The organism is Meridianimaribacter flavus (genome assembly GCF_004366715.1).
Classification (GTDB): Bacteria; Bacteroidota; Bacteroidia; order Flavobacteriales; family Flavobacteriaceae; genus Gaetbulibacter_B; species Gaetbulibacter_B jejuensis.
The window spans coordinates 634,384-1,049,587 of sequence record NZ_SOQZ01000001.1; the positions used below are offsets into that span (position 1 = coordinate 634,384).

389 protein-coding genes, 9 tRNA genes and 1 other RNA gene (1 of these 399 cut by a window edge) are annotated in these 415,204 nt (G+C 32.8%); 212 read left to right on the plus strand and 187 right to left on the minus strand.

Annotated elements, in window-relative coordinates; translation table 11 throughout:
- From murG to bglX, 10 genes are all read left to right on the plus strand, one after another.
- Positions 1-372: the end of an undecaprenyldiphospho-muramoylpentapeptide beta-N-acetylglucosaminyltransferase gene (gene murG, locus A8975_RS02835; RefSeq protein WP_134198601.1), read on the plus strand. The gene continues 726 nt to the left of window position 1, outside the view; only the last 372 of its 1,098 coding nucleotides appear in the window; its start codon lies beyond the left edge, outside the window; the stop codon is at positions 370-372.
- Entirely contained in the window at positions 369-1,721 is a 1,353-nt protein-coding gene (murC, locus tag A8975_RS02840) for a UDP-N-acetylmuramate--L-alanine ligase (RefSeq protein WP_134198602.1), read from the plus strand. The genes murG and murC overlap by 4 nt, the downstream gene beginning before the upstream one ends.
- On the plus strand, positions 1,708-2,433 hold the full coding sequence (locus A8975_RS02845) for a cell division protein FtsQ/DivIB (protein WP_134198603.1): 726 nt from the start codon (positions 1,708-1,710) through the stop codon (positions 2,431-2,433). The genes murC and A8975_RS02845 overlap by 14 nt, the downstream gene beginning before the upstream one ends.
- Before the next feature lie 3 nt (positions 2,434-2,436).
- Positions 2,437-3,768 carry a cell division protein FtsA gene (gene ftsA, locus A8975_RS02850; protein WP_134198604.1) on the plus strand — a complete coding sequence of 444 codons (1,332 nt, stop codon included), beginning with the start codon at positions 2,437-2,439 and terminating at the stop codon, positions 3,766-3,768.
- Between the two features lie 29 nt (positions 3,769-3,797).
- Positions 3,798-5,726: a cell division protein FtsZ gene (gene ftsZ / locus A8975_RS02855; protein WP_134198605.1), complete on the plus strand. Its 1,929-nt coding sequence runs from the start codon at positions 3,798-3,800 to the stop codon at positions 5,724-5,726.
- Between the two features lie 120 nt (positions 5,727-5,846).
- Positions 5,847-6,296: a GatB/YqeY domain-containing protein gene (locus A8975_RS02860; RefSeq protein ID WP_134198606.1), complete on the plus strand. Its 450-nt coding sequence runs from the start codon at positions 5,847-5,849 to the stop codon at positions 6,294-6,296.
- A gap of 7 nt (positions 6,297-6,303) precedes the next feature.
- A tRNA-Arg gene (locus tag A8975_RS02865) sits at positions 6,304-6,377 on the plus strand.
- 200 nt (positions 6,378-6,577) lie between these two features.
- Complete coding sequence (locus tag A8975_RS02870; RefSeq protein WP_134198607.1) at positions 6,578-7,639, plus strand: SGNH/GDSL hydrolase family protein; 1,062 nt, start codon at positions 6,578-6,580, stop codon at positions 7,637-7,639.
- 12 nt (positions 7,640-7,651) lie between these two features.
- Positions 7,652-9,037 carry a sialate O-acetylesterase gene (locus A8975_RS02875; protein WP_134198608.1) on the plus strand — a complete coding sequence of 462 codons (1,386 nt, stop codon included), beginning with the start codon at positions 7,652-7,654 and terminating at the stop codon, positions 9,035-9,037.
- A gap of 5 nt (positions 9,038-9,042) precedes the next feature.
- A complete protein-coding gene (gene bglX / locus A8975_RS02880; RefSeq protein ID WP_134198609.1) occupies positions 9,043-11,328 on the plus strand; it encodes a beta-glucosidase BglX in 2,286 nt (761 codons plus the stop codon).
- Position 11,329: 1 nt separating this feature from the next.
- Here the strand turns inward: bglX and A8975_RS02885 are convergent, their stop codons facing one another.
- Genes A8975_RS02885 through A8975_RS02915 form a run of 7 tightly spaced genes read right to left on the minus strand, consistent with a single transcriptional unit; the run spans position 11,330 to position 21,717 of the window.
- Positions 11,330-13,483, minus strand: a complete 2,154-nt coding sequence (locus A8975_RS02885; protein WP_134198610.1) for a glycoside hydrolase family 9 protein — start codon at positions 13,481-13,483, stop codon at positions 11,330-11,332.
- 6 nt (positions 13,484-13,489) lie between these two features.
- Positions 13,490-14,842 (minus strand): glycoside hydrolase 5 family protein, encoded by a 1,353-nt coding sequence (locus A8975_RS02890; protein ID WP_134198611.1) that lies wholly within the window; start codon positions 14,840-14,842, stop codon positions 13,490-13,492.
- A gap of 2 nt (positions 14,843-14,844) precedes the next feature.
- Positions 14,845-16,383, minus strand: coding sequence for a glycosyl hydrolase (locus tag A8975_RS02895; protein WP_134198612.1), 1,539 nt, complete (start codon positions 16,381-16,383; stop codon positions 14,845-14,847).
- A gap of 10 nt (positions 16,384-16,393) precedes the next feature.
- Positions 16,394-17,554 (minus strand): AGE family epimerase/isomerase, encoded by a 1,161-nt coding sequence (locus A8975_RS02900; protein ID WP_243832938.1) that lies wholly within the window; start codon positions 17,552-17,554, stop codon positions 16,394-16,396.
- A gap of 24 nt (positions 17,555-17,578) precedes the next feature.
- Positions 17,579-18,763, minus strand: coding sequence for a glycosidase (locus A8975_RS02905; protein ID WP_134198865.1), 1,185 nt, complete (start codon positions 18,761-18,763; stop codon positions 17,579-17,581).
- A 5-nt stretch (positions 18,764-18,768) separates the two neighbouring features.
- Positions 18,769-20,607, minus strand: coding sequence for a sodium:solute symporter family protein (locus A8975_RS02910; protein ID WP_134198614.1), 1,839 nt, complete (start codon positions 20,605-20,607; stop codon positions 18,769-18,771).
- Positions 20,608-20,610: 3 nt separating this feature from the next.
- A complete protein-coding gene (locus tag A8975_RS02915) occupies positions 20,611-21,717 on the minus strand; it encodes a glycoside hydrolase family 26 protein (RefSeq protein ID WP_166667436.1) in 1,107 nt (368 codons plus the stop codon).
- Between the two features lie 203 nt (positions 21,718-21,920).
- On the opposite strand from A8975_RS02915, the gene A8975_RS02920 reads away from it, so the two are divergent.
- From A8975_RS02920 to A8975_RS02945, 6 genes are all read left to right on the plus strand, one after another.
- Entirely contained in the window at positions 21,921-22,799 is an 879-nt protein-coding gene (locus A8975_RS02920; RefSeq protein WP_129759309.1) for an AraC family transcriptional regulator, read from the plus strand.
- 286 nt (positions 22,800-23,085) lie between these two features.
- A complete protein-coding gene (locus A8975_RS02925; protein WP_134198616.1) occupies positions 23,086-26,241 on the plus strand; it encodes a SusC/RagA family TonB-linked outer membrane protein in 3,156 nt (1,051 codons plus the stop codon).
- Positions 26,242-26,252: 11 nt separating this feature from the next.
- Complete coding sequence (locus tag A8975_RS02930; protein ID WP_134198617.1) at positions 26,253-27,833, plus strand: RagB/SusD family nutrient uptake outer membrane protein; 1,581 nt, start codon at positions 26,253-26,255, stop codon at positions 27,831-27,833.
- 8 nt (positions 27,834-27,841) lie between these two features.
- Entirely contained in the window at positions 27,842-28,927 is a 1,086-nt protein-coding gene (locus A8975_RS02935; protein ID WP_129759306.1) for a hypothetical protein, read from the plus strand.
- 28 nt (positions 28,928-28,955) lie between these two features.
- Complete coding sequence (locus A8975_RS02940; RefSeq protein WP_134198618.1) at positions 28,956-31,424, plus strand: glycan-binding surface protein; 2,469 nt, start codon at positions 28,956-28,958, stop codon at positions 31,422-31,424.
- 96 nt (positions 31,425-31,520) lie between these two features.
- A complete protein-coding gene (locus A8975_RS02945; protein WP_134198619.1) occupies positions 31,521-32,732 on the plus strand; it encodes a glycoside hydrolase family 27 protein in 1,212 nt (403 codons plus the stop codon).
- On the opposite strand, the gene A8975_RS02950 is transcribed toward A8975_RS02945, so the two are convergent.
- From A8975_RS02950 to A8975_RS14620, 4 genes are all read right to left on the minus strand, one after another.
- On the minus strand, positions 32,729-33,724 hold the full coding sequence (locus tag A8975_RS02950; protein WP_134198620.1) for a glycoside hydrolase family 5 protein: 996 nt from the start codon (positions 33,722-33,724) through the stop codon (positions 32,729-32,731). The genes A8975_RS02945 and A8975_RS02950 overlap by 4 nt on opposite strands.
- A 75-nt stretch (positions 33,725-33,799) precedes the next feature.
- Positions 33,800-36,583, minus strand: a complete 2,784-nt coding sequence (locus tag A8975_RS02955; RefSeq protein WP_134198621.1) for a sugar-binding domain-containing protein — start codon at positions 36,581-36,583, stop codon at positions 33,800-33,802.
- Positions 36,584-36,678: 95 nt separating this feature from the next.
- On the minus strand, positions 36,679-38,742 hold the full coding sequence (locus A8975_RS02960) for a glycosyltransferase family 9 protein (RefSeq protein ID WP_134198622.1): 2,064 nt from the start codon (positions 38,740-38,742) through the stop codon (positions 36,679-36,681).
- A gap of 48 nt (positions 38,743-38,790) precedes the next feature.
- The gene (locus tag A8975_RS14620; protein ID WP_187347833.1) at positions 38,791-38,988 is read right to left on the minus strand and encodes a hypothetical protein; all 198 of its coding nucleotides are present in this window, start codon (positions 38,986-38,988) and stop codon (positions 38,791-38,793) included.
- A 207-nt stretch (positions 38,989-39,195) separates the two neighbouring features.
- On the opposite strand from A8975_RS14620, the gene A8975_RS02970 reads away from it, so the two are divergent.
- Together A8975_RS02970 and A8975_RS02975 are read left to right on the plus strand one after the other, a co-directional pair.
- Positions 39,196-40,047: a zinc-dependent peptidase gene (locus A8975_RS02970; protein ID WP_243832939.1), complete on the plus strand. Its 852-nt coding sequence runs from the start codon at positions 39,196-39,198 to the stop codon at positions 40,045-40,047.
- Between the two features lie 77 nt (positions 40,048-40,124).
- Entirely contained in the window at positions 40,125-40,544 is a 420-nt protein-coding gene (locus A8975_RS02975) for a CBS domain-containing protein (RefSeq protein ID WP_134198623.1), read from the plus strand.
- 56 nt (positions 40,545-40,600) lie between these two features.
- Here A8975_RS02975 and rpe read toward each other — a convergent pair whose 3' ends face one another.
- The 11 genes from rpe to A8975_RS03030 all read right to left on the minus strand — a co-directional run bounded on the left by rpe (position 40,601) and on the right by A8975_RS03030 (position 49,653).
- A complete protein-coding gene (gene rpe, locus A8975_RS02980; RefSeq protein WP_131505978.1) occupies positions 40,601-41,263 on the minus strand; it encodes a ribulose-phosphate 3-epimerase in 663 nt (220 codons plus the stop codon).
- A 196-nt stretch (positions 41,264-41,459) separates the two neighbouring features.
- Positions 41,460-42,323 carry an RNA polymerase sigma factor RpoD/SigA gene (locus A8975_RS02985; protein WP_053976055.1) on the minus strand — a complete coding sequence of 288 codons (864 nt, stop codon included), beginning with the start codon at positions 42,321-42,323 and terminating at the stop codon, positions 41,460-41,462.
- Positions 42,324-42,407: 84 nt separating this feature from the next.
- Positions 42,408-42,782 (minus strand): hypothetical protein, encoded by a 375-nt coding sequence (locus A8975_RS02990; RefSeq protein WP_129759297.1) that lies wholly within the window; start codon positions 42,780-42,782, stop codon positions 42,408-42,410.
- Positions 42,783-42,863: 81 nt separating this feature from the next.
- Positions 42,864-44,063: a glutamate-5-semialdehyde dehydrogenase gene (locus A8975_RS02995; protein WP_134198624.1), complete on the minus strand. Its 1,200-nt coding sequence runs from the start codon at positions 44,061-44,063 to the stop codon at positions 42,864-42,866.
- A gap of 12 nt (positions 44,064-44,075) precedes the next feature.
- Complete coding sequence (gene proB, locus A8975_RS03000; RefSeq protein ID WP_134198625.1) at positions 44,076-44,855, minus strand: glutamate 5-kinase; 780 nt, start codon at positions 44,853-44,855, stop codon at positions 44,076-44,078.
- Between the two features lies 1 nt (position 44,856).
- Entirely contained in the window at positions 44,857-45,663 is an 807-nt protein-coding gene (proC, locus tag A8975_RS03005; protein WP_134198626.1) for a pyrroline-5-carboxylate reductase, read from the minus strand.
- 379 nt (positions 45,664-46,042) lie between these two features.
- Complete coding sequence (locus A8975_RS03010; protein ID WP_134198627.1) at positions 46,043-47,263, minus strand: outer membrane beta-barrel protein; 1,221 nt, start codon at positions 47,261-47,263, stop codon at positions 46,043-46,045.
- Positions 47,253-47,810, minus strand: a complete 558-nt coding sequence (locus tag A8975_RS03015) for an RNA polymerase sigma factor (RefSeq protein ID WP_134198628.1) — start codon at positions 47,808-47,810, stop codon at positions 47,253-47,255. The genes A8975_RS03010 and A8975_RS03015 overlap by 11 nt, the downstream gene beginning before the upstream one ends.
- Before the next feature lie 45 nt (positions 47,811-47,855).
- Positions 47,856-48,380 (minus strand): hypothetical protein, encoded by a 525-nt coding sequence (locus A8975_RS03020; protein WP_134198629.1) that lies wholly within the window; start codon positions 48,378-48,380, stop codon positions 47,856-47,858.
- Positions 48,374-48,571, minus strand: coding sequence for a hypothetical protein (locus A8975_RS03025; protein ID WP_134198630.1), 198 nt, complete (start codon positions 48,569-48,571; stop codon positions 48,374-48,376). Before A8975_RS03025 ends, A8975_RS03020 begins: the two co-directional genes overlap by 7 nt.
- Positions 48,572-48,684: 113 nt before the next feature.
- Positions 48,685-49,653 (minus strand): hypothetical protein, encoded by a 969-nt coding sequence (locus tag A8975_RS03030; protein ID WP_134198631.1) that lies wholly within the window; start codon positions 49,651-49,653, stop codon positions 48,685-48,687.
- Positions 49,654-49,770: 117 nt separating this feature from the next.
- On the opposite strand from A8975_RS03030, the gene A8975_RS03035 reads away from it, so the two are divergent.
- Positions 49,771-50,478, plus strand: a complete 708-nt coding sequence (locus A8975_RS03035) for an LA_2272 family surface repeat-containing protein (protein ID WP_134198632.1) — start codon at positions 49,771-49,773, stop codon at positions 50,476-50,478.
- Positions 50,479-50,537: 59 nt separating this feature from the next.
- On the opposite strand, the gene A8975_RS03040 is transcribed toward A8975_RS03035, so the two are convergent.
- From A8975_RS03040 to A8975_RS03060, 5 genes are all read right to left on the minus strand, one after another.
- On the minus strand, positions 50,538-52,790 hold the full coding sequence (locus tag A8975_RS03040) for a polyribonucleotide nucleotidyltransferase (protein ID WP_131505970.1): 2,253 nt from the start codon (positions 52,788-52,790) through the stop codon (positions 50,538-50,540).
- Positions 52,791-53,003: 213 nt separating this feature from the next.
- The gene (gene rpsO / locus A8975_RS03045; RefSeq protein WP_129759290.1) at positions 53,004-53,273 is read right to left on the minus strand and encodes a 30S ribosomal protein S15; all 270 of its coding nucleotides are present in this window, start codon (positions 53,271-53,273) and stop codon (positions 53,004-53,006) included.
- 124 nt (positions 53,274-53,397) lie between these two features.
- Positions 53,398-54,255: an acetyl-CoA carboxylase, carboxyltransferase subunit beta gene (accD, locus tag A8975_RS03050; RefSeq protein ID WP_129759289.1), complete on the minus strand. Its 858-nt coding sequence runs from the start codon at positions 54,253-54,255 to the stop codon at positions 53,398-53,400.
- A gap of 39 nt (positions 54,256-54,294) precedes the next feature.
- Positions 54,295-55,362: a class II fructose-bisphosphate aldolase gene (gene fbaA / locus A8975_RS03055; protein ID WP_129759288.1), complete on the minus strand. Its 1,068-nt coding sequence runs from the start codon at positions 55,360-55,362 to the stop codon at positions 54,295-54,297.
- 127 nt (positions 55,363-55,489) lie between these two features.
- On the minus strand, positions 55,490-57,970 hold the full coding sequence (locus A8975_RS03060) for a BamA/TamA family outer membrane protein (protein ID WP_134198633.1): 2,481 nt from the start codon (positions 57,968-57,970) through the stop codon (positions 55,490-55,492).
- 200 nt (positions 57,971-58,170) lie between these two features.
- Here A8975_RS03060 and A8975_RS03065 point away from each other — a divergent pair, with 200 nt between their 5' ends.
- Entirely contained in the window at positions 58,171-58,890 is a 720-nt protein-coding gene (locus A8975_RS03065) for a TrmH family RNA methyltransferase (protein WP_134198634.1), read from the plus strand.
- Position 58,891: 1 nt separating this feature from the next.
- On the opposite strand, the gene A8975_RS03070 is transcribed toward A8975_RS03065, so the two are convergent.
- Together A8975_RS03070 and ubiE are read right to left on the minus strand one after the other, a co-directional pair.
- Positions 58,892-59,605, minus strand: a complete 714-nt coding sequence (locus A8975_RS03070) for a porin family protein (protein ID WP_131505966.1) — start codon at positions 59,603-59,605, stop codon at positions 58,892-58,894.
- Position 59,606: 1 nt separating this feature from the next.
- Positions 59,607-60,338 (minus strand): bifunctional demethylmenaquinone methyltransferase/2-methoxy-6-polyprenyl-1,4-benzoquinol methylase UbiE, encoded by a 732-nt coding sequence (ubiE, locus tag A8975_RS03075; protein ID WP_134198635.1) that lies wholly within the window; start codon positions 60,336-60,338, stop codon positions 59,607-59,609.
- A 177-nt stretch (positions 60,339-60,515) separates the two neighbouring features.
- On the opposite strand from ubiE, the gene trkA reads away from it, so the two are divergent.
- The 4 genes from trkA (at position 60,516) to A8975_RS03095 (ending at position 64,175) form a co-directional block, all read left to right on the plus strand.
- Positions 60,516-61,865: a Trk system potassium transporter TrkA gene (trkA, locus tag A8975_RS03080; protein WP_134198636.1), complete on the plus strand. Its 1,350-nt coding sequence runs from the start codon at positions 60,516-60,518 to the stop codon at positions 61,863-61,865.
- 20 nt (positions 61,866-61,885) lie between these two features.
- Complete coding sequence (locus A8975_RS03085; protein WP_131505963.1) at positions 61,886-63,379, plus strand: TrkH family potassium uptake protein; 1,494 nt, start codon at positions 61,886-61,888, stop codon at positions 63,377-63,379.
- A gap of 151 nt (positions 63,380-63,530) precedes the next feature.
- Positions 63,531-63,773, plus strand: coding sequence for a hypothetical protein (locus tag A8975_RS03090; protein ID WP_129759281.1), 243 nt, complete (start codon positions 63,531-63,533; stop codon positions 63,771-63,773).
- A 138-nt stretch (positions 63,774-63,911) separates the two neighbouring features.
- Positions 63,912-64,175, plus strand: a complete 264-nt coding sequence (locus tag A8975_RS03095; RefSeq protein WP_134198637.1) for a hypothetical protein — start codon at positions 63,912-63,914, stop codon at positions 64,173-64,175.
- A 57-nt stretch (positions 64,176-64,232) separates the two neighbouring features.
- On the opposite strand, the gene A8975_RS03100 is transcribed toward A8975_RS03095, so the two are convergent.
- Positions 64,233-65,420 (minus strand): pyridoxal phosphate-dependent aminotransferase, encoded by a 1,188-nt coding sequence (locus tag A8975_RS03100; RefSeq protein WP_208325350.1) that lies wholly within the window; start codon positions 65,418-65,420, stop codon positions 64,233-64,235.
- 13 nt (positions 65,421-65,433) lie between these two features.
- The gene (locus A8975_RS03105; RefSeq protein ID WP_129759279.1) at positions 65,434-66,540 is read right to left on the minus strand and encodes a fatty acid desaturase family protein; all 1,107 of its coding nucleotides are present in this window, start codon (positions 66,538-66,540) and stop codon (positions 65,434-65,436) included.
- Positions 66,541-66,683: 143 nt separating this feature from the next.
- Here A8975_RS03105 and rsmG point away from each other — a divergent pair, with 143 nt between their 5' ends.
- On the plus strand, positions 66,684-67,313 hold the full coding sequence (gene rsmG / locus A8975_RS03110; protein ID WP_131505960.1) for a 16S rRNA (guanine(527)-N(7))-methyltransferase RsmG: 630 nt from the start codon (positions 66,684-66,686) through the stop codon (positions 67,311-67,313).
- Between the two features lie 55 nt (positions 67,314-67,368).
- On the opposite strand, the gene A8975_RS03115 is transcribed toward rsmG, so the two are convergent.
- Together A8975_RS03115 and pruA are read right to left on the minus strand one after the other, a co-directional pair.
- Positions 67,369-69,162: a T9SS type A sorting domain-containing protein gene (locus tag A8975_RS03115; protein ID WP_134198638.1), complete on the minus strand. Its 1,794-nt coding sequence runs from the start codon at positions 69,160-69,162 to the stop codon at positions 67,369-67,371.
- 143 nt (positions 69,163-69,305) lie between these two features.
- Positions 69,306-70,931 carry an L-glutamate gamma-semialdehyde dehydrogenase gene (gene pruA, locus A8975_RS03120; RefSeq protein ID WP_134198639.1) on the minus strand — a complete coding sequence of 542 codons (1,626 nt, stop codon included), beginning with the start codon at positions 70,929-70,931 and terminating at the stop codon, positions 69,306-69,308.
- A 174-nt stretch (positions 70,932-71,105) separates the two neighbouring features.
- Here pruA and A8975_RS03125 point away from each other — a divergent pair, with 174 nt between their 5' ends.
- Positions 71,106-72,104 carry a DUF6695 family protein gene (locus A8975_RS03125; protein ID WP_134198640.1) on the plus strand — a complete coding sequence of 333 codons (999 nt, stop codon included), beginning with the start codon at positions 71,106-71,108 and terminating at the stop codon, positions 72,102-72,104.
- On the opposite strand, the gene apaG is transcribed toward A8975_RS03125, so the two are convergent.
- Both apaG and A8975_RS03135 read right to left on the minus strand, forming a co-directional pair.
- Positions 72,101-72,487, minus strand: coding sequence for a Co2+/Mg2+ efflux protein ApaG (gene apaG / locus A8975_RS03130; protein ID WP_129759274.1), 387 nt, complete (start codon positions 72,485-72,487; stop codon positions 72,101-72,103). The two genes, A8975_RS03125 and apaG, sit on opposite strands and share 4 nt — an antisense overlap.
- Before the next feature lie 111 nt (positions 72,488-72,598).
- On the minus strand, positions 72,599-73,963 hold the full coding sequence (locus A8975_RS03135; RefSeq protein ID WP_134198641.1) for a pyridoxal phosphate-dependent decarboxylase family protein: 1,365 nt from the start codon (positions 73,961-73,963) through the stop codon (positions 72,599-72,601).
- A 68-nt stretch (positions 73,964-74,031) separates the two neighbouring features.
- On the opposite strand from A8975_RS03135, the gene A8975_RS03140 reads away from it, so the two are divergent.
- On the plus strand, positions 74,032-74,580 hold the full coding sequence (locus A8975_RS03140) for a cysteine dioxygenase (RefSeq protein ID WP_134198642.1): 549 nt from the start codon (positions 74,032-74,034) through the stop codon (positions 74,578-74,580).
- Here A8975_RS03140 and A8975_RS03145 read toward each other — a convergent pair.
- Positions 74,577-75,827 carry a DUF5103 domain-containing protein gene (locus A8975_RS03145; protein WP_134198643.1) on the minus strand — a complete coding sequence of 417 codons (1,251 nt, stop codon included), beginning with the start codon at positions 75,825-75,827 and terminating at the stop codon, positions 74,577-74,579. The genes A8975_RS03140 and A8975_RS03145 overlap by 4 nt on opposite strands.
- Positions 75,828-75,996: 169 nt before the next feature.
- Here A8975_RS03145 and A8975_RS03150 point away from each other — a divergent pair, with 169 nt between their 5' ends.
- Genes A8975_RS03150 through nqrF form a run of 6 tightly spaced genes read left to right on the plus strand, consistent with a single transcriptional unit; the run spans position 75,997 to position 82,046 of the window.
- Positions 75,997-77,352 (plus strand): Na(+)-translocating NADH-quinone reductase subunit A, encoded by a 1,356-nt coding sequence (locus A8975_RS03150; protein WP_134198644.1) that lies wholly within the window; start codon positions 75,997-75,999, stop codon positions 77,350-77,352.
- On the plus strand, positions 77,352-78,575 hold the full coding sequence (locus tag A8975_RS03155; RefSeq protein WP_131505954.1) for an NADH:ubiquinone reductase (Na(+)-transporting) subunit B: 1,224 nt from the start codon (positions 77,352-77,354) through the stop codon (positions 78,573-78,575). Before A8975_RS03150 ends, A8975_RS03155 begins: the two co-directional genes overlap by 1 nt.
- 1 nt (position 78,576) lies before the next feature.
- The gene (locus A8975_RS03160) at positions 78,577-79,320 is read left to right on the plus strand and encodes a Na(+)-translocating NADH-quinone reductase subunit C (RefSeq protein ID WP_129759268.1); all 744 of its coding nucleotides are present in this window, start codon (positions 78,577-78,579) and stop codon (positions 79,318-79,320) included.
- 4 nt (positions 79,321-79,324) lie between these two features.
- Positions 79,325-79,969 carry an NADH:ubiquinone reductase (Na(+)-transporting) subunit D gene (locus A8975_RS03165; RefSeq protein ID WP_129759267.1) on the plus strand — a complete coding sequence of 215 codons (645 nt, stop codon included), beginning with the start codon at positions 79,325-79,327 and terminating at the stop codon, positions 79,967-79,969.
- A gap of 51 nt (positions 79,970-80,020) precedes the next feature.
- On the plus strand, positions 80,021-80,737 hold the full coding sequence (gene nqrE / locus A8975_RS03170) for an NADH:ubiquinone reductase (Na(+)-transporting) subunit E (protein WP_129759266.1): 717 nt from the start codon (positions 80,021-80,023) through the stop codon (positions 80,735-80,737).
- Between the two features lies 1 nt (position 80,738).
- Positions 80,739-82,046, plus strand: coding sequence for an NADH:ubiquinone reductase (Na(+)-transporting) subunit F (gene nqrF, locus A8975_RS03175; protein ID WP_131505953.1), 1,308 nt, complete (start codon positions 80,739-80,741; stop codon positions 82,044-82,046).
- A 49-nt stretch (positions 82,047-82,095) separates the two neighbouring features.
- Here nqrF and A8975_RS03180 read toward each other — a convergent pair whose 3' ends face one another.
- The gene (locus A8975_RS03180; protein ID WP_134198645.1) at positions 82,096-82,470 is read right to left on the minus strand and encodes a cupin domain-containing protein; all 375 of its coding nucleotides are present in this window, start codon (positions 82,468-82,470) and stop codon (positions 82,096-82,098) included.
- A gap of 67 nt (positions 82,471-82,537) precedes the next feature.
- On the opposite strand from A8975_RS03180, the gene A8975_RS03185 reads away from it, so the two are divergent.
- From A8975_RS03185 to A8975_RS03210, 6 genes are all read left to right on the plus strand, one after another.
- Positions 82,538-83,407 carry a DUF4846 domain-containing protein gene (locus tag A8975_RS03185; protein ID WP_134198646.1) on the plus strand — a complete coding sequence of 290 codons (870 nt, stop codon included), beginning with the start codon at positions 82,538-82,540 and terminating at the stop codon, positions 83,405-83,407.
- A gap of 20 nt (positions 83,408-83,427) precedes the next feature.
- Positions 83,428-83,805 carry a Na(+)-translocating NADH-quinone reductase subunit F gene (locus A8975_RS03190; RefSeq protein ID WP_131505950.1) on the plus strand — a complete coding sequence of 126 codons (378 nt, stop codon included), beginning with the start codon at positions 83,428-83,430 and terminating at the stop codon, positions 83,803-83,805.
- Positions 83,805-84,779 carry an FAD:protein FMN transferase gene (locus A8975_RS03195; protein ID WP_134198647.1) on the plus strand — a complete coding sequence of 325 codons (975 nt, stop codon included), beginning with the start codon at positions 83,805-83,807 and terminating at the stop codon, positions 84,777-84,779. The genes A8975_RS03190 and A8975_RS03195 overlap by 1 nt, the downstream gene beginning before the upstream one ends.
- A 187-nt stretch (positions 84,780-84,966) precedes the next feature.
- Positions 84,967-86,838, plus strand: coding sequence for a tetratricopeptide repeat protein (locus A8975_RS03200; protein WP_134198648.1), 1,872 nt, complete (start codon positions 84,967-84,969; stop codon positions 86,836-86,838).
- Positions 86,839-86,840: 2 nt separating this feature from the next.
- The gene (locus tag A8975_RS03205; RefSeq protein ID WP_134198649.1) at positions 86,841-87,590 is read left to right on the plus strand and encodes a LytR/AlgR family response regulator transcription factor; all 750 of its coding nucleotides are present in this window, start codon (positions 86,841-86,843) and stop codon (positions 87,588-87,590) included.
- 100 nt (positions 87,591-87,690) lie between these two features.
- Positions 87,691-90,228, plus strand: a complete 2,538-nt coding sequence (locus A8975_RS03210) for a T9SS type A sorting domain-containing protein (RefSeq protein WP_134198650.1) — start codon at positions 87,691-87,693, stop codon at positions 90,226-90,228.
- 57 nt (positions 90,229-90,285) lie between these two features.
- On the opposite strand, the gene A8975_RS03215 is transcribed toward A8975_RS03210, so the two are convergent.
- From A8975_RS03215 to gpmI, 6 genes are read right to left on the minus strand one after another with little or no spacing between them, the layout of a single operon-like run.
- On the minus strand, positions 90,286-90,654 hold the full coding sequence (locus tag A8975_RS03215) for a DUF423 domain-containing protein (protein ID WP_134198651.1): 369 nt from the start codon (positions 90,652-90,654) through the stop codon (positions 90,286-90,288).
- 8 nt (positions 90,655-90,662) lie between these two features.
- On the minus strand, positions 90,663-91,427 hold the full coding sequence (locus tag A8975_RS03220) for a class I SAM-dependent methyltransferase (RefSeq protein ID WP_134198652.1): 765 nt from the start codon (positions 91,425-91,427) through the stop codon (positions 90,663-90,665).
- 5 nt (positions 91,428-91,432) lie between these two features.
- Entirely contained in the window at positions 91,433-92,215 is a 783-nt protein-coding gene (locus A8975_RS03225) for a DUF3050 domain-containing protein (protein WP_134198653.1), read from the minus strand.
- A 9-nt stretch (positions 92,216-92,224) separates the two neighbouring features.
- A complete protein-coding gene (map, locus tag A8975_RS03230) occupies positions 92,225-93,043 on the minus strand; it encodes a type I methionyl aminopeptidase (protein ID WP_134198654.1) in 819 nt (272 codons plus the stop codon).
- Between the two features lies 1 nt (position 93,044).
- A complete protein-coding gene (locus tag A8975_RS03235) occupies positions 93,045-93,458 on the minus strand; it encodes a BT0820 family HAD-type phosphatase (protein WP_134198655.1) in 414 nt (137 codons plus the stop codon).
- Between the two features lie 51 nt (positions 93,459-93,509).
- Entirely contained in the window at positions 93,510-95,027 is a 1,518-nt protein-coding gene (gene gpmI / locus A8975_RS03240; RefSeq protein ID WP_134198656.1) for a 2,3-bisphosphoglycerate-independent phosphoglycerate mutase, read from the minus strand.
- A 261-nt stretch (positions 95,028-95,288) separates the two neighbouring features.
- Between gpmI and A8975_RS03245 the strand changes: the two genes are divergently transcribed.
- Positions 95,289-95,684 carry an ankyrin repeat domain-containing protein gene (locus tag A8975_RS03245; RefSeq protein WP_131505942.1) on the plus strand — a complete coding sequence of 132 codons (396 nt, stop codon included), beginning with the start codon at positions 95,289-95,291 and terminating at the stop codon, positions 95,682-95,684.
- Between the two features lie 51 nt (positions 95,685-95,735).
- Here A8975_RS03245 and A8975_RS03250 read toward each other — a convergent pair whose 3' ends face one another.
- Complete coding sequence (locus tag A8975_RS03250; protein ID WP_129759252.1) at positions 95,736-96,506, minus strand: M48 family metalloprotease; 771 nt, start codon at positions 96,504-96,506, stop codon at positions 95,736-95,738.
- Positions 96,507-96,600: 94 nt separating this feature from the next.
- Positions 96,601-97,059 (minus strand): GNAT family N-acetyltransferase, encoded by a 459-nt coding sequence (locus tag A8975_RS03255; RefSeq protein ID WP_134198657.1) that lies wholly within the window; start codon positions 97,057-97,059, stop codon positions 96,601-96,603.
- 57 nt (positions 97,060-97,116) lie between these two features.
- Here A8975_RS03255 and A8975_RS03260 point away from each other — a divergent pair, with 57 nt between their 5' ends.
- Together A8975_RS03260 and A8975_RS03265 are read left to right on the plus strand one after the other, a co-directional pair.
- Positions 97,117-97,542, plus strand: coding sequence for a GNAT family N-acetyltransferase (locus A8975_RS03260; protein ID WP_134198658.1), 426 nt, complete (start codon positions 97,117-97,119; stop codon positions 97,540-97,542).
- A 49-nt stretch (positions 97,543-97,591) separates the two neighbouring features.
- Positions 97,592-97,664, plus strand: a tRNA-Gly gene (locus tag A8975_RS03265).
- 30 nt (positions 97,665-97,694) lie between these two features.
- On the opposite strand, the gene pepE is transcribed toward A8975_RS03265, so the two are convergent.
- Entirely contained in the window at positions 97,695-98,402 is a 708-nt protein-coding gene (gene pepE, locus A8975_RS03270) for a dipeptidase PepE (RefSeq protein WP_134198659.1), read from the minus strand.
- Between the two features lie 150 nt (positions 98,403-98,552).
- Here pepE and A8975_RS03275 point away from each other — a divergent pair, with 150 nt between their 5' ends.
- From A8975_RS03275 to A8975_RS03290, 4 genes are all read left to right on the plus strand, one after another.
- A complete protein-coding gene (locus tag A8975_RS03275) occupies positions 98,553-99,368 on the plus strand; it encodes a carboxypeptidase-like regulatory domain-containing protein (protein WP_166667437.1) in 816 nt (271 codons plus the stop codon).
- On the plus strand, positions 99,346-100,218 hold the full coding sequence (locus A8975_RS03280) for a carboxypeptidase-like regulatory domain-containing protein (protein ID WP_134198661.1): 873 nt from the start codon (positions 99,346-99,348) through the stop codon (positions 100,216-100,218). The genes A8975_RS03275 and A8975_RS03280 overlap by 23 nt, the downstream gene beginning before the upstream one ends.
- Positions 100,219-100,270: 52 nt before the next feature.
- A complete protein-coding gene (locus tag A8975_RS03285; RefSeq protein WP_129759246.1) occupies positions 100,271-100,558 on the plus strand; it encodes a twin-arginine translocase TatA/TatE family subunit in 288 nt (95 codons plus the stop codon).
- 117 nt (positions 100,559-100,675) lie between these two features.
- Positions 100,676-102,181, plus strand: a complete 1,506-nt coding sequence (locus tag A8975_RS03290) for a S8 family peptidase (RefSeq protein WP_134198662.1) — start codon at positions 100,676-100,678, stop codon at positions 102,179-102,181.
- 64 nt (positions 102,182-102,245) lie between these two features.
- Here A8975_RS03290 and A8975_RS03295 read toward each other — a convergent pair whose 3' ends face one another.
- From A8975_RS03295 to kynU, 11 genes are all read right to left on the minus strand, one after another.
- Entirely contained in the window at positions 102,246-102,629 is a 384-nt protein-coding gene (locus A8975_RS03295) for a DUF3037 domain-containing protein (RefSeq protein ID WP_134198663.1), read from the minus strand.
- On the minus strand, positions 102,619-103,398 hold the full coding sequence (locus A8975_RS03300) for a HipA family kinase (RefSeq protein ID WP_129759243.1): 780 nt from the start codon (positions 103,396-103,398) through the stop codon (positions 102,619-102,621). Before A8975_RS03300 ends, A8975_RS03295 begins: the two co-directional genes overlap by 11 nt.
- A gap of 5 nt (positions 103,399-103,403) precedes the next feature.
- Positions 103,404-104,051 carry an O-methyltransferase gene (locus A8975_RS03305; RefSeq protein ID WP_134198664.1) on the minus strand — a complete coding sequence of 216 codons (648 nt, stop codon included), beginning with the start codon at positions 104,049-104,051 and terminating at the stop codon, positions 103,404-103,406.
- An 80-nt stretch (positions 104,052-104,131) separates the two neighbouring features.
- Positions 104,132-105,214: an amidohydrolase family protein gene (locus tag A8975_RS03310; RefSeq protein WP_134198665.1), complete on the minus strand. Its 1,083-nt coding sequence runs from the start codon at positions 105,212-105,214 to the stop codon at positions 104,132-104,134.
- Positions 105,215-105,217: 3 nt separating this feature from the next.
- Positions 105,218-105,754 (minus strand): 3-hydroxyanthranilate 3,4-dioxygenase, encoded by a 537-nt coding sequence (locus tag A8975_RS03315; RefSeq protein WP_134198666.1) that lies wholly within the window; start codon positions 105,752-105,754, stop codon positions 105,218-105,220.
- Positions 105,755-105,778: 24 nt separating this feature from the next.
- Entirely contained in the window at positions 105,779-106,561 is a 783-nt protein-coding gene (locus A8975_RS03320; protein ID WP_134198667.1) for an SDR family oxidoreductase, read from the minus strand.
- Between the two features lie 75 nt (positions 106,562-106,636).
- Positions 106,637-108,076 carry an aldehyde dehydrogenase gene (locus A8975_RS03325; RefSeq protein WP_134198668.1) on the minus strand — a complete coding sequence of 480 codons (1,440 nt, stop codon included), beginning with the start codon at positions 108,074-108,076 and terminating at the stop codon, positions 106,637-106,639.
- Between the two features lie 71 nt (positions 108,077-108,147).
- Positions 108,148-108,558, minus strand: a complete 411-nt coding sequence (locus A8975_RS03330) for a RidA family protein (protein ID WP_134198669.1) — start codon at positions 108,556-108,558, stop codon at positions 108,148-108,150.
- A 98-nt stretch (positions 108,559-108,656) separates the two neighbouring features.
- Complete coding sequence (locus A8975_RS03335; RefSeq protein WP_134198670.1) at positions 108,657-110,054, minus strand: FAD-dependent oxidoreductase; 1,398 nt, start codon at positions 110,052-110,054, stop codon at positions 108,657-108,659.
- A gap of 33 nt (positions 110,055-110,087) precedes the next feature.
- Positions 110,088-110,429 carry a hypothetical protein gene (locus A8975_RS03340; protein ID WP_134198671.1) on the minus strand — a complete coding sequence of 114 codons (342 nt, stop codon included), beginning with the start codon at positions 110,427-110,429 and terminating at the stop codon, positions 110,088-110,090.
- Positions 110,422-111,693: a kynureninase gene (gene kynU / locus A8975_RS03345; protein WP_134198672.1), complete on the minus strand. Its 1,272-nt coding sequence runs from the start codon at positions 111,691-111,693 to the stop codon at positions 110,422-110,424. The genes A8975_RS03340 and kynU overlap by 8 nt, the downstream gene beginning before the upstream one ends.
- A 138-nt stretch (positions 111,694-111,831) precedes the next feature.
- Here kynU and A8975_RS03350 point away from each other — a divergent pair, with 138 nt between their 5' ends.
- Both A8975_RS03350 and A8975_RS03355 read left to right on the plus strand, forming a co-directional pair.
- A complete protein-coding gene (locus A8975_RS03350; RefSeq protein ID WP_134198673.1) occupies positions 111,832-113,220 on the plus strand; it encodes a sensor histidine kinase in 1,389 nt (462 codons plus the stop codon).
- 103 nt (positions 113,221-113,323) lie between these two features.
- Positions 113,324-114,124, plus strand: a complete 801-nt coding sequence (locus tag A8975_RS03355; protein WP_134198674.1) for a class I SAM-dependent methyltransferase — start codon at positions 113,324-113,326, stop codon at positions 114,122-114,124.
- On the opposite strand, the gene msrA is transcribed toward A8975_RS03355, so the two are convergent.
- The 3 genes from msrA to A8975_RS03370 all read right to left on the minus strand — a co-directional run bounded on the left by msrA (position 114,121) and on the right by A8975_RS03370 (position 116,800).
- Positions 114,121-114,801: a peptide-methionine (S)-S-oxide reductase MsrA gene (gene msrA / locus A8975_RS03360; protein WP_134198675.1), complete on the minus strand. Its 681-nt coding sequence runs from the start codon at positions 114,799-114,801 to the stop codon at positions 114,121-114,123. The genes A8975_RS03355 and msrA overlap by 4 nt on opposite strands.
- Before the next feature lie 122 nt (positions 114,802-114,923).
- Positions 114,924-115,703 (minus strand): zinc ribbon domain-containing protein, encoded by a 780-nt coding sequence (locus tag A8975_RS03365; RefSeq protein WP_134198676.1) that lies wholly within the window; start codon positions 115,701-115,703, stop codon positions 114,924-114,926.
- A gap of 2 nt (positions 115,704-115,705) precedes the next feature.
- Positions 115,706-116,800, minus strand: a complete 1,095-nt coding sequence (locus A8975_RS03370; RefSeq protein WP_134198677.1) for a Nif3-like dinuclear metal center hexameric protein — start codon at positions 116,798-116,800, stop codon at positions 115,706-115,708.
- Positions 116,801-116,849: 49 nt separating this feature from the next.
- Between A8975_RS03370 and lpxK the strand changes: the two genes are divergently transcribed.
- Entirely contained in the window at positions 116,850-117,860 is a 1,011-nt protein-coding gene (lpxK, locus tag A8975_RS03375; protein WP_134198678.1) for a tetraacyldisaccharide 4'-kinase, read from the plus strand.
- Here lpxK and A8975_RS03380 read toward each other — a convergent pair.
- From A8975_RS03380 to A8975_RS03410, 7 genes are read right to left on the minus strand one after another with little or no spacing between them, the layout of a single operon-like run.
- Positions 117,857-120,082: an ATP-binding protein gene (locus A8975_RS03380; RefSeq protein WP_131505918.1), complete on the minus strand. Its 2,226-nt coding sequence runs from the start codon at positions 120,080-120,082 to the stop codon at positions 117,857-117,859. The two genes, lpxK and A8975_RS03380, sit on opposite strands and share 4 nt — an antisense overlap.
- Positions 120,083-120,130: 48 nt before the next feature.
- Positions 120,131-121,129 carry a type I glyceraldehyde-3-phosphate dehydrogenase gene (gene gap / locus A8975_RS03385; RefSeq protein ID WP_134198679.1) on the minus strand — a complete coding sequence of 333 codons (999 nt, stop codon included), beginning with the start codon at positions 121,127-121,129 and terminating at the stop codon, positions 120,131-120,133.
- 1 nt (position 121,130) lies between these two features.
- Entirely contained in the window at positions 121,131-122,009 is an 879-nt protein-coding gene (lipA, locus tag A8975_RS03390; RefSeq protein ID WP_129759223.1) for a lipoyl synthase, read from the minus strand.
- Positions 122,010-122,059: 50 nt separating this feature from the next.
- Complete coding sequence (locus A8975_RS03395; protein ID WP_134198680.1) at positions 122,060-123,274, minus strand: Nramp family divalent metal transporter; 1,215 nt, start codon at positions 123,272-123,274, stop codon at positions 122,060-122,062.
- Complete coding sequence (locus A8975_RS03400) at positions 123,274-123,822, minus strand: RNA polymerase sigma factor (protein WP_131505915.1); 549 nt, start codon at positions 123,820-123,822, stop codon at positions 123,274-123,276. Before A8975_RS03400 ends, A8975_RS03395 begins: the two co-directional genes overlap by 1 nt.
- Positions 123,813-124,925, minus strand: a complete 1,113-nt coding sequence (locus tag A8975_RS03405; protein WP_208325351.1) for a glycosyltransferase — start codon at positions 124,923-124,925, stop codon at positions 123,813-123,815. Before A8975_RS03405 ends, A8975_RS03400 begins: the two co-directional genes overlap by 10 nt.
- A gap of 6 nt (positions 124,926-124,931) precedes the next feature.
- Positions 124,932-125,135 carry a membrane or secreted protein gene (locus A8975_RS03410; RefSeq protein ID WP_131505914.1) on the minus strand — a complete coding sequence of 68 codons (204 nt, stop codon included), beginning with the start codon at positions 125,133-125,135 and terminating at the stop codon, positions 124,932-124,934.
- Positions 125,136-125,301: 166 nt separating this feature from the next.
- On the opposite strand from A8975_RS03410, the gene aqpZ reads away from it, so the two are divergent.
- Complete coding sequence (aqpZ, locus tag A8975_RS03415) at positions 125,302-125,988, plus strand: aquaporin Z (protein WP_208325352.1); 687 nt, start codon at positions 125,302-125,304, stop codon at positions 125,986-125,988.
- Between the two features lie 73 nt (positions 125,989-126,061).
- On the opposite strand, the gene A8975_RS03420 is transcribed toward aqpZ, so the two are convergent.
- The 4 genes from A8975_RS03420 to A8975_RS03435 all read right to left on the minus strand — a co-directional run bounded on the left by A8975_RS03420 (position 126,062) and on the right by A8975_RS03435 (position 129,846).
- On the minus strand, positions 126,062-126,862 hold the full coding sequence (locus tag A8975_RS03420; protein WP_129759219.1) for an anti-sigma factor: 801 nt from the start codon (positions 126,860-126,862) through the stop codon (positions 126,062-126,064).
- An 11-nt stretch (positions 126,863-126,873) separates the two neighbouring features.
- Positions 126,874-127,404 (minus strand): RNA polymerase sigma factor, encoded by a 531-nt coding sequence (locus A8975_RS03425; RefSeq protein ID WP_129759218.1) that lies wholly within the window; start codon positions 127,402-127,404, stop codon positions 126,874-126,876.
- Positions 127,405-127,641: 237 nt separating this feature from the next.
- Positions 127,642-128,655 (minus strand): UDP-N-acetylmuramate dehydrogenase, encoded by a 1,014-nt coding sequence (murB, locus tag A8975_RS03430; protein ID WP_134198682.1) that lies wholly within the window; start codon positions 128,653-128,655, stop codon positions 127,642-127,644.
- Positions 128,656-129,846, minus strand: a complete 1,191-nt coding sequence (locus A8975_RS03435) for a pyridoxal phosphate-dependent aminotransferase (RefSeq protein ID WP_131505911.1) — start codon at positions 129,844-129,846, stop codon at positions 128,656-128,658.
- 116 nt (positions 129,847-129,962) lie between these two features.
- On the opposite strand from A8975_RS03435, the gene A8975_RS03440 reads away from it, so the two are divergent.
- Entirely contained in the window at positions 129,963-131,294 is a 1,332-nt protein-coding gene (locus tag A8975_RS03440) for an aspartyl protease family protein (protein WP_243832940.1), read from the plus strand.
- Positions 131,295-131,343: 49 nt separating this feature from the next.
- Here A8975_RS03440 and A8975_RS03445 read toward each other — a convergent pair whose 3' ends face one another.
- Positions 131,344-131,769 carry a DUF1573 domain-containing protein gene (locus tag A8975_RS03445; RefSeq protein WP_129759215.1) on the minus strand — a complete coding sequence of 142 codons (426 nt, stop codon included), beginning with the start codon at positions 131,767-131,769 and terminating at the stop codon, positions 131,344-131,346.
- A gap of 184 nt (positions 131,770-131,953) precedes the next feature.
- Here A8975_RS03445 and A8975_RS03450 point away from each other — a divergent pair, with 184 nt between their 5' ends.
- Positions 131,954-134,587: a valine--tRNA ligase gene (locus A8975_RS03450; protein WP_134198683.1), complete on the plus strand. Its 2,634-nt coding sequence runs from the start codon at positions 131,954-131,956 to the stop codon at positions 134,585-134,587.
- Positions 134,588-134,668: 81 nt separating this feature from the next.
- Here A8975_RS03450 and rodA read toward each other — a convergent pair whose 3' ends face one another.
- The 6 genes from rodA to purH all read right to left on the minus strand — a co-directional run bounded on the left by rodA (position 134,669) and on the right by purH (position 141,921).
- On the minus strand, positions 134,669-135,946 hold the full coding sequence (gene rodA / locus A8975_RS03455) for a rod shape-determining protein RodA (RefSeq protein ID WP_134198684.1): 1,278 nt from the start codon (positions 135,944-135,946) through the stop codon (positions 134,669-134,671).
- A 9-nt stretch (positions 135,947-135,955) separates the two neighbouring features.
- Entirely contained in the window at positions 135,956-137,890 is a 1,935-nt protein-coding gene (mrdA, locus tag A8975_RS03460) for a penicillin-binding protein 2 (protein ID WP_134198685.1), read from the minus strand.
- Positions 137,887-138,393 carry a rod shape-determining protein MreD gene (mreD, locus tag A8975_RS03465; protein ID WP_129759211.1) on the minus strand — a complete coding sequence of 169 codons (507 nt, stop codon included), beginning with the start codon at positions 138,391-138,393 and terminating at the stop codon, positions 137,887-137,889. Before mreD ends, mrdA begins: the two co-directional genes overlap by 4 nt.
- Positions 138,386-139,210 carry a rod shape-determining protein MreC gene (gene mreC, locus A8975_RS03470; RefSeq protein ID WP_129759210.1) on the minus strand — a complete coding sequence of 275 codons (825 nt, stop codon included), beginning with the start codon at positions 139,208-139,210 and terminating at the stop codon, positions 138,386-138,388. The genes mreD and mreC overlap by 8 nt, the downstream gene beginning before the upstream one ends.
- A gap of 10 nt (positions 139,211-139,220) precedes the next feature.
- Complete coding sequence (locus A8975_RS03475) at positions 139,221-140,249, minus strand: rod shape-determining protein (protein WP_129759209.1); 1,029 nt, start codon at positions 140,247-140,249, stop codon at positions 139,221-139,223.
- A 139-nt stretch (positions 140,250-140,388) separates the two neighbouring features.
- A complete protein-coding gene (gene purH, locus A8975_RS03480) occupies positions 140,389-141,921 on the minus strand; it encodes a bifunctional phosphoribosylaminoimidazolecarboxamide formyltransferase/IMP cyclohydrolase (protein WP_134198686.1) in 1,533 nt (510 codons plus the stop codon).
- A gap of 216 nt (positions 141,922-142,137) precedes the next feature.
- On the opposite strand from purH, the gene A8975_RS03485 reads away from it, so the two are divergent.
- Together A8975_RS03485 and A8975_RS14625 are read left to right on the plus strand one after the other, a co-directional pair.
- The gene (locus tag A8975_RS03485; protein WP_131505905.1) at positions 142,138-143,391 is read left to right on the plus strand and encodes an ABC transporter permease; all 1,254 of its coding nucleotides are present in this window, start codon (positions 142,138-142,140) and stop codon (positions 143,389-143,391) included.
- A gap of 3 nt (positions 143,392-143,394) precedes the next feature.
- Positions 143,395-143,607: a hypothetical protein gene (locus A8975_RS14625; RefSeq protein ID WP_134198687.1), complete on the plus strand. Its 213-nt coding sequence runs from the start codon at positions 143,395-143,397 to the stop codon at positions 143,605-143,607.
- Here the strand turns inward: A8975_RS14625 and A8975_RS03495 are convergent.
- Complete coding sequence (locus tag A8975_RS03495; protein WP_134198688.1) at positions 143,597-144,055, minus strand: GAF domain-containing protein; 459 nt, start codon at positions 144,053-144,055, stop codon at positions 143,597-143,599. The two genes, A8975_RS14625 and A8975_RS03495, sit on opposite strands and share 11 nt — an antisense overlap.
- Positions 144,056-144,147: 92 nt before the next feature.
- Between A8975_RS03495 and xrtF the strand changes: the two genes are divergently transcribed.
- The 6 genes from xrtF to A8975_RS03525 all read left to right on the plus strand — a co-directional run bounded on the left by xrtF (position 144,148) and on the right by A8975_RS03525 (position 149,048).
- Positions 144,148-144,699 (plus strand): exosortase family protein XrtF, encoded by a 552-nt coding sequence (xrtF, locus tag A8975_RS03500; protein WP_134198689.1) that lies wholly within the window; start codon positions 144,148-144,150, stop codon positions 144,697-144,699.
- On the plus strand, positions 144,692-145,120 hold the full coding sequence (locus tag A8975_RS03505; protein WP_129759203.1) for an exosortase F system-associated membrane protein: 429 nt from the start codon (positions 144,692-144,694) through the stop codon (positions 145,118-145,120). The genes xrtF and A8975_RS03505 overlap by 8 nt, the downstream gene beginning before the upstream one ends.
- Before the next feature lie 60 nt (positions 145,121-145,180).
- Positions 145,181-145,594: an HYC_CC_PP family protein gene (locus A8975_RS03510; protein ID WP_129759202.1), complete on the plus strand. Its 414-nt coding sequence runs from the start codon at positions 145,181-145,183 to the stop codon at positions 145,592-145,594.
- A 67-nt stretch (positions 145,595-145,661) separates the two neighbouring features.
- Positions 145,662-146,390: a heavy metal translocating P-type ATPase gene (locus tag A8975_RS03515; protein ID WP_134198690.1), complete on the plus strand. Its 729-nt coding sequence runs from the start codon at positions 145,662-145,664 to the stop codon at positions 146,388-146,390.
- 14 nt (positions 146,391-146,404) lie between these two features.
- Entirely contained in the window at positions 146,405-148,645 is a 2,241-nt protein-coding gene (locus A8975_RS03520; RefSeq protein ID WP_134198691.1) for a TonB-dependent receptor plug domain-containing protein, read from the plus strand.
- A gap of 22 nt (positions 148,646-148,667) precedes the next feature.
- Positions 148,668-149,048, plus strand: a complete 381-nt coding sequence (locus tag A8975_RS03525) for a heavy-metal-associated domain-containing protein (protein ID WP_134198692.1) — start codon at positions 148,668-148,670, stop codon at positions 149,046-149,048.
- Between the two features lie 308 nt (positions 149,049-149,356).
- Here A8975_RS03525 and A8975_RS03530 read toward each other — a convergent pair whose 3' ends face one another.
- The 9 genes from A8975_RS03530 to miaB all read right to left on the minus strand — a co-directional run bounded on the left by A8975_RS03530 (position 149,357) and on the right by miaB (position 161,050).
- On the minus strand, positions 149,357-151,771 hold the full coding sequence (locus A8975_RS03530; protein ID WP_134198693.1) for a hypothetical protein: 2,415 nt from the start codon (positions 151,769-151,771) through the stop codon (positions 149,357-149,359).
- Positions 151,772-151,785: 14 nt separating this feature from the next.
- Complete coding sequence (locus A8975_RS03535; protein ID WP_134198694.1) at positions 151,786-154,233, minus strand: hypothetical protein; 2,448 nt, start codon at positions 154,231-154,233, stop codon at positions 151,786-151,788.
- A gap of 111 nt (positions 154,234-154,344) precedes the next feature.
- The gene (gene groL / locus A8975_RS03540) at positions 154,345-155,976 is read right to left on the minus strand and encodes a chaperonin GroEL (protein WP_131505895.1); all 1,632 of its coding nucleotides are present in this window, start codon (positions 155,974-155,976) and stop codon (positions 154,345-154,347) included.
- Positions 155,977-155,999: 23 nt separating this feature from the next.
- Positions 156,000-156,275, minus strand: coding sequence for a co-chaperone GroES (gene groES, locus A8975_RS03545; protein ID WP_129759194.1), 276 nt, complete (start codon positions 156,273-156,275; stop codon positions 156,000-156,002).
- A 151-nt stretch (positions 156,276-156,426) separates the two neighbouring features.
- Positions 156,427-156,783, minus strand: a complete 357-nt coding sequence (secG, locus tag A8975_RS03550; RefSeq protein ID WP_134198695.1) for a preprotein translocase subunit SecG — start codon at positions 156,781-156,783, stop codon at positions 156,427-156,429.
- Positions 156,784-156,786: 3 nt separating this feature from the next.
- Positions 156,787-157,737, minus strand: coding sequence for a hypothetical protein (locus tag A8975_RS03555; RefSeq protein ID WP_134198696.1), 951 nt, complete (start codon positions 157,735-157,737; stop codon positions 156,787-156,789).
- 7 nt (positions 157,738-157,744) lie between these two features.
- Positions 157,745-158,251 (minus strand): LptE family protein, encoded by a 507-nt coding sequence (locus tag A8975_RS03560; RefSeq protein WP_134198697.1) that lies wholly within the window; start codon positions 158,249-158,251, stop codon positions 157,745-157,747.
- On the minus strand, positions 158,252-159,523 hold the full coding sequence (locus A8975_RS03565) for a sigma-54 interaction domain-containing protein (RefSeq protein ID WP_134198698.1): 1,272 nt from the start codon (positions 159,521-159,523) through the stop codon (positions 158,252-158,254).
- 78 nt (positions 159,524-159,601) lie between these two features.
- On the minus strand, positions 159,602-161,050 hold the full coding sequence (miaB, locus tag A8975_RS03570) for a tRNA (N6-isopentenyl adenosine(37)-C2)-methylthiotransferase MiaB (protein WP_134198699.1): 1,449 nt from the start codon (positions 161,048-161,050) through the stop codon (positions 159,602-159,604).
- A gap of 143 nt (positions 161,051-161,193) precedes the next feature.
- Between miaB and A8975_RS03575 the strand changes: the two genes are divergently transcribed.
- The 10 genes from A8975_RS03575 to A8975_RS03620 all read left to right on the plus strand — a co-directional run bounded on the left by A8975_RS03575 (position 161,194) and on the right by A8975_RS03620 (position 173,443).
- On the plus strand, positions 161,194-161,955 hold the full coding sequence (locus A8975_RS03575) for a hypothetical protein (RefSeq protein ID WP_134198700.1): 762 nt from the start codon (positions 161,194-161,196) through the stop codon (positions 161,953-161,955).
- A gap of 58 nt (positions 161,956-162,013) precedes the next feature.
- Complete coding sequence (locus A8975_RS03580; RefSeq protein ID WP_134198701.1) at positions 162,014-163,231, plus strand: LVIVD repeat-containing protein; 1,218 nt, start codon at positions 162,014-162,016, stop codon at positions 163,229-163,231.
- 13 nt (positions 163,232-163,244) lie between these two features.
- The gene (locus A8975_RS03585; protein WP_134198702.1) at positions 163,245-163,670 is read left to right on the plus strand and encodes a hypothetical protein; all 426 of its coding nucleotides are present in this window, start codon (positions 163,245-163,247) and stop codon (positions 163,668-163,670) included.
- A 116-nt stretch (positions 163,671-163,786) separates the two neighbouring features.
- Positions 163,787-166,276 (plus strand): type I DNA topoisomerase, encoded by a 2,490-nt coding sequence (gene topA, locus A8975_RS03590; RefSeq protein WP_134198703.1) that lies wholly within the window; start codon positions 163,787-163,789, stop codon positions 166,274-166,276.
- Between the two features lie 3 nt (positions 166,277-166,279).
- Positions 166,280-167,446 carry a formimidoylglutamase gene (locus tag A8975_RS03595; RefSeq protein WP_129759185.1) on the plus strand — a complete coding sequence of 389 codons (1,167 nt, stop codon included), beginning with the start codon at positions 166,280-166,282 and terminating at the stop codon, positions 167,444-167,446.
- A 206-nt stretch (positions 167,447-167,652) separates the two neighbouring features.
- The gene (gldK, locus tag A8975_RS03600; protein ID WP_129759184.1) at positions 167,653-169,020 is read left to right on the plus strand and encodes a gliding motility lipoprotein GldK; all 1,368 of its coding nucleotides are present in this window, start codon (positions 167,653-167,655) and stop codon (positions 169,018-169,020) included.
- A gap of 78 nt (positions 169,021-169,098) precedes the next feature.
- Complete coding sequence (gene gldL, locus A8975_RS03605; RefSeq protein ID WP_129759183.1) at positions 169,099-169,749, plus strand: gliding motility protein GldL; 651 nt, start codon at positions 169,099-169,101, stop codon at positions 169,747-169,749.
- Positions 169,750-169,807: 58 nt separating this feature from the next.
- Positions 169,808-171,349, plus strand: a complete 1,542-nt coding sequence (gene gldM / locus A8975_RS03610; protein WP_134198704.1) for a gliding motility protein GldM — start codon at positions 169,808-169,810, stop codon at positions 171,347-171,349.
- A gap of 53 nt (positions 171,350-171,402) precedes the next feature.
- Complete coding sequence (gldN, locus tag A8975_RS03615; RefSeq protein ID WP_131505886.1) at positions 171,403-172,302, plus strand: gliding motility protein GldN; 900 nt, start codon at positions 171,403-171,405, stop codon at positions 172,300-172,302.
- 100 nt (positions 172,303-172,402) lie between these two features.
- Complete coding sequence (locus tag A8975_RS03620) at positions 172,403-173,443, plus strand: NAD(P)/FAD-dependent oxidoreductase (protein WP_134198705.1); 1,041 nt, start codon at positions 172,403-172,405, stop codon at positions 173,441-173,443.
- A gap of 35 nt (positions 173,444-173,478) precedes the next feature.
- On the opposite strand, the gene A8975_RS03625 is transcribed toward A8975_RS03620, so the two are convergent.
- Positions 173,479-173,862, minus strand: a complete 384-nt coding sequence (locus A8975_RS03625) for a DUF983 domain-containing protein (protein ID WP_129759179.1) — start codon at positions 173,860-173,862, stop codon at positions 173,479-173,481.
- Positions 173,863-173,943: 81 nt separating this feature from the next.
- On the opposite strand from A8975_RS03625, the gene A8975_RS03630 reads away from it, so the two are divergent.
- The 18 genes from A8975_RS03630 (at position 173,944) to A8975_RS03715 (ending at position 197,167) form a co-directional block, all read left to right on the plus strand.
- Complete coding sequence (locus tag A8975_RS03630; RefSeq protein WP_134198706.1) at positions 173,944-175,857, plus strand: ABC-F family ATP-binding cassette domain-containing protein; 1,914 nt, start codon at positions 173,944-173,946, stop codon at positions 175,855-175,857.
- 84 nt (positions 175,858-175,941) lie between these two features.
- Complete coding sequence (locus A8975_RS03635) at positions 175,942-177,075, plus strand: efflux RND transporter periplasmic adaptor subunit (protein WP_134198707.1); 1,134 nt, start codon at positions 175,942-175,944, stop codon at positions 177,073-177,075.
- Positions 177,076-177,077: 2 nt separating this feature from the next.
- Complete coding sequence (locus A8975_RS03640; RefSeq protein ID WP_131505881.1) at positions 177,078-180,272, plus strand: efflux RND transporter permease subunit; 3,195 nt, start codon at positions 177,078-177,080, stop codon at positions 180,270-180,272.
- Positions 180,262-181,578 (plus strand): TolC family protein, encoded by a 1,317-nt coding sequence (locus A8975_RS03645; RefSeq protein ID WP_134198708.1) that lies wholly within the window; start codon positions 180,262-180,264, stop codon positions 181,576-181,578. Before A8975_RS03640 ends, A8975_RS03645 begins: the two co-directional genes overlap by 11 nt.
- 11 nt (positions 181,579-181,589) lie before the next feature.
- Positions 181,590-181,772, plus strand: coding sequence for a CPXCG motif-containing cysteine-rich protein (locus tag A8975_RS03650; protein ID WP_134198709.1), 183 nt, complete (start codon positions 181,590-181,592; stop codon positions 181,770-181,772).
- 143 nt (positions 181,773-181,915) lie between these two features.
- Positions 181,916-182,821 carry a Two component regulator three Y domain protein gene (locus tag A8975_RS03655; RefSeq protein ID WP_134198710.1) on the plus strand — a complete coding sequence of 302 codons (906 nt, stop codon included), beginning with the start codon at positions 181,916-181,918 and terminating at the stop codon, positions 182,819-182,821.
- Between the two features lie 113 nt (positions 182,822-182,934).
- Positions 182,935-183,007 (plus strand) — tRNA-Met (locus tag A8975_RS03660).
- Between the two features lie 112 nt (positions 183,008-183,119).
- Entirely contained in the window at positions 183,120-184,400 is a 1,281-nt protein-coding gene (locus A8975_RS03665) for a tyrosine-type recombinase/integrase (RefSeq protein WP_243832941.1), read from the plus strand.
- Positions 184,401-184,405: 5 nt separating this feature from the next.
- Positions 184,406-185,197, plus strand: coding sequence for a hypothetical protein (locus A8975_RS03670; RefSeq protein WP_134198712.1), 792 nt, complete (start codon positions 184,406-184,408; stop codon positions 185,195-185,197).
- A gap of 99 nt (positions 185,198-185,296) precedes the next feature.
- Entirely contained in the window at positions 185,297-185,806 is a 510-nt protein-coding gene (locus A8975_RS03675; RefSeq protein WP_134198713.1) for a hypothetical protein, read from the plus strand.
- The gene (locus A8975_RS03680) at positions 185,799-186,836 is read left to right on the plus strand and encodes an AAA family ATPase (RefSeq protein ID WP_243832942.1); all 1,038 of its coding nucleotides are present in this window, start codon (positions 185,799-185,801) and stop codon (positions 186,834-186,836) included. The genes A8975_RS03675 and A8975_RS03680 overlap by 8 nt, the downstream gene beginning before the upstream one ends.
- 8 nt (positions 186,837-186,844) lie before the next feature.
- Positions 186,845-187,075 (plus strand): hypothetical protein, encoded by a 231-nt coding sequence (locus A8975_RS03685; RefSeq protein WP_134198714.1) that lies wholly within the window; start codon positions 186,845-186,847, stop codon positions 187,073-187,075.
- A gap of 46 nt (positions 187,076-187,121) precedes the next feature.
- Complete coding sequence (locus tag A8975_RS03690; protein WP_134198715.1) at positions 187,122-187,976, plus strand: DUF6371 domain-containing protein; 855 nt, start codon at positions 187,122-187,124, stop codon at positions 187,974-187,976.
- Between the two features lie 111 nt (positions 187,977-188,087).
- The gene (locus A8975_RS03695) at positions 188,088-191,156 is read left to right on the plus strand and encodes a type I restriction endonuclease subunit R (protein ID WP_134198716.1); all 3,069 of its coding nucleotides are present in this window, start codon (positions 188,088-188,090) and stop codon (positions 191,154-191,156) included.
- Between the two features lie 3 nt (positions 191,157-191,159).
- Positions 191,160-192,785 (plus strand): class I SAM-dependent DNA methyltransferase, encoded by a 1,626-nt coding sequence (locus A8975_RS03700; protein ID WP_134198717.1) that lies wholly within the window; start codon positions 191,160-191,162, stop codon positions 192,783-192,785.
- Positions 192,782-194,014, plus strand: coding sequence for a restriction endonuclease subunit S (locus tag A8975_RS03705; RefSeq protein ID WP_134198718.1), 1,233 nt, complete (start codon positions 192,782-192,784; stop codon positions 194,012-194,014). The genes A8975_RS03700 and A8975_RS03705 overlap by 4 nt, the downstream gene beginning before the upstream one ends.
- Positions 194,011-196,290 carry an ATP-binding protein gene (locus A8975_RS14505; protein WP_166667438.1) on the plus strand — a complete coding sequence of 760 codons (2,280 nt, stop codon included), beginning with the start codon at positions 194,011-194,013 and terminating at the stop codon, positions 196,288-196,290. The genes A8975_RS03705 and A8975_RS14505 overlap by 4 nt, the downstream gene beginning before the upstream one ends.
- Positions 196,277-197,167: a hypothetical protein gene (locus tag A8975_RS03715; RefSeq protein ID WP_134198719.1), complete on the plus strand. Its 891-nt coding sequence runs from the start codon at positions 196,277-196,279 to the stop codon at positions 197,165-197,167. Before A8975_RS14505 ends, A8975_RS03715 begins: the two co-directional genes overlap by 14 nt.
- 236 nt (positions 197,168-197,403) lie before the next feature.
- On the opposite strand, the gene A8975_RS03720 is transcribed toward A8975_RS03715, so the two are convergent.
- Positions 197,404-198,183: an XRE family transcriptional regulator gene (locus A8975_RS03720; protein ID WP_134198720.1), complete on the minus strand. Its 780-nt coding sequence runs from the start codon at positions 198,181-198,183 to the stop codon at positions 197,404-197,406.
- A 52-nt stretch (positions 198,184-198,235) separates the two neighbouring features.
- Here A8975_RS03720 and dinB point away from each other — a divergent pair, with 52 nt between their 5' ends.
- The 6 genes from dinB to der all read left to right on the plus strand — a co-directional run bounded on the left by dinB (position 198,236) and on the right by der (position 207,531).
- A complete protein-coding gene (gene dinB, locus A8975_RS03725; protein ID WP_134198721.1) occupies positions 198,236-199,450 on the plus strand; it encodes a DNA polymerase IV in 1,215 nt (404 codons plus the stop codon).
- On the plus strand, positions 199,450-202,434 hold the full coding sequence (locus A8975_RS03730) for a DNA polymerase III subunit alpha (RefSeq protein WP_134198722.1): 2,985 nt from the start codon (positions 199,450-199,452) through the stop codon (positions 202,432-202,434). The genes dinB and A8975_RS03730 overlap by 1 nt, the downstream gene beginning before the upstream one ends.
- A 52-nt stretch (positions 202,435-202,486) precedes the next feature.
- Positions 202,487-203,230 (plus strand): SOS response-associated peptidase, encoded by a 744-nt coding sequence (locus A8975_RS03735; RefSeq protein WP_134198723.1) that lies wholly within the window; start codon positions 202,487-202,489, stop codon positions 203,228-203,230.
- Positions 203,231-203,531: 301 nt separating this feature from the next.
- Positions 203,532-205,184 (plus strand): solute:sodium symporter family transporter, encoded by a 1,653-nt coding sequence (locus A8975_RS03740; protein WP_134198724.1) that lies wholly within the window; start codon positions 203,532-203,534, stop codon positions 205,182-205,184.
- 94 nt (positions 205,185-205,278) lie between these two features.
- Complete coding sequence (era, locus tag A8975_RS03745; protein ID WP_131506517.1) at positions 205,279-206,160, plus strand: GTPase Era; 882 nt, start codon at positions 205,279-205,281, stop codon at positions 206,158-206,160.
- Between the two features lie 66 nt (positions 206,161-206,226).
- Positions 206,227-207,531, plus strand: coding sequence for a ribosome biogenesis GTPase Der (gene der / locus A8975_RS03750; protein WP_131505876.1), 1,305 nt, complete (start codon positions 206,227-206,229; stop codon positions 207,529-207,531).
- Positions 207,532-207,542: 11 nt separating this feature from the next.
- On the opposite strand, the gene A8975_RS03755 is transcribed toward der, so the two are convergent.
- From A8975_RS03755 to A8975_RS03780, 6 genes are read right to left on the minus strand one after another with little or no spacing between them, the layout of a single operon-like run.
- A complete protein-coding gene (locus A8975_RS03755; RefSeq protein WP_134198725.1) occupies positions 207,543-208,043 on the minus strand; it encodes a TPM domain-containing protein in 501 nt (166 codons plus the stop codon).
- Between the two features lie 2 nt (positions 208,044-208,045).
- Entirely contained in the window at positions 208,046-208,879 is an 834-nt protein-coding gene (locus A8975_RS03760; protein ID WP_131505874.1) for a TPM domain-containing protein, read from the minus strand.
- The gene (locus tag A8975_RS03765; RefSeq protein WP_134198726.1) at positions 208,879-209,316 is read right to left on the minus strand and encodes a TPM domain-containing protein; all 438 of its coding nucleotides are present in this window, start codon (positions 209,314-209,316) and stop codon (positions 208,879-208,881) included. The genes A8975_RS03760 and A8975_RS03765 overlap by 1 nt, the downstream gene beginning before the upstream one ends.
- Entirely contained in the window at positions 209,316-209,918 is a 603-nt protein-coding gene (locus A8975_RS03770) for a LemA family protein (protein WP_129759167.1), read from the minus strand. Before A8975_RS03770 ends, A8975_RS03765 begins: the two co-directional genes overlap by 1 nt.
- Positions 209,919-209,930: 12 nt before the next feature.
- Positions 209,931-210,260, minus strand: coding sequence for a MerR family transcriptional regulator (locus tag A8975_RS03775; RefSeq protein WP_131505871.1), 330 nt, complete (start codon positions 210,258-210,260; stop codon positions 209,931-209,933).
- A 4-nt stretch (positions 210,261-210,264) separates the two neighbouring features.
- On the minus strand, positions 210,265-211,236 hold the full coding sequence (locus A8975_RS03780) for a M23 family metallopeptidase (protein WP_129759165.1): 972 nt from the start codon (positions 211,234-211,236) through the stop codon (positions 210,265-210,267).
- Between the two features lie 129 nt (positions 211,237-211,365).
- Here A8975_RS03780 and alaS point away from each other — a divergent pair, with 129 nt between their 5' ends.
- The 7 genes from alaS to A8975_RS03815 all read left to right on the plus strand — a co-directional run bounded on the left by alaS (position 211,366) and on the right by A8975_RS03815 (position 222,270).
- The gene (alaS, locus tag A8975_RS03785) at positions 211,366-213,978 is read left to right on the plus strand and encodes an alanine--tRNA ligase (protein WP_131505870.1); all 2,613 of its coding nucleotides are present in this window, start codon (positions 211,366-211,368) and stop codon (positions 213,976-213,978) included.
- Between the two features lie 31 nt (positions 213,979-214,009).
- Positions 214,010-214,960 (plus strand): GSCFA domain-containing protein, encoded by a 951-nt coding sequence (locus tag A8975_RS03790; protein ID WP_134198727.1) that lies wholly within the window; start codon positions 214,010-214,012, stop codon positions 214,958-214,960.
- A gap of 79 nt (positions 214,961-215,039) precedes the next feature.
- The gene (locus tag A8975_RS03795; RefSeq protein ID WP_134198728.1) at positions 215,040-215,573 is read left to right on the plus strand and encodes a DUF6252 family protein; all 534 of its coding nucleotides are present in this window, start codon (positions 215,040-215,042) and stop codon (positions 215,571-215,573) included.
- Between the two features lie 11 nt (positions 215,574-215,584).
- The gene (locus A8975_RS03800; RefSeq protein ID WP_134198729.1) at positions 215,585-217,495 is read left to right on the plus strand and encodes a PQQ-binding-like beta-propeller repeat protein; all 1,911 of its coding nucleotides are present in this window, start codon (positions 215,585-215,587) and stop codon (positions 217,493-217,495) included.
- A gap of 203 nt (positions 217,496-217,698) precedes the next feature.
- Positions 217,699-219,642, plus strand: a complete 1,944-nt coding sequence (locus tag A8975_RS03805; protein ID WP_166667439.1) for a sensor histidine kinase — start codon at positions 217,699-217,701, stop codon at positions 219,640-219,642.
- A 38-nt stretch (positions 219,643-219,680) separates the two neighbouring features.
- Positions 219,681-221,555, plus strand: a complete 1,875-nt coding sequence (locus A8975_RS03810; RefSeq protein WP_134198731.1) for a sensor histidine kinase — start codon at positions 219,681-219,683, stop codon at positions 221,553-221,555.
- 64 nt (positions 221,556-221,619) lie between these two features.
- A complete protein-coding gene (locus A8975_RS03815; protein WP_134198732.1) occupies positions 221,620-222,270 on the plus strand; it encodes a response regulator in 651 nt (216 codons plus the stop codon).
- On the opposite strand, the gene coaD is transcribed toward A8975_RS03815, so the two are convergent.
- Both coaD and A8975_RS03825 read right to left on the minus strand, forming a co-directional pair.
- On the minus strand, positions 222,263-222,718 hold the full coding sequence (gene coaD, locus A8975_RS03820; protein ID WP_129759157.1) for a pantetheine-phosphate adenylyltransferase: 456 nt from the start codon (positions 222,716-222,718) through the stop codon (positions 222,263-222,265). The two genes, A8975_RS03815 and coaD, sit on opposite strands and share 8 nt — an antisense overlap.
- An 18-nt stretch (positions 222,719-222,736) precedes the next feature.
- Positions 222,737-223,711 carry a D-alanine--D-alanine ligase gene (locus A8975_RS03825; protein WP_134198733.1) on the minus strand — a complete coding sequence of 325 codons (975 nt, stop codon included), beginning with the start codon at positions 223,709-223,711 and terminating at the stop codon, positions 222,737-222,739.
- Positions 223,712-223,874: 163 nt separating this feature from the next.
- Here A8975_RS03825 and A8975_RS03830 point away from each other — a divergent pair, with 163 nt between their 5' ends.
- The 4 genes from A8975_RS03830 (at position 223,875) to yaaA (ending at position 226,741) form a co-directional block, all read left to right on the plus strand.
- Positions 223,875-224,432: a PASTA domain-containing protein gene (locus A8975_RS03830; protein ID WP_129759155.1), complete on the plus strand. Its 558-nt coding sequence runs from the start codon at positions 223,875-223,877 to the stop codon at positions 224,430-224,432.
- A gap of 2 nt (positions 224,433-224,434) precedes the next feature.
- Entirely contained in the window at positions 224,435-225,472 is a 1,038-nt protein-coding gene (locus A8975_RS03835; RefSeq protein WP_134198734.1) for an RluA family pseudouridine synthase, read from the plus strand.
- A gap of 21 nt (positions 225,473-225,493) precedes the next feature.
- Positions 225,494-225,856 carry a VOC family protein gene (locus A8975_RS03840; protein ID WP_134198735.1) on the plus strand — a complete coding sequence of 121 codons (363 nt, stop codon included), beginning with the start codon at positions 225,494-225,496 and terminating at the stop codon, positions 225,854-225,856.
- 126 nt (positions 225,857-225,982) lie between these two features.
- Entirely contained in the window at positions 225,983-226,741 is a 759-nt protein-coding gene (gene yaaA / locus A8975_RS03845; RefSeq protein ID WP_134198736.1) for a peroxide stress protein YaaA, read from the plus strand.
- On the opposite strand, the gene A8975_RS03850 is transcribed toward yaaA, so the two are convergent.
- Positions 226,742-226,873, minus strand: a complete 132-nt coding sequence (locus A8975_RS03850; protein WP_129759151.1) for a 30S ribosomal protein THX — start codon at positions 226,871-226,873, stop codon at positions 226,742-226,744.
- Between the two features lie 119 nt (positions 226,874-226,992).
- On the opposite strand from A8975_RS03850, the gene A8975_RS03855 reads away from it, so the two are divergent.
- Positions 226,993-227,676: a hypothetical protein gene (locus A8975_RS03855; RefSeq protein WP_134198737.1), complete on the plus strand. Its 684-nt coding sequence runs from the start codon at positions 226,993-226,995 to the stop codon at positions 227,674-227,676.
- Positions 227,677-228,357: a uracil-DNA glycosylase family protein gene (locus A8975_RS03860; protein ID WP_134198738.1), complete on the plus strand. Its 681-nt coding sequence runs from the start codon at positions 227,677-227,679 to the stop codon at positions 228,355-228,357.
- Between the two features lie 35 nt (positions 228,358-228,392).
- Here A8975_RS03860 and A8975_RS03865 read toward each other — a convergent pair whose 3' ends face one another.
- The 18 genes from A8975_RS03865 to A8975_RS03940 form a co-directional block, all read right to left on the minus strand.
- Positions 228,393-229,085, minus strand: coding sequence for a phospholipase D family protein (locus A8975_RS03865; RefSeq protein WP_134198739.1), 693 nt, complete (start codon positions 229,083-229,085; stop codon positions 228,393-228,395).
- Between the two features lie 114 nt (positions 229,086-229,199).
- Positions 229,200-229,784 (minus strand): hypothetical protein, encoded by a 585-nt coding sequence (locus A8975_RS03870; protein WP_134198740.1) that lies wholly within the window; start codon positions 229,782-229,784, stop codon positions 229,200-229,202.
- A 166-nt stretch (positions 229,785-229,950) separates the two neighbouring features.
- Positions 229,951-230,892: a toll/interleukin-1 receptor domain-containing protein gene (locus A8975_RS03875; RefSeq protein WP_134198741.1), complete on the minus strand. Its 942-nt coding sequence runs from the start codon at positions 230,890-230,892 to the stop codon at positions 229,951-229,953.
- A 139-nt stretch (positions 230,893-231,031) separates the two neighbouring features.
- Entirely contained in the window at positions 231,032-232,861 is a 1,830-nt protein-coding gene (locus tag A8975_RS03880; protein WP_134198742.1) for a hypothetical protein, read from the minus strand.
- 299 nt (positions 232,862-233,160) lie between these two features.
- Positions 233,161-233,322: a hypothetical protein gene (locus A8975_RS14510; protein WP_166667440.1), complete on the minus strand. Its 162-nt coding sequence runs from the start codon at positions 233,320-233,322 to the stop codon at positions 233,161-233,163.
- A gap of 124 nt (positions 233,323-233,446) precedes the next feature.
- Positions 233,447-233,836 carry a VOC family protein gene (locus tag A8975_RS03885; protein WP_131505854.1) on the minus strand — a complete coding sequence of 130 codons (390 nt, stop codon included), beginning with the start codon at positions 233,834-233,836 and terminating at the stop codon, positions 233,447-233,449.
- A gap of 40 nt (positions 233,837-233,876) precedes the next feature.
- Positions 233,877-234,314, minus strand: a complete 438-nt coding sequence (locus A8975_RS03890) for a hypothetical protein (protein WP_129759146.1) — start codon at positions 234,312-234,314, stop codon at positions 233,877-233,879.
- A 172-nt stretch (positions 234,315-234,486) separates the two neighbouring features.
- Positions 234,487-235,044 (minus strand): hypothetical protein, encoded by a 558-nt coding sequence (locus A8975_RS03895; RefSeq protein WP_134198743.1) that lies wholly within the window; start codon positions 235,042-235,044, stop codon positions 234,487-234,489.
- 220 nt (positions 235,045-235,264) lie between these two features.
- A complete protein-coding gene (locus A8975_RS03900) occupies positions 235,265-236,521 on the minus strand; it encodes an alpha/beta hydrolase-fold protein (RefSeq protein WP_134198744.1) in 1,257 nt (418 codons plus the stop codon).
- Positions 236,522-236,830: 309 nt separating this feature from the next.
- Positions 236,831-237,289 carry a tRNA (cytidine(34)-2'-O)-methyltransferase gene (locus A8975_RS03905; RefSeq protein ID WP_134198745.1) on the minus strand — a complete coding sequence of 153 codons (459 nt, stop codon included), beginning with the start codon at positions 237,287-237,289 and terminating at the stop codon, positions 236,831-236,833.
- A 90-nt stretch (positions 237,290-237,379) separates the two neighbouring features.
- Complete coding sequence (locus A8975_RS14515; RefSeq protein WP_165353649.1) at positions 237,380-237,523, minus strand: hypothetical protein; 144 nt, start codon at positions 237,521-237,523, stop codon at positions 237,380-237,382.
- A 76-nt stretch (positions 237,524-237,599) separates the two neighbouring features.
- The gene (gene trpA / locus A8975_RS03910; protein ID WP_134198746.1) at positions 237,600-238,364 is read right to left on the minus strand and encodes a tryptophan synthase subunit alpha; all 765 of its coding nucleotides are present in this window, start codon (positions 238,362-238,364) and stop codon (positions 237,600-237,602) included.
- Between the two features lie 2 nt (positions 238,365-238,366).
- Entirely contained in the window at positions 238,367-239,548 is a 1,182-nt protein-coding gene (gene trpB, locus A8975_RS03915; RefSeq protein WP_134198747.1) for a tryptophan synthase subunit beta, read from the minus strand.
- A gap of 32 nt (positions 239,549-239,580) precedes the next feature.
- Positions 239,581-240,231 (minus strand): phosphoribosylanthranilate isomerase, encoded by a 651-nt coding sequence (locus tag A8975_RS03920; protein ID WP_134198748.1) that lies wholly within the window; start codon positions 240,229-240,231, stop codon positions 239,581-239,583.
- 138 nt (positions 240,232-240,369) lie between these two features.
- Entirely contained in the window at positions 240,370-241,152 is a 783-nt protein-coding gene (gene trpC, locus A8975_RS03925; RefSeq protein ID WP_134198749.1) for an indole-3-glycerol phosphate synthase TrpC, read from the minus strand.
- Complete coding sequence (gene trpD / locus A8975_RS03930) at positions 241,152-242,144, minus strand: anthranilate phosphoribosyltransferase (protein ID WP_134198750.1); 993 nt, start codon at positions 242,142-242,144, stop codon at positions 241,152-241,154. Before trpD ends, trpC begins: the two co-directional genes overlap by 1 nt.
- 90 nt (positions 242,145-242,234) lie before the next feature.
- Positions 242,235-242,801 (minus strand): anthranilate synthase component II, encoded by a 567-nt coding sequence (locus A8975_RS03935; RefSeq protein ID WP_129759137.1) that lies wholly within the window; start codon positions 242,799-242,801, stop codon positions 242,235-242,237.
- A gap of 2 nt (positions 242,802-242,803) precedes the next feature.
- Complete coding sequence (locus A8975_RS03940; protein WP_131505846.1) at positions 242,804-244,207, minus strand: anthranilate synthase component I family protein; 1,404 nt, start codon at positions 244,205-244,207, stop codon at positions 242,804-242,806.
- Between the two features lie 292 nt (positions 244,208-244,499).
- Between A8975_RS03940 and A8975_RS03945 the strand changes: the two genes are divergently transcribed.
- The 5 genes from A8975_RS03945 (at position 244,500) to A8975_RS03965 (ending at position 248,691) form a co-directional block, all read left to right on the plus strand.
- Positions 244,500-245,021 (plus strand): TlpA family protein disulfide reductase, encoded by a 522-nt coding sequence (locus A8975_RS03945; RefSeq protein WP_134198751.1) that lies wholly within the window; start codon positions 244,500-244,502, stop codon positions 245,019-245,021.
- Positions 245,022-245,032: 11 nt separating this feature from the next.
- Positions 245,033-245,644, plus strand: a complete 612-nt coding sequence (locus A8975_RS03950) for a thioredoxin family protein (protein ID WP_131505844.1) — start codon at positions 245,033-245,035, stop codon at positions 245,642-245,644.
- 107 nt (positions 245,645-245,751) lie between these two features.
- Positions 245,752-246,060, plus strand: coding sequence for a rhodanese-like domain-containing protein (locus tag A8975_RS03955; protein WP_134198752.1), 309 nt, complete (start codon positions 245,752-245,754; stop codon positions 246,058-246,060).
- Positions 246,061-246,078: 18 nt separating this feature from the next.
- Entirely contained in the window at positions 246,079-246,477 is a 399-nt protein-coding gene (locus A8975_RS03960; RefSeq protein WP_129759132.1) for a rhodanese-like domain-containing protein, read from the plus strand.
- Between the two features lie 195 nt (positions 246,478-246,672).
- Positions 246,673-248,691, plus strand: coding sequence for a protein-disulfide reductase DsbD family protein (locus A8975_RS03965; RefSeq protein WP_134198753.1), 2,019 nt, complete (start codon positions 246,673-246,675; stop codon positions 248,689-248,691).
- Positions 248,692-248,721: 30 nt separating this feature from the next.
- Here A8975_RS03965 and ssrA read toward each other — a convergent pair.
- Positions 248,722-249,117: a transfer-messenger RNA gene (gene ssrA, locus A8975_RS03970) on the minus strand.
- A gap of 140 nt (positions 249,118-249,257) precedes the next feature.
- On the opposite strand from ssrA, the gene A8975_RS03975 reads away from it, so the two are divergent.
- Positions 249,258-250,463: an NAD(P)-dependent oxidoreductase gene (locus tag A8975_RS03975; protein WP_134198754.1), complete on the plus strand. Its 1,206-nt coding sequence runs from the start codon at positions 249,258-249,260 to the stop codon at positions 250,461-250,463.
- Here A8975_RS03975 and A8975_RS03980 read toward each other — a convergent pair whose 3' ends face one another.
- From A8975_RS03980 to A8975_RS04005, 6 genes are all read right to left on the minus strand, one after another.
- On the minus strand, positions 250,464-251,126 hold the full coding sequence (locus A8975_RS03980; RefSeq protein WP_134198755.1) for a DUF1361 domain-containing protein: 663 nt from the start codon (positions 251,124-251,126) through the stop codon (positions 250,464-250,466). It lies immediately after the preceding gene.
- The gene (locus A8975_RS03985) at positions 251,123-251,500 is read right to left on the minus strand and encodes a DUF2809 domain-containing protein (protein ID WP_134198756.1); all 378 of its coding nucleotides are present in this window, start codon (positions 251,498-251,500) and stop codon (positions 251,123-251,125) included. The genes A8975_RS03980 and A8975_RS03985 overlap by 4 nt, the downstream gene beginning before the upstream one ends.
- A 4-nt stretch (positions 251,501-251,504) precedes the next feature.
- On the minus strand, positions 251,505-251,810 hold the full coding sequence (locus A8975_RS03990) for a hypothetical protein (RefSeq protein ID WP_134198757.1): 306 nt from the start codon (positions 251,808-251,810) through the stop codon (positions 251,505-251,507).
- 80 nt (positions 251,811-251,890) lie between these two features.
- Complete coding sequence (creD, locus tag A8975_RS03995; protein ID WP_134198758.1) at positions 251,891-253,264, minus strand: cell envelope integrity protein CreD; 1,374 nt, start codon at positions 253,262-253,264, stop codon at positions 251,891-251,893.
- 54 nt (positions 253,265-253,318) lie between these two features.
- Complete coding sequence (locus A8975_RS04000) at positions 253,319-253,612, minus strand: winged helix-turn-helix domain-containing protein (RefSeq protein WP_134198759.1); 294 nt, start codon at positions 253,610-253,612, stop codon at positions 253,319-253,321.
- 265 nt (positions 253,613-253,877) lie between these two features.
- Positions 253,878-254,486 carry a hypothetical protein gene (locus A8975_RS04005; protein ID WP_131505809.1) on the minus strand — a complete coding sequence of 203 codons (609 nt, stop codon included), beginning with the start codon at positions 254,484-254,486 and terminating at the stop codon, positions 253,878-253,880.
- Positions 254,487-254,575: 89 nt separating this feature from the next.
- Between A8975_RS04005 and A8975_RS04010 the strand changes: the two genes are divergently transcribed.
- Entirely contained in the window at positions 254,576-254,935 is a 360-nt protein-coding gene (locus tag A8975_RS04010) for a DUF1801 domain-containing protein (RefSeq protein ID WP_134198760.1), read from the plus strand.
- On the opposite strand, the gene A8975_RS04015 is transcribed toward A8975_RS04010, so the two are convergent.
- The 3 genes from A8975_RS04015 to A8975_RS04025 are packed head-to-tail and all read right to left on the minus strand — an operon-like array spanning position 254,936 to position 256,624.
- A complete protein-coding gene (locus A8975_RS04015; protein ID WP_166667441.1) occupies positions 254,936-255,403 on the minus strand; it encodes a GNAT family N-acetyltransferase in 468 nt (155 codons plus the stop codon).
- 2 nt (positions 255,404-255,405) lie between these two features.
- A complete protein-coding gene (kdsA, locus tag A8975_RS04020) occupies positions 255,406-256,224 on the minus strand; it encodes a 3-deoxy-8-phosphooctulonate synthase (protein WP_134198762.1) in 819 nt (272 codons plus the stop codon).
- Positions 256,225-256,264: 40 nt separating this feature from the next.
- Positions 256,265-256,624, minus strand: a complete 360-nt coding sequence (locus tag A8975_RS04025) for a hypothetical protein (RefSeq protein WP_134198763.1) — start codon at positions 256,622-256,624, stop codon at positions 256,265-256,267.
- Positions 256,625-256,957: 333 nt separating this feature from the next.
- Between A8975_RS04025 and typA the strand changes: the two genes are divergently transcribed.
- Complete coding sequence (gene typA, locus A8975_RS04030; RefSeq protein WP_208325353.1) at positions 256,958-258,757, plus strand: translational GTPase TypA; 1,800 nt, start codon at positions 256,958-256,960, stop codon at positions 258,755-258,757.
- A gap of 125 nt (positions 258,758-258,882) precedes the next feature.
- A complete protein-coding gene (locus A8975_RS04035) occupies positions 258,883-259,437 on the plus strand; it encodes a class I SAM-dependent methyltransferase (protein WP_134198764.1) in 555 nt (184 codons plus the stop codon).
- Here A8975_RS04035 and A8975_RS04040 read toward each other — a convergent pair.
- Both A8975_RS04040 and A8975_RS04045 read right to left on the minus strand, forming a co-directional pair.
- Positions 259,429-260,604 carry a glycosyltransferase family 2 protein gene (locus A8975_RS04040; RefSeq protein WP_134198765.1) on the minus strand — a complete coding sequence of 392 codons (1,176 nt, stop codon included), beginning with the start codon at positions 260,602-260,604 and terminating at the stop codon, positions 259,429-259,431. The genes A8975_RS04035 and A8975_RS04040 overlap by 9 nt on opposite strands.
- The gene (locus A8975_RS04045; RefSeq protein WP_134198766.1) at positions 260,588-261,886 is read right to left on the minus strand and encodes a hypothetical protein; all 1,299 of its coding nucleotides are present in this window, start codon (positions 261,884-261,886) and stop codon (positions 260,588-260,590) included. Before A8975_RS04045 ends, A8975_RS04040 begins: the two co-directional genes overlap by 17 nt.
- A 119-nt stretch (positions 261,887-262,005) precedes the next feature.
- Here A8975_RS04045 and A8975_RS04050 point away from each other — a divergent pair, with 119 nt between their 5' ends.
- The 5 genes from A8975_RS04050 to A8975_RS04070 are packed head-to-tail and all read left to right on the plus strand — an operon-like array spanning position 262,006 to position 267,639.
- On the plus strand, positions 262,006-262,983 hold the full coding sequence (locus tag A8975_RS04050; RefSeq protein WP_134198767.1) for a GNAT family N-acetyltransferase: 978 nt from the start codon (positions 262,006-262,008) through the stop codon (positions 262,981-262,983).
- Positions 262,980-264,083 (plus strand): DegT/DnrJ/EryC1/StrS family aminotransferase, encoded by a 1,104-nt coding sequence (locus tag A8975_RS04055; RefSeq protein WP_317128035.1) that lies wholly within the window; start codon positions 262,980-262,982, stop codon positions 264,081-264,083. Before A8975_RS04050 ends, A8975_RS04055 begins: the two co-directional genes overlap by 4 nt.
- Positions 264,084-265,388 (plus strand): O-antigen translocase, encoded by a 1,305-nt coding sequence (locus A8975_RS04060; protein ID WP_131505800.1) that lies wholly within the window; start codon positions 264,084-264,086, stop codon positions 265,386-265,388.
- A 9-nt stretch (positions 265,389-265,397) separates the two neighbouring features.
- Complete coding sequence (locus A8975_RS04065; RefSeq protein ID WP_134198768.1) at positions 265,398-266,885, plus strand: oligosaccharide flippase family protein; 1,488 nt, start codon at positions 265,398-265,400, stop codon at positions 266,883-266,885.
- Positions 266,878-267,639 (plus strand): acyltransferase, encoded by a 762-nt coding sequence (locus A8975_RS04070; RefSeq protein ID WP_243832943.1) that lies wholly within the window; start codon positions 266,878-266,880, stop codon positions 267,637-267,639. Before A8975_RS04065 ends, A8975_RS04070 begins: the two co-directional genes overlap by 8 nt.
- 3 nt (positions 267,640-267,642) lie before the next feature.
- Here the strand turns inward: A8975_RS04070 and A8975_RS04075 are convergent, their stop codons facing one another.
- On the minus strand, positions 267,643-268,131 hold the full coding sequence (locus A8975_RS04075; RefSeq protein ID WP_161566715.1) for a DapH/DapD/GlmU-related protein: 489 nt from the start codon (positions 268,129-268,131) through the stop codon (positions 267,643-267,645).
- Between the two features lie 46 nt (positions 268,132-268,177).
- Complete coding sequence (locus A8975_RS04080) at positions 268,178-269,314, minus strand: glycosyltransferase (protein WP_134198770.1); 1,137 nt, start codon at positions 269,312-269,314, stop codon at positions 268,178-268,180.
- Between the two features lie 65 nt (positions 269,315-269,379).
- Here A8975_RS04080 and A8975_RS04085 point away from each other — a divergent pair, with 65 nt between their 5' ends.
- Both A8975_RS04085 and A8975_RS04090 read left to right on the plus strand, forming a co-directional pair.
- On the plus strand, positions 269,380-270,207 hold the full coding sequence (locus tag A8975_RS04085; protein ID WP_131505796.1) for a glycosyltransferase family A protein: 828 nt from the start codon (positions 269,380-269,382) through the stop codon (positions 270,205-270,207).
- Positions 270,197-270,592, plus strand: a complete 396-nt coding sequence (locus A8975_RS04090) for a sugar 3,4-ketoisomerase (protein ID WP_129759092.1) — start codon at positions 270,197-270,199, stop codon at positions 270,590-270,592. The genes A8975_RS04085 and A8975_RS04090 overlap by 11 nt, the downstream gene beginning before the upstream one ends.
- On the opposite strand, the gene A8975_RS04095 is transcribed toward A8975_RS04090, so the two are convergent.
- Together A8975_RS04095 and A8975_RS04100 are read right to left on the minus strand one after the other, a co-directional pair.
- Positions 270,575-271,513, minus strand: a complete 939-nt coding sequence (locus A8975_RS04095; RefSeq protein WP_134198771.1) for a glycosyltransferase family 2 protein — start codon at positions 271,511-271,513, stop codon at positions 270,575-270,577. The two genes, A8975_RS04090 and A8975_RS04095, sit on opposite strands and share 18 nt — an antisense overlap.
- 3 nt (positions 271,514-271,516) lie before the next feature.
- A complete protein-coding gene (locus A8975_RS04100; protein WP_134198772.1) occupies positions 271,517-272,404 on the minus strand; it encodes a glycosyltransferase family 2 protein in 888 nt (295 codons plus the stop codon).
- Between the two features lie 96 nt (positions 272,405-272,500).
- On the opposite strand from A8975_RS04100, the gene A8975_RS04105 reads away from it, so the two are divergent.
- Entirely contained in the window at positions 272,501-273,328 is an 828-nt protein-coding gene (locus A8975_RS04105) for a 2OG-Fe(II) oxygenase (protein WP_134198773.1), read from the plus strand.
- On the opposite strand, the gene A8975_RS04110 is transcribed toward A8975_RS04105, so the two are convergent.
- The 3 genes from A8975_RS04110 to A8975_RS04120 form a co-directional block, all read right to left on the minus strand.
- On the minus strand, positions 273,325-274,218 hold the full coding sequence (locus A8975_RS04110; protein ID WP_134198774.1) for a hypothetical protein: 894 nt from the start codon (positions 274,216-274,218) through the stop codon (positions 273,325-273,327). The two genes, A8975_RS04105 and A8975_RS04110, sit on opposite strands and share 4 nt — an antisense overlap.
- A 135-nt stretch (positions 274,219-274,353) precedes the next feature.
- Positions 274,354-275,040, minus strand: a complete 687-nt coding sequence (locus tag A8975_RS04115) for a class I SAM-dependent methyltransferase (protein WP_243832944.1) — start codon at positions 275,038-275,040, stop codon at positions 274,354-274,356.
- A 43-nt stretch (positions 275,041-275,083) separates the two neighbouring features.
- Complete coding sequence (locus tag A8975_RS04120; RefSeq protein WP_129759087.1) at positions 275,084-275,767, minus strand: cell division ATP-binding protein FtsE; 684 nt, start codon at positions 275,765-275,767, stop codon at positions 275,084-275,086.
- 185 nt (positions 275,768-275,952) lie between these two features.
- Here A8975_RS04120 and A8975_RS04125 point away from each other — a divergent pair, with 185 nt between their 5' ends.
- The 7 genes from A8975_RS04125 (at position 275,953) to A8975_RS04155 (ending at position 284,846) form a co-directional block, all read left to right on the plus strand.
- A complete protein-coding gene (locus A8975_RS04125; RefSeq protein WP_134198776.1) occupies positions 275,953-278,973 on the plus strand; it encodes a tetratricopeptide repeat protein in 3,021 nt (1,006 codons plus the stop codon).
- 32 nt (positions 278,974-279,005) lie between these two features.
- Complete coding sequence (locus A8975_RS04130) at positions 279,006-280,736, plus strand: TonB-dependent receptor (protein WP_134198777.1); 1,731 nt, start codon at positions 279,006-279,008, stop codon at positions 280,734-280,736.
- Between the two features lie 79 nt (positions 280,737-280,815).
- A complete protein-coding gene (locus A8975_RS04135; protein ID WP_134198778.1) occupies positions 280,816-282,432 on the plus strand; it encodes an amidohydrolase in 1,617 nt (538 codons plus the stop codon).
- Between the two features lie 42 nt (positions 282,433-282,474).
- Entirely contained in the window at positions 282,475-282,942 is a 468-nt protein-coding gene (locus A8975_RS04140) for a hypothetical protein (RefSeq protein WP_131505787.1), read from the plus strand.
- 112 nt (positions 282,943-283,054) lie between these two features.
- The gene (locus tag A8975_RS04145) at positions 283,055-283,654 is read left to right on the plus strand and encodes a hypothetical protein (protein ID WP_131505786.1); all 600 of its coding nucleotides are present in this window, start codon (positions 283,055-283,057) and stop codon (positions 283,652-283,654) included.
- Positions 283,655-283,698: 44 nt separating this feature from the next.
- Positions 283,699-284,223: a hypothetical protein gene (locus tag A8975_RS04150; protein ID WP_131505785.1), complete on the plus strand. Its 525-nt coding sequence runs from the start codon at positions 283,699-283,701 to the stop codon at positions 284,221-284,223.
- 155 nt (positions 284,224-284,378) lie between these two features.
- Positions 284,379-284,846, plus strand: a complete 468-nt coding sequence (locus A8975_RS04155) for a hypothetical protein (protein WP_131505784.1) — start codon at positions 284,379-284,381, stop codon at positions 284,844-284,846.
- A 46-nt stretch (positions 284,847-284,892) separates the two neighbouring features.
- Here A8975_RS04155 and A8975_RS04160 read toward each other — a convergent pair whose 3' ends face one another.
- Positions 284,893-285,588 (minus strand): class I SAM-dependent methyltransferase, encoded by a 696-nt coding sequence (locus A8975_RS04160; RefSeq protein WP_134198779.1) that lies wholly within the window; start codon positions 285,586-285,588, stop codon positions 284,893-284,895.
- Between the two features lie 126 nt (positions 285,589-285,714).
- On the opposite strand from A8975_RS04160, the gene A8975_RS04165 reads away from it, so the two are divergent.
- From A8975_RS04165 to A8975_RS04180, 4 genes are all read left to right on the plus strand, one after another.
- Positions 285,715-286,209, plus strand: a complete 495-nt coding sequence (locus tag A8975_RS04165; RefSeq protein WP_131505782.1) for a YkgJ family cysteine cluster protein — start codon at positions 285,715-285,717, stop codon at positions 286,207-286,209.
- Between the two features lie 14 nt (positions 286,210-286,223).
- Entirely contained in the window at positions 286,224-287,069 is an 846-nt protein-coding gene (locus tag A8975_RS04170) for a sterol desaturase family protein (RefSeq protein ID WP_131505781.1), read from the plus strand.
- Between the two features lie 34 nt (positions 287,070-287,103).
- A complete protein-coding gene (locus A8975_RS04175; RefSeq protein ID WP_134198780.1) occupies positions 287,104-287,931 on the plus strand; it encodes a glycerophosphodiester phosphodiesterase family protein in 828 nt (275 codons plus the stop codon).
- Between the two features lie 173 nt (positions 287,932-288,104).
- Positions 288,105-288,509 (plus strand): hypothetical protein, encoded by a 405-nt coding sequence (locus tag A8975_RS04180; protein ID WP_134198781.1) that lies wholly within the window; start codon positions 288,105-288,107, stop codon positions 288,507-288,509.
- On the opposite strand, the gene A8975_RS04185 is transcribed toward A8975_RS04180, so the two are convergent.
- A complete protein-coding gene (locus tag A8975_RS04185; protein ID WP_134198782.1) occupies positions 288,506-289,753 on the minus strand; it encodes an exo-beta-N-acetylmuramidase NamZ domain-containing protein in 1,248 nt (415 codons plus the stop codon). The genes A8975_RS04180 and A8975_RS04185 overlap by 4 nt on opposite strands.
- Positions 289,754-289,762: 9 nt before the next feature.
- On the opposite strand from A8975_RS04185, the gene A8975_RS04190 reads away from it, so the two are divergent.
- The 27 genes from A8975_RS04190 (at position 289,763) to A8975_RS04320 (ending at position 315,272) form a co-directional block, all read left to right on the plus strand.
- On the plus strand, positions 289,763-291,001 hold the full coding sequence (locus tag A8975_RS04190) for an ABC transporter permease (protein ID WP_134198783.1): 1,239 nt from the start codon (positions 289,763-289,765) through the stop codon (positions 290,999-291,001).
- Between the two features lie 105 nt (positions 291,002-291,106).
- Positions 291,107-292,087 carry a PLP-dependent cysteine synthase family protein gene (locus tag A8975_RS04195; RefSeq protein WP_134198784.1) on the plus strand — a complete coding sequence of 327 codons (981 nt, stop codon included), beginning with the start codon at positions 291,107-291,109 and terminating at the stop codon, positions 292,085-292,087.
- A 52-nt stretch (positions 292,088-292,139) separates the two neighbouring features.
- Complete coding sequence (locus A8975_RS04200) at positions 292,140-293,411, plus strand: DUF2851 family protein (RefSeq protein WP_134198785.1); 1,272 nt, start codon at positions 292,140-292,142, stop codon at positions 293,409-293,411.
- Between the two features lie 17 nt (positions 293,412-293,428).
- Complete coding sequence (locus A8975_RS04205; RefSeq protein ID WP_129759067.1) at positions 293,429-293,656, plus strand: PspC domain-containing protein; 228 nt, start codon at positions 293,429-293,431, stop codon at positions 293,654-293,656.
- A 6-nt stretch (positions 293,657-293,662) separates the two neighbouring features.
- Positions 293,663-294,682 (plus strand): potassium channel family protein, encoded by a 1,020-nt coding sequence (locus tag A8975_RS04210; RefSeq protein WP_129759066.1) that lies wholly within the window; start codon positions 293,663-293,665, stop codon positions 294,680-294,682.
- A gap of 109 nt (positions 294,683-294,791) precedes the next feature.
- Positions 294,792-296,462, plus strand: a complete 1,671-nt coding sequence (locus A8975_RS04215) for an alanine/glycine:cation symporter family protein (RefSeq protein ID WP_134198786.1) — start codon at positions 294,792-294,794, stop codon at positions 296,460-296,462.
- A 9-nt stretch (positions 296,463-296,471) separates the two neighbouring features.
- Positions 296,472-297,350, plus strand: coding sequence for a ComEA family DNA-binding protein (locus A8975_RS04220; RefSeq protein WP_134198787.1), 879 nt, complete (start codon positions 296,472-296,474; stop codon positions 297,348-297,350).
- Positions 297,351-297,369: 19 nt separating this feature from the next.
- Positions 297,370-298,536 (plus strand): acyl-CoA dehydrogenase family protein, encoded by a 1,167-nt coding sequence (locus A8975_RS04225; protein WP_131505772.1) that lies wholly within the window; start codon positions 297,370-297,372, stop codon positions 298,534-298,536.
- A 12-nt stretch (positions 298,537-298,548) separates the two neighbouring features.
- Positions 298,549-299,976, plus strand: coding sequence for a carboxypeptidase-like regulatory domain-containing protein (locus tag A8975_RS04230; RefSeq protein ID WP_134198788.1), 1,428 nt, complete (start codon positions 298,549-298,551; stop codon positions 299,974-299,976).
- A gap of 107 nt (positions 299,977-300,083) precedes the next feature.
- Positions 300,084-300,278, plus strand: a complete 195-nt coding sequence (rpsU, locus tag A8975_RS04235) for a 30S ribosomal protein S21 (protein ID WP_129759061.1) — start codon at positions 300,084-300,086, stop codon at positions 300,276-300,278.
- A gap of 98 nt (positions 300,279-300,376) precedes the next feature.
- Positions 300,377-301,267 (plus strand): tyrosine-type recombinase/integrase, encoded by an 891-nt coding sequence (locus tag A8975_RS04240; RefSeq protein ID WP_134198789.1) that lies wholly within the window; start codon positions 300,377-300,379, stop codon positions 301,265-301,267.
- A 39-nt stretch (positions 301,268-301,306) separates the two neighbouring features.
- Positions 301,307-301,609 carry a ribosome hibernation-promoting factor, HPF/YfiA family gene (gene hpf, locus A8975_RS04245; RefSeq protein ID WP_129759059.1) on the plus strand — a complete coding sequence of 101 codons (303 nt, stop codon included), beginning with the start codon at positions 301,307-301,309 and terminating at the stop codon, positions 301,607-301,609.
- A 101-nt stretch (positions 301,610-301,710) separates the two neighbouring features.
- A tRNA-Thr gene (locus A8975_RS04250) sits at positions 301,711-301,784 on the plus strand.
- 33 nt (positions 301,785-301,817) lie between these two features.
- Positions 301,818-301,900: transfer RNA gene (locus A8975_RS04255), tRNA-Tyr, on the plus strand.
- Positions 301,901-301,931: 31 nt separating this feature from the next.
- A tRNA-Gly gene (locus tag A8975_RS04260) sits at positions 301,932-302,004 on the plus strand.
- A gap of 9 nt (positions 302,005-302,013) precedes the next feature.
- Positions 302,014-302,085 (plus strand) — tRNA-Thr (locus A8975_RS04265).
- 60 nt (positions 302,086-302,145) lie between these two features.
- Complete coding sequence (tuf, locus tag A8975_RS04270) at positions 302,146-303,333, plus strand: elongation factor Tu (protein WP_129759058.1); 1,188 nt, start codon at positions 302,146-302,148, stop codon at positions 303,331-303,333.
- Between the two features lie 64 nt (positions 303,334-303,397).
- Positions 303,398-303,470: transfer RNA gene (locus A8975_RS04275), tRNA-Trp, on the plus strand.
- Positions 303,471-303,486: 16 nt separating this feature from the next.
- A complete protein-coding gene (gene secE / locus A8975_RS04280; protein ID WP_129759057.1) occupies positions 303,487-303,681 on the plus strand; it encodes a preprotein translocase subunit SecE in 195 nt (64 codons plus the stop codon).
- A 10-nt stretch (positions 303,682-303,691) separates the two neighbouring features.
- A complete protein-coding gene (gene nusG, locus A8975_RS04285; protein ID WP_129759056.1) occupies positions 303,692-304,249 on the plus strand; it encodes a transcription termination/antitermination protein NusG in 558 nt (185 codons plus the stop codon).
- 70 nt (positions 304,250-304,319) lie between these two features.
- Positions 304,320-304,760 carry a 50S ribosomal protein L11 gene (rplK, locus tag A8975_RS04290; RefSeq protein WP_129759055.1) on the plus strand — a complete coding sequence of 147 codons (441 nt, stop codon included), beginning with the start codon at positions 304,320-304,322 and terminating at the stop codon, positions 304,758-304,760.
- A 12-nt stretch (positions 304,761-304,772) separates the two neighbouring features.
- A complete protein-coding gene (gene rplA, locus A8975_RS04295; protein ID WP_129759054.1) occupies positions 304,773-305,462 on the plus strand; it encodes a 50S ribosomal protein L1 in 690 nt (229 codons plus the stop codon).
- Between the two features lie 18 nt (positions 305,463-305,480).
- Complete coding sequence (gene rplJ, locus A8975_RS04300) at positions 305,481-306,002, plus strand: 50S ribosomal protein L10 (RefSeq protein WP_134198790.1); 522 nt, start codon at positions 305,481-305,483, stop codon at positions 306,000-306,002.
- Between the two features lie 63 nt (positions 306,003-306,065).
- A complete protein-coding gene (rplL, locus tag A8975_RS04305) occupies positions 306,066-306,443 on the plus strand; it encodes a 50S ribosomal protein L7/L12 (RefSeq protein WP_129759052.1) in 378 nt (125 codons plus the stop codon).
- Between the two features lie 124 nt (positions 306,444-306,567).
- A complete protein-coding gene (rpoB, locus tag A8975_RS04310) occupies positions 306,568-310,380 on the plus strand; it encodes a DNA-directed RNA polymerase subunit beta (protein WP_134198791.1) in 3,813 nt (1,270 codons plus the stop codon).
- 72 nt (positions 310,381-310,452) lie between these two features.
- The gene (gene rpoC, locus A8975_RS04315) at positions 310,453-314,754 is read left to right on the plus strand and encodes a DNA-directed RNA polymerase subunit beta' (RefSeq protein ID WP_134198792.1); all 4,302 of its coding nucleotides are present in this window, start codon (positions 310,453-310,455) and stop codon (positions 314,752-314,754) included.
- Between the two features lie 200 nt (positions 314,755-314,954).
- Positions 314,955-315,272, plus strand: a complete 318-nt coding sequence (locus tag A8975_RS04320; protein ID WP_131505768.1) for a DUF3467 domain-containing protein — start codon at positions 314,955-314,957, stop codon at positions 315,270-315,272.
- A gap of 220 nt (positions 315,273-315,492) precedes the next feature.
- Here A8975_RS04320 and A8975_RS04325 read toward each other — a convergent pair whose 3' ends face one another.
- Positions 315,493-315,720, minus strand: coding sequence for a (4Fe-4S)-binding protein (locus tag A8975_RS04325; protein ID WP_129759048.1), 228 nt, complete (start codon positions 315,718-315,720; stop codon positions 315,493-315,495).
- Positions 315,721-315,862: 142 nt separating this feature from the next.
- The gene (locus A8975_RS04330) at positions 315,863-317,449 is read right to left on the minus strand and encodes a peptide chain release factor 3 (RefSeq protein ID WP_134198793.1); all 1,587 of its coding nucleotides are present in this window, start codon (positions 317,447-317,449) and stop codon (positions 315,863-315,865) included.
- Between the two features lie 111 nt (positions 317,450-317,560).
- On the opposite strand from A8975_RS04330, the gene idi reads away from it, so the two are divergent.
- From idi to A8975_RS04355, 5 genes are all read left to right on the plus strand, one after another.
- A complete protein-coding gene (idi, locus tag A8975_RS04335; RefSeq protein ID WP_134198794.1) occupies positions 317,561-318,085 on the plus strand; it encodes an isopentenyl-diphosphate Delta-isomerase in 525 nt (174 codons plus the stop codon).
- Positions 318,082-318,492 carry a 6-pyruvoyl trahydropterin synthase family protein gene (locus A8975_RS04340; RefSeq protein WP_134198795.1) on the plus strand — a complete coding sequence of 137 codons (411 nt, stop codon included), beginning with the start codon at positions 318,082-318,084 and terminating at the stop codon, positions 318,490-318,492. Before idi ends, A8975_RS04340 begins: the two co-directional genes overlap by 4 nt.
- A 3-nt stretch (positions 318,493-318,495) precedes the next feature.
- Complete coding sequence (locus A8975_RS04345; RefSeq protein WP_134198796.1) at positions 318,496-319,467, plus strand: type I phosphomannose isomerase catalytic subunit; 972 nt, start codon at positions 318,496-318,498, stop codon at positions 319,465-319,467.
- Between the two features lie 26 nt (positions 319,468-319,493).
- Complete coding sequence (locus tag A8975_RS04350) at positions 319,494-319,763, plus strand: hypothetical protein (RefSeq protein ID WP_129759043.1); 270 nt, start codon at positions 319,494-319,496, stop codon at positions 319,761-319,763.
- Between the two features lie 56 nt (positions 319,764-319,819).
- Positions 319,820-319,893 (plus strand) — tRNA-Thr (locus A8975_RS04355).
- A gap of 147 nt (positions 319,894-320,040) precedes the next feature.
- On the opposite strand, the gene A8975_RS04360 is transcribed toward A8975_RS04355, so the two are convergent.
- From A8975_RS04360 to A8975_RS04395, 8 genes are all read right to left on the minus strand, one after another.
- Positions 320,041-320,763 carry a DUF4369 domain-containing protein gene (locus A8975_RS04360; protein ID WP_134198797.1) on the minus strand — a complete coding sequence of 241 codons (723 nt, stop codon included), beginning with the start codon at positions 320,761-320,763 and terminating at the stop codon, positions 320,041-320,043.
- Between the two features lie 23 nt (positions 320,764-320,786).
- The gene (locus A8975_RS04365; protein WP_134198798.1) at positions 320,787-322,118 is read right to left on the minus strand and encodes a DUF819 domain-containing protein; all 1,332 of its coding nucleotides are present in this window, start codon (positions 322,116-322,118) and stop codon (positions 320,787-320,789) included.
- 58 nt (positions 322,119-322,176) lie between these two features.
- Entirely contained in the window at positions 322,177-322,356 is a 180-nt protein-coding gene (locus A8975_RS04370; RefSeq protein WP_129759040.1) for an Arc family DNA binding domain-containing protein, read from the minus strand.
- Entirely contained in the window at positions 322,349-322,858 is a 510-nt protein-coding gene (locus tag A8975_RS14630; protein WP_208325354.1) for a hypothetical protein, read from the minus strand. The genes A8975_RS04370 and A8975_RS14630 overlap by 8 nt, the downstream gene beginning before the upstream one ends.
- Positions 322,858-323,025: a DUF4177 domain-containing protein gene (locus A8975_RS04380; protein ID WP_129759039.1), complete on the minus strand. Its 168-nt coding sequence runs from the start codon at positions 323,023-323,025 to the stop codon at positions 322,858-322,860. Before A8975_RS04380 ends, A8975_RS14630 begins: the two co-directional genes overlap by 1 nt.
- Positions 323,026-323,029: 4 nt before the next feature.
- A complete protein-coding gene (locus A8975_RS04385; protein ID WP_131505761.1) occupies positions 323,030-323,890 on the minus strand; it encodes an SPFH domain-containing protein in 861 nt (286 codons plus the stop codon).
- 241 nt (positions 323,891-324,131) lie between these two features.
- Positions 324,132-325,058 (minus strand): alpha/beta hydrolase, encoded by a 927-nt coding sequence (locus A8975_RS04390; protein WP_134198799.1) that lies wholly within the window; start codon positions 325,056-325,058, stop codon positions 324,132-324,134.
- Positions 325,059-325,432: 374 nt separating this feature from the next.
- The gene (locus A8975_RS04395) at positions 325,433-326,032 is read right to left on the minus strand and encodes an alpha-ketoglutarate-dependent dioxygenase AlkB family protein (protein ID WP_134198800.1); all 600 of its coding nucleotides are present in this window, start codon (positions 326,030-326,032) and stop codon (positions 325,433-325,435) included.
- 33 nt (positions 326,033-326,065) lie between these two features.
- Here A8975_RS04395 and A8975_RS04400 point away from each other — a divergent pair, with 33 nt between their 5' ends.
- The gene (locus tag A8975_RS04400; protein ID WP_129759035.1) at positions 326,066-326,746 is read left to right on the plus strand and encodes a M15 family metallopeptidase; all 681 of its coding nucleotides are present in this window, start codon (positions 326,066-326,068) and stop codon (positions 326,744-326,746) included.
- Between the two features lie 12 nt (positions 326,747-326,758).
- Here the strand turns inward: A8975_RS04400 and A8975_RS04405 are convergent, their stop codons facing one another.
- From A8975_RS04405 to A8975_RS04435, 7 genes are all read right to left on the minus strand, one after another.
- Positions 326,759-327,307, minus strand: a complete 549-nt coding sequence (locus tag A8975_RS04405) for a DUF7010 family protein (protein ID WP_134198801.1) — start codon at positions 327,305-327,307, stop codon at positions 326,759-326,761.
- Between the two features lie 80 nt (positions 327,308-327,387).
- Positions 327,388-327,801, minus strand: coding sequence for a hypothetical protein (locus A8975_RS04410; RefSeq protein WP_129759033.1), 414 nt, complete (start codon positions 327,799-327,801; stop codon positions 327,388-327,390).
- A gap of 135 nt (positions 327,802-327,936) precedes the next feature.
- Positions 327,937-328,380, minus strand: coding sequence for a hypothetical protein (locus A8975_RS04415; protein ID WP_134198803.1), 444 nt, complete (start codon positions 328,378-328,380; stop codon positions 327,937-327,939).
- A gap of 64 nt (positions 328,381-328,444) precedes the next feature.
- A complete protein-coding gene (locus tag A8975_RS04420; RefSeq protein WP_134198804.1) occupies positions 328,445-328,798 on the minus strand; it encodes a DoxX family protein in 354 nt (117 codons plus the stop codon).
- Complete coding sequence (locus A8975_RS04425) at positions 328,791-329,777, minus strand: hypothetical protein (RefSeq protein ID WP_134198805.1); 987 nt, start codon at positions 329,775-329,777, stop codon at positions 328,791-328,793. Before A8975_RS04425 ends, A8975_RS04420 begins: the two co-directional genes overlap by 8 nt.
- Position 329,778: 1 nt before the next feature.
- Positions 329,779-331,572: a DUF885 domain-containing protein gene (locus tag A8975_RS04430; protein WP_134198806.1), complete on the minus strand. Its 1,794-nt coding sequence runs from the start codon at positions 331,570-331,572 to the stop codon at positions 329,779-329,781.
- Positions 331,573-331,687: 115 nt separating this feature from the next.
- The gene (locus A8975_RS04435; protein ID WP_131505753.1) at positions 331,688-332,035 is read right to left on the minus strand and encodes a DUF6249 domain-containing protein; all 348 of its coding nucleotides are present in this window, start codon (positions 332,033-332,035) and stop codon (positions 331,688-331,690) included.
- Positions 332,036-332,098: 63 nt separating this feature from the next.
- Between A8975_RS04435 and A8975_RS04440 the strand changes: the two genes are divergently transcribed.
- Together A8975_RS04440 and A8975_RS04445 are read left to right on the plus strand one after the other, a co-directional pair.
- Positions 332,099-332,764: an RNA polymerase sigma factor gene (locus A8975_RS04440; RefSeq protein WP_317128037.1), complete on the plus strand. Its 666-nt coding sequence runs from the start codon at positions 332,099-332,101 to the stop codon at positions 332,762-332,764.
- Positions 332,745-333,161, plus strand: coding sequence for a hypothetical protein (locus A8975_RS04445; protein WP_134198807.1), 417 nt, complete (start codon positions 332,745-332,747; stop codon positions 333,159-333,161). The genes A8975_RS04440 and A8975_RS04445 overlap by 20 nt, the downstream gene beginning before the upstream one ends.
- Here the strand turns inward: A8975_RS04445 and A8975_RS04450 are convergent.
- The 6 genes from A8975_RS04450 to htpG all read right to left on the minus strand — a co-directional run bounded on the left by A8975_RS04450 (position 333,158) and on the right by htpG (position 340,121).
- Positions 333,158-333,634, minus strand: a complete 477-nt coding sequence (locus A8975_RS04450) for a nucleoside deaminase (protein WP_134198808.1) — start codon at positions 333,632-333,634, stop codon at positions 333,158-333,160. The genes A8975_RS04445 and A8975_RS04450 overlap by 4 nt on opposite strands.
- A gap of 2 nt (positions 333,635-333,636) precedes the next feature.
- Entirely contained in the window at positions 333,637-334,551 is a 915-nt protein-coding gene (locus A8975_RS04455; RefSeq protein ID WP_131505750.1) for a bestrophin family protein, read from the minus strand.
- Positions 334,552-334,621: 70 nt separating this feature from the next.
- Positions 334,622-336,286: a serine hydrolase gene (locus tag A8975_RS04460; protein ID WP_243832945.1), complete on the minus strand. Its 1,665-nt coding sequence runs from the start codon at positions 336,284-336,286 to the stop codon at positions 334,622-334,624.
- A 70-nt stretch (positions 336,287-336,356) separates the two neighbouring features.
- A complete protein-coding gene (locus A8975_RS04465; RefSeq protein ID WP_134198809.1) occupies positions 336,357-337,358 on the minus strand; it encodes a transglutaminase domain-containing protein in 1,002 nt (333 codons plus the stop codon).
- A gap of 8 nt (positions 337,359-337,366) precedes the next feature.
- Positions 337,367-338,044, minus strand: coding sequence for a carboxypeptidase-like regulatory domain-containing protein (locus tag A8975_RS04470; RefSeq protein ID WP_243832946.1), 678 nt, complete (start codon positions 338,042-338,044; stop codon positions 337,367-337,369).
- 190 nt (positions 338,045-338,234) lie between these two features.
- Positions 338,235-340,121 carry a molecular chaperone HtpG gene (gene htpG, locus A8975_RS04475; RefSeq protein ID WP_131505748.1) on the minus strand — a complete coding sequence of 629 codons (1,887 nt, stop codon included), beginning with the start codon at positions 340,119-340,121 and terminating at the stop codon, positions 338,235-338,237.
- 178 nt (positions 340,122-340,299) lie between these two features.
- Here htpG and A8975_RS04480 point away from each other — a divergent pair, with 178 nt between their 5' ends.
- Positions 340,300-341,310, plus strand: coding sequence for a 3-oxoacyl-ACP synthase III family protein (locus A8975_RS04480; RefSeq protein ID WP_134198810.1), 1,011 nt, complete (start codon positions 340,300-340,302; stop codon positions 341,308-341,310).
- A 670-nt stretch (positions 341,311-341,980) separates the two neighbouring features.
- Here the strand turns inward: A8975_RS04480 and A8975_RS04485 are convergent.
- Complete coding sequence (locus A8975_RS04485) at positions 341,981-344,362, minus strand: outer membrane beta-barrel family protein (RefSeq protein WP_134198811.1); 2,382 nt, start codon at positions 344,360-344,362, stop codon at positions 341,981-341,983.
- A gap of 105 nt (positions 344,363-344,467) precedes the next feature.
- Between A8975_RS04485 and A8975_RS04490 the strand changes: the two genes are divergently transcribed.
- A complete protein-coding gene (locus A8975_RS04490; RefSeq protein WP_134198812.1) occupies positions 344,468-344,830 on the plus strand; it encodes a CoA-binding protein in 363 nt (120 codons plus the stop codon).
- Here the strand turns inward: A8975_RS04490 and A8975_RS04495 are convergent.
- Positions 344,801-346,249: a sodium:solute symporter gene (locus A8975_RS04495; RefSeq protein ID WP_134198813.1), complete on the minus strand. Its 1,449-nt coding sequence runs from the start codon at positions 346,247-346,249 to the stop codon at positions 344,801-344,803. The two genes, A8975_RS04490 and A8975_RS04495, sit on opposite strands and share 30 nt — an antisense overlap.
- 83 nt (positions 346,250-346,332) lie before the next feature.
- Here A8975_RS04495 and A8975_RS04500 point away from each other — a divergent pair, with 83 nt between their 5' ends.
- From A8975_RS04500 to A8975_RS04515, 4 genes are all read left to right on the plus strand, one after another.
- The gene (locus A8975_RS04500; protein WP_134198814.1) at positions 346,333-348,855 is read left to right on the plus strand and encodes a T9SS type A sorting domain-containing protein; all 2,523 of its coding nucleotides are present in this window, start codon (positions 346,333-346,335) and stop codon (positions 348,853-348,855) included.
- 94 nt (positions 348,856-348,949) lie between these two features.
- On the plus strand, positions 348,950-349,567 hold the full coding sequence (gene recR, locus A8975_RS04505) for a recombination mediator RecR (RefSeq protein ID WP_134198815.1): 618 nt from the start codon (positions 348,950-348,952) through the stop codon (positions 349,565-349,567).
- A 7-nt stretch (positions 349,568-349,574) separates the two neighbouring features.
- Entirely contained in the window at positions 349,575-350,681 is a 1,107-nt protein-coding gene (locus tag A8975_RS04510; RefSeq protein WP_134198816.1) for a glycosyltransferase family 2 protein, read from the plus strand.
- A gap of 80 nt (positions 350,682-350,761) precedes the next feature.
- Positions 350,762-352,084 (plus strand): dihydrolipoamide acetyltransferase family protein, encoded by a 1,323-nt coding sequence (locus A8975_RS04515; protein ID WP_134198817.1) that lies wholly within the window; start codon positions 350,762-350,764, stop codon positions 352,082-352,084.
- 54 nt (positions 352,085-352,138) lie between these two features.
- Here the strand turns inward: A8975_RS04515 and A8975_RS04520 are convergent, their stop codons facing one another.
- A complete protein-coding gene (locus A8975_RS04520; protein ID WP_410504192.1) occupies positions 352,139-353,449 on the minus strand; it encodes a cryptochrome/photolyase family protein in 1,311 nt (436 codons plus the stop codon).
- Between the two features lie 132 nt (positions 353,450-353,581).
- On the opposite strand from A8975_RS04520, the gene A8975_RS04525 reads away from it, so the two are divergent.
- From A8975_RS04525 to A8975_RS04575, 11 genes are all read left to right on the plus strand, one after another.
- Positions 353,582-354,358, plus strand: a complete 777-nt coding sequence (locus A8975_RS04525) for a 3'-5' exonuclease (RefSeq protein ID WP_131505739.1) — start codon at positions 353,582-353,584, stop codon at positions 354,356-354,358.
- A gap of 35 nt (positions 354,359-354,393) precedes the next feature.
- Positions 354,394-355,296, plus strand: coding sequence for a carboxypeptidase-like regulatory domain-containing protein (locus A8975_RS04530; protein WP_131505738.1), 903 nt, complete (start codon positions 354,394-354,396; stop codon positions 355,294-355,296).
- Between the two features lie 45 nt (positions 355,297-355,341).
- Positions 355,342-355,953, plus strand: coding sequence for a fumarylacetoacetate hydrolase family protein (locus tag A8975_RS04535; protein ID WP_129759015.1), 612 nt, complete (start codon positions 355,342-355,344; stop codon positions 355,951-355,953).
- Positions 355,954-356,295 carry an Hpt domain-containing protein gene (locus A8975_RS04540; RefSeq protein WP_131505737.1) on the plus strand — a complete coding sequence of 114 codons (342 nt, stop codon included), beginning with the start codon at positions 355,954-355,956 and terminating at the stop codon, positions 356,293-356,295.
- Positions 356,295-357,533, plus strand: a complete 1,239-nt coding sequence (locus A8975_RS04545) for a competence/damage-inducible protein A (RefSeq protein ID WP_134198819.1) — start codon at positions 356,295-356,297, stop codon at positions 357,531-357,533. The genes A8975_RS04540 and A8975_RS04545 overlap by 1 nt, the downstream gene beginning before the upstream one ends.
- 89 nt (positions 357,534-357,622) lie before the next feature.
- Complete coding sequence (gene rpmB / locus A8975_RS04550) at positions 357,623-357,859, plus strand: 50S ribosomal protein L28 (protein ID WP_129759012.1); 237 nt, start codon at positions 357,623-357,625, stop codon at positions 357,857-357,859.
- Positions 357,860-357,886: 27 nt separating this feature from the next.
- A complete protein-coding gene (rpmG, locus tag A8975_RS04555; protein WP_091426518.1) occupies positions 357,887-358,069 on the plus strand; it encodes a 50S ribosomal protein L33 in 183 nt (60 codons plus the stop codon).
- A gap of 7 nt (positions 358,070-358,076) precedes the next feature.
- A complete protein-coding gene (locus A8975_RS04560) occupies positions 358,077-358,229 on the plus strand; it encodes a DUF4295 domain-containing protein (protein WP_134198820.1) in 153 nt (50 codons plus the stop codon).
- Between the two features lie 139 nt (positions 358,230-358,368).
- Entirely contained in the window at positions 358,369-359,322 is a 954-nt protein-coding gene (gene ftsY, locus A8975_RS04565) for a signal recognition particle-docking protein FtsY (RefSeq protein ID WP_129759010.1), read from the plus strand.
- A gap of 31 nt (positions 359,323-359,353) precedes the next feature.
- Complete coding sequence (locus tag A8975_RS04570; RefSeq protein ID WP_134198821.1) at positions 359,354-359,707, plus strand: hypothetical protein; 354 nt, start codon at positions 359,354-359,356, stop codon at positions 359,705-359,707.
- A 44-nt stretch (positions 359,708-359,751) separates the two neighbouring features.
- Positions 359,752-361,407: an amidase family protein gene (locus A8975_RS04575; protein WP_134198822.1), complete on the plus strand. Its 1,656-nt coding sequence runs from the start codon at positions 359,752-359,754 to the stop codon at positions 361,405-361,407.
- Here A8975_RS04575 and A8975_RS04580 read toward each other — a convergent pair.
- Positions 361,404-362,492, minus strand: a complete 1,089-nt coding sequence (locus A8975_RS04580) for a serine hydrolase domain-containing protein (protein WP_134198823.1) — start codon at positions 362,490-362,492, stop codon at positions 361,404-361,406. The two genes, A8975_RS04575 and A8975_RS04580, sit on opposite strands and share 4 nt — an antisense overlap.
- 116 nt (positions 362,493-362,608) lie before the next feature.
- Between A8975_RS04580 and rimO the strand changes: the two genes are divergently transcribed.
- Positions 362,609-363,913, plus strand: coding sequence for a 30S ribosomal protein S12 methylthiotransferase RimO (gene rimO / locus A8975_RS04585; RefSeq protein ID WP_131505731.1), 1,305 nt, complete (start codon positions 362,609-362,611; stop codon positions 363,911-363,913).
- Between the two features lie 75 nt (positions 363,914-363,988).
- Here the strand turns inward: rimO and A8975_RS04590 are convergent, their stop codons facing one another.
- The 3 genes from A8975_RS04590 to A8975_RS04600 form a co-directional block, all read right to left on the minus strand.
- Complete coding sequence (locus tag A8975_RS04590) at positions 363,989-364,327, minus strand: hypothetical protein (protein WP_129759004.1); 339 nt, start codon at positions 364,325-364,327, stop codon at positions 363,989-363,991.
- Positions 364,328-364,479: 152 nt separating this feature from the next.
- Positions 364,480-365,418, minus strand: coding sequence for a cadherin repeat domain-containing protein (locus A8975_RS04595; protein WP_131505730.1), 939 nt, complete (start codon positions 365,416-365,418; stop codon positions 364,480-364,482).
- A 228-nt stretch (positions 365,419-365,646) separates the two neighbouring features.
- On the minus strand, positions 365,647-367,575 hold the full coding sequence (locus tag A8975_RS04600; protein WP_131505729.1) for a tetratricopeptide repeat protein: 1,929 nt from the start codon (positions 367,573-367,575) through the stop codon (positions 365,647-365,649).
- A 230-nt stretch (positions 367,576-367,805) separates the two neighbouring features.
- Here A8975_RS04600 and A8975_RS04605 point away from each other — a divergent pair, with 230 nt between their 5' ends.
- The 8 genes from A8975_RS04605 (at position 367,806) to A8975_RS04640 (ending at position 377,162) form a co-directional block, all read left to right on the plus strand.
- On the plus strand, positions 367,806-368,303 hold the full coding sequence (locus A8975_RS04605) for a T9SS type A sorting domain-containing protein (protein WP_131505728.1): 498 nt from the start codon (positions 367,806-367,808) through the stop codon (positions 368,301-368,303).
- 4 nt (positions 368,304-368,307) lie between these two features.
- Positions 368,308-368,955 carry an outer membrane beta-barrel protein gene (locus A8975_RS04610; protein WP_131505727.1) on the plus strand — a complete coding sequence of 216 codons (648 nt, stop codon included), beginning with the start codon at positions 368,308-368,310 and terminating at the stop codon, positions 368,953-368,955.
- 17 nt (positions 368,956-368,972) lie between these two features.
- A complete protein-coding gene (locus A8975_RS04615) occupies positions 368,973-371,096 on the plus strand; it encodes a hypothetical protein (protein WP_134198824.1) in 2,124 nt (707 codons plus the stop codon).
- A 78-nt stretch (positions 371,097-371,174) separates the two neighbouring features.
- Positions 371,175-372,776, plus strand: coding sequence for a bacillithiol biosynthesis cysteine-adding enzyme BshC (bshC, locus tag A8975_RS04620; RefSeq protein WP_134198825.1), 1,602 nt, complete (start codon positions 371,175-371,177; stop codon positions 372,774-372,776).
- Positions 372,777-372,833: 57 nt separating this feature from the next.
- Complete coding sequence (gene guaA, locus A8975_RS04625) at positions 372,834-374,369, plus strand: glutamine-hydrolyzing GMP synthase (protein WP_129759002.1); 1,536 nt, start codon at positions 372,834-372,836, stop codon at positions 374,367-374,369.
- Positions 374,370-374,429: 60 nt separating this feature from the next.
- The gene (locus tag A8975_RS04630) at positions 374,430-376,340 is read left to right on the plus strand and encodes a LysM peptidoglycan-binding domain-containing protein (RefSeq protein WP_134198826.1); all 1,911 of its coding nucleotides are present in this window, start codon (positions 374,430-374,432) and stop codon (positions 376,338-376,340) included.
- Between the two features lie 42 nt (positions 376,341-376,382).
- Complete coding sequence (locus A8975_RS04635) at positions 376,383-376,931, plus strand: DUF922 domain-containing protein (protein ID WP_134198827.1); 549 nt, start codon at positions 376,383-376,385, stop codon at positions 376,929-376,931.
- A 3-nt stretch (positions 376,932-376,934) separates the two neighbouring features.
- Positions 376,935-377,162 carry a DUF3820 family protein gene (locus A8975_RS04640; RefSeq protein ID WP_129759937.1) on the plus strand — a complete coding sequence of 76 codons (228 nt, stop codon included), beginning with the start codon at positions 376,935-376,937 and terminating at the stop codon, positions 377,160-377,162.
- 7 nt (positions 377,163-377,169) lie between these two features.
- On the opposite strand, the gene A8975_RS04645 is transcribed toward A8975_RS04640, so the two are convergent.
- From A8975_RS04645 to A8975_RS04670, 6 genes are all read right to left on the minus strand, one after another.
- Positions 377,170-377,715: a YfiT family bacillithiol transferase gene (locus A8975_RS04645; RefSeq protein ID WP_134198828.1), complete on the minus strand. Its 546-nt coding sequence runs from the start codon at positions 377,713-377,715 to the stop codon at positions 377,170-377,172.
- Between the two features lie 11 nt (positions 377,716-377,726).
- The gene (locus A8975_RS04650) at positions 377,727-378,290 is read right to left on the minus strand and encodes a hypothetical protein (RefSeq protein WP_134198829.1); all 564 of its coding nucleotides are present in this window, start codon (positions 378,288-378,290) and stop codon (positions 377,727-377,729) included.
- A 19-nt stretch (positions 378,291-378,309) separates the two neighbouring features.
- A complete protein-coding gene (locus tag A8975_RS04655) occupies positions 378,310-378,732 on the minus strand; it encodes a DoxX family membrane protein (protein ID WP_134198830.1) in 423 nt (140 codons plus the stop codon).
- A gap of 73 nt (positions 378,733-378,805) precedes the next feature.
- Entirely contained in the window at positions 378,806-381,073 is a 2,268-nt protein-coding gene (locus tag A8975_RS04660) for a TonB-dependent receptor plug domain-containing protein (RefSeq protein ID WP_134198831.1), read from the minus strand.
- A 37-nt stretch (positions 381,074-381,110) separates the two neighbouring features.
- Entirely contained in the window at positions 381,111-382,010 is a 900-nt protein-coding gene (locus A8975_RS04665) for a FecR family protein (RefSeq protein ID WP_134198832.1), read from the minus strand.
- Positions 382,011-382,062: 52 nt separating this feature from the next.
- Entirely contained in the window at positions 382,063-382,578 is a 516-nt protein-coding gene (locus A8975_RS04670; protein WP_131505717.1) for an RNA polymerase sigma factor, read from the minus strand.
- Positions 382,579-382,674: 96 nt separating this feature from the next.
- On the opposite strand from A8975_RS04670, the gene A8975_RS04675 reads away from it, so the two are divergent.
- From A8975_RS04675 to A8975_RS04685, 3 genes are all read left to right on the plus strand, one after another.
- Positions 382,675-384,669 carry a hypothetical protein gene (locus A8975_RS04675; RefSeq protein ID WP_134198833.1) on the plus strand — a complete coding sequence of 665 codons (1,995 nt, stop codon included), beginning with the start codon at positions 382,675-382,677 and terminating at the stop codon, positions 384,667-384,669.
- Positions 384,670-384,866: 197 nt separating this feature from the next.
- Positions 384,867-386,195, plus strand: a complete 1,329-nt coding sequence (gene ffh, locus A8975_RS04680) for a signal recognition particle protein (RefSeq protein ID WP_129758993.1) — start codon at positions 384,867-384,869, stop codon at positions 386,193-386,195.
- Positions 386,196-386,255: 60 nt separating this feature from the next.
- Complete coding sequence (locus A8975_RS04685; RefSeq protein ID WP_131505715.1) at positions 386,256-387,134, plus strand: bifunctional 5,10-methylenetetrahydrofolate dehydrogenase/5,10-methenyltetrahydrofolate cyclohydrolase; 879 nt, start codon at positions 386,256-386,258, stop codon at positions 387,132-387,134.
- Here the strand turns inward: A8975_RS04685 and rluF are convergent.
- From rluF to A8975_RS04715, 6 genes are all read right to left on the minus strand, one after another.
- Complete coding sequence (gene rluF, locus A8975_RS04690; RefSeq protein WP_134198834.1) at positions 387,131-387,877, minus strand: 23S rRNA pseudouridine(2604) synthase RluF; 747 nt, start codon at positions 387,875-387,877, stop codon at positions 387,131-387,133. The genes A8975_RS04685 and rluF overlap by 4 nt on opposite strands.
- Positions 387,878-387,897: 20 nt before the next feature.
- Positions 387,898-388,725, minus strand: coding sequence for an alpha/beta hydrolase (locus tag A8975_RS04695; protein ID WP_134198835.1), 828 nt, complete (start codon positions 388,723-388,725; stop codon positions 387,898-387,900).
- Entirely contained in the window at positions 388,726-389,085 is a 360-nt protein-coding gene (locus A8975_RS04700) for a cupin domain-containing protein (protein WP_131505711.1), read from the minus strand.
- A 68-nt stretch (positions 389,086-389,153) separates the two neighbouring features.
- The gene (locus A8975_RS04705) at positions 389,154-390,128 is read right to left on the minus strand and encodes a YitT family protein (protein ID WP_134198836.1); all 975 of its coding nucleotides are present in this window, start codon (positions 390,126-390,128) and stop codon (positions 389,154-389,156) included.
- A 26-nt stretch (positions 390,129-390,154) separates the two neighbouring features.
- Complete coding sequence (locus tag A8975_RS04710; RefSeq protein WP_134198837.1) at positions 390,155-390,709, minus strand: hypothetical protein; 555 nt, start codon at positions 390,707-390,709, stop codon at positions 390,155-390,157.
- 49 nt (positions 390,710-390,758) lie between these two features.
- Positions 390,759-392,294: a helicase HerA-like domain-containing protein gene (locus A8975_RS04715; protein WP_134198838.1), complete on the minus strand. Its 1,536-nt coding sequence runs from the start codon at positions 392,292-392,294 to the stop codon at positions 390,759-390,761.
- A gap of 104 nt (positions 392,295-392,398) precedes the next feature.
- Between A8975_RS04715 and A8975_RS04720 the strand changes: the two genes are divergently transcribed.
- Complete coding sequence (locus A8975_RS04720; RefSeq protein WP_134198839.1) at positions 392,399-393,028, plus strand: 7-carboxy-7-deazaguanine synthase QueE; 630 nt, start codon at positions 392,399-392,401, stop codon at positions 393,026-393,028.
- A gap of 49 nt (positions 393,029-393,077) precedes the next feature.
- On the opposite strand, the gene A8975_RS04725 is transcribed toward A8975_RS04720, so the two are convergent.
- A complete protein-coding gene (locus A8975_RS04725; RefSeq protein ID WP_134198840.1) occupies positions 393,078-393,611 on the minus strand; it encodes a DUF2911 domain-containing protein in 534 nt (177 codons plus the stop codon).
- A gap of 93 nt (positions 393,612-393,704) precedes the next feature.
- On the minus strand, positions 393,705-394,973 hold the full coding sequence (locus A8975_RS04730) for a YCF48-related protein (protein WP_134198841.1): 1,269 nt from the start codon (positions 394,971-394,973) through the stop codon (positions 393,705-393,707).
- A 168-nt stretch (positions 394,974-395,141) separates the two neighbouring features.
- On the opposite strand from A8975_RS04730, the gene asnB reads away from it, so the two are divergent.
- From asnB to secDF, 10 genes are all read left to right on the plus strand, one after another.
- Positions 395,142-396,803, plus strand: coding sequence for an asparagine synthase B (gene asnB / locus A8975_RS04735; RefSeq protein WP_131505705.1), 1,662 nt, complete (start codon positions 395,142-395,144; stop codon positions 396,801-396,803).
- A 233-nt stretch (positions 396,804-397,036) separates the two neighbouring features.
- On the plus strand, positions 397,037-397,606 hold the full coding sequence (locus A8975_RS04740; protein WP_134198842.1) for a helix-turn-helix domain-containing protein: 570 nt from the start codon (positions 397,037-397,039) through the stop codon (positions 397,604-397,606).
- A gap of 23 nt (positions 397,607-397,629) precedes the next feature.
- Positions 397,630-398,340 carry a CPBP family intramembrane glutamic endopeptidase gene (locus A8975_RS04745; RefSeq protein WP_134198843.1) on the plus strand — a complete coding sequence of 237 codons (711 nt, stop codon included), beginning with the start codon at positions 397,630-397,632 and terminating at the stop codon, positions 398,338-398,340.
- Positions 398,337-399,146 carry a type II CAAX endopeptidase family protein gene (locus tag A8975_RS04750; protein ID WP_134198844.1) on the plus strand — a complete coding sequence of 270 codons (810 nt, stop codon included), beginning with the start codon at positions 398,337-398,339 and terminating at the stop codon, positions 399,144-399,146. The genes A8975_RS04745 and A8975_RS04750 overlap by 4 nt, the downstream gene beginning before the upstream one ends.
- Before the next feature lie 300 nt (positions 399,147-399,446).
- On the plus strand, positions 399,447-401,384 hold the full coding sequence (gene gyrB, locus A8975_RS04755; protein ID WP_131505702.1) for a DNA topoisomerase (ATP-hydrolyzing) subunit B: 1,938 nt from the start codon (positions 399,447-399,449) through the stop codon (positions 401,382-401,384).
- A gap of 160 nt (positions 401,385-401,544) precedes the next feature.
- Entirely contained in the window at positions 401,545-402,558 is a 1,014-nt protein-coding gene (locus tag A8975_RS04760) for a DUF6588 family protein (RefSeq protein WP_134198845.1), read from the plus strand.
- A gap of 122 nt (positions 402,559-402,680) precedes the next feature.
- Positions 402,681-403,607 (plus strand): malate dehydrogenase, encoded by a 927-nt coding sequence (gene mdh / locus A8975_RS04765; RefSeq protein ID WP_129758979.1) that lies wholly within the window; start codon positions 402,681-402,683, stop codon positions 403,605-403,607.
- Between the two features lie 98 nt (positions 403,608-403,705).
- Positions 403,706-404,632, plus strand: coding sequence for a SecDF P1 head subdomain-containing protein (locus A8975_RS04770; protein ID WP_134198846.1), 927 nt, complete (start codon positions 403,706-403,708; stop codon positions 404,630-404,632).
- A 31-nt stretch (positions 404,633-404,663) separates the two neighbouring features.
- Entirely contained in the window at positions 404,664-405,281 is a 618-nt protein-coding gene (locus A8975_RS04775) for a hypothetical protein (RefSeq protein ID WP_134198847.1), read from the plus strand.
- A gap of 180 nt (positions 405,282-405,461) precedes the next feature.
- Complete coding sequence (secDF, locus tag A8975_RS04780; RefSeq protein WP_131505698.1) at positions 405,462-408,458, plus strand: protein translocase subunit SecDF; 2,997 nt, start codon at positions 405,462-405,464, stop codon at positions 408,456-408,458.
- Between the two features lie 98 nt (positions 408,459-408,556).
- On the opposite strand, the gene A8975_RS04785 is transcribed toward secDF, so the two are convergent.
- The 5 genes from A8975_RS04785 to folE form a co-directional block, all read right to left on the minus strand.
- Positions 408,557-409,051, minus strand: coding sequence for a DUF192 domain-containing protein (locus A8975_RS04785; protein WP_134198848.1), 495 nt, complete (start codon positions 409,049-409,051; stop codon positions 408,557-408,559).
- Entirely contained in the window at positions 409,051-409,875 is an 825-nt protein-coding gene (gene lgt / locus A8975_RS04790; RefSeq protein ID WP_131505696.1) for a prolipoprotein diacylglyceryl transferase, read from the minus strand. The genes A8975_RS04785 and lgt overlap by 1 nt, the downstream gene beginning before the upstream one ends.
- A gap of 66 nt (positions 409,876-409,941) precedes the next feature.
- Positions 409,942-410,175 (minus strand): membrane protein insertion efficiency factor YidD, encoded by a 234-nt coding sequence (gene yidD, locus A8975_RS04795; RefSeq protein ID WP_131505695.1) that lies wholly within the window; start codon positions 410,173-410,175, stop codon positions 409,942-409,944.
- 2 nt (positions 410,176-410,177) lie between these two features.
- On the minus strand, positions 410,178-411,659 hold the full coding sequence (gene cysS, locus A8975_RS04800) for a cysteine--tRNA ligase (RefSeq protein ID WP_134198849.1): 1,482 nt from the start codon (positions 411,657-411,659) through the stop codon (positions 410,178-410,180).
- Positions 411,660-411,682: 23 nt separating this feature from the next.
- Complete coding sequence (folE, locus tag A8975_RS04805; protein ID WP_129758972.1) at positions 411,683-412,360, minus strand: GTP cyclohydrolase I FolE; 678 nt, start codon at positions 412,358-412,360, stop codon at positions 411,683-411,685.
- Positions 412,361-412,554: 194 nt separating this feature from the next.
- Here folE and A8975_RS04810 point away from each other — a divergent pair, with 194 nt between their 5' ends.
- Complete coding sequence (locus A8975_RS04810; RefSeq protein WP_129758971.1) at positions 412,555-413,022, plus strand: hypothetical protein; 468 nt, start codon at positions 412,555-412,557, stop codon at positions 413,020-413,022.
- Positions 413,023-413,031: 9 nt separating this feature from the next.
- Positions 413,032-415,204 (plus strand): PKD domain-containing protein (locus A8975_RS04815; RefSeq protein WP_134198850.1); only part of this gene is annotated, 2,173 nt, incomplete at its 3' end.

Below are 415,204 nucleotides of genomic sequence, written 5' to 3' on the forward strand. Positions count from 1 at the left end.
GAAGATGTACAAGTATATCCCTTTTTAAACAATATGGATATGGCTTATGCAGCTTCAGATGTTATTATTTCAAGAGCTGGAGCAAGTTCGGTTTCTGAGTTGTGTGTTGTGGGTAAACCTGTAATTTTTATTCCATCGCCTAATGTAGCTGAGGACCATCAAACAAAAAATGCAATGGCAGTTGTTGAAAAAGATGCTGCAATTTTAATTAAGGAATCCGATTTAGATGTTGATTTTGAAAACAAGTTTTCGCAATTAGTGAATTCGGTTGAAAGACAAAACGAACTCGGAACTAATATAAAAAAGCTAGCTTTAGTGAATGCAACTAAAGATATAGCTAATGAGGTTGAAAAATTATTGAATCATAAATGAATTATAACAACATACATAACGTCTATTTTATAGGTATTGGTGGTATTGGTATGAGTGCTTTAGCACGATATTTTAAAGCCAACAATAAGCAAGTTATGGGTTATGATAAAACCAAAACTGAGATTACTGACGGTTTGGAAAATCTTGGTGTTAAAGTGCATTTCAATGATTCTATTGATAATATTCCTACTCATTTTTTAGATATTGAATCTACGTTGGTAGTTTATACGCCAGCAATACCAAAAGCGCATCAAGAGCTTAATTATTTTATTGATAATGGTTATAAGGTGTTAAAACGCTCAGTGGTTTTGGGTGAGATTACAAAGCACACGTTTTGTCTTGCTGTTGCAGGCACTCACGGAAAAACTACTACGACCAGTATTTTAGGTCATTTACTTAATGAGTGTGGTGTGGAAGTCACTGCTTTCTTGGGAGGAATTAGTGAGAATTATAATTCTAATTTAATCCTTAACGGAACAAAGGTAACAGTTGTTGAGGCGGATGAGTTTGATCGTTCGTTTTTAACCCTGTCTCCAGATTTAGCATGTATCACTTCAATGGATGCCGATCATTTGGATATTTATGGAGAAGCCGAAGCGCTTAAAGACTCGTTTGTCGATTTTTCTAAAAAACTAAAGCCTAACGGAAAACTCTTCGTAAAAAACGGACTGCCATTAAAAGGAATTACCTACGGAATAGAAGATAATTCAGACTATTCAGTAAAAAATATAAAAATTATAGATGGTACTTATGTGTTTGATGTAACAACACCAAGTACTACCCTTGACAATTTCAAATTTAACCTACCTGGTAGACATAACCTGTCGAATGCATTAATAGCCTTGGCGATGGCTGTGGAGTATGGTTGCCCTCCCAAACAGCTCGCCAAAGCTTTAGCATCTTACAAAGGTGTTAAACGCAGGTTTAGTTATTCTATTAAAACCGAAAATTTAGTGCTAATTGATGATTATGCACATCATCCGCAAGAAATAAATGCAGTACATCAAGCAGTGCGAGAAATGTATCCAAATCAAAAGGTTATGGCCGTTTTTCAGCCACATTTATTCAGTAGAACAAGAGATTTTGCTGATGAATTTGCTGAAGCCTTGTCGCAATTTGATGAGGTCTTATTGCTTGATATTTACCCAGCTAGAGAATTGCCAATTGAAGGTATAACTTCTAATTGGTTATTGGGTAAGATGAAACATAACCACAAAAAACTGGTTGAAAAGCCTGAAATTATTTCAGAAATAAAGAAAAGTAATGCTCAAGTTATTTTAATGATTGGAGCAGGAGATATAGGAGAAGAAGTTAAACATGTAAAAGAAGCGTTAAGTGTCGCGAGCTAGTAAAATAAATTACATAAAAGTCGTGTTGCTGCTGGTGTTAGTGGTGTTTCTTTATGCGTTTTCGTCAGCAAGAAATTCAGGTCGAAAAGTTGCAGCTCCTGATGTGAAATTTATTGGTAGTCAAGATTTGTTTATAACCCAAGAGACTGTTAGTAAATTGTTAATACAAAATCAAGAGGGAGTTACGAACAAGCCTAAAGAAATTATAGATTTGAATGTTTTAGAAACTGCCCTAAATTCTAATGCCATGATCAAAGAGGCTCAGGTGTATATGAGTATTGATGGCTCAATTACAGCTGAGATAGAGCAAAAGCAACCTATAGCAAGAGTTAGTACAAATGCATCTTATTATATTGATAGTCAAGGGTTGTTTATGCCTTTGTCCGACAATTATACAGCAAGAGTACCACTGGTTACAGGAACTGTTTTAAAAAATGACTTGGACAATGTATACAAAATTGCAAAAAAAGTCAGCGAAGATAAATTCTTAAAGCAACACGTCATTGAGATTCATCAAAATGAAGATAAATCAATTGATTTAAAATTTAGATTGAACGATTTCAAAATACAATTAGGCGCTTTAAAAATGTTAGACAAGAAAATAAACAATCTTAAAGCGTTTTACCAAAAAGCGTTTAAAGATAAAACATTGGATAGCTATAGCATAGTGAACTTAAAATTTGATAATCAAGTCATTTGCACCAAAAAGTAAGTAATGGAGAATAATAAAATTTCTGTAGGATTAGATATAGGTACCACAAAAATTGTGGCTATGATTGGTCGTAAAAATGAATATGGGAAAGCTGAAATTCTTGGTATTGGTAAATCCAAGAGTTTAGGTGTGCATAGAGGTGTGGTAAATAATATTACACAAACTATTCAGTCTATTCAGCAAGCTGTTCAAGAAGCTGAAGCTGAAGCAGGTTTAAAAATTAAAGAAGTAACTGTAGGTATCGCTGGACAACACATAAGAAGTTTACAACACAGCGATTACATTACAAGACCAAATTCTGAATTGGTAATCGATGAAGAAGATATAGATAAACTTATCAATCAAGTTCACAAATTGGTAATGTTACCAGGTGAAGAAATTATTCATGTATTACCACAAGAATATAAAGTTGATGGACAAGGAGAAATAAAAGAACCAATTGGGATGTATGGAGGACGCTTAGAGGCTAATTTCCATGTTGTAGTTGGTCAAGTGTCATCAATACGAAATATAGGAAGATGCGTAAAAAGTTCTGGTTTAGGACTTGAAGGTATCACTTTGGAGCCATTAGCTTCAGCAAATGCTGTTTTGAGTCAAGAAGAGAAAGAAGCAGGAGTTGCGCTTATTGATATAGGTGGTGGTACAACAGATTTAGCAGTCTTTAAAGATGGTATTATTCGTCATACAGCAGTAATACCATTTGGTGGAAATGTTATTACCGAAGACATAAAAGAAGGTTGCTCGATCATTGAAAAGCAAGCTGAACTTTTAAAAATAAAATTTGGTTCTGCATGGCCTGGAGAAAATAAGGATAACGAAATTGTATCAATTCCTGGACTGAGAGGAAGAGAGCCAAAAGAGATTACGCTTAAAAACCTTTCAAAAATTATACATGCTCGTGTAGTAGAAATTATTGAGCAAGTTTATGTTGAGATAAAAAACTATGGACACGAAGAGCAAAAGAAAAAGCTAATTGCAGGTATTGTTTTAACAGGAGGTGGAGCTCAGTTAAAACACTTAAAGCAGTTGGTTGAATATATCACAGGAATGGATACCAGAATTGGCTATCCTAACGAGCATCTTGCAGGAGATAGTGATGATGATATTGCAAGTCCTTTATTTGCTACAGCTGTAGGTTTGGTGATGGACGGACTAAAACGTCAAGAAAGAAAACGAATAGAAAAAGAACCAGAAGTAGAGGAAAGTTTAAATGAAGTAAGTGAGGAAGCACAAAGTGCTGATGAAGAGGTTGTAAGTCAACCTAAAAAAGAACGTAAATCGTTCTTAGATAAATTAACAGAAAGAGTAAAAGATTTTTTAGATAACGCAGAATAATTAATTATAAATCCAGTAAAACTAATTATATGAGTAATAATAGTGAATTAGGAAACATTGCTTTCGATTTGCCAAAAAACCAATCTAACGTCATTAAAGTGATTGGAGTTGGAGGAGGAGGTAGCAACGCCATTAACCACATGTTCCAGCAAGGTATTAAAGGTGTTGACTTTGTAATATGCAATACAGATTCCCAAGCACTACAAAACAGTGGTGTCCCAAACAAGATTCAATTAGGAGTTAACTTAACCGAAGGTTTAGGTGCAGGAGCAAATCCAGATGTTGGTGAGCAAGCAGCACTTGAAAGTTTAGAAGACATTCGTAGAATGTTGGATACCAACACTAAAATGATATTCATTACCGCTGGAATGGGTGGAGGAACAGGTACTGGAGCTGCTCCTATAATTGCTAAAATGGCAAAAGAAATGGATATCCTTACTGTAGGTATTGTAACAATGCCATTTCAGTTTGAAGGAAAAACAAGAAACGAACAAGCACAAAAAGGAATTGAAAACCTTCGTGGTCATGTAGATTCTTTAGTGGTAATCAATAATAATAAACTTCGTGAAGTTTATGGAAACCTTGGGTTTAAAGCTGGATTCTCCAAAGCTGATGAGGTTTTATCAACAGCCTCAAGAGGAATTGCTGAAGTTATTACACATCACTATACACAAAACATCGATTTACGTGATGCTAAAACAGTATTAAGTAATAGTGGAACTGCAATAATGGGTTCTGCTACTGCTTCAGGAAAAACCAGAGCGCAAGAAGCGATCATGAAAGCGTTAGATTCTCCGCTATTAAACGATAACAAAATTACAGGAGCTAAAAATGTATTATTGCTTATCGTGTCTGGTTCACATGAAATCACAATTGATGAAATTGGTGAAATCAACGACCATATTCAAAATGAAGCAGGTCATGGAGCAAACATTATTATGGGTGTTGGTGAAGACGAATCTTTAGAAGAATCAATCTCTGTTACAATTATAGCAACGGGTTTCGATATTGATCAACAGCATGAAATTTCTAATACCGAAGTTAAAAAAGTAGTACACGCTCTTGAAGATGATGCTGATGATATGAATGTAAAAGAGCAAGATCCTGCTATCATAACTCCAGATATTGTATTAGAAAAGGAAGAAAAGAAAGCACCTGAAGTAGTTCGTCATACATTATTAGATGAAGAAGATGATAATGAAATTCAAGCTCAGGATGAAAAGATGGATTTAATTCCAACTACAGATTTTCTTAAAGGAATAAACGTTGTTTACGACGAGGTTTTAGACCATAAAGTACCTAGTGAAGAAGATTTCATTATTACTCCTGTTCAAGAAGTAAAAGAAGAAAAAATTCAAGTAGAAGAAGAGGAGCAGTTTACATTAACGTTTGATTTGCCACTTCCTAATCAAAAAATTGAAGAAGAAGAAATTCAAGAAAAAGAAGAAAAGATTCTTTTCGATTTAGATGATGAAGTTAAAGACCTTAACGTTAACGATCATGTTGAGATTATTCCTGTTACAGAAGCCAATGAAACAGGAGAAGTTAGATATGCATTAGATGAATATTCAACGTTTGAATCTTCAATAAATACTACAAAAGCAAAAGAGCCTGAAGTAGAAGAGGAAATTGTTTTTGAGAAAAAAGTAATTACATCTGAAGAGGTTGAAGAAGTTGAAAACGAAGAAGTCGACCCAATGAACAGTCCAATTTCTGCTTTAATCAAAGAAAGAGCAGATGAAAGAAGACGTAAAATGAAAGACTTCAATTACAAATTCAACAATGCTAAAATAGATGAAATTGAAAAAGAACCTGCATATAAAAGACAAGGTGTGAATTTAGAAGAATCGCAACATTCTTCTGATACGAATGCTTCAAGAATGTCTGTTGGCACTGACGACAACGACGATATTCAATTAAGAAGTAACAATTCATTTTTACACGACAACGTAGATTAATAGCAAATTTAGTTTAGTGTTTCACACTTGTGTCAAACCCGGAAGCTTTATGGTAGTTTCCGGGTTTACTTTTTGTGTTTTTTCTTAGTATCTTCGCAATTCTAATTAATTCAAACTAGTATGAGCTTACAACAAGACGTAATGGCTGCTATGAAAACAGCAATGAAAGAAAAAGACCAATTGGCTTTAGCAGCATTAAGAGCAGTCAAATCTGAAATATTATTAGCACAAACCCAAACAGGTACAAAAGAAGAATTAACAAGTGAAGAAGAGATAAAAATTCTTTCAAAACTAGTTAAGCAACGTAAAGATAGTGCAGCAATTTTTGCTGAACAAAATAGAGCTGATTTAGCAGAACCTGAATTGGCACAAGCAAAAGTTATAAGTCAATTTTTACCTGAACAGTTAACTGAAGAAGAAATAACCAATGTTGTAAAAGAGGTAATTGCTAAAGTTGGTGCAGAAGGGATGAAAGACATGGGAAAAGTAATGGGAGTAGTAACACAACAATTGGCAGGAAAAGCTGATGGTAAAACCATTTCTACAATTGTAAGACAACAATTGGCGTAAGGCTTTTGGCCTCGTAGTTCAACTGGATAGAATATCAGATTTCGGCTCTGAGGGTTGGAGGTTCGAATCCTCTCGAGGTCACAAATAGATACAAAGCCCTAAAGTGAGTTCATAAAATGGATTCGATTTAGGGCTTGTTTTTTTAGAGGAGCACTTTAAAAATAGTACAAGTTTTTGAAATTTTTTAATAATTAAAATCAAACACTTTTTGCTAGTTTTATTCTGTAATAAACTTTAGCGTGCGCATTAAAACTACATACCTCTTATTAACGCTTGCTGTTATGTGTTGTAAGAATCCCGAAAGTAAACAATTAGATGTTTTTCAGTCTAATAATGAGGCTTTTAAATATTCAGGAAGAACTATAACAAAAGAGCATTCAGTTGGGTTGATAAGTTCTGCTTCATCGGTTGAATTCAATGTGACAGGAGATTCGTTAACAATCAATATCCAATCAGAATACAAACCAAGAAATTACTTTGTACTTACAATAAATGATGAGTATCAAAAACGATATACAATTTCTGGAGACACCATCAATTCCATTAAAATAGCTTTACCTAAAACAGAAACGCAAAATAAGGTTGGAATTTTTAAGGCAACTGAAGCGGCAAGTGGTATGGTGCTTTTTCATGGTGTAGAAGCTGAAGCTATTTCTAAAGTTGAAAGAGATACTGCATTTACTATAGAGTTTATTGGCGATTCTATAACCTGTGGTGCTTTAATGGATCCTACTGATGTTCCTTGTGATGCCAAAGGTGAATACATAGACCAGCATAATGCCTATTTAGCATATGGATCAATAGTAGCAAGAGCTTTAAACGCTGATTATATTTTGAGTTCGGTTTCTGGTATGGGAATCTATCGTAATTGGAACGATGAGCATAAAGACGAACCTATTATGCCTGAAGTTTATGAAAATTTATTCCTAAATACTAATGATGATGTACTATACGATTTTAAGGTGAAGCCAAATCTAGTGAGCATCTGTTTAGGAACCAATGATATGTCTGAAGGTGATGGAATAAAAGATCGTTTACCTTTCAATCCTGAAGCTTATATAACACGTTATATAGAATTAGTTGGTAAAGTATATAAACACTACCCAAATACTCAAGTTGTGCTTTTAAATAGTCCAATGATTCAGGGAGACAAAAACGACGTGCTTATTGATTGCCTAACGCAAGTGAAAACACATTTTGAAAAGGACTCTAATAGAACAATTCCTATATTTCAATTCAATGATGTGTATGCTAATGGTTGCAGTTACCATCCAAGTATACCAGATAATAAAGTAATGGCCGAAAAACTAATTCCGTTCTTCAAAAAGGCATTGGCTAACTAAACATTTAATTTAATGAAGATTTACAATAAATATATTTTGTGTTGTATAGGTAGCTTGTCTTTTATAATGAGCTCCTTTGCTAATGTCACTATCCCATCTTTTTTTAGTGATCATATGGTGTTGCAACAGCAAGATAATGTTAAAATTTGGGGATGGAGTAATCCTCACGAACCCATAACCGTTACAACAAGTTGGAGTAATGATACTATTACAACCAAAGGCACTAATTATGCAAAATGGGAAGCAGTTTTAAAAACTCCAAAAGCAGGTGGTCCATATACAATAACAATCAAAGGTTATAATGAAATTAAACTGAATAATGTTTTAATTGGTGAGGTTTGGGTGTGCTCTGGTCAGTCCAATATGGAGTGGACTGCCTCAGCAGGAATTGATGATGCTGAAACAGCAATAGCTGCTGCAAATTTCCCTAATATTAGATTGTTTACAGTGTCAAAACATTCTTCCGAAACACCTCAAGATAATCTGGATGGTCAGTGGCAAACGTGTTCACCAGAAACCATGCAGTATTTTAGTGCAGTTGCTTATTTCTTCGGAAAAAAACTATATCAAGAACTCGACATTCCAATAGGATTGATTAATTCTAGTTGGGGAGGAAGCTATGCCGAAACTTGGATGCCTGAATCAGTTTTTAAAACGAATGATGAATTGAAAAAAGCATCTGAAAAAATTAACCCTGTTGAATGGGCTCCTTATGAACCTGGTCGTATATATAATGCTATGATTCATCCATTAACTAAGCTTAATATTTCAGGAGTGATTTGGTATCAAGGTGAAAATAATACAGCAAATTCAAAGTTTTATCATTTAATTTTTTCTGAATTGATTAAATCTTGGAGACAAGCATTTAATAAAGAAATGCCTTTTTACTTTGCTCAAATAGCGCCTTTTTCTTACCATGAGTTTGCAGGTGTAGAAGTTAGGGATGCGCAAAGACGCACATTAGAATTGCCAAATACTGCAATGGTTGTCACTTCAGATATAGGAGACCTTAAAGACATTCATCCACGTAATAAAAAGGATGTAGGGCTCAGGTTTGCTCAATTGGCACTTAAGAAGCATTATTATACAATAGAAACTGTTGTTGAAAGTCCGTTGTATGCATCTGCTGAAGTAAAAAACAACAAGCTTTTAGTAACGTTTAATCATGCTGACGGATTATATGCAACGTCAAAGACCAGTCAGTTTGAAGTAGCAGGAGCTGATGAGGTATTTCATTCGGCGAAATTCAAAATAAAAGGAAATCAAATAGAAGTGTTTTCAAAACAAGTAAAGGAACCTATGTATGTGAGGTATGCTTGGGGAAATACTATAGAAGCCAATATATTCAATAAAGTAGGATTGCCAATGTCTAGCTTTACCACACAACTAATTAAATAACAATCATGAAAACAATAAAAATCACAAGAGTTTGTGCAGTAGCAGTTATTTTGCTTTGTCTTGTGAACACAAAAACACATGCTCAAATGGAAGAAACAAAGGTTGATATAAATCAGAAAGTAGAGTCGTTATTATCACAAATGACCATTGAAGAGAAAGTAGGACAAATGAATCTTTATAACGGGTTTTGGGACGTTACAGGACCAGCGCCTGAAGAAGGAAATGCTGCCTTAAAATACGATCATCTTAAAAAAGGATGGGTTGGAGCGATGTTAACTGTAAGAGGAGCTGAAGAGGTAAGAAAGGTTCAAAGAATTGCAGTTGAAGAATCTAGACTAGGTATTCCGTTACTAATTGGGTTTGATGTGATTCATGGTTATAAAACTTTAAGTCCAATTCCGTTGGCTGAATCGGCTAGTTGGGATTTGCAAGCTATTGAAAAATCAGCACGAGTTGCAGCTACTGAGGCTTCTGCTTCTGGAATTAACTGGACTTTTGCTCCAATGGTTGATATCTCAAGAGATGCGCGTTGGGGACGTGTTATGGAAGGTGCTGGTGAAGATCCTTATTTGGGAAGTTTAATAGCCAAAGCACGAGTAAACGGATTTCAAGGTGATGATCTTTCTGCTCATAATACTATTGCTGCTTGTGCTAAGCATTTTGCAGCTTATGGTTTTGCTGAAGCAGGTAGAGACTATAATGTTGCTGATATAGGAAATGGTACACTTTACAACACAGTGTTGCCTCCTTTTAAAGCAGCTTCAGAGGCTGGTGTAAAAACATTTATGAACTCCTTTAATACCTTAAATGGTGTTCCTGTTACTGGAAGTTCGTTTTTGCAAAGAGACATTCTTAAAAGAGATTGGAATTTTGATGGTTTCGTGGTTTCAGATTGGGCTTCTATTAATGAAATGATTCCTTGGGGACATGCAAAAGATAAACGTCAAGCGGCTCAAATTGCTGCAAATGCTGGTTCTGATATGGATATGGAAGGTTATGTTTATATTCAGGAATTAGCGCAATTGGTTAAAGATGGTGTGGTAAAAGAATCGATTTTAGATGATGCTGTTAGACGTATTTTAAAGGTGAAGTTTGAGTTAGGACTTTTTGAAGACCCTTACAGGTATTGTGATGACGATAGAGAAAAAGAATGGACTTACCATGAAAGCTATAGAGAAGCTGTTTTGGATATGGCAAAAAAGTCTATCGTGCTTTTAAAGAACGATAACAACTTGCTTCCGCTTAAAAAGAATGGTCAAACCATCGCTTTAATTGGCGATTTGGCTGATGACAAATCAAGTCCTTTAGGCAGCTGGAGAATCGCTTCAGATGATGACACTGCGGTTTCTGTATTGGAAGGTATGTCGTCTTACAAAGGCAACACACTTAACTTCTCTAGAGGTCCTGAAGTTTTTGAAGGCACTTCAACCTTTTTACAAGAAGTAAAGATTAACACTACTGATACCTCTGGTTTTGATGAAGCTATCGCAACAGCTAAGGCAGCTGATGTTGTGGTTATGGTGTTAGGCGAACATGGTTTTCAAAGTGGTGAAGGTAGGAGTCGTACCAATTTAGATTTACCTGGTCTTCAGCAAGAACTTTTAGAGGAAGTTTATAAAGTAAACCCTAATGTGGTGTTGGTTTTAAACAACGGAAGACCACTAGCCATTGAATGGGCAAGTGAGCATATTCCTGCCATAGTTGAAGCGTGGCATTTAGGAACTGAATCTGGAAATGCGATTGCTAACGTATTATATGGAGACTATAACCCAAGTGGTAAACTGCCAATGTCTTTTCCTAGAAATGTAGGTCAAGCACCAATTTATTACAATAATTACCCAACAGGAAGACCAACCGATAAAGATGGAAACGTATTTTGGTCACATTATACTGATGTTGAGAAAACGCCTTTGTATCCATTTGGGCATGGTTTAAGTTATACCACTTTTGAATATTCAAATTTAAAAGTAACTAATACTTACAAAGAAAATCAGGAAGTAAAAGTGTCTTTTACACTTAAAAACACTGGAGCTTTAAAAGGTAAGGAAGTAGCGCAATTATATATAAGAGATTTGGTTGGAAGTGTTATACGACCGCTTAAAGAATTAAAAGGATTTGAGTTAATCGAGTTAGAGGCAGGTGCATCTAAAACGGTTGAATTTGTACTTACCAAAAAGGAGCTTGGTTTCTATACGAACCAAGGAGAATTTGTGGTAGAATCAGGTGATTTTAAAGTGTTTGTTGGTGGTGATTCTAATGCTGAATTAGAGCAAGGCTTTACTTTGGAGTAAACTACTTTTTAATCAGCTTTATAGTTTTAATGTTTTGATTGTTAAATAGTTTAGCTAAATAAATACCTGATGTTTTAATCGTTTTACCAATACTACAATTTTGTTCGCAATGCCCTTTTTCAATTACTACACCTTTTAAATCATAAATGATATAGTTGAATGGTTTTGAAGCTTGAACAGTCAAACTATCTGTAAAAGGGTTTGGTGAAAACGAAACGTCGTTAAAAACATTATCTTTTATAGAAAGCGAACTTGAACCACTCACAAAGTGTGATAACAATCTAATGTAAGCCACTTGATAGCCATTACTGTTTTCGGTGACTTCCCAAGAGTTCATTGGCCAACTTGTATTAAAATCGTCATAGGCTTTTTGTTTAGGCTGACCTTGAATTCTTGCAACTCGAGCTGCATCGCATGTTAAACCAGAACAATCAGAAGGACAGCATCCATCCCAATTATAGGAAGGGTTTGGTCCACCTGTTAAAAATCCAGGAGCAGGTCCATAAGGGTCGTTTAGTACGTTATCCCAATCAGTTCCGTCTCCAAACCATGTATGGTAAAATTCATTAACGCCATGGTCAGCACCATAATCGTACATGTTAGATAAGTAACAAAAGTTTAATGGATTTACACCGTGTAAATAATGAATGTAACGTTCAGCAGCTCGTATCGCATCAGTATTGTTAGAGCTGTTAATATCATGTAGTGCATAGTTAGTAAACATCAATCCTTTTCTAGATTTGATACCATTACTTCCCCAAACATAATCTTCAAGATGTGCTAAATATGGATCGGTTTCATTAGTTAATGCTTCAAAATTACTAGCAGAATTCATACTGTTTTGATACACTGTTTTTATTTCATTTGCTACCGTAGCGCCAACATTTTCAAGACTGGAATAGTATAACAAGTTATCCTGATTGCCTTGTTCAAAAGGAAAAGCATAATTCCAAAGAATGAGATGAATATCTTGATAGTTGTTTTCTACAAAAGTTTTCATGGTAGAATTGATGCTAGCATCTTCAGGTAAATTTGTATTAGTTAAATCATAAAGATGAATAGCTGCTCTCATTTTTAAGGCAAATCTGCCATAATCATCCGTTTCTTGCTGTCCTGCTCCAATACCAACTGAACTATAAGAAGAACTGTTGTTTTCCCAAATAACATTTGGATTAGTATCTGCCCAATTCCAAGCGTTTAAAGCACTTTGTCTTAAAGTGTTTGCATAAGCCGACATGCCTAATCCTTCAAAAACTTTAGATCCTAATGCAAATGCTCCTGCAGAAGATAGTGTAGCAGTTGTGTTGACGCCTCCATAAAGACTTTGTCCTGTTGCTGATGAAGGTGGAGACGCATGGTCCAAATCCACTATACTAATCATGGAACCATTGGTTTCTTGTAGTCTTAGCAAGTGATCCATTCCCCAAATAATTTCATCGATAATATCAGGAGTTCCGTTGTTGGAATATGGTAAATCATAATCATCGCTCCAAGCATTTGGATTTTCGATATAGGCTTTTAGCAAATCAAACACATAGTTTGCAGTCCAATGTGTGTATTTGTTGTAATCGCCTGCATCATACCATCCACCACTCAAATCTTTTTCAGTTGAAGCATCATTTGGTGAATCCCATTTTCTACACTCAGTATCTTGCAAATTTCCTAAATGACTTGCACTATCAGCCCAATCATTTCCTGCGTAAGTCGCATTTTTTTCATAACCTGCACGCTGATAGAAAAATGTTCTAACTGCATGTTTTAAAACTTCTTCATAGACATCATCTGCTATACTGAATTCGTATGATCTTAAATTTTGATTAATGTCTAATACATAATAGGTTCCCGGAGTTTGATAGCTTGAAAAATCAAACCACCAAGCTCTATCTCCAGAAGAATCATCTTCGTTGCCTGAGTTCCAGGGAACAACATTTCCAGTGAATACTTGAGTATCTGTTGTTGCGTCTACTAAAGCGTAATTAAAACCAGGAGCAAAGGATTCTGAAGCATCAAAACCAGTTAAAGGATCTCTAACTACAGCTATTTTTTCTGAATTTGTGCGATATCCAAATTGATCAACAATAATGTATTTTGATACTGTTTGACCATTGGTAATGACTGTCATCAATAAAAAAATAAGTGTCGCTAGAACTCTCATGATATATTAGTTTTTTAAGGCATTGTTATGACTTTTTATAATCTCTAAAGTTGAGGTGTCACTGGCAAAAACCGAATTTAGACCTTGAGGTTCTTGAGGAGGGTCAGCAGTGAAATCGTCTCCATGTTGCCATTTTCCATCACCATCAATATTAGCTTTTCCGTAACCTGCAAATCCCCAAAAGTTCAATCCAGCTAAATAGCCTCCTTTTGCTTTGCTTTCAGTCACTTTTTCACAAACAGCCTGATAAAACGTGTTACGATTGTCAATATTCGCATCTAAGGATAAGCTTTCTTTTTCTCTAGGGAAACCAAACTCACTCATGACAATTGGTTTGTTTTGTTTTTTTGCAATTTCTAAATGCTCGTTCATATAAGCATTAGCATTTTCAATGGAAAGTTGAGTGGTTTCAACTTCATTATTAATGTCATACCAACCCCAATTTTTTGGCCACATGTGCATGGTTAAATAATCGATGTTTGGATTGTTATGTAAACGATCATACATATCTATATCCTGTAAATAGCTTGCTTTACCTTCAGCACCTGTTGAAATTAGATGTGTAGAGTCTAACGATTCTATTAAATCAACAGTTGTATTTAACCATTCGGTAAAAGGCTTCTCATATTCTGTTCCAACCATCACTCGTGGTTCATTAGCTACTTGCCATGACATTATGGTGTTATCTTCAGTGTATTTTAAACCAGTATAAGTATTGGTTCGTCCCATTAAAAATCGAACATGATTATAAAATGCTTCTTTACAAGGTTCGCATGAATGGAATTGCATAGTATATTTCATATAATCATCCCAAGTGTATTTGTCGGTAAAAAACGGATTAGGAACTTCACCATAACCATTCCACTCTAAATATTCGCTCATACCACCAGACCAAATCCAGTTGTTGTTCATGTATAAAATAGCATACATATTTCTCTTGCGCATTTCAGCCAATAAAAAATCCAAGCCATCAAGGAGGTCTTCGTTGTATTTTCCTTGTTCGGGCTGTAAAGCAGGATGTACAGTAGAGTCGCTACCATCTCCTTCAGCTCCAGCTAGAATACGTAAGTTGTCGATGCCGACAGATTTCATTAAATCCAATTCTTTAATGAGTCGCTCTCTATCTCCAATGTTTTTAGCTCCAATTAAAGGACCATACCAATAGTTGGCTCCAATGAAATAATAAGGCTTATCTCCTTTATAGAATTTTCCGTCTTTGACACTCACTAATTCAACAGGATTTAAAGTGTCTTTTGCGGTTGTGGTTTCTTCTTGAGTTGTTGCTTTTTTATCGTCTTTACAAGAAGATAGTGCTAGTAAAGCAGCAAACGCAAGTGTTATTGTTTTTAGTTTTATCATAATTAAGGGAGTTGGTACATGTTAGGTAATTCGTTTTCTAATAAAGACTTTGGTTTGTTTGTAAACTCAATAAAGTCGTTAGCATCTGTCATTCCTGGTACTGGAGTGCAGTATGTGTTTTCATTGTTTGACCAAAACATCATAAAAGCAATATGATTGTTGTTATTGGTAATGGCATTGTAAAGGTTGTTTGAGTAGAAGTTTGAAATAGGATTGTTATCACCAGGAGTAACGAAGTAACCTGTTTCAGATAAAGCTGCAATTTTAACCCGTTGCTTTGCTAAATCTGATACTATTTTAAGCTTATTGTTTGCGGCAGTAACTCCACTTTGTCCTTGATTGTTGAAGTCACCATAGTTGTCCATGGCTAAAATATCTACATAAGCATCACCAGGATAACGCTGTAAGTATAAAGCTTCGGTTGTATAACTATTGTCAGGAGCATAAGCATAAAGCATATTATTTACACCAAGAGTATCTCTTAGGTAAGTAACCGTAAATTGCCAGCACTCTATGAATTGTTGTGGAGAACAGTAATCGTCTCCCCACCAAAACCAGTTTCCGTCAAACTCATGAAATGGTCTGAAAATAATTGGAACTTTTTTACCGTCACTTCCTATTAGGTTATTGGCAACATCTGCTACTTTTTGTAGTTTTTGTTTGTAATACTCATGATTTGCACCTCCAGGTAAAATGCTAGCAAAAGCATTTTCAGCTTGAAACTGTGTCATTTCACTTACGTAGAAATGATCACCATCATAAGGTTCTCTTAAATGCCAAGTGAACATGTTTACCATGCCTTTGTTGTATGCTTCAACAGCATCAGCCATAATAATTTGTTCTTGTTGATAAAACCAGTTTGAAGCTGTGCCATCATTATTATCATCAGTAATAAACATAAAATCTGAACCTAAAAGTCCAGGGTCGCTTCCTGTAAGTTTTTTAATATCAGAATCACCAACTGCATTATTGTAGAATGAATTAAACGCGTCTTGTTGGCCTATAATAAAACTGTCTGGAGACATTGTTTTTAGGTTGTAAAATAAAGCTATGGTTTCGTCTGTTGAATTTGGGTTAACCATATAGTTAGCTGTATCTTCGGGTTGTAATACAAATGCTTCTGGTTCTTCCGAAAGTGTCATGGTTGCACTGTCTGGAGTTCCTATTTCGGCATTGTTACTTACTGACACTATCTCAATAATAATAGTTTCATCTCCTTCGGTATCACTGTCATCAATTACTGTTACTGGAATTGAATGTGAAGTGGTATTTGCAGGAATAGTTACTTGACTATTTATCGTTTGAAAATCTTCACTATTGGTTGCTGTTCCGCTTATGTTAAGGTTAACAGTTGTAGCAGTGGTTGAAGATCCTGTTAAGGATATATTAAAAGCACCATTAGTAGTTGGTTCAGAAGCTGAACTACCAACTGAAATGGATACTTTTGGATTTACGGTTTCTCCTCCGTTATTAGAATTGTTATCGTCTTTTGAGCAACTAAAGGCTAAAAAGCTTAGTGTTATTAAAAGTAACTTTTTCATCGTTCAATTTTTAAATATTCATCATTATACATGCTCTTGAAGTATGATAAGGAGCTTTCCACATGCTCACTTTATCTTCTTCATGATAGACATTTCCATTTTTATCAACTCTAAAAAACCATTCTCCATTAACAGTGTCTATAAGATGAGTTTTAGTGAATTCCCAAATTTTTAATGCAGTGTCTATGTAAGTTGAATCATTTTTTATTTGGTAAGCATATTTTAAGCCAACTAAGGCTTCAACTTGTGGCCACCAATGTCTATCAGTGTCTATGTGGTTGGAGGTTAGGTTTTTTTCATTTATAACTGCACCATCAGTATCAATCGCTTCGTTAATAAATGTGTTTGCAACTCTAGTTGCTATTGTGTAAGCTTGTTGTGATAAGTCGTTGTTCTTTAGTGTTTTTGCAGCTTCAATAACAAGCCATATCGTTTCTATGTCATGACCATAAGATACGGAATTGCTGAGTAATTTCCAGTCTTCGTCAAAGAACAAATGGTAGTGATTATTACTATTTAAAAATTTGGTTAAGAATAATTCAACCAACATTGTTAGAGATTTTTTAAGCGACTCATTAGGATAGATTTCTAGGAGTGTTGTGTAGGCTTCTAAAACATGAAGATGGGTATTCATAGTTTTTGCAGCGTTCATATCCTTTTCACTTAAACGCATATCATCAATAGGTGACCAATCTTGATTAAGCGCTTCGATATAACCTAGTTTTTTAGAGTCTTTAGCGTGTTTTTCTAATAATTCAAAAAGTTGAATGGCTAGAGTTTTTGCTTCTTCATCTTTTGAAAACTTGTAATATTCTGACAATGCATAAATGCCAAATGCCTGTGCGTATACTTGTTTACGCTTATTAATTGGTTGTCCTTTGTAGTCGAGTTCCCAGTAAAAGCCTCCATATTCATTGTCTTTAAAATAATCTTTTAAATACTGAAAAGAACGTTCGCAAATAGACTGATAAGATTTTGAGTTTAAATAATTTGATGCAGCAGAAAACGACCAAAGAATTCGAGTGTTAAGGATAATGCCTTTATTGGCTTTATCTACAATTTTATTGTCGTTGGTTATTTTACCAACAAAACCACCATAGTTTTGGTCTATGGTGTTGTTGGTCCAATAGGTTAATATGTTGAGCAATTCTGAATGGAGTTCAGATTGCATCGTTTTATAGGCATTATTCATCTATTATAGCCTTTTGTTTTTTTCTATTAAATCTATAATGGTTTGTACTGAACCTGCTGATGTATAGGTGTCTTTAGGTGTGTTAATGCAATAGTCAATTAACTTCTCAATAGTTGTTGTTGCTACATGCATACGTGTGTCAGATGATGCGTAATAAATGTAAACTGTGCCATCACTGTCTTCAATCCAACCATTTACAAATAAAACATTAGAAACATCACCAACACGTTCTTCATCTTGAGGACCCATAAAATGACCAGCTGGTTGATGAATCACTTTTGAAATATCATTTAAATCGGTCATAAACATATACAGTGTGTATCTCAATCCTGCAGCAGTGTTTCTTACACCATGAGCAATATGTAACCAACCTTTCTCGGTTTTTATAGGGGCTGGACCTTGCCCATTTTTAAGTTCAAAAATGGTGTGGTAAACTTTATTGTTTATAATTTTTTCGTTTTCAACAACAGGATTTAGCATATCTACAACATAACCTAATCCTATTCCTCCACCATTACCAATATCTATAAACCCATCTTGAGGTCTGGTATAAAGCGCATATTTTCCATCTACAAATTCAGGGTGTAAAACAACATTACGTTGTTGGCCAGTGTTAGAAATTAAATCAGGTAAGCGCTCCCAATTGATAAGGTCTTTGGTTCTAACAATGCCAGCATTAGCAATGGCAGAGCTAGTGTCTCCAGCTTTTGCGTTTGGGTCTTTACGCTCAGTGCAAAAAATACCATAAATCCAACCGTCTTCATGTTTAGTTAATCGCATGTCATAAACATTTGTGTCTGGATTTCCTTCTATTTGAGGGATAACACAAGGTTTGTCCCAAAATTCAAACTGATCTATTCCGTTAGGACTTTCAGCCATTGCAAAAAATGATTTTCGGTCATTACCTTCAACGCGAACACAAAGCACATATTTATCATTCCATTTTATAGCTCCTGCATTAAAAGTGGCATTAAAACCTATGCGTTCTAAAACATTAGGATTGGTTTCTTCGTTTAAATCGTATCTCCAATGTACAGGAATATGGTCGGCTGTTATTATTGGGTTTTTATAACGATTATAAACTCCGTTTTTGCTATGTAAAGGTTCATTTTTTTTGTTTATCACTGCTTCGTAATCCTGAAAAACCTTTTCAAGTTTATAGCTTCTTACATATAGATCTTTTCGCATCATAACTAATCTAATTTTTCATCTAATTTATTCCACCAGAATTTTTTCAATAAGAATACACAAATCACAAGTATGGCTACTGAAATGTATATTGGTGTTTGTTGTCTAAATATTATATACATTGGAAGTATTACAAGAGTAGTTTGAGCAATAATTCCAATAACTATGTTGAACATATCTCGTCCAAAATCTTTATTTCTTTTAAGGCTTGGGTCTTCGGCTAAGAGTTTGTCGTGTACTGGTTTCCAAAAACCCCAAGGACGTACGTTTTTGTAAAATGATTTTAACACTGCATCTTCAGTTGGAGGAGCAGAGTAGGTACCAATTATGCTTCCTAGTATTGAAACAACTAGAAGTATTGGGAATAGATATAAGCTAAGAATATTAGGGAATAACTCAGGAACTATTGCTGCTGATAATAAACCTGCAACCATTCCCCAGAAAAACCCTTCTCCATTAAATCGCCACCAATGCCATTTTAAAATATTAGCACCAACGTAACTACCATAAAGTACTGAGACGATCCATTGTAATACAGAGTTTACATCTTTTGCGAAAAACCCTAAAACGATGCTAATAATAACCACTATGATACCTGTGAGGTAATTCATGTTTCTGGTTTGATTTGCATTGGCGTTAGGTTTTACATATTTAAGGTAAATGTCATTTACAAGATATGCTTGAGCCGCATTTAATGTGCCTGCAAATGTAGACATGAATGCTGCTATTAAACCTGCTAGTAAAAGTCCTAAAAGTCCAATAGGGACAAACTCTTTTATGGCAGTAGGAAGTATAAGCTCAAAATCTATAGTTCCTGTGGCATCCATTAGGTTTAATTTTTCATAGTAAATGAGAGCTAACGCAGCAAAACCAGCTATCATTAAATAACGAATTGGCATTAAAATAACTGAAACAAAACCACTCATTTTTGAGGCTTCAGCTGAGTTTTTTGTAGATAGTATTTTTTGCATGTCGTATGTTGGTGCAGGACCAGCAACACTTACTAAAACCCCTTTAAAAACCATCATCATAAAGAAAACAGTGAACAAGCTAAAACCATCTTCTTTTATTTTTTGATTGACTTCTGGGATGATTTCGCTCCAATCCATATTGAGTTCCCAACCAAAGAATGGGGTTTTCCAACCTTCAGGAACATTAAGTACATGTTCGCCTACAGCTTGAAAACCAAGGTAGCCTATCACTAAAGCTGCAATAGTCATGATTGCAAACTGAACAACATCTGCCCAAACAATACCAGACATTCCACCAAGAAGTGAGTAGAAAACTGCAAACAGTGTAAAAATAACACCATAAAAATGTGGTACATATTCTAAAGGAATAGTGAAAGGCACATAGTTGCTTACTAATTCCCAAGGAATAAAAATTTCAATAAATTTTCCAAGCCCAATAAACCCATAAGCTAGGTAGCCTAAACACATAATGAGTGCAAATACAACAACAATGATGTGGGAAAGTTTAGCGCCTTTTTCAAAACCAAAACGTGTACCTATCCATTCAGCACCAGTTGTTGCGTTAGAGCGCCTTAACCACTTGGATAGATAAACCATAAGGAATATTTGGTTAAATACTGGCCATAGCCAAGGTATCCATGCGCTTTTAATGCCATAAACAAACATGAGTGTTACCAACCAGATGGTTCCTGAAATATCAAACATACCTGATGCGTTGGAAAGTCCAAGCATATACCATGGTATGGATTTTCCACCAAGTAAATAATCGTCTTTGCTGCGTTGAGCTCTTTTTCTTAGAACCAAACCAATTGCAACTATAATTACTAGGTATAGTAAGATTATGGCAATATCAATAGGGTGTATTAAATTCATTTTTTAGTTAGTTAGGTCTTCTAAAAATAAGGTTTTTGGTAATGCTTCAAAAGCTTTAAAGTCATCAACAATTGGATGTCCTTTGTATGGCATATAATGATGATCTGGTCTTGCGTTTCTCCAAAATAAAACCCAAGAAATACCAGTGTTTTCTAGGTTAGGATAAAGCACTTCGGTAAACCAGTTTGGTGTTGAAAGTGTTTCTAAACCTGTTTCGGTAAATGCATATGGTTTTTGTTTTTGCTCAGCAATTTCTTTTACAATTGCTAAATCGTGTTGTAGAGAATTTATAAAACCTTCAGAGTCTTTAAAATCATAAATATCAATCCCAAAAATATCTACATACTCATCACCAGGATAATATTTCATGTAGTCGTCTGTAGGGTTTAATTTATTAGGAGAGTAAGCATATAATAAATTGTTGAGTTGATGCGTGTCTCTTAACAAGTTAACTGTTTCTATCCATAGAGTTTTATAATCTTCAACAGAACAGTTGCCTTCTCCCCACCAAAACCAGCTTCCGTTCATTTCGTGAAATGGCCTAAATACAACAGGAATGGGTTGATTATTAATTTCTACAGATTTTAAAAAGTCCGCTACTCGTTTTACCCATAGTTGGTATTTGTCATGATGTTTTCCGCCTTTAATAATGTCTGAAACAGTTGAGGTTTTATCCCAAGAATCTCCATTAGATGTAGGGTTGTCAGCATGCCAACTTACAGTAATGATTCCGCCTTTTTTGTAAGCGTCAATCATTAATTGACGCATAGTTGTAAAAGAAACTGAGTCTAAGTTGTGAGTGTTGTTGAGCTCAATATGTCCAATGTCAAAACCATAAACTGCAGGAAGTTTACCTGAAACTTCTTTGACATCACTTTTTATAACTTCAGGAGAATCTTCGTGTTTCCAATTTAATCCATAAGAAGTGGCATCTTGATGACCAATTGCAAATCCTTTTTTTGAAATTGTATAAAGTTTAGAAATTAGATCTTCAGTATCAATTGAACGTTTTGTTTTGATGTCATCTTTTTCAACAGAAATGTCCTTTTTTAAATCTTCTTTTTTGTCATTTTTACAAGAAAGTGGCAAAAAAAGAAAAAATAGTATCATTACTTTAATGCAAATTGTTTTATTTAAATAAAATGGATGGTTTTTTATCATTTTTTATTTTATTAATAATTTTATGCAATATAAAATGAAGATTTTATAATTTAGCACGCTGACAATTATTTATTGTTCAAAATTAACTATACAAAATTCAATTTGATGATATTATTTTATCAAATTGTTAAAATATTATTACATCATTATATATGGATATTTTAAAAAAAGTGCATAGGGAGATCACTCCTTTGTCTCCAGAAGATAGTTTTTTGGTTTTTGATAGGGTAAAAGATGATTTTGATTTCCCTATTCATTTTCATCCAGAATATGAACTGAATTTTATTAGTAATGGTAAAGGAGTAAAAAGGGTTGTGGGTGATAGTATTGAAGAGATTGAAGAGGTTGAACTTGTTTTGGTTGGTCCTAATCTTCATCATGGATGGTTGACGCATAATTGTAAGAATGACGATATACATGAGATTACAATTCAGTTTCATCAGCATTTGTTTGCAGACGAGTTTTTGTCAAGAAAAATCATGAAGCCTATAAAAGAGATGTTTGATAGGTCGGTTCATGGTATTTTGTTTTCTAAAAAAGTGGCTTTAGATTTAAAGGAGCGTATTTCTAGGCTTTCTAGAATTGATGGGATTGACTATTTTCTTGAAATTATATCTATACTTCATGATTTAGCTAACTCAAGAAATCAAAGACTTTTATCGACCTATACAGTGAATAGGGAAAACTTTGAGAACAGTGATAAAATTAAAACGGTTTATGAGTATGTTCAGGAGAATTTCGATAAAAAAATAACCTTGTCTGAAGTCTCTGAGTTGGTAAATATGAGCAATGTGTCTTTTAATAGATTTATGAAAAAGCGTACCGGAAAAACATTTGTTGACTATGTAAATGACGTTAGAATAGGGTATGCTTCTATGTGGTTGTTAGAAAGAGATAATAGTATTTCTGAGATAGCCTTTAATTGTGGGTTTAATAATATTGCTAATTTTAATAGAGTCTTCAAAAAATTGAAAAACTGTACTCCAAGCCAGTATAAAACGGAGTTTTCGGGTATAAAACGTATACTCTAATAGTATTAGCTACAAAAGACTGTACTATTTTGTTATTCTGCACATATATATAGATGATATTGGTGTCTATATTTGTTTTTTTAGCTCTATTTAGTGTTGTTTGTTGATTGTTTGAAAGTTTTTGTAAAAAATTATATAAATAATTGACAAAATAATATTAACACTAACTTAACATTTCCTTTAATTTTGATATTGACAAAAAACACCCTTTATAATTACGCATATTATAATTATTGAGGTATAAATATTCAAAATGTACAATTTACTGTACTAACACTAAAAAAACATGCAAAAAATCAATTTAAAAAACATTTATAGTAGTAGGTACTACTATACTTTTTTACTGTTTTGTTTAGTTGGTCAACTAGCTTTTGCCCAAACACAGGTAAAAGGTGTGGTTACTGATGAAAATGGTATGGCACTTCCAGGTGTAAACATTCTTGAAAAAGGAACAAGCAATGGAGTGTACACAGATTTTGACGGAAACTATGTAATAACCGTTAAAGACAATGCCACTTTAGTTTTTAGCTATTTAGGTTTTGTAACTCAAGAAACAGCTGTTTCTGGTCGAGTGTCTATTAACGTAACACTTGTGGAGAGTCTGGAGAGCTTAGATGAGGTAGTGGTGATTGGTTACGGATCACAATTAAAAGAAGATTTAAGTGGTTCGGTATCAACTATTGACACTGAAGCGTTAAACAATTTGCCACAAGTAAGTGTGGATCAATTAATGCAAGGTAGAGCATCGGGAGTTAGTATTACTCAAAACTCTGGGCAACCAGGTAGTGCTGTTTCTGTGAGAATTCGTGGTGTAAATACTATTTCTGGTTCAGCTGAACCGCTTTATATTATTGATGGAGTTCCTATTTCGGGAGATTCTAATAATATTTCTACAAGTGGTAGATCTATAGCTGATAACGACTTAGGTCAAGGAGATGGAGCAACAGGTGTTAGCCCATTGGCTGCGTTAAACCCAAGTGATATTGAATCTATTAATATTCTTAAAGATGCATCAGCAACTGCAATTTATGGATCTAGAGGAGCTAATGGAGTTGTAATTATCACAACTAAAAGTGGTAAGAATAAAAAAGGGACACTTAGATATAACACTTACCTAGCAATTCAAAGACCAACTAATTTCTATGAGGTAATGGATTTGAGTCAATATGCGAGACTTCAAAATGAAATGGCTGAAATTTATGGGTTGAATCCGCAAATTGAATTTTTAAATCCTAGTCTCTTAGGACCAGGTACTAACTGGCAACAAGAGATTTTTGATGATGCAGTAATGCAAAGTCATGAAGTTTCATTTTCAGGTGGAAGTGAAGATGTAAATTACTTTTTGTCTGCAGGATATTTAGACCAAGATGGAACTGTAATTGGTTCTGGTTTTGATCGTATTAATGTACGAGCTAATGTTGGTGCAAATATTACCGATAAAATTAAAGTAGGTGCTAATTTAACTGCAAGTAGAACAAATGATAAATTAACATTGAATAATGCTACAAACGGTATCATTTATTTATCTTTATTAAATAACCCAGCCACAGCAGTTTATAATCCTGATGGGTCTTTTGCTGGACCAGATTTGGATGATGATTTTAAATTTGAAAACCCAATAGCAAGAGCACTTAGCTTAAGCAATAGATTAGAACGTAATAGGTTTTTTGGAAATATTTTTGCTGAACTTAAACTAGGTAAAAACCTTACTTACAGAACTGAGTTTGGTGGAGACTTTGGAAATAATGTAAGTGATAGATTTCAACCTACATTCTCTTATGGAGAAATTACTGGAGGCGAAAGTGCATTGAGTGTAAGAAGAGAGAATAACGATTTCTGGATTCTGAAAAACATATTAACCTTCCAAAAGAAATTTAATAATAAACACGATGTAACTGTTATGTTAGGTCAAGAAGCTCAAGAGTCTAAATGGCAAGGAGTAATTGCTTCAGATGGTGAGTTTGTTAGTAACGATGTGCCAATTTTAGGGACAGGAAACGCAATTGACAATACAGATCAGTACAAAGGTAGTACAGCATTATCTTCATACTTTGGTAGAGCTATTTACTCGTTCGACAACAAGTATAACATCACAGCTTCAATTAGAGCTGATGGTTCTTCAAAATTTGCAGAAGGTAATAAATGGGGATACTTCCCTTCGGTTTCAGCTTCTTGGAGACTGTCTAACGAAAGTTTCATGGATGATTTTGACGCGATTCAAAACATAAAAATTTACGGTGGTTATGGTGAAGTAGGTAACCAAGCTATACCAAACTTTGCTTATGGAGCAAGATTAAATACTGTGTCAACTGGTTTAGGAACTGGTTTTGAGTTTGCAAACTTTGCAAATGAAGACTTAAAATGGGAATCGTCAACACAAACCAATTTAGGACTTGACTTCTCGGTGTTCGATTCTAGGCTTAACGCTACTGTAGAAGTGTACAATAAAGTATCTAAAGACTTCTTGTATCAATTAGCAGTTACTGATTTTATTACAGGAGGGAATTCTCCAGGAGCAATTGCAGCACCTTGGGTAAACCTTGGTGAAATGGTAAACAAAGGAATTGATGTTACACTTAATTATAAAACAAAAGGTTCACAAGATTTCTCATGGAATTCGTCGTTAACATTCTCACATTATAAAAATGAAGTGAAAGAATTGTTAGGAGATTTAACCATTTTTGGTGAAATGACAATGAATACTTCTAACCAAAACGTAACCATTACTCAAGTAGGTCAGCCTATAGGTTTATTCTACGGTTACAAGGTAGAAGGTATTTTTAGAACACTAGACGATATTAATGGTGCTCCAGTTCAGTTTGGAAGACCTTTTGAAGATGCATTGTTCTCCACTACTTGGTTAGGTGATATTAAGTTTAAAGATATCAATGGTGATGGAGTAGTAAACACAGATGATAGAACAGTTATTGGAAACCCTCATCCAGATTTTACATTTGGTTTCCAAAACTCTTTCAACTATAAGAATTTTGATTTATCGATTTTTATGCAAGGATCTTATGGAAACGATGTGTTTAATGCAGTAAACAGAAGTCTTACTGCAGGAAATCAAACTTACACCAATCAATTACCATCAGTGTTAGATTACTGGTCGGTTGATAATCCAAATGCTAGCAACCCAAGATTAGCAAGAAACGATACGCCAAATATTAATATTTCAGACAGATATATTGAAGATGGTTCTTATTTAAGAATTCAAAATGTAACATTAGGATATACATTACCATCTGATGCAACCAGCACTTTCGGTATCAATAGACTTAGAGTGTATGGTATGATTCAAAATCTTTACACATTTACTAAATATTCAGGATACGATCCAGAGATTGGAGTGTATAATCAAAATGCACTATTAATGGGAGTTGATAATGGTCGTTACCCTACGCCAAGGATTTTCACTCTTGGATTAAATGTAGAATTTTAAAAACATTAGCTATGAATAATATGAACAATTTATTTAAAACTAAACTCATTGTGATATTGGCAGTTGTGTTATGCATGCCATCTTGTAGTGACGACTTTTTAGACAGACCACCAGAAGATTCGTATAACGTTGCCGAGTTTTACGAAACTACTGAGCAGGTAAATGCTGCAACAAATGCACTTTATGTTAGACCTTGGTACAATTTTGTGACTAACGTGTCATGGTGTATTGGTGAATTAAGCTCAGGTAACGGAAGAACTTGGGATCCAAGAAATGCCGATTTTGTGAATTTTGCCATTACTGGTGAACATGGAACATTAACTCAAGCTTGGGAATCTCTGTACGCAGTTGTTGCGCAAGCCAATGCAGTTATTAATACGCTACCAGATGCAGCAGGACCAAGTGTGCCTCAAGATGTTGTTGATAATGCTGTTGGTGAAGCAAGGTTTATTAGAGCATCAGCGTACTTCTATTTAGTTAGAATTTTTGGACCAATTCCAATTATTGCTGATAATAACGAATACGTATTAGAACCTGTTGTACCTCGTAACCCAGAGTCTGATGTGTATGAATTTATAAAAAGAGATTTACAATTTGCCGTAGATAATTGCTACGAAAAAATTAGAGGAGCTAATTATGATGCCAATGCTAAGGTGTCTAGTGGTTCAGCTAAAGCGATGTTAGCAAAAGTATATTTATATGAGCAAAATTATCCTATGGCTTATCAGCTAGCTAGTGAGGTTATCAACTCTGGAGAGTTTAAGCTTTATGGAGGCGATGCTGAAGATGGAGACCCATCAGGTAGTTATTACGATTTGTTTTTAACAGCAAACGATAACAACCCTGAATCTATTTTCGCTTTACAATGGACTAATACAGGTATTTATGCAGAAGGTAATGGAGTGCAGTCACTTTTTGCTCCTGCAGGAGTTACAGGTTTTTCTGATGGTTGGTCAGCAATTGGGCCTTCAATAGATTTACAAGAAGCTTATGAAGATACTGAGCAAGATTTAAGATACTACGCAACAATTATGGCTCCTGGTGCTTTTTATCCAGACCTTAATGGAGGTTACACAGTATCTGAGACTATCGACCATCAAGGATGTAATGTAGGAGTAAAAAAATATGTAATCGGTTCTGCAGCTAGTAATGGTGGTGGAGCTTCTCAAAGTTATCCAAATAACACTTATGTATTAAGATATGGAGAGTTACTATTAATTCATGCTGAAGCTGCTCTTAATGGTGGAGGTTCAGTAGCTGAAGGTATTAACTCTTTCAATAAAATTAGAAGAAGAGCAGGCTTAGATGAAATTGCTAACCCAACCCTTGAAGATGTATTTAAAGAAAGACGTATAGAATTGGCTTTTGAAATGGAGTTTTGGTATGATGTTGTAAGACAAGGACCAGACTTCGCATTAAATTTCTTAAGCAATACTGAAAGAGGAACTTTTAATGACGATACATCTCCTCCAACAATCAATTCTGAAACCTTTCCAGCATCAATGGACGATTTATTGTTCCCTTATCCTAGTAATGAGATTCAAAACAATCCAGCGCTATTGGAAGCACCAGTTCCTTATGAATTTGAATAAAAAAGATTATGAAAAAAATAAATTTTAAAATACAGCAAACAGGATGGTTCATTTTACTGATTTTCTCATTAGTTCAATTGACATCTTGTGAAAACGATTTTAGAGATCCTTCTTCTCCAGATGCGTCGAAGCCTCCTGTAATACACAGTGTAAGCGAAGCTACTGAAGATGTTGCGGTTACTCAAGGTGTGCTTCAAGGCACTTATATTATAAGAGGAGAATATTTAGGAACACTTTCAAAAGTATATTTTAATGGGTACCAAGCAGGTTTTAATCCTGCATTCGTTACTGATAATATTGCTTTTGTGACGGTTCCAGTCAATGCACCTTATGTTGGTCAAGCAAATATTTTAAGACTAGAAACCTTGGGAGGAGCAGTAGAGTACGATTTCTCTCTTTTAACAATAGAAGAATTTACAGAAGAAACTGTTGATGGTGTAAAATTAGTACATCTTTTTGGTGGAGATTTTACTGATACGTCTACAGTAACTTTTGTAAGTGGATCAGAAGAAAACGGAAACTTAGTAGAGTTACCTGCTGAAATAGTTTTTGTTTCTGAAACTATGGTAACAGTTGAAGTTCCTGATGGAGTAGAGCAAGCCTTTATTTACTTAGCAACAAGTAGAGGAGCTATAGCGCAATCAGACTCTTATGGATTTTCGTATTCAATTTATATAGATGAATTACATCCAGAATGGACTACAAGTGAATGGGGAGGAACACATGATTTAGCCTCTACCGAAGTTGCTCTTGGTCAATATTCAATTAAGAGTATTAGAGAAGGTTGGTCTGGTTTAACGTTTTTAGCACCTAATATTCCTTTTGATGAATATGATGCTATAACAGTTTCAGTTTATGGAACAGGAGCTGCTGGAGATTCAGTAACCCTTGCAATTAATGATTTTGATGGAGCTGCATCTCATCAACCAATAGAACTAATTCCAGGAGAGTGGAACAAAGTTGTAATTCCATTATCAGATTTTTATCCAAATGGAGGTGAGCCAAGTACAATTTTTAGATTGGATTTTCAAGAATCATCAAATACAGGATTGTCTCAATACATATTTTATGTAGATGATTTTGGATTCCTATAATAACTAAACAAAATTAAAATTTACCGTAATGAGAGTTTTTAAAATATATTACTTGGTTATGATTGCTGTTTTGGCGAGTATAACATCATGTAAAGAAGATGATGATTTATACCCACAATTAGGCGACGATCCTAGAAACCTTACCGAAATAATTTCTGAAACATCTGATCTTTCAACTTTGTCAGGTCTTTTAGTTCAAGCAGGATTAGACGAAACCTTAAGAACCACCACAACATATACAGTATTTGCGCCTAATAATGCGGCAATGTCTGATGCTGAAGCAGGTTCTTTAACTGATGAAGAATTGCAAAACGCATTGTTAAACCATGTTCTTAGTACTGTGACTGCCGATTTTGCATCGACTTTTACAACAGGATATTTAACAACTTTAGCAACAGGACCAGATGGTAATAACTTAAGCTTGTATGTAAATACAAATGCTGATTTGACACTTAATGGAGTTGCTTCTTTAGTAGATAACGCTTACGATTGGGGAGCAACAAATGGAGTATTGCATACTGTTGATAATGCTTTATTACCACCAACAGTTACGGATCATGCAATGGCAAACCCTGATTATTCAATGTTTGCAGCAGCTCTTGAAGCTTCTGGTTTAGATGCAACTTTAGCAGGAGCAGACGTATATACAGTTTTTGCACCAAATAATAGTGCTTTTGAAATGTTCATGACAGAAGTAAATGGTGCTTTTGGTTGGGCTACTTTAGATGATATTCCTACTGATGTGCTTCAGCAAGTATTAACTTACCACGTAGTTGCTGGAGAAAATGTTGTTGCCGAAGAAGTAGATGGTACTGTTCAAACATCTGTTCAAGGAGAATCGTTTTCAATTACTGGTACTGTTATAGATGACGCTAGTTATACCAATGCAAATATTGTACTTACTGATGTGCAAGCCGTAAATGGTATTATCCATGGTGTTGATAAAGTATTATTGCCAGAAGGTGTTTTTCAAGATGTTTTAAGTGCAACACTTAACATAGTAGAAAGATGTAACGACAGAGGGTTTACTAAGTTTTTACAAGCTGTTGATATGGTTGGTTTAACAAGTAGTTTGTCTAGTGATGAATTAACAGCGCTTGCACCAAACAACGATGCTTTTGTTGCGTTATTTGCTACTGTAAATAATTTTGAAAGTTTAGACGAGTTTGATACTCCAGAAGAATTAGCTGTATTAACCGATTTGGTAAACTATCACCTTCATTCAGGAACATTACTATCTAGTAATTTAACTGATGGCGGAACAATCTCAACCTTATATGGTGACGATATTACTGTTGATTTAAGTGGTGACAACCCTAAGTTATTACCAACATTTTCTGAAGCAATCCCTTCTCAAATTATTACATCAAATATTGGAGCTACAAATGGAGTCATCCACGAAATAAATAGAGTTTTAGTGCCAGATGCATTAGTAGGTGCACTTGGTATAGAAACAGGAGAAAGTGGATTGTGTCCTGTGAGTGACCCTTCATTGGTATTCTTTGATTGGGATGCAAATGGTCCTTGGTGGGGAAATGTAAATGCTGAAAATGATGCATCTTTGTCTATAGATGGTTCTAGTTATGGTAGAGCAAACTTCCAAACAGGTGGAACTGGATGGCAAGATTTATTCTGGAGGAATGATGCAAGCACGTTTAATGGAGCTGCTACAGTTGGTTCTAACTTAAGCGAGTATTCTTTAAAATTCGATATTAATGTTATTGAACCACTTACTGCTGGTCAATTTAGAATAAGATTCCACAGTGATGCAGTTGACGCATTTTACGATTGGGCACCTTGGAACGATACAGGAGAACCTTTTACAACTGATGGATGGGAAACTGTTGAAATTCCACTATCTGTATTAGGAGTACCTGATTTCAGCTTAGTAAACCAAGAGTTTGGTATGGCATTCGAAGGCGCTGATGTATTGTTGAACTTTGCTATTGATAATGTTCGATTTGATTCTCCAGGATGTGGAGGTCCAGATCCTGTTGATGATCCATCTTTAGTATTCTTTGATTGGGACGCTAATGGTCCTTGGTGGGGAAATGTAAATGCTGAAAACGATGCAGCTATAAGCTTAGACGGAACTAATTATGGTAGAGCAAACTTTCAAACAGGAGGAACTGGATGGCAAGATTTATTCTGGAGAAATGATCCAAGTACCTTTAATGGAGCTAGTACTGTTGGTTCTAACCTTGGAGCTTATGTGCTTAAGTTTGACATTTATACAATTGAACCTTTATCTGCAGGTCAATTTAGAATTAGATTTAATGATTCTGATGGAGTAGACGCTTTTTACGATTGGGCACCTTGGAATGATACAGGTGAACCATTAGATACTGAAGGAGGCTGGACAACAATATCCATTCCTTGCTCTGTGCTTGGAGTTCCTGATTTTAGCTTAGTTGATGCTGAATTTGGAATGGCTTTCGAAGGCGCAGATGTGTTACTGAACTTTGCTATAGATAACGTACGATTTGAAGAATTATAGATTTCATATTTGATTATTAGTAATAAACTTAATTATGCCAATTAGTCTAAATTCCCTGTAAAGTTTTTACAGGGAATTTTTTAAAAAACAAAACCAATGATAAAGAACACTTTACTTGCACTTTTATTTTTAATCTCAATAACAAGCAATGCGCAAAAATTTGAAGGATTAGCAGAAACACCTCCTCTAGGTTGGAATAGCTGGAATACTTTTGGGACAGATATCAATGAGAAACTGGTTATGGAAATTGCTGATAAGTTTGAAGAATTAGGTTTTAAAGATGCAGGATACGAATACATTGTTTTAGATGATGGTTGGATGGCTAAAGAGCGTGATGCTAATGGTAATCTTGTTGCTGACCCAGTAAAATTCCCAAGTGGAATGAAAGCTCTTGCAGATTATATACATTCAAAAGGATTAAAGTTTGGACTTTATAATTGTGCAGGTTATACTACATGTGCTGGTTATCCAGGGAGTAGAGGATATGAATATCAAGATGCGAGAAGTTATGCGTCTTGGGATGTGGATTATTTAAAATATGATTGGTGCAACACGCCTAAATTAAATGCTGAAGGTGCTTATATGACAATGCGAGATGCACTTAAAACAGCTGGTAGACCAATAGTGTTCAGTATATGCGAATGGGGAGACAATAAGCCATGGGAATGGGCAGAAGATGTTGGGCATTTATGGAGAGTAACAGGTGATATTATTAATTGTTGGGATTGCGAAGTTGGCCATGGTTCATGGTCGTCTTCTGGAGTTTGGAAAATTATCAATATGAGAAAGAATATTAGAAAAGCAGCTGGTCCTGGTCACTGGAATGATTTAGATATGATGGAAGTTGGTAATGGAATGACTGATGCAGAGGATAGAACCCATTTTGCTATGTGGAGCATGTTAGCTTCTCCGCTTATTATGGGTAATGATTTAAGAACAGCTTCTAAAGAAACTATAAAAACACTAACGAATAAAGAAGTTATAGCTGTTAATCAAGATGAGTTGGGTATTCAAGGATTTAGGTTTTCAAACGAAAATAATATTGAAATTTGGATAAAACCACTAGATAACGATGCTTGGGCTTTAACCTTTGTAAACATGAGTGATCAACCAATTCAATTAGATTATGATTGGGAAAAACATAATATTGGTGATGATTTAAATGGCAAATACGTTGATATGAAAAAGACCAAGTTTACAATAAGAGACTTATTCAATCATAAAGATTTAGGAGATACTTCTAAACATTTAAAATCTGTTATAGAATCTCACGATGTACTAATGGTTAAACTTGATAAAAAGAACTAGTACTTATAGCTTTTTAGTTTCTTTTTAAAGTATTTACCATGTCTTGATGGTGTGTAATCATCATCAATAAAAAGACGAGGAGCCCATTCTTTATCAAACACCCAAATCATATAAGAAATACCTTTTTGGTCGCAATAATTTGTGATGGCATCTCCATAAGATTCATCGCTAATTACTGGTGAGTGTGCTCCTGGGTCTTCAGGACCACAAAATCCGATTTCGGTTAAAATTAAAGGATGAGTTTCTTTAATAAAACCCCAATCATTGTCCCATTTGGCTTCCCAAGGTTTTTCTCTCTTTTGAGGATATGGATGACTCACAAAAGCAATACCTTCAATAGTAAGTGGATTTGTTTTTAATGGTGTTAAATCATAAGCCCAATTAAATCCAGCTACTAATGGAACTCCTTTTCCGCCATTAGCTCTAATAATAGTCATTATTTCTTTATTGATATCAACCCATTGCTCCCAATTAATTGTCCCAAGTGTATGGTTGTAAGTTGTAGGCTCATTAAAAATTTCATAAAAGGCAACAGTAGTGTTGTTACCATACCTAACAGCAATTTTTCTCCAGAAATCAAAAGTTTCTTTTTGAGTAGTATCATAAATATCAGATTGATACATCTCTGTTCTTAAATTACCTATACTGTGCCAATCTATAATGACATGCATTTCTAGTTCTTCAGCCCATTTAATTCCTTTGTCTAAAAGCTCAAAATAAGCATCGTGTCCTCTTTCTCTCCAATTTGGAGGATGTATAGGAAACCTCACTAAGTTAGCTCCCCAATTTTTCATCTCTTTAAAATAATCTAAGGTCCAATAGCCTTGGTTATCTAGTTTATGAGGATCACTTGTGTTGAGCCCTCTAAAAACAACAGTATTTCCTTTGTCGTCCACAAAATTGTTGCCTTTAACGTGTATTCTACTTAAAGTGTTTTGAGCAAATAGAGTAGAAGTGATTAAAAATGCAATTATAAAGATGTTTCTAGTCATTTTATTTTTTTTGTTTAAAGTACTCAATTTACAAGGCTTTTAGTAGTATTATTTTGTCAAAAAAACGTACAACTTTTAATTGTTGAATAAGGTTTCAAGATCAGAATATTTTAAAGCTTGTTTAGGATGAAAATTATCAGAACTCATATAATTTAAAATAGATTGATAAAGTTGAACTGCCTCAGGAGTTTTAATGGTATTCAAAGGAGACATGCATACAAGTAAATTGCCTTTTCCAACATTGAACTCAAAAATTAAACCTAGTTTATGGTTTCGTTCTAAATTGTCAATAACTTGAACTGTTGGTAAAAATGCTTTGTTGAGCTCATCTAAAATTAGTGGTCTGCTTTCTTTTAGTATTGAAAACCATTGCCAGTTGGTATGATAATCTGTAGGGAAATTATTGAAAATTGGATGCTTTGGGTTTGTGAGAATGCCCAAAGTTCCCGGAGAAATGGGTTTTTTAACAGATTCACTTATACTTTTAAACATTCCATAATTCCAGAAATCTGGAGGAAAATGTCCAGCGACACTTTTAGTTTCAATACTATCGAAGTCTGGAAAAAGCAATACGTTTTTTCCGTTTTTTAAACTAGAAAGAGTTGTTGAATTAAACGTGTTGGTTACTAAAACAGTTTTAGGAATAACAATTTTTTGGTTTGAAGGGTAAACCCAAATAGGATACGAGTTACTATATGATGTATTTGGAATAGTAACATTAAGCGTTAATTTTTTTGCAGTATCAATACCATCTAATTTTAAGGTTAATGTGCCAACATCTAATAGTTCTCCATTAATAAAAGATTGTTTGTCAAAACTGCCTTGTTTAAAAGTGTTTCCGTTTTCATCTTTAATTATCCAGTCAATAACTGTATCAACTATAGTATCAGAATAGTTTGCAATCTTAATTTGTGCCTGAAAACTTTCAGTATTGGTCCAACAGTATTTTGAAAACTCAGCCAGCAAAGTAATATCGTTACAAGATTGTTTCCATGATTCAGTAGTTATAACATTTTTACTTTCCATAAATGCATCTAAAACACCTACAAGAGCAGTACCTTGACCAGGAAAATCTTGTAAGTCCAATAACTGAAATCCAGCCATTCCTTTAGTGCGTAATGCAGCTTCCATCTCAGCTTTATAGCAAATAGCAGACCACGCACCAGATGCTTTTTGAAAACTACTATCCAAATGCTCCATTCCAGATTTTTCTAAGCGTTTTTGAAATACTTGTAAATTACGAGGTTTTAAAACACCAGTGTATTTATCAATTTCATCATAATTGGGATAAATTTGATACTGACCAATCTCATGACTTACTAAAGGAAGTGGCATGTTGTTTACAGCATAATCAAAATTTACCTGCGTTGATGGTGTTGAGGTATTTAATATTCCGCCTTGTTCAGCATCAGCAAAAGCGTGTGTTAATCTTGTGTGTCCTTTAGTAGAATGACCATTTGTAGGAATTCGAGCTCCAACAAAAAATTGCGAATAAGCTCTGGGTTCAAGATATCCAATATTGTTGTTAGAGCCCATAGCATAAAGAGGCCTGCTGTCGTAATTTTTTAAAGCAAGCATTACATTTTCAACCTTGTCGTGACCTCCCCAAATTTCGTTGCCAGGAGAAAACATTACAAACGAAGGATGATTTGCATAAGCTTTTAACATTGCTATGCCTTCTTCTTTTAAATTGTTAGCTATAGTATCAGATTCTAATCCACCCCAAAAAGGTAATTCAACTTGAAGGTACATTCCTGTTTTGTCGGCAGCTATAAATGCAGCTTCAGGAGGACAATAGGTGTGAAATCTATAGTGGTTGATGCTATATTGTTTTGCGATTTTATAAATACGTTCCCAATCCTCAACACTAGTAGGCGTATAACCAGTAAGAGGAAAAACAGCAGCTTCATGTTTACCTCTTAAAAATGTTTTAGTGTTGTTTATGGTGAATTGCGTACCATTTACTGAGAAATTTCGCATACCAAAGCTAACGGTTTTTACATCGTTGCTTTCAGGGTTTAGAATAGTTGCTGTTAATTCATATAAAGGTTGTTCAAACTCACTCCATAGGCTGATGGAATCTTTAAAGACGTATTCTAAAATAGCTTTGTTGTCTTTAATGTTGAATGTTTTAGGTGTTAATTGAGTTGTTTTTCCATCGTGTGATTTCTTAATGTCAAATTGGATATTTAAGTCAGAAAGGTTAAGAGCATTTCCAATTTCAATAGAGACGTCAATTTTCTTTTTATTTATATTAGGATGTACTTGCAAATTGCTAATAAAAGTTTTTGGAGAAGCCTCTAAATACATTTTTCCAATAATGCCATTCCAGTTTGTTTGGGTATCGTCAGAATAGATATGTACATTTCCGTAAGGTGTTAATTTTAAACTGTTGTCTACTTGTATTGTAATAAAATGCTCACCAGGAGTTAGGACTTTAGATACATTGAACTGTTGAGGAGATTGTAGTAGTTTAGAAGAACCAATTAATGTTGAGTCAATCCATACTTTTGAAAATTTTGAGCGTTCTAATACTAACTCTATATGTTTGTTTTTGAAGTGCTCAGGAACGACTATTTTTTTTCTATACCAAGCAATACCTTCATATTTGTAAGGTCTGCTCAAGTGTAAGGTTGTACTGTCATTATTAATAAAACCTTTTTGGTTTGTATCTGTTGTTCCAGGTAAATTGATGGAATCGTTAAGGGTTTTTAAAAACCATTTTTCATTAACACCTAGATTAGATGAGTCGGTTGCGAATTGCCATTGACCTTGAAGGTCCATTAGAGTTCTGGGAGTCTTTTTTTCGCTACAGCTTATAAAAAGTATTGCTACTAAAAGTAAGTAAAGGTTTTTCATTAAATGCGTAATGGTTCGTAATTCAGAAAATGATAGTAAAGTCCTAAATTACTAAATAATACTGCGTTTTGAAACGAAATGGAACCCTTTTTGAATTAAGAAAAACTAGGTATATTGAAGATGATATGTTGTTGTTTCAAAACTTCTAAAACCATATTAAAAGACATGTCATTTTTAGTGGCAACAGATTCTTTTTGTAATAAATCCTCAATTTGGTTTTTCATTGAATCGTTATGATATTCCAATAAAAATTCATTGTCGTATAACTTAATCAAGCAATCTTTATCACTAAAATCAATAACTGTTTGAGGATTAACTTTTAGAGTATTAGGAAGTTCGGGATATGTTTTTTGAAGAAGTTTATAAATAGCTTCCACAACTCTGTTGACTGTTATTGAGTTTAAACAAACTTTATGGTCGCAATTTAAAATCACATCATAGTTACAACGAATATTACAAACGCCTTTTTTACCCCAAATAATTTCATTGTTCTCAGAAAAACTTCCCCAGCTTCCAGGTCCAGTAGGTCCATAAATGCCAACGGTAGGTACATTGTAAGCACCAGCAACATGAGTGATTCCTGCATCATTTCCTATATGAAAAAGAGCTCCAGCCATTGCATTGCCAACATCAATCATTCCGCCTGTTATATATTCTATATGTGGCATTGGTTTGGTAAAATAAGCTTCAATGTCTGGATCGTTTGGGCCTTTTATAATCTTGCAGTTTAGTGTTGGAAAAAGCTCAGAAAGGGTTTCGATAAGTTGAGCATATTTTTCTGTAGGCCATATTTTTAATAAAAAACCAGCTCCATGGTGTAGTACATAATATTTAGGGTTTTCTTTTGAAGTTTTAAAATAAGGAAACCCATCATAGCTATTGTTTATGTCTTTGTGAAGCTTTGAAACTGTATCAATATAATGTGCAATTGAATGCTGTTTTACTTTTTTATGTGTTGGATATTTAAGCGCATGAGGTAAATCGTATCCTCTAAAAGCAGGATAATTACCTAATTCGTAAATATTATCATAGTTGTCTTCTTGTTGTCTTGCGGCTTCTTCATTAACAACTGTAATGCCTTCAAGGTGGTTTGTGAAAAAATCAACCAAACGAGGAGCTACTGCAAAATGTAAACTGTCAGATACTTTAGCTAGTTTTTTAATTGCAGGAATTGAAAAAAAGATATCGCCTAAGCCTCCATAGCTTTTGTAAATTAATACCTTTCCTAAGGTGTTGGTTTTTGTTTTAGGTTTTTTCTTGATATTTTGTTCTGCTCTATTCCAAAATTCATCCAAAATAGTTTTCATTTCGTAAATGGCTTTATCTTTGTTATTTGGATAAAAATCAAATGAAAATGTGCCTATTCTGTCATTTGAAATAATATTACATCCTGATAAAAAGGCTTCTGCAGCCAAACGACCAGAAGGTTCTGGCCATACAGGTTGGCAGATAAACGTTTTGGTTTTCCCTAGTATTTTTAAAACCTCTTTGTTGGGTATTGGCTCATGGAAGCTTATATTATCGGGTAGCTCAGTACGTAACTTGTTTTCACCGTAAACTGTAAAATTAATGTTGGGATGTTCTTTAGCATATTCTACATAGGCGTATCCGCCTTTTAAATAATTGAGGTCTCCAAAAAACGGAATCGTGTCTTCAATTTTTTCTTCACTAATTTGTAAATCTTCAACATGTACAGTAGGAGGTTTGATCATGTGGTTTGAAACTGCATCTCCAAAAAAATCAACATGTGCTTTGTAGTGGCTAGGTGATTGAAATGCATTAAACTTTGCATTTGCATATAAATTTCTGTAATGATGAAATTTATCAGGGTTGCAGCAGTTGGTTACTTTTCTGTCAACTGTACATAAAATGTTCCTTCTCACGCAAAAATTATAATCGTATTCAATTTTTATATACAGTGCTTTTGAAGAAATTAAATAATTGATTAATTCTAGTTCATACTGACAACGTGTAATGCTACAAACAATAATTAAATCTGAATTTTGAATATTTCTTTTGGTTGTATCAAAATTTCTAAGGTAGTCTAACGTTACAGAATATTGTCGTTGCTCACCTAAACGGATTAATTGTTTAATAGTCAATTCTGCTCCTCTAGGCGTAGCTAAAGAAGTATCATGTAAAAACAGTACTGAATTCAAATTAGAGGAAAATAAATAAGAAACACTTAAAAGATGTCTATGGAAATATTAGTCATCATAGTACCCATCGTCATAATATCCATCGTCGTAATACCCATCATCATAATAACCGTCACCATAATATCCATCATCAAAACTATCATCATCAGACTCGCTACACGATGATGCTACAGAGGCTGTTATAGAAATAGCAGAAAGAGCTAAAATTGCTTTACCAGATTTTTTAATAAAATGTCTTCTTTTCATAGTAAATGGAGTTTACATTTCTAAATTTAACAAAAAAAATTAAAATGCTTGTTAGTTATATATATAACAACTCATAATTCAATAATCCTTAAAAAAAAGTAATTTGATTTTAAGGGTACTAAAATAGCTGTCATTTTTTTATATTTATAAAACCTAATATTATAGACTCCCTCACAATCTATTCTTATTAACAACGTTATTTTTGAAGTGAATTTACTATTACTTATCGAACAACTAACAACAGGTGGCAAAGTAGTCATTGGTGTTTTCTTTGCTATTTTATTGGGAATGCTTTTTTACTTTGCTTTAAAAATGGCAGAGTTAAGTTATGTGATGAAGCGTAAAAAACCTTTTTATGTTCATTCTCCTTTCTTTTTAAAACAACTTAATGAACCTCAAAAGTTAATACTGCAAAATCAATTTAAGTTTTACAATAAATTAAATTCTAAGTACAAAAAGTATTTTGAGCATCGTGTTGCTTCGTTTATAGCAGATAAAGAGTTTGTTGGAAGAAGCGGGTTGCAAATTACTGAAGAAATGAAAGTCCTTATTTCAGCAACAGCAGTAATGCTTACTTTTGGTTTTAGAGACTTTTATATAGCTTTGGTAAATAATATTTTTATTTATCCAGAAGAGTTTTACTCAACTATTAATGACGATTATCATAAAGGGGAGTTTAATCCTAAATTGCAAACTTTGGTGCTCTCTTGGAAAGATTTTAAAAAAGGCTTTGCTATTGATAATGATAACTTAAACCTTGGTATACATGAGTTTGCTCACGCTATTCATTTAAATAGTATAAAAGAACGTGATGTTAGCTCTACTATTTTTTCTGATTCGTTTAAAGAGCTTACCACATTATTATCTAATGAAGAAACACTTAGAAAAGATTTAATAGCGTCTAAATACTTTAGAGACTATGCTTATACCAACCAGTTTGAGTTTATAGCTGTTATTATTGAAACCTTTATTGAAACTCCTGATGAGTTTAAATCGCTCTTCCCTGAAATTTACGACAAAACCAAACAGATGCTTAATTTTAATTTTGCAGGATATTAGTGGGTTCCAATGACTTTTGTCATGCTTTTTTTGAATAATGGGTTTTATCTTTAATAGTGAATTTAAAACCTAAAAAGATGAAAAAAAGAGCATTAATATCTGAAATAATGACAAAGGATGTCATTACCTTAAACCATAAAGATGATTTAGAAACTGCAGAAAGGTTATTTAAAAGTAATCGTATTAGACATATTCCTGTAGTTAGTGGAGAGCAGATAATAGGAATGTTAAGTTACACAGATTTGTTACGAATTAGTTTTGCCGATGCTGTTGAAGATGATGAGACTTCTGTTGATACAGTAGTTTATAATATGTTTACGATTGAGCAGGTTATGGCTAAAAAGTTAACTAGTGTGTCATCAAACACAACTATTAAAGAAGTTGCTGAAATACTAGCTGAAAAAGAGTTTCATGCATTACCAGTTGTTGATAATGATAAATTAGTAGGAATTGTTACAACTACCGATTTAATAAACTATTTAATTAATCAGTATTAGAGAATAAGTTGTTAATAAAAAAGCTCCTAAATTCAGGAGCTTTTTTTATGTTAAGATTATGAGTTAGCCAACGCTTTCAAATCTTTAATAGTTTCAATTTGATTTTCGCTTTTAAATACATAACTACCTGCGACTAATACGTCAGCTCCAGCGTCAACCAATTGTTTTGCATTTTTATTGGTAACGCCTCCATCAATTTCAATTTTTGTTGAAGCACCTTTTTTGGTAATTAATTCTTTAAGCTGTTTTACTTTATTGTATGTGTTTTCAATAAAACTTTGACCACCAAAACCTGGGTTTACACTCATTAAGCATACTAGGTCAATATCGATTATAGTGTCTTCAAGTACGTTAATATTAGTGTGAGGATTTAATGCTACTCCTGCTTTCATGCCATGTGCTTTTATAGCTTGTAAAGTCCTGTGTAGATGTGTGCAAGCTTCATAATGAACCGTTAGAATATTGCTTCCTAAATCGGCAAAGGTTTTTATGTAGCGATCTGGGTCAACAATCATTAAATGTACATCAATGGTTTTTTTAGCATGTTTTGAAATAGCGTCTAAAACTGGCATTCCAAAAGATATGTTTGGTACAAAAACACCATCCATTATATCTATGTGAAACCAATCGGCATCACTAGTATTAACCATTTCTATATCTCGTTGAAGGTTGGCAAAATCTGCTGCTAAAACAGAAGGAGCAATTAATTTAGAATTCATTGTTGTTGTGTTGTTGAAAGTTTTTGCAAAGATAGAAAAGTCTTTTCATAGTCTCTTCCCTTTGGGAAGGGATTTAGGGATGGACTTAAAAAAATGAACCCAGAGTAATCAGCTCTGGGTTCTTTCATCAATCAAAAAACGAACAGTTATGTGTAACTGTTTGTTACGGTAATTTAGTCGTAATTATCGAGAATTACTAACCTAAATATGTTTTTAATATTTTACTTCTAGAAGTATGTTTAAGTCTTCTAATAGCTTTTTCTTTAATTTGACGTACACGCTCACGAGTAAGATCAAAAGTTTCTCCTATTTCTTCTAAGGTCATTGGGTGTTGATCACCTAAACCAAAGTATAAACGAATAACGTCAGCCTCACGAGGTGTTAAGGTTTCAAGCGCTCTTTCAATCTCAGTGCGTAAAGACTCGTGTAATAAATCTTTGTCAGGATTTGGAGACTCTCCACTTCGTAATACATCATAAAGGTTAGAATCTTCACCTTCAACTAAAGGTGCATCCATACTTACATGACGACCAGAGTTTTTCATAGACTCTTTTACGTCGTTAATAGTCATATCCAATTCCTTTGCGATTTCCTCAGCACTTGGTGGACGTTCATGACTTTGCTCTAAGAATGCAAATGTTTTATTGATTTTATTGATAGATCCAATCTTGTTCAACGGTAAACGAACAATACGAGATTGCTCAGCTAATGCTTGAAGAATAGATTGACGAATCCACCAAACCGCATACGAAATGAATTTGAAACCACGAGTTTCATCAAAACGTTGTGCAGCTTTTATAAGACCTAAATTACCTTCATTAATTAAATCTGGTAATGTTAATCCTTGGTTTTGATATTGCTTTGCTACCGATACAACGAAACGTAAATTAGCTTTAGTTAATTTTTCTAAAGCCACTTGATCTCCTGCTTTAATACGTTGTGCTAATTCTACTTCTTCGTCTGCGGTAATTAAGTCAACTTTTCCAATTTCTTGCAAATATTTGTCTAGCGAAGCTGTTTCTCTGTTAGTAACCTGCTTCGTAATTTTAAGTTGTCTCATCTAATGATCTCCTTTTATTTTTAAGGGTGAATTTTAATGTTGCATATAGTTATACGTACGAAGTGCTTAAAATGTTACAAAAAATTAAATTTTAATTAATTTTTTATCATTTAAGTTAATATCGTCCAACATTTCATTAGTAAACTTGTAGTGACCTCTAGTGGTTATAAGTCTAAATCTGTGCGATTTAAGATTGCTTAAAGTATTTAGAAATAACCATTTTGACTTAAGTAAGTTTGGTTTAGAAGATTTTAAACCAATATCAAAAATGTGCTTTCTGCCTTCTTTTTCAGCAACAATATCAGGAGTTACAACAATGTCACTTCCTTTTTTTGCATAAGATTTTGGCGTCTCATAACCATCAATATCGGCTTTTATGTTTTCAAAACCGTGTTGTTTGAGATAAGTAACTGAGTCGTTTAAAAAGTCTGAATATTTATCTTTATCTGTGTAAATCATAACTAATAATATAATTTTTTTTGCGACAAATGCAAAATTTCAAACCATTTTAACTTTTAAGAAACGCTTGGAGTGCACGATTTATACCCTTACTTGCCCATCACCAAACACATAATATTTATTAGTTACTAACTGCTTTAAGCCTAGTGGTCCTCTATGGTGTAGCTTATCTGTGCTAATTGCTAATTCAGCACCAACTCCCATTTGTCCACCATCTGTAAATCGAGTAGAGGCATTATGGTAAACTGCAGCACTATCAATAGTATTCATAAAATTTAATGCTTCAGTTTTATCTTCGGTAATAATAGCAGCTGAATGTTTTCCTGAATATTTATTAATCATTCTTGTAGCTTCATCAATAGTATCAACTGAAGCAATTAAAAGTTTTAATGCCAAAAATTCTTCATACCATATAGTGTCTTGTGAAACTTCATCTACATTTTTAAGGATATTAGAAACGCTTTTATCTGCAATGATTTCAACCTTATGTTGCTCTAATTTTTGTTTTAGCATCATTAATTTAGTTTCATACTCAGGAAGGTTTTTATTAATAAGTACTTTATCTAAAGCATTGCACCCTGAAATTTTATTGGTTTTGGCATTGATAATTACATTTACCGCTTTACTCCAATCAGCTTTTTCAGAAACATATAAGAAATTATTTCCTCTACCGCTAACCAAAACTGCACAAGTGGCATGAGTTTTTACAAATTCAATTAGTCGTTCTCCACCTCTAGGAACAATTAAGTCTAAAGGTTCTCTTGGGTTTCTTAAAAACTCTTGTGTTTCTTCACGTTTTAGGTGTAGTAGCTTAATCCAATCTTTAGATAAACCGTTTTCAGTTAATGCTTCGTGCCAACACTCTTCTAAAATAATATTACTATTATAGGCTTCTTTACCGCCTTTTAATAAAATTTTATTATTGGCTTTAAAGGCTAATACTGCAGCTTCAATAGTAACATCAGGTCGAGATTCATATATAATAAGAATGGTACCAAATGGAGCAGTGGTGTTAACAATGTTTAGTCCATTCTTTAAGGTTCTATTTGAAATTTCTTGTCCAACAGGATCATCTTGAAGCCTTACTGAATTTACGGCTTCAATCATTTCATCAACTTTTTTGTTATTTACAATTAGACGTTCAAAAAGTGCTTGATCTTCTTTTTGAAAAGCGTCTAAGTCTTTTTTATTGGCTTCAATAATGGCATCGCGTTTACGGTCCAGAATTTTTGCCATCGATTTTAATACCTTGTTTTTAATATTTGTGTTTAAAAGTTTCATTTTTTTGTTTTTTTAGGCACTAATAAATTTAGTTCCTACTTGTTTGTTATTAATTATATCTACAATTACATTTTCGCGCTTACCATTAGCTATGTAAGTTGGTATATCTTTTTTTGCTGTGCCTTTGGCTATTTTTAATTTTGAAGCCATACCACCACGACCTTCACCTTCTTTTTTGTTTGATGCGCAGACGTATTTTTCTACGTTTTGGTTTGTTGTTACTAGGTTTAATTTTCGAGATTCATCGTCATCTGGATGACCAGTATATAAACCATCAGTATCAGATAAAATGATTAATCGATCTGCATCTAACAATTCAGCAACTAAACTAGCTAACTCATCATTATCTGAGAACATTGACATGGTTAAGGATACTGCATCATCTTCATTAGCAATAGGAATAACGCCTTCTGCCAATAAACCTTCGTAACAATTAATCATGTTTTGTCTGTGTTTTCCTGGGTCAAAGTCTCGTTTTGTGGCCAATATTTGAGCGCAACGCATTCCGTAATCATGAAAAATACTGTAGTAATGACGCATCATCCTTGGTTGTCCAACAGCAGAATACACTTGTCGTCTTATTGATTTGTCTTTAATGTTAGTGTCTCCTAAAACCTCCATTCCTGCAATCGCAGAACCTGAAGACACAAGGATTACCATGATATTTTTTTCATATAGTACTGAAATTTGACGTACTAATTCTCTTAGTACTGGTCCTAAAATTCTATTGTCTTTATTTGTTAAAACGTTGGTTCCTACTTTTACAACCACACGTTTAATATCATCGTTCATTTTATTTGTTTTTTCCTAATTCAACTGCTCTGTCAAAGGCTGCATATGCTGCGTCTTGAATAAGCTGTTTTACATTATTATCTTCCATAGAGTCTATTGCTGCTTGTGTTGTTCCTCCTTTAGAGGCCACTTTATCAATCCAGCGTTCTGGTGAAATATCAGATTGATTAAACAATTCAATAGCACCTTCAAAAGTGTTGCTTACTAGAATTTTTGAATCATAATCTGAAAAGCCCATTTTTTGAGCAGCTTCTAACATTGATTGCATAAAATAAAATACGTAAGCTGGTCCACTACCAGAAATACCAGTTGAGGCATCAATGAATTTTTCAGTATCTACATGTATGGATGTTCCTGTAGTATCTAAAAGGTGTCTTACCATGAGAAGTTCTACTCGCGATATAGCTTTAGAACCTGTATATGAGGTTACACCTTTACCAACTTTTGCTGGTAGGTTAGGCATAGTACGTATTACTTTTTTTACACCTAAACCATTTTGGATGGTTTCAATGCTTACACCTGCCATTAGTGATACAAATATTTGTTCACTATTAATTAAGGGTTTCATGTCTTTAAAGAGATCTTCGCAGTGATAAGGTTTTACTGCTAAAAACACAATATCCGATTTTGGTAAACCATCTTCTAAAGAAGTGTATACGTCAAAGTTTGGGTTTTGTCTTAGTGTTTCAATTTTGTTCGGGTCGGTATCGTAGATTCTTAATTTTTGTTTTCCTAATAAAGAAGAATCTACCATTCCTTCTGAATAGGTTAAGCCCATGTTTCCGGCACCTATTACTAATACTTTCATAATTTTGTTTTAGTTAAACTTTACTTGTCAGTGCTTATTAAGCCACAAACACTATGCGATAGTGCCAAACTAAAAACTTGATTTTGAGAATTTTGAAGTTTAAAAAGATTTCCGGGTTTTATTAACAGATGTATAATGTATTAGAAAGATGCTTGAGAATATGTGAATTTCAATAAACAGAAAAAACTATAAAAACTGACACCTTGTCGGTGACAAATAGTGTATTTGCAGGAAGAGAATAATTTAGTAAGGCTTAAAATTGTTTTCTTTTTAAGAAGAAATAGGAATTATCAAGCAAAGAACAAGAGTAATATAAATGGCTGAAATATTTATTAGGAGATACATTTCAGCCATTGTCTTAATTGAGATTTGATTTTTATTAAAACTTATATTCTATTCCTCCAAGTATAGAAATTGTATATGGATAAAAATCAACAGATTCTGAATATGGTTTTAAATGATATTTAAATAAACCTTCTGCATTAAAATAAAAGTTCTTGTATAGTTTGGTTTGAACTCCAAGGCCTGCATTTATAGATATTGTTAAATTAGAAAAATCATTCTTGTTTGAGGTGCTTGAGGTTATATTGTTTTCGGTTATAGATAGTTCAGCATCGCTAATAGCTAAATAACTAGTGCCTCCAATAAAATAGGGAGATATGTTGTTTTGAGTGAATGAATATTTTACTTCAAAAGGAATTTCTAAATACTCAACAGCTTGTTTTGTTAAAGTATTGTTTTCGGTGAAAGTTTGTTGCAATGATAGTTTGTTTATTCCTAGCCTGAGACTTATTTTATTTGAAGGTAAGTAATTAAAGTAAATACCATAACTTAATTGAGTTTGGTCTTGAAATGATTGTTTAAATGCATCATAATAAACTATTGAAACATTAGGGTAAATACTCCATTTAGATTCTTTAGGCTCGTCTGTGATAGAGTCTTTATTAGTTGTTTTATCAGTATTTTCTTTTTTGTGATTTTTTACTAGTTCTTTTTTAGTGTTAGTTGAATCTTTCAAACTACTAGCTAAAGTCTTGTCTTTTTGAATTTTTATTGAATCATTTGTATTGAAATTATAAACTTCGTTTTTATGATTATTAAAAAACTCACTTTTTTTATTGTTTGAAGAGTTTATTGTTGTGTAATTTTGATTTTGTTTAAAGTGTGGGTTTATAGTCTTAGCTGGTTTGTTGTTTTGAGTTTTATTTAATTTAGATTGAGTAGTTGAAGCAGAATGAGTAGAATCTTTATAGTTACTTAAAATGATTTCTTCACTTGCTTGATTGCTATTACTTACATTGGATTGGTTTGTATTTGGTGTACTAGAAAAGTTGGAGTTTTGTTCGTTTTTTTCAATAGTTTTATTATTAATTTCACTATTGTTTTCAAAACCTGATATGTAATCTCTGTTTAAAAATAAAAGAAGAAAAAGAGCAAGCATAATAGTTCCATACCTTAACCAAATTACAATAGGCTTATCTTTTTCTTTGTCTTTTTTTAACTCTACTTCAATTTGTTCCCAAACAGCATTGTTAGGTGAATCATTGAATTCTGATAAGCGTTCTTTAAAAGCTTGACCTATATCTTTTTTAATTCCCATGATGCTTTATTTTATTTTGAGAGCTGTTAATATTGTTTAGTTTTTCTTTCAAAATCAGTTTTGCTCTATGTAAATTCGACTTCGATGTGCTTTCAGTTATAGACAATAATTTTGCGATCTCTTTATGTGAATAATTATCTAATTCATAAAGGTTAAAAACTAACCTATATCTACTAGGAAGCTCTTGAATTAGGCTTAAAATAAAATGTAAAGAGATGTTTAATTCGTCAGTATCTATATGTGTGTCAGGTAAAATTTCTTCTTTAATAACAATATTTATAGCGGTCTCCTTTTTGTACTTGTCAATTGCTTTGTTTATGGTTATACGTTTCATCCATCCTTCAAAAGAACCTTTATTATTAAACTTTTTTATGTTCTTGAAAATTTCTAAAAATGAATCTTGAAGATTGTCTTGTGCTTCTTCTTTATTTCTACAGTACTTTAAACTTAAAATGTATAGATCATCCTTGTAAAGCTCATAGAGTTTACTTTGAGCTTTAATGTCATTTTTTTTACAGGACTTTATAAGTTTATCTAGTTGATTCAATTTAGACTTAAATAGATTTTATTTAAATACCTAACGTAGGTATTTCTATTCATAAAAATAAACTCTTTCTTTGGTAAATCCTCCACAGTCATTGTAAGTGGAGCTCACAGGTAAGTTTTGGTTATTATAATCATAAACTGTGATTCGGTTACAATCTTCTCTATAAGTCATATTATTATTTGATATCCTTTTAATTTTGTTATAGGAAGAAGGAAATAACAAGCTAAAAGGATTTATCAAATTGTCATAGTCGTAGCTTTCAAATATTTCAGAGGTAGCATCATCTATTAAAGTTTTAATATTACCATTAGAATCATAAGTTAATGATATTGAGCTGTTGTTTTGAGGGTTGTTAGGATAGTTGAAGAGCATTTGAGACACTAAATTGTTTGTGTAAACAAATTCTATATAACTATCATCTTCATAGGTTTCCATAGTAATTAATCCATTTTCATACATATAGTTAATTGTATAAGAAACGCCATTTTCATTATTATAAGTTTCACTAATAACTTGATTGTTTGAGTTATACGTGAATTCTTTTATGTAACCTCCTGAAGCTGTTAGCACTGAAACAAAGTTGTTGGAATTATATGATATGTAACATTACTTTCAGGACCAAAATCGGTTAATTCACCATTTTGTGTAATTAATTCTGTTACCATTATCAACTTTGGTTGGTTATCATTTTCATTGCTTTCGCTATTAGAGCAAGAAAAAATGACAGTGACTAATAGTAATAAAATTAAATTATTTTGCATGATTAATGTTTTTGTTGTTTACCTATAGTCTTGATATTAATACAAAGGTTGCGTCAAAAACACAATTTATTTATTAAGCTTTGAGAATGGTAAGTCTCTAAAAAAAGTATAATTTATTCAAAACCTAATAATTCTGTAGCCACAATAAGTTGTTTTAATGCGTCAATTTTAGCAAACAGCTTATTAAAAAATGTGTTTCTCTCTTTTTCTCCAGCAGTGTTTAATAATTTAGAATTCTGTAATTGCTTGTTTAGAAAAATTTCAGCTTCAGTACAAGTATGCTTATCACTAGTTTTATAATAAGAAAGTAAGGTAAATGGTACGTAGAGCATTTGGGTATTAGGTGTGTTGACTAAAACATGGTTATTCATTAAATGCAGCTCGTTGTAGTATAATTTAAACTGGTTTGGGTTTGCAATTAATTTATCTAGTATACGCTGTATCACATCTTTTAATAAATCGCATAATAATATAGCAGTTTTAGTATTGACTTGTCCTGCTTGATGATAAAAATGAATTTGTTTTAAAGTACTATTTATTGAGGTGATATCCCAAATTTCATGAGTGTTTAAGTTGTTGTAAAGGTTGCCTAGTTTTTTACCAGCTTCGATTAAGTTGGGTTTAGGCGCAAAGTTGTTAAAGCTTTTAGTGGCAAATTTTGGGTTTAATAATTTTAACCACACATAGTATTTAAAACAGCTTAACGTATCACCATTTAAATTATAAAATAGCGGAATGTCTTTAGCGGAATATAAAATACTGTTCTCTTTTTGAGTGAGTAACGGTAAAAGCGAATCGTAGGAATCTTTAAAGTAGTTTTCAAGGTCTAGTTCACTTTCAATATGTTTTGTTTTTTCAATACTTACAAATTCTGAAGAAGTAGTTTCAAACAATCTGTCTAAAGACAAATTATAATATCTAGCTAACGCAACACTTTCATCTAACGATAGTTTGCTTTTTAAACTTACTCGCCTGTGAGCAGCATCATAACTAATATCTAATGCAGTAGCAACAGCTTCAATAGTTGAAGTGTTTTTTGGCAATTCGTTTTTTAAATACTCTAAAAAAGTAGTTTGAAACATACTCAAAGCTAATTATATTTTGTGATTATCGCAAAAATAAATTTAATACTTCGTGATTTCATTAATTGTAAATGTGATTATAGCAATAATTTTGACTTGAATTTTAAAACGATAATTATGAAAAACTACATTTTAATTGCTTTTACTTTTTTGGTTTCATTTCAAGGTTTTTGTCAAAATGAAATAGAAGAAAAACGAAACTTACGTTTTCCTGTTTGGATAACACATAGTAAGAATACAGATATTGTAGGATTGTCTTTAGGAGCGTTTCCTACTGATTATGGAAATGATAACAGATTAACAAGAACTTTTGGAGTGCGTTTGGAGGTTTTTCCATTATCTTTTTTTTATTTTTTAGCGCCAAAAACACCCATTTCAAATAATGAAGAGACATATCAATCTTTTATGAATGGACATACAACTCAGCAAATTTATGGGTTAAACCTTTCTACAGGTACATTTGAAGGTATTGATGCTTATGGAGTATCTGTAACTGGTTTTATGCATTATAGTAGAAAAAATAACGGAATCTCTATTGCAGGAATGAGTAATTCTATTGAGAGGGCAAATGGCATAATTATAGGATTTGGTGGAAATGAAGTTTTTCAAGGTAATGGGATTATGCTAGCTAGTGTATGGGGAAATGGAGCAATGCGATTCAATGGTGTGCAAATTAGTGTTGAAAATGTAATTTTTGAAAAAGGTAGAGGTGTTCAAATAGGTTTTTTCAATAGAGCAAAAAACTTTAGAGGAATACAACTTGGTTTATGGAATAAAAATGATAAACGCTCTTTTCCTATTATTAATTGGCAGTTCAAATCATAGAAAAATAAAAAAAGCCTATCATGATTGATAGGCTTTTGTTTTATTAAGAGATTGAAGAATTAATCTTCTTTCTTATCATTTCTAGGTTTTCTGTCATCACGACGGTTGTCACGATTACGATTATCGCGTCCGCGATTATCTCTGTTTCCACCTTTGTTATTATCTCTTGGAGCTCTTTCTTTATAACCTTCAGGTTTTGGTAAAATAGCTTTACGAGATACTTTTTCTTTACGAGTTCTAGGGTCTATACCAAAGTACTTCACATCAAAAATGTCTCCCATGTTAACAACATCGCTAACATTTTCTGTACGTTCCCAAGCCAACTCGCTTACGTGTAATAATACTTCGTTTCCAGGAGCTTCAGTGTATTCTACAACAGCACCAAAGTCAAGCATTTTAATTACTTTTACTTCGTAAATGCTACCAACTTCTGGTTTGAAAAGCATTGCATCGATACGAGCTAAAACAGCATCAATACCTTCTGAACCTACACCTAAAATTTCAACAATACCTTCTTCTGTAACTGGGTCTTCGTTAATAACGATAGTAGTTTCAGTTTCCTTTTGAAGTTCTTGAATGTTTTTTCCACCTGGTCCAATAAGCGCTCCAATAAATTCATTTGGAATACGTCTTGTTACCATTTTTGGTGCATGACCTTTAACATCTGCATTTGGAGTAGCGATAGTGTCAGTAAGTTTTTCTAAGATGTGTAAACGACCATCACGAGCTTGCTTTAATGCTTTAACTAAAATCTCGTATGATAATCCTTTTACTTTAATATCCATTTGGCAAGCAGTGATACCATCAGCAGTTCCTGTAACTTTAAAGTCCATATCACCTAAGTGATCTTCATCTCCTAAAATATCAGATAAAACTGCGTAGTTTCCTGTTTCAGCATCAGAAATTAATCCCATTGCAATACCAGAAACTGGTTTTTTCATTTGAACTCCAGCATCCATAAGTGCCATTGTACCTGCACAAACAGTTGCCATAGAAGACGAACCGTTAGATTCTAATACTTCAGAAACTACACGCACTGTGTATGGGCAATCTTCTGGTACCATTTTCTTAAGTGCACGTTGTGCTAAGTTACCATGTCCTACTTCACGTCGCGATGTACCTCTAATTGGTCTTGCTTCTCCTGTTGAAAAAGGAGGGAAGTTATAGTGTAGGTAAAAACGCTCTTCGCCTTCAAAAGATGGCATGTCTATCATGTTTGCTTCTCTAGATGTTCCTAGAGTAACGGTTGCTAATGCTTGAGTTTCTCCACGAGTAAATATTGAAGAACCATGTGTTGATGGTAAGTAATCTACTTCACACCAAATTGGTCTGATGTCAGTAGTTTTACGACCATCTAAACGTAAACCTTCGTTTAAAGTTAAGTCTCTTACAGCTGCTTTTTCAGCTTTGCTGTAATATTTAGAAACTAAGTCACCAAAGTCTTCAAGTTCTTCTTCAGTAAACGTAGCTACAATTTCTTCTTTAATTTCAGCAAACGCAGCACCTCTTTCATGTTTTGAAGATCCTCCTTTTGCTACAGCATATACTTTGTCGTATGCCATATCATGGATTTTCTTAGCTAAATCTTCATCTTCTCTTTCAGGCTCATATTCGCGAGTTTCTTTTTTGCCAAAAGCTTCAGCTAATCTAATTTGAGCATCACATTGAACTTTAATAGCTTCGTGTGCAGCTTTTATAGCTTCAGTCATTTCTTCTTCAGAAATTTCTTCCATCTCACCTTCAACCATCATTACAGAATCTGCAGAGGCTCCAATTACCATATCGATATCAGACTCGGCTAATTGTGATAAAGAAGGGTTGATAATGAATTCACCATTGATACGTCCTACACGAACTTCAGAAATTGGTGCTTCAAAAGGAATGTCAGATAATTGAATAGCAGCAGAAGCAGCTAAACCTGCCATTGCATCTGGCATTACCTCTGGGTCGTGAGACATTAACTGTATCATTACCTGAGTTTCGCTGTGGTAATCTTTTGGGAACAATGGACGTAACACACGGTCAACTAAACGCATTGTTAATACTTCGCCATCACTTGGTCTTGCTTCTCTTTTAAAGAATCCACCAGGATAACGACCAGCAGCTGCAAATTTTTCGCGATAATCTACCGTAAGTGGTAAAAAATCAACATCGGCAGACTTGTAGTTGGAAACAACTGTACATAATAACATACATTTTCCAGATTGCACCACAACACTACCATGAGCTTGTTTTGCTAATTTTCCGGTTTCGATAGAAATTTCTCTACCATCACCTAGGTCTATGACCTCTTTGTAAGTTTTTGGAATCATAAAATTTTTAATTCTAATACTAATAATACTTGCGCATATTAGTACAATGTTAAACAATGGTCGTTGTGTTGTTGTAGTTGTTGTGTGACCAATGAAAAACCTTTTGCCCCAAACTTTATTTTTGGGATTTAGCTTCTTATTTTACGAATGTTATACTCTTTCGTAAGAGTTGTTTATAAAACAAAAAAGAGGCGCGAAGCCTCTTAATTGTGATTATTTTCTTAATCCTAATTCCTTTACAATAGCACGATATCTCATGATATCCTTTTTAGTTAAGTAGTCTAGTAAAGCACGACGCTTTCCTACTAATTTTACTAACGATCGCTCAGTATTAAAATCTTTACGATTTTGTTTTAAGTGCTCTGTTAAGTGATTAATTCTGTACGTAAATAACGCAATTTGTCCTTCAGCAGAACCAGTATCGTTCTTTCCTTTACCGTGTTTTGCGAAGATTTCTTCTTTTGCTTCTTTTGATAAATACATGCTAATATTATTATAAATGATTGTTATGTATATGAAAGATTTTCTTTCAAGCGGCAAATATAGTGTTTTTTTGTGATTTGCAAGAGAATTAATTAAAAAAGCGAGCCATATGACTCGCTTTTTTTTATGCTCTTAGAGGTTGATTTGTAATCAAATCTATGTAGAGATTTATTTTATTCTTTAAATCTTTTCTATGCGATATAAAATCTAAGAAACCATGTTCTAATAAAAACTCTGAGGTTTGAAAGCCTTCAGGAAGTTCTTGTCCTGTGGTATCTCTTACTACTCTAGGTCCTGCAAAACCAATTAAAGCTCCTGGTTCGCTAATATTAATATCTCCCAACATTGCAAAAGACGCTGTTGTTCCTCCTGTGGTTGGATCGGTACATAATGAGATGTAAGGAATTCCAGCATCGGCTAATTGTGCTAATTTTACTGATGTTTTAGCTAATTGCATTAAAGATAATGCAGCTTCCATCATACGAGCACCACCAGATTTTGAAATAATCATGAATGGTATGTTGTTTTTTAAAGCATAATCAGCAGCACGTGCTATTTTTTCACCCACAACACTTCCCATTGAACCACCAATAAAACTAAAATCCATACAGGCGATAACCAAATCTTTTCCTTTAGATTTTCCTACAGCTGTACGTACTGCATCTTTTAGTTTTGTTTTTTCCTGAGCTGCTTTTAATCGGTCAGGGTATTTTTTGGTATCCTCAAATTTTAAAGGGTCTTTAGACTCTAATTTAGTATCTAATTCTTTGAATTTGTTATCGTCAAAAAGAATTTCAAAATATTCTTTACTACCAATTCTTACATGGTAATCATCTTCAGGACTTACGTAGAAATTCCTTTCTAATTCTTCGGTATCAACAATTTTTCCAGTAGGAGACTTGTACCACAACCCTCTGGGAGTGTCTTTTTTCTCTTCGGTAGTTGTTGTTATACCTTTTGTTTTTCTCTTAAACCAAGACATTAAAATTAATTTTAATTAGAAGTTAGTTAGAGTGCAAAGTTATAAAGTATTTACATTATTTAGGTCTTCAAACGCTTTTTTTAGACGTTCAACAAAAGTGTTTTCTCCTTTTCTTAACCAAACCCTTGGGTCATAGTACTTTTTATTAGGTACATCATCACCTTCAGGATTTCCAATTTGAGATTTTAAATACTCAGCTTTTTCATCCATGTAATCTCTCACTCCACTCATAAATGCATACTGCATATCAGTATCAATGTTCATTTTAATTACTCCATAACCAATAGCTTCTCTAATTTCTTCTACTGTAGAACCTGAACCACCATGGAATACAAAATCAATGTGATTGTGTTCAACACCATATTTTTCAGAAATATATTCTTGAGAGTTTTTTAAGATTTTTGGAGTTAATTTTACGTTTCCAGGTTTGTAAACACCATGAACGTTACCAAAAGCTGCAGCTACTGTAAATTGGCTACTTACTTTGCTTAACTCTTCATAAGCATAAGCAACTTCTTCTGGTTGTGTGTATAATTTTGAATCGTCAACATCAGTATTGTCAACACCATCTTCTTCACCACCTGTAATACCAAGCTCAATTTCTAATGTCATTCCCATTTTGCTCATTCTAGCAAGGTATTGCTTACATATTTCTATGTTTTCTTCTAGAGGTTCTTCACTTAAATCAATCATGTGAGAACTGTAAAGCGGTTTTCCTGTTTCAGCAAAATGTTTTTCACTAGCATCTAGAAGACCATCAATCCAAGGCAATAGTTTTTTTGCACAGTGGTCAGTATGTAAAATTACAGGAACACCATAGGCTTCTGCCATTTGATGAACGTGTTTAGCTCCTGCTATAGATCCAGCAATTGCAGCTTTTTGGTCTTCGTTGCTTAACCCTTTTCCTGCGTTAAATTGTGCGCCTCCATTTGAAAACTGAATGATTACTGGTGCGTTTAATGCAGCAGCAGTTTCCAATACTCCATTTATAGTATTAGAGCCAATAACGTTTACTGCTGGTAGTGCAAAACCTTTTTCTTTGGCTAGTTTAAAAATTTCTTGAACTTCTTTTCCTGTTGCTACTCCAGGTTTGATATTGTGACTCATTTTTTAGTTTTTAAATTGAAATTGTTATTTCAAAAGTAATCAATTTTTGAATAAACAGAGGCTAATTTATAATTAGTTATTCAAAGAAATCAACTAAAACGTTGTAGATTTTAAGGCTTGTGTTTTTTTAGAAAGGATAGTTAATTCCTATGTTGTATACTGCGTTTCCAAAGTTGTAATCGTTAAACCAACGATTGCCTAAACTGTATGAAGGATCGTAAGTTTTAAAGCCAATATCTCCTCTAAGGATAAAGAATTTGAAATCATATCTTAATCCAAAACCAGAACCAATAGCTATGTCTTTTAAAGAGCTAAACCCACTAAATATAGCATCTTCGTCTTCAACATTATCAAATACATTCCAAATATTACCAGCATCAACAAATAAAGCACCATTTAAATTTCCTAAAATATTGAAACGTTGCTCCATACTTAGGTTTATTTTAAAGTTGGCTTCATTAAACTCATTGGTGGTTTTTGAACTTCCAGGTCCTAAGTTGTAGGCTGTCCAAGCTCTATTGTCATTAGGTCCACCAGCAAAGAAACTCTTTGAAAAAGGTATACTGTTTGAGTTTCCGTAAGGAACAGCAATACCAAAGTAACTTCTTACAGCAAATATGTTTTTTTTGCCTAAATCCCAATGTTTTACATAGTCGAACTCACCTTTGATGTATTGAGAAAAGGCAACTCCAAAAATCTCATATTGGTCATTTTCATTTTTATCTGCTCCAGCAAGTTTAGAAAGATTTGACAGTAGGTTTCCCGCAAATTCTAACTTGAATCTTAAAATTGAAAAATCATTGTCAAAAATGTTTTCTCTTCGGTCTTTAGTATAGTTAAAGCTTGAAGAAAAAATAAGGTTGTCCTCAGTTAAACGTTGCTCTCGTTGTGAAATGTTACTTACATCAATATAGTTGTCATCATCAGGAGTTAATGCTGTGTTGTTGTTTAATACGTCTGAAATAAAACCATCAGTTCCTTCAGGATAGGTTAAATTTCCATCTTCATCTAAATAAGAAACATTTGAGTTGTAAGTTTGAGCAATTGTATTTAATCTATTGTATGAGTTTTGATATACACCAAAGTAGTTGGCAGTGTTTAGGTTTTTTACAAATTGAATATTAAAAAGGTCTAGGTTATTGGTAACTTTGGTTGAAGGATACCAATTGTAGTTAAATATTCCATTTAATGTTTGTTTGTCTAAACCTATATTACGCTGACTGGTTGCTCCAAAACTGATACGTGTACTTGGAGTCATGTATTTAGGGATTATTTTTTCGGTATTTGTTGGGAAAAATAATCTTGGTATGGTTAGTCTTAAATTTGCTCCAACCTCATTTATGTCAAAAAACTGGTCTTTTGAATTTCCTGCATCTTTTGAAGCTCCTATCGAACCAAGAGCAGAAATTTCTAGCGTTTCGGCGCCTCTAAATACATTTTTAATATTAAGTCCTGTACTGAAAGAAAACCCAATGGTTTGAATATTACTTTGTGTAACATCAAACCTAAACCCAAGTTTGTATTTTTTTTCAGGCGACAACATTATGTTTACCGTTAATGTTGTGTCATTAGCGTTTTCAATGTAGTCAATGGTTGGATACCTAAATGTGTTAAGGTTACTTAAGTACCTATAGGTTCTTGTTCTGTCAATATCTTTAAAAACATCGCCTTTTGTTATAAAAATAGCGTCAGTTAGTGTTTTGGGTCTGTATTTTAACTTGTCAAAACTGTAAAGGTTAAACCCGTTGTAGTCTGTAGAATCTTTTAAAGTTAAATCTTTGTTTTCAAATTTGTAGTCAGTAAATACATTAACTTCTTTTATCTTGTAAACTTTAAAAGGAACTCTGCTGGTAGAGTCTTCATTTCTTATAGATCTGTTTTTTATAACTAAATCGGTGTTTACTTTTTTATTTGTACCAATTGTATCAATGTCATAAGAAATGTAGTCTTGTCCAAAATGATAAAAGCCTGAGTTTCTTAAAGCGGTTGTCAATCGTTCTCGTTCACCACTAAAGTTGTCTTCAATGTAACGTTCGCCTTTTTTGATTAAAGATCCTTTTTTTAGTTTTTGTTGATAAAGAGAATCTATAATTGGAGTGCTAATTTTAGCATTTAAAGAGTCGATAATGTAAGGGTCTCCAGTTTCTACATTATACGTTACTTTAGCGCGTTGGTCTTCGCCTTTTGCAATTTCATAAGATGTTTTTACATCAAACCAACCATTTCTAAAGTAGTAGTTTTTTAGGTTTGTAGCAGTTTTTTGAGTTTTAACTTCATCAACTATCACAGGAGCTTCACCAGTTTCTTTAAGCCATCGGTTTAAGTTTTTGCGCGACTCGATGTCTTTTTCAAGTTGCTTTCTGGATAGTAATTTAGTTTTCCAAGCTACTTTTCTTGGGTTGTTGTATATTTTTTCCTGTAAAATAGAATCAATATTAGGTCTTGCTAAGTTGTAAATATGAAGTCTTAAAGGAGTTCCCAGTAAAGGCAGTTTCCCGTTAGGTTTTTGGTAGTAAAGGTTGCTAATGTCTTCGGTATTGTTTTTTTTGCCATTAACAATTGTAGAGTTTTCTGTTAAAAGATAATCACTTTTTTTAACCCGTTTCATAACATTACATGACGTTACCAAGCAGGATAAACCTATATAAATAAATATATTTTTAAGTGTTTTATTCAATCAGAAACAATTAAGATTTATTACTTAACCAAATTTACAGTTTTTAATGTTGTGATAGCATAACAAAAATTAGTCCAAAAAAGTATTACTTTGTAATGCTTTAACAATAAAACAAAAGTAAATACATTTTAATGTTAACAAAGAGCCAAATAAAATTAATTACGAGTTTAGGTCAAAAAAAGTTTAGAATACAGCATCAACTTTTTATTGTAGAAGGTGTAAAAGGCATAAAAGAGTTTCTTAATTCTAGTTTAGAACTTCATACCTTATTTACTACCGAAGCTGTTTTTGATACACCAACGCAACAAACAGTTTTAGTAACTGATGCTGAATTGAAAAAACTAAGTGCCTTAAAAACACCTAATACTGCATTGGCTGTTTTTAAAATTCCTAAATCTAACCCTGTAAATGAAAATGCTTTAATAGTGGCTTTAGATGATGTTAGAGATCCTGGTAATTTAGGAACTATCATTAGGCTTTGCGATTGGTTTGGAATTAAAGATCTTTTGTGTAGTAAAGCTACAGTAGATTGTTTTAATACTAAAGTAGTACAGGCAACTATGGGTTCGTTAACGCGTGTTAATGTGAGTTATCTTGATTTGGAAACGTTTTTAGCAAATTCTAAAATGCCAAAATTTGGAACCTTTATGGACGGAAAGAATGTTTATGAAATGGAGTTGCCAAAACAAGGCATTATTGTAATGGGAAATGAGGCTAACGGAATTTCAAAAGCTATTGAACAACTTATCGATCAAAAAATAAGCATTCCAAGGTTTGGAAATCTACAAGCAACCGAAAGCTTAAATGTAGCTACAGCAACTTCAATTTTTTTAAGCGAATTTAAAAGGTAATTTATTGAAATGTAAAGTTAATAAACACACCTCTTGTTTTCATGGTGTGTACATTACTTGTCCAAGGACTATTTGGGTCAGTGTCTCTTACAATTTCATCATTAAAAGCAAAAACACCACGAATTGAAGGTGTGAATTTAAACCAGAATAAGTAAAAATCAATCCCAAAACCAAGCTCATAAAAAGCCATATTTTTTTTGGTTCTAAACTGTCCTACACTATTATCGTCAGGATTTTCTTCGTTACTAGATAGGTTTATTGCAGTGGATACTCCAGCCAATACAAAAGGCTTAAAATTATTAATACGTTTTGTGGATACTTTAAGGAGTAAAGGAAAATGAACGTAGGTAGATTTAACTTCTCTTAATAAATCAGAAGAATTGTACTCTAACCCTTGAAAAGCACTTGGGCTATATTGCAAATTACGTTGCGTAATAAATAAACCTGGTTCAAACCTAAGGTTTAAGTGTTCATTTAATCTTAAGTCAGAAATTAAGCCAACATTAAACCCAGTAGTAGATTCTACAAGAATATCATCCATATCCTGCTCATAGTTGAACTGAAAATCATAACTGTTCAACCCAAGAAAAAATCCCCAACTTAACCGTTGCTTATCAAAGTTCTCGTTGTTTTTTATTTTTTCTTTTGAAAAAAGCTGCGCAGAAGCCGTTTGGCTTACTATTAATAGTACTAAAATTAAAAGCGTTTTTTTCATATTAAGATTTAGATGCTATATAAATTGAAGCAACACCAAGTGTTTGAGGTTTATTACTGACATCTATAAACCCATTTTTGCGTAAAATATTGTTTAAAGCTTCACCATGTGGAAAAATAGAAGCCGATTCGCTCAAATATGAATAAGCTGAACGGTCTTTTGAAAATATTTTTCCAATAGTAGGTAAAATATATTTAGTGTAAAATTTATAGCCTTGTTTAAAAGGCGTTTTAGTAGGAACTGATGTTTCAAGAATTACAAATGTTCCGTTAGGTTTTAAAACTCGTAAAATCTCAGAAAGTCCTTTATCGAGGTTTTCAAAGTTTCTCACACCAAAGGCAACTGTAATGGCATCAAAAGTATTATCGTCAAATGGTAAGTTTTCAGAGTCACCAATAATCATTTTAATAGTGTCATCAAGTTGCTTGTTAGCTATTTTTTGCTTTCCAACTTCAAGCATACCTTCGCTAATGTCTAATCCTATAATTTCTTTAGCATTAGTTTTGGTTAGGCTAATAGCCAAATCTCCAGTACCTGTTGCAATATCAAGAATAGTGTTAGGTTTAGATTTTGATACAATATCAACTACTTTATTTCGCCATTTTATATCAATACCAAAAGAAATAATTCTATTAAGTCCATCATAATCTTTAGAGATAGTATCAAACATTTTAGTAACCTGTTGCTTTTTGTTCAGGTCACTATCTTTATATGGCTTAATTTTTACAGTCATTATTTTTTTTGGCAAATATATGACAATACATTAGTATTAAATAATATGATTATTTGAGATTTTAATTATGCCTCAAATATCCGTACCTTTAAAGGGTAACACAATTATAAACTACAAACAAACATTGCTAATGCAAATTTATACTATATTTGCTTGTTTTTTTGAATATTCAAACCAATGAAAATAATTATTGCTGGAGCAGGTGAGGTAGGGTTTCATTTGGCAAAATTATTATCCTATGAGTCGCAAGAAATTACACTTATAGATTCTGATAAGGAGAGTTTAACCTACGCCAATAATCACTTAGACATAAGAGTAATAAAAGGAGATGCCACTTCAATTGCTGTTTTAAAAGATGCTAGAATCAATACTGCAGAGCTTTTTATAGCTGTAACATCTTCTGAAACTACAAATATTACTGCGAGCGTACTCGCTAAACAATTAGGTGCAAAACGTACTATTGCAAGAATTTCTAATGCTGAATTTATAGACCAAAAAGAAGAAGTTGGGTTCTCTAAATTTGGTATTGACGAGTTGATTTCTCCAGAGTCGTTAGCGGCTTCTGAAATTGAGCTTTTGCTTAATCAGTATGCATTTAATGACAGTTATGAGTTTGAAGATGGAGCGCTAACAATGCTAAGTTTAAGGCTTTCAAGAACTGCTGCTTTTGTTGATAAAACAGTAAAAGAAGCTGCCGAAGCGTTTTCAGAATTACACTTTGTACCAATAGCAATTCAGCGCTTTGGAACACAATACACAATTATTCCAAGAGGAGATACTCAATTTAAAGAAGGTGATAAAGTAGTATTTATTACTTCAAAAGGAGGAGATCAAGAACTTTTTGAACTTTCGGGTAAGGTGAAAACCGAAGTAAAAAATGTAATGATACTTGGTGGTGGAAAAATTGGATTTCAAACTACAAAAAGTTTATGTGTAGGTAAGTTTAAAGTAAAACTTATTGAAAAGGATAAGAAAAATGCTTTTGATTTAGCTGATGAGCTTCCTAATGCATTAATTATAAATGGAGATGGTAGAAATGTTGAGCTTCTTGAAGAAGAAAACATTGATAGTATGGATGCATTTATTTCTGTAACAGGAAATTCTGAAACCAACATCATGTCGTGTTTGGTTGCAAAATCAAGAGGCGTGAAAAAAACTATAGCTTTGGTTGAGAACATGGATTATTTTCAGCTTTCGCAATCTATAGGTATTGATACACTTATCAATAAAAAGCTTCTTGCTGCAAACAATATTTTTAGATACATACGTAAAGGCGAGGTTGTTGCTATGACTAAGCTCAACAACATGAATGCTGAAATGTTGGAGTTTGTTGTAAACTCTAATTCTAAAATTTGCAATAAGTTAATTAAGGATTTAGATTTTCCTAGAGCTGCAATTATTGGTGGAGTTATTAGAAATGGTGAAGGACTGATACCTCTTGGTAGTTTTAAAATTTCAGAAGGAGATAGAGTTGTAGTGTGCTTTTTGCCAAGAGTAATTGCTGAGGTTGAAAAATTCTTTTATTAAGCCAAAACAAAAAACTACTGATGAAACTTAACTATAAAATCATTTTTCACTTTTTTGGATTATTACTGTTATGTAATGGTGGTTTTATGCTGTTGGCTGCATTGGTAAGTTTAATTTGTAAAGATGGCGTTACAGTAAAGCTATTGTTATCTGGTGCTTTAGTGCTTTTAGTAGGTGTTTTTTTAATGGTTGGCACCAAGAATCACCGAAAGGAAATGAACAAACGAGAGGGTTACATTGTTGTAGCTTTTGGTTGGATAGTAATGGCACTTTCAGGGTCGTTACCTTATTTGTTAACCAGTACCATCCCACAGTTTACAAGTGCTTTTTTTGAAACCATGTCTGGTTATACCACTACAGGAGCCACAATTTTAAATGATATTGAAGTTGTGCCTAAAGGTGTGTTGTTCTGGAGAAGTACAACGCACTGGATTGGAGGTATGGGAATTATAGTTTTGGCAATTGCTATTTTACCTTTATTAGGAATAGGAGGTATGCAAATGTTTGCTGCTGAAGCTCCAGGACCAAGTGCAGATAAGCTACACCCAAGAATTACTGATACAGCTAAGCGTTTATGGTTAATTTATTTTGGATATACAGCTGCTGAAACTATTTTACTTAAAGTAGCTGGAATGTCGTTTTTTGATGCGTTAAATCATTCTATGTGTACGTTGTCAACAGGTGGATTTTCTACTAAAAATGCTAGTGTTGCTTACTGGAATGGACAACCTATTATTCAATACATTATTATTGTGTTTATGTTTTTGGCAGGGACAAACTTTGTGTTGAGCTACTTTGCATTTAAGGGTAAAGTACAAAAGGCAATTCAAGATGAAGAGTTTAAATTGTACTTTAAATTCATTGCTATTTTTACAATCATCGCAGCAGTAATCATCTATTTTAATGCTGATGCATCATTGTCTTCTATCGAGCATCCAATGGTTTGGGGAAAAGCTGAAAGCAGTTTTAGGCATGCGTTGTTTCAGGTGTTGAGTGTTGTGACTACTACAGGTTTTATTACAGCCGATTATACACTTTGGTCGCCATTTTTGGTAGTCTTCTTTTTTGGGTTAATGTTTTTAGGTGGTTCAGCAGGTAGTACATCTGGTGGTGTTAAAGTGGTTAGACATCTTATCTTGATTAAAAATGGTTTTTTAGAGTTTAAACGCGCTTTGCATCCTAATGCGATTCTTCCTGTTAGATATAATAAAAGATCAATACAAGGTGAGATTGTATTCAACATACTTGGTTTTTTCATTTTGTATATGTTGTCTTTTATTGTTGGTGCTTTGGTCTTTTCAATGTTTCAAATAGATTTTGAATCTTCCATTGGTTTGGCAGCTTCTAGTTTAGGTAATGTTGGACCAGCTTTAGGAAATTTTGGTCCAGTAAATAATTATGCAGCTTTACCACTTTTAGCACAATGGTGGGCATCCTTTTTAATGCTTATTGGACGTTTAGAACTGTTTACGGTTTTAATATTACTAACACCTTTTTTCTGGAGAAACAGATAAATTTCATAAAAAAATAAAATTCTCAAAACATAAGATTTTACAAGGCTTTTAATGAGTTTTATGTATTGAATTTTAAGGTTTTAAGGTTTTGTAGTGTAACAAAATATTTTGTCATGCGTCATATATGTGTAACCAATTAAACCAAAAAATTATGGAATTAGTTTTAACAGTACAAGATTTAGAACCTCATCCCAAACAGGGTTTTGAGAAACAAGAAGGATTACTTAATTCTAACTACAAACAAATAGTAAAGAGAAATTTAAAAGCGCTAAACTCTAATACTATTTTCGGAAACAAACATCGTATCAAAACACGACAGTTTATAAAAACTTCTAGCGTAGCGACACTATTAAAACTTTCTGTTTTTGTTGTTCTTCTAACAGCGATTCTGTAGGCTTAAGCAGAATATGAACTTTACAGCTTTTGTAAGCTAAACACAAAACTGACTTTTTACCCTTTATATATTCAATAGTATAAAACTATTGAAGAGGGATTGTACACTTTAGTATTAACATTTTAAAACCTAGAAATTATGGGCTTTGGAGGATCTGCGCAATCAATGATTACTATTCTCAAGAATAATGAGAAAATGCGCAACAAGCGTGACAAGTTTAAGAAAACCTTAGGAGGTTATGATAATAAACGCAAAACCGAATATGATTTTCCTGAAGCTACACCTGAGGTTTTAAAAGAGATAAAAGAACGGTTAATAAAAGAACGTAAACAGCGTTTTATTAAGATAGCAATACTTTTTACTATACTGTTGAGTTTGTTTATATACTTTATAGTAAGATGAAAAAAAATCCGCTTAACAAGCGGATTTTTTATTAATTGTATATTTTGTCAGCTATTATTAGCTTAATGCAGTTTTAATGCGTTTTATAGCTTCTTTTATTTGTTCTTGTGATGCAGCATAAGATATTCTAATACAATCAGAATTCCCAAAGGCTTCTCCAGTAACGGTTGCAACATGAGCTTCTTCTAATAGGAATAAAGAAAAATCTGTTGCATTGTTAATTGTCTTTCCTTTTAAAGTCTTCCCGAAGTAGTAAGACACATTAGGAAATACGTAAAAAGCGCCTTCTGGTACATTGGTTTTAAAGCCTTCAATGTCATTTAATAAATCTAGCATTAGGCCTCTTCTGGTTTTAAATTCATCAACCATATACTGTACTCTTTCAGGAGACTCTGTAAGCGCAGTAATTACAGCACGTTGAGCTATACAGTTAGCGCCTGATGTAATTTGACCTTGCATTTTGTTACAAGCTTTAGCAATCCATTCAGGAGCTCCAATATATCCTATTCTCCAACCTGTCATTGCAAATGCCTTAGCAACACCATTTACGGTAATTGTTCTATCGTACATGCTTGGTATGGCAGCAAAACTAAAGTTTTTTGCGCCATAGCTTATATGCTCATAAATTTCATCAGAAAGGATGAAAATATTTGGGTACTTTTCAAGAACTTCAGCTAAAGCTCTATATTCTTCTTCAGAATAAATGCTACCACTTGGGTTATTAGGAGAGTTGAAAAACACCATTTTGGTTTTTGGTGTAATTGCGTCTTCTAACTGTTGAGGAGTGATTTTAAAATCGTTTTCAATAGTAGAAGGAATCTCTTTATAAGTTGCTTCACAAAGTGTGGCAATTGCAGAGTAGCTTACCCAATAAGGAGCTGGTAAAAGTATCTCGTCACCAGGATTTAAAAGTACTTGAGCTACATTAGCAATTGATTGTTTTGCACCAGTAGAAACTACCACTTGGTTAGGTGAGTAGTTTAAGTTATTATCTCTTTTGAATTTTAAGCAAATAGCCTCTTTTAACTCTACATAACCGTCTACAGGAGTGTAGGAATTGTAGTTGTCGTTTATGGCTTGTATTGCTGCTTCTTTGATGAAATCTGGAGTGTTAAAATCTGGTTCTCCAAGACTTAGTCCAATAACATCAATACCTTTAGTTTTTAGTTCTCTTGCTTTTGCAGCCATTGCCAACGTTGCAGAAGTTGGTAGGCTGTTAATTCTGTCGGATAGTTGGTTGTTCATTTACGTTTTTTAATTAAGCTTGCTGTAATGAAGGCTTCATTCCCATTTCTTTTAAAAATTTAAAATGAGCAATGATCGCTTTTCTTGTTGTCTTATATTCTTTGTATGGTAAATTGAATTCTTTTGCTGTTTCCTTTACAATCTTAGAGATTTTGGTGTAATGCACATGGCTAATGTGAGGAAAAATATGATGCTCAACTTGATGGTTTAATCCACCTGTAAACCAGTTTACAATTCTGTTTTTTGTTCCAAAATTAACTGTGGTTTTAAGTTGATGGATTGCCCAAGTATTTTTCATGGTTCCGTTTTCTTCAGGAAGAGGCATTTCAGCTTCATCCATAACATGAGCTAATTGAAATACTACACTTAAAATTAATCCTGCAACATAGTGCATTACAAAAAATCCGATAAGTATTTTCCACCAAGCAATATCCAAAATCAACATAGGTAATACAATCCAAATGCTAACATAAATGATTTTTGAAATTACCAGTTTGCTCCAGTTTACTACAGGATTTGGAAATTTACCATAAGACAGTTTACGTTTCATATAACGTTTCATCTGTTGCCAATCGGTAGTAATTGCCCAATTTATAGTAAGTAATCCATATAGTAAAATAGAATAATAATGCTGAAATTTATGGTGCTTGTACCACTTTGCGTGTTTAGAAAATCTTAAAATACGTCCAGCTTCTAAGTCTTCGTCATGCCCATGAATATTAGTATATGTGTGGTGTAATACGTTGTGTTGAACTTTCCAGTTATACACATTACCTGCTAAAATGTAAATACTACTTCCCATTAAGCGATTTACCCACTCTTTGTTTGAGAATGAACCATGGTTACCGTCGTGCATTACGTTCATTCCAACTCCTGCCATACCAATTCCCATAACTACAGTTAATAGTAATTGTGCCCAACCAGGAATGCTACTTATTGTGAGAATTAAAAAATAAGGCAGTAAAAATAGAGTGAACATCACCACAGTTTTAACCCAAATTTTCCAGTTACCAGTACGTTTTATATCGTTCTCTTTAAAGTAGTCGTTTACACGCTTGTTTAGGGTTCTAAAAAATTTTGCGGGATCTTTTCTTGAAAATGATAATGTTTGATTTGTCATGCTATTAGTTTTTTTTGAATATGCAAAGTTTAGGGCCAACGCATATCAAGGAGCAAATATAAATAATAAAAGCTGCGACATAGTTATATAAATGCTAAAAATATCCACACAAAAATGTATACTTTTGTTGAAAATTGAATAAAATGCAGTTAATACTGAAATATTTTCCAGATCTATCTGAAGATCAGATTCAGCAATTCCAAAAACTAGAATCATTGTATCAAGATTGGAACCTTAAAATAAATGTAGTTTCAAGAAAAGATATTGATGAGTTGTATTTAAGGCATGTGCTTCATTCTTTAGCTATTGCAAAAGTGATAGAGTTTAAAGCAGGATCAAAAGTTATGGATGTTGGAACAGGAGGTGGATTTCCTGGAATTCCTTTGGCAATTATGTTTCCTGAAACTCAATTTCATTTGGTAGACAGTATTGCTAAAAAACTTAAAGTGGTTGATGAAGTAGTGGAAGGATTGGGATTAACTAATGTGAAAACCACTCATACTCGCGTTGAAGAAATTAATGATACCTATGATTTTATTGTAAGTAGAGCTGTAGCTGCTATGCCTACTTTTGTACATTGGGTAAAAGGTAAAATTGCTAAAACACAGAATCACAATTTGAAGAATGGAATCTTATATCTTAAAGGAGGTGATTTATCAGAAGAATTAAAAGATTACCGAACGGCAACCTTGTATGATTTAACTGAATTTTATTCTGAACCTTTTTTTGAAACCAAAAAAGTGGTGCATTTGCCAATGAAGTTTAAAGGATAAAAAAAAAAGCCGAACGCAACGTTCGGCTTTTTTTTTATTTCTATAAGTTTTGAAGTTATTTAACTGCAATTTTTGTTTTGTAACTGATACCTTCTTTATTTTCAATATTTAAAACATACACTCCAGAGTCTAAATTTAAAGGAATAGTAGTTCTGCTATTTAACGTTGTGTTTGTGGTATTATAAACTAATTTTCCAGTAATATCAATTAAAGATATAGTAGCGTCATTAACGGTTGAATTGCTTAAAATTAATAACTCGTGGTCAATTGGGTTTTTTCCAATTTTTAATGTAGCTACATTATCAAACTCAGAGTTAGATAATGTTTCAGGCATAATTTCATCTAATGCAAAAAGTACATTTGCTTCAGTTAATTGAACATGATTTTCATTATCTGTTGGCATGTACCAGTTAACAAATGGTGTGCTGTTTGTAGTGTCTTCTGTACTGTCGTTGCTTAGATTAATGTTGTGATACCAGTTAATTTCGTTGTTGGTTGACTCTAAAGCCATCGCACTTACAGATGGTATAAAGTTGAATTTATCAATTTGTAATGCAGCAATAAAATCGCCAACTAAACCTTCGGAGCCTAAACCATCAGTAAAGCCACCTAAGTCAAAAAGCCCACCAGAAGCAGCATCAACACCATCAGAAAAGCTAGGAGCTTGTGCATTCACTTCGATATCAAAAATTGTTATGGTTCCAAAGAAATTAGCTTCAACTAATATTTTACTAATTAATTGACTTCCATCAGCTGTTGCTGGAGTTAAGTTAACTCCAATTTGTGCTGTCGTAGGAAGAGGTGCGTCAGGAACATTAAAAGTATCGTCAATTACCGTAAACCCAGGAGTAACATTAGTAACACCATCTTTTGCTTTGTAAGGAGATCCTATTCCGCTACCATTTATAATAGATACATTTCTAGTGTTTTGAGGAAATCCTGTTGGAGTTAAGCTGTTTATATTGGCATCAAATATTATTTTAAAAGGATGTGGCTCTGGAAGAAGCTTTGTTGGGTCAAACTCCACATCGCTACCCGATGCTAAATGCGGTTCTAAATGATCAACCAATAATTGTCTTGCGGCTGATGATTTTAATAGACCATTTACTACTGGTTGTAATTCAGCAACGTTTAAATCTTCACCAAGACCAAAAGCTAAAAAGTTAAACTGGTGTTGAAACCCTAAAGGGACATTAGCTCCATGGTGTGGAGCGTCAAAAGAAATCCAAAGTCTTGTTTCGTGGTCAATAGTTTGGTTTTCCATGTAGTTTAATGCGTATCTTGAAATTAATCCTCCCATACTTGGGCCAATAATAACCAGTTCTTCTTCGCCTACTTTATTAGCGTTAAGTGTATTGATTAATTCCACTAGAAGCATAGCGTTACGTTCCATAAAATCAGCTCCACCATCAATTAATGTGCTTCCAGGGTAATCTAACTCATCAATAACCATATCAGCATTGGTATCGGTAGCATCATCAACATTTAGCAATGTATTATCAGATAATCTCAAATATTGTGGAAAGTTTAAAACTACAACATCAAAACCTTCAGCTCTAACAAGATCAGCAAGATTTTGAGCACCACTTGTTCCTGTGAAATCTAATAAGCTGTAAAGACCATTAATATCTCTTGTGTCTCCTGGATCAAATCCATCTACAAGAATAATGGGTTTATCAAGTATTCCGTCAACAAAATCAGGAAATATTTCATATTCACCTAATCCAGCAAAACTTGCAGTTCCTGAATAGGCTGATAAATCGGCAGTAATTGAAGATTCAAACTCTACAGTTTGAGCTTGAACAAAGAGAGGAAATACTAATAATAGCAAAAAGTAATTTTTCATCATGGATAATTAATTTGAATTAATGCCTTCAAGATACAAAGTTACATTTGGTTAAAGAGGTGTTATTTAATGTTTTAGGATGAAGTGCAAAAAAAATCCTCAAACGGTAAGGTTTGAGGATTTATGGTCTTGAAAAATAGTATTTCTTATCCTAAAAATGGATACCTGTAATCTGTAGGAGTTACAAAAGTTTCTTTTACCATTCTTGGTGATACCCAACGTAATAAGTTTTGAGCAGAACCAGCTTTGTCATTGGTTCCTGATGCTCTTGCGCCACCAAAAGGTTGTTGACCAACAACAGCTCCTGTAGGTTTGTCATTGATATAGAAGTTACCAGCACTATTTTGTAATGCTTTTGTAGCTTCATCAATAGCATATCTGTCTGTTGACAGGATAGCTCCCGTTAATGCATATTCGCTAGTTTCGTCAACTAATTTTAAAGTTTCAGAATATTGGTTTTCATCATATACATAAATTGTAATTACAGGACCAAATAATTCTGTACACATAGTTGTGTATTTTGGGTTTGTAGTCACAATAACTGTTGGCTCAATAAAATACCCTTTAGATTTATCATAGTTTCCACCTACAATAATTTCAGCGTCTGCATCAGCTTTTGCACCATCAATATACTTTGCTAATTTATCAAAAGAGCCTTCGTGAATAACAGCTGTAATAAAGTTGCTCATATCATCTGGAGAACCCATTTTAAATGATTTAACATCTTCTATTACAAAGTTTTTAACATCTTCCCAAAGGTTTGAAGGAATATAAGCTCTAGATGCTGCACTACATTTTTGTCCTTGAAATTCAAAAGCACCACGAACAATAGCAGTTGCTACTTGTTTAGCATTTGCAGATTTGTGAGCAACGATGAAATCTTTTCCTCCAGTTTCACCTACAATTCTTGGATAGGTTTTGTAGTTGTGAATGTTGTTTCCTATTTGTTTCCAAAGGTCTTTAAAAACGTGTGTAGAACCTGTAAAGTGTAATCCAGAAAAATCAGGACTAGCCATTACTGTATCAGTAATCATAACTGGATCTCCAAACACAACGTTGATAACGCCATCAGGAACACCAGCTTCTCTAAATACATCCATGATAACTTTTGCAGAGTAAATTTGGCTATCACTTGGTTTCCAAACAACAACATTTCCCATTAACGCCATACAAGCTGGTAAGTTTCCAGCAATAGCTGTAAAGTTAAATGGTGTAACTGCGTAAGTGAATCCTTCTAACGGACGATATTCAATACGGTTCCAAGCATCGCTTGTGCTTTCTGGTTGGTCCATATAAATGTCAGTCATAAACTGAACATTAAAACGTAAGAAATCTATCAGTTCACAAGCCGAATCAATTTCTGCTTGATGAATTGTTTTAGATTGCGCTATCATTGTAGCAGCATTTATTTTAGCTCTGTAAGGACCTGCGATTAATTCGGCAGCTTTTAAAAAGATACCAGCACGATGTTCCCAAGGTAATTGAGACCATGTTTTTCTTGCTTCAAGTGCAGTTGCTATAGCTTCTTCTACGTGAGATTTTTCAGCTAAATGATACGTTCCTACAATATGTTGATGATCATGAGGAGGCGACATAGTTCTGGTGTTACCTGTTTCAACATCTTTTCCGTTGATATATAAAGGTACATCCACTTTGCTATTGAACATTTCTTTGTATGCTTTTAAAACAGCTTCCCTTTCAGGAGATCCTGGAGCATACGATTTTACAGGTTCATTTACAGCTATTGGTACGTTAAAGAATCCTTTTCCCATGATTTTATTTTAATGATTTATGGTATAAATTTTTGATGTGCAAAGTTACAATTTTTTAAGGACTTAAATGAAGATGCTTTTTTAAATCGAAGTTAAAGTATTGGTTATTTTTTTGTAAGTTGTTTGCTTTATTTTTGACAAATGTGTTCATGTTTCAACAGAAATCCCTTATGAATGATTAATAGCGGAATAATTTTAACGCTTGCTTATCCTGAAACCATTGTATCTCATGCAGAAGAGTGGTATTCACCTCTTTTAAAATATATAGGAATAGGAAGTAAAACACATGTGCGTGCTGGTCATGCAGCCTTGGTACTTATTGACAAAGCTACTGGAGTATTGGAGTATCATGATTTTGGTAGATATATTACTTCTGAACCTAATGGTAGGGTTAGAGGGATGGATACTGATCACGAACTAAGATTTCCTTTAAAGGCTATAATAGAAAATGGTACAATAGTTAACCTAGATGAGATTCTTCAGTTTTTAGGAACACATCCTAAGCTAACTCATGGTGATGGAACATTGTATGCTTCGGTTTGTGATGAAGTGAATTATGATTTGGCGCGAACACATATTACTAAAATGCAAAACAAACATTTTATACGTTATGCTGCTTTTATTAAAGAAGCTTGTAATTGTGCGCGTTTTGTGACCGATGCACTAATTGCGAGTGTCACTAATAAGTCAATTAAAAAGAAATTGATAAGTTCTAAATGGTTTACACCAAGTACAATAGGAAATGTTGTGCTTGCTAAAACTGTTGGAGATGTGTTTTTGGTTTCAGAAACTGGAGCGATTTCAAAGTTTAATTCTACAGTAGGTAAAGAAAATAGACGTTTGTTTTTAGATAGACTGAAAGGTTATAATCCTAGTGTAATAGGAACTTTAGAACCTAAACACAATGCTGAAAAAGAAGATCATGCGCAATGGTTAAGTGGTATTGCAGCTGGAGCTTGGTTTGAATTACACGATTTTACAAATGAGATGGAATATCGTTTTAGAAGAATTTCGCCTTATGGAACTATTGATGTTGATGGTATTTATGTTATCAATCAAAAAGGATTTGATTCTACCTTAGAATATGAATTTATACATTACTCAAACTGTAAGTTTTTTCATGTTGTACAAAACGAAGTCGTTTATAAATTTGATTTTCTTAAAAAGTACTAATTAAGAGCAAAAGGAGCGCTTAGCTTAAAAGAAGGAATAATAACTTTAAACTTATTGGTGTTGGTAAAGTTTACCATGTTGTAGTAGCCTTGCATTGCGCCAAAAGGAGAGGTTAGTAAACATCCAGAATTGTATGTGTGCGATTCTCCTGGTTTTAAAACAGGTTTCTTGCCAATAACACCTTCACCTTCTATAATTTCGGTATTGTTTAATGCGTCCATTATTTTCCAGTATCTGGAATTAAGCTGAACTGAATCTTTACTTTGGTTTTCAATAGTTACTTTGTACCCAAAAGCAAAGTGCACTTTATAATTTTTATAAAAAGTGCCCTCAAAGGTTGTCTCTACTGAAATTTTTATTCCGCTTGTAACTTGTTGTACCATGTGGGGATTAGAACAATGATAGTTGTTAAATATAATAATATTTTCTTTTAGTCGCTATTATTTCACAACAAATAGACTAATTTTTAACAACTTAACACTATTTTTTCTTTGTTATGCTAAATTTTCAGTTTTAACGAACGTTTCTAAGGATTTGAAAAAGTTTGAGATATCGTTTTTATCAATAGAACTGTTTATAGTAACGAGCCTAATAAAGTCAGTGTCGTTAAAAGAACCATAGCCTACCATTAATTCTGCACTTTCATAAAGTTTGGTACAAAGTGTTTTGGCATCAATAGTTTTGTAATTGAAACAAACTGATATGGAGTCGTCAAAACTATAAAGTGTATAGTCAGGATGCGCTTTTATATAATCTCTAGCATAATCGGCTATTTCAAATTGCTTATCAACTATTTTTTCTAAACCAGTAGTGCCAACCGATTTCCATAGTGTCCAAAATTTTAAAGCATCATTTCTTCTTCCACATTGCAATGATGTTTTTCCTAAATTGAAATCATCACCATCGGTTTGGTATAAATATTCTGCATCGTTAGAAAATGACTGATTTAAATATTTTTTATCCTGAACAACAATTATCGAACAGCTTAGAGGTGTTCCTAGCATTTTATGAGCATTGATGCTAAACGAATCTGTTTTTTCAATACTTCTCACTAAGTGTTTGTACTTTTTACTAAAAATAACCGATCCACCATAAGCACCATCAAGGTGTAACCATAAATTATAAGCGTTGCAAATAGGGCTTATTTCATCAACGTTATCAAAAGCTCCTAAAACCGTTGTGCCTGCTGTAGCATTGACAAAAAAGGGTTGGTTGTTGTTTGCTAAATCTTCTTTGATTTTAAGTTCAAGGTCGCTAGCAAGCATTTGTCCTTCAGCATTAACCTTAACTTGTCTTACTTGGTCTCTTCCAATTCCCATTAATGCAGCATTTTTATTAATGGAGTAATGTGAAACTTCTGAAGTGTAAACAATCATTTTACTGTTTACGCCAGCAGTTCTTACAGTACTGTTATGTTTGTCTCTAGCCATTACCATAGCCATAAAATTACTCATAGAGCCACCAGGTGCAAAAGTGCCATCGCTGTACTTGTCATATCCAATTATATCGCAAATGTTATGTAATATGGTTTTTTCAATACCAACTTGCGGTCCTGCAACTTTATAAGTATACATGCTATTGTTTAGCATGACAGCTAACAAATCACCTAATGTAGCTTTACTCATTCGGCCGCCAAAAAGCTGATTGAAAAACGATGTTGAAGCAGTTTTAGGAGTACTTTTTATAATTTCTAGTAATGTTTTTTTTAAGTCTTCGTCTAAACTTGGGTGTTCATTGAGCGAAAGGTCTAAAGTTTTATAGAGCTTATCAGTGTCTATAGGTTTTGCTACAGGTTGTTGTTTTTCTTCTTTAAGAAGGATTTCTGCTAACTCATTAAACAATTTTAAATCTTTATTCATAAATTGGGCTAATTGGCTTTAAGGACTTCAAGAAACATTAAAAATATTAAAATTTAAATTTATAGCTATTGAAACCTATATTTACTTTAAATGAATTAATAAGTGCTTTGTCTCAATCTTCAAAGGATAATTACAAAACCATTTTTAAAAATTTAGTTTTAGAAAAAAATGTGTTAGATGAATACCTAAACTGGTCAACTAAAAAGTATGTAAGAAATGGTATTTATAAAAGCGACAATTTTGAACTGATTTTATTGTGTTGGGAAGCTGGTCAAGAAACACCAATACATTGTCATAGTGGTGAAGAGTGCTGGATGTATTTAATAGAAGGCGAAATAGAAGAAGTGCAGTACCAGAAGCATGAAAATGGCGACGTTGAACCTAAAGGAATTCGAAAAATAGCTAATCAACAACAAGCTTATATTAATGATGCAATTGGTTTGCATAAGTTAAAAAACAATTCAAAAGGAAGAACAATTAGCTTGCATCTCTATGCAAAACCTATAGAATCTTGCAGTTATTTTGATGAACAGTCAAAGACCTTTATCAAAAAAAATCTAAGCTACGATACTTACAAAGGAGAAATCCTTTCTAGCAAAAGAGTGTCTTCTATTTAATTGGAAATATTCACCGAAGTACCTTCTCCTAAACCAATCAATCTATCAAAACGCGCACCCAAATCTCTGTAATACACTAGTACTTTGTAGTTGTTTTCGGTTTGGTAAAAGTTTCCACTTATTGCGCCTTCATCTAGAGTTCCATTGTCGTCAACTACAACATATTTATAGTTGTAGAATCCTTGTTTAAGCTTAAATGAGGTTTGATAAACTTCAGCTTCAGGATTGTAAACCATTTTATTCATGTTGTCTAACGCGTAGTTGTTGAAATTACCATAAACGTATATGGATTTTCCGTCTAAAAGCTCAGGGTAAAGTAATGAAAAATGCATCATAGTGTAATCTGCTTCAATAGCAACATTGTCAGTATTTACAGCTGTTATAAGAAAATTACCGTTAATATCAGGATTGTAAGTGTATGGTCTGCTTGCTCTCTCTTCATTTGTAAACAGGTAGTTATGGTAAATCTCCTTGAGGTCAATAAACTGTACGCCTACGTTGGCAACCCTAACATCTTTGTTTTCAAAAAACAAATATTCATTTCCAGCCCAAAAACTTGACTCTGTATTGTATCTATACATGAGTTCGTTTCCTAAAACATATTGTGGTTTTAGGCTAGAGATAGCTGTATTTAAATTATTATTCTGAATAACTAGTGTTTTGATGGTTTCCATTGGGTTGTTGAAATTGACATTGTTAGTTGCAATTACAAAATCAACCGATTGTTTTTCGTTAATGAATTTTACATCTCTTGAGCGTTTTATGGTTACACCAACGTTTACAATATCTTCATAAACCATAAATTTTCTTGAAAACATCAACTCATCATAATCATCATATATAAAAATCATGTAGTTGCCGCTTTTTAAAATACCACGAGTTTGCGAGTTTGGTATTTGAAGCTTGTAATGCGAATAAATTTGATACGTATTAAAAGAGTTTTCATAATCGCGAATGCGCTGGTTGTCAAAACCACTTAGGTATTCAGACTTTACCAGTTGAGAAGGAGTCCAATCAAAATTATAGTGCACTATTTCATAATAAAAATCGGCCTCATCACCATTTAAAGCATCAAACTCTAGTATTAAAGGCTCGCCTAAACGGAGTATAGGCAGTTGACTTTCAGAGGTGTTTCCTTTAAAAGTTATAGTGCTAATATACTCAGGAGGATTGGTTTCTTCAATTTGCCCAAAAGTTAAAAGAGGTAGGCAAATTAAAAATATTAAAAGCTGTATGGTCTTTGTCATCAAAATTATACGGTTGTCTCTGTAAAGATACACAAATTTTATGCCTAATTAATTTTTGTTATTTAGAATTGATATAAATAAATAACTTGAGGTGTTTTCAAATTATTTTTAGCTATTAATTCGTAAATTTGCAGCGATTTTTTAGACAATTAATTTCAATATCAAACATATGTCAAACGACATTAAGATTAAAAAAGGTCTGAACATAAACCTTAAAGGTGACGCTGAGAAAACGACAGAAAATGCCATTATCAGCAATTACTGCACTATCAGACCAGAAGATTTCCATAGCATAATTCCTAAACTTGTAGCAAAAGAAGGCACAAAAGTTAAAGCAGGTGAAACTGTATTTTACAACAAAGATGCCGAAGACATGAAGTTTGTGTCTCCTGTTTCAGGTGAAGTTGTTGAAGTTGCTCGTGGAGAGAGAAGACGAATTATGGCAATTAAAATTCAAGCAGACAAAGAGCAAACGTATGTTGACTTTGGTAAGTTTAATTTAGATGCTGCCGATGCTGATAAAGTTAAAGCGCACTTGTTAGCTTCTGGTTGTTGGCCATTTATTAAACAACGTCCTTACGATGTTATTGCAAACCCAAACAAGTCGCCTAAAGCGATATTTGTATCAGGTTACGCATCAGCGCCTTTAGCAGCAGACTACGATTATGTACTTCAAGGTAAAGAAGCTGAAATGCAAGCAGCCATAATAGCTTTAGGGAAATTAACTGAAGGGCAAGTACATGTGTCGGTTGGTAAAAATTCCAATTCCCCACTTGCAGGATTATCAGGTATTACACTACATAAAGTGTCAGGACCACATCCTTCAGGAAACGTTGGTACTCAAATCAATAAAATTGACCCAATAAACAAAGGTGAAGTAGTTTGGACGATTAATCCACAAGATTTAGTTGTTATTGGTGAATTGTTATTAACTGGTAAATTCAATGCAGAGCGTATTGTTGCTTTGGTTGGATCATCGGTTAAAAAACCAAGATATTTTAAAACAAAAATAGGAAGCGAAATAGCAACTATGGTTTATGACAATGGTGTTGATAAAGATGGTAACGACCGTATTATATCAGGAAACGTATTGTCAGGAAAACAAATTAAACCAGATGGTGCTCTAGACTATTACAGTAATACAGTAACGGTTATTCCTGAAGGTGATGACTATGAGTTTTTTGGATGGAATAAACCTGTATTTAATAAGATTTCTACTTCAAGAGCGATGACGTTTTCTTGGTTAAACCCTAAGAAAAAGTACGATTTAAATACCAATACAAATGGTGAACATCGTGCGTTTGTAGTAACAGGAAGTTACGAAGAGGTTTTTCCTTTAGATATATATCCAATGCAAATTCTTAAAGCATGTATGTATCAAGATTTAGACGAAATGGAAGCTTTAGGAATGTATGAAGTTGCACCTGAAGATTTTGCCTTAACAGAGTTTATTTGTGTGTCTAAACAACCACACCAAAAAATAATTAGACAAGGTTTAGACTTAATGCTTAAAGAGATAGGATAATGAGCTTAAAAAGTAATTTACATAACTTAAAAGAAAAGTATAAAGGCACCAAAATGGCGCCTGCGTTTAACGCATTACATACGTTTTTATACTTACCTAACGAGACTACTCATGGTGGTACTCATATAAAAGTAGCTGACGATTTAAAGCGTACCATGAACACGGTTATCATGTCATTGATTCCATGTTTAATTTTTGGTATGTTCAATGCTGGTTACCAGCACTATTTAGCTTTAGGTGAAATTAGTCAAGCGACAGGTTTTTTTGATTCTGTATTTTGGAGTTGGGATAACTTAGTAATAGGACTTTGGAAAGTATTACCACTGGTAATTGTGTCTTACGGAGTTGGTCTAGCAATCGAGTTTGTTTTTGCAGTAATTAAAGGTCACGAAGTAGAAGAAGGTTACTTAGTTACAGGTATGCTTGTGCCACTAATTGTACCAGTAGATACACCATTATGGATGTTAGCAGTTGCTGTAGCTTTTGGTGTTGTAATTGGTAAAGAAGTGTTTGGAGGAACAGGAATGAATATTCTTAATCCTGCATTAACTATTCGTGCCTTTTTATTCTTTGCATATCCTACTTGGATGTCTGGAGATAAAGTATGGGTTCATGGTGCTGTAGCAAGAGATAAAGCTATTGCTGCAGGTGAGAATCTTGATGCTATTTCGGGTGAAACTATTTTAGGAAGTTTAGCACAAGGAAAAGAAATAACCTATTCTGTTTGGGATATGTTTACAGGATTAATTCCTGGTTCAGTTGGTGAAACTTCAGCAGTATTAATTCTTTTAGGAGGTTTATTCTTAATCTTTACTAAAATAGGAAGCTGGAGAATTATGTTGTCATCTGTACTTGGTGCATTGGCAATGGGATTAATTTTCAATGGTGTTGTAGATGCAGGATGGATAGGTGAAGGAAGCAAGTTTTATGGATTAATGAGTACTGAATTCTGGCATCACTTACTAATTGGTGGATTTGCGTTTGGTACTGTGTTTATGGCAACCGATCCTGTAACGGCTTCACAAACCAACAAAGGAAAATGGATTTACGGATTCTTAATCGGATTCATTTCAATATTAATTAGAGTATTCAACCCAGCATATCCAGAAGGTGTAATGCTTGCAATTCTGTTAATGAATGTGTTTGCACCAACAATTGATCACTACGTGGTTCAAGGAAATGTGAAAAGAAGAATGAAACGTTTAAAAGCAAAAACAGCTTAAAATGAGTAATAAAACAGATAGCAACGTATATACAGTATTGTTTGCCATAGGAATGGTAGTAGTAGTAGGTGCTTTGTTAGCTTTTACAGCAGCATCACTTAAACCTACAATTACAAAAAATGTTGAGTTGGAAATGCAGCAAAACATCCTATATGCAATGGGTGTAAATGAAAATGACGAGAGTAGTGCAAACTTTGTATCTACTGATGTAGCACCAGAATTATTTAACAAATACATCACAAAACAATATGTTATTTTAAATGGTGATGTAACCGAAAATGATGAAGCTTACTTAATTGATATCAAAAAAGAAAAAGCTAAAGGAGATGCTTCTAAAAGAAGATTGCCATTATTTGTAGGAGAAAAAGACGGTAAAACGTACTACATCGCTCCAATAAGAGGTAAAGGACTTTGGGATGCTGTTTGGGCATATATAGCTATGGATGAAAACATGGTGATACAAGGTGCTTATTTTGACCATAAAGGAGAAACTCCAGGTTTAGGTGCAAACATTAAAGAACGTTATTTTATGGACGATTTTATTGGTGAGCATTTATTAGATAGCCAAGGAAACTTTAAAGGTGTTGCAGTGTCAAAAAGTAATGCTGACCCAACTAACCAAGATAAGACAGATAATGAAGTAGACGCTATTGCTGGAGCAACAATAACTGGTGATGGTGTAGCAGCAATGATTAAAGGAGACTTGTCGTTGTATGTACCTTATTTTAAAAACTTAAACAAATAATCTTATGGGATTACTTTCAAAAAAAGACGCAAAATTAATAACAGATCCGTTAGCAGATAACAACCCAATTACTATTCAAGTATTAGGTATTTGTTCTGCTCTGGCTATTACAGCACAATTAAAGGCATCTATAGTAATGTCATTGTCTGTATTATTTGTAATGGGAGTAGGTAACGTGGTTATTTCATTAATCCGTAATATTATTCCATCAAAGATTAGAATTATTGTTCAGCTTACAGTTGTAGCAGCATTGGTAATTATTGTTGACCAAGTGTTGAAAGCATATGCGTATTCGTTAAGTAAAGAGCTTTCAGTATTTATTGGATTAATCATTACCAACTGTATCATTATGGGACGTTTTGAGGCTTTCGCTTTAGGTAATGGACCATGGAAATCGTTTTTAGATGGTATTGGTAACGCTTTAGGATATGCTGTAATTCTTGTTATTGTAGGTTTCTTTAGAGAACTGTTAGGTTCTGGTACTTTATTAGGATTTAAAGTATTAGGAGACCCAATTGAAAAAACAGGATTATACGCTATTGGTTATGAAAACAACGGTTTTATGCTATTATCACCAATGGCATTGATAGTTGTAGGTATCATTATTTGGGTACAACGTAGTAGAAACAAAGATTTAATAGAAGACTAAAATTGACTTGTCATTCTGAACTTGATTCAGAATTTCATCAAAATATAGAATATGGAACATTTAGAATTATTTTTCAAATCAATTTTTATAGATAACATGGTATTTGCCACGTTCTTAGGAATGTGTTCTTACCTAGCAGTATCTAAAAAGGTAAGTACTGCAGTTGGTCTTGGAGCAGCTGTAATATTCGTATTAGCAGTAACTGTGCCTGTAAACTGGTTATTGGACCAATACATTTTACAACCAGGAGCATTAACGTGGTTAGGAGCAGAGTATGCTGATTACGATTTAAGCTTCCTGTCATTTATCATGTTCATCGCTACCATTGCAACTATGGTACAATTAGTAGAGATTGTGGTAGAGAAGTTTTCTCCATCATTATATAACTCTCTTGGTATTTTCTTACCACTTATTGCTGTAAACTGTGCAATTCTTGGTGGATCATTATTTATGCAATCAAGAGAAATTGAAAGTATTGGATTAGCGTTTAACTATGGAATTTCCTCAGGAATTGGTTGGTTTTTAGCAATTCTTGCTATTGCAGCTATTCGTGAAAAAATACGTTATTCAAATGTTCCTGCTCCTTTAAGAGGATTAGGAATTACATTCATTATTACTGGTTTAATGGCAATTGGGTTTATGAGTTTTGGAGGAATGTTAACTGGTGGAGATGATGAAGCAACAAAAGAGCCTGAAACTGCACAAGTTGAACAGGTAAAAGAAAAAGAACAAAAATTAGCTGAAAACACGACTACAATAAACGAGTAATATGATATTAGCAGCAGGTACATTAGGAACAATTTTAGCAACCGTAGCGGCCTTTTTAATAGTAACACTACTATTGGTAGGTTTGTTATTATTCGTAAAACAAAAATTATCACCATCAGGTCCAGTGACCATTAAAATTAATGGTGAAAAAGAAATAGAGGTTGCCTCAGGAGGAAGCTTACTTACAACTTTAGGAAGCCAAAAAATATTTTTACCATCAGCTTGTGGTGGAGGTGGTACATGCATTCAATGTGAGTGTCATGTATTATCAGGTGGAGGTGAAGCACTTCCAACTGAAACACCTCACTTTACTCGTAAAGAGTTACAGCATGGAGCACGTTTATCTTGTCAGGTAAAAGTGAAGCAAGACATGGAAATTACAATTCCAGAAGAAGTATTTGGTATCAAGAAATGGGAAGCAGAAGTTGTACGTAACTATAACGTAGCATCTTTTATTAAAGAGTTTGTAGTTCGTATTCCAGAAGATATGAACTATAAAGCAGGTGGATATATTCAAATTGAAATTCCACCATGTGAAGTAAAATATGCAGATATTGATATTACTGCACATCCTGAAGAGCACGAAACACCAGATAAGTTTCAAGCAGAATGGGATAAATTTGGTCTTTGGCCATTAGTAATGAAAAATGACGAAACAGTTGAAAGAGCTTATTCTATGGCTTCTTACCCAGCTGAAGGACGAGATATCATGCTTAACGTTCGTATTGCTACTCCACCATGGGATCGTAATAAAAACGGTTGGATGGATGTAAACCCTGGAGTTGCTTCGTCTTATATCTTTAATCAAAAACCAGGAGATAAAGTAACTATTTCAGGACCTTATGGAGAATTCTTCATCAATGAGTCAGAATCTGAAATGTTATATGTTGGTGGTGGAGCAGGTATGGCACCAATGCGTTCACACTTATATCACTTATTTAAAACCTTAAAGACTGGACGTAAAGTTACGTATTGGTATGGTGGACGTTCTAAACGCGAGTTGTTCTACTTAGAGCACTTTAGAGCTTTAGAAAGAGATTTCCCTAACTTTAAGTTTTACTTAGCTTTATCTGAACCATTAGAAGAAGATAACTGGAAAGTAAAAGAAAATATTGATGCACCAGGAGACGGATTTGTAGGATTCATTCACAACTGTGTTATTGATAACTACTTAAGTCATCACGATGCACCAGAAGATATAGAGTTATATTTCTGTGGACCTCCATTAATGAACAAAGCAGTTCAAAAAATGGGAGAGGATTTTGGTATCCCAGATGAGCACATTAGATTTGATGACTTTGGAGGTTAATAAACCTTCTGAATTAAATAAAAAAAACCAGCATCAATTGCTGGTTTTTTTATTTGTATTCCATTATTAAAAATACAGCTGTACTGTCACCAATATTTAAAACTTCGTGAGTAGTTATGCTGTCTTTTTTAAAGCTATATCCTGAGGGTACATTCACTTCGCGAGTACCTTTGTAATCGGTAATTCTAAATTTACTGCCTTTTAAGGTATAACCAAAATGAGGATTATGATAATGTTTTTCATGTCCAACTCCTGGAGCAAAAGTACATTTTAATACTCTTAGCTTTGGGTTGTTTTCAATAACTTCACAAACAGCTTTTCCTTTCCAACCAGCTTCCAAAGGATCAGGTAAGTTTTGTTGTTTTTCTTTACAAGAAAGAATCAATACTTGAGACAGTAATAAAATTTGAGTTAATCGTTTCATCTGTTAAGAAAGATGCACAATTTAAAGTTTTACATACCAAAATAAAGATAAACAGCGTTATTTCAATATGAAAAAAATACTACTTGTCATTTTAGCTTTAGTGGTTGTTGGAGCTTTTGCGTATCAGTTTAAGCCAGTGAAAAAATCAGTAGAGATTATTTCATCAGCTATAAAAACTCCAGATTTAGTCAATAAGGATAGTTTAACAATTCAATCTAGAGTAAATATACCTAAAGGTTTTAAGCGTGTTGAGTATGCCAAAGGGAGTTTTCAAGAGTATTTGAGAAATTATGAATTGAAACCTTTTGGTAGTAAGATTATTAATTATGACGATTCTCAATATTTTTGGCAAAGTGGACATGTTGGAGTGCTAGAAATACCTGTTCCAAAAAACGGATTGCAACAATGTGCTGATGCTTTAATTAGAGTAAGAAGTGAGTATCTTTGGGACAATAACCGAAAAGATGAAATTGGGTTTAATTTTACTTCTGGGCATTATTGCTCATGGTTAAAATACGCTGAAGGTTATAGACCAAAGATAAATGGTAACAAAGTAAGTTTTCATAAAACAGCTGCTAAAGACCATTCTAAAACAAATTTTTATAAGTACTTAAATCTTATTTATACCTATTCAGGAACTTTATCGCTTTACAATGAGCTTCCAAAGATTAATGACGTAAGTAAGCTTCAAATTGGAGATATGCTCATTAAAGGTGGTGCGCCAGGACATATAGCTATTATCTGTGATGAAATAGTAAACGAAACAGGAGACAAGTTGTTTTTGCTTTTTCAAGGAAATACACCAGCGCAAAGCGTTCATTTGGTAAAAAACTTAGAAGATAGTACTATTTCACCTTGGTATAAACTGGAAAAAGACGCTGTGATTCCTGTCTCTAACTATACATTTTACGATTCAAAATTTGTGAGGTTTAAATAGCAAGTTCGTATCTTTGTGTTATGAGTAAACCACTTACCAAACAAGAACTTCATAATTTGGCAATGAACCATGTTGGCAAAGATTTAGAGCAACGTGGCTTTGAGTTTGTTGCTATAAATAGCAAATTAAAAAAGCATCCACAGTTTGTGTGTATTGATAAAAACAGTCAATACTATTTTGTGATTGTAAGAGCTGTAATGTTGCCAGAAAACCCGAATAACTATGACATTGTTTGGATGGAAACTTTTAAAAAACACGCAGCAGATAAGGATGCCAAAGTACTTTATGCTGGAGTTGGTTTAGGAAATCCAAATGGTGAAGATTTACCAATATATTTTAACGAAGAATATCTTATAGAGTATAATGGTATTCAGGTGATTGAAACACATCTTAACTAATGAAACAAGTTTTAATTTTTTTACTGATTGCATCAGTTTTTTTTACATGTAAAAAAGGACCTTCAAACACTAAATTATCAGGTGATGTATTTGGTACTAGTTACTCAGTTATTTATGATAAAGACGTTGACTATACCAAGTCATTTGATAGTCTTTTTGCGGTAATTAATACCTCATTATCCACCTATATTCCAGATTCTGATATTTCTAAAATAAACCGAAACGAGAGCAATTCTATTGACGACCATTTTATAACCGTTTTTAATGCATCTAAAGTTATTTTTAACAATACTCAAGGCGCTTTTGACCCAACCATAGGAGTTGTTGTAAACGCATGGGATTTTGGCCCGCAAGGAAAAATAGTTGCTCTAGATAGTTTAAAAATTGATAGCCTTATGCAATATGTTGGTTTTGATAAAGTGAATAGAGTTGATAATAAGATTTTGAAACTGAAAGGTGCATTTATAGATTTTAATGCTATAGCAAAAGGTTATGGAGTAGATGTTATTGCTAATTTTTTAGAACAGAAAAAAGTTGATAATTATCTAGTTGAAATAGGAGGTGAGATAAGGAGTAAGGGTGTAAATGCTGAAAAGGATAGCAATTGGAAAGTTGGCTTAGATCAACCCAGATTTGATGGTGAACAGTCTATTCTAAAGGCGATAAGTATTAAAGATGAAGCTATGGCAACTTCTGGTACCTATAGAAAATTTAAAGTTGATGAAAATGGTAATAGATATGCTCATATTATTGATACAAAAACAGGTTATCCATCTAAAACTAATGTGTTAAGTGTGTCAGTTATTGCAAAAGATTGTATGACAGCTGATGCTTATGCAACAGCTTTTCAAGCTATGGGAATTGAGGGTGTAAAAGACTTTCTTCAATCACATCCTGAATTAAAAGCATTTTTAATTTTTGAAAATGATAAAAACGAGTTTGAAACTTTAAATCTAAATGGTTTTCCTGAATAATGTGTGATCAAAGAAAAATACTTGTGTCTTATAATTGCTATTAACAACTATTAATATAGTTAAGCCTTACCTTTTGTTCGTTTTTAGGTACGGCTTTTTTGGTTCCAGAAATCCAAAAAGGCTTTTTAGAAATATTTTACATCTGTTTAAATAGAAATTACCATCTTGCATATATTAGAGCCTAATTATGCAAAAACAACTTTTCTTTTTATTAAGTCTGCTATTTTTTTCGACAATAACTGCTCAAGAAAAAAATTACCAATTAGATAGTTTATTACAAAAACTAGAAACAACTAAACAAAAAGATACTTTAAGAATTAACAACCTTTTAGCGTTATCAAATTACCATTTTTTAAAAGATATTGAAAAATCTGAACCTTACATAAAAGAAGCAATAAACATATCTAAATCATTAAATGATTTATTAAGAACAAGTAGTTTAAAAACAGAATTAGCCAGAGTTTATGTTACTCGAGGTTTGTTTAAAGAAGCGCTTACTCATAGTTTAGAAGCTGTTGCCATTCTTGATAGTATCAATGCTAATCCAAAACAAAAAATACAAGCCCAAAATATACTTTCTACGGTTTATAGAGGCTATGGTAATAACGAAAAGTCTTTAGAAACAGCCTTGAAAGTAGTTGAATTATCTAAGCAACTTCCTTTAGATGATAAAACGGTACGATATTATTACAATTTAGGGCAAACTTACACGCAATTAAAAGATTTTAAAAACGCTGAAAAAAGCACACTAAAAGCTCTTGAAATTGCTAAACAAATAAAAAATAATCACCTAGAAATGATAATGACATCTGTTTTGGGTGACTATTATAAAAATGTAGGTGAATATGATAAAGCAATAACAATTTTAAAATCATCAATACCATATTACGAGAGTAAAAAACAAGACCGAAATTTAGCGTCATCATATAGAATTTTAGGAGAATCCGAATCATTAAAAGGAAATTATAAAGCCGCTATACCTTATTATGAAAAGGCATTAGAAATTTTTGACCGTACAGGTAATTTGCACTATGCTAAAATTACAAATCAAAATTTGTTTATTGCATACAGTATTGCAAATAATAGAGAAAAAGCAAAATTAGCGCAACAACGTTATAATGTTTTAAAAGATTCTTTAGATTCAAAAGAGCGAAAAGAGTTATTAGTAGATATGCAAACCAAATACGAAACCGATAAGATTAAATCTGAAAAAGATATAGCTGAAAAACAACTTCAAATCTCTAATTTAGAAAGTAGTAAAAATCGAAATTTATTTATTGGCTCTTCTATTATTGCTGCTTTAATTTTACTATCATCATTAATTTATTACAGCCGATTTAAGGCTAAAAAACAAGCCGAAATAATCACCTTAGAATTAAAAGAAACACAAAAGCGATTAGCGTTAGAAAAACAATATAAAGATAGTGAATTAAAAGCGTTAAAAGCACAAATGAATCCGCATTTTATATTCAATGCATTAAACTCTATTCAAGATTATATTGTGTTAAATCAAAAGAATTTAGCAAGCGATTATTTAGGGAAATTTGCCGATTTAATTCGTAATTATCTTCATTTTAGTGATACAGGATTTATCTCAATTCCAGAAGAAGTTCATAACCTAAAACTGTATTTAGAGTTAGAAAAACTTCGGTTTGAAGATGCTTTAGACTATCAAGTTACTGTTGATGATAACGCAAATTCCGAAGTTATTAAAATACCAACAATGCTTGTTCAGCCTTATGTTGAAAATGCCTTAAAACACGGATTGTTACATAAAAAGGATAACCGAGAATTAAGTATTTCTATTTCTAAACCTTCAGAAAACATAATACAATGTATTGTAGAAGATAATGGCATTGGAAGAGAAAAATCCAAAGCTATAAATCAAAAGCGTCAACATCAGCATAAATCATTTGCATTAAAAGCAACTACTGAGCGTTTAGATTTGCTCAACTACGGTAAAGAACAAAAAATAGGTGTAGAGATTTTAGATTTAAAACAAGGTGATGAAGCTACAGGAACCAAAGTGATTTTAAACATACCAATAGTAAATAAATAATTATGAAAGCTTTAATTATAGACGACGAAAAAAAAGCAAGACAAGTACTGCAAATATTGGTAGAAGAAAATTGCCCAAAAATAACCACAATTTTACAAGCCGATAATTTAATGTTTGGCGTAGAATTAATAAAGCAAGAAGCACCAAATATTGTGTTTTTAGATATAGAAATGCCTGAGCATTCTGGACTAGAAATTTTAAATTTTATAGAAAAGGAAGTTCATAATTTCGAGATTATTTTTACCACAGCTTATAGTGAATATGCTATACAAGCCTTCCAGTTATCTGCAATAGATTATTTATTAAAACCTGTAAGACCAAGTCAGGTAAAGGATGCAGTAGACAAGGCCATTAAATTTTTAGGCAATTCGCAAATCAATAAACGCTTAACAGAATTAAAGAGTAGTTTAGAAGATGCTAATTTTAAAAAGATAGGACTGCCAAACAGTAACGGTATAAAGTTTGTAAACTTTACAGACATTATTATGCTAGAAGCAGATGGCATGTATACCAATGTTACCACACTCTCAGATGGTGATATTTTAGTAAGTAAGCCGTTAAAGTTCTTTGTAGACTTACTTCAAAATATAAAAATGTTTTATCGTCCGCATCGTTCATTTTTAATCAATCTAGCATTCATAAAAGAGTATATTAAAAAAGATGGCGGTTATATTATTATGGAAAATGATAAATCAGTCTCAATTTCTAACGATAAAAAAGAAGAGTTTTTAACCATAGTACAAAGTATCTAAGCTTTAAAAGTCGAAAAGCCCGTTTCAGAAACTTGTCTTTAAATTTATATACATTTAAGGGCATTTTTGTTTTCATAATAACCTTAAAAACCAAACTATTATGAAAACCAAATTACTTGTATTATTCTTTCTTACTGGCTATTTTTTTGCGAATGCACAATGGAGCCAGGTAGGAAGCCCACAGTTTACAAATTTTACAGATAATGTTGCTTTATCATTTCATCCAATAGATGGAAGCCCATATGTTATTTACAATGATGTAACAGATGGTAATAAACCAAAAGTGATGAGATATAATGGTGTGTCTTGGGTTGCTGTTGGAGCTACATTATCCAATATGGCATCTGCTAACCATGCTATTAAATTCAATCCAGTAACAAACGAACCTTGGGTAGCTTACAGAAGAACAGCAGACGACCAGATGGATGTCTATAGTTTTGATGGTGTAAGCTGGGTTGCTAGAGGTGTTAATCTTAATTATGGCTTTACAGATAACCCATTTCAAATTCAATTTAACTCGAGTGGAGATGTAAGAGTAGCAGGAAAAATAACCAGCAAAAAGTTAAGAATTATTCAATTTCCTGGTGGTACATTATCTGGTTCTGCATTAGAAGAAGTTTTAATTAATTCACCTCAATATGTTTTAGACCACAGCTACGATTACGTTAATTATAACGATTACTTTGTTGCTTATGCAGGTACAGATAACTCTAGTGTTGTTGGAAGAAAACCTGTAGGTAGTAGCAGTAATGTTACTAGTTTTGATATGTATGCATATATAGGTGGAAGAACATTACGTAACATTTCAGGAATCAATAATAAGACATTAGCAGCAGCTTATAGAATGAATGGAACTGTTGAAGAGATTTTGATATTTCAAAACACGTCATTAGTTAGTTATTACAATACCACCAAAAATGTGCTTAAGTTTAGAGAGAATTTAACTAACAATAAAAATTATTTAATGTACTCTGACGTTTCAGAAAATTTATCTTTTAGTATCATAAATGATAATGGTACAATTAGTAACTCGTTACCAACACCAGGTGTTTCTGCCTCAAGCGCAAGTTTTTTTGCAGAGATGGAAATGAATCCTGTTACAGGTAACATGTTTATAGCATATATGGACTCTGGAAAGTTATCAGTACAAGAATTTACACCTGCACCAACCTTATCAAGAATATATGTAAATGCTAATGCTGCTGGAGGAAATGGTAATGGTGATTCTTGGGCAAATGCAACAACAGATTTACAAACAGCAATTCAATCTGCTGGAACAACTACTTCAGAAATTTGGGTAGCTTCTGGAACTTATAAACCAGGAAGCAGTAGAAACGATTCATTTGATATCGATATAGATGGACTTCATATTTATGGTGGTTTTAATGGTACAGAATCTTCAATTTCAGAACGCGATATATTAGCAAATCCAACCATATTATCTGGCGATTTAAATGGAGATGATGCTGGGCATGGTACAGGAACAAGAGGAGACAATTCGTATCACGTAATGCAAGTGTTAAATGCCGATAATGCTGTGATTGATGGATTTAAAATTATGTATGGTCATGCCAATGGATCTGGTACAAATGGTTACGGTGGTGCTATTAATATTGGAGGTCAAACATCCAATTTAAAAATTTACAATTGTGAGTTTGATGAAAACTTTGGATTAACTGGAGGCGCAGTACGCTCATATTTGAATAATGATACTAGTATGACATTTCAAAACTGTATATTTAATAACAATTTGAGTCGCTACGGTTCTGGTTTGTATTTTCTTGTAAATGCAAATAGAACAGTTACATTAGATATGGTTAATTGCTTGTTTACTAATAATGCTTCTTATAATGTTAGTGGTTCAGCTTTAGGTTATACGGGAAGTTCAGCTTGGATAAGAGCAAATGATACAGGAGCTAACCTAACAACCACTATCACCAATTGTACTTTCGCAAATAATGAAGATATTGGAACATACTCGAGTTCTCTTAAAGGTACTTTAGCATTAAGTAGAAGGTTAGACGGAAATAGTACACACAATGCAACTATAAACAATTCAGTATTTTATTTCAATGATCAAGGTTCATCAGGAGTTGTTGGACTTTCAGTAAATCCAGGACATGTTTCTTATCCAAATACGGTTTTTGTAAATAATTCTATTAGTGAAGATAATTTTAACAACTTATCATTCTTGACCAATACATCAAATGCAGACCCATTATTTACTAACGCTATTAACAACGATTTTACTTTACAAGCTAGTTCGCCTGGAATAGATTCAGGAGATAACAGTTTAGTGCCATCTGGTATTACAGCAGATTTATTATTTAATCAACGTATACATAATACAACTGTAGATATGGGAGCTTATGAATTTGGCGCTAGTTCTACGTTATCTGTGGAAGATTTCCGTTTATCAAATGATTTAATTAAAGTATATCCAAATCCAACAAATGGTATTTTAAATATAAAAACCAATTCAACTATTAAATCTATACAAGTTTATAATGTTTTAGGAACGAAAGTAAAAACAACTAAATTATCAAGTGTAAACCTTTCTGGTTTGTCTAATGGATTCTATTTAGTAAAAGTTAATACGGAAACAGGAAGCGCAACAAAACGCATTATTAAAAGATAGCAACAAATAACACTGAAAGATTAAAAGAGGAAAGTCTATTTAAAGGCTTTCCTTTTTTTATAGAGCTTGTATAATAATCATCAACCAACCAGCAACAAAAAGTAAACCTCCAATAGGCGTAATTGGTCCTAGAAAACGTAATTTCTTTCCTTTGGCATCACTTAAAATTAAGCCATAGATACTAAAAGAAAAAAGGACAATACCTAAAGTAAAACACCAATACATTGCTGATGTAGAGAACTCTTGATTAAAACCAAGTATTAACAAAACAATAGCATGATACATTTGATATTTTACGCCAGTTTCAAAACTTTTAAGTTGATCTTCAGATAGTGTTTTCTTTAAAGCATGTGCACCAAACGCACCAAATATTATGGCTAATATTCCGAATAATGCACCTGTAATTATAAATGCTTGTTGTGTCATATTAAGAGTTATTTGTAAACAACCGGAATAATTTCACCTTTTGCTAAACAGTATTTATGTATGTCAGCATCAGATAACGATGCGGTGTAATCTACTTCTTCAACTTTAAAACCAATACGTCTTAATTTGTCAAAATAATCACGACCATAAATACGCACATGATCATATTGACCAAAAATTTTAGCACGTTCTTTTTTATCAGTGATGCTATCGTCTTCAAACGTAGTTTCACGGTTTAAATCCTGCGGAATTTGAAAAACACCAAAACCACCAGGTTTCATAACGCGATACAATTCCTGCATTGCTTTAGTATCATCAGGAATATGCTCTAAAACATGATTGCAAAAAATAACATCATAGCTGTTATCTGCAAACGGAAGGTTGCAAATATCAGCTTTCACATCAGCAATAGGTGATAGTAAATCTGTGGTTGTATAATCTATATTTTTTAATGCTTTAAAACGTTTTAAAAAACACTGTTCTGGAGCAAAATGGAGCACTTTGTTTTTTGCTGAAAAGAAATCAGTTTCATTTTTTAAATACAACCACAACAACCTGTGACGCTCTAAACTTAAGGTTGAAGGTGACAAAACATTGTTGCGTTGTGTGCCATAACCATAAGGTAAAAAGGTTTTAAAGCTTTTACCATCAATAGGATCAGTGTGGTTTTCTCCTTTTAAAAATGTTGCTATAACAGGACGTACTAAATAACTAAACCTGATTAATAACGGTCTAGGTATGAGGTTTAGTAGTATTTTAAAAAGCTTTTTCAAACAGTTTAAGCTAATATGGTTTTGTTAGAAAGTATATTTTCATAAATGCCATCCCAAAGCGCAATACGTTGTTTTAATGCATCTTTAGCCACTTGTAATACATCTTGCCATTTTTGGTCGTCATTACCACAAAGTTCTTCTATCATTTTTAATGATAAAGGTCCGTGCTCGTCTCCATCAAGCTCTATATGTCTGTTAAGATAATAGGTTAACTTGCTGTAAGAATTATCATTGGTTTGTGACTGATTGATAATTTGAAAAAACATATCAGGAATCACATCTTCACGACCAAATGTAAATGCCGAAGCTATTTTGTGAGGTTCATTTGTGCTGATAATTTCAAACGTATAGTTGATAAAATTTTCGGTAGCAGTATCTAAATTACAGTTTTTAATAGCATCTTCAAGCGAATCGCCATTATTTAAAAACTGTACTAATTGATGCATTTGAGATGTGTTAGCACCTATTTGATTCATGGCGTCTAGATACATTTCGTAATGACTTTTAGGAGCTCCTAGTTCGTTAACATCACTTTCTTCTCCTAAAACAATTTCATTGATAAAACGTGCAGTTGCAGGGTTTTTTGCAGGTAACCAAGGTAACGATGTTGTTGTTAAATGGTTTTGTAGCGCTTTTAAAAGTGACATAAAATCCCAAACAGCAAATACGTGCTGTTCCATGAAAATTTTAATATCATCAGGTGTTGAAAGTGCTTTGTATAGGTCGTGATTATTTAAGGAGTCTCTTAATGATTTAAGTTCCTTTTCAATAAACTCAATGGTGTTCATAATGAGAAATTAAAGAATTAAAGCTTGTTGTCTAAACTCATTTTCTTCGTCAGACGTAATGCCTAATGCTTCATAAACATAAGCAAAGGTTGACAGTATTTCTGGTTTGCCATCAACTAGAGCTACGTCGTGTTCAAAATGTACACTAGGCTTTCCGTCAAGCGTTACAATTGTCCAACCATCTTTAAGTTGTTTTACACGATGTGTGCCACCATTAATCATTGGTTCAATGGCTACAACCATACCTTCTATAAACTTTTTTCCTCTACCACGTCTACCGTAATTTGGCATTTCAGGGTCTTCGTGCATTTTACGTCCAAGTCCATGCCCTACCAATTCACGCACTACACCATAACCTTGAGCTTCGCAATGGTTTTGAATGGCATAACCTACATCGCCAACACGGTTTCCAGATTTGAATTCTCTAATACCAACGTAAAGCGATTCTTTTGTAACTTCTATAAGTTTTTTAGTTTCAGGGTCAACTTCGCCAACTTCAAAAGTGTAAGCATGGTCACCATAAAACTCGTTCATTAATGCACCACAGTCTATAGAAACTATATCGCCATCTTCTAGTGGTCTGTCTGTAGGTAAACCATGAACAACAGCTTCGTTTACACTACAAAGTAATGTAGATGGGCAGTCGTAAAGACCTTTAAAACCAGGTAATGCACCTTGAGCTCTTATAAAATCTTCTGCAAGTTTGTCTAATTGATTTGTGGTAACACCTGCTTTTACTTCTTTAGCAAGCATACCAAGTGTTTTTGATACCACCAAAGCACTTTGGCGCATCAATTCTATTTCTTCTTTTGTTTTTACTATAATCATCTTATTTTCTTAAAAATGAAAACAAACCTTTTTTCTTTTGGTTTGATTTCATGTTTGGAGTTTCGTTGGTTATCAACTGATATACTTCTCCCCAACCTAAAACACCTCCAATGTTTCTGTCGTCAATAAAAATGTCAGCATATATTTTTCGACTCTTTGAATAGTCAAATTTTTCTTCAGGAAAGCTCTTGTTTACAGCATAAAACTGTATGCCTTTATCTTCACAAAATTTTACTGCTTCGTTTAATTTTGATCCACTTCTATAGGTCCATAATATTAAGCGATGACCATCATCTTGAAGTCGTTTTAAGGTTTCAAACGCAAAAATTCTAGGTTTTCCTATTTTAGGATAACCGTCTTCAACGATTGTACCATCAAAATCTACAGCTATAATTAACTTATCCTGAAAATTCATCTTTCATTTTTTAACGTTGCAAAAATACATAAAATAATGGCATTGACTTAATTATACCAATGGATGTTGTGTCATGGCTTTTGGCTGCTCAACACCCATTAATTTTAATATTGTTGGAGCAATATCTCCTAAAATACCATCTTTAATTTTTGTTTTATCGTTGTCAATTAAAATTACTGGAACAGGGTTTGTAGTATGTGACGTGTTTGGTGAACCATCAGGATTTATCATGGTTTCACAATTACCATGGTCTGCAATTAATAATGTAGTATAATTGTTTTTTAATGCAGATGTAATCACATCTTCCACGCATTTATCTACAGCTTCACAGGCTTGTATTGCAGCTTCCATAACTCCAGTATGTCCTACCATATCACCATTTGCAAAATTGAGACATACAAAATCTACTTCGCCTTTATCAAGTTCTGGTATTAAAGCATCTCTTAGTTCGTAGGCACTCATTTCAGGTTTTAAATCGTAAGTCGCTACTTTAGGAGAGTTGCGAAGTATTCTAGTTTCACCTTCAAAAGGAGTTTCTCTTCCGCCTGAAAAGAAGAATGTTACATGAGGATACTTTTCGGTTTCAGCCATTCTAATTTGAGTTTTATGGTTCTTTTCAAGAATTTCTCCCAAGGTTTCAGTAAGGTTGTCTTTGTCAAAAACAACATTAATTCCTTTAAATGAATCGTCATAATTGGTCATTGTTACATAATGTAAATCCAATTTATGCATGTTTTGTTCATGAAAATCCTTTTGAGATAAGGCTTCAGTAAGTTGACGTCCTCTATCTGTTCTAAAATTGAAGAAGACAACCACATCACCTTCTTTAATTTTTGCTACTGGCTCATTATTAGTATCAAGATTAATAATTGGTTTTATAAATTCGTCAGTAACATTATTGTCATAACTGTTATCGATAGATTTTAAAATATTTGTTGATGTTTCTCCTATACCATTAACTAAAGCATCATAAGCTAGTTTAACGCGTTCCCAGCGTTTGTCTCTATCCATAGCATAGTAACGACCAGTAACTGTTGCAAGTTGGGTGTTTGTGTTTTTTATATGTGACAGTAACGATGTGATAAATCCGTAACCAGATTTTGGATCAACGTCTCTACCATCAGTAAATGCATGGACATAAGATTGCTGAACACCAAATTCTTGGGCTGCATCAATTAACCCAAACAAGTGATTAATGTGTGAGTGAACACCACCATCGCTTACCAAGCCTAAAAAATGAACAGGCTTGTTATTGCTTTTAGCATAATTAAAGGCATTAACCAAAGCAGCTTCTTTACCTAATGTTTTATCTTTAACAGCAAGATTTATTTTAACCAAGTCTTGGTAAACAATTCGTCCTGCACCAAGATTCATGTGTCCAACTTCGCTATTTCCCATTTGACCTTCTGGTAAACCTACATGTAAACCGTCAGTTCTAAGGCTAGCATGAGAGTAATTGTGGTATAGTGAATCTATATAAGGCGTTTTTGCATTGTCAATTGCTGAAACTTTAGGGTCAGGAGATGTTCCCCAACCATCAAGAATCATAAGAATAACTTTTTTGTTCATAGTGGAATGGCTTTAAGCTTCAAAGATAAAAGTTTAAAGTAGTAACCTTAAATTTTAAGTACCAAAAAAATGAATTTAAAGATTTATTATATGATTAACGACTTATTGTTAACCATTTTTTTCAATTTAATAAAGCCTTAACATATTTGTTTGTAAAGCGTTAAATAAATGTTATTTATAATTTTTATGTGTAACAGAACGAGAAATATGTCGTCTCTTTAGTATAATCAAAAAACAATCAATTAATTTAAATCTTTCATCATGAAAAAAACAGTAATTATTTTAGCAATTGCATTAGGCTTTTCGTTTAGCACTTTTGCAACAACTACGACATCTAACAATTTTAAAATTGTAAAAGCAGAAAACTCAGTTAGCCCATTTTGTGCATCAATTGCTAAAGGAGATTTTGAAACCGTAAAAAAACTTATTGAATTAGGTGCTGATGTAAATCAAAAATCTAATGGAATGACACCGCTTATGTATGCGGCAAAATTTAATAGAGTTGAAATTTTAAAGCTTTTAGTTGAAAATGGAGCAGATTTAAAAAAGAAATCTGATAAAGGGTATACTGCTGAAAAGTATGCTGAATTATCTAATGCTCAAGACGCAATAAAAGCTATTAATCATTTCGAATCTCAAAAGAAAAGAAAAGCTTAACTTATGTACTAATAAGTTGGTTGGTTAGTTAGTTGTAAAAAGACTCCTTGTTTAGGGAGTCTTTTTATATTTAGTGATAGCTTCTCTAATTTTTTCTATTCTATTGTCTGGGTCAGGATGTGTGCTTTGAAACTCAGGGACTCTATTAGGTCCAGCAGCAGCTTTTAATATTTCCATTACACCTATCATTTCTTCAGGATTGTATCCTGCTTTAATCATAAATTTTACGCCTAAATCATCACTTTCTAGTTCGTCTCCACGACCGTTGGTTAGTAAAGTTTGTTGACCAATTCCACTTACTAATCCACCCATATCAGCACCAACCGAAGCTCCAGTTGTAACAGTGCTCCAAAATTCTGATTCTGCAATACGCTCTGCTGAATGTCTACCTAAAACATGACCAATTTCATGACCCAATACACCAGCCAGCTGGTCTTCATTTTCTAATTTTGAAAATAAAGCATAGGTGATAAAAATTTGACCTCCTGGTAATGCAAATGCATTTATAGTATTTGGGTCTGCCAATAAATGAAATTCATACTGGTAAGGTGTTTGGTTGGCAATACTATTACTTACCAATTTATTTCCAACATTATCAACTAAGGCTTGATAACTTTCATTAGGGTGTAAACCTCCATGTTGCTGTGCCATTTGTGGAGCACTCTGTAAACCAATTGCGATTTCTTGGTCAGAAGTCATATTTATAGTTTGAACCCTTCCTGTGAATGGATTGGTTTCTTTACTACTACATCTTTTAATAAATGCAAAAGCAACTATAGCTATGCCTATTAAAAGTCTTATTTTAAATTTGTTGCTTCTCATGTTAGTTAGGTATTAGTTGTAATAAATTTACAAAAAAAATAGCTTAATAATTCTAGGGGATTTTTAATATGTTTTTAAAATAAGCGCATGAAATTTATTGAATATCTTTTTGCATTGTAAAGTGTAACCCTATTTTTTCAATATTAAAAGGTTTACCAATAATTGAAAATCCATTTTTTTCATAAAATGGAACAGCAATTTCTCTTGCGTTACACCAAATAGTAGTAATGCCTTTTTCTTTAAGTAGGTTTTCTCCATAATGTATTAAAGCATTGCCATATTTTAAACCTTGACATTCTTTCAATACAGCCATTCCTCTTAATTGATATTGTTTTTTAGTTTCAAGTAAAGGTGTGTTGTTTTTCATATAGGTCACTACGCCTACAAGCTTGTTTTGAGAATATAACCCTACGTGGTAAGTGGTTTCTAAATCGTCATTTTCAAAAATACAATCTTCAATAGGTCGTCCCTCTCTTAAAACAGGGTGCCTTACACTATAAGTGTCTTTAGGTGCGATAAGCTTTATGGAGTAATTAGTTGTGTTTTTAGACATAAATTATTGGTAAAGTGTAGCGGCAAATTAATTATCTTCACGAAATATTTCAAGAAGATGTCTCCAGTATTTAAAATTATTAAAAAATCTGAAATAAACACGATTATTCCTTTAGTTAAAAAGTTGAATAATAACACTGTTTCAGATGCTGTTTTAAAAGAACGATTTGCTGAAATGATAACGCAAAACTATGAGTGTGCTGTAATTTATGATGGTGAAAAGCTAATAGGAATGTCGGGACTGTGGTTTTGTACACGACATTATGCTGGTAGAAGTGTGGAAATTGACCATGTTTATATTGATGATGCCTATAGAGGCAAAGGTTTGGGAAAACAATTTTTAAGTTGGATATACAAATATGCCGAAAGTAAAGGTTGTAAAGCTGTGGAACTCAATACTTATGTTCAAAATTATCCTTCGCATAAGTTTTACTACAACGAAGGGTTTGAAATACTAGGATATCATTTTTTTAAAAAGCTTTAATTTTTTTCTTTATTAAGAAAAAGAGTTTACATATATTTGCATCCGCATTGCGGGAGTAGCTCAGTTGGTAGAGCGTCAGCCTTCCAAGCTGAATGTCGCCGGTTCGAACCCGGTCTCCCGCTCAAAAGACTTTACTTAAAGTAAAGTCTTTTTTATTTTAAGGTGTTTAGTTCTGTGCCAGTTTCTACTTCAAAAGGAGCTTTGTCATATTCAAAAACACGAGCATTCAATTCTCCTTTTAAAATAATAGAATTGCCTTTTACTTCAAGCCAACTACCTTCTCTTAGTCCTACAACAGGTTGTGTGTTGAATTTATGAAATTCTTTTATTCGTGTCTCTCTGGTTTCTCCCATGTGAGTACTGCTTGGATCAGGATCTAAATAATGCGGATTGATATTAAAAGGTACAAAACCAAAGGTTTTAAAACTTGGTGGATATACAATAGGCATATCGTTGGTAGTATTAACTGTAAGACCGCAAATATTACTTCCTGCACTTGTTCCTAAATAAGGCGTGCCATTATTTACAGCAGCTTTTACTGTTTCAATTAAATCATTTTTATAAAGCTGATTAACCAAAACAAAAGTGTTTCCGCCTCCTGTAAAAATCCCTTTAGCATTTTGCAATGCTTCTTTAGGATTTTCAAATTCATGAATACCTTTAACAGATTTCCCAATCTTTGAAAAAGCATCATTTACTTTAGCTGTATATTCATCATGCGTTATGCCTCCAGGTCTTGCATAAGGAATAAAGAGTATTTCATTAGCATCCTCAAAAAAAAGTTTCAATTCTGGTAAAATATATTCTAAAGTGCCACTACCATGTACAGTAGATGTGCTGGCTATAATTATGTTTTTCATTAATGTTGTGTTTATACCAATTTTATTTTTTTTGGTATTGATTATTTTGTTGTAAATTTAAGTAAACATAGCTTTTAACAAAAGTTTATGTGTGTTTTGGAATTAAATTAAGATATGAAAACTTTTCTTTATAACATAAAACCAACCCTTATGCAAAAGTACCTATTTGTTATATTCATGTTAGTGTCTGTATTTCAGATGAACGCCCAAGATCTCAAACGTGTTGAGGTTAAAGGTAAAGTTGTGGTAGATAGTGATGATGTCATAGGAATTACGGTTTTTAATTCATCTTCTAACAGAGGAACGACTACTGATGAAAATGGAGAGTTTACCATTGCTGTGGCTTTAAACGATAGAGTTGAATTTGGAGCACTACAGTTTAAAGATTTTGAAATTGTAATTGACGAATATGTTATAGCATCAAAAAAGCTAACAGTTTTTTTGGTTGAAGAAGTAAACAAACTAGACGAAGTTGTTATTCTGCCTTATGACCTTACTGGAAATTTAACTTTAGATGTTGAAAGTGTAAGAACTTTTAACCCAAATATGGATCCAATTTATTTTGGTATTGACAATGTACACGAATATGAGTTTTCTGATGATATAAGATCACAATCAGATAATATAGCAATGCATTCGCAGTCTCAAACGATGCAAAACGGACTTAACGTTATAAATGTGGTAGGGTTTTTATTAAAACCACTTTTTAAATCTAAAGGAGAGAAGGCTTCGACTCGTTCCAATGTTCCTAACATTCCAACAAGTACGTTTAAAGACCATTACACCGAAGAATTCTTATATCAAAATTTCAAGATTCCAAAGGATAGAATCAATGAATTTATAATTTATGTTGAAGACCATGGTTTAGACTATAGTTTGTTAGATAAAGGTAATGAACTTGAGTTTTTAGAATTTATAAGCCAAAAAAGTAAGCAGTTTTTAAATGAAACACCTCAAAAAGATTAAATTTAGTCTGTTTGAAAACTATTTATATGCTCCAAATTTTGCTGTGAAATCAAACTTGTTTTCAGACAGAGCATTTGTAAATGTATTCAAAAGAAGCTTACTCGTTTTTTCTCTTTTAACCGCTTTTGTAATGCAGTCGCAAACTGTTACACTTTCAGGTAGAGTGATAGCAAATGATGACGTTGAAGGTATTCATATTATAAATAAAACAGCAAGTAAATATACTACTACAGGTGAAAAAGGCGAGTTTGAAATTCCTGCAACGCTCAACGACACCATTATTGTTTCAGGTGTTAAATATTTAAGAGAAGAAATTGTCATTTCCCAAAACCATATTAATTCCAAGTCGCTTGAAGTGAATCTTACTGAAAACGTTAATGAGTTAAACGAAGTTGTGGTTGGTAAAATCTTGTCTGGTGATTTAACTTCAGATATAAAAAACTCAGGTGTTGAGCGAGATATAAACTTTTATGATGTAGGGATTCCTGGTTACACAGGAAAGCCAAAAACGCAAAGCGAACGAAGACTTTACGAAGCCCAAACAGGTAGTGGGTTAATTCCTTTAAATCCAATTTTAAACTGGATTTCTGGTAGAACAAAACGTTTAAAACACTTAATTAAATTGGAAAAACAAGATATTCAAATGAATAGAGCTATATCAGAGTTTTCTGAAATGCTTTTTGAAATAGATGATTTGGATGAAGCTCAAAGAATGGAGTTTTTCTATTTCAGTTCAGAAGATCCAGAGTTTATGCAAATTGCAAAAGAAAAAAATGATATTAAACTACTAGAGTTTTTACAAATTAAGCTTAAAGCTTACAAAGCAAACGTTAATTCTTCCCAAGATTAAAATTCAATGTTAAATAGTACGTTCTAATCTAACAACTCATTATATTTGCAAAGTGATACAAGCAGCTACATTTTTATTCATTGGTACTACAGAAGTTATGTTTATACTTGTTGTAGTGGTTTTGGTTTTTGGAGCCGACAAAATTCCTGAGATTGCCAAAGGCTTAGGAAAAGGTATGCGAGTACTTCGCGATGCGTCAAACGATATTAAATCTGAAATTACTAAAAGCGCTGAACAAAATGGTATTGATACCAGTATTACTAAAGATGTTCAAGACGAAATAAACAAGGTGAAAGACGATCTTGAAGATTTCACAGGTTCAGTAAGACGTAAATTGTAAATATTATATTCGTAAAATTGTATTTAGTTTTTTCTCGAAAACTAAGTTATTCAATTAATTTTTTTAAGATTATTTAATATATTTAGAAAATCATTAACCATCTAAATATATATTTACATGAGAAGACTCTACGTTAAAGTCATTTTACTTTTGGCTATTACTGTGGTTTCCTGTTCTAAGGAAGATGCCACATTTCAAGAAGAAGACATTCAACAAGCATTTCCTGAAAACCCTTTAACCATTGAAGAAATTAATGCAACCATTAATGCAACTATTACCAATACAGGTGATTTTGATTGGAATGCTGCTGATACCCATTTTTTATGGAGTGCAGTAAAGCATGGGCAAAATTTACTTACTATTGGTTATGGAAGTGAAGGAGAATATTTTTCAGAAATTAGAACAAGAGACATTGAAAATAAAAAGGAAGCAGTATTAAATATTGTTTTGGAGCAAGAAGGTGTTGCTAAGGAAGATTTAAAACTTGTAGAACACGAAATTATTAATGTTATTGATGTGTATGTTGACAATATTAATACAATTGTAGCCCTTAAAAAGAGTCCTTATGTACGCTATTTAGAACCAAATGGTTACAATCAATTTGGAATGAGTGCAACTGCAAGATCAAGTTCAGGATGTAGCAAAAACGGAGAGTCAATAAACACCTCGCATTACACTACAGTTAGTCCTAACAATGCACAAGTGTCATGGCATTTTAGTGAGCATAACATTCCGCAAGCATGGAATTTAAGTACAGGCTCAGGAGTAACTATTGGATTAATTGATACAGGAGTATCACAATCGCAATCGTTGTTGAATTCTAGCGGATTTAACGATGGAGTTTCCAATGGACGCTTCGTTCAAAAGTATGGTACGTTTATAGATTCTGCTTGGTGGTGGAGTAGTAATTATGATGGGCCACATGACAAGTGTGGTCATGGAACAGCAATGGCGTCTACTATGGCTGCTCCAAGAAACGATAACGGAATGCCAGTAGGTGTTGCTTATAACTCAAATTTGGTAGCTTATAGAGCAACTGAAGATGTGCTTTTAAATGATTACCATGAACGTAAAGGTGTTTCAGCTGCGTTAACCCAATTGGGAAATAGAAGTGATGTTAAAATCATTTCAATGTCTATTGGTTATGTATGGTCAATAGGAAATATTAAAGATGCTGTAAAATATGCTTACAGTAAAGGCAAACTTATTTTTGCAGCAGGAGGAACGTCAACCAGTTTTACTAATGGCTTTGGTGTAATTTTTCCAGCAACAATGAGCGAAACTGTTGCTGTAACAGGAGTTGATGATGGGAGTAATTACGAACGTTGTGACACTTGCCATAGCGGAAGTAAAATAGATTTTACTATTATTATGGAAGGTGATAACAATACTAGTAAAGCACCACCAGTTTTAGGGTTTTACAATGGTGAGCGTCGTTATACAGGAGGTTCATCGGTTGCTACTGCTACAACTGCAGGTATTGCTGCTTTAGTATGGTCAAGATATCCTAATTGGAGTAGAACACAAGTACTAAACCGTTTAAAGACTTCATCAGATTTTTACCCAAATAAAAACGGAAGTTTTGGTTATGGTAATATTGATGCTTTACAAGCTGTACAATAATAAAAACACTTTATAAATTAAAAAAACCTCTCAGTATTGAGAGGTTTTTTGTTTGTATTGTTAGCTATAATACGTGCTTTTCAAAAATTTTATTTAATTCTTCTCCTGGATTATCGGTTAAACCAGAATGTGTTTTAGAACTTTGTATTACTGTGCTTCTTGAGGCTGCTAACCAACGAAATCTATCAGAAAGTTCAAATTGTCCAATTGCTCCAGATGAAGGTGAGCCTTTACAAATTAGTTCCCAAGATTTTAAGTGATTATTGATGTCTTCTTTGTCAAGTTCGCAAGAAAAAGCCTTTAACTTCTCATTGTCGACATGATATTTAACATTAAGAAATTTTTTTCGTTTAGAGTATAAAATGACTCCAACATTAAAAAACTCTTCACGTTCAACCTTTGGAACGAGTCTAATTATGGCATATTCAAAAGTGACTTTATCTTGCATTTTCGATTTCGTTTATTAGAGCATCAATGTTTGATAGTCTAGAAATTAAATAGCTCAAATAGGCTGTTCTTATTTGACTTGGGTTTAACGCATCAGATTCATTTAGTAGCCAATTTTCGGGTATTGTATTAATAATGGTTTCTAACGTGTCTTTATTTAAAGCTTCAATGATTGTTTTTGAAGCTTCATCAAGACGTGTTGCCTGTTTAACTAGTACATGGTCTTTTATAAGAGGAAATGTTCTTGTTAAATGACTTTCCCAAGTAGCCCAATTATGATGAAAATAGAAGCTAGCTCCATTATCAATAACCCATAATTCTTTATTCCAGTTAAGCAGATTTGTGTTTTTGGCTGTTCTGTCTATATTGCTAATAATACTATCTAATAATACAATTTTTGAAGCTGTTAAACTATCAACGTCAAACGCTAAAGGGTCGTAAGTAATAGAACTACTTAAATAATGTAATCCTAGATTTAAGCCTACACTAAATTTAAGTAAGTCTTGTATCTCTTCGTCAGGTTCTGTTTTGCTAAAGGAATCGTCTAAATTCATAAACACTAATTCAGGAACTTTTAAACCAATAGCACGTGCTATTTCACCTCCAATTAATTCGGAAATTAGTGTTTTTTTTCCTTGACCAGAACCTCTGAATTTTAGTACATAGAGAAAACCGTCGCTAGCTTCAACAATAGCAGGTAAAGAACCACCTTCTCTTAAAGGTGTAATATATTTTACAACATCAACAGTTCTTATGTCTAATGTGTTCATATTATTTAAGATGGTAGTTTTCTACTTATTGTTAATCCGTCTCTTATTGGTAATAAAACGGTTTCTATTCTAGGGTCATTTTTTAAAAGCGCATTGTACTCTAGCAATGCTTTAGTTGATGCATCATCAGGTTTTAGTGCTTCAATAACTTTTCCGCTCCACAATACGTTGTCAGATAAAATGATGCCTCCAACGTTGAGTTTGTCAATAATGGTGTGAAAATAGTTTACATAATTTGGTTTATCAGCATCTATAAAAACTAAATCAAAAGTCTTATTTAGCTTTGGAATAATTTCCAGTGCATTACCTAAATGTTGATGAATTTGATTTCCGTACTGTGATTTGTCAAAATATTTTCTTTGAAAATCTACCAGCTCTTCATTAATATCTATAGTATCTAATTCACCATTACTTTGTATTCCTTCAGCTAAGCATAAAGCCGAATAACCAGTGTATGTGCCTATTTCAAGGATGTTTTTTGGGTTAACCAATTTTGAAATCATGCTCAACACTCTACCTTGATAATGACCACTGAGCATACGTGGTTGCAATATTTTTTGATAGGTTTCTCTAGTAAGTTGTTGTAGTAAATCTGGTTCGTTTTCAGAATGTGCAACTACGTAATCATCTAATTGTTGAGGTAAAAAGTGCATCGATAATGTAATTTTATGTCATGCTGAGCTTGTCTAAGCATCTTTTGGATGTTTATATTTTTTAATTCTAAATAGAAGAGTTATCCTAAAATTCTATTAACCAATTTTTTCTTAGCATCTTCATCATCACCACATAACCATTGTATAACGTTATCTTCCCACATCGCATCACGTTCTTCTTCTGTAATTATATTTCGTTCTATAGCTAAATCTAAAATTTTACCAGGATAAGAAGACTGTTTAGCGCTTTCCATTTCTCCTAAAGGATAAGGATCGTCTAATCCCATTAAAACCTGTTTAGAAGTTTGGTTTTTTATAAGTAATGATAAACTTCCTGTATCATGAACTAAGGTGTCAAAAAAGATGTTTTTGTGTCCAACTGCTTTTCTTGGGTGGTGTTTCCCTTCAAATAAATCTGGTCGTCCATCAAACCCTTGTATACGTCTTCCTAAGTTTATCTGTGCCAACTGCCCACCATGAGCAAAACAAGTTCGCATATTAGGATATTTATCTTGATAACCATTTAAGGTTAAAAAGTGATATGCATCTGCACATTGGGCTAGCATCCAAATAAGATGAAAACGCCATGAGGTGTTTTCTAGCTTTATAAATTTTTCACCATCGTAAGGATGAATTTCTACAGCTAAATTATACTTGTTTGCAAGCTCAAAGATGGGTTCGTTTTCCTCATCAAAAATACAACGCCAAGTACCTATTGTATCCATGTAGTGCGTAGGTAAGCATAGCAATTGTAAGCCTAATTCCTCTACACAACGTTCAATTTCCCAACAAGCACCTCGTACAAATCCAGGATGTACTACAAAGCCACAAGTAAACTTGCTTGGGTTGTCATGTTGAATTTTAGCATTGAAATCATTTTGAAAACGCAAGGCTTGCTTCATTTCTTCAACACGTAATCCGTTTCCGTAGAGTTGAGAAAGGTTTAAAACGACAGCATGGTCTATTTTAAAACGTTCCATCCATGCTAATTTTTCATTGAGGAAGAAACTAGAATCGGTTACTGGTCGACTCCAATCTTTTTGAAGCATGAATTTTCGGTCTTTGTCCACCCAAAAAATACCTTTGTCTTTCATAAACTGAGGGATTTCTTCAGGATAAGGAAGTAAGTGTGAGTGACCGTTTATACGAAGTTTACGTTTCATAAATTATTCTTCTATCTGAACTTTTTTTGGTGGTTGCATTACATGTCCACAGTTAGGACAACTGCGTTTACCAGAATCACCATAATATTTATCAAAAATTTTAGGCATATCAGTTTCAATATTGTCTAGAGTAAAATCTTCTTCATACAGTTTTGTTGTACAGTTTTCACAAAACCACAGCAAAGCATCTTGTACACCTTCTTCTCGAGGGTATTCTATAACCAATCCAACTGTGTTGGCGCCACGTTGAGGTGAGTGTGGTACTTTAGGAGGTAATAAAAACATTTCTCCTTCACGTATATGAATATCTTTAGGCTCGCCTTCATCAATAACTTTTAGTGTAATATCTCCTTCAACTTGATAGAAAAACTCAGGAGTTTCATTATAATGATAATCTTTTCTGCTGTTTGGTCCACCAACAACCATAACAATAAAATCACCATCTTTCCAAACCACTTTATTGCCAACAGGAGGTTTTAATAAGTGACGGTTTTCTTCAATCCATTCTTTAAAATTTATGGGAGGATATAATTTACTCATGACGTTTGATTTTATGTTATAAAGTTACAAAGATTTTGTTCGTCCACCATCAACAGGAAGATTAATTCCGTTAATGTAACTGGCACATTCGCTAGCTAAAAAGGTGATGGCTGCAGCTAGTTCTTCAGGTTTTGCAAAACGTTTTGCTGGTACAGCGCTTTTCATGGCGTTAGCAGCATCTTCTTCAGATTTACCAGTTTTTGCACTTTTGTTTTTGATGATTTCGGTTAATCGTTCCGTTCCTGTAGCACCTGGTAATACGTTGTTTACTGTAATACCAAACTGTCCAAGCTCATTAGCTAAAGTTTTACTCCAATTAGCTACAGCACCACGAATGGTATTACTTACACCAAGTCCTTCTAATGGCTGTTTTACAGAGGTAGAAATGACATTGATAATACGTCCATATTCTTCATCTTTCATAAACGGAACAACAGCTTGAGCCAATACATGATTACATTTTAAATGCTGTGTAAAGGCATTTTCAAATTCTTCTATTTTAGCATCAAAAACTGGTCCACCAGCTGGTCCACCAGTATTGTTTACTAACACATGAAATCCGTGATTATTCTTAATATAGCTTTCTACTTTTTCTTTTAATTCCATCGGATTAGAAAAATCGGCTACGATATAATCGTGGTTTCTGTGTTTTGGTAATTCGTCTAAAACAGCTTTTAGCTTGTCTTCGTTTCTTGCTACTAGTGTGATATTTGCACCTTCTTCAGCTAAAGCTAAAGCAGTTGCTTTACCAATTCCTGCTGTGCTACCACATACTAGCGCGTATTTGTTGTTTAGTTTTAAGTCCATAATAACTTCCTGCGTAGGCAGGAATCTTTTTAGTTTATATTGTTAAATGAGATTCCTGCTTTCGCAGGAATGACATTAATACTTTATACATACATTCTTAGCCTCAGTAAAAAAGCGTAAAGCTTCAAATCCACCTTCACGACCAACACCACTAGCTTTAACGCCACCAAAAGGTGTGCGTAAATCGCGCATCATCCAAGTGTTTACCCAAACAATACCTGCTTGTAATTGGTTGCTCATCCGCATCGTGCGTTTTAGATTATTCGTCCAAAGCGTTGCGGATAATCCATATTTCACCTTATTAGCCATTTCTAACACGTTATCTTCAGTTTTAAATGACATAATGGTAACTATTGGACCAAAAATTTCTTCTTGATTTACTCGACAATCGTCTGTTTTAACTTCTATAACTGTTGGTTGTAAATAGTAACCGTTTTCGAAGCCTTCAACAGTAACTTCGCTTCCGCCACATAAAATAGTTGCACCTTCTTCTTTAGCAATTTCGACGTAGCTTTTCACCTTTTCAAGGTGCGGTTTTGAAACTAAAGCACCTATATTCGTGTCTTTTTCTGAAGGATGACCAACTTTCAAGCTTTTAACTTTTTCGACAAAGTCGGCTTTGAATTTCTCATAAATAGTTTCCTCTACAAAAATTCGGCTTCCGCATAAACAAATTTGACCTTGATTAGCAAACGACGAACGTACGGTTGTGTTCAACATATCGTCATAATCGCAATCGGCAAAGATGATATTTGGGTTTTTTCCGCCTAATTCTAAAGACAATTTTTTAAACATTGGTGCAGCTACTTTGGCAATATGTGCGCCAGTTGCTGTTCCTCCAGTAAAACTAATGGCTTTGATATTTGGATGTTCTATAATAGCTTGACCAGTCGTTGTGCCTAAACCGTGAACAATATTCAATACACCTTTTGGTAAACCAGCTTCGTTGCAAATTTTGCCTAATAAATACGCTGTCATAGGTGTAACTTCGCTTGGTTTGGCAACAACGCAATTACCTGCTGCGATTGCTGGTGCGATTTTCCAAGTGAACAGATACAAAGGTAAATTCCAAGGACTAATGCAGCCCACAACTCCAATAGGTTGGCGAAGCGTATAATTCACCGCGTTTTGACCAATGCTTTCGTGACTTTCGCTTGCAAATTGTGTAATGGCATTTCCAAAAAATCTGAAATTACTTGCTGCTCTAGGTATATCAACCATTTTAGCAAGACTTACAGGTTTTCCATTATCTTTACTTTCGGCTTCTGCAAAACGGTCTAAATTGGCTTCTAGTAATTCTGAAATTTTAATGAGGATTCTGCTACGCTCTTCTAAAGTAGTTTGACTCCAGCTTGGGAAAGCAGATTTAGCACTTTGATAAGCTTGCTCTACATCTTCTTTTGATGAGTTTGGAATTTGTCCATAGACTTCACCATTTGAAGGATTGTAGTTGTCAATCCACTGATTGCTTTCTGGATTGGCAAATTCGCCTTTTATGTAGTTTTTAATGTTCATTTTATTCACAGATAATAGAAAAAAGAGTTTAGAGAATAGAGTTTTTGTCTTTCCTCTTTGTTCTCTTTTCTTTACTCTTTTCTTTTGTAAGCCATCACCTTAATCTCAACCAGCAAATCAGGATGCGGTAATTGGTGAACAGCAACTGTTGTTCTTGTTGGTCCTGTTGCTTTTTCAAAAAACTCAGCGTAGGCTTTGTTGTAACCTGCAAAATCGTTCATATTTACTAAAAAGGTAGTCACATCAACTACGTCTTTTAGACTGGCACCAACGGTTTGTAAATTTTTATCGATGTTTTTTAAAACTTCTCTAGTTTGAACTTCGATATCTAATTTTTTGGTGTTCATTTCGTCAATAAGTTCCACACCAGCAATAGTATTGTCAGCTCGTCTTGAACTGGTTCCTGAAACGAAAATGAAATCGCCTACCACTTTTACATGTGGATACGCGCCTCTTGGTGTTACTTTAGTTCCTTCGTTCATAATGTGTTTATCTTTTTGTCATTCTGAACTTGATTCAGAATCTATTCATGTTCTTTTGTGGTTAAAATGGATTCCGCATCGTAGTGCGGAATGACAACCTACTTCAATCCAGCAATTCTATCGTCTTCTAGAATGTTTTCGGTTTCGGTTTTGACCTTTTCTAAATTCAATTTTAAATCGTCTTGAATATTCAATTTGCCATCTGCTAGCATATTGAGTATCGCTTTGTCTTGTGCGCGACCTCTTAACATGGCTTCTCTATAACCAACATTTTCGTTAAAAGTTACTAGAGAATACTTTGAAGAATAGTCATTAGGAAAATGCTTTTCTAAGGCCATTTCTAAAGTGCGTTTTTCTCTAAAGTTTGCATGATTAACATGACCTTTCATTTCGTGGAAATTATCGATAGCTAAGTCAGCAATGGCATCAGTGTCTTTTTTGCGAGATTTTTCATAAATCTTGAAAATGGTTTCCCAATCGTCATGACCTTCATCTAGGACTTTATCAAATTGTACAACATCTTCAAAGGAAGCATTCATACCTTGACCATAAAACGGAACAATAGCATGAGCAGCATCTCCCATTAAAAGCGTATTGCCTTTGTAATGCCAAGGCGAACATTTTACTGTGCCGAGAGGTGATGTTGGGTTTTCAAAGAAATCGTCAACAAGATTAGGCATGAGCTCTAGAGCGTCTTTAAAATATTTTCCGAAGAACTCTAGAACACGTTCTTTTGAGGTTAGATTGTTGAAATTGTATTCGCCTTCATCATAGCTTAAAAATAGCGTTACCGTAAAACTACCATCGAGATTTGGTAATGCTATAAGCATAAAAGATTCGCGTCCCCAAATATGCAACGCATTTTTATAGGTTTTATAGCTTCCGTTTTCACCTGGAAGAATACTTAATTCTTTATAGCCATGTGTTAACCAATCTTGCGAAAAACTAAAGAGAAACTTTTTTCCCAAATAATAACTTTTTCGCATTGCAGAACCTGCTCCATCAGTAGCAATAATTACATCTGCGTCTTCAACAAATTCAGTATTGTTTGTATAATCTTTAAATAGAGCTGTCGTTTTTTCGAAATCTACCGATTTACATTTTCTGTTGAAGTAAATGGAAACATTTTTATGCTTTTCAGCTTCGTCAAGTAAAAGTGCATTGAGTTCACCTCTTGAAATAGAATTTATAAATTCATGTTCGCGACCACTATAAGGAGCTAAAACAGTATTGCCTTCTATGTCATGAAGCATACGACCATTCATGGGAATACAAAGGTCTTTTACTTTGTCTTCAATACCAACTAGTTTCATGGCTTTGTTGCCACGATCAGAAAAAGCTAGGTTTATGGAACGACCTGCAGAAATATCTACTTTACGTAAATCAGGACGCATTTCCATAACAGTGACGTTAAAACCTCGTTGTCCTAAGCGTAACGCTAATAGTGAACCACAAAGTCCTGCGCCAATAATGAGTATGTTTTGTTGTTTAGTCATGTTTGTCATTCCTGCGAAGGCAGGAATCTTTATTTAATTATTTAATTTACTTTTTAAATATTGGATTTCCTTATATGAAATTCTAAAATTATTTAAATTAATAAATTGTTTAAGGCTATCGTTATCTTCAAAACTTAAGTTGTGATTTAATGGATTGAATTTAATTTTTGAAAAATTAGTGTACTCTTTGTTTTTTATAACCTTGCTTTTTGATACAAGTAATATTCTCTTATTTGTTATTATTAAAATATCTTTTCTATTTGTTAAAAGACCTAGTAAAGTCAAATGTTCTAATAAACTTTCCTCTGATTTTTTAACAAGCTTTATTAGTATATCTTCATTTTTAATTATAGAATCAACTAATTTGCTACTCATTTAGAATAGTCTTTAATTTCTCAACCATTCTATACACATCTTCAAACGTGTTGTACAATGGTACAGGAGCACAACGAATAACGTCAGGTTCTCTCCAGTCGGTTATAATATGAGCTTCGGTTAATTTTTTATGTAAACTTTTATCAGCATTTTTTACTTGAATAGAAAGTTGACAACCTCTTTCGTTTGGGTTGGATGGTGTAATGATTTTTATTTGGTCATTGTTTAATTCATTCAATAAAAATTCAAAATAACCAGTTAGTTGTTCTGATTTTTTACGAAGTGCATCCATACCAACTTCGTTAAACATATCTAACGATGCTTTTATAGCAGCCATTGATAAAATTGGAGGATTACTGAGCTGCCAACCCTCAGCACCTGGAATAACATCTAACGGTTGGCGCATATTGAATCGTGTGTCTTTATTGTGGCTCCACCAACCAGCAAAACGTTTTAGTTTTGTATTGTGTGCATGTTTTTCGTGTACAAATAATCCTGCTAAACTTCCTGGTCCTGAGTTTAAATATTTATAAGTACACCAAGCAGCAAAATCTACTCCAGAGTTGTGTAAATCTGGATTTATGTTTCCTGCGCCATGTGCTAAGTCTATACCTACCATACAGTTTTTGGTGTGACCTAACTCAGCAATTTTTTTTATGTCCAAATATTGTCCTGTGTAGTAATTTACACCACCAATAAGTAGTAATGCAATTTCATCACCTTGTTCGTTTAGTATAGCCTCTAAATCTTCAATGTTTAAAAGTTCTTCTCCTTTTCGAGGTTTCCACTCAATAAGTCCTTCATTAGCATCAAATCCATGAAATTCTAATTGTGTTTGTACAGCATATCTGTCGCTAGGAAAAGCATCACTTTCAATAACTATTTTATATTTAGTTTTTGTAGGTTGATAAAAACTAACCATTAACAAGTGAAGGTTAGTGGTGAGTGTGTTCATTACTACCACCTCAATAGGTTTTGCGCCTACAATTTTTGCCATAGAATCAGTTAAAAACTCATGATAAGGCATCCAAGGGTTTTTGGCTTCAAAATGACCTTCAACACCAAAATCAGCCCAATCATCTAACTCTTGTTGAATATACTTTTTTGTGTTTTTTGGTTGTAATCCTAGTGAGTTTCCTGTAAAGTATAACCAATCGTTTCCATGTTTGTCTTTTGGGATGTGGAATTGGTTTCTGTAGTGTGATATTGCGTCATTTTGGTCCTGTTCTCTTGCAAAATCAAGCCCTAATTTATAATTGGTCAATTGAATAAAATTTTGTGTTGTTAACAAAAATAAGAATTATTTTATGCACTTATGGTTATAAAATACAGTATATAGCTTTAGAATTGAGTAGATTTGTATTAAATAGATTTGTTCGCCCCAGACTAACACCTCATTACAATGCTAAAAAATCTTTGGTTTTCATATAGAAAGTGGTACATAAACTACCTTGGGTTGCAAAATCACAAGTTTGAAACCGATAGATTGTCTTATTATAGAGATAACCTTTTCATATCTATATTTACACTAACCATTGTACTTGGAGCTATTTCTTATATCCCAAGTATTACTGCTGCGATTATTTTAGATAAATGGTTTGTGTTTTATGCAGATACTATTGCATTTGCTATTTTATTGTTTGCTTTTTTTTATAAAAGTTTTAGTTTAAGTCTTAGAAAACAAGTGTTTACTGTAACTTTTTTCTTACTTTCTTTTGGACTGGTTTTAGATTTAGGTCTGGGAGGTAATGGTCCAATTTTGCTGTTTATGCTTAGTGTTTTGGTTACGTTGTATAGTAGTACTAAGTCTGGAGTTAATTCGGTTTTGTTAACAGCTCTGTTTTATTCTGTTGTCTTGCTGGTTAAGTATTTTAATATTGTTGAAATTACTTTTTTTCTAGAAGGACCTTTTGAAGGTCTAGTTATTGTTTTTACCAATAATGTTATTTTTAGTTTGCTTACAGTGTATTCTGTTTCTTTTTTAATTAAGCAACTACATAAAGCATTTGTTAAGGAAAATCAACTTCAAGAAATGCTTAAAAAAGAGCATGAGATTACTATTAATGCAAAAAATGAAGCTGAACGCTCAAATAAGCTTAAAACAGCCTTTTTAAGCAACATGAGTCATGAAATTAAAACACCAATGTATGGTATTGTTGGTAGTGCAAATTTATTGAAATCTAATACGGCTTCTAATGAAGAGAATGATCAGTATTTCAGTATTATTGAAGATAATAGCAATTTGTTGCTAAACATGTTTAATGATGTTTTAGAGATTTCAAAATTAGAAAGTGGTAATGTGGCTCTCAATATTTCGAGCACTAATATTTACAAATTGATAGATGACCTTAGAAGTGAGTTTGCTAAGAAAGCTATGGAAAAAGATATCCAATTATCTGTAAATTTTAATTGTGACGCTAACTATAGCCTAATGAGCGATGAAGAAAAGCTAAAGAAAACATTAAGCCATATTATCGACAATGCAATAAAGTTTTCAGGGCATAAGAGTAAAGTGATTATATATTGTAATTATTTAAATCCTAATGCAATTGAATTTGTAATAAAAGATAATGGTATAGGCATATCTAAAGATCAATTAAATCAAGTGCATTTGCCTTTTTTTATCACTGATTTAGATAATAAAGCAGGTATACATGGTACAGGGTTGGGGTTAGCTATAGCAAAAGCTTATATAGAAAATCTTGGAGGTCAACTACATATTAAAAGTGAATTAGGCGAAGGAACTGAAGTGTCTTTTCAGTTAATGGATTATAATAAAAAAGCGCCTTGAAGAAACAAGGCGCTTGCTGAATATATATAGACGCTTAAAGCGGGATATTTTATACAATATATACGTGTCAAAATTGTACTTTGGATGTTTTAAAAGCTGAAATATGGAAAACTTAACAAAATATTTTGAAACCAATAAGGCAACTTGGAATGAAAAGACCAAGATTCATGTTGAAAGTGGAATGTATGATCTTGAAGCTTTTAAAAATGGAGCATCTTCACTTATGCCATATGAGTTAAAGGCTTTAGGTGATGTTAAAGGAAAGTCTTTGTTGCATTTGCAATGTCATTTTGGTCAAGATACTTTAAGTTGGAGCAGGTTAGGAGCTAATTGTGTAGGTGTCGATATAAGTGATGAAGGTATTGGTTTTGCTCAAAAGCTAAATGAAGAACTAGAGTTAGATGCCGATTTTGTGTGTTGTAATGTTTTAGAAACCTCTAAGTATGTTACTGATACCTTTGATATTGTTTTTACAAGCTATGGTGTTATTGGTTGGTTGCCAAATTTAGAGCCTTGGGGACAAATGATTGCTGACCGTTTAAATAAAGGAGGTGTTTTTTATATGGCTGAGTTTCATCCTATAGTTTGGATGTTTGATTATCTAGAAGGTAAACCTATTATGAAATATGGTTACATGCAAGACGAAGTAATCTATGAAGAGTATGAAGGTACTTACGCTAATACCGATTCAAAAATGATTAGTAAGGAATATGGTTGGAATCATGGGTTGAGTGAAGTAATCAATGCATTAACTAAAGCAGGATTACGAATAGACTATCTAAATGAATATGACGAAAGTCCGTATAACGTACTACCAGATTTAGAACAAACCAAATCTGGTATGTATGCTACTAAGGATAAACTTTATCCTTTAATATTTGAGATAAAAGCAACTAAGGTTTAGTTGTCTTTGTTTATAATGTCTTTAGCTTCTTTTTTTACTAAGTAAGGGCATGATCTTTTAAACTGCTCCAAACGTTTTCTAGATACGTTTTGTATGTAAGCATTGTTTGGATTGCGTTCTTCAAAATCTTGATGATAATCTTCAGCTTCCCAAAATTTTTGAAAAGGCATTATTTCGGCAGCAATAACAGCATTTAATTTGGTTGCCCATTTAGCTTTTTGGGTTTCAGCTATTTGTTTTTGTTCGTCGTTTTGATAAAAGATAATAGAACGATATTGCGAACCTCTATCAGGACCTTGACCATTAACTTGTGTTGGGTCTTGAGAGCTAAAATAGACTTCAACCAAATCAGAAAAACTTACAACCTCAGGGTCGTAAATTACCTCAATACTTTCAGCATGACCTGTTCTACCTGTATTACTAGATTGGTATGTTGGGTTATTAGTATGACCTCCAGAATATCCTGAGATTACTTCGTCAACACCAATAACACTTTGGTAAATAGCTTCAGCACACCAAAAGCATCCACTTGCAAAATAAGCTTTAGCTTTTCCATCTTTTAAAGGAACTTCAACAGGCTCTAGAGTCATTAAAGCTTGTTGTTTTTTATTGGTTTGAGCAGTGTTTTGGCAGCTAAAAAAAAGTGTAATAACTAATATTGAAATGTAATTTTTCATAGGTAATTTTCTTTTTATAGTCGTATAAAGATAATTAACCTTAAAGATGAAGTGTGAAAATTTTATTAAATAAAAAAACCCAGACGATGAGGTCTGGGTTTAAATATGCATTTTAAAATGGATTATAACTTAGCAAAAAGCTTTTCCATTTTTTCTTTTTGTTCTTCAGCTAAAGCTGCATCAACTAGGATACGACCACTGTGCTCATCAGTAATTACTTTTTTACGTGAAGCAATTTCTACCTGTACTTGAGGAGGAATAGTAAAGAAAGAACCACCAGATGCACCTCTTTCAATTGGTACAACAGCTAATCCGTTTTTTACGTTATTACGTATTCTTAAATACGCTTTTACTAATCTTTCGTCAATTTGCTTTTGGTACTCTTCAGACTTTTTAATTAGAGCTTCTTCTTCTTTTTCAGTTTCAGCTAAAATAGCGTCTAGTTCACCTTTTTTGTGCTTTAAGTGTGTTTGACGGTCTTTAAGTTTGCTTTTAGTTTCAGAAATAATTTCTTTTTTCTGCTCTATTTGAACTTTAAATTCTTTAATGTGTTTTTCAGCCAATTGAATTTCAAGTTCTTGATATTCTATTTCTTTTGTAAGCGAGTTGTACTCTCTGTTGTTTCTTACATTTTTTTGCTGCTCACTGTATTTTTTGATTAAGGCTTTAGCTTCTTCGATTAAATTCTTTTTAGCTTTGATGTCCTCATCAATCATTTCAAGATTAGAACCTAATTTTTCTAGTCTTGTATTTAAACCTGCCACTTCATCTTCAAGATCTCTAACTTCTAAAGGGAGTTCTCCACGCACATTTCTTATTTCGTCTACTCTCGAGTCGATTAATTGTAAGTCGTAAAGGGCTCTCAATCGATCTTCAACAGAAACTTCAACTTTTTTTGCCATAATTATAAATACTTTACCGGATTTGTATTTGTCATTGATAAAACGACTGCAAAATTAGTAATTTTTTTTGATAGATAGTCAGCTAAAAATGTTTTTGTGTGTTGTTCGCTCTCATAATGACCAATATCCATTAAGATTATTTGGTCTTCTGCAGCAAAAAAATCATGATATTTTAGATCAGCAGTTATTAAAACATCAGCATTTACTGACTTTGCAGTAGATATCGCAAAACTACCTGAGCCTCCAAGAACAGCAACTTTTTTAATGACATCTTTTGTGATTTTTGAATGACGAATTGCAGTGACATTCATTTTTTCTTTCACATAGTTGAAAAAATCAGTAGTTGGCATTTCTTTTTCAAGTTCTCCAACCATACCAATCCCTATGTTTTGGTTATAATTGTCTAGAGTTGTTATTTCATAAGCAACTTCTTCGTAAGGATGATTTTTAAACAAAGCAGTAACAATTTTTGATTCTAAATGTTTACTAAACGTTACCGAAATTTGAGTTTCTTCTTCAAAATGTAGCACGCCTTTTTCTCCAATGGTAGGGTTTGAAGATGCATTACCTTTGTAAGTGCCAATGCCTTCGCTGTTAAAGCTACAATGATCATAATTACCAATAGCTCCAGCGCCAGAATTAAATAAAGCAGTTCTTAACACTTCAGCATTATTTTTAGGAACATAGGTTGTAAGTTTTTTAATTGTGCCTTTTTGAGGGATAAGAATTTTTTTCGATTCAAGGTTTAACCGGTTACAAATAATGTCATTAACACCTTGTAGAGCATTGTCTAGTGCAGTGTGGATAGAGAAAATAGCAATATTGTGCTTAATGGCTTTAATTACTACACGTTCAACATAAGTGTTGCCATTTAGTTTTTTTAAGCCTTTAAATATTATAGGATGAAAACTAACAATAAGATTGCAGTTTTTTTCAATGGCTTCGTCAACGACAGATTCTAGTGTGTCTAAAGTGACTAAAACACCAGTTAATGGTTCGTTTTTATCACCAACTAAAAGTCCAACATTGTCAAAATCTTCGGCATAGTTTAAAGGAGCTAGTTCTTCTAAATAATTAATTACATCTTTTATAAGCATAATGGCAGTAAAGTTTGTATCAAAGATAAAATATTATACTTTAGTTGCGATGAAGTTAATACGAAACATATTGTTGCCTGTTGTTCCAATTTATTATTTGGTAACATGGTTGCGAAATAAGTTTTACGATGCTGGGATTTTTAAATCCACATCTTATGATTTTCCTTTAATAGCAGTTGGTAACTTGAGTGTTGGAGGTACAGGAAAAACACCAATGATAGAATACTTAATTAGATTGCTAAAGTCTAATTATGAAGTGGCAACCTTGAGTAGAGGTTACGGAAGAACCACTAAAGGCTTTGTGCTAGCTGGTGAAAATACTGATGCAATGCGTATTGGAGATGAGCCTTTTCAGTTTTATTCAAAGTTTGAAACTATTAAAGTTGCAGTTGATGCTAATAGGAGAGAAGGTATTGTCAACTTAAGGGCTTTAACTCCTAAGCCAGATGTGATTTTATTGGATGATGCTTTTCAGCATCGAAAAGTAAAAGCTGGTTTTTATGTATTGCTAACATCTTACAATGCGTTGTATGTAGATGATTTTTTATTACCTACAGGAAATTTAAGAGAACCAAAACAAGGAGCAAAACGAGCTAATGTAATAGTAGTTACCAAATGTCCATCTAGTTTATCTGAACAAGAAAAAAGTGAGATTATAAAAAGGTTGAAACCTAATGCTAATCAAGACGTGTTTTTTAGTTCTATTGAGTATTCTAATACTGTTTATAGTTTAGCAGAAGAGCAACCTCTTGAGTTTTTTAAAGATAAAAAAATTACTTTGGTAACAGGTATTGCTAATGCGAACCCGCTAGTTGAGTATTTAAAATCAAAAGCATTAGACTTTAAGCATTTGAACTTTAAAGATCATCATTTGTTTTCGGAAAATGAGATTAATGCATTGAAAGAAGAACACATTATATTAACCACCGAAAAAGATTATATGAGACTTTCGCCTCATTTTAAAGGAGAAGGGAATCTCTACTACTTACCAATACAGGTAAGTATAGATGATAAATTGAGGTTTGATAGATTAATTAATAATTACATTGAAAGCTGTTAAATAGCCGTTGGACTTTGGTTTTGTACCAAGGCATTAAACAGTTTTCTTTCAAAATCTTCTTGTTTGAATGGTTTTGAAATAATATCATCAAAACCAGCTTCATCAAACTCGTGCATTTTGTCTTCTAAGGTTACAGCTGTTAAGGCAAAAATAGTAAGTTCCTTATCAAAGGTTCTTATTATTTTAGTGGCTTCTAAACCACTAATTCCAGGCATGTGGATGTCCATTAAAACTACATTGTAGCTTTCTTCTTTTACCTTTTCAACAGCTTCTTCGCCATTATCAACAACATCACAATAAAGATTCATTTTATTCAGAATTTTCTTTGTAATCATTTGGTTGATTTTGTTGTCCTCAACCACTAAAATTTTAATGTTACTTAAGTCCAATTCGTTGATGTTTTTAGAAAAATTCTCTTTTTTAACTTTTACAGTTTCTTCAGTGTAGGCAAGTGGTATTTCAAAAAAGAATGTTGATCCTTTTCCTAATTCACTTTTTAAATAAATTTTACCTTTTAATATCTCAATAAGTCCTTTTACAATGGAAAGCCCTAGACCTGTTCCACCATATTTTCTGTTGATTTGAATAGAGCCTTGTGAAAAGCTCTCAAACATATTTTCTTGCTTTTCTTTAGTGATTCCAATTCCGTTATCTTCAATTTCAAATCGCACATTAAAGACACCATTTTTTTCATTGATCTTGTTAACTCTTACCCAAATGTCTCCATCTTTAGTAAACTTTATAGAGTTACCAATTAGGTTGATAAGGATTTGAGAAATCTTTAATTGATCAGCTTCAAACGTTGTTGGAAGGTCTTTGTCATATTCGTAATGCATTTGAATATTATTATCCAATGCCGAATTATTTAATGCAGAAATTACATTTTCAACTTTGCTTTTAAGATTGAAAACCTCAGGATCTAACTCAACTTTGTTAGCTTCAATTTTATTAATTTGAAGAATATCATTAATGAAGGTTAATAAATAGTCTCCCGAAAATTTAAGCGATTTTAAATGTGGTATCTGGTCTGGTTTTGGGTTTTCATCCAATAACATGTTTGTAAGACCAGTTACAGCATATAAAGGTGTTCTCAACTCATGAGTTACGGTTGATAAAAAGTTTGCTTTGGTTTTTGAGGCTAACTCAGCTTTTTCTTTTGCGATTACCAACTCATCATTCTTCTTATGCAGCATATTGTTGGTTTTTAGCCTTATGTTGTTGTTTTTGTATAAAGATAGAGTAAGTAAAGAAAGGATAGTAATTAAAGCAATACTCAATATAGTTGTGATTTTTGTAAGATTACTTTCTTGATCTTTTTCTTTTACTTGAGCTTTTAGCTGTTGGTTTTCAGCGTCTTTGTATTCATTTATAAATTGTGCTCTTTTTTCAGGAGAAAGATTTTCTCTTTTAATATCTAAAATAGAGTCAGATAACCTAATGTGCTTTTTAAGGAATTCATTAGCAAGCTTATAATTACTGCTTTTTTGATAAATATCACTTAGTGTTAAATAGCTTTCATTAATACTTTCAACAATATTATTGTCTTTTGCAATGTCTAAACCTTCTTTGGTCATTGAAAGCGCTAAGTTGTTGTTTCCAAGCTCTTGTAGTACTTTTCCGCTGTTTATTAAAGCACTACTTAAAATGCTATTTTGCTTATACTTTTTTGAAAGTATTATAGACTTTTCAAGTAATGATTTTGCGGTTTTATAATCTTCTAGTTTTATGTAAACTTTAGCTTCATTTAGGCATACTTCAGAAATGTATTCTTCCATATCCTCTTCTTCAAACTTAGTTTTAGCTGAATTAAAATAACCTAAAGCAGTAGTGTAATCTTTTAAGTTGTAGTTAATAATTCCCCAAACATTATAGGTGGTTGCTAAATTGGCGTAGTCATCAATGCTTCGTTGAATTTCTGCCGACTTTGATAATGATAATAGTGCGTTTTCAGGTTCGTCAACAGTAAATTGTAATCTGGCAATTTTAGTATGAATAATACCTTCACTTTTTTTATCACCTAATTTTACTGAGATTTCTAGCGCTTTTTCAAGGTTGTCTTTGGCACTGTAATAATTACCTCTTTCGCTATCAAAAGATGCTTGGGTAATATGATTTTCTAAACGCAATTCTAAAATATCAGCATCATCTACAGCGTTTTGCGATGATAATTGAGTAGAAAAGCAAACTAAAAAAATAACTATGTAGTACTTAATTTGGGACATATTTAGACCACTTTAATTGAACAAATATAATTATTTATTCGATAAAAGTTATGATTTATCCGATAAATTGCAAATTAAATCTAAAATTCTTGAAGAATAACCAGTTTCATTGTCGTACCAACCAATAATTTTAACCATATTTCCAATCACTGAAGTCATTTGAGAATCGAAGATGCATGAATGCGTATTTCCCACAATATCAATGGATACAATAGGATCTTCAGTGTACTCCAAAATGCCTTTTAAGTAGGTTTCAGAAGCAGATTTGAAAGCAGCGTTTACAGCTTCTATTGAAGTACTTTTTTTAACATTGAAGGTAATATCGGTTAAAGAGCCATTTGCAACAGGAACTCTAATACCACAACCTCCAATAACATTGGCCAAATCAGGGAAAATTTTAGTTAAAGCCTTTGCAGCACCTGTAGTTGTTGGTACTATTGACTGTCCTGCAGCTCTTGCTCTTCGTAGGTCTCTATGAGGCTGATCATGTAAACTTTGATCGGTTGTGTAAGAATGTACTGTAGTGATGTAAGCTTGATTGATACCACAAAGTTTATTAATAATTTGAATCATTGGAGCTGCATTATTTGTGGTACATGAGGCGTTGGAAAGTATAACTTCTTGCTGATCAACAATGCTGTCATTAACACCTAAAACTACAGTTTTTATGTCATCTTCATTTGGTGGAACTGAAAGAATTACACGTTCTGCTCCATTTTTAATATGATATTCAAGTGTGTTTTTATCCTTAAACTTTCCTGTAGCTTCAATTACAAAATTGACATTGTAAGGACTCCAATCAATATCTTTAGGGTTGTTTTTATTTAGTAAAGGAATGGTTTTGTCATCAACGATGATGTTATTTTCATCATGAGAAATTTTTTTGTTGAAAATACCATGAATACTATCGTATTTAAGTAAGTGGCTTAGCGTTTTAGTATCAGCAAGATCATTGATAGCGACAACATCAATGTTTTTGTAGTTTTGAATGAGCCTAAAAACACGTCTGCCAATTCTTCCAAAGCCATTAATAGCAACCCTTGTCATTTTAGTTGATGTGTTTTTGCGCTTTGTAAGACGATCTAACCAATGCGCTACTTTCTACATGACGGAAACCTAAACCAAGTCCTATTTCTTCGTATTCTTTAAATTGGTCTGGAGTAATAAATTGCTTAACAGGTAAGTGTTTTTTGCTTGGTTGTAAGTATTGACCTATTGTTACTACATCAACATCATTTTCCTTTAGGTCATGAAGCGTCTCAATAACTTCTTCTCTGGTTTCACCAAGTCCTAACATAATACCAGACTTTGTTCTGCGTTGTCCTTGAGCTTTTAAATATTTTAAAACACCTAAGCTTCTATCGTATTTTGCTTGAATACGAACTTCTCTTGTTAAGCGTCTCACAGTTTCAATATTGTGCGAAACAACTTCAGGTGCTACATCTATAATTCTATCAATATGTTGTTCAATACCTTGAAAATCTGGAATAAGTGTTTCCATTGTGGTATTAGGGTTCATTCTACGGACTGCTTTTACAGTTTCAGCCCACATAATGCTTCCCATGTCTTTTATGTCATCTCTATCAACACTAGTCAATACAGCATGTTTAATATTCATTATTTTTATTGAACGTGCTACTTTTTCAGGTTCGTCCCAATCAAGTGTTTCTGGTCGTCCAGTTTTAACACCGCAAAATCCGCATGAACGTGTGCAAATGTTACCAAGAATCATAAAAGTTGCAGTTCCTTCTCCCCAACATTCACCCATGTTAGGGCAACTTCCTGAGGTGCAAATTGTGTTTAATTTGTACTTGTCAACAAGACCTCTTAGTTCAGTATATTTTTTACCTGTAGGTAACTTTACACGAAGCCATTTTGGTTTTGGTTGTCTCTCAGTTGAAGTATTTGTAGCAGTTTCTGTATTCATTTATTATCAATTGCAGATGCAAAGATACAAAGTATAATCTTAAAATGATGTTATAATGTAGTGAGATACCAAATGCTGAATGCAAATAAAAATAGAATTCCTAACCAGCTTAAAATATGCATTGTAATAGATGGTCTCCACTCTTTTGGTGTGTTTTTGCTGCTAATGAGTTTGTAGTTTATAATAGCGTAAAAAGGTGCTGTTAAAAAAGATAATATTGTTGCTACTTTAACAAGTAAAACCATTTCTGAAGCTAAAAGAAAAAAGATGCAAATAGTTCCTGTAGTTAATAGTAAAATCCAAAATAAATAACCTTTCTTTAATGAGTTTTTAAACAATAACTGAGACGTCCTGTCCATTGCTCTTGGTGAAGCATCTAGTGTAGTTAAAGTTGTACTGAACATGGTGGTAAAAGCTGCAATTGCAATAATGATATAAGACCAATTACCAAGGTTTTGTGTGTATAATTTTACCAATTGATTACAAAAAATATAGGATTTACTGCTAAAGGTTTCACCAGATTGAAACATTACCAAAGCTCCTAATGCTATAAAACCTAAACCAATAATAATGGCAGCAGCGTAACCAACATTAAAATCGGTAAGTGATGATTTTACAGTAAGGTCTTTAGTTTCTTTTTGTTTTTCTATTGCCCAAAGCGAATGCCATATTGAAATGTCTAAAGGTGCAGGCATCCAACCCATAAATGCAATTAAAAAACCAACTTCAATGCTGCCTTTTGGTAAAATCTGCGAGAATGAAACACTATGTTCATTGTTAATTAATGCAATTATAACAGCTACAATAGTGCTTATAGTAAGTGTAACAACAATAACCTTCATTAATTTGTCAAGGAAGTTATAACGACCTTTTATTAAAATGCCTAAGCAGATAACTAAAATGATGATACTCCATACTTCAACAGTAATAAAATCTCCAAAAAGCGTAGAAGCTAAACCAGCAGTTACAATAGTTACAGCAGCTTGAATGGTAAACATTGTTGCAAATGTGAGTAAGAAATAGATGATGAGAACACCTTTGCCTAGTTTTTTGTAACCGTCTAAAAGGCTTTCACCTGTAGCCATTGCATAACGAGGACCAAACTGAAAAAAAGGATATTTAAATAGATGTACAATTAATAAAGCCCAAACTAACCCAAAGCCAAAATCGGCTCCAGCTCTTGTAGATTGTACTAAATGAGAAACACCTATTGCTGCTCCAGCAAACAATAAGCCAGGACCTAGGGTTTTTAAATTAAATCGCATTACTTTTTAGTAATAATTTCAGCTAATAACTTTTTTGCTCTTAAGAGTTTTACTTTAACATTATTAATTGGTTCTTCAAGTTGTTCAGAAATTTCTTTGTAACTCAATTCTTGAAAATACCTAAGGTTAATAACTTCTTGGTAATGAGGCTTTAGTTTTTTTATGTCGCGAAGTAGCTTTGCTAAATTTTGTTCGGTAATTAATTTATCTTCAGGAGAAGGAGACTCATCAATAATACCATAATATTCGTTTTCAACATCGCTATTTACAGTGTTTGAAATTGATGATTTTCGTTTTCGAATTAAATCTATATGAATGTTTTTTGAAATGGTAATTAACCAAGTTTTAAAAACATATTTATCATCATAAGTGTGAATTTTATCAAAAGCTTTTGAGAATGTTTGAATGCTAATGTCCTCAGCGTCATTTTCGTTTTCGGTTCTTTTTAATTGAAAACCATAAACGTCATTCCAAAATTTATCCAATAAAAAGTTAAACGCCATTTGGTCATTTAGCTTAGCTTTTTCAATGGCTTCTTTTACTTCCAATGGTTAGGTTTTGATTTCAGATTTTTTATAAATATAAAGAATTGTACAACAATTAAAAACAATTCTAGAATAGGGAGTAGAGGGAGTAAATCTTTTTCGTCTAGCTTTTTGGCGTTACTACCCATTATAGCGTAAAAAAAGATAAGCCTAAAAGTAATTAACGATACTACTATTTGCCATTTAAACATAAAGCTTAAGAGTGCAATTGCTAAAATCCAAAACAAGAATTGTGAACAGAAAAACAGTGTCAATAAAACTTTATGTTTTGTTTTATAACGATTAGCAGTACTTATATGTCTTCTTTTTTGAAGAATCCAATCTTTAAAGGTTGTTTTAGGTTTGGAAATGGTAAAACTGTTTTTTGATACACAAATTGTAGTGTTTTTTGAATTTCCAATTTCGTTTACAAATAAATCGTCGTCACCAGAGTTTAAATCAATATGATTCATAAAACCTCTGGCTTCATAAAACGTTTCGCTTCTGTAAGCTAAGTTTCTACCAACAGCCATGTAAGGCAACCCTATTTTTGTGTAAGAAAGGTATTGAGTTGCGGTTAAAAGAGTTTCAAACCGTATTAACTTATTTAAAAAAGAACCTTTAATTTTCTGGTAAGCACCATAGCCAATTACAATAGATTTTGTATTAGAAAAATGACTGCTCATTTCACTAATCCAATGCTTTGATGTAGGCTTGCAATCGGCATCAGTAAATAACAAAAAGTTATTTTTTGCAGCTTTAATACCTAATGTAAGCGCATATTTTTTGTTTCCCCAAAAGGCTTCAATGTTTTTTACGTTTACAATTTTAATAGTGTTAAATTGACTTTTGAAGTGTTCCATTACTTCTAAAGTATCGTCTTTTGAGCTGTCGTTTATGAGTACAACTTCAAAGTTGGGATAGTCTTGATTTAGAATAGATGGAAGGAATTCCTTTAGGTTTTCAGCCTCATTTTTGGCACAAATAATGACTGAAATAGGACTATTCTTAGGTTTCTGTTCTTGAGGTTTTGAGAACGAAAACTTTCCAAATAAAATAATATAAAAAAATGCTTGAATAGCTGTAACTAATATAAATATATAGAACAGTATTTCTAGTATAAGCATTAAGGTTTATGAGTGTTGAGGTTCATTACAATTCTTGAACTGATCAGGCGTTTTTCCGCAAAAACCACAAGCTTCTCCACTTTTGTTTAGCATAGGGTTTTGACTAGCGCAAGTACCAGCAAATTCCCCATCTTTTTTTGCCCAAAGTTTTATAGCAATTCCAGCAATTCCTAAGCCTAAAAGAATTAATGTAATAAGTAAGAGTTTCATTGTAAAAATTTTTACAAAGATACTATTTTAATATAGAATGATGAAAGGGTTTTAATAAGCTTTTAACGGATTGTAAAGTGCTCATTTTGTGACTTATTAACAAAATAAGTGTCGTAAGCATAAATAGAATTACATTTATTTATCTAACTAATAAAATTTTTTAATCATGAAAAAATTATTCGCAGAGTTCTTTGGGACTTTTTGGCTTGTATTTGGTGGTTGCGGAAGTGCAATTTTTGCAGCTGCTTATCCTGATTTAGGTATTGGGTTTGTTGGAGTAGCATTGGCTTTTGGTTTAACAGTGCTAACAATGGCTTATGCTGTTGGTCATATTTCAGGAGCGCATTTTAATCCTGCAGTTTCGTTAGGGTTATGGGCAGGAGGAAAGTTTCCTGCTAAAGATGTGTTGGGTTACATTATAGCTCAATTAATTGGTGCAATTGCTGCTGCAGGAGTGTTGTATCTTATTGTTACAGGAAAATCAGATTTTGTGGACATTGGAGGTTTTGCTGCTAATGGTTATGGAGAGTTGTCTCCTGGAGGGTTTAGTATGACTTCTGTTTTAATTACCGAGTTTGTGTTAACAATGTTCTTTTTATTGATTATTTTAGGAAGCACCTACGTGAAAGCACCTGAAGGTTTTGCAGGAATTGCTATTGGTTTAGCTTTAACTTTAATTCATTTAATAAGTATTCCAATTTCTAATACATCAGTAAATCCTGCTAGGTCTACAAGTCAAGCATTATTTGCTGGAGGAGAATTTACCTCTCAGTTATGGTTGTTTTGGTTAGCTCCAATTGCTGGTGCTATTGTTGCTGGGTTAATTCATAAAGCATTATTCTCAAAAGAATAAGTTTTATAGAGATGATTGAATAAAAAAACCACCTGAATTCAGGTGGTTTTTAGTTTTATTAATGTGAAATTAACTAGTTGTTTTTTAAAGCTATTTCTGCTACAGCATTTTCTGCACTAGCACTGTTTTGGTTTCCTTTAGGCTCTATAGTTATACTTAAGCCTAAAGCATCTTCCATATAAGGTATTTGTTTTAATTTTCTGTTAGCAACGTCCAAAATACCAAGGTTTACCATCTTGTCTTGTAACTCAGCCCAAATTTGATAGGTTTGGTTTTCAGGTAATTTTGGTAAAGACACTACATCAATCATTGATGTTTTTTCTTTTGCATTAATGTAGGCAACTGTTTTAAGGTCTTTAGCTCTTTCATTACCTCTTAATACATATTTTTCAGTATCAGGATTGTTAAGTTCCATGAACTGGCGCATAACATCATCTAACTTACTGTTGTTTTTTTCTATGTCGCTTCTTAAATCAAAAATCTCGTCTACAACTACTTGGTTTTCTTTTAATAAAGACTGATTTTGAAGGTATAACATTGTAGCTGCTCCAGCAAAAACAAATGCAGCAATACTTGCAGCAATACTGTATTTGTACCAAGGCGTTTTAGACTTTACCTTTTTTGGTTCTAAAGAAATTACAGGTTTTTCGTCAATGGCTTCATGAATTGAATCTAAAATAAACATAGGAGCTTCAACAGCATTAGCCTTAGCAAGAATTTCTAGGTTGTCTTGCAATTTCATGTACTCTTCTTCTGCTTCAGGATAAGTAGAAATGTAGTGTTCTACTTCCGTTATTTCAGAAGGAGTTGCTGTGCCTAATATGTACTTATCTATTAGACCAGATTGTAAAAAAGAATGTAGTTTTGTTTCCATTTCAATACTTTTTAATGGACATAGAGCTTTTTTAATTCTCGTAATCCAATTTTTAATCTAGACTTTACAGTACCTAACGGAATATCTAATTCATCACTGGCTTCTTGTTGCGTCATGCCCTCAAAAAACAGGGCTTTCAAGATAATTTGATACTTTTCGTCTAGTCTTGCAACATGCTCTTTTAAATCGATAACATCTTGATTTAAAGTTGCTGTTGGTAGAATATATACGTTTGATTTGTCGATTTGGACTTCTTTTTCAAATCTATTATTAAAACTTCTTAATTTATCTATTGCTGTGTTCCTTGCAATTCGGTATAACCAAGTAAATAATTTAGCCTTTTTAGAGTCGTATTTTTTAGCGTTTTTCCAAACTTTTACAAAGGTTTCTTGTAGTGCATCTTGAGCTATTTCTTCGTTTATGGTTACTTTTAAAATAACACCATAAAGACTGTCAGCATAATTTTCATACAGTAAATTAATTGCCGCTTTATCTCCTTTCTCAAGGAGATTAACAATGGTTTGCTCAATCGACGTGCTCAAAATTTTTTAAAATTTAGTGTTAATTTAAAAAAAAATGTACCTTAAAAAAATCCAAAGTACCTTTTTAAACGTATATAAATAAAGGTAGTAAAATTACTAAAATTACTACATAGTTGATAGATTGATTACAAATTAAATACTATAGAGTACTATTTTCTTAGTAAGAAATTGATTAATAGCTTTTTTCAAAAAATATTCTATAGCACGTTAAAGCCTCTGATTTAGAGGCTTTTTTTATTAGATGATATTGACTTCGGTTTCGATATCAATATTAAATATTCGTTTTATAGTATGCTGAATTAATTTAGCGAGTTTTAAAATGTCACTTCCTTTAGCGTTGCCGTAATTAACCAAAACTAAAGCTTGTTTTTTATGAACTCCATAATCCCCAAAAGTTTTTCCTTTAAATCCAGCTTTTTCTATTAACCAACCAGCAGGTACTTTAACTAATTTATCAGAAACTGTATAACTTGGTATTTCAGGAAAATTAGCTTGTAATTTATTAAAATGATCAGAGGAAATTACAGGATTTTTAAAGAAGCTTCCGCTATTGCCTATTTCTTTTGGATCAGGTAATTTGCTTTGGCGAATAGCAATAACTGCTTTTGAAATATCTTGAATAGTAGGATGGCTTACTTTCATGTCTTCGAGTTGACTAATAATAGCTCCATAACCAGTATTTAACTTATGCTCTTTTTTAGTAAGTTTTAAGTTAACACTTGTAATAATGTATTTTCCTTTAGCGTCTTGTTTGAAGATTGACTCTCTATACCCAAACTTACAATCTTGTTTGTTAAATGTTTTTGTGTGTTGTGTAGCAATTTCCATTACCTCACAGCTTTCAAAAACATCTTTTAACTCAACACCATAAGCACCAATATTTTGAATTGGAGCAGTTCCAATATTACCAGGAATTAAAGATAGGTTTTCAACGCCACCTAAATTATGCTCAAGACACCACAATACAAATTTGTGCCAATTTTCGCCAGCATAAGCTTTAACAATGGCATAGTTTTCATCTTCAGAAATTATTTCAATTCCTTTAAGATTCACATGAATTACTAGCGCATCAATATCTTTAGTAAGTAGCATGTTACTGCCACCACCTAATATGAATTTTTCTGGATACTCATTTGAAGCCAAAGTACTTGTAAGTTCAGCTAATGAGTTTACTGATGTAAAGTGTTTTGCTTTAGCATCAATACCAAATGTGTTATAGGTTTTTAAAGATTTTTGTTGCTCTATCAAGATTTAGTCTTTGTAAACTTTTAGTGCTTCTTTTAAAATATTAACAGCTTTTATAAGGCTGTTTTCATTAAGTACGTAAGCTATTCTAATTTGGTTTAAACCAACTCCAGGAGTAGAATAAAATCCTGCAGCAGGAGCAACCATTACAGTTTCTTTGTCAATATCAAATTTTTCTAACAACCACTTAGCAAAATTATCAGCACTTTTTACTGGTAATTCAGCAATACAATAAAATGCTCCTTTTGGTTTAGCTACTTTTACACCATCAATCTTTTCTAATTCAGAGATAAGCGTATTTCTTCTAGATACATAATCATTTATAACACCATCAAAATAGCTTTGAGGAGTGGATAAAGCTGCTTCACTAGCAATTTGTGCTAAAGTTGGCGGACTAAGTCTTGCCTGAGCAAATTTAAGAGCAGTTTTAATAAACGATTTGTTTTTTGATACCAAATACCCAATTCTTGCGCCACACATGCTGTAACGTTTTGAAACAGAATCAATCATTATCGCATTTTCTGCAATACTCTCTTCTTGCATAATGGAGTAAAACTCGTTACCATCGTAAACAAACTCACGGTAAACTTCATCTGCAATTAAAAACAAATCGTGCTTTTTAACTATTTGAGCTAGTTTTTTTATTTCCTCTTTAGAATATAAATAACCTGTTGGGTTTCCTGGATTACAAATAAGAATTGCTTTTGTTTTAGGCGTAATTAGTTTCTCGAACTCTTCAATAGCAGGTAATGCAAAGTTGTCTTCAATTTTGGAAATTACAGGAACAACCTTGATGTCAGAAGCTGTTGAAAACCCATTGTAATTTGCATAAAAAGGCTCAGGAATAATAATTTCATCGTCAGAATCCATTATACTACCAAAAGCAAATAGCAACGCTTCGCTTCCTCCAGTAGTAACTATGATATCATCATGTTCAACTTGAATATTGTTTTTATGGTAATATTCAGCAATTTTTTTTCTGTAGGCTTCAGATCCTTCAGATCTTGTGTAAGCAAGTATGTCTAAAGAATGTACTTTTACAGCATCTAGAGCTACTTCAGGAGTTTTAATATCTGGTTGTCCTATGTTTAAATGATAAACAGTTTTACCATCTTTATAAGCTTGTTCAGCGTAAGGCACTAATTTTCTTATTGGAGATTCAGGCATTAATTGCCCTTTTTTAGAAATTGTCGGCATTTTTTTGATTTAAAACGCAAAGTTCTGAAAATTATCTTAAAGTTTTTTTAAAAAACACACCTAAAAAAAAATCTTACTCCAAAGATTTGTAAATTGTATATAGTCAATCATTTAAAATGCTTAAAAGGATACTTGTCAATATTGGGCTTTTTTTGATGTGTACTTTGGTTTGTGCGCAAGATGATTTTAATCTGCCAAACAATAAAGATTACACAAAAATTAACTTTAAACTTATTAATAACCTAATAGTTTTTCCAGTAGAGGTTAACGGTGTTGAACTCTCGTTTTTGCTAGATTCTGGAGTTAGTAAACCTATCTTGTTTAACATTATTAATTTAACAGACTCATTGCTGGTTAATAATGTAGAGCGTATTTACTTACGTGGATTAGGTGCTGATGGTGAAATTGAAGCGTTACGATCTAGAGAGAACTTTTTAAAAGTAGGTGATGCTATTAATATAAATCAAGACATTTATGTGGTTTTTGATAACTCAATTAATTTTACACCTAGATTAGGTGTAGATGTTCATGGAATTATTGGGTATGATATTTTTAAAGATTTTGTTGTAGAAATAAACTATAGGTCAAAATTTATAAAACTATTCAAACATAGTGAGTATAAGTATAAAAGCTGTAGGAAATGTGAATCTTTCGATATGATATTAAATAAGAACAAGCCTTATATAGATGCATATGCTGAAATAGATACAATTAAAACTCCAGTTAAATTATTAATTGATACAGGGAGTAGTGATGCTTTATGGTTATTTGAAGATCATGAAAAGCAAATATTACCACCTAATGAAAAATATTTTCATGATTTTTTAGGTAAAGGTTTGAGTGGTAATATACATGGAAAACGCTCAAGAGTTAATTCATTTTCTTTAGGTGATTTCCATCTAGAAAATGTAAACGTTGCATATCCTGATTCTGCTTCTATAAGTCATGCGCGAAAATTTGAGGAACGAAATGGAAGTATTTCAGGAGATTTATTGAAACGCTTTAATATAGTTGTAGATTATAAAAACTTAAAAGTAACTTTAAAAAAGAACAGCAATTTTAGAAAGCCTTTTTTTTATAATAAAAGCGGAATAGTATTAGAGCAATATGGAGTAAGGGTTATAAAAGAATTAGGTGAAAAAAAGTATATAGATAGTTATGGAAGAGAAAATAGAGATAACATTATTGTTGATTTTTCTCAAACATTTCACTACAGTTTAAAACCATCGTATACAATTGTTGAGTTAAGAGAAGGATCTCCTGCTGAGAGAGCAGGACTTGAAATAGGAGATGTTATTTTATCAATCAACAACAAAGGGACTCATAAAATGACATTACAAGAAGCTACTTTATATTTTTGTGAAGAAGATAAAAAACTGATTAAATTAGAGGTTGAACGAAAAGGAATTATAAAGACATTTACTTTTAGGTTAGAAAGCCTATTATAACTAAAAAAAGCCCTCAAAAGAGGGCTTCAATTTTTTATTTAACAAAGTATTATTGCTCCATAACACTCTTGTCTTTCTTTTCTAAAACACTTGTCTTACTTGGGTCAACAACTAGACCTTTAATTTTAAGAGCTACAGTAGGTGTTTCAGCATTAGATGTTACTGTAATAGTTTTTCTAATTGGGTTTACTCTGTTAGTGTCATACTTTACTTCAATTTCACCAGTTTCACCAGGCATAATTGGACCTTCAGGTTTTTTAGGCACAGTACAACCACAAGTAGACTTTACATTAGAAATTATTAAAGGCGCATTACCAGTGTTTGTAAATTCAAACACACGAACACCATTTGAACCTTTTTCAATGGTTCCGTAATCAATGACATCTGTTTTAAATTCAATTTTTGCAACTTTCTCTTGAGCGAAAGTTCCTAGGCTTAAAAGCCCTACAAATAAAATTACTACTAAATTTTTCATCATTTTAATTTTAAATTGATACTTCAAAGCTACTTACTTTTTATTGTTAAGCAAAATTTATTAGACGTATTACAGCAATATTAACATAGTTAAAAGCAAATAACACTAATATTTCGCTCAATAATTTCTAAAAAAAAGAAATATAAGTACTTTTGCACATCATTATTCAAAAACTATTCCAAAGATGAGTATTCCATCAAAATATGATGCACGAAATGTAGAGAGCAAGTGGTATGATTACTGGATGAAACATAATTATTTTCATTCAAAACCAGACAGTAGAGAACCATATACTATTGTCATTCCGCCACCTAATGTAACTGGAGTACTACACATGGGACATATGTTGAATAATACCATTCAAGATGTTTTAATTCGTCGTGCACGTTTACAAGGTAAAAATGCATGTTGGGTTCCAGGAACAGACCATGCATCTATTGCTACCGAAGCAAAAGTTGTAGCAAAACTTAAAGACCAAGGTATAGATAAAAACGATTTAACTCGCGACGAGTTTTTAAAACACGCTTGGGATTGGACTCACGAATATGGAGGTGTAATACTAGATCAGCTTAAAAAATTAGGTTGCTCTTGTGATTGGGAACGAACAAAATTCACTATGGACGAAGACATGAGTGAAGCTGTGATAAAAGTATTTGTTGATTTGTATAACAAAGGACTTATTTATCGTGGTTACCGAATGGTAAATTGGGATCCTGAAGCAAAAACAACACTTTCAGACGAAGAGGTAATCTATGAAGAAAAACAAGGAAATCTTTACTACTTAAATTATAAAATAGAAGGAAGTGATGATACGTTAACTATTGCTACTACGCGTCCTGAAACCATTTTTGGAGACACAGCAATTTGTATTAATCCTAATGACGAACGTTTTACGCATTTAAAAGGTAAAAAGGCAATTGTGCCTTTATGTAATCGTGTGATTCCTATTATTGAAGATGATTATGTTGATGTTGAGTTTGGTACAGGTTGTTTAAAAGTTACACCAGCTCATGATGAGAATGATAAAATGCTTGGTGATAAGCATAATTTAGAAGTTGTTGATATTTTTAATGAGGATGCTTCACTTAATAGTTTTGGGTTGCATTACGAAGGAAAAGATCGTTTTGTAGTAAGAAAAGAAATCACTAAAGAACTAGAAGAAAAAGGGTTTTTAATTAAAACCGAAACTCATATTAATAAAGTAGGAACTTCCGAAAGAACCAAAGCTGTTATCGAACCTCGATTAAGCGATCAATGGTTTTTAAAAATGGAAGAACTGGTAAAACCAGCAATAAAAGCTGTTTTAGAAACAGGAGATGTTAAGTTGTTTCCAAAGAAATTTGAAAATACTTATCGTCATTGGATGGAGAATATTCGTGATTGGAATATTTCTAGACAGTTATATTGGGGACATCAAATTCCTGCCTATTTCTATGGAGATGGAAAAGAAGACTTTGTGGTTGCTGAAACCATAGAAGATGCACTAGAGTTAGCTAAGACTAAAACTTCAAACTCCGAACTTCAAGTTTCAGACTTAACTCAAGACCAAGATGCTCTAGATACTTGGTTTTCATCGTGGTTATGGCCAATGAGTGTGTTTGATGGTGTTAGTAACCCAGATAACGAAGAGTTTAAATACTATTATCCAACAAACGACTTGGTAACAGGTCCTGACATTTTATTCTTTTGGGTAGCTCGTATGGTTATTGCAGGTTATGAATATACTGGTGAAAGACCATTTGAAAATGTATACTTAACAGGATTGGTACGCGACAAGCAACGTCGTAAAATGAGCAAATCTCTAGGGAATTCTCCTGATGCTTTAAAGCTAATTGAAGAGTTTGGGGCAGATGGTGTTCGTGTAGGGTTGCTGTTAAGTTCTGCTGCAGGAAATGACTTGTTGTTTGACGAAGCCTTATGTCAACAAGGAAAAGGGTTTGGTAACAAAGTATGGAGTGCATTTTACTTAACAACACTTTGGGAAGTATCTCAAGATATTGCACAGCCAAATTCAAGTAAAATAGCGTTAGAATGGTATGAAGCCAAATTTCAAAAGGCGTTAATTGAGATAGAAGATCATTTTAGTAAATACCGTTTGAGCGATGCTTTAATGAGTATTTACAAACTTATTTTTGATGATTTTTGTGGTTGGTTATTAGAGATTGTAAAACCAGCTTATGGTCAACCAATAGATGCTGTAACCTATAATAAGTTGATTTCTATTTTTGGAGAGAACTTAAAAATTATGCATCCATTTATGCCATTTATAACTGAAGAAATTTGGCAAGCTATGGGAGAGCGTTCACCAGAAGAAGCTTTAATCGTAGCAAAATGGCCTGAGCAAAAATCAGTAAACGAAGCTTTAATTACCGAGTTTGATTTTGCTTCACAAGTAGTTTCAGGAATTCGTTCTGTAAGAAAAGATAAAAATATTGCGTTTAAAGATGCTATTGCATTTTCGGTTTTAAACAATGAGCAAATTCAACCAACATTTGATGAGGTAATTAAAAAGTTAGGAAACTTAGAAGAAGTCGCTTATGTTACTGAGGCTGTTGAAGGAGCTTTGACTTTTAGAGTAAAATCTAATGAGTATTTTATACCTATGTCTGGAGCTATTGATGTTGAAGCTGAAATTAATAAGCTAACCGAAGAGTTAAACTATACTGAAGGGTTTTTAAAATCAGTACAGAAAAAACTATCAAATGAGCGCTTTGTAAACAATGCACCAGAGCAGGTTGTAGCTTCTGAAAAGAAAAAAGAAGCTGATGCTTTAGCAAAAATTGAAACCTTAAAAGCAAGTTTAGCGAGTTTGAAATAAAACAGTGAAAACTATAGATAAAAGAAAAGGAACTGAATTTCAGTTCCTTTTTTGTTTTTTTAAAGAGTTTTTTTGACTTATTTACCACTCATTAATCTTGTTACTGTCTAGCTTTACAAAAATAAAAAGTAGTATGGTAAAGCCCCAAAGTCCTGAGCCTCCATAGCTAAAAAAGGGTAGAGGAATACCAACTGTAGGTATTAAGCCCATTACCATTCCTGTATTAATTGTAAAATGCACAAAAAGGATGGATGCAACACAATAGCCATACACTCGGCTAAATTGGTTCTTTTGAGATTCGGCTAAGTACAGAACTCTAATAATTAATGCTACAAATAAAATAACTACCAATGCGCTACCAGCAAAACCCCATTCTTCTCCAACTGTGCTAAAAATATAGTCGGTATGCTGTTCTGGTACAAACTTTCCTGTAGTTCTAGTGCCTTGTAAATATCCTTTTCCTGTTATACCACCAGAGCTAATTGCTTTTTCAGATTCGTTGAGGTTGTACAAGATGGTTTGCTTCATCTGTTGTAGCTTTTCAGGATCTTTTTCTAAGCGTAACCAAAGGCTAATACGGTCTTTTTGGTGAGGTTTTAAGATACTGTCATAAAACGTACGAACACCAAAAGCGAATCCAATGCATAAGACTAAAACAACAATGGGTTGCAAAAACGAAGCACGCTTTTTTCGTTTTAAAAAGTAAATGGTAAATATTAAAACAGCTGAGAGAATAGCTGTAAACAAGACACCAAACTTTAAGGATAGTACAGATAATAATAGTATTGCAACAGCAATAAGTAAGTAAATTTGTTGTAAGCCTTCTCTATAAAATACAAAGAAAAAAGAAGCATAGACTATGGTGCTTCCTGCATCATTTTGTAATAAAATAAGAATTGCAGGAACAACTATTATAGCTACAGTTTTTAATTGGTCTTGAAGGGTTTTCATGTTGGTTTGCAAATCGCTAATGTATTTAGCAACTGCTAGTGATGTTGCAAATTTTGCAAACTCACTTGGTTGTAATGTCATTCCTCCAATGGCGTACCATGAGGTAGCACCATTAACGTTTTTTCCAAAAATGAATAAACCAATAAGGGAGAGTAATGAAATGAAATAGATGATGCTAGCAAACCGTTCATAGAATTTTGCTTCTATAGAAAGAATGATGACTATTAACGCAAGAGTAAGCATGATAAACATAAGCTGTTTGCCATAAGGTTGGCTCATGTCAAAATAACTAGTGATTTCTCCTGTGTGTGATGCCGAAACTATGTTAAGCCACCCAAACCCAACAAGAATTAAAAACAATGTTATTGTTATCCAATCAAATTTAAAGCCTCTGTGTTCTCTCTGCATTTATCTTGGTTAGTTAACAGTTTGCGTATTGATATTAATTTTTCTTTGTTTCTCCAACTCATACTCATTAACCGTCATAATTCTCGATTCGCCATTAATTTTAAATGGTTTTCCAGAATGAGGTTTTTCATATTCATGCTCTAAAGTGTGTTGAAGTATCCAGTTTTCCATATCTGTTCTGGTGATTTCTCCTTTAATGTATTTTTCAATCATTAAACTAGCAATTCTACCAGCAAAACGACTTCCCCAATACCCATTTTCTACAAAAACAGCAATGGCTATTTTAGGGTCGTCTTTGGGAGCAAAAGCGACAAAAATAGAGTGGTCAGTAAGTTGAGTTTTTACGCCATCTATTCTTGTGAAGTTTTCAGCAGTTCCTGTTTTTCCACAAATTTCAATACCAGGAACTTGTAGGTATTTTGCTGTTCCTTTATTGTAAACATCATACATACCTTGAATAACAGGTTCAAAATTTTGTTTGTCGATAGTGGTGTGATTAGGAGTTGTATACTTGCTGTCTATGGTGTCGTTTTCAATTTTTTTAATAATATGAGGTGTGTAATAATAACCTCTGTTTCCAATAGCAGCAGCCATGTTAGCTAACTGAATTGGAGTAGCAAGCACTTCACCTTGCCCAATAGCATTTGAAAGTGTAAATGTGGTATACCATCTGTTTTTTCCGTAGGCTCTATTATAGGTTTCAGCATCTGGGATTTTTCCTGGTTGCCCAACCCTTAGGTCATAACCTAAATAATTCCCTAGTCCAAAACTCTTAACATGATTACTCCAAATGTCCATTCCTTCAGCAGGAGTATCATACTTGTCCATAATACGACGATATACATTGGCAAAATAGGCATTACAAGACTCGTAAATTCCCAAGTTCATGTCAGCAGGACTTTTATGACCATGGCAACCCATTTTTCGGTTTCCATATCTATAACCATGCGCACACGTAAACTTATCGTTGGTTGTAACTACATTTTCTTGTAAACCTATTAAAGCATTAATGACTTTGAATGGAGAACCTGGAGGATACATAGCTTGTAAACCTCTATCGTACAATGGTTGTGAAAGCGAATCGTTATAAAGTTTAGTGAAATTTTTAGAGCGGTTTCTACCTACTAACAAATTAGGGTTGTAGGTAGGTGATGAAATCATAGTTAGTATTTCTCCTGAGCTAGGTTCAATAGCAATAATACCACCTCTTTTGTTTTGCATTAAAAGCTCGCCATAGGCTTGTAGTTCTGCGTCAATTGTAATAGTAATATCTTTTCCTGGTTCAGGTAAAGTATCATAAATACCTTCTTTATAAGGTCCTATATCTCTATTAAAACGGTCTTTTTGAATAAATTTAATGCCTTTAACGCCTCGTAAAGTTTCTTCGTAAGAAATCTCTATACCTTGTTTACCAATTAAGTCTCCCATTTTATAATATGGTTGCCTTTGTATAATGGCATTGTTTACTTCTCCAATGTCTCCTAAAACATTTGCCCCAATACTGGTTTGGTAATCTCTAAGTGAACGTTTTTGAATGTAAAAGCCTTCAAATTTTCTCATTTTTTCCTGTAACAAGGCATAATCTTCTTTAGATAATTGAGCTACAAAAGGCGAAGGTAATCTAGGAGAATAGTGGTAAGCTTTATCATACTTTTTTTTGAAGTCTTCTTTTGTGATTTTTAAAAGATTACAAAATTCCAAAGTGTCTAAAGGCTCAACTTCTCTAGGAATAATCATTACATCATAAGAGGGTTGATTGGCAACTAAGAGTTTACCGTTTCTATCGTAAACATAACCACGTTTTGGGTAATCATATACTTTTCTAATGGCATTATCTTCATAAAGATTATAAGTACTTTGGTTGTAAACCTGTAAATAAAATAATCTTGCAATAAAAATAAGTCCAACAATAACAACTGTTGAAAGAAGTAAAAGTTTTCTCATCGACGTTTTTTGCTAAATAGAATTGTTGACATAAAACATAGTATTATAGTAAAAATACTAGAGAATAACGTCTTTTGAAGTATTAAAATTATTTTAGAAATGTTAAAAACTTCAAGTGAAAATAGCACGAAATGATGAATAACAGTAAAGAGTGAAATATATATCAATCGGTTTCCTAACTCAGTATTGCTAAATTTAATGCTTTGGTGTTCGTAAATCATTCCGAAGGAAAACTTAAGCAATACAGGTCTAATGTAAGCAATAGTAACTGCTGCAGCAGCATGAACACCACCAGAGTCAGAGAAAAAATCTACACATAAACCTAATAAAAAACCAAGAATAATAATAACGGTTCTATTGGTTCTTATCGGAAAAAGCATAATAAAAAGTATGTAAACATACGGATTTATATAGCCTAAAAAATTGATGTGATTACATACCAAAACCTGTACTAGTAATACAGTAATAAAAAGTAATGTAGTATTTACTGCAGAATTATTCATTTACTGGGTTTTGAAGTGTCTCTATTTCTTCTCTATCAAGATGTTCAATAATGTAAACATGCCCAACGTTAGTCATGTCGTTAAATAGTTTTACATTAATGGTATATGTGTCTCCACCAATGTCTAAAACAAAATCATTAACAGTTCCAATGGGAATTCCTTTAGGGAAAATAGTTGATTGCCCACCAGTAACAATAGTGTCGCCTTCGGCAACAGGTGCAAATTTTGAAACGTCTTTCAATTGCGCTAATTCAGGTGACTTTGTATCCCATCTTAAAGACCCAATATGGCTCGTTTTTTTAAGTTGAGCATTTATTCTACTATTTGTATTTAAAATAGATTGTACTCTGGCGTAACTATTAGATGTGTTGTCAATAATACCAATAATACCTTTGGAAGTGATAACTCCAAAATCTTGTTGGATACCATCTTTTTTTCCTTTGTTTATAGTAAGGTAGTTGTTGGTTGCAGAATAACTGTTTTTATAAACAACTGCGGGAGTAAGTTTAAAGCGTTTGCTGTACATCGTACTGTCAGCATAAAACGATTTTAAAGTATCAGTTTCTCTATTGAATAAGATAGACTTTAGCCTGTTGTTTTCTTCAAGAAGTTTTTGGTTCTCGCTTTTTAAATCAAAATACTGACCAATGTTGTTTACTTGTTTGTAAACTCCACCAGTGAAAAAATTAGCAGAATTTATAAACTTACTTTTATGGTAAGAGTGCGATTGAATTGTTAAAGCCAACGATACACCAAACAACAACAAAAACAAAAGAAATGTTTTGTTTCTAATAACAAAGTTGATGATTTGTTGCATTATTAATTACTTATTTTATCAATACACTTTTGAATTTAGAAAGGTTTTTGAGTGTAATTCCTGTTCCTCTTACTACAGCTCTTAATGGATCTTCAGCAATATAAACAGGTAAGTCGGTTTTTTGAGATAAACGCTTGTCTAAACCTCTAAGCATAGAACCTCCACCTGCTAAATAAATTCCTGTATTGTAAATATCTGCAGCAAGCTCAGGAGGTGTTTGAGATAAGGTTTCCATTACAGAGTCTTCAATTCTTAAAATAGATTTATCTAAAGCTTTAGCAATTTCGCGATACGAAATATTCACTTGCTTAGGCTTTCCTGTTAAGAGGTCTCTACCTTGAACACTCATGTCTTCTGGAGGTAATTCTAAATCTTCAGTTGCTGCGCCAATTTGAATTTTTATCTTTTCAGCAGTACGTTCTCCAACATAAAGGTTGTGTTGAGTACGCATGTAGTAAATAATGTCATTTGTAAATACATCACCAGCAACTTTAACTGATTTGTCGCAAACAATTCCACCAAGAGCAATAACAGCAATTTCTGTTGTTCCTCCACCTATATCCACAATCATGTTTCCTTTAGGTTGCATAATATCAATACCAATACCTATTGCAGCAGCCATTGGCTCGTGTATTAAGTAAACTTCTTTACCATTTACACGCTCACAAGACTCTTTTACAGCTCGCATTTCCACTTCAGTAATACCAGAAGGAATACAAACAACCATACGCAAAGCAGGAGAAAATAATTTCTTTTTTAATGCAGGAATGTTCTTAATGAACATACTTATCATTTGCTCAGAAGCATCAAAATCGGCAATTACACCATCTTTCAATGGTCTAATGGTTTTAATATTTTCGTGAGTTTTTCCTTGCATCATGTTGGCTTCTTTACCAACTGCAATTATTTTTCCAGAAATTCTATCTCTTGCTACTATTGATGGACTATCCACAACTACTTTGTCATTATGGATAATAAGTGTGTTTGCTGTTCCTAAATCTATGGCTATTTCTTCTGTTAAGAAATCAAAAAATCCCATACGCTGTTGTTAGTTATGTGGGTTGATATTATTTAGTCTTTTAGACGTTGTTGTAAATGTAATAAAATATACATTAATTACAGTATTACAAGATACGTTTAAAATGAATTAACAGATTTCAATTTTTTTAGAAAAAATGTTAATGTTTAAAATGACGTGTTCCTGTAAATACCATAGCAACATTGTTTTCATTACAATAGTCAACACTTAGTTGATCTTTTATAGAGCCTCCAGGTTGTATTACAGCAGTAATTCCAGCTTTATCAGCAATTTCTACACAATCTGGAAACGGAAAAAATGCATCACTAGCCATTACAGCACCTTGCAAATCAAAATTGAAAGATTGTGCTTTATGTATAGCTTGGTTTAAAGCGTCAACACGACTAGTTTGTCCTGTTCCACTTGCACATAATTGTTTGTTTTTTGCTAAAACGATTGTGTTAGATTTGGTATGCTTACAAATTTTTGAGGCAAATATTAAATCTTCTAACTCGTTTTGAGTTGGTTTATTGTTTGTGGCTTCAGATAAATGCGAAACAGCATCAGTAACGTTATCTCTCTCTTGAACCAAAACACCATTTAAACAACTTCTTACAGTAGTTTTTGGTAGTTCAATATCATTTAAAATTAAAAGAATCCTATTCTTTTTTCCTTTTAAAATTTCTAATGCTTCTGCAGAAAATGATGGTGCAATAACAACCTCACAAAATAAGCTGTGAATTTCTTCGGCTGTAGCTTTGTCAATTTCAGAGTTTGCAATTAAAATACCACCAAAAGCTGAAACAGGATCTCCTGCTAAAGCATCAACGTAAGCTTTGTGCAATGTTTCTCTTTGTGCTAAACCACAAGCATTATTGTGTTTTAGAATAGCAAAAGTAGGAGCTTCTCCTTTAAACTCGTTCATTAAAGTAACAGCAGCATCAACATCTAAAAGGTTGTTGTAGCTTAGTTCTTTACCGTGTAATTTGGTGAACATTGCTTCAAAATCTCCAAAGAAAAATCCTTTTTGGTGAGGGTTTTCGCCGTAACGTAACACTTGTCCTTTGGTTTCGCTTACTTTTAAAGCAGCAAGATCATGATTGCTATTGAAATAATTAAAAATAGCCGAGTCGTAGTGTGACGATACATTAAAGGCTTTTGCAGCAAAACGTTTTCTGTCTTCTTCAGATGTTTCACCACTTTTAGCTTTTAAAAGTTCTAAAAATTCACTGTAATCTTCAACAGAAGACACGCAAACTACATCAGCATAGTTTTTGGCTGCAGCTCTAATTAATGAAATACCTCCAATGTCAATTTTTTCAATAATATCTTGATGTGCAGCACCAGAAGCTACGGTTTTTTCAAAAGGGTAAAGATCAACAATAACCAAATCTATTTGAGGAATGTCAAAATCTTTTAATTCGGCAACATCACTTTCATTATTTTGTCTGTTAAGAATACCTCCAAATACTTTTGGGTGTAATGTTTTAACACGACCTCCTAAAATTGAAGGGTAAGATGTTACATCTTCAACAGGTACAACATTAATTCCTAAGTCTTTTATAAACTTTTCGGTACCTCCTGTTGAGTAAATGGTTACATTTTGTGCGTTAAGTTCTTTAACGATTGGTTCTAATCCTTCTTTGCTAAAAACAGAGATTAAAGCAGATTTAATGGTTTTGTTGTTATTCATTGTATAGTTGTGTGTTTTTTTGATTTCCATTTTTATGGAAATAACAATTTTAATGTTTTTTCAATATCAAGTATTAAAAAGTGTTGTTTGCGAGTGCAAAAGTACATATTCTTAAAGAGATTTTAAGGCTTGATAACGCAGATTATTTAAGTTTTTTGTAACAATAGATTGTTAAAAACGTCCTATCTTTAACTTTGATAAAATTTCGACCAATTCATGCTTGTTTATTTACGATTATTTAAGGAGAGTTTTACGTTTGCTATTAACGCATTACGAAACAATAAACTACGTACTTTTTTATCGCTATTAGGAGTAACAATTGGTATTTTTTCTATTATAGCTGTACTTGCAGCTGTTGATTCGCTTGATAGGAATATCAAAGAGCAGTTGAGCGGATTGGATAAAAACACCATGTATCTTACTAAGTATTCGTTTGGACCTACAAGTGTCCCAAGATGGCAACGTGATAATTTCCCTCAGGTAGAGCATGATGATTATGAGTTTATAGAAGGAAGTGTAGATGATATTGAGGCTATTGCCTATGTGATTTTTGGAGGCTCAGAAAATTTAAAGTACGAAGGAAAAACAGTTTCAGGAGTTAATGTCACACCTGTCTCTAATGGTATTTATGATATTGAAAATTTAAAAATTGAATCAGGTCGTTTTTATAACGAATCTGAATCAAATTCTGGAGCTCCTGTTATTGTGTTAGGAAGCTCAACTGCTACAAATTTATTTGATAATGATAACCCTATAGGTAAAACGATTAGGGCTTATGGACGAAAACTCAAAGTTATTGGCGTTTTAAAGAAAGTGGGAGGAGGAATTGGAGGTGATTCTCCAGATGAACGTGCCTATGTGCCTGCAAATTTTGTAAGACGTTTTAATAATGGAGGAGCAAATGGTTTACCAGGAGCTGTTGTAATTAAGCCTAAAAAAGATGTCGATTTTGATGCCTTTGAATCGGTTTTAAAACAAAAATATAGGGTTTACAGAGGTTTGAAAGCTGATGAGTCAGATAATTTCTTTATCAATAAATTGTCAGGTTTAACAGATGCTGTAGATAGTATTATTGGGTTTATGAATGGTGTAGGTTGGACCATTAGTGCGTTTTCATTATTAGTAGGTGGTTTTGGTATTGCAAATATTATGTTTGTGAGTGTTAAGGAACGCACCAACCTTATTGGAATTCAAAAATCATTGGGTGCCAAAAACAGGTTTATCTTATTCCAGTTTTTATTTGAAGCTATAGTACTAGCCTTTATTGGTGGAATTGTAGGATTGATATTAGTATGGATAACAACAACAGTGTTGTCAAACTTTACGGGCGATTTTGAATTTGTGCTTTCAGCAGGAAACATGATGTTAGGATTTGCGTTGTCAACTGCAATTGGATTGATTTCTGGTATTGTACCAGCAATTTCAGCTTCAAAACTTGATCCTGTGGAAGCGATTAGAACTGGAATGTAATTTATGCTAAAAAGTATTTTAATACGGTTTTTAGCTTATCCTTTTTGTGTGTTCATGATATGTATTGGTTTTCAAATGATTTTTGAAACACCTAATTATAAATATGAATTTCTTAAATCTAAAGCTATAATTTCAGGAGTTGGTTTAATTATTGTCGCTCTAGTTTATATTATTACTGATATAATTATTATTGTTAAAAAGAAATTTAAGCAATAATCTCAGCAACCTGTTTACAAACAAATTCTAAAAAGCGCTCGTCCGCTTCAGTAAAAGGATCTGGAGTATTAGAGTCGATATCTATTTGACCAATATTTTCACCATTAACAAAAATTGGGATTACAATTTCTGCTTTAACAGTAATACTGCAAGCAATGTAATTATCTTGAGCAGATACGTCTGGTACAACAAAATTTTGGTTACTCACAGCAACTTGTCCGCAAATACCTTTTCCAAAAGGAATAATAGTATGGTCAGTAGGTTCGCCTACATAAGGACCTAATTTTAATTCGTTTTTATCTCCATTTTTAAAATAGAATCCTACCCAGTTGTAATATGTGATGTTAGCTTCTAGCAATTCGCAAATTGCATAAAGTTTTTCATCTACAGTTGTATTCGAATTAGAAGTAATTTCGGTTACTTTAAGTTGTAATTGTTCAAACGTCATTTGTTCAAAAAGTTTTTGCAAAAGTATTTAAAAGGTGTAAATTCAAAAACTGAATTTATATAAATTTAACAGAATAAATTAGTCGTTTACTTTTGAAAAACTTACTAAAAAAATACAAGTCTGTCATAAAGTTCATTCTCACGTTTTTAATAGTGTACTTGGTCTTGTCTTTATGCTATAAATTGTATTTAGATAGGTCTAGTGGTTCAAAATACTATCCTGATTTTATAACCAATTTAGTAGCTAAACAAAGTAGTGAACTTGTTGGAGCTATGGGTTATGATGTACACTATTTAGCGCATGAAAATGAACCTTCACTTAAACTTATACTTAATGGCAAGTACGTTGCTAGAGTAGTAGAGGGTTGTAATTCGGTAAGTGTGATTATATTGTTTGTGGCTTTTATGGTAGCTTTTGCAGGAAGATTAAAGCCAACATTTTTTTACACTTTAGCAGGAGGTGTTCTTATTTATGCTGTTAATATTATTCGAATTGCAATTTTGTCAATTGGTTTGTATAATTATCCATGGCGAAGAGAAATTTTGCACACAGCTATTTTTCCTTTGATTATTTACGGAATGGTATTCATCCTTTGGATGTTTTGGGTTAATAGGTTTTCATCAATAAACAAAAAGCATGAATAACATTTTTAAAATTGTTTTGCTCATGGCTTTGTTTGGGCTTCTTGTATTGATAAGAGTGTTCGAAAATGAGTTGTTTTATGATCCATACTTGTTGTTTTTTAAAAACGACTATTTGTATATGGATTACCCAAGACGAGAAATATTAAAGTTAACGCTGTTTACAACCTTAAGGTATGTGCTAAATGGAGTGGTGTCCTTAGCTATTATATATCTCTTTTTTAAAGATAAGTCTATCGTTAAGTTTTCGGTTATAGTTTATACTGTAGCATACTTAATTTTGATTTTAATTTTTTTGTATTTTGTCATTAACCCTAGACAAGAAGATTATTATCTGTTTTTTAATTTTAGACGATTTTTAATTCAACCAGTCATTCTTTTGCTCTTAATACCAGCATTTTATTACTATAAACTTAATAGGTAGAAATGTTAATGCTTTTTTTAAAATGCAATACAACTTCATTAATTTTTATAAATTTGTATTGTGATACAAAATGTTTTACATAAAACTTTTTCAGTTGCATTAGCACTTTTAGTGTTCTTTTCTACAGTTTCTTTTACTATTGAAAAACATTTTTGTGGTGATGTGTTGGTAGATGTTTCTGTATTTTCTGAAGTTCAAAAATGCGCTATGGAAGCCTTTGAAATTGAAATGGCTGAAAAAACACAAGTGCATTGTTGTAAAGATACAGTCGATCTAGTTAAAGGTCAAGACCATTTAACCATTAAAAAGTTTGAAGATTTAGATTTTGATCAGCAACTGTTTTTATCAACATTTGCGTATTCATACATTAATCTTTTTGAAGGATTGCCGCAACAGGTTATCCCTCATAAATATTATTCTCCACCAAACTTGGTTGCCGACATACAAGTGCGCGATCAAGTCTTCCTAATTTGATTTTTTTGAACAATTTCCGTAAAAACGGATAGTAAACTTTTATTGTTCAATCAAAAAATCAAAAATAATGACACATATATACAGAGTTACAGGAATGACCTGTAATGGTTGTAAGGTAAAAGTTGAAAATGTCTTACAAGATTTAGACTATGTTGATGATGCTAAAGTAAATTTAGAATTAGGTGAAGTTACAGTAACCATGTCTCAGCATATCGCTACAAGTGTATTACAAAATGCACTACCAGAAAAATATAAGCTGTCTGAAAAGCAAGAACGAAATGTGTTTGCTTCAACAGTACAGCAAGAAGAACAAAAATCTGATTTACAGCAATTGTTTCCGTTGTTTTTAATATTTGGATACATCATTGCTGCATCAGTGTTAATCAATTTCAAGTCGTGGAATTGGAGCGATTTAATGCTCGATTTCATGGGCTTATTCTATATCGTTTTTAGTTTTTTCAAACTATTAGATTTAAAAGGATTTCCTGAAAGTTTTAAAATGTACGACCCATTAGCTAAAGCAATTCCTGCTTATGGTTGGGTGTATCCTTTTATAGAAACAGCTTTGGGTATCATGTTTTTAATGCGTTTTCAAATTCCGTTGGCATTAGTAATTACCTTAATTATTTTAGGAATTACTACCATAGGAGTAACCAAAACATTGCTGGATAAAAAAGCAATACAATGCGCATGTTTGGGTACAGCATTAAAACTACCTATGACCAAAGCAACTTTTATTGAAAACAGTATAATGATTGTTATGGCAGTGATTATGCTTGTTCAAATCTACAGTTAAATAAATTTTTAAAAATGAAAAAACTATTATATATAATCCTCTTGTTTCCGCTTATTGGGCTTTCTCAAGATACCCTTAACGGAACTATTCTAGAAGAGAATAAAGAAAAAGAACCAATACCAGTTGTTGGAGCCAATGTATATTGGTTAGATACAACTATAGGAGCTGTTACTGATATCGATGGGAAATTTTCGATACCTTATAAAAGTGAATACACAAAGCTGGTTGTAAGTTATGTAGGCTATAAAACCGATACTATAACCGTTAGTTCAGCTAAGGCTATAACACATTGGTTGAAACCAACAAGTGAGTTGGACGAAATAACAGTAACCTCAAGAAAGCAAGCAACTTCAAAATCATATTTGCAAGCTACCAATACATTTACTGTAAGTAGCGATGAGTTGTTAAAAGCTGCTTGCTGTAATCTTTCTGAGAGTTTTGAAACCAACCCATCTATCGATGTTAATTTTGCCGATGCAGTTTCAGGTACGCGTCAAATTAAAATGTTAGGTCTCACCAGTCCGTATATTTTAATAGCAACAGAAAACATACCAACAGTTCGAGGAGCTTCGCAAGCTTATGGATTAACCTTTACACCAGGAACTTGGGTTGAGAGTATTCAAATCACTAAAGGAATGGGAAGTGTGGTTAATGGATATGAAAGTATTGCAGGACAAATAAATGCTGAACTTCAAAAACCAACAAAAGACGATAAGCTATTTGTGAATTTTTACGGAGCAAGTAGCGAACGTATGGAATTGAATACACACTTTAATACTAAAGTAAGTGATAAGTGGAGTACAGGTTTGTATTTACATGGTAACACGCATCAAAAAGAACATGATGTAAATAATGATAACTTTTTAGATATGCCAAAGTATCATCAAATAAATGTGATGAATAGATGGCAATATACTGACACTGAAAAAGGGTTTGTTGGGTTTTTTAATTTCAGGTTTTTAACCGATGAAAAACAAACAGGTGAGCTAGATTTTAACCCAGACACTGATAAGTTGACTACCAACGCTTGGGGAAGTGAAATTGATACCAAACGATTTGATTTCTCAGGGAAATTAGGTTATGTAAACCCTGAAATTCCATGGCAAAGTGTTGGTGTGCAATTTGCGGTTAGCAACCATCAGCAAGATTCTTATTTTGGATTGCGACAGTACGATATTGAACACAATAGTATTTATTCTAATATTATTTATAATTCAATTATTAGCGATTCGCGTCATAAAATTAAAACAGGACTTAGTTTTACTTACGACCATTATGATGAGTTTGTTGAGGATACAGTTTATGAGCGTACAGATAACTCATTGGGAGCCTTTTTTGAATATAATTTTGATAATTTAGATAAGCTTAATCTTACAGCTGGATTACGTGTTGATAATCATAACAAATTAGGCTTTTTTGTGACACCACGTTTTCATGTACGATACACGCCTTGGGAAAAATCTGCGTTTAGAGCCTCTTTTGGAAGAGGTAAACGTTCTGCTAATATTTTTGCTGAAAATCAAAGCTTATTTGCAACTTCAAGAGCCATTAATATTATTGGAGCTAATGGTGGAGAAATTTATGGTTTAGACCCAGAAATTGCATGGAATTATGGTGTGTCTTATCTGCAAGGGTTTAATCTCTTTGGAAGAAAAGCTGACGTAACCCTAGATTTTTACAGAACCGATTTTCAAAACCAAGTAGTTGTAGATTGGGAAAATCCGCAAGAAATAAGTTTCTATAATTTAGAAAAAGATAGTTATGCTAATAGTTTTCAAACGGAATTAAACTATAATGCTTTTGAGCATTTTGATGTGCGATTAGCTTATAAATATTATGACGTGAAGACTAAATATCAAACAGGTAAAGCTATAAGGCCTCTAACACCTCAACACAGATTCTTTGCAAATGCTGGATATGAAACACATCCTAATGATGCAGGAGGGTTGTGGAAATTTGATGCAACCTTTAATTGGTTAGGCGAACAACGTTTTGCGTCAACAACTAGTAACCCTGTAGAATACCAATTACCTGAAAACTCTCCAACTGTAGCAACACTTAATGCACAAGTTACTAAGGTGTTTTCTCCAAAATTTGAAGTATATTTAGGAGGTGAGAATATTACCAATGTGCGTCAAGACAATCCTATTTTAGGTGCAAACGACCCTTTTGGTTCAAACTTTGATAGCACATTTGTGTATGGTCCAATTTTTGGAAGTATGTATTACGCAGGATTACGATTTAGAATTAAATAAAAACTTTTAAAACAAAAATAAAATGAAGAAAATAGCAGTATTAATTACGTTTTTAATGGCAACAGTAACATTTGCACAAAATAAAAATGCCAAAGCTTCTCTTGAGGTTGATGGAGTATGTATGATGTGTAAAGATCGAATTGAAAAAGCATGCATAAAAACCAAAGGTGTAAAAAGTGCGATTTGGAATGTGGAAACACATGAACTAAAATTGATTTACAACGAAGGAAAAACGAGCTTAGATGATATTAAAAAAAATATTGTTGCAGTAGGGCATGATTTAAAAGATATGAAAGCTACTGATGAAGCTTACAACTCAGTACACCCTTGTTGTAAATATCGTGATGAAGATGTGAGAGATGACCACAAAGATGAAAAAGATCCTAATCATAAAAAGCATTAAAAAACACATTCTTTAATTGAGAAAAAGCTCAAACTAAAAGTTTGAGCTTTTTTAGTTAAATTTTTGCCAATAAAAATATCACGAATCTATTTTCTGCATACCTTTAGTATGTTCTTTTAAAAACAATAAAGTTATGGGACAAGACAAGTCAAAAGGAAAGTCTACACTGCCTAAACAAGCAGTAAAAAAGACTCCACAGGCTCCTGCTAAAAAGAAGTAGTCTGTTTTTGGGCTACAAACTGATAGCCCTTCAATTTAAAGATGATTAAAGCAAATAGCCACCTCAAAAAGGTGGCTTTTATATTTTGTTAATCAATTAAGTTTATTTCTTTGATTTCAGAAAGTAGCTTGCCGTCTGAAGTAAAGCCTTGTATGACGAAAATTGCTTTTTTAATATTAGTATTAAAAATTTTAAAATTAGCATTTCCTGATTGGTCAGTTTCAATGTTTGATTTCCAATCAATATTACTGTAGTTTATAAAGTCATTTTTTGATAACGCATAAAACTCAGGAACATAAAACTTTTTTTCTGTAGAAAAACCATTGTTTACAGTAAATTCATTTGCAATGGCTTTTTTAGTGTAATCTAACTTGTAACTCTGTTTTAAATATATTCTAATAATACCTGCACCACCTCTAGAACCATATCCATTTCCGTCAGGATCAATAAATATTTCGTCTACATGCTCTAGTGTCATGTTATATAATATATCATAATTTCTATCATAGCTTGATCCGTCAATGATAAGTAAAGGTTCATTACTCGCCATAAAAGTTACAGGGTTACGATTTTTTATCTTTACAACTCCTGCACCTTGCAGTTGATCAACGACAAAGCCATGAGAATTAATTATATCAGTTACATATGAGTACATTCTTCTTAATTCATCGTCTACTTTAATTCCTTTACTATACCTATTAGCTATATATTCTTTGCGGTTTTGTAAGATTGTATCACTATTTTTTTTGTGTACATAAGTAAGGTTGATAGTGTCTAATTCTTGTCCTAGACTGTTTGCGTGTTCTAGAGAAAAACTATTTGTTGTGGTTGTCTTGCATTTATTTATTAAAGGAAGTGTAGGGTGTTTTAGCAGCTTACGATTGTTGTCAGTAATATCAATGTAAGGCTTTAAATTATTAATTACTTTGTCTCCTTTTAAAACAGTAAAGTTTATAGATGCAGAGTCTTTTAAGTAAAAGTTGTTAAAAGAAAAACTGTTGTTGACTAGCGTTGTTGATTCATTAATTTGATTAGTGATTGAAAACATTTGAATGGTGTAAGGCACACTCGATTTTGGAGGGTTTAATGAACCTTTTATTGAAAGTCCAGCATCAAAATTGTGAGTTATTTTTGGGGTTCCGGTTTTTATATTTTCCCATTTATACTTGCTCCAGCCTTGAGTTAATAAAAGCAAGTCTAGCTCATATGTTTTTAACCTGTTAATATCAGTAAAATAATAATTAGGATTTTGAATATAACCTTTCACATAAGGCTTTAATAAAAAAGAGCTTATTAAATTCTGGTTATTGGTTTGGGTTAGAGTAGCGTCTGGTAAAATAGCAATACTTAAATTAGAAGCTATTGGTGTTTTAGTATGGGTAAATGTTTTGATTGATAAAGGGATAGAGTCATTAGCTTTAGTATTTACAATAATATCTGAGTTTAAAATTAATGAGTCGTCGTAGTTAAAAATTAAGCGTTCAATTAATGGTTCAGATTTTTCGTTAAATAATGTAATTGTATTTATTCCTGATACTAGATTTTTTTTGTTTACAGGAATAACATTGCTTGTTTTTAAATCGTCAACTTTTAAATCAATAACCACTACTTTGTTGTTTTGATTTATCACTAAGTAGTAAGTTAGTCCTGTATTGTTTTTAAGTGTTACGTCGTTTGTTTTTAGGGTTATATAGGTTAACTCTTGATTTGTGTAATTATTAACCGAAATAGCAAACCCTTCTTCACTGTCAATTACTATTTCCTTAGAATAGTCTATACCATTAACTGTATATTTAGCTGTGTATTTTTCGTTTTTCTCTGGTAATAAATCAAACTTACCTAAACCAAAAATGTTACTTTTAAAGTTGGTTATCGGTTCATTTTTAGAATTGACTATTGAGCCATCTATTTCTAATCCTCTAGCGTTACAATCAGTGATTTTGAAACCAAAAGTGTTTGTAACGCCTTTAATGCTATAACCGCCTTCAGGTAAAAATTGTAAATCATGTTTAAGTTTTTCGGTTGTAGAATCTTTAGTTACACTTGTGTTTAAATCAGAATTTGGGTTGAGGATATGTATAGGCATAGAGACGTAAGCTTCGTCTTCTTTAAAATTATTCATCCAGTTTGTATAAGCAACTATATAATAGGTGTCACCTGCAATTAAATTGTTGGTGTCTAGGCTTCCTGTGAAATAACCGTTTTGGGCAAAAAATAATTTGTTTGTTATCTCCTTACCGTTTGAGTCTAATAACGATATGTAAACATTTGTTGTGTTTATAAAAGGAACTCCATTTTTTTTATCGTAGACATAACCTTTGAACCAAATAGGTTCGTTACTTATAAAGATGTTTTTGTTAATATGTAAATGAATAGTTTCTCTTTCAGTATTAAAATATGAAGTATATGCTTGCTCTATTTTTGACTTTTCATTAGTTTGTGATGCTATGTTTTTTGAGAAAAATAGAGCAATCATTATAGTTAAAACAAGTGTGTTTTTCATATTTTAGGTTGGGCTTAGTCTAATAGTAATTCTTTAGTTTCAGAAATCAAATTTCCATTAATTGAAAAACCTTCGATGATTAAAAGTAGCTTTTTTATGGACGTGTTTTTTATGTTAAATTCAACAGAACCATTTTCGTTTGTTGTAAGTTTTGGTTTCCAATCAATAGCTCCATATGACATAAAATTACTAGGCGAGTTCAAATAAAAAAGTGGTATATAAAATTCTTTTTGAGGAGAAAACCCTCCAGTTGTTATTAGTGTGTTGGCATACCTTTTAAAATCTCCTTTAGCTCCAACTCCATAACTTTTCTTTAAAAATATACTTATTACTCCTGCACCTCCTCTTACTCCATATCCAAGACCAGATTTATTAAAATATATTTCATCAACTTGATTTAAAGGCATGTTATATATTATATCATAATTAGTTCCCATATTGGCACCATCAATTATTAATAAAGGGCTAGAACCAGCTTTAATAGAAATAGGACGCTTATTTATAATAATAACTCTTCCTAATGCTTGGTAAGACATAAAACCATTTGCGTCTATAATATCAGATACGAAAGAATACATTCTTTCTTGGATAGAATCAATTTTTACACCTATACTATAAGCATCTCCAATATAGGCTTTTTTGTTCTTAAGAGGCGCTTTTTTATCAACTATTTTCGTGTGTAAGTTTATAGTATCTAGTAATTCGCCTTCAAACTCCATGTCATTGTAGCTGTTAACAGTATCTATTGGTAAAGTTTCAAAAACACAAGTATTAGGAATAGAAAATAATTGATTTAGTGAAGTTTTTCCTGAGCTTATTACTCTTGCATACAACTTTGGGTCGGTTATTTTTTTTCCGTTTTTAAGCACATTGAAATGTACTTTAGAAGAATCTGCTATGAAATAATTCTCAAAGTTAAATTGTTTATTATTGTCTATATATTTAGTTTCGTTAATGTTGTTAACTAGAGAAAACATATGAACTTGGTAATTAGAGTCTTCGTCTATTGGTTCATTAAGTGTTCCTGTAATTGAAACCCCTTTATCAAAAGGAATAATTAATTCTTGTTCACCGTTTTTAATATCTTCCCAACTATATTTACTCCAGCCTTGGGTTAATAATACTAAATCTAGGTGCAAAGCTTTTATTCGATCAAAATTATTGAAGTAATATTCTGAGTTTTCAAAAGAACCATTTATGTAAGGGTCAATTAATAAGTTGCTTATTATACTTTTATTAGTGTTTATTGCTTTGGTTTCAAGCGGTAAAACAGAAACACTTAGGCTAGTAGAAGTAGCAATTTTCTTGTTGTCTTTTAGGTTGATTTTTATTCCAATTGAATCTGAAGAGCTTGATGTTTTTTCAACTGTTGCTCTCATAAAATCCTTGTTTTTAGGATTAAATATCATGCGTTCCAAAAGTGGATTTAATTCATCATCAAATAAAGTAATAGTGTTTACTCCATAAGGAAGAGTTTTTGATGAAATAGGTATAGTGTGTTCAGTTTTTAAAACTGAAGTGTTTAATTCAGTAATTGAACTTTTGTTGTTTTGGTGTATAGCTAAATAATACGTTTTATTAGCTTCTAATGCTTGTGTTGCTTTATTTGTTTTAAGTGTTATGTAAACCATATTAGTATTGATATGGTTGTTAACAGAAAAAGAATATCCTAAAGCATCACTTTGAGGTAAAGGGGTTTTATAATTCTTGCCATTAATGTTATAAATAGCGTTGTAGGTTTCGCCTTTTTTCATCAATAAATCAAACTTACCCATTCCAAATGTGTTACTTTTAAAAGGCATTATGGTCTTGTCGTTTGAATCAGTTATTATACCTTCAATTTCAACGCTTTCTCCACTACAATTAATAATTTTAAAACCTATTGAATTGATAACATCTGCTATGCAATGTCCACCTTCAGGCAAGAACTGTAAATCATAATCTAATATTTTATTATTAGTTGTTTCTTGATTGGAATGTTGATTTAAAATTTGAATAGGACTAGAGGTGAAAGATTCATCCTCTTTAAAGTTTTTCATCCAGTTAGTATACGCCTTAAAAAAATAATAACCTGTTGCTAAACTTGTATCTACATCAAAACTGCCAGTAAACATTCCATTTTCACAATAAAATAGTTTGGTTTCTATTTCTTTACCGTTTTTATCGTAAAGCGTTACATATACATTTGAAGTTGTAATATAAGGAATACCATTTTTTTTGTCGTATACATAACCTTTGAACCATATTGGTTCGTTTGTTAAAAAAGTATGCTTGTTAAAGTGTAAGTAAATAGTTTCTCGTTCTGCATTAAAATATTTAGCATAGGCATTTTCGGTAGTTTCTTTTAGATTGGGTTTTTGACTTAATGCTTTGGTTGTGTTTAAAATAAAAATGATTAAAATTAGTAAAGAAGTTAAATGTTTGGTGGTAAGATTTAAGCGATGAGAATAATTGTTTTTCATAATTATAAGTTTTAGAGTGAATAGCGATTAAGAGATTCAGTCACAATATTTATGCCAAAAAAAAGCCTCAAGATTGTCTTGAGGCTTTTTTAGTTTTTAAAAAACTTTGTTTTACATCATACCTGGCATTCCACCACCTCCCATTGGAGGCATTGCAGGAGCGTCTTCTTTAATATCAACTAAAGCGCATTCAGTAGTTAAAATCATACCAGAAACTGAAGCTGCATTTTCTAAAGCAATACGTGTTACTTTTTTAGGATCAATGATTCCAGCTTTAAGCATATCTACGTAAGTTTCAGTTTTAGCATCAAAACCAAAATCTTTTTTGCCTTCCATTACTTTAGAGATTACAACACTACCTTCACCACCAGCATTTTCTACTATGGTTCTTAAAGGTGCTTCAATAGCTTTGTTTACAATTTGTACACCTGTAGTTTCATCAAGGTTTTCAGTAGTAAGTTTTTCTAAAACCGATTTAGCTCTTACTAAAGCAACTCCACCACCAGCAACAATACCTTCTTCAACAGCAGCTCTTGTAGCATGTAAAGCATCGTCAACTCTGTCTTTCTTTTCTTTCATTTCAACCTCACTTGCAGCACCAACGTACAATACAGCAACACCACCAGCAAGTTTAGCTAAACGCTCTTGAAGTTTTTCTTTGTCATAATCGCTAGTTGTAGTTTCAATTTGTGCTTTAATTTGATTTACTCTAGCTTTAATATCAGCAGATTTACCAGAACCGTTAACAATTGTTGTATTGTCTTTGTCAATCATAACTGACTCAGCAGTACCTAACATGCTTAAATCGGCATTTTCTAAAGAGAATCCTCTTTCTTCAGAAATCACAACACCACCAGTTAAGATCGCAATATCTTCTAGCATTGCTTTACGTCTGTCACCAAAACCTGGAGCTTTTACAGCAGCAATTTTAAGTCCACCACGTAGTTTGTTTACAACCAAAGTAGCTAAAGCTTGTCCTTCAACATCTTCAGCAACGATTAATAATGGACGACCAGATTGAGCAACTGGTTCTAATATTGGAAGGATTTCCTGTAAGTTAGAAATCTTTTTGTCAAATAATAAAATGTATGGGTTTTCTAAATCAGCAATCATTTTATCGCTATCAGTTACAAAGTAAGGCGATAGGTAACCTCTGTCAAACTGCATACCTTCAACAACGTCAACATAAGTATCAGTTCCTTTAGCTTCTTCAACAGTAATTACACCTTCTTTTCCAACTTTAGAAAACGCTTGAGAAATTAACTCACCAATAGTATCATCGTTATTTGCAGAGATAGACGCTACTTGCTTAATCATTTCAGATGAATTTCCTACTTTTTTAGCTTGCTTTTCTAAGTTAGCAGTAATGGCTTCAACAGCTTTGTCAATACCACGTTTTAAATCCATTGGATTAGCACCAGCAGCAACGTTTTTTAAGCCTTCTTTTACAATAGCTTGAGCTAAAACTGTTGCAGTAGTTGTACCATCTCCAGCTAAATCGTTGGTTTTGCTAGCTACTTCTTTTACCATTTGTGCTCCCATGTTTTCAAGCTCGTCTTCAAGCTCTACTTCTTTAGCTACAGAAACACCATCTTTAGTGACTTGAGGAGCGCCAAAGCTTCTACCAATAATTACGTTTCTACCTTTTGGTCCTAAAGTTACTTTTACTGCATTTGCCAATGCATCCACACCACGTTTTAATCCGTCGCGTGCTTCAATATCAAATTTTATATCTTTTGCCATTTTATTTGGTTTTTAAATGATGATTAAACAATTGCGAAAATGTCACTCTCGCGCATAATTAAATAGTCTTTGCCTTCAAGTTTTAGTTCAGTGCCTGAGTACTTCCCATAAAGTACTGTATCACCAACTTTTACTGTCATTGCTTCGTCTTTTGTGCCTTTACCAACAGCGACAACTTTACCCTTTTGAGGTTTTTCTTTGGCGTTGTCTGGAATAATGATTCCTGAAGCTGTTTTGGTTTCAGCCTCTACAGGTTCTACTAGAACTCTGTCTGCTAAAGGTTTAATGTTTAATGCCATTTTTATATTTCTTTTTTTGGTTATTAAAATGTGTTTAACGCTTAAGCGTTATGCTAAAAATGTGCCAATACATTGTAACTGACATTTTTTCATTTTAGGGTAAAAAAAATGCCAACATAAAGTTGGCATTCTTAAATTGTATAATCAGAAATTACTGAACTGAATCTCCTACTGTTGCAGTATCATCAGCAGTTTCTGTACTGGTTGGTAATGCGTCTTGAGTTGTAGTTGTAGCTTCGTCTTGGTCTAATGCTTTAGATTCAGAACCATTAGCTCCTCCAATTGCAAAGTTTGACAAAAGGATTAATAACAATAATACTGTTGCTAATGTCCAAGTACTTTTGTCCAAAAAGTCGGTTGTCTTTTTAACACCTCCTAATTGTTGAGTACCTCCACCACCAAATGAAGATGATAAACCACCACCTTTTGGATTTTGCACCATGATTACTACTATTAATAAAAATGCTACAATAACTATAAGAACTAAAAATATTGTAAACTGTGTCATTATTTATTGATTATTTTCTTGTAATTTTTTTACTGCTTTAATTTGGTCTGCAAAGAAACCACTTTTTTCTGGATATTTCAAACTTAATATTTTATAAGATTGAATTGCCTTATCATAGTTTTTTTGTTCTAGATAAATTCTAGCTAAAGTCTCGGTCATTAAACCATCATTTTGCTCTGGTTTAGGTTGCGCTAAATTTTGTTGAGGTTTGGTATCTTTTACAGGTACAATCTTAGGATTTTCACTTAAAAACTTATCTATAAGTTCAAACTTTTTATCAATGGTAGATTCTTGTGCTTCCTCTTGAGTGTTTTTTGTTTCTTCTACTTCTATTGAGGATTCTCGCTCAATAGGTTTAAAACTAGTAATCTTTAACCACTCTGTAAACGAGTGTGTTTCAGTCTTGTTAAACTCTAATGGTTTTCCTATGTTTAGTTGCTCTTTTGGAGAAGGTTCAATATTGTCAGTATCAATATCGATAATTGGAATTTTTGGAGCATCGTTAATGTCGGAAATAAATTGTTCAACATTTTTTGCGATGAATTTTTCCTCAAATAAATTCGGGTCCAAAACACCTTCGGTATCTTTTATATGTTGTTTAAGTGCATCGTCAATAGTTACACTTTTATTTACTGAAATATCGTCGGCATCTTTAACTTCAATAGTTTTTAAATGCTCATAGTTTTGCTTTATAATCTGAGATATTTCATTTTGGTTAAAAGCATCACTGGTAATATAATCAAATAGAATACTTCTGTCAGTAGTGTAGGCTGCAGTAGTTTTTAATTCAAGATTGTATTTAAAACTTTGTTTGTTTTTTAAGGCTTTAAGGTATAATGCTCTTGCTGGTTGAAAATAAGGATACTCTTCAATAACCGAAGTAATACCGCTAATTTGATCTGTAGTGATATTTTGAGGGTTTTGAAGTAAATATGTAAAATCTTGCAACTGCATTAGTAATTTACCATTTTGCTAAAGTAGCATTAAAAATATCTTGTGTAAGACGTTCAAAAATCTCTTCATGTGCAGTGTCTTTTTGACTGCCTATAAGTTGAGCATCACCAGCATAATCATAGAAAAATGAAAAACGCTGCTCAAAATCTTCTTCAGGAGCATCTTTGTCAAAAAAACGAACATTAACACTTATAGTAAGTCTGTTTTGAGCTGCAGTATTGTTGGCAGTAGCTGTAGTTGGAGAAATTCTATATTCGGTAATTTCACCTTCATAAATTAAATCTCCACCAGAGTTTACCAAACTAAGACTGGTTTGGTTTTGAATAAGGTCTTGTAACGCTTGCGTAAAATCTCTATCTAAACCAGGTTCAATAAGTGCTGAGTTGTTTTGAAAGTAATTAACCTGAAAGGTTTCGGCTTTTAAATCCTGTACACCAGTAAATGAATACTTAACCTTGCATCCTGTGATTAAAACAGAAATACATATTAATAAACTATATTTTAATGCTTTCATTTACAAATCGTATTGCTTAATTTTTCTATAAAGCGTGCGTTCACTTATACCTAGTTCGGCAGCTGCTAATTTACGTTTTCCGTTGTGACGTTCAAGCGATTTTTTAATTAATTCCAATTCTTTGTCATGAAGCGATAAGGTTTCTTCTTCTTCAATTTCTTCAGCAAAGTGGTATTTGTCTTGCACGTCTTCAATATTGTTTATCTCCTCAATTGAATCAATAGTCTTTTCAGGAATTGATAATACTTCTAAATCTTCAATTGTTGAATTATCATCTTCATCGTTGTTGCCATAGATTTTTTGTATCAAACCTTGATTGTCTTTTTGAACGTCAGAGCCATTACCATGTTTCATCAATTCCATAGTGAGCTTTTTTAAATCGTTTAAATCGCTCTTCATGTCAAACAATACCTTGTACAAAATTTCTCGTTCGTTACTAAAATCACTTTCTGATTTTGTATTGTTAATCACAGCAGGAAGGTTACTACCAGCATCTGGAAGATAATGGCGTAACGCTTCTGCATTGATAGTTCTATTTTGTTCTAAAACTGATGTTTGTTCAGCAACGTTACGAAGTTGCCTAATATTACCATTCCATCTGTATTTTAGTAAAAGATTAACAGCGTCATCTGTTAACTTTACCGTTGGCATCTTGTATTTAAGTGCAAAATCGCTTGCAAATTTTCTAAACAATAAATGAATATCTTCTTTGCGTTCGCGAAGCGGAGGAATGTTTATTTCTATTGTGCTTAAACGATAATAAAGGTCTTCTCTAAATTTTTCTTTTTTTATGGCTTCAAACATATTAACGTTTGTTGCGGCTACAATACGTACATTGGTTTTTTGTACTTTACTGCTTCCTACTTTAATAAATTCGCCATTTTCAAGTACACGAAGTAATCTTACTTGAGTGGTTAAAGGAAGTTCTCCAACTTCATCAAGAAAAATAGTACCACCATCGGCAACTTCAAAATACCCAGAGCGTGTTTGTGTTGCTCCTGTAAAAGCTCCTTTTTCATGACCAAATAGTTCACTGTCAATGGTGCCTTCGGGAATTGCACCACAGTTTACTGCAATGTATTTTCCGTGTTTGCGATGTGATAATTGATGTATAATTTTTGGAATACTTTCCTTACCAACACCACTTTCTCCTGTAACTAATACCGAAATATCAGTAGGAGAAACCTGTATGGCTTTTTCTATGGCACGATTGAGTTTTGGGTCGTTGCCAATAATGCCAAAACGTTGTTTTATAGCTTGAACTGATTCCATGTTATATTATAGTTTGTCAGGTCGAGCGTAGTCGAGACCTAATAAAGACCTCTCGACTGCGCTCGAGGCGACATGTGTTTAATTATTATCTGAATATCCAACAGCTTCACCAATAAGTGTAGCAGTTGTACAATCGGTGATTTTTACATTTACAAAATCACCAATTTTATAATGTTCTTTTGGGAACACAGCAACAGTATTATGTTGTGTTCTTCCAGACCAATGGTTAGAAGACTTTTTAGAGTCTTTTTCAATTAGAACTTCAACAATTTTATTGGTTTCCTGTTGTGTTCTATATAAACTGTGTCTTTGCTGTAAGGCTACAATTTCGGCTAATCTTCTTTTTTTAACTGGTTCAGGAACGTCATCTTCCATTTTTCGTTCAGCTAGTGTTCCTGGTCGTTCAGAATAGGCAAACATGTATCCAAAAGAATATTTTACATGTTCCATTAAAGTTAGCGTGTCTTGATGATCTTGTTCAGTTTCAGTTGGGAAACCAACAATCATATCGTGACTTATTGTGCAATCAGGAATAATACGCTTGATGTTGTCAATAAGTTCTATGTACTCTTCGCGAGTATGTTGACGATTCATTTCCTTTAATATTCTGTCGCTTCCACTTTGTACAGGTAAATGTATGTAGTTGCATATGTTGTCATACTTTGCCATAGACTCAACCACATCTAAAGTCATATCCTGCGGATTTGAAGTGGAAAAACGAATACGCATTTTAGGTTGCGCTTGGGCACAAAGCTCTAACAGTTTAGCAAAATTTACAGCTGTTGCTTTTTGCATATCAGTAGCTTTTTCAAAATCTTTTTTGAGTCCGCCACCATACCACAAATAACTATCAACGTTTTGACCTAGAAGTGTAATTTCTTTAAATCCTCTGTTCCAAAGATCGTTAACTTCTTCAATAATACTTTGAGGGTCTCTACTGCGCTCACGACCACGAGTAAAAGGTACTACACAAAATGTACACATATTATCGCAACCACGCGTAATGGATACAAAAGCGGTAACGCCATTTGTATTTAAACGCACAGGAGAAATGTCCCCATAAGTTTCTTCTTTTGAAAGAATAACATTTATAGCATCTCTGCCTTCATCTACTTCAGCAAGTAGATTCGGTAAGTCTTTGTAAGCGTCAGGACCTACAACAAGGTCAACTATTTTTTCTTCCTCAAGAAATTTGCTCTTTAAACGTTCTGCCATACAACCTAAAACACCAACTTTCATTTTAGGGTTTACACTTCGTTTTACAGCATTATATTTTTCAAGACGTTTTCTTACAGTTTGTTCAGCTTTGTCTCTAATGGAGCAAGTGTTTACCAAAACCAAATCGGCATCTTCAAGGCTTTGAGTAGTGTTAAATCCTTCATTTTGTAAAATTGAAGCAACAATTTCACTATCGCTAAAGTTCATAGCACAACCATAACTTTCAATAAAAAGTTTACGTGTGTTTCCGTCTTTAGTTTCTAAAATAAGGCGTTCACCTTGTTTGTTTTCGTCTATAATCTTTTCCATATTCTATACTGAAAATTTCTATCAGTCAATAAGTGTGCAAAGATACAATTAATTTGCAATTTATGACAAAGTGACAGTGTGTATTCTGTTTTTGCTAAAGATGAATTTTAGTGTACTTTTACAATAAATCAACTATAAAAATTATGACATTCACAGAACTACAATTAAAAATCCAAAACGCTAAAGATTTAGATTTTGGTGATATTTTCAACAGAAGTATTGAGCTTTTTAAAAAGGTTTGGGTACAAGGACTTGTCATGACCATTCTTACTATGGCTTTAATGATTCCGTTTTACATTATAATGTATTTGCCTTTAATAGCTATGGGCTTGTTTGACCCTCAAGCGCTAGAGTCTGGAGAACCTAATTTTGCTCTTATGATTCCATTTTATTTAATGATGATGGTTTTCTCGTTTTTTGCAATGGTAATTGGGTTTGCGTTAAAAGCAGCGTTCTTAAGAATTTGTAAAATGAAAGACCTTGATGAAGTTGGTAAAGAGGATTATTTCTACTTTTTGAAAAAACCATATTTAGGTAAAGTGTTTTCATTGTCTCTCATCTCTTTTGGAATTTCGCTTGCGGCTACACTTTTATGCGTTTTACCGTTGTTTTATGTTATGGTTCCTATTGCCTTGATGAACGTAATCTTTGCATTTAATCCGCATCTTTCACCTTCTGAAATTACTAAAGCTGCATTTAATTTAGGAAACAAAAAATGGCTCATTACTTTTGGGCTTATGTTTGTTTCAGGTATGTTGGCTCAAGTAGTGGGTATTCTAATGTGCTTTATTGGTGTATTAGTTACGGCATCATTTACAGTGTTGCCATTGTATTACATTTATAAAGATTCAGTGGGACTAGATGAAAAAGAGATAGATAGAATAGGTGAGGGTCAGCAGTTTTAACAAAAACTCACGCAACCTTTTTATAGATTTTGCATCTACTTGTAAAACTAATCAATCTATGAAAAATCTTTTATGCCTCTTGTTGGTGTTTGTGCTTTGGTCATGTAATGATGACGACATTCAGTACGAAACAGTAAACGTTGCTATTCCGCAAGTAATGAGTAAAGCAGAATTTAGAAGTTCTGTTGAAATATTACCTTCTCAAACCATTGATGAAGCAGGTAAAATTTATGTGTACCAAGATTATATTTTTGTTAATGATGAGTTTAAAGGTGTGCATATTATAGATAATAGTAATCCTGCTTCTCCACAACAAATATCTTCAATTAAGATACCAGGAAATGTAGATATTTCAATTAAAGATAATTATTTGTTTGCCGATAGTTCTATTGATTTGTTAGTGTTTGATATTTCAAATATTAACAACATCCAAATGGTTGAACGTTTAGAGGATGTGTTTTCATATTATAATTACCAAATTCCTGTAGGAACCGATGTTGCTGAGTTTGGAGATTACAATCCAGAAAACGATGTTATTGTTGGTTGGGAACTTGTTCAGCAGCAACGCGAAGTAGTAAATGATGATGCAGTGTTAGAGACTTTTAATGGAGGAGCATCTGGTGATGTTGGTACAGGAGGTTCGTTAGCTCGTTTTCAAATTGTAGATAATTATTTGTACACGGTAGGAGTATCTGAAATGTCTGTTTTTAATATTGAAAACCTCGCACAACCTAATCTGGTGACTACACAATATTCTGGTTGGAATATTGAAACCATGTTTCATGCTGATGGCTATTTGTATTTAGGAGGAAGTAACGGAATGTACATTTATAGTTTAGAAAATGCGGCTAATCCAAGTTATGTGTCAGAGTTTATACATTGGGAAGGATGTGATCCTGTTGTGGTTGATGGAGACTATGCTTATTTAACACTTAGAGGAGGTAATGAGTGTGGTCAACAAGAAAGTGTTCTGGAAGTTATCGATATAAGTGATAAAACTTATCCAACTTTAGTGGCTACATATTTTTTAGAGAATCCTTATGGGTTAGGTTTTAAAGGAAATAGTCTTTACGTGTGCGATGGTACTTCGGGCTTGAAAGTATATGACAAAACTGATCCAATACAGCTACAATTATCACAAACATTTATTGACCTGAAAGCAAAAGACGTAGTGCCTATGGAAGATGTGCTCATTATGATAGGTGATAATATTGTGTATCAATATGAGTATGGTGAAGGAACTTTACAGCAAATTAGTGCGCTAGACTTAAACTAAATACAGTGTAGTTATGATTTTAAAAAAGTACATGTCGTTTGTTTTTCTACTGTTGCTTTTAGGGTGTAATTCCGATGATGACAATGGTTCAAATAATGAATGTGGAGACCAAATGATTTTTGATGAAGAATTATTTAATCAAGAGTCGCCATCTAGTTTTTCTATTCAAAATGCCGAAATAGATGATGATTGTTTGATGGTTACCTTGTCAGCTAGCGGATGTGATGGAACTTCTTGGGAAGCAGACTTAGTTACTGATGGTTTGGAAACAACATCTGTTCCTCCTAGTAGGTCGATACGTGTTGATTTTACCAATATTGAAGTCTGTACAGCTGTTATCACTAGAACATTTCAGTTTTATTTAGGAAGCAACAATAATGAGACTGCAATATATTGGCTTGAAGATTGGGATGGAGGTGCTCTGATTCATAACGAATAGCATTAAAAAAGATATAATTTAAGCCTGAATGTTTTCAGGCTTTTTTTATTGAAAGAATGAAAAATTAGGTGCATAAAATTTTTTTGACATACATTTGTAGCCTTAAAAAATGATTTATGGCGAAGAATCTAGTAATTGTTGAGTCACCTGCAAAGGCTAAAACTATCGAGAAATTTTTAGGTAAGGATTTTAAAGTTGAATCTAGCTTTGGTCACATTGCCGACTTGCCTTCAAAAGAACTTGGAGTAGATGTAGATGGAGATTTTAAGCCTAAATATCAGGTGTCTAGAGATAAAAGAGATGTCGTAAAAAAACTAAAGGAGCTAGCAGCAAAAGCCGAAACGGTTTGGTTGGCAAGTGATGAGGATCGCGAAGGAGAAGCTATTGCGTGGCATTTAGCTGAAACGTTAAAACTAGACAAATCAAAGACCAAACGAATCGTTTTTCATGAAATTACCAAGACAGCAATTCAACGTGCAATAGAAAACCCAAGAGGTATTGATTACGATTTGGTTGATGCACAACAAGCACGTCGTGTATTAGATAGAATTGTAGGTTACGAATTATCTCCAGTACTATGGCGAAAAGTTAAAGGTGGTTTATCTGCTGGTCGTGTGCAGTCAGTTTCAGTAAGACTTATTGTAGAACGCGAACGCGAAATTCAAGAGTTTTCACCTGAAGCATCTTATAGAATCGACGCTGAATTTACTAACGAAGACGGTCAAGCTTTTAAAGCAAAATTACCTAAGAACTTTTCTAGCAAAGAAGAAGCGTATAAGTTTTTAGAGCAGAATATTTCAGCAGACTTTAAAGTTGCTAACCTCGAAAAAAAGCCTGCTAAAAAATCGCCAGCAGCACCATTTACAACATCAACCTTACAACAAGAAGCTGCTAGAAAATTAGGGTTTTCAGTAAGTAGAACCATGTCAAATGCACAACGTTTGTATGAAGCTGGATTGATAACCTATATGAGAACTGATAGTGTTAACTTATCAGACGAGGCGAGAAAAGGTGCCGAGGCCGAAATTAAAAATGCTTATGGCTCTAGCTATAGTAAGCCTAGAAATTATAAAGGTAAAGCTAAAGGAGCTCAAGAAGCACATGAGGCTATTAGACCAACCGATTTTTCTGCACATTCTGTTAATGCAGATAGAGACCAAGCAAGACTATATGATTTAATTTGGAAACGTGCCATTGCTTCTCAAATGAGTGAAGCGCAATTAGAACGTACCAATGTAAAAATAAGTGCTTCAACGCACAATGAGACCTTTACAGCTAATGGAGAGGTAATCACTTTTGATGGGTTCTTAAAGGTTTACCTTGAAGGTACTGATGATGAAGATGCAGAGCAAGACGGAATGTTGCCAGCAATGAAAGTAAACGAGACCTTGCTTAATAATTACATTACAGCTACTGAGCGTTATACAAGACCACCTGCTAGATATACTGAAGCATCTTTGGTGAAGAAATTAGAAGAGTTAGGTATTGGTCGTCCATCTACATATGCGCCAACAATTTCAACAATTCAAAACAGAAATTATGTTGAAAAAGGAACTGTGGATGGTGTTGCAAGAGACTATTCTCAATTAACCATGCAACAAGGTGCAATAAAAGATAAGAAACTTACAGAAAAAGTAGGTTCAGATAAAGGTAAACTAGTGCCTACTGATATAGGAATGATTGTAACGGATTTCTTGGTGAATCATTTCGAATATATCTTAGACTATAACTTTACAGCAAAAGTTGAAGAAGATTTTGATGATATTGCTGAAGGTAAAGTAGACTGGTCTAAAATGATGAAAGACTTTTATAAAGATTTTCATCCGCAAGTTGAAGATGTTCAAGAAAATGCCGATAGAGAATCTGGTGAACGTGTTTTAGGAACCGATCCAAAAACAGGTAAGCAAGTGAGTGTGCGTTTAGGTAAGTTTGGACCTATGGTACAAATAGGAACAGTTGATGACGAAGAAAAACCTCAGTTTGCGAGTTTAACACCAGACCAACAATTAAATACAATAACTTATGAAGAAGCTATGGATTTATTCAAGTTTCCAAAAAGTTTAGGAACTTATGAAGGAGAAGAGGTTGAAGTTAACAACGGACGCTTTGGGCCTTATGTTAAGTTTGGTAAAAAGTTTGTGTCATTACCTGCAGGTGTTGATCCTCTAAGTGTAGAAATGGATGACGCTATTGTTTTAATAAAAGAAAAACAAAAAGCCGATGCTCCTATATATATGTATAAGGAGTTGCCAGTTCAAAAAGGTAAAGGACGTTTTGGACCATTTATAAAGTGGAACAACATGTTTATCAACGTAAACAAGAAGTATGATTGGGATAATCTTTCCGATTCTGATATTATTGAGTTAATAGAGGACAAAATTCAAAAAGAAAAGGATAAATTAGTGCACTCTTGGGAAAGTGAAGGTATACGAGTTGAAAAAGCACGTTGGGGAAGACACAATGTTATAAAAGGTAAAACTAAAGTTGAGCTTCAAAAAACTGTTGACGTAACTGATATGACTTTAGAAGAAGCTAAAGAAATTTTAGAAAAAGCTGCTCCTAAGAAAAAAGCCACAAAGAAAAAGACAACCACAAAAAAGAAATAATACATGAACTTTAATTTTCTTTCTCCTGTTTCCGATACTGTTTTAGCTCATAACGAGTTGCTGTCTCAACAAGCACTAGGAAGAAAAATAAAAGTTCACTCTGCTCAAAAAGGAATTCCAGATTTAGAGGATGTCAAAATTGCTATCATTGGTGTATTAGAAAATCGTAATGATGTTAATTACATTGGTGATGTGGTTGATTTTACCAATGTAAGAAAAGCACTCTATGCACTTTTCCCAGGAAACTGGAATACCAAACTTGCCGATTTAGGCGATATTCATCAAGGAGATTCAGTAGAAGATACCTACTTTGCTCTTAAAACAATAATCACTGTTTTACTTGAAAAAAAGATAATACCTGTAATATTAGGAGGAAGTCAAGATTTAACCTATGCTAATTATCGCGCTTACGATAATGTTATACCAATGGTTAATATTGTAAATGTAGATAGTAATTTTGATTTAGGCGATTCAACACAGCCAATAAAGAATAATAGTTATTTAGGTAAGATTATATTAGAGCAACCATTTAATCTCTTTAATTATTCTACAATAGGATATCAAACCTATTTCAATCCGCAAGAAGAAATTGATTTAATGGATAAGCTTTATTTTGAAGCGTATCGTTTAGGAGAGGTGTCTAATAATATAAGTTTAGTAGAACCAGTAATGAGAGATGCTCATTTAGTAAGCGTCGATTTAAAATCTGTAAAAGCATCTGAAGTTGGTGAAAAGCAAAAGTACTCACCAAATGGACTTGATGGAAAGGAAGTTTGTGCTATTTCAAGGTATGCTGGTATAAGTAATAAAGTATCTTCATTTGGGATTTATGAATATAAACTTTCAAGAGAAGATGAAGTCACTGCAATGTTAGTTGCACAAATAATTTGGTATTTCGTCGAGGGTGTAAATTGTCGAGTAAAAGACGACGATTTTAAAGATGACAATAACTATCAAAAATTCAATGTGTTAGTAGAAGATGAAGATCTTATTTTTTATAGGAGTATAAAAACTGGACGTTGGTGGATAGAAATACCTTTTTTGCCAAATGTTAATAATAAATTAAAAAAGCATACGTTATTACCATGCACGCATGAAGATTATGTAGAGGCAAGCCATGGAAAAATACCTGAAAGATGGTATAAGGCGTATAAAAAGAATAGTTTTTAGTATATTTACTTTTTTAATCCTAAAAGTCAATTTCATCGATGAAATGCATGCTTTTTGGGATGAAGTGCAAAAAAAAATAAAAAAAAATTGTTTTTTTGAAAATATATGGATATGTTTACTGCCTCAAAATTGGGAAAACAAATTTTTTTTAAAAATTTAACATTTAATAACCGAACAATTTTAAACTAATTTAACCTCGAGTTTCTATGAATATGAAGAAGTTTGCTTTATTAACCGCTGTGTTAGCTCTATTAGTTAGTTGTGGCTCTGGAGACAGAGGAGAACTAGTTGGAGTTAAAGGAAAGAAATGGCATCCTGAAAAGCCCTATGGAATGACGCTTGTTCCAGGTGGAGCATTTATTATGGGTAAATCAGATGATGACCTAGCTGGTGTACAAGATGCACCAACAAGAACTGCTACAGTTAGAGCGTTCTACATGGACGAAACTGAAATCACTAACAGTGAGTATCGTCAGTTTGTTAATTGGGTAAGAGACTCAATTATTAGAACTAACCTTGCAATTATTGCAGATGATTTTGGATTAACACCTGACGATGGTGGTACTGGTGAATTTGCCTTTAAAGATGCCGATACTACAAACATGAGTGTTTATGAAAAATACATGATTGATAATTATAGTGGACTTGGACCAACTGGTTATGAAGGAAGAAAATTAAATCATGATGTAGATTTGATTTTTGATACTTCTGAATATCCAGATGAGTACTATGCTGAGGTTATGGATACAATGTATTTACCAATTGAGGAATCTTACAATGGACAACGTACTTGGGATGTGAAAAAATTCAAGTTCCAGTATACTTATATGGACATTAAAAAAGCAGCTAAAAATAAAAACCTAAGACGTAAAGATGTATTAATTACTGAAGAGGTTGAGGTGTATCCTGATACTACTGCTTGGATTAGAGACTTCGCTTACTCTTATAATGAGCCAATGCATAACGATTATTTTTGGCATGATGCTTACGGAGATTATCCTGTAGTAGGAGTGTCATGGAAACAAGCAAATGCTTTCTGTCAGTGGAGAACATTAAATAAAAATGGTTACCAAAAGAGTAAAGGTAAAGCTTTTGTAAATTCATTCAGACTACCTTCAGAAGCAGAATGGGAATATGCTGCAAGAGGTGGATTGCAAGGAGCAACTTTCCCTTGGGGTGGACCATATACTAAAAATGACAGAGGTTGTTTTATGGCAAACTTTAAGCCTTTAAGAGGAGATTATGCTGCTGATCAAGCTTTATATACTGTAGAAGCTGATGCATATGAGCCAAATGACTACAACTTATACAACATGGCAGGCAATGTGTCAGAATGGGTGTACGGTTCTTACGATCCAGGTTCTTATGAATACTCTTCAACAATTAACCCTAATGTAAACGATCCTGATAATGAGCGTAAAGTTGTACGTGGTGGATCATGGAAAGATGTTGCATATTTCTTACAAGTAAGCTCAAGAGATTATGAATATGCTGATTCTGCAAGAAGTTACATAGGATTTAGAACAGTACAAGATTACATGGGTACTGAAGTAACAAACAACGCAAGAAATTAAAAACAACAACAACTTAAATTAACAATTAATACTAACCTACTTAGGTAATATTTAACTTAAACTAAAAACACAAAAATTATGGCACAATCAAAAGCAAGTAAGAGGTTCATGAACATGGCTTACGGACTAGGAGCATCAGTAGTAATCATTGGAGCACTATTCAAAATTATTCACTTCGAAATTGGATTTTTAACTGGTAATGTTATGTTAGCAATCGGTCTTATTACTGAGGCAATTATATTCGCATTATCTGCATTTGAACCAGTAGACGATGAATTAGACTGGTCTTTAGTATACCCAGAATTGGCTGGAGGAGCTTCTTCTAACAAAAAGAAAAAAGCTGAAGAGCCAAAAGACGCTGAAGGTTTATTGTCTAAGAAATTAGATAACTTATTAAAAGAAGCTAAAATTGATGGTGAGCTTATGACTAGCTTAGGTGAAAGCATCAAAAACTTCGAAGGTGCTGCTAAAAGCATTAGCCCAACTGTAGATTCAATTGCTGCTACTAAAAAGTATGGAGAAGAATTATCTCTTGCTGCTGCACAAATGGAATCATTAAACAGCCTTTATAAAGTACAATTAGAAAGCGTTAACCGTCAAGCTGCTATTAACGAAGAAGCTGTTGAAAACGCAACTAAACTTAAAGAGCAAATGCAATCTTTAGCATCTAACCTTTCTTCATTAAATGGAGTATATGGTGGAATGCTATCTGCTATGAACAAAAACTAAATTAGTTTTTAATTTTCGCAATTAATTAAAACAATTAACAACAAAAAACTAATTTAAAATGGCAGGAGGAAAATTATCTGCAAGGCAGAAAATGATTAACTTGATGTATTTGATCTTCATTGCGATGCTAGCATTGAATATGTCAAAAGAAGTGCTATCGGCATTTGGATTAATGAACGAAAAGCTAACCGAGTCTAATGAAGCTGCTACTGAACGTAACGCTGCATTTATGGAAGGTTTAGCTGCTAAAGTAGACGAGCAACCAGCTAAGTATAGACCTTTAAAGGCTGACGCTGATCAAATAGACAAATTAGCGACCGATTTTAATAGTTATTTAGATGATTTAAAAGCTCAAATGACTGCTAAGGTTGAAGACCCTAAAGATTACGAAGTAATGGATAAAGGAGATTTCCTAGATAACCATTTCTTTAAAGGAGATAAACTAAAGCCTGAAGGAGAAGAATTTTTAAATCAAATAGCTAAGTTTAGAGATGGAGTGTCTAATATTTTAGCAGGTAACCCAGAGTTAGCAAGTATGGCTGATGATGTAAAGAAGAAATTTGCTACAGAGCCTGTGAAAAATAGAGATGGAAACACTATTGATTGGTTAGATTACCACTATAAAGGATTTCCTTTAGTTGCTTCTTTAACTAAAATGACTCAATTACAAGCTGATGTTAAAACTACTGAAACAGAAGTATTACAATCAATGCTTGGAGAGCAATTAAAAATTGAAGCATCTTTAACTAACTTTGATGCAATTGTTGTTCCAGACAAAACTGCTTTCTTCTCAGGAGAAAACTTTACTGGACGTATCATCTTAGGTAAAAATGACAAAACATTAAGAGCTGATAAAGTAATTATTAATGGACAAGAGCTTTCTGCTGAGTCTATGCAAGCTGGTCAAACTATTTTAGATTTCCCTGCAGGTGCAGTTGGAGAGCGTGAAATAGAAGGTGAGTTCCAGTTTAAAGAAGGAGATTCTATCATTAGCATTCCTGTAAAAAGTACTTACGCTGTAGTACCTAAACCAAACTCTGCTACAATATCTGCTGATAAGATGAATGTAGTATATAGAGGTGTTAACAACCCTATGACTATTTCTTTTGCTGGTATTTCAGATAACAATGTATCTGCAAGTGCACCAGGTTTATCAAAAGGTTCTGGAGTTGGTAAGTATAACATGAACCCTACAACTGGTAGAGAAGTAACTATCAACGTATCTGGCACATTGCCAGATGGAACTAAAGTAAGCGATAAAGCAACCTTTAGAATTAAAGATATCCCTAAGCCTGTAGGTGTTATGGCTGGTCAAGACGGATCATTTAGTTTACCAAGAAACAACGTTGAAATAGGTAGAGTTGAAGCTAAATTATTAGACTTTGATTTTGACTTACCACTTAACGTAACAGGATTTAAATTTAAAGTTCCAGGTCAACCATCAATCACAGTGCAAGGTAATAGATTAAATGGTGCTGCTAAAAACGCATTACGTAAAGCTAAGCGTGGTGACACTGTTCAAATTTTTGAGATTAGATCAACAAGTTCTGGTCCTAAAATCAAACCAGCAGCTCCTATAATGATTGAGTTATCTAACTAATCTGTTGTATACAGACTACTTATGTAATAATGGTTAAATTAAAAATTAAAAAAATGAATAATAAATTCTTATTGTCAATTGTACTAATAGTAGGTTTTACTCTTAATACATTTTCTCAGGCAAACATCTTAAATGCTAAGAAACCTGAAGAAATTGGAGTGAAGACAGAGGCTCAGTTAGCATTGGATAACGATAAGCCATTGGAATATGGATATGTTGATGACAGAGACATACTATTTTCTAAAATGACTTGGGAAAAAATTGTTCTTGATGAAAGAGCTAACTTTCCACTGTACTATCCAGTAGATACTAATAATATTGGAAGTGAAAGACGTTCTTTATATCATGTGTTAATTAAAGCGGTTAGAGACGGAAAAATCAAGAATATCTATGATGATTCTTATTTCACTGCTAAAAGAACACTTAAAGATTTAGCTGATATTACAACAAAAGTAGATACTTTAGGTATTGGATACGACCAATTCAACGCTGAAGGATTCGTGGATCCTGAATATATTACTACAACTAGAATTGAAGCTTACGATATTAAAGCATATTTAATTAAAGGTCTGTGGTATTTTGACAAGAGACAAGGTGAGTTAAAGTACAGATTACTTGGTATTGCTCCAGCAGCACCAGACGTAAACTTTATTAACTCAAATGACGAAGCTAATAAAGTGCCTAATGCTTTGTTTTGGGTATTTTATCCTGAAGCAAGAGAGGTTCTGCATGAAGCAAAATCATTCAATAACAAAAATAGTGCAATGCCAATATCTTTTGACCACTTGTTAAACTCAAGACGTTTTAACGGTTACATGTACAAAGAGGAAAATGTATATGGAGATAGAGAGGTTAAAGAATATGTTGCAGATAACGCATTAATGCAGTTATTAGAATCTGATCGTATCAAAGAAAAGATTAGAAACTTTGAACAAGATATGTGGTCTTACTAAGTATAGACTTCTACATAAAACAAAAAGCTCGCTTATTAAGTGAGCTTTTTGTTTTTTAATAATTACCCTTCGCCTTACCTTTGTCACTCTTTAATTGTACATGGAAGTAGATTATATAATAGTAGGTTGTGGACTAGCAGGAATTGCCTTTTGCGAGCAGTTACGACAGAACAACAAATCTTTTGTGGTATTTGATAATTCATCTCAGCACTCATCAACTGTTGCAGCAGGATTATATAACCCAGTTATTTTAAAACGATTTACTGAAGTTTGGAGAGCTCAAGAACAATTGGATATTGCTTTGCCTTATTATAAAAGCCTTGAAAGTTTGTTAAGTAAGAAACTAGATTATAAATCGTCTATTTACAGAAGGTTTTCATCAATTGAAGAACAAAACGAATGGTTCTCAGCTGCTGATAAACCAGCTTTAGAGCCTTATTTATCTACAAAGATTGTGAAGAATACCAATGTATCGATTGATGCTCCTTTTGGTTTTGGAGAAGTCTTACATACAGGTAGAATTGATACTAATGTGCTTATTGATTCGTATAGGTTATTTCTTGAAGACAATAATAGACTACACAAAGAGTTGTTTAAATATGAAGATCTAATATTAGATGGGCAAGAGATAAAGTACAATACTATTAGTGCATCACATATTGTGTTTTCTGAAGGTTTTGGGATTTTAAAAAATCCGTATTTTAAAAACCTTCCACTTAGTGGAACTAAAGGTGAGATACTAACCATTAAAGCACCAGACTTAAAGCTAGACTACATCTTAAAGTCATCAGCTTTTTTAGTGCCTTTGGGAGACGATTTATATTCTGTTGGAGCGACTTATAATTGGGATGATAAAACAAACTCAACAACTATTGAAGCAAAAGAAGAACTAGTTAATAAATTGAAAAAGTTTATGACTTGCAGTTTTGAAGTTGTTAATCAAGTAGCAGGAATAAGACCAACGGTAAAAGATAGAAGACCTTTAGTAGGTTCGCATAATAATTACAACAACGTTTTTGTATTAAATGGACTAGGAACTAGAGGTGTTATGATTGCTCCTTATGTTGCACAGCAACTCTTTAACCATATTGAAAAAGATGAGCCTTTAGAGCCTGAAATTAATATTTCGCGCTTCAATTAATAGATTCTTCCCTTTGGTAAGGTTAGGATAGGTCTTTACTTCTTAGCTAAAGTCTTATCATAATGCATAAAAAGATTAATCCATATATTTCTGGATAATCGCATTATTATTGGTCCAAAAGCAACCAAAGTCCCAATTATAGCTATAAAAGCAACTTTTAAGCTAGTATTTAAAAATAAGTAACTAATAACAAAAGCAGCAACAGCAAACGCAATACCTACACCGTAACTCACATACATTGAACCATAAAAAAACGAAGGTTCAATTCTGTATTTTGTGTTACAATTTGAACATCTCTCATTTATCTTTAGAGTATCACCTAAAACATAAGGGTTTTTTGTAGTATACATAGATTCTTCATGACATTTAGGGCATGCGCCAGTGAAAATGCTATATAATTTGCTTCCTTTTTTTATCATGATTAAAAGTTTATTTTTGCGTTTTGTATCTCTATACAAAAATACTCTTTAATCATTAATTCTTTGTAACAATAGTAGCAAATGCTCAATATTCATAATCTATCCATTTCTTTTCAAGGCGAATATCTATTCGAAGAAATCACCTTTAAATTAGGCTCTGGAGATAGAGTAGGATTGATTGGAAAAAACGGAGCAGGAAAATCCACAATGCTTAAAATTCTTTCTGGAGAAATGGAAGCCGATTCAGGTCAAATGGCAGCAGATAAAAACTTAAGTATTGGGTTTTTAAAACAAGATATCGACTTTGTTTTTGGAAGAACAGTTTTAGAAGAGTCTTACCAAGCTTTTGAAGAGATTAAATCGCTCGAAGCTAAAATGGAAGAGATAAATACGCAATTAGCTGAACGTACAGACTATGAAAGTGAAGGGTATAACCAGCTAATGATTGATCTTAACGATGTACAACATCAATATGAGATTATTGGAGGTTATAATTATCAAGGTGAAACCGAAAAAATACTACAAGGTTTAGGATTTAAACGCGAAGACTTTGGTAAACTAACCGATACATTTTCTGGAGGATGGAGAATGCGTATTGAACTCGCTAAACTATTACTTCAAAACAACGATATATTATTACTAGATGAGCCTACAAACCATTTAGATATCGAATCTATTATTTGGTTAGAAGGGTTTTTGAAAAGTTATAATGGAGCAGTGGTTATTGTGTCTCACGACAAAATGTTTTTAGACAATGTAACCAACAGAACTATTGAAATTTCATTAGGAAGAATTTACGATTATCCTAAACCGTATTCAAAGTTTTTAGTATTACGTAAAGAAATCAAAGACCAGCAGCTAGCAGCTCAGAAAAATCAAGAAAAGCAAATTCAACAAACTGAGAAGTTAATTGAAAAATTTAGAGCCAAAGCATCAAAAGCTTCTATGGCACAATCGCTTATAAAAAAGCTGGATAGAATTGATAGAATTGAGGTCGATGAAGATGATAACAGCGTAATGACACTTAATTTTCCGGTTTCCATTACTCCAGGAAAAGTAGTTGTTGAAGCCGAAGGCGTTTCAAAACAATATGAAGACTTACAAGTATTGAATAATATTGACCTTACTATTGAGCGCGATTCTAAAACTGCATTCGTTGGTCAAAATGGTCAAGGAAAATCTACACTAGCAAAAATTATTGTTAATGAAATAAAGCATCAAGGACATCTAAAACTTGGACACAATGTGCAAATAGGATATTTTGCCCAAAACCAAGCCGAATATTTAGATGGTAACAAAACTGTGCATGACACCATGATTGATGCTGCTAACGAAACTAACCGAACTAAAGTAAGAGATATTTTAGGGGCCTTTTTATTTAGAGGAGAAGAAGTTGATAAGTATGTACGTGTGCTTTCAGGAGGTGAGCGTAACCGTTTGGCAATGGCAAAATTAATGCTTCAGCCGTTTAACGTTTTGGTAATGGATGAGCCTACAAACCATCTCGATATTAAATCCAAAAATGTGTTGAAAGAAGCGTTAAAGCGTTTTGAAGGGACTTTAATTTTGGTATCTCACGATAGAGATTTTCTTCAAGGTTTAGTAGATAAAGTTTATGAGTTCAAAGACCAGAAAATTAAAGAATATTTAGGTGACATAGACTATTACTTAGAGCAACGAAATGTTGAAAGTCTTAGGGAAATAGAAAAAAGAGACGTTGTTAAAGAAGCTCCTAAAGAAGCAAATAACAAACAATCCTACCAAGATCAAAAGAAACTAAAATCTTTAAATAATAAACTAAGTAATACCGAGTCTAAAATCAACTCACTTGAAAAAGAAATAAAAAACATTGATGTTGAGCTCGCTACCAATTATGATGAAGTCGTTTCAGACCCTAAATTTTTTGATACCTATCAAGCTAAAAAAGACCAATTAGAAACATTGATGTTAGAATGGGAGACTATTCAGGAAGAAATTGATGGTATGACCTCATAAAGAGTATTCTTTTTTAAGTTTTTTTTAACGGCTTACCACGAGCAAATAAATATTTTTGTAGGTATTACCATCAAAAATCATTTAATGAGAAAACTAATACTCTCAGCTATTGGGCTAGTTATTATTTTGTTAGCTGTTTTCGGAGCCTATTTAATCATTGAAAATAGCAATAAGCCAAAACCTAGAATAGAAAAAGTAGTAAAGACTGTTTTTGCTGAAACAGTAACAAATACAACAGTTCCAATAACCATACCTGCAAATGGAACTTTGGTGGCAAAACATAAATTAGAACTATATTCCGAAGTACAAGGTGTATTTCAAAGTAGTGCTCACGATTTTAAAGCAGGACAACCATACCGAAAAGGCGAATCCTTAATTAGAATAAATAGTAGCGAGTATTATGCTTCAGTGCAATCAGCAAAAAGTGATTTGTATAACTTGATAACTTCTATAATGCCAGATTTAAGACTGGATTTCCCTGAAGTTTTCCCAGCCTGGGAAGCATATCTTAATAATTTTGATATTAGCAAAAGCGTTGCACCTTTACCTGAAACCAATGATGAAAAAGCTAATTACTTTATCACAGGAAGAGGTATTGTGTCGTCTTACTACAATATTAAAAATTTAGAGCAACGTCTTTCAAAGTATAGTATTTCTGCTCCTTTTAATGGAATTTTAACCGAAGCTTTAGTAACTAAAGGTACTTTGGTGCGTTCTGGTCAAAAATTAGGAGAATATATCGATACTTCGGTTTATGAGTTAGAATTGGCAATTAGTAAAACCTTTAGTGATTTACTTCAAATAGGAGAAAAAGTAGAGCTAAACACACTAGAAGGTAACCAAACCTATACAGGTAATGTGACAAGAGTTAACGGTAGAATTGACCAAGCTACTCAAACCATAAAAGTGTTTGTAGAAGTAAAAGGTGACAATTTAAAAGAAGGGATGTTTCTTGAAGCCAATTTAGAGGCTAAAGACGAACCAAATGCGATTAAAATTTCAAGAAAGCTACTAGTTGATGAATCTGAAATATTCATTATTAAAGACAGTATTTTAGATTTAATACAAGTTAAGCCAGTTTATTTTTCACCAAAAGAAGTTGTGATAAAAGGTGTTCCTGACGGAACAAAAATTTTGTCTAAATCAGTCCCTGGAGCTTATGCTGGTATGCTAGTAAAAGTTAACCAAGAATCGACTTCACAACAAACCAATAACTGATTATGAGAAAAATAATTAGCTATTTCATAAAGTATGAAGTTGCAGTAAATATAATTATCATTGCGTTTCTCATCTTTGGGGTTTTAGGCGTTTTTCAATTAAAATCATCCTTTTTTCCGTTACAAGAATCTGAAACCATTTCCATAAATATTACCTACCCTGGAGCAGCACCTCAAGAGATCGAAGAAGGTATTGTTTTAAAAGTTGAAGACAACCTTAAAGGATTAGTAGGTGTTGAGCGAGTAACTTCCACCTCAAGAGAAAATGGAGGAAGCATTACCGTTGAAATTGAAAGTGATGAGGATATAGACGATATGCTCGCCGAAGTAAAAAATGCAGTTGATAGAGTGCCGAATTTCCCAACAGGAATGGAACCTTTAGTGGTTGCAAAACAAGAACGTATTAGACAAACCATTGATTTTGCCATTAGTGGAGATAATATTGAACTCGCTTCATTAAAACAAATAGGACGACAAATAGAAAACGATTTGAGAGCTATGGATGGGATTTCTCAAATCAGTATTTCTGGTTATCCTGAAGAAGAAATAGAAATTGCAGTACGAGAAAATGACCTTTTAGCGTATAACTTAACCTTTTCTGAGGTAGCAAATGCAGTCGCTCAAGCTAATATTTTATCCACTGGTGGAAATATAAAAACCGATAGTGAAGATTACTTAATTAGAGCAAACAATAGGTCTTATTATGGTAATGAGTTAAACCACTTGCCTGTTAGAGCAAGAGAAGATGGTACAGTAGTGCGATTACAAGATGTGGCAACTATAAAAGACCGTTTTTCTGAAACACCAAATGCATCCTATTTTAATGGTAATGTTGCAGTAAATGTTGAAATTACAAATACAAATAGCGAAGACCTTCTTTCTGCTGCAGAAAAAGTAAACGCGTACATTGAGGAATTTAATCAAAAGCATTCAGGAGTTAAAATAGATGTGGTTAGCGACTCTTCAATACGGTTAAACCAAAGAACACAATTACTTTTAGAAAATGGTGCAGTAGGTATCTTGTTAGTGCTATTCTTTTTATCACTATTTCTTAATACGCGTTTAGCTTTTTGGGTGGCGTTAGGTTTACCTGTAGCCTTTCTAGGAATGTTCATTTTTGCACCTTTGTTTAATGTAACCATTAATGTATTGTCTTTGTTTGGAATGATAATAGTTATTGGTATTCTGGTAGATGATGGTATTGTAATTTCTGAAAATATCTACCAGCATTTTGAAAAAGGAAAACCAAGAATACAAGCTGCAATAGATGGTACCATGGAAGTTGTACCTCCTATTTTATCAGCGATTCTTACAACCGTTTTAGCCTTTTCAACGTTTCTGTTTTTAGATGGTCGTATAGGTGCGTTTTTTAGCGAAGTTTCGGTTATTGTAATGTTGACCTTAGTTGTGTCGTTGGTTGAAGCATTAATTATTCTTCCTGCTCATATTGCACATTCTAAAGCGCTTACACATCTTTCCGAAGAAGAAAAGGCAAAGAAAAAAGGAATAGCAAAACTGTTTTTAAAACTTAGGAAGTTTAATGAACTAGGAGACAAATTCATGGTGTATCTTAGAGATACGTTATACACTCCAGCATTACGATTTGCTTTAAACCAACGCTTTATAACATTTGCAATACTCTTAGCTATGATGATTCTTACCATAGGATCTTTTCAAGCAGGTCTTATTAGAAGTGCGTTTTTCCCAAGTATTGCGAGTGATAGAGTGAGTATAGACTTATTAATGCCTGAAGGAACAAACCCAAAAATCACAGACTCAATAATAACCATGGTTGAAACTGCTGCTTGGGAAGTTAACGAGGATTACACACAAAGGCAATCTGGTAATAAGCAAGTGGTTCAAAATATTATCAAACGTGTAGGTCCAGGAAACAACAAAGCAAGTTTAAGTGTTAACTTGTTACCAGGAGAAGAACGTGATTTTGGTTCACCTGAAATTACAAATTCTATTAGAGAAGCTGTTGGAGAAGTGTATGGAGTGGAGCGTTTAACTTTTGGTTCGGGAGGAAACTTTGGAGGTAATCCTGTGTCTATTTCTTTATTAGGAAATAATACCGAAGAGCTTAAATTGGCTAAAGATGAATTGAGGCTCGCCTTAGAAAATAATCCACTTTTAACTGATATTTCTGATACTGACCCAGAAGGAATAAAAGAAATTAATATTGAACTTAAAGAATCGGCTTATGCACTTGGTTTAAATTTAAGAGAAGTGATGAGTCAAGTGAGAGCAGGTTTTTTTGGTTTGCAAGCACAACGTTTTCAACGTGGTCAAGATGAAATTCGTGTTTGGGTACGATATGATAGGGTTAATAGAGAGTCAATTAACGACCTTGATGAAATGCGTATCGTTACACCTTTAGGTCAACGAGTTCCATTTGGAGAAATAGCAACTTATGAAATAAAAAGAGGCGACGAGAGTATTAGTCACCTTGACGGAAGAAGAGAAATTCAGGTTAATGCAGACTTAAAAGATATTAAAGGAAGTCCAACCGAGATTTTACAAGACATAAGAACTAATGTTATGCCAGAGCTGATGTCTAAATATCCTACCATTAGTGCATCTTACGAAGGGCAAAACAGAGAGAAAAACAAGCTCACCAATTCAGCAAGAATAGTAGTTCCAGTTGTTATATTCTTAATATATGTAGTTATTGCGTTTACATTTAGAAGTTATAGTCAACCATTATTGTTGATACTTATGATTCCGTTTAGTTTCATAGCAGTAGCTTGGGGACATTGGTTTCATGATTTTCCAATTAATATCTTGTCAGCTTTAGGAATTATCGCATTAGTTGGAATTATGGTAAATGATGGATTGGTACTCATAGGTAAATTCAATTCCTTTTTAAAAGAAGGTATGAAATTTGACGATGCCCTTTTTGAGGCAGGTAAAGCCCGATTTAGAGCTATATTCTTAACCTCATTAACTACAATTGCTGGTATTGCACCTTTACTTTTAGAAAAGAGTAGGCAAGCACAATTTTTAAAGCCAATGGCAATTTCAATAGCCTATGGTATTGGTATCGCTACAGTTTTAACATTGTTAATTTTACCGCTTTTAATTTCAGTGACTAATAGCGCAAAAAAGAATTCTAAATGGTTGGCAACAGGTAAAAATGTTACTAAAGAAGAAGTAGAACGTGCTATAAAAGAACAAAATATTGAAGATGAACATTAAGTATTCTATATCTGTAATTTTTATTTTAATAGCGAGTTTAGTCAGCGCTCAAGATGTACTCACTACACAAGAAGTAATTGAAATTGCTTTGGAGAATAACTATGGTATTAAAATAGCGAATAAAAATGTTGAAATTGCCGAAAATAATACCAATGTTTTAAATACTGGATACTTGCCAACAGTAACAGCAAGTGGAGGAGCAACATATAATATTGATAATACAGAAGCAGAGTTTTCTGATGGAAGTGTTACAACTTTAGAAGGTGCCGAAAGTTCGCGTTACAATGCGTCAATTAACCTAAATTATACATTATTTGATGGATTAGGAAGGCGATATAACTACAAAAGATTAAAGGAAGAAGAGCAATTATCAGAACTACAAGCAAGAGAAACAATTGAAAATACAATATTACAATTACTCTCAGTATATTACAATGTAGCTCAATTGTCTGAAAACACTTCGGCTTTAGAACAAACCTTAAACATCTCAAAAGATAGGTTAACAAGAGCACAATACCAGTTTGATTATGGTCAAAGCACAAAACTTGGTGTATTGAACGCTCAAGTTGATATTAATAACGACAGCATTAATTACATTAACGCTAATCAGCAATTAAAAAATTCTAAACGCGATTTAAATGTTGTGATGGGTAATGTTATGAATTCTCAGTTTGAAGCAGATACTTTGGTAACGTTTAAACTTCAGCTTAATAAAGACCAATTGTTAGAACAAATGAAATCTAACAACGTTACATTATTACAATTAGAAAAAAACATTTTAATAAGCGAATACGATATAAAATTTAATAAGGCTGCATATTTACCAACCTTAGGATTAACAGGTTCTTATGGATGGAATAAAAACAATAACAATGCTGCATCATTCTTAGCTGTATCAACTAATACAGGTTTGTCTGGTGGATTAAATTTAAGCTGGAATTTATTTGATGGAGGAAGCGCTATAACCAGAGTTAAAAACGCTAAAATAAATTTAGAAACTCAGCAGTTACAAAAAGATCAAATTATAATTGATATCGAACGAAACTTCAATAATGCTTGGGACGATTACCAAAATAAGTTAACGATATATAGGGTTCAGGAAGAAAATATAATCACCTCTAAAAATAATTTCGACCGTACTCAAGAAAAATTTAAACTCGGTCAAGTAACTTCTATAGAGTTTAGACAAGCTCAATTAAACTTGCTTAATGCTGAACTTAGTAAAAACCAAGCAAAATATGATGCTAAATTAGCTGAACTTACCCTTCTTCAAATCAGTGGTGAGTTATTGAATGTTCAATTTTAAAAGCGTGGTAAATGGAAGAGCATTTTTTTCAATGTCCTTACTGTTGGGAAGAAATTTCCATGCTTGTTGATACTTCACAAAGTAATCAAAACTACATCGAAGATTGTGAAGTTTGTTGCAATCCTATTAGGTTGAATATCAGTGTAAAAAACAATCAAATTTCTGGTTTTGAAGTGAATAATATAGAGCAGTAGCGTTTTGTTAGTTTGCTTAAAATCAATTATTTATGTTTTTTTGGTGTTGTGGAGTTGTGCATTTCATCGAAAATAATTGGTGATTCAACGACTTATATCTATATTCGTTATATAAATGTGCTCCCTCAACAAAATCTACTATTATGAAAACCATAAAAACTACATTGTTATTCTGTCTAGTAACAGTTTTTTCATTTGCTAGTATTTCCACCAAAGAAAAAGATGCTTTAAAAGCATTATATAACTCTACAGGAGGTCAGTCTTGGACTAAAACTTGGGATTTAAACGCGCCTGTATCTAATTGGCATGGAGTTGTTATTAGAAATGATAAAGTTGTTGAGTTGAATTTAGAGTTCAATAACTTAACAGGAAATTTACCATTTGAATTTGGTGATTTAGTTAATCTTGAAAAAATTAACTTTTTCAGAAATAACATCACAGGTAGCATTCCTTCTTCAATAGGAAAATTAAAATCCTTAAGATATTTAAACATAGCTTTCAATAAGCTTAATGGAGAGTTGCCACATACAATTACTGATTTAACATCATTAGTTTCATTACAGTTGTACATGAATAGTATTGAAGGAACAATACCTTCTCAAATTGGTAATTTAACAAGATTAAGAACATTAGAATTATATAACAACAATTTAAAAGGTTCAATTCCTGCTTCTATTGAAAAGTTGACTAACCTAAGAGAATTTTTAGTTAGTAGTAATAACTTAACAGGAAAGCTTCCTTCAAGCATTTCTAATCTTAAAAAACTTAAAGTATTAAGCGTTTTTGATAATAACTTATTTGGAATAGTACCTTCTTCAATTGGTGACTTAACTAATTTAGAAGAGCTAGTACTTGCTGATAATGCCTTTTATGGTGATTTACCATCTGAATTAGCAAGCTTAACAAATCTAAAAGTTTTATTATTAGGAAATAATGCATTTAAAGGAGACTTAGCATCTTTACAAGATAAGTTTCCAAATATTAGAAACTTTGATGCTCAAAATAATAACTCTAAAGGAAGCATTGCAACTTTAGATACTGAAGATTAAATTTTTAAAGTATTTTAATTAGTTATTTCTCCCAACAGATTTTTCTGTTGGGAGTTTTATTTTGAATAAAGTTTTGTAATCAAAAAAAACGTATTATATTTGCAGTCCAATATCGCGGGATAGAGCAGTAGGTAGCTCGTCGGGCTCATAACCCGAAGGTCACTGGTTCGAGTCCAGTTCCCGCTACTAAGGTCTAAGACCTATAAAACCAACGGTTTGTGTACGCACAAACCGTTTTTTTATGTCTGTTAATTCCTTACTTTTACGTAACGTATACGCTAACGTATACGTTTCTCGTATGAAAGCCAATTATTCCGAACCAAAAATCTACACTGGAGGTATATCTATTGATACATGGTCGAAATTGACCAGAGCTGAACAAAAAGAAGCTTTGTCTAAAGATTGGTATGTTTACTATTCCTTTCGACACCCAAAAACTTTAAAGCTAAAAAGACAAAATCCTATTAAAGGTGGAGCGAATAGATTTAAGACAAAAAGGGAGAGAATTACATTTTTAAAACAGCTACAAAGAAACTTGTCTTTAATGCTTCAAGCAGGGTTCAGTCCTTATGAGTATCAGCCGGAATTAGAGAACAATTTTTTTGGTGTTACTAACCCAGTAGAAAAAGAAAAAAACTTGAAAGTTGTTCGAAATGATGTTCAACCTATAGAAGATGGTTGCACAACAATAAATGAAGCATTTGAGCTTGGATTAAAATTAAAAGAGCAAGTGCTTGCTGAAACCTCATATCCTAAATTTAAAAGTAAAATAAATCAATTTAAAAGGTGGCTCTTGGACAATGATTTTAAATTGAGTGATGATGTGAGAAGGATAACAAAGAAAAACGTAATTACCTATTTAAATTATGTTTTGACTCGTACTAGCTCTAGAAATAGAAACAATTCCAGAACTGACTTAAATTCTTTGTTTCAACTATGGGTAGATAATGAACTTATTAAGGAGAATTTTATTTTGGAAATAAATACTCTAAAATCTAAACCAAAATTAAATAAAACATATACACCTGAAGTGCAAGAACTATTGTTTGAGTATATGTCAGAGAAAAGTCCAATTTTGGAACTATATGTTAGGTTTATTTACTATAACTTGTTGAGACCAATTGAAGTATGTAGGTTAAGGATAAAAGATGTAGATGTAATCAATAAAAGATTGACTTATAAGGCTAAAAACAAGTTGGTCAGGACAATGATTATTCCTGATGCACTGGTTGAATTACTGCCTGATCTTAAAACTAAAAGTCCTGAGCATTGGTTATTTACGCCCAATAAAATTGGAGGTTTTTGGATTACATCTGATAGTGAAAGGCGAAATTATTTTACCAAAGAATTTAAGAAAGTAAAGGACCATTTTAAGCTTGGTAGAGAATATGGTCTTTATAGCTTTAGGCATACAAGTATAACTAATCTTTACAGAGAGTTTAGAAAGACGATGACTCCTTTTGAAACCAAAAGTAAGCTTATGTTGATAACTGGTCACAAGACTATGGATGCTTTGGAAATGTATTTAAGAGATATTGACGCTGAACTACCTGAAGACTACTCACAATATTTAAAATAGCTACTATGAATTACAAAGAATGGTTTGCCATCACCAAGAAAATAGATTTAGAAAATTTTGATAAAGACGATAAAGATGATTTTGATCTATATGATTTTGATGCTTTTCTCAAAAAGGCAGGTGTTCAATACCCTCTCGTAAGAGACTTTTATTTAAACTATTTTGCCTACAAGTTGTTTTTTGTGATTGATGTTTTAGATTTAAATCAGTTCATAAAGTATCATTTTAATGAATCCGAATTTCAAGATGAACTTTTGGATGTTTTAAAATATAAAATTGTTCCCCTGCTAAATACTACTATAAAAAGGCAGCGTTTTAAAGTTGATATTAATACATCACACAAAGAACTACAGTTGGATTTATATCTTGATCAGTCTAATACTGTTTATATGCCATATTTTGAAAGCAGTCATTTTTATCACCTTGCTTATGTGAATATGTTAGGTGATGATTTAGTTTGTAGAAAGGAAATAATAGAAAAATTTATTTCATTGCATGAAAAAAAGGAAGCGTATTTGCCTAGGTTGAAGTGGGTTGGTAATTTCTCGCACCTATCCTTTATTATTTTGTCTTTGATAGAAAACGGATATATAGAAAAACCAATGAAAAATTATAAGCTATCTATTACTACAATATCAAGTTTAATTTTAGAGTCTTTCGATTTCGAAAATAATTCAATTCCAAATAAGGAAACTCTTGAACGATTTATGAGAAAATCTGGTGCAAAATATAAAAATGTAGAGGGTCAATTTGAAACTTTAGGCTTTAAAATACCTAAGGCAGATCGCTTTAAATAGTCATTCCGCGGAATAGTACGGACTCGTGTTTTTGTAACATGTTGATTTTTAGATTTTTTTTTGAAAATTTTGATACTTCAAATTAAAATTAGAAATCCCATGAAACAAATCCTAAACATTAGGCTTGAAGAAGAGCTAAAAAACCTTATTGAGTTAGAAGCTAGAGAAGAGGGTATTACTCCTTCCGAATTATCTAGAAATATTCTATCCGAATATTTTGATTATCATCCAGAATTTAATGACAAATTTATTGGTGTTAGGGAAATAGCCATTGTTGAAATAAGTACTTCTAGCTCTGTAAAGAGTGTGATCTCGGATTTAACTAATTCAGTTTTATGGCTGCTGTATGCGTCTATTAATAATCGTAACTTTTCTTATGAGCATCTTAATGAAAACAAAGTTAGGTTAGAAAAATTATCTAAATCTATCGAATTAAGTAATGACTTGAGGTTCGAGTTTTTAAAGGCTCTTAATGACATTAATAGAGTGTTTTTTGAAGGAGGGCAAAGCCAGAATCTAATGTTTATGCACCCAAATACAATGTATACACTTAATTACCAATTGTTGTATGCAGAAGTATGTAGGTTAATCTCTATCAACTATGATTAAGTTTAATAGAGGGGTAGTCAATAAAGAAATGCTAGATGCGGTTAAAAATGATATTGAAAAGAATGGCTCTAACGACCAGCAAAATTGCTTTGTTACAAAACCAGTAAATCAATGGATAAATGAAGCTAAATCAAGACCAATTCCTAAGATGTTGTTTGGGAGGTTTTGGTATGAAGGAGAAGTCTGTATTTTATTTGCAGACACTAACGTGGGGAAAAGTGTCTTGGCAGTTCAAATCGCGGATAGTATATCAAGACAAAAACCTATTGCAGAGTTTCCATTGGAAGTTGTGCCACAAAGAACAATTTATCTTGACTTTGAATTGTCTGATAAACAATTTGAAAAGAGGTATTCCAATAATTACAGTAATCATTATCAGTTTAGCGATAATTTTTTAAGAACTGAAATAAATGTAAATCATGAACTTCCTAAAAGTGTAAATTCTTTTGAGGAGTTTGTCGTGCTTTCATTGAAGCAAGAAATAAAACTACATTCTCCAAAGGTTATTATTATAGACAATATAACTTATCTAAGGTCTGATAATGAACGGGCAAAAGATGCTTTGTCATTAATGAAGGAATTAAAGGCAATCGCAAAAGAGTTTAAAATCTCAGTTTTAGTTTTAGCCCATACTCCAAAACGTGATTCCAAAATGCAATTATCAAAAAATGATCTAGCTGGCAGTAAAATGTTAATTAATTTTTGTGATTCAGCTTTTGCTATCGGGCAGAGTCAAAAGGATAAAGGGTTGAGATACATAAAACAAATTAAACAACGTAATACAGAATGTGTATACCATTCTGGTAATGTGGTAATTTTTGAGCTGAAGCAAAAGTTTAATTTTTTAATGTTTGATTTTATTGGGTATGATGATGAAATAAACCACCTGTCTGAATCAAATTTAAATGAAAAGCAGCTTAGAAATCAATGTATTGCAGATTTACATAAACAAGGTCTGTCAAATTGTGAAATAGCTCGACAATTGGATATTTCTGAGGGTACAGTTAGATATCAGCTTAACAAATTGTAAAACCAAGAATGACCGCTAAAGATGTATATAATATTGCAAAGACGCTATTGCCAGAGCAAGAGTATACACATCTATTTAAGCTGATTAAAAATGATTTCCCTAGTGAAGAAAATTTCAATTTTAAAAAGTTAAAACGAAACTCATTCAAAATTGAAGATTTAAAAGTACAACAGTATTTGTTGAAAACTGTTTTCAATAAATCAATTATTGAAGAAAGACAAAAATCATTGAACTCGTAAACTCGTAAGTAAAATTAGAGTTTACGGTTTTACGAATTTACGAGAAATGAATTACAAATATAGTTTGGATAATAGTAGCAGGAAATTTAATTGTCCTAAATGTCAAAAGAAGACATTCGTTCGTTATTTGGATAATGAAACAGGTTCGTATTTAAACTATAACATAGGTAGATGTGATAGGGAATCAAAATGTCAGTATCATTTAAAGCCTAATGGCAATACTACGCTTTCGAAATTAATATCCATAATTGAGTGTCAAAACCCAACTGTATTACATTTTGATAATGTATTACAGTCAATTAAAGGAACTGTGAGGAATAATAATTTGATAAAATTTTTACTACAATACTTTACGTATTCTGAAGTGCGAAAGGCAATTTTAGAGTATAATATAGGGATGTCGGATCATTGGAAAGGAGCGACGATTTTTTGGCAAATGGACCATCATCTTAATTTGTACTCTGGTAAAATAATGTTATATGATCCAATATCAGGTAAACGTGTAAAACACCCTTATCCACATATAAACTGGGTGCATAAAGTATATGGTATTTCAAATTTTGTATTAAGACAGTGTCTGTTTGGTATACACAACTTGTATACAAGAGATTTACAAACGATTGTTTGTATTGTAGAATCAGAAAAAACTGCAATTATCATGAGTTTAATTTTTCCAAAGTACTTGTGGTTGGCAACAGGTAGTAAGTCCAATTTTAAACTTAGTTTATTGGAACCACTTTTTAATCATAATATTGTGGTGTACCCTGACAAATCCGAATATGAAGATTGGCATAAAAAAACACAAATATTTAAAACCAAGGGATTCAAAATTAAGTGTAGTAATTATTTAGAAGGGTTGGCGCAACAAGAAGGGATAGACCTTGCCGATATTTTTGTATGAACTATTTAAGTTATTGTATAAAATCCTTATCTTGACTCACCCTTAGAAATTAATACTCGTTGACCCAAATTATTTTAAACTAAAGCTATACAAAAATAGTATTAACAATTTATGACATTCAACGAAGACTCTAGAGTAAAACTTCCTGCTATACTACATTTAACCCAACTTGGGTATAAATACATTTCCTTAAAAGATGCTGTTTGGGATGAAGATACCAACATCTTTACAGATATTTTTAAATCATCTATGACTAAGGTGAATCCGGATTTATCACCTGTAGAAATTGATAGACTATATCAAGATGTAGCACTAGATTTAGAAAATGAAGATTTAGGTAAAGCCTTTTATGATAAGCTAATCAATCGTTCTGGAACACGATTAATTGATTTTGAAAATTTTGAAAACAACGATTTTCACGTTGTTACCGAGTTGACTTACAAAAACGGTGAAGACGAGTTTAGACCAGATGTTATTTGTCTAATTAACGGAATGCCTTTAGTCTTCATCGAAGTTAAAAAGCCTAATAATCGTGATGGTGTTTTAGCAGAACGTAAACGCATTATCACACGTTTTCAAAATAAGAAGTTTAGAAAATTTGTAAATCTTACACAGTTTATGATTTTCTCAAACAATATGGAGTATGATGATAATGAGATTGAACCTTGGCAAGGTGCTTTTTATGCGTCACCTTCTTATGTAAAACCTATTTTCAATTATTTTAGGGAAGAAATCGGTTTTAACCTATCGCAGGTTTTAAAACCTTTAGATGAATCGGTAGAAGCTTTTATTTTAAAAGACACCAATTATCCTTCCATAAAGAATAGCGAAGAATACAAAACCAATAAAAATCCAGATAGTGCAACCAATCGCATATTAACGTCTTTATTATCTAAAGAGCGTTTGCAGTTTGTTTTACAATTTGCGTTGGCTTATGTAAAAGAAACCAGTGGATTACAAAAACACATTATGCGTTATCCTCAAATGTTTGCTACCAAAGCCATTGAGGCACATTTAGATAAGGAGAAAAGGAAAGGCATCATTTGGCATACACAGGGTTCTGGCAAAACGGCTTTAGCGTATTACAACACACATTTTCTAACGGACTATTTTCAGAAGAAAAGAATCATTCCAAAATTCTACTTTATTGTTGACCGTTTGGATTTATTAACCCAAGCTAGAGATGAATTTACAGCTCGCGGATTAAAAGTTCATACTGTAAGTTCTCGCGATGAATTTGTTGCCGACTTAAAAAAAACAACAGCAGTTTATAATGATAAGGGGCAACGTGAAATCACCGTTGTCAATATTCATAAATTTAAGGATGATACTGATGTTAGCCGAGAAACCGATTACAACATCAACATACAACGTGTCTACTTTTTAGATGAAGTACACCGTAGTTACAACCCTAAAGGGAGTTTTTTGGCGAACTTGGAGCAATCTGATAAAAACGCCATTAAAATTGGATTAACAGGAACGCCTTTAATTGGCGAAAGCTTAAAATCTAAAGATTTATTCGGTAGTTACATTCATAAATATTACTACAATAAATCCATTGCGGACGGTTATACCTTAAAGTTGATTCGGGAGGAAATAGAAACTGAATACAAAATCCTGCTAAAGAAAGCATTAGATAGTATTGATGTACTGAAAGGCGATTTAGATAAAAAAATAGCCTATGCGCATCCTTCGTTTGTAGCACCCATGCTCGATTATATTGTAAAGGATTTAGAATTGTTCCGTCAGCGAAATGCTGATGCCTCTACTGGCGGAATGGTAATTTGCGACAGTAGCGAGCAAGCAAGAGAAATGTTCAAAATTTTCAATAGCTACAGAGATGAAGAAAGTGAAGCGTCGACTTTACCACAAGCTGCGGAAGAAGCCAGCGAATACCTAACTAAACAAAAGGAAAGCTACAAGGTTAAAAAAGCAGCGCTTATTTTATACGATAGCGGTTCTAAAGAAGAATTGGAAAAATGGCGCGACGATTTTAAAGCAGGCAAAATAGACATCTTGTTTGTCTACAATATGTTGCTGACTGGTTTTGATGCCAAACGCTTAAAGAAAATCTATTTAGGGCGTATCATTAAGGCACACAACTTATTACAAGCCTTAACACGTGTTAACCGAACCTACAAAAACTATCGTTTTGGCTATGTGGTAGACTTTGCAGACATTTCTAAAGAGTTTGATAAAACCAATAAAGCCTATTTTGATGAGCTTCAGGATGTATTGGGAGACGAGATGGAAAGCTATTCCAACCTCTTTATGTCGCGTGACGAAATGGAAAAGAACATTTTAGAGATTAAAGAGAAACTAGCAGATTTCGACCTAAAGAATGCTGAAAACTTTTCATCTCAAATTTCACAAATCGATGACCATTCCGAGATGCTTCAAATTAGAAAAGCATTGGACGATGCACGTTCCTTATACAACATCATTCGTTTGGTGGGTGAATATGAGCTATTAGAAAAAATCGACTTCAGAAAACTAAACACCTTACGCATTGAAGCCGAAAACCATTTGGCATTAATGAATGCCAAAAACGCTTTAGAAACCAACGAGGAAATTGGCAACTTACTGAATGTGGCTTTAGAGGATGTGCTCTTTATGTTCAAAAAAGTAGGCGAAGCCGAAATGGTGTTGGCAGACGACCTTAAAGACTTGCTCAAGAAAACACGTGAAGCGCTTGGTGGAAATTTCGATACCAAAGACCCAGAATGGGTATCGCTATACGATGAGTTGCGTAGACTATTCGACAATAAAAATTTAAGTGAAGTATCACGTGAAGAAATGGAAGCGAATATGACCTCGCTAAAACAAATTCACGAAAAAATAAAAGAACTGAATCGTAAAAACGATTTATTAAAAGACAAGTACCAAGGCGATACCAAATATGCTCGTGTACAAAAACGCTTGGTAGAAGCTGGCAAACCTTCAAAATTAAAAACCGTAATTATTGAAGCTTTACAGCACATTAAAGAAGAAACCGATGTAGCAGTACTTAATCGTGCCGATAGTTTAAACAACGAACACTATTTTGGTCAATTGGTAGCGCGTTTGGTATTTCAAGAATTTAGCAAACAAAAAGTTTCTATGGATGTAGAAACCGTAGAATTTATAAAAAACATTATCGTAGAAGAATATTTAAACGAATATTACGGAAGAACCGCATAAACAATGACAAAAGACATCAACAACGAACCCTTTGTAATAAAAACCAAAACACTTATAGACGAGCTTAAAGCCGTTTGTGCCAGTTATGGTTTGGGTAATGATGGTAATGAGTTTAAAATCATTAGCCAGATATTTTTATACAAATTTTTAAACGACAAATTCGCTTATGAGGTTAAACAGGTAAAGCCAGAATTGGCAGACGTGGAGCATTGGGAAAAGGAGCTGGCAAACATACCAGATACAGAATACCAAATGTTACGTTACCAAATGAGCGATAGCACCGCGTTTTTGTTGCCACACCAATTAATACCAAATCTATTTGAACGCCAAAACGAACCCGATTTTGCCAAAACCGTAGACGATACCTTAATGGATATTGCGGCAACCAATAACGATTTGTTTGCTGTAAAAACCGAAGACGGACAAAAAATACGCCTCTTTGACCGTATTACCGAGTTTGTAAGTAGTAAGCGAGACGCTTTCGCAAAAGCCTTATTTAACAAATTGGTGATTTTCAATTTTGAAAATATAATGGGCGAAGGCTTTGACTTTTTCTCTACCATTTTTGAATATCTAATTAAAGACTACAACAGCGATGCTGGTGGTAAGTATGCCGAATATTACACACCACACGCTGTATCTAAAATTATTGCCAACATCTTGGTACCAGAACCTGTGAGTAATAAAACCATTTACGACCCAAGTGCTGGTTCAGGAACATTGTTAATGAATTTGGCGCACGCCATAGGCAACGATAAATGTACGGTGTACTCACAAGACATCTCGCAAAAATCGTCTAACCTGTTGCGTTTAAATTTAGTACTGAACAATTTGGTGCACAGTATAGAAAACGTGATACAAGGAAACACAATGACCGATCCGTATCATAAAAAAGATGGCGATTTACGAAAGTTTGATTACATCGTAAGTAATCCACCATTTAAGCTCGATTTTAGTGACGATGTAGAAACCCTAAAGAAAAAGGAAAACAAAAACCGCTTTTTTGCAGGTGTACCCAATGTGCCTAAAAAGGCGAAAGACAAAATGGCGATTTACACCTTGTTTTTACAGCACATAATGCACAGCCTTAATGCTACAGGAAAAGCCGCTATTGTAGTGCCCACAGGTTTTATTACTGCACAAAGCGGTATCGATAAAAAAATACGCCAAAAACTGGTAGACAACAAAATGTTGGCAGGTGTGGTAAGTATGCCCTCTAACATATTTGCAACTACAGGTACCAATGTCTCTATTGTGTTTTTAGATAAGGAAAACAAGGAAGATGTGGTTTTGATTGATGCCTCTAATTTAGGGACTACGGTAAAAGAGGGTAAAAACCAAAAAACACTATTAAGCGAAACCGAAGAAGACCAAATTATTGAAACATTTACGAACAAGACCGAAGTGGAAGATTTCTCGGTAGTGGTAAAGTACGATGATATAAAAGCAAAAAACTACTCCTTAAGTGCTGGACAGTATTTTGAAGTAAAAATTGAATATGTAGATATTACTGCGGAAGAGTTTGATGCTAAAATCAAAAACTTTGAAAGCAATTTAGAAGAACTGTTTGCTGAAAGTGATACGTTGGAAAAAGAAATTCAGAATAATTTGAAGAGTTTGAAATTATGACTGAGTATCTTTTAAGCGATCTTTTAAAAATAAAGAATGGTAGAGACCATAAACATCTTGAAGATGGTGAAATTCCCGTTTTTGGTAGTGGTGGAATTATGCGGTATGCAAACGAATCTCTTTATGAAGAAGAAAGTATTTTACTACCACGAAAAGGAACATTAGATAATATTCAGTATACCAATAAGCCTTTTTGGACAGTAGATACAATCTATTATACCGAAGTTAATAAGGTTAAGGTTGATGCTTATTACTTATATCATTATTTGAAATTATTGGATTTAAGCAATCTTAATTCAGGGACAGGTGTTCCAAGTATGACCTTTGGAGCGTACTATGGTATAAAAATCAGCCTGCCTGAATTAAAAGTCCAAAAACAAATCGCCAAAGTCTTATCCGATTTAGATGCCAAAATAGAAGTCAACAACAAAATAAACCAAGAGTTAGAGGCACTCGCCAAAACCATTTACGACTATTGGTTTGTCCAGTTTGATTTTCCAGACCAAAACGGTAAGCCCTACAAATCTTCTGGCGGCAAGATGGTGTATAATGAGGAATTAAAACGTGAGATTCCTGAGGGGTGGAATGAAGGGAAATTTGGAGAGTATGCAACAGTAAGCTCAGGATATGCTTTCAAATCTTCAAATTGGCAAACAAAAGGATGTCCAGTTTTAAAGATAAAAGATATTACCGAAGAAGGAAAGGTTAATACATCAGATTTGGCTTATGTATCAACGGAAATCGCAAAAAAAGCTAATCGTTTTAACTCAAAAGAAGGTGATGTAATTATAGCTATGACTGGTGCAACTATTGGAAAGTTTGCAATAATTCCAGATGATGATTATTTGATTAATCAAAGAGTTGGTTTGTACTCACTAGGAAAAGAAAGATTAAGAAGGCTACCTTTTTTATATTCATCATTAAAACAAGAGTATTTTAGGCTTCAAGTATTTAAAATAGGTTCTGGTGCAGCGCAACCTAATATAAGTGGAGAGCAATTAGATAATATTCCTTTAATATTTCCTAAAGAAGACTTAATTAAAAAGTATAACCAAAAGTTTGAGCCTTTTTTTAAGAAAATATTAGAAAATCAAAAAGAAAACCAAAAACTCGCTGCCTTACGCGATTGGTTGTTACCTATGCTTATGAATGGGCAGGTTACCGTTGGTGAGGCAAAAGAGGAGTTGGGTATGGTTGCGGAGGATAATGCTAAATATGGTGAGGTATGAGGTTGGCGGCGGTTTATATACTTGAGCATTACCTATTTGATGGACCACAAACAATAAACCTAATAGGTAAATACTTCTATTCCTTTGAAAAAAAGGAAAAAGAAATTGTAATAAATAGAGTTAAAAATAAAAATTATGTTGAAAGGCTACATGAATATCGTATAACCGAATTTTCTGCAATTGTTGGTGCTAATGGCAGTGGTAAAACTACCCTCTTTTCTATAATTAATAAATTTAATGACTACACTAAATCAGTCTTTATTTATGAAAACGAGGAAGATGAGCTTACTATTGAAAATAGAACAGGTAAAGTTAATGAACATGGAAATATTTCTGATTTAGATAATTATAAGATATACTTTGAAAATAATAAACTGGAAACAATAGTCAACGTTGATATACCAATTCTTTATTATTCACCAATAGCAGATAGTGATCTTTCTAGGTTTAGCTCGCCAATATCTAAAACTACTCATTTTAAGTCAACTCTTGCCGAATATTACTTGGATAATGTAGAACGGTCACTTCTGCTTTTGACGGATGAGGTGGTAAATGAAATCAAAAGTGTTTATCCTCAACTTCCTCTTTATGATTATTTAAGGGTGTTTGCTAAACCTCTAAATAAAAGAGATTTGAGAAATACTTATGGAGGGTTTGAGAATGAAGGAGACATTGAAAAAATTCAAAAAAGTAGTTTAGATAAATTATGGAATGAATACCCAAATAAAGATAAAGTACATTTATTACATGAAAGTAAGGACTTTTTTAAGGATCTAGAGGTAAATATTTTTTCATATTTAATTATTGATGGTACTTCAATTCAAACAGCCTTTAATGGTGTTTATGAAGTCCCATTCGATGATATTATAAAGGAAAAGGACTTTTTTAAAAAACTAGATCATTTCTTCTTTCATAAATTGGCCTATATAGATAAATATATTTATAAAGAACTAAGAAAAAACTATAATGATAATTATTATCACAATTTGCTTTATGTGTTCGAAGAGACCAATTTTGATGGGGAATTAAAGAAAAAAAAGGATAAAATCCTTTTGATAATCAGTGAATTAAAAGATAAATCATCGAGCTTCAAATCTCAAGGTCTAATTGACTATGTATCCAATAGTTTAGACTCATTAATTGAAAAGGATTTAATAGGTGAAGAATTTACAAATATAAGTCATAATTTAACTAATTACATAGATCATATGTTTAATAAATATGATGTTAAAGATAGTGATTTGGGAAAAATGATAGAGTCTGATTTGACTAAAATAGAAGAAGGTATTAACAAATCTTTCGATGAAATTTTTGAGGCTAGATTTGAGATTATTGATCAATTAAAATCAGGGGCAAAACGCGCTATTCGTCTTTTTGATTCAATTATAAACCTTTATTCAAGTTTGCAATCAATCATAGATAAGGAAGGGTTTAAATTAGGTGAGGGAGTTTTAAATGTGGATCTTCAAGTGGTAGATTTTGAAGGGTTCAAGGAGGTGATGCAATTGTATAAAAGAGTAATTCAAGAGCTTAATACTAATTCGGTTATTGATGCACAATTATTAGAGTTTAGACCTAATAAAAGATTATCATTTGGGGAAAAGTCATTGATAAACCTATTCAGTAGCCTCTATGAGTTTACAATTAAAAAGCATCATCATATGCGTCGCAAAGAGCATTATATTTTGCTGTTGGATGAAGCAGATTTAGGTTTTCATCCTTTATGGAAAAAAGGATTTGTAAGTGTGATAGCAAAGGTGACACCTTTAATTTTACAAAAATTGAATGACGATATAGATAATTCAAAAAATCCAAACTTAAATAATCGTAAAATACAAGTAATAATATCTACACATGATTGTTTAACTCTTTCTGATATTCCAAATTATAACATAACATATATAGAAAGAGAGAATGATGGAACTACTGATAATATTCGCATACTATCTCAAAAAGAAAAACCGACAAAATCATTTGGAGCTAACATTACAGATTTATTAGCAGATTCTTTTTTTATTGGAGATGGTTTAGTTGGAGATTTTGCAAGAGATAAGATAGAAGAAGTTATCAATTGGTTAAATTCTGAAAAATTGGATGATGTTGTTACATTAGAATTTGCAGAAAAGGTTAAAACTATAATCGAGATAATAGATGAACCAATTTTAAAGACTAAGCTGCTGGAGATGTATGGTGAAAAAACAGGTGAAAATGTAAGGGATAAAATATTGGATGAACAGATAGCTTATTTAAAAAGTTTGAAGAGTGATAAACATTAATAATAGGTCAGCCAAAAAAGCAAAAATTATTCATTTGAATAATCTAAGAGCAAAGGTTTTAAAGTCTAAGCATTTAAATAGTTTGCCTAATTATATTTTAAAGTTTATAAAAGCTAATCTGGATGAATTATTATCTGCCAACCCTCTTGAGTTGACTGAGCTAAATAAAAAATATTATAGTATTCAAAAATCAAGCAATAAGAGAAAGTATGATTCAATAATTAAAAAAGTCTTCTCATATAAAAATTTTAGTAAAGATAAAAAAGAGTATAATCTTAATGATCTTTCAAATAATATTTCAATAAAATATTGTCCATATTGTAATAGACAATCTACCATAAATGTCAGAGCAAATTTAATCAAACCAGATTTTGATCATTATTTTCCTCAATCTAGGTATCCTATTTTGGGACTTTCGTTTCATAATTTAATTCCCTCATGTACTGTTTGTAATAGTAGATTTAAATTAAATAAACCCTTAAGATTAAAGTTCTATCCCCATCCCTATATGGATAACATAATTGAAGATTTTAATTTTTCATACAAGTATGACATCAACTCAAAAAATACAATTTCGATTATCTTAAATAAAAATAACCCAATCCCACCAAAAGTTATTAGGCATTTAAAACTGTTTAAGATACTGGAGACTTATAATGCTCACAATGATGAAATTTTTGATTTGATAAAACTCAAGCAAATATATTCTGATAGATATTTACATATTTTATCATCACAAACATATACTGGTTTAAAAGTTTCTCAAAAAGAGTTATATAGATTAGCCTTTGGAGTTTTTTATGATAGTGAAGATTTTGGCAGTAGACCGTTTAGTAAACTAAAAAAAGATATTCTGGAAGAGCTTAATATAATTTAGTCTTGAAAAATCAGAAATTGTAAAAATGGTTACACTACCCAAGGAGCTAACGTCAATTCTAATTGAAAAGAATTTCTTTAATCAAGAACATTGTGATTGTTTGTCTTTATGTAATATATTATGACAATAAAATAATGTTAACCTATTGTTTTAATTACGGCAAGTTAGTGTTAAAAACAATACACTAAAATTAGTTTTGGTATTTTATACAATTAAAGTTTAAAGTATCTATAGTCTTATTTTATCTTTAAATTGTTTTCCAAAGCCTTTAACTCAACACCAAGTTCATTAAACATACTAAGAATACTACTAATTTTAAGTTCTTCCTCTGAATATTCTTGCGTATTTATACTACATGTAAATTCCCAAATTTCTAAAACCTCGTCTATAGGCACACTGTAGTCGTTATAGGTTTTGTTATCTGACATCAATAACAATGACCCATTAAAATCTATATTGTTCATTACGCGTTTATACACCATACCATCATTAAGTGTAACCAATACATAGGTGCGTCCTGTCTTAATTTCATTTCTATCTTCTATAAATCTACCTACAACAAAAGCTCCATCCTTCATAGGTAACATAGAATCTCCTTTTATAGGAAAAGCTCTGTGCTTTCCAGTAGGTAAAAAAGGCAACTTTATCTTTTGCAGCTGTTCAATATATTCAGGATCATCATAGCCACTTAAATATCCAGCAGATGCTTTAGCAGGAACAATTTCGATTAAATCATCACTATCAGTATCTACAGTTATAGGGAATAAAACACGTTGATTACCAATTTCAATAAATGATGCATCCTTAGATTTAGTTAAATCATTTTTCAATAGTATGTCTATAGGCAATTTAAAAAAATCGGATAGTTGTATTAAAAACTCTATAGTAGGTGCTGATCTATTTTCCTCATAAGAACCAATCCTAGACCTTGATACGTTTAGATGCTCAGCTAACGCTTCTTGAGTTAACCCTTTTAGCTTTCTAAGATGACGAATATTTTTTGCTACAATTTTCATAATACTACAAATATAAGCAATAATTGCTTTAATATGTAGCTAATTTTGTGTTATGGAAAAGAATATTTTACATCTGGATTTAGATACATTTTTTGTTTCATGTGAGCGTCTTATTGATAGGCGTTTACAAAACAAACCATTATTGGTTGGTGGTACTGGAGACAGAGGAGTTGTAGCTGCTTGCAGTTATGAAACTCGATCTTTTGGTGTTCACTCTGGGATGTCTATGAAAGTTGCTAGAAGATTATGCCCTGAAGCAATAGTTATTAGAGGCAATTCTTCCATTTACACTAAATATTCGCACACAGTAACAGAAATTATAAAGGAGAGTGTTCCTGTATTTGAAAAAGCTAGCGTCGATGAGTTTTATGCAGACCTATCAGGCATGGATAAATTTTATGGCTGCTACAAATACGCCTCTGAATTACGGAAAAGAATTATTAAGGAATCTGGACTTCCAATTTCATTTGGTTTGTCAACAAATAAAATAGTCTCAAAAGTTGCAACTGGAGAAGCAAAACCTAATAATCAATTAAAAATCGATACAGGATTTGAAAAAGAGTTTCTTGCGCCTTTATCGATTCGAAAGATACCATCTGTTGGAGAAAAGACGTATCAAGTTTTACGTAATCTAGGAGTCGACACAGTGGGTGTTGTACAACAAATGCCTTTAGAAATGATGGTAAGTGCTTTGGGTGTAAATGGAAGAACGATTTGGAAACGTGCACATGGCATTGACAATCCACCTCTAGTACCATTTCATGAACGAAAATCAATATCAACAGAGCGTACTTTCAACAAAGACACAATCGATATTAAAGTATTAAAGACTACAATTTTTGCAATGGCTGAAAATTTGGCCTTTCAATTGAGAAGAGGCAACAAATTAGCTGGCACTATAAGTGTAAAGATTAGATATTCAGATTTTAACACCTACAACAAACAAGTAAAAATACCGTATTCAAGTGCTGATCATATTATAATTCCTAGAGTACTTGAGTTATTTGAAAAACTATACCAGCGTCGCTTATTAATCCGATTAGTTGGTGTTAAAATTAGTGATATAGTAAGTGGTCATTATCAAATCAATCTATTTGATGATACTGAAGAAATGATTAGTCTTTATAATGCCATGGATAAAGTAAGATTGCGTTATGGAGAGTTAAGCATTATGAGAGCTTCATCTATGGGAGCTAAAACTATTGGTCGTTTTAATAATCCTTTCAGTGGTGAACCTCCAGTGTTACTGGCACATCGAAAACAATAATGTATTTAAACTGCCACACATATTATTCCTTACGTTATGGCACGTTTTCTGAAATTGAACTTTTAGAGCTTGCCAAGGAGAACAATGTTGATGCTTTAGTGCTAACAGACATCAATAATACTTCGGCATGTTTAAACTTTATTAGAAAAGCAAAAGAATTTAACATTAAGCCTGTAATAGGAATTGACTTTAGAAACGGTAACGATCAATTATTTGTAGGTATAGCTAAAAACAATGAAGGGTTTAAGGAGTTAAACCAATTTTTATCTTACCATTCTGAAAATGATATAGAGTTACCTGATGTACCTACTAAAACACTAGGTAATTGTTATTTAGTCTATCCTTTTGAAAAAGTCTTACAACTTGAAAAAAATGAGTTCAAACCTAACGAGTTTATTGGTGTCTCGATTGAAGAACTTAAAAAGTTACGCTTCTCAAAGTTGTTAAACCTCAAAAACAAACTGGTTGTACAACAACAAGTAACCATTAGAAACAAACGAGACTTCAATGCACATCGACTGCTTCGTTCAATTGATAAAAACTGTTTATTAAGTAAGCTAGATAAATCTGAAGAATGTTTAGCAACTGATAAAATGCATCAAAAAGAAAGTTTAGAAGATGCTTTTAAAGATTTTACATTCATATTAAATAATACAAAAAAGATACTTGATAGCTGTACAATAGACTTTTCATTTGGCAATGAAAGAGTATCACAAAATTTAAAATTGTATACAGACTCATCTAAAACTGATTTTAAGTTATTAGAGAGCTTATGTTTTAAGAACTTAAACAAACGATACACCGACCCTACAAATGAAGTTTTGAAACGATTAGACACTGAACTTCACACTATCAAAACATTAGGCTTTGTTTCTTTTTTCCTTATCAACTATGACATTGTTAATTACGCAAAAAGTAAAGGATATTTTCATGTAGGTCGTGGTAGTGGAGCTAATAGCATTGTAGCCTATATTATAGGTATAACTGATGTTGATCCAATTGAACTCGATCTTTACTTTGAGCGTTTTATAAATCCTTTTAGAGCTTCACCTCCTGATTTTGACATTGACTTCTCTTGGAAAGATAGAGATGATGTTACCGCATATATTTTCAAGCGTTTTAACCATACAGCTTTGATGGCTACCTACAACACCTTTAAATATCGTGCAGTGGTTAGAGAATTGGGCAAAGTTTTTGGTTTACCTAAAGAAGAAATTGATAAACTTAGTAAAGGAAATTATAGGCAATCCGATTTAGACGAACTATCTCAATTGGTTTTACGTTATGGAAAATTAATCGAGGGATTTCCTAATTACCTTAGTGTACATTCTGCTGGAATAATAATTTTAGATAAGCCTGTACATTATTATTCTGCAACAGATTTACCTCCTAAAGGTTTTCCTACTGTTCAGTTTGATATGATTATTGCTGAAGATGTAGGCATATTTAAGTTTGATATATTAGGGCAAAGGGGTTTAGCTAAAATAAAAGATGCATTAGAAATTATTAAAACCAATAGACCTGAAGTTAATGATATTGACATTACAAATGTTGAAGCATTTAAGACTGACAAAAACATCAACCAACTTCTAAAAACAGGTGGTGCAATTGGAGCGTACTATGTTGAGTCACCTGCTATGCGAGGTTTAATGCAACAACTCCAAACTGAAGATTACTTGGGCTTAGTGGCAGCTAGTTCTATAATAAGACCAGGTGTATCTGGTTCAGGAATGAAAGACGAATACATTAGACGCCATAGAAACCCTGAAAAACGAAAAGATGCGCATCCAATATTATTACAAATAATGCCAGAGACCTATGGTGTCATGGTTTATCAAGAAGATGTATTGAAGGTTGCCAATCAATTTGCAGACCTCACCCTTGGGGAAGCGGATATATTACGTCGAGGTATGAGTGGAAAATATAGATCGCGAAAAGAGTTTTTAGAAGTAGAACAAAAGTTCATTTCAAATTGTAGAAACAAAGGGTTTGAAGATGACTTAATTTTTGAAGTTTGGAATCAAATTAAAAGTTTTGCTGGTTACGCTTTCGCTAAAGGACACTCAGCATCTTATGCTGTTGAAAGTTATCAAAGTTTGTTTTTGAAGTGCTACTACCCTTTGGAGTTTATGACTGCAGTTTTAAATAATGGTGGTGGGTTTTACAGTACAGAACATTATCTACATGAAGCTAAACAACAAGGTGCTAAGATTTGTTTGCCATGCATTAATAGAAGTGACCATCCCAATAGATTAATTGGTAGTTCCATTTATTTAGGGTTTGGGTATTTGAAAAATTTAGAGACCTATACCATACAAAGAATCTTAAGTAATAGACAATTATTTGGCGATTACAAGTCTCTTGATGATTTTATAGATCGTGTTTCTATTAGCATTGAACAATTAACAATCCTCATACGCATTAATGCATTTAGATTTACAAAAAAGCATAAAACCGAATTGTTGTGGCAAGCTATTTTTAAACTAAATGCCCAAGGCTCTAAAACAAAACAAGATCAGCTATTTAAAATTCAACATAAGAAATTTGAGCTACCTAAATTAAAGACTAATTGGATTGAAGATGCTTATGATGAAATGGAACTACTAGGTTTTCCATTATGCAATTACTTTAATTTAGTTAGTGAAAAAATACATGGTGGTATTACAGCAAGTGAGATGAAAAACCACATTGGTGAAAATGTAATTATATATGGGAGTCTTGTGACTACCAGATTTAATAGAACATCACAAGGTAAATTAATGCGGCTTAGCACATTTATAGATCAAGAAGGTAAATATTTTGACGCTGTACACTTTAGTAATATTGTAGATAAATTTCCTATTAACGGTCTAGGAGTGTACATGTGTTACGGTTCAATTAAAGACCGATTTGGCTTTTATAGCATGGTTATCGTATCAAGTAAAAAAATGGGCATAATTAGCGATCCACGTAACGCATCCTTAAAACATCTTAAATCAATATAGCCATAAACTTCGCCTAATCCATTTGATTTCTTAATTTTAAGAAAAAATAAACATGTGTTTTCATACTAGTACCACTAACAAGGTTAAAAAATTAGAGAAACATTTTAAAGTAGGTGTTGTTGACCCTTCAATGGAATCTTATTTTGACAAACCTACTTATCATCACAACGGTTTTTCACACCCAAACATGCTGGTAATACCACAAGAGCGTTCGGACGTATTAGCTCCTGGGATTTGGGGTATTGTCCCTAGTTATAAAACGAAAGATGACATAAAAGATTACCACAAAGAGGCAGTCCGTTATGGAGGAGGTCTAAACGCCCGATCAGAAAAAGCATTTAATCATTTTATATACAAAAATGCCATAATGGAAAAGCGTTGTATAATTCCTGTTTCTGGTTTTTTTGAGCCACATGATTATAAAGGAAAAAAATATCCTTTTTATTTCAAAAATAAGGAAGACTATCCTTTAGCATTAGCAGGTCTTTATACAGTTATTGACACATACATAACTTTTACAATTTTAACCAAAGAAGCTTCTCCTCTATTTGCTAAAATTCATAATAAAAAGAATAGACAGCCTTTAATATTGGATGAAGAATTGACCCACAATTGGCTATCTGTAGATTTAAACGAATCTGAAATAGAGGACATACTACAATTTAGTTATCCAGAAGAACAGCTTAGTGCTTTTCCTGTAAGTAAAGATTTGTTTAGTCCAAAGGTTGATAGTAATAAAAAAGAAATAATTGAAGAAGTAAAATATTCAGAATTATCTGAATCTTTAATGAATTAATATTCATTTGCTATATTTGTTTTTATTAATTAGCGTATACAATTCCGTATACGGTTTTATAGTGTGAAGTGTAATTAGGGCTTGCTTTTGAGGTGGTTTTGAAACTCATAACCCGAAGGTCACTGGTTCGAGTCCAGTTCCCGCTACAACAAGCCAAATACGAAAGTGTTTGGCTTTTTAATTTTATGAAAAGTCTGAGAATACCAATTATAAACTATATTTTAGTTACTTTTATAAATTAGAGGCATTGAGCATAGTTTTTTGCCCTTTATAACTAACTAATATTTAACGTAACATTATTATGATTGGAATTCTATCCTTTGTTGGGTTTACTGCGCTTGTGGCTATAATTTCCTATTATGCAACGCGTAAAACTGATGAAAAATCTTCCGATGGATACTTTTTAGGAGGACGAAGTCTAACTGCAGGAGTTATTGCAGGATCTTTATTATTGACTAATTTATCAACCGAACAAATTGTTGGTCTTAATGGTAGCGCATATACTGATGGTTTATCAGTAATGGCATGGGAAACCTTAGCAGCTATTGCTATGATTGTAACTGCTATTTTCTTGTTGCCAAGATACCTTAAAAGTGGACTAACAACAATTCCTCAGTTTTTAGCAAATAGATTTGACGTCTCTACTAAAACTATAACATCAGCTTTGTTTTTGACGGGTTATGTTGTGGTATTGCTACCTGTAATTTTGTACTCTGGTTCTGTAGCAATTAGCGGAATGTTTGATGTGCCAACACTATTAAACGTTTCAGATTCTTCAGCTCTGGTAATTTGTATATGGGGAATTGGAATAATTGGATCTATTTATGCAGTTTTTGGAGGCTTAAAAGCTGTTGTAGTATCAGATTCAATTAACGCAATAGGTTTATTGATAGGAGGAATATTGATACCAGTTTTCGGATTAATGGCAATTGGTGATGGTTCGGTTTTTGGAGGTTTAGAAACACTTATGTCTGCAAACCCAGAGCGTTTTGATTCTACAGGTAACCCAGGACAAGAGGTTCCTTTTTCAACCATTTTTACAGGAATGATGTTGGTTCAGTTATTTTATTGGGGAACCAACCAACAAATCATACAAAGAGCACTTGGGGCTAAAAACTTAGCTGAAGGACAAAAAGGATTAGTACTTGCTTCATTTATAAAAATTTTAGGACCATTAATTTTAGTGCTTCCAGGTATGATTGCCTATTACTATTTTGAAGGTGGACTTGCTTCTAGTGATTTAGCGTATCCTGAATTAGTACGAGCTGTATTACCTAAATATCTTGTTGGATTTTTCGCAGCAGTGTTGTTTGGTGCTATTTTAAGTTCTTTTAATAGTGTATTGAATAGTTCGGTAACATTGTTTGGTATTGATATTTACAAACAACATATCAATAAAAATGCCGATGAATCTACAGTTGTAAAATATGGTAAAATCTTTGGAATATGCTTAGCATTGGCAGCAATGTTTATTGCTCCTATGATAGAAAATGCAGGAAGCTTATTTAAGTATTTACAAGAAATTAATGGTATTTACAGCATTCCAATACTTACAATTATTGTTGTTGGATATTTAACCAAAAGAGTACCAGCCATTGCTGCTAAAATTGGTATTATATCAGGATCAATAATGTATATTGTCAGTCAGTTCATAATTGGTCCAAATAAAGTAGAAAAAGCATTAGAAGCTGCAAAAGCTTCAGGAGTTACAGATCCTGCTGCATTAAAGTTGGTAGAAGCCGAAGCATATCCACACTTTTTGCACATTATGGCTATCTTGTTTGTAGCTAACATTATAATAATGCTTGTGATTGGATATTTCTTCCCAAGAAAAGAAGCTTATGTGCAAGAGTATACTGAGCAAGTTGATATTACACCATGGAAACATGTAAAGCTTGTAGGCGGATTAATTACACTTATAGTAGTTGCTATTTACGTCTATTTTTCAAAGTAAAATAAACCTCAATTAACTTAAAAAACCTTTCAAATAGCTTGAAAGGTTTTTTTATAATATTAAGCTGTATCTTTGCCAACAAGAAATAATGAAAATGCATAAAGCTGGATTTGTAAATATTATAGGAAACCCTAACGTTGGTAAGTCAACACTTATGAATGCGTTTATAGGTGAAAAATTATCAATAATAACTTCTAAGGCGCAAACTACTCGTCATAGAATATTAGGTATTGTAAATGGAGACGACTTTCAGGTAGTTTTAAGTGATACACCAGGAATTATAAAACCAGCATATGAGCTTCAAGAATCCATGATGGATTTTGTAAAATCTGCTTTTGATGATGCCGATGTATTAATCTACATGGTTGAAATAGGAGAAAAGGAATTGAAAGATGAAGCCTTTTTCAAGAAAATCACCAATTCTAAAATCCCTGTTTTATTATTATTGAATAAAATAGATACTTCTGACCAGCAACAGCTAGAAGAGCAAGTCCAATCTTGGGCAATAAAAGTGCCAAATGCTGAAATTTTTCCTATTTCTGCATTAGAAGGATTTCAAGTAAAAGAAGTATTTAACAGAATTATAGAGTTGCTTCCAGAGTCACCACCTTTTTATCCAAAAGATCAGCTTACTGATAAGCCTGAGCGCTTTTTTGTTAATGAAACCATTCGCGAAAAAATACTTTTACACTATAAGAAAGAAATTCCTTATGCTGTAGAAATTGATACCGAAGAGTTTTTTGAAGAAGAAAATATTATTAGAATGCGTTCGGTAATTATGGTAGAGCGCGATACTCAAAAAGGTATTATCATTGGACATAAAGGCTCTGCTTTAAAACGCGTAGGGATTGAGGCTAGAAAAGATTTAGAAAAATTCTTTGGAAAACAAATTCATTTAGAATTATATGTAAAAGTCAATAAAAATTGGCGTACAAATACAAATCAATTAAAGCGTTTTGGGTATAACCAAAAGTAAAACACTTTTTTATCTAAAAATACTGCAAACTAATATTATCTTTGCAGGCGCAAAAAAATAATCATAATGAGCAACATAGTAGCTATTGTAGGAAGACCAAATGTAGGAAAATCAACCTTCTTTAATCGTTTAATACAACGTAGAGAAGCCATTGTTGATGCTGTTAGTGGAGTTACCAGAGACCGTCATTATGGAAAAAGTGACTGGAACGGTAAAGAGTTTTCTCTTATCGACACAGGTGGTTATGTTATTGGTAGTGATGATGTTTTTGAAGCCGAAATTGATAAACAAGTAGAACTTGCTATTGATGAAGCTGATGCCATTATTTTTATGGTTGATGTAGAAACTGGTGTGACAGGAATGGACGAAGACGTTGCTAAACTTCTTCGTAAAGTTGAAAAACCAGTGTTTTTAGCTGTTAATAAAGTTGACAATGCTAAGCGTGCTGAAGATGCAGTAGAGTTTTATGCATTAGGTCTTGGAGAGTACTACACTATTGCAAGTATTAATGGTAGTGGAACAGGAGATTTGTTAGATGCTCTAGTTGAAGCCTTACCTGAAAAAGAAGAAGTAGAAGAAGAAGAGTTGCCACGATTTGCAGTTGTAGGTCGTCCCAATGCAGGGAAATCTTCTTTTATAAATGCTTTGATAGGTGAAGATAGATATATAGTTACTGATATTGCTGGTACTACAAGAGACTCCATTGATACAAAATATAATCGTTTTGGCTTTGAGTTCAATTTAGTAGACACCGCAGGAATACGTAAAAAATCTAAAGTAAAAGAAAACCTTGAGTTTTATTCAGTAATGCGAAGCGTTAGAGCTATTGAACATTGCGATGTGTGCTTATTGGTTTTAGATGCTACAAGAGGGTTTGATGGTCAAGTACAAAACATTTTTTGGCTAGCCGAACGTAACCGTAAAGGCATTGTTATTTTGGTGAACAAATGGGATTTGGTTGAAAAGGATAATAAAACAACCAGAGAGTTTGAAAAAATGATAAGACGAGAAACTGAACCTTTTGTTGATGTGCCAATTGTGTTTATTTCGGTATTGAACAAGCAACGTATTTTTAAAGCTATTGAAACAGCTGTTGAAGTTTATAAAAACAGAACAAAGCGTATAAAAACTAGTGTGCTTAATGAAGTATTATTGCCAATTATAGACCATAATCCACCACCAGCATATAAAGGTAAGTATGTAAAAATCAAATACATTATGCAATTGCCAACACCACAACCGCAATTTGCATTTTTCTGTAATTTACCTCAATATGTTAAAGAACCTTATAAGCGCTTTTTAGAAAATAAACTTAGGGAACATTTTGATTTTCATGGAGTTCCTGTAAGCGTTTATATGCGTAAGAAATAGCTGCTATTTTATTAATCCCATTTTTTTATAATTGAATCTAGAGCATTATTAATGCCTTGGTAGTAATTCTCTTTTTTAAAAAAGGGAAGCATTGAAGTATTAATAATATCTTGACAGATGGAATCTGTAAGTGTTTTTTCAGTTTCATAACCTGTTGCAATCGCTACTTGTTTTTGTGGTTTGCAAATAGCAATAATTAATCCGTTGTCCTTTTTGTATTGTCCAACTCCCCAATAATTTCCAATTTCAATAGCGTATTCCTGTATACTTAAATGATTCGGAACTATTGAGTCTATAGTGATAATTACTATTTGATTGGTAGTTGTAGATTCATAATCGGCTATTTTATGAGATAAAGCGTTTTCTTCTTCAAAAGAAAAAAGGTTTGAAAAGTCAGAAATAATATTCTGTTGTTCATTCTTGGGCAAATGTGAAAAAGGATTCTTCCTTTCTGGTTGATGTCCTTTGCACGAAATAAATATGATAAATAATAATACAATCGTCTTTTTCATAACTACCAACTTCCTGAGGCTCCACCACCTCCAAATCCGCCTCCACCGAAGCCACCACTAAAACCACCTCCACCAAAGCTTCCACCACCTGAGCTTCCGCCAAAAATACCTCCACCAGAACTTCTCCCGTAACTGCCTCGTCCCATATTACTTAAAATAATGGCTTCTAAAATATCTCTACTGTCTAAGTCTTTACCTTTGCCACCACTATTTCCGCCACCTTTACCACGACGATTACTAGAAATTGCTATTAAGAGCACAATAAACATCACAAACAAGACCACAAAAACACCAATAGGAAAACTATAGTCTTCTTTAGTAGATTCGGCTTTAAATTCACCGTTTAATACTTCAAAAATTGCGTCTGTTCCTTTGTCTAGTCCACTGTAAAAATTCCCTTTTTTAAATTCAGGAATCATGACTCTGTTTATAATACGTTCGGCTAAAATATCAGTAAGTCGATATTCCATACCGTAACCTGTATTAATATCTATTTGACGGTCGTCTTTAGCGAGTAAGATTAAAATTCCGTTATCCTCTTTAGCTTGTCCAATTCCCCATTTGTGTCCCCAATTTGCACCAACTAGCGTAATGTCATCTCCATTTAATGTGCTAATGATAGCAACTACTATTTGAGATGAAGTAGAATCGGCATATTTTATCAGTTTTTGCTCTAAATGGTCTTTTTGAGAGTTAGATAACAATCCAATATAGTCGTAAACGCTAGTTTGATCGCTACCTGTAGGTTTTTCAGGGATTTTAAATTGAGCAAATGAAAACTGAGTAGCAAAAAAGCATACAATCACAAAACATAATATGTAAACTCTATTGCGCATTAAATTTTTGATATTTCATTTGGGAGTTCATCAGTATCAAAATGATTCCAAGGAAAATGATGCTGTAATTGCTCTCCAGCAGTTAAAATACCATAGATTAATCCGTCCTTATAACGACCAGATTTAAAATGAGATTGGATAGTGTTTTTTGTGCTTTCCCAAAAGTCATTAGCCACAACATTATTAATGCCTTTATCTCCATAAATAGCAAACGACTTATCTTCTACAGCTACATAAATTAAAACACCATTTTGCAATTTGGTATTGTCCATTTTTAAATAATGAAACACTTCCATAGCACGTGCTTCGGCATTTCCATTATCGGATTTTTCTAAATGAACACGAATTTCACCCGAAGTTAAACGTTCAGCGTCTCGTATGGCTTTAATAACCTCTTGTTCTTCGGTTTGTGAAAGAAAATTTTCAACGGTAGACATTAATTGTCAGATTTGTAATCGTTTATGTCAATACCTTTTTCAGCGCCTTCGTCAGATTCAAAACGTTCTTTTTTCTCAAATCCAAAAAAGCCTGCGTATAGGTTGTTAGGAAACTGTCTTACTAAGTTATTGTAAGGTGTAATGGTTTCATTAAAACGGTCGCGTTCTACTTTAATTCGTTTTTCAACACGATCAAGACTGTTCATCAATTCCTTGTAGTTTTCATTAGCTTTTAAGTCTGGATAGCGCTCAAAAACAGCTAGTAACCTAGATAAAGCCGAGGTCATAGTGCTTTGCACTTCTTTAAACTGGGTGAGTTGCTCAGGAGTAATATTTGATGGGTCAATTTGTATGCTTGTGGCTTTAGAACGCGCATCAGTAACTATTTTAAAAGTTTCTTGCTCATATTCGGCATAGCGTTCGGCTACTTTCATTAAGTTAGGTATAAGGTCGCTTCTTAGTTGGTAAGCACTTTCTACCTTGGACCATTGCTCACCAATGTTTTCGTCAAGACTTATAGCTTCGTTGTAAAAACCTTTTCCTTTAGTGTACAAACCTATTGCGATTATTGCAACAATAATCCATGGTAACCATTTTTTCATGATAAGAGAGTTTTAAAGTTGTGATTTAATTTTGATTAGTTGCGCCTTTATAGCTTCTAATTTACTAATTATTTCAAAATTACTTAGCGATTTTTTCTTTTCTTCTTTAAGATGAGTTTTAGCGCCTTCAAGAGTAAATCCTCGTTCTTTTACCAAGTGGTAAATAAACTTTAGGTTTTTAATATCTTCTGGTGTGAATTTACGGTTGCCCTTTGCGTTCTTTTTAGGCTTTAGAATATCAAACTCTTTTTCCCAAAAACGAATCAATGATGCATTGACGTCAAAAGCTTTTGCAACTTCGCCAATGCCATAGTATCGTTTTTCTGGGAGTTCTATATGCATAAAATTAATCTAAAGATTGGTTTTCTAAAGAAGCTTTTTCTAGTAAGTCAGAGAATTCTTCAGCAGATAAATTTCCGTAATAAAAGTTAATAGGGTTGATGCGTTCACCATCCTTAAAAATCTCATAGTGTAAATGTGGAGCTTCCGAACGTCCTGTACTACCAACAAAACCTATTAAATCACCACGTTTAACCTTTTGGTTAGCACGCACATTGTAGTTGTATAAGTGCGCATAAAGGCTAACGTATCCGTAACCATGGTCTATTCTAATATGTTTACCATAACCAGTAGCTCTGTTGTCTGCTCTGGTAACAACACCATCTCCAGAAGCGTAAACAGGAGTTCCGCGAGGAGCTGTAAAATCCATACCAAAATGAAATTTTCTTACTTTAGTAAAAGGGTCAGTTCTATAACCATAACCTGATGCCATACGAGTTAATTCGGCATTGTTAACAGGCTGAATGGCAGGTATTGAGGCTAAAAACTTTTCTTTGTCTTTTGCTAAAGTTGCTATTTCGTCTAATGAGCGTGATTGCACAACAATTTGCTTTTGAAGAATGTCCATTCTTCGGTGGCTTTCAATAATTAATTTAGAGTTGTCAAATCCTTCTAAGTCTTTGTAACGGTTAATACCACCAAAACCAGCTTTTCGTTGTTCTTCAGGAATAGGGTTTGCTTCAAAATACAGTCGATAAATAGCATTGTCGCGCTCTTCAATATTGGCAAGTACATCTTGCGTTTCATCCATTTTTTTATTGAGCAACTGAAATTGTAGCTGCATATTAGAAAGCTCACGTTTTAAAGCCTTTTCTTTTGGAGATTCAATATATTGACTTGCGATAAACACAAATAAAAAACCAAACAAGGCAGAAGCTAATAAAAACAGTGAAATGTACTTAAATGTTCGTCTCTTCTTTCGTTCTATTTTTCTATACGAAAGTGTTTCAGAATCATAATAATATTTTACCTTACTCATTTCTTTATTTATACTATTTTTGCAATTGATAAAATCATTTCAATCAAATGAATTTTATTTGCAAACGACCAAAGATAAAAATTGTTTCGCAATTAATATAATTTTAACAAGAACGAGAATTAAACATACATGAAGTCTCAAGAGATACGCTCAAAATTTCTAAAGTTTTTTGAAGATAAAAAACATACTATTGTACCATCTGCACCAATGGTGTTAAAAGATGATCCAACTTTAATGTTTGTCAACTCTGGAATGGCACCTTTTAAAGAATATTTTTTAGGTAATGCCACACCAAAAAGCAATAGAATTGCTGATACTCAAAAATGCTTGCGTGTTTCTGGAAAGCACAACGATTTAGAAGAGGTTGGTTATGATACTTATCATCATACATTGTTTGAAATGTTGGGTAACTGGAGTTTTGGCGATTACTTTAAAAAAGAAGCGATTGCTTGGGCTTGGGAATTATTGACAGAGGTTTATAAAATAGACAAAGACATTTTATACGTAACTGTTTTTGAAGGAGACGAAGAAGATGGTACGCCATTAGATACCGAAGCCTACGATATTTGGAAACAGTACATTGCAGAAGACCGAATTTTAAAAGGCAATAAAAAAGATAATTTCTGGGAAATGGGAGATCAAGGTCCTTGTGGTCCTTGTAGTGAGATTCATGTTGATATTCGTTCTGCTGAAGAAAAAGCAAAGGTTTCTGGTAAGGATTTGGTGAATATGGATCATCCGCAAGTGGTTGAAATCTGGAACCTGGTTTTTATGCAATACAATCGTAAAGCTAATGGTTCTCTAGAAAACTTACCAAACAAACATATAGATACCGGAATGGGCTTTGAGCGTTTGTGTATGGTATTACAAAATGTGCAAAGTAACTATGATACTGATGTTTTTACACCGATAATTCGTGAAATTGAAACCATTGCAGATAAAGATTACGGTAAAAACGATAAGATAGATGTTGCCATTAGAGTTATCTCTGATCACGTTCGTGCAGTTGCATTTTCTATTGCTGACGGACAATTACCAAGTAATACAGGAGCTGGTTATGTAATTCGTAGAATTTTGCGTCGTGCTATTCGTTACGGATTTACGTTTTTAGATCAAAAAGAGCCGTTTATTTACCGTTTGGTGGATGTGCTTATCAAAAAAATGGGAGAAGCTTTCCCTGAATTAAAAGAGCAAAGACAACTTATCGAAAATGTTATAAAAGAAGAAGAAGCTTCTTTCTTAAGAACATTAGATCAAGGGTTATTATTGCTTGATAGAATTATAACACATTCTAACACCAAAGAAATTTCAGGAAATAAAGTTTTTGAACTTAAAGATACTTATGGTTTTCCAGAAGATTTAACCGATTTAATTCTTCGTGAAAACGGATTTACCTATAACCACGAAGAGTTTGATAAAAAACTAAAAGAGCAACAAGAACGTGGTAAGCAAGCTTCTCAATTAAAATCAGACGATTGGACAATTGTTCTTGAAGATGACGAGCAAGAGTTTATTGGTTATGATGTTACTGAAGCTAATGTTAAGCTTACCAAATACCGAAAAGTAACCTCAAAAAAGGATGGTGAAATGTACCAGCTGGTGTTTAATTTAACACCGTTTTATGCTGAAGGTGGTGGACAAGTTGGTGATAAAGGCTATCTAGAAGATGCTTCTGGTGATGTTGTATATATTGTTGATACCAAAAAGGAAAACAATGTTATTATTCATTTTGCAAAGAGTCTTCCTAAAAATGTACAAGGCACTTTTAAAGCAACTGTAGATGCAAAACAACGTTACAGAACGGAGTGTAACCATACTGCAACACACTTATTGCATCAGGCATTACGCGAGATTTTAGGAACACATGTTGAGCAAAAAGGTAGTGCGGTACATAGTAAGTATTTGCGTTTTGACTTTTCGCATTTTTCTAAACTAACCGTTGATGAATTGCGTGATGTAGAAAACTTTGTAAATGCTAGAATTGAAGGCAAATTACCATTGCAAGAACAACGCAATATTCCAATGCAACAAGCTATTGATGAAGGTGCAATGGCGTTGTTTGGAGAAAAATATGGCGATACTGTACGTACTATAAAATTCGGTAAATCTATAGAACTTTGTGGTGGAACTCACGTAAAAAACACTGCAGATATTTGGCATTTTAAAATTGTATCTGAAGGCGCAGTTGCTGCTGGAATTCGTCGTATTGAAGCTATCACAAACGATGCTGTAAAAGATTTCTATTTTGAAAACAATCGTGCGTATTTTGAAATGAAAGATTTACTTAATAATGCTAAAGAACCAGTAAAAGCATTACAGAATCTTCAAGAGGAAAATACAAACCTAAAAAAACAAATAGAGCAGCTTTTAAAAGATAAAGCTAAAAACCTAAAAGGTGAGCTTAAAAATGAATTGACCGAAGTTAATGGCATCACATTTCTAGCAAAACAAGTTGATTTAGATGCAGCAGGAATAAAAGATTTATGCTTTGAGCTAGGAAGTCAATATGATAACCTATTCCTACTTTTTGGTGCTGAAAACGATGGTAAGGCATTATTGTCTTGTTATATCTCAAAAGAATTGGTTGCTGAAAAAAGCTTGAATGCTGGACAAATTGTTAGAGAATTAGGGAAACACATCCAAGGTGGTGGAGGCGGACAACCGTTTTTTGCAACTGCAGGAGGAAAAAATCCTAGTGGTATAAAAGACGCTTTGGAAGCAGTGAAAAGTTATATCGCTTAAATTATCATTCTGTTTTTAAGCAGAATTCATTATGAAACTACAAACCCAAATACCGTTACAATCAGAGCCGAATAATCAAATAGATTATCATTCTAAAATAGCGCTGTTTGGGTCTTGTTTTGTTGAAAATATAGGAGAGAAGTTTAACTATTTTAAGCTTCAGAATTTTCAAAATCCATTAGGTATTTTATTTCATCCGCTAGCCATTGAAAGTTTGGTTGCTAATGCGATTAATTCTAAAACGTACACCGAAGAAGATATCTTTTTTCATAACGAACAATGGCATTGTTATGAAGCGCATTCCAAGTTAAGTAGTGATAATAAAGATGATTTGTTGCATGCATTGAACAATGCTGTTCAGTCAACAAATCAGCAAATACACCAAGCAACACATGTTATTGTTACATTAGGAACTGCTTGGGTTTATAGATATACAGCATCAGATGTTATTGTTGCCAATTGCCATAAAGTACCACAAAAACAATTTACAAAAGAGCTGCTAACGGTTGATGAAATTTCAGAATCATTACAAGCTATAGTTGCTTTAATAAAAAGCGTTAATCCAAAAGCGTCCGTAATTTTTACGGTGTCTCCTGTGCGACATATTAAAGATGGTTTTGTTGAGAACACGCAAAGTAAAGCGCATTTAGTTGCAGCTATTCATCAAGTTGTTGAACCAAGAAAGCAGCAGTATTATTTCCCTTCGTATGAAATTATGCTGGACGAACTTCGTGACTATCGTTTTTATAAAGCCGATATGTTGCATCCAAATGATATAGCAGTAAATTACATTTGGGAAAAATTCAAACAGGTTTGGATTTCAGAAAAGGCTCATAAAACATTAAACGAGGTTGATGTGATACAAAAAGGCCTTCAACACAGACCGTTTAATCCAAACTCTAATAGCCATAAGGCATTTCTTCAATCATTAAAAGACAAGCAAAACCAGTTGCAGCAGTCTTTTTCGCATATCGTATTTTAAATATACGACATATTACGTATTTCTTTCAGTTTCTTAAAGTTGCATTTTTGAATCAGTTATTAATTAAAAATATTCAACAATGAAAGATTTAAGAAAATTTATGGTATTAATCATGGTAACAGCCATGGTAGGATTAACTTCATGTTCAAGTGATGACGATGGCGGAAGTGGTGGAGGAGCTGCATCAGGAACTTTATCAGCAAAAATAGATGGTAGTTCTTGGCAGTCTTTAGAAATTTCTTCTTCTGCAACTGTTGCAAATAATGGTAATAACCTTATTATTATAGCAACTAATAGTGATGGTAAAGCATTTTCATTTTCAATTTGGGGATATGAAGGCGTAGGAACTTATGAATTTACAGGTGCTACTACAGTTTTTAATACTGCTTCATATTCTGAAACTGATGTAGACTTAAACAATCCACAGAACTCAACAACAGAGCTTTGGCAAGCACCTTATGATGATACGCTTGCAGGAACACTGTCTGTTTCTGAAGAAACTGAAACTAAAATAATTGGAACATTCGAATTTTCAGGTAAGAATGTTAATGGAGACCAATCTGTAAAAATGATTTCAGATGGTGCTTTTAATTTAAATAAGCAAGTGCAGTAATTGTTTTAGTTATGAAAACGCTATTAATTCAATTTAAGAGCTTAGTATTGGTTGCACTATTAGTTAGTGTAACCTTTGCTAATGCGCAAAAAGCAGAAGCACCAAGTCAAAGTTATGACTTAGGAGCTAAGATTAATGAAATGACATTGACTATTGGAGGTGTATTGGTAGTGGCGACAAATGATGGTTTGGTAGGGATAAAACCAACAGAAAGCCAACCAGTTTTTACCTTTAATAATTTTGGAAAGCTAAAACCAGAAGAGACTGATTTTATTCCAGGTTCACCATATATAGTCGTCTCTCAAGGAGCGACTTCGGGTTTTGCAGGATTGTCTAAAACCAAAAGAGCAGTGATAGATTATGTTCAAGGTAAAGTGATTTTCAATTCAGATGATGATAGCTGGAATCAAATTTATACTTGTAATGTTATGTTGCCACAAAACAAATTAGTAGTTAGTGGTATTCAGAAAATAGGCGATAAGTTTGAAAAAATGACTCCTAAAGTAGCAGTTTACGACCTTAACACTTCTAAGCTAGACTATAGTTTCTTTTTGGATAAACCAGGTAGAGTAGGAATTGCAAAAGACTTTAGTGTTACAGGAACGCCTTTGCTCTTAAAGAACTCTTTAATTATACCAACAGCACAAGGACTTATTGCTAAATCGCATTCAGGTGAAGATTTATGGCAAACTAAAATAAAAGGTGTTAATTGGATGGTTGCCGATGAAACTGAAAAAGAAATTTATGGTTTTGAAACTACTACAAATGGTAAAAACACCAGAATCCATAAAATTGGAAGTAATGGAGCTGAGCTTTGGGAAGATGATAGAAAAGTAAAAGGTATTGTTACAAACTTTGAAATTCTACCTCAAGGTCTAGCTGTAGTTAGTGATGTTGCAGGAGGCACAGGAGCTTTAGGTGCAAAATCAGAATCAAAAATAACCATGTTTAGTGCAGCTACAGGAGAAGATCTATGGGATAAAGCACCAAAAACAAAAGGATACGTTCAGCATTTTTACATAATGGAAGATGGTATTTTATTCGGAATAGAATCAGGAGGTATCAATAAAATTTCATTTGACGGCAAACCCCTTTTCAAAAAGCCTCTTAAAACAGGAGAAAATATTATGGTAATGGCACACACACCACAAGGGTTACTATATATTACAGGTGAAGACGCTAATATTGTGAATTTAGAAACAGGAGAAGAGGTTTGGGGTAAGCCGTTAAAATATAAAAGAGCAGCATCAGTAGCATCAACCTTTGATGCTAAAAATGACAGATATTTAATTGCTGCTGATGGAAAAATTATGGCTGTTGATGCAAATTCAGGAGAAGTTAGTGATCTTGCTAAGTGCGATTTTGAAGAAAAAGAAGATCCTAATCATATGGAAATAAGAGATACTGGTATCTTTTTGTCATCAAGTCAAAATATGACCTCTTTAGCATTTGACGGAAATGAAAATTATCATACTTACCATAAATCACCAGGAAGAAGCACTTTTGGTAAAATTGTAGGAGGTATTACAGCAGTAGCATCTACAGCAATGACAGTTTCTATGAGTATGAAAGCTGGTGCTAACAGAAGTGCTTTTGGTAGTGTAAATGACCTTGATAGCTATAACGATTATGGTAAAGAAGCTAAAAGAGCTGCCGATATGTTTGCTGGAATAGCAGGAGCTTCTTTTGACTATTTATCTACTAGATTTAAATCAACTGCAGCAACCGAAAATGCACAGTTTATTTTAACTAAATTAGATAATGGTGTTGGGTTAGTTAAAGTAAATAAAGACACTGGTAATACAGATAAAGAAATTGTTTTAAACGACAAAAAGCCTGAGTATGAGGTGGATGAATTTGGAGGTTTTCTTTTCTATAAAGCCAATGATAAAACGATTTATGCTTACAATCTTAATAATTAAATCTTGTTGTTGAGATTTCCTGATTGAGCGTAATTTTTGTAGGATTACGCTTAATCTTTTTTAATTGCTTCTTATCGAAAAAAAAGATGATGAACTTCAATATGTTATATATTCGTAATGCTATTAATCAATTTTTTAAAAAGGCGTCAGTCATATTATCTGGTAAGGACAGGTATTTTCTGATGCTTTTTTTATTGCCAAAAATGAGGATACTTTTAGTTACACTTCTATTCATATTTCAATCATCTTATACCTATTCACAAAACTTAGATAGCTTACTTACGGCTGCTAAAGAAATAAAGAATGATTCAGTAAGAATCAGGACGTATAACAAGATTGGATTTAGTTATATATTCAACGATTCTGATAAAGCACTTCAAGTCATTACCGAAGGGAAAACGCAAGCCAAAGAGAGTGGGTTTAATTTTGGTTTAGCCGAATTAACAAATACACATGGTATCTATATGGATGTCACAGGTAAATCTGATTCAGCTAAATATTATTTCACTAAAGCGTTAGATTTAAGTCAGGAGTACAACTTCAAAAATATTGAAGTCATGTGCATTAATAATTTAGGAATGTTTCATTGGAACAGAAGCGAGTATGATAACGCATTGAGGTTCTTTTTTGATGCTTTAAGAATGAATGATGCCATTGGCGATGAAAAACAAAGTCATACGTATCTTAACAATATAGGTCTTATATATCAAGAAATGAATCTTAATGAAAAGGCATTGAGTTATCATGAGAAGGCGTTAAAAATTCGAGAAGAGCATAACTTAGAGAATGACCAGATTACGTCATTAAATAACATTGGCATCAACCTAAAAGATTTAGGACGCATTGATGAAGCTATAATGACATATAAAAAAGGGTTAGTAATAGCAAAACGCACTAATAACCTTATAGAGTATTACAGGTTGTTAGATAACCTTGCAAATGCCTATAATGAAAATAATAACTATGATTTGGCTATCAAAACCTATTTACAAGCTTTGGATAAGCCTGAAGGTTTTGAGTCTGATGAAGCGTCTGAATTATCAACATACTCCAATTTAACAGCGTTGTATAATGAAATTAATGAACCACAAACCGCTTTGGGTTATGCTGAAAAAGGATTTAAACTGATTCAGAAATATCCTCAAATAAAAGCCAATTCAGGAGATCTTAACTTAAATACAGCAGAGAGTTATTACATGCTTCGAAATTTTAAAAAAGCACGAGAGCACACTCATAAATTTAGAATTTTAAAAGACTCTATTTTTTCTGAAAAGAATGCGCAAGCTATTGCTGATCTTGAAGTGAAATATGACACCGAAAAAAAGGAAAAAGAAATACTGATACAACGTGCTGAACTTGCTGAGCATAAACTAACTATTCAAAAACAAAACTATCAACTTTATGGAGTGGTTTGCTTAGCAATAGTTTTAGGGTTGATAGGATACTTATTTTTCAATCAGCAAAAACTTAAAAACAAGCAGCTAAAAAAAGAAAATGAACTCAAAGATGCGTTGATAAAAATTGAAACTCAAAATAAGCTACAAGAACAACGCTTGAGAATTTCAAGAGATTTGCATGATAATATTGGTGCGCAGCTTACCTTTATAATTTCTTCTATAGACAATCTTAAGTATGGTTTTGATATTAAAGATGAAACCCTAAACAAACGACTAGAAAGCATTAGCAATTTCACCTCAGAAACCATCTATGAGTTGCGCGATACTATTTGGGCAATGAATAAGGAAGAGATAACAATTGAAGACCTTATTTTACGAATTACAAATTACAAGGATAAAGCAAGATTTGCGTCGCAGGAAATAGAGTTCAATATTAATGTTTCTAATAAAGTTGATATTGAAAAGTCGTTTTCTTCGGTAACAGGAATAGGAATCCATAGAGTTGTTCAAGAAGCTGTACATAATGCGATAAAACATGCTAAGGCAACTAAAATTGAAATTAGTATAGACAAACCTAAGAACTACAAACTATCAATAATTGATAACGGAAAAGGTTTTGATCTCAACACTATCGAAAAAGGAAACGGTTTAACAAACATGAAAAAGCGTGTCAATGATTTAGGAGGTGAGTTTTCAATTGATTCTAAATTAAATGAAGGCACAATAATATCACTTACGTTCCCAAATTAATTTCTAACTTTAAACAAATCAACCAACTACTTTTTAATATGAAAACATTTTGGCTGACAGTTTTTGGTATTCTTTATTTTTCTATTGGTTTTTCTCAAAACAATGTAGCGGTACTTAATGACTCAGCAATGGATATTTATAAAACCAATCCTCAAAAGTCAATTGAGTTATTGGAAAAGGCATTGTCAATTTCTAAAAAAAATAAAGTAGTTAACAGCATTGCACAAAGCAAAAATAATTTAGGAATTGTTAAACGAGATTTAGGATTATTCACTGAAGCTAAATTGCTGTCAACTGCTGCTTTGGAAACATCAACAGATTCTATAATCATTGCTTCAGCCTATAATAATGTTGGTGCGTGTAATCGTAATTTAGGATTGTATGAAGATGCTTTAGCGGCTTACGTAGAAGCGCTTAAAATCTACGATGCTAAAAGCATGGATTCGCATAGAGCAACTGTAACAAACAATATAGGAACAGTATATAGCTACCTTGGAATGAACCAACAAGCTATTGAAAATCATCTTAAAGCCAAAGATATTTTTGAGGCTGAAGACAATAAAAAAGGAATGTCTGAAGTCTACAATAGTATTGCTATTATTTATGCTAATGATGGTGACTTGCTAAAATCACTTGATTATTTTAAAGCCTCCTTAAAGCTTGAAGAAGACTTGAACAGTCAAAAAGGAATTGCGGAATCCACCAACAATGTTGGAGCAGTATATTATTATTTAGAAGAAATAGACTCTGCTTTATTGTATTTTAATAAATCAGTAAAGGCAGAGCGTGCTATAGGCAACCAAACTGGAATTGGTGCTACTTACAATAATATTGCTGATGTGTTGATTGAAAACAATCGTTTGGAAGAAGCCAAAGTGTATCTAGATAGTGGTTACTATTATACCAGAAAAGCAAAATCGGCAACAGATATAGAAACAGCGTTACACAATTACTCTCAATATTACGAAGCTAAAAACCAGCCTCAAAAAGCCTTAGAGTATTACAAAAGTTTCACTTTGTTTAGAGACAGTATTTTAAATATTGAAACCAATGGTAAGGTTGCCGAATTGGAAATTCAATATCAAACTGAAAAGAAAGAAAAAGAAATCTTGTCGCAACGTGCTGATTTAGCCGAAAAAGAACTCGATTTAAGTAAAAAGAACAACTACATTTTAGGTTTAGTAGCATTGGCAATTGTACTCTCGCTTTTGGGTTACTTAGTGTATAGTCAACAAAAGATAAAAAACCGACAGTTGCTTCGCGAAAATCAGCTTAAAGATGCTTTGGCAAAAATTGAAACTCAAAGTAAGCTTCAAGACCAAAGACTACGAATTTCAAGAGATTTACACGATAACATTGGAGCGCAATTAACGTTTATCATTTCATCTTTAGATAATTTAAAATACGGATTTAAACTCCCAGAAAAGTTAGGCGATAAGCTTAAAAGTATAAGCACATTCACCTCATCAACCATTTATGAGTTACGCGATACTATTTGGGCAATGAATAAAAATGAAATATCTATTGAAGATTTACAATCTAGAATTTCAAATTTTATTGATAAAGCACATATCGCTTCAGAAGGTATTGAATTCAATTTCAAAAAAGGAGAACAGATTAATGATGACTTACAGTTTACTTCTGTTGAGGGAATGAACATTTATCGTATTATTCAAGAGGCGGTTAATAATGCTATAAAATATGCTGAAGCGACTAAAATAACGGTTGAGGTAAATCAGGTAGATGATAAACTTTTAGTTCAAGTTTCTGATAACGGAAAAGGGTTTGATGCTCAAAAAGTTGAACTTGGTAACGGACTCAATAATATGAAAAAACGCGCTCATGAAATTGATGGAGAGTTAACAGTAACCTCTGCAGAAGGTAACGGAACAACAGTTAAGTTACAAATGTAATATACGTCATGTATCGTATAGGTGAAATTCAATACGTTTACTATTTTTATAAAAATACCAGCTAATGAACATTAAAATAGCCATAGTTGACGACAACACATTTTTAATAAATGCAGTAAAAGAAAAGCTGTCTTTTTTTGAGGACTTGAATTTTAAATTTTCAGCAATGAATGGTTCTGATTTATTATCTAAATTGGAAAGCAATCACAATCTTGATTTAATCCTTATGGATATTGAAATGCCAGTGCTTAATGGTATTGAAACTACTGAAATAGTGAAGCAAAAATATCCTCATATAAAAATCATTATGCTTACTGTTTTTGATAATGATGAAAACATTTTCAATGCTATAAAAGCAGGAGCTGATGGCTATTTGCTAAAAGAAATTAATGCTAAAGATTTACATAGTGGTATTCTTGAAACATTAAATGGAGGCGCAGCTATGAATCCTTCAATAGCATTAAAAACCTTGAAATTACTTCGAAATCCTATGAGTATTGAAAACGAAAAGGATAAAGAAGATATTAAACTTACTGCAAGAGAGACTGAAGTATTAGAGCACTTGAGCAAAGGATTAAATTACGTGCAAATTGCTGAAAACTTAATTCTTTCAACAGGCACAGTAAGAAAGCATATTGAAAATATTTACAAAAAGCTACAAGTGCATAATAAACTTGAAGCGGTACAAAAAGCAAAGAAAAATAACCTTATTTAATGTTTACACTATCAGGAACTAAAACAGTGTAATCACCATTATTGCGAATAACATCTCTAACAATTGAAGACGAAATAAACGATGTTTTTGCAGCAGTAAGCAAGAAAACAGTTTCAATTTTAGAAAGTTTACGGTTGGTATGTGCTATAGCTTTTTCAAACTCAAAATCAGCAGGATTACGTAAGCCACGTAAAATAAATTGAGCATCAATCTTTTTACAGAATTCTATAGTTAAACCTTCATAAGTTACTACAGACACTTTAGGTTCGTCTTTAAACGCATTTTCAATAAAGGCTTTACGTTCTTCAAGAGAAAACATATAGTTTTTATCAGCATTAATACCAATAGCTACAACTACTTCATCAAAAAGCTTTACACCACGTTTAATAATATCGTAATGTCCTAAAGTAATTGGGTCAAAAGACCCTGGAAAGATTGCGCGTTTCATAATGTAAAATTACAGATTTTATTTCAAAGCCTCTTCAATAGCATTTTCAAAAAGAGCGCTTAAGCTTATTCCTGCTGTTGCAGCTTGCTGAGGTAATATGCTGGCTTTAGTTAAACCAGGTACTGTGTTAACTTCTAAAAGATGAGGTTCTCCATCTTTAAAAATATATTCGCTTCGGCTAAACCCTTTTAGCTTCAAAATGGTATACACCTGTTTAGCAACAGTGTTTACCTTTTCTTCTTGTGATTTACTTAATCTGGCAGGAGTTATTTCTTGCGATTCACCCAAATATTTTGCTTTGTAATCAAAAAAATCATTGTTGCTCACAATTTCGGTAATCGGTAAAACGGTTACTTCTCCTTTGTAAGTAATCACACCAACCGAAACTTCAGTGCCATCTAAAAACGATTCAATAATTACTTCGTCATCTTCTTTAAAAGCTACATCAAGAGCGGTTTTTATGTCTTCTTTGTTATAGACTTTAGTGATTCCAAAACTACTACCAGCTTTATTGGCTTTTACAAAACAAGGTAACCCAACTTTGTTGACAATGTCGTTTTCATTAACTGCATCTCCTTGGTTGAGGTAATAGGAGGTTGCGGTTTTAATTCCGTAAGGTTTTAAGGTGCTTAAACAGTCACGTTTGTTAAATGTTAATGCGGCTTGATACATACCACAACTAGTATGCGGAATGTTTAACAGCTCAAGATATCCTTGCATGTAGCCATCTTCACCAGGAGTACCATGAATAGCATTAAACACACAATCAAAAGTTATTTTCTTGCCTTCAAGAGTAATCGAAAAGTCATTTCTGTCAATAGGAAATTCTACATCATTGTCATTAACATAAACCCATTTGTGCTTAAAAATATGTATTCTGTAAGCGTTGTATTTTGAAGTGTCTAGAGTTTCATAAACCACTTGACCGCTTTTTAAGGATATTTCATACTCGCTAGAATATCCTCCCATTATAATGGCAATATTTTTTTTCATATAAAGTCCTGTGTTCACAGGAATTGCTGTTAATTAATAATCACTCGATAATCCGAAACAAACAATAAAACGTAACTAATAATAGTTAAGCTAAAATAGCACATTAAAGCAAAAGAAAAAACCTTTGAGTTTTTATATATTTGTCATAATCTAATTTCCATTTATGAGTTTAGTAAAGTTTCTTACCAGCAAAGCATTTTTAAAACAAATTGCACTGGCTATCGTTGCTCTTGTAGTATTATCGTTTTTAATATTACAATGGTTGAAAAGTTACACCAACCATGGTGAGTTTGTAGAAGTGCCAGATTTAAAAGGTAAGACTTTAGAAACCGTTCAAATAGAATTAGGTGATAATGACTTGCAAATGGAAATTCAGGATTCGGCTAACTACAATCCTAATTATCCTAAATATTCAGTTATTGAGCAATATCCTTTAGCAGGAACTCAGGTTAAAGAAAACCGAAAAATCTATCTTATTTTAAATCCATCAGGTTATCGTAAGGTTGCAGTCCCAAATATTGTAAGACGTACTTTTAGACAAGCCAAACCAACTCTAGAAGCATTAGGGTTTGAAGTAGGAAAAATCACTTATGTTGACGACCTTGGTAAAGATGAGGTGATTGCTGTAAAATATGAAGGAGAAACTCTTAAAGCTGGAGATTTATTACCACTAACCACAAAAATTGATTTGGTTTTAGGTAATGGTAACCGATCAAACTAAACATGGCAGATCACGATACTTCAATAGACGACAATGATGATGAGTTGTACGAACATTATTCGTTTACCGCTGAAAAAGGTCAGCAACCACTTCGTATAGATAAATATTTAATGAATTTTATTGAAAACGCAACACGTAATAAAATTCAAACTGCTGCAAAAAACGGAAGTATTTACGTTAATGATACTCCTGTAAAGCAAAATTACAAGGTAAAACCATTTGATAAAATTAGAGTACTTTTTGAGCATCCTCCTTATGAGTATTTGTTAACGCCTGAGAATATTCCGTTGGATATTGTTTATGAAGATGACGAGCTATTGGTAGTTAATAAACCAGCAGGAATGGTTGTGCATCCTGGTCATGGTAACTATTCAGGGACTTTAATAAACGCTTTAACCTATCATTTTGATAATTTACCAAACAATTCTAGTAATCGTCCTGGATTAGTGCATCGTATCGATAAAGATACTAGCGGACTTCTAGTGGTTGCAAAAACTGAAGAGGCTATGACGCATTTGTCTAAGCAGTTTTTTGATAAAACCAGTGAGCGCGAATATGTGGCTTTGGTTTGGGGAAATGTAGATGAAGATTCAGGTACTGTAGAAGGTAATATTGGTCGTCATCCAAAAAACAGACTGCAAAACACCGTTTTTGAGGGAGATGATGCCGATAAAGGCAAGCCAGCAGTAACTCATTATAAAGTAATTGAGCGTTTAGGCTATGTAACTTTGGTGTCTTGTAAGTTAGAAACTGGGCGTACACACCAAATTCGAGTGCACATGAAACACATTGGACATACACTGTTTAATGACGAACGTTATGGTGGCGAAAAAATACTAAAAGGAACAACTTTCAATAAGTACAAGCAGTTTGTGGAGAACTGTTTTAAAGTATTGCCACGACAAGCGCTACATGCTAAAACACTTGGCTTTGAGCATCCTAAAACTGGCGAGTTTTTACGTTTTAATACCGAAATTCCTGAAGACATGCAGCAGTGTGTTGAAAAATGGCGTAACTACTCCAAGCATCAAGAATTATAATAACCAATAATTTAGCACAGTATGACTTTTAAAAGTTTGGTTCCAATGCTTTACACTGAGCAAATTGAAGAAACCATTGCGTTTTACACTACACATTTAGGGTTTACTTGTGGTGAAAAAAATGACGATTGGAATTGGGCTGCCATACATAGAGATGAAGTTGAGTTTATGTTGGCAAAACCCAATGCACATATTTCCTTTACTAAACCACAGTTTACTGGTTCATTTTATATAAAAGTAGATGATGTAGATGCGCTTTGGCATCAACTTAAAGACAAAGTAACCCTTTGCTATCCAATAGAAAATTTTGAATGGAATATGCGAGAGTTTGCCATCTATGATAACAATGGCTATGTCATTCAGATAGGAGAGGAGTTATCATAATTTTTGTCAATAGTTTTATTGAAAAGAATAAAACCTAAAGTTGATTTTATAATTAGGTAATTGTAACTTTGAAAAAGAACTATTGTTTAACTTTTAAAGAGATTCCTGCTTTCGCAGGAAATGATTATGAAACTCGTTTTATCACCAGCAAAATCTTTAGATTACGAAAGTAAACTTCCCACAACAAAAACTACTGAAGCTTGTTTTTTAAACGAAGCTGAACGCCTTAATAAATTACTTAAAAAGAAGTCGGCTAAAAGTTTGTCAAAGCTTATGAATATCTCTGATAATCTTGGGCAATTAAACTACGAACGTAATCAGGACTGGAGTTTACCATTTACTCAAGACAATGCAAGACAAGCTGTGTATGCTTTTAGTGGTGATGTGTATAGAGGCTTAGACGCTTACACTATTGAAAGTAGTAAGTTAGACACTTTGGAAGACACAGTTCGCATTATTTCTGGACTCTATGGTGTTTTAAAACCATTGGATTTAATTCAACCTTACCGTTTAGAAATGGGAACTAAATTTCCGGTAGGAAAAAACAAAAACTTATACGAGTTCTGGAAAAAGAAAGTTACTCAAGCACTCAATGACGAGCTGCAAGACGATGAGGTGTTCTTAAATTTAGCGAGTAACGAGTATTTTAAAGCTATTGATACCAAAGCATTAAAGGTTCCTGTAATTACTGCCAGTTTTAAGGATTTAAAAAATGGCGAATACAAAACCATCATGACTTTTGCTAAACTTGCCAGAGGTTATATGACACGATACATTGTAGATACCAATGCCAAAACCATTGACGACCTTAAAGGGTTTAACTACGAAGGTTATGGCTTTAGCGAAAGCATGTCTACTAAAAACGACTTGGTATTTATAAGATAATCAGGCCTTAGCTTTTTTATCAATATTTATTTTTTGCTCAGTAGTTGGACGTTTTTTTATTTTTTGACGTCTAACACCTGAAGACCCTCTGTGTATTTTTCCGCGTCGTGTTTTTTTATCACCTTTTCCCATGTTTATTATTATTGGTTACTACAGTAAAATACAAATTTTTTATACTTTAGTCAAGCAATCGATAATCCTCTCAATTCTATATGGTTTACTATTTAATATTGGCTATTCAATTTTTTTGTGTGTATCACGTTTTCAAACATAAAAATGAATATTACTGGGTGTTTCTTATCATTTTTGTTCCAGTAATAGGTTGTGCAGTTTATTTAATTAGTAATGTTTATAATAAAAGAGATGCCGAAAAAGTAGCTAGTGATATTACGTCTATTATCAACCCAACAAAAAAAGTTAGGGATTTAGAAAGCAAACTTCAATTTTCTGATACTTATCAAAATAGATTAAATTTAGCTGATGCTTATTTTGAAATATCTGATTACTCAAATGCTAGTCTACATTATGAACAGTTGCTTGAAGACAAATCGCAAAGCAACGTATTTGTAAAAAAGAAGCTTTTAGAAAGTTATTACTACGCACAAGAGTATGAAAAAGCAATTGAGATTGCTGAAACAATAAAAGACCACCAAGAGTTTGTTAATACCATTTCGCAATTTACTTACGGATTATGTCTTGAAAAGCTTAACAGATTTGATGAAGCTGAAACCAATATGAAAGTAATAAACCAACGTTATTCCCATTACAACGAGCGCTTGGTATTGGCCGAATTTTTATTGAGTCAACAAAAAAATGATGATGCTTACGATATTTTAAATGATATTAACGCAGAGTCACAACACATGACCAAACCTAACCGAAGAATTTACAGGGCAACCATAAATAAAGTTAAGGACTACTTAAACAAAGCATAGTTGTTTTTTCATAAACATCCATACCAACCTTTTATTCAAAATGACACTACAAAGTTAATTGTAGGCACATTACCACCACCAAGATTTTCAACAGGTGAGTTGCTAGAAAAAGATGTAGACTTTTGTTACGGCAGCTATTACAATAGCTTGTGGTTGTTTATTGATAAAATTCATAATTTGAATTTACGATACGATAATTCACAAGAGGCTATTGAAGAACGTAAACGCTTTTTAATACAGCATAAAATAGGTGTTTGTGATATTGTTGAAAGTGCAGAACGTGACAAAATTGATGCTTCCGATTTAGGAATGACTAACATTGTGTTGCGAGATCTTATTGGTTACATTAAGCAATACCCAACTATTGATACCTTACTGTTTACAGGTGGGAACAGTAAAAATGGACCAGAATATTTTTTTAGAAAACACATTAAAGACTATAATATTAAGTTGAAAGTGGTGTCTAACGAAGTTCCAAGAATACACGAGTTTGTTATTCCGATAGAAGGGAAGAAACCTACTGAAGCTACTCGAAAAATAAAAACCGTGTCCTTGACTTCTGGGTCAGGAGCAGCAAATATTTCAATAAGTAGATTGCCATTGTATAAACAGTTAAAAGCTAAAAATCCTGATTTTAATACTTTTGATTTTAGGGTTATGCAGTATAGTGAGTTTTTTTAGGTAGAATAACTCTTTTGTATAAATTATTACAATAATTAATCTGCAAGTTTAATTAACTCTTTTTCTAAGAATTCATATTTTTCTTTCCCAAGTTGCGTTGATCTTAATATTGCAGTTTTATCTTGGTATAACTCATAGTCTTTAAAATCAACCAATTCCCTAGATTTGTTACATAGAAACTCATACAATGTTTGGTTATCAATTTTAGAGTGTTTAAATCTATATTTATAGCTTAAGTCAGAATACAATTTCCCCATTGAATAATCAATTGTGCTCTCAATTATCTCGCTAAATTTTTTGTTTAACTCAAAGGTACCTGACTCAAGAATAACACGAACTTCATTTAGTGTGTCCTTGAATTCTTCTATATCATAATCGCAATCTATTTTTACACCAATTTCATGGTTGTTAATTTGAGAATATTCATAAAGATTCATAGATGAGATTAGTGCAGTTTCCTCGTTTATATAAATTTTAGAGTGTAAATTTTTAATTGAAAAAATATTTATATTATTAAATGTTTTTAACCACTTGGAATCATTATATTTTAATTCATTTTCTCTGTGTAAAATATAAACTTGATCTACACTTTTAAAAGCGTCAGATAATCGTACTTTAAGTCTTTGATTTAGTTTGAAATATGGAGAGACTATAATTAAGAAGTTCTCAGCATTTTTAAGGATATTTTCTATCTCAAATGAAATTTCAGTGGTGCCAATTACTTTCAATAGTGTTTTATTTAGGGTTTTTAAGTTAAGCGTAAGAGTATTTTAGATGGACTAATAGTTTATAGGGATTAAAGATAGTGTTTTTATAGTCATACATTGTTGTAAACAATTTTTTTATCCATCATAGCCAAAATGTACATTATAGCATTCGACTTCTTCTGATTTAATTTCTTTAAAAACCTCTTTTTCTAAATCAATAACCCAAGATTTTAATATTTTTTTATAGTATTCAACATCCTCATCTTCAACAAGGCTGAAAATAATTTCTTTTTTTGAATTTTTAATTAATTTACAAGAAGTTAAAGCAATATAGTTTTCAGAGTTTTTGCTGGTAAAAGTAACTTCATCTAAAATCGAATAGTTAGGCCTTGTCGATGAGTTCTTGATTATTTTTTTCAAAATCAGAACTTTTATATTGCCTTTCTGTAAATAAACTAAAGCTTTGTCAGACCTATCGAGGACTTCTCCGCTTACTTTTTCAAACTCTTTGTATTTTTCCAATTCTGTAATGTTTCGAAAAGTAACATTTTCAGAATTCTTTTTTGAGGTTGAATTGTTGTCAGATTTGGGTTCAGTTTCTGAATTGTTTTTGTCAAGTTCAATTTTTGAATCAGTATTTCTTTCTTGTGATTTCTTTTCTTGTTGACAACTAAAAGTCAAAAAAAGAATTAAAACTAAAATGCTTTTTATTGTTTTCATAAATTACTTACAACGTGTTTGTATATGGAAAGTTGCTTGTTTGTGTGCGAAATATTACAATTACACACCAAACTGAATATCCGCAAGAACTTCTAGGAGTAGGCGAGAACCTGTCAGACGACTGATAGACAAGCAATTACTTATAGCTATTGTTGGGTACAGTTTTTTAAAATGGTAAATCGTCATAATCTTCTTCTTTAGCTTTTTCAAATGATTTTAGGCTTAATCCATCCAATTTATATTTCCATGCTATTTCATTAAAATGACTTAGAAATCTAGTTTCTTTGAGGTTTTCGTTATCTATTATTTTGTCTTGTAAATGTTCAACTTTCTCTTTCGGTAAATCTTTAATTTTTTTTAGTGCTTTTAGTCTTTCAATTCCTTGATTAGCAGTATTTGAAAGTAAAATTAATTCAACAAGAGTATTCAAATATTTTCCTTTTGTCTTTTCGTTTCTAGATATAATTTCAAATATTCCTTCTGCGACTTGACCTACGTTTTTTCCGATTGCTTGAAATCCTTGGTATTTTCCAATAAACCCATAAGGGTCAAGTCCTCTTCGAATAGGTATAATTAGTACGTTTCTACCAACAGCAACTCCGACTTCTTGGTCAGTCCAACTACTTTCTTTAAATCCTTCCATTAATACAGCACAAAAAGCATCCATTGAAAATAGTCCTTTTTCTATTTCGTCCTGCCACTGTTTTGTGGGTTCAATATCTTCGTGTGCTACAAATGATGAAATTCCATATTTTTCCAATTCTGCTTTTAGAATTCCAATTGTTTTTTTAAAACTTGCTAAATGACTGATGAAAAGTTTAAAATGCCCAGGTTTCCAAAATGTTGCTTCAGCTTCCTTTACTTTAAGAGGAATTGAAGAAACAGATTCGTGTTTAATTCCTAATTCAGATGCAATTTCTAATACAATATTATCTTCTACTTTCGGTAAAACTTCTTTAACATAAACGTATTTACTGTTATAACTTGGTTGGTGGTCAGTTGGTATTCCGTAACTTTCAAAATAGCCATCAATTTCGTTGAACTTCATTCTCTCTTGAAGTTCTCTTCCGATTTTATCTATTAATTCTATTTTTTGCAGTTTTTTCATCGAATGTATTACAACTAGTTATAATAGCTAAATATATAAAAACCTATTATTTATATCCTAAATAATAGGTTTTATCTAACTTTTTATGGGTATATACCAAGTTACTTTACAGTGAAGTTTTAAATAGTATATCTTATTGCTAATTATTTTGTTTTAATTTCATTTTAGCAATTCTAACCAAATGCTGTTTAATAGGGTTTTTCATATTAGCCATACAATAGTCAAAAAGACTTTTGTTGGTATTTATTAAAGTTTCATAAGCAATAAAATTATCTACATAGTAGATTTCTTCTAAAACAGCTAAAAATTTAGGAAATAGTTTGGTGCCTTCAGGATAGTGATTTTTTAACACTACACCCAAATCGGTAATGTGTTGTGCGGCAGCAGTAGGGTCAACACTGTAGGCTTCAAGATAGCCTTGGGCAAAAGAGGTTAGCCCATAGTTGCTATAGTCTTTTTTAGGGTAAGTTATTTTTGTAGTATTGGTTTTACTGGTGTTGTTAGTAGTGTTGCTAGCAGTTGTAGTACTTTTTGTATTGGAGGTGGTTGGTGTGCTATTGGTAGTAGTGTTGCTTTTTAGTACATCGGCAGAAGGGTTAAACAAACGCGCTTTGTAAACATGCTTTTCTAGAGCCTTATTGTACTCTGGAAATACATAGGTTGTAGCACCATCTACCGAAACCACTAAGTTAAGCGATGTGGTGTTACCTAAAGTGCCAACCATAGCGTATTTACCACGTACATACTCGCCATTTTCAAAAAGGTATACGTTCTTTTTATCTTCTGCTGGAATATACCACAAATCGTTAATCGCTGTACCAGGAACAGCGACTACTTTTTCGTTGGTAACCGTAGGCATATTTAAAAAAGCATAGGCCTTATTTGCGGTTTTATTTGTGCCTATAAAAGCACCAAGGCCTTTAATATAGTTTATAAAGTTCCAGTCTTTTAATTCGCCTTCGTCACCTCGTTCTAGAGCTTTTACTTTAAGACCGTTAAACAAGAGTACATTTTCGGCACCTGTACTTAGTATTTCTACCGGAATTTTCTGGTCTTTTTTGTATGTGCCAAGATAGGCATTGCGAGCAATGTAATAGGTTTTTGAAAGGGGATCGTAAAACACAAAATCATTTATAAATCTTGAAAACAGCATTTTCTTAAACTCTTTTCCATTAATAAAAACTATCGGAACAAGGCGTGCATTGGCAACAGCTCCGTTGGTAAGATCTGTCATTTGTACCGTTAGAGCTTGTAAACCCTTTTCATATTCGTTATGGTAAATAATGCTTCTGGTAGATGGAGGTGCTACTTTACCGTCAAATTTATTTAGAAGCGGTTGTTTTGTTTCGGCATCTAGTATCGTGCGAATTATCCAATTACCTTGCGCATCATACTCATACGTATATATAGTGGCAGGAAATCCTTGGGTGTGTGCATATACTTCGAGGCCATTTTTGTAGCGTATTTCTCGTACTACAATTTCTCCATCTTTGTGTGTGCGTATTTCGTTTACGGTACACTTAGTGCCATCTTGTGTATAGGAGTATGTTATAGTACTAATATTATTTTTAGGATTGGTATACGTGGTTTTTACGACTCTGTTTTTTGAGTCGTACTCAAAGACTCGGTAGGGACTGTTATCTTGTTTTTCTTCAAGTAGTTTGCCTTTGTTATCATATACATATTGATAGGTGCTATATCTATCTTTAAAGTAAACAACCCTCCCTTGGTTATCACGACGTATTTCAAATTCAGCATTATAAGGAAACCATTGCCCATCTTTGGTGTAGTAATCTGATATGCTTTCTTGAAAAACAGCACCTTTTAAGTTTTGATATTGCAAACTGCTTCCTCTAGGTATAGGGTTTTTAGGCGCATGAATCCAGTCAACATGTTGGGCAAAACCTGAATAGGTAGTTAATGTAATGACTAAAAGTAGTAATGATAGTTTGGTGTTGAAATTTTTCATCTAGCTGTAAGTTACAGCTACAATGTTATTTCAAAATGAACTATAAAAAAATACGTCAACTGTCGTATTTTTGTTTTGCTTACTACTGTATTTCACTAATCAAAGCTTATAAATAGTACGTGTTGTAAATGTTGTAAGTAGGATTATAAGGTTTTTTTAATAGAACTAATGTCGGTGTTTGGGAACTCTAATGAATTTTATCATTAAGGGTTCCTTTATATCAAGAAGGTTATTATTCAATTTAGTTGAATGCTAATAGGAAGCCAATTGATATAAGTAAGAGCGAAGTGAATTTATAATTAATCTAAAAGTCCGCTATGAAGATGATCTCCATTCTTAGCATTAGGCTTCACAACTTTTCGATTTCCTAAAAAAATTGACTTTACAATTTCTGTTCCTTCCATATCTAAAACTTTAGAGGTGTCTTTTTCCTTTTGGTTTTCTTTATTGTTGTTTTTCATTATCTGGTTTTTAGTTGTTTGGTAGTGGTTTTTGCTGTGTGAGTACATTCATTTATAAATATAAATTTAGCAAAAACACGTCGAATTTTGATGGAAATTTTATGAGCAAAAAATATTGTATTTGTTATTTAACATCATTATTAATTTCTATCCAATATCCATTTGGGTCTTTAAAGTAAATCTGTTTGATTCCATCTTTTCGCACATAAATTGTATTCGGATTGTCTTTCCAATCAAAAAATTCAATTTTTAAGTTCTTTAGATTATCAATTAAGGCGTCTAAATTAGATGTAGATAAAGCAAAATGTACAGCTTTATTTATTTTTATTTCTGAATTTGGACGAGGAATAAGATGAAGCTGTTTGCCTTCATTTAATGATAGCCATCTCGTTTCAGAATTAGAAGCCGTATTTTCAATTTCTTTAAGTTGAAGCACGTTTTGATAAAACTGAACAGACTCGTCTACATCTTTTACTGAAAGCGCTATATGATTAAATGAAAAGGTGTGTGTCATTATCTTATTAATTCTTCATTAAGTTGTTAGTAAATGTTTATTATAGGTAATTAAAGAATAACTCAACAAAAACACCAAGAACAACACTTAATATTGCAGTTAAATTAGATAAAGGTTTTAATTTAAATGTGTTTGCAAATGCAAGCCATAAACACAGCAGCGCACAAATTGATAAAATTATTGTTCCGTATAAAGGTACTATGCTATTGAAAAGACCTATTAGATTAAAAATAGGGTCTAGCAAAGCAGTAAACCCAAAAAGGGCTAAAGTAAAGTTTGTCTTTTTATGTCCTATAAATAGGTAATAACTCGCAGCTAAAAGCTCAACACTAATAGCCAAAGGACCAAATTGGTTATAGTATTCTCTTTTAAAATACGCTTCTAATCCTTGAGGAAATTCAATTTTTGATATAAAAGCAACACTTAAAGAAATCCCAACAATCAAAAGTGATAATGCAATAATTTTTCTTTTTTTCATAAGGTCTTTCTAAATGTTTTACAATGGTTTGGCTATGAGAGTTATGTAATTTAGTAAATAAAAACCGAATAGAAAATCTGTGAGTTTAGTCGTTTCGAAATTTGGGGTAGACGAGAATCTATTTGCGGATAGGCAAGCAAGTAGTTATTAAAGGTCATTGTGAGCTACTGCTTTAGTGTTTGTTTTCAGTTTGCAATAACTCTTTTAAAGGTCTTCTTAGTTTTTTATAGTCCTCTGGCATTTGAAGAAATGGCTCAATGGTAAAAGTAATTGTGTTTTTTGCATTGAAAACCCAATAGTTTCCTTTTAATTTTCCGTCATCAGTCTTAATATTATCCAGAGGAATATTGTTAATTGAAAATTCATTTTTTTCTTCACTATACCAAATTCCTAATGCTTCTAAATCTTTTTCTTTAATATAATTGAGTGTTAAATGTGGTTGGATTACATTGTTGATAGTTTTTAAATTAAAGCTTTTAACAGGAAAATTATTTAATTCTTTTGACCAAGCTGTGTTTTTTCTTTTCACATCAAGAATTTTATTCCACTGTTCCAGTACTAGTGTACTATCCTTTTTTGTCTGTATAACTGTAAATAAACCTTCTTGGATAATTTCAATTTTTTTATTTTGAGGGTATATAGTTATGGTGGTTTTCTCAGAAGCTATTCTACCATCTTCAATTCCAAAAAAAGAAGCCAATGCAAAGAATAATATTTTTATTTGTTCCATTTATCGTTCGGTTTTTTAATTAGCGGTCAAGTTTAGCGACTATGAGTAGTTGCTTGTTTAAGCAACTAATTTAGAAATACAAGCTGAATAGAAAATCTGTGAGTCTAGTCGTTTCGAAATTTAGAAATAGCAGGCTGAAGACTAGCATTAAATTATGTAAGCGGCTGGTGCCTAAACCGTTTCCTGATTTGTATGGCTTATATATATTGTTAGTCTTTGTTTATTTTTTATTTAGAGCTTCAATTCTTTCTTTATAGTAATCGTCACCACTCATTTCATAAGCCTTTTTTAAGTATTTTAAGGCATTCTCTTTGTCATTTTGAGATTCATAATACTCAGCCATCGAATCATAAGCATTTGCACTTGTTGGATTGTATTTAATATTCATTTCAAAAAACATTAATGCCTTCTTAGGTTGACCCATTTGCATATTCATGTAGCCATAACCATTTAGCATTTCGTCTATCATAGGTGCAGTAGGAACACCAAAATGTTCAGTATAGATTTGTTCCTGCTCCTTCAATAGCGAAACCAATTCTTCTATTGGTGTTTGTGGATTATTATATTTTTGAGGAGATTTAAACTGATACCATTCAAAAAGAAAAATCAACCCATCTCTTATAGATGGTAACGGAACTGTACCATGTAAATCTTCATTATAAACCTTCCATGAAAAATTTAATCCATTCTGTTTTTGAGATTTAGCAAAATTTGAAAACTCAATGATTGAACGCGCAAACAAAGTAAATTCTGAAGAGTCATCCATAATATTCTCCATGGTTATGTCTTCATTCCACATATGTAGCTGCTCTGCTGCTAAAGACACAAAGAGAGATTTGCCTTCATAACTTTCTGTACTCAATTTTGCTTTTGCTTCCTTCAATAATTTTTGGTCGTCCCAATCCAAACTTGGATCTATAGCTATATAATTTTGAAAGAGATGTTTATGATTAACCAACATATTTAAAGTAAACAAACCAGCATAAGAATGCCCAATTAAGGTACGATAAGGAATGGTTGGATACTTATTATCAATATGTGGTATGAGTTCCTTTTCCATAAATTTAGTAAAGGTTTCTGCACCCCCAGTTTCACGATCAAATGCGCTACCACGTCTCATTTTTATTTGTGAAGTAGTTAAATCTCTTGTTCGGTTGTTGCGATTAGAAATCCCAACAAGTATCATGTGTGGAAGGTAATGTCCCCAATAATTATCATAAACAGTTTCTAAAGTGCTTTCTAGTGAAAATCCGTCCATTAAATAAATAACAGCATATTTTTCGTCACTATCTGGTTGAAAATTATCTGGTAATCTTACCCAAAAGTCACGGCTTTCTCCTAAAGTTTTAGAAAATATGGAATCTACTATTCGGTTTTGAAATTGCGCTGTTTGGGACTCAGCTGTTTGTGCAATTGCACCTTGATTTACTATTAAAGGAGATGCAATAAATACTAATAAGTAGAGGTAATACTTCATTATTTTGGTTTGAATTTAAATGCTAATAAATACATACGCTAAACTAAATGTTTACTTTGATTATTTGTTGTTGGTAATAAAGGCTAACGTGTTTGTATAAGATTAGTTACTTGGTTTAGGATGTAATTTAGCAAATTTTCATAAGTAGGCTATAATTGGCAATTAATTTATACTTTGTTATGTGCTGGGTTTTTTCTTTTCTGACATTTTATTTATTATTTCAGTTATTTTTTCACTTCCGATTATTACACTTCACAGAATTTAAATTCGTTCCTACTATCAATTTATGATAAAAACAGCAAGTGTGTTTTATTTAGAGCCTAATTGTCTTAAGCCTTCATAAACCACTACGCTAACCGCATTGGCTAGGTTTAAACTGCGTATGTGCTTGCTATACAATGGAATTTTAAATAGTGAGTCTTCATTGTTTTGGGTGATGTGTTTAGGGAGTCCAACTGACTCTTTTCCAAAAACCAAAAACAAGTCGTCTTTAAAAGGAATGTCCCAATATTGTTGCTTGCCATGACTAGACAAATACACCATGTTTGCAGTTTTGTTTTTAGTGAAAAAATCGTCAATGTCATCATAATAAACAATATCCAAGTGTTGCCAGTAGTCTAATCCTGCACGTTTTAATCGACTGTCATCTATTTCAAAACCAAAAGGTTTTACCAAGTGCAATGTAGAGCCAGTAGCTAATGCTAACCTACCAATATTACCTGTGTTGTTTGGAATTTCAGGTTCTATAAGAACAATATTTAAAGACATTAAAATGATTTTTTTTGAACTGTATAAATATAAAATAACCTATTCTTAATCGAATAGGCTATTTGTACTTTTTATAAAAAACTACAACAATTAGTTTTTGTTTTGTTGTTTCTTTATAGTGCTTTCATCAATATCAAACTGGTTGGTGTTTTGGTTAACATCGCCAGTTGGATTTAACGGATTGCTTTGTTTTTTCTTTGGTTTAAATTTTCTTTTGTCTTCAATAATTCCCATAATTCATTTGATGTTTTTATCGTTCATCAATAATATAAGAAATTGAAGTCAAAATTCTATTAAAATTATCTTAAAATCAGCTAATTATAGATTTTATAAAGTTTGGGATTGTACTAATGCCGTTTTGGTTTAAATGCTTTATAAACGCACTGCCAATAATAGCACCTTTAGCATAAGTGGTTGCTTGCGTAAATGTTTCACTATTACTTATTCCAAACCCAACAATTTGAGGGTTTTTAAGGACCATGTCATTTATGCGTTTAAAATAGTTTAATTGCTCATCACCAAATCCTGTTTTTGCTCCTGTCGTACTTGCGCTACTAACCATATAAATAAATCCATTAGACACCGAATCGATGTAACGAATGCGTTCATCACTAGTTTGAGGTGTGATTAAAAACACGTTTGTTAGTCCGTATTTTTCAAAAGTAGCTTGATATTCTTCATGATAAACATCCACAGGAAGATCTGGAATAATTAATCCATCAATGCCAATTTCATGACATTTCTTACAGAAGTTTTCCACGCCATATTGAAGCATTGGATTGAAATAACCCATAATAATTAGTGGAATAGAAACCGTTTTTCTAATATCTTTTAACTGATTAAAAAGTACTTCGGTAGTCATTCCGTTTTTTAACGCTTGGGTAGAACTTGCTTGTATGGTTGGTCCATCAGCTAAAGGATCGCTAAACGGTAAACCAATTTCAATCATATCTACACCACTGTTTTCAAGCGATTCAATAATAGAAACTGTATCGTTAAGGCTTGGATATCCTGCTGTAAAGTATATGGATAGTAACTTTTTGTCTTCGTTTAGTTTATGTTGAATTCTATTCATCATTATAAATTAAAATGCTTAATATAGGTTTCTAAATCTTTGTCACCACGACCAGACAAACTCACAACAACAATAGCATCAGGTTTAAAGGTCTTTTGTTCAAAAACAGCCAAAGCGTGAGAGCTTTCAATAGCAGGAATAATACCTTCCAGCTTACAAAGTTCTAAACCTGCATTCATTGCTTGGTCGTCTGTTATGGCAATAAACTCAGCACGACCAGAAGCATACAAATGTGCATGCATTGGTCCAACTCCTGGATAATCCAGTCCAGCCGAAATAGAATAAGGCTCAGTAATTTGACCATCGTTGGTTTGCATAAGTAGGGTTTTGCTTCCGTGGATAATTCCCATTTTACCTAATACTGAAGTTGCAGCGCTTTCGCCAGAATTTACACCATGACCAGCAGCTTCTACAGCTATAAGATTCACATTTTCATCATCTAAAAAATGATAATAAGCACCAGCAGCATTACTGCCACCACCAACACAAGCAATAACATGGTCAGGTGTTTCTGTGTCTTCGTGTGTTTTTAGTTGTGATTTTATTTCCTCTGAAACCACACTTTGAAATCTTGCCACCATATCAGGATAAGGGTGTGGACCAACCACACTACCAATTATATAGTGTGTATTTACAGGATTGCTAATCCAGTCTCTTATGGCTTCATTTGTAGCATCTTTTAAGGTTTTGCTTCCTGAAGTTGCAGGAACAACTGTAGCACCAAGCATTTTCATTCTGGCAACATTAGGCGCTTGTCGAGCAATATCAATTTCTCCCATGTACACAATACATTCCAATCCCATTAATGCGCAAACTGTTGCAGTTGCAACACCATGTTGTCCTGCTCCAGTTTCGGCAATAATTCGGGTTTTGCCAAGGCGTTTTGCCATAAGAATTTGGCCAATAGTATTATTGATTTTATGCGCTCCTGTATGGTTAAGGTCTTCGCGTTTGAGGTAAATTTTAGTATTGTATTTTTCTGAAAGTCGCTTAGCAAAATAGAGTGGTGAAGGACGACCAACGTAGTCTTTTAAAAGCTGATTGAACTCTGCTTTAAAATCGGGTTCGTTCATTACTTTAAGATAGTTTTGTCGTAACTCTTCTACATTTGGATATAGCATCTCAGGTATGAATGCGCCTCCAAATTCTCCGTAATAGCCTTTTTCGTTTACATTATAACTCATAGTTGTTTTTTTTTGGTCATGCTGTGTCGAGCTCAGAATGACAAATCAGTTTTAAATGTTGCTAGTTCTTCTAAATTTTTTAAGCCTGCTTCTATCTCGAACTTGCTATTAACATCAAGCGCATAGCAGTATTTAGATTTTGGACTCCCTAGGAATGATTTAATATTTTCGGTTTCGTTTAAACTAATACCACCACTTAAAAAATACGGTTTTTGTGATGGATAATTGCTTAATACTTCCCAGTTGAAGGTGTAACCATTACCTCCTGGTAATTGCCCTTTAGTATCAAAAAGAAAGTAATTGCAAACTGCTTCGTAGGGTTTTAAAACGTCAAAATTAAATTCGTTTTTTATTGAAAATACTTTAATGATTTCAATAGTATTGTCATTTGGTTCTCGACTGCGCTCGAACTGATATTTAATTTCATTGCAAAAATCAGCAGATTCATTTCCATGAAGCTGTATAGCGTTAAGCTTGTGTGTTTTTACTTTTGATAAAATATAATCTATTTCAGCATCTACAAAAACACCTACTTTTTTTATTGCTTTCGGAAGTTCAGGGATGTTACCATCAAAATATCTTTTGGATTGCTTATAGAAAATAAAACCAAGATAGTCAGGTTGCAAGTTGGCAACTTGAGTAATGTTATCTTGATATTTCATTCCGCATATTTTGAGTTTCATGGTAAATGTCATTCTGAATTTGATTTATCTTTTTGTTGCTTATGATGGATTCCGCATCAAGTGCGGAATGAAAAGTTGAACTTTTGATAGGTTAGTTTTGTTTTCCATTTGAGTAAGGGTTCTCCTCCTTTGGAGGAGTTAGAGGAGGCTTTTAATAAATTCTTTAGCGTTTGCTCCAGGATTATTAGTTTTCATAAAGTTTTCGCCAATTAAAAACCCTTGATAACCATAGGTTTTAAGTGTTTGTATAGACTGAATGTCACTTATGCCACTTTCTGAAACTTTTACAAACTCGTCAGGGATTTTAGTGCTAAGAGTTTTACTAGTGTCTAAACTTACTTCAAAAGTCTTAAGGTTGCGGTTATTTACACCTATCATATCAAGACTAGGCATTATTGATTTTTGCAATTCATCTTCATTATGAACTTCTAACAGTACATCTAAGTTTAGGCTTTTTGCTAATTGAGAAAATTGTTTAATCTCTTCTTTGGTTAAAATGGCAGCAATAAGTAAAATTACATCTGCACCATAAGATTTAGCTTCAATAATTTGATATTCGTCAATAATAAACTCTTTTCTTAAAAGTGGTAGGTTGCAGCTAGCTCTAGCCACTATTAAATCGTCAAGAGAACCACCAAAATATTTTCCATCGGTTAGTACAGACATTCCGCAAACACCAGCATTTTCATAACCAGTTGCGACATCTTGTACATTTAAACCATTGTTGATAATTGATTTTGAAGGTGAGCGACGTTTGTGTTCAGCAATAATACCTGAAGAGCTGTTTTTTAGTTTTTCGGATAACGAAATCGTTGCTCTGTTAAACAGTTGCGAGCTTTCTAGTTGTTGTGTGCTTATCAAGGCTTTTTTTAAATCAACCTCTTTACGTTTGTCAAATACTATTTTATCGAGTATATTCATTACTTGCTCAGTTCTACTAATTTGTCAAAACTTTTCTTTGCTTTACCACTCATAAGTGACTTTTTAGCTTCGCTAAACGCCTCTTGAATGGTGTTGTTTTTTACTGTTGAAATAGCAATAGCTGCATTGGCGCAAACCACATTGTTTTGGGCTTCAGTACCTTGACCAAGAAGTACATGGGTGAATATTTTTGCCGATGTTTTTACAGAATCGCCACCATGTATTGCATCTTGATGCAATTTTTCAACTCCAAAATCTTTTGGGTTAACAACAACATCTCCTTTGTTGCTTGACAGTTTTGATGCTCCTGTTAAAGAAATTTCGTCATAACCATCTAAAGCATGTACAATGCTGTAATTTTTATCAGTGTTTTGGTACAGATAACTATATTGTCTCAACAGCTCCAAACTAAATACACCAACCATTTGGTTTTTTGGAAACGACGGATTTACCATTGGCCCAAGCATATTAAAAAATGTTTTTACACCAAGTTCGCGTCGTATTGGAGCAACGTGTTTCATTGCAGGATGAAATAATGGTGCATGAAGCACACAAATACCAGCTTTATCTAAACAGGTTTTTAAAAAGTCGATATCGTTACTAAATTTTACACCTAAAAACTCAAGTACATTTGAAGAGCCGCAAGCCGAAGATACACCATAGTTACCATGTTTTGAAACGTGAACTCCAGCTCCTGCAGTAACAAACGATGCTAGAGTGGAAATGTTAAATGTGTCTTTTCCGTCACCACCTGTTCCGCATAAATCAATAGCGTTAAAGTCATTTAAATCTACAGGAATACAAAGGTCTAAAAGCGCATCTCTAAAGCCCAATAACTCTTGGGTTGTAATACTTCGCATCATATATACAGTTAAAAAAGAGGCAATCTGACTTTGGTTGTACTCTCCTTTAGAAATGTTAACCAAAACATTTTTAGCTTCTTCAGTAGAAATGCTTTCTTGGTTTATTAATCGGTTTAAAATGGTTTTCATATTTGGATATTCTGTCCTGAAATGTCAATGCGTTCAGGATTTTATAGTTTTATTTTTAATAGATGATGAATTAATAGAAAAACGACAATATTAACTTTTAACCCAGTTTTCTAACATTTGCTTTCCGTTAGGTGTTAAAACAGATTCTGGATGAAACTGAACACCTCTTACATCATACACTTTATGTCTTAAAGACATCACTTGTCCGTTGTCGTCAAAAGATGTGGCTTCTAAAACATCAGGAAGCTTTTCATCTACAACCCAAGAGTGGTAGCGACCAACAGCAATGGTTTTGTCCATGTTTTTAAAAAGAATTTCATCATCTGCAGTAATATTTACCTGAGTAGAAACGCCATGGTATACACTTTTAAGATTGATGAGTTTGCCTCCAAAAACTTCACCTATAGCTTGTTGACCCAAGCAAACACCTAGAATGCTTTTTGATGCAGCATAGGTTTCAATAATAGGTTTTAATAAACCAGCTTCATCAGGAATTCCAGGTCCTGGAGATAATACAATTTTGTCAAACGCTTTTACGAAATCCAACTCTAGTTGGTCGTTGCGTTTTACAGTCACTTCACAATCTAAATCCTCAAGATAATGCACAAGGTTGTAAGTAAAACTGTCGTAATTATCAATGACTAATATTTTTTTCATGGCTATAAGTTTTCAGCGAGTTCAATGGCTCTTGTAAGTGCGCCTAATTTGTTATATACTTCTTGTAATTCATTTTCAGGATTTGATTTTGAGACCAATCCAGCTCCTGCTTGCCAATGCAGCGTATGGTTTTTACTTAAAAAAGTCCTAATCATAATGGCATGATTAAAGTTGCCTTCAAAATCCATAAACCCGATGGCTCCACCATAAAAGTCGCGACTTGTTTTTTCGTATGTTTCAATAAGTTGCATTGCTTTATGTTTTGGAGCTCCACTTAAAGTTCCTGCAGGAAAAGTGTCAGCTACCACTTGCATAGTTGTGGTTTTGTCGTGTTTGTTACCAGAAACTTTACTTACCAAATGAATAACATGAGAGAAAAACTGAACCTCTCTGTAGGTGTCAACCTTTACATTGTTTCCGTGTCTACTCAAATCGTTACGCGCTAAATCTACGAGCATAACATGTTCTGAGTTTTCTTTGATGTCTTCAGAAAGTTGCTTAGCTAGTTCAGCATCTTTTTCATCGCTTCCTGTGCGTTTAAAAGTGCCTGCTATTGGGTGAATTTCAGCTTTTCCATTGTTTACAATCAATTGTGCTTCTGGCGAACTTCCGAAGATTTTAAAATCACCATAATCAAAGTAAAATAGGTAAGGAGAAGGGTTGATGCTACGTAAGGCTCTATATACATTAAACTCGTCACCTTTAAAGTTTTGAGAGAATTTTTTTGAAAGTACTAATTGAAACACATCACCTCTAGCACAATGTTTTTTTGCAAGTTCTACATGCTCTTTGTACTCATTGTCAGTAAGGTTTGATTTAGTTTCACCATCAGTTGAAAAATTAAAAACGGCAAAGTTTTTAGATTTTATAAGCTGATGAATATCGTCAATATTGTTTTCGGTATCAAAGCAATGTGCAAAAATATAGGCTACGTTTTTATGGTGGTTAATAGCAATGATATTTTGATACACAGCATAGTAAATATCTGGAATGTCCAGATGGTCTTCTTTTTTTGAAATTTTAATATCTTCAAAGTAGCGAACAGCATCATAAGCCATATATCCAAAAATGCCATTGTTGATAAACTTAAATTCCTTATCAGAATCTACTTTAAAACGCTGTGTGAATTTGTGAATTTTTTCAGTGACATTAACATCATCTTTTATCTTGTTGATAATGCTGCTGCCATCAGGAAACTGTTCGGTAATGGTTTCATTTTTTACTTCAATAGAAGCAATTGGGTTACAGCAGATGTATGAAAAACTATTATCGTTTGCATGGTAGTCGCTACTTTCAAGTAAGATACTATTGGGAAACTTGTCGCGTACTTTAAGGTAGATACTAACAGGAGTAATTGTGTCGGCAAGAATTTTTTTATAATGTGTGTAAAGGCTAAAGGTTTTCATTGGTAAATAAATTAAAAAAGGCTTGTCGTGAATGACAAGCCTTTTTGATATTTTTAGTTTTAAATATATTAATAGGGTTAGTTCACGAAAATTGAGTTTCGAGACATCCACCACCAAGTATTATTTAAAATTGTATTCATGTTTTTGTTTGTTGGGTCAAATATAGAAATGAAAATTATTTTTTCAAATTATTTGTAGAAATATTTGTGTGGGAGCATTTTAATTTAAATTAAGCCCTATAAAGTTTTGTTAAAGATTAAAGGTTTTTCAGTGTTATGCTTACTTTTATAATATGAAATATACACTGTTAATACTAACAATGATCTTGTGTTTTTCCTGTAAAGAGGAAAAAAAAGATGCTATTGCCGAAGCACAAATTGAAACTCCTAATACCTTAGAGTTAGAAGTTCATGATTTTAATGGTATAAAAAAATATCTAACAGCTACTGATGATAAAACCTATGTAGTTAACTTTTGGGCAACGTGGTGCGCTCCTTGTGTTAAAGAGTTGCCTTATTTTGAAACATTAAATTCTGAATATAAAGCTAAAGATGTTGAGGTGATATTGATAAGTTTAGATTTTCCTTCTAAATATGAATCAAAACTTAAACCTTTTATAGTTGATAAGAAATTACAATCTAAAGTTGTGGCGCTTGACGATGCTGATGCTAACTCTTGGATTCCTAAGGTAGATGAAAGCTGGACAGGAGCAATTCCTGCTACAGTAATTTTCAATAAAAATAAACGCAAGTTCTACGAAAAATCGTTTACTTATGACGAGCTAGAAACCGAATTAAAACAATTTTTAAACTAAAACAAAACACTATGAAAACATTAAAACTAGTATTTGCTTTTGTAGCTATGTTATCACTTTCAGCATTCACAACTGTGGGTGATGGCCATGGTTATCATGTTGGTGACATTGCAACAGATTTTAAACTTGAAAATATTGATGGTAAAATGGTGTCTTTAGCAGATTATAAAGATGCTAAAGGATTCATTGTAATATTTACATGCAATACTTGCCCTTATGCTGTTGCTTACGAGGACAGAATTATTGAATTAGACAAAAAATATGCTGATAAAGGTTATCCTGTTATAGCTATTATGCCAAATAATACCGATGTTAAACCTGGAGATAATATGGAAGCTATGCAAGCCAGAGCAAAATCAAAAGGGTTTACATTTCCTTATTTAATTGACGAAGGACAAAAAATCTATCCTCAATATGGAGCGACAAAAACACCACATGTATATGTGCTACAAAAAACTGCAAAAGGGAATCAGGTAAAGTACATTGGAGCTATTGACGATAACTATAAAGACGCAAGTCAAGTAAATACTACCTACGTTGAAAATGCTGTTGATGCATTATTAAAAGGAAAAGAAATTAAAGAAACACAAACAAGAGCTATAGGATGCTCAATTAAAGTGTAAATAAATACATTTTAAAGCTTAAATTAAAATCCAATTGTAACAGATTGGATTTTTTTTCGTCTATATCATAAAGAAAAGTTAAATTTGTTATAATCAAAAACTAAAAAATGGCAGATTTAACACAAGAAGAATGGGCAAAACAACTATCAGCGGATACTAATGCTGTGGTTTTGGACGTTAGAACACAAGACGAAGTTGATGAAGGTATAATACCTAATGCAGTGCATATTGATATTTATGGAGGTCAAGAATTTATTTCAAAAGTAGAAGAACTTGACAAAACCAAAAACTATTATGTGTATTGTCGATCTGGAAACAGAAGCGGTCAAGCTTGTGCTATAATGAATCAATTAGGTTTTGATAATGCTTATAATCTTGTTGGAGGTATTACCGAGTGGGAAGGTGATATAGTATAACTTTAAATTGTATTAAAAATGAAACAGGTATTAATTGTGTTGACTTTAATGTTAACATTTACAGTGACAAGCTGTAAAGACGATTCGCAAAGCGATGTTAAACTGGTATCACCAGAAGAAATGCAAACACTTTTAGAATTAGAAGATGTGCAATTAATAGATGTTAGAACACCTGAAGAATTTAAAGAAGGTAACATACCTACTGCTCAAAATATAGATTACAACTCACCAACTTTTGATGAGGATATCACAAAGCTAGACAAAACAAAACCAGTAATATTGTATTGTAAGTCTGGAGGAAGAAGCGCAAAATGCGCAAAAAAAATGGAGGAAGCTGGCTTTGTTAAAGTATATGATCTCGATGGAGGCATTTCTAAATGGCAGCATGAAGGCTACGAAGTAGAAATCAAATCTTAATTCACCAAACCGAACATTACGTTCGGTTTTTTTATATCTAAATTTTATTAGTAAAATTTTAACGTCTTTATCAGTTAGTGGTTTGTTAGTATCAAATTGAAGCGTCGACTAAGCAGATTTAAGAAAGCTTTATAATATAATTCTAACACAAGTGTTACATTTGTTAATTCTAACTACTAGACTAATTTTTAAAGAATGAAGAACATCGTTTTAAGTTGTTTGATGCTCATTATGCCTATTGTTGCATCCCAAGCACAAATTTTAGAACCAGTAAAATGGTCAACCTCAGTTGAAAAAATTTCTGATACCGAATATAATTTAGTATCCATTGCCACCATAGATAAAGGTTGGCATTTATATTCCCAAAATGTGCCAGATGATGGTCCAATACCAACAACATTTACTTATACAGAAGATGGTTTTCAGTTGTTAGAAAACACTAAGGAAGAAGAAGGACATACTGTTGATGATCCTGTGTTTGAAATGAAAATTAAATTTTTTGAAAACAAAGCAGAGTTTAAGCAACGTGTCAAAGTGTTAAATAACGAACTCTCTATCGTAAAAGGAGAAGTAGAGTTTATGGTGTGCGACGATGCCAGATGTTTACCGCCAAGTTATGTCGATTTAGAGTTTAACTTGTCAAATTCAGAAAGTGTTTCTAGTAATAGTGGAAAAGAAGAAACGGTTCAAAATATTTTTGAAATACCTAAAGACAAAGAAGAAGTAAAGCAAGAAAACACTATTTCTAAAACTTCATCTAAACCTGAAAATGAAGAGCAAAAAGGACTTTTTACAATTTTTATTGTTGCTTTTTTATCAGGTTTCCTTGCATTATTAACACCTTGTGTGTTCCCTATGATACCAATGACGGTAAGTTTCTTTATTAAACAAAGCAAATCAAAGTCTAAAGGAATTAGAAATGCAGTAATTTATGGATTGTCTATAGTTGTAATCTATGTGCTTTTAGGAACTATTATCACAGCTATTTTTGGAGCTGATGCTTTAAATGCGCTAGCAACTAATGTATGGTTTAACGTTATTTTCTTTTTATTACTAATTGTATTTGCACTATCCTTTTTAGGAGCTTTTGAAATTGTGTTACCGAATTCTTGGGCAAATAAAGTAGATAGACAAGCAGATAAAGGAGGTATAATAGGTATCTTTTTTATGGCTTTAGCATTAGCAATTGTGTCTTTTTCTTGCACAGGACCAATTGTAGGAACATTATTGGTTGAAGCAGCTTCTAAAGGAGGTTTAGCTCCAGTGATTGGGATGTTAGGGTTTTCATTAGCTATTGCATTACCATTTGCTTTGTTTGCTGCATTCCCAGGATGGTTAAATTCTCTGCCAAAATCAGGAGGATGGTTAAATACTGTAAAAGTTGTATTAGGATTCTTAGAGTTAGCCTTAGCATTTAAATTTTTATCGCAAGCCGATTTGGTATTACAACTACATTTGTTAGAACGTGAAGTATTTATAGCTATTTGGATAGCTGTATTTGGGATGCTTTCACTGTACCTGTTCGGAAAAATTCAATTGCCACATGACTCACCTTTAAAATATATTTCAGTTGGTAGACTTTGTCTAGGCTTAGTAACATTGTCGTTTACAATTTATATGATACCAGGACTTTGGGGAGCACCACTTAATTTAATAAGTGCGTTTCCGCCTCCATTAGATTATAGCGAGTCACCTTATGGAGTTGGTAACTCTAAAACAGGAGGTACAGCTATGTCAAGTGATCATAACGACTTGCCTGAAGGCGCACATTTATTGGCTCCACATCAAATATTAGCATTCAATGATTATGACAAAGGCTTAGCCTATGCAAAAAAAGTAGGAAAACCAGTTATGATTGATTTTACAGGTTGGGCTTGTGTAAATTGTCGCAAAATGGAGCAAAATGTATGGGTAAAAGATAAAGTGCTAAATGTTTTAAAAAATGACATTGTTCTTATATCCTTGTATGTTGATGATAAACGTCCTTTACCTGAAGATGAAGTCGTAGAATCACAATTAAGACCTGGTAAAAAACTCAAATATATTGGGCAAAAATGGAGCGAGTTCCAAACCATAAAGTATAAAACCAATACACAGCCTTTTTATGTGTTGATGGGTCATGATGAAGAAAACCTTATTGACCCTGTGGGTTACACTCCCAATGTTGATGAATATTACAATTGGTTAAAAACAGGATTAGATAATTTTAAATAATAATAAAAACCGCTTAAATAAGCGGTTTTTTTGTGGAGTCGGAGGGACTCGAACCCTCGTCCAAACAAGCTATTAAAGGGCTTTCTACACGTTTAGTCTGTTATTGTTTTTTCGATTGTAAGCTGGCAAAAGACAGCCTACTTACAACTTAGCTTTTGTATCTCGAAAGTGCATCAAAGCGCTACACTATCTTAGTTAATCTTTACGATGCCTCTAATTAGAACGCCATTAACCAAGGCTTTCAGGAGACATTTAGCTTTCCTACCTTGTAGGACGAGGCCTGATCTTACTATGATTCAGATTAAGCAGCTAAAGCGTAGTTATTCTCGCCGTTTAAAAAGTTGACCTAGCCTTTTACGTGTATCATGGTCGTTACACGACGTGCTTACCGTTTAATGAGTCTCGCTGTCAAAACCAGTCGACCCCTTTATTGTCTTAAAAAGACAGTTTGCAAAGTTATTAAAAAGTTTGTATAACCCTACTTTTACTCTTATTTTCGTACAAATTTTATACCAATATTATAATTGACCAAAACTGTCAGTTATCATCATAACATACTTATTTATATGAAATTCGCAATCATTAAAGAACGTAAAAATCCACCTGATAGACGTGTTGTATTTTCACCAGAAAAACTAGCTGAGGCAAAGTCTTTGTTTTCAAAATCAGAATTTAAGGTAGAGTCTTCAGATATTAGAGTTTTTCCTGATAAGGATTATGCCTCAAAAGGGTTTGATGTGTCTCAAGACGTGTCTGATTGTGATGTGATGATAGGTGTAAAAGAAGTGCCTATTGAGGCTTTAATTCCTAATAAAAAATACTTTTTCTTTTCGCATACCATAAAAAAACAACCTTATAATAGAAAATTGCTTAAAGCTATTTTAGAGAAAAATATAGAGCTTTATGACCATGAAACTATTGTTAGAGAAGATAATGCACGTTTAATTGGTTTTGGACGTTATGCAGGTTTGGTAGGTGCTTACAACGGTTTTAGAGCTTTGGGCTTAAGAGACAATTTATTTGATTTACCAAAAGTTGAAACCCTTGCCGATTTAGATGAAGTCAAAGCAGAGTTGGATAAAATTACAATTCCTAATATAAAAATATTGCTGTCTGGTACAGGTAAAGTAGCTTATGGTGCTAAAGAAATTTTAGACCATTTGGGTATTAAACAAGTTAGTGATGCATTGTATTTAACTTCAGAGTTTACTGAGCCAGTTTACTGTATGGTTGATGTTATGGAGTATAATAAACGTAAAGATGGTAAGGTTGGTGATAAATATGAGTTTTACAACGATCCATCAGGATATGAAAGTAATTTTATGCCTTATGCTAAGCAAACCGATTACTTTATTGCTGGACATTTTTATGGTAACAATGCACCATTTTTATTCACAAGAGAAGATGCTAAAGATAAAGCGTTTAGAATTAACCTAGTTGCTGATGTGTCTTGCGATATTGATGGACCAGTGGCTTCAACCATTAGGCCTTCTACTATTGCAGATCCGTTTTACGGTTATAATCCGCAAACCGAAAAAGAAGTAGCTTATAACGCTGAAGGTGCAATAACAGTAATGGCAGTTGATAACTTACCTTGTGAGTTGCCTAAAGATGCAAGTGAAGGTTTTGGTGATATGTTTTTAGAACATGTGATACCTGCATTTTACAACAACGATGCTGATGGTGTATTGCAACGTGCAAAAATTACTGAAAATGGTCAATTGACTGAGCGTTTTAAATACCTTCAGGATTATGTTGATGGTTTGGAATAGTTAAATAACGGTTGCTTTTTCTTTTAAAACTTTCAGCATCCAATAAGAAATCGCTAAAAAACTACCAAAGGTTATTGTAAATACCCAAGCTTCAATATTGGGTTTAAAAATGATTTCAAAAATATCAGTAAATATTGCAGAAGGTTGATGTATGATTTCCCATGAATTATAGCGTAAAAATCTACCAAGATAAATGCCAAGTGCAGTAAGACCGAAAAGTAATAACAGTATTGATGTAATGTACTTTTTGTTGATATACTGATGCAATAGTTTTTCCATATCAGATAAAGACAAAAAGAAAAGCATTAAACCGTTGTAAGCAAATGAGGTAACTAGTAACACGTCTAGCCACAGCATTGGGTTTGAGCTTATTTTTAGGTGCAATAAATCGGTAACAATATAAGGTGCGTTTGGTAAAAAGAGCAACCAAACTAAAAACCAAAATACGAACACAAGTTTTTTAGGTTTAGAAATACTGCTTAAATAGGTTGTGATACCATACGGAATGATAGCTAAAAAGAGATTCCATACTAAAAATAGGAAGAAGAAGGAATGCGTTATTTTAGCTCGAATCATTAACAAAACAATGCTTAACGCTAACGAAGCTGTAAGTATTAAAATAAGTTTGAAACGATTGAATAGTAAGCTTTTTATGGTGTTCATGATTTTGATGTTTTTAAATGTTCAATGCATAAAATGGTTAAGACTCCAAGAGTGTAGGCTATTAAATCACTAATGTGAAACGTACTACCAAGTATGAGTTTTGCAAGGTGACTGTCTCTTAAGTTTAAGACATCCAACAAATTGAAGAGCTGCAAAAATTCAATATTAAAAGCAAAAAGTAATACACCAACTGCAGCAGCAAGTGGCTTTATGTTACTAAAACTTTTAATACATGTATACATTAAAATAACTACCAAATAATCGCCAAAAGTGTGACGAATAAAACCTTCTTTTAAAAAGATAGCAATAGCAATTTCAACTACTAGAAGTAAGGTGAAAAACGCAAAGTATGTTTTGTTAAATTTTAGTGTCATAACGCTAATATTTAGTTGGGAAAAGAGAAATAGAAAGTAAATAGATATATCCAATAACAATAGGAATGTTAAGTAATAGAATTCCGCAAGTTAGTACTAAATCTATTCTTTCTTTCGGATTAAAAATTGCTAAGTATATTAAGTGAATTAAAACAAAAGCATTTATGAAAAATGATACTAAAATGTAAATGATTCCTGTTTTTAATAAGAGCATTGATTGTTCTAAAAAGAAAATCATAAAAAGAAAAGTGCCAATTATAAAGCTTAAAAGTGCACATTGTTTTCCTATTAGTATTGATTTCTGTATCATAAAAATGTTTTAATGAAACCTCGCTCATTTCAAAATAAAAATTGAAAGAGGAGCGAGGATTCACTCACCAACTAATAAAACTAACCGTTATTCCAATCAATTTTTCTAGACACAAACATTACAATAGCAAGTATTATAAATAAGCCAACGCTACCAACCAATAATGCATAGTTTTCTAACTGAATTATCACGTATATAAACGTGTATAATGCGGTTAAGGACAAGCCAATAAATAATGGAAATTTAAACGTTTTCAATATTGATTTAGAGTATAGTGTAATGAGTGCAACTACCGAAATTCCTGCCACTAAATAGGCTTTTAAAAAGTCGCTATGTTCTGAAATGGAAACCAATAAAGTGTAAAACATAGTTAGTGCTAAACCAATCATTAAATATTGAAACGGATGAATATTTATTTTACTCATAGTTTGTATCAGGAAAAACACTAAAAATGTAAGACCAATAACCAAAAAGCCATATTTAGCTGAACGTTCACTTTTTTGATATTCATCAACCATAACAACAAACTTGGTTCCAAACGCAAACTTGTTGAGGTTAGGTATTTTGTTAAGGTACTGTTGCGAAAAGGCTCTATTGATATGAAGCACTTTCCAGTTGGCTTTAAAACCGTCTTTTGTGATTTCTTTTGTTTCATCATCAGGTAGATAGTTACCTGTAAAACTTGGATCAGCCCAATTAGAGCTCATGTGCATTGTAGTGGTTTTTCCTATAGGCACAACTTTTATGCTTTTACTACCATTATATGCAATACTAAAATTGAAATTGATGTTGGCATATTTTGGTACGTCGCTTTCTTTTAAGAAACCAGATTCTAACTCATCTAAATAACCACTATAGTTTTTGGGATTATCGCTAAAGTTGGTTTCAAACGTGTAACTACTATCATTAAGCTTAAGATTCATTTCATTTTTAATACCTTTTAAGTTTGAAGTTTTAATAAGTACTGTGGCTTTGTCCCAAATAATATCTTCGTCTTTTATGTCTTTGAGTTGAAGTTGCGGTTTGGTGTAAAATCCTTTAAAATCCATAGCAGTTGTGTAAACTGCAGATTCAAAGTTGCCTCTTTTTAAGGTTTTTGAATTTACATTGGAAGTGAGATCTAAACTCTCAGGAAAAATGTAAGCATAGTTAATATGTGTAGTGGTCTCGGTAAGATAGGTTTTAGTCTTGTCGTTGTAAGTTTTTGTTTCAGAATAGGTCTTGTATGGGAGTTTTAAAATAGGCCCATAAACGAGTACTTCATTTCCCCATTTTTCATTGATTTCATTAACTACATCTTGTTGTCGCATGGAGCGTTCAGTAATTAAACTATTGATGTACGCTAACGGAATAAGTAATATAATTACCAAGAAGCCAACCATTAGCATTCTGGCAGTGATTGAAGTTTTAATCCAATGTCCAAATTTGTTCTGTTGTTTTTGTTGATGTTCCATGTTGTTTGTATTTAAAGTACTTTGAATTTCAAAGTAGATTGATAAAAAATATATTTATTGTTTGTTAATTAATTTTTCGAGAGCTTCAATATGCTTTTTAAATTCTGCTTTACCAAGTGTTGTGGTAGAGTAGCGTGTGTTGGGTTTTCGTCCAATAAATTGCTTTTCAACCTTAATATACTCTGCAGCTTCCAATGCTTTTGTATGGCTAGCAAGATTACCATCGGTTGTACCCAAAAGCTCTTTAAGCGTATTGAAATCGGCATATTCATTTACCATTAAAATAGACATGATGCCTAATCTAATTCGGTGATCAAAAACTTTATTTATGTTGTTAATTATGCTCATCACTTTCTTGCTAAGGCAAGAATCTTAATTTTTAATTGTGTTATGCTTTATTAAATACACACCTATTACTACGAGCGAAACACAAACTATAATTGTTGTTGCATTAGCAATTATTGGTAACACGTTAAAATCAATACAATCTAATTCGCCTTGCCTTTTTCCTCTATAAAATGCAAAAAATATAGATGCAAAAATAAATAGATAACCTAGATATTTTTTAATCATCAATCATGTTTTTGGTTTAGTTTGTATTTCGGTTTCAATTTCATTTTCTATCATACTTAAAATGCATTAGTGTGCCATAAATAATATGCATTACACCAAAACCTAAAACCCAAAACCAAAACCCGTAACTAGGCATTAATGCACAAATTAAACCTAGAATTATTTCGGTAAATCCTAAATATCTAATATCTCCAATACTATATTTTGAAGCACTTATTAATGCTAATCCATAAAAAATAAGCATTAAGGCAGCAGTATGACCATAACGTTCTTGTTTTAAAATAATGAGTATATAAATACCTCCTGTAATTAACGGAACCAAAAAGTTTAGCAATAAGCGTTTTGATGAACTATCCCATATTTTCTCATTGTTTTTTTTGGCTTTTTTTGTGGTTAAATAAATACCAGTAACAATACTTAAAAATGCAACGCCTAACAGAATTGCAAAACAGATATTAAAGATAGTACCATCAAGAATAAGATAACCTCTTACCGAATTTGATACAATATAATATGCTATTGCAGCTCCAACAAGCGCGTAAACACCAGCGAGAATCCCTGAGAGACCGCTAAGTGAAATAAAACGAGACGACTTGTTCATCAAGTTTTTAATCTCGCTTATGTCTTTTAAATAATCTTTTGACTCCATATAAAAGTACTTTGAATTACAAAGTAAGTAAATTTATTTTAGTTTTTGGATATAAATTTTTGTTAATTTTGAAATGAAACTAGAACCAAGTGAAACCAGCAGAAGCTTATATTTATAACCAACAAGAGCCTTTTAAGTCTATATTAATGCACGTTCAAATATTAATAGAGCATACATTTCCTGAGGCGCATTTGGAGTATAAATGGAAAATTCCATGCTATTATATTGGCACAAGACCAATTTGTTATCTCAATAAAAGTAAAGATTATATTGATGTTGGGTTTTGGCATGCTAACCACATTACAAAACATGCAGATTGCTTAGTTTCGGAAAAACGAAAGAAGATTAAATCGTTACGTTATAAACAACTTGACAATATCGATGACAACATTTTTATTAGTATCCTTAAAGAAGTAGAAGCCTTTAAGAATTCGTCATTTATGAAATAACTATAGTTCTTTATGAACTATATAGTTTTCAAACACGAGTCCTTTAAAAGACTTTTTTTGTTTTTTCTCAACAATATAATATTGGTCTTCAAAAAAAGGTAATGCAGTAATGCTAACATCAGACTTAATTATCTCATAGCCATTGGTGATGACTTTAGACTCAATAATTCGCATAAGCTTTATAGCTATACCTTGACGTTGGTAATCTTTATGAACAAACAAACCGTCAAAATAATTGCCGTTTTTTAAATAAGCAAAGCCTACAATGCGATCTTCATTTTCAGCAACAATAAAGTAGTTGTTTTTTATTCTGTCTTCCCACTTATCAAGATCATTTGCTCCAGAAGCCCAAACTTGTATTTGTTTTTCAGAATAGTCTTTAGAGTTTATGGCTCTTATGGTGTCTCTGAAAACAGAAGTAATTTCAGGTATGTCTTCTTGTGTAGCTTGACGTATTTTAAGTTCCAAAATTAAAGACTGTTTACAGTTTTTCTAATTGCAGTTAAGTTGGTAAGCAATTGTTCTAGATTATCTAAATGTAGCATGTTAGCACCATCACTTTTTGCATTTGCAGGATCAAAATGCGTTTCAATAAACAAACCGTCTACATTGTTTACAACTCCAGCTCTAGCAATGGTTTCAATCATATCTGGTCGTCCACCAGTTACACCTACACTTTGGTTAGGTTGCTGAAGGGAGTGCGTAACATCTAAAACAACAGGAGCGTATTGCTTCATGGTAGGAATTCCTCTGAAATCTACAATCATATCTTGATAGCCAAACATAGTTCCTCTATCCGTTATCCAAGCTTTGTCGCTACCAGAATCTTTAACTTTTTGTACAGCGTGTTTCATGGCTTCAGGACTCATAAACTGTCCTTTCTTTAAGTTAACCACTTTGCCTGTTTGTGCTGCAGCAACCACTAAATCGGTTTGACGAACCAAAAAAGCAGGAATTTGAAGTACATCAACATATTCGGCAGCCATAACAGCATCAGAAACCTCATGTATATCTGTTATTGTAGGAATATCAAACGTTTCAGATACTTTCTTTAAAATCTTAAGAGCTTTTTCATCACCAATTCCTGTAAAACTGTCTATTCTACTTCTGTTAGCTTTTTTAAAACTACCTTTAAATACATAAGGGATTTCAAGTTTATCAGTAATAGAAATCACTTTTTCTGCAATACGTAAAGCCATATCTTCACCTTCAATGGCACATGGGCCACAAAGCAAGAAAAAGTTGTCAGAATTAGTGTGTTTTAGTTTAGGAACTTCGTTAAGATTCATCTGCTTTTTGTTTGAAAATTTCAGCAGCAAAGATAATCATTTAAAAGCTTCTTTTTAAACTATTTCTTATAATCCATAATGCCATTATAAAATTGGCAATTGCTAAAAAGCCACCATACAAAATAAACTTTTTGGTAGTGTATGATAACGACACAATGTTAAGCACATCAGACAGGTATGCTAAGATCATGTACGATGACAAGCATACAAAGGTAATTCCTAATGTAAAATTGAGTTTGCGGTTTGGTTTTAGTACTTGCCATAAAAATGGAATACCAAACAGTAAAATAGGATATGCGCTTATACCTTCACTACGGTTAACAACAGTAAACCAGTAGGCAATTATTGCTAGAAAGTATAGGTAAGGGATAAATTTTGAATATTTGCTAATTATTTTCATCTGTATTAATTTAAGGGTTCAGATGTAAAATCACCAATATGTATAGCACAGTTGGTTAAATTGGCTATTTACTATTAATCATAATCTTTAACGTAATATACGAACAGAAATTATGGTTAAGATGGACTATAACATTTAATTAACTAACGACTCCTTAAGTGTTAAAATGTGTGGTTTGTTTTTAAATTGCTGAAAATTAGTTTTTTGAATTTCATAGGAGGCTGTTTTTATAACTCAAGGTTATTTTTTCTTTAACATTAAAGAATTATCTGTATAGATGTATTTTACAAAAGATTTTAGCGTACATTTGCACGCTTAAAATAAGACGTCATTATGGCTAGTATTAAAAACATTGCAATCATTGCTCACGTTGACCACGGAAAAACTACTTTGGTTGACAAAATTATGTACCATTGTCAGTTATTTCGTGAAAACGAAAATACAGGAGATTTAATTCTTGATAACAATGATTTAGAACGTGAAAGAGGTATTACAATTACTTCAAAAAACGTTTCGGTAACTTATAAGGATACCAAAATAAATATTATTGATACTCCTGGTCACGCCGATTTTGGTGGTGAAGTAGAGCGTGTGCTTAATATGGCTGATGGTGTGTTATTGCTTGTAGATGCTTTTGAAGGTCCTATGCCACAAACACGTTTTGTACTTCAAAAAGCTATTGACTTAGGTTTAAAACCATGTGTGGTTGTAAACAAAGTTGATAAAGAAAACTGTACACCTGATGAGGTTCATGAAAAAGTATTTGATTTAATGTTTGAATTAGGTGCTGAAGAGTGGCAGTTAGATTTCCCAACAGTTTATGGTTCTGCTAAGAACAACTGGATGAGCGAAGACTGGAAAAAACAAACCGAAAATATCGAACCATTGTTAGACATGGTAATTGAGCATATACCTTCTCCTAAAATTGAAGAAGGAACTACTCAAATGCTAATTACATCTTTAGACTTTTCATCGTTTACAGGAAGAATTGCTATTGGTCGTTTAACAAGAGGAGAGCTTAAAGCAGGACAAAATATCTCACTAGTAAAAAGAGATGGTTCAGTTGTAAAATCTAAAGTAAAAGAACTTCATGTTTTTGAAGGATTAGGACGTAAAAAAGTAGACGCTGTAGAGGCAGGAGATATTTGTGCATTAGTTGGTTTAGAAGGATTTGATATTGGAGACACTGTTGCCGATTTTGAAAACCCTGAAGGTTTAAAAACCATAGCTATTGATGAGCCAACAATGAGCATGTTGTTTACAATTAACGATTCACCATTTTTTGGTAAAGACGGAAAGTTTGTAACCTCTCGTCATATTAAAGAACGTTTAACCAAAGAGCTTGAAAAAAACCTTGCATTGAGAGTTCAAGAAACTGATAGTGCAGATAAATTTATGGTTTTTGGTAGAGGTGTATTGCATCTTTCAGTATTAATCGAAACGATGCGTCGTGAAGGTTATGAGCTTCAAATTGGTCAGCCACAAGTAATCATCAAAGAAATTGATGGTGTAAAATGTGAACCAGTTGAAGAAATGACTATTGATTTACCAGAAGAGGTTTCAGGGAAAGCTATAGAAATGGTGACCATGCGAAAAGGTGAAATGCTAAGCATGGAAGCTAAAGGTGAGCGTATGGTATGTGAGTTTATTGTGCCTTCTCGTGGTATTATTGGTTTGCGTAACCAATTATTAACTGCTACTGCTGGAGAAGCTATAATGGCACATCGTTTTAAAGAATATCAACCGATAAAAGGAGGTATTCCTGAGCGTCAAAACGGAAGTTTAGTGTCTATGGAAAAAGGTACAGCAATTCCTTATTCTATTGATAAATTACAAGAAAGAGGTAAGTTTTTTATTGATCCAGGAGAAGATATCTACGAAGGTCAAGTTATTGGCGAAAATTCTAGAGGAGACGATATGGTAGTTAACGTTACAAAAACTAAAAAGCTAAGTAACGTACGTAGTTCTGGAGCCGATGATAAAGCTAAAATTGTTCCAGCTATTAAGTTTTCGTTAGAAGAAGCTTTGGAATATATCCAAAAAGACGAATACGTAGAAGTAACACCAAATCACTTACGTTTACGTAAAATTTTATTGACTGAAGTTGAGCGTAAGAGAAGCAAGAGTATTTAATAATTACTGATATATTTTAAAAAAGGAATTCTATAAAAAGAGTTCCTTTTTTATTTAATAGTAGTAAATAATAGTTTGTTCAAATTATTACAATTAAATTGAGCAATTACTTTTAAAGATTATAAATGAAATTTCTTGATAGGTTTTTAAGAGATTATAGAATAAATGTAGCTAGTCGATATGTTAGAGTTAACGACAAGATATTGGATATTGGATGTTTTGATGGGTGTTTGTTTGAGAAACTAGCGAAGAAAAATATTCAAGCTAGTGTAGGTTTGGATCCTTTGTTGAAAAACGATTCTAAAAAAGGAATTCATACACTTTTGTCAGGAAAATTCCCTGAAGCTATTCCTGATAATGAAACATTTGACTGTATTGTGATGTTAGCAGTGTTAGAGCATATTCCAAGAGAAGAACAAAAGCAATTTAATAGTCAATTTGATAAGTTTTTAAAACCTAAAGGACGAGTAATAATTACAGTTCCATCTCCATTGGTTGATCATATACTTGTTGTGTTATCTAAGCTAAGATTAATTGATGGTATGTCTCTAGACGAACATTATGGTTTTGAAATTAAAGAAGTGTTTGATTTGCTTGATAAACAAAGCTTTAAGTTGGTGAAACATAAAAAATTTCAGTTAGGCTTAAACAACTTATTTGTTTTTGAAAAATTAAACTGACTCGTTTTTTTGAGTTTGACTTTTTAGACTTAAAATGCTAAAAAACAGACTAAATAAAATAATTTGTATGCCTAGTAATATTGTAAATGCAGCAGGAATTACAATACGCAATGTGTCAGACGGATTTAGATTTCCAAAGTTCAAATTCTTCCAAACTGTAGTTCCGTAGACACTTAAACCCAATCCTAATAGTAACAACAGGCTCCCAACGATTAAACCAGATTCTAAATTAAGATATTTAAACAGTTTGTTGTAACGATTACTTTTAGGTAAAAGCCCATTTTCAACAGCAAAAATCTTGGTGAGAGCATAAAACACAAAAAATTGAAATCCAATTAAAAAGATACTTGCTGTGTATAGTAGTGTATGCACATCAAAACTAATATTGTAGATGTGAACAGGTTTTATAACGAGCAATGTAGATGTTGTAAACCCTAAGAGCATTAATAAAATACTTGGGTATAAGAAAAGCCAGTTAGGAGCATAAAGCATTAAAAACCTAAGATGTCTCCAACCGTCTCTCCAAGTGTTTAAGTGAGGAGGTCTAGATCTACCGTCTTTATGTAAAATTGTTGGGACTTCTGTAATCGATAAGTTATTAAGCTTTGATTTTACAATCATTTCAGAGGCAAACTCCATTCCTGTTGTTTTCAAATTCATCTTCAAATAAGCTTCTTTTGAAAAACCTCTTAAACCACAGTGAAAATCACCAATTTTAATATTAAAGAATAAACGACCTATAAACGACAGTACAGGATTGCCTAAGTATTTATGAAGAAAAGGCATCGCGTTTTTTTTAATACCACCTTTAAATCGGTTACCCATAACTAAATCATAACCTTCTCTAAGTTTTAGTATAAAAAGATCTAAAGCTTCAAAGTCATAGCTGTCATCAGCATCAGCCATAATAATATATTTTCCTTTAGCGGCATCAATACCTCCTTTTAAAGCGCTTCCATAACCTTTGTTTGTTACATGAACAACATTAGCATTAAGATTTTGAGCAATAGCAATAGAACCATCAGTACTGCCATTATCGGCAATTATAATTTCTCCGTTAATATTATGTTTTTTTATAAATGATTGTGCTTTAGTGATACAAACTTCTAAAGTTTCTGCTTCATTTAAACATGGCATTACTATAGATAATTCAATGTTTGATTCCATGTTTAATTTGTTTAAATAGAATAATGAATATTAAAAAATACAAAGCGTAATTATAGAATAAATACCTAATAATTGAATGGCTTGCTAAGCAAACTAAAAGTGTGTTTGATAGTATTAATGCAGACAACATGAATAACAAATAATAATTGTTGTTATTACTTGTAAATAGTTTTATTAGGCTTAATAAAAATACGGTAACAATAACAATAAGTATGACTATGCCATTGAACGCATGAATTAAATTGGCAAAAAACAAGTTAAGCCATTTGTTGAAATTTTGATTAATTAGTGAAAATGAAATATTTCGTAATGTATTTTCTATAGATAAATGTGCTTGAGCTATTTCTAAATGGGTTGAGTTAGATAGTTCGTCTTTCAAAAAAAAGGCTCTACCATAATAATGTACTGTTCTATTACAAATATTAGGAATATGATTATGAAAAAAACTGTAGTAATCTTTGTAAGAACCTTCTTTTTGGTTAGTTAATAAAAGCTTTTGCTTATCTAGTTTGTTGTAGCAAATATCAAATACCTTTTTGTCATTTCCAGTAAGTTGGTTGGAGTCACTTTTTTCAGATACATAAAATGCAGCTGTAGATATATTTACAAAACTAAAAGGAGTGGACATAAAAATGCCATCTTTTAATTTGTGGTAGCTTTTATCAGCTAAAAGGACTACTACAGGTAATAGTAGTAAAACTATAAATCTATTTAAATGTGGTTTTTTAAACAGTGTTTTTTTATGTTTCAAAATATACATAAAAGCAATAGGGACTATAGCAATAATAAATTGCCCTCTGGTTAACGCCAATAATAAAAATACTACAATGAAATACTTAAAGGACTTTGTGTTTGTAAAGAAAAAATCTATCCCAAAAGCTACAAAAAGTAAGTATAAAGGGTAGCTCAAACCTTCGGAACAAATATTGTTAGCAACTTCTAATGGAGGAAAAAAAGGAAATAATAGAAAAGCGAATAATCCTATTTTAGTGATTAAGTTAAACGCAATCAGTTTTGAAATCTTGGTGTAAAAAACAAATGTTGCTAAAAGCCCAAAAATAGCTTGAAAAGCAATAACTAAAACATTGAAAACTTTACCGCTAAAAAATAAATCAAAACATTTAATAAAAATTACATATCCAAGATGTCTGTATGGCATTGCCTCTAGATAGCTGCGAGTATCAGGAGAATATATAGCAGGTTGAAAAATCAGATATAAGAAAACAACTAAATAAACTATTAGAAGTAGCTTGTTTTCACTTTTTTTGATTTTTACTATCAAGGTCTTGATTTTAGAGTATAAATATAGAATAATTGAGTATAAATGTAACTTGAAGACTAAAAATTATTGTATTTTGGTAGCCAGATGATAATGACATTATTAGAGATTAATCTTACACATTGAGCACTTACAAAGTAGTTAAATACCAACCAGAATATAAACTTGTTTGGGATGCTTTTGTTAAGCATTCAAAGAATGCTACTTTTTTATTTCATAGAGATTTTATGGAGTATCATCAAGATAGGTTTGAGGATTATTCTTTATTGGTTTTTAAGGATGACAATGTTGTTGCGTTATTACCTGCTCACATTAAAGATTCAGTAGTATACTCACATAAAGGGTTGACATATGGAGGCTTGTTGCTTTCTAAGAAATCTAAATTATTAGAAAGTTTTGAGATTTTTAAAAGCCTTTTAGAGTACTTAAATACTAATGAATGTACACGATTAGAAATAAAAATTATTCCTCCTTTTTACAATCAACAGCCATCTGATGAGTTAGAGTATTTTATGTATAAGGCAGCTGCAGAACTAGTACATCGAGATGCGTTAATGATAATTGATTTTTATGATAAGTTACCTTTTCAAAAGAATAGAAGAGAGGGAATCAATAAGGCAAAGCGTCATGGAGTTTCCATTGAAATAGATAATAATTATGAAGAGTTTTGGAATGAGATTTTAATACCCAACCTTTCAAAGAAACACAACGCTTCACCAGTTCATACTTTAGACGAAATAAAATTGCTAGCTTCACGTTTTCCTAAAAATATAAAGCAAATTAATGCTTACAAAGAAGGTAAAATAGTTGCAGGAACAACACTGTTCTTAACAGAAACAACCATACATCCACAATATGTGTCTGGTAATTCTGAAAAAAATAAATTAGGTAGTATTGATTTACTTTATGATTTCATGATCAACCATTTTAGTAAAGGAAAACGTTGTTTTGATTTTAATATTTCTAGTGAAGAAGCAGGAAAAAAACTAAATAAGGGATTGGTTTTTTGGAAAGAAAGTTGTGGAGCTAGAACAATAGTAGCTAATACATATTCTGTCAATACTTCAGTTTATAAAACATTAAATTTACCATTGGTATGATGATATCGTTTTTAGATTTAAAAAGTATAAATAAAAAATACGAGTCTAGTTTTAAAAACTATATAGAAACTTTTTTTGATACTGGTAAATATATTTTAGGAAAAGAAGTTGACCTATTTGAACAAAACTATGCTGAATATTGTGGTACAAATTATTGTATAGGAACAGGAAATGGATTAGATGCTTTAGTACTTATATTTAAGTCTTTTATTCATTTAGGCAAATTGAAATTAGGAGATGAAGTTCTTGTACCTGCAAACACTTATATCGCATCAATACTCTCAGTAATTGAAGCAGGACTAAAGCCTGTTTTTGTTGAGCCAGACGCTAAAACTTTTAATATTTCTCCTTCAGAAATAGAAAAACACATATCAGTTAATACTAAAGCCATTATGCCAGTGCATTTGTATGGACAATTGGCTGATATGGAAAAGATAAATGCTATTGCTAAAACACATGGTTTAATTGTAGTAGAAGATGCAGCCCAAGCTCATGGAGCTGAAAATAATTTAGGAATTAAAGCAGGAAATCTTTCAGATGCTGCTGCTTTTAGCTTCTATCCAAGTAAAAATTTAGGAGCTTTGGGCGATGCTGGTGCAGTAACAACCAATAATGAAGACATCGCTAATTGCATCAGACTTTTAAGAAATTATGGTAGTAAAGAAAAATACAAAAACGAAATTATAGGTTGTAATAGTAGGCTAGATGAATTACAAGCAGCCTTTTTAAGTATTAAATTAAAAGGGTTAGATAATGAAAATAAAAGAAGACAAGAGGTAGCTAAGCAATATCTTAATGGAATTAAAAATGAGAAGATTATCTTGCCTTTTTATGATGCTACTAAAAACCATATATTTCATGCGTTTGTAGTTCAAGTAAATGAACGCAAAAAGTTTACTGAATATTTAACTAATAATGGTGTAGGTTGGCTTATTCATTATCCTATTGCGCCTCATAAACAACATGCGTTTAAGAAGTACAGTGAGTTAAATTTACCAATTACTGAAAGCATTCATAATACTGTTGTAAGTATTCCAATGAGTCCAGTCATAACAGATGCAGAAGTTAAAAAAGTTATTGAAACATTAAATGCCTATTAATTGAAAAAGTTATTCGATTATATAAACACCAATGTGTTGGTTAAAGTTGCTCATCTAAATTCAGCAACTATAATCACAAAAATTTTAGCAGGATTATTTACATCCAAAGCTATTGCTGTTTTTATTGGAGTTGAAGGGATGGCTTTAATAGGTAATTTAAGAAATTTCTTAAGTGCAATTCAGTCACTCGCAATTTTAGGGTTTTATAATGGAGTGGTAAAATCAATAGCAGAGTTTAAACAAGATGCAGTAAAACTGAGTAAAGTGTTATCAACTTCATTTTATCTTGGATTTACAGTCACTATACTATTGTGTTTCTTGTGTTACTACAATGCAGAAACCGTAAATAACTTTTTATTTTCAGACAATTATAATTATGCCTATGTAATAAAAATATTGGCACTAGCATTACCATTTTATTCATTGAATATGTTTAGCTTTTCAATAATGAATGGGTTTGCCAAATATAAAATCCTGTTGATTATAAATATAATTGGGCAAGTTCTTGGGTTACTTGTAACCTTGCTACTAATTTATCAAAACAATATTGATGGAGCATTGGTCTCTGCAGTTATTGCACCTTCTTTAATTTTTTTAATTACTGTTGTTGGGTTTATAAATCAACGTAGTTTGGTGTCTTCGGTTAAAATATCAAATGTTAGTATTGATATATTAAAAAAACTAGGTCCTTTTGCTCTTATGGCATTAGTTTCGGCAGTAGCATTACCATTAATTTCTATTATGATTAGAAATTATATTAGTGATTCTATAGGAATAAAAGAAGCAGGTTATTGGGAGGCAATTAATAGAATATCAGATTATTATTTAATGTTTGTGACCTCGTTGATGTCGTTATATATCCTTCCAAGATTTAATGAGATAGATAACAAAAAAGAGTTTAGAAATGAAGTGTTTAGTTTGTACAAATCCGTAATCCCAATTTTTGGTATTGGTCTCATACTTATTTATCTATTAAGACCATTTATTGTGCAAATTGTTTTTTCTAAAGATTTTGAACCAGTAGAAGACTTGTTTTTATGGCAATTGTTAGGTGATTTTGTAAAGGTGTTATCTATAGTTATAGCATATCAGTTTATTGCTAAAAAAATGTTCACTCACTTTATAATTATTGAAGTGTTTTTGGCGATAGTACTTTACCTATCTAGTGTATACTTAATTGATAGTTTTGGTGTTAAAGGAGCTGTAATTGGGCATTTTGTGAGTTATTTAATGCATTATGGTGTTATTTTATTAATATTTGGAAGTTCGCTCTTTGGGTTGGATTCTGATAAGTCTTTGGATTAGAGAACACAAATGGCTAATAATGACCAATCATACAGACAAATTTTAAAGGCTACTTCGCTCTTTGGAGGAGTTCAGGTTTTTAGTATAATTATTTCAGTTATTAGGTCTAAAGCTATTGCAGTTTGGTTGGGACCATCAGGTGTTGGTATTATTGGGTTGTTAACAAACTCATTAAAAGTTATTGGAGAGTTTACCAAACTAGGTATTGATGTTACTGCTGTAAGGGAAATTTCAATTGCTAATGAGCATGAAGATACTGATAGGATACCGACAATAGTTACTTCATTAAAAAGAATTGTTTGGGTTACAGGTTTGTTTGGAATGCTGGTGACGATAATTTTGTCTCCTTTGTTAAGTAAAATTGCCTTTGGAAATTTTGAATATACTATAGCATTTATTTGGATTTCAGTCTCTTTGCTTTTTAATCAATTGTCTAGTGGTCAGTTAGCTATATTGCAGGGTTTGAGGAAGCTAAAGTATTTAGCAAAGGCTAATGTATATGGCAACTTTTTAGGATTATTAATAGCATTGCCACTTTATTACTTTTTTAGGGTTGATGCAATAGTACCTACAATTATTGTAACCTCAGTATGTGGATTGTTGTTTAGTTGGTTTTTTTCAAATAAAATAAAAATAGAAAAGAAAAACATCACTAATTCACAGGCGTTCAAAGAGGGTAAACAAATGCTAAATTTAGGTTTTATGTTAAGCCTAAGAGGGCTAATAACATTAGTAACACTTTATGCTTTACAGGTATTTATAAGCCATTTTGGAGGTGTGGATGAAGTTGGATTTTATACAGCAGGTTTTGTTATTATCAATTCTTATGTTGGTCTTATTTTCAATGCAATGCGAACGGATTATTTTCCTAGATTATCTGCTACCATCAATAATCATGAAAAAATGGGAATTGCTGTTTTTCAACAAGCCACAGTAGCGGTTTTAATTTTAACTCCAATTATAATAGTCTTTTTAACCTTAGCTCCATTTATTATAAAGGTTTTATATTCAAAAGAGTTTTTGGTTATAGAAGGTATGATAACTTGGGGAATGATGGCAACCTTGTTTCAAGCTATATCATGGTCTATGGGTTATATTATTCTAGCTAAAGGAAATTCAAAACTCTTCATTAAAACTTCGATTTTCTTTAATATGTTGTTACTGGGTTTTGGTATTATTGGTTATTATTTTGGAGGGCTTAAAGGAATAGGGATTTCTTATCTATTATATTATATAGTACATACTATAGCTATTAATATAATTCTTAATTATAAGTATCAGTTTAAAATGTTAAAAGACTTTTTTAAGCCTTTTTCAATCTGTTTTGTGTTTTGTGCTTTGGCTTTTTCTGCTCTATTATTTACAGTTGGAATATTAAAGTTTTTCTTATTAGGAGGTATAATATTAATTTCTAGTATTTTTACCTTCAATGAGCTAAATAAACGAACAAATTTTATAATGTTTATAAAGAAAAAGTTTAGTAGTGAAGATGATTAAAATTTTAAAGATTATATACTTTAATTTAAGATTAATGGTGAATAGAATAAGGTTCTTTTTCTCCATTAATTGGATTAAAACCTTATACTTTAATTTTAAAATGTTTCCTTTTGAAATAGCTAAACAATTACCTGTATATTTTTATGGAAAAGTTAAGTTTTCTAATCTAAAAGGAAAAATAAGTATTGAGGCTCCAATAAAAAGGGGAATGATAGGTTTTGGGCAAAAATTTGAAAGAATGAGTGTTTCAAAAGGTATTTCTGAACTGTTTTTGGCTGGCGAATTAGTTTTTAAAGGACATGCTCATATAGGAAAAGATTTTTTCTTTTGTGTTGATAAAGATGCGTATTGCGAGTTTGGTTTTATGGGCTGTTTAGGGTCTGATGTTAAGCTTGTATGTTCTAAAGAAATTATATTAGGTAATTGGGCTGGTATAGGGTATGAATCGCAAATAATTGATACAAATTCTCATCCTATGATGAACACAGAGACAGGTGAATACTACCCTATGAAGAACAAAATTAAAATAGGAAATCATAATTCGTTTTCAAACAGAATCTCAATAATGGGAAATACGAAAACACCAGATCACTGTGTTGTAGCTTCTAATAGTATATGTAATAAAGATTATACAAGTTTAGGGAGTTATATTCTTATTGGAGGTCAACCAGCAAAACTCATAAAAAACAACTATGCAAGAGATTGGGAGTCTGAAAAAGAAAGGCTAAAAAAGCACAAAAGAGTTAAGGAGTAAATTTTAAACGCTTTTTTTGTATTTAGCAGGATTTCCAAACCAAAGTTCATTATTAGGTACATCTTTATTTAGGTAAGAAAGTGCTCCAATAATACTATTGTCACCTATTTTTATTCCGTGTTGTAAAACACAACTAGTACCAATAAACACATTAGCTCCAATTTTAGGTCCACCAATTTGTTTTTTTTCAGTATCAAGGTTGTTAGTCATTACTTTTGGGCAAATGTATGTGTTGTCACCAATTACAACTTGTCTAGCAATAATGCTATCATACCTAATAATAACATTGTTTCCAATTGTACAATTTCCTGAGGACGAAACTCTAGAGTCTATATAGCAATTTTCACCAACAATGGTTCCATTTCTAAGCTCAACATAATTCATTATAACTGTATTGTCACCAATTACAACATCGTCTTCAATAATACAAAAAGCACCAATTTTAACATTTTTACCAATTTTTGCTTTTTTAGATATTAAGTTTAAATCCATATTGTATCGTGGTTTGTTGAGCATTCAAATCTAAGTAAAAAAAATATTAATTATTACTCCAAGCATTAGAATACTTCTTTGCTATTTTTTTATAGTCATGGTAGTCTTCAATAAAAGTTCTTGCACTCTTACTTATGATTATAATTTTTTCAGGGTTTTCGATAAGGTCAGATAAGGCATTAACGATTTGATTAACATCAGGTTTAACATTAACAGCTACTTGGTGTTTTAGGTCATAAAACTTCTCAAACTCTTTTTCGGCTCCAGTAAGCACCACCTTTCCTTTTGCCATGGCTTCAAGTGCATTGTAGCCTTGGTCGTAACCATAAACTTGATCTAGTAATATGTGGCATTCGTCATAAAGCTTAATATATTCATTGTAAGGAATACTATAAGTGGTTTTTATTTCAACCTTATCACCATATTTTTTCTCAATGATTTTTAAGGCGTCAGAAAAATATTGATTCCCTTTTTTAACAACAGCTTTTGTGTTTACACCATGAAATATTTTAATCTTATCATCAACTTTTAAAGGAGTATATTTTATTTTTTCAATATTAATAGGGTTAGGTATTAATCCTAAATAATGTTTGTTGCCTAATAATGGAATGTGGTAATCCATATCAGTTGCAATTACTCCGTTACTATTGTTGTAAATAAAATTGTGAAGTTTTGTGTAGTCTTCGTTTAGATATTGTAACTGAAATTTATAAAGCTCAAAAAGCGATTTGTCTTCTAAATAAGGACTCATAATACTGTATTCAAATTTTCCTTCCATCATATATTTCATACATTGATAGTCAATACCGCAAGACAATAAGAAGAGTTTTTTATTTTGCTTTAAAATGCGCTTTAAAAATTTGATTTCTAGTTTAGGAGTGGCTTTAATAGACGATTCATTAATAAGTTGAACCACATCAAAACCTTTTAGTTTTTTGTTGATTAAAAGTGTTTTAAAGTAGATTTCCCAAGACCCAATATCAATAGAGGTGAGTCTATAGAAACCAATTTTAATTTTTTTAAGGAATTTACTATGAAAGGAGTGGTCTAACCTAATGTCAACAGGGTAGTTTTTAAATCCGTCACCATTACCAACTAGTAATACTTCATGCCCCAAAGCGGTTAAACCTTCTTTTAAAGAATTGTGAAGTCTACTGTATTCACCAATCAATAATATTCGCATAAAAACACTACTTTTAAGGCAAAAATAAGAAATACCTTTACATAGAGGCTATTTAAACACAATCGATGACTTTACAAATTTTAATCTCAACGATGTTTAGGGAAAATCTCGATTTCCTAAAGCCAATGTTTTCCAAAAATAACCTCAAAGATTTTGACATAATTATAGTTAACCAAACTATAGAAGATAAAACTTTATCGTCGCCGTTTTCTAATGTCAAAGTCATTAATTCTTTAGAAAGAGGCTCTCCTGCAAGTCGAAATTTAGCAATAAAGAATGCGACTGCAGACGTTTGTTTGATGGCCGATGATGATATTGTTTACGAGCCCAATTTAAAGCAAACCATTATTAATGCTTATCAAGAGTGTCCTAATGCTGATATGATTTCTTTTGAGGCTATTAATGAAGATGGAAATTTATATACAAATTATTTTCCTGAGGGTATTCATAATAAAAAATCCTTAAAAAAGATTTTTACTTGGGTTATCACGTTTAAAAGAAAAGTATTTAAAGAGCATAAAGTGTTGTTTAATCACCATTTTGGAGTTGGTTCAACATTTAAAGGTGAAACAGAGTATGTGTTTTTAAGAAATGCTTTTGACAAAGGCTTACAAATGCAACATAAAGGTGTGACTATTGTAATGCATCCAAACATAAGCTCAGGAGTTTTAATGGGAAGTGATAATGCGTTTGCTGCCAAAACTGCATTGCGACAACGCTATCTAGGTAATTTAAGTTACCTTTGGTTGTTGAAATATACTTTGTATATGTGGAGATATAAGTATATTAAATTCAAAGAAATTCCACATAAATTTATAATAGGACTGCAAGCCATACAACAATATAAAAAGCTAAAAGCATCTGGTGATATAGATAGAATTTATGATAATTAAGCTTATAGACATTCCAAAAATAGAAGACCCAAGAGGAAACCTTTCAGTTATTGAAAAAAACTGTGTGCCTTTTGAGATAAAACGTGTGTATTATTTATATGATGTGCCAAGCGGAGCATATAGAGGAGGACACTCTCACAAAGAGCAATTAGAATTTTTAGTGGCCTTGAGTGGAAGTTTTGAGGTTATTTTAGATAATGGAACAGATAAACACAGAGTTATGCTTAATAAACCTAATCAAGGACTTTTGATTTCTAGTGGAGTTTGGAGAGAACTTGAGAATTTTTCATCTGGAGCAGTATGTTTGGTCTTGTCTTCTGGTGAGTTTGATGAGGCTGATTATATAAGAGATTACGATACATTTAAATTATCTAAAAATCCTTAGGTCAATAAATCGCTGTATTAAATTTCTGCATTTTAAAATTAAAATAACAATCCATTTAGGTAATGCCAATAGAAGTTTTTGGAGATTACTAATACTGTTATAGTCAATGTGTGACTTTATATCTTTTTCAAGGGCTTTTTCGCCTTCAATTTTGTACTGTAAAGCCATTGAAACCCAATTCAGGTTAATGTAGTTTTTTAAATCAATATTGTTTTTAGTAGCTTCGTCATAGGTAGAAAAATCAATGTGTTTTCTAGCGCTTAGTTTAGTTTTTGTGATTTTATTTTGAGCATTTAATAAATGTATTGCACTCACTTTGTTGTAAAAAGCAACAGGTAATTTAAGAGCAATTCTTATCCATAAATCAGTATCTTCACCAGAGTTAAGAGACTCATTAAAACATCCCACTTTTTCAAAAGTTGTTTTAGGAATCATAACTGCTGAGGTCCAAGCTATACTATTGGCTAAACTGCTTTTAAAATAATTGTCAACTATACCTTTCCAGTTGTTTTCTTGAGGTATGTTTTTATATATTGATTTTAGATTAATTCCGTTTTTACGTTTTGTGTATGCTTTAGCGTAAAGGCCACAATCAGGGAATTTTTCATAGAGTAATTTTAAATCCTCTAGATGATGACTCTTCCAGTGGTCGTCGGCATCAAGTAAAACGATAAGGTTAGATTTTGCATGCTTAATTCCATAATTTCTAGCATACGAAACACCTCTGTTTTCAATACTATAAACCGTAATTCTATCATCATTTATTTTGATTGCCTCTTCTAAACTTTTATCAGTAGAGCCATCATTCACTACAACAACTTCAAAGTTGTTATACGATTGATTAATTACACTTTTTAAGGTTTGCGCAATGTGCTTTTCCTTATTGTAAAGTGGTATTACTATTGAGAAATAGGGTGTCATAAATTATGCTAAGTATTTATAACACATATAAGATATGCGATAGGTTTGAAGCAATGTAATTGACGGGTTGTTGCTTAACAAGTTTTGTCTCATTATTTTTTTGAAAAGCTTAAAAAATAAAGCAAAAATATAATGAAGATAAAAACGTTTTAAGTTTAGAAATAGAGCAAGTAAGTTGTTATCATGTTTAATGTTTTTGTTTTCTTGGTCTAGTTTAAGTAATGTTTCAGCAGCAAGTTCTTTTTTTGTTAGATAAGTATCGCTTTTTTCAATTCCTAAATGATAGACTTCGTTATTTATGTGATAAACGCTAATGTTGTTTTCTTTAAGTAATGCACCAAAGTAGTTGTCAAAGCCATAGCCTTCATCTTTAATTTTTAAATGTATGTGATTAAAGCAAGTTTTAGTAATTAAAAAATTTGCAGAAATGATGACTTTATAAGGTGTTCTATTTCTAATTTGAGCATCGACTTCTTCATGTTTTTTTCCATATTTCCATCGCAACATGAATTGTGGCTCTGGTGTTGTTTTGTAATAAGCAAAACCACCATAAATAGCTTTGTATTCTTTGTTTAAGAACTCTAAATATTTTGAAATAAAATCATCGCTTTTTGGTAAAACATCAGCATCCAAAAATAAAAGCCATTCAAATTTGGCTTTTGAGCTTAGCAGTTGACGGGTTTTTACTCTTCCATTATTAACTTCAGAAACAATTAAATTGGTATATGGTAAGTTGTTAATTTGTAAATTTTTTTTGGTATAACTCTCTTTTGAAGCATCATCAATACAAATAATTTCAAAAGCAACATTGACTTTAGTTAATTGACTATGAAGCCTGTTCACTAAGTCAACAATGTTATAATTATATATAGGAATTAATACCGAAATCATTGATACATAAAAATAGAGTTTAAAAATACATTTTTTTAAAGCTTTAAATAAGGCTTTAACTGAAAAGGTTTAAATTGCAACTGAAAAATGTTTTTTATGGGAGTTCTAAGTACTGAGGAAATTTCAAAGCTTATTTATAATAAAATTCTTGAGGAAAAAGATGAAATAAAGAAATCCTATTTAACTTCAAAAGAGCAAATAGGGTACTTTTTTATTGATGATTTGTTACCTGAGAATTTAGTAAAAGAATGTTTTAAGGTTTTTCCTGATAAGTCTGAAATGAAATGTCTTAAGAGCATTAGAGAATATAAGTATGTGTCTGCGCAAATGAATAAGCACAATCAGCTTTTAGAAAATGTTATCTATGCGTTTCAAGACAAAAGAGTAGTTGAGTTAATTGGTGAAATTTGTGGTATAAATTCTTTATATGCAGACGAGTCTCTTTATGCAGGTGGTTTATCATTAATGGCAAAGGACAATTTTTTAAATCCGCATTTAGATAATTCTCACGATGCTGAACGTGAACGCTGGAGAGTACTTAATTTATTATATTATGTAACTCCTGATTGGGATAAAGAAAATGGTGGGCATCTTGAACTTTGGCCTAATGGACCTAAGAAAGAACCAATACTTATAGAAAGTAAATTTAACAGGTTAGCAGTTATGGCTACTCATGATTTATCATGGCATTCAGTTAATCAAGTAACTGTTGATAGAAGTAGATGTTGTATATCAAACTATTATTTTAGCGATGAGTCGTTAAAGAAGACTGATAAATTTCATGTCACAAAATTTAGAGGAAGACCAGGAGATACACTTAAAAATATTGTTTTAGATATAGATGCAAGTATGAGAATGTTTGTTAGAAAAGTATTTAAAAAAGGAATTAGAAAAAACCCTCATATTTATAAAAAAGATAATTAATCGAACTGTTTTTTATTTCCTTCAAATTTTAAATAGGGATTATCTAAAACATATGCTTTGCGGTTTCTTTTTAGTTTAGATCTGTAGTCATGGTCTAGCACATGAAAGTAATACATTTGCTTTACCCAATTGGCATTTTTAAATATGCGTTGATTTTCAAAAAAACGATGATAAGATATGTTTCTGTAAGGGTTAATATCATTAAACTCTTTTATGGCCAACAATTCACCGCATTTGTCATTGTGATGAGGCATAAAAATATCATCAAAATAAACATGTGTAAGCGGTAAAAAACTATGGGCTTTAGCAGTGAAAAGTTCTAAAACTTCTTTGGTAGAACTATAATAATCAACATCAACAGATATAAACCCGATAGGACAGTCTTCAGATAATGATTTTTTAAACGTTTCCAATGTGTCTTTTATTGGACCATAAATCAGCTTTGCTTTTCCGTTTGTTTTTTCTTCTAGTGCAGCTTTGTTCATTGGAAAATCGCCAGTGTTGTAGTATTCAGGGTGATCTCTAAAGTCGACAGGGTCAGGCATTCCAGTTCCTGTGTCGAAGCCATAAATATCAACATTAATACCTGTGGATTTTGTCACTTTTTTTGCAATTTCAATCATGTTCATTAATCCACCTCCATTAGCTACACCAAATTCAATTACAGAAATAGTGGTGAAGCCTAGTTTTTTGGCACTAATTGCAGCTTCTAAAATGCCATAGGCATATTGAGGACGTATAACTAAATCATAAGCTACTTTTTTTCTAAAAGAACCAAAAAGAAAAACAAAAAGCGCAATTAGGTTTAAATGTAATGGCTCAGATAAACGTTGTTTAAAGAGTTTATTCCATTGATGTTTTTTAGTAAGTCTTTTGGTTAAGTAACTCATGTGGATAATTATAATGTTTCAAAACTAAACAATAATTTATATTTTGATATAGAGTTTTGAAATTGAATTTCAATTAGGATAAAGTTCAATAGAAAAATCTGGATGGTTTGGTCGATTGTTTAAGTGGCTTGGTTTTTAGGATTTTGAAACAACTAAAACGGTTTCAGGTTTAAAACCATTTCTTATTGATTCACTGGAGTTTTCAAAAGTTAGTATGTCAACTTTAAAACCTACATCTTCCAGTCTTTTTACTAATCCATTTACTGAGTATACTCTAACATGATCTTCTTGTCCAAAATGCTCTTTTCTTGCCTCTTCAGTAGTGATTGAATAATCTTCATAAATAGCACCTTCTTTAAAAGGAGTTTGTATGAAAGCTTTTCCTTTGGGCTTTAAAACTCTATAAATTTCTGACATCGCCTTTTTATCATCAATAATATGTTCAAGTATATGGTAGCAAATTATAGTGTCAAACATATAATTTTTGCAAGAAATGTTGGTAATATCAAAATTATAGTCAGCAATAAACTGGTTCTCAAAATCAGAACTGTAATAGTGTATTGAAGGATTAGATTTTAATTTTCGGTATATGTTTCTTGAAGGCGAAAAATGTAACACATTACCTTTAATGGCTTTGTTTGCTTCCAGTAAGTGCCATAGCCTTCTGTTTCTTGACAAACTACCACAAAACGGACAGATTAAATCTCTGCCATTATAGTTAACAAAAGCGCTTAGGTTGTTGGAACATACATTACACTGAAATTTTTTTCCGCGATAAAACAAACCATAAAAGCGTCTAAAAACGAGCTCGTTTTTAAACAAGAACCTTTTGGGTACAATACGTTTTAGGATTTTTTTTAGGCAGTTATACACGTCTTTGCACTACTTCAAATACTTTGTTCTCATCACACTTTAAAGTTTTGCTAGGATATTTTAGCAATAAAGCATAATCGTGAGTAGCCATTAAAATAGTATTTCCGTTTTTGTTGATTTCCTGCAAAACTTCCATAACCTCAATACTGGTTTGAGGATCAAGATTTCCTGTTGGCTCGTCGGCAAGTATAAGTTCAGGATCGTTTAAAAGTGCTCTAGCAATAGCAATACGTTGTTGTTCACCACCAGAAAGCTCATGAGGGAACTTAAATCCTTTGGTTTTCATACCTACTTTATCCAGCACTTTTTCTATACGTTCTTTAATTTCGGTTTTGTCTTTCCAGCCTGTAGCTTTTAAAACAAACTCTAGGTTTCCGTTTACAGTTCTATCAGGTAACAATTTAAAATCTTGAAAAACAATACCTAGTTTTCTTCTTAAAAAAGGAATGTCTTTCTCTTTAAGTGTTCTTAAGTCAAAATCTACAATAGAACCTTCGCCTTTTGTAAGGTGCAAGTCGCCATAAAGCGTTTTCATAAAACTACTTTTTCCGCTTCCGGTTTTACCAATAAGATAAACAAAATCACCTTTAACCATTTCAAAATTCACATCGCTCAACACCATACTGTCTCCTTGGTATATAGAGACATCTTTTAATTGTAAAATAGTTTCAGACATTTAAGAGTAGTTTTTATTTAAGTGCTGTAAATGTATTATTTTAATAACACTTTTAAAAGGCTGCAATTATAAACTCCCAAATATTTTTTTTAGTATTTAATAACTTCTTTATAATTATAAATAATTTCTGGCGTTATAAATTTGATATTGATTTATCTTTGAACATCAACAAAACAACGAACTTAATGACTAATAGTAAATTAGTAGTATTAGTAAGTTTTCTAATGCTAAACGTATACATACAAGCGCAACAATCGGCAACCTATACTAACGATTTGGTAGCGTATCAAAAAGCCTTAACGCTGTATAATAACAAGCAGTACCAAGCAGCACAGTCAGCGTTTGACCAAATTAAAGATGAAACCCAAGACGAGCAGGTAGAGTCTAATTGTGCCTATTATATAGCAAATTGTGCAGTGCGTTTAAATCAGCAAAATGCCGATGATTTAATTCAAGATTTTGTAGACACTTACCCAACAAGTACAAAGCGAAACACTGCATTCTTAGATGTAGCAGATTATTATTTCGATAATGCAAAATATGCGTATGCAAGAAAATGGTACGAAAAGGTAGATGAAAACAGTATAGCGCGTTCTGAAAGAGACCGATTTAACTTTAATTACGGCTACGCTTTATATTCTACAGACAACGAAACTTCAGCCCAAAAATATTTAAATAGAGTTGTGAATTCTGAAGAATATGGCTCGCAAGCTAAGTATTATATCGGGTTTATGGCTTACGAAGGTGATGATTATGATACTGCTAACGAGTATTTTGATCAAGTAAGTGATGAAGAAAAATACAAAGAGAAACTATCGTATTACCAAGCCGATTTAAATTTCAAACTTGGAAATTTTGAAAAAGCCATTTCACTTGCTAAAGAACAACTACCAAATAGTGATGACAATGAAGTGTCTGAACTTTCAAAAATTATAGGTGAAAGTTATTTTAATTTAGAACAGTACACTGAAGCAATTCCTTATTTACAAGCCTATAAAGGCAAACGTGGAAAGTGGAATAATACAGATTACTACCAACTAGGATATGCTTATTACAAGCAAAACGATTTTGAAAAAGCCATTTCAGAATTCAATAAAATCATAGGAGGAAATAATAGTGTTGCTCAAAACGCCTATTACCATTTAGGAGAAAGCTACATTAACTTAGACAAAAAACAAGAAGCTTTAAATGCCTTTAGAAATGCCTCTCAAATGGATTTTGATTTAAAAATTCAGGAAGATGCCTGGTTAAATTATGCCAAAATAAGTTATGAAATAGGAAACCCTTATCAATCGGTTCCACAAGTTTTAACTGGTTATCTCAATAAATATCCTGATACAGGTTACAAAGAGGAAATTGAAACTCTATTGATTGACTCATACATTACTTCAAAAAATTACGAAGAAGCTCTAAAACTATTAGAAGGTAAGCGAAGTTTTGAAAACAGAGTTGCTTATCAAAAAGTAGCGTTTTACAGAGGAATTGAAGTGTATAACACTATAAATTATAACGAAGCTCGAGCACTTTTTGAAAAGTCGATTGACGAGGCTAAAGACCCAAAATTTACTGCGCGAGCTACATTTTGGAAAGCAGAAACAGATTATCATTTAACCAACTATAACGATGCTTTAGTTGGCTTAAAACGGTTTCAGCAAAGTGCAGAATCTGCTACAACACCTGAAATTGAAAACATCGACTATAATCTCGCCTATACCTATTTCAAACTTAAAAACTACAGTAAAGCTAGTGAGCATTTTCAAAAATTTATCAATACCAATAGCGATGATAAACTAAGAGTAAACGATGCTTACTTAAGGCTTGGTGATGGCTATTTTGTATCAACCGATTATAACAACGCAATTGGTTCTTACAATAAGGCTATCGAAATTAACGAGATCGAATCGGACTACCCATATTTTCAAAAAGCAATGAGTTATGGTTATGTTGGGCAAGCTTCAAAGAAAATTGAAGAGTTAGAAGCCTTCATCAATGGATATCCAAAATCGTCTTTACGAGATGACGCTATGTACGAGCTTGCAAATTCATACGTAAAAGCAAATAACACTAGCAAAGCAATGCAAATGTATGATAGGTTAAATGCTGAGTATAAAAATTCGGTATTTATCTCAAAATCCTTGTTGCGTCAAGGGTTGTCGTATTACAATGAAAATGACAACGAGCGTGCTTTGGCTAAGTTTAAACAAGTAGCAAGAGACTATCCAAATTCTGAAGAAGCAGTACAAGCAGTGTCCACTGCACGTTTAATTTATATCGATTTAGGTCGCGTAGATGAGTATGCGTCTTGGGTAAAAACACTAGATTATATTGATGTTACTGATGCCGAATTAGATAACACTACCTATTTGGCTGCTGAAAAGCAATACCTTGACAACAACGTGCAAAAAGCAGTAAAACAGTTCAATAATTATTTAAATGAATTCCCTAACGGAATGCATGCACTTAAATCTCATTTTTATTTAGCTGAATTATATACTAAACAGGATTTGCCTGAAAATGCGCGTCCACATTATGAGTATGTAGTTGCTAAACCAAGAGGCGAATATACCGAACAAGCTATTGTGAAGTTATCTGAAACCTATTTAAACACTTCTAATTGGAATAAAGCAGTTCCGTTATTAAAGCGTTTAGAAACCGAAGCCGATTATCCTCAAAACATTACCTATGCGCAATCAAACCTTATGAACGCGTACTATCAATTAGAAAACTATCAGGAAGCGGTTGCTTATGCTGAAAGAGTTTTAGAAAATTCTAAAATTGATAATAAAGTAAAAAGTGACGCTCAAATTATCATTGCGCGTTCTGCAATTAAAACAGGAGATGAGGCTAAAGCAAAATTGGCTTATGCAAAAGTTGAAAGCATAGCTACAGGAGCATTAGCTGCCGAAGCATTGTATTACAACGCATACTTTAAACACAAAGAAGGCAACTATCAGTCGTCTAATACAACGGTTCAAAAACTAGCAAAAGACTATTCTAGCTACAAATATTACAGTGCAAAAGGTTTGGTTATAATGGCAAAAAACTTTTATGCACTTAAAGATGCATTTCAAGCTACATACATTTTAGAAAGTGTTATTAAAAACTTTGCTGAGTTTGATGATGTAGTTAGTGAAGCACAAGACGAGCTTAATAAAATCAAAGCCGAAGAAGCTAAAACCAATTCATCAATTCAATCTGAAAATTAAAATCCTTGTTGATTTCAATTAAAACAATTCCTATGCAAAATCAAATAAAATATATAATCACTTTAGCATTTCTAGTAGTTGCAAGTAATGGGTTTTCACAAGAACGTGAAACGGATACTATCGATACAGATGTGGTAAATGTTGTGAAACCTTATACGCCAACAATTTCTGATGCGTTTAAAATTAAGGAAACACCAACTTTAAACGATTCAACTACTGCACAAAAAAAGGACGTTAAATACAATATTTTCTCTATTCCTGTAGCTTCAACATTTACACCTGCAAAAGGAAAAGCTGCAACAGTTGATAAAGCTAAACCTATAAAACTGTATGATAATTATGCGTCTTTAGGCTTTGGAACTTACACTACTATTTTAGGTGAAGTGTATTTAAACCATGCACTAAATAGAACAGAGCGAGTAGGTGGTTACTTAAGCCACCATTCATCACAAGGTGGTATTGATGGTTTGTTATTAGACGACAATTTTTCAAACACCAATCTTAATGCCAATTTCAGTAAGCAATTGCGTGATATGTCTTGGACTGTTGATGCAGGTTTTGGACTTCAAACCTACAATTGGTATGGATTGCCACAACCATTGTTTGATGAAACTACAGCTGATATGATTAACGAAGGGCATTCGTTTTACAATGTTCATTTTGGAGGTAAATTAAACTTTGAAGATGCTATTATCGATAACCTAAAAGTAAGGTTTAGACGTTTTGGTGACGATCAGGATTCTGGTGAAAACAGGTTTGTTGCGTCTTCTGAATTTACAGTTCCAATTAGAGGAGAAGAAATAAAAACCGAAGTAACTATCGATTATATTGGTGGCGAGTTTGATAGAAATTTCTACACCGAAGATGCTATAAAATATGGAAATATCAATTTTGGAATTGCTCCAAGCTATCAGTTAAAGCAAGATGACCTTACCGTAAACTTAGGTGTTAACTTGGTATATCTTAATGATACAGAGTTTAGCGATAACAAGTTTTACATTTTCCCAAATATTACAGCAAGCTACCGATTGGTTGATGAAATACTTATTGCTTATGGTGGAATTGAAGGCGGTTTGATACAAAACTCGTACTATGATTTTGCTAATGAAAATCCTTTTGTGTCACCTACATTGTTTATTGCGCCAACTGACCAGCAATACAATGCTTCAGTAGGTTTAAAAGGGAAATTATCCAATAGCATGAGTTATAATATTAGTGGACGTTATTTTGCTGATAGAAACAAAGCAATGTTTATGTCAAACAGTGTGTTGGGAGGAGCTACCGAAGATTATCAATATGGTAACTCGTATGGTATCGTGTATGACGACGTTAACACATTATCGGTTGCAGGAGAATTAAATGTTGATATAAATAGAAACTTTAACCTTGGTATAAAAGCCGAATATTTTAATTACAGTACTGATGCACAATCTGAAGCGTGGAACTTACCAGACATTAAAGGATCGTTGTTTTTAGATTATCAAATAGACGACAACTGGTTTGCTGGAGCAGGATTGTTTTTTGTTGGCGAAAGAAAAGACCTGTTTTATGAAGAAGGAACACTTGTACCAACAAGTCCTGTAACTGTAACTTTAGATAGCTATTTTGATGCAAACGCACATGTAGGTTATAGAGTTACTGATAGATTGTCGGTATTTGTTAAGGCAAATAATATTGCAAATAACGATTACCAGCGCTGGATGAATTTCCCAGTACAAGGCATTCAGGTGTTAGGTGGAGCTACCTATCAATTTGATTTTTAGTCAAGACATTACAAATTATAGTAAAAGCGTTCTTTTTAGAGCGCTTTTTTTATTTTTACAGTAAACTAACTATTACCAAATGAAAAATTCATACCTCCTTTTAATACTTGCTATTTGTTTGTCTTGTCAAAAGAAAGACCAAGTAGATACAATTGTTACCAATGCAAACGTCTATACTGTTGATGATAGCTTTACTAAAGCACAAGCATTTGCAATTAAAGATGGAAAGTTCATTGCAGTGGGAACCAACGCTGAGGTAAATTCTAAATATACTTCTGAAAATATTGTTGATGCTAATGGAAAGACAATTGTACCAGGATTTATTGATGCGCATTGTCACTTTTTAGGTTTAGGACTCAACGAGCAACAAGTTGACCTTGTTGGGACGACGAGTTTTGAAGACATGATGAAACGTGTTTTGGACTTCAGTAACAAAAATAACGTCGATTATATTTTAGGAAGAGGTTGGGACGAAACCGATTGGGATGACAAAACAGTACCAGACAATGTACTATTGTCTAAGCTATTTCCTGATACACCAATACTGCTAAGACGAGTAGATGGTCACTCAGCATTATGTAATGAAGCGGCTTTAAAATTGGGTAACATTACAGCAAATACTAAAGTTGATGGTGGAGAAGTTGCATTAAACAACGGAAAACCATCAGGGATTTTACTCGATAACGCACAAGCTTTGGTATTAAAACATTGGCCACAACCTACCAAAACTGAAATCACTAAAGCACTTTTAGCTGCTCAAGACATTTGTTTTGATTACGGATTGACCACAGTTGATGATGCAGGTTTAAGCAGGGAAAGCATTGAAATTATTGATAGCTTACAACAGTTAGGTGAACTCAATATGCGAGTGTATGCTATGGTGTCTGCTAAAGATACATTAGCGGTAGATTACTACTTGAAAAAAGGTATTTATAAAACCAATAAATTAAACGTAAGGTCATTTAAGGTCTATGCTGATGGTGCTTTAGGATCGCATGGTGCATTATTGCGTCAACCTTATACTGATCAACCTCAAAAATACGGACTGTTAACCACTTCAATTAACGATTTGGATGCGTTGGCACAACGTATTTCAAATTCTGAATATCAAATGAACACGCATGCTATTGGTGATTCGGCTAACCATGCAGTATTGACTATTTACAATAAAGTATTACAAAACAAACCAGACAAACGTTGGCGAGTAGAACATGCTCAGGTGGTTTCACAGCAAGATTTTGAAATGTATAAAACCATAGTGCCTTCAGTGCAACCTACACATGCTACTAGCGATATGTATTGGGCAGAACAGCGTTTGGGTAATGAACGTTTAAAAGGTGCTTATGCCTACAAACAACTATTGAATGCACATGGTAAAATTGCATTAGGAACCGATTTTCCTGTGGAGCATGTAAGTCCGTTTTTAACGTTTTATGCAGCGGTAGCAAGACAAGATGCAAAGCAATTTCCTAAAGACGGATTTCAAAAAGAAGATGCCTTAACCAGAGAAGAAGCCTTAAAAGGAATGACTATTTGGGCAGCCTACTCTAATTTTGAAGAGCACGAAAAAGGAAGCATTGAAATAGGAAAGTTTGCCGATTTTATAGTTTTGGATAAAGATATTATGACAGTTGATGTTTATGATATTCCTAACATAAAAGTAGAGCAAACCTTTGTTGATGGTGTGATACGGTAAGAGTTAGTCAGAAAGGAATATTAATAACTAGTAGTAAAACATTTGATAAAATCCCTAAACATATCGATTAGAAAGTTTTTTAACTTAAGACCTAGTTGGAAACAAGTCCAAGCAGAAGTCTATCAAAATTTAGGAATTAATCAATCACAAATATTTACTTGGAAACCACATAGAATAATCCAAATTAACTCTGAAAAGAATATTGTTACCCTTGAAACGAAAGAAGGTAAACACATTTTAGTAGAATCGGATAAAATAACAACTCAAAAGCTGACTCAAGGAATTAACGCAAACAAATTTTTAAGGAAGTATGGAACGGAATTTATTCACGAAATAAAGCATTGGAATTTCTCTTATTCTCGTATAAAGCCACCTGAATTTTATATTGACTTAAGAACCAGATTAAAACTAGAAGATCAAACGACTGAAAAGAGAAGAAAAATGTATCACAAACGAAAAATAGTTGTTTCGGAATACTTTATAAAAAAACTGATTGAAAAAACGTTTTAAAACAACGTATATAATTGCTTGTTCTTGCCTACTTCTGAAAATCCTCACGGATTTTCCGCAACAAGCCATACACAAATCAGTTGCCATTAATACTAAAAAACCAACAAATTGAATGATAAACAAATTTTTAAACGCTAAACATTGGCAGTTATTTACCTTAATGTTCGGAATTCCGATTTTATTACAAATAATTACTATGATATCAATGTTTGCGAATATTGACTCAAACGGAAACTCTAACCAAACAGGAATGCTGAATATGATGAAAATATTTCCAATTATAATGTTCCTTTATGTTGGACTGTTTTTTGGTTGGTTTTGGTCTATTGGAATTGGATTACAGAAATATATTCCAACAGACATAAATATGAAAATTAAAAAGTTTAAAATATTCTTCTTTATTCCTCTAATTTATATTCTTTTTCTTTTAGCTGTAATCGGAACTACATTTTACGGAATTTCAGCTGGAAGTAATGCTGTTGGTGGAATTATTGGGAAAATGTTATTTGTTGTTATTCCAATGCATTTATTTTCAATGTTCTGTATATTCTATTTGCTATATTTCGTTTCAAAAACAATCAAAACGACTGAATTAAAACGAATAGTAACTTTTGGTGACTTTATAGGAGAGTTTTTTATGATTTGGTTCTTTCCAATTGGAATTTGGTTTATACAACCGAGAATAAATAAAATAGTATCTTTAAAATCATAACTAACGGTTGTGCAAGACCGTTGTGCAACAATTAAAGAAACATTGTGAAAAGAATAATCTTTATATTTCTAATTTTAATTTTGTCTTGTAACGGAAATAAAAAAACGGACGAAACTGCAAACGAACAAAATACTCAATCAGAATTCAAATTAGCAAAATCTGATTATACTGTTTTAACATATCAACCTGAATGGTATTGGATGTTTAAAAATGTTGAACCTGCCGAATTATCGGAATCAGAACTAATTGATATTGAAAAAATATTAAGAATTGCTATTAAAGAAAATAACGACTCACGAAAAATTGCACTAAAAAATAATCCAAACAAAGAACTATTTGAATCACGTTATTTATTGAAAATTGATGGATTTAAAAGACAATATGTTCCAATAATCAACAATGAAGGACAAAAAGAAGTATGGATAAATCTTTTTTGTGATGAACATGGAATGGAATATTGGAAAAATGAATTATTTGAAGTTGAAGATGGTGGAAATTGTTATTATAATCTAAAAATCAATTTAGAAACGAAAAAATATTATGATTTAAGTATTAACGGATATGCATAAATGCCATTGTACAAAAACTGCTATAATTCATTTTAGTTGGGTTCATAATTGAAATCCAATCTTATTCGCTATCTTTCTGGAATAAGTCATGCACAAGACCGTTCCTCATAATAGTGGAACATCATTCTGAAAATGAATTATTAAAAACATAAAAAATGAATAAACTACTTCTGATTTTATTTCTATTCTCAATTAGCGCAACAGCACAAAAACTTGATAGAAAAGCATACTATGAATATTCTGAAGATCTTGAATTTCGAATATTTGGAATAAACAAACAAAGAATAATTGATAGAGGAAATGGATATTATACAAATAATATTGTTGCTGAAAAAGGAAGAAGGTTTATTACAATAATTTTTGAATTTAAAAATAACTCTTCCCAATCTCAAGAAATAGATTTTAATGAAATTTATATTCGTGATAACAATGGGGAATTACATAAAATTGATTTTGTTGTGATGTCTATGAAACTGACTGCAAGAACAAATAAATTAGAACAAAAACTAAAAGCCAATACAAAAAGAAAAATAGTTGCTCAATTTAGACCTTCATTTGATAAAGATGAAATTATTGACGAATTAGTAATCGGAGAAAAAATTATTAAGCTGAATTATAACTAAAACTATTGTGTGCAACAATCCACAACCGCATTTAAGATAGATTCAACTAAAATATCCTCGCCAAATAATCAAAATGCACACCTTCCATAACGAGGTCGCAGTGTAAACCCAAAGTGTCGCAAGCGGTTTTTAGTGTGTCAAAATCTAGATACAACCATTTCATAGGTTGTTCTTCTTCACCTTTATAACTTAAAAAATAGTCCAACTCACCAAAGTAATTGGCATTGGTGTCAATCCATAAACCACCATCGTCGTCTTCATACATATATGAAATATCTGAGGAGTCAATTAAAATTTGTCCGTTAGGATTTAATAACGATTTTAAATGCTTTAAATAAGTGGCAACCTGAGAAAGCTGTTGGAAAATTCCTGTGCCATTCATAAGTAATAAAATGGTGTCAAACGTTTCTGTAACATCTAAAATAGCAGTTTGCGATACATTGTTTACACCACGTTCTTGAGCTACTTTTACAGCACCTTGGGAGATGTCTATAGCTTTTACGTTAAACCCTTTCTCTTGAAGATACAAGCTATGGCTTCCAGCACCACAACCTACATCTAAAATGTGTCCTTTAGCAAGCTGCAAAGCGTGTTGCTCTAGCTTAGGCATATCTTTATAAGTCCTAAATAAATAAGGAAGCGGAAGCTCATCTTCATCTGAAATATTGGTCCAGGTTATAATATCTTCAGAATAGTTGTTATTCTGATAATCCAGTAAAGCTTTTCCAAAGATATCTTTCATAGTAATGGTTCATTGCGAATCCAAACTTTTTGTTTGGATGTGGCAATCTTTTAGTTTTAAGTTGAAATTTAAAAGATTACTTCAGTCATTCTTCCTTCGTAATGACAAAAGAGGTATTTTTACACTATGCAAGATGTTATAAATAATCTCCCAAAGCTCGCCAAAGATAAGCATAAGGAAAACAAAACCTTCTTTACCAAGCTTAAAAAAAAGCCACCAAAACAATTGGACTACATCATGCAGGAGCTACACGAAGATGAGTTTGAAAAAACCGATTGCTTGCAATGTGCCAATTGCTGTAAAACGACAGGTCCTTTGTTTACCGATAAAGATATTGATAGAATTGCAAAGCATTTTAGGTTAAAACCCTCTCAATTTATTGACCAATATTTGCGTATTGATGAGGATAACGATTATGTATTACAGAGTGTACCTTGTACGTTTTTGGATGCTGATAATTATTGTGCTATCTATGATGTAAGACCAAAGGCGTGTAGAGAGTTTCCGCATACTGACAGAAAAAAGTTTCAGCAAATTGCTAATCTTACCATGAAAAATGTAGCGATTTGTCCTGCAGCATACAATATTGTGGAGGAAATGAAAAAAAGAATTAAATTGTAAGAAAAATAGAATTGATGGAACAAATCATTAATTATTTTGAAACCATACCTTCTCTACATAGAAGTATATTGCTGGTAGGAGGTATTACCTTGTTTTGGCTTTTGGAAGGCGCAATTCCGTTGTTTCGATTTAATTATAAAAAATGGCAACATGCCTTACCTAATTTCTTTTTTACTTTAACCACTATTGTTATCAATTTCGGTTTAGCATTTTTGTTGTTAAAAACTGCCGATTGGGTTAAAAACAACGACTTTGGTATTATCAATTGGCTACCAGAAATGCCTTTATGGTTATACGCAATACTTGGTGTTATGTTGTTAGACTTTTTTGGAGCCTACTTAGCACATTTGGTTGAGCATAAAGTAAAACCTTTGTGGATGGTGCATTTAGTGCATCATACCGATCATAAAGTAGATACTACCACAGGTAACAGGCATCATCCTATTGAGAGTGTTATTCGGTTTAGTTTTACTTTGCTAGGTGTTTTTATTGTTGGTACACCAATTGCTTTGGTGTTTTTGTATCAATCGCTTTCAGTTATTTTTACACAGTTAACACATGCAAATATTAAATTACCGAGACGCGTAGATAAAGCGATAAGCTACTTTTTTGTATCTCCTGATATGCATAAAGTGCATCATCATTATGTGTTGCCTTATACAGATTCTAACTACGGAAATATCTTTTCAATTTGGGACAGACTTTTAGGAACTTATATGGAATTGGATAGAGATAAACTTGTGTATGGAGTTGATGTGTTTCCTGATGAAGCTGAAAACAGCCGAATTTCAAATTTATTGACGCAACCTTTTCAGAAGTATAAAAAACCAACAATTAAACCTTCAAATGAACAACGTTAAAAACGTATTCTGCGTATTAGTTTTACTGTTTACAATGAGTTGCAATACAAACACAACAATAGGAGTGCAAGGTCACAGAGGCTGTAGAGGATTGCTTCCTGAAAATTCGTTACCAGCTTTTGAGAAAGCAGTTGCGCTTGGTGTTAACACACTAGAGCTGGATTTAGCTATTTCTAAAGACAAGCAAGTTGTTGTGTCTCATGAGCCATTTATGAGTCGATTTTATTGTTTAAAACCTAATGGAGAAGAGATTTCCATTAATCAGGATTTGACGTTTAATTTTTATGAAATGGATTACGATTCCATTAAGCTGTTTGATTGTGGTACAAAGCAACATCCAAGATTTTCTCAGCAAAAAAACATGAAAACCCATAAACCGTTACTGAGTGAAGTGTTTAAGTTGAGCGATGCTTTAAATTCTGAGATTAGATATAACATTGAAATAAAAGCAAAACCAGAATACGACAACATTTATACACCAGAGCCTAAAGAATATGTTGCTTTAGTCTTAAAAGTGATTGATGAATATAATATTGGAGAGCGTTGTAATTTACAGTCGTTTGATATAAGAATACTTGAAGAAATAAAACGACAAGCACCAAGTATGACTCAAGCTTTATTGGTTGATGAAAACGAAGTTATTGCTGATAAGTTAAACGCGTTGAGTTTTAAACCAGAAATTATTAGTCCGTATTTTCAGTTACTGACCAAAGATGTGGTGGCTCAATACCAAAAAGAAGGGTATAGTATTATTCCTTGGACAGTTAATGAAAAGGAAGACATGCATACTGTAATTTCTTATGGTGTAAATAGTATTATTACCGACTATCCAGATGTGCTTATTGGAATTTTAAATGATTGAAAATTCTTATTTTGAAGTGCTTCATCGAAATTTTTTGCTGATTATTCCTATTTTTTTACCGTTCATAGATTTTTTAGGGTTATAAAAAATAATCCATATAGATTTATAACGAGGGTATTACAAAAATTTAAAAGCTATTAATTCAATATTAGTTGTAACTAATAGCATTTTTTATGGGAAAATATCGCAGGTTTGTAATAGCTTCATTTATTGGGCTTGCTGCACAAAAAAACTACGGTCAAAAAGACTTTGCATTGCTCGAAAAGAACAATAACTACAGAGCAAACGGATTATATCACGAGCTTAACAAAACCAAAGACACTTTAATTCTTAAAGGCGATAAAAAAATTACGTATGTGTATTCTATAAATAAAGAGTACAAACGCGAAATTGATACTTATGCAGGCACAAACGAATTTAAAGTATCCTTAAAACATCTTAGTAAAGGAAAACATATGTTTGTGGTAGATCAATCACCATTAAAAATCATATTTGTTATAAAAATACTTCATGATAGACCAAAACCAATTAGTGATGGTGAAATAAAAATAACTGCTATTGAAAGTAAAAAAGACTAGTTGTAAATTATATACGGTTTACGCATTTCATCATAGGCTTTTAAACCTCTAACCCAAGTTTTTTTAATCTCGTAAGCAGTGAGTTTGTTTTCAATTTGCTTGCGTAACTCAGTAGTTCCGGCAAGTTTTGTAAAGAAATCGTTGAAGAAAATAGGTTTGTCTATAGTGTTGTTATAGGCTTCTATTAAGTAATTTAAATCTAATCGGCTTAAATGATCTTTACCACTTAAGTCTTCACCAAAACATAGCATGCCTTCGTGTTTTGGATATTTAGCACCTGCATTTGGTTGAGGCAAAAATTTAAAAGTATACACCTCTTTGTCAAGATAAGGACTTCCGTAAATTTCAAATGGTTTTGGAGTTCCTCTACCAGCACTCACATTTGTACCTTCAAAAAAGCAAAGACTAGGATACAAGTTTATAGCTTTGTCACTTGGTAAATTAGGCGAAGGTGCTATAGGCAAGCTGTATGGTGTTTTGTGAGTGTAATTTTTAACAGGAATAATAGTAAGCTCACATTGAATACCATTATTGAGCCATTGTTCGCCATTAATCATTTTAGCGTATTCACCAATGGTCATTCCGTGTACAACAGGTACAGGATGCATACCAACAAAACTTTTATGCTCAGGTTCTAAAATAGGACCATCAGTATAATGTCCGTTTGGGTTTGGTCTATCTAAAATTAAAACAGGAATATTCAATTCGGCACAAGCTTCCATGACGTAATGCAATGTTGAAATGTAAGTGTAAAAGCGAGCACCAACATCTTGTATGTCAAAAATTATAACGTCTATGCCTTCAAGTTGCTCTGCAGATGGTTTTTTATTATTACCATACAATGAAATAATAGGTAAATTGGTTTTAGTGTCAACACCATCTTTTATGAGTTCTCCAGCACTTGCAGTTCCTCTAAAACCATGTTCAGGAGCATAAACAGCTTTAATGTTGATGTTTTTGGCTAATAAAGAATCTACCAAATGCGTGTATTGGTCTTGCGTTTTGGTGTCTTTAAAAATCACCGAAGTTTGATTAGCCACAATACCTACGCTTTTATTTTTAAGTATGTCTAGATAAGCCTCGGTTTGATTAGCTCCAACTATAATAGTAGCATCGTCATGCTGAGTATGTGCAAGCATCTCATTATAGCTTTGTTCTTTATCTTCAGACTTAGCTCCACTTCCGCATGAAATTCCTATTAAAACAAATAATAAAACCGTATTTTTGAGGACCTTTAATCGCATATTTTTATTTTGAATTACGAGTTTTTTTTAGCAAAACGTATTATTGGTAGTAAAACGTATAAAAGTAGTGTTTCGGCTCCAATAATAAAAATAGGAATCACAGCAATTGCTATTGGTATTGTAGTGATGCTAATTGCTATTGCTACTGGTTTGGGCTTACAACAAAAGGTTAGAGATAAAATTGTAGCGTTTAATGGTCATGTGATAATTACCAATTACGACACCAATGTGTCTGACGAGTCTGAAACTCCAATTTCTACCAATCAAGAGTTCTATCCAAATTTTAATCAGGTTGAAGGCGTAAAGCACATTCAGGCAGTGGCTAAAAAGTTTGGTGTTATTAGAACCGAAACCGATTTTGAAGGTGTAGTTTATAAAGGAGTAGGAAGAGAGTACGATTGGAATTACCTTAAAGAATTTTTAGTTGAAGGTGAGCTGCCAAATTTTGGTGAATCAATGAGTAATGAAGTATTGATTTCTTCGTATTTAGCCAATAGGTTGAAGTTAAAACTGAACGATACATTTCAAACCGTTTTTGCTAAAGAAGACATTAATCAAATACCAAATATAAGAGCCTTTAAAATCGTTGGAATTTACAATTCAGGATTTCAAGAGTTTGACAAAACTTTTGTTATTGGCGACTTAAAGCATGTGCAACGACTCAATAAATGGAAACCTGATGAGGTTGGGAATTTTGAAGTCTTTATTGATGATTATTCACAGTTAGATGAAAAAGGAAGGGAGATTTTTAAAATAACACCTTCAAATCTCGATACACAAACGGTAACTCGAAAGTTTTTGTCCATTTTTGAATGGATTAAAATTTTTGATAACAACACCTACGGAATAATTGGTATCATGATTTTGGTTGCAGGAATTAATATGATTACTGCTTTATTGGTGCTTATTCTAGAACGTACACAAATGATAGGTGTTTTAAAAGCGTTAGGAAGTAGTAACTGGAGCATTAGAAAAGTGTTTTTGTACAATGCTACATACTTAATTGGTTTAGGTTTGTTTTGGGGAAATCTTATAGGATTGTCTTTGCTTTTTGCGCAACACTACTTAGGGTTACTTAAATTTCCAAATCCTGAAGAGTATTACGTGTCTACCATTCCTGTATATATAAGCTTAGATTACATTTTGTTATTAAACATTGGCACGTTTGTAGTGTGTTTACTTATGTTGTTGGTGCCATCTGTAATTATCTCTAAAATAGCTCCTGTAAAAGCAATTAGGTTTGAATAATTTGAGTTGTCGTGCTTAAGGTGTTTCAGCATCTCATCAAAATAATTACTTTTGCCTAAAATTTTATTATAACAACTAAAAGTTACTCGTTGTCACGAGCATTACATGGACTACGCTAAAAATATACTAGAAACCATTGGTAATACACCATTGGTAAAACTCAATAAACTTACTGAAGAATTACCATGTTTGGTATTGGCTAAATACGAAACATTTAATCCTGGTAACTCTGTAAAAGATCGTATGGCTTTAAAAATGATTGAAGATGCTGAGGCTGATGGTCGTTTAAAACCAGGAGGAACTATTATTGAAGGCACCTCAGGAAATACAGGAATGGGTTTAGCATTAGCAGCAATTGTAAAAGGTTACAAATGCATTTTTGTAATTAGCGATAAACAATCCAAAGAAAAAATGGATATTCTTAGAGCTGTTGGTGCTGAGGTTGTGGTTTGTCCTACTGATGTTGCTCCAGATGATCCAAGAAGTTACTATTCGGTGTCTAAACGTTTGTCGCAAGAAACACCAAACTCATGGTATGTTAATCAGTATGATAATCCAAGTAATGCAAAGGCACATTATGAAAGTACTGGTCCTGAAATATGGAAACAAACCGATGGAAAAGTAACTCATTTTGTGGTTGGAGTTGGAACAGGAGGAACTATTTCAGGTGTTGGAAAATATTTAAAAGAGCAAAACCCAGAGGTAAAGGTTTGGGGAATTGATACCTACGGAAGTGTCTTTAAAAAATACCATGAAACAGGAATTTTTGACGAAAACGAGATTTATCCTTACGTAACTGAAGGTATTGGTGAAGATATTTTACCTGAAAATGTAGATTTTTCAATAATTGATGGTTTTACAAAAGTAACCGATAAAGATGCTGCAGTTTATACTCAGCTTTTAGCAAAAGAAGAAGGGATGTTTTTGGGTAATTCTGCTGGAGCAGCTATAAAAGGGTTGTTGCAACTTAAAGACCATTTTACTAAAGACGATGTTGTTGTGGTGTTGTTTCATGACCATGGTAGCAGATATGTTGGTAAAATGTTTAATAATGATTGGATGAAAAAAATGGGCTATATTGATTAAATAGCCTGTTTTTACATGAAGCATGTATTAAATATTTTTCTATTTTTAGTATATGCAAGAGGATTTTCTTCATTATATATGGCAACACAAAAAGTTTGATATTCAACAGTTAACTACTGTTGCTAATGAAGTTGTTACTATAAAATCTGTAGGACAGCATAATCATAATTCTGGTCCAGATTTCTTTAATGCTCAGCTGTATATTAACCAACAACTGTGGGCTGGTAATGTTGAAATTCATGTGAAGTCAAGCGATTGGTTTGTGCATTCGCACGAACAAGACAAAGCTTACGATAATGTAATACTTCATGTGGTTTGGGAACATGATACAGATGTGTATCGAAAAGACAATACCATTATACCAACGTTGCAACTCAAAGATTTTGTAAACGCTAACCTTATCCAAAACTATAAAGCACTTTTCACACAATCTAACAAGTGGATTTACTGCGAAGATGACTTTGGAACTATTGATGATTTTACATTAAGCGCATGGTTAGAGCGCTTGTTTTTTGAACGACTACAACGAAAGTCAAATGCTATTGATACACTGCTTAACACTTCAAAAAATGCTTGGGAAGCAGTACTTTTTAAAATGTTGGCTAAGAATTTTGGTTTAAAAGTTAATGGTGATGCTTTTTTGAGTTTAGCTCAGTCTGTAGATTTTTCAATAGTACGAAAGTTGACTACAAACCAAACTCAATTAGAAGCTTTGTTATTTGGTCAATCAGCACTGCTCAATGATGATGTGCAAAACGCTTACTTTCAAAATCTAGAAAAGGAATATAATTACCTTAAACATAAATTTGGATTGAGTAACGAGCAGGTTTTACCCATTCGTTTTTTTAGGTTACGACCACCAAACTTCCCAACAATTAGGTTGTCACAATTAGCAAGTTTGTATTATAAACATCAAAATTTGTTTTCAAAAATTATTGAAGCCAAAACAATAGATGAGTTGTATGCTGTTTTTTCAGTTAGCGTATCGTCATTTTGGGAAACACACTATACGTTTTCAAAAACATCCAAAACAAGTAAAAAGGCGTTGTCAAAATCGTTTATAGATTTGCTTTTGATTAATACCGTTATCCCTATCAAATTTGCTTACGCTAAAGCAAATGGTAAATTTATTGATTCTGAAATAGTTGATGTTGCACAGCAAATAAGTGCTGAAAAAAACACAATAGTTTCAGCGTTTAAAGCATTAAAACAAATACCTAATTCAGCATTATATTCTCAAGCACTCATTCAACTTAAAACCGAATATTGCAATAAGAAAAAGTGTTTGCAATGTGCAGTAGGCAATTCGTTAATCATTAAATAAAATCATTACATTGCAGCATGAATATTTTTTACAAGGCATTGTTATATTTTCAAAAGCATGGTTACTATGTTTGCCAGCGTATTGCTGATCGTATAGGTATTAGAGCAAAAGTGGTTAGAACATCGTTTATGTATCTTACTTTTGTAACATTAGGTTTTGGTTTTGCATTATACCTGTTTATTGCCTTTTGGATGAAAATTAAAGACTTGCTCTATACTAAACGCACTTCGGTTTTCGACTTATAATTATAGATGAATCCATTAATAAAGCTCTTTAGATCCAGAATTTACACAGCAGTATTAATGCTGCTTTTGGTTATACTTATAGGTGTATTCGGATTTAAAATGTTATCAGGCTACACATGGATTGATGCAATATACATGACGGTTATAACCGTTACTACAGTTGGGTTTGGTGAAGTACAACCTTTAGATACGCAATCAAAAATTTTTACGGTATTTTTAATTTTGGCAAGTATAGTAATTGTAGGTTATGCTATATCCATTATTACCGAATATATTTTAAGCAAAAGCAATTATGAAGAACTAAAACAAAAAAAGATGCAAAAAAAGATTGATAGTCTTAAAAACCACATTATTATTTGTGGTTATGGAAGAAACGGTTCTCAAGCAGCAAAAAAGTTAATAGCTTATGAAAAAGACTTTGTTGTAATTGAAAAAGATAAAGAAATAATTGACAAATTTCAAAGTGAATTAGTTAGCTTTATTCAAGGTAATGCCAATGAAGATGAAATTTTATTACAAGCAGGAATTGATAGAGCAAGTACGTTAATTTCGGCACTTCCTAATGATGCAGATAATTTATTTGTAGTGCTTTCAGCTAGACAAATTAATAAAGACTTGACCATTATTAGTAGAGCCTCTCAGCAAACATCCTACAATAAATTAAAGCTAGCAGGAGCAAATAATGTTATTTTACCTGATATGATAGGAGGAGACCATATGGCTTCTTTGGTTGTGGTTCCTGATTTGATTGAGTTTATTGATAACCTATCTATTGTAGGTAAAGCCAATATAAATATTGAAGAAATTGCAGTAGAAAAGCTTTATAATCCATCAACAATAAAAACACTTCGGGATTTAGACCTTCGTAAAAAAACAGGATGTAATGTTATAGGTTTTAAAGATGGACAAGGCGATTATATTGTTAATCCTGAAGCTGATATTGAATTGGTGCCAAAATCAAAAATCATTGTGTTAGGTAGACCAGAACAAATAAAAAAGCTTAATTCCCTATACAATATTCAATAACAAGACATTCAATTTAACCTTAGATGTTTTAAAAACTCATTTTTTTTTAGCATCTTGTTACCCAATTAACATTAAATTATACTTAAACTAACTAAATTTTAATATACCCATGAAGAACTATCTTCTTACACTAATGACATTAATTTTACCACTAGCCATTTCAGCTCAAGAAAAAGGATTGGATGAAATAGTAAATGATGCTTTTATGCCAGTTGCTGAAGGTTGGGAAGGATTTATTTTAACGTCTATCCCAATTGCAGGTTTAAATGTACCAATAGTGGTTATTCTCTTAGTTGTAGGTGCCACTTTTTTTACGCTTTATTTTAAAGTACCTAGTATTACTAAATTTCCAACTGCAATTAATACAGTTAGAGGACGATATGTGGATATTGAAAAGCATGGTGTTGATAAATTATATGATAATGACGAAGCGTTAGCTGAAGAAGATATCCAAGATACTATTAGGGACGAAAGTGCTCATGGTGAGGTGTCTCACTTTCAGGCATTAGCAACAGCAGTTTCAGGTACTGTAGGATTAGGTAATATTGCAGGTGTTGCAGTAGCAATTGCAACTGGTGGTCCAGGAGCAACATTTTGGATGATTGTATGTGGATTATTAGGGATGTCAACCAAGTTTGTAGAGTGTACTCTTGGTGTAAAATATAGAGATGTAGGAAAAGATGGAACTATCTATGGTGGTCCAATGTACTATTTATCAAAAGGATTAAAAGCAACAGGCAAAGCAGGACTAGGAAAAGTACTGGGAATTTTATTTGCGATTTTGTGTGTTGGTGCTTCTTTTGGAGGTGGAAATGCATTTCAATCTAACCAAGCAACAGTTCAAATATCTTCATTAATTGGTGTTTCAGGTGGAGCAACGGGTTCTATAATTGGTTTAATACTAGCTGTGTTAGTTGGTATTGTAATTATTGGAGGTATCAAACGTATTGCTAAAATCACTGAAAAAATTGTCCCTTTTATGGCTGGGATCTATGTATTAGCAGCTTTAATTATCATTTTCGCAAACTTTAAATATATTGATGATGCCTTCGGGTTAATCATGGAAGGAGCATTTACACCAATGGCAGGACTAGGTGGATTTATAGGAGTGCTTATTGTTGGTTTCCAGCGTGCAGCATTTTCTAATGAAGCAGGAGCAGGTTCAGCAGCAATTGCACATTCAGCAGTACGTACTAAATATCCAGCATCTGAAGGTGTTGTTGCTCTTTTAGAACCATTTATTGATACTGTAGTTATTTGTACAATGACAGCTCTAGTTATCATTTTCTTTAATATTGATGGTACAAATATGCAAAGCGTGTTTACTTATGGAGCTGTTGAAGGTAGTAATGTAATGATTAATGCTACTGGAGAGCGAATAGGAGGTGTTGATTTAACATCAGAAGCATTCGACTCAGTAATTCCAGGATTCTCTTATGTGTTAACTATTGCTATTGTATTGTTTGCGTTTTCAACAATGATTTCTTGGTCTTATTATGGTTTACAGTCTTGGAAATACCTTTTCGGAAGAGGTAAAGCGGCTGATTTAACTTATAAAATATTATTCTTATTATTTGTAATTATTGGAGCTGCTGCTACTTTAGACGCAGTAATTAAGTTCTCTGATGCAATGATATTAGCGTTGGTATTCCCTAACATGATTGGGTTATTACTCTTATTCCCTAAAGTAAGAGAGGAAATGAAGCGTTACTTAGATGCTATTGCAATTAAAAAAGAAGCCTTAGAAGATGGTCATGAAGACATTACTAAGCACATGTAAAATACTATTATGAAAAATATTAAATCCCATTTCATGTTCACTAAGCAACAACGGAATGGGATTTTTTTATTGTTGCTACTCATCGTTGCGTTTCAGTGTGTTTACTTTTTTGTTGATTTTAGTGAAACTGAAATAAAAGTGGATGAAAACGAATTAAGTGATTTTAAAGCTGAAATAGATTCGCTTCGATTAGTTGAAATTGAAAACCGAAAACCAAAACTATATCCTTTTAATCCAAATTTTATTACCGATTACAAAGGCTATACTTTAGGAATGACCAATGAAGAAATTCATAGATTGTTAACTTACCGAAAACAAGATAAGTGGATTAATTCGGTACAGCAGTTTCAAGAAGTTACTCAGGTTTCAGATTCTTTACTGAATGCAATTTCTCCTTATTTTAAGTTTCCAGAATGGGTTACTAATCCTAAGCCTAAAACTACTTTTCAATATCAAAATAATAATACACCTAAGACCTACAATCAAAAGCAAGATTTAAACAAGGCGACAGCTGCTCAACTTCAAAAAGTGAATGGTATTGGAGAAACACTTTCTAAGCGAATTGTTCAATATAGAAATAAGTTTCAAGGTGGTTTTATAGCTGATGTTCAACTTACAGAAGTATATGGATTATCACCAGAAGTTATTGAACGTCTTACAAATGAGTTTACCGTTAAAACGCCAAGAGTAGTAAAAAAGATAAATTTAAACACAGCTACAAGAGACGAATTGGTTACCATTCAGCATATTGATTATGAGATTGCACATGCCATAATTGAACAAAGAACTTTACGAGAAGGATTCAAATCTTTGGACGATTTAGCAAAAGTTAAAGACTTTCCACTAAATAAAATTGAGATAATTAAGTTATATTTGACACTCAATTAATGACATAAAAAAAGCATATATGAATAGCATGTACTTCACCGAAGAACATCAATTGTTTAGACAAAGTTTACAAGATTTTTTAAAGAAAGAGGTCGTTCCACATATTGAAAAATGGGAAAAATCAGGAACCGTAGAACGTTTCATCTGGGAAAAGTTTGGAGAGATGGGATTTTTTGGTTTAGCATACCCTGAAGAGTATGGAGGTTTAAATCTCGACTTGTTTTATACTGTTATTCTTTTGGAAGAACTTCAAAAAATCAACTCTGGTGGTTTTGCGGCAAACATTTGGGCGCATGCGTATTTAGCAATGACTCATGTAAATGCAGAAGGTAGTCATGATATAAAAGAAAAATATTTAGCACCTAGTATTACAGGAGAAAAAATAGGTTGCCTTTGTATTACTGAACCTTTTGGTGGAAGTGATGTTGCAGGTATGCGTACTACAGCAGTTAAAAAAGGGGATACTTATGTAATCAACGGATCAAAAACATTTATTACTAATGGTGTGTATAGTGACTATTTGGTAGTAGCGGCTAAAACAAATCCTGAAGCAGGAAATAAAGGTATTAGTATTTTTATTATGGATAGAGATACTCCAGGTATTTCTGCAACCAAGTTAGATAAATTAGGTTGGAGAGCTAGTGATACTGCTGAGATAGCTTTTGATAATGTTACAATTCCTGCAAGTAACTTAATGGGAGAAGAAAACAAAGGCTTTCCATACATTATGCAGCACTTTTCTTTAGAGCGATTAATTATGGGAATCAATGCACATGCAAGAGCTGAATATGCTTTAGATTATGCTAAACAGTATATGAGTGAGCGTATCGCTTTTGGCAAAACAATTGATAGATTTCAAGCCTTAAGACATAAATTTTCCGATTTATATACTGATATGACTATTTGCAAAGAATTTAATTACTCAGTAGCTTACAGATTAAATAAAGGCGAATATGTAGTTAAAGAAGCAACTATGAGTAAGCTCAAATCTACTAAAATGGCCGATGATGTTATTTATCACTGCCTACAGTTTTTAGGTGGATATGGTTATATGGAAGAGTATCCAATGGCACGTTTACTTCGCGATAGTAGATTAGGACCAATTGGTGGAGGTACATCAGAAATTCTTAGAGAAATATTGGCAAAAATGATTTTAGATAATAAAGACTATAAGCCAGCAACATAAAATCCCAAACAAATGAACTTAACTCACTTAAAAAAAGGCGTTGTTTTAATTTTTGGAATATTCAGTTTAACTAGTTTTGGTCAAACTGAATTAAAAAATAAAATAGTTGACTTTGCTACTTTAATGCCATTAGAAAGTGCTAGTATTTATGTTCAAAATACAACAATTGGTACTGTGAGTAATGCAGATGGAAAGTTTGTATTGTTAGTGCCACAAGAATATGAAAAAGATACACTTGTAATTTCTTCAATAGGATACAAAACTTTTAAAACACCTGTTAACGAATTTGATAATGATTTTGAAGTATATCTAGAAGAAGATATAGCCTCATTAGATGAAGTCTTATTGGTTGCCGAAACAAGACCCAAAACAGGTAACGATATTGTGTTGAAAGCACTAGAGAAACTAAGTGTTAATTTACCAGATTCGGCGTATCTTCAAAAAGGATTTTTAAGACATAAAGAGCGAAATACTAAGGAATTTAAATGGCTTGTTGAAAGTGCAATAACGGTTTACGATTCCGGATACCAAGCTAGCTCAAAAGACCATCTCAAAATTAATGTTGATGAAGTTAGAAAAAGCTACGACCTTAGAGATGTCGATAGCTTGTTGATTTATACCTCTTATTTGAAGTATCATCACAAGATGAGAAATCTTAAAGCTAAAAACCTAAAGCGAGATACAATTAAAACTGCGTCTTTAGTAAAAGCAATTAAGTGGAATGATACAAGGGTTAACGGGCTGCAAAATCTTTTTCAAGGTAAACTCAATTTGTTGAGAAATTCTAACACTTCAAAATCGCTTTTTGGTGAGGGTATATTAAGTAAGCATCATTTTGATTTAGATACTATTTTGGTAGATAATGAAAGAAAAATCTACAAAATAAAAATTTCAAAAGGTACAGATTTTATAGGTTTAGATACCGAAGGGATTTTCAACGAAGGTTATGAAGCTGATGGATGGATATACATCTATTATGATAACTATTCTGTAAAAAAGATCGAGTACGATTTAATTGCAGCTTCACCTGCTCAAAAAAGCCGAAGCAAGGCATTGTTTGGGACACAGTTAAATCATAAACTTGTGATTAATTATATGGAGTATCAGGATAAAATGTATCCAAGTTATATTTATTATGAAACACCTAAGTTGGTTAATGTAGGTTCTAATACAGATGAAAAAATTACCGACGAAGAAAAAGAACGTTATAATAAAGAAGAACGCTACTATTATACAGTACAAGAAGTATTGTTTACTGAAATTATTTTAGACCGGGAAGAAGTACACAAAACTCTTGAAGGTACATGGAATAATGATATATTTATGGTAAAACCATATAACAAATCATTTTGGGATAACTACAACACTTTATTAGAAAGTGAAGAAGATGAAAAGTTAATTCAAGACCTTACCAAACGCTCAAAATTATTTAAGGATTAACAAGGTGTCGTTAAGGCGATTAAAAAAAATATTTTTTTAATTGCCAGTAATAAATTTGTTTTTATATTTGCGCACCGAAATTTTAAAAGAGAGGAGGTTAAGACACTATGTTAATAATACCAGTTAAAGAAGGAGAAAATATAGATAGAGCGCTAAAGCGTTTTAAGCGTAAGTTTGACAAAACAGGAGCTAAACGTCAATTGCAAAATCGTAAGCAATTTACAAAGCCTTCAGTAGAGCGTAGAGCACAGATTCAAAAAGCGCAATACATCCAAAGATTAAGAGATCAAGAAAATATCTAATATTTACTTAATGATACAATAAAGTCCTGTAGAAATACAGGACTTTTTTTATTCATAACAAAATAAACTTTGTACATTTAGCATATATACGTATGCTAATGCCTTTCAAATCATTTACAGAATATCTTACCCACGAGAAAAACTACTCACCACTTACGATAAAGTCATATAAAAATGATTTGAGTACGTTCTTGCAGTTTATTGTTGATGAGTTTGAACAAGACACTATTGATACTGTAAACTATCAACAAATAAGAAGTTGGATAGTGCAACTCGTAGAAAACGGCATATCCAACAGGAGTATTAACCGAAAAATTTCATCGCTCAATTCCTATTATAAATTTCTTATCAAAACCAAAACAATAACTGTAAATCCATTAGCAAAACATAAAGCGCTTAAAACAGATAAAAAAGTCCAAATTCCATTTTCGCAGCAAGAAATTGAAAGCGTTATCAAAGAGTTGCATTTCGAAACAAGTTTTGAAGGATTAAGAGATAAATTGATTATTGAACTTTTTTACGCTACAGGAATTCGACGTATAGAATTAGTACAAATAAAAATCACAGATATTGATTTATCTAATAAAACGTTAAAAGTACTTGGTAAGAGAAATAAAGAAAGATTCATTCCGTTAATTAATTCAGTAATTGATTCAGTAAAGGCGTATTTGCTGACTAGAAATGATTTAGAAAAAATTGTCGATAACGATTTTCTTTTTTTAACAAAAAAAGGGTTAAAAATTTACGAAAATCTTGTTTACAGAATTATAAATGATTATTTTAGTAAAGCATCTACTAAAGTAAAAAGGAGTCCGCATATACTAAGGCACTCATTTGCTACTCATTTGCTTAATCAAGGTGCAAATTTAAATGCTGTAAAAGAGCTTCTTGGTCATTCAAGTCTTGCAGCAACTCAAGTTTATACTCATAATAGTATAGAAGAATTAAAAAAAGTGTATTCAAATGCGCATCCAAGAAGTAAAAAATGAACAAGATAAATTAATGTCTAACCACTAAAAAAGAAGAGTATGAAAGTAAACACGCAATCCGTTAACTTTAGTGCTGACAAAAAGTTACTAGACTTCATCCAAAAAAGAATGGATAAGTTAGATTTGTTTTATGATAAAGTTATACAAGCAGATGTATATCTTAAAGTAGAAAACACAAGTGAGAAAGAAAATAAAATCTTTGAAGCAAGGCTTAGCGTTCCTGGAGATCGCTTTGTTGTAAAAAAACAATGTAAAACTTTTGAAGAAGGTGCAGACACTGCAGTTTCATCGTTAGAAAGACAGTTAAAAAAGCGCAAAGAAAAATTAAGAGCACATATGTGATAAAAATTTTCAAAAAATGTTTTGAATAAATAAATAAATCTTTACATTTGCAGTCCGTTAGAAATAGCGGGCTTTTTTTATTGCAAAAAAAGTAAAGAAAAGCCGATGTAGCTCAGCTGGCTAGAGCAGCTGATTTGTAATCAGCAGGTCGTGGGTTCGAGTCCCTCCATCGGCTCAAGTTCTTTAAAAAAAAGTATTGATAAATTTTGGGGAGATACTCAAGCGGCCAACGAGGACAGACTGTAAATCTGTTGTTTTTTAACTTCGCAGGTTCGAATCCTGCTCTCCCCACAATTATTCTAAGACTAGACCTTATAAAAATGCGGGAGTAGCTCAGTTGGTAGAGCGTCAGCCTTCCAAGCTGAATGTCGCCGGTTCGAACCCGGTCTCCCGCTCATTTTTTAGCCGGTGTAGCTCAGGGGTAGAGCGTTTCCTTGGTAAGGAAGAGGTCACGGGTTCAAATCCCGTCATTGGCTCATTTGAAACGTACAATTAAAATTGAACACTAATATTAAATAAGATTAAATAAATTAAACATGGCAAAGGCAACTTTCGATCGTTCAAAACCACACTTAAACATTGGTACTATTGGACACGTAGATCACGGTAAAACAACTTTAACTGCTGCTATTACTAAAGTATTAGCTGATGCAGGTTTTTCAGAAGCAAGATCATTTGATCAAATTGATAACGCTCCAGAAGAGAAAGAAAGAGGTATCACTATTAATACTTCTCACGTTGAATATCAAACAGCTAATCGTCACTATGCTCACGTTGACTGTCCAGGTCACGCGGATTACGTAAAGAACATGGTAACTGGTGCTGCTCAAATGGATGGAGCTATTTTAGTTGTTGCTGCAACTGATGGTCCTATGCCACAAACTCGTGAGCACATCCTTTTAGGTCGTCAAGTAGGTATTCCAAGAATCGTTGTATTCTTGAATAAAGTTGATATGGTTGACGATGAGGAGTTATTAGAGTTAGTAGATATGGAAGTTAGAGATTTATTAAACTTCTATGAGTATGATGGAGATAATGGTCCTGTAGTTTCAGGTTCTGCATTAGGTGCATTAAACGGAGAACAAAAGTGGGTTGATACAGTAATGGAGCTTATGGAAGCTGTTGATAACTGGATTGAAGAGCCACAACGTGATATGGATAAGCCTTTCTTAATGCCTATCGAAGATGTATTCTCTATTACAGGTCGTGGTACTGTAGCAACTGGTCGTATTGAGACTGGTGTTGCTCAAACTGGAGATCCAGTAGAAATTATTGGTATGGGAGCTGAGAAATTAACTTCTACAATTACTGGTATTGAAATGTTCCGTCAAATTCTTGATAGAGGTGAGGCTGGAGATAACGCTGGTATCTTATTAAGAGGTATTGAGAAAACTCAAATCTCTAGAGGTATGGTAATTACTAAACCAGGTTCTGTAACTCCACACCAAAAGTTCAAAGCTGAGGTTTATATCCTTAAGAAAGAAGAAGGTGGACGTCACACTCCATTCCACAACAACTACCGTCCACAGTTCTACGTACGTACAACTGACGTAACTGGAAACATTGCGCTTCCTGATGGAGTTGAAATGGTAATGCCTGGAGATAACCTTACTATTACTGTTGAATTAATTCAACCAATTGCAATGAACGTAGGTTTACGTTTTGCAATCCGTGAAGGTGGTAGAACAGTAGGTGCTGGTCAGGTAACTGAAATTTTAGATTAAAATTTTAATATAGAATATTAAATTAAGGTGTCTTGTTTTTAGCAAGACGCCTTGATTTATATTTACGGGTTTAGCTCAGTTGGTAGAGCACTGGTCTCCAAAACCAGGTGTCGGGAGTTCGAGTCTCTCAACCCGTGCAAATAAGAAAAACAGATGGCAGGAATTATTAATTATATAAAAGAATCCTTTGAGGAATTAAAGAATAATGTATCATGGCCAACTTGGTCTGAAGCACAAAACCTAACAGTATTGGTTGCAGTGTTTTCAATTATTTTCTCACTCGCTATTTGGGGTGTTGACACTGTTTTTAGTAAAGTTATTAAAGCGTATTTTGATTTAATTGGCTAAAACAAATTTGATGTCTGAAACAAAAGGAAATAAAAAGTGGTATGTAGTTAGAGCTGTAAGTGGTCAGGAAAACAAAATTAAAACTTATATAGAGAATGAAATTTCTCGATTAGGTTTAGAAGATTTTGTTGATCAAGTTTTGGTTCCTACTGAAAAAGTGATTCAGATACGTAACGGAAAAAAAACACATAAAGAACGTGTGTATTTTCCAGGTTACATTATGATTCAAGCTAATTTAAGTGGTGAAATACCACATATTATAAAGTCAATAACAAATGTTATTGGGTTTTTAGGCGAAACAAAAGGAGGAGATCCTGTGCCTTTAAGACAGTCTGAAGTAAATAGAATGTTAGGTAAAGTAGACGAGTTGTCTGTAGATGCTGATGCTAATATCGCTATTCCTTTTACTTTAGGAGAAACTGTAAAAGTTATAGATGGACCATTCAATGGATTTGATGGTACTATCGAAAAAATAAATGAAGAAAAGCGTAAACTTGAAGTAATGGTTAAAATTTTCGGAAGAAAAACACCATTAGAGTTAAGTTATATGCAAGTTGAAAAAGTTTAATAATTGTTACCATATATAGTATGTCTTTTTGCTTCCACATTAAAAGACGTACAAAACTAAATTTATTAAAATGGCAAAAGAATTAAGTAAAGTAGTTAAGCTACAAGTTAGGGGAGGTGCAGCGAATCCGTCGCCACCAGTTGGACCCGCTTTAGGAGCTGCTGGAGTTAATATCATGGAATTTTGTAAGCAATTCAACGCTAGAACTCAGGATAAACCTGGTAAAGTTCTTCCAGTTGTAATTTCTGTTTACAAAGACAAATCTTTTGATTTTGTAATTAAAACTCCACCTGCAGCTGTACAATTATTGGAAGCGGCCAAAGTAAAAAAAGGATCTGGTGAACCTAACCGAAAAAAAGTAGCTAAAGTAACTTGGGATCAAGTTAAAGCGATAGCTGAAGATAAAATGCAAGATTTAAATGCATTTGAAATTTCATCAGCTATGAAAATGGTTGCAGGTACTGCAAGATCAATGGGTATCACAGTTAAAGGCGGTGAAGCACCTAACTAAAAAATTTTTGAAATGGCAAGAATAACAAGAAAGCAAAAAGAAGCAAGAGCTAAAGTTGAGAAGAATAAATTATATTCTCTTGAAGAAGCTTCGGCTTTATTAAAAGAAATAACTTACACAAAATTCGATGCTTCAGTTGATTTAGCTGTAAGATTAGGAGTTGACCCTCGTAAAGCAAACCAAATGGTAAGAGGTGTAGTTTCTCTTCCACATGGTACAGGTAAAGACATGAAAGTGTTGGCACTTGTAACACCAGATAAAGAAGCAGAAGCTAAAGAAGCTGGAGCTGATTATGTTGGTTTAGACGAGTACTTACAAAAAATTAAAGATGGTTGGACAGATGTTGATGTTATCATCACTATGCCAGCTATTATGGGTAAGTTAGGACCATTAGGTAGAGTATTAGGACCAAGAGGTTTAATGCCAAACCCTAAAACTGGAACTGTAACAATGGATGTTGCTAAGGCTGTAGCTGAAGTAAAAGCAGGTAAAATTGATTTTAAAGTAGACAAAACAGGTATTGTACACGCACCAATAGGAAAAGCATCTTTTAGTGCTGATAAATTGGTAGGTAACGCAAACGAGTTACTATCAACTTTAATAAAATTAAAACCAACTGCAGCTAAAGGTACTTACGTAAAAAGTATTTACATGTCTAGCACAATGAGTCCAAGTATATCAATAGATACTAAAATAGGATAGTAGTTAAACTTTAATATTATGACAAGACAAGAAAAATCACAAGTAATTGAAGAGTTAACTGCTCAACTAGCAGATAATACCAATATTTATATTGCTGATATATCTGGATTAAACGCAGGAAACACTTCAGATTTACGTAGAGCTTGCTTTAAAGCTAACGTAAAACTAGCTGTAGTTAAAAATACATTACTAACAAAGGCTATGGATGCTTCAGAAAAAGATTTTGGAGATTTACCATCTGTACTTAAAGGTAACACTTCAGTAATGTATTCTGAAACTGGTAATGCTCCAGCAAAAGTAATTAAAGCATTCCGTAAAAAATCTGATAAGCCTTTGCTTAAAGGAGCTTTTATTGAAGAAGCAATTTACATTGGTGATGAGCAATTAGATACTTTAGTTGATATCAAATCTAGAGAAGAGTTAATAGGTGACATAGTAACATTGTTACAATCACCAGCTAAGAACGTTGTTTCAGCTCTTAAATCAGGAGGTGGTAAACTAGTAGGTATCATTAAAACATTATCCGAAAAAGAAGGATAATAATCAATTAAGTACGCACTTAAACAAATTATATTATTTAAAAAATTATTAAAACGATAGAAAATGGCAGATTTAAAAGATTTCGCAGAACAATTAGTTAATTTAACAGTAAAAGAAGTAAACGAATTAGCTACAATTTTAAAAGACGAATATGGTATCGAACCAGCTGCTGCTGCTGTTGCAGTTGCTGCAGGTGGAGCTGCTGCAGGTGGTGAAGCTGCAGAAGAAAAATCAGAATTCGATGTAATCCTTAAAGCAGCAGGTGCTTCTAAATTAGCAGTTGTAAAATTAGTTAAAGAATTAACTGGTTTAGGATTAAAAGAAGCTAAAGAATTAGTAGATGGTGCACCAAGCGCTATCAAAGAAGGCGTTTCTAAAGACGAAGCTGAAGGTTTAAAAACTTCTTTAGAAGAAGCTGGAGCAGAAGTTGAGCTTAAGTAAGCTTAACCCATAGCCTACAAATTATGGTTTAGGTCTAGAGGTTGCCTCTAAGACCTAAACCCTTTTGTGTATATAAATGTATACGCAAACAAAATTATTTTTTTAATCAAAATCTCGTTCATCGATGTTAGCAAAAAAAGCTGAAAGATTAAATTTCTCTTCTATTGTAAATAGAACTGAATATCCAGATTTTTTAGATATTCAGATTAAATCCTTCCAGGATTTTTTCCAGTTAGAGACGAAATCAGAAGAAAGAGGGAACGAAGGTCTTTACAACACCTTCATGGAAAACTTCCCAATCACAGACACACGTAATCAATTTGTATTAGAGTTTTTGGATTATTTTATTGATCCACCAAGATATACCATTGAGGAATGTATAGAAAGAGGTCTAACATATAGTGTTCCACTTAAAGCAAGGTTAAAATTATATTGTACAGACCCTGAGCATGAAGATTTCGAAACTATTGTTCAGGATGTGTATTTAGGTACAATACCTTATATGACACCTAGTGGTACATTTGTTATAAATGGAGCAGAGCGTGTGGTTGTTTCCCAATTGCATAGATCACCTGGTGTTTTCTTTAGCCAGTCGTTCCATGCAAACGGAACCAAGCTATATTCGGCAAGAGTAATTCCTTTTAAAGGTTCTTGGATAGAATTTGCTACAGATATCAATAGCGTTATGTACGCTTATATTGATAGAAAGAAAAAATTACCTGTTACAACACTTTTCCGTGCTATCGGTTTTGAGCGCGATAAAGATATTCTTGAAATTTTTGATTTAGCTGAAGAAGTTAAAGTATCAAAATCAGGATTAAAGAAAGTAATTGGTCGTAAACTAGCTGCTCGTGTACTTAACACATGGCATGAAGATTTCGTTGATGAGGATACTGGAGAAGTTGTATCTATCGAGCGTAACGAAATTGTTTTGGACCGTGATACAATCATAGATAAAGATAATATAGAAGAAATCCTTGATGCAGGTGTAAAAACTATTCTTTTACATAAAGAAAGTGCACAACAAGGAGATTATGCTATTATTCACAATACATTACAAAAAGATCCAACAAACTCTGAAAAAGAGGCAGTTGAACATATTTACCGTCAATTACGTAATGCTGAGCCGCCAGATGAGGAAACAGCACGTGGTATTATTGACAAATTGTTCTTCTCAGACCAACGTTATTCATTAGGTGAAGTAGGTCGTTACAGAATGAACAAAAAATTAGGTCTTGATATAGGAATGGATAAGCAAGTACTTACCAAAGAGGATATCATTACCATTATAAAATATTTAATAGAGCTTATTAACTCTAAAGCAGAGATTGATGATATCGATCACTTATCTAACCGTCGTGTACGTACAGTAGGAGAGCAATTGTCATCTCAGTTTGGTGTTGGTTTAGCTCGTATGGCTCGTACTATTCGTGAGCGTATGAACGTTCGTGATAACGAAGTGTTTACACCTATCGATTTAATTAACGCGAAGACTTTATCTTCAGTAATTAACTCGTTTTTTGGTACAAACCAGTTATCTCAATTTATGGATCAAACCAATCCGTTAGCTGAGATTACTCACAAACGTCGTTTATCAGCTTTAGGACCTGGAGGTCTTTCAAGAGAAAGAGCAGGTTTCGAGGTACGTGACGTTCACTATACACACTACGGAAGATTATGTCCAATTGAAACTCCTGAAGGACCAAACATTGGATTAATTTCTTCACTTTCAGTTTATGCTAAAGTAAACTCAATGGGATTCATTGAAACACCTTATAGAAAAGCTGAAGAAGGAGTTGTTGATATCAAAAATGCACCAACATATTTAAGTGCTGAAGAAGAAGAAGATATGTTGATTGCTCAGGCAAATATTCAAGTGGATGATAAAGGAAAAATTCTTGAAGACAAGATTATTGCTCGTCAAGAAGGTGATTTCCCTGTAATAGACCCTGTAAACGTGCATTATACTGATGTTGCTCCTAACCAAATTGCATCTATTTCTGCATCGTTAATTCCATTCTTGGAGCATGATGATGCAAACCGTGCATTGATGGGATCAAACATGATGCGTCAAGCAGTACCATTATTACGTCCGCAAGCTCCTATTGTAGGAACAGGACTTGAGCGTCAAGTAGCTTCAGATTCAAGAGTATTAATAAATGCTGAAGGAAATGGAGTTGTAGAGTATGTTGATGCTAATGAAATTGTAATTAAATACGAGCGAACTGAAGAAGAAGCAATGGTAAGTTTTGATAGCGATACTAAAACTTATCCACTTGTAAAATTCAGAAAAACTAACCAAGGTACTTCAATCAACTTAAAGCCAATTGTAACAAAAGGTGATAAAGTTGTAAAAGGACAAGTACTTTGTGAAGGTTATGCAACTGAAAACGGAGAACTTGCTTTAGGAAGAAACATGAAAGTAGCCTTTATGCCTTGGAAAGGGTATAACTTTGAGGATGCGATTGTGATTTCTGAAAAAGTAGTTCGTGATGATATATTTACTTCTATTCATATTGATGAGTACTCATTAGAAGTTAGAGATACCAAGTTAGGTAACGAAGAGCTTACTAATGATATTCCTAACGTTTCTGAAGAGGCAACTAAAGACCTTGATGAAAACGGTATGATTAGAATTGGTGCTGAGATTAAACCAGGTGATATCTTAATTGGTAAGATTACACCAAAAGGAGAAAGTGATCCAACACCTGAAGAAAAACTTTTAAGAGCAATTTTTGGAGATAAAGCAGGTGATGTTAAAGATGCATCACTTAAAGCTTCACCTTCATTACATGGAGTTGTAATCGACAAAAAATTATTCTCAAGAGCAATTAAAGATAAGCGTAAAAGAGCAAAAGATAAAGAAGATATCGAAGCTCTAGAGAACATCTACTACAAGAAGTTTGACGACTTAAAAGATGTATTAGTAGAAAAACTATTTGCTATCGTAAATGGTAAAACTGCTCAAGGTATCTTTAACGATCTTGGAGAGGAAATTATACCTAAAGGTAAAAAGTACACGCTAAAAATGTTAAATGCTGTTGATGATTATACGCACTTAACATCTGGTACTTGGACTACTGATGATCATACCAATGCACTAGTTGCAGACTTAATCCACAACTATAAGATTAAGGAAAATGATCTTCAAGGTTCATTACGTCGTGAGAAGTTTACCATCTCTGTTGGTGACGAGTTACCAGCAGGAATTATCAAATTAGCTAAGGTTTATGTTGCTAAAAAACGTAAACTTAAAGTAGGTGATAAGATGGCAGGACGTCACGGTAACAAAGGTATTGTAGCACGTATCGTTCGTCAAGAAGATATGCCTTTCCTTGAAGATGGAACTCCAGTTGATATTGTATTAAATCCACTTGGTGTACCATCACGTATGAACATTGGTCAGATTTATGAAACTGTTCTTGGTTGGGCAGGTCAAAAATTAAATCGTACTTACGCAACACCAATTTTTGATGGAGCTACATTAGATCAAATTAATGAGTTTACTGATGAAGCAGGTGTACCAAGATTTGGACATACATACTTATATGATGGTGGTACAGGAGATCGTTTTGATCAACCAGCAACAGTAGGTGTAATTTACATGATCAAATTAGGTCACATGATTGACGATAAGATGCACGCTCGTTCTATTGGACCATACTCATTAATTACGCAACAACCACTAGGTGGTAAAGCACAATTTGGTGGTCAGCGTTTTGGAGAAATGGAAGTTTGGGCACTTGAAGCTTATGGAGCATCAAGTACTCTACGTGAAATCTTAACAGTAAAATCTGATGATGTTATAGGTAGAGCTAAAACTTACGAAGCTATCGTAAAAGGAGAGCCAATGCCAGAACCAGGACTACCTGAATCTTTCAACGTATTAATGCACGAATTGAAAGGATTAGGATTAGATATTAGATTAGAAGAATAAATTTTAGGTGAATTCGTTTTGGTCTTCTTTTAATGGAGACCAAAGCGATTAACTATAGACTATAAAGTTATTATGGCTAGAAAACAAGATAAGAATACAGTACAGAGATTTAATAAAATCTCAATTGGTTTAGCATCTCCTGAATCTGTTTTAGCAGCTTCACGTGGTGAAGTTTTAAAACCAGAAACTATTAATTATCGAACACATAAACCTGAACGTGATGGTTTATTCTGTGAGCGTATCTTTGGTCCTGTTAAGGATTTTGAGTGTGCTTGTGGTAAATATAAAAGAATACGCTACAAAGGAATTGTTTGTGACCGATGTGGTGTTGAAGTAACTGAAAAGAAAGTACGTAGAGATAGAGTAGGACACATTAACTTAGTGGTTCCTGTAGCTCATATATGGTATTTCCGTTCACTTCCAAACAAAATAGGTTACCTTCTTGGATTACCATCTAAGAGATTGGATATGATTATTTACTACGAACGTTATGTAGTAATTCAACCAGGTAATGCTAAAAATGCCGAAGGTGAACCATTACAAAAAATGGATTTCTTAACGGAAGAAGAATACTTAAATATTCTTGAAACACTTCCACAAGAAAATCAATATTTAGAAGATAACGATCCTAATAAGTTTATTGCTAAAATGGGAGCTGAGTGCTTAATTGACCTTTTAGCAAGAATTGATTTAGACGAATTATCATATGACTTACGTCATAAAGCAAACAACGAAACGTCTAAGCAACGTAAAACTGAAGCTTTAAAACGTTTACAAGTTGTAGAAGCGTTTAGAGACTCAAATGCAAATCGTGAGAATAAGCCGGAGTGGATGATTATGAAAGCTATTCCAATCATTCCACCAGAATTGAGACCTTTAGTGCCTTTAGATGGTGGTCGTTTTGCTACATCTGACTTAAATGATCTTTACCGTCGTGTGATTATCCGTAACAACCGTCTTAAGAGATTGGTTGAAATCAAAGCTCCTGAAGTAATCTTACGTAACGAAAAGCGTATGTTACAAGAGTCTGTTGATTCATTATTTGATAACACACGTAAGTCATCAGCAGTAAAAACCGATTCTAACCGTCCATTAAAATCGTTATCCGATTCATTAAAAGGAAAACAAGGACGTTTCCGTCAAAACTTACTAGGTAAACGTGTTGATTATTCTGCACGTTCGGTAATTGTTGTTGGACCAGAATTAAAATTATTTGAATGTGGATTGCCTAAAAACATGGCAGCTGAACTTTACAAGCCTTTCATTATCAGAAAACTGATTGAAAGAGGTATTGTAAAAACAGTAAAATCTGCAAAGAAAATTATAGATAGAAAAGAGCCTGTAGTTTGGGATATCTTAGAAAATGTTCTTAAAGGACATCCAGTATTACTAAACCGTGCTCCTACATTACACAGACTTGGTATTCAAGCATTCCAGCCTAAACTTATCGAAGGTAAGGCAATCCAGTTACACCCATTAGTGTGTACTGCATTTAATGCCGATTTTGATGGTGACCAGATGGCTGTGCATTTACCTTTAGGACCAGAAGCTATATTAGAAGCACAGTTATTAATGTTAGCTTCTCACAATATTTTAAACCCAGCTAACGGTTCGCCAGTAACAGTACCATCTCAGGATATGGTTCTTGGTCTTTACTACATGACTAAGCTTCGTAAAACTGACGAGACTTTTACTGTAAAAGGTGAAGGATTAACTTTCTATTCTCCAGAAGAAGTAACTATTGCTTACAACGAGAAGAAAGTTGATTTAAATGCTGGAATTAAAGTAAGAACTAAAGATTTCAATGAAAACGGTGAGTTAACTACTCAAATTATTGAAACTACAGTAGGTCGTGTATTATTTAACGAAAAAGTACCTGAAAGAGCAGGTTATATCAACCAGGTTTTAACTAAAAAATCGCTTAGAGATATTATTGGTAACATTTTAAAAGTTACTAGTGTACCTGAAACAGCTGAGTTTTTAGATGAAATCAAAACTTTAGGATATAAGTTTGCATTCCAAGGAGGATTATCGTTTAGTTTAGGTGATATTATTATTCCAGCTGAAAAGCATACTATGATTGACAAAGCCAATGGTTTAGTTGATGGTATTATGGCTAACTATAACATGGGATTAATTACCAATAACGAACGTTACAATCAGGTTATTGATATTTGGACTTCTACAAATGCTGAATTGACAGAGTTGTCTATGAAGCGTATTCGTGAAGACCAACAAGGATTTAACTCGGTATATATGATGCTTGATTCTGGAGCTCGTGGATCTAAAGAACAGATTCGTCAGCTTACAGGTATGCGTGGTTTGATGGCAAAACCGAAAAAATCTAATGCAGGAGGTGGAGAAATTATTGAAAACCCAATTCTTTCTAACTTTAAAGAAGGTCTTTCAATTCTTGAATACTTTATCTCAACGCATGGTGCTCGTAAGGGTCTTGCCGATACAGCACTTAAAACTGCAGATGCTGGATACTTAACACGTCGTTTAGTTGATGTATCTCAAGATGTAATTATCTACAGTGAAGATTGTGGAACATTAAGAGGTATTGAAGTTTCTGCACTTAAGAAAAACGAAGAAATTGTTGAAAAACTAGAAGATAGAATCGTAGGTCGTACTTCATTAAATGATGTTTATGATCCTATTACTGAAGAGTTATTAGTAAGTGCTGGTGAGCATATTAATGATAGTATCGCTAAAGCTATTGGTAACTCTGCAATTGAGTCTATCGAAGTACGTTCAGCATTAACTTGTGAAGCTAAAAAAGGTATCTGTGCTAAGTGTTATGGACGTAACCTAGCTACTGGTAAAATGGTACAACGTGGTGAAGCTGTAGGTGTAGTTGCTGCACAATCTATTGGAGAACCTGGTACACAGCTTACACTTCGTACATTCCACGTAGGTGGTATTGCTGGTAACATTTCAGAAGAAAACAAACTTATTGTTAAGTTTGATGGTATTGCAGAAATTGAAGACCTTAAAACAGTTAAGAGTACTGATAGTGAAGGTAATGAAGTAGATGTAGTGATATCAAGAACTTCTGAACTTAAACTTGTTGATGCTAAAACTGGTATTACTTTAAGTACTAATAATATACCTTACGGTTCGTTCATTTATGTTAAGAGTGGACAAAAAGTAAGCAAAGGAGATACAATTTGTCAATGGGATCCATATAACGGAGTTATTATTTCAGAATTTGCTGGTAAAGTAAAATATGAAAACATTGAGCAAGGTATCACTTACCAAGTAGAAATCGATGAACAAACAGGTTTCCAAGAAAAAGTAATTTCTGAATCTAGAAATAAGAAGTTAATACCAACACTTCATATCGAAGATTCTAAAGGAGAAGTTATTCGTTCTTACAACTTACCTGTTGGTGCTCACCTTATGATTGATGATGGAGAAAAAATTAAGGTTGGTAAAATCTTAGTTAAGATACCTCGTAAATCTGCAAAAGCGGGTGATATTACTGGAGGTTTACCTCGTGTAACCGAGTTGTTCGAAGCACGTAACCCTTCTAATCCTGCTGTTGTAAGTGAGATTGATGGTGTTGTATCTTTCGGAAAAATCAAGAGAGGTAACCGCGAAATCATTATCGAGTCTAAAGTTGGTGAAGTAAAGAAATACTTAGTGAAATTATCTAATCAAATTCTTGTACAAGAAAATGATTATGTAAAAGCTGGTATGCCTTTATCTGACGGATCAATTACTCCAGATGACATCTTAAACATTAAAGGACCATCTGCAGTACAACAATACTTAGTTAACGAAGTACAAGAAGTATATCGTTTACAAGGTGTGAAAATTAACGATAAGCACTTTGAAGTTGTTGTAAGACAAATGATGCGTAAAGTACGTATTATTGATTCTGGTGATACAATTTTCTTAGAAGACCAATTAGTTCACAAATCTGATTTTATCGAAGAAAACGATAAGATATTTGGAATGAAAGTGGTAGAAGATGCAGGAGATTCTGCAACTTTAAAACCAGGACAAATCATTACTTTAAGACAGTTAAGAGACGAAAACTCAATATTAAGAAGAGAAGATAAGCAATTGGTAACTGCTAGAGAAGCACAACCAGCAACTGCAACTCCAATCTTACAAGGTATTACAAGAGCTTCGTTACAAACTAAGTCATTTATATCTGCTGCATCATTCCAGGAAACTACTAAAGTACTGAATGAAGCTGCTGTAAATGCTAAAGTAGACGATTTAGAAGGTCTAAAAGAAAATGTAATTGTTGGTCATAGAATTCCTGCAGGAACAGGTGTAAGACGATATGATAGTATTATCGTTGGTTCTAAAGAGGAGTTTGATGAGATGATGAAAGCAAAAGAAGAAATGAACTATAATTAAATGATACCAAGACTTTAAGTGTTGTAAAACAAATTGAAGTCTTTAGATTGATTTTATCCCAATATAAATTGGGAACTCTTTAAAAGAGTAAATTATATAAAATTTAAGAATCCCGTGACTATATCTCGGGATTCTTTTTTTAAATTGTAAAACGTAATAATAAGGTTTCCGCTTATGTGGAAATAAAAAATAAAATTTCAATGGCAGACGAACAAAATAAAAAGAAGCAAGGACAAATTAATATAGAACTAGACGAGAAAGTAGCTGAAGGCACTTATTCTAATTTGGCAATTATTAACCATTCGGTTTCAGAATTTGTTGTTGACTTTGTAAGTATTATGCCTGGGACTCCAAAGAGTAAGGTGAAATCAAGAATTATATTAACACCACAACATGCTAAACGATTACTTAAAGCATTAGGAGATAATGTACATCGATTTGAAAAAGCCCATGGTGAAATTAAAGATTACGAGCAACCACCAATTCCGTTAAATTTCGGACCAACAGGTCAAGCTTAACTTAGAGATTTGAATTTGTTGTTGCTCGACATGTTTTACACGAGCAACCACCAATTCCGTTAAATTTCGGACCAACAGGTCAAGCTTAATTTAGAGATTTGAATTTGTTGTTGCTCGACATGTTTTTACACGAGTAACCACCAATTCCGTTAAATTTCGGACCAACAGGTCAAGCGTAAATAATAAAAAAGCCTTTTGAATTTTTCAAAAGGCTTTTTTATTAAGCAACTTCTTTATTATACGAATAGCTTAAAGCTCCCGAAGGACATTTTTTAACTTGTTTGATAATTTTTTTAGTGGATGCACCATCAAGATCTATCCATGGTATAACCGATTGCCTAAAAACATTAGATAATTCGTTAGCACAACGCTCAGCATGGACACACTTACATGGTTTGAAGGTTACAGTAATATCTTTATTACTGAAACTATTAGAAAAAGTTTCCATAAGTAGATCAATTTGGGGTTATCTGTAAATCAATGTAAAAATTCAAAACCGAATTTCAATGAAATTTTCGATAACTGACACATTTTTAACACTAAAAAAGCCTTTTCGTATAAAATTTCTTACTGAAAAACAGGGTTTTTAATTAAAATTCTGATGTAAAATGAAATTTAATACTTGGGTATTTTTGCTGTGTCATTTGTAATGAAAATGCCGAATCTGCTAAAAATACAAGTTGACCTTGTTTGTCTTTTGCCAAAAAGCGTTGTTTTACCCTTAAAAATTCTTTGTACTCTTCATTTTTTTCATCTTCAGGGTCAACCCAACATGCTTTATGTACATTAAGGTTTTCATAAGTACACTTAGCACCATATTCGTGTTCTAATCGATATTGAATAACTTCGTACTGTAAAGCACCAACTGTACCTATAACTTTTCTACCATTTAATTCTAAAGTAAATAATTGGGCAACACCTTCATCCATTAATTGGTCAATACCTTTGTAAAGTTGTTTGGATTTTAAAGGATCAGCATTATTAATATACCTAAAATGCTCAGGAGAGAAACTAGGTATACCTTTGTAGTTTATAGTTTCACCTTCAGTTAAAGTGTCACCAATTTTAAAGTTTCCAGTATCGTGTAATCCTACAATATCTCCAGGATAAGAAACATCAACAATTTCTTTCTTTTCAGCAAAAAAGGCATTAGGACTAGAAAACTTAAGTTTTTTACCATGACGCACATGTAAATAAGGTGTATTCCTTTTAAAAGTTCCTGATACAATTTTTATAAACGCTAAACGGTCTCTATGGTTAGGGTCCATATTAGCATGAATTTTAAACACAAAACCAGTAAAATCTTTTTCTTCTGGGTTAACTAAGCGCTCTTCACTTTGTTTTGGTCTAGGTTTAGGAGCAATTTCTATAAAGCAATCTAATAACTCTCTTACACCAAAATTGTTTAAAGCAGAACCAAAAAACACAGGTTGCTGTGTACCGTTTAAGTAGTCTTCTTTTTCAAAAGCAGGATAGATGCCTTCAACTAATTCTATTTCTTCTCTTAGTGTATTTGCTGATTTTTCTCCTATGAGTTTATCTAATTCTGAAGAGCTTAAATCGTTAATTTCTACGGTTTCTTCAATATTCTTTCTACTGTCGCCACTAAAAAGATTAATGTTTTTCTCCCAAAGGTTATAAATACCCTTAAAGTCGTAACCCATACCAATTGGGAAACTCATAGGTACAACGCTCAAACCTAGTTTTTGTTCAACTTCATCTAAAAGATCAAAAGCATCTTTACCTTCTCTATCCAATTTATTGATAAATACAATCATTGGAATATTACGCATTCGGCAAACTTCTACTAGTTTTTCGGTTTGCTCCTCAACACCTTTAGCCACATCAATAACAACAATTACGCTATCAACAGCTGTTAGTGTTCTAAAAGTATCTTCAGCAAAATCCTTGTGTCCAGGAGTATCAAGAATATTAATTTTTATGCCATCATATTCAAATGCCAAAACAGAAGTAGCAACAGAAATTCCACGCTGACGCTCAATTTCCATAAAGTCACTAGTAGCTCCTTTTTTTATTTTGTTACTTTTTACAGCTCCTGCTTCTTGTATTGCACCACCAAAAAGTAATAGTTTTTCAGTAAGTGTTGTTTTTCCAGCATCTGGATGCGAAACGATACCAAAGGTTCTACGTTTCTTTATTTCGTTGATAAAACTCATAATCTTGCAAATAGGCTGCAAAGATACTGTTTATATTAAGATTTTAGAATTACGATTTCAGATTTTGTATAGAGAATGTTATTATTAATTTTTTAGTGGTATTTTTGTGATATGATTGAAGAACACGTTATACTTGTTGATGAAAACGATAAGCAAATAGGCTTAATGCCTAAAATGGAAGCGCACGAAAAAGCATTACTGCATAGAGCTTTTTCTGTATTTGTTTTTAACAACAACAATGAACTAATGTTACAGCAACGTGCAGCTGATAAGTACCATTCGCCTTTATTATGGACAAATACTTGCTGTAGTCACCAAAGAGAAGGAGAAGCAAATATAGAAGCTGGTAAGCGACGTTTATTTGAAGAAATGGGGTTTGTTACTGAACTTGAAGAGACAACATCTTTTATTTATAAAGCACCTTTTGATAATGGCTTGACAGAACATGAATATGACCACATCATGATAGGATACTATAATGATACACCAAACATAAATCCTGATGAAGTTGCAGATTGGAAGTGGATGACTCTTGATGCTGTAAAAGAAGACATCAAGCAACAACCAGAAATTTACACAGCTTGGTTTAAAATTATTTTTGATAAATTCTACCAACACATAAACATTGTAAAATGATTGTTACCGTAAGTAGAAAAGCACATTTTAACGCAGCTCATAGATTGTACAGAAAAGATTGGAGCGATGAAAAGAATGCCGATGTTTTTGGAAAATGTAGCAATCCAAATTTTCATGGACATAATTACGAGTTGATAGTAAGTGTAACAGGGCCTATCAATAAAGAAACAGGTTATCTTATAGACATTCAAGACTTAAAAGACATTATAAAAGAAGAAGTTGAAGATGCCTTTGACCATAAAAACCTAAATGTAGAAGTTGAAGAGTTTAAAGACTTAAACCCTACAGCCGAAAACATAGCAGTAGTTATTTATAATAAGGTAAAACCTAGACTAAATTCAACACTAGACTTAGAAATTAAGCTTTTTGAGACACCTAGAAATTTTGTAACCTATTCTGGATTATAACACATGAAAAATATTCTTTATCCTATAAAATTCACACCTATTTTAAAAGATAAAATTTGGGGTGGACAAAAACTAAAAACACTATTAAATAAGACTTCAGATTTACCAAATATTGGAGAAAGCTGGGAAATTAGTGATGTAGAAGGTGATACATCTGTAGTTGCAAATGGAGCATTAAAAGGTCAAACCTTAAAGCAAATACAAGAAACCTATAAAGAAGATTTAATAGGACTTCAAAACTATAGAGTTTTTGGTAATAAGTTTCCGTTACTTATCAAGTTTATCGATGCAAAACAAGATTTATCTATTCAATTACATCCCAATGATGAATTGGCTGCAAAGCGACACAATTCATTTGGGAAAACCGAAATGTGGTATGTAATGCAAGCCGATGAAGGTTCAAATTTAATAGTTGGGTTTAACAAAAAAATGGATGCTGAAACCTATATATCGCATTTAGAAAATAAAACGCTTACAGAAATTTTAAATTTTGATAAAGTTAAAGTAGGTGATACTTATTTTATAGAAGTTGGTCGTGTGCACGCTATTGGAGCAGGAGTAGTAGTTGCTGAAATACAACAAACTAGCGATATTACTTATAGAGTTTACGATTGGGATAGAGTAGATGATGAAGGAAATGAAAGAGAACTTCACAACGATTTAGCCATTGATGCTATTGACTTTGAAATGGAAGATAATTTTAGAGTTAGTTATGAAAAAGCTAAAAATCAATCTAATAAAATGGTTAGTTGCCCATATTTTACCACAAGTTATTTAGATGTTGATAGTACACTTAAAAAAGAAAATAATCACGATTCATTTTTGATTTACATGTGTGTTGAAGGAGAAGCACAAATAACTACAGATAGTGCAATTGAAACTATTAAAAAAGGAGAAACAATACTACTTCCTGCAGCAGTAAAGAATTATGAAATAACTTCGGAAAATGCGAAGCTATTGGAAGTTTATGTTTAATTTTGCGACAATAAAAATTTATAATTATGGCAAACGTTAGAAACCTTAAAAAAGACATTAATTACGTTTTAGGTGATATTATTGAAGCTGTTTATGTATGGGAATACAACAACACTGATAAAGACACTAAAAAAAGCGAAGCAATTATTGATGAAGCTATAGAAACTTTTGATTCTTTAATAGCAAAGGTGAACGATAAAAAAGTAGAAGATAAGAAAGCACATTTTAAATCTATCAACCAAGAGTTGGAAGATAAAGGAAGAGCTTTAATCGAAAAAATTAATAAACTAAGCTAAAACAGAAAAAAATGTTTGCAAATATAATTTTCGCGATTATATTTGCATCCTGTTTCGCCGATATAGCTCAGCTGGCTAGAGCAGCTGATTTGTAATCAGCAGGTCGTGGGTTCGAGTCCCTCTATCGGCTCTTAATATTAAACTCTAACTGTAAAACAGTTAGAGTTTTTTTATTTAAAACTATTAAATAGGGATGAGAAGTTTATCCTGAGCGAAGTCGAAGGGAGTCCCTCTATCGGCTCAAAAAAAATCCCAAACGTAATGTTTGGGATTTATTTTATTCAATGTTTTCTTCGTCAGATTTCCGTTGCTCAATAGTTTCTTTTAATTGCTTACCGTACTTAGAGTTTTTGATATTTTCATCAAGCGAATCGTATATGGTTTCTAAATACTTTACCGTAGTATTTGGTATTTCGCTTAACGCTAAATAAGGAGCAACTTCACTGTTTTTATTATTTACAGCAAAATTTATTGTGTAAAGGTATTTACGCTTTAAAAGGCTATTGTATTCTTTGTCAAAATCGAAACTAGTGGTATCGTTTTCTTTTTTAGCTTCAAAATTTTCTTTTATAAGGTCAAGATTTTTGTCATTAAAACGAGACATCATCATTATGTATTCGTCTAATCGTTTTTGTTGCTCAGAGCCTTTTATTTGAGCATCATAATTAAAGTTTTTAAGTGTAGAACTTATTTCAGTAACACCTTTATCTGCAAAGAAAGCAATAACGCCTTCGTTATTGTCGTTTTTGTCTAAGGTTAAAAACAAAACTTCAGGTTCTTCTAAGTCGCTGTGTAACTCAAACTCAGAATTGCCATTAATAGCTAAGGAATCTAGCGTTACCATTAAGCTATCTTGTTGCTTTTGTAAATAAACAGTACCTTTTTTTAATCCTGTTACATGGCCTTTTAAAGTGAAGTTTGTGTCTTTTTTATTTTCTCCACAAGAAATAATTAGTAAAGCTATTACTAAAAGGCTAAAAAGTTTAAAGTGTTTTGTCATATTAAAATTTAAAAAATCATTAATTAAGTTATAGGAGCAACTATTCTCATAAGTTCTGCAGTAAGCATAGCACCATAGGTTCCAACAACATATCCAAATACTGCTAGAATAACACCTACAGTTGCAAGCGATGGATGAAAGGCTGCAGCAACCACAGGAGCAGAGGCAGCACCACCAATATTTGCTTTACTACCAACAGCTAAGAAGAAATATGGCGCTCTAATTAGTTTTGCTACTAAAAATAGTAAAGCAACGTGTATTGCCATCCAAACTAAACCAACCACAATTAGTCCTGGATTGTCAACTATTTTAGTAAGATCCATTTTCATACCAATAGAGGCAACAAGAATATAAATAAATACACTACCAATTTTACTGGCTCCTGCACCTTCATATTTTTTCATCTTGGTAAAGGATAAGATGATTCCTAAAATAGTAGCTATTGTAATCATCCAGAAAAATTGAGATCCAAACGAAGACCAAGCAGATTTTTTATCACTTACAGCATCGAAGTTAGCTACTAAAAATTCAGAAATTTCATTAGCGCCAAAATGAGCAATTCCTACAACAGTAAAAGCAATACCTAAAATCACCATAAAATCAGCTAATGTTGGGTTTCTAGAAATACTAGCAGCATAACTAGATACTTTTTCTTTAAGGGTTTCAATAGAACTGTTATCAGCTTTCAGCCATTTATCAATTTTTTCTTGTTTACCAATTCCTAATAAAAGGATAGCCATCCATATATTAGCAACAACAATATCAACAATTACCATTCCTGCATAATTTGCTGTATTGTATTCATAAATTTCTAACATAGCAGCTTGATTAGCACCTCCACCAATCCAACTTCCTGCTAAAGTAGAAAGACCTCTCCAAACAGCGTCAGGACCAGCTCCACCAACAGTTTCAGGAGATACTAATGCAATTAAAAATACAGCAATAGGTCCGCCAATTATGATTCCTAACGTACCTGTTCCAAACATAGCAAGAGCTTTCCAGCCTAGGTTAAATACAGCTTTTAGGTCGATACTAATAGTCATAAGTACCAAAGCAGCTGGAAGCATAAATCTACTAGCAATGTAATAGGCTTGAGATTTACCTGTTACTTCTACTAATGAGCCTTCGGCGTTTTCCAATCCCCATTCTGGAGCAATTATCCCAAAAGTAGTTAAAGCTGCAGGCAGCATATATGCCATTAATAATGCAGGTATGTATTTGTAGAATTTTTTCCAAAAACTATTTTCACTTGTGGAAGTATAAAAAACAAAACCTAATGCTAGCATTAACAACCCAAATACTATAGTGTCTTGGGTGAATAAAGGTTTTACTTCGGTTAATTGCGTTGTGTCCATAAACTAAAATTTAAAGGCGCAAAATACCAAAATAAAAGCGCATAAAAAAGCGACATTGTTAAGTGTCGCTCTCGTTATTTTTTTTAGGTTTTGGTTGTCTGTTTTTTTCTTTAAGGTACTGCATGAGCATCCACTCAATTTGACCATTGGTACTTCTAAATTCGTCTGAAGCCCATTTTTCAATTGCTTTGAGCATATCTTCATTTATTCTTAGTGCAAAGGCTTTCTTTTTAGACATTGTTACTATGGTTTAACTGTGTTTTGTAATATGCTATAGTGTTTTCAGCTTCTATTTGCTTTTTTGTGCCTATGAGTAGTTTTTTTCCATAAGCTAACTCTAGTTGAATACCAATAGTACCTGAAACATTGATAGCTTTTCCTTTAGATTTTTTCCAACCACCTTTTATTCCCCAACCACCATATTCTGAAATGGGTTCATAGGTTCTAATATAGGCGTTGTTTATAGATTTCCAAGAAATGGTGTTGTATTTTAAATGCAACGGAAAGAATTTATAATGAATTCCTAATTCGTCAATTTTAGTGGAGAGTTTAAATATAAATATGAGTCCTGAGAAAAATATCAGAAGCAGAATTATTAAAATAAGTTCTAGAGTTGAAATGGAGTTTTGGTTTTTAAAATATTCAACGCATACCAATATAATAGGAATAATTGCACTTATTGCAATAAGTGCAATTAACCATAATTGATTAAAACGTTGTTCTTCTTTAAAAACTCTCATTATCTATTTTTATCGCGTTCAAAAACTATAAATGAAATAATGTGTTGATTAGGTGTAATAGTTGTGACACGCCAACCTTCTTTTGCATATTTGTTTAAGATTTCCTCAAGTTTTTCGGTTGGGTTTCTCCATCCTAATTTTGGTTTTATGACTTTGTATTCTTTCATAATCTTAATGACTTAAAGTTCCTGCATTTACAACTGGTGAAGCTTCTTTGTCTCCACATAATATAACCATAAGGTTGCTTACCATTGCTGCTTTGCGTTCGTCGTCTAACTCAACGATTTCTTTTTTGTTTAATTCATCCAGAGCCATTTCAACCATACTAACTGCGCCTTCAACAATTTTATGTCGTGCAGCAACAATAGCAGTGGCTTGTTGACGCTTAAGCATTGCATTTGCAATTTCTTGAGCATACGCTAGGTAACCAATTCTAGCTTCCAATACTTCAATTCCTGCAATGGATAGTCGCTCGTCAATTTCTTTTTCTAGAGCGTTGCTTACTTCATTTACACTTGAACGAAGTGTGATGTCTTCGTCGTGACCTTCATCGGCAAAATTGTCGTAAGGATACATACTTGCTAGTTTACGAACAGCAGCATCAGTTTGTACACGTACAAAGTTTTCATAATTATCTACATCAAAAGCTGCTTTGTAAGTGTTTTGTACTCTCCAAACTAAAATTGTACTGATCATAACAGGGTTTCCTAGCTTGTCGTTCACTTTTAAACGTTCGCTATCAAAGTTACTTGCTCTTAAAGAAATCTTCTTTTTAGAGTAAAAAGGGTTTACCCAATAGAAGCCATTCTTTTTTACGGTTCCTACATATTTACCAAAAAGTAATAAAACTCTAGAGCCATTAGGTTGTACCATAAGAAACCCAAAGGCTAAGATTAATGCAGCAACAATACCAAAAGCTGACCATCCTGTTTCTGTAATAAATATTAGTGCAATGCTTCCAAAGAATAGTACTAAAAAAAGGAATAACATTAAATAGCCATTAGCTGGAACGATAATTTTCTCTTCTTTCATGATTGATTAATTTAAAATGATATTAAAATGATATTATAAAGATATAACTTATCTCATTAGTATGCAAAAATTAATTTTTGTTACAGAAGCCAAAAAAATAATTTTTGGCACGACTATTGTATTTAAATAAGTGTAATTGATTAATAGCTTTAGAAGCGAGTTAAATATTACATTTGGTTGGTTAGTTAATAAGAAAAGCACCTGGTTTCAGGTGCTTTTTGTTTGTAGTAAAATGTTGAAATTACTTTGTTATAAAACCAGAAATGGTATCTATAAGCTCTGGTGTTACTTTATGATGTGATTCGTTATACGATTTAAAATTAACCAAGTCATCACCTTCAATACTGAAAAGAACGTGGTTCATTTTATCTATTAGCTTCAACTCAGCACTAGGATTTGAGTCTTTTAGTCGGTTAGCATCTTCAACGCCAACTTGCAAGTCGTTAGTACCATTTACAATAAGTATAGGTATTTGTAGAGATTTTAAAATGTCTTGTGGATTGTATTGCATCCAGTTTATCATAAACGGTTGTATGTCTTTACCCAGAAAAGAAGACAAAACAGGAGGGTAGTTGCTGGTGGTTTTACCTTCTTGCAATATCGAAAATATTTTCTTGGTGTCTTCTAAATAAGCTGGAGCAGTTTGCTCTACTTGTTTAATAATGATTTTATCAATGGTTTGACTTGCTCCAGCTATGGAAATAAACCCATCAACATCTTTTTCAGCAGCAATCATTCCTATTAAACTCCCTTGACTATGACCAATTATATAAATTTTTGAATAGGTGTTTTGAGATTTAAAATAGTTTACCACATCAATGGCATCAGTTACAAAATCGTCAAACATTATAGTGTTATCCAACTTTCCTGTTGCTATCAACTTTATGGTGCGTTTGTCATACCTAAAGGTTGCAATACCATTATTGGTTAAGCCTTCAGCAAGTTTTTTAAGACTGTTATTTCTTGCAAAGTTTTGATTACCATTTCGGTCAACAGGTCCTGATCCTGCGATAATAATCGCTAATGCTGGTTGCTCAACAGCGCTTGGAACTAGTAAAGTTCCTTCAATAAGAGTATTTACTGCAATCTCTTTTGCAGTAAAATTTTGTGAAAATCCTTTTGATGAAAACAAAAGCAATACAATTGCAAAATTTATATAGTGTTTCATTGTGTTTTTCAATCTTGTCAAGTCTGTTTCAAAAGTATAGAAAATCAATATTTGTTTGATTGTATAACGACAAATAATTTAAAATATTAGAACGTAAACAGAAGTTTTTAAAGTGTATTTTATCGATAAAACGTATTATTTTATCGTTAAATGTTAAAATTTAATGCATTTCATCGATTTAATATGTATTTAAACAGATTTTTTAAAATATAATTCTACATTTGAAGTGTACTAAAATTTAGTTTTTAGTTCAATGGATTAATTAATTAATATTTGCATTATGTTGTTGGCTTAGAGACCCTAAATCTACAACCGTAATAAAAAGCAAATTAGGAAAACCGAGATTGAGGGATCTCGGTTTTTTCTTTTTATAGCTATACTATAGTTCTAAATGTTAAGTTGATGCGTTCTCCAATAATTTTTTTGGTCTTCGGAATTTGGTGTAGCCAATAGTGTTGCATTTCTCCTTTCATTATTAGCAAACTACCATGTTCTAAAATAAGCTTGTGTTTTTCGTCTTTTAGTTGTCTGTGTTTAAAATGAAATGCTCTTTGAGCTCCAAAACTCAATGAAGCAATTATTGGATTTTTACCTAATTCTTTTTCATTATCAGCATGCCAACCATTACTGTCATTACCATTTCGATATAAGTTTAAAAGTACAGATGTAAATTGATGCTCAACAGTTTTCTCTACATCAGTTTTAATCCGTTTTAACTCGTCAGTAAAAGGTAAAGGAGTCATTGTTATGTTAGAGTAAGCATAGGGTTTGGTATTGTTGGCATACAATGCAGTTAGTCTTGGTTGTTTGTAAGTTTGACCAAAAACCTTAATGTCATATTGCTGCCATGATATGACTTTTCTTAGTCTGCTAAAATACTGGTCGGCTTCAGAGTTGTTATAAAAATTAGGAATATAAATTAGTTCAGCATTTGGAAGCTGAAAGGTTGTTTTTTCGTTTAAAAACAAAGTCATAGCCTAAATTTTTTCTAAATTAGCTTATACATTATGAAAAACAAAATTATCATTTGCCTTCTATTGCTCATATCTTTTGGTTTTACCAAACAAGATACTACCAACTTACCTGAAGGTTTTGTGTATGTAAAAACAATTATCCCAGATATTGATGTTGAACTGCGTTACTACAGTACACATAATTTTGTTGGAGATACCATAGTAGGTTACAAAGCCAATACACTTATTTTAACCAAGCAGTCTGCCGAAGCTTTAAAAAAAGTACAAGATGAATTGCAACAGCAAAACCTTTGTTTGAGAGTATATGATGGTTATAGACCACAACGTGCAGTAAACCATTTTATGCGTTGGGCAAAAGACTTAAATGATACTATAAATAAGCAAGAGTTTTATCCTGAAGTTGAAAAACGCTTTTTGTTTAGAGAAGAATATATTGCCACACGATCAGGTCATAGTAGAGGAAGCACTGTTGATTTAACCATTATTGATGGTAATACCAATGAGCCATTGGATATGGGAAGTCCGTATGATTTTTTTGGACAACAGTCTTGGGTGAGTTATGAAGGTATAACCGATGAACAGAAAGCCAACAGACAGCTGCTACAACAGGTTATGCTAAAACATAATTTTAGAAATTACTCAAAAGAATGGTGGCACTTTACACTGCGTTGGGAACCATTTCCTGATACTTATTTCGATTTTGAGGTGGAGTAGCGGTTAATGACTTTATGCTCTTTTCCTGTTTTTTAAAATTATTAGCGTAATAATATAGATTATCACAATTGCAAAAGGAATAGCAACAAACCTATGTTCTGGTAATAAATACCATAATGCTAAAACTACAACAGTTCTTGTTGTCGAATGAAAAACACCAACCCAATGATTGATAATCCATGAAAAAGGAAGCCACATCAATCCTGTTAAAATACCAACAGTAAGTGGTAAAGAAGTATAATCAATAAGAAAAAAGGGAATAGCAATAGCATAAACTAACACTGCTTGAGCAACAGTAAAAAAGAACAGTTTGTCAAACTCATTTTTCTGTTTTTGTTTATCCAGAAAGTTTTCACCTGTAAACTTTGAAATAAATATGCCTAAATATACAATACTACCTGTTGCAATAAATAATACCCAAACAGTGGTTTGCACTGATAATGTAAGACCTGAAATTCCAACTAGTAACCAAGCTATCAATCCTGCAAGTGGAGTTGCTATAAACTTACCGTTTTTAAATTCAGTACGTTGCGCTTCAAGTGTTCTTTTGGTTGGTTCCATTTTTTTAGTTTAGTTGGTCGTTTTATTTTTAAAAGCTATCAAGAGGAGTTTAGCTTTTTATTTTATGGATTAGTGATGAGTTATAGCTGTTTTTGTATCCAGTTTTTGTTAAGTTGTTTTAAATCTGTTTCGATAATTTTTCCGCCTATTATTATTTCTAATGCAATTACAAGTAGAAAAAAGATAGGGAAATGTCCTCCGTTGATATTGAATCTGATTGAGAAAATCAGATAGTAAGTTAAAATCAGAATACTAATCAGGTTAAGTGTAAAAGATAGAAATCCCATTGGAATAGAATATTTCTTGCGCATTGATATTAAGTTTGCAATTGCAGTTAATATAAATACAAGTCCACCGTAAATTATTAAAGCAGTTTCTTTGTTTTTCATTGAGATGTTTCCGTGAGAACCTGCTCCAAGTAAAACAAAGCTAAAAAGAGCAGTGATAATTAGCAATATTATTAAAACCGGTCGTATATGTCTTTTTGTGTCCAAATAGGTTCAATTATAATCGTCAGTTACAGATTAATATGCATTAATTTTAAGTTTATCACTGATTTTAGTAATTACGAGTTTCAGACCTAGTCAAATCCACTCGTAATTACGATTATACATTTTATGGATAGTTATTTATTCTTTATCTAAATTCAGATAATACAGTTTTGCAGCTTCTTGAATTTCATTATCTAAACTGTCGTCAAGTGAATATGAGTAAAGAACCCAATCATCATTTGGTTTGTAAAATTTAAAGATAAATCTAATCGGTTGACGGTCGTATTTTACAAGGTATGAATATAAAACAAAACTTTCAGCAAACTTTTTAGTTGTGATTAATTCATGACCGTAATACTTACCCATGTAACTTTCAGTAAACCCATTTACTGTTCCAATAATTTTATCAATATCATCTTTTATTCTTTCAGTCCATTTATTTGTCGCATATAAATCTTTAACAGCTTTTCCAGCGTCTTTCTTATAGGTTTCAAAAAAAGTGTCAATCAATTTTTGCGGACTAGATTGTGCAAATAAGTTACTTGATGCTAAAATCATTATTATGATTAGTGTTCTTTTCATTTTATTCTATAATTTATTTAGAGTTCTGTTTAATTACCTGTAATTCTAAAATAGTAATCATAAACTACAAATATGACCAAGCCCAATACATTAATACAAATTGTAAAGGAATACGTAGTATTAAAATCCATTTTGGGATGCCAGCACTTGCTTTTTCACCTGATAACATATAAAAATGTACTAGTAAAAACACTACTAACATTGCTATAGTGCCATATACAGCAGTAGTTTTTAAAACAGGAATACATAAGGCAATACCCAAAGCAATTTCTGCAATGCCACTTAAAAGCACCAGTAATTTATGGTTTGGTAAATACCTGGGCATAATGCGCATATACATTTTAGGTTTTATAAAATGCATAAAGCCTGCAAAAACATAAATTGCAGCCATAAGGTATAAGTGCCAAGGGTTATTCATCTTTAAATACTTTATAAGTGAGTCCTACACCATAATTGGTAAGGTCTGACTTTAATAAACTAGATTCAATACCACTTCCTTTTTTGAATTGTACCCACTTATTATTATCTAAAAACACACGTTTTATATAGGTGTTGTGTGCTTCAATTTCATCAGTAAATGGAAAAAGAGGTCTAAAATTAGTTGGGATTTTTACAATGCCTCTTGCTGTTTTTATTTCCTTGTATTTTTTATTAGGAAGTAATTTTCCTGTTTTATCTGTGTAACCTAAAACCTGTATAGAAACAAAAAAACCATTTTTAGGAATGAACAAATTGTGTTTAGAGACATCCAATTCGTATGCATCACCATGTTTTTCGGTAGCTACAAACACAATGTTATCATAAGTTAGAGCCTCTCCAGGAAAACCATTATTGTTCTTGTAAAACTTTACTTTAAACAGCGTTGAGAATTCACGTTTGTTGGCATTGGAACGTTTGCGCTTTTTCCAGTCTTTAGACTCTAAAGTAATAGGGAAGTGAACAGTGCTTATTTGTTTGAGTTGCGAATCGGTATTATTAAAAAATACAGCAATTTCCGATTCTATTGTTGGTAACCAGCACTTGTAATAATCGTCATCCAAATACGGTTTAAGCGTTTCTTCCTTAAACTTTCTATTGATGGTTACATTAATGACTACTTCATCCAATTGGTCAATGTATGGTTCTAAATTAATAGTCTCCGAGAGGTTGTTTGCTGCAATCGAAACATCTTTGTAACCTAATGCCGAAATAAACAGAGAGTCAACATCTGGATATAATTTTTTACTAAAAACAAACATACCTTCATCATCGGCAAAAATACCATGTCCATTGCCAAAAGATACGGTTGCATATGCAACAGGTATTTTGCTTTGTGCATCCTTTATTCTGGTTTGCGATACAGCAAAACCAGAATAAAGAATACCTAAATATAGTATGAGTTGCTGTGTTTTAAACACCTTATTTTTTATTTGCTATCCAAGCGTTTATTTTGTCTTCTAACAATGCTAAAGGCATGTTTCCTGATTCTAAAATTTGATTGTGAAAGTCAGCAATATTAAAAGCATCACCAAGTTCTTTTTCAGCTTTAGCACGTAATTCTTTAATTTTTAACTGACCGATTTTATAGGATAAAGCTTGACCAGGAATAGCCATATAACGCTCAATTTCGGCAGTAATGCTTGCTTCTGTTTCTGCTTCATTTTTTAATGAATATTTTATGGCTTGCTCTCTTGTCCATCCTTTGGTGTGAATTCCTGTATCAACAACCAGTCTAATGGCTCTGTGCATTTCAGCACTTAACATTCCAAAATATTGATATGGGTTTGTGTATAGTCCAAGTTCTTTTCCTAAGGATTCAGTATATAAAGCCCAACCTTCTCCATAAGCACTGTAATACAATGTTTTTCTAAAGTCTGGTAGTTCTTTATTTTCTTGTTGTAAGGAAATTTGATAATGATGTCCTGGAATAGCTTCGTGTAAAAATAAAGACTCGTCAGAGAAGTTATTGTAATTTTCGGCATTTGGCACAGGAACATAAAAAATACCTGGTCGAGTACCATCTAACGATCCTGGGTTGTACTCAGCACTTGCCGATGCTTCCCTGAAAGCTTCAGTGCGTCTTACTTCAAAAGGTGTTCTTGGTTTTACATTAAATAGTTTATCCAATTGAGGTTGCATAGTCTCATGTATTCTATTGAAGTGCGCTATAACTTCTTCTGCAGTTTTGTAAGGCATAAGCTCTTTATTGGTTCTTACATAGTCAAAAAATGCAATAATATCACCTTCAAAACCTACTTGTTCCTTTACTTTTTCCATTTCAGAAAGTATACGCTTTACTTCACTAAGCCCTAGTTGGTGGATTTCATCAGCAGTCATGTTTGTAGTAGTGTAGCGTTTTATTAAATGCTGATAATACTCATTACCATTAGGTGTAGCAGAAATGCCACTTTCAGTTTTACCAGCCGCTAAGTAATCTGTACTCATGTAAGCGTGAAGTTTTTTATAGGCAGGCACAACTTTGTTTAAAACCATATCTTTGTAAGCTTCGGTTATTTTAGTCTTATCTTCATCAGAAAACGTATCAGGTAAATTCTTTAAAGGAGCATAAAATAAGTGCTCATCAAGATTGGTTGTGGTTGAAGCATCAAGTTGAGGTAATACCTTTTTGATTAAAGATTTTGGCAACACATAACCTGCTTTAACGCCTTCTTTCATTTTTTCTTCAGCAGAATTCATCCATTGTAAGTAACCGTCTAAACGACTTAACCAGTTGTTATAATCTTCAACTGTTTTAAATGGTTGCGAAGATGAACCGCTAGCCAATTGACCAATAATTAGGTGTTGTGCCCAAAACTGATTGATAGGCATTAAATCTTCATTAAATTCAAAACGCTCTAAGTTAGTATCACATTCCCAAATTAAAATGGCTTTACTTAATCGCTGACTCTCAGATAAACTATCATTATTAAAAGCACTAACTTGAGATTTGTAATTACTGTAATAGGCTTTTTCATCAGATTCAAACTGATTTGATAAGGTATTTGGTAGTTTATCATTATATCTATTGTCACCAGCTGAGGTTGCATTTAAAGGGTAAAGTTTAAGTCCATCTTCATGATAAAGTTTTAAAACCTTATCAAAAGCTTCATTATTTACAACATCAACGTTTTTATTGGTTTGGTTACTTTTAGTATCCTCTTTACAGGCAATAAAACTTAGAATTAAACAGCTAAGTGCTAGAATTTTTTTCATTGATTGAATTTTTGAATTAAACCTTAAAGATACATAATCTAATATTCAATCATAAAAAAACTACTGCTCAATATTGAACAGTAGTTTTAAGTTTTTGGTTGGTAATTTTAATGTTTTATTCTTTGTCTAATTTTTTAGTCATATTAAACCCTGCAAAAAGCCCTAAACCAGCCATTGTAAAAATGCAAGCAGGATAAATACCTCCATCATTAATGCTTGTGTAGGTTTCTAAAAGTAAAGCAATAAAAGAACCAAGACCAATACCCATTAATAATAAGGCTAAGTTTAAAATTAAAACTTTCCAAATTGGTGCTGCTTGTTGTCTTCCTTTTACAAAAATGCTTGCATCTGCTCCTTTTTCAATAAGTGCTAAGCGTTCTTTGTTTCTTGTTGAAAAATAAAGATAAAAGATTCCAAAAACGGCCGCAATCATTAACGGCATAATTACAAATTCTGATCCCATAACGGTTTGTTTTTAATTGATTATTTTTAAGTGTTCATAGCCTATGACGATATGAATTGAATTATGGTTACAACTTTTCCAAAATATTTTTCAATTTATACTGTAACCTTTGGTTCGGATTTGTCGTCCAATGCAAAAATGACAACCAACAACGACCAACACATCATCAATCAAATACTTGCTGGAGATACCAAAGCTTTTGCTGTTTTGGTAAATCAGTACAAGGACTTGGTATTTACGTTGGCGTTGCGAATGTTAAAGCATAGGGAAGAGGCTGAAGAGGTTTCGCAAGATACTTTTATAAAAGTATTTAAGTCCTTACATAAATTTAAAGGAGACTCAAAGCTGTCTACTTGGATTTATAGAGTTGCTTACAATAATTGCTTAGATAGGTTGAAAAAGCAAAAAGTACAATATAATATTGTTGCTATTAATGAGTTTACTGAACATGAGGTGAAAACCATTGATAATGCTTTTGAAAACTTAGTTGAAGCAGAACGAAGGCAAACCATACAAGAGTGTATACAAATGTTGCCAAATGATGATGCGTTTTTATTGACATTGTATTACTTTGAAGAACAATCTATCGAAGATATTTCGAAAGTGGTTGGTTTATCAGTAAATAATGTAAAAGTAAAATTGTTTAGAAGTAGAAAAAAACTAATGACAATTTTAAAACAGAAATTAGAACCCGAATTAATTGAATCTTATGAAAGAGAACGAAAATAAATATGTTGAAGCGTTTACTGACAAGGTTTTAAAAGATACAAAACTAGAGTCGCCTTCATTTGATTTTACAGATGCTGTAATGTCGCAAGTAGAGGCTATTCAGTATTCAAAAGCGACAAGATATAAGCCTTTGATTTCAAAACCTGTTTGGGTTGTTATATCTATTGGCTTTCTATCGTTTGTTGCGTATTTGCTCTTTCAAAAGAATACTAAGTCTAGTAGCGAATGGTTCACTAATATTGACTTCTCGTTAGTTTTTGACAATGCGCTCACAAAACTGTTTTCTAACTTACAGTTTTCAAATATTTTTGTTTACGCCATGTTGCTGTTTGCAATTATGCTATGTGTTCAAATATCTTGGTTAAAAAACTATTTTGATAAACGACTAAGCGTTTAGTATTCGGTTTTATCACCTTTACCAGCCCATTTATTAAAAACGGTAACACCTTCGTCTTGTAGCATTTGCTCAAAAGGAATACTTCTAACTGTTATTGGTTTGTCAATTTCTTCGTATATAAATTGGTCATCAAAACCTATATTAGCAGCATCTACTTTGTTGCAAGCATAATATACTTTTTTAGGTCTTGCCCAATAAATAGCGCCTAAACACATAGGACAAGGTTCGCAAGAGGTATAAATAATACAATCGTCTAATTGAAAACTACCTAAAGCTTCGCAAGCTTTACGAATAGCAACAACTTCAGCATGGGCAGTTGGGTCGTTGGTAGACGTTACACAGTTATGACCTTCGGCAATGATGGTTCCGTCTTTTACAATAACACAACCAAAAGGACCTCCTGCGTTTGAGCTCATTCCTTTATCTGCCATAGCAATGGCACGTTTCATAAAAAGTTTATCTTGTTCTGTCATAGTTACATTATATATTCGTTATCAACAGCTTGTACAGGTTCTGGTATGTCTTTTTCTCCTAAAGCTTGTAGTAAATTGATTTCTATAGTTCTTGAAATTTGATTTAAAGGAATTCCTGAAGTAATGTCTTCAAAAGGGTTTAGGAGTGAATATCCAATTTTATAAGTAGTTAAGAATACATATCCAATTGATATTCCTAAAACAATTGACCAAGGTCCAATACTTGAAGCCGCAACAAGAGTAGCACAAACTATAAAAATCCAAATGAAAAGTTTTGTGTAATAGTTATAGCTTGTAGGAAATACTGTGTTTGAAATACGTTCAGATTTTCCCATTTCGTCACAAAACTTAGTAAGTGTTTGGTTAAGTTGCATAAATTTAAAACCATCTACCAGACCATTTTTATAAAGAGATTCTAATAGGTTGGTTTGAAGGTTTAAAATAGCATTGGGTACATTACTTTCCAACTCTACTGCTTCAACATCTTTGCTAGTAAGATAGTTGCGATATTCCATGTCAGCAGATGATCGAAGTCCTTTTTTAAGTGCATATACAAATGCAATATGATTATGAACAGCTTGTCGCTTTATTTTGTTAAGCTCGTTTCCGTTGATGGATTCGTTAGGGTTTACATAGCTTAAAATGTTTCTTGTCCAAGTTCTAGAATCGTTTACCAATTCACCCCAAATTTTTCTGGCTTCCCACCATCTATCATAAGCCTGATTGTTTTTAAAACCAATAAAAAATGAAAGTGCTGTACCTAAAATGCTAGGTAAAAGCATAGGTACTTCAATACGATCATGAAATAAAAAATGGTACACTAAATAAGTGGCAACACAAATGATAATATTAAACACAAAGTGCTTCCAAGTACCAGAAATAATTCTAGTAATTCTTACAGTTTTTGAAATAAGCATAAGTAGTTTTTTCTACCGGACGAAGGTCGTGCTTTTTTATAAAAATGCCAAAATGAAAGACAACGCTTAATTACTCCACTTTTTTAGCTGGCATATTTGCACCATTTTGATGCAATGTTAAACCTGTAACGACTCCTTTATCATCAACATTAAAACTAATACTTGCAGCAACAACTTTTAGGAAGAAGCGATCTTTAGCTTCAGCAAAAACTTCAAACTTTGGTTGACCTGTTGCCTCTGCAAATAATTGTCCTTCGTTATTGGTTGTTATGGTTATTATAAATTCTGGTTGTAATTCATATTTACCAACGTACGTATTTAGTATGTCTTGTGAAACAGTGATGCTTTCTTTTTCGGCTGGTGGAGCTTTATCAGTTTCATGACCTAAAGTTTCGTTGTTACCATTAATCATAATAACTTGTTTCTTACCATTATCATCTTTGGAAAACTTGTAAGCAGTTGTACCAGATTCAAAAAAGAAATGTGTTTTTGATAACGGGAAAATTTCAAGTTTAACACTGCCTTCTCGTAAACTATAAATCTTTCCGTTTTCAACAGTAATGTGTCTAATGATGTTACCATCAAATTCATAAGCACCAACCCAAGTGTTTAATTCATTTTCAGACAAGGTAATTGCATCAGCTTTTGATGGTATAGGTTTTCCAATGGCAATTGCTGCAATTCTAGTCGCTAAATCAGTTACATTTTTACAGTTGCAGTTGCTTAATGCAGAAACGAAAATATCTTCTTCAGGTAAGTAAATACCCATAGTGGTATATCCAAAAATTCCTCCTCCATGTTGAATGCTTGGAGAACCACTAATAGTGTTTTCACCTAAGCCATAACCATAAGGAATATGCTCGCCATTGTTGAGTGTAGAACCATGAATGGCTGTTTCATAACTATCTTTAGTAATAAATGTATAATTGTTTAGGGCATTTTGCCATTTAAGTAAATCATTGGTTGTAGACATTAATGATCCAGCAGCATAAGGTAATGTCATGCTTAGATAATCTGCGTTTTCATAACCATTTTCACCTTCTTGATATCCTAAAGCTCTGTTTTTAATTAACTCTTTTTTACTTCCGTAATAGGAATTTGTCATACCTATTTTTTCAAAAATATTCTTTTCAACAAAGTCTTCGTAAGTCATTCCTGAAACAACTTCAATGATGTATCCTAAAAGAATATATCCTGAATTGTTATAGCTGTATTGCTCTCCAGGATTAAAATCCATAGGCTCATCCTTAAAAACATCTATAAGTTCTTTAGGACTCATGTCTTTAGCTGCAAATTGCCTAAAACTAGGAATGTTTGTATAACTTTTAATGCCACTAGTATGGTTTAATAAATTATGAATGGTTATTGTTTTGCCTTTAGTTGGGTAATCAGGTATGTATTTAGTAATGTCGTCATTAACCTTTAGTTTACCTTGCTCTTGTAGCATTAAAATAGCAATTGCTGTAAACTGTTTGGTAATTGAACCAATTTCAAAAACATGATTTGGAGTCATTGGCACATCTAATTCAAGACTTGCCTTACCAAAAGCTTTTTGATAAATGACTTTACCATTTTTGGCGACTAAAATTGAAACTCCAGGTTCATCAGTTTTGTATGCCTCAGATGCTAAGACATCAATTTTAGGTTCAATATTCTCTTGAGAAAATAAATTTGGTACAGGAAGCAACATGCTAACTAAAAAACATATTGCTAATGCGAAACGTTGTGAAATCATTGGTCGGTTTTTTTAAAGTGATAATTTACAGTTTATTATAAGACGACCAAATAGTTTTTTAGTTACAGTTTTACTTAATAACCTTTACTGTGTATGTTGCAACAATGTCGTTATTGACTTTTATATGCACATCATGATAGCCTTTGTGTTTAAAGGTGTTGTTGAATGAAATGCTAGTGTCGGTTTTTTGTAAGTCTTCGATTTTAAATGAGTGTTCCTTTGAGCCAACAAATTGTACAAGCTCTACTCGGTCTTGAGGGTTAGATGCTAATGTCTTAAAACTAAAATGTAATGCTTCGTCTTTTTTAGTGGTCACATTAAGTGTTTTTGGATAAGTAGGAATAATTTTGTGCTCAAACGTTTCACCATACACGATAGCTTGAGGTGTAAATTTGGTATTTGCTAACGAATCATTTAAAAACCATTTTTTATCCAACGGAAAATGATTTTTAGCAAAAAGAGTAGGGTCTGTTAAAAAATAGCCATCATTATAATCTTTAATAAAACTCGTGTTTAAAGTAAATCCGCTAGACCAAGTGGCATCACACAAGTACCATTTATTATTGAGTTTTACAGCATTCCAAGAATGGTTAGCAAAGTCTAATGCTTCAACATTAGCAGAAACTGATCTTCCGTAACCATCAACAATCACACATTCAATGTCAGCTAAAAAGCAAAGTTCTTTTACCAAATAGGCATAACCTGTGCACATGGTTTTTTTGCGTTTAAGTAGTTTTTTAAAGGCTTTAACTTTAAACTCGTTATTCCATTTTAAATAAGCTACAGAGTCGTGTGCTAGCTTTCTTTTATGTTTAAAAACCTTATTGTCTTGACCAGGATCTGCTGTAATATTTTGGCATACCCAAAGGTAAATAGCCCTAAATTTTTCAACATCAGTTTTAAGATTAGCGGTAAGCTTATGCGCAAGTACAGGAAGGTTGTCAAGATCTTCTCCTTCATTTAATTTCACAATATTATCTGCACGTGTAAAATCGACAGTGTTAAAATCCGATACTTGCGCTACTGAAAAGCTTACAATACTAAAGGTTATTATAACGAGTGTTTTTCTCATGTTGTAGTTTAATTCCTTTTAGACTTGTAAACTTCTTTTGTTGCTACTTTTCCCATAATGATACAAGTGTCACCTTCCATCATAACTTGTAATGCTACACTAGAAGCAGAATTTTTATCATTAATAACCAATTTTTGAGATTTCATTCCTAAATAGCTAAAAACCAAAATATCTCCTTTTTTTAGTTTCTGCGGAAAAGTGAAGTTGCCATCAAAGTCGCTAGAAGTTCCAACTGTGGTACCTTGCAACACAATGTTTACTCCAGGAAGTGGCAACTCGCCATCAGTAACTGTGCCTTCAACGGTTATATTACTCTCTTGAGATTCTTGAAGCACTTTTGAACTGTTCTTATCTGAATTGTCAGACGTTTTTGATGTGTTTTGTGCTTGAGCAGTTCCAAACGAGAATAATGATAAACATGCTAAACCAACAGCACTTATAAAACTTAATTTTTTTCGTTTTGGAGTAGGTGAGTAGGTTTTTAACTGATTGTTGTTAAATCTGCCACATACATTTTGAGTTTCTTTTGCCTTAAAAAAAGCAATAATTTCATCTGACGTCATTTTAGTGAAATCAACAACTTCTTTTTCACATGAGCCACAAAAACCACCTTTTGCAGTTGGCGTAAATTTTTGAAAGTTTTCTTGACAAGGTGATTTAATACTTAAGTTGAATGGGTTTTTCATAATACAAAGTGTTAATGTTATATCTGTCAAACCTAGTAAAGACCAAGATGTTGTAAAATGAGGAATTGGTAAAAGGTATGTTTTAGTGAGGGAACATCACTTTTTGTTTAGGATAAAAAAAACCACTTCGTGTTAGGAAGTGGTTTTTTACTATAAGAACTACTAAATGAACTTCAGCTTGATAATTTGTTTACTTTATCATGTCGTAGCTACGCTTAATAAAGTTTGTAAGTTCTTCACCTTTAAGTAAGCCTTGACTTAAACGTGCTAAATCTAAACTTTGGTTTATTAAACGTTCTTTGTTTTCTTTGGTTTCGGTGTTTAAAATTTCACCAACCAATTCATGATTTGTGTTTACAACCAAGTTGTACATATCTGGCATGTTGCCCATACCAAACATACCGCCACCACCAGTTTGTTGCATCTCTTTCATACGACGCATAAACTCTGGTTGTGTAATCATAAATGGTGCAGCATCGCTATCCATAGGTTCTAATTGCACTGTGAATTTTTCAGCAGGAATTACTTCTTTAAGAAGTTCGTCTAGTGTTTTCTTTTCATCATCACTTAATTTTGAAATCTTGTTGTCATCTTTCTTAATTAAGTTGTCTATATGGTCAGCATCAACACGTGCAAACGAAATATTCTCTTTTGTCGTTTCTAGTTTTTGCATTAAGTGAGAAACAATAGGAGAATCTAAAAATAACACTTCGTAACCTTTTGCTTTTGCAGCTTCAATGTAGCTGTGTTGCGCATCTTTGTTTGATGCATAAAGAATAACAAGTTTGTCGTCTTTATCAGTTTGTTTTGCTTTTATAGCATTGTAAAGTTCGTCATACGTGTAGTGTTTACCATCTACAGTTGGGTACAATGCAAAGGCATCAGCTTTTTCAAAGAATTTTTCTTCAGAAAGCATTCCGTATTCAATCACAATTTTAATGTCATCCCATTTTGCTTCAAAATCTTCACGGTTGTTATTGAATAACGATTTTAATTTATCAGCCACCTTACGTGTAATGTAAGACGAAATTTTCTTTACAGCACCATCGGCTTGTAAGTAACTACGAGAAACGTTTAACGGAATATCAGGAGAATCAATAACACCACGAAGCATGGTTAAAAATTCTGGAACAATACCTTCTACGTTATCTGTTACAAACACTTGGTTTTGGTACAGTTGAATTTTATCTTTTTGGATGTTGAGGTCGTTAGTCATTTTTGGGAAATATAAAATCCCAGTTAAATTAAACGGATAGTCAACATTTAAGTGAATGTGAAATAAAGGTTCTTCAAACTGCATTGGGTACAACTCGCGGTAGAAGCTCTTGTAATCATTATCTTCTAAATCTGTTGGTTGCTTTGTCCAAGCAGGATTTGGATTGTTTATAATATTGTCAACCTCTTTTGTTGGTGCAGGATCATCTTCTTTTGCATCTTCAGGTTTTGGTAAGGTCTCTGTTTTTGTTCCAAATTTAATTGGCACAGGCATAAACTTGTTATACTTTGTAAGTAATTCGCTTATGCGGTTGTCTTCTAAAAACTCGGTAGAATCTTCAGCAATATGAAGAATAATTTCAGTACCTCTTTCAGTTTTATCGTGGGCTTCTAATGTAAACTCTGGTGAGCCATCGCAAGTCCAATGTGCAGCTGGTTCATCTTTGTAAGATTTTGTAATGATTTCTACTTTTTCAGCAACCATAAACGCTGAATAAAAGCCAAGACCAAAATGTCCTATAATTCCTGAATCTTTTGCAGAATCTTTGTATTTGTCAAGAAATTCTTCGGCACCAGAAAAAGCAACTTGGTTGATGTATTTTTCAACTTCGTCAGCAGTCATACCTAATCCTTGGTCAATAATGTGAAGTTTTTTACCATCTTTATCAACTTTTACTTCAATTTGCGGATTACCGTATTCAACGCTAGCTTCACCAATACTGGTTAAGTGCTTAAGCTTTAAAGTTGCATCAGTTGCATTACTAATTAACTCACGTAAAAAGATTTCGTGGTCACTGTATAAGAATTTTTTAATGAGCGGGAAGATGTTTTCTACCGATACATTAATGTTTCCTTTTGCCATAATATATGTGTTTTATTGTATTTGTAATTATGTTCATTCCAAAGACAAAAAAAATACCAAGCCCAAAAAAGTGACAAAGTGACATTATATAAAATGTTATGCACGCATAACGATAGATTATTTTTTTTAAAGAGGTTTTATTTTGAAATATTTAAATTGCGAAGCTAATTTTTATGATATGTATAATTCAAAAATAATAGGTTTAGGTTCTTATGTGCCTGACAATGTGGTAACCAATGATGATTTAACCAAGTTGATGGATACCAGTGATGAATGGATTCAAGAGCGAACAGGAATTAAAGAGCGTCGTTGGGTAAAACCAGGAAGTGGTGATACCACATCTGCAATGGGTGTAAAAGCAGCTAAAGTTGCTATAGAACGTGCAGGAATTGATAAAGATGACATTGATTTTATCATTTTTGCAACCTTAAGTCCAGATTATTACTTTCCTGGACCAGGAGTTACCGTTCAAAAAGAATTAGACATAAAAACAGTTGGTGCATTAGATGTACGTAACCAATGTTCTGGTTTTGTTTATGGGTTATCGGTTGCTGATAATTTTATAAAAACAGGAATGTATAAAAACGTGCTTGTTATTGGAAGTGAATTACATTCTCACGGATTAGATAAAACCACTAGAGGAAGAGGTGTTTCGGTGATTTTTGGAGATGGAGCAGGAGCAGCAGTTTTAACACGTGAAGAAGATAATAGTAAAGGTATTCTATCAACGCACTTGCATTCTCAAGGAGAACATGCCGAAGAGTTAAGTTTGATAGCTCCAGGAATGGGAAAACGTTGGGTAAATGATATTATAGCAGATAATAATCCTGATGATGAGAGCTACTATCCTTACATGAACGGACAATTTGTATTTAAAAATGCAGTAGTTCGTTTTAGTGAAGTAATTATGGAAGGCTTAATGAAAAACAAGTTGCAGGTAAATGACATTGATATGTTAATTCCGCATCAAGCCAACTTGCGTATTGCGCAGTTTATTCAAAAGAAATTCCAATTGGAAGACGACCAAGTATTTAATAATATTCAAAAATACGGAAACACAACAGCAGCTTCTATTCCTATTGCTTTAACTGAAGCTTGGGAGCAAGGAAAAATAAAAGAAGGCGATACTGTGGTTCTTGCTGCCTTTGGAAGTGGATTTACTTGGGGAAGCGCTATTATAAAGTGGTAAAGGCTCAATAAAAAAGTAAAAGTTATAACCATAAAAAAACCCGAAACTTTAAAACGTTTCGGGTTTTTTCGCTATTAACCAACTTACTAACACTAAACTATAAAACAGTGATATTTTAATTGATTAACTTTAAAACTTATCACTATATCTTAGACGTAGAAAATTAAAATTTATTTCATTCGTTAACACTTTTAACTATCAATTAACAAAAATTAAAAAACCCAAAGCAATAACCTTGGGTTTTAAGTTTAACACTTACTACTATTTTTTGAATTTTGATTGATGAAGGCTAATTCAAATTAATCTAAATTCTTTAAGAAAGTAGCTAGTTATATAATAGACGAGTTAATTGCGTATGTATTACAGTTTTTAATAAATTTTTAAAGAAAAAAAGCCCAAAGTTTTCACTTTGAGCTTTTGTGTATAATGTGTTGTTTTCAAGCTTTTTATAATTTATGAAGGCTAATTCAAATTAACTTAAACTTGTCGATTACATTATGACTGCAAAAAAATGACTTTTTGGTGATTTATCCTTCATAAATAATGAAGAATAACATTTTATTAACTTTATAAAAAGTAAAAACCCGAAACAAAAATGTTCCGGGTTTTCTTATTCAATAACCAAGCATTAACACTAACCATCAACTATTACGCTGGCTATCAAATATTTTTACATGAAACCACCACTTCCTTGGGTTTCATTATCATCTCTTTGTTTTCTGCTTAACGCTCTGTATTTTCCACCACCAAATCGGTAAGATAATCCTATGCGCCATTGGTTGCTTTCCCAGTTAAATTCGCCTTCAGTAGGAAAAGGTCTTGTACCATCAAAAGCAAATTTCATTGAGTTGAAAATATCACTGTAGCTAAAACTAAAAGTTGCTTTGTCCTCAAGGAACGTGTAACGTAAACCTGTGTTAACTAATGTCATTGGTTTTCTTGTGTTTTGAAGCCCTTTTTCTTGCCCTCTATACATTCCGAAAAGAGATAAATTCAAACTTTTAGTAACTTTAAAGTTGTTGTTCATTCTAAAGTTAAAAGTAGAGTTGTCTACATCAACGTTTTCTTGTTCTACAACACCTCTTACAGTTCTGTAATAAAACTCAGCACTTGTATTTAAACTCCACCATTTTGTTGGTCTGTAGTTTGTAGAGGCTTCAACACCATAAGCTGAATTGTTGTCAAAGTTATCGTAAGTTAATATTACGCTTTCTCCTGTTGGATCTTCTGGATCTATATAAACAGCTCTGTTGATTTCATCTTCAATATTTCTGTAAAATGTACCAGCAGTTATGCTACCACCTTTTATGATTTTAGTATAGTTAATTTCAAATGAATTGGTAAACTGTTGTCTTAATTCAGGATTACCAATTGAAGTTACTCGAGGTGTACTCCATTCTCTAATTGGGTTGATTTGTCCTAAACCAGGACGATCAACACGTCTACTATAACTAAATTGTAAAGTGTTTTTTTCTGAAAGATTATAGGTTGCAAATACAGATGGGTAAATACTGAATTGCTCATCAGTAAATTTGGCATTGTCTTGAGTGTCTTGAGCAAAGTTAGCTTCAACTTCATATTGCTCTAAACGCGCTCCAACTTGGTAAGACCATTTTTCAAATGTTTTGCCATAAGTGGTGTAAAACGAATATATGCTTCTATTGTACTCATAATTAGAATCGAATAAATTAGCATTTGTAGTATCGTAAATATTATCAGAGTTATTAGATCTGTATTCTGCACCAATTTCTAGTTTAGCCTTTTCAGATAAAGGGTTAACATAGTCTAAATTTATAACAGTATTGTCTCTTTTGTTATCAACAACATCAATATAACCAGTGTTGTCATTAAACGCGAAGTTAGCAAACTCATCACTATCAAACGTGCTATAGTCAGCTTCTAAACTTATATTATGACCTTCTTTTTTGAAGTCGTGTTTATAAGCTCCATTGTAGGTTGAAGTGTTGTTTTCATTTGAGTTATTGAACACCTGACGGAAATCAGGAAAATCATTATTTAAATATAATACATCTGTAGTTCCGTTACCTTTACCATCATATATATTTTGATTGGTGTAAAATGAAAGTGTATTACGATCGTTAATATAGTAATCTACTCCAATTTTATAAAGGTGCGATTTGTTGTTGTTACCAAAATCGAACAATTGCTCAGTATTGTTGTCAAATCGCTCTATCATTCCGTAGTTTTTGCTTTTCCCTATGTTGTTACCGTAATTTCCGTAGAAGTTAAGTTTTCCATTTCGGTAGTTCATGTCAATTGAACTGTTGAAGTTAGGACTGATTTCTTTAGCGAAACCTATGTTTACATTACCATTAAAACCAATGTTTGTGTTTTTATGAAGAATGATGTTGATAATACCACTCATTCCTTCAGGATTGTATTTAGCTGATGGGTTTGTAATTAACTCAACACTTTTAATTGATGTAGAAGGAATTTGTTTTAATAATTGAGCTGCAGGTACATTGGTTGGTTTACCGTCTACAAGTACGCGTACATTTTCATTACCACGCAAACTAATGTTTCCGTTTTGGCTGTCAACACTTACTGCAGGAAGATTGTTCATAATTTCTGAAGCAGTCGCTCCAGTAGTAGTAAGGTCTTTACCAATAGTAATGACTTTTCTGTCAACTTTTTGTTGAATTGAAGATACTTCTGCTACAACAGTCACTTCGTCAAGGCTTGCAATATCTTCTTCAAGCATAATGTTACCAAGGTCAATTCTGTAACTGCCTTTATCGACAATTATTTCTTTGGTTACTGTTTTGTAACCAATGTATTGAGCGCTTAAAAAACTTTTACCTTCAGGTATGTTTTTAATTTCAAAATTACCTTGATCATCAGTAATCCCACCAGTAATAGTTGTACCAGCAGCATTTTTAATAATAATGTTTACGTAAGGTAAGGGTTGGTTGAGGTTTACGTCTAATACTTTTCCGGTTACGGTTCCATCTTTTTCAGTGTTAGCTAATGTAGCATTTGCAGTTAAAGATAGGGTAAAAGCAAATAGACAAAGCAATAATAACTTTTTCATTTTTTGATTGATTGATTAGTTTTGTTTTTTTACGATTGTATTTGATAGACGCCTTTATGAATTTTGTGTTACTCTTTTTAACACTACTTAACAACATTTTAACATATGAGCAAAAAAACCTTAGTATTTGGAGCCTCTATTAAGCCTAATAGATATTCAAACTATGCTGTAGAACGATTAGTGAATAATAACCATGAGGTAGTAGCTTATGGAAGCAAAAGCGGGACGATTTCAGGAGTTGAAATTGATACTGAATTATTACCTTATAAAGATTTAAATACTGTTACACTTTATCTTAACCCAACGGTTCAAAAAGAATATTACGATTATATTATTGGGCTTAAACCTGAGCGAGTTATTTTTAACCCAGGAACAGAAAACGATGAGTTTTATAAATTATTAGATAAAAACAATATTCCTCATGAAGCGTCTTGTACTTTAGTGCTTTTGTCTACGAATCAATATTAATCCTAAATAGGTTAGTAATCCATTTATAATAAGGATTTCAAAGCCAATTTGATAACCGTTGAATAAAGTTTCGGAATAGGCGTTTAAAAGATAAGATACAATAGGAGCAATTATAGCAATAATCCATACATATTTGTCTTTTATTTGAGATTTGGTTAGAATACCAAAAGCAAACAACCCAAGTAGTGGTCCATAGGTGTAACCAGCAGCTTTAAATAATTCCCAGATAACAGAAACATCTTTAAAAATTAAATCAAAAAGTATAATTACAAGTACTAAAACTATACTTGTGAAAATATGTACTGTTTTTCTGATTTTCTTTTGTTGTTCTTTTGGTTTTTTGTCTAGCTCAATAATATCGATGCAAAACGAAGTCGTTAGTGAAGTAAGCGCTGAGTCTGCACTAGAGTAAGCAGCAGCGATTAAACCAAGAATAAAAAAGGCTGAAGTTATGATTCCTATTTCAGGTAGCATAGCTATGGTTGGAAAAAGGTCATCTTTGCTTGCTGTAATATTATTTTGTTGTGCATATTGAGTAAGTAAAAGACCAAGCACTAAAAAGAGAATGTTTACAAAAATTAAAACCACACTAAAGCTTACCATGTTTTTTTGAGCTTCTTTTAGGTTTTTACAGGTTAGGTTTTTTTGCATCATATCTTGGTCAAGTCCAGTCATGGTAATAGTTATGAACATACCTGCCAAAAAGCTTTTAACGAAATATTGAGCATCATTCACATCTTCAAAAAAGAATACTTTACTCATTGTACTTTCCTTTACATTGGTATAAATGTCAGAAACACTATTTAAGTCTAGTGCAGATGCTAAAAACAGAATAGTAACAACTACTGAAACCAACATGAAAAGTGTTTGAAGCGTATCAGTAAATATGATGGTTTTAATTCCGCCTTTAAATGTATAAAGCCAAATAAGCGCAATAGTGATGATAACCGTTATAAAAAAAGGAATTTCAAACTGATTAAAAATTAGTAATTGTAGCACTTTTGCTACTAAAAATAAACGAAATGCAGCACCAACAGTTCTTGAAATTAAAAAAGCAACAGAACCGGTTTTATAACTCGTGTTTCCAAATCTATCTCTTAAATAGGTGTAAATTGAAGTTAGGTTTAGCCTGTAGTAAATAGGTAATAATACATAGGCAATTACTAGGTAGCCAAACAAATACCCAAAAACAACTTGTAGATAACCAAACTGCTTACTCTCTACAGCACCAGGAACCGAAATAAAAGTAACTCCCGAAAGTGAAGCACCAATCATTCCAAAAGCAACAAGGTACCAAGGAGCAGATTTATTGGCTTTAAAGAACGCTTCGTTAGAATCTTCTTTACTTGTGAAGTAAGAAATTAAAATTAATACGACAAAGTAACCAATGATAAGTAGTGCTATTGAACTAGGAGACATAAAAATAAAATATTAACAATACTATTGTTTTTAAAATACTATTTTTGAAAAATTTAATAAAACACAATATTAACTAAATTAAAATGAAAAAATTTTACATTTCTTTAGTTTTCTCATTATTCATGATGACATCTTGGTCTCAAGAATATAAAAGAATGATGGATGCAGGTACCTACACTGTAGAAGAAATCATAGCAGAGGCTGAAGCTTATTTTGCAATTGAAGGAACTGGACAAGGTAAAGGTTACAAACCTTACAAAAGATGGGAATACCAAGCCTTGAGAAATATGGATGAAAACGGAATGCTTAAAACGCCTGAGTTTTATTTTGAAGAACTTGAAAACTACAATAATTATATTAATCAAAATTCAGGATTAGCAAGAACTACTGTTGGTACTTGGGAGCAATTAGGACCAACAAATTGGAACCAAACAAGTGGATGGAATCCAGGAGTAGGAAGAGTAACATCTATTGCTGTAGATGCTTCAAACTCTAATCATATTATTGCAGGAGCAAACTCTGGAGGTGTATGGAAAACTCTTGATGGAGGCGCTACTTGGGAGGTGTTAACAGACAATATGTCGAATTTATATGTATATGCATTAGCAATAGATCCTAATGATTCATCAACATATTATTGGGGAACCACAAGCGGAAATATATTTAAGTCTACTGATGCAGGAGCTACATGGAATTTCTGGTCTGATACTGGAAATGGAAGTGTAAATAAAATCATTATTGATCCGGCAAATTCTAACAAAATGTATTGCAGTGTGCAAAGTGGAGGTATTTTTAAATCTTCAAATGCTGGAGCTAACTGGACATTAATAAACGAGTCTGCAACAAATGGTTATGATGTTGAGTTTAAACCAGGAGATTCTAACACCATTTATGCTTCAGGGCAAGGTGTATTTGTGTCAACAGATGGAGGAACTAACTTTTCTGAAATTACAGGTGTATTTTCAAATGGACCTAAGATGATAGGCGTTTCAGCTAATAGTCCTTCAACAGTATATGTTATTGAAGCCAGTGGAAGTGCATTCGGAAGCTTGTACAAATCGACAGATAGTGCTGTTACTTTTAGTGAGTTAGACCACGATGGTAAAAATTATTTTGGATATAGCTCTGACCCTGAAGATCCAAGCGATGTTGGTTCTGGTCAAGCACCTAGAGATATGGATATAACAGTTAATCCAGCAGATGCAAATGAAGTACATATTGCTGGTATTAATACGTGGCGCTCTTTAGATGGAGGTGTTTCATTTAATATTTCTTCCCAGTGGATTCCGCAGAATGCTGCAGCACAGGGGATTGGGTATTGTCATGCTGATGTAGATATTTTGGAGTTTGTAGGTGATAAGTTATATGCAGGAACTGATGGAGGTATTTATGTTGCTAATAACCCTTCTTCAGCGTTAACAGCAAATTTTTATACTGATTTATCTGCTGGAATGAGTATCAAGCAGTTTTATAAGTTTGGTATTACGCAGTCTGATCCTGTAATTATTAGTGGAGGTTCTCAAGATAATGGAACATCAGCGTATTTGGCTAATGGAGATTGGATTGATTGGTTAGGCGCAGATGGAATGGAGTCGTTTGTTGATAAGAATAATAGCAATATAATGTATGGTACTTCTCAATATGGTACTACATACAAAACTATTAATGGAGGATCAAACATATCTAATTTAGTTAAGCCTGACGGAAAAGGAGGTCAAAACTTTTACAATTGGGTTGTGCCTTTTGAGCAAGATCCACTTGTTCAAAATACTATTTATATTGCTTTTGACGAGGTTTATATGTCTACTAATGGAGGTACAAGTTGGACTTCAGTGTCGCAAAATTTTGGTGCTAACATAGACAATTTAAAAGTAGCGCCTTCAAATAGTAGCTACATGTACTTGTCAATAAATGGAAACTTATATAAAAATACTTTTGTAGGTATTGTTAATAGTTGGTCGCAGCTCTCTGGGTTTTCGGGTTCTGTAAATTCGATAGCAATTCATCCAACAGATCCAAATAAAGTAGCAATAGCTACAACATCTACTCAAAAAGTATATGTGTCTTCAAATGGAGGAGTAACTTGGACTCCTTATGGATTTGATTTACCTAACTTTAGCGCTCAGGCTTTAACCTGGCATGACAATGGTGAGGATGGTTTATACTTAGGTATGAACTATGGTGTATATTATATTGATAATACTACAGGAAATAGCTGGCAACCATTTAGCAATAACTTACCTAATGTAATTATTAGCGAGCTTGAAATAAATACAGTTGAAAACAAAATTTATGCAGCTACTTATGGTAGAGGTGTGTGGAGGTCTAATTTGTATGATGCTAGCTTAAGTGTTAGTGAGTTTGACTTACAATCGTTAAATATGTACCCTAACCCAGCAAAAACTCAAATTAATCTACGTTGGGATAAAGGAGATGACGTGTCAATAAGAATCTATAACTCTATTGGTAAATTAATGTATTATGCTAAGGATGAAAATCTTTTAGATACTTACACAATAGATGTTGCTCAATACGCTTCTGGTCTTTATTTTGTTAAAGTAAACACCTTAAATGGAGTGGTAACTAAAAAGCTTATTATAGAATAAAGCTTTATAAAACATTATAAAAACCCAATACTGTAAAAAGAGTATTGGGTTTTTTGTAAGTAATAAACTCATAAATTGTAGTACCTTTGCTTGTATGGAATTTTCTTCAAAATTATTAGAAAAAGCTGTTGATGAAATGTCTCAATTACCAGGTGTTGGTAAGCGTACTGCGTTACGTTTAGTACTACATTTATTGGGACAGCCAAAAGAAAATACATTGCAGTTAGTCGAAGCATTAAGCACTATGCGTAATGATATTAAGTTTTGTAAAAACTGTAATAATATTAGCGATACCGATTTGTGCGAAATTTGCTCAAACCCTAATAGAGTAGAAGATGTTATTTGTGTAGTTGAAGACATTAGGGATGTAATGGCAATTGAAAACACAAGTTCTTTTAAAGGATTGTATCATGTGCTTGGAGGCAAAATTTCTCCTATGGATGGTGTTGGTCCTAACGATTTAAACATTGAACCATTGGTTCAAAAAGCTAGAGAAGGAAAAATCAAAGAGCTTATTTTTGCCTTGGGTTCAACTATGGAAGGCGATACTACTAATTTCTATATTTATAAGCAAATACAAGAGTTTAATATCACTACATCTACTATTGCTAGAGGTATTTCGGTAGGTAATGAGTTAGAATATACTGACGAAATCACCTTAGGTAGAAGTATCATTAACAGAATTCCTTTTGAAACCTCTTTAAAATCGTAAAGTTATATTGAAATTATCAGTTGTCATATTAAACTATAATGTGCAATACTTTTTAGAATCCTGTTTAAAAAGTGTTCAAAAAGCTATTGATGGTATTGAAGCCGAAATAATTGTAGTAGATAACAACTCTAGTGATAGAAGTTGTGATATGGTAAAAACGCATTTTCCTGATGTTGTTTTAATAGAGAATAAAGAAAACTCAGGATTTTCCAAAGGAAATAATATTGGTGAATCACAAGCCAAAGGAGAGTACTTATGTATTTTAAATCCAGATACGATTGTTGCTGAAGACACATTTAAGATACTTTTAGAGTTTGCTAATGGCATTGAAAACTTAGGTGTTTTAGGTTGCAGGTTAGTAGATGGTACAGGTCACTTTTTACCAGAAAGCAAGCGAAACATCCCAAAACCCAATGTAGCGCTTAAAAAGCTGCTTGGTAAACCTCAATCGTATTATGCAACACAAATTGAAGAAGAAGCAATAGGTGAAGTTCCTATTTTTGTTGGTGCTTTTATGATATTGAAAAAAGAGGTTTATAATGAAGTTGGAGGGTTTGATGAGGACTATTTTATGTATGGAGAAGATGTGGATTTATCATACAAAGTCCTAAAAGCTGGTTATGACAACTATTATAATGGTAACACTACTATTATTCATTATAAAGGTGAGAGCACATTAAAAGACCTTAACTATGCCAAGCGTTTTTATGGTGCAATGCAAATTTTTTACAAAAAGCATTTTAAAAGCAATTTTATATTCAATTCATTGGTTTGGTTAGGGATTAGAGGTGCTTATTTAATGCGATCTGAACCTTTAGTTGCTAAAAACAGAATAGATAGTTATACATTAGTTTCTAAAGATATTCCTAGAGGTTTAAAAGAGGCTTTAAACAAACCTATTACACAGGTGACATCAATTGATACGGTTGAAGAGTATACCGAAATAATTTTTGATGCTGAATATGTAACCTATAAATCTATAATTGAGCATATTTCAAATCCTGAAATTAATAATAAGGCATTTTTTAAGATTTTACCAAAAAATGCTAATTTTATCATCGGAAGCAATAGCTCTAAAAACAGAGGTGAGGTTATCCATTTTAAAAAAGATTAATTGAAGAAACAACAATAGATTAGATGTTTTTTTATTAATTTTGCAAACGAAAAACCCAAAAACACTTTTTCATTATTAATATGGCAAAATTTGAATTAAAACTCCCTAAGATGGGAGAAAGCGTAGCAGAAGCAACAATAACATCTTGGTTAAAAGAAGTTGGTGATACTATTGAGGCTGATGAGGCTGTTCTTGAAATTGCTACAGATAAAGTGGATAGTGAAGTTCCAAGTGAAGTAGATGGTGTTTTAGTAGAAAAACTTTTCAATGCTGATGATGTTGTGCAAGTTGGTCAAACTATTGCTATTATTGAAACCGAAGGAGAAGTTTCAACTGAGGCTCCTGCTGTAACTACTGAGCCTGTTAAAGAAGAAACAGCTAAACAAGTAGCAGTTGCTGAAGTTGCAAAAACCGTTGAGGTTGCTAAAGAAACTGTAGCTCCTGTGATATCTTCTGGAGACCGTTTTTATTCGCCATTAGTAAAAAATATGGCAAAACAAGAAGGTATTAGTCAAGCAGAATTAGATGCTATTCCTGGTACAGGAAAAGAAGGACGTGTCACTAAAAATGATATGTTATCTTATATTGAAAATAGAGACTCACAACCTAAACCTGTTCAAGAAGTAGCTAAAGTAGCTCCAACGCAAAACAATGGAGTTGCACAACCAAAAGCTGCTCCAGTAGTAAGTAGTGGAGACGATGAGATTATTGAAATGACTAGAATGGGCAAATTAATTGCACATCATATGGTGGAGTCAGTACAAACTTCTGCTCACGTGCAAAGTTTTATTGAAGCTGATGTTACTAGAATATGGAACTGGAGAAAAAAGGTGAAAGATGCTTTCCTAAAGAGAGAAGGTGAAAACCTAACCTTTACACCAATTTTTATGGAAGCTGTAGCTAAAGCATTAAGAGATTTTCCTATGATGAATATTTCAGTTCAAGGAGATAGCATCATTAAGAAAAAACATATCAATTTAGGTATGGCAGCTGCATTACCAGATGGAAACCTTATTGTGCCAGTTATAAAAGATGCAGATCAACTTAACTTGGTTGGTATGACCAAAAAAGTAAATGACTTAGCAACTAGAGCAAGAGATAATAAATTAAAACCAGACGATATACAAGGAGGAACCTATACTGTAACTAATGTAGGAACCTTTGGTAGTATTATGGGAACACCAATTATTAATCAACCTCAAGTAGGTATTTTAGCACTAGGAGCTATCCGAAAAGTACCTGCAGTTGTTGAAACTCCTGAAGGTGATTTTATTGGGATTCGTTATAAAATGTTCTTATCGCACTCTTATGACCATAGAGTTGTAAATGGAGCGTTAGGAGGACAATTTGTTAAGGCTGTAAAAGATTATCTCGAAGCTTGGGATTCTAACAGAGAAATCTAAAATTCTATAAATCATAAAATAAAGCACAATCCTAGATTGTGCTTTTTTAATGTCTTAAGTGTTATTTAGTCCTACTTTGTAGGTTTCAATAGCACGTTCTCTAGCGTCTTTATGTTCTACCATTGGTGGAGGGTATTCTAAAGAGTTTAGTTCTGGAATCCACGAATTGATATAAGTTAATTTAGGGTCAAATTTCTTTATTTGTGTTGTGGGATTAAATACTCTAAAGTATGGAGCAGCATCACAACCAGTTCCTGCAGCCCATTGCCAATTGCCATTATTTGAAGACAGTTCATAATCTAATAGTTTTTCAGCAAAATAAGCTTCTCCCCATTTCCAATCAATTAATAAATGTTTACATAAAAAACCAGCAACAATCATTCTAACGCGATTGTGCATGTAGCCTGTAGCGTTTAATTCTCTCATGCCAGCATCAACCATTGGGTAACCTGTTTGTCCTTTTTTCCACTTTTCAAATTCTTCAGTATTGTTTCTCCATTTTATGTTATCATACTTGCTTTTAAAGTTTGAGTCCACAACTTTAGGAAAGTGAAAAAGAATTTGCATGAAAAATTCACGCCATATGAGTTCGTTTAAAAAGGCTTGATGTTTTAATGTTTTTTTAATAACCTTTCTAATACTAATAGTGCCAAATCTTAAATGAGGTGATAAATGGCTCGTTTGGTCTAAAGCTGGAAAATCTCTTACTTTTTTATAATCTTCTAGAGATTCTAAATCGTAGTCTTTAACTGTAATAGAAGAACGTTTAAAACCTAACTCAGATAGCGATGGTAGTTTAAAATCAGAATCTAAAAAGTTAGTTTCAGAGTTTGAAGCGTAAGAATTTAAATGTTTAGTATTAAAATTTTCAAGCCACTTGTTTTTGTAAGGTGTGTAAACAGTGTAAGGTGTATTGTCGGCTTTTAATACTTCATTTTTTTCAAAAATAACCTGGTCTTTTAATAAGGTAAAGTTAACATCATGTTTTGCTAGCAATTGTTTAACGTTCTTATCTCTAGTAATAGCATAAGGTTCGTAATCTTCATTAGCAAAAACGGTTTGTACATCAAACGTATTTACAATCTCTTCCCATACTTTAATTGGATCTCCAACTTTGCAATACAAACTTTTTGAGTGCGATTTTAAGCTGTTGGATAGTTGAGTAAGTAAATTATGAATAAATGTAACTCTAGAGTCTGCTTCATCCAATTCTTCAATAATATTGGTGTCAAAAATAAAAACAGGAAGTACAGGATATTCGCTTTGTTGAGCTTTCCATAAGGCATGATTGTCTTCAAAGCGTAAATCTCTTCTAAACCAAAATAGTGTAACTTTTTCTTTGATAATTAATGTGTTAAATGCAATTTTGAATCATAAAATATCGTTTCAAAACTGTTTGTTAAGTATTAAAACGAATTTCGGTTAATTATTTGATAAAATCAAATACCATACTCAAGGTTTGTTTTATCTCATTATCTTTGCCTAAAAATTAATAACATGCAGCTTAATCTTACAAAACCTATCTGTTTTTTTGACTTAGAAACTACTGGAATAAATATTTCTAGCGATAGGATTGTTGAAATTTCTATTCTTAAAGTATATCCTGATGGTAAAGAGGAAACTTACACCAAGCGTGTCAATCCAACAATTCCAATTCCGCCAGAAGTTACTAAAGTTCATGGTATTTCAGATGCTGATGTAGCCAATGCACCAACATTTAAAGAAATTTCTAAAGAAGTACATAACCTTATTAAAGATGCCGATTTAGGAGGTTTTAACTCCAACAGGTTTGATATTCCATTACTAGCAGAAGAAATGCTTCGCGCAGATGTTGATTTTGACATGAAAGGAAGGGTTGCCGTTGATGTGCAAACTATTTTTCATAAAATGGAACAACGTACTTTAAGTGCTGCATATAAGTTTTACTGCGATAAAAATTTAGATGATGCCCATAGTGCCGAAGCTGATACTTTAGCTACATACGAAGTTTTAAAAGCTCAAGTTGCAAAATATGACGACTTAGAAAACGATACAAAGTTTTTAGCAGAGTTTAGTTCTCGTAAAAAGTTTGCAGATTTTGCAGGTTTTATTGCATACAATAAAAAGGGAGAAGAATGCTTTTCTTTTGGAAAACATAAAGGAAAAACTGTTGAGGCTGTTCTTAATGATGAACCAGGTTATTTTGGTTGGTTGTTAAATGCCGATTTTCCTTTGTATACCAAAAAAGTGCTTACAGCTATTAAGTTAAGAGCGTTTAATAATAAGTTGAGCTAACTTTTAAGGAAAGATAGAAATCCCATTTTTATAAGATGAAGTTTTTAATATTTCTTTTTCCATTTTTTGTTTTATCTCAAGAGCAATTAGCAAAAGGAGTGGTGGTTGATGGTGATACGAATTTACCAATTCCTTATGTTAATATAAGTGTTCTTGAGTCTGAAATAGGAACTTCAAGCGATGAAGAAGGAAATTATACACTTGCTATAGAGAATAATAACTTGCGTAAAAATGTTAAGTTGTCTTCGTTGGGTTATAAAGACACTACACTTTTAGTATCTTCATTTTTAAAGGTTTCAAAGCTAGTTTTACAGCCTTTAAACGAGCAGCTAGACGAAGTTGTAATTTCAAAAAAGTTTGAAGAAAAAACTTTAGAAATTAATAAAATTACCGAAGATGATTTGTGCCAAGGCTTTAGTTCATCTTTTAGAAACCCTTGGATATTAGCCTTATATTTTCCTTTCGAAGAACATTACGAAAATACAGAGTACTTAAAGTCTGTTAGGTTTCATTTTGGAAATTTTAAAAACAATAAAGCAAAGTTTAGACTTCGTTTGTACACTATAGGAAATGATGGTCTTCCGCAGAAAGATTTACTAAAAGAAAATGTAATAGTTACCCTAAAAAAGAAGCAAAAAACTGTAGATATAGATGTTTCTGACTACGCTATAATTTTTCCAAGAGAAGGATTATATGTGGCTTTTGAATGGTTGTACATACCTTTTAACGAAGAGGAGGTTACATTTCATTTTGGTAAAAACAATAAAAAAAAGGAAAAACGTATAAGGCATAATCCTATAATTTCTGGTATTTGTGCAGAAGAAGGCAAATACAAAATGGCAGCATATATTTCTGGAGAGTGGAAAGTCCATTCTTCAAATAAATTTCAAAGTGATTTAAAAACTGTTCCAGCTATAACATTAACTTTGTCAAACTAATTAATAAAAATCCCTTCTCTTGTAGAGAGGGTTTGGTAAGATGTTATGAAACTCATTTGCATAGGTCGAAATTATACCGACCATATAAAAGAACTAGAAAACGAAAAACCAACCGATCCTGTTGTGTTTTTAAAACCTGATACAGCAATTCTTTTAAAGAAACAGCCTTTTTTTATTCCAGATTTTTCCAACGATGTGCATCATGAAGTAGAAGTTTTGGTAAAAATTAATAAAGTTGGTAAGTATATTGATAAAAAATTTGCACATAAATATTATGACCAAATAGGTTTGGGTATAGACTTTACTGCTCGCGATTTACAAGCGCAATTAAAAGCCAAAGGATTACCTTGGGAGAAAGCCAAAGCCTTTGATGGAGCAGCAGTAGTAGGTAATTGGGTTGATAAACAGCAGTTTAAAGATGTTAATAATTTGTCCTTCACTTTAGAAAAAAATGGCGAAGTAGTACAAAAAGGTAATACAAACCTGATGCTGTGGAAAATTGATGAAATCATCGAATATGTGTCAAAATATTTTACTTTAAAGATTGGAGATATTATCTTTACGGGAACTCCATCAGGTGTTGGCAAGGTAATTGCAAACGACAAGCTTGATGGATTTTTGGAAAACAAACAAATGTTTTCAATAACTGTTAAATAAATGGAACAACATTATAAACTATTTAGAGTAAGAGAATTAGCAGGTGGTGACGAAGATTTTGTAAAGTCATTAGCCGAAGCTTTTCTCGAAGAAGTACCAGAAGATGCTGAGCGATTAAAGAACGCTGTAGCAGATAATGACTATTATACTACTTACCAGGCAGCTCATAAAATGAAACCAACAGTAGATCTTTTTGAGCTTGGTGTTTTACAAGATTTAATAACAGTACAAGATTGGGGGAAGTTTGAAAAAACTGGAGATGATATTTCCAAAGAACTAGAACTTGTTTTAAACGCTGTTGAAAATGCAACCGCCGAGTTAAAAACGGACTTCAACTTATAATGCAAGCAGAAATAATTACTATTGGTGATGAGATTCTCATCGGTCAGGTTATTGATACCAATTCAGCGTTTATTGCTGAACAATTAAATAAAATAGGAGTGTCTGTCTATCAAATTACTTCGGTTCAAGATGATAGAGCGCATATTTTAAAATCTTTAGCTGAAGCTGAAGAAAATGCAGACATCATTATTATTACTGGTGGTTTAGGACCAACCAAAGACGATATTACTAAAAAAACTATTGCTGAATATTTTGATGACAAATTGGTCGAAGACCTTTCAGTTAGAAAAAATATCGAGTTTCTTTGGGAGCATTACATTAAAAAACCACTATCTCAGGTTAATATTGACCAAGCCTTAGTGCCTACCAAATCTAAAGTGCTAATGAATAAGTATGGTAGCGCTCCAGGAATGTGGTTGGAAAAAAACGGAAAAGTATTTGTTTCGCTTCCTGGTGTGCCTTTTGAAATGAAGGCATTAATTAAAGACGAAGTGATGCCAAGACTGAGAGAGCAGTTTCAATTTCCTTATATAAAGCACAAAACGGTTTTAACTAATGGGTTGGGAGAAAGTACTCTTGCAGAAAGAATTGAAGAATGGGAAGATAACTTACCTCAATTTTTAAAACTGGCTTATTTACCTAGTTTAGGTCGAGTACGTTTAAGGTTGTCCGCTAAACATCAAGATAAAGAGTTGGTGGAAACTACTATACAAGAAGAAATTAATAAGTTATTGCCACAAATAGAAGATATTTTTGTTGGATTTGAAGATGAAGGTTTGCTAGAAGAAATTATAGGTAAGCATTTAGTAAAATTAAATAAAACCATTGCAACTGCTGAAAGTTGTACAGGAGGAAAAATTGCAGAATCGTTTACTGCAAATGCAGGAGCATCACAATATTTTAAAGGAAGCGTGGTAAGTTATGCTACTGAAGCTAAAATAAATGTATTAAAGATTGATGAAGCTTTAATTAAGAAGTACTCTGTGGTTAGTGCACAAGTTGCTGAAGCTATGGCAACCTCAGTTTTACAATTGTTTAATACCGATTATGCTATTGCTACAACAGGAAATGCAGGACCATCAAAAGGAGATGCCGATGCAGAAGTTGGAACAGTATTTATTGCAATAGCTACAAAAGACAAAGTATATTCTCAAGAATTTAACTTTGGAAACCATAGAACAAAAGTCATAAAAAAGGCGGTAAACAAAGCTTTTGAAATGATTCAAAAAGAAATTTAAAAAAAGTAACGATATTAGTTTGTTGATATTATAAAGATTTACTAAATTTGCAGCCTGTTTTAAAATAACAACATTTAAAGTTAGAAAGAATGTCAAGAGTTTGTGAACTTACTGGAAAGAAAGCGATGGTTGGAAACAATGTTTCTCACGCTATGAATAAAACTAAACGTAAATTTGATGCGAATTTAATCAAAAAGCGTTTTTATATTCCTGAAGAAGATAAATGGGTAACTTTAAGAGTTTCTACATCTGCGTTAAAAACTATCAATAAAATTGGTATCACAGCAGCATTAAAAGAAGCTAAAGCTAAAGGATTTTTAAAATAAAAGCATAACGCATAAAGATACGTTACAATGGCAAAGAAAGGTAATAGAATACAAGTGATATTAGAATGTACTGAGCACAAAGAGTCTGGACAACCAGGAACTTCTCGTTACATTACAACTAAGAACAAAAAGAATACGCCAGATAGAATGGAGATTAAAAAATTTAATCCTATCCTTAAGCGTATGACTATTCATAAAGAGATAAAATAATTGAATCATGGCAAAGAAAGCAGTAGCATCGTTACAAACAGGATCTAAAAGATTAACTAAAGCCATAAAGATGGTAAAATCACCAAAAACTGGAGCTTATATGTTCATTGAGTCAGTTATGGCACCAGAATTTGTTGATGATTTTTTAAAGACAAAATAATTAAATAATCATATTTAATTCTATAACTGCTTTCATTTGAAAGCAGTTTTTTTATGTCTATATTTGACAGCCTATTATGACAGAATAGCAGTATTTATTTTAGGCTAGATTTTTGCATAGACATTACAAATTTTAGGTCATGAGTTTTTTTAAAAAAATATTTTCTTCTGAAAAAAAAGAAACCTTAAACAAAGGTCTCGAAAAATCCAATACTAGTTTTTTTGGTAAGCTAAGTAAAGCTGTTGCCGGAAAATCTAAAGTTGATGATGAAGTTTTAGATAATCTAGAAGAGGTTTTAGTATCAAGTGATGTTGGTGTTAATACCACACTTAAGGTTATTGAACGTATTGAAGCTCGTGTAGCTAAAGATAAATACTTAGGTACTGATGAGTTAAATAAAATTCTTCGCGAGGAAATTGCTGGTTTGCTAAGTGAAACAAACTCTGGAGAAGAAACTGATTTTGTAATACCAAGCGATAAAAAACCTTATGTCTTAATGGTCGTAGGAGTTAATGGTGTTGGTAAAACAACAACCATTGGTAAGTTAGCCTATCAGTTTAAAAAGCAAGGATTAAAAGTAGTCCTTGGTGCTGCTGATACCTTTAGAGCTGCTGCAATTGATCAACTTCAGGTTTGGGCAGATCGTGTAGATGTGCCTATGGTAAGACAAGACATGGGAAGTGATCCTGCTTCTGTAGCTTTTGACGCATTACAGTCTGGTGTTAACCAAAATGCTGATGTTATCATTATTGATACTGCAGGACGTTTACACAATAAAGTCAATTTAATGAATGAGCTGACTAAGGTAAAACGTGTAATGCAAAAAGTAGTTGGTGATGCACCACACGATGTGCTTTTGGTTTTAGATGGTTCTACAGGTCAAAATGCATTTGAACAAGCTAAGCAATTTACAGCTGCAACCGAAGTAACATCATTGGCAGTAACCAAGTTAGATGGTACAGCTAAAGGTGGTGTGGTAATTGGTATTTCAGACCAATTTCAAATCCCAGTTAAATATATTGGAGTAGGAGAAGGTATTGAAGACTTACAGGTATTTAATAAATATGAGTTTGTCGATTCGTTCTTCAAGTAAAAAAATAGTCCTGTAAAACAGGAATCTCATTATGAAAAGTGAATTTTTCAATTTAAGAGAAACTAAAGTTTTAAAGCCGATTACAATTATTATACTATTGTATTCGGCTTTAATGTTTTTTGAATACGCACAACGGTTTCTAGGGATTTTCACAATACCAAATAATCCTTTAATTCCTGACTATCTGCCATATTACATGGCTTTTCCTTCTTTTTTTGTTTTGCCTTTTTTCATCGTTATCATTTTTACTTGTGTAAGAAAGATGATCAAACGTAATTACAACTATAAAAGTGTTTATATCTTGTTGGGTCTTGTGGTTTTATTTTTCCTTTTTAGATGGCGAATTCATGAATTCTTATTGTCACAAAGTCCTTATGCTGCTTAAATTAATGCAAGTGATTTTGTATTTTTATTAAAAAAATATAAGTCATGAGATTAATACTTTCCCTTATTACGCTTTGTATGATTTTATCGTGTAAAGAGTCAAAGTCTAATGTTGAAACAGATAAGACACCATCTACTGATATTAGTGACATTTCCACAAAAGAGTTTAGAGAATTTAAGGTCTTAGATTCAAAATACATTAATACTACTGAACTTTGGGAGGTTTTCAATACAGAGTTAGAAGATTTTAATGAAGCGACTTACAATAGTCTAAAACCTTTTATTCTTGAACAAGATATTCCAACATTGCATAAAAATGTACAAGAAGGAAAGTTAACTTATGAGCTTTTAACTAAGTTCTATTTATATCGTATTAGAGCATTTGACAGAGAAAACAAATTATCTCTCAACTCAGTAATAGCATTAAATCCTAATGTAATTGCTGAAGCTAAAGCTAAAGACGAACAACTGAAAAATATGGACATTACAGAGCAATTTAATTTTTCGGTTTATGGTATGCCAATTCTTTTAAAAGACAATATTAATACATCAGGTATGCCTACTACAGCAGGAGCAGTTGCACTTCAAAACAATACTACTGAAGATGCTTTTATTGTTTCGCAATTAAAGCATGAAGGTGCGCTTGTTTTAGGGAAAGCCAACCTTAGTGAATGGGCTTATTTTTTCTGTGGTGATTGTCCAAGTGGTTATAGCGCTATTGGAGGTCAAACCTTAAACCCTTATGGACGAAAAATTATTGACACTGGAGGTTCAAGCTCAGGAAGTGGAGTAGCTGTAGCAGCTAATTTTTGTGTAGCTGCAGTTGGTAGTGAAACTTCAGGGTCAATTTTATCACCTTCAAGTCAAAACTCTATTGTGGGCTTAAAACCGACTATTGGTTTATTGAGTCGTAGTGGTATTGTTCCAATTTCTTCAACATTGGATACTCCAGGACCAATGACTAAAAATGTTATAGATAATGCCATTTTACTTGCTGCTATGTATGGTTTTGATGAAGCAGATGATAAGTCTCTTAATCTAAAATGGCCTAAAGCGTATTATGTTGATGGTGATTTTAGTAAAGATGATTTAAAAGGAAAGCGTTTTGGTGCGTTTAAACGATTAATGGAAGATTCTCTTTATGTCAATGCACTTTCAGTTTTAAAAGCTCAAGGAGCTGAAATAATTGAAATTGAAGAAGAAGAGGTTCAGCTGCCTGATTTTATTCGCTTATTGAATTTAGACATGAAAGCCGATTTACCAACATATTTATCAACGTCTGCCAATGCAAATGTTGGTGTTGAATCAGTGCAAGATGTTATCGAGTTTAACAAGAAAGACTCTATAAAGACAATGCCTTATGGACAAAAATTGTTTGAAGGTATTGTAGCTGACTCTGCTACTGATAGTGAATTTGAAAGTATAAAAGCAACGCTAAAAACTAATGGAAAGCTGTATTTTGATGTACCAAAAAAAGCACACGATCTTGACGGATTTTTATCAATAAACAACTATCATGCAGGTTTTGCTGCTGTTGCTGAATATCCTGCTTTAACAGTGCCAATGGGTTATACAATAGATGGTGTTCCAAAAGGGTTGACCTTTATTAGTACACCACTCTCAGAAAAAAACTTATTAAGTTGGGCTTATGTTTATGAAGTAGCTTCAAAAAAGAGAATTGCTCCAAAAAATTATAACTAGTTAGTTACAGCATTAATTTTTTCCCAAAGGTCATTATCAAAACCAGAGAGAGCAAAATTAGCTTCATCAGCTTCATTTCCCATACGTATAACTACCAGTTTTTTACTTGGTACTACATATACTTTTTGGTCGTTTAAACCTAAGCCAGCAAACATATCGTTTGGAGCATTAGGAACCAGTTCTCCTGAAAATTCTAGCTGACTTTGAGGTAAGTGAAACGAAGTTTTTCCGTTAAGCCACCAAAGGTAACCATAGGCTTTGTTAATGTCTTGTGAGGTATTTGTCGATTCGGTAATGTAATTTTCTGATACTATTTGTTGGTCTTCCCATTTACCATTTGCGTAAATCATTAACCCAAACCTTGCCATACTTCTAGTATCACTCCAGTAGACGCTAAGACTGTTCAAATTAGTCCAAAAACCATTCATCCCAATTCTGTTTTTCAACTTATCGTTAAAATAAGTATTCCATGTTTGTCCACTCGCTTCAGCAACTACATCTTGCATTTTCACATATACATTATGGTAAGCCCAACGTGTACCAGCATCAGCAATGTATTGTAGGTTTTCAGGGGAAACATCATCGCCTGTTGTATCGTCCAAACCACTACTCATTGATAGTAAATGTTTACAAGTAATTAGGTTTTCTTTTTCAAGAGAAGCACTCGTCCAACCTGTACCTAAATAATCAGACACTTTTGCATTAATATTTAGTAAACCGTCATCTTGTGCAATTCCTGAAACCGTTGCAGTTAAGGTTTTTCCTGCACTTGCCCAATACCAATTGGTAGTGCTAGAATGCTCGTTCATATAAGCTTCGAGAGCAATTTTTCCGTTGTGTAGTATTATAAAACTCTTGGTGTTTTTTTCTTCTAAAAAATCAAGAAGTGGTTGTATTTCATTTTCATTCCATTCCAATTCCGAAGGACTAACCGTTTCCCAAGGGTTATCAGTACTTGTAATTAATGGCGGAAAATAAATTTCATCAACAGGAGTTTGGTCTTCAGGACTGTCATCGGTTGCATCATCAGAGGATGAACAATTATAAAAACCTATTAAAACAAAGAGGCAAAAAAGGTATTTCATAATAAAAGCTTTGTATTTAAGACCATTAAATATACTAAAGGTTTAAATTAGATTGTATCTTTGCGGACTAAAAAAGAAGTAAAGTATAAAAGATTCCCGCTTTTGCGGAAATACATATGAGAACGAAATCGCTTAAAAAGAACAGAATTAATGTAGTAACACTTGGTTGCAGTAAAAACGTGTACGATAGCGAAGTGTTAATGGGACAGCTAAAGGCTAGTGGTAAAGATGTGGTGCATGAGCAAGAAGGCAACGTTGTTGTTATCAATACCTGCGGATTTATCAACAATGCAAAGGAAGAAAGCGTGAATACCATTTTGGAATTTATGCAAAAAAAGGAAGCTGGCGAAGTTGATAAAGTATTTGTTACAGGCTGTTTGAGCGAACGTTATAAACCAGACTTACAAAAGGAAATTCCTAATGTTGACCAATATTTTGGTACTACCGAATTACCTCATTTATTAAAAGCACTTGGTGCCGATTATAAGCATGAATTAATTGGTGAGCGTTTAACAACCACACCAAAAAACTATGCCTATTTAAAAATTGCTGAAGGTTGCGACAGACCTTGTAGTTTTTGTGCAATTCCATTAATGCGTGGAAAACACAAGAGTACACCTATTGAAGATTTAGTAACCGAAGCTGAAAAACTTGCAGCTAATGGAGTTAAAGAATTGATACTTATTGCTCAAGATTTAACTTACTACGGACTGGATTTATACAAAAAACGTAATCTAGCCGAATTACTAGAACACCTTGTAAAAGTTGATGGTATTGAGTGGATACGTTTACACTATGCATTTCCAACTGGTTTTCCAATGGATGTGTTGGAGGTTATGAACAGAGAACCAAAAATTTGTAATTATCTAGATATTCCATTACAACATATTTCTGATGCTATTTTAAAAAGTATGCGTCGTGGTACTACCAAAGAAAAAACCACAAAGCTGCTTAAAGAATTTAGAAAAGCAGTACCAGGAATGACTATTAGAACCACTCTTATTGTTGGATATCCTGGAGAAACCGAAGACGATTTTGAAACTCTAAGAGATTGGGTTAAGGAGATGCGTTTTGAGCGTTTAGGTTGTTTTACTTACTCGCATGAAGAAAACACTCATGCCTACAACCTAGAAGATGATGTGCCTGAAGATGTGAAAATTGACAGAGCAAATCAGATTATGGAGATACAATCGCAAATTTCTTGGGAACTGAACCAAGAAAAGATAGGACAGGAGTTTAAAGTGGTTATCGATAGAAAAGAAGGTAATTACTTTGTAGGTAGAACAGAGTTTGACTCACCAGATGTAGACAACGAAGTACTTATTGATGCCAGCACAACCTATTTAAAAACAGGCGAGTTTGCAACCGTAAAAATTATTGAAGCTGAAGATTTTGACCTTTATGCTGAGGTTGTGGGTTAAGGAGTAGTAGTCTTTTTATTCATTATCATAATGCTCTATAGTATTCAAGAGTTGTTTTTTTATTAAAAGATTATCTTATTTTCGTCGAATAGTATAGGAGTTAAATCCTTTTGTAGCATTCATTTGTTGATACCAAAAAAGAATAGGAATTACAACACTTACAGTTCCAATAATTCCAAATAAACTCCATAATACTATGGTAGATGCAATACCAATTCCAACTCCAATAAGAATTAAGACATTATTAGGTTCTGCTTGTATGTCATTTACATGTTTCTTTTCAATATTTCCGCAATTTTGACAATTCACATTAAACTCATCTCCTTTTTCCATTTGTAAATCTGGTCTAGTTGGAGCGTTAGACTTTATTTTAATATCCTTTTTACAAGATTGACAACGAGTAACTAATTTCATGTTTAATTTTTATGTTTAATGGGTTGGTTAATATTTGGTTAGTTTTTAATAACAAAAGTTATTCAACTAATTTCGACTATTTTTCTAACAAACCCAATAAAAAAGGGAAAACAAAACCGCTTTCCCTTTGTGTTGTAAATGAAGTGTTTAAACTAGTCCCATTGTTTTAAGGTAGTGCTTAAACCTTGGTATAAAAATACAGCACCAACATTACCACTGGTTAAAAAGTCGGTGTCACCATCGCTTCCCCAGCCATAAGGTGAACCAGATATATTTTTATAACCAATACTATTATTGACATATATCGCCAAATAACCAACACTAGTGGTTGGTGTTGCATTGCCTTTAAGAACAAAATGGTTGTATTCAGCATTGTGTTCTGGTAGAGCTTCACCTAATGCCTCATAAGCACCTAGTTCAGTGCCTGTAGACAATTTTACTTTAGTTCCAGAAACATTGTTAGCCCAAGAGTAATGCTTAAAGGCATACACATAGCTAGATGCTGGTATATTGCTTCCGTTTAAATTTGCAATTAGAGCTTGCCCTGGGTTTGCGTTTATATTGGCAGAACTTAAAAGGTCGCTATCAGTAGCACCACTTTTGGTGACTTCAGCCATATAGTTTGCCAAATCATTGTATTCGCTTTCAGTCACCATAACCCATGTTCCGTCTGCGGCATTTTCATAAGCGTTTCTGGAGCTATTCAAGAACGCCCAAATATCATCTACATTAATAATGGATACGATAACATTTTTTTCTTCAGTGTCTGTTCCGTTAGTAATGGAAACAGTAAGCGTGATTTCAGTTGTAGTTTCGTAATCAAATTCTTGCCATGCCAATACACGTATTTCTCCACTATTGGAGTCAATTCCCATAGCTTGTGAAACAGACTGTGAGGCAATGCTAAAGCTAAGGTCGCCTATTAAGTTAGAGGTTATGGTCGTAACTAAATCGCCACTTGTAGGATATTCGTTTATGGAAACCTCAATAGTATTGTTTGTTGGTGCCTCTCCAGAAGTGTCGTCCTCATTGGAACAAGACACTAAAATGAAAGCCAATAAAAGAGTTGAAAGTTTAATTTTTGTGTTCATAATACTTTTGTTTTGTGGTTTGTATTGAGTTTTTGCAGCGACTTGCAACTGGTTGAGTCTGCAGCCTTCACCAGAGCAAGACACCACAAAACTGGTTTGTCATATTAATGACATAACAAACATAATGTCAAGTTGCTATGAGCTAAAATTTTGAGTGTGGACAATTAGCGGACAAATCACTTTTGCCTAAAGGACAAAAGGTGGACAAGGTATGTGTAAATTATTGGTTTATAGCTCTATAATCAATTCTTGGAGCGATTCTTCGGTGGATAGACTTAACTTCTTGCGTAGACGATAGCGTGCTTTTTTGACACCTTCGGATGAAATATTTAAGATGTTTGCAATCTCTTTTGAAGATAGATTCATTTTAAGTAGAGACATCAATCTAAGGTCGTTAGAAGTCACTTCAGGAAAGGTGCGTTTTACCTTAGAGTTGAAATCTTTATGCACATCTTCAAAATAGGTTCTAAACTGTTCCCAATTGTTATCATTGTTAATATCAAGGTTGATGGCATTTATGACTTTTTGGAAGCTTCTAGAATTGTCTGTACCAGATTTAAGTTCCTTCAATTGCGATTTTAAATCGAGCAATACTTCGTTTTTATGAGCTAAATGTAACGCGTGTGTAGTGAGTTCTTTTTCTTTAAACTGAAGCGAAGCATCCAGTTTTTCGCGTTCTACTTTGTTGCGTTTCATTTTTTGTCGTAACCCATAAAACAAAGCGCTTGCAAGCAATACAATTGAAAATATGATGATACCCAAAAGTATTTGACGGTTTTTTGCAATAGCTTCTTTTTGTTTGAGTACTTCTATTTCGGCAGCTTTTAGTGCAATTTCTTTTTCTTTTTTCTCAGTTTCATAAATGGTTTTTAGTTCTGCAATATCTCTAGCATTGTTAACTTTTGAAAGACTATCTTTAATAATTGAATAGCGCTTTAAATTGTTATGAGCGTTTTGGTAATCTTTTTCCTCAAGATTAAGTATGGACAAGTAGTAATAAAATTCTTGCGATTCTCTTGGAGCATTTATGGTGTCAGCAATTAGTAATCCTTCGTTAAAGTAGGTCTTGGCTGCGTTGTAGTTTTTTGTTTTTGTGGCGGTTTTTCCAAGTACCAATAAAGCGGTGTAAATACTGTTAATGTTTTTACTGGAACGGTATTTTATTAGTGCTTCATTTAACAGAAAATCTGCTGTTTTATAGTTTTTTGTTTCGTAGTTTATTTCGCCTAAAAGGAATTCAGAACTTGAAATGACATTTTCAAAATTTTTATCTATAGCAAGGTTTAGTGCTTCTGTGGCATAAGTTTTAGCCGATTCGTATTGTTTTAAACTAATGTATGCATTGGCTATCCTATTAAGCGTTAAACCTTGGAAATTATAATCGTTTTCTTTTTTATACACGTCTAGCGCAATTTTGTAATTTTTAATCGCTTCGAAGTAATTTTCTCTGTGATATTCAATTTCACCAATAGATTTGTATGTGTCAGCTTTGTACAACGTTTTGCCTTCAATGTCCTCAAACAGTTTTTGAGATTTAATAATATTGGTATATGCTAAGGTGTAATTACCTTTATTTCTGTAAATACTACTTAAATTGCCAAGAGCAAGAGCTTCGCTAAAAGTGTCTTTAATACTTTTGCTTAAAACAATGGATTGGTTTATAGCAGCAATAGATTTATCGTAGTCGCCTTCGAGACGATATACATCTGAAAGTCCAATGTAACAAGAAGCTAGCCATTTTTTATCATCGGTAAGTTTCCAGAGTTTAAGAGCATTATTAAAATAATACTCAGAAGAATCTAAATATGACATACTCTTTTTTAATGATCCTAGTTGGTATAGTGAACCAGCAATACTAAGAGTGTCAGTTGTTGTTTTTGATAGTTTTAAGCTTTTGTGAGCATAATACTCAGTTTTATTTAAATCATAATATTTGTAAGCTTCAACTAAATTTTGAAGCGTTTTAACTTTATCAATAGTAGTTTTTTGTGAGCTAAAGTCTTTTAAAAGACTATCAATTTTTTGTTGATTTTGCGAAAATGACAATAGAGAAATTCCTATAGCAAAATACAGAACGACTAATTTGTCCACCATACTGCGGACACCTTTTGCAATTTTAAAGACAGGGACATTTTTAGTGTAATATTTAGACTCCATGTTTTGTGGTGGTTAGATTAGGTAAGATACTAACATTTATTTTTAACTTGTAAGAAACTGTTAATCAGTGTTTTGAAAAATTATTTATTAGTTGTTTATTTATGTTATAAATATCTTCAAATTATTAAACATCTGTTTTTTAAGGTGGTGGACAAAGGGTGGACACGACGTTTTTTCCTTTTTTAACCGCATTCTGCACTATACTTTAGTTGAAACAAAACTAGGTAGCCATGTCAAAACAAAACTGGATAATTACATTTTTTCTGCTCACTTTTTTTTCAGGATTTGGACAGATTTTAAAAAAGGAAACATTGGCATCACAAGGATCATCACATTTTGTGTATGCTAATAACAAAAGTTATTTTTTACAAGAAAGCATTGGGCAAGCCAGTGTAATAAGAACATTTAATACTAATAATTATAGCTTAAGACAGGGGTTTTTACAACCCATTTCGGCAACTGTTATTTCTGACCATTTAGATGCCAACCTACTAGGATATTTTTATCCCAATCCTTTTGAGGATAGAGTTTATGTAAGATTTGATGAACCAGTATATGATGTCATTTCAGTGACTATGCATGACATTTTAGGACGATTGGTGTACAGCAAAAGCTTTAACCCTATTCAAACATTAACCATCAATTTTGGTGATTTGAGTTCAGGAGGTTATTTGCTGCACATTCAAATGCGAACAGAAGTACTTATTGCAAAACTGATAAGAAAATAAGGTCATGAAATACATAATAATCATACTGTGTTTTGTGATGTCATGGCAGTGCAAAAGTCAGCAATTGTTTACCGAATTTGGTAAAGCTATGTCTGCTTTTGATTACAAAAATTCTTTAGGAGAACCTTTAGATAATTTACTGTCTAAACCTAATTTTTATATGAAAATGGGTTATAGAGATGTGTTGAATAGTGATGAAACATTACATATAACACTTGGAGCAACTTATAATGGTTATGGTGCAATAGGAAGCGATCGAACTTTGGATAATTTTTTTGAATGGGATGTAACCTATTTGGGTTTTGAAGCAGGATTGGATTATAGGTTGTTTAGGATGAGAGAATTTTCTTTTTATCTAAAAGGATTGGCTTCAGTTGAGTTTATGATCCAAGGTACACAAACCGTAAATAACCAAGTGTTTAATCTGGTTGGTGAAGAAGAATTTAATAACACCATCTTCTTTTTAAGAGGAGGTGTAATGATGACCTATCCTATTGCAAAAAACACATTGATCACTGCAAATTACACCTTAGGAAAAACAGCATTGCTTGATAAAGACAACTCCACCGATAATGAAGAATTAAAATTTATGTCACATCAATTTGGTTTTGGTATTATCATCAATTTACCAAGTTGTAATTGTCCATATTAAAATAAAACCCAACAGTTATGAAAAAAATTACACTTCTTTTAATATCATGCTTTTTAGCTTGTATTGTTACAGCACAAACCGACGGAATCAGTTATCAAGCAGTTATAATAGACAATAATCCGCAGGAAATTCCTGGTGTAGATATTCCTTCAAATAACTTGCCTAATGTGCCATTGAGAGTTCAGTTTTCAATAATTGATAACACTAATGCTATTGAATATAAAGAATCTCATGATACCACAACAGATCCTTATGGCATGATAAATTTAATGGTTGGTCAAGGAGCTTCAAGTATTGGTGAGTTCAATGAAATCTATTGGAATAATTCCAAATACCTTAAAGTAGATATCGATTTGTTTGATGGAAATGGTTTTGTGGAGTTCAGTTATCAAGAGCTTACCTATATTCCTTATGTAAAGCATAGAGAAATTATTGCGACTTCAACCTTAGATGTTGATGGAGCAACAAACCTAAACAATAGTTTTACGGTTAATAATGAAAGTCCTTCACACCTTACAGGAAGTTTAATAGTTGATGGAGAAACAAACTTAAACAACAATCTCAATGTAAATAATCAAGCAACAACAACACTTTCAGGCGATTTGTATGTTGAAGGGATAGCACATTTTACCGATGGTGTTTTTGATAATATAACGGTTAATGAACATTCAGCTTTAAACACGTTAACTGCTGATGGAGAAACCAATATCAATAATGCATTTAAAGTTAATAATGAAAGTCCAACTGAACTTACAGGAAGCCTTGACGTAGCAGGTGTTTCTCATTTACAAGATGTGGTGCGAATTGACGCAACTACAATACAAACCGATGAAAACCAATATGGATCTTACCCATTACAAGTTCAAGGAAGTGAACAAGGAATTGCCATAAAACTCAATGCTAATAATCCTGATAGAACTAAAAACTATTTGTCGTTTTGGGCAGGAAATAATCAGGTTAGAGGACGAATAGAAGGTAACAACTACTTAGAACCTGTGGCTTTTGATTTTTTAATTGATATTATAGATCCACCAGGAGTAACCGATTTAATTGACTTATTTATCGATTTTACTCCAGAACCTGAATTTGGTTTTGACCCAGAAGAGTTAATTGAAGATGTATTTGAAAATGAGTATTACCAAAATGATTTTTCATTTACAGCCTATCATTATACAATGGACTTTGTAGTGTCTATTCAGCGTTTAGGAGTTAATCTGGTAGCTGCTACAGGGTTTTGCGCTACAGGTGATTGTGATGATGCTATTTGGTCATTTATTGATATGGCTGTTGATGGTATGCAATTGGCTGAATGGTACTTGTATAATGCGATAAACATTGGAGTTGCTTTTGAATCTGGAAGTGCCGATTATGCGGAATGGCTTAAGAAATATGATGAAAACGAAGTTTTTGCTTTTGGAGATGTAGTAGGTGTAAAAGGCGGATTAATCTCAAAGTCGTTTGTTACTGCTGAAAACTACATGATTGTTTCTCAAAATCCTTTAATAAGTGGAGCAATGCCAAAAGAAGACGAAACCCATTTGTATGAGCGTATTGCGTTTATGGGTCAAGTTCCCGTAAAGGTTATAGGAAAAGCAAATAAAGGTGATTATATTCTACCTTCTGGTCATGGAGACGGTTTAGCAATTGCTGTGCGTCCTAACGATATGAAAATAAATGACTACAAAAGAATTATAGGAGTGTCTTGGGGAGAATCTTCAGGAGAAAAACTGTTTACCTATGTAAATACAGCTGTAGGAATTAATACAAACGATATGGCTGGAGTGGTTTCGCAAATGCAAGGTTTAATGAATAATATGCAATTAAGTTTAGCAAAATTAGATACCAATTATAAACCTTATTTCTTCGAGGTTGAAGACGATTTTGAAGACGGACTTACTGAAGTAACTTTAGTAGATATCAACAATACTTATATGGTCGAAGGTAAAAATCAAAGAGAAAGATTGGAGAAGTTGTCGCAAAAAACATTCAATCAGTTTAAAAATAGTGACTTTGATTTTTCAAGATTTCCGTTTTTAATGGAAACCATACAAAATCCTACTAAGGAGAATGGCGAAAAACTAGTAGCATACTATTCAAAAGTCATTGAACGATTAGAAGCGATTAAGCCGAATAAGGAATGATGGAGAAACTCTTAACTTAATTTTTAGATTCTAAAAAATGGAATAACTGTATATTTACACTTCAATTGAATTGTATTTATGCCAACTGACTGTATTCCGTTTAGAGATACCCATTATTTTTCAGGTCTAATTTGTGACTATTTAGAGGAGCAAGAGCCTTTAAAACCGTTTTATAACCGATTTCCGAAGCTAGAAAATTTCAAAGCGCAAATCGATGAAAAGCGGTTGTCGGTTTCATCTCAATCGAGAACTGTTTTAGTGAAAGCTCTGCAATCTCAGTATGAAAATGTTTCAATATCTCAGTTAACAAAACAGAACATTCAGTTACTTGAGCACGATAATACGTTTACAATTACTACAGGTCATCAGCTTAATTTGTTTACAGGACCACTTTATTTTTTCTATAAAATCATTTCAACTATCAATTTGTGCAAGGAGTTGAAACAACAATTTCCTGAGCAGCATTTTGTACCTATATATTGGATGGCGAGTGAAGACCATGATTTTGAAGAAATAAACTATTTCAATTTTAAAGGAAAAAAGGTACAGTGGAACAGAATTGCATCAGGAGCTGTAGGCGAATTGGATTTAGACGATTTAGACCATGTTTTTGAAGCGTTTGCAAGTCAGTTGAACACGTCGTCCAACGCTGAAACCTTAAAGCAATTATTCAAAGAAGCCTATTTAGAGCATCAAGATTTAACCCAAGCGATGCGTTATTTGGTGAATGCTTTGTTTAAGGAATATGGACTTGTAATTGTTGATGGAAATGATGCAGCACTAAAGCGATTGTTTATTCCTTATATAGAAACAGAGCTCACGCAACAAACCTCTTTTACTAAGGTAACTTTGGCAAATGAGCAGTTGAATGCTTTGGATGGCAATTATAAAATTCAAGTTAATCCAAGAGAGATTAATCTGTTTTATATTAAACAAGGTTTAAGAGAGCGAATTGTGGAGCAAGATGGTGTTTTTAGAGTTCACAATTCTAACATTACATGGAGCCAAACCGAAATATTACAAGAGCTTAACGAGTTTCCTGAGCGTTTTTCGCCAAACGTTATTATGCGACCATTATACCAAGAAGTTATTTTGCCTAATCTTTGTTACATTGGTGGAGGCGGAGAGTTAGCCTACTGGTTACAGCTCAAATTAAATTTTGAAGCGCAAAACGTGGTGTTTCCAATGTTGTTGTTGCGAAATTCAGTATTGATAACTACCGAAAAGCAAAAAGAAAAACTTAAAAAACTTGATGTTTCTGTAACCGATTTGTTTTTAAATCAAGATGATTTAATGACAAAAGTGACTAAAACTATTTCTAAAGTAGCTATCGATTTTTCTTCACAAAAAACACATTTACAACAACAGTTTGAAGCCTTGTATGCTCTAGCTGAAGCAACTGATAAATCGTTTAAAGGTGCAGTTGCAGCACAAGAGCGTAAACAAATAAAAGGTCTTGAGAATTTAGAAAAACGATTGCTTAAAGCCCAAAAGCGAAAACTAAACGACCACTTAGAGCGTGTAAAGGAAATTCAAAATGAATTATTTCCTAATCATAGTTTGCAAGAGCGTAACATGAACTTTTCTGAATTTTACTTAGAATACGGAAACACATTTATTTCAAAACTAATAAGCGAATTGCAACCATTAAAAGGTGAGTTTTTGATCCTTGAATTTTAGTTGAAAAAAAACTTGGTTTCCTAAAACGAAATTCTAAAAACCTTGTTACTTTTGCACATGCAACACAACAAAGTACTTATTTTAGATTTCGGTTCGCAATACACACAACTTATTGCGCGTCGCGTTAGAGAGTTGAATATCTACTGTGAAATTCATCCATTCAACAAAATTCCAACTGATTTAGACAGTTTTAAATCTGTAATTCTTTCAGGAAGTCCAAACTCTGTGAGAGGAGAAGATGTTCTACATCCTGACCTTTCAGAAATTAGAGGAAAAAAGCCACTTCTAGCAGTATGCTATGGTGCGCAATATTTGGCTCATTTTTCTGGAGGAGAAGTAGCGCCTTCTAACACTAGGGAATATGGAAGAGCAAATTTAAGTTTCGTTAAAGACAATGAAGCTTTCTTTTCTGGAATATCAAAAGGAAGTCAGGTTTGGATGAGTCATAGCGACACTATAAAGCAATTACCAACCAATGGTGTTTTATTAGCTAGTACTCACGATGTAGAAAATGCGGCTTATAAAATTGAAGGAGAACAAACCTACGCTATTCAATTTCACCCTGAAGTATATCACAGTACAGATGGAAAACAGTTATTAGAAAATTTCTTAGTAACTATAGCTAATGTTGAACAAGATTGGACACCTCAATCGTTTGTTGAAGAGACAGTTGATGCGCTTAAAGCGCAGTTAGGTAATGATAAAGTTGTGCTAGGGCTTTCAGGAGGAGTAGACTCTTCGGTAGCTGCAATTTTATTACACAAAGCCATAGGTAAAAACCTGTATTGCATTTTTGTAAACAACGGATTACTACGTAAAAACGAGTTTGAAAGTGTACTTAAGCAATACGAAGGCATGGGACTTAATGTAAAAGGCGTTGATGCTTCGGCACGCTTTTTGGATGCTTTGGAAGATGTAAGCGATCCTGAGCTTAAACGTAAAGCTATTGGTCGCGTGTTCATTGAAGTTTTTGATGATGAAGCACATCTTATTGAAGATGTAAAATGGTTAGCGCAAGGGACTATTTATCCTGATGTTATAGAAAGTGTTTCTGCAACAGGAGGACCAAGCGCAACAATTAAAAGTCATCATAATGTTGGAGGATTACCAGATTTTATGAAGCTAAAAATAGTAGAGCCATTAAAAGCTTTATTTAAGGATGAGGTTCGTCGTGTAGGTGCTTCAATGGGAATGGATAAAGACATTCTAGGTCGTCATCCTTTTCCAGGTCCAGGATTAGCAATTCGTATTTTAGGAAGTCTAAACAGAGAAAATGTTCGTATATTACAAGAGGTAGACGCTATTTTTATAGATAATCTTAAAGCTTGGGATTTATACGATAAGGTATGGCAAGCAGGTGCAATCTTGTTGCCTGTAAACAGTGTAGGTGTTATGGGAGATGAGCGTACATACGAAAAATGTGTTGCGCTAAGAGCTGTAGAAAGTACTGATGGTATGACTGCTGACTGGGTAAATTTACCTTATGAGTTTTTACAAAAAACTTCTAATGAAATAATAAACAAAGTAAAAGGCGTTAATAGAGTAGTATACGATATTAGTTCAAAACCGCCTGCTACTATTGAATGGGAATAACAACGTCCTGCTAAGCAGGAATCCTTAATCTTTTTGGATTAGGATTTTAAAGTAAATTATATGAAGAAACTTGTTTTAATAGCTATCATTTTTTTTGCAACATGTATTACAGCATTTGCACAAGATTTTAAAACACACAAAGTAAAACAAGGAGAAACTATTGAAGACATTGCCAAACAATATTTGGTAACACCTTTTGATATTTATGCTTTAAATCCTGATGCTAAAAAAGGCCTAAAGGTTAATACGGTTTTAATAATTCCTACTTCAAAAGTAAAAGAAGAAGATCTCACTACCGAAACTAAAGAAATTATTGGTTTTAGAACTCATAAGACCAAGCGAAAAGAAACGCTTTACAGTATTTCTAAGGAATACGATATTGAAATTGATGAGATTAAAAAGCACAATACCTTTTTATATGCCAATAATTTAAGAAAAGGCGATAAGCTAAAAATTCCTAGATATAAAACTGTAGTATCTAAAGTTACTATTGATAATAGTATCAAAAAGTATAAGGTTTTACCAAAGGAAGGAAAATGGCGTGTTGCTTATAAGTTTGGAATAACTGTACCACAGTTAGAAGCTCTAAACCCTAATATGAATGAGGTTTTACAACCTGGAGACGAGCTCAATGTTCCTAATATTTCTAATAATGAAGAAAAAGTAATTGAGGAAAATTACAATTACTATACGGTTTTAAAGAGCGAAGGTTATATGGCTTTAAACCGAAAGTTAGGATTAACACAAGAGCAGTTAGAAACTCTAAATCCTGAGCTTAAAGAAAGTGGTTTAAAACTAGGAATGGTGTTAAAAGTACCATCAGATGTTGATACTACAATTTCAACTAATGATGTAGCAAATACCAATTTGACTAGTCATCTTAAAAACTTCAATACTAAGCGTATTGCTTTAATGATGCCTTACCGATTGAATCGAATAGATATTGACTCAATTGCTGATGTGAAAAGAGCGATTAGAACAGACAGTCGTTTGTCTATCTCATTAGATTTTCATGCAGGAATGCTGTATGCTTTAGATTCGGCTAAACGATTAGGAATTTCTACGTATTTAAAAGTGTTTGATACTAGAGATCATGCTAGTGAGGTTACTAAAATTTTAAATTCAAATGACTTTTCAGATTATGATGCTGTAATTGGTCCATTAATGCCAGATAATTTTGATCGTGTAGCTTCAGATTTAAAACGCGATAACATTCCTGTGATTTCGCCATTTACAACACCAAAGAACTTATATGATAACGTGTATCAAACTGTACCATCTTCTGATTTGCTACAAAAAGCAATGATTAATTTTGTGAAGTTAGACACATTACCAAAACACATTGTTATCATTTCTGATGCTAAAAATAAAGCGGTGAGTAGCATGATAAGATCTGAACTCGCTGCATCAAAACAAATCTTTTCAAGAAAGGATAAAGACGGAAAAGACTCAAATTATATTTTAATTTCTGATTTGGATGGTGTTTTTAAACCAGGAAGAAATATAGTTTTTCTAGAAACCTCAAACGAAGCTTTTGCATCTAATGTTATAAGTATGCTTAATGGTATTCATAACGATGAGCAACAAATAGTACTTATGACTACTAATAAAAATAGTGCTTTTGAAGGTGAAAATATTTCAAACTACCATTTGTCTAACTTAAAGTTTCATTATCCTTCAGCAAATAAAACATTTAGCTCTTCAACTACAAATGGATTTGTGAATGCTTATAAGAGAGAACATAATGGTGTTGAACCTAACAAATATGCTGTAAGAGGTTTTGACTTAACTCTAGATGTGCTAATGCGATTAGCGTCTGAAGAAGACTTATTTGACGCTTCAGGAAGTGAGATAGAAACAGAGTATGTTGAGAATAAATTCCGTTATTCTAAAAAACTTTTTGGAGGTTACTTTAATGAAGCGGTTTATATTGTTAAGTACGACGATTTAACAATTGTTGAGGCTAAGTAAAATACTTTATACTATTTAGAGTGTAACTAGCGTTTTAAAAACATGTTACAGCTTAAATCCATATTCTTATTTTTAAGTATTGTGTTATTATCTACTTCAAACGAGGTTACAATCTCTTGGAGAAATAACTACAAACTAAGTTGGGAACACTTTAAAGGTCAACCTCAAAAAAATACTGATGCTGTTGCAGTAACTGCGTCAGGAATTACATTTTCTTATAGTTTAAAACATAGAAATTCTAAAGTAATTGATTTTACAGCCAATGTTGAAGCACATTTTTATCCTGAAAAATCTTGGTATATAAAAGAGCGAGCCAATCAATATATTTTGGCTCATGAGCAATTGCATTTTGATATAACTGAGTTGCATGTTAGAAAATTAAGACATCAAATAAGTCAAGTTAAGATTAATAATTTTCTCAAGAAAACACTGGATAGATTGCACCAAAACAGCAATGAAGAATTAGCTAAAATGCAAAAGCGTTACGATACTGAAAGTCATAATTCCATAAACACCGAAGCTCAAACTAAATGGCAAAAGTTTGTTGCTAAAGAACTTGAAAAATACGAAGCTTATAAATCTGCAGATTAAGTGATACAACCCGATAAAGATTTTCTTATAAAATTAGCACATTACAAAATGCCTTACGGTAAATATGAAGGAAGAGACCTTATTGATTTGCCTGAGTATTATGTGGTTTGGTATCATAATAAAGGGTTTCCAAAAGGAAAGTTAGGAGAGATGCTTCAAACCGTTTATGAGTTAAAAATAAATGGATTGGAAGATCTAATTAGGAATATTAAAAAGCAATATCCTAAGTAAGTAGTTTTTAAAACTCACCTTTATGCGTTAATGCTTGCTTAATATGCGCTGTATGATGGTTGCTATGCCATGCATAAATACCAATTGTTTCTTCTAATGAAAAACGTTTTCCATGTTCAGGATGAATAAACTCGCGCTTCAGTTCTTCATTGTTTAATGACTTAAGTAGCTTAGTGAGTTTGCTATGTATTCCTTTTAAGAGTGTTATACTGTTAGAGAGGTCATCATCAGTTGAATCCGGTAATTCAGCCCAACGGTTTTCGAGGTAAGGTTTTATGATTGGAGCGTCTTCGGTTAGAGCAAGCTTAAAACGAATAATGCTGTTTAAATGGCTGTCGCCACAATGATGAACCACTTGTTTTATAGTCCAACCATCTGGTCTGTAAACCCAATTAAGTTCTTCTTTAGTTAGGTTTTTAGTTAGTGCTTCAAGAGTGCTTGGTAGTTGTTCAATATCATTAATCCAAGATGTGATATGATCTTGGGTAATTAGTTCGGGCTTTTTAAAAGTCCCAATAGGATATTTTAGTTTTTGAAGTGCTTCAGTAGTCATAAGATTAAAAATTAAAATCGGTAACCAATTCTTAAATGTAAATTAATTGCTACATCACTAGTTTCAAGTATTCCACGATCAAAATCTTCAAGATAGTGAACATACCCAATACCTATTCCTGCTTCATAGGTAAAATGATTTCCAAGATGACGTCTTATTCCCCAAGTAGGAATTATTGAAATATCACTAATAAAGTTAATGTTATCTTCATTAGCAATGATAAACCAATCAGGATGATAGCTTGTTTTTATTGAAACAAAATTTCCGCTGTTGCCATCAGTTCGTCTAGACTTATCAGCTCTTTTATTTAAGTTATAATACCAACGAGGTTCTAAAGTGATTACAGGCGCAAGTAAAAAGCCATAAGAATCATAAATGTCATTTCCCCAAATACCAGCATCTAAACCTATTTCGCTTCGTAAAGCAATACTGTTTGAGAGCCTAGATTCATTATGTACCCAAATACCTAAAAAGCCAGTTTGTACACCAAAGGTAGATTTTTCTACACTAGTAGTTTGGGATTGTGTTGAGAGTGAAATAGTAAAAAAGGTTAAAATAAGTAAGGCTTGTTTCATTTGTTTATAGTATTGGGTGTTATTTAGAAATGAGTGTGTCTAATTCAAAATATTTTTCTTTAATAAGGCTTAATGCAAAAGCTGCTGCAGCTGCACTAAATACAGAATAATCCAATGCGCCTTTAACTCCTGTTGAAAATGTCATTGATAAGGCAAAAACTAATAATAGTATTCCGCTAAACTTGGCTATAAGTTCTGTTTTAAAACCAATAATTAGTAAGATGGCAAAAATAATTTCTAAAGCAGTGGCAAGTGTTCCTAATGCAGGAATTATTGCTTCAGGAAGCCAAGGGTTGATAAGTTGCGTGTACTCTAAAAAATTGTTCCAGTTTCCCCAAGTAGAAATAGACTCAGGCCACCATCCAAACCTATCAAAACAAGCTGATAAAAAACCTGCAGAAATTGCAAACCGAAGAAAAAGCTTAATGATTTTAGTATTCATAAATGTTGTGTCGTTAGCATGAGCAAGATAATGAAATTACTTGTCAATAAGTTTAAAATTAAAGTAATAAATGCTAGAAATGAATTCTGAAATTAACATTAGGAGTAATACCTAACGACCTATTTTTTATAGCAGAAATTTCATCGTTTTCATCAATGATGTAATAGCTGTTGATAGTGTTTACTTTATTCAATACATTCCAAATAGACAAACCAATAATAGCATTGGTTGTGTTGCCCATTTTAAACGTGTAATTAGCAGAAAAATCAGCACGTAAATAGTCTTCAAGGTTTGAGGCGTTAGGTGAATTGTATTCAATAATATTGTTAGAAGTATTTTGAACAGTATCAGGTAAAGTTACTGGTTTTCCTGAGTGCCAATTTACACCTAAAGCGAGTTTTATGCTGTTTATTTGGTAAGTTCCTGCAAAAGTTAAAGAATGTCTTACATCAAGGTTGTTTGGAAATGTATTGCCATTGTTTAAGTCGTCAAAAGTGTAATCGTTTTTACTAAACGAGTAGCTCAACCAAGCACTTGTATTAGTAAACTGTTTGTTTATTAAAAAGTCAATACCTTTTACTTGATACCTTCCAATTGCATCAGTAAACTGATATTGGTTTTGAAACCCTTGACTTCTGCTTGTAATACCATCAACATCCTTAATAAATGCTTCAGCGCTTATCAGTAATTTATTTTTGTTATAATGAATTCCTGCAGAACCTTGCTTACTTTTTATAATAGGAATATCAATATCGTTTGAGAGTACCCAACGTCGTTTTTCAATGCCTAAAAAATCGTTTTGAAGATCGATAATTTGTGACATGGTTTGACTTTTAAATTCTGCGAGAAACTCTAAGCGAAAAAGATTACTAAGTTTATGACTTACTGCTAAACGTGGTTCAGTAAATACTTCTGAAAGCTTGTCAATGTAGTTGGTTCTTATACCAATTCTGGCATAGGTGTTTTTGTTTCCAGAAGTAAACTCAGCTTCACCATAAATACTATGCGTTTGATTAATTTGTTTCGTGAAATTATGAAACTCTGGGTTGTTAACATCCTCTGAATTACTTACCACAACACCATTAAGTTGGTAGCCTGCATGTATTTTTAAATTTGGGTCAATATGGTTGGTAGCATTAATTTTTAAAGTAAGATCGCTAACGTCATTTTCTTGAAGTAAACGTTGGTTGTTTGCCACATCATAGTTAGTGGTGTTTAAGTTGTATTTGGAAAGATAAAGTTGAGCGGTTGTGGTTAATGAACTGTTCCAGTATTTTAAATATTCAGCACCAAAAGCTAGATTATTCTGTTTTAAGCTACTGCGTAATGTCTCATTCATATCGTCAGTCATAGTCTCTTCGTCATAGCTTAAATTGTTGTTTATGGTTAAAAAATTAAAACGAAGTTGATCAGTATCTGAAATATCATATAGCAGTTTTGTACTTATATCATAAAAATAAAAGGTTTCATTGCTGGTAAGTGTATTGTTGGATTGGTTATTTGATAAATCAGAATCCTGAAATACACGTTTAAAGTATTGGTCGTAGGTTGGTGTAAAAATAAAATCGGTTATCGATCGTCTTGCTGAAACCTGAAGTTCGGTTTTTTTACCTAAAGGCACTTTGGCAAAACCATCAGCACTAATAAGGTTAAAACCTGTTCCTGCTTTAAATTTATGGCTTAATGAATTGGATTGCTGAATATCTATAACGCTAGAAATTCCATCACCAAACATAACACTAGTACCATTTTTAGATACATTAACGGTTTTGGTTAAATATGGATTGAATGCAGAAACCAATCCGAAAAAATGACCGGATTGGTACATTTTAATTCCATCCCATAAAATAAGATTTTCATCATGAGAACCACCACGAACATTAATGTTTGATACCGTTTCATCAACACTTATAATACCAGGAAGCGCTTGTATTGTTTGTAAAATGTCAGGTTCGATTAATCCTGGTAGAATACCAAATTTTTCGGTTTCAATAACCACTTTACCATCACTCTTTTTCAAAATACCTTTAGTAAGGTAATTATTGATGACTATTTCTTCTAGTTTTTGGGTAATGATATTACTAAAAGGGCTAGATGGTTTTGAAATGACTACGCTGTAATCATCAATAACAATAAAGTCTAATTGTGTTTCGCGCTTTAGTAGGTCTAAAGCTTGTGTTAGCGAAAGTGTTTTGTCTGGTAAGCTAGCAGTTGCACCTTCAATAGTTTGATCTATGTAGTTAAAATGAATGTTGTAACGCTGTTCTAGAGCACTTAAAATATAAACAAGCGATTGAGTTTCTTTTGAGTTGTTTTGAGCCTTAATGCCAATAACACTCAAAAAAAATAAAGGTATGAAAAGATAAAAAACACCTTTTTTACTCACGCTTTAGTGTAATCGTATTATCCGTTTTTTTGTAAGTTAAATGTAAAGGTAAGGTAATAGATTTTAATGCATTTTCAATGTTATTGTGAGTAAAACTTCCTGTAAATAATTGAGAACTGTCTAAGTTAATAACATGAAAATTCACATCGTATTGACGCTCAAACTCTGCAATAACTTCTTTATAAGGCATACTTTTAAAGTAGCTTTCATTGTTTAACCAAGATGGTTGTGTTTTAAGTTCTTTTTCTTTTTCAATTAGTTTTCCATTTAATAGTAAAAAACTTTCACCAGCATGTAGTTTTGTCTCTTTTCCTTTGTAAGTAACACCAACAAGACCTTCGTAACAAATTACTTCAAAATAGTTTTCTCGTTGCTTAACATTAAACTGAGTACCATAAACGGTTACGGTTCCATAAACTGTGTTAACGTTAAAACTGCTTCCTTTTTCCACTTTAAAAAAAGCTTCTCCTTTTAAGTCTACAGTTCTTTTTTTATTCCATTTATGGGTATTGAATGTTATTTCAGAAAGTGAATTTAAAGCCACCGAAGACGCATCAGGTAGTTCAATTGTAGTTTTTTCAGCTAATTGCGTGTTAACCAATGTGTCTTGGTTAATGGTGAAAAAATAAATTCCAAAAGAAATAACAAATACAGCTGCAATGCTCATAGCAATAGATAACCACTTTTTTTGTGGAGGTTGCTTTGAGGTGTTAATGTGTTGCATAACATTGTTTAAAGCTTCAGAAGTGTTGTATTCAGGAGCTTTAAAATGCTGCATGCCATTTGATAACTTTACCAAATCATCATAATCTTCAAGCTGTTTGAAAGCTTCAAGTTCATCAGAGGTTAAGTTATGGTCTAGCCATTTTTGTATTAAATCTTCTCGTTTCATGTCTTCAATTACAACTATATAACAGTTAGGTGTTAAAATATCCTACCCTTAATTACAATTCTTTTATATCTTCTCTAAGTTTTTTTAGTGCACCATAAATTCGTTTTTCAACAGCTTTTACCGAAATATCTAGTAATTCAGCAATTTCTTTAAAACGTTTTCCTTCAACTCTGTTTAGTAAAAAGGCAGTGCGTTGTGCTTCGGTTAAGTTGGCGATGGCTTTTTCTAGTTTTTGTAAATATTCCTGTTCTTCCATTACAAAATCAGGAGACTCATTTGTATAATGCTTAGGTTTAATTTGCTGATGCTTTAATACTACTTTTTGATGAGCAGCTTCATTGAGCATTAAATTATTTGCAGTCGTAAATAAAAAACTCTTTGCTTTATTTGAAGGAATCTTACCACAGTTTTGCCAAAGTTTAATAAAAGCTTCTTGCACTTTGTCTTTTGGGTTTAACTGTTCACCAAATTTATAGTGTAAAAAGTTGTGCAGATTTTTAGCATGCTTCTCAAATAATGAAGTAAATAATATCTCGTCACAAATATTGTCATGTAATGGTTTGGGCATACAGAAAAATTAAGATCATAAAATTATAAAATTAAAATATATGGTAGGTGTTTTTTAAAATCATCTGTTGTATAAATAAAGACAACCTATAGAATTATGAAAATTAAACATTTATTAGTTTTAGCCTTTTTTGTCCTATTAGCCCCAATTATGGTTACTTCTTGTCAGGATGAAGAAATTGAACCAAACCCAGAAAACGAAAACATTATCAACTCTGAAATAGCTCTTGTAAGCCTTATGCAATCTACTTCGGCTTATGATGGTTCAGTAGATGATATTATGGATGAAGCCAATTGTTTATCTGTTAATCTACCTGTAACAGTTTTAGTAAATGGTATAACAATTACAATAAATACTCTTGAAGATTTAGGTCTTATTGAAGCGATTTACAATGAGTTTGATAATGATGATGATGTATTGGAATATATTTTTCCTATAACTATTATTTTAAACGATTACACCGAAATTACAATTGAAAACCAAGAGCAGTTGCAAGAGTTTATTGATGAGTGTACTGCTGATGAAGACGTGATTGAATGTATAGATTTTCAGTACCCAATTTCGTTTTCAATGTATGATACAAACTTTCAGGTTATAGATACAGTTGTTATTGGTAGTGATTTTGAATTATATGTGTTTTTACAAAGTTTAGAAACCTCCAATAGTGCTGTTGTTCTAGCAAGTTTAAACTTTCCAGTTACAATGGTTTATGCTAATGGAGATACAGTTGAGGTTAATAGTAATCAAGAACTTGAAGCTGCTATAAATGCTGCAGAGGAAGAGTGCGATTATGATGATGAGGAGGATTGCACACTACAAGAAGTATCTGAAGCACTACAAGATTGTCATTGGGAAATTGTGTCTTACAATGGAGACGATAATTTCATAGATTTTGATTTAGTATTTGGAGGTGGTGGAGCCTTGCAAATTAGTGAAGGTGATTTAACTGAAGTTGTACTAGGTAGCTGGAATTTAGAATCTACAGACCAAGGTATTGTATTGTCAATAGAGCAACTTACAGCTTTTTCACAAGATTTAGGTGGAGATTGGTTAGTTGTTGATTGTGCTGATGATAGATTTGAACTTGTTAGAACAGTTGAAAACACAACTACCGAAATTGTTATGGAAATCAACTGTGATGATAATCAAGTTAGCTGCGATTTTCAAGATGTAAGAGATTACTTAGTGGCTTGTCCACAAATACCAGCTCTAAATGGTTATACTCCATCATTTACAACATTTACATTTCATGACTCAAATGAAATATCTACTCTATACGAAAATGACCTTTTATATTCTGGTACTTGGGATATCGCTATGATTGAAGGGGAGTTAAAGGTATTTATAAACTTTAACGGACTTGAGGATTACAATGGAGAATATGCTGTTGTAGAGTGTAATGAAGATTCTTTAGTATTACAGAAAGGAGAAGATGTATTAGTGCTGACCCAGCAATGTACAAGTGACAATCCGTTTGAATGTTTTTCAAATACAGAATATGTAATCTGTGATAATGAAGAGCCTTTTAACGACGGAATAGCAACTTTTGATTTATATGATATTTTCCCAAATTGTAGTAATGATAATATAGAAATGACATTCCATGAAACATTAATGGATGCAGAAACTGGAGTAAATGCTTTAACCTCGCCTTATAGCAATGTTGTAAGTTCTTCACAAACAATATATGTATCAGCAACATTGGCAGGAGGAAATACATTTGAAATTTTTGAGGTCAATCTTGTCGTTGAAGATTGTGGTCAAACTTGCTCAGAGCAAGATGTAGATGCATTTCTTTTAGATTGTACTTGGAATGTAGTAAACTATAATGGTAGTGATAATTTAATAGTTTGGAATTTTGATTTTGAGTCGTCAAATAATATTGTGGTTATTTATACTGAAACTGCAACTATAGATGCAACATGGACGACCTCTCAAACAAACGATGGAGTTATTATTGAGTTTTCTAATGTAGCAGGATCAGATATTCAAGCTATAACAGGTCAATGGCTTGTAGTAGAATGTGAGGAAGATAGGTTGCAGCTACATCGAGAAAATGATATAATGGTTATTGAAAGAACATGTGATTGAGTCTTTATACATGTTGAAAAACCTCGTGTTTTTTAGTTTTTAGGTTAGTTAAAAAGGATTGTAATAATTTTACAATCCTTTTTTCGTACAGAATTATTGCTAATACTTCCTTAATACACTACAAATTCTTAACTTTGCGACTTTCTAAAAAGCATTGAAGTTTTTTACCGATATGTACTTAAAAAGTAGAGAGATATATGTTTAATAATTTAAGTGATAAGTTAGATAAAGCGCTACACGTATTAAAAGGTCATGGTAGTATTACTGAGGTTAATGTTGCTGAAACCCTTAAAGAAGTAAGACGAGCGCTTTTAGATGCCGATGTCAATTTTAAAATTGCTAAAGAATTTACGAATAAAGTAAAGGAAAAAGCACTAGGTCAAGACGTATTAACAACGTTACAACCAGGACAGTTAATGGTTAAAATCGTTAAAGACGAATTAACCGAACTAATGGGTGGAGATGCCGAAGGTATTAACCTTTCTGGTACACCAAGCGTTATATTAATGTCAGGTTTACAGGGTTCAGGTAAAACAACTTTCTCTGGTAAACTAGCCAATTATTTAAAAAACAAAAAAACCAAAAAGCCTTTATTAGTAGCCTGTGACGTGTATCGTCCTGCAGCAGTAGATCAGTTGCATGTAGTAGGTGAACAAATAAATGTTGAGGTATATAGTGATAAAGGTAACCAAGATCCTGTAGCTATTGCGCAAGCTGGTATTGCTCATGCAAAAGCTAATGGACATAATGTGGTTATTATAGATACTGCTGGTCGTTTAGCTGTAGATGAAGCGATGATGACCGAAATATCAAACATCCACAAAGCCATTCAGCCACAAGAAACATTATTTGTTGTAGATTCTATGACAGGTCAAGATGCTGTTAATACAGCTAAAGCCTTTAATGATGTTTTAAATTTTGATGGTGTAATTCTTACCAAGTTAGATGGTGATACACGTGGTGGAGCAGCTATTTCAATTAAGTCTGTAGTAAACAAGCCAATTAAGTTTATTGGTACAGGTGAGAAAATGGAAGCTATTGATGTGTTCTATCCTTCTCGTATGGCAGATCGTATTCTAGGAATGGGAGACGTTGTGTCACTTGTTGAAAGAGCTCAAGAGCAGTATGATGAAGAGGAAGCAAGAAAACTTCAAAAGAAAATTGCAAAAAACCAATTTGGATTTGATGATTTCTTAAAGCAAATTCAGCAAATCAAGAAAATGGGTAACATGAAAGACCTTATCGGAATGATTCCTGGAGCTGGAAAAATGATGAAAGATGTTGATATAGATGATGACGCTTTTAAAGGTATTGAAGCAATTATTCATTCTATGACACCAGCTGAAAGAACTAACCCATCAATAATAGATGCAAGCCGAAAAAAACGCATAGGTAAAGGTTCAGGAACTTCGGTACAAGAAGTTAACCAGTTGCTTAAGCAGTTTAACCAAATGAGCAAGATGATGAAAATGATGCAAGGTGGTGGCGGCAAACGTATGATGCAAGCTATGAAAAACATGAGGTAACTCATGTTTTTTTATTTCAAATAAGATTACAAATAACAACAATACAACACAACTAATAACATGACAATTCTAGACGGAAAAAAGATTAGTAACGATATCAAAGATGAAATTGCTGCTGAAGTAAAAAAAATGAAAGCTAAAGGAGAAAAAGTGCCTCATTTAGCGGCAATTATTGTTGGTAACGATGGAGCAAGTTTAACTTACGTAGGAAGTAAAGTAAAAGCTTGTGAACGTGTTGGGTTTGAGTCCACTTTAGTTAGAATGTCAAATACAACTAGTGAGATTGAATTGTTAGATAAAATTGAAGAACTAAATGAAAATCCAGATATTGATGGATTTATTATTCAGTTACCATTACCAAAACAAATTGATACTCAAAAAGTGCTTTTAGCTGTTGATCCTGATAAGGATGTAGATGGATTCCATCCTGCAAACTTTGGTAAAATGGCATTGGATATGAGTACTTTTATTCCTGCTACACCTTTTGGTATTTTAGAGTTGCTCGATCGTTATGGTGTTGAAACCAAAGGAAAACATACAGTTGTAATTGGTCGTAGTCATATTGTTGGAAGACCAATGAGTATTTTAATGGGACGTAAAGGTTTCCCAGGAAACTCAACAGTTACATTAACACACAGTCATACAAAAAACATTACACAAATTACTTCTCAAGCTGATATTATCATTTCAGCATTAGGAGTTCCTAATTTCTTAAAAGCAGAAATGGTTAAGGACGACGCTGTTATTATAGATGTTGGTATTACTAGGGTTCCTGATGAGTCTTCTCCAAAAGGGTATGTGATAACTGGTGATGTCGATTTTGAAAATGTAAGTAAAAAAGCAAGTTATATTACACCTGTTCCTGGTGGAGTTGGTCCAATGACTATTGCTATGCTACTTAAAAATACTTTATTAGCTAGAGAAAGACACGTAGGTTAAGGTCTCCTTTTTTTAGATTGAAATGTTTTGGTTGAACCTTCTAGTAACTCATTAAGTTCACCCATTTCATTTTGAGTAAGTTCGCGATAACTCCCAATAGGCATATCTAGCTTTATATTCATAATACGTGTACGCTTTAAGGTTCGTACTTCGTAATTTAAATACTCACACATTCTTCGTATTTGTCTATTTAGACCTTGTGTTAGAATAATTTTAAATTCGTAGGTGCCAACTTTAGTAACCTTACATTTTTTAGTAACTGTATCTAATATTGGTACACCATTAGACATCCTATTAATAAAAGTTTGAGAAATAGGTTTATCAACCGTAACAACATACTCTTTTTCGTGGTTGTTGCTAGCTCTTAATATTTTGTTTACAATATCACCATCATCTGTAAGTAGTATTAATCCTTCACTGGGTTTGTCCAGACGACCAATAGGGAAAATACGTTTATGATAGTTGATAAAATCGATAATGTTATCCTTTTCAACACGAGTGTCTGTAGTACAAACAATACCAACAGGTTTATTAAACGCTAGGTAAGTGAAAGACTTTTTTTTGTTTTCTATAAGTTTACCATCAACATGTACTTCGTCATCAGGACTAACTTTTGTTCCCATTTCGGGTACTTTACCGTTTATAGTAACTCTACCAGCATCAATAAGTTTATCGGCTGCTCTACGAGAGCAATAGCCAACTTCACTTAGGTATTTATTAAGACGTTTAAGATTATCTTCCATAGTGCAAAGATAAAACAAGATTAGGCATCAATAAAATCATTGATATACGAAGTAACAGTATCGTTGTTTAAAGAGTGTCCCATGCCTTGAGTAGTAATTAATTTACTGTTTTTAAAACTACTTTTTATAAGCAAAGCATCCTTGTAAGGGATAATTTGGTCTTGTTCATCATGAATTATTAATCCTTCGGAATTGTTTTGTTTGATGTATTCTGAAGATGAAAATTCTTCAGGTTTTACCCCAAAACGTTCTAGAATTATTGAGTTAATCTTGGTGTTAATACGTTGGTTGTAACCCATCATTTTTGTATACCTACCAAGAATATCTTTAAACTCTGAAGGTGCTCCAAGCAAGATGAACTTTTTTATAAAAGGAGTTTGATATTTGTACTGAAAGAAAATAGAAGCCATACCACCAACCGAATGCCCAATGATAATCTCGGGTTTAAACTTTAATACTGCTACATTAATAAACTCAGAATACAAAATCGCATTAAAACTTGTGCCTCCAGATTTTCCATGTGCTGGAGCATCTATAGCAATAATGTTATAGTCTTTCTTTTTTAGGTTAAGTATAAGGTTTTTCCAACGTGCAGAGTTGCTTTCCCAACCATGTAATAAAAGTATAGTTTTGTTTTTTCCAACCCAACGGTAAGTCATTATTGGGATGTTGTCGTACATCAATTCTTCTCTAAATGATGTTTCTAAAAATTCTGTTTGCTCTTCTGTTGCTTTTCCTTTTAAAGGCATAGAAAATAAAGCCAAAGCTCTATTGGCAGCAAAAGACTTCGATATGTAACTTAGCACGTTTAAGCTAAATCCTAAAAATTTTGCAAGAAGTTGTTTCATTTATTCTCTATTTACTAAATCCATAGAAAATGCTGGTAAGCAAATAGCTAAATATTCACAAGGTTCAGTAAAAGGATTAGAATACTGCACTCTTACGTTTTTGTTAATTTTTATGGATTGACCTGCTTTTAAAATTACAACTTCATTTTCAATTATAAATTGTTTTTGCCCTTTAATTATAAACGTGTATTCGTCAAATTCAGGTGTTTGAAAAGGTTCGCTCCATCCAGGAGGAGCTGTCATGTGTGCAATACTTAGTTGCGAATTTCCATCGGTTGCTAATCCAAAATGTTCTTTAATTGTTTTTCCATCGGTAGTGGGAACTACAAAAGGAGAGTTTTGTACTGTGTAATTTTTCATTTGTGTAAAAAGTTAACCATATACAGCGTTGCTTATATAGTTATGTGCTATTGTTAATTGTTTAGGTGCTATTTTAGAGGTTTTCGTTTTATCATACCTCCTTTTAAGTCTTTTACCAATCCCATTATGATAAAAGCATCTTTGTCTATTTTGTCAATTTCAGTGTGTAGTTTGGCGAGTTCTAATCTGGTTACTACTGTATAAATAATGTCTTTGTCATAACTTTGCCCTTTTCCTCCATAACCGCCTTTTCCAGCATAAATAGTGCAGGCACGTCTTAACTTTTCAATAAGCATTGTTCTTAATTCTTCATGCTTTTCAGAAATAATAGTAACGCCAACATATTCCTCAACACCATCAACCACAAAGTCTACAGTTTTAGCAGCTGCTAAATAGGTTAAAATGGCGTATAATGCAGTTTCAATAGATAGTACGTAAGCACCAAATGAAAAGATGATGATATTAATAAGCAAAAGAACATCACCAACTGTTAGGGATAATTTTCTGCTTAAATAAATTGCCAATACCTCAGTACCATCAATAACACTTCCGCCTCTCATGGACATTCCTATTCCTAAACCAAGAAAAAAACCACCAAAAACAGCAATTAGTAGTTTGTCTTCAGTAATGGTAGGATATTCAATATAATGCACTACAAACCCTAGAAAGGCAATAGCAATAATACTTTTTATGGCAAACTTTAGGCTTAATGTTCTTGCTCCTAAGATAAGAAAAGGGATGTTGACCAGTATAAGCAGAAAACTTAATTCTATGTTTGTGATGTTTTCTAAAAGTAATGAAATACCTGTAGCACCACCATCAATAAAACGATTAGGTAGTAAAAACCCTTTAAGTCCAAAACCTGCTGAAAACACACCAATAATGATAAAAATATACTCTTTAATGGCATGAGATAATTCTACCTGAAGATTTCTTACTACAGGTACAATTTGTCGTTTACTAAACTCGGTAGTAGTCTTTTGGCTAGCTTTGAGTCGTTTGCGAGCAATATCAACTAATATTTTGGAAAAAAATGGATTCATTAATTAAAGTAAACCTAATTTAAATCCTAATTCCAATGAACAAAAAAGTATTTAATTTTTGCTGTGTCAGGAATTTGAGATTTTTCAATTTTTAAGTTCATGTCAAATCTCAAATTAGCTGGTAATTCTTTTTTATCAATTGTAAAGGATGCATTAATTTCATCAACCGAAATCACAATAGAATTAATTAAATTATTAATTCTTGATACAGTGTAATTGTCTTGTATATCTTTAAAAGTACTTAGTGTTGAAATGTTTTTATCTGTTTTGAATCTAGAGTCGATAATTTGAACACTACCAATAGTTGATGTTGAGTCTAAAACTTGTTTAGGAGATAAAATCAATAATTTTTTACCACCTTTTTCAAACACTTCAATATCACTTTTGTTTTCAATAAATTCATCACCTTTTATATAGTTTACAATGGAGTCATTTACAAATAAAGCTTCCAAATCTTTGACTTGTGTAGAGTCGGTAAGTAATCCAATATGTTGTTTGCTAACTTGAAAAGGGTCTTGTTCTTTTTTACAACTTGTTAGAACTAAAGAAAAAATAATAAGGTAAAGCAGGGATTTGTTCATGGTTTTTGTTTTAATGTTATAGTGTTTTTTAATGTGTTGGTATTGAAGATTATTTTTTCATCACTTTAGTAAGGATGCCAAAAACACTTCTAATAAACGTTGCGCTTGTAAGTACTTTTACAACCGGATTCATTCTATTGCTTCTTGTGCTCGAAGTTCTTCGTTTTGATTCAGCTTTTTTAAGTGCTTCTTTTTCTTTTCGAGCTTTTTCCTTAGCTTCTTCAGCCTCAGCACGCTCAATTTTTTCATTTAATATTTCATAAGCACTTTCTCTATCGATAGTTTCGTTGTATTTTTTAACCATTTTAGAGCTAGACAATAAGTTGCTCAATTCAGAATCGGTTAAAACATCCATTCTACTCATAGGTGCACGCATCATGGTTGCTGCAAGTGGTGTTGGTCTTCCTTTTTCATTTAATGCTGAAACTAATGCTTCTCCAGTTCCCAGTGAAGTTAATACTTCAGCAGTATCGTAATATTCTGTGTCAGGATAATTTTGAGCTGTAAGCTTAATGGCTTTTCTGTCTTTAGCTGTAAAAGCTCTTAATGCATGCTGAACTTTTAAACCTAATTGACTTAGGACAGCTTCAGGAACATCAGTAGGGTTTTGTGTTACAAAATACAAACCAACACCTTTACTTCGTATTAATTTTACAATGCTTTCTATTTGATCTAATAAAGCGTCAGAAGCTTCATTGAAAATTAAATGTGCTTCGTCAATAAACATGATTAATTCTGGTCGTCCAGTATCGCCTTGTTCAGGGAAAGTGGAATAGATTTCAGCCAAGAGACTCAACATAAAAGTTGAAAACAGTTTTGGTCTGTCTTGTATGTCAGTCAATCTAATAATGTTTATGTAACCTCTACCATCATCAGCAATTCTAAGTAAGTCTTGGGTGTCAAAAGATTTTTCTCCAAAAAACAAGTCTCCACCTTGTTGCTCTAGTTCAACAATTTTTCTAAGAATTGCTCCTGTAGATGCTGTTGAAATTCGGCCATATTCCTCTTGAAATTCTTCTTTACCTTCAGAAGTGCAATATTGTAGTATTTTTTTAAAGTCTTTTAAGTCTAAAAGCGGAAGTTTATTATCGTCACAATATTTAAAAATAACCGAAATGATTCCGGCTTGGGTTTCTGTTACATCTAAAATTCTTGAAATAAGTACAGGCCCAAATTCGCTAACGGTTGCTCTTAGTCTTACACCATCTTGTTCAGATAATGTCATTACTTCAACAGGAAATGATTTAGCCTCAAAAGGTAAACCAATAGCCTCATGACGTTCATCAATTTTAACGTGTCCAGGACTAGGTTGTGCTAAGCCACTTAAGTCTCCTTTAATATCCATCAATAACACAGGAACACCTTTTTCGCTCAGATTCTCAGCTAAAACTTGTAGTGTTTTTGTTTTTCCAGTACCAGTAGCTCCAGCAATAAGTCCATGTCTGTTCATGGTTTTAAGCGGAACATTTACATAGGCGTTTTTTATAGTTTCACCATCCAACATGGCAGAGCCAAGTGTAATGAATTCACCTTTATTGGTGTTTCCTTCGGTAATGTGGTTAAAGAATTCTTCGTTTCTGCTCATTATTCAAAAAATTTCTATAAAAATACTAATCTAGAATTAATCCAACAGAAAATCTTTTTAACATTTTAACACTAAACTTCTAATAGTAACTTATCTTTGCGGCAATGAAGACAGAGACACAAATATTGGTTGATAAAGGTGAGATGCTTCCTTTAATGGAAGAATTTTACACTATTCAGGGAGAAGGTTATCACAAAGGAACAGCTGCTTACTTTATTAGAGTAGGAGGTTGTGATGTTGGTTGCCATTGGTGTGATGTGAAAGAAAGTTGGAATGCAGACATTCATCCGCCAACTGAAACGTCTAAAATTGTTGAAAATGCCGCTAAGTATAGTGACACAATAGTTGTTACAGGAGGTGAACCGTTAACTTGGGATATGACTGCTTTAACATCACAACTTAAAGCAAAAGGACTGAAAGTGCATATTGAAACATCTGGAGCTTATAAGCTAACAGGTACTTGGGATTGGATTTGTTTGTCTCCTAAAAAATTGAAATTGCCAACTCAAGAAGTGTATGATAATGCTAATGAGTTAAAAGTGATTGTTTATAATAAAGACGATTTTCGTTTTGCTGAAGAGCAAGCAGCAAAAGTAAATAAAGATTGTATTTTGTACTTACAACCTGAGTGGAGTAAACGCGATAAAGTTGTTCCTGAAATTGTTGATTATGTAATGAAAAATCCTAAATGGAAAGTGTCGTTACAAACGCATAAATATTTGAACATACCATAAATAAAAAAAGCCTTGAGAAATCAAGGCTTTTTTAGTGTTTCATATTTTTTTATTTCATTGGAACAGCAACTCTTAGAGTTCCCCAAGCTAAATGCATGCTACCTTCGTCGTCAAATGCTATAGAAAAAGCTTCAAGGCTTTTCTTGCCTTCGCTAACAGGAGCTTCAACTCTTGCTACATCATTGTCTTTGTTATAACTGTAAGCTCCCCAAACATCAACATCAGAATTTATAATAATAGTCCAAGATTTTTCACCAGGAATAGTAAACAGTGAGTAAGTACCAGCTTTAACCTTTTTATCACCTACAGTAACATCTTTGTAAAACGTTATTTCAGTTGCTTCGTTGGCTCCAGTTCGCCAAACTTCTCCATTTGGAGCTAAAGATTGAACTGTTCTGCCTTTTAGTTGAGGTCTGCTGTAAATAACTTTGACAGTTTTTTCAGATACTCTATGGCTACTTGGAAATGCTGCTGCATCCATAGGGCTTTTGTCAAGATCTTTAAAATCTTGAGCGTTCATACTAAATGAGACTAATAAAATTGCTAAACATGCTAGCTTGGATAAATTCATTACTTTTTTCATACGTTGTTTTATTAAGTTTCTAAATTTAAGATTTCACTTATAAAAAATAGAGTTAAGATTGTTAATTTTTGTTAAACAAAAATCGTGCTAAGTTTATTGTTTAATGAATTTTAGAGACTGTCTTTGGAAATTATTATGGAAGTTTATAAAGTAAGTTCCAGATGAAAGTGCACTCACATCAAAGGTATAATGCTTTTCAATTTCAGTTGAAGTAATGATTTCTCTTGAAAGCTGTTTTATGTAAATTCCTTTACTATCGTATAGCTCAATTAGTAGATTGTCATTGTTGTGAAAGTAAATGCTAAACTCTAGTGTTGTGTCTACAGGATTATTTTTAATATGAATATCAAGTGTTTTTGAGTTGGATTCTACTTCGCTAATATTTAAAGAGGCATCGGTAAATTTATAGATAGAGGTTCCTGAAGCATAAGCTAAAGCTGGACTGATAATGAAAATTCTATTTAGGTTAGAACCTACGTTTAGGTTTGTCCATGTTTGTCCACCATCTACTGTTTCGTAAAAACCAGTAGTGTGTCCTCCCATCCAACCTTTATTTTCATTTATAAAACCAACCGCTTGTATTGAGGTTTCAGGAGCATTGTAGCTATTCCAATTAGTGCCAGCATCAGTAGATTTTATTAATTTCCCAAAATGTGGAGCCATTGATTCAACAGCACCAAATACAGTATCATTATTACTTTCTAAGACTTGAAGTTTCCAAACATATTCTCCAGCAATATTGGAGTTGTAAATTTCATTCCAATTTAATCCACCATCGGTTGTTTTTAAAACAACAGCTCCATTAGCATTACTTCCGCAAGCATAACCAGTCAATTCATTAATAAACTTAATTTCTACTAGTGCATTAGCATAAGCAGACATGTCAATGTATTGCCAATTTAAACCACTATCAGTGGACTTTATAATGTAAGCAGGAGTAAAATAGGCTCCACAACCATAAATTGTTGAACTACCTACAGCATTCAAACCACAAATAGCTTGAGGGTTTGGAGAGATATTGGAGACTTCAGTCCAAGTTGTTCCACCATCATTTGTTGAGAAAAATTTACCATTTAAAGTGCCTAAGAAACCAATATTTTCATTAATGAATTCAATGTTTCTAAAGTAGTAGTTGCCACCTAAATCACTAGAACTAGCTTGTTCTATCCAAGTGTTGCCACCATCAGTAGTTTTAAAAATTGCTGCATAATAACCATTTGCAGCCCAACCAGTATTGTCGTTTATAAAGAAAACATCATCAAAACGTTGTCCATTTATGTTAGGAGTAATAGAAGTAGGTTGCCATGTTTGACTAAATAGTACAAAAGGCAAAAGGTAAACGAGTAGGCTTAAGTGTTTCATTTTGTAAATATAAATAACAAAATACAGTTGAATAACTTTTCTATTGATGATAATTTATAGTTTTTAGTTTCAATTTGTAATTTAAATGTTGATTATGTTTTTTATTTTGTAATCTTAAATGAATATTTGCTTCATAATATGTAACAACTGATATAAAAAAGAGAAATTATGTGTGGAATTGTATGTGCATTTGATTTAAAGCAGAAAACAGAAGATTTAAGACCTCAAATATTAGAAATGTCAAAAAGAATCCGTCATCGTGGTCCTGACTGGAGCGGAATTTTTGATAACGACAAAGCGATTATGGCGCATGAGCGTTTAGCGATTGTTGATCCTGCTTCAGGAAAACAACCTTTGTTTTCAGAAGATAAGAGGTTTGTTTTAGCGGCTAATGGAGAAATATATAACCACAGAGAGTTGCGTAAACAATTTCCTGATTATAAGTTTCAAACTGAAAGTGATTGTGAGGTTATTTTGGCGTTGTATCAAGAAAAAGGAACTGATTTTGTTGATGAGCTTAATGGTATTTTTGGTTTTGCAATTTATGATGTTGAAAAAGACGAATATTTTGTAGCTAGAGACCACATGGGAATCATTCCATTATACATTGGATGGGACCAAAACGGAACCTTTTATGTAGCATCAGAACTTAAAGCGCTTGAAGGTGTTTGTACAAAAATTGAGCTATTTCCTCCAGGTCATTATATGTCTAGTAAGGACGGTGAGTTTGTGCAGTGGCATAAACGTGAGTGGACTGATTATGATGCAGTAAAAGACAACGAAACAAGTATTTCAAAAATAAAAGAAGCGCTTGAAGCAGCTGTTCACAGGCAGTTAATGAGTGATGTACCTTATGGTGTTTTGCTTTCAGGAGGATTAGATTCTTCGGTGACTTCAGCAATTGCAAAAAAATATGCTCAAAAGCGTATTGAAAGTGATGACACTTCTGATGCTTGGTGGCCTCAATTACACTCCTTTTCAGTAGGACTTGAAGGGTCTCCAGATTTGGCTGCAGCACAAAAAGTGGCAGACCATATTGGAACTGTTCACCACGAAATAAAGTTTACCATTCAAGAAGGTTTAGATGCGGTAAGAGACGTAATTTATCAGCTAGAAACCTATGATATTACAACTATTCGCGCGAGTACACCTATGTATTTAATGGCAAGAGTTATTAAGTCTATGGGAATAAAAATGGTGTTGTCTGGTGAAGGTGCTGACGAATTATTTGGTGGTTATCTGTATTTTCACAAAGCGCCAAATGCCAAAGAGTTTCATGAAGAAACGGTTCGTAAGTTGAGTAAACTGCATATGTATGATTGCTTGAGAGCAAATAAAAGTTTAGCAGCTTGGGGAATTGAAGGTCGTGTACCGTTTTTAGATAAAGAATTCATGGATGTGGCAATGAGTATCAACCCTCAAGATAAAATGATAACACCAGAACGTATGGAAAAATGGGTAGTGAGAAAAGCTTTTGAAGATATGCTACCAGAGAGCGTAGCTTGGAGACAAAAAGAACAGTTTAGTGATGGTGTTGGTTACAGTTGGATTGATACTTTGAAAGAAGTTGTAAATGAAGAAGTAACCGATGAGCAAATGAAGAATGCGCATTTTAGGTTCCCGATACAAACACCTCAAAATAAAGAAGAGTTTTATTATCGCTCTATTTTTGAAGAGCATTTTCCAAGTGATGCAGCAGCATTAAGTGTACCGCAAGAACCTAGTGTAGCATGCAGCACAAAAATTGCTTTAGAGTGGGATGAAGCATTTAAAAACATGAATGATCCAAGTGGAAGAGCAGTTGCAAAAGTACATACTGATGCGTATTAATTTTAATAATCTATAAGAAGGAAAGCCGGTTAAAAACCGGCTTTTTTATTTTAAAAAATAATTACCTTTAAACACTAGACTAAACCAATATATAATTTTGAGTTTTCAGGTAAGTTTACTTAATGATAGTTTAAAACCCTTATAAAACCTAATGATGACATATAGATGACATTTAAATGTCGTGTTAAAATCCAATGACCTGAAGTAGATTTGCATCAGAAATAATAATCAAAATGAATAAAAATTCTTTAAGCGAAAATTTAACCTATCAGCGAAAGCTAAAAGGGTATACGCAAGAGCAACTTTCTGATAAAACTACTGTTACGGTTAGAACCATTCAGCGTATAGAAAAAGGTGATGTACAACCGCATCTTCAAACGGTAAAATTATTGGCAGCAGGTCTTGAAATTGAGATTGACGAATTGTTAATCCTTGAAGATCCCAAAGAGGAAGTCATACAACGCAAATGGATGTTGTTACTTCATGGCTCTCCTTTTTTAGGATTAATCATTCCCTTCGGAAGTATTTTGTTTCCATTGTTTCTTTGGATTCATAAAGCTGAAGATAGTAAGGTGTATGATGCGCATGGTAGAGCTATTGTAAATTTTCATGGGACAATTACCTTGCTGTTCATATTGTCGTTACTATCATTTTTTATTATTCCAGGTTATAATTTTTTCATTTCTGGAACGATTGTACTTTTTGCTATCATCACCACGATATACAATATCTCAAGATCACTGCAAACAGGAACTTTTAAGTATCCATTTTCAATCCCTTTTTTGAAACCAAAAGAGGTGTAACTTTAATTTAAAACGTATTTTAAATGTTAGGATTATTAATAATACTAGTAATCTCATGGGCGCTTCTACGCTTTGTCGAGAAAAAAAATATCGATGTTTTAGGCATTATTCCAAGCCTAAATAGATTGAGTCAATTGGTACTTGGATTTTTAATTATTACTCTTATTACGTTGATAAACATTTATGTCGAAACCCAAGTTTTAAATGTATCGTGGAAGTCAAAGGCAATAGATTACGCTATGTTTTTGAATGCTTTTATATATCATTTAAAGTCAGCGTTAACTGAAGACTTGATTTTTAGAGGTGCTATGCTGTATGTTTTAATTCAAAGAATTGGTGCTGTAAAGGCCATCTGGTTGTCGGCTATTGTGTTCGGTGTGTATCACTGGTTTTCATATGGTATTATTGAAGGAAGGCTAATTCTTTTAGCGTATGTTTTGGTTGTAACGGGTTTTACAGGATACGTCTGGGCTTATACATTTTACAAAACAAAATCTATAATGACTGGTTTAGGGTTTCATTTAGGTGTGAATTTAATAAACGCTTGTTTTTTTGAATCGCAACCTTATGGTGAAATTTTATTTCAGAAAGTATCAAGTATCGATGTCAACGATTGGAATTGGTTGTTTTTTAATTTGTTTAAAGGCTTGTTTCCTTCCATAGCTACTTTGGTTTGTCTGAAGTTTTTGTTGAAGACAAAGTTGTATTCGCAAACTGAAAATACACAATCATGAAAACTGTTTTTAAAAACTACCCAAATGCTTCAAGATTTGTTTTAGCAATATTACTATTTGTCATTGCATTAATTTTAAGTTTATTCATTAATGTAGGCGTAGTTAAACAGTATTTTCCTTATACGGCACCAATCCTCTTATTTATAGCAACTTGGTTCATGTATAAAAGAGAAGGAAGAACATTAAAAGCTATTGGATTAAATTTTAGCTTAAGAAATGTATTGTTTCTGCCACTAGGTATTTTAATTGGGGCTTTTGCCTTTTTTGGAGCTAAATATTTAAGAACTGTATTGGTTGGTGAAACCTTTGAGTTGTCGGTTTCAATTGATTATTCAACAATATTATACGCATTCTATTTTATTTTACCACAAGTTGCCACTGAAGAATTGTTATTTAGGGGCTACTTGTTTAAAAAAACGATTGAAGTTTCCAATGTGGTCATAGCCAACGTGATTTTTTCAATTTTATTTACGCTTATTCATGTGTTAGATGAAGGCGTGCTGAGTAATCTAGGAATGATTGTTATGTTTAGCGTTTCAATACCTGTTGGACATTTGCTATTTGCCACAGGGTTGTTAAAATCTAAAACGTTATACTTTCCTATTGGTCTTCACTTGGGTAATAATTGGGCTACACGACATTTAATAAATAGCAATAATTTAGGAGAGAGTATCTTTTTTATTTCCAATACGGTTATGTTTGATGCATGGACTCCTTTTATCACTATGTTGATTTTATTCAATGGCTTTTATTTACTGGTAACATTTCTAATCTGGAAATGGAATTGTTTTACATTGTTTCGATGAAAAACGAGTTTTTTTAATAAATACTTGCTACTGCAAAAACACAATAAACGTCCTTTAAAGCGTTTTAGTGTTTTATTGATTTTGAATGAGTCTAAAAAAATTCCAAAATCAAATTTAAGATGCTTTTTAGGCGTTTTAAGGCACTTTTGAGTAATTAACAAATGTTGATAATTTATTAACTAACTCGTTAAAATACTTTTAAAAGGCATGATAATTTGTTATCTTTGTTAGTATCTCAAAAGAGACGCAATTAGCGTCTTTTTTTCTGTAAAATAAGAACTAAATCATATTAAAATAAAAATGAGCGAAGAAAACAAAAAACAGTATGGTGCAGACAGTATCCAAGCCCTTGAGGGAATGGAGCACGTGCGTATGCGTCCATCGATGTACATTGGAGACGTAGGTGTAAGAGGTTTACACCATTTGGTTTATGAAGTAGTTGATAACTCCATTGATGAAGCTTTAGCAGGACATTGTGATAATATCACAGTAACTATAAATGAGGATAACTCAATTACCACAGAGGATGACGGTCGTGGTATTCCAGTTGGATTACACAAAAAAGAAGGTGTTTCGGCATTAGAAGTTGTAATGACTAAAATTGGAGCTGGAGGTAAGTTTGATAAAGATTCTTATAAAGTATCAGGTGGACTTCATGGTGTTGGTGTAAGTTGTGTTAATGCATTATCTGAACACTTAAAAGCCACAGTTCACAGAGAAGGTAAAATTTGGGAGCAAGAATACGAAAGAGGTAAAACATTATACCCTGTAAAAACTATTGGTGATTCTGATAAAACAGGAACCATTGTAACTTTTAAACCAGACCCACAAATATTTCAACAAACACTAGAGTACAATTACGATACTTTAGCTAGTAGAATGCGTGAGTTAGCATACCTTAATAAAGGTATTACAGTACATTTAGTTGACAAACGTCACAAAAAAGAAGACGGAAGTTTTGAAGGGGAAACATTCCATTCAGAAGAAGGACTTTCAGAATTTGTAAAGTTTTTAGACGGTAACAGAGAGCCATTAATGAACGATGTTATTTCTTTTGAAGGAGAAAAGAACGGCGTTCCTGTTGAGGTTGCTATGGTTTACAACACGTCATATGCAGAAAACTTACATTCTTATGTAAACAACATTAATACACACGAAGGTGGAACCCATCTTTCTGGTTTCCGTCGTGGTTTGACGCATACCTTAAAAAAGTATGCTGACGAATCGGGAATGTTAGATAAGCTAAAATTTGATATTGCAGGAGATGATTTCCGTGAAGGATTAACAGCTATCGTATCAGTAAAAGTTGCCGAGCCTCAATTTGAAGGACAAACAAAGACTAAGCTAGGAAACAGAGAAGTGTCTGCTTCAGTAAGTCAAGCGGTTTCTGAAATGTTAACTGATTATTTAGAAGAACATCCTGAGGACGCTAAAACCATTGTTCAAAAAGTAATTCTTGCAGCGCAAGCACGTCATGCGGCGCAAAAAGCGCGTGAAATGGTTCAGCGTAAAACTGTAATGAGCATTGGAGGTTTACCTGGGAAACTGAGTGACTGTTCAGAGCAAGACCCAGAAAAATGTGAAGTATTCCTTGTAGAGGGAGATTCGGCAGGTGGAACTGCAAAACAAGGTCGTGACAGAGCATTTCAAGCTATTCTTCCACTACGTGGTAAAATATTGAATGTTGAAAAAGCAATGACGCATAAAGTGTTTGAAAACGAAGAAATTAAAAACATCTTCACAGCACTAGGTGTTACCATTGGTACTGAGGAAGATAGTAAAGCGTTAAACCTATCGAAATTACGTTATCACAAAGTAGTTATTATGTGTGATGCTGATATTGATGGTAGCCACATTGCAACACTTATTTTAACGTTCTTCTTTAGATACATGAAAGAACTTATTGAGAACGGTCATATTTACATTGCAACACCACCTTTATATTTGGTCAAGAAAGGTCAAAAGAAAAGCTATGCTTGGACTGATAAAGAACGTGATGCAATTGCCGAAGAGTTTGGTGGTAGTGTAAGTGTACAACGTTATAAGGGTCTTGGAGAGATGAATGCTGAGCAGCTTTGGGACACAACAATGAATCCAGAGTTTAGAACACTACGTCAAGTAAATATTGATAATGGTGGAGAAGCAGATCGTATCTTCTCAATGTTAATGGGAGACGAAGTACCACCTCGTAGAGAATTTATTGAGAAAAATGCTATTTACGCTAATATTGATGCGTAATTAATAGTAGCTATTATATACTAAAAGCGAATACATTTTGTATTCGCTTTTTTTGTGCTGAAAAAAATAAAATATCGATAAAGTGCAATTTTTTAACGATAAAATACGTTGTAATCATAAATTTTACTATTTTCACCAAAAATTTAATCTACTTAGTATTATGAAAAAATGTGTTCTGTTCATGCTGTTTGTAATTACAGTTACAATTACAAATGCACAAGAAAACGTAAATGACCTATTAACAGCAGGTGTTGAGGATGCTCAACGATTTACGGCAGATTATATAGCTCCAGCTTCTGAAGGAGTGGCTTTTGGAATCAACAATGGTTGGTTTAACAATGCAAAAGCACCAAAACGTTTTGGCTTTGAAATTTCTATTGTGGGAAATGCTTCTTTGATTAAAGATGAAAAAAAATCTTTTGAAATGAATGTAGCAGATTATGAAAATATTAGATTTCCTGATAATAGTCCTACAAAAACCGTAGCTACAGCTTTAGGGCATAATGATCCTGATATTACTGTTATTGCAACCTATGACGATCCTATTTTTGGAGCACAAGAAGTGGAAATAACCTTACCTACAGGTATTGGTTCAGAAAACATAAACTTAATACCAACAGCATTTTTACAAGCTAGTTTTTCACCTTTTAAAGGTACTCAACTAAAAGGACGCTTTTTTCCTAAGGTAGATACTGATGATGTTAAAGTAGGATTCTATGGTTTTGGTATACAACAAGAATTTACATCATGGTTACCAGCAGATAAAGTATTTCCTGTTGCTATTTCTGGTTTAATAGCCTACACGCATTTAGATGGAAGCTATGATTTTACTGATGGTGAATATGTAGAAGGAGAAAACCAAAAAATAGATACTGAAGTTAACACAATGCTTTTTGAATTAATAGTTGGTACTAAATTAAAAATAATCAACTTTTATGGTGGTTTAGGGTATATTACAGGAACATCAACAACCGATTTATTAGGAACTTATAGAGTAACCGATGGTGTTTTATTTTCAGAAGAAATAATTGACCCATTTTCGGTTGAACAAGATATATCAGGAATTAGAGCTACTGTTGGAGCCAATTTAAAATTAGGTTTTTTTGGTATCAATGCCGATTATACAGTAGCAGAGTTTGATAGCGCAAGTTTAGGTCTTAATTTTTCGTTTTAAACTTGGTTAATAATAGATTTAACAAAGGCACAAGATTATTCTTGTGCTTTTTTCATTTACAGTATAATAATTTGTAATTTTGCAGTCTTAAAAATCAACACAATTTTAAAAATTATTTATATATGAAAGTAACAGTAGTTGGAGCAGGAGCAGTAGGTGCAAGTTGTGCAGAATATATTGCAATTAAAAACTTTGCATCTGAAGTTGTATTATTAGATATTAAAGAGGGTTTTGCCGAAGGTAAAGCTATGGATTTAATGCAAACCGCATCTTTAAACGGTTTTGATACAAAAATTACAGGTGTAACTAACGATTATAGCAAAACAGCTAATAGTGATATTTGTGTAATTACTTCAGGTATTCCTCGTAAACCAGGAATGACTCGTGAAGAGTTAATAGGTATCAATGCTGGTATTGTAAAATCGGTTTCATCTAGTTTAATAGAGCATTCTCCTAACACTATAATGATTGTTGTAAGTAACCCTATGGATACTATGACGTATTTAGTACACAAAACTACTAGTTTACCTAAAAACAGAATTATAGGAATGGGTGGAGCTTTAGATTCTGCTCGTTTTAAATACAGATTAGCTGAAGCTTTAGGAGCTCCTATTAGTGATGTTGACGGAATGGTAATAGGAGGTCATAGCGATAAAGGTATGGTGCCTTTAACTGCGCATGCAACAAGAAACAGTATTAAAGTATCTGAGTTCTTATCAGAAGAAAGATTAGACCAAGTAAAAGAAGATACTAAAGTTGGTGGAGCAACACTTACAAAATTATTAGGTACTTCTGCTTGGTATGCTCCAGGAGCTGCAGTAAGCGGATTGGTACAAGCTATCGCTTGCGATCAAAAGAAGATGTTCCCATGTTCAGCTTTATTAGAAGGTGAGTACGGATTAAACGATTTATGTATTGGTGTTCCTGTAATTTTAGGACGTAATGGTATTGAAGAAATCGTAAATATTGAGCTTAGTGATGCCGAAAAAGCACACATGCAAGAAAGTGCTGAAGGTGTAAGTAAAACTAACGGATTGTTAGAATTATAATCAGAACTTTATTTTAAATATATTTAGGCTATCAAAATTTTGATAGCCTTTTTTTATTTGTCATTCTATCAATTTAATATTTAAACACAATACTCATAATGAAAAAAATCTACTATTTAATTTTTGTAGTATTAATTCTAGCTTGCAATCCTTCAAAGGAGAAAAAAGAGTTTGTTTTCTTTTATGAATTTGAAAATGAAGACAGTATATCTTCTGGAGAAGTTTCAGAAACCATTTTCGTTTTAAATAAAAGGCTTAATCAATTTAGTAATCAACATGAGATTACTGAGTTTGAAAGAAATAAATTGAAGGTTAAAATAACAGATTATGAGTTAGACACTCTTAGGTTAAATAAAATCATCTTAAATAAAGGAAAACTTGAATTTTGGGAATTGTATAAGGTAGAGGAAATGTTCCCTGAGGTTTTAAAAATGGGGAGTTTTTATGAGGATAAAGCAAAAGACTCTCTTAAAAATAAACCATTCCTAGATATGTTTACTGCTTTAGGCCATCAGTATGGGCCAATTATAGCATTTTGTAAAGCAGAAGATACAGTAGCTATAAATAAAATGCTAAACGATAAAGGCACAAGATTTCAAATGAAACCAGAATATATTAATACCAAGTTTTTATGGGGAATTGCAGATGAGAATAATAATCTTCCGTTGTATACAGCAAAATCTAATAGAAATAATATACCTCCATTAACAGGTGAATCTATTTTAAAAGCAAAACAGGTGGTTGATGTTGTGGATAGACCAGCTGTTTTAATAGAAATGAATAAAGAAGGAGCAATTACTTGGGAAAGATTAACTGAAAACGCATTTAAAAACGCTTCATACATTGCTGTTACCTTAAATGATTTGGTTTACTCAGCTCCAGGAGTTACTGTAGGACCAATACAAGGAGGATTAACTCAAATAGCTGGAGATTTTACTCTATCTCAAGCGCAAGATTTAGCAATAATTTTATCCTCGCAAAAAAGTATCCCTCAATTAAGACCTATTCAAGATGTAACGCAATAACACAATAGTTATTTTTTCATATATTTGGCGCATGAATTTGAGATGGTACATTAGTACTCTGGTAATTATTTTATCTGTATTAGGTGGTTTTTCTAGCCAGCAGCAATCGTCTGTACCTAACCAGGAAGTTGTTTTACAATTTACAGGAGAACATGTAAGTCATGAAGATACACAAAATGCTATAGCTAATGTAAAACAGCAGTTGCAACATGCAGGAGCTGAAAACATTAAGGTTGTAGAGCAAGATAACGGTCAACTAAAAATTACCTATTACAGCACTTCTGACGTTACCAATATTAAAAAGCAATTATCTCAAGATAATGTTCTAGATTTAGGTGTTACTGCTTTTGATGACAAATCGAACAGTAATAAACTTCCATCAAGTAATACATCAATTGACTACAATGTTGATGTTTACGAAATTCATAGTAACTACGACATTGGATTAAGCGGTAAACTTGCTGTAGAATTAAAATCTGACCACGACCGATTAATAAACCCAAATGTATTTGCGCCTTCAAATTACCTTAATATTGATGCGACTGAGCATTTAAGAGCGTCTAGTTATGTGTTTAGAAGATATATTGCTAACGCAATAGATAAGTATTCCTACAAAATTCCTGAAGTTAGAGCAGGACCTTTAGCTTAATCAGTTATTAAAAGATAAGTTTCTATACCTAAAAGCTTATCACTCCCTATTAAAGATAGTTTTTCGTGTTTTATCGAAAAGCGCATTTAAAACCACTTATAATCATAAAAAATAATTGTCAAATTCTGAGTAAATTCTATATTTGCTCGTTTTTAAAAAATTTGACCAAAAAATAAAGTAATGCAAAACAAAGGATTAGTAAAGCTATTTGCAGTGTTATTTGGTTTGGTAAGTATATACCAATTATCATTTACATTCAAAGCTAATCAAATTGACAGTACTGCTGAAGAATTAGCAATAAGTAAATTTGATACACCAGAAGAAAGAGCAGCCGAAGAGGTAAGATACCTAGACTCTCTTAAAACAAACAAAGTTGATGTAGACGGAAAACAAGAAAGCATTAAAGTTTTCGATATAGGAATTGCCGACTACACGTACAACGAGGTGAAAGACAAGGCTATGAACCTTGGTCTTGACCTTAAAGGAGGAATTAACGTTATCCTTGAAATATCTGTAAAAGATATCTTAGTAGGATTAGCAAACGACTCTAAAGACCCAGTTTTTAACAAGGCATTAAGTGATGCTGAGGAAATTCAAAAAGACGCTCAAGAGCCATATTTAGAGTCTTTCTACAAAGCTTTTGATGCTATAAAAGGAGACCAAAAATTAGCTTCTCCTGATATTTTTGCTAACAGAACAATGTACCCAGACATTACAAATGACATGTCTGACGATGACGTTAAAGGTATTATCAAAACTAAAGTTGATGAGTCTATCGTTTCTGCATTTGAGGTATTACGTAAGCGTATTGATAAGTTTGGTGTTACTCAACCAAATATTCAGCGTTTAGGAAACTCAGGACGTATTTTAGTAGAGCTTCCAGGAGCTAAAGATGTTGAGCGTGTTAAAAAACTTTTACAAAGTACTGCACAGTTAGAGTTTTGGGATGCGTATAGAGGAGAGCAATTTCTTCCATTCTTAGCGCAAGCTAACGAAACGTTGAAGCCTATAGTTAATACTGAAAAAGATACTGAAGTAGCTGTTGATTCTACAGTAGCTGAAAAAACTGACAGTTTAATTGATGATTTAGTAGGTGAAACAACTACTGATTCTACAGATGTAGCAGTAAACCCAATTTTTGATTTATTAAGAGGTTATGGTTCAGGAGGACCAGTAGTAGCAACTTTTGAAGCAAAAGATAAAGAGCTTGTTACTTCATACTTAAACAATCCACAGGTAAGAGCATTATTGCCAGCTGAACAACGTTATGTGAAATTTGTTTGGGGAATTCAACCAAAAGATAGTGACTATGTAGATTTATATGCACTTGTAGGAAACAGAGAAAATCAACCACCTTTAAGTGGAGCTGTTATTTCTGATGCACGTCAATCTTATAGCCAAACAGGTAAGCCATCTGTAAGTATGCAAATGGATAGCAAAGGCGCTAAGATTTGGGAAGAAATGACAGGAAAAGCGTATCAGCAACAAAGCCAAATAGCAATTGTTCTTGATGATATTGTGTATTCTGCTCCAGGTGTAACAACTGGTCCAATTTCAGGAGGTAACTCTGAAATTTCTGGTTCATTCACATTAAACGAGGCAGTAGATTTAGCTAACGTATTAAGAGCTGGTAAATTACCTGCTTCGGCAGATATTGTTCAAGCTGAAGAAGTTGGTGCAACTTTAGGGCAAGAAGCTATTGATAGTGGTATTAAATCATTCTTAATTGCATTATCATTAGTATTATTATGGATGATACTATACTATGGTAAGTCAGGTATTTTTGCTGATATTGCCTTGTTATTCAACATTCTTTTAATATTTGGAGTACTTTCAGGGTTAGGAGCTGTGTTAACGCTTCCTGGTTTAGCAGGTATTGTATTAACAATTGGTATGTCGGTAGATGCCAACGTACTTATTTTTGAACGTGTACGTGAAGAAATAGCAAAAGGTAAAGGACAAAAAGAAGCTGTAAAAGATGGTTTTGCTAATGCATTGTCTTCTATCTTAGATGCTAACATTACAACAGGTTTAACTGCAATTATATTATTTGTGTTTGGTACTGGTCCAATTAAAGGATTTGCTACAACATTATTAATTGGTATTGTTACGTCTTTATTTACTGCAATATTCATCACTAGATTATTAGTTGACTGGTATGTAAACAGAGGTGGTAAACTAGAGTTCTCTACTGCGTTAACAAAAGGATTATTTAAAAACTTGAACATCGATTTTATTAGTAAGAGAAAAGTGGCTTATGTGTTTTCAGCAATTTTAATTGTTGTTAGTATTGGTTCTTTAGCTACTAAAGGATTAGATCAAGGTATTGATTTTGTTGGAGGTAGAACTTACCAAGTACGTTTTGACCAAGATGTGAATCCTGAAGAGGTTAAAGCTGATGTAGAAAGCGTTTTTGAAAGTGCTGAGGTAAAAACAATTGGTAATTCTCACCAATTGAAAATATCTACAAAGTTCATGGTAAATGAAAATTCAGCTGAAGCAGATTCTATCGTTCAAACTAAATTATACGAATCACTAAGCAAATACTTACCACAAGGAACATCGTATGACGATTTCTCTAAAGCTAAAAACAATGTAGGTAAAGTATTCTCTGGTAAAGTAAGTCCAACAATTGCCGATGATATCAAAAAAGAGTCTTTCTGGGCTGTACTTGGGTCATTAGTAGTTGTATTCTTGTACATCTTATTACGATTTAAAAAATGGCAATTCTCAACTGGAGCAGTTGCTGCGGTTTTCCATGATATTATTATTGTATTAGGGGTGTTCTCTATTACTTATTCATTTATGCCATTTAGTATGGAAATTGACCAAGCGTTTATTGCAGCTATCTTAACTGTAATTGGTTACTCTCTAAACGATACAGTAGTTGTGTTTGATAGAATTAGAGAAGTGATAGCAGAAAGAGCTGGTTTTAAAGGTGGAAAAAATATTAACTCTGCAATTAACAGCACTTTAAGTAGAACATTGAATACCTCTTTAACAACGTTAGTGGTATTATTGGCAATGTTTATTTTTGGAGCTGATTCTTTAAGAGGTTTATTATTTGCACTTATAGTTGGTGTGGTTGTAGGTACATATTCTTCTGTATTTATTGCAACTCCAGTTATGTATGACACTCTAAAAAACAAAGGAGAAACAGCTGAAGATAAAGAGTAAGAATTATATACTATTCTGAATAACAAAAAAGCCACTCTAAAAGAGTGGCTTTTTTATTTTATAGTTGCTTAAGTTTTTATTTATTATAGTTTGAAAATTTATAAAGTAGAGAATGAAATGCTATCACCAGCAGTAAGCTTCCATTCATCACTTAAACCTGCGTTTATTTCAAGAACATATTTAGCAGGTGCTTTTGACGGTAACGATGTTTCGTCATAAGGCTTAGCATTTTTTTGGATATTGATAATGGTTTTATCAGCATTTAAAAAAATAATATCCAAAGGAATTTTGGTATTCTTCATATAGAAACTATGGTATTTCTCATCTGGGAAAATAAATAGCATCCCTTGAGAATCTTTCATACTATCTCTATACATTAAACCAGTTTGTGTTTGGTAATCATCATCAGCTATTTCTATATCTAAGGTTTTAACTATAGAGTCTGAAGTACCTTTGTAAAGCGTTAGTTCACCTTCTTTTTTAAAGGAAATAACTACTGGTTTAATCGCTTTCTTTTCTTCTTTACAAGATGTGTTTGCTAAACAAAACATGCTTAAACTAGCAACACATATGTTGTAAATTTTCTTTCTCATTAAGAAAGCTTTGATTTAGGCTTGTAAACAAACATAAAGTATAGTCCTATTAAAATAAAAGGAATACTCAACCATTGACCTGTGTTTAAAGCCCATGTAGCACGTTCTTCAACTTGTGCCTCTTTAACAAACTCAACAAAAAATCTAACAGTCCATAATAACACTAAAAACAAGCCAAATAAAAACCCTTCTTGTTCACTTTTCTTAGTTTTCCAATAGAAATAAAATAGAATAAGGAACACGAACACATAACAGATTGCTTCGTAAAGTTGTGCTGGATGTCTTGGAAAATCCTCACCTAATTTTGTAAAAACTACTCCGTAATCAGAGTTGGTTGGTTTTCCTATGATTTCAGAATTAATAAAGTTCCCAAATCGAACAAAAACAGCTCCAGAAGCTACAGGAATTACAACTCTGTCTAATATCCAAAGCACCGATTTTTTAAGCACTTTCTTATTGTATAAATACATTGAGACAATCATAGCCATAGCAGCACCATGACTTGCTAGTCCTTGAAAACCTGTAAAATGAATACCTCCTTTAAAGCTAAAAGGTAAAAAGACGCTAAAGAAATCTTCTTTAAAAAGTTCGGGTTGGTAAAAAATAACATGACCTAATCTTGCACCAAGCATAATACCTACTACAGAATAGATAAAGAGCGAGTCTAAAGATTCGTTGCTTTCGTTTTCATTTTTATAAATGCGTTTCATGATGTAGAAACCAAGTATAAAAGCTACAATCCACATCATACTGTAATAATGTAGTGTAAAAAAGCTTAAGTCTATTCCTTTTGATGGGTTCCAGTCTATATGTAAAAAATGCATGTGTTTATTTTTTCAAAGGTAAATATACTACTTTGAGTGTGACTAAGTGTTAAGTATTTTTGAAAATTAGTTTTCCTTTTCAGGAACAGGGTCAAAACCAGAACCTCCCCAAGGATGACAACTAAAAATCCTTTTTATTGCCAGTTTTCCACCTTTTAATAAGCCATGTTTTAATAATGCGTCCTTTGTGTAGTAAGAACAAGTAGGTTGGTATCTACATGTTGAAGGTAGAAAAGGTGAAATTAATGTTTGATAGACCTTTATTAAAAATAAAAAAGGAGCTATTATAATTTTTTTCATGACTAGTTTGTCGTAAAAGTAGTTCCTTCTTTACCATCTTTAAGCTGAATTCCAGCTTCAGCTAATTCGTCACGTATTTTATCAGATAAAGCAAAGTCTTTATTAGCTCTGGCTTCTTGTCGTAATTTAATTAAAATATCAACAGCAGCAGATAATTTATCAGTACCAGACTCTTGTTTTGATTCGTTTTGTAATCCTAAAACATCAAATGTAAATGCGTACATAGTTTGTTTTAGAAGTTTTAAATCTTCAGAAGTAATAGAGGCTTTACCGTCTTTTATTTGGTTGATGTATTTAGCAGCATCAAATAAATGAGCTATTAATATTGGAGAATTAAAATCATCATTCATAGCATCGTAACAGTTCTGTTTCCATTCAGAAACATTAAATGTAGATGTAGAAGCAGACGATATGTTATCTAGTAAATTAATAGCATCCATTAATCTATGAAACCCTTTTTCGCTAGCCAATAAGCCATCGTCAGTAAGGTCTAATACACTTCTGTAAGACGATTGAGCATTAAAAAAACGTATAACACTTGGTGAATATGCTTTACTAAAAAATTTGTTGTCACCAGAAAGTAACTCGTCAGGGTTTACAGTGTTACCTGTAGATTTAGACATACGCTGTCCATTAAGATGAAGCATATTAGCATGCATCCAGTAGTTAACAGGCGATTGTCCTTTAGCAGCTTCGTTTTGAGCAATTTCGCATTCGTGATGTGGAAATTTTAAGTCCATACCACCACCATGAATATCAAAACGGTCACCAAGATATTTGGTACTCATTGCTGTACATTCTAAGTGCCAACCAGGAAAACCATCGCTCCAAGGAGAAGGCCAACGCATAATGTGTTGTGGTTCGGCTTTTTTCCAAAGGGCAAAATCTTGCGGATTTTTTTTATCGCTTTGTCCATCAAGCTCACGTGTGTTGTGGATTAAATCGTCCAACTTACGTTTACTTAACTTGCCATAATCATTCGTTTCATTAAACTTGTGTACATCAAAATATACCGATCCGTTTACTTCGTAAGCAAAACCATTTTTTATTATGGTACTAATAAGTTCAATTTGTTCAATAATATGACCTGTAGCTGTAGGCTCAATACTTGGTGGTAAAAAATTGAAAATACTTAAAATGTTGTGAAAGTCTACAGTGTAGCGTTGCACAACTTCCATAGGTTCAATTTGCTCTAAACGCGCCTTTTTTGTGATTTTGTCTTCACCAGCATCAGCATCGTTTTCTAAATGACCAGCGTCAGTAATATTTCTTACATAACGTACTTTATACCCTAAATGCTTTAGGTATCTAAAAACCATATCAAAAGACATAAAAGTTCTTACATTACCTAAGTGTACATTACTGTAAACTGTAGGTCCACAAACATACATGCCTACATACCCTTCGGTAATAGATTTAAAAGGTTCTTTTTGTCCGCTTAATGAGTTGTAAATTTTAATGTGTTGCTGGTCGTAAAGATGCATTTGCTTTTTGTGTGATGTTTAAACTAAAATTGAGTGTCTAATTTAATATAATCTAAGAATTCTCTACGAGTTTCTTCATTTTTAAATTTTCCTCCAAATTCAGAAGTGACTGTGCTGCTTTCTATGTCTCTAATCCCTCTAGAGTTAACGCACAAGTGTTTTGCATCAATAACACAAGCTACATCTTCAGTATTTAAAACACTTTGAAGTTCTTTTACGATTTGTATGGTAAGACGTTCTTGTACTTGAGGTCGCTTTGCGTAATAATCGACAATACGATTCATTTTTGAAAGACCTACAACTGTACCGTTAGATATGTAGGCTACATGAGCTCTACCAACAATTGGTAATAAGTGATGTTCGCAAGTAGAATAAACAGTTATGTTTTTTTCAACTAGCATTTCACCATATTTATATTTATTGTCAAAGGTTGACGCGCTAGGTTTTTTATCAGGGTTTAAACCTCCAAAAATTTCCTTCACAAACATTTTAGCAACACGCATAGGTGTGCCGCTAAGGCTGTCATCAGTTAGGTCTAGACCTAAAGTCTCCATTATGTGTCTAACGTCATCCTTAATAATGTCTATTTTTTCATCATTAGTAAGGTTAAAAGCATCAGATCTCATTGGAGTGTCGGCAGAAGTGCCAATGTGGTCATTACCAATAGAATCAAAATCTTCTATGTCTTTTTCTATTTTCATTACAATTTTAAAAATAAGGTCAATTTAAACAGAAGGCAAAGATAAGCAATTAAAAAAATTGAACACAAGGTAGGTGTTTTTTAATTTCAGTTGTTATATAAATAAGCTGTGTAAAAGTTAATTTCATTAACATATTAACATAGTCTTTATTAAAAAATTCTTAAATTTCACGTCTTTTAAAAATTGATAAAGCAATGAAAATTAAATTACCGTTTCTACTTGCTGTATGTGTGTGTTTTATGACATTTTACTCAGCAAATTCTCAAAACATTAAACCTTCAATTTCGCTCATTAAGTATAATGATAATGTAAATGCTCCTTTAAATAGTAAAGAGTTAAAACAAATTAATGAAGTTTATGGAGATAAGTCTAATGAGTATGTGTTAAACAGACCTCAAAGATTAAAGGACATTAAAAACTTATTAAGGAATAGAATTGAAATAAAACTTATTTCTAATCCTAACGACCAAAAACAATGTCCATTACTTTCAGAAGTTCCATTGTTAAACTATTATGTTAGTGATCTACGAAGAGATACGGTTTTTAACCCTCAAACGTTTAATCCTTTAAAGTACTTATTCAATGTTAATGGTCTGTCTGGTGAAATGTACCGAGTAGATAACACCAATTACTTTATCATAATTAAGTCTCAATTCCAATAAAAAATTGCAATGAAAAAAATTACATTTTTAATACTGTTTATATTTTCTTTTACAGCATACTCTCAAGATGTTTCAATGCAGAATGGTACAGTAAGCCAATGTTCTGGAACGTTTTATGATTCAGGAGGTGCATCTGGGCCTTATTCAAGTAATGAAACATTGGTGTTCACTATTTGTCCTGAAAATCCAGGTCAATTAGTTCAATTAAACTTTACAGCTTTTAACACCCAGTTAGGTGCAGATATAATGACTATTTATAATGGAGATAGTACAGCATCTCCTGCTTTTGGTACATTTGATGGAGTTAATAATCCAGGTTTTGTAAGTGCTACAGAATCTAACCCTACAGGGTGTCTTACAATTGAGTTTACTTCAGATGGATCTGGTACAACAACAGGTTGGGCTGCAGATATTTCTTGTTTAACACCTTGTCAGGTTATTACCTCTCAAATTGATTCAGCTACGCCAGCTCCAAATGGAGATGGTTATATAAGAGTTTGTCCTAATGAGGAAATTACACTTACAGGTAGTGGTAACTTTGAGTTTGATGGTACTGGAGCAACATATGAATGGGATTTAGGAGATGGTAATACTATTGCAGGACAAACAGCTACGTTTTCGTATGCAACACCAGGAGTGTATATTGTAAATCTTGATATTAGAGATGCAAATACAAGTGTTGATCCTGATGGTTGTCCAAATACTAATTTAATAAATCAAGTTATTCAGGTAGCTACTGAGCCAGATTTTACAGGTACTCAAGCTGCTGAAAGTACAATTTGTTTTGGAGAATCTACTACTATCGAAGGTGTGGTTAATGCAGTACCTTTTATAAACGACTGTACACCTCCAGTAAGTGGTACAACATTCTTGCCAGATGGTTCGGGTGCTGTTTATGAAACTTGCATCACTGTAGATTGTTTTGATTCAGCTCAAACATTAACAGATCCAAATCAGCTTTTGAATGTCTGTGTTAATATGGAGCACTCATATTCTGGAGATTTAGATATAACTATAATTTCACCGAATGGTCAAGAAGCTGACTTATTTACACAAGCAGGAGGAGGTACCTATTTTGGAGGTGCTAATGATGATGGAAGTAATACACCTGGTGTTGGAGCAGATTATTGTTTTTCAATGTCAGGAACTGTTTTATTAGAAAATGCTCCAACTATTACAGCAGGATCTAACCCTCCAGGAAACTCATGGGCACCAGGTACATATTTGCCTGTAGAATCTTTTGCAAGTTTAGTTGGTAGCCCACTTAATGGAGACTGGTGTATTAGAATTGTAGATAATTTAGCTATAGATAATGGATATGTGTTTTCTTGGGGAATGAATTTTGACCCAAATATTCAACCACCTGAATTATCATTTACTCCAGTAATTACTTCTGAAGCTTGGGATGCAGATCCATCAATTACTAATACAGCAGGAAATGTTATAACAGTTCAACCTGCTACTGAAGGTACACATTGTTATACTTACAGAGTTACTGATGACTTTGGATGTGAATATACTGAGCAAGTTTGTATTAATGTACTACCTGAAATAGTTACAGATCCAGCAAATGATTTATTCATTTGTGATACAGGAGTTCCTCCATATATATTTGATTTAAGTTCTAATACTCCTGTTGTTCTAGCTTCCTCTCCAATACCAGGAGATATGGTTGTTACTTATCATGAAACCGCTTTTGATGCCGATGATGATACAAATGCAATTGCAAACCCTGGAGCATATTCTGGTACTGATGGACAAGTGATTTACATCAGAATTGAATATCTAACATCAGATTGTTATGAAATATTGACTTTCACTTTAAATGTTTCAGGTCAGCCTATAATTAATCCAGTTTTAGACCTAGAAGTCTGCGATGACGACAGTAATGATGGATTTGAGGGTTTTGATTTAACGGTTCAAGATTTAGGTGTTTTAGGCGCACAACCTTCTACAGATTTTGTAGTGACGTATTACACAAGTTTTGCTGATGCCGATTCAGGGTCCAATGCACTAGTGAGTCCTTACACCAATACCGTTAACCCACAACCTATCTATGTTCGTGTAGAGAGTGCAGGAGATTCTAATTGCTACATAGCCTCACCACTTCCGGTGTTCAATTTAGTAGTTAACTATAGAGCCATAGCAACAGAGCCATCAGATATGGTAGTTTGCGATGACG

Excerpts from the sequence above, each read along its gene's own strand:
- A8975_RS03535 (WP_134198694.1), bottom strand. The coding sequence starts at position 154,233 with ATGAAAAACAATTATTCTCATCGCTTAAATCTTACCACCAAACATTTA.
- der (WP_131505876.1), top strand. The coding sequence starts at position 206,227 with ATGAGCAACATAGTAGCTATTGTAGGAAGACCAAATGTAGGAAAATCA.
- A8975_RS04185 (WP_134198782.1), bottom strand. The coding sequence starts at position 289,753 with ATGCGATTAAAGGTCCTCAAAAATACGGTTTTATTATTTGTTTTAATA.
- A8975_RS03145 (WP_134198643.1), bottom strand. The coding sequence starts at position 75,827 with ATGACAAAGACCATACAGCTTTTAATATTTTTAATTTGCCTACCTCTT.
- era (WP_131506517.1), top strand. The coding sequence starts at position 205,279 with ATGCATAAAGCTGGATTTGTAAATATTATAGGAAACCCTAACGTTGGT.
- A8975_RS04175 (WP_134198780.1), top strand. The coding sequence starts at position 287,104 with ATGAGTTGCAATACAAACACAACAATAGGAGTGCAAGGTCACAGAGGC.
- proC (WP_134198626.1), bottom strand. The coding sequence starts at position 45,663 with ATGAAAGTATTAGTAATAGGTGCCGGAAACATGGGCTTAACCTATTCA.
- A8975_RS03275 (WP_166667437.1), top strand. The coding sequence starts at position 98,553 with ATGCAAAAGTACCTATTTGTTATATTCATGTTAGTGTCTGTATTTCAG.
- A8975_RS04210 (WP_129759066.1), top strand. The coding sequence starts at position 293,663 with ATGAATCCATTAATAAAGCTCTTTAGATCCAGAATTTACACAGCAGTA.
- rplJ (WP_134198790.1), top strand. The coding sequence starts at position 305,481 with ATGACAAGACAAGAAAAATCACAAGTAATTGAAGAGTTAACTGCTCAA.
- A8975_RS04635 (WP_134198827.1), top strand. The coding sequence starts at position 376,383 with ATGTTACAGCTTAAATCCATATTCTTATTTTTAAGTATTGTGTTATTA.
- A8975_RS04535 (WP_129759015.1), top strand. The coding sequence starts at position 355,342 with ATGAAACTCATTTGCATAGGTCGAAATTATACCGACCATATAAAAGAA.
- A8975_RS04390 (WP_134198799.1), bottom strand. The coding sequence starts at position 325,058 with ATGAAACACTATATAAATTTTGCAATTGTATTGCTTTTGTTTTCATCA.
- A8975_RS04000 (WP_134198759.1), bottom strand. The coding sequence starts at position 253,612 with ATGAGCATAATTAACAACATAAATAAAGTTTTTGATCACCGAATTAGA.
- pruA (WP_134198639.1), bottom strand. The coding sequence starts at position 70,931 with ATGGGAAAAGGATTCTTTAACGTACCAATAGCTGTAAATGAACCTGTA.
- A8975_RS04160 (WP_134198779.1), bottom strand. The coding sequence starts at position 285,588 with ATGAAAGATATCTTTGGAAAAGCTTTACTGGATTATCAGAATAACAAC.
- A8975_RS03840 (WP_134198735.1), top strand. The coding sequence starts at position 225,494 with ATGACTTTTAAAAGTTTGGTTCCAATGCTTTACACTGAGCAAATTGAA.
- A8975_RS04370 (WP_129759040.1), bottom strand. The coding sequence starts at position 322,356 with ATGTCTAAAAAGAAAGCCTTTGCACTAAGAATAAATGAAGATATGCTC.
- A8975_RS14515 (WP_165353649.1), bottom strand. The coding sequence starts at position 237,523 with ATGGGAATTATTGAAGACAAAAGAAAATTTAAACCAAAGAAAAAACAA.
- rpoB (WP_134198791.1), top strand. The coding sequence starts at position 306,568 with ATGTTAGCAAAAAAAGCTGAAAGATTAAATTTCTCTTCTATTGTAAAT.
- A8975_RS04350 (WP_129759043.1), top strand. The coding sequence starts at position 319,494 with ATGGCAAACGTTAGAAACCTTAAAAAAGACATTAATTACGTTTTAGGT.
- groES (WP_129759194.1), bottom strand. The coding sequence starts at position 156,275 with ATGGCATTAAACATTAAACCTTTAGCAGACAGAGTTCTAGTAGAACCT.
- ftsA (WP_134198604.1), top strand. The coding sequence starts at position 2,437 with ATGGAGAATAATAAAATTTCTGTAGGATTAGATATAGGTACCACAAAA.
- A8975_RS14630 (WP_208325354.1), bottom strand. The coding sequence starts at position 322,858 with ATGAGAGTTTTTAAAGAAGAACAACGTTTTAATCAATTATGGTTAATT.
- A8975_RS03940 (WP_131505846.1), bottom strand. The coding sequence starts at position 244,207 with ATGAAAACCTTTAGCCTTTACACACATTATAAAAAAATTCTTGCCGAC.
- A8975_RS03475 (WP_129759209.1), bottom strand. The coding sequence starts at position 140,249 with ATGGGATTTTTTGATTTCTTAACAGAAGAAATAGCCATAGATTTAGGA.
- A8975_RS03205 (WP_134198649.1), top strand. The coding sequence starts at position 86,841 with ATGAAAGCTTTAATTATAGACGACGAAAAAAAAGCAAGACAAGTACTG.
- A8975_RS03105 (WP_129759279.1), bottom strand. The coding sequence starts at position 66,540 with ATGACAAATCAAACATTATCATTTTCAAGAAAAGATCCCGCAAAATTT.
- A8975_RS04655 (WP_134198830.1), bottom strand. The coding sequence starts at position 378,732 with ATGAATACTAAAATCATTAAGCTTTTTCTTCGGTTTGCAATTTCTGCA.
- A8975_RS03655 (WP_134198710.1), top strand. The coding sequence starts at position 181,916 with ATGAAAACCATAAAAACTACATTGTTATTCTGTCTAGTAACAGTTTTT.
- A8975_RS02940 (WP_134198618.1), top strand. The coding sequence starts at position 28,956 with ATGAGAGTTTTTAAAATATATTACTTGGTTATGATTGCTGTTTTGGCG.
- A8975_RS04240 (WP_134198789.1), top strand. The coding sequence starts at position 300,377 with ATGCCTTTCAAATCATTTACAGAATATCTTACCCACGAGAAAAACTAC.
- gyrB (WP_131505702.1), top strand. The coding sequence starts at position 399,447 with ATGAGCGAAGAAAACAAAAAACAGTATGGTGCAGACAGTATCCAAGCC.
- A8975_RS03675 (WP_134198713.1), top strand. The coding sequence starts at position 185,297 with ATGAAACAAATCCTAAACATTAGGCTTGAAGAAGAGCTAAAAAACCTT.
- A8975_RS03100 (WP_208325350.1), bottom strand. The coding sequence starts at position 65,420 with ATGAACAACCAACTATCCGACAGAATTAACAGCCTACCAACTTCTGCA.
- A8975_RS04070 (WP_243832943.1), top strand. The coding sequence starts at position 266,878 with ATGATTAAAATTTTAAAGATTATATACTTTAATTTAAGATTAATGGTG.
- A8975_RS02945 (WP_134198619.1), top strand. The coding sequence starts at position 31,521 with ATGATAAAGAACACTTTACTTGCACTTTTATTTTTAATCTCAATAACA.
- tuf (WP_129759058.1), top strand. The coding sequence starts at position 302,146 with ATGGCAAAGGCAACTTTCGATCGTTCAAAACCACACTTAAACATTGGT.
- rodA (WP_134198684.1), bottom strand. The coding sequence starts at position 135,946 with ATGCAGAGAGAACACAGAGGCTTTAAATTTGATTGGATAACAATAACA.
- A8975_RS04080 (WP_134198770.1), bottom strand. The coding sequence starts at position 269,314 with ATGCGAATATTATTGATTGGTGAATACAGTAGACTTCACAATTCTTTA.
- A8975_RS02995 (WP_134198624.1), bottom strand. The coding sequence starts at position 44,063 with ATGAAACTTTTAAACACAAATATTAAAAACAAGGTATTAAAATCGATG.
- A8975_RS04705 (WP_134198836.1), bottom strand. The coding sequence starts at position 390,128 with ATGAATCCATTTTTTTCCAAAATATTAGTTGATATTGCTCGCAAACGA.
- A8975_RS04480 (WP_134198810.1), top strand. The coding sequence starts at position 340,300 with ATGTATAATTCAAAAATAATAGGTTTAGGTTCTTATGTGCCTGACAAT.
- rpe (WP_131505978.1), bottom strand. The coding sequence starts at position 41,263 with ATGAATTCTAAATTAATTGCTCCTTCTGTTTTAGCAGCAGATTTTGCC.
- A8975_RS03380 (WP_131505918.1), bottom strand. The coding sequence starts at position 120,082 with ATGTCCCAAATTAAGTACTACATAGTTATTTTTTTAGTTTGCTTTTCT.
- A8975_RS02990 (WP_129759297.1), bottom strand. The coding sequence starts at position 42,782 with ATGATTTACACAGATAAAGATAAATATTCAGACTTTTTAAACGACTCA.
- A8975_RS04130 (WP_134198777.1), top strand. The coding sequence starts at position 279,006 with ATGCAAAATCAAATAAAATATATAATCACTTTAGCATTTCTAGTAGTT.
- A8975_RS02900 (WP_243832938.1), bottom strand. The coding sequence starts at position 17,554 with ATGCAATCTGAACTCCATTCAGAATTGCTCAACATATTAACCTATTGG.
- A8975_RS04730 (WP_134198841.1), bottom strand. The coding sequence starts at position 394,973 with ATGAAACACTTAAGCCTACTCGTTTACCTTTTGCCTTTTGTACTATTT.
- trpB (WP_134198747.1), bottom strand. The coding sequence starts at position 239,548 with ATGAGTTATAATGTAAACGAAAAAGGCTATTACGGAGAATTTGGAGGC.
- A8975_RS04760 (WP_134198845.1), top strand. The coding sequence starts at position 401,545 with ATGAAAAAATGTGTTCTGTTCATGCTGTTTGTAATTACAGTTACAATT.
- A8975_RS02860 (WP_134198606.1), top strand. The coding sequence starts at position 5,847 with ATGAGCTTACAACAAGACGTAATGGCTGCTATGAAAACAGCAATGAAA.
- typA (WP_208325353.1), top strand. The coding sequence starts at position 256,958 with ATGGCTAGTATTAAAAACATTGCAATCATTGCTCACGTTGACCACGGA.
- A8975_RS03085 (WP_131505963.1), top strand. The coding sequence starts at position 61,886 with ATGAAACTTAACTATAAAATCATTTTTCACTTTTTTGGATTATTACTG.
- guaA (WP_129759002.1), top strand. The coding sequence starts at position 372,834 with ATGCAACACAACAAAGTACTTATTTTAGATTTCGGTTCGCAATACACA.
- A8975_RS04400 (WP_129759035.1), top strand. The coding sequence starts at position 326,066 with ATGAAAAACAAAATTATCATTTGCCTTCTATTGCTCATATCTTTTGGT.
- A8975_RS03165 (WP_129759267.1), top strand. The coding sequence starts at position 79,325 with ATGGGATTACTTTCAAAAAAAGACGCAAAATTAATAACAGATCCGTTA.
- A8975_RS03255 (WP_134198657.1), bottom strand. The coding sequence starts at position 97,059 with ATGTCTAAAAACACAACTAATTACTCCATAAAGCTTATCGCACCTAAA.
- trpA (WP_134198746.1), bottom strand. The coding sequence starts at position 238,364 with ATGAATAGAATTCAACATAAACTAAACGAAGACAAAAAGTTACTATCC.
- A8975_RS04135 (WP_134198778.1), top strand. The coding sequence starts at position 280,816 with ATGAAAAATTCATACCTCCTTTTAATACTTGCTATTTGTTTGTCTTGT.
- A8975_RS04670 (WP_131505717.1), bottom strand. The coding sequence starts at position 382,578 with ATGCCCAAACCATTACATGACAATATTTGTGACGAGATATTATTTACT.
- A8975_RS03680 (WP_243832942.1), top strand. The coding sequence starts at position 185,799 with ATGATTAAGTTTAATAGAGGGGTAGTCAATAAAGAAATGCTAGATGCG.
- A8975_RS14625 (WP_134198687.1), top strand. The coding sequence starts at position 143,395 with ATGCTAAAAAGTATTTTAATACGGTTTTTAGCTTATCCTTTTTGTGTG.
- bglX (WP_134198609.1), top strand. The coding sequence starts at position 9,043 with ATGAAAACAATAAAAATCACAAGAGTTTGTGCAGTAGCAGTTATTTTG.
- A8975_RS03295 (WP_134198663.1), bottom strand. The coding sequence starts at position 102,629 with ATGCAAGATAAAGTCACTTTTGAATATGCCATAATTAGACTCGTTCCA.
- A8975_RS03450 (WP_134198683.1), top strand. The coding sequence starts at position 131,954 with ATGAGTATTCCATCAAAATATGATGCACGAAATGTAGAGAGCAAGTGG.
- A8975_RS04340 (WP_134198795.1), top strand. The coding sequence starts at position 318,082 with ATGATTGTTACCGTAAGTAGAAAAGCACATTTTAACGCAGCTCATAGA.
- A8975_RS04810 (WP_129758971.1), top strand. The coding sequence starts at position 412,555 with ATGAAAATTAAATTACCGTTTCTACTTGCTGTATGTGTGTGTTTTATG.
- A8975_RS14505 (WP_166667438.1), top strand. The coding sequence starts at position 194,011 with ATGAGGTTGGCGGCGGTTTATATACTTGAGCATTACCTATTTGATGGA.
- A8975_RS03980 (WP_134198755.1), bottom strand. The coding sequence starts at position 251,126 with ATGAACACCATAAAAAGCTTACTATTCAATCGTTTCAAACTTATTTTA.
- A8975_RS03640 (WP_131505881.1), top strand. The coding sequence starts at position 177,078 with ATGAGAAAAATAATTAGCTATTTCATAAAGTATGAAGTTGCAGTAAAT.
- A8975_RS03150 (WP_134198644.1), top strand. The coding sequence starts at position 75,997 with ATGTCAAACGACATTAAGATTAAAAAAGGTCTGAACATAAACCTTAAA.
- A8975_RS03340 (WP_134198671.1), bottom strand. The coding sequence starts at position 110,429 with ATGAGTAGCAAATTAGTTGATTCTATAATTAAAAATGAAGATATACTA.
- A8975_RS04435 (WP_131505753.1), bottom strand. The coding sequence starts at position 332,035 with ATGGGATCAGAATTTGTAATTATGCCGTTAATGATTGCGGCCGTTTTT.
- mdh (WP_129758979.1), top strand. The coding sequence starts at position 402,681 with ATGAAAGTAACAGTAGTTGGAGCAGGAGCAGTAGGTGCAAGTTGTGCA.
- A8975_RS04325 (WP_129759048.1), bottom strand. The coding sequence starts at position 315,720 with ATGGAAACTTTTTCTAATAGTTTCAGTAATAAAGATATTACTGTAACC.
- miaB (WP_134198699.1), bottom strand. The coding sequence starts at position 161,050 with ATGGAAAAGATTATAGACGAAAACAAACAAGGTGAACGCCTTATTTTA.
- A8975_RS03985 (WP_134198756.1), bottom strand. The coding sequence starts at position 251,500 with ATGACACTAAAATTTAACAAAACATACTTTGCGTTTTTCACCTTACTT.
- A8975_RS04710 (WP_134198837.1), bottom strand. The coding sequence starts at position 390,709 with ATGAACAAATCCCTGCTTTACCTTATTATTTTTTCTTTAGTTCTAACA.
- A8975_RS03735 (WP_134198723.1), top strand. The coding sequence starts at position 202,487 with ATGTGTTTTCATACTAGTACCACTAACAAGGTTAAAAAATTAGAGAAA.
- A8975_RS03505 (WP_129759203.1), top strand. The coding sequence starts at position 144,692 with ATGAATAACATTTTTAAAATTGTTTTGCTCATGGCTTTGTTTGGGCTT.
- A8975_RS03960 (WP_129759132.1), top strand. The coding sequence starts at position 246,079 with ATGAAACAGGTATTAATTGTGTTGACTTTAATGTTAACATTTACAGTG.
- A8975_RS04170 (WP_131505781.1), top strand. The coding sequence starts at position 286,224 with ATGGAACAAATCATTAATTATTTTGAAACCATACCTTCTCTACATAGA.
- idi (WP_134198794.1), top strand. The coding sequence starts at position 317,561 with ATGATTGAAGAACACGTTATACTTGTTGATGAAAACGATAAGCAAATA.
- nqrF (WP_131505953.1), top strand. The coding sequence starts at position 80,739 with ATGATATTAGCAGCAGGTACATTAGGAACAATTTTAGCAACCGTAGCG.
- mrdA (WP_134198685.1), bottom strand. The coding sequence starts at position 137,890 with ATGAGAAAACTTTTACTTCTTTCAACAGTTGTTATTGTTGGACTTATT.
- rluF (WP_134198834.1), bottom strand. The coding sequence starts at position 387,877 with ATGGAAGATAATCTTAAACGTCTTAATAAATACCTAAGTGAAGTTGGC.
- A8975_RS03135 (WP_134198641.1), bottom strand. The coding sequence starts at position 73,963 with ATGAATAAAGATTTAAAATTGTTTAATGAGTTAGCAGAAATCCTTCTT.
- A8975_RS04605 (WP_131505728.1), top strand. The coding sequence starts at position 367,806 with ATGTCAAAACAAAACTGGATAATTACATTTTTTCTGCTCACTTTTTTT.
- kdsA (WP_134198762.1), bottom strand. The coding sequence starts at position 256,224 with ATGAATCTTAACGAAGTTCCTAAACTAAAACACACTAATTCTGACAAC.
- A8975_RS03895 (WP_134198743.1), bottom strand. The coding sequence starts at position 235,044 with ATGGAACAAATAAAAATATTATTCTTTGCATTGGCTTCTTTTTTTGGA.
- A8975_RS02905 (WP_134198865.1), bottom strand. The coding sequence starts at position 18,763 with ATGCGAAAAGATCTATATGTAAGAAGCTATAAACTTGAAAAGGTTTTT.
- A8975_RS03095 (WP_134198637.1), top strand. The coding sequence starts at position 63,912 with ATGGGCTTTGGAGGATCTGCGCAATCAATGATTACTATTCTCAAGAAT.
- dinB (WP_134198721.1), top strand. The coding sequence starts at position 198,236 with ATGGAAAAGAATATTTTACATCTGGATTTAGATACATTTTTTGTTTCA.
- A8975_RS04215 (WP_134198786.1), top strand. The coding sequence starts at position 294,792 with ATGAAGAACTATCTTCTTACACTAATGACATTAATTTTACCACTAGCC.
- A8975_RS03310 (WP_134198665.1), bottom strand. The coding sequence starts at position 105,214 with ATGAAACGTAAACTTCGTATAAACGGTCACTCACACTTACTTCCTTAT.
- A8975_RS04575 (WP_134198822.1), top strand. The coding sequence starts at position 359,752 with ATGAGATTAATACTTTCCCTTATTACGCTTTGTATGATTTTATCGTGT.
- A8975_RS04495 (WP_134198813.1), bottom strand. The coding sequence starts at position 346,249 with ATGTCTCCTAGTTCAATAGCACTACTTATCATTGGTTACTTTGTCGTA.
- topA (WP_134198703.1), top strand. The coding sequence starts at position 163,787 with ATGGCGAAGAATCTAGTAATTGTTGAGTCACCTGCAAAGGCTAAAACT.
- rpsU (WP_129759061.1), top strand. The coding sequence starts at position 300,084 with ATGTTAATAATACCAGTTAAAGAAGGAGAAAATATAGATAGAGCGCTA.
- A8975_RS03350 (WP_134198673.1), top strand. The coding sequence starts at position 111,832 with ATGCTAAAAAATCTTTGGTTTTCATATAGAAAGTGGTACATAAACTAC.
- A8975_RS04120 (WP_129759087.1), bottom strand. The coding sequence starts at position 275,767 with ATGTCTGAAACTATTTTACAATTAAAAGATGTCTCTATATACCAAGGA.
- A8975_RS03580 (WP_134198701.1), top strand. The coding sequence starts at position 162,014 with ATGAAAAATCTTTTATGCCTCTTGTTGGTGTTTGTGCTTTGGTCATGT.
- A8975_RS04025 (WP_134198763.1), bottom strand. The coding sequence starts at position 256,624 with ATGAAAATAATTAGCAAATATTCAAAATTTATCCCTTACCTATACTTT.
- A8975_RS02985 (WP_053976055.1), bottom strand. The coding sequence starts at position 42,323 with ATGAGACAACTTAAAATTACGAAGCAGGTTACTAACAGAGAAACAGCT.
- A8975_RS03035 (WP_134198632.1), top strand. The coding sequence starts at position 49,771 with ATGAAAAACTACATTTTAATTGCTTTTACTTTTTTGGTTTCATTTCAA.
- A8975_RS03530 (WP_134198693.1), bottom strand. The coding sequence starts at position 151,771 with ATGAAAAACACACTTGTTTTAACTATAATGATTGCTCTATTTTTCTCA.
- ffh (WP_129758993.1), top strand. The coding sequence starts at position 384,867 with ATGTTTAATAATTTAAGTGATAAGTTAGATAAAGCGCTACACGTATTA.
- rpmG (WP_091426518.1), top strand. The coding sequence starts at position 357,887 with ATGGCAAAGAAAGGTAATAGAATACAAGTGATATTAGAATGTACTGAG.
- pepE (WP_134198659.1), bottom strand. The coding sequence starts at position 98,402 with ATGAAAAACATAATTATAGCCAGCACATCTACTGTACATGGTAGTGGC.
- A8975_RS03065 (WP_134198634.1), top strand. The coding sequence starts at position 58,171 with ATGTTAACAAAGAGCCAAATAAAATTAATTACGAGTTTAGGTCAAAAA.
- A8975_RS03305 (WP_134198664.1), bottom strand. The coding sequence starts at position 104,051 with ATGCACTTTTTACCTCAACAATTAGATGATTACGTAGTTGCACATTCT.
- rplA (WP_129759054.1), top strand. The coding sequence starts at position 304,773 with ATGGCAAGAATAACAAGAAAGCAAAAAGAAGCAAGAGCTAAAGTTGAG.
- A8975_RS04785 (WP_134198848.1), bottom strand. The coding sequence starts at position 409,051 with ATGAGAAAGAAAATTTACAACATATGTGTTGCTAGTTTAAGCATGTTT.
- A8975_RS03250 (WP_129759252.1), bottom strand. The coding sequence starts at position 96,506 with ATGAGAAGCAACAAATTTAAAATAAGACTTTTAATAGGCATAGCTATA.
- A8975_RS03850 (WP_129759151.1), bottom strand. The coding sequence starts at position 226,873 with ATGGGAAAAGGTGATAAAAAAACACGACGCGGAAAAATACACAGAGGG.
- hpf (WP_129759059.1), top strand. The coding sequence starts at position 301,307 with ATGAAAGTAAACACGCAATCCGTTAACTTTAGTGCTGACAAAAAGTTA.
- A8975_RS03445 (WP_129759215.1), bottom strand. The coding sequence starts at position 131,769 with ATGAAAAATTTAGTAGTAATTTTATTTGTAGGGCTTTTAAGCCTAGGA.
- A8975_RS04775 (WP_134198847.1), top strand. The coding sequence starts at position 404,664 with ATGAATTTGAGATGGTACATTAGTACTCTGGTAATTATTTTATCTGTA.
- A8975_RS03180 (WP_134198645.1), bottom strand. The coding sequence starts at position 82,470 with ATGAAACGATTAACTCAAATTTTATTACTGTCTCAAGTATTGATTCTT.
- A8975_RS03800 (WP_134198729.1), top strand. The coding sequence starts at position 215,585 with ATGAAAACGCTATTAATTCAATTTAAGAGCTTAGTATTGGTTGCACTA.
- A8975_RS04180 (WP_134198781.1), top strand. The coding sequence starts at position 288,105 with ATGGGAAAATATCGCAGGTTTGTAATAGCTTCATTTATTGGGCTTGCT.
- A8975_RS03975 (WP_134198754.1), top strand. The coding sequence starts at position 249,258 with ATGAAATTCGCAATCATTAAAGAACGTAAAAATCCACCTGATAGACGT.
- A8975_RS03700 (WP_134198717.1), top strand. The coding sequence starts at position 191,160 with ATGACAAAAGACATCAACAACGAACCCTTTGTAATAAAAACCAAAACA.
- secG (WP_134198695.1), bottom strand. The coding sequence starts at position 156,783 with ATGACACAGTTTACAATATTTTTAGTTCTTATAGTTATTGTAGCATTT.
- A8975_RS03790 (WP_134198727.1), top strand. The coding sequence starts at position 214,010 with ATGAAACTACAAACCCAAATACCGTTACAATCAGAGCCGAATAATCAA.
- A8975_RS04155 (WP_131505784.1), top strand. The coding sequence starts at position 284,379 with ATGAATAAACTACTTCTGATTTTATTTCTATTCTCAATTAGCGCAACA.
- A8975_RS03125 (WP_134198640.1), top strand. The coding sequence starts at position 71,106 with ATGATTAATAGCGGAATAATTTTAACGCTTGCTTATCCTGAAACCATT.
- A8975_RS04405 (WP_134198801.1), bottom strand. The coding sequence starts at position 327,307 with ATGGAACCAACCAAAAGAACACTTGAAGCGCAACGTACTGAATTTAAA.
- A8975_RS03935 (WP_129759137.1), bottom strand. The coding sequence starts at position 242,801 with ATGAAAAAAATATTAGTCATTGATAATTACGACAGTTTTACTTACAAC.
- A8975_RS04195 (WP_134198784.1), top strand. The coding sequence starts at position 291,107 with ATGGACTACGCTAAAAATATACTAGAAACCATTGGTAATACACCATTG.
- A8975_RS02930 (WP_134198617.1), top strand. The coding sequence starts at position 26,253 with ATGAATAATATGAACAATTTATTTAAAACTAAACTCATTGTGATATTG.
- A8975_RS04105 (WP_134198773.1), top strand. The coding sequence starts at position 272,501 with ATGGGAGTTCTAAGTACTGAGGAAATTTCAAAGCTTATTTATAATAAA.
- A8975_RS04580 (WP_134198823.1), bottom strand. The coding sequence starts at position 362,492 with ATGAAATACCTTTTTTGCCTCTTTGTTTTAATAGGTTTTTATAATTGT.
- A8975_RS03300 (WP_129759243.1), bottom strand. The coding sequence starts at position 103,398 with ATGAACACATTAGACATAAGAACTGTTGATGTTGTAAAATATATTACA.
- A8975_RS03945 (WP_134198751.1), top strand. The coding sequence starts at position 244,500 with ATGAAATATACACTGTTAATACTAACAATGATCTTGTGTTTTTCCTGT.
- aqpZ (WP_208325352.1), top strand. The coding sequence starts at position 125,302 with ATGAAAAAATTATTCGCAGAGTTCTTTGGGACTTTTTGGCTTGTATTT.
- A8975_RS03440 (WP_243832940.1), top strand. The coding sequence starts at position 129,963 with ATGCTTAAAAGGATACTTGTCAATATTGGGCTTTTTTTGATGTGTACT.
- rsmG (WP_131505960.1), top strand. The coding sequence starts at position 66,684 with ATGCAGTTAATACTGAAATATTTTCCAGATCTATCTGAAGATCAGATT.
- A8975_RS03780 (WP_129759165.1), bottom strand. The coding sequence starts at position 211,236 with ATGAGTAAGGTAAAATATTATTATGATTCTGAAACACTTTCGTATAGA.
- A8975_RS04720 (WP_134198839.1), top strand. The coding sequence starts at position 392,399 with ATGAAGACAGAGACACAAATATTGGTTGATAAAGGTGAGATGCTTCCT.
- A8975_RS04110 (WP_134198774.1), bottom strand. The coding sequence starts at position 274,218 with ATGAGTTACTTAACCAAAAGACTTACTAAAAAACATCAATGGAATAAA.
- A8975_RS03620 (WP_134198705.1), top strand. The coding sequence starts at position 172,403 with ATGGAAGTAGATTATATAATAGTAGGTTGTGGACTAGCAGGAATTGCC.
- A8975_RS02875 (WP_134198608.1), top strand. The coding sequence starts at position 7,652 with ATGAAGATTTACAATAAATATATTTTGTGTTGTATAGGTAGCTTGTCT.
- A8975_RS04040 (WP_134198765.1), bottom strand. The coding sequence starts at position 260,604 with ATGGAATCAAACATTGAATTATCTATAGTAATGCCATGTTTAAATGAA.
- A8975_RS03665 (WP_243832941.1), top strand. The coding sequence starts at position 183,120 with ATGAAAGCCAATTATTCCGAACCAAAAATCTACACTGGAGGTATATCT.
- A8975_RS03030 (WP_134198631.1), bottom strand. The coding sequence starts at position 49,653 with ATGTTTCAAACTACTTTTTTAGAGTATTTAAAAAACGAATTGCCAAAA.
- rpsO (WP_129759290.1), bottom strand. The coding sequence starts at position 53,273 with ATGTATTTATCAAAAGAAGCAAAAGAAGAAATCTTCGCAAAACACGGT.
- nqrE (WP_129759266.1), top strand. The coding sequence starts at position 80,021 with ATGGAACATTTAGAATTATTTTTCAAATCAATTTTTATAGATAACATG.
- ubiE (WP_134198635.1), bottom strand. The coding sequence starts at position 60,338 with ATGACTGTAAAAATTAAGCCATATAAAGATAGTGACCTGAACAAAAAG.
- map (WP_134198654.1), bottom strand. The coding sequence starts at position 93,043 with ATGATTATAGTAAAAACAAAAGAAGAAATAGAATTGATGCGCCAAAGT.
- A8975_RS03650 (WP_134198709.1), top strand. The coding sequence starts at position 181,590 with ATGGAAGAGCATTTTTTTCAATGTCCTTACTGTTGGGAAGAAATTTCC.
- A8975_RS04465 (WP_134198809.1), bottom strand. The coding sequence starts at position 337,358 with ATGAGAAAAACACTCGTTATAATAACCTTTAGTATTGTAAGCTTTTCA.
- A8975_RS04615 (WP_134198824.1), top strand. The coding sequence starts at position 368,973 with ATGAAAAAAATTACACTTCTTTTAATATCATGCTTTTTAGCTTGTATT.
- A8975_RS04330 (WP_134198793.1), bottom strand. The coding sequence starts at position 317,449 with ATGAGTTTTATCAACGAAATAAAGAAACGTAGAACCTTTGGTATCGTT.
- A8975_RS02955 (WP_134198621.1), bottom strand. The coding sequence starts at position 36,583 with ATGAAAAACCTTTACTTACTTTTAGTAGCAATACTTTTTATAAGCTGT.
- A8975_RS04005 (WP_131505809.1), bottom strand. The coding sequence starts at position 254,486 with ATGGAGTCAAAAGATTATTTAAAAGACATAAGCGAGATTAAAAACTTG.
- alaS (WP_131505870.1), top strand. The coding sequence starts at position 211,366 with ATGAAGTCTCAAGAGATACGCTCAAAATTTCTAAAGTTTTTTGAAGAT.
- A8975_RS03315 (WP_134198666.1), bottom strand. The coding sequence starts at position 105,754 with ATGAGTAAATTATATCCTCCCATAAATTTTAAAGAATGGATTGAAGAA.
- A8975_RS04200 (WP_134198785.1), top strand. The coding sequence starts at position 292,140 with ATGCAAGAGGATTTTCTTCATTATATATGGCAACACAAAAAGTTTGAT.
- mreD (WP_129759211.1), bottom strand. The coding sequence starts at position 138,393 with ATGAATAATTCTGCAGTAAATACTACATTACTTTTTATTACTGTATTA.
- lpxK (WP_134198678.1), top strand. The coding sequence starts at position 116,850 with ATGAAGTTAATACGAAACATATTGTTGCCTGTTGTTCCAATTTATTAT.
- A8975_RS04090 (WP_129759092.1), top strand. The coding sequence starts at position 270,197 with ATGATAATTAAGCTTATAGACATTCCAAAAATAGAAGACCCAAGAGGA.
- A8975_RS04750 (WP_134198844.1), top strand. The coding sequence starts at position 398,337 with ATGAAAACTGTTTTTAAAAACTACCCAAATGCTTCAAGATTTGTTTTA.
- A8975_RS03795 (WP_134198728.1), top strand. The coding sequence starts at position 215,040 with ATGAAAGATTTAAGAAAATTTATGGTATTAATCATGGTAACAGCCATG.
- A8975_RS14510 (WP_166667440.1), bottom strand. The coding sequence starts at position 233,322 with ATGAAAAACAACAATAAAGAAAACCAAAAGGAAAAAGACACCTCTAAA.
- rplL (WP_129759052.1), top strand. The coding sequence starts at position 306,066 with ATGGCAGATTTAAAAGATTTCGCAGAACAATTAGTTAATTTAACAGTA.
- A8975_RS04500 (WP_134198814.1), top strand. The coding sequence starts at position 346,333 with ATGAAAAAATTTTACATTTCTTTAGTTTTCTCATTATTCATGATGACA.
- A8975_RS03720 (WP_134198720.1), bottom strand. The coding sequence starts at position 198,183 with ATGAAAATTGTAGCAAAAAATATTCGTCATCTTAGAAAGCTAAAAGGG.
- bshC (WP_134198825.1), top strand. The coding sequence starts at position 371,175 with ATGCCAACTGACTGTATTCCGTTTAGAGATACCCATTATTTTTCAGGT.
- trpC (WP_134198749.1), bottom strand. The coding sequence starts at position 241,152 with ATGAATATACTCGATAAAATAGTATTTGACAAACGTAAAGAGGTTGAT.
- proB (WP_134198625.1), bottom strand. The coding sequence starts at position 44,855 with ATGAACGATGATATTAAACGTGTGGTTGTAAAAGTAGGAACCAACGTT.
- A8975_RS03330 (WP_134198669.1), bottom strand. The coding sequence starts at position 108,558 with ATGAACGAAGGAACTAAAGTAACACCAAGAGGCGCGTATCCACATGTA.
- lgt (WP_131505696.1), bottom strand. The coding sequence starts at position 409,875 with ATGCATTTTTTACATATAGACTGGAACCCATCAAAAGGAATAGACTTA.
- A8975_RS04630 (WP_134198826.1), top strand. The coding sequence starts at position 374,430 with ATGAAGAAACTTGTTTTAATAGCTATCATTTTTTTTGCAACATGTATT.
- A8975_RS03815 (WP_134198732.1), top strand. The coding sequence starts at position 221,620 with ATGAACATTAAAATAGCCATAGTTGACGACAACACATTTTTAATAAAT.
- A8975_RS03955 (WP_134198752.1), top strand. The coding sequence starts at position 245,752 with ATGGCAGATTTAACACAAGAAGAATGGGCAAAACAACTATCAGCGGAT.
- A8975_RS04675 (WP_134198833.1), top strand. The coding sequence starts at position 382,675 with ATGAAAATTAAACATTTATTAGTTTTAGCCTTTTTTGTCCTATTAGCC.
- A8975_RS02920 (WP_129759309.1), top strand. The coding sequence starts at position 21,921 with ATGGATATTTTAAAAAAAGTGCATAGGGAGATCACTCCTTTGTCTCCA.
- coaD (WP_129759157.1), bottom strand. The coding sequence starts at position 222,718 with ATGAAACGCGCAATCTTTCCAGGGTCTTTTGACCCAATTACTTTAGGA.
- A8975_RS03685 (WP_134198714.1), top strand. The coding sequence starts at position 186,845 with ATGACCGCTAAAGATGTATATAATATTGCAAAGACGCTATTGCCAGAG.
- gpmI (WP_134198656.1), bottom strand. The coding sequence starts at position 95,027 with ATGAACAAAAAAGTTATTCTTATGATTCTTGATGGTTGGGGAACATCT.
- nusG (WP_129759056.1), top strand. The coding sequence starts at position 303,692 with ATGTCTGAAACAAAAGGAAATAAAAAGTGGTATGTAGTTAGAGCTGTA.
- A8975_RS03245 (WP_131505942.1), top strand. The coding sequence starts at position 95,289 with ATGAAAAAAACAGTAATTATTTTAGCAATTGCATTAGGCTTTTCGTTT.
- A8975_RS04470 (WP_243832946.1), bottom strand. The coding sequence starts at position 338,044 with ATGAAAAACCCATTCAACTTAAGTATTAAATCACCTTGTCAAGAAAAC.
- A8975_RS03630 (WP_134198706.1), top strand. The coding sequence starts at position 173,944 with ATGCTCAATATTCATAATCTATCCATTTCTTTTCAAGGCGAATATCTA.
- A8975_RS04230 (WP_134198788.1), top strand. The coding sequence starts at position 298,549 with ATGAACTTAACTCACTTAAAAAAAGGCGTTGTTTTAATTTTTGGAATA.
- rpoC (WP_134198792.1), top strand. The coding sequence starts at position 310,453 with ATGGCTAGAAAACAAGATAAGAATACAGTACAGAGATTTAATAAAATC.
- A8975_RS03405 (WP_208325351.1), bottom strand. The coding sequence starts at position 124,925 with ATGCTTATACTAGAAATACTGTTCTATATATTTATATTAGTTACAGCT.
- A8975_RS03835 (WP_134198734.1), top strand. The coding sequence starts at position 224,435 with ATGGCAGATCACGATACTTCAATAGACGACAATGATGATGAGTTGTAC.
- ftsY (WP_129759010.1), top strand. The coding sequence starts at position 358,369 with ATGAGTTTTTTTAAAAAAATATTTTCTTCTGAAAAAAAAGAAACCTTA.
- A8975_RS03885 (WP_131505854.1), bottom strand. The coding sequence starts at position 233,836 with ATGACACACACCTTTTCATTTAATCATATAGCGCTTTCAGTAAAAGAT.
- A8975_RS04610 (WP_131505727.1), top strand. The coding sequence starts at position 368,308 with ATGAAATACATAATAATCATACTGTGTTTTGTGATGTCATGGCAGTGC.
- A8975_RS04065 (WP_134198768.1), top strand. The coding sequence starts at position 265,398 with ATGGCTAATAATGACCAATCATACAGACAAATTTTAAAGGCTACTTCG.
- secE (WP_129759057.1), top strand. The coding sequence starts at position 303,487 with ATGGCAGGAATTATTAATTATATAAAAGAATCCTTTGAGGAATTAAAG.
- A8975_RS03755 (WP_134198725.1), bottom strand. The coding sequence starts at position 208,043 with ATGAAAAAGACGATTGTATTATTATTTATCATATTTATTTCGTGCAAA.
- A8975_RS03705 (WP_134198718.1), top strand. The coding sequence starts at position 192,782 with ATGACTGAGTATCTTTTAAGCGATCTTTTAAAAATAAAGAATGGTAGA.
- A8975_RS04485 (WP_134198811.1), bottom strand. The coding sequence starts at position 344,362 with ATGAAAAAGTTATTATTGCTTTGTCTATTTGCTTTTACCCTATCTTTA.
- A8975_RS03890 (WP_129759146.1), bottom strand. The coding sequence starts at position 234,314 with ATGAAAAAAAGAAAAATTATTGCATTATCACTTTTGATTGTTGGGATT.
- A8975_RS03395 (WP_134198680.1), bottom strand. The coding sequence starts at position 123,274 with ATGCGATTTAATTTAAAAACCCTAGGTCCTGGCTTATTGTTTGCTGGA.
- A8975_RS03775 (WP_131505871.1), bottom strand. The coding sequence starts at position 210,260 with ATGCATATAGAACTCCCAGAAAAACGATACTATGGCATTGGCGAAGTT.
- ftsZ (WP_134198605.1), top strand. The coding sequence starts at position 3,798 with ATGAGTAATAATAGTGAATTAGGAAACATTGCTTTCGATTTGCCAAAA.
- gap (WP_134198679.1), bottom strand. The coding sequence starts at position 121,129 with ATGACAAGGGTTGCTATTAATGGCTTTGGAAGAATTGGCAGACGTGTT.
- apaG (WP_129759274.1), bottom strand. The coding sequence starts at position 72,487 with ATGGTACAACAAGTTACAAGCGGAATAAAAATTTCAGTAGAGACAACC.
- A8975_RS04365 (WP_134198798.1), bottom strand. The coding sequence starts at position 322,118 with ATGGACACAACGCAATTAACCGAAGTAAAACCTTTATTCACCCAAGAC.
- A8975_RS04530 (WP_131505738.1), top strand. The coding sequence starts at position 354,394 with ATGAAGTTTTTAATATTTCTTTTTCCATTTTTTGTTTTATCTCAAGAG.
- A8975_RS04380 (WP_129759039.1), bottom strand. The coding sequence starts at position 323,025 with ATGAAAGAATACAAAGTCATAAAACCAAAATTAGGATGGAGAAACCCA.
- A8975_RS04385 (WP_131505761.1), bottom strand. The coding sequence starts at position 323,890 with ATGAAAGAAGAGAAAATTATCGTTCCAGCTAATGGCTATTTAATGTTA.
- A8975_RS03525 (WP_134198692.1), top strand. The coding sequence starts at position 148,668 with ATGAAGAAAATAGCAGTATTAATTACGTTTTTAATGGCAACAGTAACA.
- A8975_RS02915 (WP_166667436.1), bottom strand. The coding sequence starts at position 21,717 with ATGATACTATTTTTTCTTTTTTTGCCACTTTCTTGTAAAAATGACAAA.
- A8975_RS03740 (WP_134198724.1), top strand. The coding sequence starts at position 203,532 with ATGATTGGAATTCTATCCTTTGTTGGGTTTACTGCGCTTGTGGCTATA.
- A8975_RS04345 (WP_134198796.1), top strand. The coding sequence starts at position 318,496 with ATGAAAAATATTCTTTATCCTATAAAATTCACACCTATTTTAAAAGAT.
- A8975_RS04590 (WP_129759004.1), bottom strand. The coding sequence starts at position 364,327 with ATGAAATTAGTTACTCGTTGTCAATCTTGTAAAAAGGATATTAAAATA.
- A8975_RS04460 (WP_243832945.1), bottom strand. The coding sequence starts at position 336,286 with ATGATTTCACAACGTTTCGCATTAGCAATATGTTTTTTAGTTAGCATG.
- A8975_RS03335 (WP_134198670.1), bottom strand. The coding sequence starts at position 110,054 with ATGACTAAACAACAAAACATACTCATTATTGGCGCAGGACTTTGTGGT.
- A8975_RS03810 (WP_134198731.1), top strand. The coding sequence starts at position 219,681 with ATGAAAACATTTTGGCTGACAGTTTTTGGTATTCTTTATTTTTCTATT.
- fbaA (WP_129759288.1), bottom strand. The coding sequence starts at position 55,362 with ATGAGTCACAATATCAAACCTGGAGTAGCAACAGGAAAAGAAGTTCAA.
- A8975_RS04035 (WP_134198764.1), top strand. The coding sequence starts at position 258,883 with ATGAAATTTCTTGATAGGTTTTTAAGAGATTATAGAATAAATGTAGCT.
- secDF (WP_131505698.1), top strand. The coding sequence starts at position 405,462 with ATGCAAAACAAAGGATTAGTAAAGCTATTTGCAGTGTTATTTGGTTTG.
- A8975_RS03070 (WP_131505966.1), bottom strand. The coding sequence starts at position 59,605 with ATGAAAAAAACGCTTTTAATTTTAGTACTATTAATAGTAAGCCAAACG.
- A8975_RS04650 (WP_134198829.1), bottom strand. The coding sequence starts at position 378,290 with ATGAAACAAGCCTTACTTATTTTAACCTTTTTTACTATTTCACTCTCA.
- gldM (WP_134198704.1), top strand. The coding sequence starts at position 169,808 with ATGGCAGGAGGAAAATTATCTGCAAGGCAGAAAATGATTAACTTGATG.
- A8975_RS04525 (WP_131505739.1), top strand. The coding sequence starts at position 353,582 with ATGCAGCTTAATCTTACAAAACCTATCTGTTTTTTTGACTTAGAAACT.
- A8975_RS04445 (WP_134198807.1), top strand. The coding sequence starts at position 332,745 with ATGAAAGAGAACGAAAATAAATATGTTGAAGCGTTTACTGACAAGGTT.
- A8975_RS03560 (WP_134198697.1), bottom strand. The coding sequence starts at position 158,251 with ATGAAAGCATTAAAATATAGTTTATTAATATGTATTTCTGTTTTAATC.
- A8975_RS03485 (WP_131505905.1), top strand. The coding sequence starts at position 142,138 with ATGCTTGTTTATTTACGATTATTTAAGGAGAGTTTTACGTTTGCTATT.
- A8975_RS03195 (WP_134198647.1), top strand. The coding sequence starts at position 83,805 with ATGAAACAAGTTTTAATTTTTTTACTGATTGCATCAGTTTTTTTTACA.
- A8975_RS03200 (WP_134198648.1), top strand. The coding sequence starts at position 84,967 with ATGCAAAAACAACTTTTCTTTTTATTAAGTCTGCTATTTTTTTCGACA.
- gldL (WP_129759183.1), top strand. The coding sequence starts at position 169,099 with ATGGCACAATCAAAAGCAAGTAAGAGGTTCATGAACATGGCTTACGGA.
- A8975_RS03645 (WP_134198708.1), top strand. The coding sequence starts at position 180,262 with ATGAACATTAAGTATTCTATATCTGTAATTTTTATTTTAATAGCGAGT.
- A8975_RS03495 (WP_134198688.1), bottom strand. The coding sequence starts at position 144,055 with ATGACGTTTGAACAATTACAACTTAAAGTAACCGAAATTACTTCTAAT.
- accD (WP_129759289.1), bottom strand. The coding sequence starts at position 54,255 with ATGTCTTGGTTTAAGAGAAAAACAAAAGGTATAACAACAACTACCGAA.
- A8975_RS04515 (WP_134198817.1), top strand. The coding sequence starts at position 350,762 with ATGGCAAAATTTGAATTAAAACTCCCTAAGATGGGAGAAAGCGTAGCA.
- A8975_RS03870 (WP_134198740.1), bottom strand. The coding sequence starts at position 229,784 with ATGAAAACAATAAAAAGCATTTTAGTTTTAATTCTTTTTTTGACTTTT.
- A8975_RS04100 (WP_134198772.1), bottom strand. The coding sequence starts at position 272,404 with ATGATTTCGGTATTAATTCCTATATATAATTATAACATTGTTGACTTA.
- A8975_RS04360 (WP_134198797.1), bottom strand. The coding sequence starts at position 320,763 with ATGACAAAACACTTTAAACTTTTTAGCCTTTTAGTAATAGCTTTACTA.
- A8975_RS03770 (WP_129759167.1), bottom strand. The coding sequence starts at position 209,918 with ATGAAAAAATGGTTACCATGGATTATTGTTGCAATAATCGCAATAGGT.
- A8975_RS03585 (WP_134198702.1), top strand. The coding sequence starts at position 163,245 with ATGATTTTAAAAAAGTACATGTCGTTTGTTTTTCTACTGTTGCTTTTA.
- msrA (WP_134198675.1), bottom strand. The coding sequence starts at position 114,801 with ATGAAAAATTACATTTCAATATTAGTTATTACACTTTTTTTTAGCTGC.
- A8975_RS04145 (WP_131505786.1), top strand. The coding sequence starts at position 283,055 with ATGATAAACAAATTTTTAAACGCTAAACATTGGCAGTTATTTACCTTA.
- A8975_RS03215 (WP_134198651.1), bottom strand. The coding sequence starts at position 90,654 with ATGACACAACAAGCATTTATAATTACAGGTGCATTATTCGGAATATTA.
- A8975_RS04740 (WP_134198842.1), top strand. The coding sequence starts at position 397,037 with ATGAATAAAAATTCTTTAAGCGAAAATTTAACCTATCAGCGAAAGCTA.
- folE (WP_129758972.1), bottom strand. The coding sequence starts at position 412,360 with ATGAAAATAGAAAAAGACATAGAAGATTTTGATTCTATTGGTAATGAC.
- A8975_RS03040 (WP_131505970.1), bottom strand. The coding sequence starts at position 52,790 with ATGATTCCAAAAACTTACAAAGAGGTCATAGACCTAGGTGATGGTAGA.
- A8975_RS04545 (WP_134198819.1), top strand. The coding sequence starts at position 356,295 with ATGCAAGCAGAAATAATTACTATTGGTGATGAGATTCTCATCGGTCAG.
- A8975_RS03920 (WP_134198748.1), bottom strand. The coding sequence starts at position 240,231 with ATGAAACTCAAAATATGCGGAATGAAATATCAAGATAACATTACTCAA.
- trpD (WP_134198750.1), bottom strand. The coding sequence starts at position 242,144 with ATGAAAACCATTTTAAACCGATTAATAAACCAAGAAAGCATTTCTACT.
- A8975_RS04600 (WP_131505729.1), bottom strand. The coding sequence starts at position 367,575 with ATGGAGTCTAAATATTACACTAAAAATGTCCCTGTCTTTAAAATTGCA.
- A8975_RS03825 (WP_134198733.1), bottom strand. The coding sequence starts at position 223,711 with ATGAAAAAAAATATTGCCATTATAATGGGAGGATATTCTAGCGAGTAT.
- A8975_RS03760 (WP_131505874.1), bottom strand. The coding sequence starts at position 208,879 with ATGCGCAATAGAGTTTACATATTATGTTTTGTGATTGTATGCTTTTTT.
- A8975_RS03060 (WP_134198633.1), bottom strand. The coding sequence starts at position 57,970 with ATGAAACGGGTTAAAAAAAGTGATTATCTTTTAACAGAAAACTCTACA.
- A8975_RS03670 (WP_134198712.1), top strand. The coding sequence starts at position 184,406 with ATGAATTACAAAGAATGGTTTGCCATCACCAAGAAAATAGATTTAGAA.
- htpG (WP_131505748.1), bottom strand. The coding sequence starts at position 340,121 with ATGGCAAAAGGAAACATTAATGTATCGGTAGAAAACATCTTCCCGCTC.
- A8975_RS03410 (WP_131505914.1), bottom strand. The coding sequence starts at position 125,135 with ATGAAACTCTTACTTATTACATTAATTCTTTTAGGCTTAGGAATTGCT.
- A8975_RS03765 (WP_134198726.1), bottom strand. The coding sequence starts at position 209,316 with ATGTCTACCGTTGAAAATTTTCTTTCACAAACCGAAGAACAAGAGGTT.
- creD (WP_134198758.1), bottom strand. The coding sequence starts at position 253,264 with ATGGAACATCAACAAAAACAACAGAACAAATTTGGACATTGGATTAAA.
- lipA (WP_129759223.1), bottom strand. The coding sequence starts at position 122,009 with ATGAATACAGAAACTGCTACAAATACTTCAACTGAGAGACAACCAAAA.
- A8975_RS02910 (WP_134198614.1), bottom strand. The coding sequence starts at position 20,607 with ATGAATTTAATACACCCTATTGATATTGCCATAATCTTACTATACCTA.
- A8975_RS03260 (WP_134198658.1), top strand. The coding sequence starts at position 97,117 with ATGTCTCCAGTATTTAAAATTATTAAAAAATCTGAAATAAACACGATT.
- A8975_RS03965 (WP_134198753.1), top strand. The coding sequence starts at position 246,673 with ATGAAGAACATCGTTTTAAGTTGTTTGATGCTCATTATGCCTATTGTT.
- A8975_RS03190 (WP_131505950.1), top strand. The coding sequence starts at position 83,428 with ATGAGTAAACCACTTACCAAACAAGAACTTCATAATTTGGCAATGAAC.
- A8975_RS03435 (WP_131505911.1), bottom strand. The coding sequence starts at position 129,846 with ATGCCGACAATTTCTAAAAAAGGGCAATTAATGCCTGAATCTCCAATA.
- A8975_RS02890 (WP_134198611.1), bottom strand. The coding sequence starts at position 14,842 with ATGATAAAACTAAAAACAATAACACTTGCGTTTGCTGCTTTACTAGCA.
- A8975_RS03875 (WP_134198741.1), bottom strand. The coding sequence starts at position 230,892 with ATGAAAAAACTGCAAAAAATAGAATTAATAGATAAAATCGGAAGAGAA.
- A8975_RS03905 (WP_134198745.1), bottom strand. The coding sequence starts at position 237,289 with ATGTCTTTAAATATTGTTCTTATAGAACCTGAAATTCCAAACAACACA.
- trkA (WP_134198636.1), top strand. The coding sequence starts at position 60,516 with ATGAAAATAATTATTGCTGGAGCAGGTGAGGTAGGGTTTCATTTGGCA.
- A8975_RS04665 (WP_134198832.1), bottom strand. The coding sequence starts at position 382,010 with ATGAAACGAGAAGATTTAATACAAAAATGGCTAGACCATAACTTAACC.
- A8975_RS04715 (WP_134198838.1), bottom strand. The coding sequence starts at position 392,294 with ATGAGCAGAAACGAAGAATTCTTTAACCACATTACCGAAGGAAACACC.
- A8975_RS04420 (WP_134198804.1), bottom strand. The coding sequence starts at position 328,798 with ATGAATAACCCTTGGCACTTATACCTTATGGCTGCAATTTATGTTTTT.
- A8975_RS03625 (WP_129759179.1), bottom strand. The coding sequence starts at position 173,862 with ATGATAAAAAAAGGAAGCAAATTATATAGCATTTTCACTGGCGCATGC.
- A8975_RS03155 (WP_131505954.1), top strand. The coding sequence starts at position 77,352 with ATGAGCTTAAAAAGTAATTTACATAACTTAAAAGAAAAGTATAAAGGC.
- A8975_RS04770 (WP_134198846.1), top strand. The coding sequence starts at position 403,706 with ATGAAAAAAATCTACTATTTAATTTTTGTAGTATTAATTCTAGCTTGC.
- A8975_RS03635 (WP_134198707.1), top strand. The coding sequence starts at position 175,942 with ATGAGAAAACTAATACTCTCAGCTATTGGGCTAGTTATTATTTTGTTA.
- rpmB (WP_129759012.1), top strand. The coding sequence starts at position 357,623 with ATGTCAAGAGTTTGTGAACTTACTGGAAAGAAAGCGATGGTTGGAAAC.
- A8975_RS04645 (WP_134198828.1), bottom strand. The coding sequence starts at position 377,715 with ATGACTACTGAAGCACTTCAAAAACTAAAATATCCTATTGGGACTTTT.
- A8975_RS03565 (WP_134198698.1), bottom strand. The coding sequence starts at position 159,523 with ATGGAATCAGTTCAAGCTATAAAACAACGTTTTGGCATTATTGGCAAC.
- A8975_RS03950 (WP_131505844.1), top strand. The coding sequence starts at position 245,033 with ATGAAAACATTAAAACTAGTATTTGCTTTTGTAGCTATGTTATCACTT.
- asnB (WP_131505705.1), top strand. The coding sequence starts at position 395,142 with ATGTGTGGAATTGTATGTGCATTTGATTTAAAGCAGAAAACAGAAGAT.
- A8975_RS03690 (WP_134198715.1), top strand. The coding sequence starts at position 187,122 with ATGAATTACAAATATAGTTTGGATAATAGTAGCAGGAAATTTAATTGT.
- A8975_RS02925 (WP_134198616.1), top strand. The coding sequence starts at position 23,086 with ATGCAAAAAATCAATTTAAAAAACATTTATAGTAGTAGGTACTACTAT.
- A8975_RS04440 (WP_317128037.1), top strand. The coding sequence starts at position 332,099 with ATGGTTACAACTTTTCCAAAATATTTTTCAATTTATACTGTAACCTTT.
- A8975_RS04685 (WP_131505715.1), top strand. The coding sequence starts at position 386,256 with ATGACAATTCTAGACGGAAAAAAGATTAGTAACGATATCAAAGATGAA.
- A8975_RS04695 (WP_134198835.1), bottom strand. The coding sequence starts at position 388,725 with ATGAAACAACTTCTTGCAAAATTTTTAGGATTTAGCTTAAACGTGCTA.
- A8975_RS04220 (WP_134198787.1), top strand. The coding sequence starts at position 296,472 with ATGAAAAATATTAAATCCCATTTCATGTTCACTAAGCAACAACGGAAT.
- A8975_RS03805 (WP_166667439.1), top strand. The coding sequence starts at position 217,699 with ATGAGGATACTTTTAGTTACACTTCTATTCATATTTCAATCATCTTAT.
- A8975_RS04085 (WP_131505796.1), top strand. The coding sequence starts at position 269,380 with ATGACTTTACAAATTTTAATCTCAACGATGTTTAGGGAAAATCTCGAT.
- groL (WP_131505895.1), bottom strand. The coding sequence starts at position 155,976 with ATGGCAAAAGATATAAAATTTGATATTGAAGCACGCGACGGATTAAAA.
- A8975_RS04490 (WP_134198812.1), top strand. The coding sequence starts at position 344,468 with ATGAGCAAAAAAACCTTAGTATTTGGAGCCTCTATTAAGCCTAATAGA.
- A8975_RS03280 (WP_134198661.1), top strand. The coding sequence starts at position 99,346 with ATGAAACACCTCAAAAAGATTAAATTTAGTCTGTTTGAAAACTATTTA.
- A8975_RS04055 (WP_317128035.1), top strand. The coding sequence starts at position 262,980 with ATGATGATATCGTTTTTAGATTTAAAAAGTATAAATAAAAAATACGAG.
- A8975_RS04165 (WP_131505782.1), top strand. The coding sequence starts at position 285,715 with ATGCAAGATGTTATAAATAATCTCCCAAAGCTCGCCAAAGATAAGCAT.
- A8975_RS04320 (WP_131505768.1), top strand. The coding sequence starts at position 314,955 with ATGGCAGACGAACAAAATAAAAAGAAGCAAGGACAAATTAATATAGAA.
- A8975_RS02870 (WP_134198607.1), top strand. The coding sequence starts at position 6,578 with ATGTGTTGTAAGAATCCCGAAAGTAAACAATTAGATGTTTTTCAGTCT.
- A8975_RS03370 (WP_134198677.1), bottom strand. The coding sequence starts at position 116,800 with ATGCTTATAAAAGATGTAATTAATTATTTAGAAGAACTAGCTCCTTTA.
- A8975_RS04225 (WP_131505772.1), top strand. The coding sequence starts at position 297,370 with ATGAATAGCATGTACTTCACCGAAGAACATCAATTGTTTAGACAAAGT.
- A8975_RS03595 (WP_129759185.1), top strand. The coding sequence starts at position 166,280 with ATGAACTTTAATTTTCTTTCTCCTGTTTCCGATACTGTTTTAGCTCAT.
- A8975_RS03515 (WP_134198690.1), top strand. The coding sequence starts at position 145,662 with ATGACACATATATACAGAGTTACAGGAATGACCTGTAATGGTTGTAAG.
- A8975_RS03555 (WP_134198696.1), bottom strand. The coding sequence starts at position 157,737 with ATGCAGTTGCAAGATTTTACATATTTACTTCAAAACCCTCAAAATATC.
- A8975_RS03880 (WP_134198742.1), bottom strand. The coding sequence starts at position 232,861 with ATGAAAAATTTCAACACCAAACTATCATTACTACTTTTAGTCATTACA.
- rplK (WP_129759055.1), top strand. The coding sequence starts at position 304,320 with ATGGCAAAAGAATTAAGTAAAGTAGTTAAGCTACAAGTTAGGGGAGGT.
- A8975_RS14620 (WP_187347833.1), bottom strand. The coding sequence starts at position 38,988 with ATGAAAAGAAGACATTTTATTAAAAAATCTGGTAAAGCAATTTTAGCT.
- A8975_RS03090 (WP_129759281.1), top strand. The coding sequence starts at position 63,531 with ATGGAATTAGTTTTAACAGTACAAGATTTAGAACCTCATCCCAAACAG.
- A8975_RS04075 (WP_161566715.1), bottom strand. The coding sequence starts at position 268,131 with ATGGATTTAAACTTAATATCTAAAAAAGCAAAAATTGGTAAAAATGTT.
- A8975_RS03010 (WP_134198627.1), bottom strand. The coding sequence starts at position 47,263 with ATGGGAATTAAAAAAGATATAGGTCAAGCTTTTAAAGAACGCTTATCA.
- A8975_RS03210 (WP_134198650.1), top strand. The coding sequence starts at position 87,691 with ATGAAAACCAAATTACTTGTATTATTCTTTCTTACTGGCTATTTTTTT.
- A8975_RS03730 (WP_134198722.1), top strand. The coding sequence starts at position 199,450 with ATGTATTTAAACTGCCACACATATTATTCCTTACGTTATGGCACGTTT.
- mreC (WP_129759210.1), bottom strand. The coding sequence starts at position 139,210 with ATGCAACAAATCATCAACTTTGTTATTAGAAACAAAACATTTCTTTTG.
- gldK (WP_129759184.1), top strand. The coding sequence starts at position 167,653 with ATGAATATGAAGAAGTTTGCTTTATTAACCGCTGTGTTAGCTCTATTA.
- A8975_RS03695 (WP_134198716.1), top strand. The coding sequence starts at position 188,088 with ATGACATTCAACGAAGACTCTAGAGTAAAACTTCCTGCTATACTACAT.
- purH (WP_134198686.1), bottom strand. The coding sequence starts at position 141,921 with ATGAATAACAACAAAACCATTAAATCTGCTTTAATCTCTGTTTTTAGC.
- A8975_RS04725 (WP_134198840.1), bottom strand. The coding sequence starts at position 393,611 with ATGAAAAAAGTAATGAATTTATCCAAGCTAGCATGTTTAGCAATTTTA.
- murC (WP_134198602.1), top strand. The coding sequence starts at position 369 with ATGAATTATAACAACATACATAACGTCTATTTTATAGGTATTGGTGGT.
- A8975_RS03185 (WP_134198646.1), top strand. The coding sequence starts at position 82,538 with ATGAAAAAAATACTACTTGTCATTTTAGCTTTAGTGGTTGTTGGAGCT.
- A8975_RS04450 (WP_134198808.1), bottom strand. The coding sequence starts at position 333,634 with ATGACAGAACAAGATAAACTTTTTATGAAACGTGCCATTGCTATGGCA.
- A8975_RS04395 (WP_134198800.1), bottom strand. The coding sequence starts at position 326,032 with ATGACTTTGTTTTTAAACGAAAAAACAACCTTTCAGCTTCCAAATGCT.
- A8975_RS03900 (WP_134198744.1), bottom strand. The coding sequence starts at position 236,521 with ATGAAGTATTACCTCTACTTATTAGTATTTATTGCATCTCCTTTAATA.
- A8975_RS03115 (WP_134198638.1), bottom strand. The coding sequence starts at position 69,162 with ATGATGAAAAATTACTTTTTGCTATTATTAGTATTTCCTCTCTTTGTT.
- A8975_RS03520 (WP_134198691.1), top strand. The coding sequence starts at position 146,405 with ATGAAAAAACTATTATATATAATCCTCTTGTTTCCGCTTATTGGGCTT.
- rimO (WP_131505731.1), top strand. The coding sequence starts at position 362,609 with ATGAGAACGAAATCGCTTAAAAAGAACAGAATTAATGTAGTAACACTT.
- A8975_RS03420 (WP_129759219.1), bottom strand. The coding sequence starts at position 126,862 with ATGGAAACAAAACTACATTCTTTTTTACAATCTGGTCTAATAGATAAG.
- A8975_RS02885 (WP_134198610.1), bottom strand. The coding sequence starts at position 13,483 with ATGAGAGTTCTAGCGACACTTATTTTTTTATTGATGACAGTCATTACC.
- A8975_RS03235 (WP_134198655.1), bottom strand. The coding sequence starts at position 93,458 with ATGAATTTTCAGGATAAGTTAATTATAGCTGTAGATTTTGATGGTACA.
- A8975_RS03225 (WP_134198653.1), bottom strand. The coding sequence starts at position 92,215 with ATGAACACCATTGAGTTTATTGAAAAGGAACTTAAATCATTAAGAGAC.
- A8975_RS03160 (WP_129759268.1), top strand. The coding sequence starts at position 78,577 with ATGAGTAATAAAACAGATAGCAACGTATATACAGTATTGTTTGCCATA.
- A8975_RS03320 (WP_134198667.1), bottom strand. The coding sequence starts at position 106,561 with ATGGACTTAAAACTAAACAACAAATACGCGCTAGTATGTGGTAGCACA.
- A8975_RS04540 (WP_131505737.1), top strand. The coding sequence starts at position 355,954 with ATGGAACAACATTATAAACTATTTAGAGTAAGAGAATTAGCAGGTGGT.
- A8975_RS04125 (WP_134198776.1), top strand. The coding sequence starts at position 275,953 with ATGACTAATAGTAAATTAGTAGTATTAGTAAGTTTTCTAATGCTAAAC.
- A8975_RS02975 (WP_134198623.1), top strand. The coding sequence starts at position 40,125 with ATGAAAAAAAGAGCATTAATATCTGAAATAATGACAAAGGATGTCATT.
- A8975_RS03990 (WP_134198757.1), bottom strand. The coding sequence starts at position 251,810 with ATGATACAGAAATCAATACTAATAGGAAAACAATGTGCACTTTTAAGC.
- A8975_RS03325 (WP_134198668.1), bottom strand. The coding sequence starts at position 108,076 with ATGAACATTAAAAACTACATAAAAGGCGAATTTGCCAATCCAGAAAGC.
- A8975_RS04745 (WP_134198843.1), top strand. The coding sequence starts at position 397,630 with ATGTTAGGATTATTAATAATACTAGTAATCTCATGGGCGCTTCTACGC.
- A8975_RS03575 (WP_134198700.1), top strand. The coding sequence starts at position 161,194 with ATGACATTCACAGAACTACAATTAAAAATCCAAAACGCTAAAGATTTA.
- gldN (WP_131505886.1), top strand. The coding sequence starts at position 171,403 with ATGAATAATAAATTCTTATTGTCAATTGTACTAATAGTAGGTTTTACT.
- yaaA (WP_134198736.1), top strand. The coding sequence starts at position 225,983 with ATGAAACTCGTTTTATCACCAGCAAAATCTTTAGATTACGAAAGTAAA.
- A8975_RS04570 (WP_134198821.1), top strand. The coding sequence starts at position 359,354 with ATGAAAAGTGAATTTTTCAATTTAAGAGAAACTAAAGTTTTAAAGCCG.
- A8975_RS03290 (WP_134198662.1), top strand. The coding sequence starts at position 100,676 with ATGAGAAGACTCTACGTTAAAGTCATTTTACTTTTGGCTATTACTGTG.
- cysS (WP_134198849.1), bottom strand. The coding sequence starts at position 411,659 with ATGCATCTTTACGACCAGCAACACATTAAAATTTACAACTCATTAAGC.
- A8975_RS02935 (WP_129759306.1), top strand. The coding sequence starts at position 27,842 with ATGAAAAAAATAAATTTTAAAATACAGCAAACAGGATGGTTCATTTTA.
- A8975_RS03365 (WP_134198676.1), bottom strand. The coding sequence starts at position 115,703 with ATGGCAAAAAAAGTTGAAGTTTCTGTTGAAGATCGATTGAGAGCCCTT.
- A8975_RS04560 (WP_134198820.1), top strand. The coding sequence starts at position 358,077 with ATGGCAAAGAAAGCAGTAGCATCGTTACAAACAGGATCTAAAAGATTA.
- A8975_RS04700 (WP_131505711.1), bottom strand. The coding sequence starts at position 389,085 with ATGAAAAATTACACAGTACAAAACTCTCCTTTTGTAGTTCCCACTACC.
- A8975_RS03830 (WP_129759155.1), top strand. The coding sequence starts at position 223,875 with ATGAGTTTAGTAAAGTTTCTTACCAGCAAAGCATTTTTAAAACAAATT.
- A8975_RS03355 (WP_134198674.1), top strand. The coding sequence starts at position 113,324 with ATGGAAAACTTAACAAAATATTTTGAAACCAATAAGGCAACTTGGAAT.
- A8975_RS04430 (WP_134198806.1), bottom strand. The coding sequence starts at position 331,572 with ATGAAAAAAATTCTAGCACTTAGCTGTTTAATTCTAAGTTTTATTGCC.
- yidD (WP_131505695.1), bottom strand. The coding sequence starts at position 410,175 with ATGAAAAAAATTATAATAGCTCCTTTTTTATTTTTAATAAAGGTCTAT.
- A8975_RS04455 (WP_131505750.1), bottom strand. The coding sequence starts at position 334,551 with ATGCTTATTTCAAAAACTGTAAGAATTACTAGAATTATTTCTGGTACT.
- A8975_RS04415 (WP_134198803.1), bottom strand. The coding sequence starts at position 328,380 with ATGAAAAGAACACTAATCATAATAATGATTTTAGCATCAAGTAACTTA.
- A8975_RS02895 (WP_134198612.1), bottom strand. The coding sequence starts at position 16,383 with ATGAAAAAGTTACTTTTAATAACACTAAGCTTTTTAGCCTTTAGTTGC.
- A8975_RS04205 (WP_129759067.1), top strand. The coding sequence starts at position 293,429 with ATGAATATTTTTTACAAGGCATTGTTATATTTTCAAAAGCATGGTTAC.
- A8975_RS04095 (WP_134198771.1), bottom strand. The coding sequence starts at position 271,513 with ATGACACCCTATTTCTCAATAGTAATACCACTTTACAATAAGGAAAAG.
- recR (WP_134198815.1), top strand. The coding sequence starts at position 348,950 with ATGGAATTTTCTTCAAAATTATTAGAAAAAGCTGTTGATGAAATGTCT.
- A8975_RS04595 (WP_131505730.1), bottom strand. The coding sequence starts at position 365,418 with ATGAACACAAAAATTAAACTTTCAACTCTTTTATTGGCTTTCATTTTA.
- A8975_RS02950 (WP_134198620.1), bottom strand. The coding sequence starts at position 33,724 with ATGACTAGAAACATCTTTATAATTGCATTTTTAATCACTTCTACTCTA.
- A8975_RS03025 (WP_134198630.1), bottom strand. The coding sequence starts at position 48,571 with ATGCAAAATAATTTAATTTTATTACTATTAGTCACTGTCATTTTTTCT.